We start from the raw sequence: 461,373 nt of genomic DNA, 5'->3' as shown, positions 1-461,373 counted from the left end.
GGCCTGATCTCCAGAGCGGGTCAACAATCTTCCCAGCAACAGCTGAGTTTCAATTTTCAACAGTCTATCCATGCCTCTTGACATCCTATCCCCCGGGAGGGGATACTAGGGACATGTCACATAAAAAGCAACACGCAAGTCATGAGGATGTTTCAAAAAGACTGAAGCGCGCCAAAGGGCATCTTGAGACCGTTATCAAGATGATCGAAGACGAACGCGAATGCGTGGATGTGGCCCGCCAACTGCACGCCGTGGCCAAAGCCATCTCGGCCGCCAAGAGCGTTTATATTCACGATCACATCGAGCACTGCTTGGATGGAAACCATAAGGATTTGGATTTGGATGAGATCAAAGAGATCACCAAATATATTTAAGCATCAACCTCTCACCTAAGAGAGGTTGATGCCGAATTCAACTACAAGGATCTTTCTGCGCCCAAGTCTCGCGGAGCTTGCTTGCGTTGGCGTGCCCACTGACGTTCAACCTTGCCAACAAAGTTACGAACTGTTTCCGCAACTTCCTCAGGCTGCTCGATGACCAGCGCATATCCCGCATGATGAATAACTCGGTATTCCGCACCCGTAATGCCTTTAGCCAAGCGACGATAGGCTTCCAGACTGGCTGGCGCATCTTCATCTCCGGCCAATATCAATGTGGCACAACGAATCTTGCCTAGATCTTTGGTAAGATCATTTCTGTGGAAGATCTGTGTTGCGGCATCAATTTCCTCGGGCTTCATATGTCGGACATGACTGATCCACTTTTCCCGGCGACTGACCTGCACGGGATCTTTGGTGGCCTTAAAGGTGGCACCAAACCACATGTCTGCAAAATCCTTCACATTGGCTTTCATACCTTCTTTCTTCGCTTTCGCGACGAAGCCGTCCATCTGCCTGATGGCTTCATCACTGCCTGCTTCAGCAGTGGCCCCCATCAAGGTGCAGCTTTTCAAAAGATCAGAACGATGGATAGCTAGCTGCAGCCCCACATAAGCCCCAAGACAATTTCCTACAAAGTGACAGGGTCCCACATTGAGCTGCTCTATAAAGGCAGCCACATCTTTGGCGCTGTTTTCCAGATTGTTCATGGTTGGACCGGCGCTTCGCCCCAGACCCCGGTGGTCATAACAGATGACTCTATAGTCATCCTCCAGAATTCGGGTCAGAGGTTCAAAAACTGTGGTGTCCGTGTAAAGCAGTGGACTCAGCACGATGCAGGGGGCATTTTTGGGGCCATGTTCTTCATAGTAATACTCATGACCGTTGACTCTTAAGGTTGCCATAAGACCCCCTTTCAGGTTGCAGCCTAAGACTACTCCCATTTAAGACCGCCACAAGGTCTGCTGGACGAAAACAGTCCTTGACCAAGCGCCCCAAATTAACTAAAACCTCCTGTTCCCTGCCCCTTACTTTCCCGTGGCAGAACCGAGGAGTTTCTATGAAAATCAAATTAACTGAGGTGCCTGAAGAAGGCCGATCCTACGTCTGGACAAGCAAAACAGGCGAAGCCAATGCGGTTCTGGCGGACATCGTGGGCAAGAATCCCTATGAAGCTGAGTTTTTCATTAAACCGCTCAACTCCAAGGATTACGAGCTGACGGGTCGTATTGTGACAAAATCTCCGGAAATCTGCTCTCGCTGCGGAATTGACATTGATTATCCGGTCAATGAGAAGTTCCACGAGATCCTGATCCCCAAACAAGGCCAACCCCGCAATGGGAAGTATTCCAAGGTCAACCACGTCAGCGACCTGCCTGAAGGGGGCCCCGAGTTTTCTGAGTACGAAAACATGGTGTTTGATATGGGTGAATTCCTGCACGAAGTGGTCGCTCTTGCTGCGCCTTTTAATCCAGCATGTCCAGAAACCATTGATGGAAAACCCTCAGATTGCAGAATTCCTGAGGAAGGTCAGCTCTTTAGCTATGACGAGGAAATGCCTGTCGAAAAGCCCCAGAGCCCTTTTGCTGCCTTAAAGAACTTAAAACTTAATTAAATTGTTGATTTTTATCATTCTTTGGTTAAATTAACGTGCTTCAATTAGAACTGATTCAATAACGAGGTTTGAAATGCCAACTCCTAAGAAAAAAACATCCCGCTCTAAGCGTGACATGCGCCGCTCTCACGATGGTCTTACTGCTCCAGCAGTAGCTGTTGAAAAAAAGACTGGTGAGCTAGTTCGTCCTCACCGTGCATCCAAAGGTGCTGATGGCGCTTTGTACTACAAAGGCAAACAAATCAGCGCAGCGAAGTAATTTCGCTCTATAACAGAATAGGTTGACTCCATGGCAGGAATGTATCGATCTCGAGTTTCAGGGATAGGCTCCTATCTACCAGAAAAGATCCTTTCAAATACGGATCTGGAAAAGATGGTAGAAACCAACGACCAGTGGATCGTTGAAAGAACCGGGATCGAACGCCGCCATATTGCTTCCGAAGATCAGGCAACCTCTGATCTTTGTGTCATCGCCGCGAAACGCGCGCTTGAAGATGCTAATCTGAAAATCGAAGACATCGATATGATTTTGGTGGGCACCGTCACTGGTGACCATCAGATGCCGTCGACGGCGTGCTTTGTTCAGGCCAAGCTGGGTGCAAAAAACATCATGGCTGTGGATTTGAATGCGGCCTGCTCGGGCTTCCTTTACGGCGTCAGCATTGCCGATCAATTCATCCGCACAGGAATGTATAAGAATATTCTGGTGATCGGAGCCGAAGTTCTTTCCCGCTACATGAACTACAAAGACCGTGAGACCTGCATTCTTTTCGGAGATGGCGCCGGAGCATGGGTTCTTTCTCGTGCCGCTGAGGGCGAAAAAAATGTCATCGAAAGCACTCACCTGCATGCGGATGGCAATCTCGCGGATCTTTTGATCCTTCCTGCGGGTGGAAGCAAAATCCCTCAATCTCACGAAGCTATCGACAAAGGCCTTCACTTCATGACAATGAAGGGCCGCGAAATCTTTAAGAACGCGGTTCGCACGATGGCCATGTGCTGCCAGGAAGCTCTGGAGCACAACAAGGTAAGTCCAGATCAAGTTGACTGGATTATTCCTCACCAAGCCAACAAGCGCATTATCGAGGCTGTGGCTGATCAATTCAAATTTCCAATGGAACGCGTGATTGTTTATCTTCAGGAAACTGGAAACACATCTGCCGCATCCATCCCTCTTGCATTTGACTGGGCCGTAAAAAACGGAAAAGTCAAAAGAGGCCAGACGATTCTGCTGACCGCATTCGGCGCAGGTCTTACATCCGGCAGTATTCTTTTGAGGTACTAAAACATGTTTACATTTGTATTCCCTGGACAAGGAAGCCAGCAACCTGGCATGGGCCGTTTTTTGTTTGAAAACTTCAAGATCGCTCAGGAAACCTTCGAAGAAGGATCTGAGGCTCTAAAGATCGACATGAAAAAACTGTGCTTTGAAGGTTCTGAAGCAGACCTGGCACTGACTGAAAACACTCAACCCGCATTGCTCTTGGTCTCCACAGCGACTCAAAGAGTCTTAACGAAAGAGTTCGGCATCAAAGCCGTGGCGGCAGCGGGCCATTCTATCGGTGAATACGCTGCTTTGGTGGCGGCGGGTGTGACTCGTTTTGATGAATCCATGCGTGCGGTAAAAACCCGTGGGCAGGCGATGCAGTCCGCTGTTCCGGTGGGTAAAGGCGGAATGGTCGCTGTTCTGGGTCTTGAGCCGGATCAAGTGGAAACTCTTTGCAACTACGTTGTGAAAAACTCTGGCGCGGGCCCGTTGTCTGCGGCGAACTTCAATTCCCCAGGGCAAATTGTTATTTCTGGTTCTCAGAATGCAATCAACTGGCTTAAAGACAACTTCAAGCCGGAAGTGATTTTTGCGGAAGCTCCAAAAAGAGCGAAGTTGATTCCTTTGTCTGTGTCTGCTCCATTCCACTGCGAAATGATGAAACCCGCCGAAGACAAAATGCGTGAGGTTCTGACCGCGATGGAATTCAAAACAGCCGCATTCCCTATCATTCAAAACTTCCACGCCAAAGCTGAAGTGGAAGGCCCTGTGCTTCGTGAAAATCTGATTCGTCAGGTCTCTGCCCCCGTGCGCTGGACTCAAAGCATGGAAGTTCTCAAAGGCATGGGACACGCACAAATTATCGAGTGCGGTGCCGGCAAAGTATTGCAGGGACTGCTTAAAAAGATCGATGCGGATTTCTTCAAAGTCATGACGACAACTTCAATGGAAGATGTGAAAATTATTGAAGATTCCCTGAAAGCTACGAGTCATTAAATTTTCTTGAGATTTACTCAGAGTTCGGCCAAAGTGTGCTGAAAACAACACAGGGTACTGCTTAAAAGGATTTTGCACATGAGCGGAAAATCGCTTCAAGGAAAGAAAATTGTTGTGACTGGCGGCAGCCGTGGAATCGGCGCTGCGATTGTAAAACTTCTGGCGGAAGAAGGCGCACAAGTTGCCTTCACCTATTCCTCTCGCGAAGAGTCCGCACAACAGGTGGCTCACTCCCTTCCGGGAGAAGGCCACTTCTACATCAAAATGGATATTGCAAGCGAAGAGTCCGTGAACTCGGCGGTTGAACATATTCTGGAAAAATGGACCGATGTCGATGGCGTTGTGAACAATGCCGGCATCACAAAAGATCAGCTCTTGCTGCGCATGAAGGCTGAAGACTTCGACTCTGTTATCAACACGAACCTTCGTGGTACGTTCTTGGTAACAAAGGCTTTCACCAAACCCATGATGAAAGCGCGCAAAGGTTCTATCGTTAACATCACATCCATCATCGGTGAAACCGGCAACGCAGGACAGGCCAACTATGCCGCTTCCAAAGCTGGAACGATTGCTTTTGCCAAGTCCGTGGCACTTGAGCTGGCTTCTCGTAACGTGCGCGTGAACAACGTCGCACCAGGCTTTATTGGCACAGAAATGACAGAAGTTCTTTCTGAAGACGTGAAAGCGAAAATGATGGAAAAGATTCCTCTGGCGAAGATCGGCGAAGGCAGTGACGTGGCTCAGGCCGTTCGTTTCTTGCTCAGTGATGAATCCAAATATATCACCGGTCACACCTTGGATGTGAACGGTGGCATGCATATGAACTAAATTCGCGAGATTATTCGCGAACAAAATCATCTCGCCTATAAGCGACATGATAGAGCTAATGCACTAGACTAGACTTGTAATATAAGTAATATTGAACGCACTATTAGGAGGCACAAATGGCTATTCATCCAAAGGTTAAAGATATCATCGTAGAACAACTTGGCGTAGATCCAGATAAAGTTAAAGCGGAAGCTTCTTTCATCGACGATCTTGGCGCTGACAGCTTGGATATCGTTGAGCTTGTGATGGCAATGGAAGAAGAATTCGATCTTGAAATCCCTGACGAAGACGCTGAAAAGCTTAAGACAGTTCAAGACGTAGCTTCTTACCTTGAGAAAAAAGGAAAAGCTTAATTTATTATGAACTCCCGATTTGAACGTCCATCCATTCCACAAAGAAGAGTTGTCGTCACCGGAGTGGGCGCAGTCACTCCCCTGGGTAACACCATTGAGGAGAGCTGGTCTGCCGCGAAACGTGGTCAATCTGGTATCGCCAAGATTACCAAATTCGACACGACAGGCTTCGATGTGACTTTTGCCGGCGAAGTAAAGGGCTTTAATACAGACCAATACATCGAGAAAAAAGAGCAAAAGAAAATGGACGAGTTCATTCACTACTCGATCGCAGCTTCCAAAATGGCCGTGGAAATGGCCAAGCTGGAACTGACAGAAGAAGTGAAAAATCAAACGGGAGTGATTATTGGTGTCGGTATCGGTGGTCTTGCGAACATCGAAGAAACCGCCATCAAAATGAAGGAAAGAGGTCCGGGCCGTATCAGTCCGTTCTTCATCCCTTCTGTGATCACAAACCTGGCCGCTGGTCAGGTGACGATCGCAATGGGCCTGAAAGGTCCTAACTACTCTGTGACTTCTGCCTGCGCTTCAGGTGTTCATTCCATCGGAGATGCTGTTCGCTATATTCGCGACGGCGTGACGGATGTGATGCTTGCAGGCGGCGCAGAAAGCACAATCTGTGGTCTGGCTGTCGGAGGCTTTGCTTCCATGAGAGCTCTTTCCACCCGCAACGATGCTCCTGAAAAAGCCAGCCGTCCTTGGGATAAAGACCGTGACGGATTTGTTCTGGCTGAAGGTGCAGCGGTGCTTTGCATTGAATCCCTTGAGCACGCCGTAAAACGTGGCGCCAATATTCTTTGCGAAATCACAGGCTACGGCGTTTCCTCAGATGCTTACCACATGACTTCTCCGGCTCCGGAAGGTGCGGGTGGTTATGCGGCGATGTCTATGGCTCTGAAAGACTCCGGTCTGAAAGCAGAAGACATCAACTACATCAACGCTCACGGCACAAGCACGCCGGTCGGTGATGGACTTGAAACTGCAGCTATCAAACGCCTGCTGGGCGATCATGCGAAAAAAGTCTGGGTTTCCAGCACTAAATCCATGATGGGTCATGCTTTGGGCGCGGCTGGGGCTATCGAGTCTGCATTCTGCGTGATGGCGATTCGCGATCAGATCGCTCCGCCAACAATCAACTTGGAAAATCCAAGTGAAGACTGTGATTTGGACTATGTTCCTCACGAAGCACGTAAGGGCACAATCAATCACGTCATCAATAACAGCTTTGGTTTCGGCGGAACCAACGCTTCCATGATCTTCTCGAAATACGAAGGGTAAAAACATGCTTGTCTATGTTGGCTGCGATCACGCTGGGTTGGATCTAAAACTTAAAGTGATGGCAGCTCTCCCGGACATTCAATGGAAGGACGTCGGCACTCACAACTCGGATTCTGTGGATTATCCAGATTACGCCGACCTCGTCAGCCTTGAAATTGTTAAAGTAGATCTTGAGAATAAGAAAAATAACATTGTGGATTCCCAAAAGGGGCCTGCTTTGGGTCTTTTGATCTGCGGCTCAGGTCAAGGAATGGCTATTCGCGCGAATAAGTACCCAAACATTCGTGCAGCTTTGTGCTGGAGTGAAGACATCGCTCGTCTGTCCAGGGAACATAATAACGCCAATATTCTCTGCTTGAGTGCCCGTTTTTCCTCACCGGATGACGCCGTGAAGATGATCAAAACTTTCCTTTCCACTTCTTTTGCGGGTGGACGTCACCAGCAACGCGTGGACAAGCTTGCAAGCGACACTGGTTGTTGAGACTTTTAAAATCCCGCTATTCAAGTCATAATTTCAAAGATTGATTTACCCATCTTTCAGTTCTTGAAGGATATCCGTTAGGTGAGCCCATGAGCTCAAGGAGTCTTTATGCATTCTACATCCCTGTCTTTGGCCCAAGTGGACCCTGAAGTTTTGGCCGCGATCAACAAGGAAGCTGAACGTCAGCAGTACGGTTTGGAGATGATCGCTTCTGAGAACTACACCTCCAAGGCCGTGATGGAAGCTCAAGGCTCCATTCTGACCAACAAGTACGCCGAAGGTTATCCGGGCAAGCGTTATTACGGTGGCTGCGTGAACGTGGACACTGTGGAGACTCTGGCCATTGAAAGAGCCAAAAAACTTTTCGGCGTGCAATATGCCAATGTTCAACCGCACTCAGGCTCACAAGCTAATATGGGTGTTTATCTGGCGGCTTGTAAATCCGGCGACACCATCCTGGGTATGGATCTTTCTCATGGCGGGCATTTGACCCACGGATCTCCGGTGAACTTCAGTGGTTTATTGTTTAAAGCAGCCTCTTACAAGTTGGACCCAGAAACTGGTCGGATCAACTATGACACGATTCGTGCCACCGCAAAAGAAGTTCAACCCAAACTGATCATCGCAGGGTACAGCGCTTATCCGCGCACTTTGGATTTTGCCAAGTTTAAAGAAATTGCCGATGAAGTCGGCGCTCAACTGCTGGTGGACATGGCCCACTTCGCAGGCCTAGTGGCTACAGGCCACCATCCGTCCCCTGTTCCTTATGCAGACTACATCACAACGACAACGCACAAAACTTTGCGCGGACCTCGTGGGGGCATGATCCTGACGAATTCTGAAGAAAAAGCCAAGATCATGAACTCTCGCATCTTCCCAGGGATCCAAGGCGGTCCACTAGAGCACGTGATTGCCGGCAAAGCTGTGGCATTCGGGGAGGCTCTAAAACCAGAATTTAAAAAGTATTCTGAGCAGGTCATCAACAATGCTCAAGTGCTGGCTGAAGCCCTACTTTCTGAAGGCTTCCAATTGGTCACTGGTGGAACAGACAATCATCTGATTTTGATTGACCTGAGTGATCGAGAGATCACCGGGAAGATCGCTGAAAATTCTTTGGATGAAGCAGGCATCACTGTGAACAAAAACACGGTACCAAACGAAAAAAGATCTCCATTTGTCACAAGTGGTGTTCGTATTGGGACTCCGGCCTTAACCACAAGAGGTATGGGCACTTCCGAGATGAAGCAGATCGCGAAGTGGATTTCTCAAGTACTGAATAACGCTGACAATGCGGAGCTAAAAAACCGTATTCACGAAGAAGTAAAACAGCTTTGTAAGCAGTTCCCTATCTACTAGAAATCCCTATCAGGATCCGGAACATATATGTGTCACCGCTGTTCGCCGCCACATATATGTTCCAGACCAGCGTCTTCGCTTAATAAGTCAGCATCTTGCTGAAAAAACGGCCCTTTTCAGCGCGCCAAAACTAGTCATTGGTCAAAAAAATCTTTGGAACCAAGGACTTATCAAGTATACTCAAAGAATGACACCAGGATGGAAGCAACTAGTTAAATATGCAGGATGCATGGTTACGGCGGGAGCATTAGGCTCTTGCTCGACCTTTCACACACCCCTATCGCGCGAGTACTTTGCCCCAAACAGCACCAACCATCGCGCCACCGCCTCTGACCACAGTCCTATGATTGAACCGCAGTCCCTGACCTTTGATTGGCCCGTGGACCGCGCACGCATGACCCGTGGGTTTTTACCTAATAAACGTCGTCCGCATTTGGGAATTGATCTTGCGGCCCCGAAGGGCACCCCTATTTTGGCGGCACAAGCTGGCACAGTGATTTACGCTGGCCGTGAATTCCGTGGATACGGCAAAATGGTTCTGATCGAGTCAGGCAATGGTTGGGCGACGCTTTATGCTCACTTTGACAAGATTCTGGTGGCTGAAGGCCAAAAGGTCCGCCAAGGTGAAGTTGTTGGCGCCATGGGCCGCACAGGGCGTGCTACAGGTGTTCATTTGCACTTTGAAATCCGCAAAGACCGTGGTCCGATTGACCCGCTTCCTTTGTTACCACAAGTTGCCACAGCAAAATTGTAAGACCCCTTACGGGGTCTGATGAATTTTCGGAATTAAGTTTGGGAACATATCTGAAGACGGAATCCCCATGCTTCCTGACACGTTTTTATTCCAGCAACGCAAAAGACCGTCAGTCGTGATGCCGCAGGAATTGGAACCACTCCAGGCAAAGTGACCGTTTGATACCGAAGTGTAGCCCGTTGCCGCATCGATAACCACGGGCGTGGTCCGATTGGTAGTAGTCCCATCTCCGACCTGTCCATAAAAGTTATAACCCCAGCATTTAAGAACATTCGCAGAAGTGATCGCACAACTCTGCTCTCCTTTAAGAGATATATCAAGATAGCTTGTTCCAGAGTCGATCAGCACTGGAGAGTTTTTTTGCACGGTCGTTCCATCACCCAAACCACCATGACCGTTTCCGCCCCAGCACTTCAGCTCGCCACCGGTCGTGATGCCACAGGTAAATCCCCACAAGAAGGCGGCACCGACAGAAATCTTGGAATAAGTCACTCCAGCATCAACAACCACCGGGACCGAGCTGTTGGATGTGCTTCCATTACCCAACTGTCCATGCGAATTGTCCCCCCAGCACTTCAGTACCCCAGCCGTGGTAATACCACAGGTGTGAGCTTTCCCAGTATTGTAGCCTTCTGAAGTCGCCACGGCACTATAGGTTGTTCCTGCATCAATCACCTTGGGAAGAGTTCTTGTGGTCGCGGTTCCGTCACCCAGCTGGCCACTGTTATTGAGACCCCAGCACTTCAGCTCACCGGTGGCGGTGATGGCACAACTGCTGGCATGACCCACTGACACCTTGGAATAAGTTACGCCGGGATCAATGACAACAGGTTTGTTTTTGTTGGTCGTCGTGCCATCTCCTAATCGATAGCTGGCATTATTCCCCCAGCACTTCAGTACACCGGCCGTGGTAATACCGCAGGCATGAGAGTCACGAGAGCTGGTTTGAGTTGAGGCTGAAATCGAAATTTCTTTGTAAGTCACGCCCGCATCAATAATCACCGGAGAATAGCGGGTATCATTCGTCCCATCACCGACCTGCCCTTTGTTGTTAACACCCCAACACTTCAATATGCCTGCTGTTGTGATGCCGCAGGTGTTGGAACCCCCGACACAGACTTTGCTGTATTGAGTTCCCGCATCGATATAAACTTGAGTTCCGATAGCAATAGGAAATCCGTTTGCCAACTGACCGTTATTACTTCCCCAGCAATAAAGCTGACCATTCACCCTTAAACCACAAGCTGATGGGTTAGGCCCATTAAGATGTCCGCCCCCAGCATAAACCTTGGAATAGGTATTCGCCGCATCAACCTCAACCGGAACACGTGACATCACTGTGGAACCAATTCCTAACTCACCTTGAACGTTGCGTCCCCAGCATTTCAACTTATTGGTCGAAGTCACCCCACAGGTAAATTCTCCGGCCGCAGAAACATGGATATAAGAAACACCGACATCTATCACTTTTGGCGTCTTGCTGGTGACTGCTGTGCCATCCCCCAATTGCCCATAGGCATTGCCACCCCAACACTTCAACACACCAGTCGTTGTGATACCACAAGCATGCACGGTACCGTTGGAAATATGTGTATAACTTTCAGAAGCATCCACATCCACGGGAAGGTTTTGATTAACGATGCTATTAATTCCGAGTTGTCCGTCCGTGTTTCTTCCCCAGCAGCGCAACTTATTGGCCGTGGTGATTGCACAGACGAAGTTTCCTCCGCCGTTGACTCCGTTCACTGAGACCTTCTGATAGGTAACACCGACGTCTACCACTGTTGGACTGTAGCGGGCGGTGTTGGTTCCATCACCAATCTCGCCGCTGTTATTTTCCCCCCAGCATTTCATTTGCCCGGTGGTGGTAATCCCGCAAGTGGCACGGTCTCCGCCAGACACCTGCGAATAGCTGACCCCGGCATCAATGACAGTGGGACTTTTTTTATCGGCGGTATTACCTGTTCCCAGCTTCCCGCCAAAGCCACTTCCCCAGCATTTTAAAACACCCGCCGTGGTGATACCGCACATATGCGATTGAGCCGTAGAAATCTGACTATAATTAACACCAGAGTCAGTTATGATCGGGGTGGTTTTATCAACAGTAGTTCCGTCCCCCAACTGGCCGCTGTAATTTGAACCCCAGCAAGTTAAAGCCCCAGAGCTTTTAATGGCACAGGCATAGCTCCCGCCGGTCCCGGCCTGAGTGATTGTTCCATAAGTTGAATCATCATCAGTGATCTGGACAAGTGCGGTGTTCAATACTCCGAGCTGAACCTTTTGTTTGGACTGAGTGGTACCCTGCAGAGAAATGTAGATTTTCTTTTCGATCTCTGCCAGCGCATTCTGACTCAGATTAATCGTGATCGTGCCGGCAGTGGCACCCTTGGCAATAGTAATACTGCCATTCAATGAACCCGAGTAGTGCGTACCCTGAACTCCATCTGTGTAAGCACCATAATAAATAGGAATATCCGCACATGCTGGCTTGGATAGATTGACGGAAATATTTACCGTCGTATTCGCTTCAGTCACCACAAAGTTATTCTGAGAAACGATAGAGGCCACCGTTGCCGGGCACTGACTTAAAAGCATATTGAAAATACTTTGACTGGGAGTCGCTACTGCAGAACTTCCGCCCAACAGCACTGCCGCCAAGATAAGATGTCTACAAAAGACTACTGAAAGTCTGTGGCCCATGTGACGTAGCATTTCCAGCTGCCTCCGACATTGATGGTCGTCACCCCGTAAATGGACTGAGCAGTTGTCGCTCCGTTTGGAGGACTAAAGTGCGTGCTATTGCAGCCTAAAAAGGAATACGTTCTGGATGTCGTATCTGCGATAACGATCGTATAGACGCCACCGTTGACCATGTTCGTTAAATTGATATTTGAAGTCCCAACCGATTCCAGATAATGGATATTACTGAGAGCCAGGTTAACACTCGCCCCACTGGCGATCTGATTGGTTGGCGTCGCCATATTCCCTGAAACAGTCAGTTTTGCCTCTGCGGTGGTGGTGCCAATCGCTACTTTACCGGACTCGAGAACCAGTTGATTGGTTCCGACAGTTAAGCCATTGAGCGGTACAGATAATGCTCCCGTCAAAGTCCCCCCTGCCAATGGCAGTTTCGTGGAATCCTCTGGAGCCGTCACCCAGATGCCATCACCGCGCAAATATGTGGAAGCATTGGCAGTACCGGTTCCTAATCGGGCGGTGGCAAACGTTCCGCCGGAAATGGCTGAAGCATCCAGTGAGCCTATCGACTGACAAGTAAATCTGTCTGTGATTGAGCTCCACACCATAGCCTGACTGGCCGTACAGGCCGATGATGGAATCATCTGTTGTCCACCCCAGGAATTACGCACGTCTTGCATGCGCACAAACTGAGGTTTCCAGGAACCCGAATCCCACAACAGGACCTGTCCTGTGCTGATTGGAGCCGCAGAGCTTACCGGTTGTCCTTGAATTTGCGTCACCGTGGGACTGGGCAGAGTGCCGGATAAATCCCCGCCCAAAGAATCAGCTTTTTGGAATGCCCCTAAAATTCGCGAATCATTCCCCTGCGCGACAGTTCCCGCCGTTGCCCCAAAGGTAACGGCAACGGTTTTCGTACCCGCCCCAGACACATTGATTCCAGCGCCCGCAGTGATATCAGTCACCACTCCCGAGCCACCTGCATCCGTCACACACGAAAAACTGGTCCCATCAAAATAGACAACCTGTCCGGTCGTACAACTTGCCGGAGGTAACAGAGTCGCTTTAACAAAGTCCGTGGCTGAAAAACCGCCAAGCTTCAACGCCGATGTAGCGAAATTAGAATAAGGAACAGAGCGGATTTCGCTGTCTGGCGTGATCAGCTGCCACCCCTGTCCATCGTGGAAGCGAACGCGAAGCTTACGCGAAGAATCCCCCGAAGGGGCATAAGTCCCGGAGACATCATTATTGCCGTCACCGCAGTTCAACGAGCCCGCATTATTAAAGACATCACTAAGGACAAACGGTCCCGCTTTCGGAAACAATCGGGTTCCGCTACCAATAGCCACATCAAAAACTCCGCCAGAATTCGCCAAACTGACGCCGTTTTTCTGTTCTCTATATAAGACACATTGACCATCGGAGGAAGTGACTTCAAAGAGGAAGCTAACATTGTCTGCTTCAAATGGAGTTCGATCGGATTTTAAAATCCGTCCCTGATAAGTCAGCTGTGAGGGTGAAGCTGACGCAACGAGTGATGCAAACATAACAAACACGTACTGCAACATCATTCTTAAAGGATATTTTCTATCATCACAAAGACAAGACCAGACGATGTGAAATCTCAGATCGGAACATTTGTTGCAAAGTTGTAACTTGTTCGCCTGTGTTGACCGAACACTAGAGGCTTGGAAATAAAAAAGGCAGCCCAGAGGCTGCCTTTTTCTTCGTTCGTAATTTCTAACTAATAATTAGAATACGTTCAAAGTCGTAGAAAGACCTACGTTTGTCAATTCTGGCTTCAGGTTCTCTGGAGCGAACTGCATGTTTGGATACAAGTAGATGTCACGAGTAACCGCGATACCCAAACCAACAGACTGAGTGTACATGCTAGTCTCGAAAGTACCTGCATCATCAGATCTCATGTGGCTGTAAGTGAAAGGACGGAATACTGTGCGGAAAGAGAATGTGTCGTTGAACGCATACTCTACGAATGGATAGAAACCGATACCATAGTCAGAACGTCTGTCATCGTTACCGATAACGTCGAAGCTCTGAGCAGAGTCACTGTACAAGCTGTAGTAAGCAGATGTAGAGAAACCTGGCTGCCAGTTAGAACCCGCGATATCGAAGATAACAACGTGGCTCAAGCTCAAGTCACCAACGGATTTGATAACGTCAGTGTAGAATTCTTTCGTCGCGTGGCTGTAACCAACAGAGAAAGAGTTCTGAGTGCCACCGATACGCTGAGTGTTACCCCAAGTGATGGATGGAGTGGAGATGTCAGAAGCACCACCGTCTTTAGCCATTTTCAACATGTCTTCGCCACGGCTCTGGAATGGAGTCAAGATAGACACACCAGTAGACAAGCTCACACGGTTGTTTGGATTTACACGGTAAGAAACACCGATATCACCAGAAATGTTTGTTCTGCCGTCAAGAGCTGCTTCACCAGAATAGTTCGGGCGAACTTTTCCGAAAGGCTCAACCAAGTTACCACCGTTCAAAGTCAGGTCAGCGCTCATGGACCATTTGGATTTAGAACCGGATTCAGCACGCATTTTCGCGTTTGTGATCTCCTGGTCCAAGTCTTTTACTTGTTCGTCTTTAGCCTGAACATCAGACACTTTTACTGTGCTTGTGTTTGAGCTTTGCTCTTCTGCTTGTGCCACAGAAGTCATGGAAGCTGCCAAAATCAGTGACATCAAAATTTGTGTTTTCACTGTTTTTATCCCTTTCGATAATGGTTAATTATGTTTCTTAATTTATTTCCGTCTTTCGACTTAAAATCTTCTTCAACTAATTCGGCCCCCGGAATATCCCCTGGTGCCGAAAAGGGCCAAAATGGTCCCAAATTGGAGCCACGTAGCCTTTAGAGCAAGTAAGGTGCCACGACTTTGGTCATGCTGCAATAGCATTTCTTGACGGATATCTAAAAAAACTGTCTACCAAACTCGATTTAATTCGATTTGAGCTAAAAATACCCATAATTAGGTGGTGTCAGCGTGATTCATTAAACTTTCACCCTGTTTTAATGACACGTAGCCCTGAAGTTTCTCCAGAGGCAAATTGTCCCTGCAAACCTACAAGTTGCCGAAAGCATCTCGCATTTCAATAATTTTCTAAGGGGGTTTTATGGCTGAACCTGCGGAGCTGGATCGCGAAAGAGCTTTTCTTCATGAGATCGGAGTTTCGCTCAACGGAGCTCTCTTTATAATAGATCGATTGATTGAAGAGATCAAAGAAGAGGAAGGAAGACTGGAAACAGATTCTGAAATTGAGCGTTTGTTCAGCAATCTTGCCAGTTCCCTGGTAAAAATCGATTATCAAATCAAGGCCCGACACACTCTACTTTCCGAACTTTTGAACGAACAGATACAAATAGAAAAAAGGAAGAGATCCATGCAAACCCCTTCCTCTCGTGTTCCGTAAATTAAATCAAACAAAGTGCTTATTGAATAACACCCGATCCGCTGTTGGCGCCGTACTGATTCAAATAACCAACCATACCCCGCGCGTCTTGGACATCTGAGCCCATGAAGGGAAGCTCCTGCCCCGGAGACAGCCACTGATAAAGATCCGTGTGGGCTGCACTGCTGCGCTCAAAGTAAATCCGCACACCTTCCTGAATCACCAGGCGACCGTTGCTGTAAACTTTCATCGAAGCATAATAGGGATTGCAATTCGTATCACCACACATCGCCTCGTAACTGATGTTATATCCATCCACCGTCACGCTTCCGTTAACGGTTTCAGTGCCATAGTGATGACTGGTTACCGGGAACTCCGTGTTATTGATCAGGATCGTCGCCATTACGACGCGCGGGCCGGGTTGACCTTCCGGAGTCCAATAGCGTTTTACACCCACGATGTCGGCTTCAAGCCCCTGCGCGGCGGCCTGTTCCGCCGCTTGCTGAGTTTTCACGCCATCCACAACTGTGGCTCCCATACGGTTCTTTGCATAGCGAGCTGCAAACTCAGAATCTTTCTTCGCACACGCCGTCAGCGCCAAAGATCCCAGCAACAAAAGGGCAAAAAAGAAGTTGGATTTTTGCATAGTCAGCTCCTTGCTCGTCTTCTTAAAATGCAAGGAACTGACCACTTCGGCTCTTTGCTAAGCCATTGTTACCTGTGAAGAATCTCACCCTGAAACGCGTCTCATTTCAAAACACATCCAGGTCGGGTAACATTTTTAGCCAGGCTTTGCACACTCATTAGACAAAAAAAAAGCACCCTCTCTGCGAGGGTGCCTTCGTTTGTTTTCTTCTGAATCTTCGGACTTATTTCTTCGCCACAAGCTTCAAAGTAAGTTCGAATTCGTCGTTGATGATCTTGTCACCAGCAAGTTCTTTGAAGAAGTTGCCTGAGCCGTATTTCAAGCCCCATTTGGTGCGGTCGATTTTCACAACGGCTTCACCTGTTGCAACACCTTTATCAACTGTCACTTTTGCCGGGAACTCGATAGGATGAGTCGCACCGATCATCGTGAAATCACCTTTTACAATCACTTCGCCTTTAGTTTTAGATGGCGCTACAGAAGTGATTTTGAAAGTAGACGTTGGGAACTTGCCGGCATTGAAGAAATCTTCCGTGGACAAGTGACCCACAAGTTTTTTGTTGTAACCTGGATCCTTCACGTCGGAATTTGTGATCGTCGTCATATCAACAACTACGTTCCCCGCAGTCAGTTGACCTTTATTAACAGTCACTTCACCTTCTTTAACAGAGATGCCACCCACGTGCGCATCGCCCATTTTCTTTGTACCCTTCCAAGCCACTGTGCTTGCTTTGGTATCAATTTTGTAAACTTCTGCTGCTTGCACTTGAACCGCGGCCACCATCATCAGAGCCGCAAAAACAGTCTTAAACATTGCAATTTTCTCCTTCGCAATTCCCGTTGTTTAACATCACTGTCAACCATCAAAACTTTCCCGTAAAATGTAACAGAGATCAACACAGAAAAGAAGATTAACACCAAGATCCGGAAACCAAGACTTTGATTGGCGAAGTTGAAAATGAATTGAAAATATAAAGACCCGCAGAATATTTAGACGTGCTAGGTATTAGGCTCTGCATAAATAAAGAAGGGAGTCGCTCGGACTCCCTTTTACGAGGCAGGTTTCCCTTCAGTGGGATCAGTAATCTGAGAAAGACTACTGTGACCTCGTTCATGCTTAGTATCTCGCTTCTGTATTTTTCTACAAGTCCAGAAAAAGTCTTATAAACGCCCGGCGTCCGGCTTATTCTTCCCTTAAAAGAGGAAGAGACTCATGACATCTCTGGGGCTGGTTCTTTCTGGTGGCGGAGCGCGCGGCGCCTTTCAAGTGGGCGTATTAAATGCCATCGCGGATATCTGTCGACAAGAGGGCATTACCAACCCTTTTCAGCTCTACACCGGCATCAGTGCCGGCGCGATCAATGCGGCCTTCCTGACAACCCAATCGAATGATCAATTTGATGAAAGCACCCGACAACTGACTGAACTCTGGCGGCAGATATCCTCTGAGCAGATCTTTATCACCGAACCGCTGTCTCTCTCTAAGGGCGGGCTGCACTGGCTTTTAGCATTGTCTCTGGGGGGCTTAAGAAATTCCCCTCCTCATCGTTCGCTGCTGGAAACCACACCTTTGCGAAAACTCATTTCCGACAATTGTAATTTTGAGAATATTCAGAAGAATATCGAAAGAAAAAAGTTTCGGGCCGTCTGTGTGTCGGCTCTGGACTACTTCACGACCTCGACGGTCAGCTTCGTCCAAAGTCTGGAACAGGCTCCCCTTTGGCGGCGTGTTCGCAAAGTGGGGATTAACAGTTCTCTTACCACCGAGCATGTTCTGGCTTCGGCCGCCATTCCACTGCTGTTTCCCCCGGTCACCGTCAATGGACATTTTTTTGGGGACGGCAGCATACGCAATCATTCCCCTTGTGCACCAGCGATTTACCTGGGCGCTGATAAGCTGCTAGCCATTGGTGTTCGCAAGAAACAGGATGTCTGTTATGCCTCACAGAGGGTTAACACTTCAGAGCCCCCCTCGGTTGCTCGGGTTTTAAGTGTTATGCTTAACGCTGTCATGATGGATGGACTGGAAGTGGATATCGAGCGACTGGAGCGTATCAACACCAGCCTGACCAATCTGACAGCCAAGGAGTTGGGATTGATCCCGGTTCGCAAGATTGAACATCTGTGGATCTCACCTTCACGTGATCTATCAGAAGTTGCTTCAGACAAAACCCAGTCCTTGCCTCCGATGATTCGCTATCTTTTGCGTGGTCTGGGAACTTTGCAGGAAGCCAGTGAAATTGCCAGCTTTCTTCTGTTTGAAAAATCCTATTCAGAACGACTTCTGGAAATTGGCTATGAGGACGGGCTGAGGGAAAAAGAGCAGATTCTTCGTCTGCTCTTAGAGCCTTAAATTTCGACCTGAATACCCACTTCGATCACCTGATTTGGCGGAATACGGAAGAAGGCTGTCGGCCGTTGAGCATTTTTGGACATAATCGCAAACAAGCGCTCACGCCAATGTGCCATACCACCTTCTCCCGGACGGTTTGGACCTTTTTCCGCGATGATAGTTTCACGTCCCAAAACAAAAGTTGTTTCGTTGACGTTGAAGTTGATATCCCGCTGACGACAGGCTTCCAGGATGTGCTTCATCTTCGGAATTTCCATAAATCCATAATTTGCGATGATGCGATAGATATTTGGAATCACCTCTTGAATCGAGATCCGATCCCGCTTGGAAACAAAAGGAACCTCTTTTGTCTGAATCGTCAGAATTGCCACACGCTGGTGCAAGACTTTGTTGTGCTTTAGATTATGTAACAACGGCGCAGGCACCCCCCAAGGGTCCCCCGCCATATAAATTGCCGTCCCCGGTGCTCGCAAAGGAGGTTCACGCAACAACTTCTGACAGAAGTCCTCGATCGGCATGGAGCGCTCTTTCAAACGACGGAACAGGATCTGACGTCCCTTCTGCCAGGTCGTCATCAAAAGATAGATCACAGCACCAATCAACAGTGGCACCCAGCCCCCATGCGGAATCTTATGCAGATTCGCACCAAAGAAAGCCAAGTCCATCACCAGGAAAGTTCCAAAGATTGCAGAGGCTTTCAGAAGACTCCACTTCCATTTTTGACGAGCCACTTCGAAGGCCAAAATAGTAGTGATAGTGGTCGCGCCGGTGACAGCAATACCGTAAGCCGCCGCCAGATTGCTGGAGGTTTTAAACGTCAGGACCAGCCAGATAACACCGATGAACAAAGACCAGTTCACAATCGGAACATAGATCTGACCGATCTCCTGACTGGAGGTGTGAATGATGTTCACACGCGGACAGAAGCCCAATTGAATGGCCTGACGAGTGATTGAGAACACCCCTGTAATCAACGCCTGAGACGCGATCACTGTCGCCATTGTGGAAAGCATGACCATCGGAAGCAGCGCCCACTTCGGAGCCAGCATATAGAAGGGATTAGAAACAGCCTCCGGATTATTCAGCAGCAACGCCCCTTGTCCGAAGTAATTCAATACCAGCGCGGGCAAAGCCACAAAGAACCATGCCAGACGGATGGGTCTTTTCCCAAAGTGCCCCATATCCGCGTACAAAGCCTCTCCACCGGTCACAACCAGGAAGACTGAACCCAGCACCAGGAAACCAGCAGTGCCGTTATTGATCATGAATTCAATACCGTGATGCGGAAGAAGCGCCTCGAAGATGTGCAGATTTTCTGCCATACCACGAATGCCCAGCAATCCCAGGACTGTAAACCACACCAAAAGGATGGGACCAAAGATGACACCAATCCGCGCAGTACCATACTTCTGCATCAGGAACAGGGCATTCATCACAAAAACTGTCAGAGGAATAACGTAGGGGCTGAACTGTGGCGCCACTAAGGTGAGACCTTCCATGGCCGACAGAACCGAGATTGCAGGGGTGATCATGCCATCACCATAAAGAAGAGCCGCGCCAAATAAACCAATGATCGTCATCACCCATCGGCGGCGGGAGATGTCTTTGGCGTGCTGACTGCGCACGGCCAGTGCCATCAGGGAAAGAATTCCTCCTTCCCCTTTGTTGTCTGCTCTCATGACGAAAGCCATGTATTTGATACAGATCGCAAGAACCAGCGTCCAGAAGATCAAAGACAAAATACCGATGACGTTTTCCGGAGTCGGCGAAAGGCCGTATTCTCCGAAGCACTCTCGCATGGCATAAAGTGGACTTGTTCCAATGTCTCCAAAGACCACCCCAAGGGCTCCTAAAGAGAGCATTAAAATATTGGCATTTTTATTTTGATGACCTGGATTTTCGATAGAAAAGACCCCGTCTAAAATTGAAGAACTGGCGCTTAGTCTAGAGAAGAAGACCCCAGTTGTCAGCACCCCCAATGAAAATATGACGCGGGCACGCTCAATTACAGGTTCTTCAGTTGCCTTTAAATTAAGCTATTTGCCATCATTAAGGGATGGTACGGAATACTCTTTTTCGATCGAAATGGTTTCTGGCAGCCCTCTTAATCCTTGGATTGATCTATTTTGAGGGCCGCGTGCAGAATCGTTTGGCGGACAACCGTCAACCTACGTCGACTTCTTTTTCTCAATAACCGAGTTCGCATCCAGCCCGTACGCTTTCAAGGCTTGAGCGAATTTCTGGAATCCTTGCGCTTGCTTGACCAGCAGTGACTTCATAAATTCATCCGTCAACTGCCCTTGGGCATTGATGATCTTAAAGACATTCATCATGAAGACACGCTCAGGGAAAACGAAGGCATTGCGGTATCCGAAAACCCCCTGCAAATGCTCGACCGGGCGAAGAGCTCCGAAAAGTCCCCCTAGACCCACGAAGCAAACGGGGCGATATTCAAAAGACTCCGGAAACTTCAAGTGATCAATGAAGTATTTCAAGATGCCCGGCATAGAACCATTGTACTCAGGACACACAACAATCAGACCATCAGAAGCCAGGACTTTTTCCAGATAAGGCTTCAGCGCTTCGGTCGGTTTGCCATACTGAACATCATCATGCAGATGCTGCTTAATTTCGCGCAAGTCGATAATCTCAACATCCTCATTCAAATCCTTATAGATAGACTGGATGATCTTAGACACTTTCAGTGTATTTGAATCCGGACGGTCTGTTCCGGCGATGATATATTTCATGAGTAATTCTCCTAGACAAAGTCATATACCTTTCGCTGTAATAAAACACAAGACTGAAGCTGAGGAGCACTACCATGAATCCGAAAATCTGGTTTATTCTGACTGAAGGACAGGTCACCGGCCCCTTCGATCACGCAGAGATCGAGTCCCGCCTGAGCACTGCACCAGAAGCCCAGATTTGGGGACGAGGGCAGTCAGAATGGATGACACCTTCGAAGTGGCGCCAATCACTTAAAGAACAAAGCCAGATCACCACGGCTTCGAATGAACCCCCAGGTCTTTGGAAAATCCGCATCGAAGGCAAAGAACAGCCGCCCATGAAGTATCCGGATCTGATCGCGACTCTTAAAAAACTTCGCGATTATTCTGCGGTGGACATCTGCACGGACAACTCCAAAGTTTGGAAAGAGATCTATTCCATCCCACGTATTGTTGACGATCTGGGAATCAGTCGGCGCTCTCATCCGCGGGTTCCTATGATCGGCACCCTGGCTTGTGAAAGCCCTAAGGGGGAATTCAGTTGTCGGGTTATCTCCATCAGTGAAGGGGGGCTGGGGGTCAACGACGCCCAGAACCTGCAAATCGGCGAACGCTTTAAGGGCACTCTGACCAGCCCCAATCTTTTTGTGACAATCAACACCACCTGTGAAGTTGTCTATGTTGGCAATGACGGATACGCCGGCCTGCGCTTTGTGGGACTGCCGGAAGAATTTAAAAGTTCCATCATCGAATATGTTCGCAAGTTTGCCACCGTTTAAGTCCCCTGCAATCTAACATCAGTCCTGACGTGGCGATTTAAAGGCAAATGTGATGTGCTATGAAGAATGCCATCTCTTGCCTTTTATCTTTCCTTAATACTTCTGCTGTCAGCGACCAACTCGTTTGCGGCTCGCAAGACCGAGTGGAGCCTGCATCTGGACAGCAGGATCGAGGCCGTCTATTTCCCGCAATCCTACGGAGAAGACACCAACGATGATCTTTATCGGCTGGATCTGAATCCGATCTATCGCTGGAAATATCTGGACTCGATCCGCTTCACTTTCAAACCTCTTTTTGTCGCCAATCCCAACAACAAATCCACCGAGGAACAGACCTTCTTTGATCCCGGCGAAACCTTTGTTCGCTATCAGCGTGAAAACTTATCCCTGCAAGCCGGCTACAATATCTTTTCCTGGGGCGTGACGGATGGTTACAACCCTCTGGACATTCTTAATCCCAGACAGTACTTCGACCCCCTGCACAGTCGCAAGCTGGGGCTTTTGTCGCTGGTTTATTCTCAGACCCTGGGAAGCTGGGACTATGAAGTGGTTTTCATTCCGCTAAATCAAGGCTCTCTTTTACCGGGCGATAACAGCCGCTGGCTGCCACGTCAGATCTTCCTGCCACAAACCGCAGACAATGACCTGATCCTTTTGCTGCCGGAAAATCTTCGCTATCACTCGCGCGCACGCAAGAACCTGGGAACCTCAGCTGAAAACAACTATGCGTTTCGCCTGCAACGTCGGGGCGAGTTCATTGATTTTTCACTCAGCGCCTATGAAGGCGCCGCAGGCTTCCCCCTGATTGTCCCGGAAGTCACAGGCGCTATCGTGCAGGTGTCACCAAAAACAGTCATCCGTGTGGACCCGGACGTGACTTTGAACAGCTATAATTATCGCATTCGCCAGGGCGGAATTTCTTTTGTCAGCAATCAGATGAATTTTTTATTTAAAGCAGTCGGCAGCTATACTGAAACTCTGGAAGACAACCCCAACCTGCAAAAATGGACCAATGAAAATGTCCTGGGTCTGGAAAGAACTTTTACTTTCGGTGACAGCGGCATGCTGATTGCGATCCTCCAGTATTCCTTTTTGAACACCGAAAAAAAGAACGATTCAAATCTGTCTGTCTCGGAAATCTTCCGCAGTGCCTATATGGCGGGCGGGCGCCTGAGCTGGAAAGAAGTCTGGAGCGCCAACTTCCTGGGACTTTACGACAGCATTCACGGAAGCACTTATCAGGAATACAGCCTGAGTCGCCGTTTTCTGGACGCGTGGGTTCTTAGCGGCACAGCAAGCTTTATCCAAGGCTCTGACGATACACCTTTGGGAGTGTATGGCAAGAACAGCTCGTATTCAATTTCACTGAGCCGCTCTTTTTAAGGCGTCAGCTGCAACACCAGATCTGAAGAATCTGTCGTCAGCAGTTTTTTTACGTTTAACCCCAGGCCTTCCGCCAAAGGAATTTTTGGGATCGTCATACGAACCGTCTGTCCCCACAAACCACCGACGATCCGATCTCGGATTGTTGACGTCGAAAATCTGGTTGAAGGGTGGTATCTTGCCACATAAGAGTCATCAAACGACGCCACCATCCCCAGACTCGGATTCACAAACTTCGCCTGCGCAACCCCCTCACTCACCTTCACATCTATCAAAGACGTAAAGGGCAAAGAGAAGTTCATGAACGGAACATACTTACCGGATTTAGGTGCCTGCATACGGGCATACAGCTGATTCTTCACCTGATATTGCAGGCGCTGCCCCGAGATGCTCACATCTTTATTTGAATAAACATCAAACTGAAACTTCGCAGACTTGGAAAAATTCATCAAGGCCGGCCACACGAAGAACTGCACAAAGCGCGAATTCATCACCGTGGAAAAACCAGGCAACTGACCGGAGCTCACCTGATGCAGCCAGGTATTGGCACGGTAAGCCTGAGCCAGAACTGTTTTAATAAATTCTTTCGGAAGACGCAAAGACGCCATTTCCGAAGCTGTCTTTTCTGACGGTCCACTAAGTTTCAAAACTGTGCGTGGGGCCTCAGCCGCCCGGGCAAAGGTGATTTCAAGAACACCTTTGGCGCGCAAACCGTCCTCTCCCAGATCCGTGAATTCCTGAACCTTCATTGTCACGTCAATATCAGGTCGGGCCACAACCAGCTTGCGGGGCGACGAGAAATCCAGCACGACATTCTGCAAATAGTCCTGCACATATTTCTTCAGCAGATCCCTCTGAGGCTCAACAAAACGGACTGAATCATTGGCTATCTTATCGACTTCGGCTCTTAAGATGGAATCAAATCCCTGAGCGCCCTGGCACAGGAATTCACTGCTGTACTCCCAACTTCCGGGGCTCCAGGACAGATCCACTGCGTTCACCGAAGCACCTGCCTGCGTTCCGGACACCTGAGGTGAAAGATTAATTTCAAACTTACCCTGATTCTTTCTTAAATTCAGCACAATGTCTTTGCAGGAAGCCTGAACCCGGAACCGGCCAATGACACCCCCCACATTTCTTTCGATGACATGATCCACTGAGATCTCAGCAATATATAACTGCGCAGAAAGATCCCTGGAGGTCAGAGTCAGTGTGCTCTGCCCCGAGCCCAGGGCGGGCTTTTGCAACTGGGTTTTCATTTGTAATGAAAGACCTTTTATATCCACCGGGATATCCTGACTGACCAGATGCTGATCAGGAAATTGCCATTTCGCCTGAAACTTTTCAGTCATGAGGCTTTTCCACTTTTCTTCAATCAAACTTTGTTGAAACTGTCTAGGTAGTTTCAACTCAAACTCTGATTCCACAACTGCAGCGGAAAATGCGGGTATAGTAGTAAAGAATGTGAGTAGCGCGACCGATAGTTTTCTTGTCATCATAGAACTTCGTTTCCTCATCTCGACTGACATCATGTTCTTAAGTTACGGCTACAACAGAAAAATCTAAAGGAACTTTTACCAGCAGAATCGAAAGAAGACAGTTCAATGAAGAATATGAAAATCGCCAAACTATTTTCCAAATTTTCCGTCAAAACTCTCTGCATTTCCACTCTTCTTTTTGTTTTTCTGATCACCATCCTTGGTCTGTTCGCGCTTCCCCGTTTACAAACGCAGTACAGTTTAAAACAATTTCTTCCCAAGGATAATCCCCTGCTGGAAAGAGATGATCACACCAAACAACTCTTCCAACTATCAGATTCACAGCCATTCATCATCACGGCTCGAATCACGGCCGATTCCGAAACCTGGTTTAATAAGGAAAAGATCCGCAGTCTGGAGTCTCTGACCAATCTTCTGGTCAATTATCCTGGCGTGAAAAACACGCTCAGCCTGGCAACAGTACAAGGGGCCATCAGCAACAGCGATGGTCTTAGTGTCGGCCCCCTGCTGAAAAATCTGCCCGAAAATCAGTGGCGTCAGGAAACTCTTAAAAATCCCCTGATCTCGCCCACCTTGATTTCACAGGACGCCAGAACAGCCTCGGTGATAGTCAACATCAAACCTCTGCACACGCAGGAACTGCTGGCTCTGCGTCAGAATCTCGAGGTCACCGCCGCGGCGGCAGTCCCCTTTGCTCATGTTGAGATCGGCGGCACACCCGCCGTGCAGACTGACGTCGGGGTTTTACTCCAGACAGAGCTTCGTAACTTTGTGGTTCTGGGTTTTCTGTCCTGCTTTCTGGTTTTGGGCCTGATCTTTGCCAACTGGACACCGCTGATTATATCTTTCATCGTCATAGTTTGCGCCAATATCATTGTCCTTGCTGTGATGGCGCTGGCCGGCTATCCATTTTCGGTTCTATCCACCACGATACCGATTCTGACCACTGTGGATGTGGTCTCTTTGATCATTCACACTCTGCTTAGATACTCAGAAGAACAAAAAAATCAGCCGCAACTCAGTCATCAGGAACGCGTCGTCTATACCTTCAGGGTATTGCTCGGGCCTAACTTTTTCGCCTCCACCACCACTATGATCGGCTTCCTCAGTCTGCTGGCCACAAAGGTTCCCCTGATCCGGGATTACGGCCTGACCGCTGCAGGTGCGATTGTGATTGGATGGATTGTCACAACACTGACCTTGTTCCCCTTGCTTTATTTCCTGCCCGGACCGCAGGCACGCGACTGGGCCTGGGCCAAAGCGCGTTGGGGGCTGTATCTTTTCCGTCGCTCCGGCATCTGGGCATTTTTAATTATTCTGGTGTGCTCCGCACTGGCAATCAAAGGACAAAGCCTGTCCTGGTCTGCCCGTCTGTTTGATGATCTTCCCAAGAATCATCAGGTGCGACTTTCCACCGAAACGATTGATCGGGAACTGGGGGGCATGATTCCTTTAGATATTGAAATCAAGGGTCCTGCAGATTCGTGGAACGATCCCGCACTGCTGGCCAAGATGGACCAGCTTCTAGAGGACATCCGTCAAACGCAAGGTGTGGGCAGTGTCGTCGGCTTGCCTGATCTGGTGGCTGCGGCCAACATTCACCACACACGTCTGCCAGCCAGCAGATCGCAAACGGCGGAAATCTTCTTCCTGTACTCGCTGTCCAGCAACAGTCCCTTAAAAAACTTCCTGAATACGGACTCATCCAACACCCGAATCTCGGTAAGAACCTTTGACTTGCCTTCAAATCAACTTCAATCGCTTGTGCAGACAATCAAGGAAAAGGCCACCACCACCTTCCCTCAGATGCAAGTTGAGGTCACAGGCATGGGATCCACAATCCACCACCTGAACAACGATCTTTCCAGACAGCTGATCTTTGGCTTCTGGCATTCGATGCTGGCGATTGCTGTCGTTCTTATTTTTGTCTTTCGTTCGGTGCGCTGGGCCTTGGTGGCCTGCATTCCGAATCTGGTGCCTCCCGCCGCCCTCTTAGGTTTCTTGGCGATCTCTGAAACGCCCATCAAACCCAGTATCGCGATCATCTTTTCAATCGCTCTGGGGCTGGCATTTAACAACACTGTTTATTTGCTGGAACGTCTGCGCGCCCTTCAGAAGAACTCCAAAAGCAAAGAGCTGGAAATTGAAAAGACCCTGTGGCGCGAGGGCAACCCTTGTCTGATTTCAACACTGGTCCTTCTGGCTGGGTTTTCAGTCTTCCTGGCATCTTATTTTGCCATGAACCGAATCTTTGGCTTCTACATGCTATTGTCAATGCTCGCAGGACTTGTGGGCGATTTGATTCTTCTTCCGACAATGCTGAAAAGTTGCCCTTGGCTCTTGACCCCGGTACCTTGGAAAAAGGAGAAAACCATGGCAACAGTCGCAATGATCTTCTTTGCCCTCATGATCACACTGACTCCGACACGCACACAGGCCCAGATGCCCACCATCGAAAAAGTCGGCGAATCCATGAGCCAACGCCTGCGTTCGCGTGATGAACAGTTTTTGGTGAAAATGAAAATCATTGAAGCTGATGGGTCCAGCAAAGATCGCGAAATGAAGATCTGGCGCTTGAGTCCGGCCAAAAAAGAACACTACCTGCTGGTGCGCATGCAAAAGCCCCAGGACCTGAAAGGCACCGCCCTGCTGGCGACTCTGAAGGGTGAGCAAGAGGATAAATGGATCTATTTGCCTTCAACCAAACAAACACGCCGGCTGACAGGTGAATCCGGTCAGGGTGGCATCCTGGGGTCCGAACTCAGCACCGAGGATTTTGATTTCAATCGCGACCAAAGCGCCCAAAGTTCTGTAAAAAAGGAACTCGACATCAAAGGAAAGAAATATCTTTTGATCGAGTCTGATGTCGCCAGCACATCCAGCAACTATTCAAAAATCGTCAGCTATGTTTCCGCCACGGACTTTGTCCCGGTGAAAGTGGAATGTTTCGACAAACAGGGAAAATTATTAAAGGTCCTGGATTTTACAGGATACAAAAATGTCGGCGGAACAAAAATGCGGGCTTCCAAAATCAGCATCAAGAACGTGCAAAACAAACGCAGCACCGTCATCATGCTTTCTCAAGTAAAACTGGATCAGGGGCTGACCGCTGCTCGTTTTACGCCCAAAGCCTTGTCCGAAGACTAAGTCGGCTTTTTGATGTAGTCCTCAAACAAGTTATCCACCTGCTCGGGCGGAAGCTGAAAGGCCACCGCACCGAGTTCTTTCAAATAGACCTCCAAAAGCTGCCTTTCCTGCAGATCCGGAAACTCATTTTTCATGGCTTTCAATAAGAGCGCCTCCGCCTCATGAATCATTTTTCCGAAGCGGGTCCCGGCATTTTTCTCCAGATAATAAAGAACAAACAGATAAGGCATGTTCTTGACGTCTCTTAATATCGCACGCAAGCGGTCGCGAATGCCGACCGACTTTGTACGTTCGATATTAAAGACGTGGGAAATAACGAACTTGTAGGCCTCTTCCAGCACCACTTCCTTTTCTTTACCAAAATAGTAGTAAATCAAGGACCGGGTGACATTGGATTCTCGGGAAATGTCCGACAGAGTCCATGCCAGATGCCCCTTGGCGACCTCCATTTTCAGGATCGCATTACAAACAGCGAAATAGATTTCTTCCTTCGATTGAGTTGCCATTTGGTAATTTTGACAAAAAAGACCAAAACCTGTCAATGGAAGCCCTCATATTCGACAGATTTAGCCCATTCCTGTCAACGCGAGGAAGCGACAAGCACCCTAAACCGAAATAAATTGCCCTCATTCCAAAGAAGGAGTTTTTTATGTTCGCAGTAAATCATGTTGTTCAGTCTCTGGGCCAAAAGTATCTGAAGACCTACGGTCAAAGAATGACCGTCACACATCAAGACCTTCTCACCAAGCAAGAGAAGAATTTCGCCAGCCTGAAACGGGGACTTGTCGGCACCCGCCTTTATAAAGATCTGCGCCTATCCCACATCCAATCCTATGAAGAGTTCGTAAACCATGTCCCTGTATATAATTATGACGAATACGCCCCTTATGTTGACATGATCGCGGCGGGCCACAATGACATTCTTTTCAAAGACAAGGTTGAATACTTTGGCCTGTCCTCTGGGACGTCCGGTAAAGACTCCAAACGCGTTCCTTATAATGAACGCATGATCCGCATGTTTGTAAAATCCCAGAAGCGTGTGGCCAGCAAACTGAGCACGCTGGAACCTGAAATCAACTTCCTGAAAGTCGGCCGTTTGACTTTCGGTTCTGATCCTTATCTGTATTCTCAAAACGGCTTCAAATTTGGTTACATTTCCGGGATTCTGAGCACCCGCGTTCCAAAGGCTTTGGCCAAGAACACCTTCCCTTGCCGGGAGGTTCTGGCTATTTCCAACTGGGACAAAAAGATTGAAATGCTGGTTTCCGAATCCATCCAGCAGGACATTCAGGTGGTGAGCGGAATCCCAACTTATATTATCAGCATCTTCGAGGCGGTTTTACAGAAGACCGGCAAAAAGACAATCCGTGAGATCTGGCCGAATTTGAAGGTCTTTGTCTATGCTGCGACTCCGATCAAACAATACAAGGAACGTATCGACCGCCTGGTGGGACACGAACTGAACTACTATGGTCTTTATGCCGCGACCGAAGCGGCCATCGGTCTGCCTTATGAAAAATATCAAAATGGCCGCCAAAGATATTTCCTGAATCCGGATCTGCTTTATTCCTTCACTCCGGTGGAAGGCGCAAAAAAGAATCTGGGTTTGCATGAAATTGAAATGGGTGTTCCTTATTACATCAATATCGGGACTCCCAACGGCATGATCCACTATTCCATGAAAGACGTGATCAGCTTTGAACGCCACAATGACGATCTGGTGTTTGAATTTGTCGGCCGCAAAAGCACAGGAATGAATCTGGCAGCTGAAAAAGTCAGCGATGACGAGATCCTGGACTGCTATCTAAACACAAAAAATGCCACTAACGTGGATCTCAGACACTTCTTCCTGTCCCCGCAGATGAAAGATGGCAAGGCCTCTTATCTTTGGACTTTGTTTGTCCCTGCCAAAACCGATGTGAATCCGGAAGTTCTAGCCCAGGCATTGGACGAAGAAATGAAAAAACAAAACGGCGATTATCATGATTGTCGCGAAGTGGGGGTTTTGGGGCCCGCCCAGGTTCACATGATGAGTGCGGATTACCTGCAAAAATATTTCGAAAAGAACCGTGGCCGTGGCCAGTTCAAAATGAAAACCACGTTTGAAACGGCCGAAGAATACCTGAACTTTATGAGCCTTCATTTGGAACAAGCCGGGGCTGTTCAATGATTCTTTGGATGATCATCGTCGGATTCCTTTCTGCCTTCGCCCTGGGACCTGCCAGCTTCAGCATTATTCGCAGTCTGGTGTCCCGTCGCCAGTGGCCGTGGTCCTCGATCGCGGGATTTCTGGTGGGCGATCTGATCTATATCGTTCTGGCGATGGCTTTGTTGCAAAGCCCGTTGCTGCATGAAATCTGGCTGAAGAATTTGCTGACAGCTCTGACAGCAGGGGTTTTGCTGCTGTACTCTGTAAAAGTACTGACAAGCAAAACAAACCCCCAAGAAAGTCTGGAAGTTCCAGCTCAGGGGTTCAGTAAAAGTCTGTTACTGACTTTAAGCAACTTTCATCTGGTATTGATCTATGCTGGTCTGTTCGTGCAACTGGCGGGACAAAAGACAGCGGCACTGTGGATGGGTGTCGGCGTCTATGTTCTGACCTTTGTTTTCAGCTTCCTGGGACTTTTGTGGGGCCTGAAACAGCTTCACGGTCCCTTAAAGAAACTCCTGCGTAAAATTGAAATTGTCGCAGCCTGCGGTTTCCTGGGATTTTCAATTTATCTTTCTTTGGAGATTTTATGAAAAAGATCGCTCTTCTTCTTGCCTTTTCCCTGCCGACGGGTGCCTTTGCTGATTGTGTTTTAAAGAATCAACTTAAAGGTCAAAAGCATTTTATCTGTCAGGCTCCGGGAACAAACAAGTCTGTGCATGTTCTGGATTTACAGGGTGGCTTTGCAGAAACCGCTTACTATCACGGCTATTTCCTGAGAAAAGAAATCGAATCCGGAGTTCTTAAGGGCGTCCAGGTCCGAACCGAACGGGCTTTTTCGGATCTGGATAAATCCAGCCGAGAAAAGATCGAATTGATCCGAAAGTGTGTCATCAACAATTACCGCGCCAGCGTTTCTGATGAGTTTAAAGACGGCTTAAAGAATCTGCACCGTGGTCTTCAGGCTGCCGGAAGCCCCGTGGACTGGAGACATTTTGAAGAAAGCAATTACATGGTGGAGTTTTCCATCTTTGCTGATTCCATGCAACGCCAGCTCGACACAAACCCGCGCAAAGGCTCCTTAAAAGTCTTTGCCTCCTGCGCGCCCTATTTTATTGGCAACACCCTGGCTAAGCCGTTCAAAAAGCTGGCGCAGGGTCTTCGTGCCCTCAAAATGGGTTGCACAGGGATCAGTGCATCTGCGAACAGCTCCAGGGATGGAGCTCTTATTCATGGTCGCAACTTCGACACCGGACTGTTGGGTTTCTATGAACCCGAACAGGTCATCGTAATCAATCGCCAGAAAAACGGAATGACATCCGTGGGCATTGGTTCTGCCGGACTTCATTACGCTGGCGGTATCAGTGGATTTAATAGCTATGGTCTTTCAGTCAGCCTGCACGAACTGCAGACTGAAGGCACCCGCATCAGTTATGAAAGTGGCTCTTCCGATATTGCACCTTACCTTCTGCACTCAGTCCTTATGAAAGCCCGCACTTTGAATGAAGCTATTGCGATGATTCAAACACGCAAAGGCTTCGGCGCCTGGACTTTCTTCATTTCGGACTCCAAGACTGATGAGTCTGCCTCAATTGAGCTGAGCGGTGACACGGTTGTGGTGGCTCGCCGGACTCAAAAGAAATTCCTGGGGCAAAGCAACCACTTCCTGGGAGGCAAAACCAGTGAAGAGGGCTATGAATACAGCCTGAATAAAACCCTGGAAACCCGTGCCCGCCTGTCTCATGTGGAGCGCACGATGACGGAAGATTTCGGTCACATTGATGCCCAGTGGGTTATCAACCGTCTCAGTGGTCACACCGACGAACTGGTGGGTCCGCGCAGCTTCGGACGCACCACCACCAAACTCTACACCGCCGCCACCCACGTGATGCTACCCGGTCGTCAGGAATGGTGGATGAGTGTCGCGGAAACTTACCCCACCAATCGGTCCCATTTTGTTGGCTTCCGACTTCTGGGTCCGAATCAAAAAGATCCCGTGCAGATTCTGGGAACCACGAAGGCTTGGGAAGATGCGAAAAAACCTGCCTGGTATGACTCTATGAAATATTATGTTCAAGCTTACTTAAGCAATGAACAGGATCACAAAACCATTGCAGGGCTTGATCGCACGCTGGGACTTTTAGAAGCAGCCTCTTTGACGGCGGCCCAGGATGATGTCTATGAATTCCCGTATGAGTTCATGTGGGCAAGGATGAAGGTCCTGCGCGCAGCTAAGAATATTATGGCTGGACAACGTGAGCTCGCCTTCCAGGATCTCTCTGACGCACAGGAAAAGCTTTCTGAGATCGCAGAGCGCTTAGGGAACGGCCTGCATCCTTACGAGTCCTTCCAGTTGGATCTGTGGAGATTCCGAGCTGAAACTCTGAAACCACAAGTCCGTCAGTCCCGCGCAGCACAGCAGCTTTATCGCAATCAGGCACGCACGCTGCTGAATTCCTTAATACAAAAATATCCGCGCCAAAGTGAACTCTACGATTTGCAGTGGAGCTTGGGTGAAGAGATGCAGCTTTATGTTGTTCTTGACGCCGAGATCCGCTTGGGAACTGTTGAGTAACCTAGGGCTGGGCGAGGGCGGCTTCGGTCAGGACCCGATCGAGGCTGCCGTCTTTTTTCATGACCTCGATGGTTTTGGAAAAGATCTCTGCCAACTTCCGCCCCTCGTCATTGTCATGAAATGCATAATAAACATTCTGCTCTGACAAGGGCTGCGTTTTATCAAAATCAATACCGCGCTCACCACTGAGCTGCAAAGCTCTGAGGCCGGATCTTTCCTCGACCACAAAAGCATCAATCTGCCCCTGCCCCAGTTTGCGCATATTCTGGATATCATCCGCCGCATATTCAAATTTGATTTTTTTATTGGCGATCAATTCTTTTCCATAGGGATAGCGGAACGTCAGACCGACTTTTTTCCCCTCTAAATCCTTCATAGTGCGCAAAGGGGACACCTTGCGAAAGAAGGCATAATCGACCTTGCGATAAAACGGCGTGGATTTAGCCGAAGTTTTGGGCACATACACATCCAAAGCCGGAAAAAATCCATCCACTTTCGCATTACTGAACGCCAGCAGCGTTTTTCCAGTGGGAAGAACCCGTATGTCGACGGTCCGATTGTTGCGCTTGGCGATTTCGCGAGTGAGAGAAATGAACAACCCTTTGTCAGGATTTTCCACCATCAGAGGAATTGCAAAAGTGGCCAGAACGATGGGCTTTGCCAAAGCCACAACAGGACAAAAAATAAAAAGTGCCGTCACATTCCGAAGTAAGGACATAATTAAGTAAAGATTTATTGATGACTTTTAGCAAGGGGTTTCCCCGTTCCTATCGTTACAAATTTTAGAGGTTTCTCAAGCCCAACGTGGAATTGCGTTTACCTTGGAAACCTTCCCGCAGAATCACTTCAAAATTCTGCTGTTTAAGGGCTCTTTTTAAAGTCCCCTTGCAGGCATAGGTTGAAACCACACATCGTTCAAAAGTCCCTGTTTTCAGGATGTAATTCAAAAACTCTTCTTCCCATAAATGCGGCGACGTCTTCGAACTGAAAGCATCATAAAGAATGCAGTGGTATTTTGATGGCAGAACCACATCGGCATTCAAGGAGGTCTGGATGTCCGAAAGGTTTTTAAAATGTTTCTTCAAGAAAAACTTAAGCTTTCCGGGCGATAGTTCAGTTTCGCGAATCACATGTTCCAGCACCTGATCGTAGGTTGCCCTGACTTCGGGATGAAGACTCTGGTCCTGATCATGAAGCCACTGATAAAAGAACTCGCGCAGCTCCGGCACGCTTTCATAACTGGTGATCAACCCGATATCCTCGGGTTCTTTTCCCGCCAAAAGAGCCTCGCGGGCGATGACCAACTCAATGTATCCCAAACCCAAACCGACAATCAAAAAGTGAGGATTTGAAATCTTTCGCACGACCTGTGCGATGGGCTCGCCATAGATCATCAGAGTTTCTGCACAAGCGCCGCCAGAGTGGTGCATGGATTCACCCCGATCCTTACTGGCATCCACAGACTGAAGCAGACGCAAACTCGGGCTTGCGTCACCCGTTATTTCAATTTCAAACCCAATATCGACCCATGACTTCATTTGATTGACTTCCCGCAGAAGAAAACTGTACAAGTGCCTATGGAAAAAGGCTGGTTAGGGCTTCCCTATCATACTATCAGTGAGCACTACAATAAACTCTTTGGAGAAAAGGTTTATAAGGTGCCGGTGTCCGTCGTGGACGACTGTCCGAACCGACGGGGCTTAAAGGGCATGCAAACCTGCGTCTTTTGTGACGTCTGGGGCTCTGCTGCGAATGCCGAAAGCCTTTCCATGGAGCTGCGCACGCAGATTGAAAAGTATCACGCTCTTATCAGCAAGAAGTACAACGCCAAGGCTTTTCTGATTTACTTCCAGGCCTACACAAACACTTTCACCAAAGTCTCGGCCCTTCGTCATAATTTTGATGTGGCACTGTCTTACCCATGGGTGAAGGGTTTCACTGTGGGCACCCGCCCGGACTGTCTTTCCAAATCAGTTTTGGATTTATGGCAGGAGTATCACGAAAAATCCTTTGTGGCGGTGGAGCTGGGTGTGCAGAGTTTCTTCAACGACCAACTGGAATTCATGCGCCGCGGGCATTCTGCGGAAGATTCTATTGCCGCCATTCATAAGATTGCAGAAAACACGAAAGTGGATCTGGGAATTCACTTGATATTCGGAAGCCCGACAGAGACCGACGAAAAGATTATTGAGACAGCAAAGATCTGCAACGACCTGCCGATTACAAACGTGAAGCTGCACAACCTGCACGTTCTAAAAAACACTCCCCTGGAGGAGATGTATCGCAAGGGCGAGTTCAGTCCGATCGACAAGGACACCTACACTCGCCGTGTGGAACTGTTCCTGCAGCACCTTTCCCCCCGTTTGGCATTGCACCGTCTGGCGGCTTATTCTTCTCGTTGGGATGAACTGGTCGCGCCTGATTGGACGAAGAACAAGATGGGCACTCATCAGCACATCATTGACGTCCTTCGCGCTCACGGCGCTTATCAGTCTCAGAATTTCCAGCCGGCGAACGAATCCGAAATCCTTTTGCAACGGCGTTTGTTCGAAAAATCGCAAAGATCAGACGCAGTCCGTGCTTAGTTTCCGCGCAATTTAAGATTCTGTAAGATCAGTACAGGTAAATTTCAGCTTTATTGGCCCAAAACATGGGTTTTAAACCTCGACCAAAGTTTTACGACGTGGAATTACATCCTCTTGCTAGTTTTGAGTGCAGACAGATCGAGTCAAGGGGAAGTGTTTTTCTGCTTATTTGATGGGCAACGTCACAGAAAAATCGGCGTTATTTTTAAAAATGTGCTTGAAACCTTCCCGAAAGAATTACAAGATCGGAATTGAGATGGATACCCGGCATATGGATATGTCACCAATTAGAGACCACTAGATCTAGTGGCAAGCCGAAAGGCAGCTAAGGGGGATTTAAGGGAAACAGCTAAGGATTAGCAACTTCGTTCTCACTAAATTACCACACAACTTTATATATGCACTAACCAGACCTAAGTCTTTACGAGGGGTGAAGATTTTGGGGCGGGATTTTTTTGCCCAAACGGAACTGGGCAGAGGGGATACAGCCATGTTGGAAACAACAGCTCACATCATGAGAGTTAAAAAGCGCGATGGCACACTGGAGCCAGTGGACGTAACGAAAATCGTTGAGCGCGTAACCAAGAACTGCCAGGGGTTGACTCAGGTAGATCCTTTGCGTGTTGCCACTAAGGCCATCAGCGGTCTTTATGACGGCGCCTCTACAAAAGAGCTTGATAATCTTTGTATCCAGACAGCTTCTTTGCTGATCGGTGAAGATCCAGAGTATTCCCGTCTGGCAGCTCGCCTTCTTTCCACTTATATTGACGAAGAAGTTCGCTCTCAAAAGATTCAATCTTTCGCAGACTCTGTAAGCTTCGGCTTCCAGGCAGGTCTTCTGGCTGAGAGCACTTTCAAATTCGTTGAAGCCAACAAAGCAGCTCTTTGTGCGGCGATTGAACCATACAGAACAGACCGTTTCGAATACTTCGGTCTAAGAACTGTTTACGATCGTTATCTATTGAAAAACCCAACAACTCGCCAGGTGTTTGAGACTCCTCAATACTTCTTCATGCGTGTTGCCTGCGGTTTGGCTCAATCTGTGGAAGAAGCCATCGAATTCTATCGTTTGATTTCCTCTCACGATTACATGCCGTCCACCCCGACTTTGTTCAACTCCGGAACTATGCGTCCACAGATGTCTTCTTGTTATCTTTTGGATTCTCCAAGCGATGACTTGTCTGCCATCTACCAAAAATACACGGACATCGCCCTTCTGTCCAAATTCGCCGGCGGTATCGGTGTGGCTTACTCCCGCGTTCGTTCCCGTGGTTCTTTGATCAAAGGAACAAACGGTCACTCCAACGGTATCATCCCTTGGCTGAAAACTATGGATTCCTCCGTAGCGGCGGTCAATCAGGGTGGTAAACGTAAAGGGGCTGCCTGCGTTTATCTTGAAACTTGGCACGGTGACATCGAGGAGTTCCTTGAACTTCGCGACAACACGGGTGACGAAGCAAAACGTGCGCACAACCTGAATCTGGCTAACTGGGTTCCAGACTTGTTCATGAAGCGCGTTGAAGCTGATGCGATGTGGTCTTTGTTCGACCCTAAAGTGGTTCCTCATTTCGTAGACACTTACGGTGAAGAGTTCGAAAAAGCTTACGCAGAAGCGGAAGAAAAGAAACTTTACATCAAACAAATCAAAGCTCGCGACCTATACAGCCGTATGATGAAAACATTGGCTCAGACTGGTAACGGCTGGATGACTTTCAAAGACCACGCGAACCTGAAAGCCAACCAGACTGGCGAAGCTGGAAATGTGATTCACCTTTCCAACCTGTGCACAGAGATCCTTGAAGTGACCTCTGACAAAGAAACTGCGGTGTGCAACCTGGGTTCTGTGAACCTGGCTCGCCACGTGGAAAACGGTCAGTTCAACTTCGAAAAACTGGCTCGTTCTGTGCGCACGGCTGTGAAATACCTGGACCGCGTAGTTGACATCAACTTCTACCCTATTCAGACAGCTCAGGACTCCAACCACAAATGGCGTCCCGTGGGCTTGGGCGTGATGGGTCTTCAGGATGCATTCTTCCTGATGAAACTTCCGTTCGACTCTGCTGCTGCCCGTGATCTTTCTGCAAAAATTCAGGAAGAGATCTACTACAATGCGCTGGTCACTTCCTGCGAATTGGCTGAAAAACATGGTCCTCACGGTGCTTTTGAGCAGACCAAAGCCGCTAAAGGCTTGTTGCAATACGACCTTTGGGGTGTGACACCTTCTCAACCAGAACGATTTGAGAAGTTGAAAGAGAAAATCAAGAAGCACGGCTTGAGAAACTCTTTGATGATTGCGATTGCGCCAACGGCAACAATCGCGTCTATCGTGGGTTGTTACGAAGCGATCGAACCACAGGTTTCCAACTTGTTCAAACGTGAAACCCTTTCCGGGGAATTCATGCAGATCAATAAGTACCTTGTGAGTGACCTGAAAGCGATGGGCATCTGGAACGAAGACGTTCGCAACGAAATCAAGTTGCAAGACGGTTCCATTCAGGACGTGGCGATGATTCCTCCACAAATCAAGGAATTGTACCGCACTGTTTGGGAAATCCCGATGAAGTCTTTGGTTGATATGGCTGCCGATCGTGGCGCTTACATCGACCAGGCTCAATCCTTGAACTTGTTCCAGGAAAGCCCGACCATTGGAAAACTTTCCTCCATGTACATGTATGCATGGAAAAAAGGTGTGAAGACGACTTATTACCTTCGCTCTCGTCCTGCGACCAAAATCGCAAAAACGACAGTGAAAGCTTCCAGCAACTCTGCAAATCCAAATGTTTCTGAAAGCATGATGGATGCAGCTCCTGCTCAAGAAACTAAGAAGTCTTACTCTGACGCAGAAGTGATCGCATGCTCCCTGGAAAATCCAGAAGCCTGCGAAGCTTGTCAGTAGTCGCGGCTCACCCGCGGAGAGAGGTCCGCACTCGCGGACCTCTGAACCAGCAGCAGTAGCTGCGGAGTGCTGACTGGGGCGGTGCCTCAGTCGCTGAACCAGCGCTTTAAGCGCGTAGTACTTTTTTGGAGATTTTTATGATTCTAGATCCTGGCTTTAATCTGACTTTGCGCCCAATGAAATACCCTGTTTTCTACGAAATGTACAAAAACGGGATCAAAAACACCTGGACTGTAGATGAAGTTGATTTCTCTACAGACCTTGTGGACTTGCACTCCAAAATGACTGAATCAGAAAAACATCTGATCCGTCGCTTGGTGGCTTTCTTCGCAACGGGTGACTCTATCGTGGGGAACAACCTGGTATTGAACCTTTACAAGCACGTGAACTCTCCAGAGGGTCGCATGTACTTGTCCCGTCAGCTTTACGAAGAAGCTTTGCACGTTCAGTTCTATCTGACACTTTTGGACAATTACATTCCAAATCCGGATGAACGCGCTGAGGCTTTCGCCGCTGTTGAAAACATCCCGTCCATCAAAAAGAAAGCGGATTTCTGCTACAAATGGATTGATTCCATCAACGAGCTGAATGAGCTAAACACGATCGAAGATCGTCGCCGCTTCCTGATGAACTTGATCTGCTTCGCGACTTGCGTGGAAGGTTTGTTCTTCTATGCAGCGTTTGCTTACGTTTACTTCCTGCGCTCCAAAGGTCTTTTGGCCGGTTTGGCGTCTGGTACCAACTGGGTCTTCCGCGATGAATCCATGCACATGGCTTTTGCGATCGAAGTTGTTAAAACAGCTCGAAAAGAAGAACCAGAATTGTTCAACCAGCAAATGGAAGACATGGTTGTGCAAATGCTTGAAGACGCCATCGAGTGCGAGATGGAATTTGCTCACGACGTACTAAACCTGGGTGTTGCCGGATTGTCTGCGAAAGACATGAGACAATATCTTGAGTACTGCGCTGATCAACGCCTTGAAAGCTTGAACATTGCTCCACGCTACAACGTGAAAAATCCGTTCATCTTCATGGAACTTCAGGACATGCAAGAACTAGCCAACTTCTTCGAAAGACGCGTTTCCGCCTACCAAACAGGCGTATCCGGCGCCGTTGCCTTCGACGAGGCCTTCTAGTCGGCCACGCCGAGGAGGCTGGAGTGCCGCTACTCCGGCAACGCCGGAGTGCTAGCGGTCACTCAAGCTGAACTGGCTTTAAGGAACATTGTTGAAAAGCAACATTCTTTGGATTTTCTTTTTTCTAATCTGCATGGGGGTGGGATTTCTACACGGAGTCCTGCCCCAAGGCATTTCTAGATCCTATTTTGTCAGTCCAATTAAAGTTCAGGTTTTGACCACTGATGAAATTCTTTTTCCGGAAAGTCTGCGCCAGGAGTTGGAAGAGGAACTGCATGTTCGCTTCTCAGTGACTGTCACTCGCGACTGGGAATCCATGCTGGCGAATGTGGTGGCCAGCCCTTCTGCTGATTTGATTTTCCTGCCTTCGTACTGGGCCAACACCCTGGCACATCAGAACCTTCTGGCCAATACGGCAGGAAATCGTGGTGAGCTTTTACAGCGAGTGGCTTCGGACTTTGTGAAAAGTAAAAAGCCTGAAGATTTTTACTTTTTGCCTTTTTACTGGATCAAAACCGGCATCGATACGCCGCTGGATGAAACATTCCTGGACTTCCTGAAAAACAAAAAGGAAAGTTTTCTTTTCTTGCTGGCGGACGAGGATTTGTTGTTAAAACATTTCCAGGTCTGGAAGGAGCAGGGACTTTGGGATCAGGTTTCTCAAAAAAGAATCCTGACTTTACAGCTCGATCAACTTTCAAAAACCAGTGATGAAGGAGCTGTCGAAACTCCTTTGAATCGTGAGTTCAAAGAAAGCTCTCATCCCTATTTGAGTGCGCTTTTGATCTGGGGAGCCGCCATTCCGGTCAACTCCACACAAAAAGAAGTGGCTTTGGAAATTCTCGAAACCTTGACCTCCACAGAGCATCAGGAAAAAAGTCTGCTGAAGACTCCGTTTAACTCGACTTTCTCCAATGTGACAGCCACAGAGATACCTTTACACCGCCGCGCCGATTTTATCCGCGACTTGCAGTTAAAAGACACTCTGATTCTTGAATCCAAGGATCAGGAAGCCCCTCTTAAACTAAAAAACGACTTTAACTTCACCCTTTAGGGTTTCATTAAAGTCGTTGTCTGCTCTTTCACTTATAAGATTCTATTACTTGCTAAGATTGAATTGCGGGGCTCCACGGGCCTCATTAATAACCACGTTCCCGTCCGCATCGCGGGCCTGCAGATAAAGTCGCAAAGCGTGAACGGCCGGAGAGGCCAGTGACGTTATATTGACCAGAATGTTGAATCTTCCATTGCGACAGGTCCCGTAGCCAGAATTCAGTGGAGTGTTCGAGTTCAGATCTGTCACCGGCAATGGCGTACTGCCATTTAGAACGATGATGGAGTGAGAGGGATAGGTGGACACGTAACATTCACCTGTGACTTCGGCCTTGGTGTCCGTGCTGGTCATGTTAATATTGGGATTATACATCTGCAGCATCAGCTCTTCAGACTTGGGTTCTTTATTGACGGTGTGAGCGCTGGAATCGTCTTTTCGGTCTGTTAATAGAGAATCCCCCTGGATCGGCTGACAAGCCGTCACGAGCAGACAAAGACCCGAAAGTCCTGCTAAATACCGCACTGAAGATCTCATAAATCCCCCACTCAAAAAGGATACCTATCTTCATCGGCAAACTAAACCATTGGCATAACCCCTATCTCACATAGAGACAGTCTCCAGCATTATTTTCTAATTTACCCGTCCTAAAATGAGACCAAAAGGTACCTGCTCACTTTTGCAGAAGCGACAAGTCATGCATTTTCCTTTTAGCATTTAATTCGAAAACACGATTCTAGGCGCCCGGCGTTCGGCTTTTAATGCGCAGCTTCTGCAAAAGTGAGCAGGTACCTTTTTCCAGTAGTTGTGGATCCAGGAACAGGAAGTAGGTTGAAACCATGACTGTGGCAAATGGCATCAGCCCCATAAAGATCCCAATGCCCGCATGGAAGGACAAACCCACCAACAGACACAAGTAACGGGTGCGGTGCCAGACCACCATCGCCGGGAAATAGATTTCAAACAGGATGGTCACATAACCAATGACAGGAATAACCCAAGGGAAGTGCCGCAGGAATGAGAAATCCATCGTAGTCATTTGCGGATTGGCGAGCACACTCCATAAAGCGGTGCCGTCCCACCAACTGCCGCCTTTGAGTTTTTCCCATCCGGTGTAGGCATAGATCACGCTGATCTGAACCTGCATCATGCGGATCATCGCGGAACTTAGAACATCCGACTGTCGGAATTGGGTTTTTCGCAAAATCAGGTTCTTAAGGCTCAATCGTTCGCAGGACTGCGTGAAAGACATATAAAACAGGAACAAAGCCCCGATGATGTCCGCACCAAAGTTCACTGCGTAGTTTCTTTGCAGGAAGCCTGCATTGATGATCCAGGTGATCCACATCAACCAACGGCCACCGATGCCCAAGGTCAACAAAGCCAGGAAAACCACCAGCACCAAGTTCATGGCAAAGTTCATGGAGTCTGGCCAGAACATCCACATAAACAAAGGACGCCCCAACTCTGGCATCACTTCCAAAGCGCGAACGCGGGGAATCCAACTGGAGTCCGTGTAAAACTCCAGATTGTAGAACCGCGTGATATTCATATAAAGCAGGGTTCCGCACAGCATGACCCGCATATAGGCCAATCCCAGCAGATTTTGCGGGGCAAACCAGAACTGATCCCACTGAGCCCAGATTTTTTTGATCATAAGCTCTCCTCGTCCATCCCGCCCTGGCAGGACACGGACTCACGCACGGACTGCACTTCTTTGGAGAGATCCTTCACACTTTCTTCCTGAAAACGCACAGCCTGATCCAAGAACGGAATGGTCTCGATCACATGTTCCATATCAATAGAAGCTGCGCCCGGGTACTGACGGCACAGCCAAGGCCCCATCAAAAGGCGCAGTCTTTTCGCATCCAAAACCATATAGCGCATCAAAGCCCACTCACGCTTGTGGGTGATATTGGGAACATTGCGTTTGTCGTTTTGAACAGGAAAAAAACCCTCGACAGGTTCACTCTCTTCCGGAGAAGTCTCGCCTTCCAGGTTTTCAGATTCAGGGTAATAAACGGTGTATTTGAGATACATCGGATGCGCGGGTTCCGGAGAAAAGAAGTTCCAGCCCGCGTTCAAACCGACGGTGTTGGCATAAGGGGTCACCACATTCGCAGTGACCCGCCCAAAGTAGGCTCCTACATTGGGCATGACCAACATCACAAAGATATTATAGACAATCCACAAGCTCAAAAGAGCTTTAAACAGAAGCTTCACCTTCTTCATCAATATCGTCCGCCTCGCCTAGGAAAGGCAACTCCTCGTCTTCGTCAGAAGATTCGTCGTCAGAGTCAGCGAACAATTGGTCGTCTGAAGCCTCATCCTGATCTTCATCATTATCAAATGCTACGATAGCCTCTTCCAGGTCGGAATCATCCTCACCGGTGGATTCCATACCTTCTTCAAGAGCCTCCATAGCTGTCTCTTCAGATCCTTCTGCAGAGATCTCTTCACCGCCTTCGCCTTCTTCCATGGAAGACTTAGGTTTCTTGGTGAATGCTGCCGCTTTCTTTTCAGCAGCCAACGCGACCAAAGTTGTACCCGCAGCCAAAGCCTCGTCGTACTTGGTCAGCCAGTTCTGATCACGCGTGGACACAGGTTCGCCGAATGCCAGGGCATCACGGATGTTCTGTGCGCGTTCCTGATCACGTTTTTCCGCCTGACGGCGTTTTTCTTCCTCGAAGAAGTTGCTGGTTGTCGCAATATCTTCAAGTTGTTCTTGAATCTTCATCAATTCTTCTTCCCCTTGAGAGTAAGAACCGACAAAGGTCTCTGACATAGAATCCGTGATCATCGCCAAAGTTGGTTTTTCTTCAGCCTGCTGTTCGTCGATACCTTCGGGCAGCAACTCGTCGATCTGAGACAAAGTTGGAAGCTCTTTCAAGCTTCTTAGGCCGAAGATTTCAAGGAACTTCTTAGTAGTTCCGTATTGCATAGGACGACCCGGCAATTCGGATTTACCTTCAAAGCAAACCAGATTTTTTTCCATCAAAGCGCGCAGCAAGTGTCCGGACTCAACGCCACGGATTTCATCAACTTCTGCTTTAACTGTTGGCTGCTTGTAAGCCACGATAGAAAGAACTTCCAAAGCCGGACCCGAAAGCTTGAATTGACGAGCTTTCAAAGTGCGCTTCAGGAATTCCATATTGTCGATTTTAGTGCGCAACTGATAGCCACCTGGAACTTCTTCCAAAGTCACACCACGACGGCCGCCGGCGTATTCCACCGCCAGTTGGTCCAGGGCGCGGCGGATTTTGTCTCCGCGGATGTTGGTACCCTTGAAAAGCAATTTTAAGGACGCCAGACTGACCGGGCGATCAGACGCAAACAGAACGCTTTCCACGATGCTTTCCAGGCGCTCTTCTTCAACGAACTCGACTTCTTCGATTTCAGCGGAATCAAAGCCGTCAAGCTCCGTGCCATCCACAGAAACTTCGTCTTCAGACGCGGCTTCCAATTCAGCCACTTCGTCTTCACTGACTTCCGGAAGGAAGCCTTCAGTTTCTTCTTCCTCTTGCAGGAACAAAGAGGCTTCGGTATCCACGTCTCCGGCAGAAAGTTCATCAGAGGAGTCCTCAGCGTCGGACATTTCCTCGGCTTCAGCATCCACCATTTCAGAATCTTCGGAGTGATTTACTTCATCATTCAACAATTCGTCTTTTTCTTCAGACATGGTCCCCTCTTACACTTCCGTCACGTCATCTTTAAACAATTCATTTTCTGCAGCCAAGATTTCGTCGTCCGTGGCGATATCGTCAGCACCAGCGCCTTCAACCAGCTCTGTGCCTTCTGCAAGACCAGCACCCAATTCCATTTGGATCTGACTGTTTTCTTCCAACAGATCTTCGGCATCTGTCAGGATAAACTCTTCGTCAGCATCGATTTTCTTTGAATCTTCCATCATTTTGGCCGCCACCTGATCAGCACCCATGGAGTCGTATTCTTCCACACGGCTCAGGACGTCTGTTTCAATCGGCTTTTTCGTATCAACCCAGATGTCAGAATAGGCCTCGGACTGATAAAGACCGACAAAGCCCATTTTACCCAGCTCCAGCAAAGACAGGAACGTGATCAAAGCCTGACGAGCGCGATCTTCTGTCGCCGTCACAAGCTCCATCAATGTGGTCTTCTGACCCACGATCAGACGGTCTTTGATTTCCAGAACACGGCTGGAGATGGACTGAGCTTTCGCCGCCACCTGGTGCACTTTCTTTTTCACGGAACGAAGCATTTTGCGGTAGCTGGCGATCAAAGAGAACAAGGCGTTGTCCTCCAGGACAATTTCTTCTTCCTTTTCGTCCAGGGATTCACGCATACCACGCAGCCACACATCACGACCCACCAAAGGACGATCATAAAGAAGCTTCGCGGCCTCCTGGTACTTTTGATACTCAAGAAGTTTTTGCACCAGCTCTTTACGTGGATCTTCAGCTTCAACGATTTCGCCGTTTTCATCATACTGAGGCAAAAGCATGCGGGACTTGATCTGAATCAGGGTCGCAGCCATCGCCACGAACTCGCCTGCCACTTCCAAATCCAGTTCTTTCATCAATTTGATGTAATCAAGGTATTGCTTGGTGATCTCATGGACTTTGATGTCCATGATGTCCATTTCCTCTTTACGGATAAGGTAAAGAAGCAGCCCTAGAGGTCCCTCGAATTTAGGCAATTGTACTGTAATACTCATGAAAGATGGTCCCCTCTACCAATTTCATTTTGAGAACGTTCTGCATTCGTTCCACAAGCCAAGCGGCGACAATTCAATCAAGCCGCTTGTGTTAATTCAACAACTTTTTAGATCCCCACTCCGCCCATCGCAAGACCGATCAGGCGTTCAGAGCTCCAAATAACCGGGCCCACCAAAAAGCGCAGGACACCCGTTAAAACCAGCACCATCAGCACCATGCTGGTGATGTGCTCGTTTTGCTCTAGCTTATAATTCAGACTGGCCGGCAGAAAGCGAGCCAGCACCTTGCCACCATCCAAAGGATGTACCGGCAAAAGGTTGAAGAAAGCCAGGAACATATTAGTCACAATAAACGTCTGCAGGATGGTCACCGCCCCTTTGGCATACATGCCGAAAGAGTAGTACTTCGCGACCAATGCGATGACAAAAGCCCCCACACACGCCAACAGGATGTTAGACAGCGGCCCCGCCAAAGCGATCCAGAACATATCCACCCGGGGGTTCTTCAAATTGCGCGAGTTCACCGGAACCGGCTTTGCCCACCCAAAGAAGATCGGCGAAGAGAAGATGATCGCCGCCAAAGGCAGGATGAAGGTTCCGATCATGTCCATATGCGCCAAAGGGTTCATCGTCAAACGACCCATTTGCTCTGCCGTGTTATCACCACGCAAGCGCGCCACCCATCCGTGTGCAAACTCGTGGAAGCACAACGCAAAGAGGAAAGGAATAAAGTAAACGCCTATCTTGGCACCAATTTCCATCAAATCCATAGACCCTCACGCTAAAACACACCTAGACCCTTGTCTAGTGTAGCGAAACAGTTGCACATTTAAAGTGCAATCAGTCTAACACAGCTCGTTAAAAGTATCCCTCTTGTCCTCTCAAAATCTTGAATTCATCCCTTAAAACAGATACGGTCATTCCCGCTTTTCATACACGTTTTAACAAGAACTGAAGCCACCAGCTTTAGGCCTTACCTAAGCCCGATCCAAGTTCCGCAGCAGCAACTCCCGAAGGGAGGCGTCCGCGAGGACTGTCCGAAGGAGCGGGTTTAGGTAAGGCCTAAAGCTGGTGGCTTCCGATCGAAGGGAAATTCAATGTCTGATGTTCTAAATGCTCGCCCCGCTCTTACGACACTTTCTGAAGACGAAGTGGCTTTCCGTGATGCGGTAAGATCTTTCGCTGAATCTGAAATCAAACCTCACGTCACTCACATGGACGAAAAAGCGGCCATGAACCCAGAGATCCTGACGAAACTTTTCGAAATGGGTTTGATGGGTATCGAAACTCCTGAAAAATGGGGCGGCGCTGGTTCCACCTTCTTCATGGCCTGCCTGGCAGTTGAAGAAATCGGTCGCGTCGACGGTTCTGTTTCCGTTCTTGTGGACGTACAAAACACTCTGACCACCAATGCCTTCCTGAAATGGGGCACTGAGGCTCAGAAAGAAAAATACCTTAGCCAAATGGCGACCAAATCCGTGGGCGCTTATGCTTTGTCTGAATCCTCTTCCGGCTCTGACGCTTTCGCCTTGAAATTGAAAGCCGAAGACAAAGGTGACAAATGGGTCCTGAATGGCTCCAAATTGTGGATCACCAACGGTAACGAGGCCAATATCTTTATCGTGTTCGCGAACATGGCTCCAGAAAAGGGCTACAAAGGCATCACGGCGTTCATCGTTGAGCGCGGCTTCAAAGGCTTCACAGTAGGAAAAAAAGAAGACAAGTTGGGCATCCGCGCTTCTTCCACTTGCGAATTGCTATTTGAAAACTGCGAAGTTCCAAAAGAAAACGTTTTGGGCGAAGTCGGCAAAGGCTACAAGATCGCGATTGAAACACTGAACGAAGGCCGTATCGGTATCGGCGCACAAATGATCGGTATCGCTCAAGGTGCTTACGAAGCCGCTCTTGGGTACGTTAAAGGTCGCGAGCAGTTCGGCAAACCGATTGCTCACTTCCAGGGCGTTCAGTTCCAGTTGGCAGAAATGCGTACAGAGCTGGAAGCAGCTCGTTTGATGGTTTACAATGCCGCTCGATTGAAAGACGCAGGCCAGGACTTCATCGAGGCAGCAGCAATGGCGAAGCTTTACTCTTCCCGCGCGGCAGAGAAAATCACTTCCAAAGCCATCGACTTGTTTGGCGGTAACGGTTTCACGAAAGAATATCCGGTTGAGAAATTCTGGCGTGACGCTAAGATCGGTCAGATCTATGAAGGAACAACCAACATGCAATTGCAAACGATCGCAAAAATGGAATTGGATAAATAGTTTTTATCTCTATCAGGTTCCGAAAAAAAGCTGGCGAGGCAAAACCTCCCAGCTTTTTTATTTTCTGTTGCAAGCCTGCAACCTTAAAAACATCTCTGATTGTCTTACCAAATTCAAATTTGCAAAAGCTTAAACCACCAGCCTAGAATCGCACAAAAATTATGTTCCAGGAGATGGTTTATGAAGTTTCTGATTGTCGCTCCGGCCTTGTTAATGATCGCCCTTTCATCGCAAGCCGCCAGCGTTTCCGGTCACGCCAACAGCCGGCCGATTTCACTCAGTCTGCAAGAGGATCTGACCATCACCAAACTTTCCGGTCACGCAGACGGACAACCGCTGTCGTTGGAAATTCTTAAATCCGAAAACGGAAGTGTGATTTCGGGATACGCCTATGGGCAGCGGGTGTCTCTGAGCCTCTCTGTCACCCCTGAAGGGCAGACAATCAAGGGATTCGCCCGAGGCACCCCGGTCAAACTGGTCATCACCAAAGAAGGTGACATCATTCGGGTCGTCGGGCATGCCAACAACAGCCCCGTCTCACTGACCGTTGAAGGCTCTGCCTCTTTGGCAACAGCGCAAATCAACACTTTGTTGCGCCTGCCACTGCCATGGGTTCCCTAGGTTATTGACAAACCATTTGCGCCTGAATCTGGGTCACAATTTCGCTTTTTCCGCGCAAAAGTTTTAAAGGCACTTTCTTTAAGTCTTTGTAGGCTGCTTTATTAAATTCAGGTTTTTTTGAAAACTCACCGTAAGAGTGCGAGTCCACTTCCAGCACGAAGTCCCCAACTCGCATTCCCGCCCTCTGCGCCGGCGATTTCTTATCAACAGTGGTGACCTGGTACTTCAACTGCCCATTTATCGAAACCGGTTCGACGGCAAAGCCCAGCCTGGGAAGGCACCCGGGGGGACCGGCTTGTTTATGCTCCTGCACGCGGCTCTTGAGGGTCTCCAGACCTGTGATCCATGCCTTGGTGGACTCTTCAATAGCCTTGCGAAGAGCCTCTGATCCGACCAATCCACGCTGGCGCATCCAATAAATATCCTGTGGCCGCTCACCATAATTCTGCGCATAAACTGTCAGGTAGTAATCGCCAACTTTTTCATTCTGCTCTGAGCGTAGTGAATAAAACTTTCCATCCATGAGAACCTGCACACTTCTTTGCGAGGAGGTCGGGATTTGCTCCGCGGGAGCATCCCCTTTTTCTGTTTCTGGCGGGAGTGGGCCGACGTTTTCAAACGGAAATGCAGTCGCAAAACTGACCTCGGAATAGCTCATGCGAATGAAAACATGGGCGTCAACTTTGCCGGGAACCAGTTTAAATCCCAACGCCTGCAACTGGCTTTCGGTCTCTTTTTTAAGTTCTAACAGAAGATTCTTTTGCGTCAGTTCTTGGGACTTGTTTTCCAGCTCCACAAAGACATTCCAACCCGAAACACCTCTGCCCTCCGCCCAGCGGCCCCCACTGGGAATGGAACCTTCCATACGGGGAGCTTCCTGATTTTCAGGCTTTACCGAGGCAGAACGACAGGACGTCAATGACAATAACAACGTCAGCACTAGAATAAGCTTTAACATAACCCCTCTTAAGAACTTTATTCTGAGCGGAGGGACTTTTCTGCGGCAAGAAGTTTGCAACAAAAAGCCCTTTATCAGGACGTTTTCCCGCTTCAATTCACAGCCCCGCTACGCTAAGATCAAAAACATGAAAATCATCCTTGCACTCCTTCTGGCATTCCCTTCGTTGACCTTTGCCTCTGACAAAGTCTTCCGCCTGCACCTGGCGACAGAGCCCGGCAGCCTGGACCCGAACAAACAAAAAACTTCAGCGTCCAGCTACTTATTGGGAAATCTTTATCGCAATGTTTTCACTTTTGATGACAAGGCCGGACTGGCTCCAGACCTTGGCAGTTCATGCTCCCGCGACAAAAAACAGGTTCTGACCTGCAAACTGAAGAAGGATCTGCGATGGAGCGACAACTCGCCTTTGACCGCCGAGGACTTCCTGCGCACTTACAAAAAGATTCTGGATTCAAAAACGGCGGCTCCCCGTGCGGATTTACTTTTTAAAATTAAAAATGCCCGAGACATTTACCTCGGCAAAGCCAAAATGACTTCTTTGGGGATCACGACCCCTGACGCCCTCACTTTGCGCTTTGAATTCCAGGAAGCCGATCCGGATTTTGAGTACAATCTGGCAAGCTTCCTTCTGGCACCGACCAAGAGCGATCTTTCCGCTTACTCCGGCCCCTACAAACTGGCTGAATGGAAAAAAGGACAAAAGATCATTCTTCTCCCCAACAACAGCTATCACGGAGGTCATGCTTCACGCCCTCAGGTAGAGTTTCTGTTCATTGAGGAAGACACCGTGGCCCTGCAGCTTTATGAAAAGAATGAACTGCAGTTCCTGCGCCGCTTGCCAACTCTGTTTATCCCCAGCCATAAGAAGCGCCCGGATTTTCACTGGATTCCGGTCACACGCCTGGATTATGTAGGGTTTGGGCCTGAGCTGAAAGATCGAGAGGAATTGCGCAAAGCCTTTATTTATTCTTTAAACTACGTGGAACTGCAGAAGATTTTTTCGTCTGAAGGGCGTCCTGGTTGTGTGGGAGTTCCGGATTCCTGGTTCCCGGAAAAAGCCCCCTGTTATGATTTTGACCTGAAGAAAGTGACAAAGGGTCTTTCCAGCAGCACTTATACGTTCATGTTTTCCAGCCTTGGCGGAGAAGATCACAAGCGGGCCACGGAATGGATGCAGAATCAGTGGATAAAGAATGCGGGGCTTAAAACCCATCTTGAAGCCAAAGAGAACAAAGTTTATCTGCAGATCCTGCAGAAATCTCCACCAGCCTTGTTCCGCAAAGGAGTCTCTCCAGACCGCCCGACCTGCCTGGCCGCACTGGAAACCTTTGCCCCGGAAAGCCCCGAAAATTACTTCCGCCTCAAGGACCCTGAATACGATCGCATTTTGTCCTCACTTGCACAGGCACGAAAAAGTGCTGAGCAGAAAAAATGGTGCCAGGCCGGAATGGACTTCCTGATGCAGCGGCACCTTTGGATCCCTTTGGGTGGAATTCATTTCTCGATGCTGGCAAAGCCAGAATTTACCGGCTGGAAAATCAATCAAATGAATCAGCTGGACTTGTCGAACCTGCACTAAAGACCCTATGATAAACATCTATGAATGAAGCAACTCAGTCCGTCGATATCCACAAAGACCAGATTATATTCAGCGAAGGTGATGAGGGTGACTGTGCCTATATTATCGAAAAAGGTCGGGTTCTTATTTATCTGACCAAGGACAAAGAGGAAATCCCTCTGACGATCCTGGGTGAAGGCGAGATCTTTGGTGAAATGGCTTTGATCGACAACCAGAATCGCTCTGCTTCCGTGAGGGCGCTGGAGGACGTGCGCCTGGCGATCGTCACCAAACAGCAGGTTTTAGAGCGCGTTTCCACAGCTGACAAAGTCGTTCAATTGTTGATGCGAGTCCTGCTAAAACGTCTGCGCCGCAAAAACATGGGCGGTCCAGCACGACTGTCCGAAGTGGAAATCGACAATTCCGGAGCTGGCACCGATGGCACCCAAAGTGCGTTGGATCAGATCAAACTTGAAAATCAGATTTTCCAGGCCTTTCAGAACAAGGAATTCGAACTTTTCTACCAGCCCATCGTAAACCTGAAAACAAAAACCATCACAGGCTGTGAAGCTCTTTTGCGCTGGAATTCCCCGCAGCATGGTTTAGTGTCCCCGAATTTGTTCATTGATATCATCGAAAATTCGTCCATGGTGATCCCGATTGGTCATTGGATCATCAATCAGGCCCTGAAGGATCTGCGCACCATTCAGGATCAGTTGCGCTTAAATAAAAAAGAAAAGATGTCTGACGATTTCATGATGAGTATTAATATCTCCGGTCGCCAGTTCACACATTCTGACTTTGTGAACAATCTGGAAGATTTACGAGAAAAGCATGATCTGCAAACTCAGAATATCAAACTTGAGATGACTGAAAGAATCATGATGGATGGAGCCATTGCCCTGGACGCCCTGAACCAGTGCCGCAGCCTGGGATATGCCATTTCCATTGATGACTTCGGGACCGGATTCTCGGGTCTGCAATACCTGACTCAGATGCCGATCAGCTTCCTGAAAATCGACCGCTCGTTTGTGATGAAAATCTTAAGCGATCCAAAATCCAAAGCCGTGGTAAGTTCCATTATTCACTTGGCACACGCCATGGATATCGAGGTTATCGCTGAAGGTATCGAGCACCACGAAGAAGCTCTGGTTCTGGAAACTTTGGGGGCTCGCTATGGTCAGGGGTATTTGTTCTCTAAACCTGTGGATCTGGGCCGCTTCCTGAAACTGATCTAATTCCTCTGACTTTACCAATCCAATTCCATAGATAGCCAAGCCTTGCTTGGCTATCTTTTTATTGTCTCAAACTGAGATCTTCCAGATCTGAGAATATTTCCTAAAGTCCATTAGACCTTCGCCGATAAGTCTTATGTCTTAAGACAATTAACCAGCTTAAGATTACATCTGGAGGTCACTCGATGGCTGACAAAAATTTTTCAAAACAGATTCCAAACAATGTTGTTTCTCTTGAATCCGCTCGCTGCTGCGGTGAAGGCTGCAAAAAGAAATCCGAAAAAGCAGGTTTCTGCGCTGAGCACTTTGACTGGTTTAAAGCCGGTCTGATCACCAAAGAGGGCGCCAAGGCGCCGGACTTCGACAAGAAGTACTATCACTACACGGCGGCCAAAAAAGTGGCTTAAAGCCGTTCCTATTTCGAATTCTTCCGTGAAGCCGGGTTTCCCACCCGGCTTTTTTTTTATTCGACGACAGGCAACAAAACAGCCTCAGCGCTTAAAAGAAGATTTAAGGGATTTGAATAAGAAAGGCGCCGAAGATCATCAGGCCGACAAAGAAGAACTTTATTCCAATAGAAAACGCTTCGCGCAAGGACATAACTTCTCATCGGCCCTCTCCTTTGCTACCATAAGTCCAGTTCAAAAAACGGGAGTCAGCACATTGAAAAAAGCCGCCCTTATCACCGGAGCCAGCAGTGGCATCGGAGCCGCCACCGCCATCGAATTTTCCAAAAACGGATACTTTGTCTATCTGATGGGACGCAATAAGGAACGCCTTCAGGACGTGGCCTTGAAATGCCGTAGCGGGGCTTCGATTGTGTCCTGCGATCTTGCCGACGAGGCCGCTTTGAACAAACGCCTGGGCGAGGTTCTGGGGGCAAAAATCCACCGCGTTGAATGCATCGTGAACAGCGCGGGAGTTTATGAGGCTCACTCCACTGAAGAAGGCAGTGATGAAATCTGGCGACGACAGTTTGAAGTGAACATGCTGGGACCTTTGCGCATTGTGCGCGCCTTCTTCCCCTACTTCAAAGAACAAGGTGGTGGCAGCATCGTGAATATTTCCTCAACGCTGGGCCTGCGCCCGCAAGGACCGACCTCCTCTTACTCGGCCGTGAAAGCGGCTTTGATCAACTGGACACAAAGTCTGGCGGCGGAGGGGGGACCGCACAAGATCCGCGCCAACTGCGTCTGCCCCGGGATCGTGGACACACCCATTCACAGCTTCCACGGCCTGCCGGTAGAAAAGAAAAACGAAGTCGTGGAAAAGATGAAATCCCTGCAGCCACTGGGCCGCATTGGCCAACCCGAAGATGTCGCCAAAGCCGCCTACTTCCTGGGATCTGATCAGTCCGCCTGGACCACCGGAGCGGTCCTTGCTGTGGATGGCGGAATCAATCTGTGATTTTAACTTTAAAAAGCCCCTTCAGCTCGGCGCACTTTTATTATCAGCCCCAATGGGATGACAAAACCAATCGTGCGGAATTTGGTCGCTGCTTCACACAATATGGGCATGGACACAATTACACTCTGGAAGTGGGCTTTAAAGTGGCGGAAACCCAGTGGGAACAGGAAAAAAGCCATTTACAGGATATTTTATCCCAACTCACCGGCCAACTGGATCATGAGCACTTGAACTTTGTGATCCCAGAGTTTAAAAACACCATCCCAACCACCGAAAATATTGCTTTGTATTTTCTGAATAAACTTAAAGAGCAGGTCAAAGTCGAAAGCCTTTCTTACCTTCGCCTTTATGAAATGGATACGATCTGGACGGAGATCCGCTTATGAGTGACGACAATAAAGTGCGCCTTTCCAAACTGATGGCTGAACGCGGGATTTGCTCACGTCGAGAGGCGGATGACTATATCTCTCGCGGTCTGGTGCGCGTGAATGGCGAAATCATCAGCCAGTTGGGAACCAAGGTGGATCCTGATGTCAGTATCACTCTGGAAGCTCAGGCTTTAAAACAACAAAAGCGACTGGCGACGATTCTTTTAAACAAACCTGTCGGCTATGTCTCGGCCCAGCCCGAGCCGCCTTATCAACCGGCCATCAAGCTGATCACGCCACAAAATCAGTTTGGCAATTCGAAGATGCGTTTAAAAGAAGAACATTTCAAGGGTCTGGCCGTGGCCGGGCGCCTGGATATTGATTCACAAGGGCTGCTGCTTTTCACGCAGGATGGTCGTATCGCCAAACGCATTATTGGTGAAGAGTCCAAACTGGAAAAAGAATACATCGTGCGTGTGGAAGGAAAGCTTCCACCGGATAAATTAAAACTTTTAAATTACGGCCTTTCCCTGGATGGAAAAAAACTAAAGCCCGCCAAGGTGGAATGGCTGAACGAAGATCAGCTGCGCTTTGTTCTGCAAGAGGGTAAAAAGCGCCAGATTCGCCGTATGTGTGAACTGGTGGGTCTGAAAGTCACGGGTCTGAAGCGGGTGCGCATCGGCAACATCCGTTTGGGAAAACTTCCCGAAGGTCAGTGGCGCTTCCTGGAGGACGATGAAAGCCTGGATTAAATTCTTAGGGCTGCTTCTGCCGCTGTCTTTAGCCCCCCTTGCACAACTTCAAGCCAACCATGGCGAGGCCTACACCGTCTCTCTTGAAAACGACACGCGCCGCTTGGGGGGACCGAACTCGGACAATGGCTACACCAATGGCTTTCGTTTCTCCTATCTTTATGCGGAAGACACCGTGCCTTCCTGGGTGCCTTTTTTAACCAACTGGACACCCCAACTTCAGGAGGAGTTTAAAAACTCCACCACCAACTTTGGCATTTCGCTCAACCAGAAAATCTACACACCAGAAGATATCAAGGAAACAAAACTGATCACTGATGATCGCCCGTATGCAGGTTGGCTTTACGTGGGCTTGAGCGCAAACTTTAAAACTGAAAGCCGCAGTCACACCCTGGAACTGGATCTGGGGGTTATTGGTCCGGACTCCCTGGGTGAAGAATTTCAGAACAACTTTCACGACTTTATTGACGTGGACCGCGCCTATGGCTGGAAGAACCAATTAAATACCGAACCCACGGTGCAACTTTCGTACTTTCAAAAAAACCGCTTTGTCGATTATCTGGATAAAGATGCCGGGCGCATGTTTGATATCATCCCGTACATGGGGGCGTCCCTGGGAAATGTACTGATCGCCGGCCACGTGGGTGTGATTGGCCGCCTGGGCATCAACCTGCCAAATGACTTCGGCCCCACCCGTCCTTCCGCTTCTGACGGCGACATGATCAAAGATCCCCGCGAAAGCAAGGCCCAGCTCCCCTGGAGAGTTTACGGCTTTGCTGCGGCCCGAGGCAATATCGTTGGCAGGGATATCTTTCTGGATGGAAACACATTTGGTGGCAGCCACAGTGTCACCCGCAAAACGCTGACCGCCACAACGGAGTTCGGCTATGGCGTGCAGTATTACAACCTGAGTTTTATCTGGCGCTTTGTCACCACATCGCCCGAGTTTGAAGAACGCGAAAACTTCCACAGCTTCGCGTCCCTCACTCTTTCCTATTATCAAGATTTAGACTGACAAGCTCTTAGGCTTTGCGAGCCAGGAAATCCAGACGCAGATCCTCGAAGTATTTGATTTCATCTTCAGAAAACCCCGCCTTGGTGCGCAGAACACGATTGATCGGCTCGACCCGCTTCGGCAAGCGCACACGCAGCGAGGCCATGCGCTCTTTGAAGTCCACCGCCGCGTCGATCTTGTTTTCCCGGCAGATTTCGCGATACCAGACGGAACCGAAATTCACATGCCCGATTTCCTCAAAGTTGATCTGCTTCACAATCTTTTGGATGGTATCTTTGCCGGCAGTTCCTTCCAGGCGGCGGATCAAAGTATCCCCCGCGTCCAGTCCGCTGCCTTCCAGATAACGATGCACAATCAGAATTCGATCCAACAAAGTGTCTTCAGAACTGACCGCGCGCCACAAAGCAGAATGCACAGGCCAATCCCCCCACTTGAACCCCAGAGCCTCAATCCCCTCCAGACACATGCGTAAATGCTGAGCTTCGCTGACCGTGACGGCGACAAGCTCCTCTTTAAAGCCTTGGGGCGCCTCCGGAAACTCCACCAGGGTACGAACCCCCAGTTCCATAGCCTGAAGTTCAATGCTGGCCAGATCGTGCAGCATACGGGCCTGTCCCTCGGGGGTCGCAAAACCCTTTTTGGGAGGGTGCTCTTTGGGGTGCAGCAACAAGACGTCGCGGGCCGGGTCCTCGGGAATATCCGTCCACGGCTGCTTCAATTTAAAAGCCGTCTCACATGCTTGTTCGATCGTGTCTATTTTTTCCCAGACATCGGGGATGGAAAAACTGAACATAGCCCCTTTTACATCCCGCTCCCATTCTTGCCAAATATATACTGATTTGCTGCAATATATCTCCCAAGGCGAAGAAGGAGACATATGGGTAAATCATGGAAAAACGCCGGTAAAGTTGAGAAAGCTCAACAAAAAGGCCAAATATTCACCAAACTTGCGCGCGAGATCGCTGTTGCTGCAAAGGCTGGTGGCCCTGATCCCAACGGAAATGCACGCCTTCGCATGGCTATTGATGCCGCTAAAAAAGTTTCCTGCCCGAACGACACGATCGAGCGCGCTATTAAAAAAGGTGCCGGTCTTCTGGATGATGGCAAGGTGATTGAAGAGCTGACCTATGAAGGCTATGGCCCTCATGGCGTGGGCGTGATCGTGGAATGTCAAACCGACAACAAACACAGAACCGCTCCGGACATGCGTCATGCCTTCAAATCTCACGAAGGCAACATGGGTGAAACGGGTTCCGTGGCATGGATGTTTGACCGTGTCGGCCTGATTGAAGGCACCAAAGAAGGGACTTTCGATCCGGACGAAGAAGCGATTGAAGCAGGTGCCAACGAGGTCTATGAAGACGAGGGCACCTACGAATTCTACACTTCGGCAGATGATCTGGATGCTGTTCGTGAAGCGTTGACCAAACGTGGCTGGAAAATCACCAAAGGTGAACTGTCCTACAAAGCCAAGAACATCACCGAGCTGACAGACGAACAAAGAAAAGACGTTGAGGAGTTCTTGAACTACCTTGATGACATGGACGACACTCACCGCGTTCACGCGACAATCTAAAAAATATTTTAATTTAATACGCCTTAAGAAAGAGGAGACCCATGGTCTCCTCTTTTGTTTTAAGCCCAGTGCCAGGACACATCGTCTGGGACTTCTGCATTTGTGCTATAATAAACAATAGCTCCCGTTTCAAAAAGAGGCCCTTCAACACAAAGGAGGCCATTATGAAACACAAAGCTTTATGGCTTCTGGCCGCTTTGCTAATAATCCCGCATCTCACTGAGGGTGCGCCTTTTCAGGCCGAAACCAAAGACACGACCGGCAGCAGCTCTATCACCTTAGAAGAGCTTCAGCGAAAACCCGCCACTTCGCAGAAAGATTCTCCTTTACTCCCCTGCGTCGGTGAAGCTGCAAGGGATAAACTGTCAGACATGGCCAGACTGCAAAGCACCGACAAAAGTTGTCCGGACGAAGGCGCAATCAAACGTCATCCTTTGGCTCCTTCCAATGTCCCGGATCCCGGAAGACCTTTGCGCTTCCAGTAGGTGCCCAGAAAAACAAAAACCCACAGTTGGAGCTGTGGGTTTTTGCTTATTTCAGATTCTTTTTAAAATTACTGCTGCAAAGCCTTTACGATGTACGAGATGTTCGTCACATCCTCGCCACGGCAGCCCTCATCAGAACAACGGTTGCTGACCGTGCATTTATTTTCGCGGTCAAAGACAAAGTCCTGCGCCCCACGAACCAGGATTCCGACAACCTCATTGGTTCTGGCATTAAAAACGGCAGAACCTGAGTTGCCACCATAGGTGTCCAGATTGGCCTGGAAGTAAGCCCCATTCTGAGAACGCACTTTGGCGCCATCAGCAATCTTGGTTGGCAATCCGGACGGATGCCCCACAACGTAGATATCATCACCGGCTTCAACAGGTGTTGTTTGTAAACTCAAAACACGGTGACCACGCACCGGACGATCCAAACGAACCAAAGCATAATCCTGCTCACGAGTGTATTCGCGCGCCACGATCTCTTTGCAGGAATAAACATCTTCCTCAGCCACAGACAAAGGGGCTCTTCTTTCATCAATCATGCGATAACCGAACACGAAAGCATATTTCGCACAATCCGAGCTGCTGATGCAGTGACCGGCCGTCGCGATCAGATCTTCCCCCACAAGGGAACCCGAACAGTTGGCCGCCGCCGGCTGATCAAAGAAGGGCTCTGAAGAACACAGATTCATCTGTTTTCCGTAAATTTTTGCGTGAATTTTAATTTTGCCTTCAGCGCCTGGGACCAAAGAACTTTTAGGAATCAAAGCCACCGTCGAATCCGCGATTTCACGGATGTCAGAACGTTGAACCTGGTAAACATCGACTCGATTATCTTCACCGTAAATGACTTTGGGAGTGATATTGACAAATCCAACTGAAAACGTTGCTGCAACAGCGACAGAAAGCGCCGCGACGAATGAATTCCTTTTCACGATTTCCCCTCTGAACGACCCTCATGGTCATCCACCTCTTTTAGTCTGTGTAAAAATACAGGGAAAAACAAACTATTTTTTTGTTTTTAACAAATAATCGAAGGCCGTCGCATAGAGTTTGATTTGCTTTAGCATCGAATGAAGACCGTTGGCGCGACTCGGGGATAGGTTTCCTTCAAACCCCAAAGCTTTTAAAAACTCCGGCGGCGTCGCTAAAACTTCTGCCGGCGTCACTCCGGAATAAACACTCAGAACCAGTCCGACCAAACCCTTCACGATCAAAGCGTCACTGTCCCCTTGCAGAACCATCTGCCCCTGATCGTTCAAGCTGGCAGACAGCCAGACCTGAGACTGGCACCCCTTCACCATGTTCTGCTCGATCTTCAAAGACTCGGGCATTTCCGGCAGGCTTTTTCCCAACTCGATGATTTTCTTATAACGATCCTCCCACTGAGAAAGAGCGGAGAAATCGGCAATCACTTTGTTTTGTTTTTCTTGAATGGTCATCTTTATTTATTCACTTTTCAGTTTCGGCAAAATGGTGAAAAGCTCTTCTTCCAAAGACTGCCCTTGTTCACCGATCAATTCGTGGAAAGCCTTTTTATCCAAGTTCGCCACGATCTCAAAGCTCTTTTTATAAAAGCCCTCTTGATCATCATAATACCCGTTCCAAAGCTCGCGAGACGTTTTTTCTGGCAGGACCCAGGACTTTTTTTCGGCCGCTGTTCCGTCAAAACGGTTGTGATAATCAAGTAAAGTCATAACTTGTCTTGGGGAGAAATCCAGCATCGCCAGGGCCTCTTCCAGCAGGGCCAGCTCGACATACCAGAGATAATTGCTGAACTTTTCCCAGAATTTCAAACCCATCTTACCATAAGAGCTTTTGCAGAAAAAGGTCGTGCAGACCACCCCGCGATTGCGCCAGACGTTGCAGTTTTGTGTTTGTTTATTGTAGTACGGGCACAGCCAGTCTTCGCGCTGACCGAAGTCACCCTCTTCACGATTGTTGAACTCGACCTGGTACTTGACCGGCGCCACCATCCCGATGGGCAGGGCGTATTCGCGACGGGCGATCTTATCCCGCAGAATGCGATGAGCCTCGGTCGCCGATTCATCTAAAAAGGTCGCTCCGACCAGATAGTTGGCCAAAAAAGGATGGAAGGTGCAGCACTTCAGATCCTCGCGATAGTGAATCTTGGCCTTGTTGCGCGGGCGAGCCATGGCACAGGTGTCACAGGTGGCTTTCTTCTCTTCCGGAGAAAACTGCAGGATCTCTCGCGGAAGTATGTTTTCATAAATGCGGGGAAGCTGATACTTTAACAACATGATCTAAGCCTTAGGGACGAATCTTACAGCGTTCAACCACACGCTTTTTTAGATCTTTCAAGGGCGCAAAACGAACAACATCCGCATCCCATCTCCAGACAAAGTCACGGCAGTTCACAAAGTAAGGGAACGCCACCACACCTTCGGCTGTATAGTTTTTTTGAATCATAATTTCCGACATCAAAGCATCCATCAGAAGATCCACAGACGATGTCTTCAGAATACCGGCTTTTTCCAGCTCGACAGCCACCTCAATCGGTGTCACAAAGCCGACCTGACCAGACTGCAGGCGCGTGTCCAGAATCATAAAGCTTGTGTTGGAATAAACCACGCGGATGAACTGATGAAAGCGGATGCCTTTGTTAGCGTACTCCTGAGAAATCTGCTGATAGACTTCAGCATCCTGCTCGCCGTTGTCACCCAGGAAGATGACGGTGTCAGGACGAACCCGGTTCATGATGTCTCTTAAGGAATAAAGCTTATGAACGTCGGAATCGTAATTGGTGCGATTGATGTACTGACCTTCAGGGAATCCGCCATTGACCAGGAATTTGCGGTGGGTGCGGCCCATCAGCCAGTTCGGCGCACGAGACAGATACACGATATCCAGATCGGGCTGATCCTGATCGATCAACTGATAAAGTTCACTCATGCCCAGAAAGCGGCTCTGGGAATCAAAGGCAAAGCGTGCCGCCTCGGAAAGGTCCTTCACATGCGCTAGCTTGATGGTGTCGTCGATATCACTGACTAAAAGAGTTTTGGCCTCAGCCGAAATGCCAAGAAGAAGCAGGACAAAAGCGATCCATGTTTTCATTGTTTCAACCTCCCTCAAAGCAGGAGGTTTTATAACATATTAGGCCCTTGGCATAGGGCCTTTTCAGGAAACCCTGTATTAAACACCCTGAGCGTCGAATTTCATGACAAATCGCTCGGGCGTAGCTTCGATCTGGAAGACGCCATCGCCATCTTTGTAGGACAGGCGGCCATTTTGCGTGTGGAACTGGTCAAACAGGGCGCGGGCCTGATCACCGCGGGCATCAAAGTACGCCTTCCCAGGAGCAATGCGAGCCAGGGCGGATTGATGGATGTAGATCGAGCACTGATAATTGTTTTCACCTTTGCGGGCACAGATGAAGTTCAAAACCTTCTGTGGAGCTTCCAGCACCTTTCCCCGGCCAATCATGGAGTCTTGCTCAGGACGATTCATGGTTTCAAAAAGAATCTGCGGCGAGCTGTCATTGGAGCCATCGTACATGACCGAGGCGATATTCACGATAAACTGCATCCCGACAAACTGGCCTCGAGTCCCTGCAAAGGAGGTGGAAACCGAAAGCATCATCAAAGCAAAAAGAAGAATTCTCACAGACACGTCCTTGTTGTTGTTTTTTGAGTTCTTCTCAAAGCTTAAGCAGTGTCTAAAAGTTTATCAACCGCATTCCCCTTCATGTCACCTGTCGAGTTCCTGCATACCCCTTTGAGACGCCCCATCTTGAGACTTATTTCACGTGTATTTTCAATATCTTACAACGCCAAAAACCACCCTCGCCCCGAGCCCCCCTGGCCTGCTGCTTGCTCTATGTAAAAGTAACGAAACAAACCTGATTACAGGGGGACTTATGAAGACAATCATCACTATCGCAATCCTGGCTTTCTCTTGCTCTTCCTTTGCTTGGAGCAGCCGTGATGCCGCTTCTAAAGAGTACACCTTCAAATACAAGATGGCGGGCCAAAGCCTGGAGCTTAAAAAATCCGCAGGCAGCTACGAGGAAGCCTATGAACAGGCCGCCCAACAGTGTTTCAGCTTCTACAAAGGCGCTGGCAAAGTTTCCGAAGACCGCGGCTTGGATATCATCGACGTCTGCGCGAACCCACGTTCTTAGTTACGACCAAAGACGCAGCGCTTCTGCAAAAGGCAGCTGGCGTCTTGCCGTGGCCCCGGAGGTCGCTTATATTAAACGAGCAATCTAAGGAGCGGTTTTATAATGGGAATTCTTAAATCCATCGGTCAGTTTCTAGTTGGTAAAGATCCAGACATCTTTGATGAAAAGGGTCAGGTCTCTCACAAACTTCCAAAGAAAACTTGGGAGATGTGGCACAACCGCACGAAGACTCACCCTGAATACAATTGGCGTAACCACACCGGCATTACCGGTGCGGCAAAAAAGAAGAGCAACTAAACCTCTTTGCCATAAAAACAAAAAAACCCAGCCTGCGAAGCTGGGTTTTTTGTTTTTATCCCGCCATTCTTTTTGATTCTTCTCCGCGCACCAACAAATTCAACATCTCCACCAGTCGGCGCAACTCTTTGCTTTGCGCATTGAGATCCTCTGCCGCGGCTGATGTTTCTTCGGCGGCAGCTGCATTGGCCTGCGTGGCTGAATCCAACTGGGTGGTGGCGGTGGATATCTGCGCCAAACCTTGTGCCTGCTCGCGCGAGGTCACCGCGATTTCTGAATTCACTGCTGCCAGCTTTTCAATCGCATCAAAGACCTGCCCCATCACTTTATGACTGCTGCTGGCCAGTCGCGCCCCCTGTCCGGTCTTTACTGCACTTTGTGAAATCAACTGGGCTATTTCGCGCGCCGAGGTGGCACTGCGCTGGGAAAGACCCCGAACCGCCTCAGCGACCACGGCAAATCCACGCCCTTGCTCTCCGGCCCGAGCCGCTTCCACGGCGGCATTTAAAGCCAGAAGATTTGTCTGAAAGGCGATATCGTCGATGATTCCCACGATCTCCTGAATCTGCCGGGAGCTGACTTCGATGTCCGCGATAGATTTCAAAAGTTCCTGAAGCTGAGACGCTCCTTCCTTAGAAAACCGCATGGCCATGGCACTGAGATCCCGCGCCATTTCGGCGCGATCAGAGGTCAGCGTGACCTGACTGTTAATCTCCTCCAAGGAGGCCACTGTTTCTTCCAGGGAAGCGGCCTCTTCAACTGTCGCACTGGATAGCGCCTGGCTGGACTTTGACATCTCTGCAGCAGCTGCCTCGACATGCGATCCGGATTCATCCAATGTCGCCGAGAGTTCGGCAAAGTTTTTATTTAATTTGCGACTCAACAGACCCCCGAAAATCAAACTGCCCGCGGCAAAAAGACCCGCAAACAGCCACATCGTGAACAGTACTTTTTCACGCATGAGTTCGGCCTCTGCGATGGATTTCATATTAGCCTCTTTGAGCACCGTCCCCATACGCAAGAGGATCTTGGTCAGCTCATTGGCTTTTTCAAAGGTCCCGGCCATTTCCTTTATCAGCACACTGTCTTCGACAGAGCCCACGCGCGACAGGATCGAACGGTAGTCCTTCTGCAAGACTCCCCACACCCGCACAAAGTCTTTCAGATTCTTTTGATTCTCAGCCACAAGACCGATGCCCTGCAGTCCCTGTATAGTCTGATCCATCTCAAGAAATCTTTTTTCCAGGGCCTGGGTTGTGACCTTTTGTTGATCTCCGGCATGAGCTGAGATTTCCTGCCACAGGAGTCTGGCAATGGCGTTGGAGTGAATCCGCGCATCCCCGATCATCTGCGTGATGGGAATTCTTTTTGCGCTCAATCCTGTGATGACCTCATCCAAATTTTGAATTCCCCTTAAGGCCACCACCGAGGTCAGAATCAAACCCGCTACGGGAACTGCTGATAACAACAACAGTCTGCCATTGAGACTTTTCAGAAACTTCATAACTCACCTCTTGCAATGTCCCATCTATCGGTGAGTCTGATTTATTACTTTTTAGAAATACACAAGGTTCATGACGGCGGTCAGGTTGAGCGGAATCTATCCTGAAGAGCGCTCACGATTTGTTCAGGATTCCCTTGCGCTTTGACGACAAAGATATCATCCACCTGTCGCCCCCACGTATGCACCCGAGCTGACTTGATACTGATCCCCAGATCACTCAAGGCCCGGGCCGCAGAAGCCAACAGTCCCGACTGATCGGCCGCTTTGAAACTCACGACCCATTCTTTTTCATCCGCACTGACCAGTTGAATGGAATCAAATTTTACCATTGGAGCAGGCTTGCTTTGCATCGAACTGTTTTCAAGTATCTTGATCAAAGAGGCCACGGGCCGCGAACTGCTGACCTGGAACCAGTCATAAACCCCCACCTTCGGCAAAGTTTGAATGGACGCATGACGAATCCCCAATCCCAGGGAATAAAGCTGCCCGACATAGTCACTGAGCAGTCCCTGACGATCTTCTTTGTTGTGGAAGCGAATCCATAGATCCCCTTTTCGTGTCTTGAGCACCAGGGGTTTTAATGAATTGTCGCTGCTTTCGGCTTTTTTCAGATCTGTGACCAGCTCTTTTAAAGAAACACTTTCAAGCAACTGCACACCCAGCTCTTCCACCACCTGAGCATCCACCTGCAACTTCTTGCTTTTCTTTAAGGCCGCAAAGTCGAAATAATTTTGCGCACGCTTTGATTGAAGACTTAACACTAAGTCCTTTAAAAGTTTGGCTTTCCATTCATTCCAAGCCTCGGGATTGGTGGCCCGAATATCAATGGCTGTGAATAAAGCCAGACGCAAAAGACGGGAACCACCGACTCCCTTTCCACGCAATTCCTGCCAGACCTTAGGGTCCTTTGGATCTTTACGGAAGGCCGCCTGAGAAAGCTCCAGGTGATTTTGCACCATCCACTTCACCTCAGCAGTGAAGGTTTTGCCAAATCCGTAGGTTTTAAAGTCGCGCTCGGTGATCGTGACACCCAGATCGGAATGATGTTCCGGACTTTCCAAGCCTTTGGCTAAATCGTGATACAAACAGGACCAGCTCAAAATACGCCAGTCTTCGGTCGTCAGATCTTTGGCAATAAACTTTAACGGCCCCAGACCTGAAGGCTTTTTATACACGCGCTTGACCTCGCGACAGGCCTGCATGATATGAGAATCCGCGGTGAAGCGATGGTACTGATCGTGTTGAACATAGCCCACCAACCGCCTGATTTCAGGCACCAGTTTATCGATCAGCCGCGAACGAAACACACTGACCAACAGCTCATCCGACGCTTTCACATTCAGAATCTTATCAAGCACCTGCCCCCGGCGTTTCGCCGCTGATTTGACGACGGAATCCGGCAGCAAGATATCCAGATTCTCGCGGACCTTTTTCTGAACCAAAACGCGGGAACTCTTATGTAACGCAGTTAAAAAATCCTCGAACTTTCTAAAGGTCTGACTTTCAATTTTTTTCAGATCCTTTTCGGAGGCTTCAGCAACCTCCACGATCCAGTCCGAATAGAAATGCACGCGGGACAATCCGCGCTGCAAATCCCGCATAAAATCCTTATGCGACTTAAAGCCCATCCACTGAGCCATATCAAACTGTGCCGCTCCGGAAAGAACATCACCATATCCATCCAGATGAAGCTTCTGGCGCAAACTCAGGAAATAACTGCGATAATACTGAAGCACATTCAGGGCATGGCCGGGATTGGTGAATTTTTCCGCGAACAATTCATAGATTTGCAGCCCCTGCTCCAGATCGCGCAGGCCTCCTGGACCAAACTTGATATTTGGTTCCAGATAGTTGGTGATGGAATCATAGCGCTTTTCGCGGTTCTGACGCTCTTCTTTTACGGCCCGCAGAAGTCCCCGGCGGTATTGGTTTTTCTTGCTCCAAATGCGCTTTTGTTGTTCGAAAAGTTTTTGGGCCGCCTCGGGCGTCCAGGGACGCGCTTTGAGCAGAGCCAGAATATCAAAGGCCTCGACATTCTCAGTCCAGTCCGCTGGATTGTGTGGCATGCGATAGCGCAGCTTAAGCCCTTGCTCCTGCAAGGCATCCACAAAAGAGCGCACCTTGCCTTCATCACCGCAGAACAAAACATCAATGTCAGATTTGGGGCAGAGTTCACCCCGCGCCCAGGAGCCGATAATAATAGGATGGCAGTCTTTCCACTCAGGCCGGGTTTTGAAAAGCTCTTCCAGCCGATCTCCCAGCCAGGAAGATAAATTCTCGGACGAAAAACAAAACACCTGACGAACATCTCCGTCAGGTGTCATCAGCGGAGGCACCAAAACCTCCTGAGCTTGATTCCATTGTTCTGAATTCAAAAAAGACTTCTGCGCCATAAAAATATGGTAAACGAAGCCCCACCGAAAACAAACCTTAAGTTACCAATCTGATCAATGCGCCCGATCCATCTGCAGTATTCAATCGGGCTATAAAGGCTTCAGACAAGGCGGGAGGAAGGTAAGCGCGGAGGCCTACTCAATGTAGGCCGCACAAGCGTCCGCCCGACCAACGCAGGATCAAGCCTTTATAGACTGATTGGAGACTAGTTCTTTCCATTTGGCGATTTGGTTCATGGCCTCTAGCGGACTCATCTGCATCAAAGGGTATTTTTCCACTTCATCCAAAAGGTTCTTCAGACTTTCAGAGATCTGAGAAGCCCCGGCAAGATCCATGTCCATGGCTGGCACTTCGACTTCCGCAGACAAAGAGTCCAACAAAGAAAGCTGGCTGGAGGCCTGAACCCGCTTGGACTCAATGTCTCTCAACAAACTTTTTGCGCGACGAGTGACCGTTGCTGGCAAGCCTGCCAACTCGGCCACCTGAACCCCGTAGGACTTCAAAGCCGGGCCTTTTACCAAAGTATGCAGGAAGCGGATTTCACCGTTTCGCTCGGCCACAGTCATGTGCGCATTGGTGATCTGACCAAAACTTTGATCCAAAGAGGTCAGCTCATGATAGTGAGTGGCAAAGAACGTCAGAGCTTTCACCTCACTCAGCAGATGTTCCAAAATCGATTGGGCCAGACACATTCCATCAAACGTGCTGGTTCCGCGCCCCACTTCATCCAGAATCACCAAAGAATCCTTGGTGGCATTCTTTAGCATCGCGGATGTTTCAGTCATCTCGACCATGAACGTGGATAGCCCCTCGGACAACTGATCACTCGCCCCGATACGGGTGAAGATCGCATCAAAGATTGGCAATTGAGCCTCATCACAAGGCACGAAAGAACCCATTTGAGCCAAGATGGCAATCAAAGCCACCTGACGCATCAGCGTGGATTTACCGGCCATGTTCGGGCCCGTCAGCAGCAAACAAGAGTGCTGGCGAAGCTCAATGTCGTTGGCCACAAAGTTTTTCTTCACAGTTTGTTCAACCACCGGATGGCGGCTGGCCTTCATTTTCAAAGACCCATCGGCAGAGAAACTTGGACGAACATATTTTTCTTCAAGGCTGAGCCAAGCCAAACTTGAAACCACATCCACTTCACTGCACTCATGCGCCAGCCCCAACAAAGCCGGACACTGGGACAAGATTTCCTTGCGAAGAGCTTCAAAGAATTCAAATTCCAGATCTGCTCGCTTCGTGTTGGCACTAAGAACTTTTCTTTCAAGCTCGATCAGCTCTTCCGTACAATAGCGCTCGGCATTGGTAAGGGTTTGCTTACGCTGATAGTTCGCCGGCACCTTGTCTTTGTGAGAATTGGTGATCTCGATATAATAACCAAAAACGTTATTATAACGAATCTTCAGGCTGGAGATTCCAGTCTTTTCTTTTTCCTCAGCTTCCATGCGAGACACCATGGCCTGCGCATTGGTGGAAAGCTCAATCAACTCATCGAGTTCCGCCGAAACCCCAGTGCGGATCAGATAGCCCTGCTTGGTCGTCAGTGGCGGATCCTCGACCAGAGTGCGCTCAATTTTATAAGCCAGCTCGCGCAAGGCCTCAAAATTCGCCGTCCCGCCCGTGGCGTGAACCAAAACCTCCAAAGAACTGATACCGGCATGCACGCTTCCCGCCAAAGCCAGAAGATCGCGGCCATTGCACTGAGGTTGAGAGATCTTACCCAAACGGCGTTCGATATCGCCCATCTGCCCCAGAATCTGGCGCACGCGTTTGAGCTCCAGCACATGGTTTCGCCAGAACTCAACATTGGTCAGACGCTGCTCGATCGCATTTTGATCGCGCAAAGGGAAGCTCAACCACTGACGAAGCAAACGGCTGCCGGCGGACGTCTGAGTGCGGTTGATGGCATGGAACAAACTGCCCAGGCCTTCGCCCTTATAAGTTGAGAAGATTTCCAGATGACGCTGTGTTGTTGCGGTCAGCTCCAGACGGTGCTCAAGATCGCGCAGTTCAAACGCAGACAATGTCGCCAAAGATTCATCACCCGACATGTTGCTGACATAAGAAACCAGACGTGCTGCTGACATCGGTGCTTCATTTTTCAAAAGCGGATGAAGGGCATCGGCGATGTCTTCATGATGGCTGATCAGAATTCCATCAAGACCCGTCAGCAGGGACTCATCCTCTTTGCTGATGACTATCTCCGCCACAGGAAGAATCTGCAGGAAGCGCAAAAGCTCCGCCGTTTTTTTAGAACGGAAGAAGAAAGCCTCTCCCGTGGTGGTGTCCAGGAAACTCAAAGACTCAGCATCAAGGCTTGCCAGATAGTGCGGTTTAGTGCCATCCAAGGTGTCTGAATCGTAAACCATTCCCGGCGTCAGAACGCGGGTCACGCCACGCTTAACAATTCCTTTGGCTGTTTTCGGATCTTCCAGCTGATCACAGATGGCAACCTTAAAACCGTGCGCCAAAAGCTTGTTGATGGGTCCTGCGATGGAGTGGTGCGGGACTCCGCACATCGGAGTTTCATCCTGGGATTTTTTATTTCTTTGAGTCAGCGCAATTCCCAAAACCGGTGCGGCTTTGACAGCGTCATCAAAGAACATTTCAAAGAAGTCCCCCATACGGAAAAGAAGGATTTTATCTTGGTGGACAGACTTGATGTCCCAGAACTGTTTCATGAGCGGAGTAAGATTCGACATAGGCCAAAAAAATTAACGAAACCTCGGCCCTATTTCACCCTAAAACCTCCATTGACGCGCACTCCCAAAAGGTACCTGCTCACTTTTGCAGAAGCACTGCTCCTAAATTCGATTTTAACCCCCTCTGAGTCAGGGATTTATTGACGTTTCTGTGCTGCCTAAGAGTTGCACAAATCCTTGATATGCCTAGAAAAGTCGTACCTCCGTCAAATGAGCTTCCCTACCACATCACCGCCCGTGCGCGAAATCGAGAGGACTTTCCCATCCCGAAGCAAGAGGTCTGGGGATTGATGGAGGATTATCTCTTCTTTATCTCGACTGCCTATGGAATAGAGATTCTGAGCTTTGTACTTATGGACAATCATTTTCACCTGCTGGCTCGAGATCCCCACTTAAATCTTTCCGCAGCGATGAACTACCTCATGAAGGAAACCAGTCGCTATATGTCCAGCAAAGCCCGCATCATCAATCAGATCTACGGAGGCCGCTATCACCGCTGCCTGATCAATCATCCCCACTATCTTCATCATGTTTATAAGTACATCTATCGCAATCCGCTGGAAGCCGGACTTTGTCATCGCGCCGAAGACTATCCCTATTCAACTCTGGGACTTTCCCTTGGAAAAGGGCGCCTGCATTTTCCTCTTTACCCAGACGAAATTCTTTTTGAATCAATCGATCAGACTTTGAGATGGGTCAATGAGACTCCCAACTCTTATGATACAGAGATTATAAAGCAGAGCCTACGCAAGGGGGTCTTCGATGTTGCGACCGATCGGCGGACAGGACGTCCGAGAGAGTTACTCCTAAATCCATATTAAAAAAGCGCCGCGAAGAATGTCGCGACGCTTCTGCAAAAGTGAGCAGGTACCTTTTATTCCAAGGCTTTCATTAGTTTGGTGTAGATTCCGTCGAAGCCGCCGTTGCTCATGATCAGAATCACGTCGCCCTTGTGGGCTTTGGACTTCAAGGCGGCCACAATATCATCGGCCGTATCAAAGTCGGCGGCTGTCACCTGGGACTTCTTTAAATCATCCACCAGCTCGTGACTGGAGAAGCGATTTTCCTCGTCGATCTTGCTTTGATCAAAGGCTTTGGCCAGCAACACTTCATGCGAACCCTTGAAGGCTTCGACATAGTCTTTCTGGAAGACTTTGCGACGGGAGGTCGCGCTTCTGGGCTCAAACACCGAGAAAACCTTGCGCCCCGGATATTTCTTCTGAATGCCCTTCACGGTCTCACGCACCGCTGTTGGATGGTGGGCGAAGTCTTCGATCACCAAAATTCCGTTCGGTTCGCCCAGAATTTCCTGACGGCGCTTGACGCCCTCGAAAGATTCCAGCGCAATTTGAATGCGGTTTTCCGAGAACCCCAGCATCTTGGACATCGCCACCACCGCCGTCGCATTCAGAACGTTGTAATCGCCCGTGATCTGCATGGCATAAGGGCCCAGGATTTCACCTTTGTGATGAACTTCAAAGCCCAGACCATTGGCATTCTGGAACATGATCTTCGCACGGAAGTCCGCCTCGGCGCCAAAACCGTAAGTGAAAGAATTTTTGCATTTCGCCAGCTTACGAAGTTCCATCACGTTGGCATCTTCAGAACAAGCCAGCAACGTGCCTTCTGCAGGAATCAGATTCATCAAGCGAGCAAAGGATTTCTTCACATCATCCAGGTCTTTATAGATATCCGCATGATCGAATTCCACCGAAGTCAGAATCACATGCTTTGGACGATAGTGAATGAATTTGGGAACCTTATCGAAGAAGGCCGTGTCGTATTCGTCCCCCTCAATAATGAAATAATTGCCTTCCGGATTTTTAAAGGACTGCGAGAAGTTTTTCGGAATTCCACCAATCAAAAAGCCCGGCTTCACTCCGGCATTTTCCGCCACCCAGGCCATCATCGAAGTCGTCGTGGTTTTCCCGTGAGTCCCCGAGATCACGACACTTTCGCGATTTTCAATGATAAATTCGCCCATGGCTTTAGGGAGCGATGTGTACGGAATCCCGAGTTTCATCAACTCCTGGGCCTCTTCATTGCTGGCGGAAATCACGTTACCCACGATCACAAAATCCGGCTTCGGGTGCAGGTTTTCGGCCTTATAACCCTTCATGATGTTGATCCCCAGATTTTCCAGTTGCGTGGACATCGGAGGATACGGATTGGAATCACTGCCAGTGATTTTAAAACCGCGGTCTTTCAAAAGACCGGCCATCGACGCCATCGCGGTTCCGCAAATACCCATCAAGTGAATGTGACTGCCTGGTTTAATATTCATTTTAAAGTCCACTTCTTCTGTAGTTTTCAACAATCCAATTATGGATATCCGGACGAAGTTTGCCAAAGGCTTTGTTGTCGGCTCCATAAAGAACGCGATTAGAAAGGATGCACACACTCAAATCCATCTTCGGATCATACCAGACTGAGGTCCCGGTAAAGCCCGTATGACCAATCGAATCCAGCGAAAAATACGTCCCGCAGCTGGCCGAACCTGGTGTCGGCATCATATACCCCATCGCCCAGTCGCCTTGTCCTTCCGGAAGCGCGCGTTTGGCAAAAAGCTGAGCCGTCTTCTGACGGATGGAATAACGGGCAATCCCCAACAAGTGTGATCGCAGGTGCAACGAGAACCAACCCACATCATCGATGCTTCCGAACAAGCCCGCATGGGTGGAAACACCCCCCAGTGCCCAGGCATTCAGATCATGGACTTCACCCTGCACCAGTTTACGCCGCACCGGACATTCTTCAGTTGGAGCATACAAGGAAAGTTTGTTGGTCACTTGATTGTCCGGATGGAACTCCAGCGTGGTTCCAAGATAGAATTTATTTTTAATGTCCGTCCAGACATCATCCAGGGACTTATCATAGATTTTTTCAATGATATAACCCAGCACCAGGAAGCCTACATCCGAATAAATGGCCGTTTCCTGTTTTTCAATTTTCAAACCCTGCAGGATCGACTGCAGTTGTTCGCGGCGTTTTTCCCGCGAAAGCGACGTGTTGATTTCCTGATACAGAGGAAGCCACCATGGCAAACCTGAGCTGTGAGTCAGAAGCTCGGTGATTTTCGTGTCTTTATGCTGAAACCACGGCAAGAGATCGCTGACTTTGGTTTCAAAATTCCATTTGCCGCTTTCAAATGCCTGCAACATCGCCTGCGTGGTGAAAATCACTTTGGTCAGGCTGGCCAGATCGTAATAGGCATAGGTGTTACCCACGGCAACATCACAGATAATACGTCCTCCCTGATAGGCTCTTACCATCACTCCCGGAGTCGTATCACGGATGCGCTCTTCCAACTGCGAGATCAGATTTCTTTCCAAAACAGAATATTTCATTACGGACGTCCTCCGGTTTCAATCTGTAACAAGACCCGACCACTATTGACGGTCAATTCACAGGATGTGTTAAAAGGAACGGGTCGCTGCACTGGCGCGTGTCCCGCCTCAAGGCCCTTGAAAAGAGGAATCTCCAGATCCTCGGCCCAACGTTTAAAGACTTTATTCGTTTTATCCTCGCCGGTTCCCCCGGGTTCTTCGCCACCGAAGAAGTCCCCCAGAATCAGACCCTGGCATTTTTTAAAGATTCCCGCCTGACGGAACTGCTCAAACATACGATCCACGCGGTAACCACGCTCGCCGATGTCCTCGACAAAAAGAAGCTTCTTGTCGGCATTAATCTGCCATGGCGTTCCCAAAGTGGACTGCAACACCGTCAGATTCCCCCCGGTGATACGGGATTTGATCGTTTTAGCTTCGCGTGCCGCCTGATTCAGAGGCTTGAGTTTCTTAAACTCAATTTTTTTGGTCTTTCCAAAAAGCACATCATGAATTTCTTTTTCATGTTTGGCAGACACCAGGTTGCGCCCCAAACGATCCAAAAGTGGTGCATGCAACGTGGACCAGCCCCATTCCTGAGTCACAAATGTGTGCAAAGAGGAAATATCACTGATCCCAATCAACAACTTGGGTGTCTTTGGTTTTTTGAGCTTCGCCAGATAGGGCAACAAACGATTGCTGCCATAACCGCCCCGCAGACACCAGATCACCTGGGAATCCCTGGACTCAATCGCAGCCTTCAGAAAACTCCAGCGCGCCTCATCTTCATGCGCATGCAGAAAATGCGGTTTGATGATGCCTTTGGGAATTCGCGGCTGAAGCTTCCACTTTAACAAAAAATCCCGGGCACCTTCGACCTCATGAGGCTTTGACGGATAGCCCGGAGCGACCACATCAATGACATCATTTTCCTTTAAAAACTTCCAACTGCCTGTCATCCGCTACACCCGTTTGATAATATCTTTGATGGCTTTTTTATGTTTTTTCCCTGTGAAAATCTCGTCGATTTCTTTCGGCTTTAGCAGCTTACTGATCTGATCATCCACCAAAAGTTTGTCTTTTAAGTGCTCTCCATAAGCCAGGGAGTGACACAGACGCTGCACCAACGCATAGGCCTCTTCACGGATCATCCCCTTTTGAATCAGGGCCAGCAGAACATGAGAACTGAAAATCTGACCTTGAGAACTTTCAATATTGTCCATCATGCGCTTTTTATTCACATCCAGACCATCCAAAAGAATCGTCATACGATGACACGCATAATCCGCGACGATGAAAGCATCCGGGAAGACAACACGCTCAACCGAAGAATGACTGATATCGCGCTCATGCCACAGGGCCACGTTTTCCAGACCAGCGATCGCATAACCACGAAGCAGGCGGGAAAGGCCCGTGATATTTTCCGCACTGATGGGATTCTTCTTGTGCGGCATTGCAGAAGATCCCTTTTGCCCCTTGGTGAAACCTTCCGTCACCTCTCCCACATCACTGCGCTGCAAGTGGCGAAGCTCCACAGCCAGGCGTTCCAGACCCGTGCCAAAGATCGCCAAAGCTGAAAGCATCTCGGCGTGCCGGTCGCGGGGAATCACCTGCGTGGCAATGGTTTCTGTTTTTAACTTCAACTTTTTTGCCACCAGATTTTCAATTTTCGGCGCCTGACTGGAGTACGTACCCACAGCTCCACTGAGCTTGCAGATCATCATGTTGTCCAACGCCGCCTTCACTCGCTTTTTATTGCGCTGAGTTTCAGCCAGAAAGCCGGCCATCTTAAATCCGAAAGTTGTGGGCTCTGCGAACATTCCATGCGTGCGCCCTGCACACAAAGTTTCAGCATGACGGTTCACCAGGGTCTTCAGGGATTTTTCCAAAGCCTCTATGGATTTCATCAGCACCACACCCGCTTCACGAACCTGCAGACTGAAGGCTGTGTCCAACACATCCGAAGAAGTCAGGCCATAATGGATGAACTTCCCCTGAGGACCGACATTTTCAGCCAGATTGGAAACAAAAGCGATCACGTCGTGTTTGGTTTCACGTTCGATTTCAGAAATTCTTTTAACGTTGAAGCGGGCCTTTTGCGCAATCGTCTTGGCCGCCCCTTTGGGAATAAGACCCAATTGCGCCTGCACTTGCGCCACAGCGATTTCGACTTCCATCATCTTGCCGAATTTGTGATCAGAATCCCAAAGAAGGCCCATCTCAGGGCGAGTGTATCTTTCAATCACGAGTTCTGTTCCTTTCGCTTCTTTTCCTTTTGTTCCTTGAGCAGCTTTTCTTTCCACCAGCTCACGATACGGCCTTGGATGGCCTCATGATTGTCAAAATAAGAGCCCCAGTGATAGTTCGGCCAAACTTCCGGTCCATCCAAATGCAAATTCCCATAAGAACTGCGACCCCGTCGTGCTTTCTGCTTCTCGCCGAAAACCGGGAACCGAGACGCCCCCAACTGGGCATAGGTGTAATAGTATTCCTGCGGGAAGCTCAGGATCTGAGGATCAGTCAAAGTCATGCGCTCTTTAAGATGGTTCTTCATGCGCTCACTGCGAACGGTCAGATAGTCTTTGTTGAACCTTTGCACAGTGGGGATTCGCATCCAGACATCAAATTGTTCTGGCAGCGTGGTTCTTTGCAACACCATCATATTTTCATGAGTCCACGGAGAGTCCACATCACCAATCATCACCGTATGCAAAGGCAGTCGATCCCGCTCAAAGCACGCCTGCAGACCGACTCGGTAACGCACCCAGCACCATTCAGGCTCCAAGGCTCCTTCCGGGAAGAAGTATTTACCCAGGCGTTCATTCAAAAAATAACTTTCTTCGCTGGTCAGCATCCACACAATTTGCTCCAAACGGAACAAACCTTGTTTTTCGCCGGAAAGCTCCAGACCCGTGATCGACTTACCACCACCGAATGAAACGTCCATGATCTGGTGCGGGCGGATGACATCCACCCCTTTGCTGGTCAGCCAGCTTAAGGATTTTTCCAAACCGTTGCGAGTCGCATGACGAACCAGGAATGAGGAGGTCAGCGGCGTCGGCACCCCCAGACGGGCCCCCTTGGCGTTGGAGGTGTAAGTTGTTCCCGACCACTGGTGCGCCAGATGCAGAATCCAGCTTGAATCAAAATCAAGGGCATCAATATTCTTGTAAAGATACTTTGCCGCCTTTTCGCCCGCGCCCCCGATCAGATGCTCCTTCACAGACGGCGCCAAAGTGGACTGGTCAATTTTATACTTTGTAACCGGCCCCTTAAACTCAAAAGGGCCGTCCTTCAGCCACAGAGTAAATCCATTTGGAACTTCGTCAAACGGATCGTCGGAATACATTCTTTCGGACTGGGATTCTGAAATGCGCTCGTTGCGGAAGAAACCAAAAGGTCCTTCCACATCTTCTGAAGGCCACACACCCAGTTTGCTGGATACATCAACAAGAGTTGTTTTAATTCCCTCTTTCGCCAGAGCCGCAGCCAACCAATGACCCCGACCAAAAGCTGAAATAAGGATAACGGGACTGCCAAGTTCCATCGCCGCAAATGTCTCCTGTTTTTGAAGTGAAATTGAATCCTAAAGGCTCTTAATGATTAGAAAATCACGAATTGATAAAGTCAAAGGTGCGCACTGCATCCAAAGTGCCTCCGGGGCTTTTTCTTGTGATTTCCCGATGGCGGACCTACAATACGCTCATCAGGAGGAACTCATGCGTCTTTTAACTCTCCTTGGCCTCATTTTCTGCTCTCAGCTTTCCTGGGCAAACGAGTCTGCCGTTGCGACAAACTTCTTCGATCTTTCTGCTAATTCTTTAAGCGGGAAGAAGATCAACTTTTCTACTTACCGAGGCAAAGTCGTTCTCGTTGTGAACACGGCATCTCAATGCGGCTTTACACCGCAGCTTAAAGAACTGGAAGAAATGTACAAAAAATACGCAAGCCGCGGTTTTATTGTTCTGGCCTTCCCCTCCAATGACTTCAAACAAGAAAAAGGCACCAACGAAGAAGTGCAAAGCTTTGCTGAAAAAGAGTTTGGCGTGACCTTCCCTTTCTTTGATAAAGCCCCCGTCACCGGCAAAGACAAGCAGCCGGTGTACCAGTTCCTGACCACGCAGAAGCCGGGACTTCTGTTCAAGGACGTTGCCTGGAACTTTGAAAAGTTTCTGATCAACCGCAAAGGACAGGTCATTGAAAGATGGAGTTCCATCACCAAGCCCTCCTCTGAAAGTATCACCAAGGCGGTTGAAAAAGCGCTGAATGAGCCCTTATAGATGTCTCACCCTGAGACAAACTGCGATATCTGGACTTCGTTTTGATACTTTACTTTGAAGTTTTCCCCGTTTTGATTCGATAATATCAAGAGGGGGAACTTGTGAAAACCACAGCTCGATTACGTACATACAGCCTTCTTGCAATTCTTTTTTCCATGGCCGTGGCCATGCCCCAAAAGTCCCTGGCTCAGTCTGATCAAAAAACATACTTGCTTTCTCAGGTTGATGTGGATGAAGCCTATGATCCGTTTACCGATTACAGTGAATTTGAAGAAGAGTCTGACGAAGAGGCGGACATCAACTTCTTCCGCAACGGACGATTCTTTACTATCGGTCTTGCTGGCGGTATGCGTGGTTTTACCGGCAACTTCGCTGATGCCTATTCAGCGGCGCCGACTTTCGGTATCTTTCTGACTTATTTCTTTGATCTTCGCCTGGCGATGTCCCTGGGCTTCCAAACTGGCGATCATGCCGTGAAATTCAAGGTCCTAGGAAAGACCGACCCTTACGAAGGCAATGTTTCCATCACAGCGGTTAATTTTGACTTGAAGTACTACATGAACACCCAGAATGTGACGCGGGGTCTGGCCGATCTAAATCCCTACATCCTGGGCGGTCTGGGTCAGTTTTATCGCACCTATACCATCGCAGGTCTTGACGGATTCAGCCGAGACTCCACCATGGGTTTTGATATCGGCGCGGGGTTGGAGATCCCCTTGATGCGCAAAAAAGCCTACCTGGGTCTGCAAGGAACTTATCACTATGTGAACTTCAGTGATGAAAATAAAAACTATGTCGATGGCACCGAAAAACTGGAAAAGAATCTGGCCGGGGACTTCTATAACTTCCTGGTTATTCTGGGGATGAATTTCTAGATTCCAGCGCGCTACAAAATAAAAAAGGGACCTTCAAGGTCCCTTTTTAGTTCCGGATTCACAAAGCAAAGACGCCGACAACCTGAAGCAACAACCCCAGTACAATTACAATTGGCCCCGCCCACTGCAAAATGAACAACCAGTGAGGATACATGGAGTAGCTGACAAACTTGTCCTTATCGACAAAGCCCAGCTCTTTTTCCTTGTCTGAAATACCCTTATTAAAAGCAATCAGGATCCCCAAGGCGACCACCGGCAACAGCCAGTTGATCAGCAGTGAATCCAGATTTTCAATCAACGAGCGCCCGCCCACACGGACGTCTTTAAAGACTGAACTCGACAAAGCCGGAAGCACCGTCAACAGCAAGGCGATCGCCCCGGAATACCAGGTCGCTTTACCGCGCTCCATCTTCTTCTGCGCATCCACCCAGTTTGAAACTACAACCTCCAAAAGGCCGATACTGGCATTCAAGGCCGCCATATACAGACACACGAAGAAGGCCAGTCCGAATAAGACTCCCCCCGGAATGCCCAAAAGATACTTCGGCAGAACCTCAAACATCAAAGCCGGATCTGTCAGCGGAACATTGGACGCCTGGAACGCCACCGGGAAAATCATCACCACCGCAATCATGGAGATGATCGTATCCACGATCGTCACCCGAAAGCCCGCGGTCGGAACGTGATCTTCCTCACGCATATAAGAACCGAAAGTCACCATGGTCCCAAAGCCCACAGACAGGGTGAAGAACACATGTCCCAAGGCATGATTCAAAGAGGACCAGGTCAACTTGGAAAAATCAGGATAAAAAAGGAAGCGCAAAACTTCCGGAGTCGACGGCAGCGAAAAAGACCGCATGACCAGAATCACAACCAAAGCCACAAAGAGGGGCATCGTATAGCCGATCCATCGCTCCAGCCCCTGCTGGACCCCTTTAACGACCACCACAACCGTAATCAGAATGTGGGCACTGGCCAGCATCAACTGCAACCAGCCATTGGACATCAGGGCTGCCAGATTGGTTTTATCGACGACCTGATCCGAAGTGGAAAACAATGAAATCAAAAACTGAGTTAGAAAATGCAAAACCCAGCCGCTGATCACGGAATAGTAAGACAGAACGACAATACTGACTAACACGGCCAGCCGCCCGACCCAACGCAAAGAGCGCACGCCGGATTTCTGTCCCATCTGCTGGGTCGCCACGATCACAGAACGACGTGTGCCTTTTCCCAGCATCAGCTCGGCAATCAGAAGCGGAGCTCCGATTGCCAGGGCCATAAAACCATAAAGCAAAATAAAAGCACCGCCTCCATTTTCCCCCACGACGTAAGGGAAACGCCAAAGATTCCCCAGACCGCAGGCAGAGCCCACGGCCAGAAGGTAAAATCCATAGCGTGTTTTCCAGGAGCCGCGTTTACTGGCCATTATTCCCCGCCACCACTGCCGCCACGGCGTGATTTCATACAGAAGATACGAATCGGCATTCCATGCAGGTCCCAGCGTTCCTTGATGTTTTTAATCAAGAAGCGACGATAAGAATTCGTCACCCCGTCGGGATGATTGGCAAAGGCAATAAAGGCCGGTGGTCTTTGATACGTCTGAGTCAGATAATAGAACTTCACGTTCGTCGTGCCCCAAACCGGAGCCGGCGCCTTACGAATCGTTTCAAAGAAGAAGTCATTCAGCTCAGCCGTTGGAATACGCATGGTCATCTGATCAGCCACACGCTCGATCATCTCGAACATTTCCTCCAGACCATACTGGGTCTTGGCGCTGGTGAAGACAACATTCACATCGGTAAAGAAGTGGAACACGCGCTCGACTTGTTCGCGGAAGGTCTTGCGATACTCCGGAATCTCTTTACCACCCAAGTCAGACTTATTTGCCACCAGGATCACACCTTTATGATCCTCCAGAATAGACTGCATGATGCGTGCATCCTGATCCGTCGGTCCGATTGTTCCATCGACAACCAGCAGGATCAAATCCGCTCGGCGAATGGCTTCCTGGGATTTAAAGGCAGAAATGATCTCCAGATCCTCTTCACGCTTGGCAGATCGGCGTAAACCGGCCGTATCCACCAAAGTGTACTTTTTGCCGTTATAGATGAACGGAGAGTCCACAGAATCAATTGTTGTACCCGCAACATCGGACACGATCATGCGATTCACACCCAGGATCGCGTTGCACAAAGAGCTCTTACCCACGTTGGGCTTACCTACGATGGCGATATTGATGCCCTCTTTCACCGTCCCCGGATTTTCAGGGATCTGCTTGGTGATCCACTCCAGAACATCTGCGACACCGCGACGCTGCTCGAAAGATGCAGAAATGATATCCACGCCAAACTCATAGAAGTCCGCTTTGGCCATATCCGCTTCGGCATCGCGATCCACCTTATTGATCACCAACAAGAAGGGCTTCCCGGTCTGCTTGGCCACACGGATGATGTCACGATCCTCCGGCACCAGGCCCGCACGACCATCCATCACAGCCACAATCAGATCCACAGAATGCAGGAATTCGGTCACTTGTTCTTTGATCAGTTTAGAGAAAATATCACCAGCTTCGGTGATACCGCCCGTATCGATCAGGTCAAACTGCTTGCCCCAGATATCCACCGGCTCAATGATGATATCGCGGGTCACACCCGCCTGATTCTTCACCACGGCTTTGCGCGTGTCAGTGATAATGTTAAACAGTGTGGATTTACCCACGTTCGGGCGACCGATGATCGCCACTTTGGGTGCAAACTCAGTCCTTTGATTCAACGACATAGCCCAGCTCCTTCATCATGCGTTTATTGGAGAACCATTCAGGCTTACTCGCCACATTCAGGTCCAGGAAGATTTTCTCTCCCATCAGTTTTTCAATTTCTTTGCGTGCTTCCATACCAATTTGTTTGATCATGGCAGCGCCCTTGCCGATCACCATTGCCTTGTGGCTTTCTTTACCCACCACAATTTCTGCAAAGATCTTCGGCACTGGCTTGGCATCTTCCTCGAATTTCACAATACGAACTGCGATCGAGTAAGGAACCTCATGGTGAAGAGCATCGAAACATCTTTCACGGATGATTTCTGACGCCATTTCACGCACATTTTCATTGGTGTAAAGTTCAGTGTCATAAAGAGGCGCCGGAGATTCCGGCAACAACTCCAAGAACTCAATCAGAAGTGCTTCACGCTCTTCCTGATCATCCTTGGAATCTTTCACAGACACAGAGAAGGCTTTACCTCCGGCATCCTCGACCATCTTGCGAAGGATCATCACGCGGTGAGCTTTTTCCTCAATATCCGTTTTTGTGATAACCGCCACCCAGGGCTTGCCGCTTTTGGAAACCATTTCGATTACTTTTTCTGCGTCCTCGGGGCGCTCTTCGTCCACAGATAAAACCGCCAACAAGGCATCAGAGCTTCCAATAACGTCTTTGGCTTCCTGAGCCAGGAAGCCATTGAGTCCCTCGTCCGCACGGATCAATCCCGGCGCATCGACGAAGATGATCTGACCTTTATCAGTACTCCAGATACCCAGAATACGACGGCGTGTTGTTTGGGGTTTTGCAGAGACGATGGAAACTTTCTCGTCCACCAGGAAGTTCATCAGCGTGCTCTTCCCTGCGTTCGGTTGTCCAATCAGACCTAAAAATCCGGCTTTGTAACTCATTCTAATTCGTCTCCTTGTATTTCATCTCAAGAGCGTTCTTTGCTGCCATTTGTTCGGCATTTTTCTTACTGCGACCCCGCCCTTGAGCCCAGACATCTTCTTTTACTTTCACACACACCAGGAACTCGCGGTCATGCGGAGGTCCTTCCTCTGCCAAGACCTCATACCTTGGTGTTTCTTTCGAGGACTTCTGCACCAGTTCCTGCAAGCGGGTTTTGTAATCCCGCTCGAAGTCCTCATGTCGACACACCCGATCCGCCAACGGAACAAACTCCTGGCGGATGAAAGTGCGCGCCACCGTGAAACCACCGTCCAGGTACAACGCCCCGACAATGGCTTCAAAGGAGGAAGCAATCAGACGGGGCTTTTGAGCACCACCCGTCTGCGCTTCACCTTTTCCAAGCTGCATCAGCTTGTTGAGTCCCAGCTCCAACGCCAATTCAGAAAGAACTTCTTCATTGACGATGCTGGCTCTTTTCTTCGACAGCCCCCCTTCGGTGTCTGTCGGGAACTTTTCATAAAGAAATTCACCCACAACCAGATCCAAAACCGCGTCACCCAAAAACTCGAGTTTTTCATTGTGCTCAACACAGTTACGCAGTTCATTGGCAAAACTTTTGTGCGTCAGGGCGCGCTCGAGCAGTGCCTGGTTCTGAAACTGATATCCCAGACGCTCTTCCAAAGACTTTCGGAATTGATCGTTCATGTCAGAACCTCGCCCACCAGGTGACCTTCCATGTGTTGTTTGTTGGAATGATCATACCCTGTGATCTTAACCTCAATTTCCTGTCCCGCCCAGTGATCCAGGAAACTCTCGGCTCCCGTGATATCCACCGGCCAATAGTCATGGCTCAGACCCTGGCCGCCTTTGGCAGCATTCTTCAGAACCAGAACTTTTTTGGTTGTGCCCACCTGAAGCTGAGCCTGCTCGGAATAACGAGCAATACTCAAGTCACGCAGACGCGCAGCCCGCTCGGCACGAACATGCGGATACACTGACACATCCATCGCCGCAGCCCGCGTGCCCTGACGTTCACTGTAAGGGAAAACATGCAGCTTGGTCCATGGCAGATCCTTCAGGCAGTCATAAGTGTCTTGAAACTGCTCATCTGTTTCAGTCGGGAACCCGGTGATCACGTCCATCCCGACAAAACTGCCGGGAACACGGTCTGCAATCGCGCGCAGAGATTTTTGCACGTCGGCTTGGGTGTACTTGCGCTTCATATGGAACAAAACATCCGTATTGGCACTTTGAATGCTCATATGGAAGTGCGGACACAATCGGGAATCCTGATACAGATCCAAAAGACGCTCGGAAACCTCCACCGGCTCAAGACTTGCCAAACGGAACCGAGGCACCTTGGTCTTTGCCAGAAGATTTTCGATCAGGTCTTCCATCACGTAGGTCTTGTCACCGACCTTGTCTTCGTAATCACCAATGTGAACACCGGTCAAAACGACCTCGCGGGAACCCTGCGCATAGAGATCATTAATACGATTCACCAGATCCGCCACCGGGATCGAGCGGCTCTTGCCACGAGCATACGGAATTATACAATAAGTGCAGAAACTGTTGCAGCCGTCCTGAATCTTCAGGAACGTGCGCGTGTGTTCTTTTTCAATACCACCGCCGGCTTCCAGGTCCTCTTTTTTGAAGATGTTGGATTTAAACACCTTCTCTGTCAGCTCCCCACGGAAATGTTTACTCAGAAGATCCGGCAAAGACCCTTTGTGAGAGTTCGCCACAATCAGATCCGCCCCCGGCAAGCTGGAGAAAGACCCGGTGTCGACCTGGGCCGCACATCCCGTGACCACCACTGTGCAAAATGGATCTTTTACCTTCAAACGACGGATATAGCGGACCGCCTCTTTCGTGGCTTCCGCTGTCACAGCGCAAGTATTCAAAACATGAATGCGGGCGTTTTTTTCACCGGACACCACCGGGGCAAAACCACTGGCATTCAGATTCTTCTGAATCAGACCCGCATCATATGTATTCACCTTACAGCCGAAGGTGTGGACCTGATACTTCATAGAGTGATCCATCCGCCCCCCACCAACTGCTTGTCACGATAAAACACCGCCGCCTGGCCGGGAGTCACCGCTCTTTGTGGTTCAGAGAATTTTAATTTAAAGCCCGTGGCGGTCTTATGAATTTTCGCTTCAGACCCTTTGTGCTGATAGCGGATTTTCACATTCATGACTTCGCCATCCTGAATTTCATCCAGAAGCTTCGGATCCACAACATCCACTTCGTCGGCGAAAAGATATTTTTCATCGCCCACCCAGACCGTGTTGTCTGTGGCATCAATTTTAATAACAAAAAGCTTTTCATGGTGATCCATGCCCAAGCCTTTGCTTTGACCGTAGGTAAAGTTATGAATTCCGTTGTGAGGCGCCATCACCTCACCCGTCGGGTAACGCTTCAAAAGGCCTTTTTTGGAAGCCAGAATTTCCGGTTTCACCTGACCTTTGATAAAGTTCTGATAGCCTTGTCCACCCACAAAGCAGATCCCCTGAGAATCTTTTTTACGTGCCGTCACCAGACCACGGCTTTCAGAGTAAGCACGCACTTCCGGTTTCTTCATATCCCCAACAGGGAACAACAGCTTTGGCACCAGCTCCGGATCAATCGTGAACAGGAAGTAGGTCTGATCTTTCCAGTCATCCGTCGAAGTGTGAATGGAGGACTTCCCATTTTCATCAGTCACAATCTTGGCGTAGTGACCTGTGGCGATGTAATCGCACTCCAGCTCTTTCATCTTTTTAACAAGATGGTCGAATTTCAAATAGGTGTTGCAGTTCACACACGGAAGCGGTGTCTGACCTTCCAGATAGGCTTTCAGGAAAGGATCAATCACAGCGGCGCGGAATTTCGCTTCGCAGTTGATCACATAAAACGGAATCCCCAGGCGGTCTGCCACAGAGCGGGCGTCGTCCACATCAATACTGGAGCAGCACGTGCCATTGCCTTCTTCGATATCGCAAGTGGAATAGTCCCAGACTTGCATTGTTGCCCCAATAACCTCATACCCCTGTTCGACCAAGAGCGCAGCCGCGGCGGAACTGTCCACGCCTCCGCTCATAGCAACAAGGACTCTCCCTTTAGACATGACAAGAATCTCCTTCGTCGTCGTTCAGTGATCGCAAGCGATCCACCACTGTTTTCAATGTATCTACAAATAAATCCACTTCGCTCAAAGTGCTTTCCCAGCCTAGGCTGACACGCAAACTGTTCTGCGCTTCACCACGACTCAGCCCCATGGCCAACAAAACCGGGCTGGGTTCAGGGTTTCCAGATGAACAAGCCGCCCCTGTGGATACGGCAAAGCCTTTGATATCCAAAGACATCAGCATCGTTTCGCCATCAGCCCCTTTCAAAATCAGGGAGCTGGTGTTCGGCAGACGTGGACTTTCCACGGCGGTGATTGTCACATCAGAGATCTCAGCCAGAATACGAGTCTCCATATGATCGCGCAGGGCTGCGATGGCGCGAGCTTTTTCCTCAATCAGGGAAACGCGTTTGGCAACAACACCCAGGCATCCAATCCCCAGAGTGTTTTCTGTACCGCCACGACGATGTCTTTCCTGACCGCCACCGTGAATCAGAGAACTCACGTTAGAGCCTTTTTTGGAATACAGAACCCCTGTGCCTTTTACGGAATAAAATTTATGACCCGAGAAAGAGGCAAAATCCACATTCAGCTCATGCAGATTCACCGGTACTTTGCCGAAAGCCTGCACCGCATCCGTGTGGAAGAGAGCGCCTTTTTTATGGGCCATCTCGGCCATCTGCTTAATCGGGAACAACGTGCCCGTTTCGTTGTTGGCAAACATGACCGACACCAATGCGGTTTCTTCGCTGAGGTGTTCTTCATAGAATTTCAAATCAATTTGTCCCTGACGATTCACGGGAATAAAATCCACCCGCGCACCAAGAGCTTTGAGATGCTCCATGGTCTTCATCACACTGGGATGTTCCACTGCGGAGCACATGTAGTGAGTGCGGCGGCGCTGCTCAGGCGTCAGGAACTGGGCTGTTTGGTAGTAATCAAACAGACCTTTTAAAACGGTGTTGTTGGCTTCACTGCCACCGGAGGTAAAGATGATCTCCAGAGGGTGAGCGCCCACCGCATCGGCCATGGCTTTACGGGCATCACGCAGAATGTTTTTCGGCTGACGACCGCTCCAGTGAATGGAGCTTGGATTTCCCCAGGCCTGCGCAAGCTCCGGCAACGCAGCCAGAACTTCTGCACACACGGGAGTCGTGGCATTGTGATCGAAATAGTGAAGGACTTTGGTTGATATCATAAGCGCACGGAACCTATCATAGTTCTTAAGTATTGAAAACTTCTAAGATAATTTGCCAATTCCGGGTGTCCAGCGCGTTAACACTTCAGGAAAATTCTACACCCCAAACCCCCCTTCCCCGGGGGTCAACTGGACTAGACCTCAGTTTTTACTCAGGTTTTCGTAAAGAATTCCGATAAACACAGTGATGAGTCATCACCTATGGTTTGAACATTTTAAAGAGCAACTTCAAGGACTTACCGAAGCCTTTGAACAAAGCGGAACGCACTTAAGCCTTCTGGCCTTTGCCATTAAGGAGCAGCGCCTCAGCTCTGAAGCCTATCTTCAATGGGCCATGACTCACCATAGACTTCCTTTGCTTCAGTCACGATTTTTTACAGAAACTCCCGTGTCCCAGGAAATGTTCGCGAAGTGGGCGACCCATTATCCGTGGTCTGCGGAGTGTCTGCCTGTGGCGGAGTGGGATGGATCCCTCATCGTAGCATGTCTTCAGCCGCCGCAGGATTTTCCTTCTTTCCCGTCCAGCATCCTGGTGCTGGCAACTTATGAAAATCTGGAACAGGTCTGGACACAACTGCATCCGGAAAGACAAGCGACCCCTGCTGCCGACGCAGCCCCGGAAGGCATTGATCTTTCCTTAAGCACACCGAAAAAACAAAGCTCTGACAGTTTCTCGTTTGATGATCTGGGCGTGGCCTCTGAAGGATCTTCTCCGAATTTTGAACCTTTGTCCTCTGATGAACTTTCTGTCGAAGGTGCTCCGGAAGAAAAACTTGACGGTCTTTTCGATGGCCCGACCGTGATTCGTCTGGAGGCCCTCAGCCCAGCCCCGGCAGGGACACCTGCAGCGGAGGCTTCAACTTCTGCCAAAATCGAATTGACACCGGAAATCCCCGAAACCGAGCAAAAAACAACAATCATGCCTTTGCCAGCGGCCTCCACGACTCCTGTCGTTGAGGAGGTTCCGGCTGTGGTGTCGCCGCCCGTTGTCGCGCAAGCACCGGAAAGCTCTGCTCCTAAAAAAGCAACACCTCCGCCGCCGCCAAAATCCGAACTGCCTCCTCCATTTGAGGACAGCTTCAGTAATCGCCCTGTTGCCATCACACCTCGTCCGGCGGGAGTGGCTAAACCCACGATCAATCCCGTGGCCACAGGTCACTTTGCGCTGGATAAAATCAAAAAGAAAAATGCCGCGGCTTTGAATGAAAAAGTCAAACTGGTCTTAAGCGAGATGAAGGCTCATTTTGAAAAATCCATGATTCTGACTTTGGATGAGCAAGAAACGCAGATGATTGCCTTTGCCTGGGATGAAAACTTCAAAGGCATGAAAGACACTTCCATGCGCTTCCCGCTGCAGGTGCCCAGCATCTTCAGCATTGTGGCTTCCACGCAAAAGCCTTACCACGGATACATCTCCCTGAATGAAACCAACGAAAAGTTCTTTGAAGGCTGGAATCAGGGCCGTATCCCCGATCATGTCACCATCACACCGATCATTATCAATGAAAAACTGGTGGGCATGCTGATGGGATTTGCGGAAAAATCAGCCTACAACAAGGTCTCTCTGAATTTAGCGGAAAAACTTTCAACCGACTTCACCAAGGGTCTTCAGGCGGCATAATTTATGATGCTTCTTTTGCATCTTCTCTTGAACGTCACACTTGCAAACTCCAACTCCTGCAGCCAACACAATCCCATGAGCCCCGATGTTCCAGCCTGCCCAACCACTGGCAGCAAGTTGTTATCGGAAAATTATCCCATCATGGCCGCCACGGTTTCTGACGACGCTGGCGGTTCCCGCTATGTGAAAGAATACGTCACCAAGGTTTTAAAAGCCCAGCCCTCCAAATCTCCGCAGTTCTTTCTGCACGTCACAGATCAAACCTGGCATGAGGTGGTGCGCGAAATAAAAAAGCAGGCCCCCGACGAAGCCACAGCCCAACGTTGGATTGCTGGCTTAAGCCGGGTGCAAACCCGCCACCGCTGGAACTGGCAACAGGACTACTTTGAAAGCTTCTTCGACAGCAACACCGGCAAGCCTGTGCTGCGCGAAGTACAGGGATATGGCCGCCACGGCAATGCCTTTAAGGATCTGGTCAAACAATCCAGCGCGGATTGCTCCATCAACGCTGGCAAACAACTGAGCAACGACCAATACAAATCAGGACACAGCGGCGGCAATATTGAAGCCGTCAACGGCCTGTGCCTTGTGGGATCCGACCACTTTGAAGGTGATGAGTGGGACAAGTACGCAAAAGTCACCTGCGAAAATCCGGCGACTGCTGTAAAAACACCTTCTGATTTCCTCAATGTCGGCCACACCGATGAGTTCTTTAAAACACTCAAAGATCCCACCCAGAAGGCGCCTTGTGATTTCAGTCTGGCCTTTGCCAGTCCGAAAAAAGCTCTTGAGATTTTGAAGAAAAATCCTCAGGGACGCGCCTTTGATTTTTCACATCTAAGCCCGGATGAAATCATGGTGCGCCTGAGACAAGCGCCTTACAACCGCATCTGCAGTGAGTTTTCTTACATCAAAGAAATGAAAAGTCGTGGCAACAGACCCGGCAACGGCAAAGAAAAACGTGTTCGCGGAGTTTCCCAGTTCCTGTTTAACATCATCCTCCCCCCTGTCTCCGCTGGAAACATCGTGGCGTCCCTGAAAGACCCGGAATCTTTGCGCATGGACGAGTATCTGGAGCAGATAGACGAGGATGGCATTTCAGATCCGCCGCTGGATCGCGGTCGCGACCGACGGCAAGAGCGAATTGATCGCCTGAACCGGCAGCGCGCTCTGCTTCGCCAAGCCGGAATTCTGAAGTCTCAGAGCGATTCTTCCATCCTGAAAGACTGTTACAACATGACGAACAAAGAATTGGCGGACATGTTTGAAGACGACTACGAGATGAAAGAATTTAACGAATCTGTGGAAGAGGCGACTCAAAAATTCAAAAAGGAACTGCTGGCAAAAGTAAAAAAATCCTATCCCCAATGCAATCCCAAGACGGTGGAATTGCCGGACCTGTTCCTGGGTGACATGAACTACGACTCGGAGAAACCCACCTATGCCATAGGGACTGCGGACTCGGTTTTCCCGAATCCCACCAATGGCGAGATCGTGGAAAGTACTTTCATTTTGCCAGAGCCCGTCAATCCCGCTTTTAAAGCGGAAATTGATAAGTCCATAAAAGATCTGGGTCTGAAAACTGACTACATCGACACGCATTTTGCCCACACACTCAACGGAAATCTGCACTGTTCAAGCCATGCCATGCGCTATTGCCGACCTCAAGGAGGCCAGAAATGATTCGTCTTATCCTCATGATCAGCCTGGCCCTTGTGGGAGTTTCAGGAGCCCAGGCTCAATCCAAAAAACTGATGTACTCCTGCGAGCTTCAGGACAAGTGGCTGCAAGGGCAAAAGCTTTCCGCCGGCATTGACATTCAGGATCTGGATCATGCCAGTCTGAAAATTCAGTCTTCGACCGAAACGGTGACCTGTCCCCTTGAAATTGAAAGCGTTCAGGATGCCTCTCGCGGACGCATTGCCAAGGTCATCTTCCTGATGACTCCGGAATCCTGCTCTCCTCCCGAAAAGTCCTTTAATCGCAATCTGCGCCGTCGCATCGAGCTTCATATTGATGCCCAGCCCGGCGGCAAAGGTGATGCCCAGCTTTCCTGGCGTCATCGTGGAAATCGTTCCCAATGCAAAGAGGTTGTGAACAATCTGAAATCCCATGGCATCGGTAATAAATTTCATCCCGCCTCAGCAGGCACCAATAAAACCACCGCCGGAACACGATAAACGCTTTTAAATCCAGTACGGCGGGAAATTAATACGCTCTCTCAGCCCCCGCCTTGAAATCCTCTGAAAAACCGGTTACTTCCTTGGGTCATGAAATACCTGTCCTATGTTTTCATAGTCCTTCTGTTTCCTTCCCTTCTTTTTGCCCAAGGCACACGCATTAAAGTGATCAGCGTGCATGACGGAGACACTCTGACGGCTGTGGGCGCAGAGGACCCAACCCTGCGCTACAAGGTTCGCCTGATGGGTGTGGATACTCCGGAAGTTGATTTCATGAAAGAGACTCAAGGCGAAGTGGCTTTGGCCGCCCGGGACTTTCTGAGGTCTTTGATTCCTGCTGACGGCATCATCACTTTAAGCGACGACAGCCAGGTCGATAAGCACGGCCGGATCCTGGGGCGACTTCTTGTTGGCAATCAAGATCTGAATATGGAAATGCTAAAAAACGGCTGGGGTATGATTTATTTTATTTACCCCTTTGAAAAGCGCATCGTCAGCGATTACAGCCGCGCCGCTAAAGAGGCCTATGACAACCGCCGCGGCGTTTTCTCAAACGACTATCGCCAGACGCAAGAGCCCTACCAGTTCCGCATGAAGGTGCAAAAACAAGTTGGCAGAAACCCCGTGGGTGATTTGGAACTGAAAAAGATCCTGCCCCCCGAAGACATCAACAAAGTCCCCGTCTGGAAAAGAGTCTTCTTCCCTAACTACGAAATGGCCTACCAGAACGGTTACAACTAAACCAGGCGAGTGGTGATTTTTCTTTCGGTGTCAGATAGTTTTTCGAAGACGACTTCGACTCTTTGCCAGTTCAAAGGCAAATAATCGAAGTCCAGTCGATTGGCCCACTCAATGACAATGAGTGAATTCTTTTGCGCAAATAAATCCCAAAAACCCGAACTTTCCAGATCATCATCGTCTTTCAGTCGATAAAGATCCAGATGATCCATGGCTTTGCCCTCGGCATTCTCATAGCGCAGATGAATGGCAAAGGACGGTGACTGAACATCTCGCATTCCCAAAGCAGAAGCCATCATCTGCACGGAGGTGGTTTTGCCAGCCCCCACATCACCACTCATCAGCAAAATGCAGCGATCATTTAAATGAGGCAGGAACTCTTGCCAAAAGGCTTTAAGTTCCTCCAGATTCTTCACAATTCTTTGGGAATTCAAAATAGTGGACATGTTACTTTAAGATTTTCCTCATCTTACGAACAGATTCTTCCATGCCATACTCCAACGCATAACACACCAAAGAATGTCCAATATTTACTTCCTGAAGATGCGGCAACTTATTGATAAGCTTGGAGTGTTCGTAATCCAAACCATGCCCCGCATGAACATTCATCCCCAGATAATGAGCCCACTCGGCCGCCTCGCACAAACGCTTCCATTCCGCGTTCTTTTTGGCTCCTTTGAGTGCCACCCATTTACCCGTGTGGAACTCAACAGCATCCGCACCAGCCTCATAGGAAGCCTCAACCTGCTCGATGGAAGGCTCAATAAACATGGAAATTTCAATCCCAATGCGCTGAAGCTTTTCAACCATCGGAAGCATTTTTTTAAGGCCTCTTTTCACATCCAGACCACCTTCCGTGGTCAGTTCCGCCCGTTTTTCAGGAACAAAGCACACCCAGTCCGGACGATACTTTTTGGCAAAGGAGACCATCTGGGAAGTCGCTGCCATTTCCAGATTCAATGGCACCGGACACTGCTTTGACAGGAGCTTTAAATCCTCTAACTGGATATGGCGACGGTCTTCGCGCAGATGAATGGTGATCTGCTCTGCACCGCCCTTCACGGACTTCTTAACCATATCCAACAGGTTTGGATAAGCTGTTGTTCCACCACGCACCTGACGAAGCGTTGCCACGTGATCTACATTCACACCAAGACGAATTTTATTTTTCATATTTTTCCAGGATGATCCGGCGGGATCACCCTCCTTTTTACTTAAGACAGTTCTTTTTCCAGGAACGAGGCAATTTCTTCTGCAAATTGAGTGATCTGGGTTTTGTCAGAGCCTTCAACCAGAACGCGAATCACCGGCTCTGTCCCGGAGAATCGCACAAACACACGACCTGTCCCCGCCAGCTTCTTTTCAATGGCGTGAATCATGTCATTGTATCCGGCAAGTTCATTCAGCTCCGCACGGCGTTTTACGCGGCAATTGATCAGTATTTGCGGCACATCTTCAAAGACGTGATTCAAGTCACTCATCTTTTTCCCTGTTTGCTTCATCACTGCCAGCACACTCAAAGCCGCGATACAGCCATCCCCTGTGGTCGTATGATCCAGGAAAATAATGTGCCCGGATTGCTCGCCTCCCAGGTTGTAACCGTTCTTGCGCATCTCTTCGACAACGTACTTGTCACCCACGCCTGTTTTCACAAGCTTGATACCGGCCTCATTCATACGCTTCTCAAGACCGAAGTTGGACATTTGTGTCGCCACCAGAGTGTCCCCCTTAAGAAGCCCGCGCTCTTTCATATGAAGCGCACAGATTGCCAAAATACGGTCTCCGTTAACGATCTCACCCTTTTCATCCACCATGATCACGCGATCCGCGTCACCATCAAGGCTGATACCAACATCCGCACGGTACTGCAAAACAGCTTCCGCCAACTTTTGCGGGTACAAGGCACCGACCTTGTCGTTGATATTCACGCCATTAGGATCATCACCTAGCTGAATCACTTCAGCTCCCAATTCCTGGAACACGGAGGGAGCCACTTTATAAGAAGCTCCGTTAGCCGTATCCAGAACAATACGCATCCCATCCAGAGTGTACTCCAGAGGGAAAGTGCCCTTCACATAAACAATATAGCGTCCCTGAGAGTCTTCGATACGACGTGTACGACCGATCTCTTTGCTTGGAGGCAGATGCGGCGTCAGATCCTCTTCCAACACCAGACGTTCGATCTCGCGCTCCATGTCTTCAGAGATTTTAAAGCCGTCAGAACCAAACACCTTAATCCCATTGTCGTGGAACGGATTGTGAGAAGCCGAAATCACAATACCTGCCGCCGCACGCATGGTGCGAGTCAGATACCCAATCCCCGGTGTTGGCAGAGGTCCCACCAACTGAACGAAAATACCCATGGAATTCAACCCAGAAGCCAAGGCTTGTTCAATCATGTAACCGGACAGGCGCGTGTCTTTTCCGATAACAACTTTACGAACGGCGCCGGGAGTGTGCTCCACTTCCTTGCGCAGCAGATAGCCGATCGCCTGACCGATCTTTACAACCATATCCGGCGTCATGGGCCACTGATTTGCAGTGCCACGAATACCGTCTGTTCCAAACAATCTTGATTTTTTTTCCACTTTATTGGCCTTTTTGTTCGTCACGAGGCTTTTCCTTTATAGACAATACTTCAGCTTGAATTTGATTGGGTCGGACTCCCAAGATGCGAACCCCCAGAGGAACTTCGATCTTACTTAGCGGAATATCCACATTCACCACCCCTTCGCCACGCTGGGAAATATCCAGAGTGATATTTTGCGAAAGAGAGCTTTCCAAAAATTTCTTTAACGAAGATCTCGGTCCAGAAACCTTCACCTTGATATGATCCGTCGTCTGAGCCACTACATGAGTGCCCGGCGCGGTCACCAGATCCACATCAATATTTTTACTTAAAACAAAATCCCGGCGCCCCAAAATAGTCAGCCACAAAATCAGGGAAATGAAGAGCGCGACGACTTTATAACTGAAATTTTCAGTGATCATATTCGACCAGCGGCGTCTCATGAAACCTCCCCTTGCTGAGAGAAAGCTTTGTACTTAAGACCGAAGGTTTCATACAGGGCCTTACGGATATCACCGAGTTCGACGTTGGGACTTAAATGGCCCCCTTGAACAATACCGATGGATTTATTTTCTTCAGAAACAACAAAGACCAGAGCATCCGTTTCCTCGGTCAAACCGATAGCGGCACGGTGCCGAGTTCCCAGATTTTTATCCAAAGCCGGATTTTTACTGAGCGGAAGGAAACAACCGGCGGAATGAATTTTACCATTACGAATTAACACTGCCCCATCATGCATCGGACTTTCCGGATGGAAGATGGAGGCCAACAACTCGGCCGAGACTTTGGATTCCATTTCAGTTCCGAATTCAATATGGTAATCGATCACGATCTCACGTTCGACCACCACCAGCGCTCCGAAACCTTTTTGCGCCGTCAGAATGATGCCTTTGGCAATTTCTTCGATCACTTGCGTTTCCTGAATCGTGGAAGCATCACTGAAGAACGGATTACTGCCGATATGAGCCAGGGCACGACGAATCTCGCCCTGGAACAGAACCACCACGATCACAAACAAATTAGAGAAGAACTTTTCCAGAATCCAGTTGAAGGTGAAAAGTTCCAGCCAAATACTGAGGATATAGCCGATGGCCAAAACCCCCAGACCCGAAAGCATCTGGATGGTACCCGTCCGTTTGATCAGGACCAGGATACGATAAACCACCATCCACACCAAAAGCATGTCAATAGCATCCTGCACCCTCAGGTGCTGGACGATAAAGACAAGATTGTCGATGAATTGCTGCAACATCAAGATGCCTTTATAACTGGTTGTCGTTAAAAACACCTGCCGACAGAAACGTCGGCAGGTTCAATGTTCAGATTTTTTAGATCGTTACCGGTCCGGTATTGCCCACCGGGTCGCCGGAAGATCCTTTCTTTTCCGCGGCACTCATGATCGCGGCATTGGTGTCTTTTTTGGTGTTGCGGTATTTTTCGATCTCCGCAACTGCCGCACCGTTCACCAGCATGTCCACCTCGTGGCCGTCGATGGTTTCGTACTCAAGCAAGGCTTGAGTCAATCGTTCCAACGCATCCTGATGGTCACGCAGGATCTGGATAGAAATGTCGTAGCCAGTCTTGATGATCTTTTCAACTTCCGCATCGATCTGCTCGGCCTTCGCTTCAGAATATTCTTTCTGCTTGTTGCCGTAGTTCATGCCCATGAAGACCGGGTTGTCGCGAGTTTCGTAAGCCAAAGGCCCCAATTTGCTCATACCCCATTCGCACACCATGCGGCGAGCGATCTCTGTGGCACGCTCGATGTCGTTACCAGCACCTGTCGTAATATCTTTAAAGATCAACTCTTCCGCCGCACGACCGCCAAACAAGAAGGCAATCATGTTTTCAGCTTTGGACTTGGACAAAGACACACTTTCTTTTTCAGGCAAGGTCTGGGTCACACCCAACGCCATACCGCGAGGGATGATCGTCACCTTGTGGATCGGATCCAAACCGCTGAGTTTTTTACCAACCAGCGTGTGTCCCGCCTCATGGTATGCCGTGACCTTTTTATCTTCATCAGAGATCACCATCGAGCGTCTTTCCGCACCCATAGTGACCTTGTCTTTGGCTTTTTCAAAGTCTTCCATGTCCAGATACTTTTTGTCAGAACGAGCCGCCACAAGGGCTGCTTCATTCACAAGGTTCTCCAGATCCGCACCCGAGAAGCCTGGCGTCCCACGTGCAATTTTAGATGCATCCACATCAGGACCCAATGGAGTCTTACGCATGTGTACGGCAAGAATTTGCTCACGACCTTTCAGGTCTGGCTTATTGACGATCACACGGCGGTCGAAACGACCTGGACGAAGAAGTGCAGGATCCAGAACGTCCGGACGATTGGTCGCAGCGATCATGATCACACCTTCAGAGGATTCAAAACCATCCATCTCAACCAGCAACTGATTCAGAGTTTGCTCACGCTCATCGTGACCACCACCCATACCAGCACCACGATGACGTCCAACCGCATCGATCTCATCAATAAAGATCAAACATGGAGCATTCTTTTTACCCTGTTCGAACAAATCACGAACACGGCTGGCACCGACACCGACGAACATTTCAACGAAGTCAGAACCGGAAATTGTGAAGAATGGAACGCCCGCTTCACCCGCAACGGCGCGAGCCAGCAAGGTTTTACCAGTTCCCGGAGAACCTACCAGCAAAACCCCTTTCGGGATACGGCCGCCCAGTTTGGTGTATTTTTTTGGATCTTTCAGGAAGCTTACGATCTCTTGCAGATCCTCTTTGGCTTCATCCACACCTGCGACCTCTTTGAAGGTCACGCGGTTTTTATGCTCGGTCAGAAGGCGCGCGCGAGACTTGCCAAATGACATAGCCTTACCGCCCCCGACTTGGATCTGGCGCATGATGAACAAGAACATCGCCACAATCAGAATCAATGGCAACCAGTTCACAATCAAAGACTGGAAGAAGCCGCCACTGTCTGCACGCTCGTAGTTCGGAGTGATCCCGTGCTGTTGCAGGAATTTGTATCCTTCATCTTGCGTGTTACCGATGATGGCAAAGTGGGTTCCGTTATACTTCTTTTCAAAGTCAGGCTTCATCTCGCCGATAATTTCACTGGTATCCTGACGGAAAGTGACAGTCGCCACTTCACCGGCTTTTACGGCCTCAGTAAATTTGGAGAAATTGAAGTCAGCAATCGCTTTTTGATGCTTGCTCTCATAGGCTTGGAATAAAAACACAGCCATGATGATCAGGAAGAACCATAGAGCCAGCGTTTTCTGGGTTGATCGCATTTCAGTTCCTTTCAGTCGAAGGTCTAATTACCCCTCAAGGGTAGCATGATTACCATCTCAAAAAAAGAAACTTTAGAGTGAGAATTCAGTCCTCTCAAATCAGGACTGGACCTTGATTTGCTCTGCGTTAACTTCCCATTGGCAACCTGCGACTTTAAATGTGATCACTTTTTGCGACTTGTCCAGGCGCTTTTGAATTTCTTCGAGGTGAGACTGGGAAAAATCTTTTTTCCCCAGCGAGTACAGGTACTGAGCCAGCAGCCTTTTTTGCTCAAAAGGACTCAATGTGAGGTAAAACGCCCTCTGCAACCCCTGTGACTTATAAGCCTCATTTTGGCTCAAAAGATCTCCCCACGGGCGGTTTTCAATCTCCTGCGCAATGGTCTCTAAAGACCTCGCCAAAGCCGCAGTCGAGCCTCTGGAGCGTTTTTCAAGCGCTTTCAGCCAATCCTCCCGCACCCAGTTACGCAAGGGGTCCAGGGACTCATTACTTGGGTCTTCAAAGCTTCGCAGCTTCTCTTCGCGCAGGTACTTTTTCAGTTCTCGCTTTGAAATCTCCAAAAAAGGCCGGAACAATCCATCACGCAAAACATGCATCGCGGTAAACCCCTGTGCCCCTGTCCCACGAATCAGTCGCATCAGTCGGGTTTCCAAAAGATCGTCCCGATGATGTCCGGCCGCAACAATCTCAAATCCCTGCTCTTTCTTCAGGCGCTCCAAAGCCTCATAACGCAGGTCACGATACTCGGCTTCCGATTTAGCCAGCTGTGAAGCCTTTAAAGGATAAAAGTCCACTGCCAGTTTTTTGCACAACTTTTCACAGAAAACCTGGGCCTCTTTGCGATACTCCTGATTGGAATCCTCGCCATGATGGAAATAACAAACCCCCAGAAGTTCCTTTTTATGAACCTTGGTCAGAGTTCGCAACAGCGCCACCGAATCCGTGCCGCCGGACACTGCCACCAGAATCTTTTTGTCCTTCAGACCGTGCAGCTTGATCAACTTCCAAACATGATGATCCAGATCCTGTTTTGCTCTTGTCAGCTTCACCTAAACTCCCGCGACAGCGACTGTCTTGATATTCACAAACTCCAAGATTCCGAAATGCCCCAACTCCCGACCATAGCCGGATTCTTTCACTCCGCCAAAGGGAATGCGCGCATCGGATTTCACATAATCATTCACCACGACAAATCCGGCCTGCAACTCTTTTTCAATGAGCTCTTTTCCTTTTTGAATGTTTCTGGTGAAGACACCCCCACCCAAACCAAACGGAGACGAATTGGCAATTTCCAAGGCCGTCTTTTCGTCTTTGGCTATAAAGACTGAAGCCACGGGGCCAAAGACTTCCTCTTGGTGAACGTCCGGGTTGTCCTTTTCAAAAACCACCACTGTTGCAGGATAGAATGCCCCCGGCCCCTGCGGAGCAGACCCACCAAGCACCACCTTCCCGCCCCAGGCTTTTAACTTTTCCACCTGATTCACAATGGTTTTTTGAAACTTCACCGAAGCCAAAGGAGCAAGCTCTGCCGCCTTCATTTCATTTGTAAAGTGATGTAGAAAATCTTTGGCCACCTTTTCATGCACAATAAAGCGTTTGCCTGCCACACAGCTTTGTCCACAGTTCACCAGGCGCGCCTTTGCACAGGTCTTAGCCGCCATCTCGACATCGGCATCATCTAAAACCAGATAGGCATCACTGCCGCCAAGCTCCAAGACAACCTTTTTCAGATTCTTGGCAGCCTCCATCGCCACAGCCTTTCCTCCCTGACTGCTTCCCGTGAAGGTCACACCGTGCACAGCGGGATGTGCAATCACCTGAGCTGCAACCTCATGATTCACCTGCAAGTTGCGCAAAAGTTTATAGTCCGCCGTCAGGTCGTTAAAGATCTTACCAATCAGCTCGGCCGTTCCCGCGGTTAAATCCGCATGTTTAAGAAGAATCACATTGCCTGCCATCAAAGCCGGCGCCGCAAATCTTAACACCTGCCACAGTGGAAAATTCCAGGGCATCACACTAAAGACCACCCCCAAGGGCTGAAAGCTGACCTCTGCATGAGCGTAGGGCGAAGACACCGCCACTTGATTCTTAAGCATGCCTTGAGCTTCTTTGGCATAGTACTCACAAGTCACAGCGCATTTTTCAACTTCTGCTTTCCCCTCAGAGATTAATTTACCCATCTCTTGGTTCATGACTTGAGCCAAATCTGTCTTATGGGTACGCAAAGACGTCGCCAGTTTGTGCAAAACTTCCGCGCGGTCCATAAAAGAGACCTTACGCCAAATTTGAAAGTCTTTGGCCGCCTGCTCGATTTGCTTTTCTGCCTCGGCCCACGAAAGATGCTGATAGGATTTAAGGATATCCCCAGTTGCAGGGTTCACGGTTTGAAAACTGCTCATGACAACCTCCGAAAGATTTAAGGTTGCCACATTTGCAGGACTCACGCCTCTCTCGGCGCGTCGTATGAGATTTTACAAGGTGGAAAAGACTTCCTGGAAGGACATGATAAGGCCTCCGAGGAAAGCCATGGTCATCGTTCCCCATGCCAAGGACTTATAGAATTTGCCAAGCTGCATGGCGCCTCGAGCATAGGCTCTTTCCGTGGCCAGAGCGGGAATAGGCATTAGCACCGTTCTGATAAACTGGTGACAGCAAGCGCAGAATAAAGTCACAGAGATAAGGCTGAGAAGAAGTTGTTCCATACCAAACTCTTCGGCAGGACAGTGTCTCAACTTGAGATCTACTTAGGTCCAGCTTTAAGGACTAGGCTTTTTCCTCTGAAGAGTCGGCATTGTCTTTTTTGATAATATCGATTTCAGCTGTGATCTTGAACTTGTGCGTTTCTGCAAACTTAGAAGCTTCTTTTACGAAATCAATTTTCTGAATGATTCCAAGAATTTCTTTTGTCACTCTTTGAGTGACTTCTTCCTTGGATTTGTTGGCTCCCTGAATCAGTAAATTCAAGGCCTCTTTGGGAAGTTTTAACTCGGACACATACGCGCGCAAGCTTTCTTCGGTCATAAAAGCCGCACTGACGCCTGCGGTGAAGACCTTCTTCACCGTATCACCCAGAAGACCTTTGAGGTCCCCGGACTGATCTTTGTCGTCTTTTTTGCTTCCATCAGTTGCCATAAAGTTGTTTCACCCGCTTGTGATAGCTGCTGATCATGTTCGGCAAATTCACGCTGACCAAGGCATTGGCGATCGGACCGGGAACAAACATGCTGAACGTCGCTTCCACAGAATAAGTCGCTCTTGTTTTACCAGCTTCATCTTCCAGCTTCCAGGAACCCACAGAGGTTTTAAACACATCACCTGAAGCAAATTCCCACGTGATGCCTTTGGGAGCTGTTTCTGTCATCCATAGAGAATACTTGAAACTTTTAATAACAGCCACATTGTATTCCACCAGTTTGCGATTGCCTTCCGTCTTAAGCACGGTGCATTTTTTAACTTCTGGCAGGAACTCGTGATACTTTTCGTAGTCAGAGATAATTTTAAAGAATTGTTCGACTGTACAATTAAAAACTTCTGTTGTGGATGCTTTTGCCATAGGCCTTTAGTGTGACTATTTGTTTACAGCGAGTCAACGCAGGCCTAGACCATAAAATGATTATGTTACACTTACTTAGAAGTTATCAAAGTACTGCCGAGTCAGACTTCGGCGCATCAGCTCAAGCGCACAATCGAAACCTACACAGTAAATCTTATTTGCATCTGTGGTGATATAAAGATTCTTACCGCCATCGATTTGTGTGGGATTTCCCACCATGCCATCGCGAGAGACCGGTACGGGAACAGCGCTATTGCCCTCGATCGCCAAAGAGGTGCCTTCATTTCCCCAGCAGTAAATGTTCTTCGCGATATCCAAAATCCCGCAAGAGTAAGGATCAAACCCTTTTACCATCAATGGAGCCTCGCCTGCCAGAAGACCGGTGACAGTAACTGGTACCGGAGTACTGGAAGATCCAGCCACCACCCCATTCCCCAGCTGCCCCCACAACGAATCACCCCAGCAATAGGCAATGTCATCCGTTGAAACACCACAGAAGGTTTCTTTGTTCCCGTAGATATCCTTCCACAGCTTTGCCCCCGACATTCCTGAGGTGTCCAAAGGTTGGGGTCTATAGACTGAATTAGCACTTGAATGCCCTGATCGCGAGTAACCCGAATTTCCCCAGCAATAGACCTTCTGATCTGTCATCAGCCCACAGGCGTGAAATTCAGAAACAACGATCTTACTGAAGAGTCTTGAGTCCGTAACAGGAATCGTCGACACATCAATAGGGGTCGGGCTGTAACGTTGCGCAGAAGTTCCGTTCCCCAGAACGGGATTATAGAGGGAATGACTAAACCCTTTACCACCCCAACAATATCCCACACCATCTGTCGCAACAGCACAGGCTACAGTTTCACCAATGGACACACTGGCAAAAGTTGTAGCGCCTGTGACTGCGCTGGTATCCACCGCCTTCATGGTGGCCTGAATCTGGATGAAGCCCCCCTGACCCGTCGTCGCACCGTTGCCGACACAGTGAAGAATGTCATCCGTATTGATTCCACAAAACGAATAAGAACCGGCAGCCAGCGTTTTAAACTTCGTGCTTCCAGTCATAGTACTGGTATCCAGCGGTGTTGGTGTATAAGCAGTTGCATTCAACCCGATTGAATAGCCCCAAAAATAGGCTGTCCCGTCAGAGGACTTTAACAACAATACATTTTTTTCAAAAGAAGGATAAACCCCCGCCCAGTGCTGCCCGGCAGGCAACACTGACGTGCTGATCTCCTGCGGCTGATAGGCGACAACATCTTTATACCGAACCTCGCTGTCCGCATAGCCCCAGCAATAGACGGTGCGCCCATTGGTCTCTCCGCAAGAGATACCTTCATGTATCGCCAGGTTTACAAAATGGGTCCCCCCCGCAAGAGGCGTCTGATCCACTGGTGTTGGTATTAAAATATCCGTGGCTCCACCGTCCGCCGTCAAAGAATGCCAGTTGTATCCAAAGCAGTAGGCCTTACCTTTTGACGAAACCCCGCACGTGGCCCATACACTTGCGACCACTGAGACAAGTTTTTCTCCGTCAGCAAGAGCCGCCAAATCCGCAAGCTGTGGCAAGGAACTATCCACGGTTGTACCGAGACCCAACTGCCCACGACCGTTGGCCCCCCAACAATACAGTGCGCCCTCAAGATTCAGAGCACAGACATGACTTTCCCCTGCAGCAATATGCACAAATGGTGCTGCAGGCGCTCCAGCACCGAAGTCCACAAACTTCACCGCTGGGGAGTCCACCAAGGTGCCATCGCCAAGTTGCCCCTGATCATTAGCACCATAACAAAAAACTTTTCCTCGATCCGTCAGACCACAGGCGAAACTCAGCCCCACGGCGACCTGAAGAACCTTCACGGAACTTCCCAGCGGTGTTAAATCCACCTTGTTGGGAATCCCAGTTACCGCTGCATCCAACAAACCCCAGCAATACATCTCATGTTTTGCCGAGACAGCACAGGTGCTTTCCCAGTTGGACTCAAAGTCGACAAACTTTTTTTCGCCTTCCACATTTGTCATCAGCGCCGGGGTCGGCTCATAGACTGAAAAACCCCCAGGACCGATGCCCGCCTCATCCGAATAGTTGTCACCCCAGCAGTAAATCAATCCGTCTGAATTCAGCGCGCAGGAGGCATAGGACCCCCCACTCATCTTCACAAAGGAAGGGGACCCCACGACATTACTTAAACTGACTTCCTTAGCGCTGATTTGCAGACCATAGCCCACTCCACGACCGACCTGCCCGCCATAGTAGTCTCCGAAGCAGCGGACTCGTGAATTTGAATCAATATAACAAGTCGTGCTTTCTGCCACGTTCATGCGCGAGTAGGTCTGCGCACGATCCACTGTTGACACATCTGAGCGAGAGGCGACATTAACGGTCCCATCATCAAACTCAACACTGCCTGCTGGCAGTTCCAGATCAATCGTTCCGGCCCGGGTGGATACCGAAACCGTTAAATCAAACTCCAAGGCATGAGCCCCTGGAGTCAGATGCAGAATCAGACCCTCGGCGGTGCCTTTTTGAACGAAGTCCGAAACATCAAGACTTTCAGGCTTGATGGGATTTAAAGACTGAACTTTGTAAGACTTGGAGGACCCCACAGAAACCGCACTCTGCGCTTCAGGTGCAAGAAAGATCTTAACTTCTTGAAGAGAAGAAAACTCTGCCTCCCGACTGATGGATGCAGCCAAGGTGCATCCCAGAAGGGGAACTACGGAAAACCCGATCAGTGCCAGAACATAACGAAAAGAAATCATACTCTCTTTTCGGAGAGTATTTCCTCACATATAAGCCCCATTTGCGTTTCAAGATGAGAATCGCGAGATTTCGTTCTGCTCGAAACAAGGGATTCTATTTACTTTTTCTTAAAAAGAGCTTCTGCAGCAGCTCGCAGCGCGGCTTTTTTATCTTCAGCCGAATTGGCCCCTTTGCGAGGCGTGAAGTAGTCACAGAAGTTGGCACGGTCTTTTTCACGCACCACGTCCGCCTGAGTCTCACGGCATTCGTTGTAAACCTTGGGATCGTAGTGCTCACAGTTTTTACAAACATGCACATCCGAACGACATTGCGGGCACTCATCACGGCGGCCGACGTTCCCTTGGAACGTCAGCTCTTTGTTGCAATTAAAACAATGCAATGTTGTTGCCATATTTACTTGCTCGGCTTGCGATGCAGATCATGGAACGCTTCAATGGTTCGAATGGTCCCTGTCTGAGAACGCATCACCACAGAGTGGCTCTTCGCCTTTCCATCAGGAAGGAAGCGAACACCTTTCAAGAACGGCCCGTCCGTCACGCCAGTAGCGACAAACATCACAGAGCCCGAGGCCAATTCATCCACTGTGAACTTCTTATCCAGGTCCTTGATGCCCATGCGAGTCGCGCGCGCACGTTCTTCATCGTTTCTGAATTTCAGACGTCCTTGGAAATCACCACCAAGACATTGCATCGCCGCTGCCGAGATCACCCCTTCCGGTGCCCCGCCAATGCCCATCAGCAAATCAATCCCTGAATCAGGCCATGCAGCCCCCACGGCCGCTGACACATCACCATCCCCGATCAAGTGAATGCGCGCACCCGTTCGGCGCACTTCCGCAATCAAAGCCTCATGACGTGGGCGGTTCAAAATCACGACGGTCAGATCATTCACCGCTTTATCCAAAGCCTTGGCAACAGCATGAATGTTTTCCGTCGCGGATTTATCGATGTCGATAGAACCTTTGGCCGCCGGACCGCAGGCGATTTTGTCCATGTAGGTGTCCGGAGCATGCAGGAACTTACCTCTTTCCGCCACGGCAATCACAGAGATGGAGCCCACTCCACCTGTTGCACAAATAGTCGTGCCTTCCAGAGGATCCAAAGCGATATCCAAGGCCGGAGCATCGCCACCCGAGGTGTCACCGACTTTTTCACCGATATAAAGCATCGGTGCTTCATCACGCTCACCTTCCCCGATCACCACGGTGCCATCCATGCGGATGATGTCGAAAGCTTTTCTCATCGCATCCACTGCAGCGGCATCAGCGGGTTTTTCTTCACCGCGGCCCACCCAGCGAGCGGAAGCCAGAGCGGCTGCTTCGGTTACACGTACGAATTCTAAAGCCAGGTTTCTGTCCATGGTTCTTTCTCCAGTTCGTTATTCACAATGGCTTTCATATCTGCCGGAAGTCTTAATAGTTTTAAATCCAACCCCAGTGGGACGTGGATGGTTTTTGCTACCGAACACACCTCGCCACCACGTCCGCGCAAACGATACTGGAATACCAGTCGATTGCCTTCGGTGCGGGCTTGAACCTCAATCTCCAGATCATCGCCGAAGAATGTGGGTTTCACATGTTTAACCTGCGTCTCATAAACTGCAAAATGACTGGCGGACCCGGGTTTTTGATAATCCAGCAAACCTTTGGAATGTGCCCAGGCAACCCGGGCTTCTTCATAAAATCTCAGGTAATTGCTGTGGTGAACAATCCCCATCAGGTCTGTTTCGTAAAACTGCACTTTGTGACGATGAATAAACATTGATTATTTCTAGTCTAAATTGCTACCTTAAGTCTAGCAAATCTACGGAATGGAGTACCTGTGGCCGCAACGGAGTTTCAGAAGAATCTTGCAACTAGAATCACTCTGAGCCGAGTGTTTTTTGTGCCTGTTATTGTGGCACTGATGTGGCCGAACACGATGCCATGGAATATTGCCGCTGCCTGCTGCTTCATTCTAGCCTCCATCACGGACTACTATGACGGCTACTATGCCCGTAAGTACAATGCCGTCAGCAATTTCGGGAAGTTCATGGACCCGATCGCTGACAAAATCCTGGTCACCAGTGTTTTGGCCATGCTTTTGGCCCAAGGCAAAATCGACGCCTGGATGGTCATCATAATCCTAGCCCGGGACAACTTTATCGGGGGGATCCGCTCCGTTGCCGCGGCAGATCAAATTATCATTGCCGCCAAACCGGCCGGCAAATGGAAGACCGCCATGCAGATGGTCGCCATTCCTATTGTAATTATTGGAAATATGGACCCGATCGTGCCCTATTTGGACAAAATCGGCTACGGAGTCTTGTGGGTCAGCGTCATTTTGAGTATAACCAGCGGTATTGAATACTATTTAGGTTATCTTAAGAGTCGCAAGACCGACTGAGCGAAAGCACGTATGTTAATGCAATACACCCCCAGCAATTGGTTCTTTATCTTCCTGGCGCTGCTGTTATGCAGCTTCGTGAAGCTTTCGTCTGGGAAACCGCAAAGTCCAATCCAATACGCCAGCGCCTCTATCATCTCTGCTCTTCGTTAAAACTGAACCAATTGCTGACCAGTACTTAGCTCCAGACTGACAATAGCCTCAAGAGCCCCCAACTGCGCATTGATAACACCCGCACGGGACCTGAACAATTCGGCCTCCGCATCCAGAACATCGGTATTCGTCCGCACACCGGCGCGCTGTCCTTGACGGGCCAGACGGACACTTTCTTCAGACCTTTGCACGTCACTGATTCGCGCCTCATAAACTGCACAATGGTAAAGAAATCTTTTGCGCCAGAAATCAAAATCACGCTGAGCTTTCAATTCAGCCAAGCGCAGTGTTTTGTCTGCCTGATATCTCTGCTCAACACTTTGTTTGGATCTTGAAATCGATGTGCCATCAAAGATGTTCCAACTCAGCGTCACCCCGACCTGATACGCATCCCTGAAACTCTCATAGTCATCAAATCGATCATTGCGATTGTTGTAGTACTGATACTGCCCCACCAGGGCAACACGTGGCACCCAGTACCGTTCTGTCGCCGCCTCCTGGTAGGCAAAGCTTTCCGCCTTACGACGAAGTGAGCGCAGATCCTTGCGCTCGGTCAAATCGGCCTTTTTGAACTTTGCCACCAGTTCCGGCGTCAGTATCGGCAGCGTCCCCTCCACGTCTGTTAAATCCTGCTCTCTCCCCAAGGCCTCACTCAAACGCCCCCGACTTAGCTCGACATTGTCCAGAGCATTTAAGAGCTCCGATTGCACCTCACTCACCTGCACTTCAACCCGCAGCACATCGTAGTTGGTGGATGAACCGACCTTCGCAAAAAGACGGACATTTTTTAAGTGATCCTGCAAAGCCCGCACACTTTTCTCTGCCACGTTTTTCAATTCTTTTGCGGCCACCGCCTTAAAGAAAAGCAGCGTAACTTCTCGTTGCAACTGAAACCGGACCCATTCAAGCTCGTCTTTGGCAGCTTCCATGAAGGCATTGGCCCCGAGATACCTGTTCGTGCTTGAAAAGCCATCAAAGATGGACCACTGAGCCGTTAAAGAGGCACTTGTCGTGGGGACGATTTGAGGAATGGAAAAAGAGAAGTTTGCGATGTCCACATCAATCAATGCATATTTTTTATCAAACAAATAACTGGCCTGAGCAGACAAGGTGGGAAGAAAGCCGGAAAAGGATTCATTCTTTCTCCAACCGGCTTCATGATATTGCGATTCAGATCTTTGCAGTTTGGGTGATTGCGCAAGAGCCTCATTCAACGCCTCTGACAGACGAAGACTTTCAGCCTGCACGCGACCGGATAAAATCAAAGACAAGCTGAAAACAAGCACACTTTGGAAGTGGATTAGATTCATAGAACATCCCATTTTTCATCAGCTCAGAACCCGTAATATCCTTCAAACATTGGATAATCGCTGCCGTGCAAACTTCGCTCTCTTTTAATTGCGGTTTCAACAATCGGAAAGAGGTTTTTATGCTTCTTGTTTAATCTAAAATAAAGTGGCACCGTGACTGAAAAATCCTTCACTTGCTCCAAACTTATAAATCTTTTGTTTGTTTTTTTATACTCCGAAAAAACGGCATCGCTCATAATCACGTAATCGCATCGTTTATGAAGAAGCATATCCAATGCCGCATCTAATGTATTTACACCGATAGTCCTGAGCTTGTTTTGCGCAATAAAATCTTCAATGCCTTTGACGTTCAAAGGAAGCACACCTTGAAGAGAAGATATATTCTTCTTATCTATGACCTCATTCTGCCTATGCACTAAGATGTAACGAACTAAAATGAATGGGAATGAAGTCTCCACAAGATTACTGTAACCGTCCGAAGAAAGTTTGATCCGAGCCAACTCCCCATCCATATCCCCCTTATCTGCAAGAAAGCTGCCTCTTTCGATCGGAAGAGACGTATAGATGACCTCGATATTGTCCCGGGCCAAGGCATTTTTGATAAAGCGCATGATTTCCTTGTAAGGCGTGGAATCGACATGTGCATCCGAGGCAGAGATTTTCAAGACAGTACGAGAGTCCGCTTTGACACTAAGGCTTAAGCCTAAAATGACTGCTGCCAGGAGATTAAGTGTGGCTTGGAGAAACCCAGGAATCATCATGATTAAACCTACACAACAGTGCAAAGTCCTTCAATCGATTCTCAGCAATCATTTCAATGTTTTCAGACTACTAAACAGGTGGGTTGCGTTTGCATCAAAAAGCGCAGACGAACGCGAATGTGATCTATCAAAAACTCGAACAATTTACTTGAGTTTCTCTTCTATCGCCGCCAGTCGACGCTTTAGTTCCTCGTTCTCTTTTTGCAGGGCCAAGACTTTACTTTCAAGGTTGTGGATTTGATCCTCGTTCATCTCGCACTTGCCATTCACCTCGCGGACCGCCTCGATCAACGGCGCCACAAGCTTTGAGTACGCCACCGACTTAAAGCCTTTGGAATCTGTTTTAACCGCCTCTGGGAAGACTTTTTCAATATCCTGCGCAATCACACCGACATCATGTCCCTGCTCAAAGTTCCAGTCAGGATATTCATCCTGTCGCCAGTCAAAAGACACACCTTTCAGGGTCAGAATTCTTTCAAGGGCTCGTTCAATGGGGACTATGTTCCTTTTTAGACGCTCATCTGAAGCGTTCACGTAAGCCCCAACCCCTGCCACTGTTCCATTGGCGTGAAACTTATAGCTTGGATTGATGCCGACCCCCACATTGCCTCCAAGGATCGTATGACTGACGTTGGGACTGCCGGCAACCCGATACGAGTGCAGAATGGTGGATCCGGCGGAATAAGCGTCGTTCATATTACGAAGTGCGACATTGCCGTTTTCGTCAGAATAGAATTCGGTCCAACGCATGTTTGCTGGCGCGTTGGGGTTGTACAACTCAAAGGCCGACATCTGTCCCGTGGCTGAAGTGGCGCGAATTCTTCCCACCGAATCAAGTTGCGCATTAGGGGTCTTAGTTCCAACTCCAAAACCACCGCAGACAACCCAAGAAGCTCCAAAACTGGAAAGATGCGAACAATCATTATAGTTACCAGAAGCATCCGAGTTCTGCACCGTGATCGTGGCAAGTCGATTCCCCGCACTGCCCCAACCCGGTCTGAAGACGTAGCTTGCATGTGTGCCTGCTGTCGGCACACCACTGAAGTACATTCCGCCACTGTTGAAAATAGTGGCACTGCTGCCATTGTCGACGCGGATATTCCCGCTGACATGAAGGGCCTGGGCTGGAGAAGCCGTTCCCACTCCCACATTCCCCGCGGCGGTCACAGTCATTCGTGCGACACCCGCGGTTTCCAATGACAAATTGTGAGAGCTGTTTGTGCCCAGCACCGCTGTTCCAGCGACCGTATTACCACCAATAACAAAGGCATCGGTTATTCCATAACCAGCCACAGTGGTCGGATTGGTTCCAGCGGTCACCCGCCCTTTCACATCCACTGTCACTGACTTATAGGTTCCTGCCGTCACTCCACTATCCGCCAAAGTCATCGCGGTGGAACCCGCTGCGGATGTCACATCCCCAGTGAAAGCTGGCATCCGCGCCGCCGCAAGAGTGCCGCTAGTGATTTTTGAGGCATCCAGCACAGGAATATCCGCAGCCAATAAAGCAGCTCCACCCGTCACCCGCCCCTTGGTATCCACTGTGACCTTGGGATAAGTTCCCGCCGCCACTCCCGTGGCTGTCAAAGAGGGATTGGGATAGGTTCCGGCAAGATCCCCTCCGGCACTTCCACCCGGTACAACCCCTGAAATGGTAATATTCGAGGCCGCCGTCAGGCGCCCCTGCGCATCCACGGTGAAGCCGGGAACCTGAGTCGATGATCCATAACTACCAGCAACAACCGTCGTGTTCGCCAGTTGAATCGTTCCTGAGCCCGTGATTGTCCCGCCGGACAACCCCGTACCGGTGGCCACACTTGTCACAGTCCCACCGGATCCCGCCGCTGAAGCCAGCACTTCCCAAACACTGCCGGTGTCGCGATAAATACGTTTGCTGTCACTGGCAACATACAACCGGCCTGCAACGGCCGCCGCAGGTTTTGCCGCATCAGTGCCTGATTGCAAGCTGGGGGTCCCTCCCAGGTTTGTCACCGCATTGGTGATTCCATATCCAGCCAGACTCGTTGGCAAACCCGATGTGATCTGACTCCAGGACAATCCCAGATTCTGACATTGAAAACTTCCCGCCACTGAATTCCAGTACGGAGCCTGGTTCACCGAACAATTAGCCGAGCCCACTGCGCTGTTAAACGCCGACTGTGTCAAATAGGAACTCAATGTCGTCGCAAGACCACTCACATCACTTGTGGCGATGGCCGAAGGGGTCCACTGCGCCCCATTGTATTTTAAGAAATTCCCCGCCACCGGGGCGCTGTTTGAAACCGCAACCCCTTGCAAAGCTCTGACCGCTGGAGCCGGATAGGTTCCCGACAGATCCCCGCCTGCAGAGCCCTTCGGCACACGAGAGTCCGACAAGCGAGCATCATCACCGGCAGCCACGGTTCCGGCCACGGTCCCAACTTTTAAAGTCAGCGCGGGAGTTGATGTTCCATTTGAGATCGTCAGATACGTGTTCGTGGAACTGACTTGTGTGACCGTTCCACCATTGGCCCCACTAATTCCTTCGCAAATAAAATCGGATCCATCCCAAGAAAGAAAAGTTCCCGATGAACAAATCGGAAGGATATTTTTGAGCACAAATTCTGATGCACTATGAGCCCCCAGCTTCGCCGCACTGCTAGCGTATGCCGCATAGGGAATAGAGCGAATCAATGAATCCGGTGAAATCGTCTTCCAACCTTCACCGTCGTGAAACTTCACACGCAAGCGCCGCCCTTCATTAAAGGCCGGACTGTAGCTGGCACCACCATCACACACAAAGGTCGCAGAATTATTAAAGCTATCCAGAATATTGAATCCGGCATCTGCAGGATACTGCTTCGCACCCGTCCCAATCGCCACATCAAAAACCCCTCCGGAGTTCACCATATTGATGCCGTTAACTTGCTCACGATAGAGCACACAAAGCCCATCGGGGCTTGTGACTTCAAAGTTAAAGCTGACGTTGAAAAATTCAAGGGGCTGGCCAGAACTTTTTAAAATGCGCCCCTGGTAAGTCAAAAACTGAGGAGCCCCTTGTGCCAGAGATGACACAAGCAAACCCAACCCGACAATGACCCGACACGTTCCAAAAAAGTTCATATCTATAAGATCGGGAGGCCTGTGAACTTACTAAAACCATGAAATATGAAAAACGAGTCGCATTCACGAATGAAATTACCTGGCCGCAATGGTTTCGTAATATAGCCAATTCGTTTTGAGATCACAAGGTGCCTAAGCGTCACCCGAGAGCAGAGATATGACAAAAGTCCCCCGACAGCTGGAAAAATAACAAAATAAGACCGAAGATGGAAAGTATCTTCAACGACTCTCTTGAGAGGATTCGACATGACCCCCGCGCACATTCGTTTCTTGGAAATGGCCGTCAACCTTGCTGCCGAGAATTTGCAAGAACACCACGGCCGCCCTTTTGGTGCAGTTCTAGTCAAAGACGGTGAAGTGATCGCCACCGGAGTTAACGAAATTCTAAGCACTCAAGATCCCACGGCCCACGCGGAACTTTCTGCGATTCGCGCGGCCAGTCAGGTGCTTCAATCACCGCGTCTTGATGGTTGCGTGATTTATGCCAGCGGCCAGCCCTGCCCTATGTGTCTGAGCGCAATGCATTTAACAGGCATCAAAGAAGTGTACTTCGTACTTTCAAATGCAGATGCCGAACCTTATGGATTGTCCACGGCAAAGATCTATGAAGAAATACAAAAACCTCTGGGTTTGCAGAACATCAACGTACAACAACATTCTATCACTGGCGCTCGGGAACGCCTTTATGAAGGCTGGAAGCGACAGACTAAGAAATAGGAATTTCTTTAACCTTATCTTTGCGGCGAACATACAGAACTTTGTCCACTTCTGCCACGACTTCATTTTGTTCATCAAAGAGCTGCACCACAAATACAGGTTCAACCTTATAGGATGCGGCAGCCTGCTCTACAATCGACTTCAGTTCGTCCTCCGTCACGGAGAATCGCGCGCGAATGCGTCCTTTGCCGGGCTTTTTAAAACGAATCGTCGCAGACTTGTCCCACACAATGTAGTCACGTCCCAGCTTCTGAATAAGAATCAGCATGATAAAGGGATCAGTCATCGAATACATGGATCCGCCAAAATGAGTCCCCACGTAATTGGCATTCCAAAAACGCAACTTCATTTCAACATCGATATAGTCAAAATTGGGCGCCACCTTTTTCACACGAACACCAGCCCCGACGAACGGAGGCCAGAAACTCATAAATCTAATGACCCAAGGACGCATCATTTTAAAATTCTCCCACCAGAGAATTTTATTGAAAGCCTGCAAATGTTGTCAGCCATTTTGTTGAAATTAGGACCGTCTTAAAAAGCTCTTAATTGCAGCAGCCGATAACTTAGCAACACAAACATTATAATACCAGAACCCACCAGATAGACCTGCTGATCAAAATTTCCCAAAAGGAACAACGACGCTGCCACCGCCATCATTGGCAGCACGGGGTAACCATGCCAGGACCACGGAGTATAAAAGGCCCTTTTTCGTTGCGGCTCTTTGCGCCGAAAATAGATCACAGCACCATTGACGATAACAAAAACCACAATCGTCACAAACGAGGACACACTTGCAAGGACCTCGATCTTTTCCAAAAGAAGAAAGATCAGCGACACAAAAAAGATGAAAATAGAAGACAACCAGGGACTTTGCCTGCGGGGCAGAATCATCGCAAATACCCGGGGAAGATCTCGTTCACGCGCCATTCCCAAGGCAATTCTGCTGGCCGCCAGTAAAGAAATCATCACCGTATTGGCCGTCGCAAATAAGGCCACACCCCCCAGAGTTCCGGCGGCTTTGACTGAATATGGACGCAAAGCCTCACTGAGGACAGCATCAGAAAAACTCAACGCCGACACATCCATCAATGCCAAAGCAGACAGACTGACCAGAACATAAAGAACCGTGGTCAGGGCCAAACTTCCCAATATGGCCTGTGGGATAATCTTTTTTGGATTCTTGGTTTCTTCAGCCAGATTCACAATACTTTCAAACCCCAGATAGGCAAAGAATATCAGCGAGGCCCCCGAAGCCACCCCCCAGGACAGCGGTGCCTTCAGCGCCTCACCAAAATCCGGCTGACGAATTCCATAATAAATAAAAACCAAAAGTCCTGAAATCTCAACCAGGGTGAAGACAATATTCAGCCAGCCCGACAGACGGACCCCCCAGATATTAATCAGCGTAAAAACCGCAAGCACCCCTATGGCACAGATGATTTTAGGAACACCCCAAAACACCCCCATATAGGCGGAAAAGGAAAGCGCCACCGTGCTGGCCGAAGAAATAGCGGCAAACACCATCAGACAGCCGCACAGAAATGACAACACTTTATGTTGAGGCAGGATCTCCCGAAGATACACATACTCAGCCCCCGCTTTCGGAAACAAAGTGGATAATTCAGCGTACGATAAAGCCGTTAAGAGCGCAGCCACGGCTGCCAGCACCACGCTGAACCACAACCCCTGCTGTGCAACTCCCGCGGCCTTGCCAATAAGTGAATAAACCCCCGCCCCCAGAATCATCCCGGTGGAATAAAACGTCAGCATCAGAAGCCCCAATGACTTCCGCACCTAGTACCCCTCCTCGATTTCCTGCTTTACACTCATAACGATTCGATCTTTGGCATAGATATATTCTGCAGGATATGCAACCCCACCGTCAGTCCGCAGAGAGGCCAGAATCCGCGCATAAAGCTCTGCCGCATGCAACCCCTGATCCGCGACGTTTTTGAATTTCGCCCTCACACTGGAACTTCGTCGGCTTATATTGTAATAAATAAGATCCATCCGCCGCTCGACCTCTATAGCCACGCAAGACAGATCCACGGGAACACCACACTTGCGATCCGCGGGAACGAAGTCTGTCACCTCTTCCGTCAGATCTTCTATCCGCCCCAAATGATGAACCGCCAAATTTTCCAGACGAGTCGACACATATAAAATCTTGTTGGCGTAGTGCTCTTCACGCTGTTTTTTGTTTTTAAGATAAGTGTGCGTCTGCGCCGCCGCATTGGCATAGGCTTTATAGGCCACCTTGTGACCCGTAAGATCCGAAACAAGCAAAACCTTATCCGCCTCGGTGATTTGACCTGTGTTCAAGAGCCGATCCACCAAAGCCAACACCTTTTGTTGCGCCTGATCCATTGCAAGATCAGCCTCCCGAGGAGTCGCGGCAATTAATTGAAGGGACATAAACAGGACACCGACGGCAATGGTAAAGCGAACCATAGTCACCTCCTGGACACAGTACAATTCATAGCGAGGCTTGGGCCAAACGAAGAATCCCAATCGTGCTATCTTTCATGGTCCAGTTCAGGCTTGTTAAATACCTGCATTTTGTTTCACAATAAAAGTTATGAAAAGACTACTGATGATTTCCGTCCTGATTTTATTTGCCGGCTGCTCCAGTCAGCCCAAGATCACCACCGAAGAAGCCGAAGCCCGTCTTCCCAAGGCGTCTCCACCACCTGGAGGCGGAACCAAGACCTATGGAGGAACCCCGGCTCCCAATGCCATTGAGCTGACTCCCGCCAAAGACGCCCCGACCGTGGTCGAAGGAAAAAGCTGCGACTCTCCGCTGGGCACGATTCCCGACGGTGGCAAAGCCACTGGATACCTTCAGGCTGTCGTCCCCGCCGATGATATCTGCATCTCGGATACGATCACTTGTAAAGATGGAGTTTGGTCAGGTCAGGCTGTTCATCCCACCTGCAAAAAAGAAAAGTCCAAATAAAAAAGGCGCCCATGAGGCGCCTTTTTTATTTTAAAGACTCAATTCAGAAAATGCGTGGGTGGTTTCGTCGTAGTACCAAAGTTGTCCACTTTCCAAATCAAAGTAAACCCCCAGAAGCTGCAGACCACGATTCTGCACAGCCTCTTCAACAAAGGGGAACGTGCGAAGATTCTGCAAAGACGTCACAATGGATTCCTTTTCACACTCTTTACACAAAGTATCCACATCAGCGTGAGGAGCACGACTTAGAACCTTTTCGCGTGCATCACGGGCAATGGTCATCCATTGCGCCACAAAGCCGTCTTTTTTCACATTTTCAGTTTGGAACAGGGATCGGATGCCCCCGCACTGACGATGCCCCAGAACCACAATGTTTTCGACTTTCAGGTTCACCACAGCAAACTCGATTGCCGAACTCACCCCGTGAAAACCAACCGAGGATTCAAAAGGCGGCACCAGATTGGCAACGTTACGAATGCAGAAAATTTCCCCAGGCGAGGATGAAAATAAAATAGCAGGGTCAACACGGGAGTCACTGCAGGCGATCATCAATGTCTTGGGACTTTGCCCCGTGGCCAAACGACTAAAGACGGAGGACTCTTCGTTAAAAAAGCGGTCGTGAAATCGGCGGAAGCCGGCATACATCTTGAGGATTTCTTTTTTCACTGGCGATCCTAGCGTTGAAGGTAGTTTTTTATTTCTGTACCACCGGAGGAGGATCATGAAAAGGACAAATAAACGTCAGAGAAAGGAAAAATGAAAAAAAAGGGGCATTAGCCCCTGCTTAGCGTCACCTATTCGAGATGAGCCAAACAGGACAGCAGAGTGGAGTTTTGCGCCTCAATATCTGCAGAATCACCGAACAATTTAACCTTTAGGGATGAAAGAAATTCCATCATAGAAGCCTCCTTTTTCTGTTATTGCTTCATGAACACACAATAACAGAATCCCCCCGCCGGGAGTGAGGCCATTTATGGAAAACAGATATGCACCAAATGCATACTTAAGGTCTTAATATGTCTATAATATAGACACCCTCAGAACCTAAAAATCCTGCAACCCCAGAATCTCCTTGCAAGATTCCATATGCCGCTCAATCTCAGCCAAGGATTTTTCCAACTTCAACATTTCACGCTCATCCACTTCAGCTTCCATCGCGGCCAGGACAATGGGATGTTTTTTCAACCACTGCCCCTGCTTGGAAGCATAGTTTTCCGGCACCCCAGAGCGAAGAGCGGCCATGCGCGCATTGCCGTCCTTGAGATACTCAACAATGAACTTCAGAGTCTCTAAAGTCAGAAGCTTGCGGTGTGCTTTAAGTCTTGATGAAAAGCCAACTTGCCTGATTCTCATGATCAGCTTTCACGCGGGCGAACTTCGATCATCTCAACATCAAAGATCAAATTGGAATGAGGCGCGATGTGCGGTCCCTTCTGGCGATCACCATACGCCAGGTGCGCGGGCACAAACAAAGTGCGCTTACCGCCTTCTCTCATCCCCATCAAACCAATATCCCAGCCTTTGATGACCCGCCCCGAGCCGATGACAAATTGAAAAGGCCTGCCATGATCATAAGAGGAATCAAACTTGGTTCCGTCCTCAAGCCGACCTTCATAGTTACAAATCACCAGCGCGCCTTTAACAACCTCAACGCCGGTTCCAACAACAGTGTCCGTAATTATCAGTTCATTCTTGTCCATGAACGGAAGCCTACAGTGCAGACACGATCCAGTCAAAAGAAGTCAGAGTTTGGGCGCCGGAACTTCATAATGAAGCTCCACAAAGGGGCTGCGATCCAAGACAGCTTTCAGTTTCATTGGAGGATGCATGGTACGAGGAAGAAGCGGGGCACCACCGGATAAGGTCACCGGCGCAATATTAAGAACGATCTCGTTTAAATAACCCTGATCGTAGAACTGCCCCACCAACTCCCCACCACCCACAAGCCAGATGTTTTTCCCGTTGGCCACCGCTTTCATTTCTTCATAGACGGGCCTTACATCACCTTTTACAAAACGCACGTCGGCCTCAGGAAATAGAGGCAAATGACGGGTTGTAAAAACCCAGGAGGGGATTTTATACGGCCAGGCTTCGGGTTTTTCTTTCTTCAACAGATGATCGTACAACCACATATAAGTGGTGGAACCCATGGCGATGGCACCGACATCACGAATAAAGGATTCAAAATCCGGAGCCCCGGCGCCCCCGTCGAATTGAAAAAGCCATTCCAAAGAATTACTCTGATCAGCAATAAATCCGTTTAAACTGGAGGCACCATAGTAGACAGTTTTCATACACTAACTCCCCCCGTAGGCTTGCAGTTCTTTTTCCACAACATTCACCAGAAGTTCATCGTAAAAACGCATCACATTTCGATCCGAGCCAGAACCATTGTACATAAAGCTGAAGTTAAAAATCCGCCCGTCAGAGCCCTTCACTCGCCCCACCATGGTGATGACATTTTTCATGTATCCGGTTTTGGCCTTCACCCACTCGATACTTTTGGAGGCAAGCCCCCGCTTCTTCAGCGTTCCATCAACCCCGGATATTGGCAACGAATCCATAAACACGGGTCTGAGTTTTTCATCCGAAACCACACTGGACAGGATTTTTAACATATTCCGCGAAGAAGTACGATTGCCATGATTTAATCCCGCCGGGTTCAGGAAGGTGAAACTGCCTTTGGGGAAATTCATCGCTTGCAGCTGTTGATTGATGATCTCGACACCTTCCGAAACAGAGGCCCTGCGACGATGCTTGATTGCTATCTGTGTGGCGAGCATCTCTGCCACCACGTTGTTGGATTCCTTATTCAAGTCGGCCAACAACTCCGCAATGGTTCTGCCTGAATGAGATGCCACCGTGACAGCGTCCGCTGGGGCCTGCCCCAGCTTTACCTGACCAGTGATCTGAATACCTTTTTGCTTCAAATAATATTTCAACGCATGCCCGGACCACTTTGCAGGACTGGAAACATTCTTTTCAAACTCATACTCAGTGTATCCACGTCCCAGCGTTCCTTTGACGAACAGAACCTCCTGCCCCGAAGACAGTTTTCTTCTTTCTGCAATCACGCCATTGGCAGACCCTTTGACTGTTTTGATATGCCCCACAATTTTAATGTAGTCGTTGGCAGGAATCATTTGCAGCTTTGCATTCTTGCCAAGCGCTCCCGGCCGCACGACGATTTTAAATGAATTCCAATGAAAACTCATCGCCCCGATGCGCGCATCGTGAAGGGCATCGACCCGGTCATAGTCGCGACTGTCATAGCGAACCTGATCAAACAAGGATTCATCAACAACCAGATCGCCTTGGATTTTTCTGATTTTCTTCTGTTGGATTTTAGCTGCCAGATCCATCATCCCGGCGACTCCAAAGGAAGGATCGCCTCCCCCCACCAGGTAAAAATCCCCTTTATACAGAGCCCCCCGAACCGCCCCCGCCAGCTTCACCGTGGTTTCAAAACGCTCTTTTGCGCCAAAGTTGCCTAAGACGCCCACTGAGGTGATGAGTTTTGAAACGGAGGCCAGACTCATGCGCTGATCTGAATTTATATCGACCAAGGTCTTGGGCGCTTTGTCAGCGGTGACAATCAATGCTGACAAATCAGAAAGAGAGATCTGGTACTTCTGGGCGGAGCGAGCGACTTCGGCGCTGTAATCCGACGCCCAAGCAAGTGAACCCAGTTGCAACGCACAGAAAAAAGAAACAATGCTTTGCCGGAACATACTTTAAGGATACGCACACTTGTGATTTCGCACAACCCTCGTTTGCCGGTTTTTTCGTGAGTATCTTTCGTTTCATCCACAGTCAGCTTGTGAACTCTTTATCGAAGGATTCCTGAAGACGTCATCGCATCAACTCTATCGATATACATCAGTTTTAACGTGAATAAATCTCCGGCACTAAGTCCGCGATCATCCGAGTGGCGGGAAACGCAGTAGCTCATCACTGAGTTCGGGTCGTACTCGGTATAGCCAAAGCCCCATTTCAAGCCCTCTTGCTTTTCACCACCGATGCTGCATGTGGAGTGGGGATGGTCATGTTCGTGATACAATCCGGCGATATGACCGAATTCATGGATCACAGTGGATTTCCGCAGGCCTCCAACAAAGAAGTGAATGTTGCCCGCTACATTTGGAAAATCCTTAGAAACACGGAAGAGCTGATATCCAATCGTAGCACTGCCCCGAGTGCCCTCCAGCCATCTCAAAACATTTTTGGGGCGGAAGTTAATGATGACGTTATCTTTCTCGCCGGGCACACAATCATGAAAACCCACAAAGTAAATACCCGTGCGCGCTGGGGTGAACTCATCCTCAACCCAACGGCGCACTTGGGCTTTATCCTCGGCTTTCCATCTACTTCTGCTGTAACTGTCCCTGGAGTTTTCAACAGGGTTCGCGAAACAGACTTTCACGGCATCAGGAGTCCAACGACGCCACGTAAACATGCCAGCCGAGGCCTCATGCACTACAGAGATTAGAATTAGAAATAGGAACAATACTTTTGTTTTCAATCACACCTGCCCGATCTAGTCCATTGGTGTGATGCAAGCGATTCGCCAGACTCAAATGAAATATATTTGCCAATAAAGCGAGCTCCGACTCACTCCTTAGACAATGGGTTACAAATATCGTCAGGGATGGGTTTTAACGTCGCATGTTCGCAAGATGTTCGGAAACATTTACCACCCCCAACACTGGAAATCCCGTCGGGGACGGGGCTTAATCACCCACACTGAAATTCATATTCATTTGCGGGCCCGGCGTGGTGGACTTTGAATTGCCCGTCTTTTCGGGATTGGTATTTTTAAACTTCACATCACTGAGGCAGGTCTCATACCCGGCTTCACCCTGTTTGATTGTGCGACCGGTGACATCGGTGCAGCTGGATGAAAAAGTGACTTTAGAATTTGATTTCTGAGAAACCTCTGCAGGCATTCCTTCCATTTCCATAGCTTGGAAACCCTCAGGAACAGGAACTTTCACGGCGGCCTCTTCAGCCAAACTGAAAAAAGGCAAACCCAACACTGCTGCTAATAGCAAAAATTTCTTCATGCCATGACCTCCACACCTATGAAGCAATCATAACCTGAAGAGGACCTCAGCGCCCGTAAAATTTTCGACGCATATCCTTGGTGATCTCTGAGATCTTCTGATTCAGGGCCGTTTCGAACAACTCTTCGGCCGAGATTCCATAAAGATGGCCAATCTTTTTAAAAGACTCCACCGGAGGCATGGATACATTTCGCTCCCAATTTGAAATAAACTGAGGCGTTGAGTACCCGAAATGTTCTGCAACCGCAGCCTGGGAAAGATTCGCAGCGAGGCGCTTGGCTTTTAGAATTTGTCCAAATCTCTTTTTCTCACGCATGCCCTATTCAAACAAGATTTCTTGACACGATCAAGAAATCTTAACGTGCAGGTCCAGTATTCCCCCGCACAAAAGCAGTGCGAAAAATCTATCCAATGTTCATTCAGATTCGTTCTCTCCCAGAAGGGAAAGCTGCTGCGGCTTGTAAGATTTTAGTGCTTCTCTTTCCTCAAACTCAAACTCCACCACTTCCCTGCTATTTCGTAAAAACTCCACAGACTGCTTCGGCGACAACTGCCCTTCCATCCAAGGATCCCAAGCATCTTCACGCAGAAACAAAGGACATCTATCATGCCCCGCCTCCAGAATGTCGGCTGGTGGTTCCGCAGTGAGAATCGCGAAAGATTCAAAAGCTTTTCCTGTGGTCTCATCTGTCCAGGAATCCCAGATGCCAGCGGCGGTCAAAGGCTGGCGGTTCTTTGCAAAAATACCGATGTTGTGTCCAGCAAATCGCCCGGTTTGAACGGATTCAATAAAGAACGACATCGGCACCAGACAATGACGGGATCGAAAAGGCTCCCGCCAAGAAGGTTTGTTCAGGACCTCTTCAATGCGTGCGTTGTAAGTTGCAAACTTAGGCCTTCGCGTTTTCGACCAGGAAGGTATAAGGGAGTAATTCATCAGCCGAGCTTCACGCCCGGATGACATTAAGACCACGACCGGAGCCGGCCGATGGGGGTAGATGATTTCTTTTGGGAGTACAAAAATCTCAGGCAACGCAATTCGATAAGTCCGCTCAAATAAATTGAACTCTTCCAAAGCACCATATCTTGCGCACATGCTCTGCGTTCCTTTCATACTTGTGATTTAAGAGATATTTGACACCTCATGAGACCAGATTCCCAGGGGCAAATAAGTGATCAACGCCACCTCAAATAGGTTGGATCTGGGCCTCCAAAAAAATCCTTTCATGACCGCCCGCGAAAACAGTTCTAAGTTGTGAAAAAATAGTTCAAGATTGTTCTTCCATTCGATGCGCGGGTGGTGGAATTGGTAGACACGCAGGTCTCAGAAGCCTGTGGGAGCAATCCTGTGGGGGTTCAAGTCCCCCCTCGCGCACCACTAAGAAAGCCGCCAACAGCGGCTTTTTTGTTTTGACTGAAGGGTCCTTTCTAAGGCTCCCAAAGACCACCCCACACGAGAAATCTTTACCAAAACCCCCTAAGACAAGTTTTTACTACGGTCCCGCGGTGCTCTGCACTTCAAGGAACTTCGCCGATCCTTTGGAACTCCCCCAAAACCCCGTCATCTCGCATTTAATGGCCCCTCGACAGACTTCTGAGCCCTGCTTGTATATCTTTCTTAAGTGCCTAGATTCATGGAAGGTTCCAAAATCGGAATATCGCGGAAGGACCCGGAACAAAATGCAAACTGATCCGGCCTCCCCTAGATGACTTCGTGAAAATCAGATATATAAAAGCCACTCATTAGGGAGCATCGATATGACCAAGAAGCACCACTATAGAGACTATATCCTGAAGGAACTTGAACGACGTCAGCGCAAGAATCCTTCCTATTCCCTTCGCGCCTTCTCCAGAGACCTGGAAGTGCCCTGCTCGCGCCTGTCAGAGATTCTAAATGGAAAGGTCGGCCTGTCTGAAAGCCGCGCCGTAAATTTGGCCTCAAAGCTGAACCTGTCCCCTTCGGAGCAGGAATTTTTTGTGGATCTGGCTTTATCAGAACATGCGCGCAGTGCTGTTCTGCGTGACCTAGCGGCCCAGCGAGTGAAAGCCCGCGAGGAAGCTTTCGGAAAAATTGGGGAAGAGCAATTTGCGGTAATTTCTGACTGGTATCACACTGCGATCACTCAAATTCTTCTGCTTAAAGACTTTGATCCATCCATCGAAAATATCGCTCGCCGCCTGGGACTGACACAGGATACAGTCGAAAAAGCACTGGAACGCCTGGATGCACTGAAGCTTGTCATGAAAACTCCCGAAGGCCGATGGGTTGCGGACGACAGCAAATACTCTTCCAGCTATGGCGGATCCTCAGAAGCTGCTCGCAATTACTTCCTGCAGATGCAAAACAAAGCAGTCGAAGCCATGAGTGCTGAAAACAAACGCCGCTGGGACATGGGTTGCACCATGGTGCCCACCAATCGTGACAAAGCCAAAGAAGTTGCACAAAAAATCCGCCAGTTCCGACTGGAGCTGATGCAGGATCTGCAAAGCTGCGAAGACAAAGATTCCTTGTTCGCACTTTCAACGAGCTTCTTTGAAATGACCGACCTGCCAGCGCATTAACCCTCAGGGCGAGGGCTTTGCCCCGCCCTCGGGTTAACTTTTCTGATCCGCAGGAAAAATCACCGTCACCTTGCCTCCCCAGGTCTTGCGTGAAGAAAACTCCAGACGGCCCTGATGAAGACGCACAAACTGATTCACCAAAAACAAGCCCAGACCATAACCTTCCGCCGAAGTGGTTTGACCTGATGGCTTGCTGCCGGCATGGCTTAGAATTTTCTGCATTCTTTCCGCATCAAACCCGGGCCCCTGATCGATAACACTCAGATGAACCTCGCCGTTTAGAATCTCTGAATTGACTTCAATCACCGAGGACCTGGGGGAATGTTTGATGGAATTACTAATGATATTTCTTAAAATCGCCTCGAACATTTTTAAATCCACATGAACCACGGTTTCATCGCGCAGAGAATTGCCGGCGACCGTAAGATCTTTTTCGTTCAGGGCCGGCTTCACCTGTCCTATGGCGGACTTTACCAAATCCGAAATCTTTGTCGGTTCTTTGCAGATCTCATAAAAGTCCCCCTTGGTGGCGGTCCAAAGAAGAATATTACGCACCAAATCCATTGAGGATCTGGCAGTTTCAGCCAGCAAATCCCAATCCTGTTCGCGACGGTGGGCCACCAACAAAGACATACCTGACAAATTCCCCAATAGGTCATGGGACAGCAGGGACATCAGACGCTGATTAACCTGGGTTGTGACTTTTAAATCTGTGACCTCATTAAAGACGATCAGATGCCCGGGCCCCGCAGGAAGAACCTCCCCTAAGGGCTGACAGGTCACTTCAAAATATCTGCCCATAGCTGTGGCGGCACTTTCATCCGTTCGCAGCTCCAGCGAAACATCCACGGGCTTCTGGTTCAAGGGAGGAATGCCCTTCATCAAAGACGCGGGTAAAACCTCTTTCAGCAGAGCCCCGACACTGGCGATGGACAGATCAAAAAGTTCGGCAGCACGGGTGTTGAACAATGCCACCCGCTGTTCGGAGTCCACCAGCAACACTGGGATTGGCAAAGCCTCAAACAGACGATGACTGCGCTGAGACAAACGTTTTACAACCTGTTGCCGTCGCAGAATATAGTAAAAGGCAAAAGCAGACACAATCTGAGTCAAGATGGGCATCCCCAAGAATCTAAAACGCGGCAAAAACAAAAGACCCGACACATCAGCCACAATATACAAAGACAGCGAAAACAACATCAGACGAGAATAGAGAGCTTTATTTCTTCCAGCCTGACGGACTCCGCGACTGCAGATAGAAATCACAAAGCCCAAGAGAACATAGGAATACAACACATGAAGCTGCCCCAGCCATCCCAGCCTCCAGCGAATTGCCGCAATACCAAAGGATTCAAACGGCTGCACATCGGTCATGACCAACCGATGACCTTGTGGAATCAAACACGCAGCGATGATCAGCAAAGGAATAACAAAGAACCAGCCAATGCCTCTTGTTGAGGGAGCCTTCTGAGGCTCGCGAAAAAGTTCTTTGGCAAACCAAAGCCACAGCGCTGGCAACGGAGTGATAAAGACAAACCGCAGGCGGGCAAAAACTTCTTTGGTTTCAACAGTGACACTGAAGACCATCAGAAGGTTCATGATCAACCAGCCGATGTACATAGCCATGATGGCCATATAGATCTTCACCGCAATATTCTGACGATACTCCAAGCAGGCCCCGGCAAAGAACACACACAGCATGGCCCCAAAAAAATAAGCCATCATCAGAATCTGGGCATTAAAAGCAGAATTTTCCAAATTAACTCCAAAGAAGCTAATTTTCCGAACCCTAATCACGATAGTCAATCAACGGAGATTTGTAGAGTTTTGAAAAGAAAAAACCCCTATGATTTCTCACAGGGGTTTTGATTTTTTGCTTCAATATTTTCTAGGTAGAAAATTTGGAGCGGGAGACGGGGCTCAAACCCGCGACCTTCGCCTTGGCAAGGCGACGCTCTATCAACTGAGCTACTCCCGCAGTATCGTTTCGAGAGAACCAAAATTACAGTTGCCTCACCCTATTGTCAACGGGTAAAAATCAAAAAAATGAAGACTTTATTGTACGGACGCATCAAAAAATGGGTGATTTTTGCTCTTATAGGCTGTTCTGCTTATTTTGCAGGCTATATTTGGGGGCAAAGCCAAAAACAAAAGCCTCCGACTCCAATTCCGGTTCTGACAAACCCTCAATAATGCCTACCCAATCGTCATCTAGGTTAACTGATTAAAACATGACTCGCCCCCGAAAAGGCCCCATGAACTAACTTTAGTTTAAGGAGACCGCATGAAAGCGTTTTGGGGAATCATCTTTTGCCTGTTTGCCACAAACTCGGCTCATGCCGCCTTGTTTTCACAACTCCAGGGAGCCTACCAGGTTCTGGGTTGCGAGAATCTGGGGGCCACACCGCACACTTCGGTTTGCCAATTTGCTCAAGTCACCCTCCGCAGTGAAGCCTTCTTCACCACGATCACCTTTATGGACGACGGATCGCAAGAGCACAACACCCTAACCCTGACCCTTCCCGGCAGCTTGAAAGATCAACCAACGGCCCGCTATTGCGAAAAAGGCGACTTCTTTGGGTTCTATAGTAACGAGGGCCGACTGGGGGGCCAGGTGGTGATCCTGCGACGACTTAAAAATGGTCTTTACCACCTCTCTGTCCATCTGCGCTCGGATCTTACGAAAACTCTGGACGTGATTGAGGTCGACCTGGACAAGCTCCCCTAAGACAGCGTGGTCTTAAAGCGATTCCAACTGACTGTGATCGCCAACAGAGCCATGGCAGACAAAATCAGAATATTAAAAACGATCAGACGCCCATCTCCCCCTTTAAGCATTATGTTGCGCAAAAGTTCGATAAAATAAGTCAGCGGATTGATGTAAGAAAACACCCGCAAGACCCACGGCATATTTTCAACAGGAAACACCATCCCCGACAGTAGCACTGAAGGAAACAGATATAAAAATCCCCCCATCATTGACTGCTGCTGAGTTCGGGCAATGGTTGATATAAACAATCCAATCCCCACTGTGCAGCAAACAAAGACAAAGGCCGACAAAAGCAACAACCACAAACTGCCGCGCAAAGGCATTCCAAACAGCACCATCGCCACACCGACAATCAAGGGCACATTGCTCATCCCCAGCAGAACAAAAGGAACTGTTTTTCCCAGAATTACTTCCTCGGGCTTCACCGGAGCCGAGATCAAAGTCTCAAAGGTTCCCAATTCTTTTTCACGAGTGATCGACATACTGGTTAATAAAATCGTGATCAGACACACCAGCATACTCATCACCCCAGGAACCAAAAATAACGATGTACGCATGGCGGGATTGTATAAAACCCGCACATCAAAACGCAAAGGTGGGTTGAATTCATAAAGGGATCTGACGATGCCGGAAAAGTATCTTTCAATCCCCTGCGCCCGTGTGACATTGGTCGCATTGATAAGAAGTTGAAGCTCCCCCTGACCCCGTCCGACAGGGGCATCCAATCCCCCTGCGGGCGCCACCATGACGGCATCCGCTTCATCGTTTTGAATCTGCAACAAAGGATCGTTCGATGTCGTTGTTGCCGGAACAAACCAGCCCGATGCCAGAGCTTTACGATGAATCTGATGCAGACTTGTATCACCCGGAGCCCCCACCACACTTAAGCGGATATTCTTGGCCTCGGTGGAAAGCGCCACACCGAAGATCGTCAGTTGCACACAGGGAGCCAGAAAAAGCAATATCCGCATCCGCGGATCGCGCAAAGTCTGGCGAAACTCCTTACGCACAAAACCCCACAGTGTTCTCATGGCTCCACATCCTTTTTAAACTTCCGGGTCGCCAAGCCAATCATCAGGAAGAACAAAAGACACATCGCCAGAAAACTGGGCAGGACACTTTGCAGACTGGCCCCTTTTAAAAACAGATCCCGGCTTAAAGAAATAAACCAGCGCGCCGGCAATAACATGGTCAGATAATAAAAAAACCGCGGCATGTGCTCGACCGGAAAAATAAATCCCGACAAAAGGATCGTCGGCAGAAGACCAGACAGCATCGCCATCTGCATACTGAGCTGCTGCTTGCGCGTCACAACTGAAATCAACAACCCCTGCGCCAGATAGGTCGAAAGAAAAATCAAACACGAAATTAGATACACCACAAAATTCCCCCGAAAGGGCACCGCAAAAACAATCTGCGAGATCAGAAACACAAAAAACACCGCCACAAGCCCCATCACCGAGTACGGCAACAGTTTACCCAGAATGATTTCCACGGGCCGCACCGGGGTTGACAGCAAAAGTTCCATCGAGCCGTTTTCCCATTCCCGGGCCACCGTCAGCGCCGTTAGTAGAATCGACAGGATGGCAATGATGGCCGCGGCAAGTCCGGGAACCACGAACCACCGGCTGTTGAGTTCGGAGTTAAAAAGAAAGCGCGAGCGAATCACAATAGGCTCACGAAAAGGCCCCAACTTATCCGTCAGAACTTTTTGCTGTATCCCCCCAAGATAGCCCAAAATTGAACCCGCAGAAGAATTGTCGGTACCATCAATCAGGATTTGCACAGAACTTTCCGATCCGGGCCTCAAATCTTCGACATATCGCGGGGGGATCAACAAGGCGGCATGCGCCCGCCCCTCATCCAAAGCCTGCAGCGCTTCGGCGGGACTGTGCACGGGAAGTAACTGAAAATACGACGAACTGGCAAAGCTCCTCTGCAGTTGCCGTGAGCCCTGCGATTTACTGCTATCAAAGACAGCCAACGAGATGTGGTTCATATTAAATTCAATCGCATAGCCAAAAAAGATCACCATAATCACCGGCATACCCAGGGCCAGCGCCAAAGTGAACGGATCGCGGATAATATGGAACACCTCTTTCTTTGCAATCGCCTGCACGGAACGAAGTCTCATCTTCCCTCCACCTGCTCAATAAAGACGTCCTCCAAACTGATCTGATCCGGATCTTTGTCAGGAAAGCTGTTTCTTTTTAATGCTGCCGGAGAATCCAGAGCAATCAACTCTCCAGAGCGCATCAGGGCAATACGCCCACACTGTTCAGCTTCATCCATGTAGTGAGTTGTCACAAAAACCGTTTTACCTTCACTGGCCAGACTGTCGATCAACTTCCAAAACCGCTGACGAAAAGCCGGACTGACTCCCGCCGTGGGTTCATCCAGAAAAACGATCTCGGGATCGTGCAGCACTGCCGCCACCAGACTGACCTGCTGTTTGATCCCCCCCGGAAGATCCCGAACCAATGTGCCTTCCGAAGATCTAAAACGAATCATCTCCAGCAGTTTTTCTTTTTGCCGTTGAAACAGCCTGGGGTCCATCTTGCGCAAGGACGATGTGAAATCCAGATTTTCCTTCACGGTCAAGTCATCATACAAAGTGAATTTTTGCGACATATAACCGACCTTTTTCTTCACCTCAAAGGACTGGGTCAGCACATCCAGTCCACACACAAAAGCCTGCCCCGCACTTGGAAGAAGAAGACCGCACAACACCCGGATCGTCGTTGTCTTCCCCGCCCCATTGGCCCCTAAAAAGCCAAAGACCTCCCCTTTTTTTACAGAAAAAGAAAGCCCACTGACGGCAAAGAAGTCACCAAACTGAACCGACAGATCGCGAACCTCCACGGCATTCATGGGGTGTCCTCCAAAGCATCGTACTGCAGAAATATCTGATCAAAACTTTTGCAATTTTCTTGCTTCAACAACGAATGAGGCTCGCCCTCCAGCAAAGTTTTACCATTAAACAGCAGATGCACCTTTTGACACTTGAGGGCCTCATCCATGTAAGAGGTTGTCACTATAATCAGCAACCCCTCGGACCTCTGCAATTCATACAGAAGCTGCCAAAAATCCCGACGACTGAGTGGATCCACTCCATTGGTCGGTTCATCCAAAAGCAGGACCTTGGGTGATGCCAGTAAAGAGCAGATCAATCCCAGCTTTTTATACATGCCTCCGGAAAGCTGCGAAGCCAGTCGATCTGTGAATTCTTCCAGACGCGCCATTTGCAACAAGGCCTTGCGGCGCTGATCATAGATGCGGTCTGAAAGCTGATACAATGTGCGAAAGAATTCCAGATGCTCATGAATGCTCAGCTCCGGGTACAGGCTTTGTGTCTGAGGCATGTAAGCGATGCTCTGGCGAATCTCTGTCAGGGGAATCTCTGTCCCCTGAAGCAAATACTGAAGGCGACCCCTATCGGCGCGCAACAACCCAATCAGATGTCGAAGCAAGGTGGTTTTGCCAGCACCCTCGGGACCAATAATCCCGTGAATCAGTCCTGGCTCGAAAGACATATCCACCCCGTGCAAAGCTTGGGTCCGTCGCAGTTTTTTGTATAGCCCTGAGACCTGCAGGGAAACGCCTGAGGCTGTCATCGGTCTTTTTGCCATTCCAAAGTCATTCCAGGCTTCAAAATGCCGTCTGGATTATTAAAACGAACTTTAACAGCATAGACCAGACGTGTCCGCTCCTGGCGGGTTTGTACGTTCTTAGGGGTGAACTCGGCTTCGGGATTAACGTAGCTCACTGTGCCGGGGAATTTTTTGTTATTTATTTCCGGAAGTGTTGCTTCAATTTTTTGCTCCAGCTTCAACGAGGCGATTTCATCGTGAGGAAGATAGAAATAAGAATAGACCTCCTCCAGATCACCGATGGTCAAAAGCTTTGATCCAGGCCCCACCATTTCACCGGGCTCAAAGTAAGTGTTCAGCACCGTTCCTTTTAACGGCGTCGCCACCGAGCACCAGCCCTTGCGGGTTTCAATATCGTCCTTCTTGTTCTTTATTTGGTCGTAACTTTCCTGTGCGATACTGCCGCTGCGATAAAGCTGTGCAGCCCGATCAAAGTTTCGCTTCGCCAGGTCGTACCCCAGCTTGATCTCCTCGCAAGTCAGCCGAACCAGCATCTGATCCTTTTGTACGGTCTGACCTTCTTTCACCAAAAAGGCCTCGATCACAGATGAAACCCTAGCTGGAATGTCCACCTTGGTGACTTCCACCGTTCCGGCATAAGAAAAAGAACTTTTAAAAAGAAAGACTTTAGCCAGATAGGCCAGAAGCAAAACCACCAGAATAACAATCAGAGGCAGAATCTTCTTTTTGGACATCCCTCAAGCCTAGCCCCAAGGATGATAAAGGCAAATTTGATACGATGAGACTTGAAGAAAAACAAAAAGCCGGGATCTCCCGGCTTTTTGCAGAATTGCTTATGATATTTCCCGGCAATTAATTGCCCGGAGCAAACCAGCAGCGTGGACGCGCACCTACAGCGTCGCGTGGAGTGTAGCAAGAACCGGCTTTGTAGTCAGAGTTGCTCAGCTTTTCACTTTCTTTAGCAACACACAAGCTGCCTGCGAAGTAAGTGTCCAAACGGCACTGAGTCGCAGGATGTCTGTCATCTGTGCGAGTCACTTCTTTTTTATCTGGAGTGCCAAATGTTGGTGGAGTTGTTTCTTTACGCAAAGCCTGGAAAAGGTTTGCGACAGACTGACCCGCCAAGGAAGTTCTCAAGCAGATCAGACGATCTTGCTCTTCCGGGAATTGAGCCGTACATGCCGCCTCAGCCACTGGATCCAACTCAAGGTCTTTCAGGATCGCGGCATTGTCGTCTTCAGCAAAGAAGCGACGAAGACATTTCAAGCCTGCGAAATAGTCAGAGCCACCTTCATTTGTCGCCCATGCGCCACCAAACCAGCTTTGCATTTTTGGTGCACCACCATTGTGATGACCATACTCATGACAAATAACCAAGGCGAAACCTTCAACAGTTGTCGCCGGGTGACGAGCCAAACCACCGTACATGTTCACAACCTGCGTATTGCCTGATCTTTGAGCAGACGCATTCACAGTTCCGTCATTCCAAAGACGGTTGATTTTCAAACGATCACCCATTGCTTCCACGTCTTTAGCGTAAAGCCTCTCCATACGATCGATGACCTGGTTAAATTGTTGTTCTGTGATACCGCCCACAGTGAATAGACCCACTGGAATGTTCAGATTGTTTTCTGGTACAAAGCCAGCGCACAGTTCACTTACTTCCTTGGTAGCTGTTTGGTTCGTGAAGCCTACAGTTGCAACCAATGCAACAACGGCTAACGCACGACGTAGTGTCGTATTTGTCATGACTTTCCCCTCCTTGAGTCTAGACGTATGAAAAATCGTATCAACATGATGCGGACAAACTCAAATATTTTAAATATGTTATGATGCACCACACCTTGGTCGAGCATTAACATTACAACCCTCATCTTTGATTAAAGATCCGCAATGCATGTGTCGAAAAGAAAGAATCAATAGATCTTCCATGATTGAAGGAGCCCATTCATGAATTCCATTACGACCTGGTTCCGCGGCTTACGCGGACGTCTGCTTTTCTCTGCCACACTTCCAGTTGTTGCTTTTGCCATTCTTACGGGGATTGCATGGAAGTCGATGAACAATCTTGGCGGCATGCTGACTGACGCTTACACCAATGTCGTCCCAAACATGGATGCGCTTGGACAGATCGGGATGCAACGCGCACGCATTGGCTACTTTATCTGGGCCGCCTTGGCCAACGATGAAGATCCCAAGTCACGCGAGAACTTCATCAAAAGAGCCCGCGGCGCCTTTGATGAATTTAAAAAGTATGAGGCTGTTTACTCCAGCACCAGCTTCACTCCAGAAGAAGAAAAGAATTATGCTAAAGCCAAAGAGATCCAGAGCAAGTTCTATGCATTGACAGATCAGATGATCTATCTGCTGGAGGCAAACACTACTGAAGCCAACAAACAAGTTCATAAGGCTATGAATGGTGGCGAATGGCATATCATGGCCATCACCTATCAGGACATGATTGCTGCCAACATGAAAATTTACCGCGAGGTTTCGGCGGCCAATGATAAGCTTCAACAAGAATCTCGTGCGCACGAAGTCCAGCTTTTGTGGCTGATTTCTGCATTCTGTTCTTTCCTGGTGTTTGGTATTCTTATGTGGATTGCCTACCGCGTTTCCAACACTGTGGGTTCTATCGCCACGGGTCTTTCTGAGGCGGGCCAGCAGGTTTCCAGTGCGATCACTCAGTTGACAGCGGCGGGCCAGACGCTATCACAATCCTCCACAGAAGCTGCTGCTTCTTTGGAAGAAACCGTGGCGTCCCTTGAAGAGATGTCCTCTATGGTTCAAATGAACTCTGACAATGCCAAACAAGCGGCGGCCCTGTCCCAGTCTTCCAAAGACGCTGCCGAACAAGGTCAGTCTGAAATTCAGCTTTTGATCACTTCCATGAACGACATTTCCCAATCTTCCAAAAAGATCGAGGAAATCATCAGCGTGATCGACGATATCGCCTTCCAGACCAACCTGCTAGCTCTGAATGCAGCTGTTGAGGCGGCTCGGGCCGGTGAACAAGGCAAAGGCTTTGCCGTGGTCGCTGAGGCCGTTCGCGCCCTGGCTCAACGCTCCGCATCCGCAGCCAAAGACATCAACACGCTTATCAAAGACAGCGTGGAAAAAGTCGATCGAGGTTCTCAGATCGCAGACCGCTCGGGCGATGTCCTGAACACAATTGTGAACTCGGTTAAAAAGGTCTCTGACCTGAACAATGAAATCGCAGCGGCCAGCTCCGAGCAGACCACCGGAATTCAGCAGATCTCCAAAGCCATGAATCAGTTAGACCAGGGCTCTCAGGCCAATGCGGCCTCCTCTGAAGAAATCGCGGCTTCTTCTGAAGAAATCAGCGCTCAAGCCCTTCAGATGCAATCCATGGTGGTCAACTTGAACGAGGTTATTGCTGGAGCCCATGCCCACAGTGAACCTCCCAAAGTCACACCGAAAAGCCAAAAATCCACCCCAACAGTGACCCCGAAAGCGGCCGCCCCTAAAAAAGTGATACCTTTCCCGAAACAGCCGGCTAAAGCCGCAGCTCCAAAAGTGGAAAAAAAGCCACAGAGCAGCGCCGTTATCCCGTTCGATGAAGACGAAGGACGCGGCAAAGTCGGAACCACTGACGGCTTTTAAAGATTTGCTCCCACAACGGCCTTCAGCTAGTATGTGGGAGCATGAAAATACCCTTTAATATCCCACCTCGAAGTTTCAACGAGGAAAACTATATTTCTCAAGCCATCGCCGCGAAAAAACTCAGCGGCGAAGGTCAGTTCAACAAAAAGTGCGCTGAGTGGCTGAATAAAAACATCCCAACTCTGATGACGGTGATCACTCCCTCCTGCACTTCCGCCCTTGAAATGGCGATGGTGTTGGCGGACCTTTCTCCGGGAGATGAAGTCATCCTGCCCTCTTTCACATTCACCTCCACGGCCAATGTCGTTGCCCTGTATGGCGCCACACCCGTGTTTGTTGATGTCGATCCCAAGACAATGAATATTGATGTTGATGCCATTGAAAAAGCGATCACGCCGAAAACCAAGGTGATCATGCCCGTTCACTATGCTGGCGTGGGTTGCGAGATGGATCGCATCATGGATCTGGCAAACAAACACAATATCTGGGTTGTGGAAGACGCGGCTCAGGGAATCTTTGCTTCTTACAAAGGCAAGAACCTGGGAGCCTGGGGACACATGGCAGCCTTCAGCTTCCATGAAACCAAAAATATCGTCTGCGGTGAAGGGGGAGCTTTAACCATCAACGATCCCCGTCTGTTGGCACGTGCAGAGATCGTGCGTGACAAAGGAACCAACCGTCAGCAGTTCTTAAATGGCCAAGTTGATAAGTACACTTGGCAGGACAAAGGATCTTCCTATCTGCTGTCAGAACTGGCCGCAGCCTTCTTGTATGCACAGCTTGAGGACGGCGAAAAGATCACAAAAAAACGCCTGACGATCTGGAATAAGTACTATCAAAACCTCGCTGACCTGGAAAAAGCCGGAAAACTTCAGCGCATGACGGTCCCGGGTGAAGCCCACCCCAATGCGCACATTTTCTATATGTTGCTCCCAACCGCACAAATCCGTCAGGATCTGTGGTCTTACCTGAAAGAACGCGGCATTCAGTCCACATTCCACTATGTGCCACTGCACTCGGCTCCGGCAGGATTGAAGTATGGCCGCGTAGCGGGTTCCCTTGCTGTGACTGAGGATCAGGCTGCGCGCCTTTTGCGCCTTCCGATGTACGCTGATCTGTCTGCGGAAGACGCACAGACCGTTTTGGACGAAGTTCATAATTTCTTTAAGGAGACCCGATGAAAGGCATTATCCTTGCCGGCGGAGCTGGCTCTCGTCTTTACCCAATGACCCGGGTGATGACCAAGCAGCTTCAATCAGTTTACGACAAACCCATGATTTATTATCCCCTGAGTATTCTGATGCTGGGGGGGATCAAGGACATTCTGCTGATCACTACTCCGGACGATCAGCCGTTGTTCAAGCGTTTGTTGGGCGACGGCTCCCAATTCGGGATCAAGCTTTCTTACAAAATCCAGGAAAAGCCCAACGGGCTTCCTGAAGCTTTCGTACTGGGTGAAGATTTCATCGGCAATGATGATGTCTGCCTGATGTTGGGGGACAATCTGTTCTATGGCGATCTGACCTTCTTCCGGGATGCGATTCAGGCACAGAAGAATAAAACCAATGGTCTGAATGGCCGTGTGTTTGCTTACTACGTTGCCGATCCATCGGCCTATGGCGTGGTTGAATTCGACAAGAACACCAAGAAAGTGAAGTCCATCGAGGAAAAACCCAAGGTTCCCAAATCCCATTATGCGATTCCGGGACTTTATCTTTTCGACAACACGGTTGCCAAACGCGCCAAGGCCTTAAAGCCCTCCCCGCGTGGCGAGACCGAGATCGTCGATCTGATTTTGGCATACCACAACGAAGGAACCCTGGGTGTTGAAATGATGTACCGGGGCTTGGCATGGCTGGACACAGGCACACCTCGCTCATTGCTGGATGCGGCCTCATTTATTGGCGCCATCGAAGAACGTCAGGGCATGAAAGTGGCCTGCCTGGAAGAAGTCGCTTACCGCATGAAATTCATCACTCTTGAGCAGCTTCAGTCCATAATGGCGGAGCTGCCAAAGTGCTCTTACCGCAGCTATCTTGAAAAAATTATCTCTGAGGAACTATGAGAAAGACTGTCATGCTGACCGGTTGTGCCGGTTTTATTGGATCTAACTTTGTAAAAACCGTAGCCTGCCGCGAGGCTATCAAGGCGGAATACGACTTTGTAATCGTGGATGCATTGACCTATGCCGGCCGCCTTTCCAATATCGAGGCAGAACTGCAAAACCACAACAACCTGACCTTCGTTCAAGCAGACATTCGTGACACACAAAAAATGCACGACCTGTTCACAAAGTACAATTTCACCGGGGTTTTAAATTTTGCAGCGGAATCCCATGTGGATCGCTCGATCGAAAATCCGAACATCTTTGTTGAAACTAATGTTCTGGGAACTTTGAATCTCTTAAAAGAAAGTCTGGCGGCTTTTGAAAAGAATCCGAACTTCCGCTATCTTCAGGTTTCCACGGACGAAGTCTACGGCACACTGACCATGGAAGATCCGGCCTTTACCGAAGAAACACCGATTGCCCCTAACAGCCCGTACAGCGCGTCGAAAGCCAGTGCGGACCTGATGTGCCGGGCCTTCTTTGAAACCTACAAACTGCCGGTGGTGATCACTCGTTGTTCCAACAACTATGGCCCCTTGCAAGTTGAGGAAAAATTCATCCCTTTGATGATCAAGCGTGCCTTGGCGAATGAAAAGCTGCCCATCTATGGCACAGGCATGAACATTCGCGACTGGATCTATGTGGATGACCACAACGAAGGCGTGTGGCTGGCCTTCACCAAAGGAAAATCCGGCGAAGTGTACAATCTGGGTGGAAACTCGGAAAGACAGAACCTGGATGTTGCCAAGATGATCCTAAAGCATCTGGGTAAGCCTGAATCTTTGCTCAGCTTCGTCACGGACCGCAAAGGCCACGACTTCCGCTATGCGATTAACTACTCCAAGGCCCAGCGCGAGCTGAATTGGAATCCCACAGTGCGCTTTGAGGAAGAAGGACTGGCAAAAACAATTGAGTACTTCAAAAATCTATGGGCGAAATAAAAGTCCTGCACTGTATCCAGTCCCTTTCCTGGGGGGGACTGGAAATCTATACAGCCGAGCTGATTCAAAAGCTTGCTGAAGCAGGCGTTGATCAGCGCGTGTTCTGCTCAGCCCACTCTCGCGTGGCCGAGGAGCTTCGTCATACCAACGTGGAACTGATCACCTTCCCGGAGAAAAAGCTTTCCAAACTGAAAGCGGCCGCGCTGATTCGAAAAATCTGCCGTGAACACAAGATCACACATCTGCACTCGCACACCCGCATAGACATGTGGTCCTGCGTGCTGTCGCGCTGGGCTTCGTCGCATCCGAAGCATATCTACAACCTGTACATGAACGCTCTTCCCAAAAAAGATCTGGTTCATCGCTGGCTTTTTTCCAAAGTCGATGCTTTATGCAGTTCCTCTGAATGGGTTCTGAGTGAGGCGCGCAAGAACTTCCCTATTGATCCGAAAAAACTGCGCCTGATGCGCTACGGACGCAAGACTGAGGACTATCACACAAATCCCGAACAACGGGAACAACTGCGTCTGAAAATGGGGCTTGGTAAAAGTGATCTGGTCTTTGGAACACTTTGCCGCATTGATGCCGGCAAAGGCGTGCGCGAACTGGTGGAGGCCCTGGATTATCTCAGTGATGAAGAAATCAAAAAGATTCATATGGTGATCGTGGGTGATCCGACAATTCTGGGGCGCACATCAGAAGGTCATCTGACCTATGAAACCCAGTCTATCGAGCTGGCGGACTGGATCACAAAAAAAGCCTCAGAGCCCCGCTTAAAAGGACACCTGCATCGCGTGCCCTTTCAAAAAAATTTCATCCCTTACATTGATATTCTGGATGTTTTTATCCTGGCCTCTTACAACGAGACCTATTCACTGAGCGTTCTGGATTCCATGCTGATGGAAAAACCTGTCATTGGAACAGATGCCGGAGGCACGACGGAACAAGTCGGTCAAAATGAGCGTGGTTTTCTGACAGCCCCCCGCAACGCCAAAAGTCTCAGCGAGGCCTTGCGATATTACATCCAGAACCCGGATCAGGTACCCCTGCAAGGCGCCAAGGCCCGTCAGTGGACCCTGGCGCAACATTCGTGGCAACAAACCCTTACCAAAACCCTGGCCTTGTATGATGAGCTGGGAAGGAATTAGTCGTGGCAAAAGTCTATGATTGTTTTTCGTTCTTCAATGAACTGGATCTTTTGGAAATTCGCCTGAATGAACTTAATGACGTTGTTGATGTTTTCGTTTTAGTCGAAGCCACCCGCACCTTTCAGAACAAACCTAAGGAATTGATCTTTGAAAAAAACAAAGAGCGTTTTGCCAGGTTTTTGCCGAAAATCCGCCATGTCGTCGTGGATAAATACCCGACCTTTTTCACCCGCTTTCGCCGCACCAAAACCTGGGATTTTGAGCGCAATCAAAGGGACTTTGTCAGTAAAGGTCTGACGGACTGCCAGCCGGACGATTTGATCTTACTGTCTGACGTGGATGAAATTCCACGCAAAGAAGCTATTGAAAAAGCCAAGTCGTTGCCTTACCTGAAGGTCTTCCGGCAGAAGATGTTCTATTACTATGTAAATTGTTTTGTGTACGACTATAACGAACCCATCGAATACTGTGCAGAGGGCTATATGCCATGGCATGGAAGCATTGCGGTTCATTATAAGGATTTCACGAACTTCGAAGATCTGCGCACGTCACGCAATCAGAAGAAAACCAAGCGCAGCTTCATCGAAAATGGGGGCTGGCACTACAGTTGGCTGGGCGGAGTGGATCGAGTTCTGCAAAAGCTGGACGCTTATTCTCACCAGGAGCACAACACCGAAGCCAACAGATCCCCGGAAAGAATTCGCCAATTGATTTCTTCCGGCGGTGATTTGTTCGGAACGGGTATTAAAACAAAAATCGTCGATCCTCTGGCGGACTGCCCGGACTATCTGCGCACTCACCTGCAGAACTATCCGGACTTTGTCCTAAAATAACCTGGCAAACCTAGGGGACTCCCAGAGCGCGGAGTCCTTGCACCACGGCCACAACGATCAAGTAAGCGCCGACGTTAAAGACCACCAACTGCATGATCGCAAACTTCCACGATCCCGATTCGCGGATCTGCACGCCCACTGTGGACATACACTGCAAAGCAATCAGGAAGAAGATCATCAAACCTATCACAGAGCTGACAGTGAAGATCTTTTCTCCGGCCGCATTGGTGGCCGTGCTCATTTGTGTCAGCAGGGCCTGTTGTTGAGTGTCCTCGTCTGTGTCCGTGATATTGAAAGTCACCGCCATGGACGAAACAAACACTTCACGGGCGGCAAAGGCTGAAATCAATCCCACACCCACACGCCAGTCCACACCCATAGGGGCCACCACAGGCTCAATGAACTTACCCATCTGACCCACATAGCTGTCTTCCAGCTTTTGATGAGCATCTTCTGTTTGGTAATTCGGGAAAGTTGTTCCCACCCAGATGATCACAGCGAAAGTGAAAATGATCGGCCCGGCACGTTTCACATAGGAAAGAGTTCGGGTCCAGGCCTGACGAAGAAGAACACGCACCTTCGGACGGCGATAAATCGGAAGCTCCATCATAAAGAAAGAAGGTTCTTTACGAGGGATGAACTTACTGACCACGCCAGCGGCAATCGCCCCCACAATGATGGATCCCAGGTAAAGAGACGCCATCGCAAGTCCAGCATAAAGAGCGGACTGTCCATGGAACAAAAACGCGATACACAAGGCATACACCGGCAAACGCGCCGAACAACTCATCAACGGGATCACAAAGGCCGTGATCAGCCGATCTTTGGTCGACGGGATATTACGGGTCGCAATGATCGCAGGCACCGCACAGGCAAACCCTGACAGCAATGGCACGAAAGATCGTCCACTCATTCCCAACGCCGAAAACGGACGATCAATCAAAGTGGCCGCTCGCGCCAGATAGCCGGTGCTTTCCAGAAGGCCGATAGCAATAAACAAAATGAAAATCTGGGGCACAAAAACCAAAAAGGCTGCAAAACTTGCCACCACACCGTTAGACAGGAAATCCGCCCACAAAGTGCCAGGCCCCAGTGCGGCGACCTGTTCACCCAAAGCTGTAAACCACCCATCAATGGCATCCATAAACGGTGTTGCCAGCCAGAAGACACTGGCAAACAAACCACCCATAATGAGAATGAAGAACGCAAATCCAAAAACCGGATGCAACAAGAAACGATCCAGCTTTTCCGTCGTGGCCACAATACGATTCAAACGCTCTTGCGCATGATCCGTTTTATGTCGCAAAGCCTCTTGAGCAATACGCTCGCATTCCTTCAGTTTCTGTTCTTGCAGCTCAAAGCCCCAAGGAACCGGGCGCGACGGAGTTTGTGAGGAACCCAGCTTCTGAGCGGCCGCCACAATTTCACGAAGACCGCCAGCCAGCAAACCATCAAAAGCCATCACAGGACAGCCGAAGGTTTGACTTAGATAATCAAAATCAATCTCGACCCCTTCACGACGAAGCAGATCCGACATGGTGATCACCACCATCATCGGGAAGCCGGTTTCTTTCAGTTGCATCACCAGTTGCAGGTGGCGGGAAATTTGTGTTCCATCAACCACGACAATGATGCCATCGATTTTTTTCACTTTCGGATTTTCATAGATTGAACGCAACGTCACCCATTCATCGGCAGACTTTGGGTGCAGACTGTAGGTCCCAGGCGTATCCATCGCCAGCAGACCCTCACCCAGATGAGGCGCCAGATGGCCGATAGAAAATTCCACCGTTGCCCCCGGATAGTTCACCGTCTTAAAGCGTGAGCCGGTCAACCAGTTGTACAGGGTTGTCTTACCGGAATTCGGTGCGCCCACCAGAGCTATGCATTTTTCTTGAACTGCTACTTCAACATCACTTGAGCGCATGCGGCTTCCTCACTTCTCAGGGCCAGAAAGCTGGTGTTAAAACGAATCAATAAAGGCCCCCCAAACGGGGCTTTACCCAAAACCGTGATCAGGGAGCCCACTCGAAGCCCCATTTCATGCAAACGCTCACGCAAGACGTCCTCACCGGTAAATCCAGTGATCTCAACTCGTTGCCCGGTTTTGATCGCAGTATCGTGTAACTTCATACTTTCCTCTGTCTGTGTACCTCTTTGTTAAGAGCTTGCCGACCTAAAGGGAAGTCCTTTAACCCGCCCCTGGGGCGTTGAAAACTAAATGAAAATGATTCCGAGCTCCACTCAGACGCCCTATCTTAGTCCGGTTTTTAGGACCTTTGGTTAAGTTCCAGCCTTCAAAGCCGATCCGAAGTCTATATGGATTTTAGTATTAAGACTTCAATCGGTATTAGCAGCTTGATCCTTCTAACCCACCTTCCTGCAGCGGCTTCGCAGTTGTTTTATTCCCCTGCGCTGTGCCCCCCTGAAAACCTTACCATCTTTGTGACAAACACATCCTCAGAACCGCAGCGAGTCTGGACTCAGGTGAGATTCAACCACGAACTTGATGAACTTCATCACGATCTGGACCCCAAGTCCCAGATCAAAATTCGCGGCACGGAGTTCCTGACTGAAACTAAGGGCTTTTCCATCAAAGCCTGGGATAAAAATGTTGTTCAAGTCAGCAGCACTTGTGCGGATTCCTTCAGCACTCCCTTGAATGATACGACCTCGCCTGAAGTGACTCACTGGCTGCCGTCATCTGTGCATACCGTAAAGCTTCATATTATGAACCTTTACTTGAAGTCCAACTCGGTGCAATTGAAGGCCTTCAACCGCCTGGGGGCTGAGATTGGAACCCGTGAAATTCAACTGAAGAACTATTATGATACAGAGACATTCAAGTGGTCCCTGGGACAAGAGATTGCCCGTATCGAAATTCAAGGCCAGGAGCGTCTGCACTCCGTTCTAAGTTACGACGCCGGCACTTCTGAGAGGGTCAGTCCTGCGCTGGCGATGCAGCCAGTGCGCCTGTCCGTAGACCTTTCAAAAACCTATTTCCTGGTCTCCACCCGAGATGCCCGTCCTGAGGAAGCCTTCGTTATTGCCTTGGATAAACCTGAATTAATCGCCACCGCCCGGGAGCAGATTCGCAATCCCGCCTTGGAAAAAATCGTGGTGGCGGGCATTGAGTTGGGCCATGGTGGTTTTAACCGGGCCTTCTTATCGCGCGACAAATCGCCTTATTCATGGTCTGTGAATCGCGTGGATGCGTTTGCGGACTTTGCGCATATCGACTGCGATGGCAGTCCGGAACTGACGGAGGAGCGCCTGATGCAAAAGCTCAATGAAGGCGGTCGCATCTGCTTCTGGCGCTATCGTGTGGTGAAAGAAATTTCAGCAGAAGAGGTTTCTTCAGGGAAACTTAAACCTTAGCAGGAGCTACGGTGGAAGCCCCCTGCCCGCGGGTTTCCTCCACGTAAACTCGTACGCTTTTAACCCCGTACTTCTTAAATTCCGAATAGAATTCCTCGGCCAGCAGGCTGGAAAGTTGTTCCACGCTGGTGTTGGTGACAGGCAACAACGTCACTTCATTTAAAGGGAAAACATAGAAACGGTCACGGAAGGTGACCTCCAAAAACCGGTCCGTCTTTTTGAATTTCATGTCTTTTTGTTTTTCCGGCAACAGTACAATTTCGTCCCACTGATCCAGACGGGCCTTGATGTATTTCTTAAAGACATTGAAATCCAAAAAATAACCGTCTGCATGCAATTCGGCCTCAGACGGTGTTTTGATGTCCACTTTGACTTGATAGTTATGACCATGCAGACGCTCGGCGTGCGTTTCGTCAAAGATCAGAAAGTGCGCGGCGGAAAACTTAAAATTTTGCTTCGCCAAATGCAATGTGGTCGTGGACATAATCACCTCGGAATGACTATAGTAGTAGCATGAAATTCGAACTCAAGCAGCATTTTCAAATTGAATCCGCCCGATTCCTGCCTCACCTTCCAGCAAGTCATCCGTGTTCTCGCATGCATGGACATAGCTTTAAGCTGATCCTGACATTGGTGGGCGATTTAGACCCGCAAATTGGCTGGGTGATTGATTACAATGACATCCAGGCCGCGATGAAGCCTCTTTTAGAGCAGATTGACCATCGCGTTTTGAACGAAGTTCCAGGCCTTGAAAATCCCACGTCCGAACTCTTGGCAAAATGGCTTTATGACAAAGCCCGTTTGGTGCTGCCAACTTTGACGAAAGTCACAGTGGCAGAAACACCCCTGACAGAGTGTTCCTACCCGGCTTAGTTTCTTATGAAATCAGGCTGGCGTTCACGCGAACGGCCGGCCCCAGATTCAGATTCTTTTCATACTTCTGACGGAACGCCGGTGGATACAACATCACCACCGTGGATCCCATGCGGAACATGCCCAGTTCCGAGCCTTTATGAACCGGAATTTCCGGAGAATACTGTTTATGCTGGAAGATGTGCGGGCCTTTTTGATTGCCACGGATGGTCTCATCAAAACTCAAAACGATGTGCCCCACGTTGGTGGCCCCCACAAAGACAACACCCACCGGCCCCAGATCCGTTTGAATCTCGACCAGAACACGTTCGTTCACAGAGAACAAGTTCGGCACATTGGTGGTGCTCCACTCGTTCACCGGCCATAGCTCGCCTGGCATATAGCGAACATCGGTGATTTGCCCATCCACCGGGGAATGCACGCGGTGATAGTCTGTCGGGCAAAGATAGTAGGTCATAAAGAAGCCACCGGCCCATTTTTTTGAGCAGTCCGGATCTTGCGTGAACTCACTGAGTTTGTAGGTAAGCCCTTTTGCCTGAATCAGAGTGCCATCATCAATAGGCGCCGCTTGGGTGATTTTACTGTCGGCCGGGTGCACCGCCCAGGAAGACCCCACAGGTCGGATGCCCGCCTTCAAACGACGGACAAAGAACTCCCCAATGGAAGGATACTCGTAATAAGGCTTTTCCGCCTCGTTCAGGTCGATGTTGTACATCCACGCAAAGCCGCGGATGGACAGGCGAGCCCACAAAGAAGGCCCCTGCCAGTGCATGAAATAACCGATCCAGCGGCTGAGGCGACGTTTTGGAAGAATTCTTGTAATTGCTGACATAGAAATCTTTATATCTAAGACGGACCCCTTTGTCACCAAAAGGACTTTCAAGTATGATAGTTCTCAAAACACACCCCCTTTTGGTCCTTAACAGGGACCCGGAGTCCAAAGCAGCATGTCCAAGATTTTCCAGAATCTCGAAATTCCTATTGATCAAGACCTTGATGAAAAGCTCCAGTGGCTGATGCCAGAACACGGCCCCTATCGAATTCTGCGCCAAAGCGTCGATGCGCGTCGCTCACACTCCCCGCACTTTGTTTATACGATTGAAGTTGCGGAAAAAGGTGAAACCCTGTCTTTGCCCGAATTTAAAATGGAGCGCATTGAAAATCCCAAGGAAAAACCTTTGATTGTGGGCACCGGCCCGGCGGGTTTATTTGCAGCTTTGCGCTTTGTGGAACGTGGCGTGCCTTGTGTGTTGTTTGAGCGAGGTTCTGACAGTGGCGAGCGCATCAAAGGCATTAACCAGTACTGGCGCTACGGCAAGCTGGATCCACGCAACAACGTCTGCTTCGGCGAAGGTGGCGCTGGACTTTATTCTGATGGAAAATTGATCACCCGTATCAAGTCCCCGCATATTCCTTATGTCATGAACCGTTTGGTTCAGTTCGGGGCTCCTGAAGAAATTCAATGGCTGTCAAATCCTCACGTCGGATCTGACCGAATTCGTCGTGTGATCCCAAAACTGCGCGAGTTCCTGCGCGCCAATGGTTGCGAAATTCATTTTAACACCCAGGTCACTGAAGTCTTGCTGGAAGGAAAACAGGTCGTGGGTGTGCGCACAGAGCACGGAACTGAATTCCGCTCACCTCATGTGGTTATGGCTACAGGGCACTCGGCCGAAGATATGATCAATCACTTGCGCGACATCGGCGTCAAACTTGATGGCAAGTCATTTGCCATGGGTCTTCGTGTGGAGCATTCTCAGGCGGCGATCAATAAGATTCAGTATCGTCAGTTTTCAGAACACCCGAAACTGGGTGCTGCCAACTATAAGCTGGCCCATCACGACAACAAGTCTGGCATTGGGGTTTACTCTTTCTGCATGTGCCCGGGCGGCTATGTTCTGTCTTCAGGCACCGAAGCTGATGGGATCGTCTGCAATGGAATGAGCAATTACAACCGCAACTCGCCTTTTGCCAATGCCGCGATTGTGGTCAGTATTGATCACGACAAAAATTTCGGCGACGACGTCTTTGGTGGCATGAAAATGCGTCGCGAGCTGGAAACCCGCGCTTATCAGGCGGTTGTGAAGGCCGGAGGCACACGCGAACTTCCTGCACAGAATCTTTTGGACTTCCTGTATGGAACCAACAGCAAGACTGGCCCACGTCCTTTGCGTGCGGGTTCATCCCCGTCGGGAGCCTTGAATGTCCGTCTGGACGAACTTCTTCCTAAAAACATGCGCGATCGTCTGCGCGAAGGTTTTGAAAAATTCCAAAGCAGCATGAAGGGCTTCTTGGTAGAGGACGCGCAAGTCTATGGCGTCGAGTCCCGCACAAGCTGCCCGGTTCGTGTCACCCGCGACGATGAAACTCTGGAAAGTGTTTCCCACAAAGGACTGTACCCCGCAGGTGAAGGTGCCGGCTACGCCGGAGGAATCACTTCCGCCGCCTGCGACGGAGTCCGCATAGCCGAAAAAATCATCGCCCAACTCTAGGAAAAGGTGCCTGGTTAGGAAAAGGTGCCTGGTTGTTTTTTCTGGCTACAGCGCAGCAGTACTATATATATTCAATAAAAAGCCCACAGCCCTCAAACTGTGGGCTCTTTTTTTCGAACACTCCTACTGATGCATTGTAGCCAGAAAAACCGGGTGGGCCCTTCTGCGGAGGTGTGCCCGGCAGTCACCTTTTGTCTTGGCGTGGTGCTTGCAAATACCCTCTTCGTCGAAAATGAAGGGGGATTCATGACACTCAAACCACTAATCGGAGCCATTGTGACTCTGATGATCGGAGCTTCGGCGTCTGCGGCTCCGCAAGAAACCAAGCAAACCGTACTGACCCGTACCACTCAATCCGGAAACATTATCAGAGGCGAACTTTCTGCCAACGTGTACAAACAAGAGCCCTATCAGGCCAACTACACCGAGCAAGTTCCTTATCAGGCTGAAGAAACTTACTACGTCGATGTTCCCTATCAAGCCCAAGAAACCTACACAGTTGATGTTCCTTACCAAACCACCGAAACCTACTACGAAAACGTTCCTTACACGGAACGCGTGTCCTACACCGACTATGAAGAATACTGGGATACGGAATATCAATGTCGCAACGTCACCAAGTATCGTCAGGAATGTTCCAACGAACGTCTTTGCGAACCCGGTGGCCGCACCTGCCAACCCATCACCGAATGTGGCACCAATGCTCGCGGTGAACGCATCTGCAAAACGCGCAACGAGTGCACCGAAGGGCCTCGCGTCTGCCGTGATGTTCCAAGCTGCCGTCAGGTTCCCTACACCGACCGCGAATGCAGCCACGAACGTGTTCGCAAAACTCGTCCTGTAACCCGCTACCGCGAAGAAACCCACTATAGACAAGAACTGCGCACACGCACCGTGACCAAATATCGTCAGGAAACCAGAACTCGCACAGTGACCAAGTATCGCTCTGAGGCCCGCACTCGCACAGTCACAAAGTACCGTGAAGAAACACGTTGCTGCGTCACTAAATATCGTGAGGTGTTCGATCATCAGTACACTCAACCAGTGTCTGTGATCTTCCCGCAAGAGGCAGCTTTGCTGGCTGATGAGTCTGAGAAAATCAAACTTGTTCTGAATGGCACAGAAGCCAAACCGGAAGTTCAAGTGACTGTACAGTCTGAGATCTTCACTTATGTTGTGGCTGAATCCAGACAAGAAGGCCGGGAGAAAGTCTTCGTGATGAAAACAACTCCGAAGTGGAATGATGCCAACGCAGGCACCGCAACTGTTTCTGGCCTGAAGCTTCAGTTCAATAAGGGGCAAGGCCAGATTACTTTCAAAGAAACAATCGGTTCTGCGCGAATGACTACTGTTTATACAGTAGTCATTCGTGATCAACAAAGCCAGGCCGTGGTCTTTGAACAGCGTGCGGAAAACACGACTGCCAAGATCGTGACAATTGCGACTCCGGGCCTGGCTCGTGAAGGTCAATACAGCATCCTGCTGCGTGTAGAACGCCATGGTGTCAACGTGGCTTCCGGCGCCTTGAGCTTTGAGCAAACGGCCGTCTATGAAAAGAAAGACCTGGACCAGGACGAAATACAGAACCTGAAGAATGCGTCTCAGGTGCAGATCCTGCGTATTGAAGGCACCGGGGCTGAGCGTGTGGTGATCATCCGCGATCAGACTCCAGCGATGGAAGAAGTTCAGTCCCAGTACAAACTTGTTGTTTGGAAAAAACTGTCGAATGGCAAGATTGAATGGTTGGGAGAGAAAAACTTCACTCGTGAAGCCATCACTTTGGCGGGTGACGAGCTGGGGATCGCCCTCAAAGCGATCAATCTGAACCCGTCGTCTTCCACAAAACTGTACATGGACCTTGTGGTTCGTCGTGACAGTGCCCAATACCTGGGTGGTCAGAAAGTTCAATTTATCGTGAATAAAACCTTCTAACGGTCCTGAAGGTTACGGCCCCGTTCCTCCACCTATAGGAGCGGGGCCGTTTTTATTTTTGAAACACTACTATGAGACTTCTCCTCGCAGCGGGAAACCCTCCCCAAAGTCTCCCCAAGAAGCATAAAAACAAAGGGAGCCCGACTCACCATCAGACTCCCCATCTCTCCTCAAAACACCTAACGCACTATTGCCAGAAAAAACAACCAGGCACCTTTTACTAGAGGTTGCGGCGGTATTGGCCGCCCACTTCATACAACGCCTGGGTCATTTGATACAAGCTGCAATGTCTTGCCGCTGTCATCAATGCCGCGAAGATGTTGCCCCCATTCAAGACTGTGTTCTTGAGGTTCTGCAGTTCTTTTTCGCCTTCGGTAGCATGGCTGTTCTGGAACTTGTGAACATTGTCCAACTGGGCGTTCTTTTCTTCGTAAGAAGCACGTGCCAGTTCAATCTTCGGTGGCACATAGTCTGCTGCCATCGTTTTTGGATCGATGAACGTGTTCACACCGATGATCGGCAAAGTGCCGTCATGCTTCAGTCTTTCATAGTACAAAGACTCTTCCTGGATTTTAGAACGCTGGTACTGAGTTTCCATCGCGCCCAAAACGCCGCCACGCTCGTTGATCTTCTTGAATTCATTCAAGACCGCTTCTTCAACCAAGTCGGTCAGCTCATCAATGAAGAAAGAACCCTGCATTGGGTTTTCATTCATCGTCATGCCGAACTCGCGGTTGATGATCAACTGAATCGCCATCGCACGACGAACGGATTCTTCCGTCGGCGTGGTGATCGCCTCATCGTAAGCATTGGTATGCAAGCTGTTGCAATTGTCATAAAGAGCAATCAAAGCCTGCAGTGTTGTTCTGATATCGTTAAAGTCAATTTCCTGAGCATGCAAAGAACGCCCGGAAGTCTGGATGTGGTATTTTAACTTCTGAGAGCGATCATTGCCCTTATAAAGATCACGCATCGCCACGGCCCAAATACGGCGGGCCACACGTCCCAGAACAGAATACTCCGGATCCAGACCATTACTGAAGAAGAACGAAAGATTCGGAGCAAAGTCGTCCACTTTCAAGCCACGCGCCAAATAGTATTCAACAAAGGTGAAACCATTGGAAAGTGTAAAGGCCAACTGAGAGATCGGATTCGCACCGGCCTCGGCAATATGGTAGCCCGAAATACTGACAGAGTAGAAGTTACGGATTTTACTCTTAACAAAGTATTCCTGGATATCACCCATCATCTTCAGGGCAAAGTTGATAGAGAAGATGCAAGTGTTCTGACCCTGGTCTTCCTTCAAGATGTCAGCCTGAACTGTACCGCGCACCTGTTGCAGCGTCCATGTCGCCAGATCATTCCATTCTTCCTGAGAAAGTTTGCGACCCAGTTCTTTTTCTTTCTTTTCCACCTGCTGATCAATCGCGGTGTTGAAATAGAAGGCCAGAATCATCGGAGCAGGACCATTGATGGTCATGCTCACAGAGGTATTTGGATTGATCAGATCAAAGCCTGCATAAAGCTTTTTCATGTCATCCAATGTACAGATGCTGACACCCGACTCTCCCACTTTACCGAAGATATCCGGACGCTGATCAGGATCCTGACCGTACAACGTCACAGAGTCAAAGGCCGTGGAAAGACGATGAGCTGTTTCACCTTTGGTCAGGTAATGGAAACGACGATTGGTTCTTTCCGGCGTGCCTTCCCCGGCAAACATACGCTTGGGATCTTCGTCGGCACGCTTCAGCTGGAACACACCTGCCGTGTACGGGAACTCACCAGGAACGTTTTCCAGTTTCAAATAACGGAAACGATCGCCCCAGTCTTTAAACTTAGGCACCACCACACGACGGATTTTTGTTCCCGACAAGGATTCGCGCACCAAGGGCTGACGAATTTCTTTGTCGCGAACTTTGAACACCAGTTCGTCGCCGGAATAGGTTTCGATCAGACCTTCATAGTTTTTAAGCTGATCGATTTCTTCCTGTGTGAACTCGGCTGACAACTCCGCCTCGACCTTTTTCACCGTCTCTGGGTCTGTCCCCAAAAGAGGAGCCACTTTTTGCAAGCCGCCCAATTGGGACGCTTTTTCGGCCAAAATTTCCGTGCGTTTTTTGTATTTGTGAATTGTGGAGGTGATTTCCGCCAGATAGTTCTGGCGATCTGCCGGAATAATCACATGTTCTTCCGCAGACAGGATGTTTTCCTTGTACTTGCTGTCGATCACCCACTGACCGGGTTGTTTTTCGTTTAAGATATCAGCCAGTTTAAAGAACAACTTGTTCACGCCGCCATCATTGAACTGAGATGCCTGAGTCAGGAACACCGGCACCTGAACTTTTTCATCAAAGATTTTTCGCGAGCGTTTGTATTGTTTCGTCACATCACGAAGAGCATCCAAAGCCCCACGACGGTCGGCCTTGTTCACCGCCACCAGGTCAGCAAAGTCAATCATGTCGATTTTTTCAAGCTGAGACTGCGCACCGAAGTCCGACGTCATCACATACATAGACATGTCGCTGACTTCCGTAATCGCCATATTGCCCTGACCGATACCGGAGGTTTCCGCGATGATAAAATCAAAATCCAACTGACGGATGAACTTCAAGATATCCGGCAAAGAGGAGGCAATTTCACGTCCCGAACCACGGGAAGCCACAGAGCGCATGTAAACGTGGTTGCGGGACAAAGAGTTCATACGAATACGGTCGCCCAACAAGGAACCGCCCGTTTTGCGCTTGGACGGATCCACGCACACCACGGCAATCTTCTTGTCTGGATAAGCGTTCAGATAACGCTGAACCATTTCATCAATCAAAGAGGACTTCCCCGCCCCACCCGTTCCGGTGATCCCCAAAACCAGCGGCTGGCGGTCTTTGGCTTTAAAAGACTCCAGACCGAAATTACTCAAGGAAGAATCCTTGTGACCATTTTCGATCGCCGTCAAAGCCACACCCAATTCCACAGAAGGAATGGAGTCGCCTTTGAAGATATTCTTTTTGGTTTTAAATTCTTTTTGTTTTGCCAGAATGTCGAAGTCACAACCTTCCACGATCATCTGGATCATGCCTTCCAGACCCAAACGACGTCCGTCGTCCGGGTGGAAGATTTGAGCAATGCCGTAAGCCTCAAGCTCTTTTTTTTCGTCATGGACGATCACACCGCCGCCACCGCCGTAAATACGAACATAACCAGCCCCGGCTTCATCCAGAAGGTCCTTCATGTACTTGAAGTACTCCATGTGGCCCCCTTGATAGGAGCTGATGCAGACGCCCTGAGCGCCTTCCTGCAGAACAGCCTTGACGACGTCACTCACTGAGCGATTGTGCCCCAGGTGAATGACCTCCGCGCCCATGTCCTGAAGGATTCTGCGCATGATGTTGATACTAGCGTCGTGGCCGTCAAACAAAGCGGCGGCAGTTACGATACGGATCGGATTCTTCGGTGTGTATGCCATGTGTCTTATCGACCTTTAAATTCAGCTTTACGTTTCTCAATGAAGGCGCTTGTGCCTTCTTTCACATCTTCAGAAGAGAAGAGCTCAGCAAAGATTCTTGCTTCGTTCTTTTGCGCCTCTTCCACGTCCATGTCCCAGGCCTGATTGATAGAGAACTTCGCAGAACCCACGGCAATCGGCGCCTTTGACAAAATCGCTTCGACCGTTTTCATCACGGTGTTCATCAGCTCTGCCTGTGGAACAACTTTATTCACCAGACCCAAGGCTTGAGCTTCCGCCGCATTGATCATGCCGCCTGTATAGGTCAGCTCACGGGCGCGACGCTGACCGATGGCACGAGCCATGCGCACAGTCCCGCCAAAGCCCGGGATCAATCCCAAGGAAACTTCCGGCAAACCAAACTTGGCATTTTCAGAGGCATAGATAAAATCACACCCCAAAGCCAGTTCACAGCCGCCCCCCAGGGCAAAGCCATTCACTGCCGCAATAACAGGGATTTTCAACAACGTCAGTTCATGGAAAATGCTTTGACCGCGTTCAGCGAAAGTCAGCGCTTTTTCTTCATCCAGCGCATTGATTTCTTTGATATCCGCACCAGCCACGAACGCTTTTTCACCGCTACCTGTGATGATCAGCGCGCGCGCATCGGAATAGTCCATCTCACCGATTTGACGAAGGGCTTCGCCCATTTCATTCAAAACCGTGGAGTTCAAGGCGTTCAAAGCTTCCGGGCGATGAATCGTCAGAAGCCAGACAGCGTTGCTTTTTTGTTCAAGTTTAATTGTGCTAAAAGAGAAATCCATTATCAGTCCTTGCTAAAAATTACTTCGCAGAATAGTCGTAGAAGCCACGACCTGATTTGCGACCCAACCAACCCGCTTCAACGTATTTAACCAATAGCGGGCATGGACGGTATTTGGAATCACCCAGACCTTCATGCAACACGTTCATGATCGCAAGACAAGTGTCCAAACCGATAAAGTCTGCCAAAGTCAAAGGACCCATTGGCTGATTGGTTCCCAACTTCATCGCGTTGTCGATCGCCTCAACAGAAGCAATACCTTCATGAAGTGTGTAAACAGCTTCGTTGATCATTGGCATCAGGATGCGGTTGACGATAAAGCCTGGCATGTCTTTCACGGACTCAACAAAAACTTTGTCCATTTTTTCCGCCAGAGCTTTCACTGTCTTGAAGGTTTCATCAGAAGTTTGCAAGCCACGAATGCCTTCCACCAGCTTCATCAAAGGCACCGGATTCATAAAGTGCATACCTGCCACTTTTGTTGGACGTTTGGTCACGCCTGCAATTTTTGTGATGGAGATGGAGGATGTGTTAGACACCAACAGCGCTTCTGGTTTTACGATTGCATCCAGATCTTTGAAGATTTTAAGCTTCAAATCGACGTTTTCAGTCGCGGCTTCGATCACGATATCGCAATCCTTTAGGCCAGCAGTTTCCTGGACAGTTTTAATACGTCCCAAAAGAGTTGTTTTATCAGCTTCGGTCATGGCGTTTTTCTTAATCAGGCGATCACAGCTGCCAGAGATCGTGGCCATGCCTTTTTCCAAAGCCGCCCCACTGACATCCATCATCACGACATTGAAACCGAACTGAGCCGCCACCTGAGCAATCCCATTACCCATTTGACCCGCACCAACAACACCAATAGATTTAATCTCCATAAAAACCTCACTCTGCGTTATAAAAACAAAAACCAACCCCGAATTCGTACTTCACTTTGGTCCTGACGTCAAAAGTTCTCACTTCTGGTCTTGAGAGGACGTCCTTCGCCCCCTCACAATAGAGAAATGCGTTCAGTCTTAAGCCTGTCCCTGTCGATCATTTTTGCCTCCTCCAGCACTTTTGCGGCTTTAGCCACCGACGCTACGTCGGCCGTCTCTTTTTACCGCAACAAAAACAGCGCCTTTCCCTCTGGCCAGGTGAGTCGAAGCTCTCTGGAAAAAGCCCTGATTCGTTCGGAGATGGACGCTTCTTTCAAGGTCGCCTGGGATCACAAAGAATACACCATGACGGGGGATCGCATTCTGCGCGACATCCAGGTCGCCCGCTTTGTCGACACGCGCTACCCGATCAACCTGCTAAGCCTGAATCGCAGTGATGCCTCGATCGTCAAAGGGGTGCCTGGAAAGTACACACTGGAAGTTCTGGAGTGTGATGACTACTGGGCGCGAGTGCGCGATAAGAAAACCAACTCGGAAGGCTGGGTGGCATTGCAGCACCTGACTTCACGCCATGACGATGCCGGTGTTTATGTCAATCTGATCGACACCTACATTCGGGCACAACCTTCCAGCGACAGCAAAGTGCTGACCACCCTGCCCCGTCTGCAACGAGTGACTCCGCTGCTGACCAACGATGGTTTCCTGCGCATTCGCTATAAAAATCACATCGGGTATGTCGATATCACCCATTTTGTGAACCGCGCGGATTTTGCCACTTTGGCTTACCATCCTAAGAAAAACTGGATCACGGTGGCCTTTCGCAATAACAACAAAATCCTGACCAAAAAAGGTGAAAACGTTCCCATGAGCGAAATCCTGGGCTACGTCACAAGCCCTGTGCGTGGAGTCGTTGTGCGCCCGGATTCTGCATCCTACGGCCCGCCTCTGCGCGCCCGTGTGGAGATTCAAAAACCGGAAGCTCATATCTGGGGAGTCAGTCGCATCGACGGTCACGGCGAAGTCTGGTGGAAAAAAACTGACCTGCTTTTGCCAGAGGTAAAACAAGAATCTGCCTCCAACATTCTGACCGAAACGCTTTTGAAAAGAGAAATCTATTCCATCGCCTTTGAAAGCAAAACCTCTGTTCGGGGACTGGTTTCTTCAGAAGGCGTCTACCGCACTGACGACGGCCTGACCTGGACCGCCATCCCGCAATTTGGAAAGCAAAATTATCCCGTCAGCATCCACCCTAGCGGCGTATGGTTCGTCGGGTCCTTCAAAAGCACCAATCAGGGAAAAAGCTTTGAACCCTTCATCCGCTGGGACAAACTGGCGCAAGCCATTGAGTCAGCGTATCACCGCAACCCCAAGATTCTGCGTCTGACCCAGATTGAGTCCTTGCCTAACTCACAAATTCAGATTCATGTGGATACCGGAAGTGCGCGCGTGAAACTGCGCAGCTCGTTGGAAGGCAACACCTGGAATGTCGTTCGCAACTAAGCTCTTCAGCAGAGCTTAGTTCCACGCCCCCGCACACCTGTTCTTCACAAGCCTCTTAGAAATTATCCACGGCGAAGTACGGTTCCATGACTTTTCGAACCTTTTCCTGCAACAGCGGACGCTGATCCAAAGTGTATCCTTCCGGACTGATGGGAGGCAAAACCTCCAAAGTGATTGTGCGACTCCATACGCCCCAGTTCGGAAGGAAAGAGCCTTTGGGCATAATCGCCGCCGCCCCTTTGACAATGACTGGAACGATGGGGGCTTTCGCGTTAATGGCAAAGATAAACGGACCCGATTTAAAGGAGCCCAGCGTCTCGGTCTCTTGGCGTGTGCCTTCTGGTGCCAAAGCAAAGCGTTCGCCCGCACGAATGCGCGCTTCCGCCGCCTGATAAACTTTAAAGACCTCGTCCCGGCGATTGCGCGCAATAGGCAGGATGCCCGCTCGTCTCATCCCGGCACCAAAAACAGGAATCTTGAACAGCTCAATTTTAGCACCAAAACGGAAGCTTCCCAACCAGCCATTCATCGCAAAAATATCAAAAAAACTGGTGTGATTAAAGACGTACAAAAATCCACCTTCCGGGCGATTTTCTAGGCCTTTCACGACCACTTTCACACCAAACATGCGACAGCAGTTGCGAGTCCAAAATTCCACAATGTGATCTTCAATCTTGCGATTATTAAACAGGATATTGACGATCACCATGGCCCCTGCGCACAACACCGTGTGAATAGGCAACAACACCACGCCGATCAATGAACGAGGATAAGACAACAGCTTTAAAAACATAATCAGCTCGGGTCCGGGAAAAGACGTTTACGGGCCGCCGTACGCTGACGCTCTTTATAGGCCTGATGTTCTGAAGGCCCGGACAAGATGCGCTCGTGAGCGGCGTGATCCATGATCTGCACCTCAAACGGATAGAAGAAGCTAAAGGCCTCTTTGCCACCCTGTGGTTTGATATGAATCAGTTTACGGGAAATAAATTTAATAAAACGGTAGTCCTCGCCCGAGAAGAAATTTTCTTTGCGCAAGAACTTCACGTTGTCGCCTTCCTCCTGAAGTTTCTGATCAAAGGCCTCTTGAATGCTTTTTTCATCCAGAGTGTCCAATCGATGGGAAAGATCATCACAAACCTTCATGAAAAGACTGACGGGATACAGATTGTTGGAGCTCTGATCCGGCATGATGTGCGGGAAGCTGATCACATCTTCCTTCACCAGAAAACGCACGACCTGGAAGGTATCAAACAAATTACGGGTCACAAAACGGACCCCGAGCTTATCAAAGATCTTCATCGCCAAAGCATCCGGCTTGGCCAGAAGTTTGATCACCGTACTGGAAGAGGTTTTAAAAGGCTTTACTTCAAAACCCAAAAGCTCAATCGGATCCAGGTGGTCCCCCGGACTCTTCAGGAAAGTGCGATGCGTGTTGCCGTCATGCAGAATACAATCCTGAAACGGCGTCAGAATCTGGGACTGAATTTCCTCGGCAAAAGAACTGAACAGATCATTTTCAGCGTGCACAAAAACGTGCATGCAGCGAATGATCGCGCAGGCCCAGCGTTGCAGGGTTTGTTCTTCCGGGTTCTGAGAGCTGGCATAGATTAACAGTTGGCGAATATCACCCAGCTGTTTACGGTCGCGAAAGACCTCCGGAAGCTCGGCCTCCTGAAAACCCAACTTTTCCAACATCAACACCAGGGCGCGGCGATGGTAGTACCAAAGCTTTTCCTCATCGGTTTGTTGGTTCAAATCAAAGCCATAGCTTAACAAAAAGGAACTGGCAGCCTCGAGAGAATGAATATTCAGCCTTGGAATATCAATGGCTGAATGTCCTCCGACAACGGAGTCCAGTATAGATGAGTCGAAAATGAAACGTTGAGGCATCCCCCTATCTTAAACTCGACAGGGGGCGAGGCAAGACGCGCCGCTTATTGCGTAATCAAAGAGCAAGAGTACAGGCGGAAGGAACCCAGAGTCCCGCTGGCTGGAGAGTATCCGCTCACGGCCGTATAGTTCTGATAGTACACAGTACCCTGCGCGATGCTGTTGTCATAAGAACCTTGGAAAATGATCTCACCATAACCGTCTCTGAACTTGACCTGGAATTGACGCGTATTGCGATCAATCATGCCTTCAGAGGCTGCGTTGAACTGAACCACATAAGGTTCAATCACCTGACCGTTGTAAACCTGTTTGGCGTAAGAATCGAAGATCTTGATTGTCACATTCGAGCTGCCAGCCACAATGTTCCCTGTGCTATCGAAGCGGAAGGTCGCAAAAAGATCGATTCCTGTTTTGTCGTAGATGTTACCGCTGATGGAACCTAGATTTTGCGGATCCAAAGTCGCGGAAACAAAGCTTTTCACTTGCTGTTCAAAAGTGGAAGCAGCGTAAGGGTCAAAGATCTTACCTGCGGTGCTGGTGTTGCAGGAGCCATTAGGCGCAGTCGTCGTACCACCTTGTGATACTCCGCCTGTGGCTGCTCCGCGACCTGCTACTCGGATGGCGCTTCCGTCTTTCTTGGCACAGGCACTGAGAGAAAGAACCGCCAAAAGCAGCACACCCAGCATTTTGTTTTTAAAGAAAGAGTTAGTCATAATCGCCTCCTGCCTATCACTAAGGCAAGAGCCGGGCCAGGTGTGCCAGGCTTAAATTTGAGATGGCGCCGCACCTTCGTTTCACGCTGAAACGAATAACACCCCTGGGCCACTTCTGGGAATCAGTCGCCTAAACTTTAAACAACAAAGGCATGGCCCAAAGAACCATGCCTTCAATGAATCTCAAATTGAAACAGTTAAACTATTGCACGGCTTTTAAAGCCGTCAGCACTGTGATTTCCGATCTCAACCAAGCTGCCGCCCCGGAATCCACCAAGCCCGCCTGCAACAAGCGCAAAGCCAGCGTGGAGGGGTCCGCTTCCGTGACTATATTTAAGGATGGATCAATGTCCGCCAGAAGCTCATTGATCTTGTTTTCTTGCTCCGCCTTGGCCTGAGCCACCTTCAAAGTCATATTAAATCGCAGACCCTTTGAAGATAAGAGTTTGGCAAAGACCGCTTTTTCTTCTCCGTTGAGGTAATAATAAGGCAAGACCACCTGTTGAGCCAAACCGGCCCCCACGCGCACTGACACCGTCCCCGTTGTCGCAGAAACCAGATCCAGATAAAGCTGCGCCAAGGACTCCACATCGGACTCAGTCAGAACATTCTCTGCCAACAACGATGTCATCAGAGCTTCTTTGCCGGATTCATCTTCCACTTTCTCATTCAAACGAGGCAAAATGGCAGCAGCCGCACTGAGCAGAACTTTTTCGTTAGGCATCTTTAACGATTCCATAAAGCGCACGATCTTGCGCTGTTGCTCCGGGGTCAAAGCATACTCACGCCCCGCCAGAGTCTTACCAGAGGCCAGGTAAGAACTGTTCTTCAGCGCCGCAATCTGACGATCCAACCAGTCTATATTGATCTGCCCCTCTTCGTTGCGCAGAAGACCGTTCAACAGGGCCGCATAACCACCGGCGGCCTGCAAGGACCGCTGACGATCCGCCTTGAAGGTCTGATCCATGCCAAAGCGCGCGTAAATAACCTGACCGTTTTTTACTCCCGTCAAGGAAGCAAAAGACGCTGCCGGCGCCCCATTTTTTGTGCTGTCGAACAAAGCCTGAGCAACAAACGACATGTCTATGTTCGCCTTGGACCATTTCACCGTATCTTTTAAAACCGCATCCAGATCATTGACAACATCAGGCTGATCACCCGGTAGCAGGCGTCCCATGATTGACGCAAACAGGACATTCACCAAACCATCCCGTTCATCAAGGCCATCAAGATACTTTCGCTGCAAAGGATTGCTCCCGGCATCAAATCGTTCACACCCGTAAATTTGCAATCCTTGAGAATTGGCAACTGCAATGTCGTCATCTGTACAATAGCGCGAGATCTTTTCATCCAAAGCCGCATCATCTTCAGCATAAGCCCAATCCATGGCCATCTTATCATAAGCCAAAGGGGCATGTTTCAAACGTGCTGACATCAGGACATCATCAATGCCACTGACATAGTCCATGATACTTGTCGTGGTCTCAAGCCCCTGGTGAGCCAGATCCTTCAGATAGGTTTTTGCTGCTTCATAGATCTCTGAAGTGGACACTTTCGCCGAAGAAGAACCCGCAAAATTATGACGAAGACCCAAAGCATGACCCAGTTCGTGGGCTACGGTCGAACGCACACTGTCTTGGGCCAGACGCAGACGTTGAGAATCACTGGCTTCGCGAGCCAGCTTGTTGAGAGCCAGTAGGGATTGCGAAAGGTCACAGGCCACGGCCCCTGCCGCAACCACGGGAATATCACCATTCAGCTTCACCAGATCCGCAGACCCCACACGCGTGAAGACGGACGGCATAAAGACCTGAGCGCGCAGAAGCTCGCCGGTCAAAGGATCCGATTGACCGATGGCGTAGGCCGCACCGGAATCCAGCCAAGGGATCCAGCGCAACATGATCGTGCGGTCTTTCGGTGCGGAATGGGCGGGCACTTTGGTTTCCACCTGGATCACATCCCGGCCAAACACTTTATTCCAGTACAGCGCCCCTTCAATCACCGCCTGCTCGTAATCAGCAGGAACGGCATCAGAAATACGCACAACAATGGGGCCCTTTTGTGAAGACAGGTCCCACTTGGTGATCAAGTTTGTCATCTCTTTGCTGTAACCAGGTTTTGCCACCTTCGTCACAAAGAAACCTACGCGACGGGATTTGTCGTATTCTTTCTTTTTAAAGTTGTCGCCCAGATCATAGGTGCGAATCTGAATATTCATGTTGATGGTTTCTTCGCGTGCTTCCCCGTTTAAGCTCTTATCAGAGTTCATGCGCATCACATCGCTGCGCACCTTGGAAAGCTGGGTGAGTTCGATGTTCTTTTCATCGTACTTGATGCCCGTCACGAAGGAATCAATCACCGGCAAAGAGCTTAAAGAACTTTCAGTCAGGTCCACATTGCCACGAGGGGCATCCACATCATAAGAACGCTGAAGGACAAAGGTTTTTAATCCTTGCCCCCAATCAAAGGTCACAGAACTTTCGTCTTCCGTGATCACATCAAAGCTCTGGATCAAGTTCACAGTGCGGATTTCTTCATAGATGCTGTTATAGTTTTCACCAATCAGCGCAATTTTTTTGCCGGACTTCTCAAAACTGACAACCAGCGGCTTCAGGTCATACCACTGAGGTGTCGAGCCTGAAGTGATACCGGAGGCGATCAAAAGAAAGACCTTCCCCAAAGCGTCTTTTTGGATTTTGATGCAAGAGGCTTTATCGCAAAGATCCTGCACGGTCGGTTGACTGAAGGACTGCATCACATTCGTGGGAGCCTGCTTTTCACGGATGATCTCTTTTTCGGTTTTCGTACAAGCGGAAATCGCCAAAGTAGAAATCAAGGCGCTGACAACCATGATGTGCTTATTAAATGTCATGAAGGACCCTCCCGCGAACATACAATTTGAGTGCTTTTATGCCAAACTCTTGCCAAGATCAAAAGGCATCTGAAAAAAAGAAAATTTGCAATGTTCATAACTTAGACAACGAGGACCCATCATGAACGCCACTGCTGAAAAGAACTTCTTCGGTCATCCGCGAGGACTTTTTACACTGTTTTTCACAGAAATGTGGGAAAGATTCTCATACTACGGGATGCGCGTTCTTCTAGTGCTTTATATGACTCAATACCTTTTCATTCAGGCTCAGGAAGGCAAAACTATTTGGGGGTATGAAACAATCAAAGCCATCCATGAGTACTTCTTCGGCACACTATCCCATCAGGCTCTGTCCTCGCAGATCTATGGCCTTTACACAGGCTTTGTTTATTTTACACCCTTCTTTGGGGGAATTATCGCCGACCGCTTCATCGGCCAGCGCCGCTCTGTCTATATCGGCGGCTTTCTGATGGCCATTGGCCACTTCCTGATGGCGGTGGAAAGCCTGTTTTTCCCAGCCCTGCTATTCCTGATTGTGGGTAACGGCTTCTTCAAACCCAACATCTCCACGCAAGTTGGTGGCTTATATGCCCAAGGTGATACCCGCCGCGATGGCGCCTACACGATCTTCTATATGGGGATCAATCTGGGAGCGATTCTTTCCCCTTTGATCTGCGGCACTTTGGGGCAAAAAGTGGGATGGCACTGGGGCTTTGGCGCTGCCGGGGTGGGAATGCTGCTGTCTCTGGCCATTTATCACCTGGGTGGAAAGCACCTGCCTGAGACAGAACACAAAGTCTCCATCAAAGAAGTAGAGGCCGCATCTCACAAACCCCTGACCAAAGAGGAATGGACTCGCACCTGGGCCCTGACCTTCCTGTGCATGGTGACGATCTTCTTCTGGGGAGTTTACGAGCAACAGGGTAACACATTGCAATTGTGGTCCGACCAAAATACGGACTGGGTGTTCTTCGGCTGGGAAATCCCGTCGACCTGGTATCAGTCCTTCAATCCGATCGTGATCGTCCTTTTTGCTCCACTGCTGGATCGTGTCTGGGCATGGCAAGCCCGCCACAAAAACGCCCCTTCCACAGTCACCAAGATGGCCCTGGGATGCGCCATTGGTGCTCTGGCCTTGGGAGTGATGTACATCGCGGCTCAAGTGGTGGGAACAGGACAAGGATCTGTGTTATGGCTGTTCGGTTCCACCTTCCTGCTGACGATGGCAGAACTGTATATTTCTCCAATTGGGCTTTCCTTGGTGACCAAGGTCTCCCCGGCTAAAATCGTGTCCATGATGATGGGAGTCTGGTTCCTGTCGTCGTTCTTCGGAAACTATGTCGCAGGCTACATCGGGATGTACTACGAACAGATGGGGAAAGATCACTTTTTCCTGCTTCTGGCGGGCTTGAGCCTGGTTCCTGCGATCTTGTTCTTCCTCTGTCACAAATTCCTGACCCAAGCTTTGGGGAAAGAAGTCTAGATTTGTATTTACACAAAGCCGCTTGAAGTCCTCACCCGACGTCGGAAAATGAAAGGGAGGACTTCAGGAGGTTTTATGGAATATAAAGTCATCTGCCCCTATTGCAGAGAGAAGTTCTGGATGACCATCTATCGCGAGGACGGCGAAGATCAGGAGTTCATTTACGACTGTGAGGTGTGCTGTCACCCCATCGCCCTGCACGCTCACTGGGACCAGTCTCAGTTTCGATTCAAACTCAATGTCGGTCGCGGCAGTGGGTATGACGAAATGCCCATATAAAAAAACCGGACTCCATTGTTGGAGCCCGGCCTTCGCAGATCTCTTCTTTTAAAAAATCTATTTATAGAACTTGCTGTTGGCTTTGGCCATGTTTGTCAGCGGTGTCGCCGGCTTCAAACGAGCCGCCTTGCGACTGGAAGCATACATTGCCAACTGATCAGCCACATACTGACTTCCGATGCTATCAGCGTATTTCAGCAGTCCCCCACGGAATGGTGGGAAGCCCGTACCCATGATCATCGCCAGGTCCACTTCATGCGGAGTTTCAACGATGCGATCCTCGATCAAAGCCAAAGAACACTCGTTGACCATGGCAAACACACCGCGCTCGATGCACTCTTTAGAGTCATAAGGATTGGTCGGCTGACCCAGGCCCAGAGCTGCATAAACAGTCTGATCAACTGCACCACGCTTTCCGTCTTCAGTGTATGTATAGAAACCTTTGCCGTTCTTGCGACCCAGGCGACCGGAGTTCCCCAGAGCTTCCATGCAAGGCGCAAGTTCAATGCGTTCGCCGAAAGCTTTTTTGAAGATTTTCAGAACCTTCAAGCACACATCCAATCCCACTTCGTCCATCAATTCAAATGGACCCATCGGCATACCGAATTCTTTCACATAAACCTTGTCCACGAATTCAATGCTCATGCCTTCTTGAAGCAGGAACGCCGCTTCACCCATGTACGGCAAAAGCAGGCGATTCACCAGGAAGCCCGGGCCGTCTTTTACAACGACTGGCATTTTACCCATTTTTTTGGACAGCTCGTAGATTGTCGCAATGGTTTCATCAGATGTTTTTTCCCCACGAATGACTTCAATCAAAGGCATCTTGTTCACCGGATTGAAGAAGTGCATCCCGGCGAAGTATTCAGGACGCGGATGACCTTTGGCCATCTCTGTCACAGACAAGGAGCTGGTGTTGGTCGCAATGATCGCGTCAGGGCGCATTTGACCTGCACACTCACCGATGACTTTTTGTTTGATACCCATGTCTTCAACGATGGCTTCCACCACCACATCCAGATTCTTGAAGCCGGAATAATCCGTCGTCACAGACACCATGTCCATTTTTTGCTGGAACTGATACTTGTCGATGGATTTTCTTTTCACCAGCTTCATCCAAAGATCGCTGGCGTGTTTAAGACCTTTCCCCAAAGCATCGGTGTTTAAATCCTTCATGCGAACCTGGATGCCCTTGTCGGCCGCCACGTAGGCGATACCGCCCCCCATGGTGCCCGCCCCCAAAACACCCAAACCTTTCACTTCTCGAGGTTTCACATCGACACCAGGAACACCGTTTTGCTTTTTCACCATCTCGGTCAAATAGAAAACGTGGATCAGATTTTTAGAAATATCAGTCACGCCCAACTTACAGAAACCTTCACGTTCAATACGCAAAGCCGCTTCACGATCAGACATGCCGTAAGTTTTTTGAATCACTTCCAAGGCCTGAAGTGGCGCTGGGTAGTGGCCTTTGGTTGCCTTCAAAACACCTTCACGGGCTTTTTTAAAGACAATTCCACGCCCCAAGGCACTTTCAAGAATGCTGTTCACAGCTCCCTTGGGCTGGTACTTTTTACGACGCTTTTTCCCGCCATCGGCAATAATCTCTTTCGCCCATTTCAAAGAGAAGGACTCCAGCAAATTGGCGTGAACCATCTTATCGACCAGGCCGATTTTCAAAGCCTTCTTGGCACTCACAGACTTCCCGGCCAGGATGATATCCAATGCCGCCTGCAAACCAATCACGCGAGGCATGCGCACGCAGCCACCGAAACCAGGCAAGATGCCCAATTGAATTTCCGGCAATCCAATCTTCGTGGAAGAATCCTCAGAAGCAATACGATAGTCACAAGCCAAAATGAACTCACAACCACCACCCATGCAGGCACCATTCACAGCCGCAATCGTCGGCATGGGCAGGTCTTCCACCATGCTGATAACTTCCTGCCCACCTTTAACCGCAGCTTCGAATTCCTCAGCCTTGGTCATACTTTTGATTTCTTCGATATCCGCACCCGCAATAAAAATCTTAGGCTTATTGGATTTAAAAATAACCGCCTTGTATGAGGACTTCTTCAACTCCTCAACAACTTCCTTAAGGCGCATCATCACGGGCGTGGAGAACTTATTAACTTTCTCCCCGACCAGATCAAACTCAACAACAGCAACCTCACCCTGAGGAACAATTTTAATACTTTCCTGAATCGACATTCTGAAAACTCCTAAGTTGCAAATCTAAAAACATTCTAAATCTAAAACACCAACCATCAGTCCTTGCGAACTTTGCGAAAGAAGCTCTCCCGAAGCCCTTGGGACAGAGCCTGGATCTGTGCTCAGAGGCAAGTTCCGCAGCAGCTCATCCCAAAGGGAAGGCGTCCGCGAGGACTGTCCGAAGCCTATGAGCGCAGAGCCGGGCTCTGTCCCAAGGGCTTCGGCCCCGAGAGCTTCTTTTAGCCCTCGTTCTCAAGGATCATGGATCCGCCTTGACCACCACCAATACACAAAGTCGCCAAACCAAACTGCGTATTTCGGCGTTTCATTTCTTTGGCCAAAGTCAGAACAATACGAGTTCCCGTCGCGCCCACGGGGTGACCAAGTGCAATCGCTCCACCGTTGACATTTAGAATCTCATCACGGATTTCCCCGACTTTGGAAGACAATCCCAGTTTTTCCTGAGCAAATTTGTCAGAATCAAATGCCTTTTGGCAGGACAGAACTTGTGCGGCGAAGGCTTCATTCAGCTCCACCAGGCCGATATCCTTCATCGTCAATCCCGCACGTTTCAACGCCACAGGTGAAGAGTACACCGGGCCCAAGCCCATGCGTTCTGGCTCCAGTCCGGCAAATCCATAAGAGCGGATGGTTGCCAGCGGCTTATAACCCAAAGCTTCGGCCTTTTCACGGGACATCAAAAGCACCATCGCCGCCCCGTCAGTGATCGGGCAGGAATTTCCGGCTGTGATGGAGCCTGTCGCCTTATCGAAGAATGGTTTCAATTTCGCCAAAGCCTCAAGCGTCTGACTTTCACGAGGCCCGATATCCTCAGAGATTACTTCTTTATATTCAGGAGCCAGATAAACCGGAGCAATCTCTTCACGCATGCGGCCCTCTTTCATGGCTTTGGACGCCAGCAAGTGAGAACGCAGAGCAAACTTGTCTTGAGTTTCTCTGGAAAGACCCCATTCTTTCGCCAGAATTTCGGCTGTCTGACCCATGTTGATACCGACGAAAGGATCTGTCAGACCCATCATCACAGAGATCACCGGGAAGTATTCATCTTTCATGTTTCCAGAAAGCAAAGCCTTGATCTGTTTCATATCGGCTTTAAACAGGGACCACAAAAGAGGCAGGGCCTGCTTCGGGCCTTTTGCCGCAAACAACTTTTCAAAAATTTCCTGGAACTTCTTCGGAGGAAGAGTTGGCATCTGAGACATATTCTCCGTACCCCCGGCAACAATCACATCCATGGTACCGGATTTGATTTTTTCATAGCCGTTGGAAATGGATTCCAACGCGGAAGCACAGTTGCGGTGCACAGTGTAAGCGGACGTCTTCAAAGGGATGCCGGCATTCAACGCCACCACGCGAGAGATATTGACTGCATCGGCAGGATTACCCGTGTTGCCAATGATCACTTCATCCACAAGATTCACATCCAGATTTGTATTGGCGATCACTTGTTTCAGTGCAACTTTACCCAGCTCTGCCGGGTGGACTTTCTTAAGTTTTGTTCCCGCTTTTGCGAAAGGTGTACGCAGACCTTCTACAAGAACAACATCACGTGGTGATTTCATCAACTGACTCCTTAGTTGTATAACCCATTAAAATGATATGTCTTTTCGGCAGTTCCACCAAATAGTAAAAGGGGCCCATCTGGGTCGGAGCCCGAAGCAAAACTCTGCAGACTATTGGTCTAGGCACGGGAAAGGCGCGTCCCTGCGGGCTTTTCGGTCAGAACTAGAAATTCTGCTCTAAAAGCGAGCACTTTTCGCTCTGATAGATTTTTTTTTACGAACAAGGCTCGCTGCGCCAATCAGCCCATTCATTGACCCACCTAGCCCCCCTCGGTAGAGTAAAGGCACTTGTAACTGGACTCCCCCTAACCCATTGAAATGGGTCGCAAAATCCTTCTCTGTGGGAGCCCGGCAACTGTCCCGACAAACGGGCAAGAAAAAGGAGCATCCTTGGAAACGAAAAACGATATCAAAACCGGCACGACGAACTTCGATCAAGAAGCTTTGGCCTATCACCAGAAGGGCAAACCGGGGAAAATTGAGGTGATCTCATCCAAGCCCTGTGCGACGGAAAAAGATCTTTCTTTGGCGTATTCCCCGGGCGTGGCCGCTCCCTGCAAGGCTATCGCAAAAGATCCTTACAAAGTTTATGATTACACCTCAAAAGGCAATCTGGTGGCGGTAATCTCCAACGGGACTGCTGTTCTGGGTCTTGGCAACATCGGCCCTGCTGCCGGAAAACCGGTGATGGAAGGCAAGGGCATCTTGTTCAAACAATTTGCCGGCATTGATGTTTTCGATATCGAAGTGGCAGCGACAGATGTGGATGTCTTCTGTAATGCCGTTCGTGTTTTGGAACCCACTTTCGGTGGTATCAATCTGGAAGATATCAAAGCTCCCGAGTGCTTTGAAATTGAAGAGCGCCTGAAAAAAGAAATGAACATCCCTGTCTTCCATGACGATCAGCACGGAACCGCGATTGTTTCCGGGGCAGCGCTGTTAAATGCCTGCGCGATTACAAATCGCAAAATGGAAGACATTCGTATCGTCGTCAATGGGGCCGGTGCTTCTGCGAATTCTTGCGCGCGCATTTTCATCGCCTTGGGCGCACGTCGTGAAAATATCATCATGTGCGACTCTCAAGGGGTGATCTACAAAGGCCGCACGGCGGGCATGAACAAGTACAAGGAGTTCTTCGCAGCGGAAACTGAAGTGCGCACACTTTCCGAGGCCTTGCGCGGTGCTGACGTGTTTGTCGGCCTTTCCGTGGCGGGTGCCCTAACTCCGGAAATGCTGAAGGATATGGCCAAAGATCCTATCATCTTTGCCATGGCCAACCCAGAGCCGGAAATCACTCCAGACAAAGCCCGCGCAGCCCGTCCGGATGCCATTATAGCCACGGGCCGTTCGGACTATCCGAACCAGGTGAACAATGTTCTTGGCTTCCCGTCCATTTTCCGTGGGGCCTTGGATACGCGTTCCACCCAGATCAATGAAGAGATGAAGCTCGCCGCAGTTCATGCTTTGGCAAAACTGGCGCGCGAAGATGTGCCGGACAAAGTTTCTGCCACTTACGGCGGCAAAAGCTTTAAGTTCGGTCGCGACTATCTGATCCCAAAACCGTTCGATACACGTGTGCTTTTGCGTGTGGCTCCGGAAGTGGCGAAAGCGGCGATGAAGTCCGGCGTGGCGACGCGTGCAATTGAAGACTGGGATTCTTACCTTGAAACCTTGGAGGCTTTGCAAGGTCCATCCAAAGTTTTCATCCGCTCTGCGATCAACCGCGTGCACCAGAACGCTGATGCCAACGGCGGCGAACTGCCACGCATCGTCTTCCCGGAAGGCACCAGCACCAAAGTTTTAAAGGCGCTGGCCACTTTGGTTGAAGAACGAATCTGTCAGCCGATTCTTTTGGGCTATCCAGACCGCGTGAAAGAAAAAATCAACGCTTTGGATGTTCCACTGCTGAAAGATGTGACGATCATCCACCCGTCTTCTTATCCGAAGTATTATTCCTACGTAGAGAAGCTTTATTCTTTGAGACAGCGTAAAGGTGTCAACCTGAGTGAAGCCGAACGACTGATGGCGGACCCTAATCACTTTGCTGCCATGATGGTTCGCATGGGCGATGCTGACGGCATGGTTAGTGGCGCTTCCATCAACTATGCAGATGCAGTTCGTCCCATCCTGCAATCCATTGGCACTTACAAAGACGGTGTTCCGGCGGGCTTGAACTTTGTTCTTTTGGAAGACAAGTTCCTGGTTCTGGCAGACACGACCGTGAACTTCAACCCGTCAGCTGAACAGTGTGCGCAGATTGCCTTGCAGGCTGCACGCATTGTGGAATACTTCGGCATCCAGCCGCGGGTTGCGATGTTGAGCTACTCTAACTTTAGCGGCGCTGACGGCACACCTAAGAAAATGAAACGTGCGGCGGAACTTGTGCGTGAAATCCGCCCGGACCTTATGGTTGAAGGTGATATGCAAGCCGACACAGCCGTGAATCCTGAGATCATGGAAAGACTGTTCCCGTTCTCAGGCCTGAAAGGTGGCGCGAACGTGCTGGTGTTCCCGAATCTGGAATCAGCCAACATTACTTACAAACTGATCCAGCAGGTTGGAAAAGTGGAAGTGATCGGACCTTTCCTGACGGGCATTCGCAGATCCGCCAACGTTCTGCAAAGAACGACGACCGTGGATGGCATCGTAAACTCCGTGGTCTTCACCGCATTGGAAGCGCAGTTCATCAAGGAAGTTCTGAAGAACCGTGAAAAGAAATAGTCAGACCGGCTCTGCATCAGAGCTTGCCGGACTTTTTCTGAAGTTGGGGGCCACCTCTTTTGGCGGCCCCGCAGCTCATATTTCTATGATGGAAGAAGAGTTTGTTCACCGCAGGCAGTGGATCTCGCGTGAGGACTTTTTAAAACTGCTGGCGCTGGCCAATCTGATCCCCGGTCCGAACTCTACCGAACTTGCCATTCATATCGGCTATCGCCGTGCTGGCTGGAGGGGATTCTGGATTGCCGGTGTCTGTTTTATTCTGCCCGCCTTCTTGATTGTTCTGACCTTGGCGCACTTTTACAGTCTTTATGCAAAACTCCCTGAAACAGAATCCTTCCTACTGGGAGCTAAGGCGGTCATCCTGGCCATCATCCTTCAGGCTCTGGGACGATTTGCCCTGAACCTTTTTGACAAAAGAACCTACCGCGAACTTCTTCACTTTAAAGATTTAAAAACAAGAGCCTCCCTTTTTATGGCGTCCGCCGTGGGCTTGACCGTGGCAATGCACCAGCGCGGCACTTCTGAAATTCCGCTGCTTTTTGTCGGGGGCGCGCTGGCGTGGCTGATTCTTTCTCCGGAAAAACGGCTGTGGAATCTGGCTCCACTTTTTTGGGTGTTCTTTAAAATCGGATCCGTTCTTTTTGGCAGCGGCTATGTCCTGCTCAGCTTTTTGCAAACAGAACTTTTAGAAAAGCGCGGCTGGATCACACAAACCCAACTGCTGGATGCCGTGGCCGTCGGCCAATTCACGCCGGGTCCGGTCTTCACCACAGCCACCTTCATAGGCTACCTGGTGCAAGGCCTTTGGGGCGCCGTTGTTGCCACTTTGGGCATTTTCCTTCCGGCCTTTGGATTCGTGGCTCTTAGCATCGTTCTGCATCGTCGTCTGGAAAGTTCCGACTGGCTTCAACGTTTTTTAAAAGGCGTGGTGGCCGTGTCCGTGGGGCTTCTGATTTCGGTCTTTATTTCCCTGGCTGCGGGGACACTCACCGGATTTTTCAGCTGGACCTTATTCTTGCTAAGTCTGCTTTTGCTGGCTCGGCGCCTTCCCAGTGCGGCTCTGATTCTTGGGGGCGGCCTGCTTTCGTTGTTAGTACAAAATTTAACTTTGTGAGCCTGTGCGACCGTGCTAAAATTAAGACCAAGGGAGGGTTTTCCTGATTGAATAATCAAGCCCATGTAAAAGACCAGGATAGAGCCATCGTCATTGGTGTCGGTCTGAAGACCGAACCCCTTACTGAAATCAAAGAAAATCTGCTGGAACTTGAAGAGCTGGTTTCTGCCGCAGGCGGAGAAATCGTAGGATCTCTTATTCAAGTTCTGCCGCAGTGGAATCCCGCGACCCTGATCGGAACCGGCAAGGTCGAGGAAGTGGCCGAAATGGTTCGCGACAGTGGTGCCACCATTGTGGTGATGGACCATCAGCTTTCCGGGGTTCAACAGCGAAATCTTCAGCAGATCGTCAAAGCCCGCGTGATTGACCGCAATCAGCTGATCTTGGATATCTTTGCTCAGCGTGCGCAGACTTTTGAAGGAAAACTTCAAGTGGAACTTGCACAGCTGCTGGATCAAATGCCCCGCAACGTCGGCGCCTGGTTGGACTCCCTGTCTCGTCAAGGGGGCGGTATCGGAACTCGTGGGCCCGGGGAAACAGCCCTGGAAAACGACCGTCGTCGCATCCGGGAACGCGTGGCACTTATTAAGAAAAAACTTGAAAGTGTGCGCCAAAACCGCGCGCAACACAGGCAATCTCGTCGTCGTCACGAGATCCCGTCCTTTGCGCTGATCGGCTACACCAACTCCGGAAAAAGCTCTTTGCTCAACCGTTTGACCGGTGCCCAAGTGATGACCAAAAATCAGGTCTTCGCCACCCTGGACCCGACAACACGTAAGATCTTTTTGCCCGATGGCCCGCCCGCCGTCGTCACCGACACAGTGGGATTCATCCGCAAACTGCCGACACAGCTGATTGAAGCCTTTAAAGCAACACTTGAAGAGTCCTCTGAGGCCGATGTTTTACTGCATGTCGTGGATTTGTCTTCTCCCAATATGGAACGACAAATTGAAGTGGTTGAAGAGCTGATTAAGGAATTCAACTGGCAGGACAAAAAGATTATTCACGTCTTTAACAAAAGTGATATCGCACCTTTGGAAAGACAATTTAGAGTCAAAGCCTATCCCCGCGTGTTTGTCAGCGCGCTGACCGGACAAGGCATGGAACAGTTGAAAAAACTAATGGCGCAGATCGTGAGCGAGATGCAACAGGATGTTCAGCTTTATTTCCCAAGATCAGAAGAATACAAAATCTTCGATCTGGGACGCGAAGCCCAGATCCTGCGCAAGGAAACTGCCACCGAAGGAACGGTCTGCTACACGCAACTCACACCTTCACTGCTGAATCGCTGGAAAGAGTATCTGGTGAAGTAGCTCACCGACTATTAAGGATCACTTCCTTTTAAATCCCAGGATGAAGGTCCTGGGATTTTTTTATTTTTAACTTATTTTTTCCACAATTGGTCCGATAAGCCCTGAAGTGAGACACTGGGCCCTTCTTATTATCTTCAGCATTTTTAGCGGAGCAGCGACGGGGCTGGCCAACACGCCCATTTGCGTGAATGACAAGGGTGATACACGCGGACTGACGAACCAGGACATCAACCGCGCCCTGCTCAGCTCTAAAGATGCCCTTTATGCGGCTTTTCAGGCCGAACGAAAAAATCCTGCATGTGAACCGACGGGCTCATCGGGAACAAAAGCGGTCAAAGGCACTCTCACCAGTCTGGCAAGCACCTTGTCCCGCACTTCAGTTCCCCAGATAAAGAAAACCTGCATCGAGGCTTCTCTGCAACGCGAACCCGGCAACAATGGCTATAGCTGCCTGAATGGTCAGCCCAAGAAGTTTTCCAACTCCGGAAGTTCCGCACCGTGCCTGAACCGCACCACAGTGGACTTCCTGCATTTTGCGATTAACAAAGCCACGGCCTGCATCTCGGACGGAAGAATGCCGATTGATCCGCGCATTATTCTGAAAAAGATCAACAATGAAACCGCCTTTAACTTTTACATCGCCTATCCTGGTGGCGTTGGTATCGGGCAACTGGTTTCAGATCCCGTCAAGGACATCGCCGGATACACAAAAAACGGTCAATTCATCAAAGGCAATGCCTCCTATATTTTAGAAGATCTGATGAATAGCTCTCATCCCGCCTGTGCTGCCTTCAAAAGCATTCTTCAGAAAGACCTGCAAACGCCTCCAGCTCACGGTGGCGCCACCAAAAACTACTGCACGTGGGTTTCTCCGGACAAGGGATTGGCGCGCAGCCTGATCTATGGCCTGGGCTATTATGTGCATGTGCGCGACAAAGTGATCAAACCGGCCCTGGAAAAACGCGCCAGCAAACTGGCCAACAACGCCGAGGTGCTGAACTACCTCACACTGCACGCCTACGGACCCGATGGACCTAGCGGCGCCAAGTCCCTCATACGCCAGCTTCGCATCAACAACAGCACTCCTCCCGGCGAAGCTCGCGCCAAGATCGAAGGGGCCAGCGACTATCTGAAGTCCACCGAAAAGAAAATGGAAGAACTTTTGGATTTTCTGCAACCTGAACAAAAAGAAAAACACAGCAAGAGTGCCATCAAGGGGGACACATGCGTGCAATAACCCTGACCTGCGCTCTGCTCTTTATCCAACCCACTTGGGCTGGACTTAAAGTGCGGGCTGATTTCACCAGGGAATCCCAAATTTTGATCAGCAAAGCCGAAAAAGAGCCCGACAAAAACAAGCGTGCGCTTTTGTTGGGAAAACTAAAAGCGTCGCTTGAAAAGACTCTGGATCAATACGAAAAACAAAGTCCTCTGGGGGGCAGTGAGCATGAAAAAGAAGTCTCCCGCTTCCTATACACCCTGGACCCGGCATTTGACCTTGTGACTGAAAAAAAGAAGGACGCCATTCGCTGCGAACAGGCGGCCCAAGCCGTGCGCTCAAGCAACAGTCTGGGAAAAGAGGACGGCGCTGAACTGACGACTGACGCCAAAGAAGCTCTTCGCTGGATCGAAGTTCTTTGTAAATAGGTTGCCGCCCCCTGCCCGCTTTACATTCTTTTAAGATGTGACTGAAGGGCGTGCAGAAGAGTCTTTGAATCAATGGGCTTGGTCAAATGGTCAGCAAATCCCGCTGCAAAAGTGCGCTCTTTGTCTTCCTTCATCGCGTGGGCAGTCAAAGCGATGATCGGCCCCTGAAAACCTGATCTGCGAAGTTCTGACAACGTGCCATACCCATCCAATCCTGGCATCTGAATATCCAGTAGAACAAGATCATAATGCTGTTTTAGTGACTGCTGAAGGGCTTCTTCGCCACTTTCAGCCTCATAGACTTCAAGCCCCGAATGACTCAGGATTCGTTTAATGAATTCCCGATTGTCCGGCGAATCATCGACAGCCAGCACCTTGAAGCCTGCAAAAGGACTTTGCTTTATGACGGCCGAAGTCTCGACAATGTCCCTGGGGGCGACAGCATTTGCATCTTCACCTTGAAAAGTAAATTCAAAGACACTGCCCTTTTGAGGTTCACAGCGAACGATCCTGACGTCACCCCCAAGGGCATGTGCCAGATTTCTGGATAGTGCAAGCCCCAGACCGGTGCCACCAAAACGACGGGTCGAGGTGATGTCCGCCTGCGTGAACGGCTGGAACAATCGATCCGCCTGTTCTTGCGTCATGCCAATACCAGTATCCTCTATGACAAAGACAACCTTCTTGCGTGTTGCATTCACGGATTCAACACGCCCCAAAATTTTTACAGAACCTTCCGAGGTGAATTTAATCGCATTGCCTATCAGGTTCACCAACACTTGACGGATTCGGACCGCGTCGGAAACAACAACCAAATCCGCAATCTCGGCCAGATCGAAATTCAGGTAAATATTTTTTCTGGAGGCATGATCCAAGAACATGGTCAGGACTTCCTGAACCAACTTCTTAAGCCTTACCGGAGCCATGTCGATTTCAAACTTACCAGCCTCAATCTTGGATAAATCCAGAATATCATCGATGATCCGAGTCAACGACAAACCATTACGATGAATGATCTCGCTATACTTTTCTCTTTCTTCCGGCTCCAGATCCTGAGTTCCGATGATTTCCGAGAACCCAAGGATCACGCCCAAAGGAGTGCGAATTTCGTGGGACATATTCGCCAGAAAGGCTGACTTTGCATGATTCGCATTTTCAGCAGCAACCTTGGCAGACTGCAGAGCACGTTCTGCCATCACCCGATCGGTGACATTATTAATAGCCAGGACAAGGCCCTCAATTTGATCGTTCACATCGTAAATGGGCTGAAAGACAAAATCGACAAAGATCGAAATCTCTTCACCGTCAACACGACGATCATGAATTTCAAAATTCTGTGCTTCAAAGATTTTTCCCGTCTGATAGGTTTCATCAAGTCGTGCCAGAACCTGGAGTTCTTCCATCTTGGGAAATAAATCCTTGATCCTTTGCCCTTGGACATCACGCCCGCCCAGGAACAGCTCGCGGTAAAGATGATTCGTCATCGTAAAACGATGCTCAGGCCCCTCCACAACAGCCATGGCAATCGGAGCTTTTTCCAAAATAGAACGCAACTTCCTGCGTTCCGCCCGAACCTCTTGATTGGAACGAGCTAAAATTTCGTCGGCTGCACGATTTCGCAGCACCGATGTTGTCGTATCCAGAATCGTGCAAAGCATTCCCGAAATTTTTCCTTCAGAATTAAACAGCGGGGAATTGCCGTAGGTATAATAGTTTCCCTGGGGTTTACCGTCGACTTCGATATCAAACTGCACATCGGATTCTAAGACATTCCCTCCGGCCTCGACCTGTCTGACGATGGCATGCACCTGATCCCAAACCTCGGGCCACACGTCATGAAGTGCCGCCCCCAAAGCGTGTGGATGGCGATGTTTTAAAATGGGGATATAGGCGTCATTGTAAAACACACGGCGCTGAGGTCCCCATGTGCAGTACATCCCAACAGGACAACTAAAAAGAATGCGCAAGGAATTGATAAGGCCGGCATCCCACTTTTCAATGGGCCCCAGCTCAGTCTGAGACCAGTTAAAGCCTAACGTCGCCTGCACCATTGGACTGGTGCTGGCAAGCTTCCCGAATGGATTGGCTTGATTCTCTGGCGTCACAGCCTATTTTGCTTTGTTTTGCAGTCGGACTTCGCGACGTTTTTTTGCCTGCTCAAAGCGACGTCTGTCGTCGTCAGTTTCCAGAATCAAAGCTGGAACCGCCGTGGGTTTTCCCATCGAACCTAAAGCCACAAAAGTCAGGTAGGCGGAAGCTGTGTGGAAAGTCTCTCCTGTCTTGGGGTTCTCTGCATCCACCCTGACCCCGACCTCCATGGAAGTGCGGGACGTGTAGTTCACACTGGCCTTCAAATTCACCACCCATCCCTTATAGACAGGCGCCACGAAGTCCAGTCGGTCAATACTGGCTGTGACAGTTTCCTTATTACAGTGTCTTTGCGAGCAGATAGCGGCACAGATGTCGATCCAGGACATGATCGTTCCGCCGAAGACGCTTCCCAGAGAGTTGGTATGGGAAGGAAGAACCAATTGGGTCATGACCACTTGAGATTGGGATACAGGTTTTGCGTCAGCCAAGGTGCAGCCCCTTTCTAAAAAAACAAAGCGCAGGTCTGTGTCTCCACATCCTGCGCCTTAGAGTCAATCTAATCAATAAAGATTAGATGCCGCCCATACCAATATCGGAATTACCGCCACGGTTCAAACCGCCACCTGGTAGAGTCGTAGTACCTGCAACTGTCGCAGATCCAGCTGGGATCGTTTGAGTTGCGTTGTTGTTGAATGCAGTCGCGGCAGCTGCACTTTGGTTGTTGTTTTCAGCGCGAATTTCGCTTTCAACAAAGCCAAGGTGAGGCAAGCACCATACGATCAACTGTGCACGAGACTTCACATTCATTTTTTTGTAGATGTTTGTGAGGTGAAATTTAACTGTTTTCTCAGTTACAAAAAGCTGGTTCGCAACTTCCTTGTTGGACAAGCCTTTAGACACAAGTTCAGCAACTTCTGCCTCTCTATTTGAAAGACCTTTTTGAATCAGGACATCTCTGAGCATCCTTGCTCCCTCCCGCTAATTGTTTTTAGTTTTTAAATCCGTCTAAACCTTCAACGCCACCCAGGACTCATGTCCAAAAGTAGCCTCGACCACCTGTAATAAAGTCTGACAACAAAAACTGAAAATCGCAATAGCTTTGGACTCTAGTTTTAAAAAACTAGACCGATAAGCATGAGGATTTTACATAGTTTACAACCTTCAGGAGATATTATGTTTCCCACAAATACAAAGTTTTTGGTCGTTGATGACTTCGCAACTATGCGAAAAATCATTAAAAAAGTGCTAAATGAGCTGGGCTACACCAATGTTGAGGAGGCTGACGACGGTAAAACCGCCCTGCCGATGATCCAGGCCGCTCATGATGCAGGACAGCCTTACGGCTTCATTATTTCGGACTGGAATATGCCAGGAATGCAGGGCATCGACCTTTTGAAAGCCTGCAAAGCCGACCCCCGCACTAAGTCTGTGCCTTTCATGCTGGTGACAGCAGAGTCTGAACAAAAGCACATTCTTGAGGCTGCCAAAGCCGGTGTGTCGGACTATGTCGTAAAGCCTTTCAACTCAGCGACTTTGAAAGCAAAGATGGAGCGCGTTTGGGCTAAACACAACCCTTCAACTCAGGCCAAAGCTTCCTAAGCCTTTGCCCAGGAGAATTCAATGTCTGCTGCACCAAAAGTAGAGGCTCTCAATCCCCTGTTCGATAAACGTCTGATCAACGCTTTTGTTGATGGCGTTATCAAAACCCTTAAGACCATGGCGCAGACAGACGCTTCGCCAGGCAAACCCTTCATTGAGCCTCAATTTGTGCTCAAAGGGGAAATTGCCGGCATGGTCGGTATGGTGGCACCCCCACTGAAAGGCACTTTGCTGATTTCCTATGGCAAAGACAGCATCTTCCACATTCTGGAAAATATGCTGGGTGAAAAGTACACCGCCATCAATGGCGATGTTTCCGATGCCGTGGGTGAGATGACCAATATGATCTATGGTTCCGCCAAAACAACGCTGAACCAACTAGGTTATAATTTTGAAATGGCCATTCCGACTGTCATCTCCGGTGATTTCAAAATCACCCACGCTGACAAAGGCGCGACCCTGGTGATCCCTTTTAACCTGACTAACGGCTCCACATTCTACGTCGAGATTTCGGTACAACAATGAGTTCCACTTCAGGCAAGACGGTTGATGTTCTCATCGGGAGTCCCCGTGACTCCTTCTGGGAAACCATCACCGCCACCCTGAAGGGCTACTATCCCTATCAGCTGAAGCATTTTCGCGCCATCGAAGAAGCCCTGGATCACGACAGTTCTGACGGCTTTTCTCCTATCCTGGCTCTGATTGACGGACAGGATGGAACCAACCTGACCAGCGAATGGATTCAATCCACCAAAATGAATTTTCCGGACTGCCCGGTGATCGTTTTGCATTCTTCGCTGGCTCCGCTGGATTTCGAGGTTCTGAAGAAAAACGGTGCGGATCAGATCATGCACATCAACTTCGATCGCGAATTCATTTCGGACATGGTTCTACAACTGGCCCCCATCAATATGGAAGGCGATCAAATCCCGATCACGGCCCTGATGCCCGTGGATTTGCGTGACATGGATGCCGACACTCAGATCAACTTTGATGTCTATGTCCATCTACCCGCCAACCATCGCTCGGTCCTGATGCGAAGAGCTGGGGATGTCGTGGATCAAAAGCATCTGGATAAGTTCAAAAACCTGCGCCAGCAGATGTACATCAAGAAAACCCAGATGAACCAGTTCTTTGAGTACGCACGCACAGTGATGAGCATGCGTAATGTACCGTTTCCAATTTCAATGACCGAAAAGTTCCATCGTTCGAAAAAGGTGATCTATCAGATCATGGCACAATTCCTGAGCGGATCTGCCACGGATTATTCAGAAGGCAAAGAAATTCTGGAGAAATGCAAATCCATCGTGGCAGACTTTGAGCTGACCAAGGACCTGAGCGTGCATGAAATTTTCGATGAAATCTCCCGCTTCTCAGGTAACAACCGCACACTCTATCACGATTGCATCTGCCTGTCCGCTTATGCGGCCTACTTTGCCCAGCTTCTGGGGTGGCCAGCGGAAAAACGTGAATCTGCCGCCATTGCAGGACTTCTGCACAACATTGGACTGTCCAAACTTCCTGCCAGCGTCGGCTGCAAGCCGCTGAGCCAATACAGCGACGAAGAAATGGCCGAATATCATCTATATCCCGAGCGCTCAGTCAACATGGTGAAAGCCAAGAAAGTACCTTTGCCTTTGGAAATTGCCGAAGCCATTGGCCAGCACCGTGAAAGCACCAACGGTCAGGGCTTCCCCAAAAAACTTCAAGGGGGCGACATTTCAGAATTGGGTAAACTTTTGGGCTTTGCCTATCGTTTCCATGAGATGACGGCCCTGCAGGAAAATCACAAAGCCAAAACGGCCAACCAAGCCATTGCCGACCTTCGCGATGCTGCCATGAGTGGCAGTGGCGAAGTGGATCTGCTACTGACAACATCTCTGTTCAAAAAGTGGAAACCCGCAGCCTGACCCTGCGTATTGCAAAGACTATTCGAAGCTGACGTCGACGTAGTCCTGCAGATCAAACACCTCGCGCAGGTCCGCCTGACCTTCCGACCATTTGATGGATTTCAGAACCATTTCCGCAGACACCATCCCCTCATAGACATAGAGCAGAACCACCAAGGTGCCCAGGATCCAGCGGATCTGAGCTTTTCGGGGACGGGGCTTCCCCTGCACCACCCGCGTTTCCGCCACCCAGTCACACAGATGCGTGCGATCATAACGGAAAAAGGCCACCGCATAAACCGCTGCGGAAAAGAAGAAACTCAATCGCCCCACCAGGGGACGCAACAGACACTGGGACCAATGCAGCTTCTCGGTGTAGTTTTGCGAAGGCACAACTTTCAATCCCATCAGCCACTTCCCCGGCGTGGCCTGCATCAGAATCAGAAAGACACATTCATAAACTGCAGGGATCAAATAAAGCACCAGCAACTGGTTCAGGCTGACCAGAACCTCATCATCCGAAAAAAAGAGCCTAAAAAACACACCAACAAACGGCAGATAAAATGGCAAGACCACCAGTTGATCTACACTGTAGGCAAAAAGCCTTCTCCAAGTGCTGGGAACATATGCCTCTGTCATCATACTTCTTTCTTTAAATACGTCTTTAACCACTGCAAGGCCTCATCACGGCTTTGCAGCGATCTTTCCAACTGCAGTTCAAAGGCCCGCTCCAGACAGTCGCCAATCGCCTTGCCGGTCAACAAACCCTTTACATCCTCACCGTTTAAAAACGGCCGAGGCAGCTGCCTTTGCCACAAGTCCCACTGAGCAAAAAGCTCTTGTATCTGAGCCACATGCTGGGACTCCAAGAGTAGAACTCGCAACGCAAACACCACTCCGTCGCGGGTCATCTTTTGCAGTTTTTTACCCATATTCAGGTTTAAAAGGGCGAGGGCATCCTGCCACACACCCCAAGAATCTTCGATACATCGTCTTTCGCGACTGGACAGTCTCAGTAGGTCCAGAGCCTGCTCCATTTCCACTGAATCAGCTTTGCGCACAAAGAGCGCCAGGGATTGCCAGGACTCTTGAACCAAAGAGCATGACCACCAGGAATTATCGCGCATCCGGAACGCAAACAGTTCCCGCATCAATCCGGTTTGCACCATGACTTCCAGCCCCCGTTGCGCGGCCTGGGTTTTCAAAAGTTTATTCATTTCGTCGCGGATCCGCTCGCCACTGACCTTCCGAACCAGGGCCGCCATGCGAGTCATCGCCTGAATGGTTTTATCTTCGATTACAAAATTTAATTGCGCGGCAAAGCGCGCGGCCCGCAACAAGCGAAGGTGATCTTCTAAAAAACGCCCTTCAGCATCTCCCACGGTTCGCAAAATACCCGCCTTCAGGTCCGCCTGCCCGCCGACATAGTCCAAGACCTGATCCGTTGAAAGGTCATACATCAGGGCATTCACAGTAAAGTCCCGTCTTTGGGCATCGTCCATCGGTGTAGAGAAAACAACGGACTCGGGTCGTCGCCCATCCAGATAGGCACCGTCGTTGCGGAAGGTCGCCACCTCAATGTCGGCCCCCTCCACCAGAACCCGCATCACGCCAAAACTTTTTCCCACATTGACGGTCTTTTTGAACAAAGCTTCAATCTGCTCTGGTGTGGCATCCGTGGCCACATCCAAATCATTGGCCTGAATCCCCAGAAGCGCGTCGCGCACACAGCCCCCGGCCAAAAAGGCCTTGTAGCCATGGGCCTGCAGAGTGTGGTAGATTGACTCCACAGCGGACCAATGAGGGTGCGAATGAATTAGTTCCTGAACTGATTTCACCCTGACAGTGTAGAAAAAGACCGGCCCGAAAGAAAGAGTTTGTTCTTGTGACGCCACAGGAGATGAAAAGTCTGATAGATGGAACTTTAGCCGAATTGGGGTTTTCCCATTTCGGTCTGACGCCATTGAGCAGACCCCTGAGCTTTGAATTTTACAAAGAATGGCTGCAGGAAGGACTGCATGGGGACATGACCTATCTGGCAGAACACGCCCCCATCAAAGAAAACCCCCAAAGCAAATGGCCCCGGGCACAAAGCGCCCTGGTGTTTGCCATGAGTTACTTCCCCCACCCCGAGAAAAAAGCGGAATTCCCTTTAAAACAGGCCCGAGTCAGCCTGTACGCGCAGGGTATGGACTATCATTTCTGGTTCAAGGATCGCATGAGACAACTGTGTGCGAAACTGCAGGATCAGTTTCCCGAGGAGGAGTTTCTGGCATTCACCGACAGCAGTCCGGTGCTGGAAAGGGATCTTGCCAAACGCGCCGGACTGGGGTGGGTGGGAAAAAACACCTGCCTGATTCATCCCAAAAAAGGCAGCCTGTTTTTTATTGGCGAAATCTACACATCCCTGAAGTTGCAGACAGAGATCGAGCCATTACCGGACTTCTGTGGCACCTGTACACGCTGCCTGGATATCTGCCCCACCGGAGCCCTGCTTGAGCCGCGCAAGATGGATGCACGCAAATGCATCTCCTATCTGACTATTGAATCCCGCCAGGTGCCACCGGAAGATCTGCGTGAATCCATTGGCGACTGGTTCTTTGGGTGCGATCTGTGTCAGACCGTCTGCCCGTGGAACCAAAAAGTTTTCAAAGGCCAGCTGTCGATAGAAAAATCACTTCCCCTTTCACACAGCGAAGAACATCTTCTGATTGAAGATCTGCGCTATATTTTAAGCGCCTCAGGCAAGAAAATAGGCAAAGACTTTCTGGGAACTCCGCTGGCCCGGGCAGGTTCGTTCGGACTTAAGCGCAATGCCCTGCTGGTGTGTGCCAACCGCGGCCTGAAAGAGCTTCGACCCGAGGTGGAAGCTCTTCTGAAGCATGAAAAATTAGGTGAGCTGGCTCAATGGACCTTGAGCCGAATTTCAAACTAGAGACCGAGCTTTTTCAATAGATCATCGATTTCGGATTGATTCATTTTGGCCGGGGCTACTCCGGTCCCCACGCTGGCGCTGACAGATTCACCAAACTGACTGGAAACCCAGCGCAGACGTTCGATGAAGGCCTGAGGGATGGTTTCACGCAACAATCGACCTTCCTGATGAATACGCCCTAACAGGGTTTCCAAAGTCTCTGTGGCATCCAACAAAAGCGCCACGCAGATATCGAAAAATTGCTCATTTTCCTGAATCTGTGATGCCTTGTATCCCACCGCTTTGCAGATACCGGCGTAGTCCGCAATCATATGCAATGCATGATCTGGAGGCGCCATCAAGGCCAGACTCTTGGCCCCACCCATGATACGATCGACATTGTTGCCATAGTCCGCCAGCCTCTGTACCTGAGAAAAATCACCTTCAATACTTTCGAGAAGCTCGATAAGCTCTTCAATCAAGGACTTTGACTCGGACACAAAATCTTCTACAATTTCTTTATCAATCGCCATTCCATTAACGATAACAATCGAAGGATACCCAGGCAATGGATTATGTTTCTATTCGTGTGAGCACCCTGCGTGGTGATCAAAAAATCGACTTCAATGCCTACGTGAAGATCAACGACAAGATGATCCTCTACCTTCGTCGTGGAGACAGTTTTGAAGGGGAACGCTTAAAGCGCCTGAAAGATAAAAAACTGCGCAAGATGTACATCCTGACCGACGAGGAAAACAACTATCGCAGCTATCTGCAAAGAAATATTGAAACTGCCTATGACGGCACAGGCAACAAGGATATTCAAACCCGTGCGGACATCATTCAGGGGTCCCAACAAAGCAACGCCGAAGAGGTCTTTGAAAATCCGGACAACGTGGCTACCTACAATGACGCCAAAGACGCCGCCGGCAAATACGTCAACTTCCTGCTGACAAATGCTCAGGCCATGTCGGCAGTCATGAACATCGAGAACACGGATAAGACGATCTCTCACCACGGGGTCACCGTGGCAACCCTTTCGATTGCTCTGGCGCAAAAACTGGGTATCACAGATCCAAAGAAGACCCAGCTTTTAACCTTGGGAGCCTTGCTGCATGACTATGGCCACCACGCCTCCCCACTGAACTTAAATCAGCCTCTGACTCAGATGAGTGCTGCGGATACCGCTCTTTGGATAAAACATCCGGAAGAGGGTGCACAAAAAGTTCAGGACAAAAAACACTTTGATCAGACCGTGATCAACATCATCGGCCAGCATGAGGAGACAATCAATGGTTCCGGCCCCAAGGGTCTGCGTGAAAAAGAGATGGATCCGCTGGCTGTGCTGGTGTCGTCCGCGAACGCCCTGGATCGTCTGATCACCTTTGAGGGTGTTGCCAAGAATGAGGCCGCTAAAAAGTTGATGATCGAGCACGTTGGAAAGCACCCTCTGAATCATTTGCAACATCTGAATGACATTCTCAAAGGGCTGTGATTTTTTACCAGAAAAAGGTTTTCACCAGGGCTTAACAGGAGTAAGGGTTAAACATGACCTTTACTTCCCTGCGCCAGAACTGGCTTAATATCGTCAGCAAGTTTGAGTATCAGGACACCTTACGCCTGGTTCCATTTTTGATTGCAAGCTTAATCGCCGCCCTGACTTCTGTGCTTTATTCACAGGCCTTTTTCTGGAGCGAAGAGGTGGCCCTCAAGGTTGTTGAACACCTGCACTGGAGTGCTTCACTTGTCTTAACGGTCTCTCTGATTTATCTGAGCTGGTATTTGCCCTATCGATTTTCCAAACAAGCCGGTGGCAGTGGAATTCCACAAATGCTGATTGCCAATGAACTGGACCCGGCATCTGACAAGACTTTGATTCGCTCTTTGATCGGCCTTCGCACAATTTTTATGAAAATCATCGCTTCCATCGCCTGTGTTCTGGGAGGAGGCGCCGTCGGACAGGAAGGCCCCACACTTCAGATTGCCTCGGGCCTTTTTTATCGCATTGGCGAAAAGTCAACCCGGTGGATCCAACAAGTTTCGATGCGCTCCTTCATCCTGGCCGGGGGCGCTTCGGGGCTTGCCGCCGCATTTAACACCCCCCTGGGCGGTATCGCCTACGCACTAGAAGAACTCAGTAAAGATTACTTCAATAACTTCAAAACTTACGTCATCTGGTCCGTCATAACGACGGGACTTTTGGTTCAGACCTTTCAGGGAAGCTATCTGTATCTGGGATTCCCAAGTATTGAGTCCATCAGTTGGGAAACTTACCTTTGGGTTATTATCACCTCGGCACTGACCGGAATTGCCGGTGCCAGTTTTGGTTCAGTTCTTTTTTCCATTCATAAGAAAAGAAAATCTCTGACTTCGTTTATCAAACTCAGCGTGCTAAATGTCAGTTGTGGCGTTATTTTCTGGCTTTGCATCGTTTTCATCAGTCACCATTCTATCGGTGGTGGTAAGGCCTTGATTTTGGACCTGCTGTTCCGTGATTCTTCTGCAGAGGCAAAAGATGTCCTGGTACGATTGGCGGGGCCGCTCTTGATGGCTCTGGCCGGAGCTGCTGGTGGTCTGTTTGCCCCCTCACTATCGATTGGCGCCGTAATGGGCTCTTTCATGGCACAAGTGGCCTGGCCTCACAATCATCATCTCCTGATTCTGACCTGCATGATTTCATTCTTGTCCGGTTTTATGCAAACACCCTTCACTGCGTTTATTCTGATCTTTGAAATGACCGACCGCCACTCAGCCCTGTTCCCGATGATGCTCAGTGCAGCCATCGCAGTGGGCGCCTCTCGCATGTTCCACAAGCACTCCTTCTATGATCTGGTCAAAGAAGACTTCCTTCATGATCGCCAAAAAAAAGAGCCTCAATAAGAGGCTCTTTGCTCTGTCCATCCATGCATCGCTTCCACTAAAACACAAATCCTACGGTTAGCATTGGGAACAACTCATCTTGCTTCAGCTTTTCCATTCCCGGAGCAGTTTCATTCTTCTTGTATTCGATTGAACGATAGGTCAATTCCACGCCGACAATCAGCGCACCAGTGACATTCGTCAGATAGCCAAGATCCCCCTGGATCCCAGTGCCCTCTTTGTTGTCGCCCAGCTCAGCACTGGCCAGATAATGTCCCTTCACGTAAAAGCCGCTGGATCCCACATAACCCAGGGAAGCCCCCATTGCGTGACCCTCTGTGGTGTCACTATCTTCCTGCAAATTTCTGATTGTATAAATGGCGCCCAGATAAACACCGTTGCCACCTAAATATCCCAACTTGATATCATAGATGCTCGACTTGGCTTCACTTTTGGTGCCCGGAGTGATCTCGGCTGTCGTGTTGTACATAAATGCATTTGCCGTCAGCATCACACCACTGGAGGTCGCCGCTTGAGACACCCCTGAAAACAGACTGACTGCCACTACCAGTGTCAAAATCAACTTACTCATTCAGACTCCTTCCTAGAGTTTAAGGAACGTCTTTGAGTATACCGTCAGCCACCAGGGATAAAAACTTTTTTTCCATTTCTTCAGATGATAGTGCGGGCGCGGCCTTCAGGCTTAAAGAGGCCATTTCAAGAAGTTGCTTTTTTGAATACTTCCTATCTTCTTGTAATAAGTCGATGAAAAGAGCATCCACCAGGTCCAGTGGTCTTTCTCCCACAGTGGCCGTCGCAGAATTATAGATGAAGGCGTACATACCTTTGTCTCGCTTCAGGATCTGATTTTCGCGGGACAAAGTCACTATCTGCAGGCTGGGGTTTAAGGCAACAATGCCGGGCTCTGAAAGACTTTCGCCATCAAAGGGCTGAATCTCGATCCACGCCTGCACCCACTCCCAGTGAGCGGTCTCCAGAATCTCTGCCTGCCCTGGAAACTTCTGACGAAGAAAGCCAACGAAGTAACGCCAGTGATCCTGAAGCAGCCAACTGCTCCAGTCCATGTTTTGCAAATACTCATCACGCAAGCGATCCGCCGCCAGCCCCAAGTGCCCCCGAGTTTTTGGAAAAAGCAAAGCAAACAGACGCCATTGCTCGGCCGTGAACTCAAACGCCTGCCCCGATTCCACCTTGAAGGGACGCAGCCATTCCAGCGTTCGCAAAAGTTCGGCATCATAGATGGCTCGCACCTGATCGGGAATCTGCGGCTCATGGGTTTGCACCACCAGCTTTTTTGATTCTTTAAGGGTTTCCAGTTGATGACGGCGTAAAGCCCCGACTCCGACAATTTCCACATCGCGCAGGACAACCACCTCTTGCGAAGGCAGCTCCCCATTCCAGGGGAAAAACAAGTGACAGATTTGATTCTCATTGGTCATTTATATTTCAATCCTAGAAGCACACATGGCCAACGAGCAAGAAATGTTGAGTTTTACTCGGTTGTTTCCCTATAAATGCCACACATATAAGCAACTGACTCATTGAGTCAAAAAAGGTCGTCGAAATACTATTGACCGGGTTATTCTCCCATGAAAAAAGGTGGGGCATGAGAATTCTGCTTTTCGTCCTCATTCTGATTTCAGGATCTGTTGGCTTTTCTGCGCGCCCTCTTTCGGGCACGATTGAGCGCGATATTACAGGCACTTACCTGAGAGCCGATTCTGCTTGCGTTCGTTATCTTGTCGAATCCGAATCTCAAGATACGGAAGCCAACATTCGCCGCCTTTCCACGGGTGACACTGTGACAGCTTCCGGTGTTCTGGATCCAAACAGCTGCGTGGCGTACATCGAAAGCGTGGATTATGTTGGCTTGAAGAAGATGCTGGGCTACTGGCACAGCTCTGATGGTTTGCTGACTGTGCGTGACTTTAATTCTTTGAGCTTCTATCCGATCAGCGTAAAAGACTTCCAAAAAGGACAGGACTACGCAATCATCGACCCGATCACGTATCGTTACAGCGTCACTCCCTCCACGGGGAAAGACTGGGTTCTCTTCCTGTCTGACGCAACGTCCACCACCTTTGCCACTATCCGCTTTAATAAATCCCGTGCTACGATGAAAATCTATGATTCCGAAACGGGCAACGTGACTCGGACTCTTCACCTAAGTAAGTGGGGCGAATTGAAATAATGAGCTGGTTACATTCCATCGACAAACATCTTCTTTTCACCAAAAACGATAAAGAGGATCCGCGTCTCGGTGAATGCGTCCAGCTCCTTGCTAAAGGCGACCTAAGCAAACTTCCTGAATACAATTTTGATTTTGCTATCATCGGTTTTCCTGACGATGAAGGCATCGGCCTGAATGGTGGCCGCGTCGGCGCTCAGGTGGCTCCGCGTGAAATCCGCACATACCTTTATAAAATGACCCCGCATTTACAAAGCACCCGTCTGCCACAGATCCTGGATTTGGGGGACTTGATCGACAAAGAAAAACCTTTGGCCGAACGTCACGAACGGGCACGCGAAACCACGCGAACTCTGGCTCAAACTGGCAAGCGTTGGATTTCCCTGGGTGGGGGTCACGACTATGGCTATTGCGATGGCGCAGGCTTCTTGGACGTTTTTAAGGACGAGGCCGTTCTGATCAACTTTGATGCTCATATGGATGTTCGCCCAACCGATAAAGGTTTTAATTCCGGCACTCCTTTCCACCGCGTGCTTTCCGAGTTCCAAGGTCATGTGGACTTCGCAGAGGTCGGCATCCAAAATCAATGCAACAGCAAAGCTCATATCCAATGGGCCAAAAATCACGGCGCCGAGGTTTTTACTTTGGATGACGTGAACGAGCGCGGTTTGCTGGATGTTTTACAGGGTTATCTTAAAGGCAAAGAGAAAAAGAAAATCTTCCTGAGCATCGACATTGATGCCTTTACCTCCAGCGAAGCCCCGGGATGCAGCCAGTCCTGGACCACCGGGCTTTTCACAAAAGAGTTTTTAAAAAGCTATCTTTGGATGATTGAAAACTTTGATGTGCGCGGGATCGGTATTTACGAAGTTTCCCCTCCTCTGGATCAGGACAATCGCACCAGCAAGCTGGCGGCGTTACTTGCACACAATTTTATTTTTGCAAATCTAAAGAAGAGCTAGATCATGAAACGCGGTTTTGGCAGCGACAACCACGCAGGCATTCATCCTCGTATTCTGGAATCATTGCTTGCTGCCAACACTGAACACGCCCCGGCCTATGGCACTGACGTATGGACCGAAGCCGCTGTGGCAGAGTTCAAAAAACAATTCGGTCCGGATGCTCAGGTGTTCTTTGTCTTTAATGGCACGGCCGCCAACGTGACAGCACTGCGGGCTTTGGCGAAGCCTCATCAATCGGTTTTCTGCTCTGATGTCGCCCACATCCATGTGGACGAATGTGGTGCCCCGGAATACATGGTCGGCTGTAAATTACTGCCCTTGCCATCAGTGAATGGAAAGCTTCAGGTGGAGACTTTGGAAAAAGCCTTCATTCGCCGCGGAGATCAGCACTACTCCCAGACCCAAGTGCTAAGTCTGACTCAACCGACTGAATTGGGCACCACCTATTCTGTGCAAGAACTCAAAGATCTGATTCAATGGGCGAAGGCTCGCAAGCTGTATGTGCATATTGATGGCGCCCGCCTTTCCAATGCCGCTTTTTTCCTGAAGAAGACTTTCAAGGAAATCACCACGGACCTCGGCGTGGACATTATATCTTTCGGGGGCACCAAGAACGGACTGATGATGGGCGAAGCTGTTGTGATCCTGAATAAGGATTTGGCAGCGGATTTTAAATACATTCGCAAACAGTCGGCGCAACTGCCTTCGAAGACTCGCTTCATCGCCTGTCAGTTTGAAGCCTACTTCAAAAACAATCTGTGGCAGGAGATCGCGGCACATTCTTATGAAATGGCTTTGTATCTTTATGAGTCTTGCAGGAACATTCCTGGCGTCAGCGTGCGGGAGTTCCCGCAAAGCAACGCCGTCTTTGCGACGATACCCAGCCACTGGGTGAAGAAGCTGCGTGAACATTATTTTTTCTATGTCTGGGATGAAAACACTTTTGAATGCCGCTGGATGACCTCATGGGACACCCAAAAGCAGGACATCGACGGTTTCGTCCAGTTACTTAAGGAGCTTTCCCAATGAAATACCCACCGGTGCACTATCATTCCTATCTTGGTCTGGATCCTTTGCTGAATTCCCAGCATCCCAAAAGTGTGGAGTACGGAAAGCCCGCCCACGACGAATTGCTTTTCATCATCGTTCATCAGACATATGAGCTATGGTTTAAACAGATTCTTTTTGAATTGAACTCGGTTCTTTCGACATTCCAAAAGCCGGTGGTGGCGGAAGCTGAAATGGGTATGGCCAGTGCGCGCTTGGAACGTATTGTGAGCATTCTAAAACTGATCATCGGTCAGATTGATGTGCTGGAAACCATGACTCCACTGGATTTCCTGGATTTCCGTGACATGCTTTATCCGGCTTCCGGGTTCCAAAGCTACCAATGGCGTTTGATTGAAACAAAGCTGGGTCTGCGCATGACAGATCGCCTGGCTTACAACCAGTCCCCGTTCTATAAATCCTTAAGCGAATCCCAGCAGACCGAGATGTTGGAAGTCCTGAATCAGCCGTCCTTGCATGATTGCGTGGAAAAGTGGCTGGAACGAACACCGTTCCTGCAGGGTGAAAACTTCAACTTCTGGGAATCCTACAAAGAAGCTGTGAACAAAATGTTCCAGGATGACATCAATACCGTGAATAAGAATCCGCAGCTGACAGAGGACATCAAAAAGAAAACCGTGGAAGGTTTGGAACAAACCCTCAAAAGCTTCGACGCCCTGTTTGACGAAAAAGCTTTTGAAAAGCTGCGCGCCGAAGGACAGTTCCGCCTCAGTCACAAGGCCATGCATGCAGCCCTGTTAATTCAACTGCACCGCGATCAACCGATCTTGCAAACACCATTTAGAATCATCCGCGCGCTTCTGGATATCGATGAAACGATGACAACCTGGCGCTATCGCCACGCTTTGATGGCAATGCGAATGCTGGGTCAGAAGATCGGCACCGGTGGTTCCAGCGGTCACAAATACCTGGCCGATGCCACGGCCAAACACAAGATCTTCGGCGATTTCTTCAACCTGACCACGTTCCTGATCCCAAGATCGCAGGTCCCACCTCTGCCGAAATCCATCGCCGACCGCATGAGCTTCCATTATTAAAAGGTGCCTGGTTGTTTTTTCTGACTACAGCGCAGCAGTAAAAGATAAAAACTAAAAAGCCCACAGGCACAAGCACTGTGGGCTTTTTTTATAACCAGAACGCCACCTGATGCGACGTAGCCAGAAAAAACAACCAGGCACCTTTTACTGCCGGGAGCTGACCTCTTTTAGTAAGAGATCTCGCAAATCTTCGGCTGCCATTTTCTGCCGAACCGGTTCTCCTCGGCGCTGCACGCTGATCTTTCCCTCTTCCACTTCGCGATCACCGATGACCACGACATAACAGGCCTTGCTTTGCCACGCTTCGGCCAACTTTCTTTGCAGCGATTCCACCCGGCCATCGACTCGCACCCGCAAGAAAGCATTATGTAACACGCTTCGCACGTCTTCGGCCGCGGCCACATGCCTGTCGGCCAAGGGGACAATCACCACTTGTTCAGGCGAAAGCCACAACGGAAGCGCTCCTTGATAGAGTTCCACCAGCAAGGCCACCATGCGTTCGTGCGAACCAAGTGGTGCCCGGTGCAAAATCAAGGGCCGCTCTTTTTCGCCGGACTCATTGATGAAGGATAAATCAAAGCGCTCAGCACTGATAAAATCCAATTGCACAGTGGAGGCACTTTCCTCTTTCCCGAGCACCGACTCAATTTGAATATCGATTTTCGGTCCATAGAAGGCCGCCTCGCCAGACTCCTCTTCAAACTCCAGTCCGCTTTCAAGCAGGACTTCACGCAAAACATTTTCCGCCCAGTCCCACTTTTCCGGCATCGAAACATATTTATCCCCGCTGCGATCCCATTTCGACAAACGCAGACGGTATTTTTTAATGCCTAAAATCTCATAAGCCTTTTGATACATTTGCAGGACTTTCAGGATTTCCTCCTTCACCTGGGACTCACGCACATACAGATGAGCATCGTTCTGACAAAGCCCGCGCACGCGCATCAGACCAGACAGTGCACCCGACCCCTCATAGCGATAGACCTGCCCATATTCAGCCAACCGCAGCGGCAAATCACGATAGCTGCGCAGTTTGGCCGAGAAAATTCTGTGATGATGGGGACAGCACATCGGGCGCAGTCGATATCTAACACTCTCAAGATCAATGGCGGGGTACATGGATTCTTCATAATAAGGCAGATGGCCCGACTGGAAATACAGATCCTCTTTGGCGATGTGGGGGCTGACGACGCGCTGGTAACCCGCCAGAAACTCCAGCTCTCGCATAAGTTTTTCAAGCTCATCACGAATCACCACCCCCGCAGGCAACCACAATGGCAACCCCGCACCAATGGCCTCATCCACCTGGAAGTAATTCAGCTCATGGTTTAAATCTCGATGATCTTTTTGGACAAGGCTCACTCCGGCCTGTCCATTTTTAACGGAAGACATAATAAAACAACTCCTCTGCCAGCACTTTGGGCAGACGTAAAAAATTTATGAAAATGACATTGGTTTTTTAGAAGCGCGCCCACACAGGGCCGCAAAATAGAGCTTGAACCCCTACGGGGTGGTGATGGTGAGAGCTAGAATAAGGTTCGCCGATTGGCTAAAATTCATAAAATCAGGCTAACACAAAGCATCTACATCCGACCAATTAGTAATTTTTAGAGCTGCCATAAATTTAAAAGATGTCTGATGACTTTTTACACCCACGCCGCGTTAGAAAAAGTCATCATGCACCTTTTTTCTTTTCTCCGACCTTGCCAAATTCCGCCAAGGACTCACATTCAATAGGTATTTTTACCTTTTGAAGGAGTTAGTATGGCCAAGCAGGTGCAAAATTTTAACGCAGAAATTAAACAACTTCTGGATATCGTGATCCACTCTTTGTACTCCCACAAAGAGATCTTCCTCCGCGAACTTCTGTCCAACGCGTCTGATGCGATCGACAAGCTCAAGTTCAACTCCCTGACTCACCCCTCCCTTCTGCCTGAAAACTGGCAGCCACACATTCGTCTAGAGCCCAGCAGTGAAACCAAGACCTTGAAAATCATCGATAACGGCATCGGGATGACTCAGGAAGAAGTTGTCGAGTTTATCGGAACCATCGCTCGCTCAGGTGCCAAAGCCTTTATGCAAATGAATGCCGAGATGAAAACCAAGCCGGAACTGATCGGTCAGTTCGGTGTAGGCTTCTATTCCGCCTTCATGGTCGCAGACCGCGTGACCTTGCACACGCAAAAGGCGGGCTCTAACGACGGCACCGTGTGGGAATCCCAAGGAGATGGCACCTACACTTTAGACAACGTTCCTCGTCCCGAAGGCACAGGCACGACCATCACCCTGCACATGAAAACTTTCAAGGAAGAAGACGAAGTTCAGGATTTCACAGACAAGTGGGTTCTAAAATCCCTGGTGAAGAAGTATTCCGACTTCATCGCACATCCGATCAAAATGCAGGGTGAAAAGGAAGACGAGACACTCAACTCACAAAAAGCCATCTGGTTGAAGTCACCGTCTGAAGTGACCAAAGAGGAATACAAGGACTTCTACCAGCATCTGACTCAAGACTGGAACGAACCTCTGCGCACCGTTCACTACAAAGCTGAAGGCACGATGGAGTTTAATGCCTTGCTTTACATTCCGGGCAAAAAACCATGGAACTACAACATGCGTGACATGGAATACGGCTTGAGCCTTTACATCAAACGCGTGTTCATTATGGCTGATTGCAAAGATCTTCTGCCGCCATACCTGCGCTTTGTAAAAGGCCTTGTGGACAGCAGTGATTTGTCACTGAACGTGTCCCGTGAGCTTTTGCAACAAGACCGCCAAGTCACACAGATTCGCAAAAATGTGACGACCAAGACACTGGCCACGTTGAAGGACCTTTTGACGAAAGAACGCAGTGCCTATGAAGACTTCTGGACGGAGTTCGGCGCCACATTGAAAGAAGGCATCCCTTCTGATCCGGCCAACAAAGAAAAGCTTCAGGATCTAGTGCTGTTCCACTCTACGTCCTCTGACAAGATGACAACGATGGATGAATATGTTGCGCGCATGAAGGAAAATCAGAAGGATATTTACTATATCACGGGTGATTCCCTGTCTCAGGTATCCAACAGTCCTTACCTTGAAAAACTGAAGGAAAAAGGCTTCGAGGTTCTGTTGTTGGTGGACCCTGTGGATGAATGGGTTGTTGATGCCATGAACGAATTCAAAGGCAAAAAGTTGCAATCCATCATGCGGGAAGGTCTGGACCTGGACACGGCGGAAGAAAAACAAAAGAAAGAAGAAGAAAAGAAGCAGGCCGAAGTCACCTTGAAGCCGGTCTTGGAATCCATGAAAAAGACGTTGGAAAACAATGTCAAAGACGTGGTTCTTTCCGAGCGTCTGACCAACACACCTGCCTGCCTGGTTGCGTCTTCTTCTGATCCTTCTGCCCACATGCAAAAACTGATGTCACAGATGGGTAAAGAGTATGCTGGTCAAAACATCAAACGCATCATGGAGATTAATCCGAATCACCCGGTCTTTGAAAAAATGTTGAAAGCTTCTCCAGATCAACAAACCAAGTGGGCCGAGATTTTGTATGCACAGGCTTTGCTAACAGAAGGCTCCAACCTTCCTGATCCAGTGAAGTTCTCGCAACAAATTGCCGAGCTGATGGTTCAGGCGGCTGACAGCACCAAACACTAAAAAACCAAAAGCTCCCCCAAAAATGTGGGGAGCTTTTTTTTGCCTGCGAACCACACTCAATGGGTGGGTATCTTCCGAGGACTTCATTTCGGAGCTGTAATTTCCACCAAAGAAAGATTAAGAGACGGCAAAGGATGTGGGGCCTTTGTATAGAAGAAGCTTGATGGTGGTTAACTTTCCTTAACACCTTCCGATCTTCTTTCTAAATGCTGAGATACTTTTATTACTTCACATTATTTTGCGCACTTTTCACAGCGTCGAAAGACTGTGAAGCGAATCAGGCTGGAATTTTTCCCAGCACAAGATTCAGCGCCTATCAAAGCAACTACTCGGGAGAGCCGGGCAAGTCCTTTGCCGAAACAGCCACGGGCCTGGGGGCCGGCCTCACCGTATTTATGGATGGGAAACGCCTGATCCCCTACTTTGGCTTCAAGGTGGGAAGCATGGCAGGAACCCAAACCTTTCTGGATGGAACGACAGAGGTTTCCAGCTCCTTTAAGTACTACAACTCCTCGGCGGAAGCCGGCCTTCAACTGTTCGTGATTGAAAGAAAAAAAAGAGGCTTCAATGCCTATTTTTCCGCCGGCGGAGTCCTGGGATACAATTTCGTGGCCCTGGGAAAGACCGTGGAGCTTGAGAACATTCAACGCAGCGATCAGTCATTCTCGGTCGGGTATGCAGCTGGAATTGGCACTGAGTGGATTTTAACCAGTGCCAACAACAACAAGTGGAACTTCAATACCGAAGTCCTCTATAAAGGCGAAAGCACAACTCTGTTTAAATCCAAATACGACCTTAGCTGCATGGTTTTTTCGATTGGCCTTGGCTGGTAGCCCTGCTCGCTCTTTCTGACGACTAGAGTTCTTTCACAAACTGAAGCATCTCCGCCGCGTGCCCTTGGGCTTTGATCTTGCGAAACTCCCCGACGAGCTTTTGATCTTCATCAATCACAAAGGTGCTGCGCTCAATACCCATCACTTTTTTTCCGTACATGTTCTTTTCTTTAATCACATCAAAGAGCTTGCACAATGCTTCGTCCTCGTCTGACAGAAGTTCAAATTTAAAATCATACTTGCAGATAAATTTATCATGCGACTTCAGACTATCGCGGGAAACGCCAAAAACCACGGTGTTTTGTTTCTTAAACTGCGGCAGCAGTTCGTTAAACTCAATTCCTTCAGTTGTGCATCCTGGTGTGCTGTCCTTTGGATAGAAGTAAAGAACAACCTTTTTCCCTTTCAGACTGGACAAACTTAGGGTCTCTCCACTGGAAGATGGAATTTTAAAATTTGGAACTTTCTTTCCCATTTCAACTTTAGCGGCCATGTGGGGCTCCTTCTACTGGTTCGATTTGCTGAGGTATAGGTTGCGGGATCGGCTCCGGAACAAGCATGGAGGGGTCACTTTCCACCTGAGGCGGGGGCTCCTGCGGCAATCCCTCCTGCGGTGGTTCTTCGCCTTCCGGCCACCCATCGGCGCCGGGCTCCACTGGAGCGGACTCAACTCCCTGACCTTGTTGCTGCTGACCTCTTTGCAACATCACATCCGGATCAATCCCGCCTGGCAGGTCCCGCGGCGGTGGCATTCCCAAACTAGGAGTGCCGCTGACCGGCTCCAACGGCCGATTCACTCCGGGAACGGCAACGGGGCCTGTCGGCGCAATCGCGCCCGGAGCCCCCGGTTTTGTCGGAGTCCCCGCTGGTGTCGGTGTCACCGCAACCGGTGGCGCTTCTGGCGCATACAGCTCTATTTCCAGAACCGTGATCTTACCTTCCATCGGGACATCTGCTTCGATCTTGCGAATGTCCGTGAGATTTTCATACACTTTCCCGCGCAGCTTGATCAAATTCTTTCCGGACTTCTGATATTCATACACGTCCAGACGGATCATTTGTTCTTTGCTGCGATCCTGCGCCCAGTCTTTACAGTTTAAGCTTTCCAGTTTATCCCGACCGCGCAGTGAACAGTGAATCTGCTTATTCAGGATGCTCGCACCCAATCCAAGAACCTCCTGCAAATTTTCGGGATAGAAAATCAGATTCAATTCACCATCTTTGGGGACATCAAAGCTGGCAAGACGTTTGGCCTCAGTTTTTTCACTGCACTTTTCAAAAATCTCGCCTTTCTGCGGATAACCGGCCAGCCCCAGAACATCGCGCTTCACCAGGTACCGATCGCACCGGAACAAAGACTTGTTCGTCAGCTTGATATTTTGGGAGGCCAACAACGCTCTTTGGGCCTTTCCAAAGGGTGACTTTCCGATGGGAGGACGTGCTGCGGTCAAAACCCACCATGCTTCACGATGAATTCCGTCCGCTTCGGAAAGATAGCGCACCATCCATTCCTGACTTTTATCTGTATTTGCAGCCTCATCTGCCTTCGGAGTGAGCACTTTAACCACTTTCTGCGGTGTTACCACAGGCGTTTCCTCTTTCTTCCCGAAACAGGAAGTCAGCAGAGACAGAGCGATTCCGAAGATGATGAGGCGGCGAAGTTTCATACCACCAGTTTTGCAAATAGGCCCTGTGAAAACAAGAATTTACTTTACCTCATTCGAATCTTTACTCTAAACTTTCAGAGAATCAAATTGATGCAACTTTAGCAGGAGGACTCCATGGAAAGAATTTGGCTCAAGAACTACCCCAAAGGTGTTGCGCACGAGGTGGATCTGACACGTTACAACTCCTTGGTGGATGTTTATGAAGAGGCCATCCGCAAATTCAATTCCAAAAAAGCCTTTACCTGCATGGGAGTCAGTCTCACCTTCTCAGATCTGGACAAGAAAGTGGATCAGTTCGCTTCCTTCCTGCAAAACGAACTGAAACTTAAAAAAGGCGACCGCATCGCGATCCAGATGCCAAATCTTTTGCAGTTCCCGATTGTGGCTTTCGCAGCCTTGCGCTCCGGCTTGACCATCGTGAACACCAATCCGCTTTACACAGCCAAAGAAATGCGCCACCAGTTCAAGGACTCTGGCGCCAAGGCCATTGTAATTTTGGCCAACTACGCCCACCTTCTGCAAGAGATCATCAAGGAAACTGACATCGAAAGTGTTGTCATCACAGAGATCGCTGATCTGTTCCCGACTCCGAAAAGAATTTTGGTAAACTCGGTCGTGCGTTATATTAAAAAAATGGTTCCACCGTACCATATTCCACAAGCCTATTCCTTCCGTCAGGCCATGGAACTGGGCGCAATGAAACCTTCTTCCAAGGTTCCGACCACTTTGGAAGACATCGCGTTCCTGCAATACACAGGCGGCACGACAGGCGTGGCCAAAGGTGCCATGCTAACGCACAGAAATGTTGTGGCGAATATGCTGCAAATCTGTGACTGGATGACTCCGAAACTGCGTGAAGGAGAAGAGGTCGCTATTGCCGCCCTTCCGATGTATCACATCTTCGCCCTGACTCTGAACTGCCTGGGTCTTTTGCGCTACGGAAGTGAAAACGTTCTCATCACAAATCCCCGCGACATCCCTGGGTTCATCAAAGAGCTCAAGAAAACTCCGTTCACCGTGATGGCGGGCGTGAACACGTTGTTCAATGCTTTGATGAACAACCCTGAATTTACAACCATTGATTTCAGCCGCGTGAAAGTCAGCGTAGCTGGTGCAATGACTTTGCAAAAATCTGTTGCTGAAAAGTGGATGGAGCTGACCAAATCCGTGATCGTGGAAGGTTACGGCCTGACAGAGGCATCCCCCGTGGTGTGCTGCAACCCTATCGACGGGACAGACCGCGTAGGAACCATTGGCCTGCCGTTCCCAAGCACTGACATCATGCTGATTGACGACGACGGTAAAGAGGTTGCTTTGGGCGAGCCAGGTGAACTGGTATGCCGTGGACCTCAAGTGATGGCCGGTTACTGGAATCGTCCTGATGAAACAGCTCAAGTGCTGAACAACGGCTGGCTGAAAACCGGCGACATCGCCGTGGCAGACGCCGACGGCTTCTTCAAGATCGTGGATCGCAAAAAAGACATGATTCTAGTGTCAGGCTTCAACGTTTATCCAAACGAGGTGGAAGAAGCCATTGCTTCCCATCCAGGTGTTCTGGAAGTGGCGGCCATCGGTGTACTTGACGAACATTCCGGCGAAATCGTGAAGGCAGTGGTCGTGAAGAAAGATCAAAACCTGACAGCAGAAGATGTGATTGCTCACGCCCGTAAGAGCCTGACGAACTACAAAGTGCCACGCCTTGTGGAATTCCGCGCGGAATTGCCGAAAACAAATGTCGGTAAGATCTTGCGCCGTGCTTTGCGCGACACCCCCAAATAATCAAACACAGTGATATAAAAAAACCCTGATAAGAATTCTTATCAGGGTTTTTTATTTTCATAGAAATTGAAAGCTTACGCTTTTTTATTCCAGGAAGCACACCAGCCTTGGCCGTAAACAAGTTTACCAGCGAAGATTGTGCAAGTGCCGACTTCTTTACCGTTACGAACTTCTTTTTTAGCGTAGAAGCCACAACCCATGCAGTCGTTGCCTTTGGATTCTGGAGCTTTTTTAAAGTCCTCAACGTACTTTACCGCTTTTGCCACGGAATCATTAGGGTCCACCATCGGCATACCACCTGCCGCTGCACCGCCCGCTTCCGGAGCGCCACCACGTTTTTTCTGAGCTTCAGCCGTTGAAGAGAAAACAGCAGACAAAGCCGCTGGTGCAACCACAGCAACGCCAGTGATCTTTGCAAGAGTTGAGAAGAAACCGCGACGGTTCATTTTAGATTCGATCATAGATGCCTCCATCATTTAGTTTTCAACTAAACACTACTATCTTTCACTTGGTTTTCAATTGAAAAACGCGAAAAAGTATGCGATGGCGCATATTTCCTTTAGCTAACCTACTAAAATCGCAGCAGAATGAGGCACTGCCTGCCACAAAAAGCTGCATTGACTGAAGTTCAAAATACTACTTTAGGCGGGTCGCCTCGTGCTTATGACATAGGCACGCACGGCGATTAAGGACATGGGCTGTGATCAGTAAAAAGCTGCCGACGATGGTAACCACATCGTGCTCCATCACCTCCACCCATTCATGGGGAAGGACCGACGCTGCTGCCACCATCGAAAGCCCCAAGACACCCAAGGCAAAGACCCGCGCCTGCTTGTGGTGTTTATAACCCGACCAGAAGGCAAAAAGTCCCACCGGCAGAATCACCACCGCCATGGTCAAATGAACCCACTCAGAATGGAAAAACTCCCCGAATACGGGAAGCAACAGCACCAGCAGCGGCGTCGCCAGACAGTGAATGGCACACAAGGAAGACAGGAAGATGCCGATACGGTCCCAGTTCTCTGTTTTTTCTGCAAACTCCTCATGCTGAGTGTGATCCACCTCGCAGCAGGAATCTTGTTGAGCTGAGGGTTGGGTAAGAATTTGTTCGTCCACGCAAGACCGCCTTTGGTGTCACTGTTTTCCCCTAAATGCAAATCACTGTCAACTAGAATAGACCCCCTTGCGTTTGAACCGGGAAAAGAAGATAAGGGGTCATGACGTCCTTTGTACCTCCAATTTATGAGCTTGGCCCTGATTTTTACGACGAAGTGCCACCTGCCCAATTCCCGCAAGCTATTTTGCGCTATCGCAATCAAAGCGCCGCAGAATCCGTGGGTTTAGGCCACCTGACGGCTGAACAATGGCAAACACACTTCTGGAAGTTTGAAAGCCTGCCTCAGAACATCACGTCCCCTTTGGCTTTGCGCTATCATGGCCACCAATTTCGCAGTTACAACCCGGACCTGGGGGATGGGCGAGGTTTTCTGTTTGCCCAATTCCAGGCCGGAAACCGTCTTTTGGATTTGGGCACCAAAGGCAGCGGGCGCACTCCCTATTCCCGAGGCGGAGATGGCCGATTGACTCTCAAGGGAGCCTTCCGGGAGATTCTGGCGACCGAACTTTTGGAATCCTATGGGGTCAACACCAGCAAAACTTTTTCAGTCTTTGAAACCGGCGAAAGCCTGCAACGACATGACGAACCTTCCCCGACCCGCGCCGGAGTTTTAGTTCGACTCAGCCACAGTCACGTCCGTTTTGGAACTTTTCAACGACTGGCTTTTTTAAATCAGGCCGAGAACATCAAAAAGTTACTGAACTATTGTGTGAAGCATTTTTATCCTTCACTGGGTGGATTTGCTGACACAGAACAAGCCGCAGCTTTTCTGCGCGAAGTATCCTATGCTTCAGCAAAGACCGTCGCCGCCTGGATGATGGCGGGATTCGTTCATGGAGTTCTCAACACCGACAACATGAACATCACCGGCGAAAGTTTTGACTACGGACCCTATCGCTTCCTGCCCGTTTATGATCCGGCCTTCACTGCCGCCTACTTTGATCAGACCGGGCTTTACTGTTTTGGACGTCAGCCCACAGCCGTTCTGTGGAACCTGCATCAACTTGGGGCCGCCCTAAAGATTGCCTTCCCGGATCTGCCCGTCGAAGAAATTCTTGAGGATTATGGAGATGCCTTCAACTTCGAGGTTCAAAGAAGACTTTTACTGCGCCTAAATCTGCACAACCCTTTAGAAGAAGGTGCCGCAATTTACGATCTGAACGCAGAACTGGTCACTCATCTTTTCCAGTTCCTGGATCAGGAAAAAGGTCTGTTTGAACAAACACTGTATGATCTGCACTCGGGCGCAATCGCAGAACGCCTGGAACGCTCGCCGCAAAAAGAGCTTTACCAGAAAGAAACCTTCAAGAAGCTACAGGATTCCCTGTCCTACTTCGAAGTGGCCGATGCCACCAAAGCACAACACCCCTACCTGCAAACAGGCCATGCGTGCTCATTGATTATTGATGAATTGGAATCACTGTGGAAGCCCATCGCCGAACGCGACGACTGGGCTCCCTTTGAACGAAAGCTTCAACAGATCCGAAGCTTCCGGGGTCTTTACGGCTGATAACCGGTGACACGGGCCAGTTTCGCACGGAACCAGGCCTTGAAGTCTTCAACGAAACCAAACGCCGCTGGCACGATCAAAAGTGTCAGCAAAGTCGAACTGATCAAACCGCCGATGATGGCCACCCCCATGGAGGTTCTCATCGCAGAGGCTTCATTCAGACCAATCGCGATGGGGACCATCCCGGCAATCAACGCCAGGGACGTCATCAGAATCGGACGCAGACGCGTGCGGCAGGCTTTGATAATCGCCTCATTACGCTCCATCCCCTCGTGAATCAGATGATTCGTGTAATCCACTAACAAGATCGAGTTCTTCGCCACGACACCTAATAACAGCACAATCCCAATCAGCGAGAAGATATCAATGGTCTTACCGAAGATCAGTAATGCCAGGAATGCACCCGTCATCGCCAGTGGCAATGCCAGCAAGATCGTGAATGGAGTGATAAAGCTTTCATACAAGCTCGCCAGAACCAGATAGATAAAGATCACACCAAGGAAAATCGCCAAGAGCATATTTTCAATCAGCTCTTTAAAGTCATCAGCTTGCCCCTGGAAGCTGAAATCAACCCCTGGTGGCGGCTTGATTTCATTCTTGATGACTTTTTCAATTTCAGCCGAAATCGTGCCCAAGGCTCCACCTTTGGCAAGGTTCCCGGAAATCTGAATGTAACGGCCTTTGTTCTGACGGTTAATCTGTGAGAATCCAGAGGCGTTTTCACCTTGTGCCACTCGAGAAAGTGGAATCATGTTGTAGTTCGCATTAGGAACAAAGGTCGATGCAAACTGCGTGCGCAGATCACGGTACATTTCCTCAAAACGCACACGGATTTTATAGTCGATCCCGTTTTCACGATAAATCGCCTGTTCGTTCCCTTCCGTGCGATTACGAAGTTCCGCTCCGGCCGTCACCGTGGAAACACCCAGCTTTTCGGACTTGGCACGATCAAAGACAACATGAAACTCCGGCTTACCAGAACGGAAGTTGGTATCCACATCCACCAAACCCGGGATCTTTTTAAAACGCTCAACCAATTTGACCGCGTATTCGTTCAACTGATTCAGATCCTCCCCTTGAATATTCACATTCAAAGGTTTTTGCCCAGAGTTCACGGCATCAATGTCCCCCAGGGACACCGTCGCCTCTGCGGCAAACTGCGGAAGTTTCTTACGCAGGGACTCTTTGTAGTCCGTGGTGTTCATGCTTCTGTTTTTTCTTTCTACCAGACGGATGAAGATGGAACTTTTGTTGGATTCGTTATTCGTGTTCCCCACAATGGTCATAACCATGTCCACAGCCGGGTCTTTTTCAAATAGCGCTTCCACTTTCTCGGTGAAAGCACTGGTTGCCATCAAAGACGATCCCACCGGCAACTCGATGTTCACCATGAACTCCCCGTTATCCGGCGATGGCAGGAAGGTTGCTGGGATGAAGGCCAAAGTCCCCATGGACATCACAAAGACAACAGCTCCACCGGCAAGCACTTTCTTCGGGTTCCCCAAAGTGTACTTAAGCCCCTTTTCATACCAGTTTTCAAGCCACGTCTGGAAGCGGTCAAAGCCCGCCAGCATACGCCCAATGATACCATCTCCTTTGACGTGCTCATTCGGGTGAGCCATATAAGCAGACAGCATCGGTGCCACCGTGAAAGCATCAAACAACGAAATCAGCATCGTAAAGACAACCGTCAAGCCAAACTGCTTGAAGAATTGACCGACAATCCCCTGCAAGAAAGAGATCGGACCAAACACCGCAATAACAACCAGAGTCGTGGCAATGACGGCCATGGCCACCTCTTTGGTTCCCTCCAGTGCGGCATCCTTCGGTTTTTTACCCATTTCCAGATGACGGAAAATATTTTCCCGCACCACGATCGCATCATCGATCAAAAGACCCACAGCCAAAGACAACGCCAACAAAGTCATAAGATTGATGGTGAAACCCATCGCATACATGATGACAAAACCACCCAAAAGGGAGTTCGGCAGTGCCATCGCCGTGATAAAGGTCGAACGCGCAGACCCCAGGAAGAAGAACACCACGATCACACACAGGATAATACCGATGATGATGGATTCTTTCACGTCATAGACGTTCAGCTGGATCGGGCGAGACGTATCACGCACCATCGTCACCGCACCCTTCATGCCTTTTTCCTTCAGCATGGCATTGACCTTTTCGATGTTCTTCTTAACAGCCTCGGCAACGGCCACCGTATTGGCACCCCGCTGTTTATAAACATTCATCAACAGGGCCCGCTCTCCGCGGATGCGCCCCATGGTCTTCTGGTCTTCTAGACTTTTCACCACCCGGCCCACATCCTTGACCAGAATCGCCTTGTCAGATCCGACGAAGTTGACATTCACTTCTTCGATCTGCTTCAAAGATTCAAATTCACCATTTGTGCGCAAGGTTGTTTCATCCTTGTCGTTTTCAATCTTCCCAATTGGAATGTCCTTGGAGGTGTCAATCACACGCTGAGACACCTGCAGCATCGAAATTTTACGATCCTGCAGTTTGTTCTTATCCACAAGAACATGGATTTCCTGCTTGCGGCCCCCAAAGATGTCGACCTGCCCCACGTCCTTGATGCGCTCAAAGCGGGGTTTGATAACTTCGTTGGCCAGATCATAGGCTGCCCCCTCGGGAAGATCCGAAGTCACCGCCAGGGTTACAATGGGCTGATCGGCCGGGTCAAAACGACGAATCACCGGTTCATAAATATCCGCCGGCAAATCCCGGCGGATATTCCCAATACGATTACGGACCTCTTGTTCGACTTCTTTGATGTCTGTTCCCAGCTGGAACTCGACAACAATGATGGCCACGCCATCCAAGTTGTTTGAGGTCAAAGTTTTCAGACCGGATATACTGCCGACTTCATCTTCAATCAGTTTTGAAACCTGCTTTTCCAGATCCAATGGCGAAGCACCAGGATAGGTCACCTGCACAAACAAAACCGGGAAGGTCACATCCGGGAACATATCCACAGGCATCTTGCGCAAAGAAAATGCCCCCAGAATCAACATCAGGATCACGATACAGGAGATAAAAATCGGTCTTCGAATCGACAGACTCGGTAAATTCATAAATTAGTTCCCCTCGCCACTGCCAGATTCATCGACGGCGATGAACAAACGGGCCTGGGCCTCCATTTTTCTTTGTTCGGACTTCAGCTTGGTCAAATTCAATTCCGCATCGGCGGCATCTTCTTCGGCATTGATCACGTTGGCAGTGATAGAACGGCCTTTATTGAAAAGGTCCGTTTGCGCCTTGGCGGCATCTGTCTGCAGTCGCGCAATCTGTGTGGCCGCATCAATACGTTTATTCATCTCAGAATAGCGGCGATTGATTTCAACCCACGCACTTTCACTGTCCAGCATTTTTCTTTCGCTTTGCAACTTTGCAGCCAGCGCATCTTTACGTGCGGCAGATTGAGCCGCATTTTTCACGTCCGTATCAAACAGGTAAATCAGATTCAAACCGACCTTCCAGGTTGGCAGTTCCGTGTCTGTCCACTTGGAGGCTGCATCGCCGACAGTTTTTCCCACTTGGAAGTTGTTGGTGTTATAAGCCCCCGACAAAACCAGATCCGGACGATAGCCGTCTTCAGTTTCTTTGGCGACCAGGGACATGGCCTTGGAATTTAATGAAGCCAGATACGCATCCAGCGCCACCACACGAGCACCTTTGCCGTCTACCATGGAGCTCAAAGTCCGCGCCTGGGAAATATTCCCCGTGATCTCTGGGATGGGTTCAGAATCCCCCAGTTCCATAAAGTCGCGGATTCTTCTTTTTGCTGCCGCCATATCATCTTCTGCGGAAATCAGCTGCAACTGACGAGCTGACACCAGAGCCTGCGCCGAAAGCAGATCGGCCCGGTCGCTGATACCATCGTTCACACGACGACGTGTCCAGGACTCAATCCGGCGGGCTCTCTCCAAAGAGGCTCGTCCGATGCGCAGGTTTTCATTCTGATAAACATAGTCCCAGTACGCCGCTTCCGCGTCGATCAAAAGCAGTTTCTTCTGAAGATCGTACTTCCCGACCTCTGCGGCCGTCACAGCATCCTGACGCTCCCAACGAAGACTGGTGGCATTGCCAAAAGAGTCTTTCCACAACGACTGCTCCAGCCCCACACCCAGGCTGCCATAAGCAAAACGTGAAAAGGCGGGATTCAGCAAAGTCCCTTCATTTTCGACCTCACTGGCACTTGCCGTGACACTGACGTCGGTCCCGGTTGAAAAGCGCTTCATCAAGCCCAACTTAAGATCTTTTGCCGTGGTTTGAGTTCCCCCCAACTGTGCAAACTGCCCCAAGGGACTTTTGTCATTCAGATATCCCACCCCGGCTGTCAGCACGGGCACCAGTTCAATGTCTCCGGAAGTCTTGCGGTCTTCTGCCGCTTCCTTAGAGACATCCAGAGCCTGGACGGATTTGTTTTTTTCGATAACGACTTTCAGATATTCGCGAAGATCAATAGAAAAGACCTGCGGATGCCACGCCAGCACCAAGAGGCCTAAAAGGGCACACTTTTTCATGTCCAAAATCCCTTCCGAAATGGAAATATGACAATCAAAAAGTAATTTAGCGGTTTATTCAAGGCAACGGATTATTCAAAGGCAACGGGGGTGCATAAATAAAGAAAGGCCCAAGGATTTCCCTTGAGCCTTGCGAACACTTCTTTCGTCGTTCGGGTGACTATTTGGATTCGGAGGATTCCTGACAATCAGCGCAGCCACCCTTTTTCATGCCACACTCTTTGCCAGAGCACTCAGACTTCTCAGCCTTCGCACCACCGCAGCCACAATTTTCATGCTTGTGCGCCTTGTGGGAACAAGCTGCCAAACCAAATACCAAAACAGATGTAAGTAAAAGCATTTTCATTCGATGCACTCCTCTTTATGCTGAGACTTCAGCTTAGCGACACCCCCTGTATTTCCGCAAGAAAACCCCGGAACACCCCCCTTGAACTAGCCCCTTCGGACCTGCGCAGAGTGCCAACTTACGGCTTCATGCTATATTTTTTCTGCAGTGAGAAATCCAAAAACCGTTAAAATTGCGCAAAGTTAGAGCATTTAAACGTCTGATTAGGAACTTAATGCACAGCGTGCAAGTCGAACCAAATCCTGACGAATTGTTTTGTTGAAACTGCCTTCGATCTGGGGCTTAATGAGTCCAATTCGCGGAGGGGGAACCGAGAATGAAACGCTTTAAAGGGAACACAGTGAGCTTGCTTGCGGTCATTTTTTTGATCGCATTCGTCGCATCACCGACCTTAGCTGCCACCACCGCCCCGGCTCCGAGCAATGAGTTCTTCACTGTTGATGAAGACAACCTCGAAACAGACACCACCCGCCGCAACGACTACTCCTTTATGGAATACTCCCCAGAACTGGGCCCGTCTCAGTTTATTCAAGGGGTTAAAAAGCTGGTCGTGAATCTGCTGAAGTGGACTTTGCATGCCGAAGCGCCACCAACTCCAGAAGAAAAATACATGCGCAAGTTGCACTTCGGTCGCTGGATCAATGATCCAACGGACGACACGTGTATGAATACCCGAGCTAAAGTGCTGGTGCGTGACTCCAATACCGACGTCACTTACCGCGGCAACAAGCAGTGCGTAGTTGAGTCCGGCCTCTGGAACGACCCTTATGCTGGCAAAGAAGTTGTTTCAGCCCGCGAAATCCAGATTGACCACATGGTTCCTTTGAAAAATGCGTATATGTCTGGCGCTTGGCAGTGGGACTATAAGACCCGTTGCTTGTATGCAAACTACATGGGCTACAAGAATCACCTGATCTCTTCCGATGCCAGCCAGAATATGTCCAAGGGCGACCGTGCTCCAGACCGTTATTTGCCGGCCAATCTTTCTTACCGCTGTCAGTACGTGCGTGACTGGCTGGCTGTAAAGCTGATCTGGAAATTGAACATGACCATGGATGAAGTGCAGGCCATTCACGAGGTCGTGAATAACTATGGCTGCAAAGTTTCTGACTTCCGTTTCACGAAAGCTGAACTTGAGAAACAGCGTGAATACATCAACGCCAATCTTGATTTCTGCATGATCAACAAGAGATGACCTTCGACATCCTCTTTGAAGACGACTACTTTTTAGCCGCTGCCAAACCTGCGGGCCTTCCCTCACAACCCACTGTCGACAAAAGCCGTCCGGATTTTTTTACAGCTCTGAAGCAGCAGTTGCAACAGGAGCGAGGCAAAGACTTCTATTTAGCCCTTCATCACCGCTTGGATCGGGACACCTCGGGTGTAATGATCTTTGCCAAGACCAAGGAAGCCAACGAGCCCCTGGCGGACCTCTTCAAGTTTCACCGCATTCAAAAAACTTATCTGTGCCTGACCAAACGGACGCAAAAAGCGGCCGACGCCTGGGAAGTCGAAAACCATCTGGCTGAAATGCGCGATGCAAAGCTAAAAAAAATGAAGATGGTGCGCGTGAACTCCGGCGGCGACAAAGCCCACACCCTGTTCAAAAAATTGGAAGTCTTTCCGACGGCCCTTTTGGTGCAAGCTCAACCCCTGACCGGACGCATGCACCAGATCCGGGTGCATCTTGCCGACCGGGGCATGGGCATTTTCGGTGATGATATTTATCCAGCACCGAAAGAACCCAAAGCACCGCGACTGATGCTGCATGCTCACTCTTTGGAGTTCGTGCATCCGTTCACTCACGAACAAGTGCGTATAGAATGTGCAGTTCCTGAAGACATGCTTCAGTTCATGAAGACGTTGACGTTTGCTGCCAAAAATGATTGAGTTGATCTTCGCGTGCCCCGGTGGCGAAACTGGTAGACGCACAGGACTTAAAATCCTGGGCTTCGTTTAAACGGGCGTGCCGGTTCAATTCCGGCCCGGGGCACCACTTCCTCTTCTTTTGCTTCGGACAGTCCTCGCTCGGACTTACTTCTTTTCTTTAAGTTTTATTTTTGGCTCGATAAATTTTCTGTACTGGCAGGGCTTAGCGGATTCTTTAATCCAAAGAAAATACTCCCTCCGATCATTAAAGGAATGACACTAGTCTTAAACCGAATAGGTTCGAATTGGATTCACGCTCCAATCGGACGAACCAACGAGTTTAGCGAATCCAACAGATTCTTCATTGCCATTGAAAAGCAGAATGCTAACCTAACAACAATGCCTCTGAAAAAAAAGCTTACTAGTAGAACAGTTTTCCTTTTTGATGGTTTGGGTGCCCTGTTAAGTTTGATCTTAACCGGGATTTTTCTTCCATTTTTTTCTGAGCAAATCGGGCTGCCTCGTCATGTTTTGTATATCCTGGCCTCCTTCCCTTTGGTTTATTCAATCTTTTCTTTGGGCTGCTACTATCTTGCCAAAGAAACAGCCCGTTGGATGTTGAAAACTATCATCTCGGCCAACAGTGGCTACTGTCTTCTTTCCGGAATTATTCTTCTTACCTATGCCGATATTACAATTTGGGGACAGGCCATCTTACTTGCCGAAATATTGGTGATTCTTGCGGTCGTCGGCATTGAATTGAAGGTTCTGGCGCGTGCCGGAGCCACAGAAATTTAGGACTGCACGACCAGGAACTGTGCGCATTAAAAAGCCCCTCGCTTAGCGCCCCCCCCAAAGCTGCTGAATTTTTTTCAGAGACACCTTAATTCAACTCATTTCTCTCGCTCTGACTATGGACTTTTTGCCTCTGTCCTTGAGCGGTGTTAAGACCCTGCCTCAGGTCAAGGGGATCACATGAGGCTTTATATTTCTGCATTTTTGGTACTTTGGAGTCTCAACTCCGGGGCGATGCCGGAGCTTCCCTGGTGGGCAGCCAGCGCCGACGAGGTTCTACAGGCCCCCTGCAAATCCCAACGTGCACCGACAGTCGAATTTATGGAAACCTCTTTAAGGAAAATGCCTGGGCCCACCCAATCCAAAACTCTGCATGGCATTTCTTTTAAAAATGAAAACAGCTCCCTGCTGCAGCTTTTCTCCGACCTGCACACTTTTGACTTAAGCCTTCGCGGCAAGCCCGAACTGCGTTTTTCCAATTCTTGCAATCAAGTTCTCTGCGCCATGAAAGAGATCTATGGGGAAAAAGAAGGCGTGCAGTTGCTGTTCTTGTTGAAGCAGTTTGGGTTCAACGGGTCTCATTTGCGCACTACAAAGGCTTCGGCGTGGTACGCCAGTGAGCTTGATGAGATTTTACAGGCACTGCAGGATTACCCCCTGCATCTTTACCCGGTGGCCTACAACAAGCGCCTGGTTCACTTCACGCGCGGCCAGCGCTATAGTTTTGGTGAAAATATCATTGCCAATGCCAGCATGGAAATTTTTGATCGCTGGAACGAGCTTCCCTTTGGTGAGCGCCAGCAGACCTTCCTCCATGAACTCGGACACACCCTGGCCTACCGCCAAAGACTGGATACTTCCGCAGACTGGCTCCGCATCGCGGGGTGGAAGGAAGTGCAAAAGAGCTATGAGGGACGCAGCTATAAAGACTATGTCCTGGAAAAGCCCGAAAAGGCCGTTTCTGAATATGGCACACTCAATCCGTCTGAGGACTTTGCCGAATCCGTGGTCGCCTATCGTTTTAAAGGCCGCGACCTTCTGAACCAGCAGCCGGAAAAGTATCAGTACTTAAAAACCAAGATCTTTGCCAATCAGGAATTTTTGTCGGAAGATCAATGCCAAGCCGCCGTGCAACTTCCCTAGGAGCTCCGATGAAAGACAGCATTGAAATGTCCGTGAAACTTAAAGCCAGCGCCGGGTGGATCTGGAATGCATTGACCGACCGGGGCGAGCTGGCAAACTGGTGGAGCGAGGACGTTGTCCTGGAACCCAAAGTCGGCGGTTCATTCAAAGAGCCTTGGGAGGATGACACCGGAAAACGCCAATTGGCTTCCGGCAAAGTGATCGCACTCAAAAAAGAGCAGTTCATCGTCTTTACCTGGAAAGAGAAGACATGGCCCAAGGACGCCGTCACAGAGTGTTCCCTGAAGATTGAAGATACAGGGAAAGAAAGAATCCTCACTTTGACTCATACAGGCTGGGAAACGCTGCCAGAAGCGCTTAAAAAGAACGCCATGAAGGATTTTAAACTGGGTTGGAGCTACCACCTCAAGGAGCTGAAATCCTATCTGGACGACTAGCGCCCTTGAAAGGATTTCCAAACACAATCTTGACTGGCAAATACCCGAGCCGATCGGTATATCAGGCGCAGAACCTTAACAAGGATTTGATATGAAGACTTTGGTGTTTGCTCTTACAGCCCTTTTGTCCTCCACAAGCTTTGCCGGCCGCTCCTGCACTGGCAAAATCGAAGATTATTTCCGTGCACAAGGATATCAAACTCGCCAGGCCGAATTTCAAAAGGCACTGGAAAATGGCGACAAAGTTTACTACGTTCGTACAAACCTGCAAGGCGGCGATGCCGCTCACGAAGTTCTAGTGGATTTCCACTGCAATATTCTTGCTGTCCGTGAGCTTTGGTCAGAGTAAGTTTTCCTGAGGCAGGGGTAACATCCACTCCTGCTTCATGTCCTCGCTAAAGGCTTCGAAGCTTCGGGGGTCCCGCCCCAGAAGCTTCGGCAGACCCGGCACCACTTCGGCAACCGCACCTTCGCGCGTGGCCCGGTGCAAACTCAAAAGGGCCTGCTTCACCCATTCGGCTTCCCCGCTCTTTTGCATAAGTCGCAGCCACGCCTCTTCGGTGACGGGCACGTAGGCCAGTCTTCTCTTGGAGTAGTGAGCTATCAAAGACACCGCTTCTGCATTGGAAAGCGCTCTTGCACCCGTTAAATTAATGATTTTTCTATTATAGCCCCAGGGATCACGCAGAATATTTGCGGCGGCTTCCGCCACATCCCGGGCATCGACAAAACTGGTGCGCCCCTCGCCTTGAGGCAGATAGAGAATTCCCTGCATCAGGGCCTCATGGTGCATCTTTAAAAAACACTGCATAAAGATGTTGGGTCGCAGAATAGCGTGGCGGAGGCCACTATCAAGCAACACCTCGTCAGCCTCCCCTTGAATCCGCTGATACAGGTACTTGGAAACCGAGGACGCTCCAAACCCTGACATCTTCAGAACGAACTGCACCCCCGATGCACGGGCTGCAGCCACGACATTCCGAGCCTGCTCAAGCATGTTGTCACAAAGCGGTTGGATAAAAACCAGAACATCCACATTTCTCAGCGCTTGCTCTAAAAGATAACGATTCTCAAGGGGAAACTGCATCCCCCGAAGCCCGGACGGCAGGCGCTCCAAGGACCGACTGACCGCCACGGCGTCCACACCCTGACGAGCAAGGACCCTTACCAACTCGCTTCCAATGGTACCCGTGGCCCCCGTGACCATTATTTGTAGTTCCATAAGCGCCTCCAATTTCTATTATGCCAAGTCCCAGAGCCCCTCAGATGTGTTTCTTGGCAAGAGTCCGCTTGACTCCCCCACCCTTTGAGGCTCTAAATACTTAAGTGAATTTTTTTGCCGAGAACCTGAAGGTCTTTAAAAAAGTTTTCTTGCCCCTGTTCGCCCTGGTTGCCCTGTCGAACAACATCGATCAATACCTAAATCTGAAGATGGAAAATGCCCTGCGCAATCCCTTGGGAGTCCAAACCGAGGTCATTTACTATGGTTTTCTTTCCATCCTCAGCAGCATTTTCTTTCCGGTTCTGCTGGTGAGTGTGGCGCTGTTTGCCTTTGCAAACCTTGAGAACCTGCAAAAGAGCCTGCATGACTTCTGGGGACGCTATCTAAATCAAATGTATATTGAAACCTTAAGATCCTGGGGCAAGACCCTCCTGTGGTCTTTGGCGCTGATCCTTCCGGGGGTCTGGAAGTACATTCAATACACGATGGTCCCGTTCGTGGTAACCTCTTCGAAGGAGTACGACGAAGGCCGCCTGGACGCCTTAAAAGGTTCTGCGACCATCGTACGCCGTCATTGGTTTAAAATAATCGCGATTCTGATTCTGTTTCACCTTTTGATTCCGGGCATGCTGACAACTTTGTTTGATGCCTATCGCCTGATCTGGAAAACTCCAGTACAAAGCCTGATTTTATCGGCGCTGGACACCTATCTGCTTTTGTTATCGACTCATATCTTGTTCAATATTTTTAGAAGTGAGGTAAAGCGACATGACGCTCATGTTTAACTGGAAAGACATCAAAAACAGAGGCAAGGGACTTACTTTCGATGACGTTCTGATCGTTCCGGCACGATCCGACGTCAGATCACGTCGTGATCCGCGTCTGACTTCAAAAATCACCAAGAACTTCTCGATTGAAACACCGATTGTCAGCGCCAACATGGACATGGTCACTGAATACGACATGGCCTTTGCCATGAACCAATTGGGAGGCCTGGGTATTCTTCACCGCTTCCTTTCCATCGAAGAACAAGCCGCACAAGCCCGCCGCCTGAAAGAAAATGGCGTCAAGGTCATTTCCGGAAGTGTCGGTGTAGGAGAGGAATTTAAAACCCGCGCCAAAGCCCTGGTCGATGCCGGCGTGAACATTATCACAATCGACATTGCTCACGGCCACTCGGTGCAGATGATGGAAACCATGAAGTGGTTGAAAGACCAATACCCGCAAGTGGATCTGATCGCGGGGAATATGGCGACTCCGGATGCGGCACGTGACCTGATCGAAGCCGGTGCGGATGCCATCAAGGTGGGCATTGGCCCGGGATCCATGTGCACCACTCGTATCATCACCGGCTGTGGCGTTCCTCAACTGACGGCCATTGCCTTGTGCGCCGAGGTCGGCGAATCCTACGGAGTTCCCGTGATCGCTGACGGCGGCATTCGAACCTCAGGTGATATGGTGAAAGCCTTTGCAGCAGGCGCCAGCACTGTGATGTTGGGAAGCATGCTTTCTGGCACCATTGAAACTCCGGGTGAAATCAAAAACGGCAAAAAGCAGTACCGTGGCATGGCGTCTCGTTCCGCTCAAGACTCCTGGCGCGGAGGCATTCCAGAGGGTATGGCCCCGGAAGGCGAATCCACTCAAGTCAGTGTTAAGGGACACGTGAAAGATGTGATCCTGGAAGTCACCGGTGGGATTCGCAGCGGCATGAGCTACATCAACGCCACGAGTATTGCTGAAATTAAAGACAAAGCCCTCTTTATGGAAATGTCTTCCAATGGTATTTCTGAATCTCGTGCACATGGAGTGAAAAACTAAGAAGATGGCGGACCAGGATTCTCGACCCATAGGTGTCTTTGACTCAGGAATTGGCGGATTGACGGTTCTTAAAGAACTGGCACTGCAATTCCCGCATGAGAGCTTTCTCTACGTCGGAGACACGGCTCGCCTGCCCTATGGGTCTAAATCTCCTCAAACAATCCGCAAGTATTCAGAGCAGATCATCCAGTTCCTGGAAAAACAAAACGTCAAAGCCATCGTCATTGCCTGCAACACGGCCTCCAGCCAGGTTTCAGAAAAAGAGATCGATGGCATTCCCATTTACAATGTGATTGAACCCGGCTCTCAACGCGCACTGGAGCTTTCCAGTGGCAAACGCATCGGTGTTCTGGCCACCCGGGCCACCGTCAACAGTCAGGCCTACACAAACAAGATTCATGCTCTGGATCCTTCCGCACAGGTCTTTGACCAGGCCTGCCCGTTATTTGTTCCTCTGGCAGAAGAAGGCTGGGATTCCGATCCAGTGACGAACCTGATTGTCTTCCGTTATCTGACCCCGCTGATGCAGCAGCATATCGACACCCTGATCCTGGGCTGCACGCATTATCCGATTTTGAAAAACTCCATTGCTCGGGTGACTGGAAGTTCAATTGAACTGGTGGATTCTGGCGAAGCGATTGCCCGTTGGTTGTCCCGCGATATGCAAAGTGGACGCTTGGGTAAAAATCAAAGCAGCGAAACCCGCCAGATCAATATCATGACCACGGATTCCTCGGCGCACTTCACAGAAATGGCGCAAAGAATTTTGAAGCCCGCCAAAGCGGACTCATTTGCTGTTGTTGACGTCTAATTAGCTAGTACGCTGCAGAAGTTCATGCGACAGCGTACTAGATACAAACTTCCAGAGGAAGTTCCTGAAGATTATAAACGCTGGCCATGGAATATCCGTAAGCACCCGAATCCATCACCGCCAGGAAATCACCTTCTTTCACCGTGGTCAAAGAGCGATCTTTTGCAAAGAAATCCGAAGATTCGCAAATAGGGCCGACCACGTCCACAACCATCGCCGAAGTTCCTTTGCATAGGGGTTCAATACGATGGCTGGCTTCATACAACGACGGACGAATCAGATGATTCATCCCTGCGTCCACGATCACAAATGTCTTTGCTGAAGTTTCTTTAATATACTGAACCTGAGTGATCAGCACCCCACAATGCGCCACCAACCAGCGCCCCGGCTCTGACTGCAACTCACAGTTCAAGTCGCCCAAAGTCTCCAGCGTGATTTTAGCATATTGTTGCAGCAGGGATTCTTCCAACTCCAGATCCACGCGATCATAGAAAATACCCAAGCCCCCACCGAAATCAAATTTCTTGAGTTCCGGAAAATCCTTTTGCAGATCCAAATAGACTTTCTTAAGTTTTTGCAGAGCTTCCTCATAGCCGGAAAACTCGAGCATCTGAGAGCCCAGATGCAGACTGACACCCACCAAAGAAATAGAATCAGAATAACTTTTCAAACAGGAAGTCAGCGCCGGGATCAACGACAACTCCATCCCGAATTTATTATCCTTTAGGCCGGTGGCAATATAGGGGTGCGTCTTAATATCCACATCGGGATTTAAGCGCAACGCCACCTGCGCATTTTTACCCATCTCACGCGCCAGTGTCCCAATGCGCTCAAGCTCCGGCAGGCTTTCAACATTAATCTGATAAATGCCCAACTTCAGGGCCTCACTGATTTCAAACTTTGTCTTACCAACACCGCTATAAACAATATCCTGAGGCTGAAAACCGCATTCCAAAGCTCGCTTGATTTCACCCAAGGAAACCACATCCGCCCCCGCCCCCAGGGACTTTAGCTTACTCAGCACTCCGGGATTGGAGTTGGCTTTCATCGCATAGAACAGACGCACACCTTTTAGAGCCCTCGTCATGGCTTTAAATCTCTGAGCTATAAAATCCAGGTCATAGACATAGATAGGCCGCATATAATTTGCCACCAGAGGACTTAAGGGCTTTTTCATAGGGCCTAGGCAGAGTTCGTTATTGATATATTCCAAGTGAAACCTCGTTGGTTTCGTTATGATGACTGATTCACCAAAGTTTGTCATGAAAACTTGTGTTCTCTCGCGTAACAGAAGAATCGTTTTGACGTTACCAGCAATGAGGATGTTAAGATGGTGGGCCAAAAGGACAGGCTCGCTATGAAAACTTCCATTTTTACTTATACCTCCAAAGGCCTCCCCGTACCGGCTTATCACTTTGAAAACAACGGCCCTGAAGTTCTGATTTTGGGCGGAGTTCATGGTGACGAAGTTGAAGGGGTTATTGCCGCGCAAGAACTTTTGAAGCATTTTATGCAAGCCTTCCCGTATAAACTGAATATGACTCTGGTCCCGCAGTTCAATCTAGAAGGTGTCATCTTCAAAACCAGAGGCAATGGCAACGGCGTGGATCTGAACCGAAACCTGCCCACAAAAGACTGGTCCCCTGAAGTAAAGACTCCGCGCTATCATCCAGGGCCTTTTGCAGGAAGCGAAAATGAAAACCACGGTCTGATGACTTATCTGGATCAGAAAAAACCAATCTATGTTCTATCCCTGCACTCCTGGCATCCAGTTTTAAATGTGAATGGCGACTGCCGCAAGGTGGCCGAAGTTTTGGCCAAACTCACGGGTTACAAAATTGATGACGATATCGGTTATCCCACACCGGGCTGCCTGGGAACTTATGCGGGTCTTGAAAGAAACTGCCCGACACTGACTTATGAAATTGAGCGAGGGCTGGCCGCTGAAAAAATTATCGAAATCCATGTTCCGGCCATCTTGGAATCCCTGAAAGTATTGGAATAGTTTATAAATAGAAAGAGAGATCTCATGCAACAAGAAGTCACCCAGATTTTTGCTGACGTTCAAGGCGGAAAAAGCGTTGATCAACTGAGCACTCAGGAACTCAAGGCCGTCTTTGAAACAATTGAGGGCCTGGACGCCGGTCGCCTGCGCGTAAGTCAAAAACAAGATGGTCAATGGATCACCAACGAATGGATCAAAAAAGCCATCCTGCTTTATTTCCGCATCCAAAAGATGGAAGCCATGTCAGCCGGGGATCTTGCTTTCTTCGATAAAATTCCAACAAAACAATGGAGCGAAGAAGATGGCGTGCGTGTCGTTCCTCCGGCCGTGGCCCGCAAAGGATGTTTCATCGAAAAAGGGGCCATCTTGATGCCTTCTTACGTGAACATCGGTGCCTATGTCGGCTCCGGCACCATGGTGGACACTTGGGCCACCGTTGGCTCTTGCGCGCAGATCGGTAAAAATGTGCATCTTTCCGGCGGTGTGGGCATTGGCGGGGTTTTGGAACCCATCCAGGCCTCTCCAGTGATCGTTGAAGACAACGCCTTCATCGGCAGCCGCTGCATCGTGGTCGAAGGGGCCGTGATCGAAGAAGGGGCTGTATTGGGCGCCGGAGTCACTATCACTGCCAGCACAAAGATCATTGATGTCACGGGTTCCGCCCCGGTGGAATACAAAGGACGCGTTCCTGCCAACTCGGTGGTCATTCCAGGGACACAGATGAAGGAATTTGCCGCCGGAAACTATGGTGTTCCTTGCGCACTGATCATCGGTAAGCGCAAAGCCAGCACCGATCTGAAGACATCCTTGACTGATGCTCTACGCGATCATCAGGTCAGCGTTTAATTTTTTTTCAAATTATCTCATTCGCAAAGCATCGGACGGCTGCACTTCTGCAGCCGTTCTTGCAGGAATATAAGATCCCCACCACGCAATCAGGGCACTGACGATCAAAACACCAAAGACCAGCCAGAAATCCACCAACGCGGGAATCGACGAGTCATAATAAATATCTGAAGGCAAAAACTTGATGGGATTGTATTGGATATACAGACTGATACCTGTTCCCAACACTGTACCGGTGACAACGCCAATCGAAGCCAGGAAAAAGCCGATTTGTGTAAAGGTCATCACCGTCTGACGTGCAGAGAATCCTATCGCACGCAAAATCGCAATATCGCGCTTTTTCTGCGACAACAACAAGGCCAGGACGCTCATGATGGAACTTGCCGCGATCATTCCCGCCAGCCCCAGGAAGATACCGATGGTCAGTTTTTCCAGTTTCAAAGCATACAACAAGGCCGAATTGCGATCCATCCAGGTCTCAACACTGACGCCCTCAAACTTCGCCAGATCATCGCGAACAGACAGGACATCTTTTTCATTCGCAAGCCAGACTTCAATACCGCTCTTGCGCATACCTTCGGTGGTCAGCGCATTCAAAGCCTCACCACGTTGATAATAAATATACTGACTGTCCAAGTCCGGCAGACTGGTAGTCACAATTCGTTTGATACGAACGCGCTCAAACTTGGGGGTTTCCCCTGGAGGCAACAGCAATCCCGAAGGTGACACCACCGTCAGGAAATCCCCCTCAAAAACACCCAATGACTGCGCCAAATCCACTCCGACGACAACCTCACCTTTGCCAGGAACATCCTCGGGATCCCAAAAATACGCCGGAGAACTACGGTCCTCATTTTTGCGATCTACCTTTTGCAGCTGTTCAATAAAGTGTTCAAGACTTTCGCGGGTCACCCCACGGGCGATTCCACCCCGGAACTGTCCATCCTGACTGCGAATGATGACGTCCATAGACTCATAGACGTAGGCTCGATTCGCAGGATTTTCCTTCAAACGCTGAAACACCGGATGACTTTCAAGTCCCTGTGAAGTCCCCACCCCGGCGACCTGAATATAGAGATGAGGCTCCAGCCCCAGAATGCGCTGGCGAATGCTGCCGTTCATACCATTCATGACAAACAGAACAACCAAAAACGCAGTCACGCTGATACAAATGCCTACCATGGAAAGCCAGGCAATTCGGCGCACCAGCGCCCCGGCTCTTTTGGAAAAAATAAAATGACGGAATAAGTGCCCAACCAGCATCCTAGAATCATAAGGCGGTCAGGAAGCTGCGCACAAGCTCGTTAGTGAGTTTTTCCGTTGGTTTTAAACATGGCGGCAAGCTTTTCGCCGACATAATTATTCACAATGCGCTCATAGACCCCGGAATCACGCATCTTCTGGAGTTCGCGATCAAAGTCATTGCGCATTTTTTGATCACGAAATACCACGTAGGACTTATTCGGCTCTTCAAAGACTGGAAAGACCTCAATATCTTCCACCCCCCCCACCTGGGGAACCATGGTTTTTCTGAACCAGGCAAAGATCGAACGATCCATGATCAGAACATCAATCTTGCCGTTCCAAAAGGCTTTAAACTGCTCATCCTGCTTAGTGAACTCAACATACTTTTCTGGCAGAGCGCCCGAGGCCCTGGGTGAAAAATGCCGCGAAAAATCTTTCCCCAAATCCTTCCATGCATTGACCCAAGCCCCCACTCGAAGCTCTTGCAGATCCTTCACTGACTTGACTGAAAGTTCTCTGGCTTTAAAACTCATCGCCACATTGTTATAGATCACAAACGCCTGGGAATAATAACGAGATCCATCACTACCTAAGGGAACACCGACAACAACATCGAAGCTGTTTCCGTGTTTCGCCTCCGCCTCGATGCGATAAGGGGAAATGGACTGAGGCTTCATTTGATAGCCCATGCGGCTTAAGACCTCCCGAGCCAGATCGACTTCGATTCCTCGCAACTGCTCGTTTTCTAAAAACGCATAGGGCGGTCGGGCTTTGCCAAAAGCCACTGCCAGCGTTTTTTCACTTTTGGCCCAAACCGAAGAGCCCACAAACAAAACTGCGATCATTTGAGCCAACAAACGCATCGTTTGCATGATTCACCATTCCCCTGCTCTAACGAGCACAGGTCTTATCGTGCAAACTTCTTTATTGCTGAAGAGTAATTAAATTAATTTGATAATTCATATTTGCGCCCCAGATCGGGACGCATGGCTATTTCTGACTCGCTGGAACGCGAGCATCTTCTTCTTCTCTCACTTCCTTCACACTACTGCGCATGAAGAAACTTTTTTGCATGGCCTTCAAAACCACCACTGTCTCATTTAAGGCCTGCACCAAACGCACACTGGCACCTGGCAATTCACCTTCAACCTCTTTCACAGCTGGTCCCAGGGCACGCGTCATGACTGCCAGGTTCTGGGTCATCACCGCAAGGTCTTTGGCCATGGCAGGATTGGCTTCGTTCAGCTCCGGCAAAATTTTATTGATCTCCCGAGTCGTCACAGCAAGATTACCCACCAGCTTTTGCACCCCATCATCGTGAGTTGCCTGCTTGGAAAGCTTAATTACTTCCATGGACATCGTATTAAGATTCTTCACCAATGGATCCATACGGTCGATCACACGAACCAGACTCTCGGCACGACTCTTGTCGGCAAAAGCATCCACCAGAACCTGCACGCTTTCCAGGATACCACCCAACTTGCTCAAGTAAGAATTCAGATGTTTTCCGCTCATCAACGTCATCAGATCCACCGTTTCCATGGACTTAATGGCACTCTGATCAGGGATTACGTCGTACTCTTCCCCGCCAACGGTCAGCTCCAAAACTCTCTCCCCGATGATGAAGGGACGGATCAACTGCACCGTGCTGTTCTCACGCACACGATTTTGGAATTTCCCCAGAACATAGAAGCTCACACGAATGCGGTTGTCACTTTCAAGCTCGACAGTTTCAACCTCACCGGCACGAAGACCGGCCATCTGCACCAGCGTTCCTTGATGGATTCCGTCGGCATTTTCAAAAGTCGTCGTATAGCGCACCTTGGGTTCAAACCACCCCTGCTTGATCGCAGCACTCACCCCTGTCAGGATCACACCGCAGATGGCCAGCATCACGAACAGCCCTGCCACTCTTTCAAACTTGTTGAATTTTACTTTCATAGATGAACAACTCTTTTCTCCGGATCCACCGCCTGGAAGTACAATTGTCCTTCATCCAGATGAATGATCTGATAGTTGAAAAGATTCATGAACTTTTCATCGTAAGAACTTATGAAGACATGCTTCAGCAGGCCCTCCTTGCGCAAACGATGAACATGGTCGGCAAAAATATAGACACTGTCCTGCCCCAGCCCGACACTGGGATCATCCAGCAACAACACCTCCGGCTGCATGACCACGGCCCGCATCAGACATGTCAGTTTACGAATACGCCCCGGCACGTGCGCCGGTCTTTCGTGGGCAAATTTTTCGATCCCGAATTCCTTGATCATCGCTTCCACACGAGCTTTGGATTCTTCCGGCGTTAAAACCTTATGATACAACAAAGGCAGCATCAGATTATCATACAGGGTGCGGTTGTTAATCAGACCACCATAGTCAAAGGAGTAACCAATCTTCAGACGGTAAGGCAGGAATTCTTCAAAAGACATGTCCACCACATTTTCACCGTTGATCAGATACTTCCCGGATTGTGGGATCTGCAAGCCTGCAAGAATCTGCAGCAGTGAGCTTTTACCAGCCCCCTCTTCGGCCTTCACCCACAAAATTTCATTCATGGGAAAATCGAATTCCACATTCTGGACGATAGGTTCCTGTCCTTCATGAGTAAAAGACACGCCTTCAAATTTAAGACTTTCGATTTTCATCAGACCACCCCTAAACTGCGAAGTTGATTTAGATAAAACAATGCTGTGACCATAAGATTAAAGACGACCACAAAGATAATACTGTTCACCACCGCCTGAGTCGTCACCTGCGGAACCTCATGGGGACTGCGCTTCACGGACAAGCCCTGATAGCAGCACACCACAAAGATAATCATTCCGCTGAATCCATTTTTTAAAAGGAAGATAAGCACGTCTTCCTTGGCAAAAGCACGCATCAAAGAATCGGTGTAAAACGCGAAAGGCAGATCCTGAATAAAGCGCGTCACCAGGAAACCGCCGATCAAGGCGATGAAATTGAAATAGAAAGCCAGCCCCAGAACGCTGATCACTCCACCCAAAACCCGCGGGAAAACAATGAAACTCAGCGGGTTTATGCCCATACTTTCCAAGGCTTCGATTTCGCGATTGGCACGCATGTTCCCGACTTCCGAGGCCACAGCTGTTCCTGAACGCGCAATCACCACCAGCGCCACCAACAGGGGCCCGGCCTCACGCACGATCATCACGATCAGGAAGTTCCCGATCATCTGGGTCCCACCCAGCATGGAAAGATTGGAAACGGACTGCAAAAGAATGATGGATCCTGTTCCCAGCGCCAGGACTGAAACCAGCGGTAATGCCTGCCAGCCAGTGAAATAAATCTGCGCGGAAATGACCCCCACGATCTGCCTGAAGCCTTGAGCGCGGTCCATGATCGTGGCACGAAGAGAAAGATAGACCATCAGGAGAACACGCGCTGTGTACTCCAAATTCTTTGTTACAGATCTTCCTAGCGAGTCAATATGCGCCAGTAAAGAAGTCATGATCCACCCTCGATTTCCTAGGGACTTTATCGGATCAAAACTGGAAAAGGATATTAAGTCGAAGGTCTGGTTTTAGTAGGCCCAGAGAGAGTAAAAGAAGGATTTCAGGGCCTCAAACCCCGACTCCCAGACAGAAGACTCAAAACGTCCCCCGATAATGGCGTGTTTTTCGATGTATATATTCTCCGGAAAGGTCGCCCGGAATGTCTGATAAGAACGATACATGTGCAGGCGTGAGGTCACCAGAAGAATATCCCGGCACTTCAAAGCCTCGACGATGGGAAGACTTTGTTGAGCATTGCCATAGGTGGTCTCTGAACGACGGTCCAGAACCACATCATTTTCACTCAAACTTCCATAAAAGGGCCACACCGGCATGATCTCGCGCAAACGCGCATTGGAATACACACCCGAGATGACCAGCTTCTTGACATTCTGATTTGCCAGAAGGTCAAACCCCTCCCGCACCCTGCCTGCACCGCCAGTCAATACGACGGCGCAGTCTGCAGTGGGAGTCTTCGTCCATGACTGAATTTTCTCACCCTGCACTTTGTGATACTCATCCACAAAGCGATAGAGCACCACTGCACTTAACAGCAGCAGTGCCCAGAAAGAGCGGGATTTCAACAAGGACTTAGCGATGCGCAATGACTTCAATCTCCACGTTCACGCCCTTAGGCAAAGCTGCCACAGCAACAGTGGAACGTGCTGGTGGAGCTTCTGTGAAAGCTTTAGCATAAGTCTCGTTCACAACCGCGAAGTCCGCCATGTTGGTCAGGAAGATGGTGCTCTTCACGATATTGCTGTACTTCATTCCAGCTGCAGCCAATACCGCCTCGATATTTTTTAGAACCATTTCAGTTTGGGTTTTGATATCGCCGGTGAAAACTTCACCCGTCTTTGGATCAATCGAGATTTGACCGGAACAGAACAAAAAATCACCCATCTGAACAGCCTGAGAATAAGGACCCACGGCCTTCGGTGCATTGTCTGTGTGAATTACTTTTTTCATGAATCTCTCCTTAAGAGTTTATTAGAAATAGAAAATGATTCCCGCGCTGAACGGACTGTCAGCGATAGTTCTGAAGCGTACGTTGTCCATTGAAACAACACCCACCCCCCCTTCGAAGGTGAAGGCCAACGAATCCAAACCTGTAAAGAAGAACTCGCCGCCAAACAAGGCATTAAGTTCAAAGCCGGACTGTTTATCCCCGTTGGTTTCCTCATTCAACACACCAACTGAACCACCCATATAGAAGTTCATGTTATCTTCTTTGAAGACCACACGGCGAATACCCGCGTTGAAGGCAAACTTTGAGTAGTCCTTCTGCGTGTCAACACCAAGACCTCCCGCCAAAGCCATGTCCGGCGCGAAGTAATAAGTTGCCGCCAGCTGCGGCAGGTTCAAAGCCGAATGAGTTTTCACACCCACCCCCAAACGGTTGGTCAACTCTTTCGCCTGACCTTGAGCGGTGAATCCTACTGTCATCAAGCACAAAGCCAACGCCATTTTTTTAAGCACTTTTCTCTCCTCTGTTTTGGGATATTTAGCCTTTTTATTAAAGGCAAAACTGGGAACCGGGGCAAAGGATTTTACTTCTTACAACGGGTGTCAATTCCTTGTGTCCTTGCGACTTTCGTGGGAAACGGAGCACATGAAACTCATTTTCTGCATTCTTATATCTTTCTTGGTTCTTTCTGAGGCTCATGCCGTCGTCTATGGCGATCATTGGGTGGCTTTAAGTCCGGAAGAAAAGGAAATGCTCGAAATCGCCATCGAAGAAGCCGCTCTTCCCAGCTACTGTCCCCGCCTTGGCGAATTTGCCGCCAAATCCCGCTGGGAACGCCCGGCTCTCGAGGCGGAGGCCGACTTGATTCTGGTTGATAAAAAACGTCGACTGATTCATCTCATGCAACAGGAACAGATTCTGGCCACTTATTCTACGGCTCTTGGCGGCAGCCCCGTGGGCCACAAAAAGAAAGAAGGCGACGAAAAGACGCCCGAAGGTCGCTATATCTTCGAAGTGAAAAATCTAAAAAGTGAGTATCATTTAAGCCTGGGCATCAACTATCCCAACCGTAAAGACAAGGCCGACGCTTTAAAGAATGGGATCAAAGATCCTGGTGACAGCATCATGATCCACGGCCTTCCCAATAGTTGGATTAAACGCAAACTGATCCGCCACCCCCGCGATTGGACGAAGGGGTGCATGGCCGTCACCAATTCTGAGATTGAAGAAATCTTTGCCCGCATGCCCTTGGGCGGAATGATTGAAATCTGTCCATGAATAACGCCCGTCAGATGAGTGAATCCGCAATCGCCGCCAAAAAGTCAGAGGAAAAAGCATCCGTCTTTTGACTCTCCCGCTCCCAGACTTTTTCTTTCAGAAAGCGGAACCCCACACCGGTCTCTTGCATAGTCGTTAAAACAGCCTGATCAATTTTTTCGGCAAACATCACTATCTGCGCTTCCACCGGCACTTTGTCAGCAGGGACCTGGTTTGGGAACCCCTTGCCATCAAAGCGCTCATGTGTGCAGACCATCGCGGCCTTGATTGCCTCGCTGATCGGCACTCCTTTGCCAAGACATCGATTCAAAGAAAGCACTGGGTGATATCCAAAGGATTGTGGCAACTCGGAACTATCCCCCTGCTTGCCGCCGTCTCCCAAGAGGTACCGACGCACAAGACTTTCCTCGACATCAAGCAGCCCGACATCCGTCAATAGACCCGACATCAGGGCCACCCGCGGATTCCCCTGTCCACTGCGCTTGGAAATAAGTGCGGCATACGCCGCAATCCACGGCGCCCGCCACAAACGATAGAAGTCACCACTCAGGGACTCCCGGAACAGATCCCAAAGATCCTCCTGACCTTCGAAGGTTTTCAGCAGCTCCTCACCAGCGGACTGCAGCGATTCATAGGCGGCAACAAAAGACTCCTGGGACGAGGATTTAAAATCAAAAAGCAAAATTTCATTCAGTTGCAAAGAGGCCTGATAAAGCGCCAAAAACTGAGCCCGGGCCCGCATTCTCATGCCTTTACCAGAAGTGTCATAGTAGCTTGCAATGTATTGAGAATACCGCTCACTGTCCTTCTGCAGGATGAAAACCCCGTCTGCAGCAGAGACTCTCTGATAACGGTCATCAGATAAGACAGAATTTGAATGAGTCACAGCCACATAGCGCTGATTCAAGGGCTGCCGGATGAATACCGGAAAACTCAGGGTTGTCATCGGGAATAGATCACTGATTTTTATATCGAAATACTGAGCCCGACAACGTTGCAGACACAGGTATTCGAACTTCATCGTTTGAAAATATTCCGCCTGCGACAGCGGTGTTATGCGGGTGTTCGCCGTGCCCTCCAGATTTTCCCGTGATAAGGACGGCGCCATCACCGTCACCAGACGAGAACGCGGGAACGCATGCAAAACCTGATCAACCCGGACTGCAAAATCCTGCAAAGATTCCTGATCCTCCTGACTCAGAAGAATCAACTGCGCACGCATCAGGTCCAGCGTGGCCCCTTTGCTAAGGTCTGAAAAATCCATGTGCTGAAATGTCAGGAAGTAGCGCGACACAATGTGCTTGGCGCGATTCAGAATCCTTTCATTTCCAGAAAGAATCAGAAGCTCCAGCTTTTGTCTGAACATAGGAGGTGGCATTTTAGTGTCTAACATCGCGTCTTTAAAAGCTTAATGAGGAATCTTCCACCTGCCAACAAAACTTTTACGGGTTGACAATTTCACCCCTCCAACGAATCCTATCTGGACCATATCGAGAAAGGATCATTCATGAAGCACCTTATCGCAGGACTTGCCACCGTTCTTTTGTCCTTAAATGCCTCGGCCGCCCTTCTGACTTCCGAAGGCAGTGGTGAGAAAATCGAAAAAGTCACTCTTTCCAGTTCAGCAACGGCTCAGGTTGAAAATGAAGCCGTAAAATTAACTTCCGTCGGGGCCGGACTTCGCGCGAAGAAAGTTGTTTTCGTCAATGTGAAGGTGTACGTCGGTCAGTTGTTCGTGAGCACCCCTGAGAGTTTCAAAAAGACTGACTCAGAAGCCCTGACATCCCTGAAAGATCAAAAGGCTGTAGCCATCCAGCTTCACTTCTTGCGCGATGTGGATGCGGACAATGTGCAAAAATCCTTCAAGGAAGCCTTGAAAGCCAACAACGTCAGCCTTGACGATGCCGCAGTAAAACAATTCCTGGACTCTGTCTCCAAAGGTGGCGAGGCGAAAGACGGCAAAGCACTTACAATCTTGGGTGCAAAACTGAAAGACGGTTCTGAATCTGTGTTCTACGAAACCACTTCAGGAAATGTTTCTGAAATCAAAGGACCTGCTGGTTTCATCGAAAAGGTCTTTGCGATCTGGTTGGGGAAACCATCCGACGATGGCGTTGCGAGCTTGAAAAAATCCATCCTGAAAAAGTAGTCACACCGGGGGCAGGTTTCGGCCTGCCCTGCAGAATAAAGTACCCCGAATGACTTGGCCCCTCTGTCGCCATTCAATCTGAAGCTCCCTCCTGGACAATAGAAATTGTATTTTGAAATAGAGGGCCTAAACAGGTGCTCTTACCCCTGATGAATGTGAAAATAAGAAGAATTGGAGCGGAACATGAAAGTCTTCCTTTTTGCGGCCTCCCTGCGCAAGGGATCCTACAATAAAAAACTGATTCGAATCGCCGCCGAACATCTTCGCACATTACCCTTCTGCGAGGTGGACTTGTGCGAATTTAACGACTTCCCCATGCCGATGTACGATGGCGACCTTGAGTCCTCCCAGGGAATTCCTGAGGGCGTGCAAAAACTGGCGCAGAAAATCCAATCAGCCGACGCCATTGTCATCTCCAGCCCGGAATACAATGGTAGCATTCCCGGAACGCTTAAAAATGCGTTGGACTGGGTTTCCCGTATCAAACCACTTCCGATCGCCAAAAAGCAGATCCTGCTGATTGGGGCCTCGCCAGGGTCTTTAGGGGGCATTCGCGGGAACATCCACGCAAGAACCCCCTTCCACATCCTTGGAACTTACCTGTACCCAGAATACTTTGGCTTGGCGAAGGCGGATTCCGCGTATGATGAGAAAGATCAACTCATTGATGCAAAACAAGATGAGCGCTTAAAAAACTTACTTCTGGATTTCATTCACTATGCTGCGCGCAAGGAAACCCCATTTGAAGCCTTAAGTGAATTTGTTGAAGAAAGACTGCAAAAGCCAAAATGAAGGCAGCACCTTCATTTTCGAGCAAATAATTTTTAGGGCACAACTCCCGAAAAGAACCGCAAGATGTGGCGTAGCACTCGATGCGACACGAGGTGTTCCAAAAAAGAAAAGGAGAGGATCAACCTCTCCTTTGAACAACAGCCAGCAATAGTTTTAAATATTTTGAAATTCTCAGCCCGCATTGCGAGGTGGGTCGACGTGAACCGTCGGCACGACCGCTGCGGGTATGGCCTTCATACTCGGAGCTTCCACTTTTGCAACCTGCTCTTCTGTTTTTTTGCCATCACCCAGATTCAGCATAACAACTCCCAAAATAATCAGGGAGGTCGCCAATACTTTCTGAAGCGGAAGAGGCTCGTTGAAAATAACCAAGCCCAGGAACGCCATTAGCGCCGTTCCCACGCCTGCCCAGATGGCATAGACGTTACTTACTGGAAGATACTTTAAGGCTACAGTGAGGCTTATAAAGCAGATTCCATGACATGCTACTGTGAGCACGGATGGGAGCACCTTTGTAAACCCCTCTGAGTACTTCATCGTGATCGTTCCAAAAACCTCAAAGATAATTGCTGCTGCAAGATACACGTATGCCATAAGACACCCTGTCGCATCTCGACCCTTTCTTTTGTCTATTCAATTTTTGTTTCCCCGTGCTCGGGTGAATCCCCGAGAGATCTTTTTTTGAACCAGTCGACAAAAAAGACTTAAAAAGCGAACAGGAAAAGATTCCTGTATTTGATATAACTAGAATACCACAGCTCTTTAAAAAAAGCTCTCATGACTCGACCTCAATGAGATTAAACAGTCTTTTCGATAACTTAGACATGAGACACAGCGAATATTTTTAGCCCATATTTTGTTTGATTACACATATTTATGTTTATGTATTTTCCCATTTTGAAACAAAAATGGGCCTACAAAGGCCCCACTCAACGTCTCCGATTGAAGTGAAAATAAAAGAAAAGGCGCTGGCAGAGTCATCAGCGGTGTCAGTCATCACCCCAACCGGAACTACTCAGAAATCCATTTTTGCGTCTGATTGAGGCGATAATGCTCAAATAGGCAGAATACTAAGCACGCAGCAGAGTCCTCAACCCGGGAGCTTTGAGGAATTCACCATATCGATAGGGTAGATTCTGAAATCGAGTTGAGTTTTAGACAAAAAAAAACCCGGCTTACTTTCGTAAGTCGGGTTCGAGTAAAAAAGAGCTGGCATCGTGCTACTCTCCCACATGGTCGCCCATGCAATACCATCGCCGCAAGAGGACTTAACTTCTGAGTTCGGAATGGGATCAGGTGTGGCCCCTCTGCTATAAACACCAGCAAAGCGTTTATTAAGTCAAAGTGGTTAGCTTCTTACACTAACCTTTCTGTTCTTTGCAACTTGCTTCCAACACAAATGGAGAAGTTACTTCTTTTAGTTACAATCGAATGATTGATTTAATTGATTTTTAGCGATTAACGGTTAGTCCCATCAATCACTCTCTTACTTATTCAGAGAGCTAGTCTCTCGTTCCTTTAAAAGGAAGTCTTTGAGACGAAATCTTCGTCAAGCCGAAGCCTGAGAAGAAAAATTTTAAAAAAGCCTCACGACCTATTAGTACTGATCAGCTCAATGTGTTACCACACTTACACCTTCAGCCTATCAACCTCGTAGTCTCCAAGGAGTCTTTAGGGGGCCGAAGCCCCAGTGAGATCTAATCTTGTAGTTTGCTTCCCGCTTAGATGCTTTCAGCGGTTATCAATTCCGAACATAGCTACTCTGCATTGCCGCTGGCGCGACAACAGAAACACCAGAGGTTCGTCCATCCCGGTCCTCTCGTACTAAGGACAGGTCTACTCAAATCTCATACGCCCACAGAAGATAAGGACCAAACTGTCTCACGACGTTCTGAACCCAGCTCGCGTACCACTTTAATTAGCGAACAGCTAAACCCTTGGGACCTGCTCCAGCCCCAGGATGTGATGAGCCGACATCGAGGTGCCAAACTCCATCGTCGATATGGACTCTTGGATGGAATAAGCCTGTTATCCCCGGAGTACCTTTTATCCGTTGAGCGATGGCCCTTCCACGCGGGACCACCGGATCACTTTGGCCTGCTTTCGCACCTGCTCGACTTGTAGGTCTCGCAGTCAAGCCCCCTTATGCCAATGCACTCGACGCCTGGTTTCCAATCAGGCTGAGGGGACCATCGCGCGCCTCCGTTACTTTTTGGGAGGCGACCGCCCCAGTCAAACTGCCCACCAGACAGTGTCCCTCTGCTCGTAAAGAGCAGCAGGTTAGATTTCAAAGGTGCCAAGGGTGGTATTTCAAGGTTGACTCCACAATGGCTAGCGCCACTGCTTCAAAGTCTCCCACCTATCCTACACATGCCAACTCTAAAATCACTGCCAAGCTACAGTAAAGGTTCACGGGGTCTTTCCGTCTTTCTGCGGGTACTCGGCATTTTCACCGAGAATTCAATTTCGCGAGGCATTTGGTCGAGACACCGGAGAAGTCGTTACGCCATTCGTGCAGGTCGGAACTTACCCGACAAGGAATTTCGCTACCTTAGGACCGTTATAGTTACGGCCGCCGTTTACTGGGGCTTCGATTCTCTGCTTCGCTTGCGCTAACAAATCCTCTTAACCTTCCAGCACCGGGCAGGCGTCAGTATGTATACTTCGTCTTGAGACTTTGCACATACCTGTGTTTTTGATAAACAGTCGCTACTCCCATTTCTCTGCGACCCGAAAAAGCTTGGGGAGTAAATCCTTACACTCTCGCGGGCACACCTTTTCCCGAAGTTACGGTGTTAAGTTGCCGAGTTCCTTGACCAAAATTCACCCCATCGCCTTAGGATATTCACCCCACTCACCTGAGTCGGTTTACGGTACGAGCTAATAAAACTAAACTTACGAAACTTTTCTTGGATGCATGGCTTTTCACACTTCCGGGACAAGTCCCTCGCATTCACACCTCAGAGTTACGACCAGCGGATTTGCCTACTGATCCTCCTACATGCTTACACCTCAATCCAATAAGAGGCTGTGATATCCTACACCGTCATTCCTTAAGCGCGATTTATTAGGTAACGGAATATTAACCGTTTTGCCATCGACTACGCCATTTGGCCTCGTCTTAGGGCTCGACTAACCCTGGGAAGATTATCTTTACCCAGGAATCCTTGAGTTTTCGGCGCCCGGGTTTTTCACCCGAGTTCAACGCTACTTATGTCAGCATGATCACTTCTAGTTCGTCCAACTGTCCTACCGGTCAATCTTCATCCTACACTAGAACGCTCCCCTACCACTAAAATATAAAATATCTTAATCCAAAGCTTCGGTAACACGCTTAGCCCCGTTGTATCTTCCGCGCAGAGTCACTAGACTAGTGAGCTATTACGCTTTCTTTAAAGGATTGCTGCTTCTAAGCCAACCTCCTAGTTGTCAAAGTAACTCCACAACGTTCTCCACTGAGCGTGCATTTAGGGACCTTAGCTGTTGGTCTGGGCTCTTTCCCTCTCGACTCATGACCTTATCACCCTGAGTCTGCCTGCCAGGGAACATATCTATGGCATTCGGAGTTTATTTGGGTTTGGTAATCCGGTAAAGACCCCTAGCCCATTCAGTGCTCTACCTCCATGATATTTTTTACCTGACGCTATACCTAAATATATTTCGGGGAGAACCAGCTATCACCCAGTTTGATTGGCCTTTCACCCCTAATCACAGATCATCAAAAGAGTTTTCAACCTCAACTTGTTCGGTCCTCCACGAGGTGTTACCCTCGCTTCAACCTGTCCATGATTAGATCACCGGGTTTCGGGTCTATGCCTGCATACTAAATCGCCCTATTCAGACTCGCTTTCGCTACGGCTCCACCTGCAACGGCTTAACCTCGCATGCAAACATAACTCGCTGACTCATTATGCAAAAGGTACGCTATCGCCCACTTAAGGGGCTCTAACTGCTTGTAGACTTACGGTTTCAGGTTCTATTTCACTCCCCTCTCGGGGTTCTTTTCACCTTTCCCTCACGGTACTTGTTCACTATCGGTCACTAAGGAATATTTAGCCTTATGAGGTGGTCCTCACAGATTCCCACAGGATTTCACGTGTCCTGTGGTACTCGGGATGCCGCTAGGGCCTTCGAAGTTTTCGAGTACGGGGCTATCACCCTATCTTGCCAGACTTTCCAGACTGTTACTCTAACTTCTCCGGTCCCACATCGCGGTCCCACGACCCCTCCTTCAAATTAATGAAGAAGGTTTAGGCTGTTCCCCGTTCGCTCGCCACTACTGGGGGAATCTCGGAATTGATTTCTCTTCCTGAGGGTACTGAGATGTTTCACTTCCCCTCGTTCGCTTCAAACAACTATGTATTCATTGAGTGATACCATAAATGGTGGGTTTCCCCATTCGGAAATCTCCGGATCAAAGTGTGTGTGCCACTCCCCGAAGCTTATCGCAGCTTACCACGTCCTTCATCGCTTCTTAGTGCCAAAGGCATCCACCGTAAGCCCTTTGTAGCTTAAAAAAATGGAACTAACCTCGCTAAAAATCAACTAAATCAATCTATTCAATTGTCAAAGAACAAAAACTTGTTCACGTAAAACTCTAACTTACACCGCATTCAACCGTCAGTAGAACTTGGTGGGCCTGGGAAGACTCGAACTTCCGACCCCACGCTTATCAAGCGTGTGCTCTAACCAACTGAGCTACAGGCCCGTTAGGCTTCACTCTCTCAAAACTAAACAGCTAGATAGATTTTTGGGACTCACTTACTCGGGAAGAGTAAGTTGACCTAAGATTGGGTCATTTTAACTTATCAAGAACAAGTCTTGATGAAGATTGACCGGATAATCCTTAGAAAGGAGGTGATCCAGCCGCAGGTTCCCCTACGGCTACCTTGTTACGACTTCACCCCAATCATCGACCATACCTTGGGCGCCTGCCTCCTTGCGGTTAGCGCAGCGACTTCTGGTACAGCCGACTTTCATGGTGTGACGGGCGGTGTGTACAAGGCCCGGGAACGTATTCACCGCGGCATTCTGATCCGCGATTACTAGCGATTCCAACTTCATGATCTCGAGTTGCAGAGATCAATCTGAACTTAGATAGCTTTTAAGCGATTTGCTCTACCTCGCGGCTTAGCTTCGCTCTGTGACTACCATTGTAGCACGTGTGTAGCCCTAGGCATAAGGGCCATGAGGACTTGACGTCATCCCCACCTTCCTCCGGTTTAACACCGGCAGTCCATCTAGAGTGCCCAACTGAATGCTGGCAACTAAATGCAGGGGTTGCGCTCGTTGCGGGACTTAACCCAACATCTCACGACACGAGCTGACGACAGCCATGCAGCACCTGTGTACCGACCCTTGCGGGCGACGACATTTCTGCCAATCTTCCAGTACATGTCAAGCCTAGGTAAGGTTCTTCGCGTTGCATCGAATTAAACCACATGCTCCACCGCTTGTGCGGGCCCCCGTCAATTTCTTTGAGTTTTAATCTTGCGACCGTACTCCCCAGGCGGGATACTTAACGCGTTAGCTTCGTCACTGAAGGGGTCAATACCTCCAACAACAAGTATCCATCGTTTACGGCGTGGACTACCAGGGTATCTAATCCTGTTTGATCCCCACGCTTTCGGATCTCAGTGTCAGTGTTCGGCCAGTTACCCGCCTTCGCCTCCGGTATTCCTGTTGATATCTACGTATTTCACCACTACACCAACAATTCTAGTAACCTCTCCGACACTCAAGCTTCGCAGTATCAAATGCACTTCTGGGGTTGAGCCCCAGGCTTTCACACCTGACTTACAAAGCCACCTACATCCGCTTTACGCCCAATGATTCCGAACAACGCTAGGATCCCTCGTCTTACCGCGGCTGCTGGCACGAAGTTAGCCGATCCTTTCTTACAGGGTACATTCATTGTGTTATTCCCCTGCGACAGAGCTTTACGACCCGAAGGCCTTCATCACTCACGCGGCGTCGCTGCATCAGAGTTTCCTCCATTGTGCAATATTCCCTACTGCTGCCTCCCGTAGGAGTCTGGACCGTGTCTCAGTTCCAGTGTGACTGATCATCCTCTCAGACCAGTTAAAGATCGTCGCCTTGGTGAGCCATTACCTCACCAACTAGCTAATCTTACGCGGACTCATCTTAGAGCGAAAAACCTTTGACCCCTTGAGCCGCAGCTCTTGTGGTCTTATGCGGTATTAGCTAATCTTTCGACTAGTTATCCCCCACTCTAAGGCAGATTATCCACGCGTTACTCACCCGTGCGCCACTAGGTATTGCTACCCCGTTCGACTTGCATGTATTAGGCACGCCGCCAGCGTTTGTTCTGAGCCAGAATCAAACTCTCCAGTTTAAATTCTGTTAGAAGCAAACAGCTAGCTTTTACGCTATTGTTTGTTCGAATATTTTTTGAAATTGTGAATACTAATTACTCAGTATTCAAAGAGCCCAAAAATCTATTTTATCTAGCTATTCAGTTTTCAAAGAGCGAATTTCTTACTCGTCGTTAATGTTTCGTAGCGACGAGGTGAGTGTTTTATCGAAGACCGAAGTCCTTGTCAACACCCTTTCAAACATTTTTTCGAAAATTTTCAAAAAGAAATTTTTCGAAAAAATATTTAAATCTCAAAACCACCCAAACAAGCAAATCAGTTAATTGAATACAAATCAATTAATCGAGCGGCTGTATGTGTTTGCTTTCAAACAGAAGCGGCGATGAGGTCTCGATTTATAGGCCTATTCGGACCATCTTGCAAGAATTATTTGTGCAAATAATTACGGCAAAACGCACTATTTTTGCCCACTTACCGTGCAAAACAGCGTTTTTGCTCAAAAAAGCAGCGAAATCAATACCCATATAAAGAATCTTTCACATTTGATTTTCGACAGGCCCCCTCCTTTTTATATGAAAACCACCCCGCTAGGACCCATTTTTGACACTTTCGATAGAAACCCCCAGGTCACCCCCTCCGTTTTGCGCCAAAGGTTTCTATATATATGAGTTACACTCCACCCAAACTCGCAGAACAACCGCAAAAGACAGCTTCTGGCAGCAAAAGCCTGTGAACCCCTTCCGCCAGCGGTTTCCAGCCCTCTTGCCTGTCAGGATAATAACAGCTGTTATATTCAAGTAATTTATTGAATACTTGAATCCATGAAGCAACAAAACGAAACTCAACAACTCATTCGCTCCCGCATTTATGACAGCCTAGGATTGATTTCCCAATCCATGGCCTCACCGATTCGTCTGCGTATTCTGCAGTCGTTGGCGAATAGCCCCTGCACGGTCGAATCCCTCAGTCAAAAATCGGGGGAATCCATAGCAAACACATCTCAGCATCTTCAGAAGATGTTGCGAGTGGGGCTGCTTAAGTGTGAAAAGCAAGGCGTGTCTCGCGTCTATAGCCTGGCCAACCAGAAAGTTTTGGATGTATGGCTGGCTTTGCAAAACCTGGCGTCCGAACTCCACCCGCAGGTTCAGTTGGACGAGAAGGCCCTGTGCCCAGAGGAGCTCTGCACGCCCCTCTCCACCGGAGAGGTCTTAAAAATGGTTCAGGCTGGCAAAGCCACCCTGGTGGATGCGCGCGATCTCGAGGACTCCCAGGGGTCTCCGATACACGGGGCCCTTCATATACCGCAGGCTGATCTTAAAAAAAGCCTTCCCACCTTTTCAAAAAATAAAACCATCTTTGTATTCTGTCGCGGTCGCTACTGCACACTTGCCAATCCTTTGGTTGAAAAATTGAGAGGCAAGGGCTTTAAGGCCTTCCGTCTGCGCGAGATGGCTTATGAAATTCAAAAACAAGCACAGGAGATACAATGGAACTAAGCCTTATCGGCGTCTTCGGCGCAGGACTGCTCACCTTCTTTTCGCCATGCGTACTTCCGATGGTTCCAATCATTGCTGCAAACTATTTGATGGCAGGAAGCTCGTCCCGCTTTGCTCGCCTGCAGTCGACAGGACTATTTGCGCTAGGCTTTATGGCGACCTTCACACTGATGGGACTAAGTCTTCCCTTTGTTTCCGACTTCCTGGGCGAGGCCAAAGGCCCTTTACTGATCGCCTCAGCGATTGTCATCTTCCTGTATGGACTTAAAATGTCGGGCATGGCTTTCCAAAACAGCGATAGCACCCGCCTGTTTGCATGGCTGGGCCGCTCAGCTTATCTGCCCAATATACAGAAATACCTTCCTAAGTCCCTGCATGGGTTCTTGTTCGGAGCCACCTTTGGATTGGCCTGGACACCTTGCGTGGGGCCGATTCTGGGTGGCGTTTTAAGTTATGTGGCCACCAAGGATCGCTCTTTATCCGAAAGCGTCGCCTTGATGACCAGCTTCGCCCTGGGGATTGTAATGCCCTTCTTGGCTTTGGCTGTCGGAGGCGATTTGGTGCAGGGACGCCTTAATAAGCTGCGCCCCCACCTGCCGAAAATCGAGCAGGCCACTGGCTATGGATTGATCCTGGTGGCATTTATCATCCTGACCCAGTCGAATCTGCCTTCGATCTTGTCAGAGGATGGAACCCACGAACAAATCAGCTTTGTGACACCTCAAGGTCGCACCAATCTTGAGTCCGTCGCTCCGAATGCAGCAAAACTTTTATTCTTCCATACAGAGACCTGCCCGATTTGCCATCAGATGGAAGCGTACCTTCCTCAGGTCGAAAAAGAGTGCAACTCCAGCTCCTTCAAAATCGTGCGGGTGAATGTCTCCCTGCCCGAGAACCAGGCTATTGCCGACAAATTCAAGATTCGCGCGGTACCAACCATGAGTCTGATCTCCCCGTCGGGAGAAGAGATTGCACACACGGTCGGCTATCAGAGTGAAATCAGTCTGCGGAAAGCGATTGACGCCCTTCCCAACACAACTTGTCTGAATACGGCTCAAAATAAACTACCCCATCCAGCCGAAGATGTGCGCGAAGGGCAAAGCTGTGATCCAACCAAACAAACTGGGAACGGTCTGACTTGTTAAAGGACTTACCGAAAAAGGGCTGTCTAAAAAAATCTGCGTATCAGCTGTCCTTTTGAATCCAGCTCGATAGCGCCAGTGACAGCCCGATTTTCCCTTGCGTAGTACCACGTATCCAGAAGTGTTCCGGCTCGCAGGCTTCCGTCAGGCCAAAAGGAAATACTCCCTAGGACATTTGCCACCCGCACGATCTGCCCCTGGAGGCAGATCTCCATGAATCCCTTTACTGGCATTGATTCAACAGAACCGTCCGCAAAAAATGAAATTCGCGATAGTGACGCCGAGGCCCCCTCACCCAGCAGGGTGATCATTTGACCGAACAACTGTACTGACACAGGCTCCAGGGAATTAATGGAAAAATGCGCCAAGTTGCCATCCTCATAGAAGCCCAGCCATTTGTTCTTTAAGTGAACCGACTGCCAGTATCCCCCCAGCGCCAGCGCGCCTCGCAGTGCCCCACTTTCATAGTAAGTGGCGTGATCCAGATCCACGGCCCAGCCTCTATAGTCTGTGGTTTTAAATCCCACCTGTTTCACCAGATTCAACAATCTTGGACTGTCGTAGGTAAGTATCTTTGATGAGCTGAGAATCTGATTGAAATAACGAACTCGCGGCGATGACGACTGACCGTTTTCAATGCCCTCTCGATAAATCAGTTCATGCAGGATCAAACCGGCCTTGTCTGCTTCAGAAAGTCGACTCCATAAACGCAGATCAATCACGTAGCGCTTATCCCCCGGCATCATCAGGTCTTCAGGGCGTTGAATGGCGATCTGACGAATTTCGCACTCTGCAGGAATAATAACTGCACCCGAATCACGAATCGGCAAAAATTTCCCTTGTGAAAACCACTGCGTTTCTTCGGCAAAACTCTGAAACCATAGCCTATACTGGGCCGCCCTTGTGGGATTCACAGCTCGGAGACGATCGAGCGCAAAAAGAACCTTTTCCTGATAGGTGGCACCAGTCCCCAAGTCGACAGTTATATGCCTGAGTTGCTCACCCTCAAAGTAGTCCAAAAGCTGAACTTTTTCTGTTGGGGCACACTCCAGAACATTCCCCCCATTTCCCACCCAATCACCGCCGGCAAAACTGAGAGAGGAAGTAAGAACAAGATTTAAAACAGACAGCATATCAGGCTCCTATTCGTGCTTGTTTAATATGGGAAAGCATTGCAAGGCCACTCGATAGAGATCACCACCCTGCGACTGCTCATCGAGCTCAAAGACATCATCGCGAAACTTCAGGACCAGTTTTTTTAGTTTTTTAAACCGCTTTTCATCAAGGGCCACAGTCACAAAAGAATAGTCCCGCTCATCAACGGGAATCAGAGGCAGCTTTTCTTTGGCCATTTCCAGGGTGTTCAAATGGGCCCTCTGCAAAGACTGGGATGAAATGTCGTGCGATGAGTAAAGACTTTGATGATGGCGCTTCCATGCACCCTTGCCGGGGCGTTCAATCAATCCCAGGACTTCAAGATTCCGCAAACAGATCTCCACACGTTCCTCAGGAATCCCGGTCTTCAACGCCATCCAGGACGCGGAACTTTCGAAATCAGGCAATCGAAAAACCGCCAACAGGACGAAGTACTCCCATTCATCAAAGAGAACCGCGTATTTACTGGCATCAAGTTTATAGGCTGACGTGGCTGGCGGTTTATTCACGCCCAGACTTAGCAGAAACTCCTCCTGTTCTGCCGGAGCCAACCCAAGTTTTAACATCACATTGGCGGCATCCTGTAAGGGAACCATACGCTTCCCCTTCATGACGGCGGACAGAGTGCCAGGATTCAGGGATAAAAAACTGGCAAAGGACCTAAGGGAATACCTTTTGTTCTTGGCTCTTTTGAGCTCAAACAGCTCATGGAGCTTTTTAGAAAAATAGGGACGTTCCTGAATTTCAGTCATAGTCAGGAGCGCAGAATTATAGATCCGCGGAAACAGGATCAAGTCAATTCTGGTTTGTTGTACGCCGAGTGGAGTGTTTTATCTATTTTGTAACGACGCTCCCCTTGAGGATTGCAAAGCTATAATTTGCATAACTCACTTTTTTTCGGATGGACGGACTTTGTCAGACTTTTTTTTGATGGACTATCATGCCGTGTCTCGACAACATATTAAGACTAAGGAGAAAGTGAGATGGCATTTTTTAAAAAAATTCTGATTTTAATTTCTACTTTAGCAAGTGTTGGTTGCGTCACCACACCGGCAAATGAAGAATCTACCTTTGGTTTTCTGGGAAATAATAAAGAGATCTCTTTGGGGGCTCAGACCATTTTGGGGCATGCCATCGGCATCGCCAATCTGCAAAGCGTTCAGACGTCTTTGGGACCAGCTTATGTTTTTCAGGAAGGCCAACCTGGCAAGCTTACGCGTGGGGTGTGCTATCGTGGCACTGATAAAACCCTACTGGCCTTTGAATCTGGCGCTGCGGGAGGCCCCGAGGGGATTATCACGGACATTCGCTTGATCCGGGCAGGAACACCCTACAAGTACAGCCGCCACTGCGCCCCTTCCAAAGAAGTTCTGCGCACAACGGCCTTTGCAGATCAAACCGGCCTGATGATGAGTCGCGATCGACTGGAGAAAAAACTGGGGGCTCCGGATAAGTCAAACAAGGATCTTCTTTCCTACAAATACGTCAGCACCCGAAAATACGGGACGCAAAAAGAAGACACTGTTTCATATGTAAATATCAAACTTACCAAGCAAGTGCCCCGGGAAATCAGCGTTTCCCGAGTCACAGAAATATACTAGAACAATTTGGATTCAATAGACAGATACAGGAAAACACCACGTTCGTGCTCTACGGCGGAAGGTCCTAACCCCAACAGAGCACCGATACCAGGAACCACTTCTGTATCTTCTGTCACCTGGAAGGCGGAACGAATACCCGGGACGACATAATAAGTTGTCTCAGAGCCCTTTTGATCCTGACCTGTCACAACCTCGTTGTTATTCACAACGAACTCGCAAAGCAGATTGGTCTTAGGGGTCATATTGTATACCACACTGGTGGCAAAGTTATAGCCAAAGATAGAAGCCGTCTGACCCACATCGTTTTTGGCATCAGGAGTGAAAGTGAATCCCGCATTCCAGTGATTTGTCCAACGGTCATTAATAGCGATAGAAACAGATTGATTAAACTGCACTCCGACCACGCCGTTGCCAAAACCTTTTTTATAGTCTCCGGTTGGCACAATTAAAGACAATCTCGGAGCCATCGCGATTAAATCTGTATTCAAAAGCTGATAGCGGTAGTTTAGCAGCACATCCCCCACCTGAGTTTGGTCGTCACCAGCTGCATCCCGGGTCTTCAGGACGGGAATCACATAGGAAAATTGATGAGTCTCATCTCCCATGGGAATTTCATTTGTGAACGAATAGCCCCACTCATGCGCCGGGTCCAGATACTGATAGGTTTGAATGAACTGCACAACCCCAGGCTCTTGATTGTAGGCTTCTTCTACGAGGAAGGAATTATCTTTCACCGCTTCCGCTGCAAAACTGGAAGCACCCATCAATAACACACCGACTGCGAACACGACCGACTTCATCGATTTACCTCATTTCAGAATAAAAACTCTGACAGGCAATCATCCGGGATTCAACTGAATTTTACCAAACCTGTTTCCCATCAACACTTCTTGGCAAGACGGGATTTTCCTCCCATCTTGCCGATTAAATCGCTAATCTTAAAGCATGCTATATTCAACACCACTTATTAAAATTCACTCTTTATCCGAAATCACCGGTTGCGATATTTATGGAAAGGCCGAATTCCTGAATGTCGGTGGCAGTGTGAAAGACCGGGCGGCCCATGGAATCATTGAACAAGCCGAGCGCGACGGATTGCTAAAGCCCGGAGGCACCATCGTTGAAGGCACCGCAGGAAATACCGGGATTGGTCTTGCGACACTAGCGGCACAACGCGGATATAAATGCGTGATTGTTATGCCGAACAATCAGGCAACCGAGAAGTACCAGACGCTGAACGCCCTGGGGGTTGAGTTGATTACAGTCGCCCCTTGTCCGTTTGCTGATCAAAATCACTTTTATCACACAGCCCGCCGCCTGGCTGAAGAGCGTGGGGCCTTCTGGGCCAATCAGTTTGAAAATACAGCAAATTATCAAAGCCACTATAAAACCACAGGCCCTGAGATTTGGGATCAGACCGACGGCCAAGTGAATGCCTTCATTGCAGCGGCTGGCACCGGCGGCACCATTGCCGGAGTTTCACGCTTCTTAAAAGAAAAAAATCCCCACGTCCACATCCGACTGGTGGACCCGATGGGGTCTGGTTTGTATTCCTATCTGACGACTGGGGAAATCAAATCAACCGGCTCTTCAATCACGGAAGGCATCGGCATCATGCGCCTGACGGCGAACTTCAAAGAGGCCCTAATTGATGATGCAGTTCAGGTGAACGACAGCGAGATGATTTCGATGCTTTACCATCTGGCGCAACACGATGGCCTTCTGGTGGGGACCTCTGCCGCTTTGAACGTCTATGCTGCTTATAAGTATGCCCTGGAGAACAAAGGCAGGAAGCTCGTGATCACCACTGTCCTTTGTGATTCAGCGCTTCGCTACACTTCAAAGATTTTTAATGAGACCTTCCTGAGAGAAAAGAACCTGATCCCACAGAAAATATAAACTCTCGGACGGGTCTTGTTTCTCATTTTATGAGAAACAATTTTTCCCTCCGGGAGATGACATCTCTTTGCCTCTTTACTTACCCTGAAGGAGCCACCAAAGGAGTCACTCACATGAAACATCTTGCCGTCTTACTCGTACTTGCTGCTCTGTCTTTTCCTTCTTCCAGTTTTGCCACTGTCCAGGGCGATGAATACCTGGGCCAATGCAAAATGCAAGATGGTGATTTTTTGGTTTATCAGAATAAAGAACAAAATGTTTTTAGGTTTCAGCTGGTAACAACAACAGAGACCAAGGAAGTTGTCTTTGATCGCAAGTTAACCTGGCTATGGTATGAAGTCGATGCCTCTTACTGGAAGTTTAGAAATGGCCGACACAATGGCGTGTTTTCCTGGAACTTTTATTCCCGTATCGGCCACCTTAAATACGTCAAAGGCGAGTACTATTACTGGCACCTGACGGAATGTGATATCAATGAAAGGGCGATTGCCTACTAACCTTACCCCTCACCTGAGGATCGGGCAAAGTTTTCCAGATTTTGTCCGGTCAGCCGGTACACGGTCCATTCATCCATAGGCACGGCACCGATGGACTTATAGAAATCAATGGCTGGCTTATTCCAATCCAGAACAGACCATTCCACACGACCACAACCTTCTGCCACTGCTTGCGCAGCCAAAGCCTGCAAAAGACGCTTTCCCACCCCCTGTCCGCGAGTTTCAGGCAGAACAAAAAGATCCTCCAGATAAATGCCCTTGCGCCCCAGGAAGGTACTGAAGTTATAGAAGTATAACGCAAATCCGACGGGCTGTTCATTCAGATCTGCGATCAGAACCTGCACCGGGGACTTTTCACCGAAAAGCTGAGACTCTAACAGGTTTTCATCCGCGACAACCTCGTGAGCCAGTTTTTCGTATTCAGCCAAAAGCTTGATGAATTTCAGAATGGTCGGGACGTCGTTTTTTTGGGCTTTGCGGATCGATAATTTCATAACCGCTAGCCTATCACAGAAGATTTCGGAAGTTGGTGACTTTTTCAGGCAAAAGAAGGATTATGTTACGACCCGTTTGAAAAAGGACCTCCCGTGGCGACAAAGAAAATACCCAAAAAATATCAGCCGAAAGGTTTTGAAATCCTGCACGAAGACTTGGATATCATTGTCGGCAACAAAGCCCCGGGCCTTCTGACGGTCGCTGCCAAATGGGAACGGGAAAACACAGTTCACAATCTTTTGAACCAGTTCGTGCGCAAAGGAAATCCCCGATCCAACAAATGCGTGTATGTGATTCACCGCCTGGATCAGGCCACCTCGGGAGTATTGGTGTTTGCCAAGTCTGAAAAAGCCCAGCAGTTCATCAAGGACAACTGGAAAGACAACGTGAAAACCTATTACGCCATTGTTCACGGCACTTTGGAAAAGAAATCCGGAGTCATTCAGAGCTATCTGAGTGAAGACGAAGACTATGTCGTACACTCAAGTTCGGACTCCACAGAAGGAAAACTGGCGATCACCGAATACGAAGTCCTGAAAGAAACGGACAAGTTTTCTCTATTAAAAATCAATCTTCTGACGGGAAAGAAAAACCAGATCCGCGTTCATTTGTCGGAAGCCGGGCATCCCATCGTAGGGGATGCCAAGTACGGTAAAGCCAATACTCCTTACAAGAATCTTTGCCTGCATTCGGCGGAATTGGAAATAACTCACCCCCACAGCAAGGCCCGTCTGAAGTTTAAAGCGGCGGTGCCGGGGCACTTTAATTCTCTGATCAACTACAATTATTAACCTCAATGGGACTCATCAACCGAGTAATTTGAGCATAGCGCTAGGGCCCTGTCGGAAGATCAAATTGATAGATACTGCCAGTGCCCGGACTAATGAGGATCGTATCTTCATCCATCCACGTCATCCCATTAGCTCCCGCCGCAAAATTACCGACGATACTTTTCAAGGTGTTATAGTCTGTCGTGTTATCACACCATGATTTGCCAGACGAAATATCCTTGCAGTAAAGACCGTAATTATCCTTGAAATACCATATTTGTTTTCCATCCATAGAGAAGATGTAATTGTGGATAAGCCCTGAAGCAACCGTGAACAGAGTATTCAGCGTGCTCGTAGCCGGATTATCTGGATTGGTGATATATCGAAGTTTATTCCCCTCAGAGAAATAGAGACGATCTTGATCCTCTCGATAGCTCAAATAGCAGCGGTTGGAACTACCCATGCATGCAGGCGCGAAGGTCGCATTTTGCACTCCACCACCAGGAGTCGTGATATCAGCACTACTTGTTGGCCCCATGGAAAGGGTCACAGTCGTTCCACCCATGACTCTGGTGACAACGTTGCTACTAAAATCCAAGTACTGAATTTTCCCTACTGGATCATAGCCCACCTGAGGGAACCCGCCGATCAGAAACATCCCCTGCCCTTTTAAGACAAGGTTTGAGATTCCGCCATAATAGTGCATGGCCGTATTGCGTGGGTCCGAACCATTCTCTGCAGTTTCAAATGCAGAAGAACTATTCTGAAGACGCACTGCCTTACGGTTGCTGTCAATTCGATAGCCTAAACTTCCAATTCTTAGCCATGGAAGACCATTGGAATCAAAGGTTAAGGAATGTCCACCGCCGCCCATGTGCGGAGGACCAAGATCACCATCCTTGCTGATGGTGACTCCCGTTTCTGCATAGACAGTTCTGGCCTGATCCCCCCAGAGCACTTCAACTTTGTTCGTCAAGGGATTGATATACCCGAAGATCATCGCACTGCTATCAACAAAATACAGTCCAGCAGGAAATGCCGCTTGGTTTGCTTCTGAGGCCTTTTTGTAATAGATTCCTCGGAACGTACCACGCGCTAACATCTTATCACCGCCATCGCCATAGAATGGCAACGATCCAATAACAGTTCTGATCTGCCCCTGCCCATCTATGTAACGAATTCGATTATTGGCATTCCCACCAGGACCATCCGAGAAATAAAGGGTCCCGGAGCCGTTGATAACCATCGAAAGATTATAGATACAAGCTAAAGTCGCATTGACACCATCCTTCGAACATCCGGAGGAATACGGTGCTCCAGCAACTATCGTTGAAACCTCGCCACCATTCCCAGCGGTATTCACTGTTGCCTTTTTAAGGTAGTTACCATCGCGATAGTAAAGCATTTGATCCACGGGATTGAAAGAAATCTGCTTATATCCGCTACCGACGAGATTTGTAGTTCTGATGATACCATTCAGAATTTTGTAGTAAGAACTGGAACCATAGTGACCGAAGTAAATCGTATTTCCACGGTCCATCACCTCTAAGGTCGCAGTAACTGCGTCGTACGCATCCGAACTAATTGGTGTTGAAAGCGCCGCAGTACCCGCAACAGGGTTTCCATTGCTGCAGTCCCCGGCAATCGCACTTAGATTCCCCGGAGTCCCATCTGAATTTTGCGTAAGCTTAAACAGTCTTTTCGGTCTCTTTACATTAGCAACAAACTCATTAATACAATTTGCAAAGAAATAAACAGAGTTGTCCTCATCAAAGACCAACTTAGAGCCATCACTAAAGCTCACGTTATCCCAGCGAGCCGTGTGATCATAGACACTCCCTCGCTTGATATAAAGTCGAGATGTTTTTGCTGATAGGTTCAGTTGATAAACGTTATAGTTCCCATCTTGCACATACATGTAACCTTTCTTATCGAAGGCCAGAGAGTTCACTCCAGTGATTCTAATCACACTTGGCAAAGCTTCTCCTGTGGTTGACAGGTTGGTCGAGGCATTAACTGAAAATGTATCCAAAATTCCCGTTTTTACATCGAGCTTTCGAATTCTTCCAGTTCCATAATCAAGAACATAGATGTCCCCTCGTACAGGATCAATCGCCAGATTATGATTCCCGTAACTGCTATTCGAGATCGCAGCCGAAGTTGCGGTTCCCCCATCACCACGGCCTGTAGATCCTGCATAAAAGCTCCAGTTACCAAGCCCGAGCCCCTGCGAGAAGGCTGTAATACTGAGATTGCCAGCCTGATCCTTAGCGACTGCTTTAATTCTTAAAAATCCACTGGTGGGGGAAATCCAGTTTGTAATAGTTCCACTTGCCGAAGTTTGGTTCCCCGACAAAGAACCAAACCATGTGATATTGGATGGTGTTGAGGTGTCCAGGTTAGTATACAAATCCTTCCACGTCAGGTTGTCAGTCGTGTAGGCAATGCTGATAGGATTGTTACTTAAACCCTCCACATCACTGACCGACCAATTGACCGTGAGTGGGTCCCCTACCACCACACTTGAACCTCCGGCGGTTCGCTCTAGTGACAGATTGACTATGACTGGGGGATTTCCCGTCTGATAGGAAATCGTGTCACAATCAATGCCCAAGGTACAAACCGATGGGGAAAATGCAGATATATTGCCCACTTCATCCTTGGCCCAGACACAAATTTTCTTAACCGCATCTACCGGGGAAAGCGTATAAGGTATTGCCGTAGTCGCATTGCCCCACGCCACCCAGTTGTTATCGGCAAAAAGGCCCTGACACTCGCCAGACTCGGTTGTCTCTGCAAAGCGCACATGCACGTTTGTCGAAAAGTTATCGTTCACACCAACCTTTGCATTCACGAGTGGCGTCCCAGCATAGCTGTCCCCATCATTCACTACCATAGACAGCAAAGTGGGCGGCGTCGAATCGAATGTGATATTTACTGCTGAAGTCACTGCAGTTGAAAGGCCCGTCAGATCGTTCGCCCGCAATCGCAAACGAACTAGGTTGCTATCAAGATTAGGGGGTGTCCAACTCACACATCCCGTGCTCCCTCCAGGGACCACACAGGAATTGGCACCATTCACAAGGGATGCTTGAACTAGCTGCCAAGTCGCACCACTGTCCGTAGAATATTCCAAGGCCATCGGGTTGGAACCAAAGTTTAGGTCTGAGGCAGTCCAAAGAATCAACTGTTCCTTGCCGCCAGCAAAGATTCCAGCATTGTGCGATTGCAACACCACGACGGGCGGTGTTGTATCCAATCCCATTGTAACTGTACTTGCCGGAGACACGTTCCCGACGCTATCCTTCGCCCAAGCATAGATCGTCTTATTGCCATCTCCACCTGACACCACAAACATCTTATTCCCACCACAAACTTCCCAGTTTGCATCACTGCGATCCGGTAGCGTGCTGGATTCGCTAAAGATCATTGCTACGGCATCACCGGAACAGTTGGCAATCGCAAGATCCACATTTTGTGAGTTATTGGGACTAGCGGAGACTCTGGTTAAACTAAGTGCAGAAGGTGCCACGCTATCAATGGAAAGACTTCCCGTCGACGTTGCGGAGGTGTTATTATTTGCCAGATCCGTTAGTGTCACCCGCACTTTGACTTCAGTGGAATTGATTGATGGGACTATCCAGTTATAAGTACCTGAGTTCGATGTCCCAGCAACAATCACATTCCAAGTGCTTCCATTATCACTAGAATATTCGAGTTTGATTGGGGTTGCGGACAGGTTCAAATCACTGGCGTTCCAAGTGATTTTTTGCTCCTCGCCTCCTCGGAATGATCCCGAGTTCAAAGAGGTCAATGACACCAACGGAGATGTCGTATCCAAGGTCATATTAACACTGACAGAGCTGGCACTCACATTACCGACAGCATCCTGCACCCATACTTGCAAAGTGTGACGACCTTCACCTGATACAACATAGGAAGGCATAAGAACACAAGATTGCCAGCCAGACGCTGCAGAAGCGGGTTGAACCAATGATTCGCTAATAAGGATCTTGGCAATATCAGTGCACGAGGACAAATTCAAATTTACGGTCGCGCTGTTGGAATATTCCGCACTGACGAGGCTTAGTACCGGCAAGCTCGGTGCCATGGAATCAATACTGAAATTTGCTGCGGACTGTGCCTGCGCGACATTTCCCACCTGATCTGCAGCTGTGACCCGAACACGAACCTGCGTGGAATTTAGAAATGGCAACACCCAACTGTAACTACCTGTATTTTCAATATCTGAGACAATCGTATTCCAGGAGGCACCATCATTCGCACTGTACTCAATCTTTATGGGCTTTGCAGGTAAATGCAAATCACTCGCACTCCACGTGATATTCTGCGCACTCCCCCCCAGGTATGTTCCCGAGCTCAAGGAGGTCAAACTTAAACTCGGTGCCAGACTGTCTATTTTAAAGACAGAGCTGCCAACACTGCTCCAGTTCCCGGCTTTATCCTTCGCTCGCACGCGCAAACGGGCCGCACTGGTGTTTTGATTAGGCACACTCCAAACGTAGGTAAAACTACTAACAACTGGATTTAAATATGATGCAAGCTCTGAGAAGTTCATGCCATCTTCGGCATACTCCAAGACCACATTTTCCACCCCAACCCCAAGATCCAGAGCCGTGAAGGAGATCGTTTGTTCACCTCCACCGCGGATCAAGGAAGCCACATTTTGCAAATTCACCACTGGCGAATCTTGCTCCAGGATTACGCTGACTGAGCTGGCGACAGTTGAAATATTATTTCCAGCATCCAGAGCCCACAAACGAAGCACCTTGTTGCCATCCCCTGTGGGCAGCATGACATTCAAGGACTGGGAACCCCCCTGAGAGCAGGTAATATCATAGCGAGCAAGATCCAACGGCGCTGCGGGTTCATCCACAGTAAGGGCCAATTTAGAAAAGCTTGCACAGTTCACCAACCCAGAACCGGTATTTATGGACACGCTGATGGCGGCCGTACTTGTCGGCGAGGCCGTAATAAGAGAAAGTTCCGGCGCTACAGCAGGAACAGTGTTCTGAATCACAATAGTTTTTGTCAAAATCTTGTAGGGCTTGCTTAAGTCCAGCCCCCCGCTTCCATTGTCTTTTCCAACATACAAACTCAGGGTGTGCGTTCCCTGATCGTTGGCCGATGTCGTATAGGTGAGACTGGGGCCGGTTGAAATCTGAACATTATCAAGCTTCCAAATATAAGCGACTGCATATTCTGGAGACCAGTGACCCGTGTTCACTGACATCGTCATGGCTTGAAGCTCGTCTCCTTGACTTGGAACATCCAGATTCAAAACTTGAGGAGCTGCTTCAGTCAAGATCGTCGGAGCCACCCCTAAAATATCTTTGAAGAATTCTCGAGCCTGCGCATCGGTAGTCAGCATCTGATAGGCCTCATCAAAAGTGAGTGCCCCTTGCAAAGACTTAATCACGGACTCCATTCTGTCCTGATGTAACACAAGCGCGCTCGCCAGCTTCTGTTTTTCATCCGTATCTAAGAGATATCCCAAAAGCGTAGACCCCTGAGAAACATCCTGCCCCTGCACTCCAGTGACAGGGCGACTTAGTATTTCCCCACATCCCTCGATACGCACCACCAGAGGAGTTGAAAACTTGCCGTTTTTAAACTCAAGTCCTGACGCCCCCTGAATTTTAAACGAATATCCAGCGGACTCTGAAAGCGCACTTGTCGCCAACTCCGGTTGAATCTCCTCACCGCTCGAATCAATTTTATACAACTTAGCGTTAGCGCCCGCACAGGAAGCAGAAACTTTTTCGGATTTAACAGACAAACTCTTAGAAATGGGATCCAAAAGCCTTCCAGAAATCTCAGTCGCTTTGGCATTCCAGCTTAAAATCTCTGACGAGCAACCAGACAAAAGCAGTAAGAAAGAAAGACTCAAAACAATCGAGTCCCCGCATCTTATTAGCGATTTAAAGGAAAGATGACCGCCCTCATACATGCTACTTCTGTCGCTCCCTGAGCTCTATCGGCAGAAAAAGAAGCAGGCTTGATCTTTAAGAGAAAAAACTGCTGCAAGATCAGATCATATCGCAACACTCAGAGGTGGTTCCTTGGGACACTCAACTTGGAAAAGAATATTTTTTTGAATTACCCAGAAAGGTTTACAACTATTCAACTAAGGGCAACCTCTAAAACGGACGACAATGAGACCGCAAGGCGATTAACACAAAATCAACCTAATACCTTGCGAACCATTATTCCCTGAAGATCCGTTCCCGGAGCCACAGTATTAAAAACGGTCCCATACTTTTTAACATTTTCGTGTAACAAGGCGATGCGATGATCGTCTTCATCTGTGTCGACTCTAATTTCATAGGAAATGGACTCCATTCGCGGAGGCACGTCCTGCCGGACTCCATGAACCTTCACCTCAACACCACGCAAATCAAACTTCAAAATTGGCACGACTCTTTCGATACCCTTGATCATGCATGCCGACAATGCCGCCAATAGCAACTCGGCCGGATTAAATGCGTCGGGATTTCCATTAAGATTTGTATCAAGATTTATTCGGGCATTTTTACAAAATGAGACCGACTGTGTGCTATCAACTCTTTCTGAACGAACATCAAAAGTCATCTTGGTCCTGGTAACGTCAACCATATTTGTTCCTAACAGTTCGCATTCGGATTTTTTCTATACTATCATGAATATACTCTACGAAGTCTTCACACACCGCAAAAAGAAGCCACCAACATTCTTACTGGGACCGCCCAAAAAGTCCCGGGCCAACCCCGGAACTACAGATATGACAAATAATGCAGTCACAAACTTAGAGCTGACCTTTGATCGGAAGAGGACAAACCACATCATCTTCAATGACTTCTGTTGCCTCAGCACGGCTTGACGGCTTCCATCGTCTTAGTAGCAGCGCATTCGAGACCACACTGACGCTGCTTAGGGCCATGGCTCCTCCGGCAATCACAGGACTCAGTAGCCCTAAAGCCGCAAGAGGTATTCCAATCACATTGTAGATGAAGGCCCAAAAAAGATTCTGCTTAATTTTGCTGTATGTTTTCCGGGAAATCTCGATAGCATCTGGGATCAATAAAGGATTTCCACGCATCAAAGTAATGCCGGCCGTATGCATAGCGACATCTGTTCCTGTCGACATGGCAATTCCCACATCGGCTGCAGCAAGAGCCGGAGCATCATTAATACCATCTCCGACCATAGCTACAATTTCACCTTTTCGTTTAAGCTCCTCAATAATACGTGACTTGTCCTGCGGAAGAACTTCTGCCCTGACCTCATCAATTCCTAGTTCACGTGCCGCCTTTTCAGCTGCGCCGCGATTGTCACCCGTGATCATAACGGTCTTGATTCCCAAGCGTTTAAGCTCCTCAATCGTCGCCTTTGAAGTCACTTTCACTTTATCACTGAAAGCAATAAGGCCTAGGGGGCCGGAATCCCCTTCTTGCGCTATAAAAGAAACCGTGTGACCTAGTGAAGCCAGTCGAGCAGCCTCAGCCTCAAATTCATTTGTGCTAACTCCCCGCTCATCCATCAGTCTCTTAGTTCCAATAAAAACGAGCTTTTCGTCCACTCGCGCTTCAAGACCTCTTCCTGGGATGGACTTAAATTCACGTGCTTCTTTTACCGCAAGCCCAATCCTGCGAGCCTCCTCGATAACTGCTTTTGCAAGTGGGTGCTCAGAACCAGCCTGCACACTGGCCGCAAGACCTATAATCTCATTGTGTGAGCGCTTACTGGCAACTCTGGAGACTTTAGGACGACCCTCAGTTAAAGTTCCTGTCTTATCGAAGGCAACTGTCGTCACAGAATGTGCCACTTCCAGGGCCTCTGCATCCTTGATCAAAATACCCGCCTTTGCTCCCTGACCCGTACCCACCATAATCGAAGTTGGTGTTGCCAGTCCCAAAGCACAAGGACAAGCAATTACAAGAACGGCGACACCAGCAATAATAGCTGACTCCCAATCACCTGTCACAACCCCCCAGGAAAGGGTCGTCACCAGAGCAATCACCAACACTACCGGTACAAATACACTGCTGACTTTATCCACCATACGTTGAATGGGTGCCTTTCCAGCTTGAGCAGATTCCACTAAGCGAATGATTCTAGCCAGAGTGGTTTCACTGCCTAGAGCTCCCGTTTGAATAACCAGAAGACCATCCGCATTGACTGCCCCGCCGGTAATCTTGTCACCTCTTGATTTGGACACGGGCAGACTTTCTCCAGTAATCAGAGATTCATCGACGTGACTTGCCCCTTCCAAGACGATACCGTCCACCGGAATTCTTTCACCAGGGCGAACAACAACCAAGTCCCCCAGCCGGACTTCCTCAATTGAGATTTCCAGCTCTTTGCCTTCGCGTCTTACGCGTGCAACTTCCGGGCGCAAAGCTTGGAGGACCTTGATTGCTGCCGAGGTCTGCTGCTTGGCTCTTGACTCAAGATACTTCCCAAGAAGGATCAAGGTAATGACAACAGCTGCGCTCTCAAAATAGAGATGTCCGGCTCCAGCGTGGCCGACATGCTCACCAAACCTCACAAGGTAATAAACACTGAGAAAATAAGCCGCTGACGTGCCGAGAGAAACCAGCAGATCCATGTTGCCGGATTTCGCTTTAACCGCCTTCCAAGCGGCTTTATAGAATCTGGCGCCCAGCCAGAACTGAACTGGCGTGGCCAAAAGAAGCTGCACCCATCCCGGAGGCATCCAGTGAACACCAAATGGGATTAGTAGCATAGGAACAACCAATGGACTCGAAAGCAGGGTCGCAATAATAAGATGATTTCGCTCTTTTTTAAGAATACGTTCTTTTTCCTGATCCATCCCCTCTGCGGCCCCCTTGCCGTCCTCAACAGGCTTGGCAAGGTACCCCGCATTTGCAACGGCACCGATAAGATCATGCTGGGTGACTAAACCTGGGACATAGCTAATTCTAGCCCTTTCCGTTGCAAGGTTCACAGCAGCAGCTTTTAATCCCGGCAGGGTTTTCAATGACTTCTCAATTCGCCCTACACAGGAGGCACAGGTCATGCCCTCAATACTGAGCTCCACCTCACGAGTGGGAACTTCATAACCAGCAGTTTCAATTGCACCGACAACCAGCGGAAGCTGAGATGGATCATAAATCTTCACACTCGCCGACTCTGTTGCGAGACTGACTGTGACCTCGCGGACCCCCTCAACCTTACGAACCGCCTTTTCGATTCGAGAGACGCAGGAGGCACAAGTCATGCCCCGGATTGGGATGTTTGTCTCAAAGTCGGATGTCATCGCGCCAGATGTGTTTTCTAGATTTTTCATGGCTTCACTCCTTGTATAGAAATCACTCTAAGGCTTCCAACGTTTGGAAGGTCAATAGGGATACACCAAGGATTTTGAAAAAATCGACACATTTAGCCATTTTGAGACAAAAGTCACCCGGGGCTGGACCTTCCCACTGTTGGAAGCTTGATGGTTATCCGCCCCAACGGAGCCTGATCACGACTACTTGAATTTTCTAAGACGAAGGGAGTTTGCAATAACAGAAACAGAACTAAAGCTCATCGCAGCTGCAGCAATCATGGGACTCAATAAAAGTCCCGTAAAAGGATAAAGAAGCCCTGCCGCCACCGGCACCCCAAGCGTGTTGTAGACAAACGCAAAAAACAGGTTTTGTTTTATATTCTTGAGCGTTTCTTCGCTGAGTGACCTTGCTCTCACAATTCCCGTAAGATCACCTTTAACCAGCGTGATCCCTGCGCTATTCATCGCAACATCGGTTCCCGTTCCCATAGCAATGCCAACTTGAGCTTGCGCAAGCGCAGGGGCATCGTTGATTCCGTCCCCCGCCATAGCAACAAATCCGCCCTCCATTTGCATTCTTTTGACAACCTCGGCCTTCTGTTGCGGCAGCACATCTGCGAAATAGCTATCCAAACCCACTTTTTTCGCCACGGCTTGTGCTGTCTTCTCATTGTCTCCAGTCATCATGACCACTTTGATCCCAGCTTTTTTTAAAGACTCAATTGCCTGAACCGTCGTCTCTTTGACCGGATCCATGACACCTAACAAGCCCGCGATTTTCCCATCAATCGCCACGTACATGACCGTTTGACCGTCTTCCCGAAGGCGATCAGCTTCAGCCTCCGCCCTACCCAAATCGATCGAGAGCTCCTGAAGAAGTGCTTTATTTCCTATGGCGATCCGACGATCATTGACCTGTGCCTGAGCCCCTTTTCCAGTAATAGATTTAAAATCAATGACGTCACGGAGCCCAACCCCACGCTCTCCAGCACCTTCTACAATTGAGAGCGCCAAGGGATGCTCACTTGCCTTCTCAAGACTCGCAGAGAGAGCCAGAAGTTCTTTTTCCGGCGTCCCATTCAAAGTCTTCACTGTTACAAGCTTGGGTTTCCCCACAGTCAGCGTCCCGGTTTTATCAACAACTATCGTATCCACCTTTCTCATCATCTCGATGGCCTCTGCGTTTCTGAATAGAACCCCCATAGAAGCGCCGCGCCCCGACGCCACCATTATTGACATCGGAGTCGCCAACCCCAGAGCGCAAGGACACGCGATGATAAGAACTGCCACGGCATTGATTACCCCGTGCGCAAGCTTGGGATCCGGCCCCCAGATGGCCCAAACACCAAATGACAGCAATGCCACCAGAATGACCGCCGGAACAAACACCGCGGAAACCTGATCGGCCAGCTTTTGAATTGGCGCCCTGGATCTCTGCGCTTCCGCGACCATTTTCACAATCTGAGACAAAAGAGTGTCTTTACCTACTTTTTCAGCTTGGATAACCAGAGACCCTGTCCCATTGATGGTAGCCCCGACGACTTTTGATCCTGCCTGTTTTTCAACGGGCATCGACTCACCTGAAACCATGGACTCGTCCACCGAGGACTGCCCCGATAACACAATCCCATCAACAGGAACTTTCTCTCCAGGCCGAACTCTGAACTGATCACCCACATGAATGTGCTCCACGGGAATATCCACTTCGCTCCCATCTGGATTGATCTTGCGCGCAGTCTTCGGGGCCAGCCCCAAAAGCGACTTTATGGCAGCACTGGTTTGCCCCCGCGCCCGCAGCTCCAACACTTGCCCAAGCAAGACCAGTGTGACAATGACCGCTGCGGCCTCAAAATAGAGCCCCACTTCACCCGTCATCGAATCCTTAAAAGATGCCGGAAAGACATTCGGTATAAGAACGGCCACCAGACTGTAAAGATAGGCGACGCCGACCCCCAGCCCAATCAAAGTAAACATATTCATACTTTTATTTTTAAGCGACAGCCAAAATTTCACAAAGAAAGGCCAACCACCCCACAAAACCACAGGTGTTGCCAACGTCAATTCTGCCCATTTCACAAAAGAATGAATTTCTTCAGAATGAATAAACGTGCGACCTCCCATTGTCAGAAACAGGAGCGGGGCACTCAAGAGCGTGCTGACCCAAAAACGCTTTCTCATGTCCAGATATTCGCTGCGATCTTCCTCCTGATCCAACGAAATCACAAGGGGCTCCAGAGCCATTCCACAGATAGGACAACTACCCGGTCCCATTTGACGAATTTCTGGATGCATCGGACAGGTATACTCGACATCCGTTGCCTGCGAGGCCTCCTCAGGAGAGGCCTCCAACGCCAAGTCCTTGATCAAATCCGGCTTCTTCCTCAGCTTGCCAGTCTCTCCGTGAGTGTGATGTCCATGATGACCGTGCGACTCCATAAGAACTCCTCTTTACTGGTGTCTTTAAAGAGTAGCGCAGAAGGTTTCGTCTAGGAATGCCGGCATACTTTTTACACCGGTCTTCACAGCTTTACCTATGTCAACTGACTTACAACGATTCTCATTTCATTCTACTGGATAGATTTTCAAGAATCGGACAATCGGGCCGATGATCCCCCTGACAACTCTTTGAGAGATGTTTCAACGTTCTCACCATCTGTTCCAGTTCAAATATCTTCTTTTCCATTTCCTCGACATGCTTCATAGCCAAAGTCTTCACTTCTGAACTAGCCCTAGACTTGTTTCTCCACAAACTCACCAGCTTCTTAATTTCTTTCATCGAAAACCCCAAGGATCTGGCGCTTTTGACAAAAGACAGAATATGGACATCCGCGTCCGAATAGGTTCTATAACCTGATTCACTTCTGCTGGCTTTCGGAATGATACCGATAGATTCATAATGACGAATCAACTTTGCGTTAACGCCGGAAATTTTTGCAGCTTCACCGATATTCATGGTCACCTCGTTCTTTAATCTTAACCAAACGTTCTAATAATTAGAATCTTTAGTTTGGAAATAAAAGGGATCTGCGAAGATGTTATGTTTTTTCACTCCACGGTCCAGCAAATGAGGAGTGATTGAATCAATCATCGGAGGCGGACCCGCCAAATGAACACCCTGCCTTCGCGCGGCCTCCAAAATGTATCCAGCCTAGAGCTTCCAAATATTGGAAGGTCAAGAGATCACTGGGCCTCTTTCTCATAATGAAATATCCATTTTTTTCTTTTGACCTTCCAAATACCGGAAGCCCGAAACTGAGGGTAACAAGATCTAGAAAATAAGGAGGATCTTATGCATGAATTTAAAGTGGAAGGTATGACATGCGGAAGCTGTGCGAACTCGATTCAAAGAGAGATCAGAAAAGTTGATCCTGACGTAAAAGTCCAAGTGGACATCGGTCAGAAACTTGTCAAAGTTGAGAGTGGGGCTGACAAAGACGAGATCGCCACCTTGATTGAAAAGGCCGGCTATGAAGTCATAAAGACCAACAACCTATAATTGAAAGAAAAGCTAGAATAAAAAGAGGGGCCTCGTTGAGGCCCCTCTTTTCGCCTCAAGGACCGACGCCTTTAAAAACAAAAACCCCGACTCTTGCGAGACGGGGTCCATAAAAATCTAAAAATTGGGGTGAGTAACGGGGCTTGAACCCGCGACACTCGGAATCACAATCCGATGCTCTACCAACTGAGCTATACCCACCACAAAGGAAGATCTTTTATAGGGCCTTGCCGAACAAAGTGCAAGCAAGAAAATGACCCAGAATCGAGGATTTTAAAAAGTCCTAATAATCACAAGGACCTACGACAACCTGCGCCTTACAAAGACTGCCGCCTTTTTCGGCATCTAGAACCGTTTCTTCGGCCCACTCCCCATTGGCGTTGCATCGATGGCGCACGCAAGACACCCCTGGCACGGTCACCAAACAAGCTTTTTTCTCTTTCTTAGGATTATTCAGGCAGGTCCATGAACATTCATTGAAGCGCCCCGCCGGTCTTTGGCAGATGGCCCCTTCTTTTGCGTCAATAGCCCTGGCTTTGGCCAGGCGCTGTTTTTCAAGCTTCTCTTTTTTCTGACGTAACTTTTCAGCTTCGCTGGCTTTGGCCAACTCTTTCAGATCCAGGGCCGTCACGGCCGTGAGGCGTCCACGTGGGATCTTTTTTCCTTTAAGCAGGATATCGTAGGCAATTTCCCCACCTTCAAGAACTCCTTGGAAACTGACTTGCTGACCGCTTTGGACTTGGACACTGTCTTCCCCGTTCAGCGCAGAAAACTCCATGGAGCCTTCAAACATCTTCACGCCAGCCAAAGCCCTAGACGGATCCACACTTAAAACATAATCCCCCGGCGGGGCGATGAACTCAAAAAGATCCGAACGTAAGGCTATATTATAAGCCGCCTTGTCCTTTAAACTCTGCTGCCAGCGCAACTGCCCGGTTTTCAGAATAACCACCGGCGCCTCACCACTTTCCCAGGAAATCACCGGGATCGTCAGTTCCCCCGCCCCCAGCAAAGTGATCGTTCGCTTTTCATCAAGTTGTACTTTAACTTCCCCATCCAATGAGGTCTCAAGAACGGCTTTTTCCCTAAGAGCCACGGGTTTTCGCAAGGACAGGCGCTTGCCGTCCTTCCCGGTCAACCACACCGCACCACGCACCTGACTGACTGCCGGATACTTAGGAGCTGCGGCCGGAGCTTTCAGTGCAAAACCCAAAGACATCAAAACATAAAAAAGAACTTTAACTGTTGGAATTTTTCTGAACACGCTCGGCCTCCCACATCTTGGCGAACTTCAGGAAGATGGAATAAGAGGCTCCGACCGCGATAATAAAACCCGGGAGTCCATCCATGAATCCGCGTTTCACGATATAAGTTTCAATGAATTTCGAAAAAGGCTTCGTGAAGAACTTGAAGTAGGAAAACTTCTTCCCCGACGCCATTAACTGCTTAGCCCCCAAGGTCGAATAACGATCATTGGTCACCACCTGATCGCTCAGGCTGTCAAACACCCAGTGATGCAGATCGTGCTTCACCTTGAGCTTTCTTTTGACTTCAACTTTTTCATGAACATCAGCGGCATTCCACTGAGACTGGGACTTGTTAAACAAGCGCAACTGATAATCGGGATACCACCCGCCGTGAGTGATCCATCGTCCCAAATGATAGGACTTGCGCGGAAACAGATACCCGGCCTCACGGTCCAAACTGGCAAACTTCTGGCAAAGCTCTTCGGCCAGTTCGGGACTCAAGGCTTCATCGGCGTCCAAAGATAAAACCCAGTCATGTTTTGCCTGAGCCGTGGCGAAGGCCTTCTGAGGGCCGAAACCCTTCCATTTTTCCTGAAAAACCCGGGCGCCGCATTTTTGAGCAATCTCAACGGTGCGATCCGTCGAAAAGCTGTCCACCACCACCACATCATCAACAAACGGCGCAGAGCGAATGCAGCGCTCAATGTGCGCCTCTTCGTTCAAAGTAATGATCACAAGAGAAATCGGCAATTTTATCACCTAATCAGAGTCTCTTTGGATCAAAGTCTTGTCAAACGATTCGCGACTCGCTACGATTTTTTGAATCGAAAGGTTTTTATCCATGAAATTTGCTAAATACTTCGTTTTTGCTCTGTTTTTATCTTCGCAAGCGCAGGCGTACTTGAGCATTGCTGAATCCGCGGAGGTTCTGGCTCCGGGCAAGTACCAACTGGGTGCTGAACCTCAAATCCTGACCAACAAGGGCGGTGGAGCAAACTTCAACGTCTTCCTGGACACCTCTATCAACGAATCCACCAGTGCCCGAATCAGCATGGGGGCTGGCGCCGTGGACTTTAACGCCTTTGCCAGCCTGAAGTGGATTCCGATTCCTGACGTCGACAATCAACCGGCCATGGGCTTTCGCGTAGGTGCGGGCCTGGCTCGCGATGAAGACGAAAATCTTCTGCAACTGCAAGTCGCACCTTTGGTTTCCAAACGCGTGGACACGGATTACGGCCTGACTGTGCCTTATGTAGCAGTCCCCTTCACGTTCCTGAACACCAAAGAAGAAAACATCGTTGCCAGCAATATCGCCATCGGAACTGAGTTCCATTATGTCGACTGGAATGAAGTCAACCTGGGCGCTGAATTGGGTGTGGACTTGAATAAGTCTTATTCCTATATTTCTGTGTTCGTCACCTTCCCATTTGAAAGTCACAAAGGATTCGGTAAGTAAATATGTTGTCATGGTTCTTTAAGGACGATACCGGTACCGCTGCAGATCTTTATGTAGATCTGGGAACAGCCAATACATTGATTGCAGCGCGTGGAAAAGGGATCATCCTGAATGAGCCCTCACTGATTGCATATCAACAGACGAGCCCGGGCAAAAAACGCGTGATTGCTGTGGGATCTGACGCCAAAGAAAAGTTGGCGAACAACCCCGGCAACATCTTTGCACAGAAACCGATTCGCGACGGAGTCATCGCTGACTTTGAAACTTCCGAAGTTATGCTGAAGCACTTCCTCAGCCAACCGGGTGTGAAAAGCGCCTTTTCCCGCCCGCGCGTGGTGGTGTCCCTGCCTTATGGTGTGACCGAAGTGGAAAAACGCGCCGTCATTGATTCCTGCAAAGCTGCTGGCGCCAAAGAAGTCTTCCTGATTGACGAGCCTATGGCCGCCGCGATCGGCTCAGGACTGAACGTCAAATCCGCCGAAGGCAATATGATCATCGATATTGGCGGAGGAACTACAGAAGTGGCCGTGATTGCTTTGGCAGATATCGTCTATTGCGAAGCTGTTCGCGTGGGCGGTCACCGTTTGGATGATGCGATCATTGACTACTTTAAAAAATACAAAAAACTCAACATCTCTGAGTCTACAGCCGAATACCTGAAGATCACCATCGGCACCGCCGTTCCTAAAAAAGACATCCGCAGCGTGACCATCACGGGCCGTGATGCCGACACAGGCATGAACCGAACCATGGAAGTCAGCTCTGAAGACGTGGGCCTGGCAATGAACGGTTGCATTCAGGAGGTTATCAACGCCATTCACAAGGCTTTGGAACACACTCCCCCAGAGCTGGTGTCAGATATCATCGAAAGAGGCATCACCCTGGCTGGTGGGGGCGCTTTGATTCGTGACTTTGATCTGCGCATCCAAAATGAAGTTCGCTTGCAGGTTCGCGTGGCGGAAAATCCGCTGACAGCAATTGCCAAGGGCGGCGAAGCAGTCCTGAGTGATCCAGAACTGCTGGATAAAATTCAACTGGAAGTTTAATAATTCACAGGGGTCGTTTTCGGCCCCTTTTTCATGTCTTCACGCAACAACTGCAAAAGACGGAAGGCCGCAGGCCCCTGCTGACCTGAGCCGATTTTCTGACCTTCATATTCAACCACCGGAAGAACATCCAAAGTCGTACCGATCATCATCGCCTCGGCGGCGGACAGAAGATCCTGCTCACTCAGATCCTTTTCCTGAATCGAATTAAGCACCCCTTCACCCACAAGGCTTTCCGCCAGTTCAAACGTGCGCATCATCGTTGTGCCTTTTAAAATCTGACGAAGCTTCGGACGAAGCAGATTTTTATCTTTATCAATCAGCACAATGTTTTCCGTGCTGCCTTCCGTGATGAAGCCCTGCCCGTCAACACCAATGGTGAAGTCAATCTTGCGATCCACACTTTCTTTTTTCATCAGAACATTGGGGAGATAGTTACAAGTCTTGATTCTAGCCATCCAAGGGTCTTTCGGGGCGATATGACTGCGCCCCACTTTTACACCCTTCAGATACTTTTCATCAGAAAATGGAGTGAAAGAAGTCACAATCAGATACATTTGCGAACTGATCGAATCATACGGGTTTGTGGTAAAATAACCCGGACCTCGGGAGATATAGAGCCTTAGCACCGCAAAGCGCGCGCCGGAAACTTTTGTGGTCTGCAAAATAATTTCCTTCATCTCGGGCAAAGAATGCGGCAGGGACAGACCAATCTGACCCGCCGAGGACTCAAGGCGCTCCAGATGTTCCTGCAGAAGGAAAACCTGCCCATCAACGACCTTGATTGCTTCAAAAACCCCATCCCCGCGATGAACCAGATGATCGTCCACCGGGACCATCATCAATCCAGGATCTTTCACAATCCCACCCAGCCAAGAACTGTACATCGCAAGATACGTGCCCTGCGCAGCATACTGGCGCTGCAAAAGATGTTTTTGAACTTCAGAGGGAGAAAGTACCGGCAATGTCATAAGATCCTCGCTTTCGAGATGATTTTCCCATTCTAGTTTCTTGGCGACGACGACGGTAGTTTTTTTGTTTTTAATTTGACCTAACTCAAGGGAGGTCCTGACAATAAGATCTTACGGAGGACTTCAATGCAAAACCATCTTCTAATTCCCCTTTTGGTTCTGAACCTGACAGCATGTGCGTCGTTCACTCGCGACCGCGCTCCGAATCAAGAAACCAAAGTTTACCTGAAAGATGCCCAAGGCAATGTGAAAGAGGCCCCTTCCCAGGCAACCAGCACCGGAGGCGCAAAAGAAATGACGCCAGTTCAGGTTGGTGACGATGCCGAAGCACAAGCCCATGCATCCGAAGTGAAAGAGGCTGTTGCCGCTGCTGCTCAACATATTCACGAAACCCATGGAAAGACACCTCGCGAGGCGGGTCCGGTTCCGGCTGAAAAATCCCTGGGTTGGCTGAAGAACGGAAACACTCGCTTTGTAAAAGGAATGTTCCGTAACGATGGCGCCTCGGCCAAAGACCGCCGTCGCGTTGCCACTTTGCAGCGACCTCACGCTGCAATCTTTACCTGCAGTGATTCTCGAGTGTCCCCCGAAATCATTTTCGACCAGAAATTAGGGGAAATTTACGTGATTCGCACGGGCGAGCTGATCTTGGATAAAAACGTCCAGGAAAGCCTTGAGTATTCTGTAGGCACACTGGGCACCAATCTGGTGGTTTTGATGGGTTCAGACTCTTGCGGCGACATGGTGGTGGCCGAGGGCTTGAACAATGATCTGCTAGAACGCTCTGCAATCCTGCGTGACGCTGTGGCCTCGGGTGAGGTAAAGATTGTGAAGGCTGTCTATAGCCTTGAAGCTGGAAATGTGGAGTTTCGATAAATGAACGACAAACGTAAGATTCTGATCACCTGTGCTCTTCCCTACGCGAACGGATACATCCATCTGGGTCACCTGGTGGAATATCTTCAGGCCGACTTCTGGGCCCGTTTTCAGAACATGAGAGGTCATGAGTGTGTGTTCATCTGCGCCGATGACACCCACGGAACCCCGATCATGGTTAAAGCCCGCGAAATGAAGATCACTCCTGAAGCTTTGATCGCTCAGAGCTACAAAGAGCACACTCAGGATTTTGCGGACTTCCAGGTTCAGTTCTCACACTTCGGCTCCACGAATTCTGAAGAAAACCGCCTTCTTTGCGAGTATTTCTACAAAAAAATGCAGGAAGGCAACCACACCCGCACGCAGCTGATTCAGCAGCTGTACTGCAATCACGACAAGATGTTCCTGCCAGATCGCTTTGTGAAGGGCACTTGCCCTAAATGTGGCGCCAAAGAGCAGTATGGAGATTCCTGTGATGTGTGTGGATCGACTTACTCTCCAAGCGACATGAAGGAAGTGCATTGCTCCATGTGCGGCAATGCTCCGGTGCTTAAAGACTCTGAAAGCATTTTCTTTAAGCTGAACGACTTTAAAGCTTACCTTGAAGAATGGATCCCAAAACACTGCTCTAGCGAGATCTCTAAAAAGATGCTGGAGTGGTTCAATGAAGACCTGAAGGATTTGGATATTTCACGTGATGAGCCATACTTCGGCTTTGCGATTCCGGGCACGAACAACAAGAAGTTCTTCTATGTGTGGGTGGATGCTCCGATGGGATACATGTCCACAACCGAGCAATGGGCGAAAAATCAAGGCAAGACCCTGAAAGACATCTGGCAGGACCCGAGTCGTGAGATCTATCACTTCATCGGCAAGGACATTGCCCGCTTCCACACCATCTTCTGGCCGGCCTTCTTGAAAGCTGCGGAATTCCGTTCACCGAATCAGGTCTTTGTGCATGGTCACTTGATGGTCAATGGCGAAAAGATGTCCAAGTCCAAAGGAACATTTATTGCCGCAAGAACATACCTGAATCATCTGAACCCGGAATATCTGCGATATTACTATTCCACAAAACTGAACAGCTCTGTGGATGATATCGATTTGAATCTGGAAGACTTCACGGGCCGCGTGAATTCCGAGCTTGTGGGTAAAATCACGAATCTGGGATCCCGTGGTGGCCAGATGCTGAAAAAGAAAATGGACGGTGTGATGAGTGAGCCGGACGTTGAAGGCAAAAAGCTGATCGAGCATGCGCAAAAAACGGCGGAAAGAATTGCGGCCCATTATGAAGCCCGTGATTTCGCCAAAGCGCTGACTGAGATCCGCGGTTTGGCGGATGATGCCAATAAGTACTTCGACGAAAAGGCTCCGTGGAAAACCATCGATACCGATCCGGCAGGAACCAAACAGGTCATCACAACGACTTTGAATATGTTCCGTCTGCTTGCGATTTATCTGAAGCCGGTTCTGCCATACTACAGCGACAAAGTGGCAAAACTTTTAAATGAATCCTCTTACCAGTGGTCTGACCTAAATAAAGTTCTGACCAACTGCCCGATCAATGACTACGAACACTTGGCAACTCGAATTGAGGCCGACAAAGTCAAAGCCATGATTGAAGAAGGCAAGAAGATCAACGAAGAGCTTCAAGCTGCAAAAAAAGCCGCCTCGACAGCGGCTCCGAAAGCAGCTGCCCCGGCGGCATCTGCGGCGACGGGAGCTGAAGGTCGCCCGGCAGAAATCGAATTTGCTGATTTCGACAAAGTCGATCTGCGCATTGGCCAGGTGATCGAAGCGGAAGAGATCAAAGAAGCCGACAAGCTTCTTAGACTTAAAGTGGATATCGGCGAAGGTCAGATTCGCCAGATTATTTCCGGCATCAAAGCTGCTTACAAACCAGAACAACTGGTGGGGCGCAAAGTTTTGGTGTGCGTAAACTTGAAACCTCGTAAAATGAAGTTTGGCATGTCTGAAGGCATGATCCTGGCGGCGGGAACTGGTGGCAGCGACTTATTCGTTCTGTCAGCAGATGATGGCGCACAGGTTGGCCAGAGAGTGAAATAATGAGCCTTTCAGCTCAGGCTAAAAAATCCCTCGAAGAGATTCATCAGCTTTTTCTGAAGCTGGAAAAATCCTCGGGGGATTTTTCTTTTGCGGAAGCCCCACTGAAAGATCTTAAAAACAAGATCGCAAACCTTGCCAGCTCTGACAATCCGGCTGTGAGCCGACTGGCGTCTTTGGAAAAACATCTGGTTGGCGGTATGACACTAAAACACTTTGTCAGCTACGCCATTCCCTTTGAACGACTGTTGCACAAAAACCTGCAGGACGATGAGTTTCTGGTTATTGAAAATGACAAGACCGACACAGCTCAGGAAAAGATCCCCTTGGTGTTTGTACTGGACAATATCCGCTCGGCCTTCAATGTGGGCTCTGTTTTCAGAACTGCTGAATGCCTGGGGGCTGAAAAGATTTATCTTTGTGGTTACACCCCCCTTCCCACACAGTGGAAGGTGGAAAAGACCGCCATGGGAACGCAGGAATATCTTGCCTGGGAAGAGGCCCCAAAGCTTTTGGAATGCCTGGAGGAGCTTAAAGATCAAGGCTATCGCATTGTTGCGCTGGAAACCGCTGCCAGTGCCACCGACCTTTATGAAAAGTTTGATCCTGAACCCACAGCTTTTGTGCTGGGCAATGAAAGATTCGGCCTTGATCCTGAGGTTTTAAAAGTCATTGACGAGATTCGCATCATTCCCTTGCGCGGACGAAAGAATTCTTTAAATGTAGGTGTCACTGCCGCAGTGGCGGGATTTGAATGGATGCGACAATGGCGCCAAAAGTAGAACTTTCACCGATTGGTTATTTCCGCAGCCCGCAGGTTCGTCCCTATGAAGCCGGCAGACAGCCCGACGAATTTCATTCTTCAGGCTATATCGAACTGCAAATTGGGAAAAACTTTGAACAGGCCCTGACCGGACTTGAGGGTTGCGAGCGGATTTGGGTGATTTTTCTTTTTCATCACAATGATCACTGGAACCCCATGGTGCTGCCTCCGCGGGGCAGTCAAAAGAAACTGGGTGTGTTTGCGACTCGTTCGCCCTATCGCCCCAATCCCGTGGGTATGAGCTGCGTGAAGGTTCGATCAATTGAAAAGCTTAAAATTCATGTCGAAGGTGCGGATCTTCTTGATGGCAGTCCCATCTTAGATATTAAACCCTATGTCGCCTACGCCGATTCGTTCCCGGAAGTTGAGCCCGCATGGCTTAAGGATGCTGAAAAGTTCACTATTGAATTTTCACCTCCAGCGCAGAAACAGCTGGATTGGCTGGAGCTTCATCAGTTGCAACAGCTGCGCGGCTTCTTGCAACACCAACTGGAGTTTGAACCGGACAATGCGCGCAAAAAACGCGTCAAACCAAATGCAAACGGCTTCGTGATTGCCTATCGCACATGGCGCGCGCAGTTTGAAATTCAGGACCAACTTGTGCGAGTGATCAGAATATTCTCTGGTTATTCCGAAGAGGATTTAAACAGCCCGGAAGACACCTACGGCGACAAGGATTTGCATCGTCGCTTCCAGATGGCTTTCCCTGATATATCCCAGACTTAAAAAAGACTTTTAACCGCACGCCAAACAGAAACAGGTGGCTTGCCACACAGAATGCGCAACTTATCAAACAAACTGAGTCGCCCCTGATAGAAGCGTTCAATCAATCCCTCTGAAAGCTGATAGAATCGCTCAAGGATCACGTATCTTTTTTCAGGGACCGCGGCCAGGAACATCATGCGGTTCAGAGTTCTTAAGTAACGAGCTTGCCGCTTAAATCCTTTTTGTACGTCTGTCAGCACCACATCCCACGTATCCAAAGAGCTTGTCGCCAAAGCGTGAACACATGTCACCGTCTGCGGGAATGTATAACCAGTGACGGGCTGATAGATTCCTGACGATGCCCCTAGTCTGAGCGGCTCTTGAGCGTTTACGGACATCACGGGTGAAGGATATAGATCCAGCGGCAGACAGCCCACTTCCTGTCGAATCACTGTCTCGACAGTCCACCCCTTTTGACTGATGTATTGCAGAATTCCCGCTTGGATCGTTTCCACATCCAAGTTGGGTGTGTTGGAATAATAGGTGTCTTCAACAAGCAGTTCTTTCTCATTCCACGGCAGAATATAGACGAAGCGATAACCATCTGCTTGCGGCACCAGGACGTCTTTCAATATCACGTGTTGAAGTCCGTGTGGTCTAGAAAGTTTCACATCCAGCCCCACGAATTTTTGATAGCCGCGTTTTACTTCCGAAGAGGTCCCCCATCCGCGGGCGTCGATCACTTTTTTGCTACGAAAAATTCTGCCATCAGACAACGTGACACAATCACGATGAACTTCAGCCACTGGGGTCTGCAGAAGAATATGATCTGCATGATGACCCAGCAGAGACTGGTGAAAATCCTGGGCCTTGATCGAACAATAGGTGCTTTCGATCTTTCTTCGGTATTTGGGGAAAAGAACTTCATAAGAAGGCCAGGTCTTTGAGATAAGTGGCTGCAACCAACGAGCCCCTTGCGGGATATCAGATCCATGAAAGCTCCAGGTGTGATTGCCACCTAACTGGTGCCCACGCTCCAGAAGCAAGACTTTTAAGGTGGGTTGCTCTGTGCGCAAAGCCTGCAACAGCAGGCCTCCGGCCAAGCCGCCACCAACGATCAGGCAATCCCAAATATTATCTTCTGCAGCTATAAACATGTTTTACAAATATCGCGCTTTAAGATAGCAATCAATTATGAACCACTTCGAGAAGTATGAATCCTATATTCCCTTCGACCTTTTGGAGCCACGAAACTTTGTTGTGGCAACGATCATCCTGACTCTGGTGGTTCTGGTTCGTTACTTGGCCTTGACCACCTGCTTCTATATCGCATTTTACAAGAAGAACTGGCCTTGGGCAAAAAGCCGCCAAATCTATCCCACTTTGCCTGATAAGAAAATTCAGCTGTACGAAATCAAATGGTCGGCCATCAGCTCTGTCATCTTCGGTCTGGGTGGCGTGCTGCTGGGGATCTTATGGCAAACCGGCTGGGCACGCTTTTATCTGCCGATGGATCAGTATGGGTGGCCTTATTTCATTGTCAGCGGCTTTTTACTGTCCCTGCTTCATGATTTTTACTTCTATGTGACTCACCGATTGCTGCACATCCCTTGGCTTTATCGTCGGTTTCATGCTGTTCACCATGCTTCTTTGCAGCCATCGCCTTGGGCTTCATTTTCCTTTCATCCGGTTGAGTCCCTGATCGAGGCGCTGCCGTTGCCTTTGATTTTACTGTTCCTTCCATTGCATCCTTTGGTTTTGCTGGTTTATCTGACCGTGATGACCTTGTCGGCAATTGTGAATCACCTGGGCTTTGAAGTTTTACCACGAGGAGCCGCAACCCACCCTGTTGGAAAGTGGCTGATTTCAGGAACGCATCATTCCGCTCATCATCGCTATTATAAATACAACTTCGGGCTGTTTTACACTTTCTGGGATCATTTGCTTAAGACACAACACCCGGCTTATGAAGCTCAGTTTATAAAAAACACTGGCGAACGGAATCAGAACACGTGACACGGCCGCTATTGTCCATTTCAAAATTAAAAAAGAACTATGGCACCAAGGTCGCTCTGCACGATGTGAGCTTTTCCGTGGAGCCTTCGCAGATTGTGGCCCTTTTGGGACCCAATGGTGCCGGGAAAAGCACGACACTTAAGATCCTGCTGGGACTGCGAAGCGCCGATCACGGGAGCATCCAAAAGCCTGACAAATCCCTGATTGGTTATGCCGGACAGGAGATCTCCTTCCCCACCCATTTAAAAACCATTGAGGTTCTTCGTCTGGTGAAGGCCCACTATGAGCGTGGCCCTTCGATCGAGGAATTGACCAATCACTTCCATCTGCAGGCCTTCTTGCATCGCCAGATGGGTGGACTTAGCGGCGGTGAAAAACGAAGAGTCGCCCTGGCCTGTGCCTTACTTGGAGAACCCGAGTTGCTGGTTCTGGACGAACCCACCACAGGTCTTGACGTGGAATCACGCATTCATCTGTGGCAGGAAATTCGCGATTTTGCACAAAAAGGTGGAGCTGTTCTTCTTTCCACACACGATCTTAATGAGGTGGCTCAGGTGGCGCACCGGGTGGTTATCATTGATCATGGCACTGTCTTGTACGATGGGCCGACATCGGAAATCACTCGCAGTCTGAAATTTAAAACGATGAAAATCCGAAGCCCCAAAGCACCTGTTTCACAACTCATCGAAGACTCGACCAGTGAAGGACAAAATCATCAGGTTCTGACCCAGCAGCCCGTTGCATTGCTAAAAGAGCTCTTTGCCGGAAACTTCCCAATGGAGGATCTAGAAGTTTCTTCTGCCACGCTGGAAGAGGCTTTTATTCATCTAAGAAAGAAGCATCATGAAAAGAAATCTTAAGCTGACGCTGCTTCATACCTATTATCAGTTCAAGGAGCTGACCCGCCAGCCGATGTACCTTATTTCAACTTTGGTTTTTCCGGCGATGTTCTTTTGGTTCTTTGGTGTTCCCAACGCACAAAATGAATCCGCCGCTGCGATGCTGACGGGATCTTTTGCCTGCTTTGGTGTTTTGGGGGTCGTGCTGTTTCAGCTTGCCATCGGAATTGCGCAGGAAAAAGGAACGCCCTGGTCCCACTATCTGCACATTCTGCCTTTACCGAAAGTCTTTACATTTTTGCCGAAGGTCTTAAATGCCCTTGTGGTTTCTTTGTTGTCGATTGCAGCTGTCGTTGCCGTGGCGATCCTGACAACACCACTAAACTGGCAAGAACTTCCCTGGGCCAATTTTCTGGCAAGTCTTCTGTTGGGATCTATTCCCTTTGGTCTGCTCGGAGCCTGCCTGGGATATGCCGCCAGTGCCAAATCTGTCGTGCCACTGGCGAATCTTGTGTATCTGCCACTCTCGTTTGCCGGTGGACTTTGGATGCCACCTCAAGCCCTGCCCGATGTTGTTCAGAAAATATCGGCTTACTTGCCGACCCGCTTTCTGGGCGAGATCGTCTGGGCTTCTTTGCTGAAACAGGACGTGCAATCCAAGCACACTTGGGGATTGATGATTTACAGCGTCCTTTTTTTGGCGGCGTCTTTGTATGTTTTTAGAAAAGCCCAAGAGCAAGAGTTTCATTAACTCCCTGATAACCCTCACTGTACCACTGCCACCAGGCCAGGATCATAATCAGATGACCCACGAAGATGAAGAAATGGCTCCACATCTCGACCCGGTCGGAATGTTGGGCCAGGTAGCGATACCAGTGCAGACCTTCATCAATCAAAGAATACACAATACTGAGTGCCACCAAGACCAGTGCTGGAATTCTTAAGAACACCGGGAAGTGATAGGCCATACACAACACTAATACACTGGTGATACCTGCAAAAATGGTGATGTGATGAACCAGAGCCTCCGCTTTCTGCAAAAACTCTTTATAGATCGTGCGATGTCCAATGGTATCAAAGGCAATCGCTGTGGAGAAAATAAAGATCCCCAGTGGGATGTTATAAACATAGGCCGGGAAATTCACTCCATTGAAATGCCCCACTCCGATAAACAGAGTCACCACGGCAAACAGACCGTACATCATTCCGACCCAAAGAATGTAAACAATCCAGTCTTTCAGACTGAACTCGCGAACTCGGCTGGCATAAATCCATGTCTCTTTAACAAAACTGGTACTCACTTAAAACTCCAAACTCTTCGGGGCGGTCGCACAGATTCTGTCGCTTTTACAGCAAACCATACCTGCGGCACAAAATACTTTGCCGTCGCCCCTATCAAAAACAATTTCTTCCAAATACTGACATAAATACGCTCGTTCAACCCTCGATCCGGATCCCGACGTATCAGTTCGCCAATGTGTGAATACACTTTAGCCGCAATCAAAACCGCCCAGCAAGAGCGGAGTGATAAATAACGAAGACCTGAATAGCCGTCCCGATAAAGTTCATCTGCCCGCTGAAGCAAGCGTTCCTGAATCTGCACCAGGGCCTTCCTGTGTTCGGCCTGGAACATCGTCGACTCTGTCATGCCGGCCTGAGCCAGCCAATCCTGCGGCAGATAACACCGACCCAACTTCGCATCATCGTGAATGTCGCGACAAATGTTCGTCAGCTGCATGGCATTTCCCATCGCGATGGCATGTTTGAGTGCCTGATCCGAGCGCACACCCATAATATGGCACATCATCAGTCCAACAACCCCGGCCACGCAGTAACAGTACTCTTCCAGTTCCGCCAAGGTCTGATAGCGACGATTCTGAACGTCCATCTGCATCCCACGAAGCAAATCCATCGGATATTGAACAGGAATCTTTTGACTGACTAGGATCTCACTCAAACCCCGAAACTGAAACGGCATCGGCCCCGCAGTAGGCAACGATTCCGTTAGACGTACAAGTTCCTGAAGCCTTTCGGGGGCCTCTTGCGCTGAGGCCTCGTCGATCTGATCATCACAATAACGACACCAGGAATAAAGTTTCCAAGCCGCCTGTTTTTGCTGCTGGGAAAAGAACAAAGACGCCACCGCAAAGCTTTTGGAGCCTTTTTGAATGGTTCTCTTATGAAGTTCCAGTTCCTGGCCTTGAGTCATCAGATCAGGTCCTCAACAACCAGGCCCGCAGTGGCTTTACCAGAATTCACAACCCCAGGGACGCCTGCGCCCGGATGAGTCCCGGCACCAACAAAGTACAAACCTTGAATTTGAGAGTCCTTATTGTGCTGACGGAAGTAAGCACTTTGGGTCAGCTTCGGTTCTAACGAGAACGCGGAACCATGGTAAGAATTCAACTCGGTTGAGAAATCTTCCGGAGTGAAAATTCTTTGGGTCACGATATTTTCGCGCAAGCCCGGCATGTACTTTTCTTCCATGTATTTCAGGATCTTCTCGGCGTAAACCGGACCTTCTTTTTTCCAGTCGATGTTCATTTTGCCCAAGTGTGCAACCGGAGCCAAAACATAGAAGCACTCATGCCCTTCTGGAGCCAGATTAGGATCCGTCAAGCTTGGCACATGCAGGTACAACGAGAAGTCATCCGGAAGAGTGCCATTGCTGAAGATATCCTCCAGCAAGCCTTTATAGCGCGGACCAAACAACACGTTGTGATGGGCCAGATTCGGATATTTTTTCTTTGTCCCAAAGTAGATCAAGAACAGACTCATGCTGAAATCTTTGTTCTGAAGCTCTTTGGACTTTTTTGCAGCCATGGGCTCTTTGCCCAAAAGATCACGGTAGGTGTGCACGACATCGCCGTTGCTAACCACAGCATCACAATCCCACACGTCCCCTTGGACTGTGCGAACCCCGGTGACTTTTCCTTTGTTGGTCAGAATCTGAGAGATCTCGCTTTGACAGCGGATCTCGCCCCCCATCTCGGTGAAGTATCTGACCAGAGCCTGCACCAAGGCCCCTGTTCCCCCGCGAGGGAAGAACACACCCCAGTTTCTTTCCAGGAAGTGAATCAGCGTGTAAATGGAAGACGTGCTGTAAGGATTCCCCCCAACCAACAAGGAATGGAAAGAGAACGCCTGGCGCAAGTGATCGTCTTTGACGTATTTAGACACCACGGAATACACACTGCGGTACGCCCCCAGACGAAGAAGCTGCGGGGACACCTTCACCATGCTCCACAGGTGCAAAAACGGCGTGGCCACAAGTTTGGTGTAACCCTCGTTAAAGACCTCTTCGGAATACTTCAGAAACTTTTCATACCCCTTGGCATCTGCAGGGGATTTTTTGCGAATCTGTGCATAGAGTTCTTCCGTGTTATTGCTATAATCGAATTTATAGCCATCATCCCACAGCAGACGATAAAACGGAGACACCGGAATCATTTCGACATAGTCGGACATTTTTTTGTTCTTCAACGCAAACAGTTCCTCAAGACACTCCGGCGCCGTGATCACCGTCGGGCCTGCATCGAAGGTAAACCCCTTATCGCGGTACACATAGGCACGGCCACCAGGCATATCCCGCTTTTCAAAAATACGAACTTCAAAGCCTGCGGCTTGAAGACGAATGGCTGCACTCAATCCACCGAATCCACTTCCAATCACTGCAACTTTTTTATTCATAGGCATGGACAATTCTCTCTGTCAGTTTATTTAATAGGTTTAGAGTCTGGATATTTTCTAGATCGCCAAAAGACTTTTTAATTTTTTCTTCAAGATCGCGATGCCTTCTTAGCGCCTCGGAATACGCGCGCTGTCTTAAGTCTGTGCTTTGCACGAAACTTTCCAGCAAGTCCGTCGCCGGCAGACTTTCCAGTGTTTTTTTGAAGTCCTGCATTTCTTCCTTTGTTCCGTGCGAGGCTAAATACAGCCAGATCCACGAGGGACGCCCCAACGTCAGATCTTCCAGGGACTTAAGATCCGTCGAGCCAAACTTCAGATTTCCGACATCATCAAAGCGCTGCAACGAAGAACCCAACTGCGTCCCCAGTTCCAGCAACAGCTGCAGGTCTGCTTCTTTATCACCGATTAAGGCACCCACCTGCAAAGCCAAGGCAACCAAGGCGCCACTTTTCAATGAATGGCTTTTGCACACCACTTCCTGAATCTGTTCAACAGAAAGATCCATCATGTTGGCACCCAGATCCAGCGCCTGCCCCAGATGGGCCTGGTGCATAGCCTCGTGCGCACAGCCGATGATCTTAAGCTTTACACAGTCCTCGACATCCAGAGCATGCAAGGCCTTCAAAGCCTCAAAGTACATCCAATTTCCCAGGTTCAAGGCCGGACCAACCCCGTACAGGCGATGCGCGGTGGGTCCGCCCCGGCGCTCTTTGCTGTCATCCTGGATATCATCAACAATCAACGAGCCCGCATGAATCCACTCTAGAACCCGTGACAACTCGGTCAAAGCTATTTTCTGTTTTGAAGTGGGAGGAGCACCTTTAGAATAAAGAGCACAGCCAATTGAAACCAGTTCGGCCCGGAACTCTTTTTTGGGCCGAGACATAAATTCCCGGGCAGGATCGTGCAAGAAAGTGCTCCAAAAAAACTCAACACTCGATGATGCCGAGCTCAATGGAAGACCTGGAGAGAGAATCAGATTCACTAGAACAACTCCTCAATTAGTTACCCGGGGCCAAACAAATTAACTAAACTAACTCCACTGTGCTGTCATTGAAATATGAATAAATAAGTTTATGTCAAACGACACAATAAACCCTACATCTTTAAAAGAGACTTCAATCGGGCCTGCCAAAGCTTAAACAGGCGCTGGCTGATCTTCTCCGAGCGGACGGAAAGATATATTTTGGCCTCAGCCAAGTCCACTCCTCGAACTTTCAAACTGCGGATCAAACCTGCCTCTTCATACTTTCGGGCGATGATATTGGGAATCAAAGCTACGTTATTAGAATGTTGGATAATCTCAATAGCCGTCAGAGCCGTCTGCATCTCGTGACCCTGAATGCGTTCGCTGCGAGGGATGGGGAAGTTGTCTGCTGCCTGCGCTATCGCCCGTCCGTTCCAGTACGCCGAGCGCGTGAAGGGATACTTTAGAAGCTCGTCCCGCCCCACAGTCCCTTTCAGAGCGTGATTTTTCCCGACATACAGATCCCAGCTCATCGAACCCACTTCCGCCGCACTCCAGGTCTGAGGCCACTTGATTTCTTCCAAGTGAAGGGCCACATCCAACACCCCTTCAGAAGCGGTTTGTCGCAGCTCCTCCGGAGAAAGATCCATAAATCGCAACAGGGTTTTTGAACCGGCTTCGTCTAAACTTTGGATCATGGCTCCAGAGAAAAATACATTCATAAAACCGCGGCCACCCACCGTGTAAGTTTCCGACGGCGCCAGAAACTGCGATTTTCGGGGAATAAGGTCCTCAGACTTTTTCAGAAGTTCCTTGGCCTGAAGGCTCACGTACGAGCCCTCCGGAGTCATGACATAGCCATGGGAAGACGTCTTGATAATTTCAAACTGCAACTGATGCCGGACCGATTGCAAAACCTTGGTCAATCGCGGTGGTTCAACTCCCAACGATCGGGACAGGGACCTTAACGACTTATGATCCGGAAGTTCCGCAAGCAGCAACAAATCGAAGAAAGAAATTTTCGCAAGACGCTTATCCATCATATTTTTATTTTACCAACTCACACAGCGGCTGGCGCTGGCTGATTCCGCCGCTTTGAATCGAGGTTTTAATCAAACAAGTGTCGTAGCCCAGCATTTTTAACTTCTGTTCCAATGCCACATAGACTTCTGCGCCCAACGAAGGTTGACGGGACAGAATCCACGCATACTGACGCGTCGGATCTCCGACAAGTGCATAAGAGTAATCCGGTGCCAGATCCAGGATCCAGTAATCCCCACCAAAGCCAAAGACCCAGCCAATGATCTTCAAAAACGTCACTTTGAGCTTGGCGTTGCTTTCGGTATCGACAACTTTTGCACGCCCCTCTGCCATCGAGCGCCCACCCGATTCAGTGTCACAGGAATTCAAAACCTGAATCATCCCGTCTTCTGCCGCAGAGTATTCTGCCGTGGTATTACCGATACATTGTTTTTGGAAAAACATGGGAATACTTGCAACTTCGTACCATTTCCCTAGGTACTTATTCAGATCTACATAAGGAACCGTCGTCGGTTCCGCCCAGCCCGTCGAAACAAAACCCAGAACAAGAACAGAAAGAATCAGCTTTTTCATAGGAGCTCCTTTATTTCTGAACCTGTTATAGACGGAATTTTACAGTCCGCCCATTATAAATAGAAATACGCCTATTTCCAGAAAGGAAACACTCTTGGATGAGCATGGCAAGATAAAAAATGGCAATGGGGATTTAAGACGCTTTATCGCGGGACAGGCTTCCATCAAGGGGTTCAGCCGCCCCCAAATGACTTCGCACATAGCGGTAAAGTGGATAGAACCCTGCGCCACGAGCAAGGGTTCCCAAGATAAACACGGCGTAATAGCTGGTGACTTTCTCTCCGAAAACCCACAGCACTTTGCCGCCAATATAGGTCCCCAGAATGATCGCCAGAGAATTTAAAAGATTGTAAACCGTCAACATCGGAACTTTTTCTTCCTGCTGAAGGTCTTTAAAGAAAATCAAAGACAGCCCCACTTCCACAAATGCCCAGGCCATTCCACTGATCAATTGCAGAAAGAAGATAAAATAGGGATCGGCACTGATGGCCCACATCGCTGGCAACGGCACGATGGCACCAGCCCCAAAGATCAATAGATTAAACCCCGAAGCATTGTGACGAAGGCGATCAATCAAAGTCAGCGTCAGAATCTTTCCGACAAACAGAACCCCGATCGCGGTCATGTAGGATCCATAGTCCATCTTGACCTGAGCCAGCATATAAGGAGTCACAAAGGGCGACGACACAAATACGGCCGCCTGAAATGGCGCCAGATAAAAGAAGAACCGTCTTTTACTGGAGTTTGCCCAGAACACTTTCCACGAAGCACGAAAACCAATCTTAGGTTCTTTGTTCCAATTCGGATCGAAGTACTGTGATGAAAGAATAAATGACGATAAAAGACGACAACCAAAAGCAAAGACAAAGAGCATCGTAAACACGGACGAGAACGGACCAATCTCCACTTTGTTGTGCAAAGCGACTCCCCCGCCGATAAGTCCCAACAGAATACCGATCTGAGAAACGCGGGCCCTTTTAGCAAAATAGCGACTGCCCTCTTCCACTTGCACCAAGCGGCCCATCCAGTAATTCCAGGCCGGTCCGGCGGCAAACCCAGAGCCCCAATACAAAGAGAGAATCAAAAACAGCATCCAGAAATTCGGAGCTTTGGTCGCAGAGAAGTAAATCAACGGCAGGAAGGTCAAAGCCTGCAACGTCGCCGAAGCCACCACCCAGTTTTTATGTGAACGCATGCGCTGCAGTCCGCGCGGAGTGATCAACTGCAAGAAGGCACCACTGACGATGGGTAAGGTCGACAGAATCCCGGCAAAGATTTCACCCATGCCGATAGATAAAGAATAAGCTGGCAAGTACGTCTCGCCAGCTCCAATCATCAGTGAACATAAGAAGGCATCAAAAAGACTGAGCCTTAAACTTTTCTCGCGCATGAGTGACTTTAATGGCCCCTTCTCATTTTTTTGCCTGCTTCCATCTCGGCTTTGCAGGCTTCAGAGAGTTTGTCTTTATTTTCGTGCATGCACTTCACAATACGCCCCTTGCCCGCTTTCACATCACCACAGAACCTTTCAACATCATCATGACAGGCTTCTTTGACACCTTTCATGTGTGTTTTCATTTTTTCGTGCTGTGCTTTGCACTCGGCAGAAAGTTTGTCTTTATTGTCGCGCATGCATTTCATCACTCGCCCCTCACCGGGTTCGACATTTCCGCACAGAGTTTCACGATCTTTCGCGCAGGCATTGGAAGTGGCTTCTTCTGCGTGTGACATCCATCCAAAACAAAGCATCACTGTAACAACAATCCATTTTCCCATTAAGGACCCCCATTTTCTAAATGGTACCAGCACCGGGAAATCAGAGACAAAGAGCTTGAGGTCCTATGGCCCTTTCTACGAGGTCTGGACCTAAGTGGGATCAGACGAAATGAATCGCCCCCATGGCCAGGGTCGCAAAGAAGCTCGCAACAATTAGACACCACAGGTAGCTAAAAAGGATAAAAACACCGTCTTTTTCCATGTGCCCGATTGCGCACAGGATGATACCAACAGCAGGCACGGTGTTAGAAAAAGGAATTGGCAGGGGTAAAGACAGCAAAACGGCGTTACCGATAAATACGATCAGATTCCCTAGGCGAAACACCCAGAAATCATGCAGCACCGTTAGGCGCTCTTTCACTATGCGGGACACATAGGTCCATATTTTTTCCGCCACCTCAGAAACCCGGATCACCACATCTGCAGAGATCTTCAGATGCTCAAACCTTCTGGGCAGCCACGGGGCCTTCCGGCGAAACAGAAAAATCGCCACTAAAGAAATTAGAATCCCCAAAGGAGTCGAAAGTCCAGGAATGGGAATCGGCTGCATAAACGGCAGACACAGGAAAAGAACCAGCACCGCGTGCCCCTCTTCGCCCAGCAAATCGAAAACTCTTCGCAAAGTGAGGTCGCCTTTAGAGGCTTCTTCCTGCAAAAGATCCATGGCGGAAATAAATCGACTTTTCAAACTTGCCATCCCTCACCTAAGCTCTTATCACTAGGTTTTCATTATTACTTAAAAGGACCCACATGGACTGGAAGATTTTTGCGAGCACCTTTATCACGATATTCTTGGCTGAAATGGGAGACAAGACCCAATTTGCGGCTCTTGCCGCGTCTTCACAAACCAAGTCCACCATGACCGTTATGGTCGCCGTGGTCTTGGCCTTGGGTCTTGCCGGGGCTTTAGGTGTGATTTTTGGGAAGTTCTTGGGAACTATGTTAAGTCCCCAAATTATGAAATATGTCTCTGGAAGTTTGTTTATTCTAGTCGGGATCTGGGTTTTGGCAGCAAAAGCCTAGTACCCACAATATTGGACTCGATCCGTATCGAGTCCAACATCTGATTTTGAAATTCTAAATCGCACCGTCTTACCAATCAGCTCTGGCGAGTTCACACTTTGTTTGAAGTTCACTTCCAGATATTTGCGACCATTTTCCTCAATAACTTTCCCATCTCCCAAGCCCTGCAAACTGACAGCCCCGGTCGTAGGCTCCAGAGTCACTTTAGAGTGAATTCTTTTATCAAATGTCACACCCGACCAATCAAACTCCCTGTAGCGGATATCAAAACTTAGATCCTGATGCAGATAGAGCTCCTGCTGTCCTATCAAAACCGCTGAAGGATCTGTCCAAAGCTTAATGCCCGCTGATTGCAGACGAATAAACTCCAGATCCCCTTGAGAACAGTCACCCGTGGTTTGATAAAACATGTCGTGTGGGATGGTTTTAAGTTCCTGTGCGGGGCCAATGTAACTGCCAATGCCACCGCAGGATGAAAGTGCAAAAACAAATAAACTTCCGGAAAGTACAGGGATGAGTTTGTGCATATAAACACGTTATAAAACTCATCTGAGTCTCTGTCACATTAATGAGGCAAGAATAGCCCCAAGTCCTGTTAGGCAAAAGAAAACCCCACAGTTTTTGGCTGTGGGGTTTTAATATTTATTCAGAGGTAAGTCCAGCTACAGCGCCTGAAGGCGCTTGCGCCTCCTCGGCAGAGCCGGAGTCCAGCTACGGTGCCCAGAGGGCGCCTGCGCTGGAGCGCGCGATTAACCGCCGATTGTAGCGATCAATTGAGCGATCAACAAAGATACGACGGACATAACTTTGATAAGGATCGCAACGCCAGGACCGGAAGTGTCTTTGAACGGGTCACCGACAGTGTCACCAACAACCGCTGCTTTGTGAGCATCGGAACCTTTTGGATGACCTGGAAGGCCGCCTTTTTCGATGTATTTCTTAGCGTTATCCCATGCACCGCCCGCGTTCGCCATGAACAAGGACATAGTTGCACCGACAGCCAAGCCACCGGCAAGAAGACCTGCCAAAGCTTGAGGGCCCAAGATGAAGCCGACTGCCACAGGAGCAAGGATCGCGATCATACCTGGCAAGATCATTTCGAACAATGCAGCTTGAGTTGCAATGTCCACGATCTTAGCTGGTTGTGGTTCCGCTTTACCTTCACGAAGACCTGGGATTTCTTTGAATTGACGAGCGATCTCTTGAACGATCTTCTGAGCCGCTTTACCAACCGCTGTCATTGTCGTTGCACCCACCAGGAATGGAAGGATCGCACCCAACAAGATACCGATCAGAACGCCGGAAGAAGTCAGATCCAAGGACATTTTAGCAAGACCTGCGTTCTCACGAACGTGGTTTACTTCCATGTTGAACGCAGAGAATAGCGCCACAACTGTCAGGATCGCAGAACCGATCGCGAAACCTTTACCGATAGCTGCAGTTGTATTACCAACAGCATCCAATTCGTCAGTGATCGCACGAACGTCTTTGCCCAAACCGGACATTTCAGAGATACCACCCGCGTTGTCTGCGATAGGACCGTAAGCATCCACAGTCATAACAACTGCAGTACCTGCCAACATACCCACTGCCGCCATTGCGATACCGTACAGACCCAAAGCCTGGTCAGCAACGTAAGCCGCAACAACAACGATCAACATTGGGATCGCTGTGGATTCCATACCCACTGCCAAACCACGGATCACACCAGTACCCGCACCAGTCAAAGCTGCTTCAGCAACCAAACGGATTGGACGAGCCGCTGTGTAGTACTCAGTGATCAAACCGATCAAAGCACCACCGAACGCACCCGCAGCCAAAGCCACAGTCACACCCTGATTGATGCCGAACATCGGAAGGATGATGTAAGAAGCAATCGTCAAAAGAATTGGCGGGAAGATCAAAGCATTACGCAATACAGTTGCAGGCTTGCCGTTTTTGAACGCGCGAGCTGCGAAGATCACGATGATAGAGATCAAAAGACCCAAAGTGGACAACAAGATTGGCAATGCAACACCGGCAATACGCACAGTCTCAGCATCCGCACCTGTCATCAAAGCAGACAGACCTTCTGCAGGGATTGTCAAAGCAATCGCCATTGCAGAAACGATCGCAGCAACCATGGACTCATAGATGTCTGCGCCCATACCAGCCACGTCACCGACGTTGTCACCAACGTTGTCGGCAATTACACCAGGATTACGAGGGTCGTCTTCAGGAATGTTTTCTACAACTTTACCAGCGATGTCGGCACCCACGTCCGCCGCTTTTGTGTAGATACCACCACCGATACGCGCAAATAGAGCGATAGAGGAAGCACCAACCGCGAAGGAGTGAAGGATTGTGCCCAGGTCTTTAGAACCCTGGAAACCAACATACAAACCGCCCAAACCGATCAAACCAAGACCCGCAACGGAAAGACCCATCACGGCGCCACCATCAAGCGCGACTAGCAATGCTGCTGCTTTAGAGCCGCCTGCTGCTGCCTGAGAGGTACGAACGTTGGCATAAGTAGCCGCCTTCATACCGAAGAAGCCCGCAAGCAAAGACAAGAATGCACCCAGGATGAAAGATCCCGCTGCGATTCCGCCCAAGGCGAACCAAAGAGCCAAGCCTACGACGATTGCGTAGACGAAAAGGACCTTGTACTCACGCACAAGGAACGCCATAGAACCTTCGCGCACGTAGGACGCGATACGATTCATTGTCTCATTGCCCGCTGGTTGTGCCTTCACGCGAAGGTACAGAGCCAAAGCAACGATCAAACCAACGACCCCTGCAATTGCAGGAGAGATCAGTAAAGATTCACTAAACATGTTGCACTCCGTTTATGATTTCTCGTTTTAATTACGAAGGCTTAGAGTTACCTGATCTCATTACACCGAGTCAATCTAGGAGGGGCCCGTACTAAAATGAATTCGCGCCGCATTAGGAACATTTATGCCCATTGTTTAGGCAAACTTCACCATTCAGAACCCACCCCACTAAAAAAGGTACGCCGTACCCTTTAGTAATGCATTGCACTCCAAAAAGGTACGGCGTACCTTCAGGGCAGATGAATGAGCTGAGTGATGAGGAACTGTTAATTAAGCTGTCCGAAGGGGAACGCAAAGCCCTGGACATCCTCTATTTAAGACACTCGGGTCGAGTTCTGAGCTACGCCCTTAAACGTCGCCTGCCACAGGAACGCGCCGAGGACCTGCTTCAGATCGTCTTCTTGCAGCTTTACCGCAAAAAACACCTCTATGATCCCAAACACTCGGCCCTGGCCTGGCTTTATGTGATCACCCGAAGTGAGCTAAAAGACTATAGAAATCGCGAAATTAAAGATTTCCTCGAATGGGAAGAATCCCTGTCACAAACTGAAGCCCCGACTCCTAATATAGAGGACAGCCAGGAGGCGGCGGTCTTGCTCCAGGGTCTTAAACCCCGCGAACAGGAAGTCATGAAACTCCGTTACCTGGACGAGATGGAGTATGATGAAATTGCAGCTTTGCTGAAGGAATCAGAAAGCAACATCCGTCAGATTGTTTCACGCAGTCTGAAGTTTCTGCGAGGCCCTAAGGCGAAAGGAGTATCCAAGTGACAGACTTAAAAAAAGACTTTCAGTCGTTTGCCGAAGATAGCTCCCCTGCTGGATCCTCTTTTGTTTTAAATAAAATCAACTCCACTTTGGCGCAGGAACTCCCCTCGGCCTGGAAGGTCTCCACGAAACTGGGCTTTGCCCACGCCGTGGGAACAGCCCTGACCATGGCTTCGTGTTCACAGTTTGGCCTGACACTCTTTAATACCGGTCACGACTTGATGCACACCTTTATGGATGTCAGCCCCTTGTTCTGCCATTCCATGTGTGGCGCATACTATCTGGCTGTGACCTTCTTACTTGCCCGCTTCTTCTTAAACCGCGAAGAATGGCTGGTGCTTCTGCGCACGCGCGCGCTCAGCATCGCCAGCGTGGCTTTAGTTTCTTTAGGGGTCTTTTCAGCAATCAGCCATGAGGTCACTTGGGAAAGTGCGGTCTTGTGGTTGTTCGGGGCGTCTTTGGGCGCAGAACTGATGACCGTCAGCAAACGCAGCTTTAAGGCTTTTCTAAAAAGTATCTAAGCCCTAGCCTCTTCTCCGGAGGCCTTGGGATTGATTCCTCGCTTTTATCCCCAGAAATCTTAGACAGCATTGAAATATCTGCCTGTCTAAAATCCTGACAGTCGCCTTTCGACACCACTTCGTTGTATAAATGCGAAGGTTTTTATCGAGGTGGCTATGACCTTAAGAACAACTTCTATATTTGCACTATGTTTATTTTTAGGTGCTTGTGCATTTAAAAAGGACGGCGCAAAAGAGCCAAGCTCTCCCACTTCCAACTCAGATGTGATTGAAACTGTCGAAAAGGTTTCCTTCACTGGTGAGCTAAATGAATCCAATGTTAAGATTGATTTTATTGAGGATGAGGAGCCTGGTCTTTATCGTCTAGAAATCACGTGGCCAGAGGAAGTTCCCGCGATGAAGGTGAGCGTTGGCAATACTCCCTATCAAATTTTAAAATCAGGCAATCGCTTCACAATGCCCATTGGATATAGCACAAAAACCAATATTCACCTTGTGGCACTCAATGCTCTTGGCGGCGAAAGCTCCACTTTTGCAGCCGAGGCAACATCACCCAAGGATATCCTTATCTCAAATGAAGAATATCTAGATCAGGACTCCGTCATTTCCGCCAATCGCATCTACTTGCTTGAGAATGGGCGCATTATCACAAACGGATACGATCTATCTCTAAATGCAAATAAAATTTATGTAACCTCTCCAAGCTTAGAGTCAAAGTCGAGAATGCATTTCCGAGATGCTCACATTCTAACAACAACACCGAAAAACGTTGCCACTAGTATAGAGTTCCTCAAAGGATCACATATCAAGATCAAAGCCCAAAAAGCCGTCGGTCACCTGCGTGTGGCGATGGTTGGCTTCAATGGTATCGATGGCAAACCCGGCTCCAATGGCACCGCTGGAACTGTTGGCAAAAAAGGCCGCGATGGCGACATCAAGGACTTCAGTGAGTATTGTGTGAACGACGACGGCCGCCCTTGCCTTGGCTCCTCACAAATATCCTGTACGGCTAACCCAACCAACGGGGAAGCTGGTTCCCCCGGATCTCAGGGACAAGATGGCGAGTCCGGAAGCGCCGGTGGCAACAGTGGCATCCTGACTGCCATCATCGACGATCATACCCAGTTCAAACTTGAAGTCGCGCAACGTCGCGGCCTTGGCGGACGCGGGGGAGCTGGCGGCAAAGGCGGACAAGGCGGTCCAGGCGGAGCTCCAGGCGATAATCCCTTAAATAAATGTAAAAGCGCGGCAGTCGGCCCCCGCGGAACCAACGGCGCAGACGGAAAGCCCGGCCCAGACGGCAAAGCGGGCCTACTTGACGATGTCATCACCAATGTCAGCAATTTTTCACGCTACGAAATAGACTAGATATAACGCGCTGTAGACCCTAAAAAGATCCGGGAACTTTCAGAGTGATTTCCAAAGGAAAGTGATCGGAACTCAACACTGTATGGTGGACTTTGGCTTTGACGACTTCAAAGCCGCGCACGAAAACGTGATCCAGCTTTAAGATCCGACCATCATCATCCAGATCCAGATGCTCCAGCCCCAGATCACGGAAGATGCTTTTCATGATCATATAGCGTTTGAAATTCCAGGTGTTAAAATCCCCAGCCAGAACAATCGGCCCGTCAAACTGGGAAATCCGCGAAGCGATTTCATACAGTGATGCGGTGAAGGCGTTTAAGGTCACAAAGTTTAAAACATGTGTGCAGACGAAAAGGGCCTTCTTATCCCCGAACTGATATTCACTGAACAGGGTTAGCTTCGGTGTCAGCCAGAAAAGCTCCCGCGTCTTGGCGCGGATAAAATCCACGGACTGCGGAGTCAAACGTGAGCCGATCGCCACCCCGGTACTGGAAAGGTCTTTCTTATAGTGAAAGCTTTGCGCCAGATGCCACTCGTATGAGGAAAAATCATTCCTCCAGATCTGTGGCATTTTCTGATCCAACAAGGCTTCCTGCAAAAAGATAAAATCCTTGTTCTGCCCCAGTCGTTTGAAATCACTTTCAAACAAAGCGGCGCGCTGCCCTTTATAGACATTCCAGACGAAGATATCAAACTGCGAAGGCGTCGCAGGAAGATTCACTCCCTCGCCGATCTTCAACAGAACTTTTTCTTTCGCAGGAACTACAAAGGGCACCATCTCGTTTACTTCACCTTGCTTAAATAGGCTTCATCCACTGTTGCTACCTGCAAACTTTGCGCTTCCTGGCGTTCTTGTTCAGCCAGAAGCGTCGACAGGTAGCGTTCACTGTAACTTGGAATAATCACAACAATGTTTTTACCACGATTTTCTTCTTTGGCCGCCTGACGAAGACCCGCCGCAATCGCTGCGCCGGAAGAAATTCCCACCGGAATGCCTTCGGCCTTAATCACCTCGCGAGCTGTCTTGATGGACTCCTCGGACGACACTTGCTCGACCCCATCCACGACAGAACGGTCCATCACACTGGGCACAAATCCCGCCCCCAGGCCTTGAATCTTATGGGGGCCGGGTTTACCGCCGGAAAGCACCGGGCTTTCCACGGGTTCAACCGCAATCATTTTCACACTTGGTTTTTTGGACTTTAAGAAAGTCCCCACACCGGTGATGGTGCCCGAGGTGCCGACTCCACTGATAACCATATCCACCTTGCCATCCGTGTCGTTCCAAATTTCCGGACCGGTGGTTTCTTTATGAATCGACGGATTGGCGGGATTATCAAACTGCCCGGCCGTCCACGAGTTCGGAGTCTTTTCTAAAAGCTCCATGGCCTTGGCAATGGCCCCTTTCATCCCCAACGGTCCAGGAGTCAGAACGATCTTGGCTCCCAAGAGCAACAGCAAGGTGCGACGCTCTTGCGACATGGTTTCTGGCATGGTCAACGTCAGATCATACCCTTTGGCCGCCGCCACAAAAGCCAACGCAATCCCCGTGTTGCCACTGGTGGGCTCGATGATTTTCATTCCGGGTTTGAGCTTTCCACTGCGTTCGGCGTCTTCAATCATGGCCAGACCGATGCGATCTTTCACAGAGCCCAACGGATTAAAAAATTCGAGCTTCAGCAAAAGTTTTCCAGGCAAACCCTTTCCGATTCTTTGCATTTCAATCAAGGGGGTTTGACCTACGGTTTTTGTGATATCAGAATATACTTTCATATGTTGCCTGTCTTGGATATGGAGATAACGACCTATCTTTTAATGATACTCCCAACCGCCGGGCTGACAAAGTTGAAGTTTGTAAAAGTTTGTTTTCATTTCGTTAATACGGGGGACCCCTATGGCAACTGAACCTTTCTCCAGCTCTGTGACCAGCTATTGTTTCCGTTTGAGACCCGGACAGGACCTTAAAAAAGAGCTTATTTATTATTGCCAACTGCATCACCTGCACGCGGCCTGCGTGGTCAGTTGTGTAGGAAGCCTTAACAAGGCCCACCTTCGCTTGTCTAACGGCAAGGATGTCGTCGAATTCCAAGGTCCGTTTGAAATCGTCTCTTTAAGCGGAACCGTCAACAGCACCGCAGCCCACCTGCATATTTCCATCAGCGACTTTGAAGGTAAAGTCCTTGGGGGGCATCTGATGGATGGATCTGAAATCTACACCACCGCTGAGATCATGCTGCTGGAAAATCGCGATCTGACCTTCCAGAGAGAAAACGACGGCCACACCGGATATAAAGAGCTGCTGATTCAGAAGCGAGGCTAGCCTCGATAGGACAAAATTCTCATTTTGAGAGCGCAACACCTTTAGCATTGCAATTGTATATACATGTATATACAATTACCTTATATGTTTATTTTTGAAATCACAGATGCTTTCAATGCTGCCAAACTTAAGTTCGCCGTTGTCGGAGGATACGCCCTAGCACTCCATGGCCTAGTTCGAGCCACAATGGACGTTGATTTTGTGTTAAGCCTCACAAAAGAAGACTTCGAGCTAGCAGAAAAAACTTTGCAAAAAGTAGGTCTTCAATCCCGCATCCCTGTCAGAGCCCAAGATCTGATTAGTATGCGACAAGAATACATCGAAAATCGCAACCTGATTGCTTGGTCCTTTGTGGACTATAAGGACCCTTCTCGGCAGGTGGACATTCTGATCACAAAAGACCTTAAAACAATGGACATAGAAAAAGTATCTGTCGGTGGACGCAAAATTCCTGTCGCCAGCCTTCACGAACTTCTTAAGATGAAAACTGAATCCGGGCGTCCCCAGGATCTGATCGACATCGAAAACATAAAGGCCAAATTGCGTGAAAAAGGTTAAAACCTCATCAAAAGAAAAGTCGCAGACGATTTCTCCCGAATCAGCCCTAAGATTCCTTGAGGACATGCGGGTAATGTCTTCTCAAATCGATGAACCCACAGTGGCTATCAGTCTGCGGGTTCCGGAAAATATTTTAAGAAGTATAAAGTTAAAAGCTAAAGCAGATGGCAAGAAATACCAATCTCTTATGATCGAGTATCTTCGTAAAGGGCTCTTAGAAAAGTAGCTTTTTTTGTTAAAGCTCTAGACACCCGTCCTCAGCTTGAAACATTCAGGCATTTTTGCTGGAATTCTTTTTGGGCTTCAGGATAATAAGTCCCAGCGGAGGACTTCATGAAGAAGTACATGACAGCATCGATGCTTGCTCTATCACTGATGATGACCCACAACGCACAAGCCGACAGCGCCCTGGGTGTGGTGCTCGGCGACCCGACGGGCTTTTCAGGACGAACAAGCCTGGACGGGCAACACTCACTGGAAGGGGCCCTGGCGTATTCGACCGGACATCATTCCGGACTGCATGTGCACGGGACATATTTATGGGATCGCGCTCGCGTGTTTTCTGTCGAACGCAGCGGACCGATAGAGATGTACTATGGCTTAGGACTGCGTTTGATTTCCATTAACAGTGGCAAACACGACGGCGAGATCGCCATCGGTCCCCGCGCCCCACTGGGAGTGGTTTATAAAATCAATAATCCCAATCTTGAGTTCTTTGGCGAGCTGTCCTTGGCCTTAGATGTTGTGCCCGACACGGATGTGGATTTGGACGCAGGCATTGGCATACGAATTCGCTTCTGACACATCACCCACATTCAGGACCGCCACCAAAGTCGCAATTGAAAAGCAGAATATTCCTCTTGGATTGACCGAGTTTATGTAGTCATCAAAACTTGGAAGTAAACAAATCAAGGAGGATTTATACTATGAAAAAATACGGCATCGGCGTATTGACGGCCCTTTTGCTCCCGGCCTGCGCCACAGTTAAAAGCATGGACGAGGTGACAGCTCTTCAGACCAAGCATCAGGAAGAAGCTTACAAAGAAGCCAAAGACGCCAGCTTCAAAACCCACAACGGAAAGTTCAGCAAGGTCTATAATGGAAAGATCAAACGCATCGGCATCCTGACCACTTCTTTAGCATGGGACGACAAAGGCTGGAGAGAAGCCAGCCTTAAAGAGCGCACCTACTTCATGGGCCCTTCTGCAGCTCTTGCAGACTATCGCACGGTTTCTGATGCCGTCTTGAATGAAATCAAAACACAACTTGAAAAGCAAGGTTACGAGGTCCTGACTCCTGCGCAGTTGGCTGAAGCATCACCCACCTACAAAGCCCTGCCCGACCTTACTGCCGTTCAGGCTTTCAGCCCAACTTATGGTCAAGAATTCCAGGGCGTTCACGCTACCGGTTCAAAATACATCGACCGTCTTGCGCGCGAAGGAAAGATCCTGTCCCAGATCCAAAACGAAAGCAAAGTGGATGCTTTTATTGACTTCGGCTATAACGAACACAATAAGACTGCCACCGAAGCTCGATACAAAGATCTTGATCTGCTAGGATCTGGCGGCCAGGGAACGATTTACTTCAATATCTGTGTTTCGAATGAAAAAGCAAAAGAGCACGGTATTAGCTTCGGTCTTTTTGGAAGTCCGAATCACTGCGGCTCGGCCCAGGTGGAAATCGTCGCGGGCAGATATCTTCCTTCAACAAACTACGAAAAGTCAGAGCATTTTGCTGAGGCGAAAAAAGTGGGTTTTGAAGGCATGAAGGCTACCTACACTTCTGCAGCCAGAGGACTGATTGAAGCGTTGGATGAGGAGTTTTTGAAGTAGACCTCATTGCAGGGGCTCCGAAGGGGCCTCTTTTATTTGGAGACAGCTTTAGACTGCCCCCTATTGCGCCCGACACGGATGTGGATTTGGACGCAGAAATGAACATCAGGATTCGCATCCAACAAAGAATCCCGACTCGTGGCAGCAAAAATACATATAAACATGCTATTTTTTATTGCGACTTAATTCGGGGGCCAATAGATTGCTCGGATGCAATACAATCATCCGATAGTAATTCAAGGTGGCATGGGGATCGCGGTTTCTGACTGGCGTTTGGCAAAAACAGTTTCTCAAACAGGTCAGTTGGGCGTGGTTTCCGGGACAGCGATTAATTCCGTGTTGGTGCGCCGCCTGCAAGATGGTGACCTTGAAGGACATTGTCGCCGCGCTCTGAAGGCCTTCCCTTCTCAAAGCATCGCGCAAAAGATTCTGGATACTTACTTTATCGAAGGCGGACGCACAGCTCTTCAGCCCTACAAGCGTCCCCCGATGTTTTCAGTTGAATCCCCGAAATTCCTTCTGCAATTAACTGTCGCAGCCTGCTTCGTGGAAGTGTGGCTGGCGCGTGAAGGCCACAACGGTGTTGTAGGTTTGAACCTTCTGGAAAAAGTGGTCCTGCCAAATCTAGCGTGCCTTTATGGTGGACTGTTGGCGGGTGTTGACTACGTTATCATGGGGGCTGGGATTCCTCGCGAAATCCCAGGGGCGTTGGATTTACTAAGTCAAAACCAAAAAGCGGGATTGAAAGTCCCCGTAGCTGGTGCTGCGGAAGACACCATGACCTATTTCGATCCTCAAGAGGTCATGGAAGACACGGTGCTAACTCCGCTGAAGCGTCCGTACTTCTTCCCGATTGTTTCGTCAGCGATCCTGGCTGCGAACTTAAAGAAAAAATCCACAGGCCGCGTGGATGGATTTATCGTCGAAGGTCCTTTGGCTGGTGGGCACAATGCGCCTCCACGTGGACCGATGAAATTAAACGACAAGGGCGAGCCTATTTATGGCGAACGCGATGAAGTGTGTTTGAAAGAAATGGCGGCCCTGGAGCTTCCATTCTGGATGGCGGGTTATTATGCAACCCCGGAAAAACTGCAGGAAGTTCGTGCGATGGGAGCTCACGGGGTTCAAGTCGGAACTCTGTTTGCTTTCTCGGAAGAATCCGGCGTGAAGCAGGAGCTTAAGCACAATGCGCTTAAAACTATTTTAACTGAAAAAGCCCCTGAGGGAGGCTGGATTTTTACCGATCCAAGATCTTCACCAACAGGCTTCCCGTTTAAGGCGGCTCGTCTGCCGGGGACTATTTCTGAGGAATCCATTTATGCCAGCCGCAAACGCATTTGCGACTTGGGCTACCTTCGTCATGCTTACCAAAAAGAAGACGGCAGTATTGGGCAGCGCTGCCCGGCTGAGCCGGTCAATGACTATGTCAAAAAAGGTGGCTTGCTTGAAGATACGGTCGGACGCAAATGTCTTTGCAATGCCTTGATGGCAGATGTAGGCATGGCACAGATCCAAGCCGGTGGTCAGGAAGAAATCTCCTTGCTGACAGCCGGGGATGACTTAAACAACGTGGCGCGTATGCTGAAAGACGGAAAGACATCCTACAGTGCACGTGAAGTTGTAAGTTATTTGTTGGATCTTGAAGGTCGCACTGAAACATCCAAAGAATTATCAGCTCAAGCTTGATGCATCTCTCTTTGGATAGCACGCCTAAAAAAGCCGAGCATCTACTCGGCTTTTCTTATTTTCCCAAACTAAGAATCAATACATTAAGAGCTTCTCAAAAGAGCACAAAGTTTCTTCAATAAACTCGCAATAAGATTACAAGTCGCTCACACCCCTCATTTAAAAACATGAGGGCGCCGATAGCTTGACGTCTTTAACCTTCAAATCTTTGAAGTAAACGCGAAGGAGCTTTTTGGTGACGTGTTCGAATAAAATTATCATGACGTTGGCGGGACTTATTCTAGCAGGCTGCTCTTCTGGGGGCGGTGGTTCTGATGATGGATCCACGACGGCGGTTTTGGCAACAAAACCATCGACAGTGGTGACATCCCTTTCCAATAAGATCTCTGAGGTGGGTGCCAACATGGACAGTGCTCTGAACGGAGCTTCCATGGCCAGCATCAAAACCATGAGCACCGTTGATACCAAGTGCGGAGTTCATGGCGAGCCGCTGTTTCAGCCTTTGAAAACCAATCAGACTGATTGCGACGCAACGATGTCCGGGTACTGGGATTCAGAAGCATCTGAATGTAAGATGTCTTCTTCCGACGCCGCTTATACCGGCATGAAGTTTTTCTGCTTTATCGCGAAGGACACAGGTTCACCGGACAGTTTACAAGGGGCCTTCGGTCTATTTGGGAACATCAGCTGTTCACTTGAAAAACAAGGTGTTCAGTGGGATGGAGTTCAGCGCACTATCGAAATGACGTTGTCCGAAAGTAACGGCTGCTTCCAACCAGGACAGCTTTCAGATGGTCCATGCAACGGGCAATCCAGTTGCACCATGACTGTGGATGTGACGGCCAGTACGCTTTCTGGACAGTACTATGACACCTCATTGGATCTTGAGATTGGCACCATGTACTATCGTGCCAAAGTGAAAGTATCTGATGGCATCACAGAACTGGCAGTTTCTAACAACGGTCAGGGTGTGGTCGACAATGAAGACGTTTATTCTGTGAAACTTGATGAAACCAACAAACGTTTTGCCTATGAAGGACGCTTTGACCGTATCGACGCTGATTGTGGCGGAGGTTCCTGCGGTTGGAGCCGACACTATCGTGTTCTGCTGGATCTGCTCGATGGAACAAGTGAGATCATTCCAGAGTCGATTGAGGGTGCGATCTCTGACATCTACAAAATGGACGACTATGATGGCAACAGCGGGAACGGGGCCCAGGCTGGCTTCTATGCTCAGCTGTCGACTTTAAAAGGCTCCATGACTTCAGGCTCTGGGCTGACGGGAATTCAGTACAGTGCCGCGGATGCGAACCGTGCAAATGTGATCGAAGCAGCGAATCTTTCTGCTGGATCAGCAAGCTGCTTTGCCTTGGATGCAGACCCCGCGGCGGGCGCCTGCGCTGGCAACGCCGGGATCACCAAGGGCACTGGCACTTTGGCTTTCTTCCTGCCGGGATCCACGTTTAAGTCAGAGACAACAGCTGCGGATAAGTATCTGGATGGCGATTTTTGGTTTGCAAATCTTGCCGGGTTGAACTTCACTTCGGTGAGTTTGGCGCCGGAGCAGTAGTCAATAGAATGAATTCCTAAAGAAAGAGGGTGCCATAAACACCCTCTTTTGATTTTCTTAGAATAACTTCTTTTCCCATTCGTAAGCGGTTCTACAAATCAGCTCAAGATTATCCCGCTTCGGTGTCCAGTTAAAGGCTTTGCGAACTTTGGAAGAGTCCGCCACCAACGTAGCCGCGTCCCCGGCCCTTCTGGGTTGTTCTTCGACCTTGAAGTCCACCCCGCTGACTTTTTTTACCGTGTTGATCACTTCGCGGACCGAGAATCCATGACCGTAACCGCAGTTGAAGATCTCGGATTTCCCGCCTTCGTTTAGGTACTGCAAGGCCAGCACATGCAAGTCTGCCAGGTCTTCCACGTGGATGTAATCGCGAACACCAGTGCCGTCGGGGGTTGGGTAATCAGTTCCAAAGATGCCGACAGAGGCGCGTTTGCCGCAGGCGGCTTCGCTGGCAACCTTGATCAAATGAGTGGCGTTTTTGGTTCTTTGCCCGTTTTGACCGCTTTCGGCCGCACCTGCGACATTGAAGTAACGAAGGCAGACGGAGCGGATGCCGTACGGTTTTTCGCAGTCACGGAGGATCTGTTCGCTCATGAGTTTTGAGGAGCCGTAGGGGTTGAGGGGGATGCTGGCTGCCCCTTCCGTTACTAAAGATCCACCAGCCACATCACCGTAGACGGCGGCTGTTGAAGAAAAAACAAACTTGGATACGTTGTTCTCTACACATGCCTGAATAACGGACAATGCACCCATAGTATTATTATCATAATATTCGATCGGCTTTTCCAGAGACTCCGGCACCACTAGCTTCGCCGCAAAGTGAACCACGGCCTCAGTGCCATAATTTTTAATGATATCGGCAACTACCCCTTTATCACGAACATCTGCACACACAAGCTCTGCTCCCGCCGGCACGGCCTCTTCAAATCCTGTCGAGATATTGTCAATGATAACAACCTGATGATGGGCGTCTAAAAGCGCCCGCACTGTGTGTGAACCGATGTAGCCGGCCCCGCCGGTAACTAGAACTCTCATCTCTTCCCTTCAACCATGTTGCGCGGCGCCAGGGCGGCCACACACCAATGGCAGATATATTGCGGCAGTATGAAGAATTCTCCCCCACACGTCCACTAAATATCATTATCCACTTAACAGCCTACCGCATGCTATCACATCGCACAATTAAGAGTACAAATTTGACTTCCTGAAAGCCCTCGAAGACTATCTTCCGATGTGCGGCATTGCTGGAATACTTTCCAAATCAGACAGATCTCAAAAAGCTCAGGACTCAAAGTTAATATTGAATCATAGAGGTCCTGACGCTGCTGCCGTTGCCACAGTTCAGCTCCCAAAATACCAATTGAATTTAACGCACAATCGACTTGCGATTGTAGATCTTCACGAGCATTCGAATCAGCCATTTTGGGATGACTCAAATTCCTTCTGCCTCGCTTTCAACGGTGAAATCTATAACTACCTGGAGATTCGCCAAGAACTGCAGAATCTTGGCATTAAGTTCAAAACAAATTCTGACACCGAAGTCTTATTAAATGCACTTATTCATTGGCCCGCAGAAAAAGCACTCAACAGGCTCAATGGTATGTGGGCATTTGCCTTCTTGGATAAGAAAAACGAGCGCATCTTAATCTCCCGTGATCGCTTTGGCAAAAAACCTTTCTACTACTACAACATCGGCTCTGAGCTTTACTGGGCCTCTGAAATCAAATACATTCTAAAGACCTCGCAGCATAAGTTCGAAATTAATCCAGCACCAGTAGCTGCCTACCTGCAACAATTCCTATTGGAAACAAATGAAGCGGAAACGTTCTTCAAGGAGATTTTAAAGTTACCCCCTGGGACCTTTGCATGGTTAGATCTAAAAAAAGATACCCTAACTTTAGAACCTCAAAAGTTTTATCATTTTCCCATAAAAGAAGACTCACAGGTTACACCCCAAAGGGCCCAGGATGAACTGCAGTTTCTGATACAAGATTCGGTCAAAATTCGCCTGAGAAGTGATGTTAATGTCGGTTTTCTGCTATCTGGAGGATTAGACTCATCCCTACTTAGTGGTGTGGGATGCTCCCTCATGCCTGATTCAAAAGAAATTTTGAAGTTTCTTTCGGTCGTTTCTGACAATCCGGCTTACGATGAATCTTATTTTATTAAGAAAGTTGAAAACCACCTGGGTATTGAATCCCAAAGAATCAATATTTCACATGCCCCACAATCTGTTTTCGATCAACTTAGCAAAGTTCAGTGGCATAATGACGAACCTATCACCTCTCTATCTGCGGTGACATATTATCTCATGATGGAAAAAGCCAAAGAGCTTAACACCAAAGTTCTGATCTCTGGACAAGGGGCGGATGAAATCTTCTGCGGATACCGTAAATACCTTGGGTTCTATGTGAAGGCATTGCTTCAACAAAAGAGACCGATAAAAGCCTTTACGACACTTTTACATTTTCTAAAAACGCGCAATCTTATTTCAGAGTTTGACATAGGGGAGCTAAAGCGTTACGTCAGTTTACTAAACATGGGCTCCCCATCTGTTTTATCCAACTCTCTGAAAGGCCAACCACAGCCATTTATTGGGCTTGCAGACAAGACTTTATCTGAACGCCAACTGGACGACTTATTCACATTCTCAGTCCCAGCACTTCTGCACTACGAAGACCGTCTCTCCATGGCTTCCGAACGCGAAGTCCGGGCCCCTTTCTTGGACTACCGAATTGCAGAGTTCGGTATCAATCTTCCCATGGACTTCAAATTGAAGGACGGCTGGTCCAAATTAATTCTGCGCAAAATCGCAAACTCTTACCTACCCAAAGATATTACCTGGAGATCTGACAAGCGTGGATTCACAATCCCTCAGGAACTATGGTTCAAGAACGAACTGCGAACTCAGATCGAAACCCTGCTCAAAGGGGACTGCCTGATATATCAAATGAACTTCGTTAAAAAGGAAGTTCTCCTAGACAAATTCAGCCGTTACTGCGATGGCGGCGACAAATCCAAATTAATGTCTTTTAAAGAAATATTCACCCCGATCGCACTGGAAAATTGGCTTCAGGTTTATAAGGATTATTTAAAATGAAAATCATCACCGTAATAGGCGCTCGCCCTCAGTTTATTAAAACGGCTGCCGTCAGCAGAGTAATTGCACAACATTCGAACATCGAAGAGATCATTGTTCATACAGGGCAGCACTTCGATGCCAACATGTCAGACGTATTCTTTGATGAAATGGAGATTCCAAAGCCGAAGTACCAATTGGGTATTTCCGGAAAAGGCCATGGTGCCATGACAGGGGAAATGCTTTCAGGCATCGAAGATCTTTGCCTGAAAGAAAAGCCTGATATCCTCATGGTCTATGGCGACACCAATTCGACCTTGGCTGGAGCTTTGGCAGCAGCGAAGCTGCATATTCCCATTGCCCACGTCGAGGCAGGACTTCGCAGCTTTAATATGCGCATGCCAGAGGAAATCAACCGTATCCTGACCGACCGAATATCTAAGTTCCTGTTCTGCCCGACAGATACGGCAATTCGAAATTTGAAAAATGAAGGTTACGACAATTTTGACTGCCACATCGTTAAAAACGGCGATGTTATGTACGATGCAGCCATGTACTATTCCCAAAATAGCGCGTCCAAAGCGAAGATTTTCTCAAGCTTGAACCTGGATAAGTTTGCCCTATGCACAGTTCACAGAGCTGAAAACACGGACTCAATCGAACGACTAAGCGGCATCTTCAGCGCACTTCGCGAGATCAGCCAAAAGTTCCCCGTTGTCTTGCCGCTTCACCCGCGCACTAGGAAATTCATTGAGAACTACAAAGTCGACACAACCGGAATCAAAATCATCGACCCAGTTGGCTATTTTGACATGATCGAACTTCTAAAAAACACATCCTTCGTGATCACAGACAGCGGCGGATTGCAAAAGGAAGCTTACTTCTTCAACAAGGCCTGCATCACCATGCGCGATGAGACCGAATGGACTGAACTTATTGAAGTTGGACACAATGCAGTCGTCGGCACTTCCCCAGAAAAGATTCTAAACGCATACACAGAAATCCAAACAAAAAAGGCAACTTGGTCCCAGGGTATTTACGGCAAAGGCGACGCCAGCGATAAAATTGTGAATTATCTTTTGGAACATGTAAAATGAAAGTTTTGATCATTGCTCACGATGTAGGATCGAAAGAAATGGGAATGCTCTTCCGACCCTATTATATCGCCCAAGGGCTGAAAGCCCGTGGGCACGAGGTTGAGGTAATCACAGCAAGCTATTCCCGCGTAAGACGGATCAATCCGGTAATCAAATCTGACCTCGAAACACAGGTAATTGAAGGTGTCCCGTATCATTGGATCAAATCCTTAAAGTTTTCTGGAAATACTCTGCAACGGGCGCTGGGTATGTTTCTATTTTCGTTCAAACTGTGGTGGTATGCCAGATACTTTGCTAAGCGTTTTAAGGCCGACGCCGTCATCGCCTCAAGCCCCCATCCGTTGGTTATTTGGGGAGCCGCGCGAATCGCTAAAATTACTGGCGGCAATCTTTTCTTTGAGGTTCGTGATATTTGGCCGCTATCCATGCATGAGTTGAGTGGAATGAAAACTACTCATCCGTTTTATATTCTATGCCAGTGGGCCGAAGATTTTGCTTATAAACACTCAAAAAAAGTCATTTCTTTGCTCCCCTATGCCTGGGACCACATGAATACGCGTGGCCTGCCGAAAGAGCGCTTTGTTTACATTCCCAACGGCTTTGATGAGCAGGACCTTAGACAGAAGCAACCGTTAGCTACTGACACAGAAGAAAAGCTAAGGCATTTTAAATCCCGCTTTTCAACAATCGTAGGCTATGCGGGAGCACACAGTCTTGCAAACTCATTGGGTTCCTTAGTTCAGGCCTTTGCCAACCTAAAAAACCAGCAGCAGTTCGGTTTGGTTTTGGTTGGTGATGGATCGGAAAAAAAAGCCCTTATGCAAGAAGCCCAGAAGTTGGGACTAGATAACGTTCTTTTCTTGGATCCAGTCTCAAAGCACCAAGTCGCTACTGTCATTGGTTATTTCGATATTGCCTATATCGGCCTTAAGAAGTCACCGCTGTTTAAATATGGAATCAGCCCGAACAAGCTTATCGACTATATGGCATTGGGAAAGCCTGTTCTTTATGCAATCGATACAGATAGGGATCCTGTCGAAGAATCCAAATGCGGAGTGAAGGTCCCCTCTGATCATCCAGAAGAATTAGCATTGGCGATTCAGAGGATGGCAGTCCTTCCCAATAAAGAACTACACGATATGGGTAAAAACGGACTACAATGGGTCAGAACAAACCTAGACTATTCGATCTTGCTGGATAAGTATGAAAAGATCCTAGTATAGAATCTTTTTTCACTAGATTGCTACATCTCTTCACAAATCTTCAAAAAGTAGAGTCTGGATTTTTTCGTACACTTATTCAGATCTTTATTTTAAATTCTTAGCTTCTCCAATCAGGTAGGTTGGTCTGGATCGAACTTGATCGTTCATCCTCGAGAGATAAACGCCAAACACGCCCAAGTTCAAAAGTATCAATCCGGTTGAGAAGAAAATTGTAACGATGAGACTCGTCCAACCCGAAGGAGCTAATCCCATCGTGAAGAATCTAATTAGAAAAACGATCCCCATAAGGAATGAGCCCAAAGAACATGCAGCACCAATTTGCACGCTCCACAGAAGCGGTTTATTCGAGGAAGAAAATGCTACATCCACAGCAAGGGCAAGAGCTCTTTTAAGAGTATATGACGAAGCACCCTCGTCACGTAGTTTTTGTACAACCTCGACTTGCGTCGTTGGAAACCTAAGCCAAGATATTAGAAATGGAAAGAATCGAATTCTATCGCCCATTGTCTTCGTAGCAGAGATGACTCTCTTAGAATATAACCCATAGTTTCCTATCCTGTGGTCCATATTTACATCCAAAAAAATACTTAAAAACTTATAAAACATCCACGACTGGAGTCGCTTAAAAAGACGCTCTTGCCTCACGGCTCTACTCGCCAAAACAACGTCGTATCCGCTGATGGCTGCGCTCAATAGCTTTGGAATATATGAGGGGTCATCTTGAAGATCACAGTCCATAACCGTGACCCAGTCCCCAGATGCATGATTCAGCCCCGCAGAAATTGCAGCATGTTGTCCAAAATTCCTGACAAGATTTAGCCCAATTACGTTGTGGTCTTCAGCACACAGCTCTTCGATTTTAGCCCAGGATCCTTTAGGACAAGCGTCATTCACAAAAATGACTTCATATTCGCACTTCATTGCGTTAAAAGTCTTTTGAAGACCACGATGAAGTTCTCTCAAGCTATTTGGAGCTCCATAGACTGGGATCACTGCAGAAATCTTCATAATTTTCCTTTAGTAGACGCGATAGGTGTCGCGAGGCTCCGACATGATAATTGATTCCCCTCTAGAAACTCAAAGATTTAATATCAAAGCAGGCAAAATTATAATTGACCATATCAACGAGATTGAAAGATCTCTGAGGACTGCTCGGGCCGAGGGATATGATCTCCTTACTTGTAGAGTTTCCACGAAGGATCTTTTCTTATTACAGGCCCTAGAGCGAGAGGGATTCTTTTTAACAGATACGCTTTTATACTACCGTACAGATATTTCCTCCGGCGACAGCGCTGCGGATGATTGGGCATCGCCCATAAGGGATGAAAAATCAATTCAACAAGTGCGAGAAGTTGTATCCCTGGCTTTTAAGGGATACCCGAGCCACTACTCAATGGATAAGAACCTAAATCCAGAACGCTGTGAGGAAATATATGAGGACTGGGCACTACGCAGTTGCCGTGATCGTACTGTTGCCACAGAAGTTCTGGGCAGATTTGAAGATGGCAAGCTTGTTGCGTTTCTGTCAGTAAAGGATCATATGAGTCATGGCGAAGTCCTTCTGGCCGCAGTCCACCCTCTTTATCAAGGGCAAGGACTCCTTCAGAAATTACTTTCCGCATCAGTATCCTGGGCCCGCCAACAAGGGCATCACGAAATATTCTATTCTACCCAAATTCAAAATATTGCTGCACAAAAGGCACTTATTCGGAAAGGTTGGGAAATATCGCATTCCTTTTACACCCTTCATTGTTGGATAAACCAAGGCGGACAAAAATTGTGATTCTTATTAACATCTCCAATAAAAAATGCTGTGCCAAGCAAACATTGCCAGAGAAGAGCTATACCCTATATAGAGGGTGGTAATGCAATTCATTCGAAATAAAACCAGCCTAGTATTTTTTGTTTTGCTGATTCTCTTAGCACCAACAGTTTTCCTGGGACTAGATTTTACAGACTTCGGCTTTCATTTTATAAACCAAAAGTCTTTATCAAATTTCGATCTTTTCCTTAATACATCGGCCTACTTTTGGCTTTCAAATTTAATTCCAGGCGTTGCAATATCTGCAACAGGTAGCTTTATGCTTTTCAAAGCGCTCGGGGTAATTCTCTGGTGCATTATTGGGATCATATTCTATAGAGGCATTCAGCCTATCCTTGCAACAATTGCCTCAAGAACAAACCAGAGTCTTCTTGCCTTCTGCGTAATCCCGGGGATTCTTATTAGTACCAAGCCCATTACCGCAGGAGCCTTAGTTATCCCTGACTATTACACCATGGCACTTCTTCCGTTAACATGGATCGCACTAAACCTCAGCAGAATAAAAAAGGATAGCTCCGACTTCACCCCTCTGATAGTATTCACTCTACTGGCTCTTCTACCCGCTTTCAGATGGCCTCTCCTGCTAACCTCTTTTATTGGCTCCTTCATAGCGCCGATTTTGATCAGCCCCAAAAATCTTCCTTCTAAATGGATTCTGAGAATATCACCTTTTCTAATGATCTCTTTGTTGCTACTATACAAGACATTTTTCTTGGAAGTCTATTCAGACAAAGTCAGCGCACCAAACCATGGAATTCAGAAACTATTTAGTATCTATGTTCATGATACAATAGACCTCTTAAAAAATATTGTCGTCATGCTAATCGTGACTTTTGGATTACGAACTCTGGTATTAGCAAGCAAACATCGAGACAATCCCCTTATGCACACCGCAATAGCAGTTGTATTTATTGCTCTGGCTGCTTTTAGAGAAGTATTCGCCCAGAACTCTGTCAGCCCGGGGCAGCAGCTGATACTTATTTCGGCTGGCTACTTAATTTATCATTATTGGCACAACGACAGAACAACTGGTTACCAAGCAACAATTCGATACACTCTGATAGCTCTATTATTTATTGGCCTCTATCCTCTGGGAAGCGATACCGGATTGGTAAAAATGGGATATCTTTCATTTCTCGTGATTGCTCCGGCGACTTACCTATTTGCCAAAAGTCTTCAACGTCCATCACTACAATACTTGTTTATCGGATTCATCAATGTCATGGCCCTAATGTATATGTATAACTCACTTTACCGTGACGACATCGCAGAGATCACTAGAGAGCCCGCAATCATTCAGGATCATTTTCTAGGTATTGTAATTACAACCGAAAACAACAAAAGAATTCTGATGGCTTACAAATCAATATTAGAAAAGGTTGAACCATCAGCCGATCGAATTGTCACAGCTCCTCGGGCTCCTCTACTCGGCGCCTACAGCAAAAAACTTTACACCAGACTCAGTTGGCCCGAAATAAAGTCGAGTGCTGCTTTAGATACAGAGATCAAACAGATCTGTTCTTCCCCAGAGAAAGTCACTTTAATTCTTAGTAAAGTAAATTTTTCTTCACCTCAACGAACACTGGCAGATCCAAGCTCACTCAGCCCCCTACCTAAGATTTGGGAAACTTACTGTGGTAAAAGACTGATTACCGAGAACTATCTATTTCTCGCTCTGAGCAACAAGGGTCACTAAGTGAGTTGGTATTCTCTCGAGACATGCCAAACTTAGCGTCAATTGGAGTTTAGCATCTGCTATTCATTAAAACTCAAAACACTCTCTAATACTCGATCAACCGTGATATCAGCCATGCACGGCTTCAAACTGCATCCATACCTACTTCTATTCTTATCATAACAAGGCATACAAGCCATCACAGGCAGTTTTTGAATGATCTTAATTTTAGAAGAGAGTGGTTTATACAAATTCGGATCCGTTGGACCATACAAGCTAACTATCTTCAAACCCAAACCAGCGGCAATATGCCCCACCCCTGAGTCATTGTTTATTAGAATTTCGTATGAAGCAATCGTGCGTACCAAGGAAGCGAAATCCAAATCCTGATGTACAACAAAGCGAGATTCCGATTCACTAAGCCTTGATACATACTCCTGCTCTGAAGGACCTATAATAAAGCCAACATAATATCCCTGGGCAATAAGCATCTCCCCCAGTGCTATATAATTTTCAATACCCCATCTCTTATACAAATTTCCTCGGTCGCACCCTGGGTGAATCAATACAGATCTACTAACTCTCTTATCCTGATTTCCGCAAGGTATATACAAGGCATCCACCGCTGGAAGACCAAGACACCCAACCAACTGCAAGCAATTTTCAGCTTGGGACTTCTTAAAGTCATACGAAATAGAATAGTCAATATTCCTTAATATCGCTTTCCGATTGTAAATAGCGGCCTTCCGCTTGGCTGGAAGAAAAACACTAAGAAATTCCGCTTTAATTGAGTTAACGCCAGTTGAAAATATTGCCAAGTCGTAGGGCACCTGAACCTTTATCATCTGTTTTATTAAGCCCCAATAAACCCTAATTTTACTTCGAGAGCCGTCGTCATTATAAATGACCCTGCACCCAGTATAAGATTCAACAAAATCCTTAAGAGCACTATTGAGCAGAATTACATCGATTTGAACACTTGGATTGCACTGATAAAGAGACCTCAAGAGCGGTGAAAACATGACCCAATCACCCACGCCCCATGGATGCACAATTAAAACTCGACTCAGAGTATTTGCGAAACCAGGTGGATTTTCACAACTACTCAACTTAGCGGGCATATGTTTTTTCCTCTTTACAATAGAAAATAAGTTCACATTTTACACTTTAGCCTTATGGCTTCAGTCGACTTGATATTGCATTTTCCAATACCTGAAATTGCCATCTGCGATGACACTTCTGAACGACATCCCAGTTTCTCTGGGGGCCATTTTTTGAAAGCCAATCGGAATAAGCTTTTTCCAACATGGCAACAATACCAACAATATCACCATTATCACAGACATATCCAGCATTCGCCTCTTTGATAAGGGCTGCCGCGACATCACTTGGATTTACCAAACCTAAAATTGGCCTGTTAAATGCAAGATAATCAAAAAGTTTACCAGTAAAAACGCCCATTCTCCGATCGGTTGGCTGAATCAGCAGTAAGGCCGATGAGTTCTCAATTTTCCTCTGGACATCTCTATATTCAATACGTGGAAAAACTCTTACATAACGAGAAAGACCTTCAGGAACAAGAATAGATTTACCAACTCCATAAAACTCAACGAGAATTTTCACATCAGAGCTTTTCATAACAAAAATCTTCAGCGCTTCAAAGAAATTATCTGGCTTTCTAGTGCCATAGAACGATCCTGCATACGTCACAAGAAAGACATTATCCACAACCTGGGGCTGAAGATAAAGGGGACCGTCAAAACCATTTCTAACCTCAAATAGCTTCTCTGAATATCTTTCGGACAGCTCAATAACCTCAAGCATTGGCTTCGAAACTGATGTTACCACATCCGCATATTTAATCATTTTTCTTTCTAAAGACACCATCGCTCTTCGAACAAAGGGTGACATTTTTTCCGCCGTCGCCAACTCGTCTCGCAAGTCGGATACCCACATAACGGAAGGACGCTCAAGTTTAATCCTCAAGCCAGCAATCAAGGGTGAACGCGGACCAAAGGACGTAATCACTACTCTTGCAGCTAAACGATCAATCAAAGTCAGAGCCAATTTCGTAGCTTTTTCGGTAAACTGAGGGTTTTCATCAGAGCAAAAGAAGTAAAGAAGCTTATTTTTTAGAGCCAAAAATTTGTGCCGGCACCAACCGATATCTCCAGCCTGCGTCAAGTCAGAAATTATAGGCTTGGAACGAACGTAGTATACCTTATTTCCGAAAACGTCTTGATCTTCACTTGGCGGCGGACCTTCCGCTGTCCAGGAGACAATAACGTGAACATCATATTTGTTTTTATCAAAATACTTCCCAAATGAACCAATTCTCAGAGAGGCAATATGATTAATCGGAGGATAGTAGCAAGTGACTATTATAATAGGCACCCTATGCATCTCGCCCCACCTTAACGCCAAATACCCTTACCCACACGCCGAAAGAGATGATTCGCCAGAACAGGAAATCATACGGAACACGCCCCTCAAGCATCTTGTCAAATTGCTCCAGAATCTCGGAACCAACTACGCCATTTGACCTGTCTATCGCATCATTCAATGCATCTCTAAACTCTTTAGGCGCAATCTCTCTCACCCAGTGCTCCTCTGGAGTCACAAATCCCATTTTATCCATGCGCCCACCAATTGCTCGCGGCAACCGATCCTTCATTGCCTCACGCAACACGGACTTAGTCACACCATCTCGCAATTTCAACTGCGGTGGTAGGCCCATAGTGAACTCAACCAAACGATAGTCCAAGAACGGCACACGAGCCTCAACCCCGTGTGCCATCGAGTCTCGATCCTCCCAGTGAAGTAACATCGGCACACTCGTAGAAAGCATTTGCGCTACGGACATTTTATGGGTGGAAGAAAAGTAAGATAAATTTGCGAGAGGATTGACCCTCGCAGCACCAAGCCGGTCATGCTTTAACCAGCCCCACTGGTCCTGCCCCTTTACAATGCTAACCAATGCCCCAGATATCTTCATAGGGAGTACATGATAAACAAGTCGCTTTATAAAACCCAAAATGGTATATTTATGTTTGATCCGCGCCGCCTTATACTCTTTCCATAATAGACGAAGACGACCTTTCTTAAGAAGCTCAGCCCAATAAGTCCCAAAAAAACTATGGTAACCAATCAGCTGTTCATCTGCACCCTGGCCATCAAGCATCACTTTCACAGAGTTTTCTGAGGCAAGCTTGAAAACCTTCCATTGAGCAAAAACGCTGGTCGATCCAAATGGTTCATCCTGATGCCACGTAAGCTTTGACAACATCGGAAAAAGCTCTTCAAAGTCAGGGTATGTGTAATGGGCATTAACTCCTGTTTCAGCAACAACTTGATCGATAAATCTGCGCTCATCATACTTCTCCATTTTTGCGCAGGCGGAAAAGGTCATTTGCTGCGAAACCCCACCATTTTTAGCCAGAAGTTTGCTCATAGTACAGACTATCGAAGACGAGTCCAGGCCGCCAGACAGACAAGAACCGACGGGCACATCTGCACGCATGCGCAAGCCGATAGATTCATCAAATATCTTACCAAAAACTTGCGAGACTGAGCCACCGGTGTAAGGAGAAATCTTCTGTTCAAGATCATACCATTGGTAGATCCCTGGCACCTCTCCGGATCCGCAATTAAACTCTGTTAACTTGGCATGCAAAGCTTGTCCACCACGAAGCTGTAGAACACCTTCAAACATAGTTTCATTCGTATGATCAAGAACTCCGTAACGAAGAAAATCGTAACATCTTTGAGGATTCGCCCGCGCTTGCCATGAGCTCAACACCGTTAGCTGCTTGATTTCAGATACGAACGCGCACTGATCCCCTTTGGGCGAAACCCAGTAATAGAGAGGCTTAACTCCAAAACGATCTCTGGCAGCAAAGACCGTTTGCGCATCTCGATCATAAATTACGAATGCCCACATGCCGTTAAACTTGTGAAGACACTCCTTTCCCCATGCGGCGTAGGCCGCGAGAATTACTTCAGTATCTGTCATGGAAGAAAACCGATGACCGAGAGACTCTAGCTCCTCACGCAGTTCGTGGTGATTGTACACCTCACCGTTATAGGTGATGACATAACGATTCTGAAAATGCATTGGTTGCGCGCCAGCATCAGATAGGTCCACTATCGATAGACGCCTGTGCCCCAACGCAACACGACCTTCAACAAAAGTACCGCTTCCGTCTGGTCCGCGATGAGAAATTGTATCCGTCATATTCAAAACCTCATGGTCAGAAGAATGAGGTTCCAGATTAATTAAAGCAGCGATTCCACACATAGAGCCTTCTCAAAAAAACGCATTGCACAAGTTGACGTGTCGATTTAAAATAATTGTGTAAATCTAATTGCTTGTCATGAACTTTTTCAACTATAACTTTATACGAAATAAGCCCGCCTGCCTTTTAGATTATGCCAACAGCTAATTTAAAAGTTCTAGATCAACCATGAAGAGATAGCCCAAAGATAGGTTAAACACATCGTCCCACGAGCGTTTAAAGATAGCGGAACTGACGCGGTGTTAAAATCAAAGACCTGTAAGCTAGACAGATCTATTACTAGAGCATAATCACCCCAGTCCTTTCGACAACCTAATCATGGAGTCAGACATTAATCTCGACTTGAGACAATAACGCACCCCAGAGCACCAACCACTTTAGAAAAAAAGATAAAGGCCGATATTAGGTCAGGCATTAGGGGCAAATGATGAATTACCTATTTCGGGTGAACTCCCGAGCCACAATCTTTATACTTATTCTACATTTATGGTTTACTATTGCTGCGTGTGCCCCAAACCACTCAAGCACCTATTTGCGCGACTCAACCGAAAAATGGCTCCAACAAGAGGACTTTATTGCATCTGGCATAGGCACCAATAATAAAATAAATCTAGCAATCAAGGACAAGCGTAACCAACAATATTTCATTTATCGCCAAGATTCCGATAGCGCGACCATGACGCGTATAGGAGTAACTAGCGAAAGCAACTTCGCCGATACAAATATTCAGGAAAACCATGATTACTACTACCACATTTCAAAGATAGACTTAGGACTAGATATAGTTACGCAAGCATCCAGGGGAACTGCAGCAAGATACACCCCATGCTTTTCTAGAGAGCGAATTTCGGCATTGAAACAACTTAAAAATCTAGACGTATTAACCTCTGAATTAAGATCTTTTTACTCTGAATGCAAGTCTGAAATAAAGACTGAGATCGAAGGTGGTCTCTCAGAAAACGAAACTGCCGCCGTATTTTCCCTTATCATTAGTCACGGTTTAGCACCCTATGGTAACTCATCGGAATTCGACTTCCCAGAAATGCTTCAGGAAAAGTATCTTAATTGTGGTAACTATCCATGGCTGCTTGCTGGAATCTTTAAAATCCTTAAAGGCGTAAACTACCCTGGAAAAATGCAAGTAATCGGCTTTGACGGCGGAATTATTGGCAATCATGCCCAATTGATCTACCAAAGCGATAACGGAACATCCTTGCTATTTGACCCAACAGTCGGAATAATCGCACGTATATCCTACCTTAATTTAATAAACGGCATTGCTATACCAGAAAAGAATATAATTTCCCTATATTCCTACTGGACTAGCACCCTACAAGATCCAACACTCCATAGTTACCATTGGAAAGTTTACGTCGCACTACAGCTTGGCAACTATCGCCCACAAGATGCACTTTACATTCGTGACGTTTCTAAGGAACATTTTGAATATGAGTACTAATTTTAATTGTTTCACATGTATAACCTCCTCCGAAAAACATTTTCTTATTGTCCTTGCCAATCCCCAGCAGAAGCGCATGGCCTCAATCACTTATATAAGCGATTGACTGAAAACCATCAGGACACCACAAATCGTGCCACGGCGGGTGATAATATCGATTTAGAGCAATCGCGCCAATCTAGCTGTTTGCAGCGAACCTTTTAACCTGTGACTGAAACAAAATGACAAAAAAAAGACGCGCCCTTATCATCTCTTTCTCAGATCTTTCTCGGGACCCCAGAATCTATCGACAACTCTGTGCTTTACAAAACTCATATGAGATTTCGGCGGCAGGCCTACACCGCCCCCCCGATCAACTAGCAACGGGAGAATTTTACGATCTCAACTACAAAGCGTCCCCAGCCTGGCTTCGCTTAGCCCTCGCCATTGCACTAAAATTAGGTTTTTATGACTGGGCCTATTGGCATCTGGGCAAGATAAGAACTGCATCCAAAAAACTAGAAAATGTTATTAATGTTAACTATGATCTCATCATCGCAAACGACATTGAGACACTTCCACTGGCCGTACGCATAAAAGGAAAGGCACGGCTCTTCATTGACGCACATGAGTATGCCCCAGAAGAACATTACCACTCCAAAGTATGGAGGTTCTTTTACCACAAGTTCCTAATGTACCTGTGCAACACTTACCTAAAAGAGGCAGACAGGGTGTTTACCGTTGGCCCAGAAATCGCAAAGAAATACTCCACCTCATTCAATGTTCCCGTGGAAGTGATCATGAATTGCCCATTTTACGAGGAATTAACCCCAACAGCTGTTGACGCAAACGATGTAAAAATCATTCACCATGGTGGCGCAATTCGATCACGTCGACTAGAGCTTATGATAGAAGCGATGGAGCATACGTCCACTCGCTTTTCACTTGATTTCATGCTGATCCCCTCGGATCCGACCTACCTTGATGAGTTGAAACAAAAGGCCTCAAGCAACCCACGCATCCGTTTTATTCCTCCGGTTCCAATGCCAGAGATCGCGCGCTTCTGCAATAATTACGACATCGGCCTTTATCCACTGAGGCCCTGCAACTATAATGAATGCTACGCTCTGCCAAACAAGTTTTTTGAATTCATTCAGGCTCGCCTTGCCATTGTAGTAGGCCCGTCTCCAGAGATGGCCTCGTTAGTTGAAAAGTACGCATTAGGCAAAGTAGCAGAGTCCTTTGAAGCAACAGACATTGCAAAGGCTCTCGATTCAATGACCATATCCTCAATTTATCAATTCAAAATCAACTCGCATAATGCTGCGGCCGATCTATCCGCAGAACGACAGCTGAAAGCATTACTTTTCTAGAGTCATGAATTAGTTCACAAATTTTGCATGCTGCGCAATAATAATGCTTCTTGAATCTTACACCCCATACACTACTATAAAGTGCAAACTCTTTTATAAAGTGGCAATACCTCAAGTGAATTTATACAGTTATAAAAAAGAAATCTATGATCTTTGGCTCTATAGATGGGTGACTATCTCAACAGTATCTTCCAATCTGAAGGTCCGCTATAAAAGATCAGTTCTTGGCTTTTTTTGGTCACTCATTGGTCCAATTATTTCTTACGGAACCATTGCATTTGTATTTTTCCATGGAATGAAAGTCACGATCCCCAATTACTTCTCGTACTTCTTTCCTGCCGTAATACTTTACTCCTTCATGAATACTTCTATGGCGCAAGCTGGCTCCTCACTCATTATGAATGAGCACTTTATCAAAAAGATCTATCTTCCTAAGATTATCTTTCCAATAAACTCACTCATTACGGAGGTTGTTACTCTGACACTTAACTTAACTGCCATATTCTCTTTAGGAGTTATAACTGGAAAAGTTGACCTCACTTGGCGTCTACTTCTCTTACCTGTTTATTTGATACCAACCATCTTTTTCACCCTAGGAGCTGGGCTCACATTTGCGGTCGCCTCAGTCTTCTTTCGCGACCTAATCCATGTCATTCCCCTCCTGATGCAAGCAGCTTTTTACCTGACTCCGATTCTTTATGATCCATCAATTCTTCCTAGCAATCTTGCACCCATCTTAAAGTTCAATCCACTAACGTATTACGTTGAAGGTATTAGGGTACCATTTAATACTGCAACCTTTTCTATATCCAACTTAATCATGATCTACGCGTTAGGACTCGTAACGTTAATAATTGGCGTGGTCACAATTAAAAAAGTTGAAAATAAAATCGTCTTCAAATTATGACATCACCTATGATTAAACTGTCTAATGTCACTCTTACCTACGAGCTATTTTACTCAAAAGAAAATAGCCTCAAAGGCACAATAATGAATCTACTCCATAAACGGCAGTATACCAAAAAAAACAAAGACTCATTCGATGCACTTAAAAATATAAGTTTAACTATTTCAGCTGGAGAGAGAGTCGGCATCATCGGCAGGAATGGTGCCGGGAAGAGCACCCTTTTAAAGGCCATAGCCGGGATTCTAAAACCTCAAAGTGGCTCAATCATTGTAGATGGACCTACTCAACCTCTGATCGAGGTTGGTGCCGGATTCAACCCAGAACTATCTGGCCGAGAGAACATCTATCTGAATGGTTACATGCTAGGTTTCACGAGAAATGAACTCAAAGTCAAAGAACAAGAGATCATTGACTTTACCGAGCTGAATGAGTTCATCGATGTGCCAATAAAATACTATTCCTCTGGAATGTCAGTACGTTTAGCATTTGCCATCGCCACCTCGGTACATCCTCACATCCTTCTCTTTGACGAAATGCTTGCAGCGGGAGATTCATCTTTCAACGAAAAAGCCCAGAAAAGAATGAACAACCTTCTAGACAGCGCAAAATGTATAGTAATTGTGAGCCATGACCTTAACCTAATCAGGAAGTTTTGTTCTAGAACAATCGTGATAAATAAAGGTATAATTGAATTTGACGGCCTGCCTGAAGAAGCCGTAAACTACTACCTATCTGCCTCACAGTTATCACATGAGCAGGCATAGTCGATGCAGGCAGCAAATTACACTCTCGCGCAAAAAAAATTATCACAATCGTGAAAGAATCAATTACACTAGATAGAAATTCAACAATAATAACCTTCCATTCAATCTTCAACAATAACCGTTTTACCTTCCTGGTGTTTTTCCAAATAGTACTTATGCCGAATGAAATACTGAGCTAGAAACCAGTCATCTGCAATACCAGCAATATCATTAATTTGATCAATTTCAAATTTTTGATAATCAGCTCCCTTGTACCAACCTAAATCTTGTGGACGAATTTCAAACGACTTCTCTTTCCACTTGTTATCACCAGTAAGCCGCCAAACCCCATAGCGTAGCGGTACGAATCTTAGTTGGTTTCCGTTATTAATAGATTGAATTTTTAAAGCCAAGTTGCCCTTCGAAGTATCTTTATAGCGAATTACAAGACGATGCATTGGTATGTCGAAATAATCCAAAAATGCATTAGTTGGAATCTGCATTATCATATAAACATTATGCCTTGTACCACCATTAACTTCTTGTGCATTTCGCATATATCCATTAACAAGGCCTCGAGCAGTTCGGCCGTCTACCATTTGCAGATCTCCCCATTCAGGACCTGATATACGGCTACTTCCGTTAAAGTCGACCTCATTCCCAACGTCGATTCTCGTATAAGTTTTCGTTTGTGGATTCTCTAGAAATATTTCGTCAATCAATGGCGTCTCGGCTAACGTCTTCCAATCTATCTGTAGTAATACTTCTTTCTTAGGATTCTGGTCATATCGAAGCCAATACCCCGTATCAAAAAGATATAGTTTTTCTTTTAGCGTAGCGATACCATCTTTAAAAATTCCACGGACTTCTTTCGAAGCAATACGTTTGGTTAAATTAATCATCTCCAAGAGACTAATTAAATTGCCATTAAGTATGTGAGTGGAATTTGGTACCTCTTCAAACCACAATCCACCTTCTTTGGTCTTCGCACAAACTCCTCCTCGATCAACTAGGACACGGAAAGAATTGGCAGCTCTTAGCAATTGCGCAGTTACATCATCTGCACGCCCCAACTTATTATCAAACGCAAAGAGCAAAGACTTTATTATGAATGCTTGAGCAAATGAGGATGGCCACCCCGAATCAGTTGAAACGTCATTATACACATTTTTGAAATTATAATAATACACCGCACCGTTATCAATTAACCTAAAGTTATCGGAACTCAAGATCCACCTCAAGGCTGAGTCACGAGTAATTTCAGATCTATTTATTGTCGAGTACTGTTCTCCTCCTGGAATTTTATTTCCTTTTAATAACTGAAGCGCAACAATATAAGGAGAATAAACCGATGCCCCCTTACTTCCGGTCGGATTGAATGATCCGTCCTTGTTCCACTTAGTATTCTCATCCGGAGTATGTTGCATGACAACTCCACTCTTATCTATTGAGTATACGGGAACCACAGGGCTTTGCGGCGGAAGCTGCATCCTTTTAGGCTTAACCTCAGTACCACCTTTTAGCGATTGGGTAGCCATATTCGAGTATCCCTTTGCAACCAAACTCCATTTTTTAAAACGTTCATCCCACCCTGATATCTTTTCCAAATATTCAGAATGTTTTTCAGCATATAGTTGACCGACCCAATATCCCAAATCTGATGGCCTCACTGGGATACTCCACTTCCTCCAAGTTCTTGTACCACTGAGGAATAAATCACCATCGCGCATATCTCGAAAAACTACCCCTGGAGAAATTGATCTTTTCTGGATAGTCATATTCCCAGGAAACTCATCAAAATACTCTATGGATAACTCCAACCACGACTCACGAAGATTATTGCTCCACCCACTAGGCAATGAAAGGTAGAAATATGTATGAGGCGCTGACATTTCCTCCGAAGCATTATCCAACTCCGCCGAAACCAAACGCCTAACTTGATTTCCTTGTATTAACTCAGGCTGTCCCCAATGTGTCCCGGCAATCCTATTTGGGCCACCCGAATCATTAGCAGACCCAACATTAATAACGGATTCTTTGCCAGTCTCAGGATCACGAAGTGTAATTTTACTAACTGCAAGTGAAATATTTCTGAATCCATAAGGATTAGCAAAACGAAAGAGTAAATCTGACTTTTGAGGATTTAGATCATACCGAATCCAATAACCATTATCGTACAATGGCAACAATCGATAGAGAGAGTCAGCACCTAGCTTAAGCCAAGAGATTGTCTCTTTATCGCGAGTAACCTCCGAAAGGTCCTTTAATGCCAAAAGCACACGCATGTGCCCATTTAAAATGTGACTTGGGTTTTCTATTGATGAAGGAATTTCCTCAAAGAAGATATCTTTACCAGACTTAAAAAGAAATCCACCATCCCTCAAAGGCCTAAATAATGATTGTGATGCCCTTTTTGCAAGCTCAACGTATTGCAAATCTTTGGTTCTTCTATAAGCAACCAGAAATGCTTGAATTCCCAGCGCTTGCGCAAAAGGGCTTGACCAAGGTGCCTTAATAGAAACGTCGTTATAAGTACTGTCAAAGTAGTAATACCAGACCCATGTTCCATTGGAATGTTGCTTAAGATTAGTTTTTAACCAATTAATACACGCAGTAAACTTTTTATCATCGGCAATATTCTCTAAATCTGAGTTATAAGCCTCAACACCCGCATATGCTAAAGCATATGTAGCAACCCATGCAGGGTGATACTGCTTCCCCACTTTGGTAATTTCAAGATAAGGTACTCCCTCCTCATCAACAACATGCTTGGCGCGATTTACATCAGTTTGCTCTGGAAGAGTGCTTTGCTGACTACTCACTTCATCAACGGAACTATTGAAATTGAAATACAAAAAAGAATACGATCCCATGACGAAAACCAAGGTGATTACAAATAACGTCTTGCGAATAAAACGACTGCTCATTTTCATCTCTACAACATAAAGAGTTATAACTTTACTAAACGTAGAACACGTTTAACAATTGCCCTGATCCGGCGCCCAACACGAGCCTCAATAAACTTGGACTTTTCGTATATAGAATTATAAGAACTCAAAAGACTGTCAAAATCACTTTGGAGTTTGAGGCTATCCTTAGCGTAGTGACTTTTCTCACGATTTAACTCGGCCCCTCTCTCAATGTCCGTAATTACCTCATACCAATTCCACTTTTTTGGTTCCTGCCTATGGTGTAATTGGTCTAATGCTTTTGCATCAAACCAAGAAGACTCAAAGAATTGCAAAAAAACGTCATTTTTTTCAATATGGATATAACTTGCTCCATTCCCCTCTGGCGTAACCCAGTATACTTCGGGCGAATGCCCGAACTGTATGGATTTTAAGCTGTCAATGGTTGAAACTCTAACTAGAGCACCATAATATCCAACGCTAACGGGACGGTGAAAGTGAAGCGTCTTCTCAAACTCCCCAGCAAGCAGCGCAACACCTGAAAACAACAAACCGATACCATCTTCAATAGATATCTTTATTTCCATGTTTGCATGCGAATTGCTGCGCACAAAAGACATAGATAACAAATTACTATCGTAGACTGGAAGTTGAATTACATACCCTTGATCAGCTCCGTGAACTACTTGTGATACTTGAGGAAATGGGACCAAGTTGTTTGTGGGCTTCTGAACATTAAAATCAATGTTCGAAGCTTGCTGTTTAAATATTGCAGGACGGATTTTAATTGGGGCTGAGTATTTACTGCAATCTCCTTTGGAAAATACGGTCATGATTTCACTATGCGACCTGTGGTAGCGATTTTTTTCTAAATCCTTATAGATTTGCTTTCCCAAAGAGGCTGCAGTTAACTTACTCAGTTGCTTAGAGTCATCTGCTTTTGATCCCTTATGATGACAGTTCGGGCAGATCGAAGAGTCCCACCCAGAATATTCTTCAAAAATAGCCCTTCGAAACTCCGTCTCCATAGGCAACATGGGACTCCAGCTTTCACCGGATAGGACTGTGTGTTGAATAACCCATTCGTCATTTACATGCTGGTAAATATTTTCAAAATCGTAAGAACGAAGGTGATGATTAACATGATAGCGATAACCACAATTAGGGCATGTCGTAGTTGCATCACTTAGATTTTCTCTAAATGGAACGACGACCAAAACCCACTTCCTTGAGACTCTAAACAGCTCTTTCCATGCCTTTGATTCTACTTCATCAGGCAGATGTTCAAAGACATCCGTAGTCATTACAAGATCGAATGAATTATCAGGAAATGGCAATTGATCAGCAGTTCCATCTATCCTGTTAATATTCAGGCGAGAAAGAGCTTCACTACTTGAATCAAGCCCTGTAAATTCAGCCTTCGTTAGGTTAGACAATGCGTGTGTGATTTTCCCATCTCCACATCCCACATCAAGAACATTCTTTACATCAGGCGGCCAAAAATCTATTATCGCCTGAATAAGATTAGCTTGACCCTTCTGAAGAGATTGATCCCAAACCTCACTCGATTCATAAAGTGCTTTATCTATTTTCATTACCTTACCACCTTAGTACAAGTGAGTTTAGAATTCCAAATTAGTCCCGTCATGAATCCCACTCACCATCTATCATTTATATAAAAGATGTATAGCGGGCAAATACAGCACAAGACCAACCTAAGACAAAAGTCTTCTTCTTGAGAGACTTTCAAAAAAGCGACAAAACTAATGACTCAAATTGTTTCCTTTGAGCACCCCAGCCTAGAGCACCACGAGCACCTTGAAAATCAAAATTCTTATTGTTAGCTCTCCAAGAAATGGCAGCAGTCAACTCTCGAGAGATCTGCTCTCTAGTTCGAGCTAAGCCAACATAGCCAATGGAGAACCGTTCTGCCACATCATGAAGAGTCAGCATTTCACTGCTGCCAAAAAAAGGTACGCCTAATGTAATGCAGTCTCCAAGCTTATTTGGGAATGCATTCTTAGTATTTTCATCGAGAGCAGGGTAAAGAATCGTCACAAAATCTGCATCACAAATATAACCAGGCAGATCCTCCTGAGCTACAGCGTCCAACACAAAAATCTTACCTTTGGAGGTTTTGGCCAAAGTACGTAGTTCCGAATTCAACTGACCACTTCCAAGGTATACCAAATAGCTTTCTTTCATCACTGACGAAGAAAGAAACGCTTCTCCGAGCTCCTTTAACATCCGACCTTCACTAAAGCCCCCATGGTATAGAAAAACGGGATCTGTTGAATTGATTCCGCATTTTTCACGCAGAACACGCTTAACACCATTCCCATCAACAAAATCAGCGCAATTATTAATGCAGTAGATTGGCAAATGTTTGCCATAAACATTCTTCATAAACTCAACAATTCTATCAGAAACTGTTACGCAAACATCAACCCTAGGTAAAAGCTTTGCCTCGTAGTATGCCAAGACCAACTTCTGCCTCTCTGAAAACTCCTTCTGAAAAGGATACATCTCATGGGCGTCGTAAATAAGTTTAGCTCTAGTCCTATGCGCAAACTCCACAGCTGCTGGAAGTGCCGGCAAATCACAGGCGATCACCAATTCTGCCTGCAAAGAACGAGACTGACGTTTAAAACACTCTGTGAATCCTAAAGGATACCAATCAGTTGCAACACCATCAGGTATTTTCAATGCCTCAATGTCACATTGACCTTTGACAATCTTCTCTAAGGTCCGAAGATCTTTGTCATTTATAGTGCTAAATGCCGAGCCCGCCGAGAACACTGTCTTCTTTAAAATCTCAAACTGGGGCCTCCTAAAGGAGATCCCCTTTACGTATGAATATAGCTGCTTTGATTTATGATATAAGGCACTATCCTTTAGCCCCAACAAACGAAAACACTGAACGACTGAACGACGCAAACGAAGATCCAACGCCGGAATAAAGAAGCTTGGCTTACAGATACTATTAGCCTTTGGCGCGGACCCCTTCCAAACTGGATCATTAGCACCAGAACTTTCGCTTGGCCGGACAACATCACCACTTACCGTTACATTCTCGGACAATGTCTTCTGAACATAACCGCTATCAGAATACGCACATATATGAACTGAAAAGCTATGTTCAAGCAACACATCTGCAAACTTCAATATTCGTCTATCAATATTATTACAATGATCATGCGTAAAAAAAACTGCACTCTTTTTCACCATTCAAACCCCAAGCGCAAATTACTCTTTAAATCGATAATCTGAAGCCTTATCATGAAAAGCCCGATGCCAACACTCTAGAGACAACAGCCCCCATACACTGCGACCGAACTTGGACTCTTTTTCCATTACGGCAGAAACCTTATCAAACATGACAAAATCCCTGTTTTTCGTCGAGGCCGAAGCAAAGATATCCATCATAAACTCCCTTGCTTCGCCTCTCATCCAAGTTGTCAAAGGCACAGGAAAACCCATTTTTGTTTTTCTATTATTGACCTCGTCGGGAAGATGACTGCTCATAGAATGAACCAGCAGCCTCTTCAAGGTACCATCTTTGAATTTAACATCCGGAGGGATTCGTGCCGCAAATTCAACAATATCAACATTAATAAATGGCACTCGCGACTCCAATCCCCACGCCATACTCATGCGATCCTCTACCTGCAACAAAGCAGGAAGAAGCGTTTTGAAGTCGAAGTGAGTCATTTTATCGAAATAAGAACCTCTCTGAACATTGTCCCCATTGAAAACTCTTTGGAATGTCGCAAAAAGATCCACCCCGCCTAAAGCTTCATGATTTATGAAATCAGTCATTTGAGGTGCCCTATTAATAAGGTGGTAATAGCGCTTATCTAATGGCTCAAACATACCTTTAGAGAAGAACTCCTGAATCATCGGCTTGTAAGTACTCAAAGCCTGCAGATTCTTAATAATGGATTCATAAGTAACAATGAAGTTCCCACTATGAAGTGTCCCCTCAATCGCACCTTTAATACACTGTTCGAAGTAGGCAATCAGATATCTTGTATATCCACCAAATATTTCATCTCCCCCCTGTCCTCCAAGTACGACTTTTCTATGCTTGGACGCCAATCGCGATACTCCATACTGCGCAAAACTCCCTGGCCCGGCAACCGGATAGTCAAGGTGATAGATAATCTTCTCTATATCATTTATGAAATCTTTCGCGGAAATATCTTCTTCATAAAGACTCAAACCGTATTTTTCCGCAATACAACGAGCATAGGGACTTTCATCAAAATCATTTCCTTCTTTTGAGAATTTACCCGTGAATCCAAGTAGATCAGAAGGCCGATGCCTACTCGCCAGTGCCGCAACTACCCCTGAGTCAAATCCCCCACTGACATACACACCGATCGGCACATCGCTACGGGTGTGAAGCTCAACAGACTGATCCATAAGATAGCGGAGTTTCTCCTCAAAATAGGCACTAGTATGATGGAAATCTAATTCATAACTTACTTCCCAGTACCTTTTCTTGAAGACCTCCCCACACTTGACCTCAATATAATGACCCGGCTCCAGTTGATTGATACCCTCAAAAAGCGTCTTTTCTCCTAGATACAATTGGAAAACCAAATATTCTTTTAATGCCTCAGGGTCAGTTTTTATGTCTTTAACAAAGGGCAACAATCCCTTAGCTTCTGACGAAAAATACAAAACTGAATTTTGTATCGTATAATAAAATGGCTTAATTCCAAACTGGTCTCTAGCACAGAAAAGCGTCTGTTCCTTGTCGTCCCAAATAGCAAACGCAAACATTCCACGCAGCTTATTTAGACAGTCCTTACCCCACTTTTGGTATGCGGCTAACAAAACTTCTGTATCGGAATTAGTTCTAAATCGATACTCAAACAACTCCTTCTTCAGCTCGATGTAATTATAGATCTCTCCATTAAAGCAGATAGTAAAGCCATTCTCGTTAGACATTGGCTGTGCTCCACCATTAAGATCCAAAATACTTAGGCGCTTATGACCAAAACCAACAGACTCAGCATCATTACACCAAACTCCCTCACCGTCAGGACCGCGATGGGCAATAAGTTTATTCATCCAAGAAATCTTTTTGGAAAGGCTCTGTATCCTCTCTCTCTTTAACGAAGCAGCTCCACTAATACCACACATCGAAATCTACACCTTCAAATCAATTTGACCATTTGTAAGAACATACTCATCACCGGTATGCGGACATTTCCACGCACCGCTCCCCTGCAATGGCAGCTCCATTCGTTCACCAAACCGACTCATCCAGCCGATCTGCCTAGCAGGAACCCCGGCCATCAATGCAAACGGCTTAACATCCTTATTAACAACCGCGCCAGCACCTATAAAGCAATATTCACCCAGAGTCACACCACATACAATCGTCGCATTTGCTCCGATAGTGGCACCTTTTTTTACAATCGTATCGCGATATTCATCCTTGCGAGTTACAGCAGACCGTGGATTGTAAACATTTGTAAAGACCATACTCGGACCACAAAAAACATCATCCTCTAAGTGAACATTGTCGTATACAGACACATTGTTCTGGACCTTGACGTTGTTTCCAATGGTAACGTTGTTTCCTACAAAGACATTCTGACCAAACGAACAGCCCTTACCAATTTTAGATTTGCTACAAATGTGCACCCAATGCCAAATTCGAGTGCCCTCACCAATTTCAGCTCCTGCATCTACAATGGCCGTTTCATGTTTGGTGTAGCTCACAGCGATCCTCTGATCTGTTCAACGATAGCAATCGCGGGACGGGCTTCCATTAAGCCATAACCTTTACCAGACAAAATGTCGCCATAAACCCTTTTATGAAGCTCTGTGAAACCTTCAGAAAATTCAAATTCTTCACCATTAATTCGAATAGAACGGAAGGTCGTTTTACCCGACTTAACAGCAGCCTCTGGCAAACGCTTACGATCAATCGTCAAAGACCATTCCACATCCGCCTTCTCTAGTTTCACAAAACCCGCCTCAAAGTCTGCAGTTTTACTTTTACTAATCACTTCCTTCGCTTCACCAAAAATCCAAGTCAGCATGTCAAAGAAATGCACACCAATATTAGTGGATAGACCACCTGATTTCTTCACATCGCCCTTCCAAGACTCGTGATACCATTGTCCCCGCGAAGTCATATAATCCAAGGTGATCTTATAGTCCTTTCGCCCCTCGGACTCGATTTTTTTCTTTAAAGCCAAAATCGCATCATGAACCCGCAACTGAAGAACTGTATAAACGTTACGCCCATATTTTTTTTCATAAACAACTAATTCGTCCAACTCTTTGGTTGTAAGCACCAGCGGTTTTTCACAAATAGCATGAGCACCGTGGCTCAATGCAAATTTGATATGACTAGAATGCAGATAGTTCGGGGTGCAGATAGAGACAAATTCAACTTGCTGAGGTGTGCCCTTCAGCGAATCAACAAAAGACTCGAATCTTTCGAACTCAGTGAAGAACTGACAATCCGGAAAGTAACGGTCCATGATTCCCACAGAGTCCTTATTGTCGTATGCTGCCACAAGATTGTGACCCGCCTCTTTGATAGCTTCCAGGTGCCGAGGGGCGATGTAGCCCCCAACACCGATAATAGCAAAATTTTTCATTATTACTATGCCTTTACTAGATTCGGAGATTCTTTGCGGTACTTACCACGAGTATCAATAATCAGCTTAGCGTTCTTTAAAATAAGATCATAATCGAACTTATCGTGATCTGTTGCCAAAACAACGCAATCGTATTTTTGCAATGACTCTGCTGTCAACGGAACACTCTTAAGATCAAAGTTGTGTTCACGCATCTTAGGGAAAACCGGAACATGTGGGTCATGATAATCCAGCACAGCACCATCATCACGAAGCTTTTCCATCAAAAAAACGGATGGTGATTCACGCATATCATCGATATTCTTTTTATAGGAAATACCCAGAACCAAAACCTTTGAACCCTTTACCGATTTTTCGCGGTCATTCAATGCCACAGCAACTTTCTTCATTACATAGTTCGGCATGTAGCTGTTGATTTCACCTGCCAATTCAATGAAGCGAGTATGCATGCCATATTCGCGGGCCTTCCACGTTAAATAGAATGGATCAATAGGGATACAGTGCCCACCAATACCAGGACCCGGACGGTATGCCACAAATCCAAAAGGCTTCGTGGAGGCAGCATCAATCACTTCATGCACATCAATACCCATCTTGTCACAAACCATTTTCATTTCGTTAACAAGACCGATATTCACAGAACGGTGAATGTTTTCCAAAAGCTTCGTCATCTCTGCAGCTTTTGTTGAGGAGACTGGAACTACTTTATCGATGACACCATTATAAAGAGCTACACCAACCTCTAGACAGTTTGGCGAGTATCCACCAACGACTTTTGGGATAGTCTTCGTACTAAAATTAGGATTACCCGGATCCTCACGCTCTGGCGAGAACACAAGGAATACATCTTCACCGACTTTCAATCCACCAGACTCTACACGTGGCTTGAGCTCTTCATCCGTAGTCCCCGGATAAGTCGTGCTTTCAAGCGAAACCACCTGACCTTTACGCAAATGCGGCACAATGTTGTCGGTCGTATTCAATACAAAGCTCAAGTCAGGCTCACGATATTTGTTTAGCGGAGTAGGCACACACAAAATGATTGCATCAACATCTCTAATTCTTGTGAAGTCTGTTGTCGCAAAAAATCCGGCACTGACGGCTTTTGCGATTCCTGTGCTTGGAATGTGTTCGATATAACTTTTCCCCTCGCCGATCATTGCCACTTTCGCATTATCGATATCAAAGCCAACAACTTTGAAGCCTTCGTCCGCATAACGAAGAGCCAACGGTAAACCCACGTAACCCAAGCCAACAATACCAATGTTCGCTTTCTTTGATTTCAACTTTTGCACAAGTTCATTTGTCATTTCGTATCCTTATGTTCGATATCTGAATGGTAAGGAATATTATTCATAATCTAAGTCGTTGTAAACACATCTGTTGTGTCATAACAAAGATCAGAATTTCAGCGCGTCCGCCGCAGTCAAACCCGCGTCCGCACAAGGGATTAAAAAAAATTTACCTACAAATCGACAGCGGATCCAAACCATCTACGGAATAAAGCCAAGAACGAAACAAGAAGGGGAACTGCGGAATAAAGTAGCAATGCCCAGTCTAGAGTAATTTCTCCACTATATGATAGAACAGCAGTACAATACAGGCCGATCACTAGAAGATACTTAATAAGAGGCAGTCTGTAGCGGTAAACTAGCATGTCGTATTGAATACCGACAGAAAAGATGGTGCCTGATACGACAACACCTACCCCCATCCACAAATGCTCAAAACTTTCTTTATAGGTAGATCCGAAAATCTTAACCAACAGATTTGCGGGGACCATGACCACTACGGAAGAAAACAGGAAGCTTGCACACACAGTTATCACAGCCACTTTTAAGAATCTCTTTTTGAAAATCTCTGGCTGGGTTTTTCTAGTATGAGCCAGAGTCGTATAGTTAGTCCCAAAGATCACCAGCCCAATCGCCATAACAGGCTCCAGCAGGCGGAATACCAACTGGAAACTTCCGAACGCTGCAGCCCCCATTCGCTCCGCTACCAAAACCCCCACAATTCTTGTCTGAAAAACCGACAAGAAACTCATAAACGCCAATGGAAATCCGACTTTAACCAGATCCCTAAAAACGTCCCAACGAAAAGCTGGCGCTTCCCGAAAACCAGATCTACGCAACATTAAAACCTGATAACAGGTTGATATGATTCCTTGAATAAAAGTAACCGATGTCAGAGCAACCAAGTTCGCAAACATCATTGCCGACAAAATCCTCAAAACATTAAATACGCCATGCTGTAAAATCTGAATCCTTTGAACAAGGTCGTTACGCACCCGTGAGTCAAAGATAATTTGAGGGTACTCAAATATCTTAAAGAACAGCCTCAACGAAGCCATAAGCATCAAAATGTAAAATAGCTTCTCATCACCATACCAGGAAAACACTAAAATAAGGCCCGTAATCAAACACCAGAGAACCGCACTTTGCGCCATCCACGCACCAATCACGTATTTCTCATTATCCGGGTTTTCTATAAGATAGTTTCGCAGATGAACCGTACTCAGAAGGCTGATTCCATCAAGAATACCCAAGTATGTAAAAACCAGCTGATAAAGACCAAAATCCTCGGCACCAAAGCGCGAAGCTATGACCGCCGTTGCTACAAAAGACAACCCATACCTAAAGGCAATATTGAGATTTCCCCACAAACTATTTCTGATAATTTGGTAGCGCGAGTTCAATTGGTACCCATCGTTATGTTTCTGACAAAGAATAGTCCCGTTATGCCGATAATCAACCATTAAAGAGGCCTAGAGTATTTTTAGCTTTTCGCATTTTTTGATGCGCCACATTATATTCTTAAAATGGCCTCTCTTTGCCTACTTGTGTTTTTTACCAATTATCGACATCATGCGATTTTAGCCCGGAAGGAACAAAGATGGAATTTATAGATCTTAAGTCACAGCAAAAAAGAATTCACAATTTAATTCAAGAAAGAATCAACACTGTCCTCGAAAACGGCCAATACATCATGGGTCCCGAGGTTTTTGAACTTGAAGACCGTCTAGCCAAATACACAGGAGCCAAACACTGTATCTCAAATGCTAATGGAACGGACGCTCTTCTGCTCGCATTAATGGCCATCGGAATAAAGCCCGGAGATGAAGTAATCACTACCCCATTCAGCTTTTTTGCCACCGCAGAAGTAATCAGCCTCCTTGGGGCCGTCCCTGTCTTCGTTGATATTGACAGTAACACCTACAACATCGATGCAAACCGTATTGAGGAAAAAATCACAAGCAAAACAAAAGCTATCATCCCAGTTAGCCTCTACGGGCAGTGTGCCGATTATGACGCTATTGAAGCCATCGCTAAAAAATACAATCTAATTACCATCGAAGACGCCGCACAAAGTTTTGGGGCTTCGTATAAAGATAGAAAGTCCTGCAATTTAACAACAATCTCATGCACAAGCTTCTTCCCATCTAAACCCCTGGGGTGCTATGGCGACGGCGGTGCCTGCTTTACCAACGATGACATTATTGCGGAGAAACTTAAAATTCTTAGAACTCATGGGCAGGCGAAAAGATATTACCATACAGATGTCGGAATCAATGGCCGCTTGGATACTCTGCAGGCAGCAATCCTATTAGCAAAAATGGAAATCTTTGATGACGAAATCGCACTTCGCCAAAAGATAGGATCACGCTATGCAGAACTCTTAAATGGTGTCGCCAAGGTCCAACAAATTCTTCCTCACAACAAATCCGCATTTGCTCAGTATACGATCGAAGTAGATAATCGCGACAGCTTCATTCAAAAAATGAAAGACGAAGGCATCCCAACAGCCGTTCATTATCCAATTCCGTTACACTTGCAGCCCGTCTACGCCGGAAAACACCAAAAGGGTGACTATCCAAAATCAGAGGTGGCTGCAAATCGCGTGGTCAGCCTTCCAATGCATCCGTATTTAGATGAAGTGTCCCAAAACAAAATCGTTGCAGCTGTAAAAAAATCTTTATCCGTTAAATAGAATGTGTGTCCAAAAGGAGTTGTTGCTACAGCGACAACTCCTTCATGTTTCCTAAATGCGTTTTTGACTTATGTTGCATTTAACAAACACCAACAAAGCCCACATAAAGATCAATACCATCCGCACCTTGGCATGCTCGAAGTTAGACTCAGTCAAACCACCAAATGCAAAGCCAATCAAAGCGCCAAAGATCCCAATTGCAATAGCCTTTTCGTAAACAGAAGCCCAGGATGATTTAAAGATCTTCCAGGCTTGCCCTACAAAATAGAAATAAATGAATAGGTAACAAATCAACCCAACAATCCCCGTCCCCGCCAGCATATGCAGGAACTGATTGTGCGCATGCCCTGTAAACTGATCTTCCGGCAGACCTTGCATTGCATAGTATTTGCCAAGCAGGTCATAATTCTGGCCATAACCCGCGCCAAACCAAGGGTGATCTTTGAAAATCATCCAATTGGTCTTCCAAAGAATTATGCGTTCGCTGTCATAGTTATTCTGATAGTTGAAGGCAAACATGATGCGATCATGGAACTTCGGCCAGAACATGAAAAGCCCACCGACAAAGACGATGGCCATCCCCAAGACCGCTAATGCCAAACGCCAGCTCAAGGCAATCGCTATAACCAACACACCCGCAAACAGCGCAATCCACACCCCACGAGTCATGGTCAAGACTAAGGTGATACCCATCACAGCCAATGACAGGAACCACGCATAGAATTCCTTACGATTGTTGGCCCAAAGCTGCTGCCAGCGATATAGGAAAACCCCTGAAAGAACCAAAAAGACGAGACTGTAGGAGTGGGCCGTGGTCATTGGGTTGTTCAAGATCCCACCAACGCGATCTTCCCCCTTCACGGCAGAAACCACCAACGACAAAATAGAAACGAAAACACCAACGCCAAGGACGACCTTTAAAATCTTTTCAAGATCTAACTTCACATACTGATAAGCCGAAACCATCAGATACAAAATTAAAATCCAACGCATTTCCCCCAAGCGCTTCCAAAGAGGTCCGTCAAAGTGACCATTCAGAACAAATCCCAAAGCAATCACGCCTAACCAAAAAATCCAAAAAGCTTCCAGATTCATTTTACTGAATAGCTTCCATCCTTCTGGACCCTTTTTGCGAATCGCTTGAACCAACAAAGTCAGAACCGTCAATGTCACAAAGATGTCCATACCGGACTGGGTTGTCAGAGTTCCAATCAAGGATAACAACAACAGATAAATCACTAGCGCCCCCGCCCGAACAGAACCACACGAATTGTTTTTAGGAAGATCACCAAGTCCATCAACAGATTGTAGTGCTTGGCATAATAAAGCTCGTACTGCAGCTTCTCGCGCGAGTCATCGACGCTGGCCCCATAAGGATATAGCACCTGCGCCCATCCAGTAAGCCCCGGCTGCATCATGTGACGCAAATTATAGAACGGAATTTCTTTTGCCAGCATTTCATTGAACTCGGGACGCTCTGGACGGGGTCCTACAAAGCTCATGTCCCCTTTAAGGACATTCCAAAGTTGGGGCAGTTCATCAAGGCGGGTCAAACGAATGAACTTACCTACGCGGGTGACACGGGCATCATTCTTCTGCGCCCATTTCGCCCCGTCTTTTTCGGCATCCGAGCGCATGGATCTGAATTTATAGATAGAAAACAACTGCCCGTCTTTGCCCGTGCGGATTTGTTTGTAAATAATCGGCCCTGGGCTTTCAAGCTTCACAAGAAGAGCAGTTAAAAGCATGAACGGCAGTGCAGGAACAAAGATCACAATGGAAAGAATAATATCAAAGATGCGCTTTACCCGAAGCGCCACCGGGTGACTGATCGACTCGAAACCTTCAGAAGATATAAACCATTCCGGATCCAGGAAATAAACAGGCACCTTCAGCCAGTGCTTTTCATAAAAGCGTCCCAAGTCCATCACTCCGTGACCAGAAAACTTAGCTTTCATCAATAGCTGCAAAACATCCACACCCACTTGGGAAGATCGCACACCCACAACCACACCGGACCACAGCTTATTAAGCTTTGCATCCAAATCTGCAACAGAGGCCGTGATGGGATTAAAGAATTCAATATTTCCTTGAAAACCCAGTCTGTGACGGTCGCCTTCAAAAAAGACTTTATCTTTTTCATCGATTAGAACCAGCCAACTGAATTTACTGCGAACGGAATCCAACATCCCCAGAACCATCGTTCGATAGAACATCGACCCCACAAAGAATCCAAGGATTGTTCCCAACAAGACGCCACGACCAAACAAACCCGCTCGATCAATCGAGAACAAGTAGTTCACAAGAACGATGATCACAGCCGAAGTCAGCATGGCAGCGAACTGACGGAAGACCACCGCAAACTTTGAAAGCCCCTGATCTAAATCGTAACCACCGAAAATGTACAAAGTTAAAACTGTTACGAGTCCTAAGAACAGCAGTTGTGGTTGGAATAAAATATCTTCAACATTGGCCCCCAAACGAAGATGACTGATGACAATTGCGATCACCGCAAAGAACAGGACATCAATGGCCAAAAGACTCCACTTGTACTTGCTATCCAAAAAAGGACCGAACGACTTCATAAAAGATTAAGCTTCTCAATAAGTTAACTTTAAAGAGAAAACCTAGCATTTCATCTAGACCTCGTCATGAGGGAAGCACCAATGGCGCCATGCGCTACCCTTCTAGGGAGCACGACTGAACAGAATAGGTGTCCAAGCACGAAAAACTTCCTTGCGCACAGCTTCACAAATATAAGGGGCCGTCTTTTGGTGATACCACCAAAGCATGCGCTTTCTTTTGTCGTCTTTCGGTTTTCTTTTCCGCATTACCTTATTGGGCCTGCTTTTGCGTGCCTTTGTAGCCTTTTACCTGAATATCTGGCAGTTCACGGAGCTTTCTAAAATCTCGGAAACCTTCGGCGCCTTTTTGTATGGCTGGCATTTTGACTTGGCTATTGGTTCGGTCATTTATCTTTTACTGTATTGGTTGATTCTGCTGTTTAAGCTTTCACCCAAAGCCACGAAACGCTGGAACTTCCTGCTCCTGTGGATCTATATCGTCTTTATCGTGACAGACAGTCTTTATGCCCGCGAAACCGGCCGCCATCTGTCTTACGAGGTCTATTCCCTGTTCACCGTTGAAGGCTCGATGCTGAATCTTTTCGGCCGTTATTGGCTGGCCGTCCTGGTGTCCTTGCTTTCAACTTCGTTCTTGAATCTGTGGCTGGCCCCAACCTACAAACCACAAAGTGGTATCACCGGTCGCCTTTTTGCCATGCTGATGGTGGCGGTGATCGCCGTGGTGGGGTTCCGTGGATTTGAAGGCATCCCACAAGATGTGTCCTGGGCCTATCGCGCGGGCGGCGGCCCCCAGGGCGCCGTGGTTGCTCTGAACGGAGCCTATGGCATTGTCTGGGCGGCGCTGGGAGGCAAAAAAAGCAGCAAGGAATTCATTCATTCGTCCGACCATCTTAACACTGCGGAAATATATAAAAACTGGCGCACCAAGCGGGGCATTACAGAGCCGATCGGGAAATTTGATGGCAATGTCATCATCGTCTTCCTTGAAAGCTGGTGGGGCACAGACGTTGGCAAGATCGACGCAGACGGCATCGAAGTCCTTCCCTTCTTCAACAAACTTCGCAAAGAATCTTTAAGCACGGAACTGTTCCTGGCTGGTGGCCATCGCACCACCGAGGGGCTTTTTGCCTCTTTGTGCAGCCTTCCCAATCCTTTGGGAAAAAGCATTATGTTTTCAGAAATCGAAAGCAAGGACTTCACCTGCCTGCCTCGCCTGCTGACGGAAAAAGGTTATAGCTCGGCCTTCTTCCAAGGATCGGATCAATTCACCAGTGGGACGGCTTTGCTGGTTTTAAAAAGCGGCTTCCAGTCTTCTTACGGAAAACGGGAAATCCCCAACGTCGAATCGCTGGAACAAAACGCCTGGGGTGTTTTCGATGAAAGTCTTTACAACTTCGTCGACAGCAAGATGAATGAATTGCCAGAACCCATGCTGATTGGTGTGAACACAAACTCCACCCATGATGACCGCTTACCTGCCAAGGCCGATCGCCATCGCTATAAGACCCCGCACTATTGGGCCGATCATGAATTGCAGGGCTTTTATGAAAAGCTTAAAAAAAGAAAATGGAAAAAAGACTGGGTGTTGGTGCTGGTCGCAGACCACACCACCTATGGCGGAGCCAGTATTTTTGAACACTACGCCATCCCGTTTTTGATCAAGTATCATTCAATCGACAAAAACAAAAAAAGCCCGATCGAACACAAACTTTTGCCAGGAGCCTATTCACAACCTGACATCGCTGCGACCTTGGCAGATCTGACCGGCACCAAGGCACCGGAATTTATCGGACGCTCTTTACTGCGCCCGAAAGACTTCAGTTCTGGCGCAAGCATCTTCCATCTGGGGCAATCCGCATGGTTTGATGGCGACTGGAGTGTTGTTTTCAACATCCGCATCCCGGGTGAAAAGAAATGTTTTAACTGGAAGAACGACATGAGCTTTGCCCATCCTCATCCCTGTCCGCCTGAAGGCGAAAGGATGTATGAAGAGGGCCTCAGCTATATCAAGGAGTCGCAGGAAGAGCTATTCCGGTAGCGGCACGCTCCCTTGCGACGCAGTGCTCCTGCGAAAGTAAGCAGGTACCTTTTCGGAGGGGGCTTTCGTATAATTTGGTATGCCTATGCAAATCGCTGATCTTGAAACAGCATTACAGACCTTTCTAAAAAAGCACCCGAACGTGTCTGTTCTCGGCTATTTTGGCTCCTACGCCAAAGGCCATCCTCGTCCTGATAGCGATGTTGACATCTGCCTTGCCGAAGATCGCCCAATAAACGCCGAAAAGAAGATCGAGTACATCAACGAACTGACTCTTCTATTAAGGAAAGAAGTTGATCTGTTGGATCTGAATACGGCCAATGGAGTGATCTTGAAAGAGTCCCTGCATACAGCAAAATGGGTGCACAAGGAAACGGCCGTTTTTGCTCAAATTATGAAAAGAATGCTTTTTGACCAAGCCGATTTCCAGCCCTACTATCAGCGCATCTTAAAAGCAAAAAGAGAGAGGTTTCTAAAATCATGACCATAGAAGTCCTCCATCAAAAAATTGAATCCCTGAGAAATTGTATCGAACGAATCGAAAGCAAAAAGCCTTTTGCCGCGGATGACCTTCGTAAAGATTTTGATCTTCAGGATATTATTTCTATCAACCTTGAAAGAGCTGTACAGGTTTGTGTGGATTTAGCTTCGCACCTTCTGGCCGAAAGTGGCGGACGTACACCTACTACGATGGCTGAATCCTTCGTACTTCTCGCGGAGGAGAAAAAGATCTCGACGGAGGTTGCACAGGCCTTAGTAAAGTCCGTCGGTCTTCGCAACCTTTTGGTACACGAATACTCAAAAATCGATTGGGATATCGTCGCCAAAGTTGCCAACGACCACTTGGATACCTTCAGAAATTTCGCAAAGGAAATACTGCAACCTTAAAACTAGAGCTCGGCCGTTGTTCTTAGTTACTACTCCAGGTGCTAAAGCGGAGCATGCTCAGGACATGAGATATAAGGAACAACAATATCCAACTTTATGGGTTTTGAACTACATTTAGATCAAAGATCTTTTGCTTCGTAACATTCGAAGAAATGGCACCGACTTTACCGTTCAAACCGTCAGACCCATTCGCTCCGTCAGCACCTTTAGCTCCTTTTTTACCGGCACTTGGAACTTGGGCACAGACTCCGAATGTCTTACCTGGAGCGCCCCCATTACCGCCTTCGTGACCTGGAGCTCCCAAACCGCCTTTACCACCCTTGCCCACTTGTGTTCCCACCTCTAGTGAGAATTCGCTGAAGTCATCGATGGTCACAAGAAGGTTGCCGGTATCGCCGCCATTTTCACCATTTGCACCATTGGCACCGGGAGCACCCTGCGCACCGTCTTGCCCATTACCTGCGGCACGCACACAGATAAGTTGTGGAGGACTATCGGGTGTCTTTGGGATACGTCTGGTTACTTCATCTGAACCATTGGCACCGTCAAGCTTGGGATTTCTTTGGCGAGAAATCTTTCCCTGTTTTTCTAGTTCTTCCCCGCTTTTTCCATCACGACCGTTGAAACCTATCAGAGCGACACTCAGCGTTCCCACGGCTTTTTTGGCCGTGATGGTGATGCTGGAATTGCGGATTTCAAAGAGCTCGTTTCCGATATTTTGAGCGCTTTGCGTGCGGATTTTGGCGTAGGATGGAAACAGTCTGTCCGCCTTATTCACTGCATCTTGAATGTACATTTTATTAGCGGAAATACTTAGGTGCCAACCATTAGTGACATAAAATCCCTCCGAAAGAAGGTAGAGACGGTTTGCATTAATAGATGTGTTTTCGCTCAAATAACGTGGGGTCGAGACTATAACATCTACCGGAGCCTTGCGAGTAACAGCATAAACAGACATCGGCGCACCTAATGAGTCCATTGCTGTAAGCTCAATGGCCAGCTCCGCTCCTTGCTCTACAATTGCGGTTGTTGAACTTGCATCAGTTACAATCGCCTTCTTCCCATTCACGACCAGCATTACACTGGAAATACCTTTCGGCCATGCGATCGTTAACTGATAACGTCCCATCTCAGCTTCTTGAAACGAAACTTGAACATTTTCATCGTCAAGCTGTCCGCTGAACGCTTCCTTTGCGCGCTCAGACTTAATCTGCTCTACAACGTCAGTCGCCGGAGACGGCTCAGAAGCCCCTTTGGATTTTTCCCCGTCGTCCTTCTTAAACGCACAGGCTGACAGCGCTAGGAAACTGCAAAGAACTAAGGATGTATAAAGTCTCAAAAAGCGTCCTTTATAACCAAAAAAGAGATTAGACCGCATAGTTATAACGGAAGACCTGAAAACCATAAACTGTCAGGATTTTATACAGGTAGAAACTTCACGAATGCTTATATTTAGAAGCAGGCCATGGTATTTACCAATCCCTGCTTTCCATAAGACAAAATAAGGCTATCTTGAGTGACCAAGGTGTATCGGTTTTTACGAGCTGTTGCGACGATGAGGCGATCTGCCGGGTCGCCGTGAAAACCTCCGGGAAGCCGACTTGATTCGACTGCTATATCAACGGAAAGCGGCACAACCTCAATTTGCATCTTTGCAACAGCTTGCTCAAGCCAATCCTGACAAGGTTGCGTCAACGCCAAACGCCCTTTAGCCTCAAGCATCGCCACTTCCCAAAGAGAAATGGCAGAGACTGCCAACTGATGCTCACGAAACGCCTTCTCAATCGCTTTTCTCGAGGCAGATTTAGCCATTTTTTCATGCCCTAGGCACACCCAAATCCAAGCATGCGTATCTAACAGGATAGAACTATTTTTCATCCGCATCCCATTTTTCATTCAGAGAACCCACGATATCGCCTTTGATCTCTCCGGTGCCTGCTAAAATGCCAAAGGGACTATCCAGCTCAGAAACATCCGCGTCGGCATCAGCAGGAACGAGCTTCGCAACTGGTTTACCATGTTTGGTAATAGTCACTGCCTGACCGTACTTCTTCACACGGTCCATCAGCATAAGGCATTCTGCTTTAAATTTTCCTGCGGGATATTTTTGAGTCAAAATAGCCTCCAAATAACTATGGTCATTATAACATGGTCATATTTAATTGAAAAGCATCAAGAAATTCTTAATTGCTTAGTGATATCATATATTTAGAATTCACCATTAACCAGAGCACCAAAAGGTACGCCGTACCTTCTGACAACGCATGTTTCTGCGAAAGTGAGCAGGTACCTTCTGCAAAACTGGGGTGGGTCCCCCTGCGGAGGGTGCCCCAGCAGGTACCTTTTATTTGAGGCCGAGTAGGAAGTCGAAGTCCTCTTTACTGAGGGCTCCTCCGGCACCGGCAAGGTCCGTGGTGGCTTCGGCTTCCGAGAACAAGCTTTGGAACTTGCGGTTTTTGCGTTCCTTTAGAAGCTCCATTTTTTCTTCCAGTGATTCGTGCATGATGTATCTGAACACCTGCACGGCCTTGCGCTGCCCCAGACGGTGCGCCCGGTCTGTGGCTTGATTTTCCACTGACGGATTCCACCAAGGCTCTAAGTGGAAGACATAGCTGGCTTTGGTCAAATTCAGACCCACACCGCCTGTTTTCAGTGTCATCACGAGAACGGCCCCACCCGGAGTTTCGTTAAAATCCTTTAAAATCTTCTGCCGTTGCTTGGTCGGAATAGCCCCGTGCAAGACAAACACCGGAATGCCCACCGCCCGCAAAAGCTTTTCAGTTCTTTCAAGCGTTTGCAGGAACTGAGTGAAGACCAGCGCACTTTCGCCGGACTCGATAATCTCCTGCAGGGAATCCATAAGGGCCTCTAATTTTGGCGGAGTTTTATCGTACTTCACTTCCGGCAAAGCCCCTGGATCAGAACACGCCTGACGAAGGCGTAACAAGGCTGTGAGCATCTGAAGCTGAGACTGATTTTCGCCCACCTCTTTGATCGAGGATTGAATGCGCTCGTTGTACGCTATCGCAATGTCGCGATAGATTTTTTTCTGTTTTTCTTCAAAGGCAATGCTGACTTTGGTTTCCTGTTTTTCAGGAAGCTGATTCAGAATTTCTTTCTTGGATCGACGAAGGATCAGTGGTTTGGTTTTAAGTTTTAGATCCTCCACGTCCTCTAACAGAACCACATCGGTGTTCACAAACTGACGGCGGAAGTCATCGTACTTCCCAAGACTTCCCGGGACCACCAGATCCAGCAAAGAATAGAACTCGCCATAGTGGTTTTCCAGCGGAGTCCCCGTCAAACACAGCTTAAAGCGTGCATTGAGCATACGCGCAGAGCTGGTGCGCTTGGCAGAGATATTTTTAAGATTCTGAGCTTCATCGAAGATCAGAACATTCCAATTGTACTGACTTAGGAACTCGCCGTTTTCCATCAACAGACCATAGGTCGTCACAACGCCCAAGGGCTCTTTGGCTTCCAGGCGTTTTCCAATGCGGTCATGGTCTTTGCTGGTGAAGATTTCAAACGGCAGGCCTGGCGTGAATTTCGCCACTTCACTTTCCCAGTTATAGACCAGGCTTGACGGCACAACGATCAAGACCTGTCCCAGTTGATTCTGCGTTCTTAGATATTCCAAGAAACAAAGCGCTTGCAAGGTCTTCCCCAGACCCATGTCGTCGGCAAGCAAAGCCCCCATACGAAGGGTGTACAAATCCAAAAGCCACTGGAAGCCTTCGTGTTGATAGGTCTTCAGATCCGCTTTGACCGTGTCAGGCACCTTCACCAAGTCCGTGCGTGATCCCAGGTGATCATAGAAGTTACAAATCTTTTTCCATTCTTCATCGCCACGGAATCTATAACCTGATGCGCGCAAAGCCAAAAGCTCCAAAGCCTGATGCTTGGGCAATTGATAGTACTTGTCAGTCCACGGCTTTTTGCCGGATTCCCGTTTGCCTTTTTGCAGCTTGTTCCAGAATCCTTCCAAGCGACGCAAAGACGGGATCTCAGTCCGAGGAACCAGATAGAATCGGCCGTTATATTCAATAACGCCGCCGCCGCCCAGGCTTTTGAGTTGTTTCGAATCGATCTCCTGCCCTTGCAGGAAGAAGCGCGGATTGAGCTCAAACCAATTCAACATGCCTTCATCAAGCTTGCTGACGATCTGGAAATCCACGACAAATTCGTCTTTGGCCAGTTCTTCCAAACGCTGACCGCGCACATACAGACGAATCCCATGATCCATCAAAGGCTGCAGAAGTCCCAGCGACTGTGTGGGAGTGACATCTTCCTTCCCCCAGCTTGGCATAAAGAAATGTCCTTTTTCCAGCATCGGATCTTCTTCAAGCTTCCCGTCCCAGATTTTAGTTAAAATCCCGGTGCGCGCCCGCTTAAACGCAGATCCTTGCGTGGAAAGCGCCATGTATTTTAGTATCTCATAAACAACGCGGAACTCACGTTCAACAGAGCCGGAGAAAAGGTATTCCCCTTTGGGACTGTAGACGGCCTCCCGTTCAGCCAGCATTTTTAGGATCTTTGCAACGTAGTCCTCAAACACACTCAGAGTGCTTTTGGAGCACAACTCGTCCAGAGGTTGGGTTTTGTTTAAACTAACACCGTCCCCGGTCACAATCAGCGAGTGGATTTTTGAAGACACCACTTTCAACAGATTCTGCGGACTGCAGGTCGTGCCATCCGTAAGTTGCTTGTCGAAATGAAGGCTTAAGGTTTCAAGTGTCAGATACTGCAAGGCCCCCAGATGCTTTAAAAGCTTCAGGTCCCATTCACGTTTCTTGAAGCTGGTTGATGCCAGGGTCTTGACTTCACTTTGCAGAAGAAACCCAAGCCCCTCCTGCAGCGTGCGCAGAATCATAACAACAGGCGTGCTAAAGCCATTCTGAGAAAAACTTTGAGCTTCAGAAAGATGGAATACTTTTTCAATGGTAAAACCGGCATCATCTTGATGGTGCAAATTTAAAACGCTGCCATTGGCACCCACATCGTGACTGCCACCTTCAACTTTCACTGGAAGGGCACGACTGCGCAGGAACTTCATGAAAGACGCCGTCTCGCTTTTTCCCTCCACATTCAAGTGCGAAAAATGCAATGGCTTTTCCGTACCCAGCTTGCGTGAATAGAACTGCTCGACCGCTTCGAATTCTTTTTTCCAGCCGAAGGCCACCAGATGGCCCAGCCCAAAATCGATGGCAAAGTTATCAAAGAACGCATAACGCTCTTGAGGCTTCTTGGCGCGCAAAACAGCCGAGGTGCGAACTTCTTCTTCCCCGCTGAATTCGACCTGCCACTGAAAGGCGTGTTCAGCTTCAACAGAAATGTTTCTTATCTGCAAAGCCTTCCCCAGGTCTTTCAGATCCTGCACGAAGAACTTTAAATCCCCTTTGTTCACGCGACGGATGATGCGATTTAAAAGCTCTTGCATGACCGCTTCAATATCCAGCAAATCACGACTAAAGAAGCGGTGTGGATCACTGGGAAGCAGAGGCCACAAAACTTCAAAACTTTCTTTGCGCGCAGGGGCTGGCAGCAGGTCTCTGGGCACAATAGCCCGATAGGCGTGGCGCAGGATATCTTTGCTGCTGACAGCCACTCCGTCGCTAAAATTATAACGAAGAATCCCGGCAAGCTGGTGCTGATTCTTACTGTCAGCCCAGTACACGGTTTCTTTTTGTGGGTTGCCTCGGAAGGCCTGCGGCAGCCCCCACACAGCTCCGGTTGAACCATCCTCACTGTCAGCTACGTGCGCCAACTCATAAGGCATCGATACTTCCGGCAGGAAGTCCTCTAACGGAAGCGCTTCGTCCAGAGAAAGAGGCTCTGTCACCAGCGACAAGGATTCCAGTTTCAAATCCGACGGGAGACCTTTGGCATCGCCTTCTCCGCGTTCGGCTTTTTTCGTCTCTGTCAGATCCCAGAAGTCTTCACAGAAGTTGCTGACTTGAAAACTATGATTACGCAGGAATCCGCGATCCACAGACAAGGCCCACCAGATCAGAATCAAAGCGGCCCATTCGTGCTGACAGATATCGTCGGCATCCTTGCGGCTTTGTGCGCACTGGGCACAGTGGAACGTCAGCTCTCCACCCTCACTATCTTCGGTGACGCTGACATAGGACTTTTTAAGCGAACTTTCTTCAGCAAAGACAAAGTGGATCTCCAGACCTCCGTCATCGGCTTTTTGTATGCGATGACTGTCCAGGGCAAAGGACTTCAGAATCTTGAAAGCCTTTTCGGCAACGGGCATCTGTTCAAGGGTCGCAAGATCCTTGGGGCTGACTAAATGAGAAATTTTTTGCAGTGTTAATCCGAAAAAGGCCATCCCTACAACTTAGCAGAAGTCGCAGAAGAATAAAATTCTTTATACCACTGAATGGTTTCTTTTAGAGTGTTTTGCAGGTTTCGCTGTGGTTCCCAGCCTAGATCCTGCTTTGCCAGATGCGAATTTAGCTCACCGTGACGGGACGGTGTGGATTTTATCTCTTCATTCAAAGAAAGTTGTGCCTTTGCACCCCATTCTTCTGCTAAAATGCGCGCCACTTCGCCGACGGCGTGAACTTCCGAAGGACCAAAATTATAGCTGGCCGCAAGCTTTGGACCTTTTTCAATCAAACCTTCCGCCAATGCCAAAAGACCCTCGACCTGATCCTGAACGGCGATCCACGGACGCAGGGACTGAGGATTTCTTAGCGTAAAGGCCTCGCCTGCGACAAACGCTTTTACTGCCTGAGGAATCAGGGCCTGCTCAGTGAAATCCCCGCCCCCTATGGCAGATCCCATACGGGCTGTGGCGATGGCGATTTTATGTTTGTTGTATTTTTCCGACGCAAAAAAAGTCTGACGATAAGACATCGCAATTAATTCGGAACAAAGTTTTGCCGTGGGCAGGATCGCAGATGCCGCAACACGGTCTTCTTCCGTGTAAGCGTCCTGAGAAGTTTTGCGGGCATAGACCTTGTCAGAACTAACAACCACGACAGCACGAACCGAGGCTGTTTCACGCATTAGCTCCATCAGTGTTGCCGTGCCCAGAGCCGCCTTACTGAAGGTTTCCAGGGCCCGGGCTTGCGCTTCCTGCAAAAGACCGGATTCGCCTAAATGAATGACAACATCCGCCTGCGCAAAAGACAGAGCCTCGCGCAGAACGGCTTCATCGCGCAAATCCCCAAAAGTCATGGAGATCTTCTGTCCCAGATTTTCCAGATCAAAAAGATTCGTTTCGGTGGACGGGGCCTCGCCAAAACCAAAAACCTGCGCGTTCTTTTCAAGCAAGGCTTTCACCACCCAAGTCCCTAAAAATCCTGTTGGCTGGGTGACGAAAACGCGTTTATTGCTCCAAAAGCTTTTTGTAGTGGTCATCAGAAACTAGGCGCCGCCTAGAAGGTTTTGCTCAACGCCCTGATTGCGATGGTCCGGGTGAACCCAGTGCGCCAGCACTTTTCCTTCGTAGCTCCAGAAAAAGCCGATGGGATCTGTATCGAAAATAGCGACCTTCAACTGACCTTTACCTTCAGTAGCCTTCATTTTCAGCAGAGTTTGCGCCAGGGATTCCTTATTAATGGCCCCTGAAGATGCCGAAGGAGTGCAAAACTCTTCGTAAAGACGAGCCAGAAGTGAAAGCTCCACTAGGCTAAACATACTATCGCGAACCAGATATTTTTCAGTTTGAAGTGATGACATCCCTAAAGCCTAACGACTCGCCCTACCCAATGCAATCCCAAGAAGGACGCCCCAGACGCAGTGTAGCCAGAAAACTGGACCACCGCACGGAGGGCCACCAACAGGCGCCTGTTATTCGGTGGCGGCGATGAATTTGGGTTTGGGCTTTGAGTGAGTCGCTTCTTCCATGAAATGCGCCATGACTTCAGCGAGCATCAGACTGACGTGGCCCCCAGAGTTTTCTATTTCAGGAATATCGGCAATATAAAAACGATTTTTCGAGCGTACGATATAGGGCACCAGTTCGCGGGTGCGGGAGTTTCTGGACTCTGCCAACGTTACGAACTTTGAAACATCCGCTGGCAGAAGTTCAACTTGTTCATAAACGCGGTTGTCGCGACTTTTTTTGAAGGTCCCACCTTCATAGACGATCTCGTCAAAAAAACCACGCGCATCGGGCCTTGCCGAGCGAAGGAAGCGCAATCCAAGGTCTGTCTCTAAACGTGGACCCATTTGCCAGATATTGTAACCGAACCAAGCAACGCTCCCCCTGGCATTCATAAAGTCTTCAACGAATACCCGGGGAACGCGATGGTCAAAATGAGTTCCAATATAAATATTTTTATCACACAGCCCGATCATCCCCCGCTGGTACAGATCAATGGGAGCCTTGTGGATTAGCACCCCTTCATAGGGCGACAACAGACGCTGCAGAGCGACTGCGAACGCGCGGCCGGACTGCACCTGAGCTTCCCCTTCTGGATCAAAAAAAATCTGCAGACAAGAGCCTTGTTGCTTTGGGGTCATTTCTTTAAAGGCCATCGCCCCAAGAACACCCACCGCCGCTAAAGCGAAGAGAATTTTTCTGCCTCGGCTTAACATGATTCACCTGCTTGAAAAGGGATGAAATCACGCTATCCAAGCTTCTTTTAAAACTCGAGTTAAGATCATGTAAGTAAGTTTTCGACAGATAGTTCGACCCCCGCAACGAAATCGCATTGTGAACTGACAAAGACCTCGCTATGCTAATTTTCTATGAACAAGTTTTTGGCTTCAGTCTTGATTCTCAGCGCTCCCCTGTTCGCCAACGCCTTTGAATTGGCGCAGGGCCTGACTCCGCCGGGGCAGCAGCGCACGATCTTCAGTTACAGCGGCACTTTTTATGATAAGGCCGAGTTCCCCCAGGAACGCGCCAACATGTCTTATCAGTCACTTAATTCGGTGGTGCCTGTCTATAAGACGGATTCCGAGTCTTTCAGTGTTTCTTTTTCCGGCGATCAGCTTAAAGTAGATCCTTCGCAGAATGGTTATTCAGAGCTTTACGATATCAAACTCGGGGCAAGCTACACCCAACTGCTCAGCGAAAAACGCATGTGGTCTGTGATGATGAATTATGGTTCTGCCAGCGACAAACCATTCTATGACCCCACCGTTTCAACTCTGGGTCTGACAGCAATGTACTCTTACCCCAGCGACGAAAAAAGCAGCTGGCTGCTGCTGGCGAACTATTCTAACAACCGTCCGATCCTGAACAACATCCCACTTCCGGGTTTCGCCTGGTTCTACTTCCCCTCCAAGGAATTCCGCCTGGTTCTGGGGGCGCCATTTGCCTCTCTGAACTGGCAGTTCGCCGACAAATGGGGCGTCAACTTCTTCACCCTGGTCCCATGGATTATCAAAGGTTCTGTGTACTATAAATTGAATGACTACGCACAAGCTTATACGGGTTTGGATTTTTCTCAGGTGACCTATCTGCCCTATGGCCGCGAAAACCGCGCCGACAGATTGTTCTATGATGAAAAGAAATTCTTCGTGGGCATCAAATCCCCACTATCAAAATCCATGTTCGCAGATTTAGAGATGGGCCATTCGTTCGACCGTCAATTCTTCCAAGCCGAAAACTACGAGATCAACCCCAAGAACAAGGTCGACATCGGCAACGCCTACTACGCCAAACTAAGCCTTAGATACATCATCTTCTAAACTCAACGCAACGCTTCTGCAAAAGTGAGCAGGTACCTTTTTGAAGAGGCGATCAGATGTGCCAACGGCGCACTGTAGCCAGAAAAAACAACCAGGCACCTTTTAGCCGAAGCGGCCGGTGATGTAGTTTTCGGTTCTTTGGTCTTTCGGGTTGGTGAAGATTTGATCGCTGGCTCCGAATTCGATCAGATCGCCCAAATACATGAAGGCGGTGAAATCGGACACACGGGCTGCCTGGTGCAAACTGTGGGTCACAATGGCGATGGTCACGTCTTTGCGCAGCTCTTGAATCAGCTCTTCAATATGGCGAGTGGAGATCGGATCTAAGGCTGATGTTGGTTCATCCAAGAGTAGGATTTCGGGCTCTGTCGCCAGGGCGCGCGCGATACACAGGCGCTGCTGCTGACCGCCGGACAAAGCCGTTGCAGAAGAGTGTAAACGGTCTTTGACCTCGTTCCACAGACTGGCTTGCTGCAGGGATTTTTCGACTTGTTCTTCAATGAAACTTTTCTTTTTGACCCCGCGAACAGTCAACCCGTAAGCGACATTGTCGTAAATGCTTTTCGGAAACGGATTGGGCTTTTGGAAAACCATCCCGATACGCATGCGCACTTCCATCGGATCGATTTCTTTACCCAGAATGTTTCTTTGATCCGGGTACAGCAGGATCTCACCATTGTACTGGGCATTGGCATACAAATCGTGCATGCGATTGAAACAACGCAGCAGCGTTGTCTTCCCGCAGCCTGATGGACCGATCAATGCCGTCACGCGGTTTTCATAGATTGGCAACGTGATGCCATTAAGCACCTTTTTATCGCCGTAAGAAAAAATCAAATTCTTTACTTCAGCCCGCAAATTCATCTGCTGCATAAATTACCACTTCATCTTTTTACGGAAACGGGAGCGCAGATAGATCGCCCCACCGTTCATAATCAAAGTCATCACAAGCAAAACCACCCCTGTGGCCGCCGCGTTCACATGGAACTCGGGCTGCGGGCGTGACAACCAGTTAAACATCTGAATCGGCATCACGGTGAATGGATCCATGAGCCACTTAAAGTTCACATAGGGGAACTGCCCGTCAATCGGAGGCGTTGGCAAAAACGCAATAAACGTCAGTGCCCCAATGGTGATCAAGGGTGCCGTTTCCCCGATCGCACGCGAAAGGGAAATAATCACACCGGTCAAAATCCCGCCGGAAGAATATGGCAGAATATGATAGCGCACCGTCTGCCACTTGCTGGCCCCCATGGCGTAACTGGCTTCGCGAATGGTGTTGGGGATCGCGCGAATCGCTTCCCGCGTGGTCACAATGATAATAGGTAAAACCAAAAGCCCCAGGGTCAAGCCAGCGGTCAGAATGCTCTGACCCAGCTTTAGCTTATACACAAACAAGCCCAACGCCATCAGACCGTAGGTGATCGATGGGATTCCAGCCAGGTTGATGATGTTGAGCTCAATGATTTGAGACACCCAGTTTTTCTTAGAGTACTCTTCCAGATAAACCCCGGCAGCCACCCCCAGCGGGATGGCACAAAACGCGGTGGTGATCATGATACAGAAAGACCCCACCCAGGCTGACAAGATCCCCGCTTTTTCAGCAAAGCGTGAGGGGAAGTTTACAAAAAACTCGGCATTAATGCGTGGAACACCGGTGATCGCCAGATCGACGATTAAAGCCAGCAACGTCACCAAAGCAAAAAGCAACGCCAAAAGCCCCATCATAGCAAACACAAAGTCCCACAACTGACGGCGCTTGATATTGGCTAAAAGATCCTGACGGGATTCCACTATTCTTTCTCCTGGAACTTTTTGCGCAGCCAAAGGCCAACGATATTAAAGCACAAAGTCAGCACCAAAAGGCTTAACCCTGCCACATAGATGGATTGGTAACCAATGGAACCGTGAGGCAAGTCCCCCAGACTGACTTGAACGATAAAGGCGGTGATCGTCGCCGCAGGCTCTGTCGGGTTCAGGGTCAGATTCGGCTGCATACCCGCGGCAATGGCAACAACCATCGTTTCACCCAAAGCGCGCGAGATCCCCAAAACATAGGCCGACGTGATTCCCGAAAAGGCCGCCGGGATCACCACCCGGAAGGCTGTCTGCATACGAGACGCCCCCACGGCAAAAGAGGCCTCACGCAAATGATTCGGCACTGAGCGCATGGCATCTTCGCTGAGACTGCTGACGTAAGGCACGATCATCACTCCGATGACGATCCCGGCACTGAGCACGTTAAAGCCACTTAAAGTCGGAATGATTTTTTGCAAAAGAGGTGTCACAAACAGCAATGCGAAATAGCCGTAGACCACTGTCGGCACGGCCGCTAAAAGCTCTAACATAGGCTTTAGAACTTCACGCCAGCTGGGGCGAACGTATTCACTTAAAAAAGCTGCCGCGACTGTCCCCAGGGGAATCGCCACGGTCAGCGCAATCACCGTGGAAAGCAAAGTTCCACTCAGCAAAGGCAAAATACCGTATCGGGCGTTTTCAAAAAGAGGTGTCCACTGCGTATCGGTCAGGAATTCTTTTAAAGTCACATGCTCGAAGAACGGCAGACTTTCCACCACCAGAATCCCCACGATTCCGATGGTCACCAAAACCGAAGAGGCCGCCGCCAGAAACAAAACTGTTTCAATGGCACGTTCCCGTAGACGACGCATCCGCCGAACCGGATGGTCAGCGGATGTGAATTCAGAAAGTTTTCTAAGTTGGCTTTTACCCACGATGGTTAAACTACAACGAACCTTCGCGCTTCATCAACTCTTCAATTTTAAGACCCACTTCAGAGTGCCCCCCGAAGACAGTTCCCACCTTGTTCTTTTTCACGTGCTCTTTCACGCTTTCATAGGCTTTTGCAGGAAGCGGAACATATTTAACCTGGGGCACGATCTCAAAGGAGTTGTTCAGATAGAAGTTAACGAATTCCTTGATCTCAGGCTTTGCCATGGATTTTTCACTGACATAGATAAAGATTGGACGAGACAGTGGGAAGTAGGTGCCATTTTCAACGGTTTCACGACCTGGAAGCACCGCTTCGTTTTTCTTAGGAGCCTTATCGCCCCCCACAATAGCAACGACCTTCAGCTTCGAGCGGTTTTCTTCGTAATAAGCCAAAGGAACATAGCCAAGTGCATAAAGATCGTTGGAAACCCCGGTCACCAGGGTGTTGTCATCTTCGCTGGCCGTATAGTCACCACGAGAGGACTTGGACTTCCCGACGATCGCTTCTGTGAAGTAGTCAAAAGTTCCAGAGTCTGAACCGGCGCCGTAAAGTTTAAGGTTTTGTTTCGGCCACGCTGGGTTGACGTCACTCCATTTGGTGATCTTTCCTTGGGCTGCTGGCTCCCACATCTTTTTCAACTCAGCCACGGTCATGGACTTGATCCAGGTGTTTTTAGGATTCACCACCACCGCTGTTGCATCGTAAGCAATCGGAAGCTCTAGGAACTTGATACCAGCCTTGCGGCAGGCTTCCATTTCGGAGGTTTGAATAGGACGGGAGGCATCTTGAATGTCGATCTCGCCACGGCAGAATTTTTTGAAACCACCACCCGTTCCGGAGATCCCCACGGTCACACGCACTTTCCCACGCTGAGCTGTTTGAAACTCTTCAGCCATTGCTTCTGTGATTGGGAATACCGTTGAAGAACCGTCGATCTTAATAACAGGAACCTGGGCAGAAGCCACGGACGCACCGATAACAAAGAACAAAGACGCAACCAAGTTGGTAAACATAGAAATCTCCTATGGATTTATAGGCCAAAGTCTAGCACCGTGTCGGAAGACTGTAATGTTAAGGTTTTATTATGATTTTAGCCGTTTCGCGTTACAAGAATCTTGGATTAGACTGAAACCTATTTATGAAAATAGCCGACCTTTTGAACGATAAGAACACCCTCCTTGAAAAGATCAATCAAACGATCCCCAACAGCGTTTACATATTCGATCTGAACGAGGTCAATATGGTGTGGTTCAATGACCGGGTGAAGGACCTCTATGGCTACACCCTGGCAGAGATCCGGGCTCAGGGCACAGAATACTACGCCCGGTCTATGCACCCGGATGATGTCCCGGTCCTGAATGCCGCCATCGAAAGATCCCGAACTCTGAAGGAGGGCGAGGTCATTTCCATCGAATATCGCTTCAAGGACAGCCAGGGCCAATACCACTGGATCAACGATCGCATCACCCCCTTTTCACGCGATGAACGGGGCCAGGTCAACAGCGTGCTGGGGATCGCCACGGATGTGAACGACCGCAAAACGTACGAAGAGAACCTGAAAAAGACCATCGAAAAACTGAACCTGTCCCTGTCTGCCGCCAACATGGGAACCTGGGAATGGGACATCGAACAAAACCACCTGCATTGGGACAGTAAAATGTACTCCATGCACGATGTTCCTGAAAATTCTGAATTAGATCCCATGACCGAGGTTTGGAAGCGCGGATTCCGTGAAGACATGGAAAACGTCAACCGCAAGGTTCACGAGGCTGTCGCCAATCACCAGGACTTCTATGTCACCTATCGAGTGACCTATGAAAACAAAGAGGTCCACCATATCAAATGCTATGGCAAATTCATGACCTCCTCGGGAACTCCGCGCATGTACGGTGTGGCCTGGGATTCCACTGAAGAAATTCAAACTGAAATGCAGATGGCTGAAGCCAAGGCCAAGATGATTTCCTCGACAAAAATGGCGGCCTTGGGTGAAATGTCCGGAGGCATTGCCCATGAGATCAACAATCCGCTGACGGTGATTCAGGCCCGCGCCTTCCAGCTTCAGCAGATGGTCGATTCTGGGAAGATGGACCCGGTCAAAATCAAACAGGCCTCAGAAAGTATCAGTCGCACCGCGGACAAGATCGCCCGCATCATCAAGTCCCTGCGTTCGTTTGCCCGCGAAGGGACTTATGACCCCTTCGAAGTCGTGCCGGTCAAACAGATCATCGATGAAACTTTGGAATTCTGCCGCACACGTTTTTACAACCATGGCGTGGAAATCGAGGTGCTTCCCATCGACCCTGATCTGGAAGTGGAATGCCGTCTGATTCAAATTGAACAGGTCTTACTGAACCTTTTGAATAATTCCTTCGATGCCATTGCCAATCTAAAAGACAAGTGGATCCGAATTCAGGTGGAGGAAACCGAGGATCATGTTGAAATCCTAGTGATTGATTCCGGCAACGGCATCCCCGACATCATCGCAGACCAAATCATGCTGCCTTTTTTCACCACGAAAGAAGTTGGCAAAGGGACAGGTCTGGGGTTGAGCATATCTGCAGGAATTATAAAAAGTCACAACGGCGACCTGCACCTGCAGCCCGATACTCCGAACACGACTTTTGTGATTAAACTGCCACGCTGGCAGGAGGAAGACTCGCTCGACTACTGACAGCGAGAACACACACCGAAGAAATCAAGCCGGTGCGCCACTTGTTTGTAGCCCATGGCCTCAACCATCTTGATGTGTTGATCCAGATCGCAGATGTGAAGTGGTTCAACCCGCTGACACTGGCGGCAGATGACGTGGTGGTGGTGGTGACCTGATTCCAAGGTCAGCTCAAAGCGCGCCACCCCATCGCCGAATTCCAGGCGCGACACTAAATTGGCCTCTTCAAATTTTTTCAGAATGCGATAGATCGTCACCAGATCCATACCATCGGACTTGTCGTCAATTTTTTTGAAGATCTCATCGGCCGAAATCGGTTCAGGATGATGAAGCAGGATTTTCAGCAGCTGACTGCGCTGCTGGGTGAGCTTCATCCCCGCCTTACGAACCCGCTCATTGAGCGAGTCGATATCGATGTTCTTTCTTTCGTGGCCGCACTTCGTCATAACTCAAGGAAATACACCACTTTGCCCCTAAAATCCACAGATTTAGCGGCGACGGTCCTCCAGTGCATTTAAACCGTAATAGGTGTAACTGAGGGCTGAAATGATAGGCACAAAGAAGAAGGCCAGCGGGATATATGAGAGCAGTCCTAACAAAAGCCCCATGCCGTAAAGTCCGGCAGATTCCTCATTTTCAATACGTCTGCGCTCTTCTTTCGAAGCGTAGTCCTGGAGCACATCGTACAGAAATACTTTTTTATTAAGCCACGCGGTCAGAAGCACAGGCACCAGAATCTGGCATCCGGGCACAAACCACAACGGTAGCGTCATCACAAAGCCCACTGCAAATATCGCCGTCGCCTTCAGCGTGTTCCAAACACTGCCCACGACACTGCCACCCCGGCGCTTTTCGAGGTGTTTGTATTCACCATCACCCACCCACTTCAACACAACAGGCATCACAAAAATTGAAACTATCAACACACTTAAAACATAGGCCAGCGGCAAAAAGACCAAAATCAGAAAAAGAACCGCCATCCAAAATGCCAGCTCGGTAAAACCGGTCACACTTTGAATCCATTGAAAGCCCCACAGATGCGAAATCAGATGCGCCAACCCTTCGGTCCACGTCGACCAAAATACCAAAAACAGGATCAACAGCCCCAGTACCGTCACCACCGGAGGCCCCATGATCAGTAAAAACATGCGAATTTTCAAAAGTGCCTCAAAGGACTGACGAAGAGCGCGAAAAATGTTGTTCATATTCAGATTTTTTCCCTTTCCGTCGTGTGTGGCAAGTGCTTCAATAGAGCCACTATGCAGAAAATCATTCATCTCTTCCGTCACGGGCTGACCGACTGGAATCATCAGCGCCGCTTGCAGGGACACACTGACATCCCCCTGAATTCCGAAGGCCAGAATCAAGCTCTGGCTCTGCAGGATTTCTTTCAGCACAACCCTGTGGATTTTTTCGTCAGCAGCGATCTGAGCCGCGCCCGCCAGACGGCCGAGATTGCCAACACACAGCTGGCGCACCCGTTGTTTATTTCGTCTCATTTCCGCGAAGTCTTTTTGGGGGACATTGAAGGCTGGACCCGTGAAGAGGTGGCCGAAAAGTTCGGAGCTCCCGCCTGGGAAAACTGGCTGGCCATTCAGAATCATGATGGCGATTTTCGTTTCCCTGGCGCCGAATCATCCAATCAAGCCATCCAACGCTTTGCTGCCGGCCTGACTGAACTGTGCAAACAAAAGGACTTCAAGGCCGCTGGCCTTTGCACTCACGGTCTGATCATGCGTCGGTTCCTTCATTCATTGCGACCGGATTTGATCGAGGCCCTGCCCACCCCGAACTGCGTGGTTTACACAGTGAAGTGGGACCCCTCGGCAGAAAAGTTTATTTTTTAATGCAATTCATAGCGAGTCAGATCCAGATAACCGAAGTTGACTGGATCTGTCTGTCGCATATAGCGACCTAGATCATCATAGACGCGCCAGAATTTATCATTGCCACGGCGAACACCATAACGTCGCACCAACCCCTGATAATCCTTTGCATTCCTGATATTTCGGGTCTGCAGCACAAAGGCCGGAAGTTCGTTTTCCTTCACCTCAAAGATCATATTAGGATAAGAGCCCCAGAATCCTTCACGGATGGTCAGGGTGTCATTCTCAGGATCCATGCGCAAAGATTCACCCAGAATCCACGAGATATTTTCGTGCTCTTTATTGTGAATGATTGAAAACACTTTCTGATTGTCTCCGACTCCGTTGACTTTTAAGAGAGCCAGATCCGGGAAGTATCGGGCAAACGGGCTTTCCTTTTGCGCCTTCACGGCCGCGATCTTTCGCAGCTCTACATCAATGCCTTCCACCTTCCACAAAGGTTTCATGCTGTCGGGAACTTCCAGACTTTTCCAGTTCACAAAATCAAAAGGCCCACGAACTTTTTCGTTCAGGTGGAAGAACAAAACTTTTTCCACAAACTGTTTCTTGGTTTGATTGTCCTCGTTAAATTTGACCCCGGTCGGTTCGGCGGAACCCACCGTCGGGAAGATGTAAGACATTTTCACCTGGGCCAACAATCCACGATACCATGCCCTGCGATAAGAAAGACGTTCCTCCGCAGGCAGGAAGGCCAGGAACAGCTCTTCCGCCTCCATACGAATCATGTCCATGTAAACACGGGTCAACAGTTGGTGGCTGATATTTCCGAACACGTCAAAATTGACAACCAGATTATACACCAAGCGTTCCATCAGTGGATAATCCATGACGAACACTGTTTTTGACAAATCCCCCACGGCCCCGGTTTTCACCACCGCATTGTCGTCGTGACGGAAAATCGTCAAAGCCGCGTTTGGATTGACACCATCCCCGTTCCAGATGTCTTTCAGTGAATAACCATCAGGACGAAGTTTTTGCACCTCGGCCGTGCGAAGTTTGCGATAGGCTTCCCGGTGGTCCACCAGTGTCTTGTAAAACACTGCTGTTTCCTTCACGTCCACATCGCTGCCCCAAACTCCGGGAAGCATCAAAAGCTTTGCGGCTTTGTCTTCGTAGTCCTTGGAAAGAACCATGTTATCAGAGTTCGGATCCAGGAAGAAGGCATAGAACTGCTCTTGAATCGAGTTCACGGCCATACTGCCATTGCACACCGGGCCCTTGATAAAGGTGCTGACATGATACTGAGAATCGTCCAGCAGGAACTGATAGCGGGCTTTAACCGGAATATCCTTAAAGGCGATAAACGGATTTTCAGCAACTCCGGGCTCATAACTTGGCAACGTCGTCACAGACCACTTTTCCTTCAGGAAAATCTCTTTGAAGCGCGTCATCTTCTTGGCGCTCAATTCATAGGGAATGTGGGTTTTCAGAACCAAACTGCCGGGGAACTTACGCAGGCAGTACCAGAACTTACCGTCCCCTGGCGAATCATTAGGTCGGCGTGTTGCGATTTCATCAATTCCCTTGGAACAACGGGTGCGAGACCGAACCAGTCGGAAGAACTCATCGTTCTTTTCCGGGAAATAGAGATGCGCCAGGAACAGATGTTCATACAGATAGCGGCTGACCAGACGCTGACGGTCGTTTTCTTCATTTAAGAAGGATTCCCAGTCCGCAACCACCCGACGAACCTGGGGCGAAGGCTTTTCCTGCTGTTCCAAGCTGTTTTTGTCCGGGCCTGGAGTCCCATGTTCAACCCACGTTTTCAAAGTCTTCAGCTCTTCATGACTTAATGCCGGTAAGCCATAGGGCATTCCAAGTTCTGGGGTGTTTTTGGCAATGGCCGGGAAGTCATTCATGGATTGAGCGCAGACCTGAGAATCCGCGACCTGCTTTTTAATTGCTTTTCCCGGAGCCGCATTCCGCAACTGAATCATTTGGAAAAACAGATTCTGTTCAGGGTCTTTGCTGGTGCTGACGTCATAAAAGCCGCGTTCTTTCCACTGGCTACCATGGGCATCAATCCAAAGACGTGAGGGGGCGACACTTTTAAGTCGTGTACCATCATAGACATTGAGTTTATTGGCCCCTCGCTGGAAGCCCTCATAATTTTGCAGGTTTAATTGGCAGGGAGCATTAAAACAGCTATGACAAGCCAGACAGCGATTGTCAAAAATCGGCTGGATTTTACGGCTATAAAAGTCCTCTGTTATAACCTGAGACGATTCCGCCCCCGCAGTGAGTGAAATCACTGAAATAAAACAAAAGACAACGACTTTAATAAATTGCATATTTCGGGACTCCCTGTGTATTCTGCAACTATAAGGCCCTTTCTGGGCCAAAGGAAAGACAAAGTAGAGGTCGTTTATGCAAAAAATTCCGTTCCAAGTCGTGCAAAATTCCATCGATAAAATCTGCAGCATCACGGAAGAAAGTGACCTCGAAAAAGCATCTGAGCATTTGTTTGAAGTGCAGCCCGACCTTGGGGGCTTCTTTATGGAGTTCATTGAGGATATGAGCGAAGGCGCCCAGGACCTGGGCTTCATGATGGCTCTGATCCTGAATCGTTCCTTTGAAGAACAGTACCAGTCTCTTCGCGCCATGACCGAAGACGAAGTGGTTCAAAAGTTCGAGAAAAACGAAGCTGAATTTGAAAAGTATCTGCAGATCAACGATGACATGATCGCAGACCTTCAGGAAAAAGCTGCTGCCGGTGGTCAACCGGAGATCTTGAACTACATCATTGAAGAGCTGTTCATGTCCCCGGAGTTGGAGCCATCACTGGACGCCAACGAACAGGTTCACTTGTTCATCATCTGTAAGTTCTTCGTGGATTGCCTGAACGATCTGGCAAACGAAAGCACGCCGGAAATGATCCGCCACTAAAAAAACAAAAGGCGTCTCACAAGAGACGCCTTTTTTATTTAGATTCTTGCAGACACCTGCGAGCTCTTCACCGGAACCGTCATTCCCATCATGCCACGACAGTGCTCCGCGCACTTGACACAAATATCAGCACACTTCGCCACGATGTGATCTTCTGGGAACTTCCCACACTCGGCAGCGGCTCTCATGCAGGCCTCGTAACAAAGCTCTGCCCCCTGACTTGCAAAGTCGACCTCTGCAATCTGCATACGTGCGTGCAAATCACAGGTGTCAGCGCAAAGCTGTAAAAGCAGTGCCAGATCGGTTTGGGCAAACTTTATCCCCTGCTCCTGCACATGATTTAAGGTTTCTAGGCAACAGCGATACGTGGTGAAACAAAAATTAATGCTTTTTGCCGTATCACTATCCTGCAACGGATTCATTCTCATGGAGGCCCCCTATGATCGTGGTGATTTCTTCTGTGACGAACTCTTCTGTGACTCGCGACTTTCAGATTCCTCTTCGCGGTGATCCGCAGAGTGATCCATCTGTTTATTTCGACTGCGCTGATGCTGGGCCTTTAAATCCCCATCAAAGCGCTTGCTTGTTTGACTGAAACCTTTGTTTTTATGATGACCAGACATTTCCAGCCTCCTTTGTTCAAAAGCTCCTCAACAGGATATCAAAGCTTCTTAGCCTAGGCTCTGCACAACAGGAAAATCCACTTTAGTTGTGACAAAAATCAACTGTTCGAAAATAAGCTCATGTGGCCTGACAACACCGTCTCGTAAAGATTTTCCAGACAAAATCAGACATGTCCCTGTTCCCGCCGGACAGCCCCCCTGTTGTCCGGGATTCTTACGTGGACAAACATTATTCGTTGAAACTTTTCCGGCGGTGACACATTCAAAGATCATCCAACAAACCATAAAAGGAGAAAACCATATGAAAAATGTATTTGCTTTGATCAGCCTGATGTTCTTGTCTAGTGCCTCTTTCGCGCACACCGCAGAGACTTCCTGGGAAGTTTTAATGCAGGATAGAACACTCAAAATCGACGCACCCGTTGTCTTTATGGGTCACGCCGTTGATTACACCTTCGTATGCATCGACGGGAATATGCTTAGAACCAAGAAGCCGGTTGCTCAAAGAGAAACCATCTACATTGGCAAGAACCGCTCTAAAGAAGTTATTACTGGTTATAAATACCTTTACACACCGATCAACTACACTCGCACCGTTTCTGAGTGCACTTACATCGGCAAAAACCGCGAAGTCTGCAAGGATAAAGTTGTTTCCGGCACTTACCCGACAACTGTGAATGTGAAGGTTTCCAAACTGGTCAGCCCTCGCAATGACACTTACAAGTTCCTGTTCAACAAGTCTTTGACGGTTCCTTCTTGCTTCTAAAAACTTTGAAAACCCCGGGGCTTGCACCGCAGGCCTCGGGTATTTTCTACCTTACAGTCCTGAAACTTGCCAATGCGGCGCGGGCGTCATACCTCGTCTGAAATACCAAAACAAAGGCATATCATGTCAGCTGCGTCCACACTTCAAGATCAGGTCAGTCAGGATATTGGATTGTTCCTTCGGCGCCACAAAGACCCGCGCAAAGGTTTGTCCTTGCTCGCAGCCAGATCCCAGATCCACACCAAGACCCTCAGACGGCTGATAGACAAAGAACACAATCCTGGCTATCAAACGCTTTACAAGCTTTACTCTTGCCTGATTGGGACTCCGGATTTTGATCAAATTCTGCGGACGGCCCCCAAACTGGTTCAGGAAAAGTTAAAACGCACAGATCCGCAAATCAAGTCTTCGCCACTTTTTAGGTACACGCTCAGCACAGAGCAAGAATTACTGAAAGACCCCTGTTTTTCAGAACTCTATGTTCTGGCTGAAACCCGCCCCTTTGATCACGGCTATGTGCGCAGCCGCTTTGGCGAGTACGGCATGCAGGTTCTTCACAAAATGCTTCAGATGAATGTTGTAAGGCTTTTGGAGAACGGCCGCTATGGCCTGGGAGTGAATCGATCCACCTTTTCTGCCCAGACGATAAAAACTGTGGGTCTGCGCCTGACGGAACGCTATAGCAAACCCGCGCGCACCGACGAAAACTATGCCAATTATATGAATCTTTTCTTTGAGTCGATTTCAGAAAGTACTTATTGCAGATGGCTTGAGATCGACAGCCAGGCGTTCAAAGAAAAAATCCGTCTGCTGGAAGATCCTGCCTCGCGCGGACCGATCCCCGCATTTATGTTTAATATTATCGACACCCTTCAGGAGTCCTGAAAAATGAAACTGGTTGTTTGCGGCCTTGTTCTTTTAATAACCCTTTCGTCCCTGCCTTCCTTCGCTCGAGGAGGCGGCAGCGCCGGTGGCAATGGGGATTCTTCCCCACGCAATGGCAGCACTAAATAGGCACTGTCAACTTTATAGGCAGCCAAGACCCCACGAAAACGATTGCAAGGGTTTTGGCCGTGGCACATTTCTTCCTATACCGACTTCAGAAACCCTGCTGGTAACTCTGGAGACCTGATGAAGCTACGCCACTGTATTCTAAGTCTGTTGACCCTGACCTCTCTTTCAGCACAAGCCCAGGACACGTCCTCCTGCCTTCTGCCAGCGTCAGGGCCCGTACAAAAATTGATCTTTGTGGCAAACCCCACACCCGCAGCCTGCCAGTTGGCGCAGGACCTTGCCGACACCCTTACCAGCGTCAGTCGTACGTTTCAGATGTCCCCGAAAGTCACCTTGGTCATTGGCGAGCAGGCTGGCAACGCCAGTTTCGATAATGGTCATATCATTCGAATCCCCCAAAGATTGCTCTTTGCTGATTCCTTGGGAAATCAGTATCAAGCCAACACGGACCAGCTAAAGGCCGTCGTGGTCCACGAATATGGCCACGCCATTTTAAAGGAAATCTGGGCCCAGGACTTCCACGAAGAGTTCGGGGAACTTTTCGCCAACCTAGAGGAAATTTCTGAACTTGCTGAAACCAATCTAGAACTGAAAATTTCATCCCGCGCTGTTCGTCAGATGTCATCCCAACTCGCAAACTCGGATGCCTATGGACTGTACTTTAGAACTCTGCCGGCTTATTCAGAGCTCTATGCCGACGCTTTGGCTGTTCTGTTCTTTAACGATCCTTCGGCAATGTACAAGGCCCTGTATTATCCCCAGATCCCCCCCAACAAAGAGGTCTTCGTCGGCCCACGGGACTTTGCAAAAGACCATTCCGCTGACGATCTGCATGCACATCCCGACGAGCATACGAAACTTTCATTGGTGCGCTCTGTTATCGGAAAACACATGAGCGCGGACATAGAGCAAAAAAGACTTCTTCTCAAACGACTGGAACGAGCCATCACCCTTTCAATCCGTGAGGAACTGGATTCAGAAACGCCCTCTTCCCTCGAGGAAGCAAACAGACGTTTACTGGGGCACTTTTTAAAATAAAAAGCTAACGAACACAGCGTAAAAAAGAACTTAAAAGTTGATCCTTCTTGCGGGCCTCGCTAGCATAAAAGTGTCTTTTTCCCAAAGACCGTCTGCGCGTGGCTCAGCTTGGTAGAGCACTTGCTTGGGGTGCAAGAGGTCGCTGGTTCAAATCCAGTCGCGCAGACCACTCTCCCCTCTTTGCCCCCCATTTTTACCGACAACGATTTGAAAATTTCGAGGCCACGGCCTTTGAAAAGTCCACGCTTTCATCATCAATTGTCCGCTGTAAACAGATTCCAAAATTTGCAACATTGTCAATGTGCGGTTTTAACTCTGTCAGAAATCAGAATTTTCAATGAAAAGAGCTGATTTCTTATGTCGGTTGCCAATTACAGTTTTGTATTTAGACCACTCCATCGGCTTTTCTGTAGCTTTCTCGAGTGTTGACACGCAATCACGCATGTCACCTGAACAAACAACAACCCGATGAAGGAGTTCTTATGAAAAAGCTTTTTGTTTCCCTGGCAACACTTTTGGTTTCCGCCAGTGCCTTTGCTGTTCACGCCAACAGCTCCTGGTCACAAATTTTTGCCGATCGTGACGCCGTCGTGACCCACGGCTATCGCCTGCCGGGTATCAAACTGGACAATGCCTGCATGACCGAAACCGAAGTCCGTGCGATTCAACCTACCAGAGAATGCGCCGAGCTTGTCCCCCGAACCATTCGTGGCCCTGGCGGCGATGGCCCGGGTGACATCACCGAGTGGGTTTGTGCCCGCTATGAAACAAAAATCGTTTCTGTGCCCCGCACTTACGAAGAGCCGGTGTGCCTGGAACTCAGAGGCCGTGGCGACGAGTCCCACGAATGTGTTAAGTTCGGTACTCGTGACGTGACAGTGCCTCAAACTATCGACACTCAAGTGTTTGTAACACGCGGTGAATCCGATCAGTCCTTCTGGAAGAGATTCACCTTCCCAACTTGCCCTGAAGTGTACCCTCACTAAACCTCAAAGAGCCCTGTGACCGTCACGGGGCTCTTATAAAAGGATGCAGGCAGTTTGTTTCTGAAACAAAAAAGGCCTCTTTCGAGGCCTTTTTCTTATTTTATCTATTTAAACAGCTGACGAAGTTTGCGGATGTCCAGGATCAACTCTTCCACTGTTTCGTTGATCCCCTCAAGCTTATGATACACTTGAGTCATGTCTTTTTCTTTCTTCACGTGAGCTTTCAATTCTTTCATCGCATTTCTTGCGCCTTCTATCGAGAAACGATCGCGGTGCAAAAGCTTACGAATCAACAGCGCGTTTTCCACGTCTTTACGAGTGTACATACGCTGATTATTGGAGGCTTTCTTAGGACGAAGAACTTCAAACTCGGTTTCCCAATAGCGCAAAACATACTGTTTGATGCCCAGGATTTCAGCCACGTCGCCGATTTTGAATCCCATTTTGTCCGGGATGGAATTGATTTCCTCCAGCAGCTTTTCATCACACAACATGGCCGGAATCGAAATCGGCGCTGACGCTGTCAAAGGGACGGATTCTTTTTCCGCCTCTTCGATAAAGTCTATGTGATGATCCCCAAGAGAAAGCTCGGAGCTTTCCATCTCGAGGTCCGAAGGATTACTCATGGTCGTCGTAGTCATCATCATCGTCCTCATCTTTTAAGTGAGCGTACTCTTCACCGTTCAGCATCGCCTTCAAAACTTGAGACGGACGGAAGGTAAGAACACGGCGTGCAGAGATCTTGATTTGCTCCCCTGTCTGAGGGTTGCGCCCAATACGCTCGTTTTTGCCGCGAACAACGAAGTTACCAAAACCAGAAATCTTAACTTTTTCACCCTCTTGCAGAACAGTCTTCAAGGTATTGAAAACAAGTTCCACAAGTTCAGAAGCTTCTTTCTTGGAAAAACCAATCTTCTGATAAACGTTCTCGACGATATCGGCCTTAGTCACAGTTGATTTACCTAAGTTTTGGCCTGCCATAGTGTCATTCACTCCATCGCTATTCCGCCAAAGCCAAGGCTTTAACGGATTCTTTCCTAAAATCGTAACAACTAACTGAAAACAATCAAGAATTTATCTCACAGAAAGATCAAAATTCTTCTTTAAACTCTCTAGAACCTTATTTGTAACCTCTGTGATCTGCGCTTCCTGCAGTGTGGCATTTTTATCCTGCAGCCACAAACGGATCGCCACGGATTTCTTCCCGGCTTCCATTTTATCGCCTTCGTACAAATCAAAGACGTCCACATTCAACAACAAACCACCCGCCGCTTTGCGGATGTCCTTCATCACGTCACCGACCTTCAAGGTCTTTGGCATCACGAAGGCAAAGTCACGTTCAACTACCGGGAACTTGGAAATGCTTTGGATACGATAAGGACGAGGTTGTCCTTTGTACAACTGATCCAAATCAAGCTCTGCCAACGCCCCTGGCACACGGATTTTGTTATCATCTAAAAGAATCGGATGAAGAGTTCCGATAAAGCCGACCTTCTTACCTTCCACCAACAACTGGGCAAACTGCCCTTGGTGCAAGAACTCTGGAACTTCGGATTTGTTAGCCGGAGTCACCCAAGTGTAAGAGGAAATATTCAAAGACTTCAGAAGAACTTCAACTGCCGCTTTAAGTTCGTAAACAACCGGATAATCCAAAGATTTGTTCCAAAGGTTGCTTGCACGCCCCCAAATCGCCATACCCAGACGGGAACCTTCAACAAAAGATCCATCTTCTTTTACATGGAAGGCGCTGCCGATTTCAAACAGGCGGCCATTCATGTTTCCAGAGTGGAAGTTGTGGTTGAGGTTTTTAAACAAGCCGTAACTTAATACGGATCTCATCACATCCAGTTCCTCGTTCAAAGGATTCAACAGACGGATTTCTTTTTCAGTCACAGAAAGCCCTGCGGCCTTCAAACATTCCAGGTTCCCCATGAAGGCTTTTTGACCTTTTGAACCCACAAACGCAAAGTTCACTGCTTGCTGGAAACCTTCCGCACGCATCAACTCGCTGGTTGTACGGTTCAACATAAAGACCTTGTCATGGAAGGATGGCGCCGTTGCAAATTTCGGCAAAGATTCCGGGATATGCTCATAGCCGTTCAGACGCGCATATTCCTCGACCAGATCCATGTCCTGCTCGATATCAAAGCGGAAGGTCGGCGGAAGAACTGTGAACACATCACCCTTCTTATCCACCTGACAGCCCAGACGCTTCATGAAGTCCACGAACTTGTATTCTTCCGCCTCGTAACCCAAACGATCGGTCACTGTTTGCAGCGTGATCGTCACTGGGTCCTTTTTCACTGGATTTGGATAGAAGTCATGATTTTCACCATAAACTTCCCCGCCCGCCACTTCAGCAATCAAAGCCGCCGCACGGTTCAAACCGCGCAAAGTTCCGTCCGGGTCCACCCCGCGAGAAAATCTATAGGAAGAGTCCGTATCAATACCATGCGAGCGAGATGTCTTACGCGCACTCATTGGCAGGAAGTAAGCTGCCTCCAGGAACACGTCCGTGGTCGCGTCAGAAACGCCCGAGTTTTTACCACCCACAACGCCTGCCAAACACACCGGGTGATTGGCATCACGAATTGTCAATTCGTCTCCAGTCAACGTGATCTCAGTGCCATCCAAAGTGATGAATTTTTCACCCTTGGTCGCACGGTCCACAATCACCTTCTTGCCACCGATGAAAGCTGCATCAAAGGCATGCAAAGGCTGCCCCAACTCCATCATCACATAGTTCGTCACATCGACGATATTGTTGATGGAATTCATGCCCACACTTTCAAGACGCTGCTTCAACCAAACCGGGCTTGGTCCAACTTTGACACCTTTAATGAATCTGCCCGTATAGCGTGGGCACAGATCAAAGGCTTTTACATCCAAAGCGATTTCAGATTTCGTCGATTTGCCAGAGGCTGCCACGTCGGATTTCGGAGCTTTCAACTCTTTACCAAACAAAGTGGACACTTCACGAGCCAAACCGAAGTGAGACAGACAGTCCGCGCGGTTCGCAGTCACTTTCAATTCGAAAGTGACATCGTCATAACCACCGTATTCGGCATAGGATTTCCCCACCGGCGCATCCGCAGGAAGGATCGCAATACCTTCCGATTCCGTCGCAAGTCCCAGCTCTTTCAAAGAGCACAGCATCCCCGCGGAATCCACACCGCGAACAGCGGATTTTTTAATCGCAAAATTGCCCGGCAAGACAGCCCCCGGCAAAGCCACGATCACACGGTCGCCGGCTTTGTGGTTCTGTGCCCCGCACACGATCTGATGAACAATGCCTTCACCGGTGGAAACACGGCACAAGGACAGCTTGTCAGCGTTCGGGTGTTTGTCTTTTTCAAGGATGTGACCAATCACCACGTGATTGAAGTCTTTGGCGCGGTTGGTGATTTCTTCAACCTCTAGTCCACCGCGAGTCAACGCTTCCGCCAGAACTTCTGGCTTTTGGAAGAATTCGGTCACATCAACATAATCTTGGAGCCATTTTAAACTGATCTTCATTTTACAAACTGCCTTAAGAATCTTACGTCATTTTCAGGGAACAAACGGATGTCTTCGATGCCGTACTTGATGATGGCCATACGCTCTACACCAAAGCCGAACGCGAAGCCCTGCCACTTAGGATATTCAATTTTCGCAGCCTGGAACACTTTCGGATTCACAAGACCGCAACCACCGATTTCAATCCAGCCGCTGTGCTTGCACAGGCTGCAACCTTTGCCTTTACAAATCGGGCAAGAGCAATCCACTTCCGCAGAAGGTTCGGTGAATGGGAAATAGCTTGGACGGAAGCGGGTTTTCAGACCCGGCCCGAAAAACTCACGAACAAAGAAACTGATCGTGCCCTTCAGGTCGGCCATAGAGATCTTTTCATCCACACACAACGCTTCAATCTGATGAAAGTTCGGCAAGTGTGAAATATCACTGTCACAGCGGAACACGGGTCCGGTGCCGATCACACGCAAGGGAAGCTCTTCAGTTTCCAAAGAGTGGATTTGAATGGGTGATGTGTGTGTTCTTAAAACATGCGTTTTGTCGACGAAGAACGTGTCCGCCATATCACGCGCCGGATGGTCCGCCGGGATATTCAGAGCTTCAAAGTTATAATAATCCTTTTCGATCATCGGCCCCGTGCGAACGCTGTACCCCAGGCGCGACATCACTGTGAAGATTTCCTCCACTACGATATTCACCGGGTGTGCGCTGCCCTTGGGCTGCGTGAAGGACGGCAAGGTCATATCGATCTCTTCTGCCACCATTTTGGCAGAGATCTCTTTGCGCTTCAGCCCCTCTTCGGCCTCGGTGTATGCGGCTTCAAGAAGCTGCTTCACTTCATTTACCTTTTTACCAAAAAGAGGCTTTTCCTCTTTCGGCAAAGTGGCCATTTCTTTCATGATCTCGGTCAGGGACCCACTTTTACCCAGGTACTGAACTTTCAGATCATAGAGGTCTTTGGAGCTGGAAGCCGCTTTAAAGGCCGCCAGAGCTGTATCTTTGATAGAATCAAGTTTGGTCGTCGACATAGGTCTTCAATATCCCCCCAGAGACCCCTATTTTCAAGGATTTAGCTTTTACACACGGCGCAGAAAAAGCTTGAGGTTTAGGGCCTTTAGACCTATCTTTCCCCACCTACTATGGCCCATAAGAATAAGACCAACTACAGTCCCTACAAAGCCCGCCAAGAAGCCCGCAAACAGGCTCTTGGTGCAGCCAAGCCTGCCTCTTCTGCAGGCACTGGCAACATGGGCCGCCACAAAAAACCGGAAACCATCTACGACATCCATGAGGCCAATGACCGCCTGGCCGATGTTTTCCGCAATCATAACTTCGACCTGGTCAGCCACGCACAGAGACAGCAACTGGCGCACTTTTATCGCCTTTTGATGTTGAATCAGGAAAAAGAGAACTTCACTCGCCTGCTGAAGCTGCGTGATATTGCCATTAAGCACTTTATCGACAGTATCATTATCACCAAGTACACGGATTTGCAGTTTCCGCTGCTGGACGTGGGCACGGGCCCAGGTTTCCCGGGGATTCCCTTGAAGATCATGTACCCGGATCAGAAAATCCTGCTGGGTGAAGGTGTTCAGCGCCGCGTGGAGTTCTTAAAGCACGTGCGCAGCGAAATGAATCTGCAGAATCTGGACATTTTAGGCCGCAACATTAATCGTCACTGTGTCTATCCGGTTCGCGGCGCTATCACTCGCGCTGTGGAAGACATTAGCAACACTCTGAGCAACGTGATGAGCTGCCTGCAAGTCGGTGGCAAAGTTTATTTCATGAAAGGTCCGGGTGTTGATCCCGAGATCAAAGCCGCCAAGGACCAGTGGTCTCAGTACTACAAGCTGGTTCAGGATGTTGCCTATTCACTTCCCAACACTCCTCATGAACGCCGCCTGGTGGTTTATGAAAAAATCAAGGATATGCCTTTGCCGGAAGAAGATGAAGGCGAAGAGCTGCTGATGGACGAACTGTCCGGTGATGAAAAAAGACGGTGGGCTAAGTACTGATGACGAACGCCACACTGAATTCTTCTTTGCTAATTGCGCGCCTGCAGCACCGTCAAGGTGACCTGCATGAGGCCCGTCTATCGTGTGAAGAAGCCATGGTGGTGGCCAAAAATCAAAAAAACAACTCTGACTGGATTGAGGCCGCCCGCCTGTTCTTCCAGTGCTGTCATGAACTTGAGACTTTGGATGAAGTGAAAAGTCTGATGGATCAGGTGTTGTTGTTTCACCGCAACACTCAAGACCTAAACGAACAGGCTTTGGCTGAAAACCTGATCGGCTCGTGGCTTCTGGCCAGCAATAAGATTCAAGAATCCGAGATGTACATCAACTCGTCCATCTCCAAAGCTTCACAAACTCAGGATCTGGACACTTTGGCTCGCGCCTTGTTCACTCTGGCGCTGGCCAAAGCCTTCAATCCAGAAACCTATGGCCAATGTCTGCAGCAACTTGAAAAGCTGGATATTATTCTGACCGAACTGGACAGCCCTGAAATCAAACTGAGCTCTGCCCAGCTGCGCGGCTTTATCTACACCCAGACTAAAAAATTCGACCGCGCTCTGGAGCTTTTGTGGGACAGCTATGAAAAGGCCAAAGCGCATGGATTCCTTTTGTTGATCTCCAGCATCCTGGCTCAAATGGCCCGGATTCATCGCGACCAGGGACACACCGAACAGCACCGCATTTATGCCGAGCTGGCTCTGCGTGGAATCAGTCAGGAACGTGCGCCGCGAATCTATCGTCTGATATCAAGCCTGTGCCCGGAAGGCCTGACACCTTCAACCCCACAGTATGACTTCTTGATTGATGAAGCCTCTCGAATTGTTCGCGAAAAGCACAAAGGGGCTATTGATTTTAAAAATCAACACATCCTCTATGAACTGGCTCTTTTGTTTATCAAGAATGCCGGCCAACGCTATTCAAAAGAGGCCCTAGTCGAAATCATCTGGCATCAGTCCTATCATCCAGACCTGCATGATAATCTGATCTATGTTTCCATCAAACGTCTGCGCACGTTGCTGGAACCTGACCTGGAAAGCCCACGCTACATCCTGCGTGATCGCAAAGGATATTATTTTAATCCCCAAACGCATGTTCAGTTTAAAAATGCGGAGGAAATGACGAAATGAAAAACCTCATACTCTTAATCCTGACAGTTTTCAGTCTTTCTGCCACGGCTCGCGGTCCTGGCGACGGCCCCATTGTTCCATGGCCAACAAGTGTTTCTTTGCACAACATCACATGCGAAGACCTGCAAGGCGAATGGGTGGCCTACAGTCACAACACGATCTGGTTTGTAAATCTGGAAATGCGCCCTGACGCTCTTTCCACAATTCGTATGACATCCAACGCCCTGTTCACCCATAAAGCCAAAGGTTGGCTGGAGCCAGGAGATCGTCTGTTCTACGGAAAACTGGCGATGGATAGCAATCACATCTATGACGTGATCGTATTCCGTGACAGTGAAGGCACCAAGATTCGTGTGATCCAAGGAGCCAACAAGTTCTTTGATCTTAAGCTTTACACTCGCAAGTAGGACCGGAATTTATGATCGAAATCAGCTCTAAAACCAACGATCACTTCCGCCGCTGGGCCGACCTTTCTTCGGCCCGTGGAATCAAAAAACATCAGGAATTCATCCTGATGGGAGAAAAACTGATTCACGAGTTTTTGGAAAATCCCTGTTTCCGCGTGAAGGCCGAAATCGTGAATGAAGATCTGAAGTCTTTGACGATGACAGCAGCCTCCTTGAAAGGTCAGCGCATCCCCGTGTTCAAACTTCCGAAAGCTCTTTTTAATGAGATCGACGTCGTTGGAACTCACTTTAATCTTCTGGTCCTGGAGCCAAAAGAAATCACTCCCCTGAAAGAAGGCGCCAGGCCCGAAGGGCTGGAGGTGATTTCTCCGCTGGGCGATCCTTCCAATTTGGGGGCCCTGGCACGTTCCGCACTGGCCTTTGGCGCAAGCAAAATGATTCTGACTGAGGAATCGTGCAACCCTTATCATCCCAAAGCCATCAAAGCCTCTGCTGGGGCCCTGCTGAAACTGCCTCTGTACAAAATCGGCAGATTCACGGAGTTCGTCGCCGCGAATGAACAGATTTACGCCTTGGATATGAAGGGCGAAAATGTCGCCAACTTCAAATGGCCCAAGAACCTGCGTCTGGCTATCGGAGAAGAAGGCCCAGGCTTTAGCGGCCTGAAGGGGCTGCAACGCCTTGCTGTCGCCACACAGAGCGTGGAATCACTCAATGCCACCGTGGCAGCGAGTATTGCTCTTTACAGCTATTCCTGCGCTCAGAACTAACACAGTTCTTTCTGCAGATTGGCTGCATCGCCGGGTCTTGGTGCCCGACTTTTTTATTTACGCTTTAGATATTTCTTTTTCTGGGCAGGATTCAGACGCTCGATGGAATAACGAAGCATCGTGCGTGGCATCTCCTGTGCGTATTGATCTAAAAACACCGTCAGATCCTTTTCACAGACTCTCTTCCCCACCTCGCGAAGCATCCACCCCACTGCTTTTTGAATCAGATCTTCGGGGTCATGCAAAAGAATCCGGGCCAACTTCAGAGTGTCCTGGCTTTCCTTCTTATAGATAAAATGGAACGTGCTAAGGATGGCAATTCGCCGCTCCCAAATGTTCTGGGATCTGGCAAGCTTGTACAAAACTTGCCTTGGCCGATCTTGCAGATAAACACCCACAATGCCCGGAGCCGAGGTGTCAACCAAGTCCCAGTTATTCACTTTTTTCGCGTTCTTTAAATAGAATCGATAGAGGCGGCCTTGCTGAGCAGAATCTGCTTTTTGAAACTGAGCCAGAAGCATCAGCAGCGAGATCAACCGCTCTTCGTGGATTTTGGAATTCAACAATTTTTCTATATCTTGCAGACTCAGCGCCGAGAAGTATTTCTTGGCCAGCGCGCGGGACTGAGGCACAGTCAGACCGACGAAGACGTCACCTTCGCCGTACTCCCCTTTGCCCGTTTTGAAAAATCTTTCCAAAACTGCGACACGGTTTTTATCTGCGCTACGACGGATATCTTGTCGCAACTGAAAAAAAGACAACTCTTCTTCCTTGCGACTCATAACCAAAAACCTCCGGGGAAATCATTGAAAGTCCCTACCCAAGAAGAGTAACGCAGGATTGCCAGAAAAAACAACCAGGCACCTTTTGCCAGGAGTCTTCTAGCAAGGGATGAGGTTGAGGTTTGGTGGGGCGGGTTTGGTCCACAGAGACAGGACGTAACCTCCGCCGCCGGAGCCGGTGGGTTTTACAGCCAGAGCGCCTTGGTCTTTCAGCCATTGAATGTGTTTGGCGGGTTCGCCTTCATTCAGATTCCATTTTTCAAAACATCCTGCTGCCAAATTAATGGCCTCGGCCAAAGCCGGCAAACCTTGGCCCGCATCCATTTTCAAGGCCGCTTCCGCCGCACTGACCGCCTGGCGCATTTGCATGTCGATGGCTTCACCGTACGCAGGATCTTTCAATAACAAATCTTTGACCTTGTTCACGGCATCCACGGTGACACCCCGTTTGCCAGAGTATGAAATATACCAGTGCGGTCGCCAAGCCATCACAAGTGGAGTCCTGGCACCGTCGCGCACAAAGCGCAGGCCTTCACCGGACAATGCCACGGCGATGTCGACTCCACTGGATTCCCCATGAAAAAGATTTTCCAGATTTCGGGCAAACTCATAGTAGTCCGCTTCGTCAACGTAACCCAGATATCCCAGCCAACGGGTCAAAGCCACACACAAAGCCGCCGAAGCGCCCATACCCGCCCCGACAGGAATGGAAGACTCCAGAAGAAGAATGCCCTTAAGATCAGATCGAGAGATCTTCTTTAACTCGCAGGCTTTTTCCAGAACTCCCCAGATCAGAAGTTGCAACTCTTTGCCATGATCTCCGACCAGGCGAAGCTCCAATGGGTTGTCCCCTTTAGAATAACTCAGATCCAGATTGCGGGACTGAATGGGAACAACCAGCGCCGGAGAACCTCGCAAAACGGAATGTTCCCCGACCAGGATGCACTTACCATAGGACTTGCAGGTAAAATCAATGGACATTGTCTTTCACACCTTCAAAAGCCAAAACCTTGAAGTCCTTCTTGAAATGTTCGCGGTACTGTTCAAATTGTTTTTTCTGATCGTTACGGAATAGAAGATGCACATTCGCGCCCGCATCCATGGTCACCAGAGGTCCATCCTGCCACTTGTTCCAGAAAGCCTGACAGTCATCCAAAACTTTCTTCGAACCCTCAGTAATATAACTGAAAGACGGTGTGCTGGTTTCAAACAAGCGGTGCATGTCGATGAACTCATCCCAGACAATCTGACGGGCCAAATGCCAGTCATTGAAGCGCATGGCATTGGCAAGATCCTTCAGGCGCATTTCAGCTCGTTCCGGACGGCCTTCAAATCTTGGACTGGTGGTCACTAGTTTGTGCGCTTCAGAACTGGACACTTCTTTTTTGGAGTCTTCCACGATCACCACCATGTGGTGCAGGTCTTTGAACTCCAACCCCATAGGTTCGGCATATTCATGCTGCCACAAGGCCCATGGACTGAATAAAGAACGACATGAAGAACCCGAACCCTGGCGGGACAGCTCAGAAAGATATTTTTTATCCGTGCCCCAGGGTTGAGGATGGATCTGCTGGAACATCTCTGCCGCAGCCAACGTCAGCGCCGCGAAGCTGGAAGCCGAACTTGCCAGCCCACAGTCAGAGGGGAAGTTATTGGCAGACTCGATCAGGAAGTTCTGCTTTACGCCCCACTTTTCTTTCAGGTTTTGCAAGTGCTTGATAAAACGCTGCTGGCCTTTTTCAGATAGTTCGATCTTCTGCAGGTCTTCTCGCACCAAAGGCTTCCACTGATCAGAACCACCCTCGATTTCAGTCAGTCGTACAAAGGTGCGCAGGTTTTCCAAAGTGTAGGACAAAGACCCATTTGTGGGTTTATTGCCGGAACCTTCGATCTTACCCATGTATTTGATCAAAGCGATATTGGATGGAGCAGAGACAGTCACTTGTTTCATAAGCTTCCCCGATTCTTAAGTCCTTCAGAGATTTTATCAGAGGATGAAAGCAGGGAAAGTCCCTTGCTTTCACAGTAGTTTTTAAATTCTTGAGATTCCCCGCGCCCAATGACCGCCAGGATCACGTCGGCCCCCAAGGCGCCACAGCCTTTCGCGGCCCGAACTCCTGGGATCCTGCGGATTTCCTCAAGCAATTGCAAGGTCGGATCACACGTGAAGCCCAATTGTTGCAATTCGAATGCATAAGACTTGATACCTTCGACAAACAGATCACTTTCTTGTTTTTCAAAGGCTTCACGAATCAGAGCAAAAGCAGATTCCAAGCCATGGGTTGAGAACGCTGGCAACGTGCGCAGGTGTTCATGCGTAGCAAGTTTGTTGCCCGTATGAACCAAATGGAATTCCAAATCTGCAAACGGCCACCCCTTCACTGAGATCAGCCCCTGGCGTTTTTCAAAGAACGTCAAAAACCCTTTTAATTGCCCCACCAAATCGGCGCCACTGGGGCGTTGCCCTTGGCCGGTCCAAGCAACCTTGTAGTATTCTTCCAGCAGGGGTTTAAAATCCAAATGCTTTTCTATATCCTGCTGATGAGTTTCCTTCAGAAGCCACATCGCATACACGGAAAGAAACTGCGCCGTGGAGGCACCGAAGCCCCCTTTGCCGGCATAAGCATCGCGAAACTGGATGTCAAAATTTTTAAAATATTCACGGTGTTTGGCAACGAACAAGCCAGCTGGTGACTCGGGATGGATCCCCTGCAAACGCCCAGTACCCTTTGAAACTTCCGTTTCAAAACATGGCTGGGACAAAAACACCAGCGTCGGCCCTCCAGCGAGGGCCAGGTATTCACCAGCCAGAAAAGTTTTTCCAGGGACCGAGAAGACCAAAGACAAGGCCTTCTCCTAAGAATGATGTTGAGTCGTCGTTGCCTGCGCTTTTTGAGCCGCGCGAAGTTCTTTTAGAACATCGATGGCATTGCTCAGGGAGATGCGCTTGCGAATCGCCAGAATTTCCTCCAGCTTTTTTTGCACCATCGGAATTTCTTTTTCTTCCGCACCGGCACCCAAAGCCAGATTCTTAGTATGAAGCTTCATATGACCCTCGATGATTCCCACCGTGGTCAGCGCTTTCAAAGCACCAAGATTCTGCACCAAACCCACCGCCGCAATAATACGGGACAATTCATTGGCAGATTTTGTGTCCAGCATCTTCATGGAAAGCATTGCCGTCGGATGCAATGTGGTCACACCCCCCACAGTCCCCACAACCAGCGGCGCTTCAAACACACCCACCAGACTTTTGCCTTCACGGTACCAGCGAGTGATGGAGCGGTACTGACCATCGCGGCAGGCATAGGCATGAATCCCCGCCTCCACCGCACGCCAGTCGTTACCTGTTGCAATCAAGATCGGATCAATTCCGTTCAAAACGCCCTTGTTGTTGGTGGCCGCACGATACGGATCCTGCTGGGCAAACAAAGAAGCTTCTTCGATTTTTTCAGCCAATTCAGGTTCGATATCGTCAATGCGAACCACCGCACGGGTGATCTTTGAATCCACCAGATTGGAAAGGATGCACATCGTGACCTTTTCGCCGGTGAATTGTTCAATCGGCTCTTTCAGGTATTCACACACCTGATTGATTATGTTCGCACCCATGGCGTCGCACGGGTCCATCAGAATGTGAATCACGGCCATATCGGTGCCGTCGCCCCGAGGCACACGGCGGACTTGCAAGTCACGCACTCCACCCCCGCGACGAACCAAACCGAAGGCCACTTCACGGTTGGCAGCTTCAATCAGATAATTTTTTTGAGCCAGAATCTGTTTTTCAAAATCGACAAAGTTGCGGATTTTCGCCAGTTGAATCTGACCTATGATCTCATTCCCCACAACCTCAGTGGTGATGGAGCCGGATTCACGGATCCACTTGGCTGTTTTAGAGCACGCGGCCACGATGGAGGTTTCCTCCACCGCCATAGGCACGACAAAGTCTTTGCCGTCCACGCGCATGTTGGTCACAACACCCAGTGGAAGCTGGAAATAGCCGATCACATTTTCGATAAATTTCTCGCCCAGGGACGTGTCTTTCAAACCGCCCTTGGCCAGATATTCGGCCTCTGCCTCGTTCAATGCACCGACTTCTTTAAGTGCTTTCAGACGCTCTTCGCGGGAAAGTTTTGAAAAGCCTTTAAAGATATCCTGAAGTTGTTTTGTCATTGAATCACCTTCTTGCTTTGGAGGTCTTTCAGATTGCGACAGCCCGTGCAGAACATCGTTACTTTCAACTCTGTCTCTAAACGGGTCAGCAGATTTTCAAGAGCCTCATCGCCTTGAAGGGCCGCTTCCAGGAAAGGTTTTGCAACCCCGACTTTAGAAGCACCCAACGCCATTAGTTTACCAATTTCCAAACCATTTCTCACGCCGCCCGATGCCCAGAGCTGATACTCTACCCGGGCTTCTTTGCCATTTAACAAACTTTGAGTGGTGCTAATGCCCCAGTCTGCGAAAGTCTGCGCCACCTGGTAAAGCATCTGGGATTCTTCGGAGCGGTAACCTTCCACTCGACCCCAGTGAGTTCCTCCTTTACCACTGACATCCACGGCATAGATACCAGTGTTTTCCAGACGCTTTAACGTCGGTACGGAAAAACCACAACCCGTTTCCTTCACGATCACCGGAACACCTGCAAGCTTCACCAGATTTTCGATGGCCTGCAAACCATTGCGGAACTCTGTGGTTCCTTCGGGCTGCAAAACTTCCTGCAGGGGATTCAAGTGAACAAACAAGGCCACCGCCTCTGTGGAATCAATCAAGCGGCGGATTTTATCAATAGGAGACTTAATCAGTTGAGCGATTCCAATGTTTCCCAAGAGACGGGCCTTCGGCGCTTGCTTACGCACCTTAGTCCACTCTTCGGCTGCATTGGAATCTTCCAACTCACGACGTTGTGACCCAACACCCATAAGGATCTGACGACGATCACTGAGACGGGCCAAAGCCTCGTTGATCTCGCGGCCCTTTTCATGGCCTGCGGTCATGGAAGAAATAAAAATAGGAGAGGAAAGTGGGATGGCATCCCCGGAAAAAACAAAAGAGGTCGAAATCTCGACCTCTTTATAATTCAGATCAGGCAAAGCCTCGTGAATTAAAGTGATCGAGTCCAATCCATTTTGTCCTTCGGTCTGAGACCTTGGATCCAGCGCGATTCTGATGTGATCGCGCTTTCTTTGTTCAAACTGGTTTTTGGACTCGTCCATTCAGCGGCTCCCTTATACAGAAGCTAACTTACTCCGGAAAAACCGGAGTGAAAGCCAATTACGCCAAAGCGTGTTTGCAAAGCGCAGTGAATGCTGCTGCGTCGTTGATTGCAAGGTCAGCCAAGATTTTACGGTCAACTTGGATGCCAGCTTTAATCAAGCCACCGATCAAACGAGAGTATGTAGTCCCGTTCAAACGAGCTGCTGCATTGATACGTTGATTCCACAAAGTGCGGAAGTTACGTTTGTTAACTTTACGGTCGCGGTAAGCGAACGCCATACCACGGTCGTTTTTCTCAACTGCGTGGATGTAAGCGCGAGAACCAGCGCTGTAGTAACCTTTTGCTCTTTTAAGAACTTTTTTGTGACGAGCACGATTTGTTTTACCAGATTTTACACGAGCCATTTTAAACCTCATTACGCCACGGACTTAGCCGGGCACAGAAAAGACAATTTTTAAAAATTAGATTAGAATACCAAGCAACGACGAGCTTGTAGCAAGTTCGCGTCTTCAACGTATGATGTCTTACCTAGTTGTCTTTTCGTCTTAGAGCTCATGTGAGAGTTCAAGTGACGCATGCGAGTGCTTTTTTTCTTAATTTTGCCGCTTGAAAGAACTTTCATGCGTTTTTTAGCGCCAGAATGAGTGCGCATTTTCATAGTGCATACCTTCTACCGATAAGGCGTTCTTCCCGACAGGGAGGACTCTTAACCATTGCCTTAGCCAGTCATAATTACGGACTCACCGTTTTAGGTCGAAAGGGACGGGAAATCAAGCTTTTTGAGGACTTAGAGAGAGCCTCTTTAAAAACGAGATATTCTCTTGTTTTTCTGGCGACCTCGGTCATTACAGACTTATAATCTTGCCCGCAAAGCCCTGGTATTCAAAGGATTGCAGCCAGAAAGCCTTGTGTTTCCACGAGTTTCCAGAACATTTTACCGATTCTTGACTATACTGCAAACCTCGTAAAAAGCCGATGAAAAATTCATGCTTGGTACGTTCCTTACCACCCCAAATTTGTCTGGCTGGGTTCTTAAGTTATCCCGACTGTCCATCACGCTGCTTCTGGCGGGATGTACTTTGGAATTGCAGGTGGCCGAAGAGCACACCACGGCCACGACTCTAAAATGGGACGGAGACTCCCTGACCCAACAAGGGCAGCTGAAAGCCGAGTGGAATCTCCCCGCCAACGCGGAAATCAAAGAGCAGCAGGTCCTCTACTTCCGCGGAGACTCCTGTGCCACGCCCATTTTGCCCGTAGCCCATGTGGGTCCTGCCGAAACCTCTCACCTTCCGACATTCACACCCGAAGACGGCGCAGAATACACCTTTAAAGTGTTCATTCTGCTGGCCAACGGCAGTATGAGCTCTTCGCCCTGCTCTAATCCGATCACGTATCTCGGCTCCTTTTCCATAGAAAGTCTGTCACAGTCCCTGATCAACGAAAATAACGTCACCGCAGCTCCGTTCAAAGGCACCTGCCTTTTGGGATCCTCGGTGGAGTTTTCCGCAGGCACCAGCACGAACATAAAAACATTCACGTGTTCAAACCGCCAATGGAGCGAATCCCTGGACCTGAGTTCCCTACCGAGCCTGTTCAGCGGCGACCTGATTGCGCGCGTAACCCCCTCAGGAGGAAACGCCAAAGAGTATCGCCTGGCCATCACCAAGGACGTGATCCCGCCAACGATCGCGCTGAACAGTCTGCCCGTGATCACCTCTGTGAATCAGGCAGCCTATGTTATTTCCGGCACCTGCTCGGAAGACACCCGTTCGGTGACCGTGACTGCCGGACCAATACAAGACATCACCTCTTGCAGCGGTGGAACTTTCACCAAGACTTTGGATCTAACTTCTTTGACGGGAACTTCAGTCTCTGTCACAGCCACTCATGATGATCCTGTGGGCAACACTCGCACTGCAAGTGCCACGCTCACCCGTGACGTGAGTGGACCTGTGGTTTCAACTCTGGCCCTGAACAACGGGACTGCTGTGACAAACTCTTTGTCAGCTACAGTGAACAGCACAGTGTCCGATGTTACAGAGATGCTTTTAAGCGCCAACGCCACTTGTAGCGCAGGCACCTGGATTGCCTACAATGCCGCGGCCCCTTGGACCCTGCTCAGCCCCAACGCCACGAACACCGTGTATGTGAAGTTTAAAGATGCGCACGACAACGAAACAGCCTGCCTCAGTGACGACATCCTGCACGACAATATCGCTCCCACCCTGGCTTTCACCCTGCCGGCCTCGGGAGCGCTGGTCCATTCCGGCAATGTCACAACCTTTACCGTGACGGGAACCTGCTCCGAGGACGCACGCTCTATCACGTTCTCCGGTCCCGCAGCCTTCAGCGCAACAACCACTTGCGCGGGCAGCAGCTTTTCCGCCATTTTGGATTTAACTTCCCTGCCCCAGGGATCTTTTCAATTGGGGGCCTCTTTATCTGATGCCGCCGGGAACTCCCAAACAGCCACTTCCCCCACTTACCTGAAAGACACCAACGGACCCACGGGCTCGTTAAGTATCAATGCCGGCGCACTCACAACAAATGATCTGTCCGTGACTTTGGGACTGACAGGCACCGACGCGGATGAAATGTATATCACCAACTCCCCGGGCTGCAGTGCGGGGGGATCGTGGGAGGCTTTTGCCACCAGCAAGTCCTGGACGCTTCCGACCGCGGATGCTTTAAACACCGTCTATGTAAAATATAAAGATGGCGCCGGAAACACCTCGTCCTGCTATAGCGATGACATCACTCATATTAGCACAGTTCCTTCTCTGTCCCTGGCATCCCCCGTGGATGGCAGTTATGTCAATCTGGCCAATGTTTCCGCGTTTGTGATTTCCGGAGCGTGCTCGGAAGAAGGCCGCCCGGTGAATATTTCCGTGACAGGACAGAGTGCGACGTCGGCCTCCTGCACCGGTGGCGCCTGGACGAAAACTCTGGATTTAAGCTCTTCACCCCAGGGGGCTCTGACCTTCACCCTGAGCCACACTCGCACCAATGGTGCGGCGGCACCGGAGGTGAATAAAGTCTTTAGCAAGGACACTCTTGTTCCCACAGTGGATAGCTTTGTCATCAACAACAACGATCCCTACACCAACAGTCTTAGCGCGACCCTTTCCAGCGCCACCACTGACGGCGTTCAGATGTATGTCACTAACGCAGCCATGTGTTTAAGTGGGGGTTCCTGGGAAACCTTTGCCGCCAGCAAATCCTGGACATTGCCCACGGCCAACGACACCAACACAGTTTACTTCAAGGTTCGCGATACCGCGGGCAATGAGTCAGACTGTGCTTTTGACTCTATCATTCATGACTCTGTGATCCCGACGGTGTCTTTGACTTCTCCGGTTGCGGGAACATTTATCAATTCCAACAATCAAGCAGCCTTTGCCCTGTCCGGTGCCTGCTCTGAAAATGGTCAAACCGTCAATCTTTCGGTGACCGGTCAACCAGGCGTGACTGGAAGTGCTCTTTGCACGGGCACGACCTGGACCACAACGATGGATCTCAGCTCACTTGCCGACACTTCCGGGACTCCGTACACTTTTGTGGCGTCTCTCAGCCGTCCCAGTGGCAACAATGCCACCGCAAATTCCACTTATCCCAAGGACGCTCAAGCCCCTGGTGCCGCGACTTTGTCCGGCACACCGACTGGAACGAATTTAATCAGCACATTGAATATCACCGTGAGCGGAACCGATATCAGTCACTATCGTTACTTTATTGTGCCTCCGGGGGGCTCTGAATCTTGCACCAATAGTGCCGCTTACACGGGAAGCGATCTTGCTGTCGCAACAAAGATCACGGACTCCCTGACAAACCAGGGCAGCTACAAACTGTGTGTCTTTGGTCGCGATGCTGCTGGCAACTGGGCGACAGCGGCCACGCAAGCCACCTGGGTGCGGGACACTCAGGGTCCGGTTATCCTGAATGTCGATGCGATCACGTCCGATGGCATCTATGGTCCGGGACAAACAATTCAAATACGCGTGAACTTCGATGAAAATGTCACCGTGGTGGGAACTCCCCGACTGACATTGGAAACAGGCTCTACCGACCGCGATGCCGTCTATAGCGGAGGCTCGGGCACATCGTCGCTGGTATTTGACTATCAGGTTCAGACCAATGATCAAAATCCGGATTTGGACTATATCAGCACTTCCGCTTTGGTTCTCAGTGGTGCGACTCTTCGGGATGCTTTAAATAACAACGCCACTCTGACTTTGCCAAGCCCGGGATCTGCAAACTCTTTGGCCGGAACCAAGAACATCAACATCGATGCTTATTCAAGTCCTTTGGCAAAAGCAATTCTAAGCAATGTTCCCATGGGGGCGGACCCGTCCGACAGCCTAAACATCACCGTCACCGGTCCCGATGTGGTAGCCTATAAGTACAAACTTGGGCTCTACGATTCCACGGATTGTTCCAACAACACCGGCTATTCTGCTGAACGCCCGACGGCCACGCCAATCACGGACGACCTGACTGGGCAGCCACGCTATTCGATATTTAAGATCTGTGCACTAGGGAAGGATAGTTCCGGCAACTGGCAAAAAGCTTTCACCGCGACACAATCACAATGGCATTATTCAGAGAACACACCGGCCTTCAATCTTTGTGACACTGTGAAGTCCACAACAGCCCCTAAGGGACGCCTGTATGATTCCGGCGGACCGATGGCGGATTATGGGAACAACGAAACAATTGCCAATTGCTATTTTTCTATCAATACCGGAGCCGCCATATCAGCTCTGGTTTCTTATGATATGGAAAATAGCACTAACTATGACTTCCTAAGACTGAGAGAGACTGACTCTGCAGGTACGGTGATTCTGGGACCCGTTGCGGGCACGGCTTATAACACTCCGGTGTCTTCCACTTCGGGGACGTTATATGCCGAATTTAAAAGTGACGCCTCTGTAGTTAAATCGGGCGTGACTCTGGCGTGGGGTGGAATTCCAATTCTGTCTCCGGTAATAACTTTAGCGGCGGTCACCAATGCCAACGTCAACACTGTGTATTCCAGAACAGCCACTGCTTTAGGACTGAGCACCGCAACCGTGTTTTCTGTGTCGGGGTTTGATGCAGAAATTCGCAACGTCACCTCAAGCACCAGCTATGGTTCTTCCGTGCTGGTACAGCCTGGAGACACCGTTGAAGTTCGTATGACCTCACCAAATGCGGCGGACCAATACCGCATGGCACACGTCCGAGCCGGAGATATCAGCTATTACTGGACTGTGGCAACACCGCTCACACCGACCTCCGTGTCCTATGTTACCTCCAGCAATGCCAATGGCACCTATAAACCTGGAGACAACATTGACATTCAGGTTGTCTTTACCAAACCCGTGACAGTGATCAGCCCCGCACCAAGCCTGACCTTGGGGGTGGGTTCCGGCTCTACAGCCCCGGCCTCTTACATCAGTGGCAGTGGCTCGACCGAACTGACCTTCCGCTATACAGTGGCCTATGAACACAGTGCTGCGGATCTGGACTATTCGACCACAACCATCACCAATGCTAGTTCCATCAAAGACATCCTTAATGCCAACGCCACAACGACATTGCCAACTATCGGTTCTGCCAACTCTTTGGCCGGCCGCAAAGATCTTGTTGTCGAGGGTTATCCATTTGTCATCGCCTATGCCTCCAATGTACCGGCCTCAAATTCGGCTGCGACATCGCTAGACGTCACTGTGGGAGGACCTAACGTGGTGGCGTATAAATACAAACTGGGGACGTCCGCCACAACGGACTGCTTGCTGGCGGCAGACTATAGCTCCGAGATTGACGTGGCCACGCATGTCACTGCCGACCTGAGCACGTTCGCCAACGAACGTCTGAAACTGTGCCTGCTTGGAAAACACACCAACGGCAACTGGCAACCTCTGTGGCATCCCAGCGAATATCAGTGGGACCGCTACAATGTTCAGAACTTCAGTACTTTATGCGTGAACACTGCCACCACAGCCACCGCCGGCTTCCTTTATGACTCTGGCGGCCCCAACGGTTTATATAACAATAATGAAAACTGTCTGTTTGAAATTAACACCGGAGCTCCGATCACACTTTCCTTCATGAGCTTTAACACCGAAGCGGCCTGGGATAAAGTGACCATCTATGACGGTACCACCGCTGGAACTATTTTATTGAATAACGCTTCGGGCACAAATCTGCCAGCAAGCCAGACGGCCAACTCTGGTAAGCTGACCTTTAAATTCACTTCAGACGGCAGTGCCACCCGAGATGGATGGGTCGCGTATTGGGGTACTGTGGGCCCGATCATGACAACAGCACCGGTGTTCACAAAGGTCCACAACGCGGCTTTGAACACACGTTATACAACTTCCAACGTCACTCTGGGAACCATCAGCCAGTCGGCCATAGCCACTGTCAGCGGCGCCGATGCCCTGATCCGCAATGTGACAACCGGCAGCTACTGGGGAACATCCGTCCCAGTAAACTCCGGCCACGTTATTCAACTTCGCATGACATCTCCATCCGCCAATGCGCAAACCAACACCGCCACCGTGACGATCGGGAATATCACCAGTACTTGGGAGATCAACACTCCTTATCCGGCACCAACCCCGATTCTGACCGGATATCCTGTTGGAGTCTCCACCGCAAGCAGCTTGAATGTGACCGTTTCGGGATTCCGGGTCAGCCAGTATAAAAAAGCCATCATCACTTCGGGCACCTGTGCGACAGCGACTTATTCAAGTGCCTTTGCGGCCACCAACCTTATCACAGACAATATTTCAGCCCAGCCCAATGGACCGATCACGCTGTGTGTTCTGGGAGGAGATCAGACAAACTTGTTCCAGAATCCGGCTGATGCGGTGTCGGTCAGTTGGTCGAAGGACAGCATCTCGACCCTGAACATTACCAGCACGCTGATGAACCGCGTACAGGAAGGCATAGGAAATCAGACGATCACTGTCAGCATGACTCCGGCGAAGTTCTATGATGTGACAGCCTATTATAAAATCTCTGGCGATGCGACAAATCCGGATCATCACAATATGACATCTGGTTTTATCACGATCCCGGCGAACACCACCACAGCCAGCATTACGGTCAACTTCCCGGACAATAATCTGACCGAGGGTGAAAAACTGATGAACCTGCATTTCACTCACACGGATTCAGCTTCCGGAGTTCTTGGAGCAAACTATCAGGTGCAATATTTCATAGCCGACGATGAGCAGAACCTGAAAGCTTCCAGTCTGTCCATGGGCCGGGGCCATCAATGTGCGATAATGGAAGATGCCTCTTTACGCTGCTGGGGCATGAACATGAACCGCCAGGTGACCGGTGCCAACACCGACTTCCAGGCAAACCCCGTCAATATCACCATCGCAGGCGTCACAGGCTTCAGAGGCATTGCTACGGGTGAGTCCCACTCGTGCGCCATCAGTTTGGATAACAGACTTTTCTGCTGGGGAAATACCGACGACGGGCAAATTGGTGGCGGCTCCAGTTCCGGGACACAGAACTCACCGCTGCACATTGACACGGGAACAACCTATCTTTCTGTGACCTCCGGAGATCTGCACTCTTGCGCGATCACCACGGACAACAAATTGAAGTGCTGGGGTCGCAACGACTACGGCCAGCTGGGTCTGGGGGATTCGACTGAAAGAACCTCTCCGACTGACGTTGACAGCGCGAACACCTACAAATACGTCGCGGCCGGATCTCGCTCAACCTGTGCGATTCGTGCGGATGACAAACTGTTCTGCTGGGGTTACAACGTGAATTACCAACTGGGTGACGGCTCTGCGACGAACCGCAACCTGCCAACCGCAATTGATGCGACAGAGTCATTCAAAATGGTCGCAGTTGGTTCCAAACACGGGTGTGCGATCACTATGACTGACTCCATGAAATGCTGGGGGACCAACAACTACGGTCAAGTTGGTGATAATGGGGTCACCACGCGCAATCTTCCAGTCGCAGTCTACGGCGGCGACACTTATAAATTTGTGACGGTCAACGACGACAGCACCACATCCACAGCGCGTGGATTCACCTGCGCTATCACGATGAGCAATGCCCTGAAATGCTGGGGTGCGAACATGCTTATGCAGATAGCAGACCCCGGCCTTGTCGCCCGCTATTTGCCCACCGTTGCAGATGCCGGCACGAATTACATTGACGTTCGCAACTCAGCCTCCCGTGCCTGCGGTATCACACAATCAGGTGCTTTGAAATGCTGGGGTAATCTGATTGGTGATTCATCTCCGCACAGTGCTTATGCCTACGGCTCTGGAAATGCCAATCACATGTTCTCGCAAAAAATGATCCCGGTCTTGGACTCGACTTTCACCAGCCTGTCCCTGTTTGGATCTGAAAACATGACCGATGCAGCCTCTGGAACTTGTGGCTTGTCTTCCAATAAACTTTTCTGCTGGGGTAGTATCAGCATCGCCTACGGTCCCTTCGGCGATGGTTCCGAGACCCATGCCCGACGTCCGGCTCCAGTGATGCTGGATCCAAATACAAACTACAGCTACATATCGCGAAAACGTCACTATGATGGCTGTGCGGTCACCAGCACAGGTCAAATGAAGTGTTGGGGCGTCAACTCTGTCGGAGAGCTGGGTGAAGCTGCTGCCATCGGCCAATCTGCGACCATTCCGAAAGTTGCCGACAGCTCGACAACATACAGCAAGGTCATTTCATTTGAAAATGCGACCTGCGGAATCTCCACAACTGGCGAACTGAGATGCTCTGGTTACAACGCTTTCGGACGACTAGGTTTGGGAGATACCACAAATCGAACCTCATTCACTGTCGTAGACCCCGGTGTTTCCTACAGTGAAATTGATTTGGGTTTAAACCATGCTTGCGGCATCACCACAACCGGCGTTTTGAAGTGTTGGGGCTCCAATAGCCATGGACAAATCGCCAAGGCTTCGGGTACGAGCTCGTCTTACTTGCCGGATGTTGTGGACTCTGGAGTGACCTATATCAAATTGGCTGTCGGGCCTTATCATTCTTGCGCCATCAGTTCGACCAACAAACTAAAATGCTGGGGTAACAACTTTAACGGCCTTCTGGGTGATGGAACCACCGCGAACAAGTACACGCCCACAGCCATTGATTCTGCTTCTGACTATACGGATATCTCGACTTCCCCGTCTCACACCTGCGGCGTCACCGGTGGACAAATCAAATGCTGGGGTGTCGCAACAGGCTCGGGTCTGGGATCCCCTCACTTCGCCGGCAGCCACACCGTCTTCCAGATTCCTTTGCTCGTAGACGCTGCGACGACAAATTACACCTCGGTCTATACATCCTACTATTCAACATGCGGAAAAACCTCAGACGGCCAACTGCGATGCGTGGGACGGGCCTTTGGCGGCAGCTTTGGCTTCGCCGACAGCGGAAGCTATAAAGGGTTCCCAGGCTCGCCAAATGGCATTTACCACCCGACGTTCATTCACAAATGGCAAGGTTATTGACCTTCAAGTCAAACGTGGCAGAATTTCACTCATGCTAACAACTGAAATTCTGCCAAATTATCGCGCTTATGAAACGCCCCAATTCAAAATCGAAACATTGCGAATCGAAAGCGAAGTTTTAAGAAGCAATCCCCTGAAAGATCCGCACGTGCGCTTTAATCCCCTTCTGGTCCCGCAAGCCCCCGGACCGTGGCCTGTGGTTGTGGTCCTCAGTGGTTTCACCGGAAATGCGCCATTTTCCTTTAACCCCAAATTCAACGAACAAAATCCGGTCCAAGTGATTCTTGAAGCCGCCAACAAAGGCGAAGCCCCACAGGCTCTTTATGTTTTTGTGGATGCTCTGACAACCTGGGGAGGCTCGCAGTTCGTTAATTCCGCGGCAACAGGAAACTATGAAGACTACATCATGATTGAGCTTATTCCGGCCGTGAAGTCCCTTTACCCTGTGGCAACCACACGCAACCATTGGTGTGTCACCGGAGGCTCCAGCGGCGGTTACGGAGCTTTGCACCTGGGATCAAAGTATCCTGATGTGTTTGGCATGATCGCCGCCATTGCCCCGGATTCTTTTTTTGAAGCCAGTCTGCTGGGGGAGTTCTATCAAGCCCTGCCCCTGTGGGAAAAATATCAATCAGGCTTGAAGGCGCTGGAGGAATTGCGCAATGGGCGCCTGACCAAAAATCGCAACTGGCACACTCTGCTTAATGCCTTCGGGATGGCGGCTTGTTATGCCCCTAAAGGCGATCATGGTGATTTCCATTTCCCACTTTTACGTGATGGCCGTAAAGATGAAAATGTCTGGAAGATGTTTTTGAGCAAAGACCCCCTGCACTTTTTGGCAGAAAGAATAGCTGCCCTGAAACAGACTCAAGGTATTTATCTGGATGTTGGCAGCAAGGACAATTTCCACCTGCAGTACGGCTGCCGCCAGATTTCAGAACTATTAAAACAAAACCAGATCGCTCATGACTATATCGAGTTCGATGGAAACCATTTTGATATTGGCGAACGACGCATTGAGGTCTGGCGCTGGCTTTCCACCTTGTGGCGTGGCTAAAAACTTCTAAACTTCAAGAATCAAAGTCACCGGGCCATCGTTCAGCAGACTGACCTTCATATCAGCGCCAAAGACCCCACCTTGCGTGGGAACACCTTGCGACTGACTGAGTGCCAGGGCCTTTTCATAGAAGGCCTTGGCAATATCCGGGGCCTCGGCGTTGATGAAACTGGGACGATTTCCCTTAGAGGCATCCCCCAGCAACGTGAATTGAGACACAATCAAATGCTCCCCCCCGACATCTTTGAGCGATAGATTCATCTTGCCGGATTCATCGGGGAAAATTCGCAGTGCCAGGATTTTTTGAACCAGTTTCTGCAGCTGCTCTTCGGTGTCCCCTTTGGCAACCCCTAAAAGAGTCAGGAAACCACGCTCAATGCGGGAGATCTCCACGCCATCCACAACAACGGAAGCCTGCTGCACACGCTGAACCACGGCCTTCATACATCCTCCAAGGCGCAGGGCAAAAACCCCACTCCATCTTGCAACAAAAAAGCCCCCGCTTTTAACGAGGGCTTTTAGATTTTTTACGCAACGTTTCTGCATAACTGTCGGTGGGCCCTCCTGCGGAGGGTACGGCAGTAGGCACCTTTTAGCAGGTACCTTTTACTCTTCGTCGTCTTCTTCGACTTCTTCAAGTTCAGCAAGTTCTTTGGTGTCTTGCTTGGACTTGTTCGGATGAAGCTTCTGGTATTCTTTGATCTTGAGTGGGTCTGGACCCAGCATCAGGAACATGTTCTTACCTTCCATCTTCGGTTGAGATTCAACCAAAGCCAGATCGTCAACAAAAGCGATACACTTTTTCATGACTTCCATGCCCAGCTCTTGGTGGGCCATTTCACGACCCATGAAGCGCAAGGAAACCTTCACCTTGTCACCATCCAAAAGGAAACGACGGGCGTGGTTCATCTTGGTTTCAAAGTCATGCTGGTCCGTGCGCGGACGCATTTGGATCTCTTTGATTGTTACAACGGTTTGTTTCTTACGAGCCGCAGTGGCCTGCTTCTTTTTCTCGTACTTCCACTTGCCGTAGTCCATGATTTTACATGTCGGTGGAGTCGCTGTTGGAGCAATCTCAAGAAGATCGAGGCCTCTATCTTCAGCAATACGTAACGCCTCAGGAACAGTCATCACACCCAACATGTTACCTTCATCGTCGATAACACGAATCTGTTGCGCGCGGATCTCACGGTTGACTCTCAAAGAGTCTTTAGAGTCTTTTTTGTTACGGTCAAAGCGACCGCCGCCTCTAAAATTACCTTCAAACTTGCTAATGGGAAACCTCCAGGGTTTTAGTTAGTCGCTGCAGCCTTCGCAAGTGAAGACTGAAGTTGTCGTTTATTAATATCATCCAAAATCGTGCTCATCACCTGATCGACAGTCAGACCTTTGTGTTCTGAACCATCACGCAGACGAAGAGACACGGTGCGAGTTTCAGCCTCTTTATCCCCCACGATAATCATGTATGGGATCTTCTGAAGCTGGGCCTCACGAATCTTATAATTTAGCTTCTCATTACGGCGGTCAAATTCAACTCTAACTTTGTGGTCTTTGAGAAGTTTCATGACTTCTTCACAGAACGTGTTCACACGGTCTGTGACGTTCAAGATTGCCACTTGAGTTGGACACAACCACGGCGGCAAATGACCGGCCGTATGCTCCAGGTAAACCCCGATAAAGCGCTCCAAGGACCCCAAAACCGCTCTGTGAAGCATTACGGGACGGTGTTCTTTGTTGTCTTCGCCGGTGTATTTCAAATCAAAGGCTTCAGGCATATTGAAGTCGACCTGAATGGTGCCCGTCTGCCAAGAACGGCCCAAAGCATCCACAAAGTGGAACTCTAACTTTGGTCCATAGAAGGCGCCCTCTCCCGGAGAGTATGCAAATGGCAGGTTCAGATCATTCAATGCGTCTGCCAAAGCCCCTTCAGAACGATCCCAGATGGAATCATCACCCATTTTATTTTCCGGACGAGTCGCCAAAAGGATCTTATAGTTTGGCATGCCCAAAGTCTGATAAATCTTATTCAGCATTTCCACGAAGCGGGAAATTTCCACCTTCAACTGATCCAAAGAACAGAAGATGTGCGCGTCATCCTGACAGAACGTACGAACACGCGTGATCCCGTGGATCGCGCCGGATTTTTCATAGCGGTGCAAACGACCGAAGTCCGCAATACGCAAAGGCAGCTCACGGTAAGAGTGCTTTTCTGCTCCGAACAAAAGACAGTGACTTGGACAGTTCATCGGCTTCAGAGCATTTTCACGCTCATCCAGCTTGGTGAAGTACATGTTGTCCTTGTAGTTCGCATAGTGACCGGACTTTTTGAACAATTCCGTATCAAACACCTGCGGCGTGATCACTTCCTGATAGTCGTACTGCAGGTAAAGCTCACGGATGTAGTTCACAAGTTCATTGTAAACAACCGTGCCCTTGCCCGTGAAGAATGGAGACGCTGGAGCGTATTCATGGAACATGAACATGCCCAGTTCTTTACCCAGCTTGCGGTGATCGCGTTTTTTGGCTTCTTCCAGATTGTGAAGATACTGTTCCAGGTCCTTTTTATCACCGAATGCTGTTGCATAGACACGCTGAAGCTGGGCGTTCTTTTCATCCCCTCTCCAGTAAGCACCGGCCACAGAAAGAAGCTTGAAGGCTTTGATCTGTCCTGTGCTTTGCACGTGAGGTCCACGGCAAAGGTCAAACCAACCTTCTCCGTTGAAGTAGATACCAACAACAGTTTCGCCCTTGCTTGCCAGGTCTTCGATCAATTCAACTTTGAAGCGCTCGCCCATGCCTTTGAAAGTTTCAATGGCTTTGGCAATCGGCCAGTTTTCACGGCGGATTGGCAGGTCTTTAGCGACGATATCAGACATCTTCTTTTCGATTTTTTCGAAATGCTCTTCCGTGAAGGCAAATGGAGAATCGAAGTCATAATAGAACCCGTTATCGATCACCGGGCCGATGGTCACTTTCACTTCCGGCCAGATATCCTGAACAGCCTGAGCCATGATGTGCGCGCAAGAGTGACGAATCACCTCCACCGCTTCAGGGCTTTTGGTGGTGATCAAGGCCACTTTGGTTTGATCTTTCAAAGGTGTGCGGAAATCAGAGATCTCGTTGGATCCATTGAGCTTCGCACCCAGGGTTTCTTTGGCCAAACGAGGACCAATAGATTGCGCCACTTCCAGCGCCGTTGGTTCATGATCAAAAACCTTCGTAGAGTTATCCGGCAGAATGATAGTAATTTGTGACATTAGTTTGCTTGCACTCCGGCTTCACCGGAGCATGAAAAGTCCGTCGCGAAACGAGCGGGACAGGTTAGAAAATGTGATGAATAATTGCGCATTTGCATCACATTAGTAGTAATCCCGCAAGGGGTCAGGGTCAACCCCAAATCAGCGCTGCCGGAAGCTAGGAAACGGCCAGGAACTGGACCCCAATGACCTGATTGCCTTCGGGAGATTGAGTCACCCAACGAACCTGCGATTCCACAGAAACCCAAGTCCCATGCTGGTTCTTATACATCAAACTTATGAAGTCCTTCCTTTGCACCGGTTCATCGCCCAAAGTGATCTGAGCGCCCCCAGAGGAAAAGTCCACCATCATCCCCTCGCGCAAGAACTGAACCCAGGCTCCGGTGGGTGAGCTTTCCGCCATCACGGACTTCTTCAACATGACTTGGGACAGGACGGCCATGCGCTCTTGCTTACGGCTGCGCACACTCTTACCACTTAGGCGCTGCGTTATAAGATCCTCTATGCGTTCCCTTTCGGATTCACGCAAAACCAGAATCTGTGGGTGATTCAAAACCACCTGATGAACTGAGTTTTCAATACTTTGTGCAATAAAGATAAAAGACGCTTTAACTTTAGCATGACCCCAGCTAAGGAAGGCTTGCACAGCACGCAGACTCAGGTAATCAGAGCGGACAATCACGTGGACTTCTCCTTGTTGAGACTTAAGAACTTCCTTTAACTCAGCCATGTTTTGTGAGCGATACCACCGCACGCCTCGCAGCTTCTGCAAGTACAGGGGAAGAATCTGACTCGAACTGAGATAAATTAGATCCTTAAGGGGTTCGTTTCGCATAAGGACCTTCATTGCAAAACGGAAGCCCACGGATCAGACCCGTCTATATTTGAGAACACCGTCGAACACGTGGACAGGCGTATAGAATGCTTTAAACAACATTGTTAAATTACTGATTTACCACAGCAAAAATACAAACCACTATCTCCAGAGAAAAACTCGCAAACCATTCAATTCAAGACTTCAACAACCCAATAAGGAGAAGACATGAAATCTATTTTTGTAGTTATGGTGGCCGTGCTTGCACTGAGCTCGATGGCTCACGCCGAAGAACCAACCCTGTCAGACAAGGCTTCCGCAGAAATGCAAAAAGCCAAAGAGGCCAGCAAGGAAGCCGCCGCAGAGGCTAAAGTGGAAGCCAAGAAGGCCGGTCGCAAAGTCAAACGTATGGCAAAGAAAGCCGTTCACCGCACCGAAGAAGCTGCCTGTATGGAAGGCGATATGAAGTGCGCCGCAAAGAAAGCCGCCAATCGCCTGGAAGAAGGCAAAGATGCCACCGTCGATGCCGCCAAAGGCGCCAAAGACGAAATGAGCAAATAAAGCTTCTCAGAGCCCAGGAAACTGGGCTCTATCTTTATGTTCTAGCGACACTGAAGTGCAATCTGCCGAAGCTCTGACAACTCATCACAGTCAAAGCGCGACAAGCGAGAGCAGACATAGTCGATACAGGACACATCCACCAACCCCCGGCAGATATTGGCAACTTCGAAGACCTCCAGCTTTTCATCGCAGGAAAAACGCGACATCCGACTGCAAATACTGGTCACACAGGGACCACTGACATTGCGACAGGCGCGGGTGACCTCGTACATATCATCCTTATCGTCACAATCAAACCGACTGAGCTGCTTGCAAACAGCCTCTACACATCGCCCGGGAAAGCCTCCCCCACCCCCATTATCCGGAGGACAATGGGGCGGGCGATGCGGAGGCGGATTTCCGGGGTTGCCGGGATTGTCGGGCGGATAATCCTCGGGCGGCAAAGGCCGAGGCGGATTGCCTAAGATGGAAGCCCAGAGCTCGGGGCCTGCATAGTACTGATCCACGAGCTGTTGAGTTTGAGGGGACCTCAAAGAAGAAGCCGCCAAAGAGTCCACGGTTGTCAGAAGCAGCAAGATCACAAGTACAGAGACTAAGTTTCTCATACGTCCTCCACACACCCCCAAGAATGTGCCAACAGAGAAGAGAAACAAGAAAAGTCGAAAAACCAGCCAAAATACACGCTAAAACAAAGACACTTAACAAGACACACCCTTAACGCACCATAGATGTATAAAACACCAGGCACCTTCCCCCCCTCCCCCCCCCCTCAGCCCCCAAGGGCGACCAGCAGCGTAGCGCGCTGTAGCCAGAAAAAACAACCAGGCACCTTTTAGGGAAGCGGCTTTCGCCGTAGGCGAAATAGCCAGAAGATCCTCAAGGCGGCGGAGAAGTACCCGATGCTGAAGAAGAGCAATGAGGTGGGATTGGCCGGGGGCTTTGGCCCTCAAAACCAAGTTCCGCAGCACCCGAAAGAGCGGCGGTAGCAATCAGAAGAGTAAAAAGAATAAAAAAAGGGAGCCAGTAAAAGGCTCCCTTTGCGCGAGGATGTGTCCGAAGGTTTTGAGGGCCAAAGCCCCCGGCCAATCCCACCGACCGTGCTACTTAGTAAGCAACGTGGTGATTCAAAGCTTCGTGCATGCGTGGGTCCTTAACAGGAACCAGGCTGTGCTTAGACCAGAAGGACATGATTGTCAGAAGGAAGGCACCCGCGAAACCAGCGAATACACCGATTTCCCAGAATCCGAAGACCACGTGACCGTCGAAGAAGTTCGGGTAAACCATCCAGTAGATGTCCACGTATTGCATAACCAATACCAGAACAGAGATCGCCAACACGTTCGTGTCGTTTCTTTTCGCACCACGAGGCAACAACGCCAGGAACGGAACCACGAAACGGAAGATCAGAAGCGCCATGGAAATGCTCATCCAGCCGCCTTGAGCACGAGCGATGTAGTACTCTGTCTCCTCAGGGATGTTAGCGTACCAGATCAACATGAACTGAGAAAACGCAATGTAAGCCCAGAAAATAGAGAAGCCTTTCAAGTACTTCACAACGTCATGCTGGTGCTCTTCAGTGACATAACCCTTTACCAAGCCAGCGCGTTTCATCAAGATGATCACGATAGCCAGGAACGCCATACCCGCCTGGAACATACCAGAGAAGCCATAGATTCCGAAGATGGTAGAGTACCAAGTTGGAAGCAAAGACATCAACAGATCCACGCAGAACAATGAGAACATCAATGCGTAGAATACGATGAAACCAACAGATGGAGCCACAGACTTCGTCGTCAGGGACTCGTCACCAGTTTTATCCTGCTTCAAAGAGTTCCCCACGATCACCTGACGGAAGATCATGCAGCCCACTGCGAAGATGAACAAACGGATCACAAAACCACCCATATTCAGGTAACCCGTTTTTGCCGCGATCACTGGACTTTCAGCGATCACCTCTGGGTTGGCCCAAGGATAAAGGTGTTTGAAACCCAACAACAAGATCAGACCACCGACAAGAATCGCTGGAATGAAAGACGTTGTCGCCTCTGCATAACGACGGATGGAAACAGACCAACCGGCTTTCGCCACGTTGTTGATCGCAATCCAGAACAAACCGCTGACAGCCATGCAAGAGAAATAGAAGAACGCCACCAAATAAGAAGTCCAAAGTCTGTCCTGGTTCTTCATCAAACCAATAACAAACGTCAGAATCCCGATAGCGATCAATGCGAAGCTCAGCGTTTTCAACTTCGCCGGAGCCTCGAATTTAGAAACATGTAGATTTACGTGATTGTGTTCGCCCATTTACAACCTACTTAGCAACTTGCTTCTCTAGGAAGCGAATATAGTTAACAACCTGCCAACGGTATTGCTGAGGAATGTGGGAAGCATAAGGCCCCATCACACCCTGGCCCATTGTGATCACATGATACAAGTGACCGTCTGTCCAGCCTTTCACCTTGTCAGAAACAACTGCAGGTGGTTTCAAAGCCATTTTAGCAGAGATAGAGGACTTCGCAGCCTCGCCGCCTTCACCTTTGAAACCGTGGCAAAGAGCACAGTTTGTCTCGTAGAACTTTTGACCTACAAGCAAAGTCTCTTCGTCCATTTTACCAGCCAATGGATTTTTCAGATTCTTAGCGGCACCTTCTACGTCAGTCGTATATTGGTACGGTTCGAAACCAACAGGCGCTGTCCCTTCAGGAGGAACACGCATACCACGGTGATGAGGAGCATCGGCATCATAAGACTGAGCTTTAACTGCCGGAGTCACCATCATATCCTGGATCAGTTCCACGTTCGGCTTGTTGCCGCGAGGACCACAGCTGGTCAAAGCCATCACAGCCAAACCTGCAGTTGCCAGCATAGAAATATTCACAAGACTTCTCATTTCTAGTACTCCGTCTTCTTCACTTCAGTTGCGCCCAGCTCTTTGAACATCTGTTCAATTTTCGCTTCGTCGTAACCGATATCATTGTGCGGGATAAAGATCGCAAATTTGTGGCAGCTCAGGTCCGGATCAATCACCGGAGGATCCAAGCGCGGAATACCGCAAGCATAGAACAAAGCCGCAACAGAGGACAATGCCGAGAACAAGATCGTCAATTCGAACATGATCGGCACGAAAGCTGGCAAGCTGAAGAACGGCTTACCACCCACATTCACTGCCCAGTCCACTGCCGACGTCCAGTAAGTCAAGCCAAGACCGGCAGTCAAACCAACAACAGCCATGGTGAATGCCACATATGGAATCCAGGATCTTTTGATCCCACAAGCTTCTTCCATACCGTGAACAGGATAAGCAGAAATAGCTTCAAACTTCTTGAAACCAGCTTCGCGAGTTTTGCGAGCTGCTTTCAAGATTTGCGCCTCTTCCAACCAGATACCAGCAATACCTTTAGTATATTTAGCCATTAGTGGTGCCCTCCTTTATCGTCGTAGCCTACATGCAATACGGGCTTCACTTCTGCGATAGAAACCGCAGGGAACAATCTTAGATACAACAAGAACAATGTCAGGAACATACCGAAGGATCCAACCAGAACCCCGGTATCAAACCATGACCAAGCGTACATACCCCAAGAAGACGGCAGGAAGTCTCTGTGCAAGGACGTCACAGTGATCACGAAACGCTCGAACCACATACCCACGTTCACCAGCAAGGAAACCACAAACATCACAGGGATAGAACGACGGAAACGCTTCCACCAGAACAACTGAGGGAAGATGACGTTACAAGATACCATGATCCAGTAAGACCAGCCGTAAGGACCGAATGCACGGTTGATGAACACGAAGCGCTCGTATTGGTTGCCAGAGTACCATGCAATGAAGAATTCAGACGCGTAAGCGTAACCAACCAACATACCTGTGGTCATGATGATCTTATTCATCACTTCCATATGATCCAATGTTACGTAGTTCTTGAATTCCGGGAATCCAATACGAACCAACGTCATCAGGGTCACAACCATCGCGAAACCAGAGAAGATCGCACCGGCAACGAAGTATGGAGGGAAGATCGTCGTGTGCCAACCTGGCAAGTTAGAAACCGCGAAGTCGAAGGATACGATCGTGTGAACGGACAAAACCAGCGGCGTGGAAAGACCTGCCAGAAGCAAGTAAACCATTTCGTAGTGGGACCAGTTCTTCGCAGTCCCTCTCCAACCCAAAGACAACGCACCATAAATAGTACGGCGAAGTTTGTTTTTCGCACGATCTTTGATAGTCGCAAAGTCAGGAACCAAACCGATGTACCAGAACACCATGGAAACTGTCGCGTAAGTGGATACCGCGAAAACGTCCCAAAGAAGCGGAGAACGGAAGTTCACCCACAATGGACCACGTTGATTCGGGTACGGGAACAACCAGTAATCCAACCAAGGACGACCAGTGTGCAACAGCGGGAACAGACCCGCGGTCATAACCGCGAAGACGGTCATCGCCTCTGCGGTACGAGCTACGGAAGTTCTCCACTTTTGACGGAACAGGAACAGAACCGCGGAAATCAAAGTACCGGCGTGACCGATACCGATCCAGAATACGAATGTTACGATCATCGTACCCCAGAACACCGGGCTGTTCACCCCTAGAAGACCGATACCCACACCGACTACGGAAGCCAGGATACCGATATAGAACAGAAGCAACGTCTTCGCACCCAGGAACATTCCCATCCAACCTTTGGATGGGAAGCGTTCCACTGGAGCGCAGATGTCGTCAGTAACATCTTTCAAAGTTTTATTGCCAAGGACTAATGGGCTACGCTTCATCATGAGTGCTCACCTTGTTTTGCAGTACCGTGACCTTTTTGATCACCAGTTGATTCTTTATCATTGTTACGGATCTTGGAAAGGTAGCGAACCGATGGTTTCGCATGCCATTCTTCAAGAAGTGCATAACCACGCTCTTCAGTTTTGAAGATCTTAGCTACAGCACTGTTTGGATCGTTCAAGTCACCGAATACGATACCACCTGCAGGACATGCAGTTTGGCAGGCAACCTTGACGTCCCCGTCTTTCAACTGACGTTTTTCATTACGAGCAACGGTTTTTGCATCCTGGATTCTTTGAACGCAGAATGTACATTTTTCCATCACCCCGCGAGTACGAACGCCCACGGATGGGTTCAAAGCCATGTGCAACGGCTTTTCGATCAACTTCGCATAGTTGAACCAGTTGAAACGACGAACTTTGTAAGGGCAGTTATTCGCGCAGTAACGAGTTCCCACGCAACGGTTGTAAACCATGTCGTTCAGACCCTCGTCAGAGTGAACTGTCGCCAGAACCGGACAGACCGTCTCGCACGGAGCATTGTCACAGTGTTGGCACATCACCGGCTGGAAGACAGCTTCTGCATCTGCTGGATTGCCGATGTAGTAACGGTCAATACGCAACCAGTGCATTTCACGGCCTTCGATAACGTATCTCTTACCTACAACTGGGATGTTGTTCTCGGATTGACATGCAATCACGCAAGAAGAACAGCCTGTGCAAGAGTGAAGATCTACTGCCATACCCCACTTGTGACCACTGTATTCGTGGCCGGACCAGATGGACCATACGTGAGGATGCGGGATGCCCGTAGATTTCTTTTTATTGTAATCAGCCAATGTCGCTTCAACCGCGATCGTGCGGCCTTCCATTGTGTGGTGACCTTGCGTGATCGCAAGCTCATACTTCTTGGAAGTTTTCTTGAAGGTCGCAGTCAGACCGGCAGCCAAAACTTTGCCGTCTTTTGCAGACATAACAGCGAAGGCGTTCTTACCGATGCCGTTACCAACTTTACCAGCGCGTGTACGACCGAAGCCCACTGCCACAGCAAGGACATCGTCATGCAGACCCGGTTGGATCAACACTGGAAGCTCTAGAGTTTTATCCCCTACAGTCAGCTCAACAACAGTGGCCTGTTTCAAACCGTGTTTCTCGGCAGTCGCCAAAGAAACCATCACGTAGTTGTCCCAAACAGCTTTGGTCACTGGATCTGGAAGTTCATGCAACCAGGAAACGTTCGCCAAGGAACCATCGCCGTGCTGAGAAGTTGCATAAAGAGCCAATTCAAAGCCTTCTTTAGCCGCTGCCGGCTTGATGGATGTGAAAGCATCCAACTTGAAGGAGCGCGCGGAAGAACCGGAGTTCAACTCACCCACATAACCTTTTTGCAGAACGGACTGCCAGAAGTCTTCGAAGTTCTGACCTTTGCCATACTTCGGATAGATGTCGGACTTCCAGAACACACGAAGATAGTCATAGAACGTTTCGTAGTCGCGAAGACGAGCCGGACCTTGATTTGCAAGGTAAGCCCAAGTCATCAAAGACAACTGGAAAGAACGAGTGTCGTACATAGGACGGATAGCTGGTTGGCAGATGCTGTAAACACCCGCAGCCAACTCCATATCGCTCCATGATTCCAACGCGTGGTTGTCTGGAGTGATGTAGTCCGCATACACACCTGTTTCATCGATACGGTCGCCTGTGTAGATAACCATGTCGACTTTTTTAACTGCATCTGCAAAGCCCATTTCCGCAGGCAATACGAACGCCGGATTCACACGGTGGATGATCAAAGTTTTAACTTTACCACCTTTCATGTCCGCGATCAGATTTGCAAGATCAGAGTAAGAAGCTTTGTGAGCCGGGTTTCCACCTTTGTGGTCAACAGTTTTACCGTCGTTACCCAGGATGGAGTTCAGGAAGTTCACAGCCACTTGAAGTTCTTTGGATTTTTCAGTCAGAGTGGTGATGCCACCTGCAACAACCAAAGAAGAACCTTGGTTAGCCCAAAGATCCGTAGCCACTTTCGCGAACAATGCTGGTTCCACATTCAATTTTTTAGCCACATCCGCAAATGGAGCCAAAGCCGCCTTCACAGCGCCGTTGCCAGCGTGTGCAGAAACGCCCTTCTTCACGATGATTTCATGAAGAAGACCCATCACAACATCAAGTTGCTGGGACGGCTTGATTTTCATGCGGATGTCCGCGTTCGCGCCTGTCAAAGAATAGTTGGAATCAAAAGAAACCAAACGATTCATGTTTTTGATGTCTTTACGACCTTCAACAAACTGATTGGTGAACGCTGTTGGAGAGATCCAAGTACCCAGGAAGTCTGCATCGATGGAAACGATCATTTTCGCTTTATCAAAGCGGAATGCCGGAACCACGTTGTCGCCGTAAGAAGCGATTTGCCCTTCACGAACATCGTCGTTTGCCAAAGCTTCCCAAACCACGTGTTTCGCTTTGAAACCTTGTGCGAAATCACCGATCACAGCGCGAGTCGCCGGAGACGCCACGTTACCTGTCAGGATAACAACGTCACCTTTTTTAAGTTGCTCAACAACTTTTTTATCCAACTCTTCCCACTTGGTGTCGATCACCTGGCTGTTGGTTTTCTTTTCATTGAAAAGATTGCGCTGAGGACCTTTCAGTCTTTCAGGATCATACAAAGACATCAAAGAAGCTTGAGAACGGATGCTCAAACCACTGACGCTGAATGGATTACCAGGGTTGCCTTCGATTTTAATAGGACGACCTTCGCGTGTTTTAATCAAAACACCCAAAGCATCAGAGCCATCGAAGTAAGCGGAAGAGTAGTAGTTCGCAATACCCAAAGTCACTTCTTCAGGTTGCTTGTTGTAAGGAACGATTTTTTGCACGGGACGACGGATACAACCCGCAGACGCCATTGCAATAGATGCACCCATAAGTTTCAGGAACTCACGACGTGCCCAACCACCTTCGTCATCCGCCTCACGCAAAGGAGAGGACTGGAATTCCGTAGAGGCAATCTTGTTGAACTCTGGATCGTTGCTCCATTGCTCAAGACTGTTCCAGTATTTTGTATCGCGCTCCACTTTCGGGCGAAGCGCTTTTTTCATTTCTAGATCGTGATCATGATCATGATGATGTTCAGACATTGTACCAAACCCTTAGTAGTGACAAGTTGAGCAGTTAAGAGGAGCCTTGTTCTCTGGCTGACGGTGACAGTTCACACACCAACCCATGGACAAGTCAGAGAACTGTTGAACTTTCGCCATAGTCTCGATCGGACCGTGGCACGTCTGACAGTTCACACCTTTTGCAATGTGCGCATTGTGGTTGAAGTGAACAAAGTCAGGAAGCATGTGAACGCGTGTCCATTCGATGGAGTCACCGTTGTCATAAGCTTCACGAAGCTTTTGAATGTTCGGCTTATCCGTCGCCACCTGCAAGTGACAGTTCATGCACGTTGACAGTGCAGGAATGTTTGCATGCTTTGTTCTCTCAATCTGGTTGTGGCAGTACTGACACTGAATTTTGTGTGTACCGGCATGCAGGGAGTGATCAAAAGGAATCGGCTGTTCTGGAGCGTATCCTTTATTATATCCCCAACCTGGCTGGAATTTGCAGCCTGTGAGAAGTGTTGTAACCATGAGCGCGCCAATAAACGCAATTGCGCCCGCCGCTGTTCTTTTGAATACCCGATGCATAATCATCCTTCGCTAACTCATTACGATGTGGGCCAAAGACAAACGAATGCTGTCCTAATTTTAGTTTGCTCCTATTTAATGGTGTAAAAGTCCAGTTGTCCATATTCTTTTTGCAAACAAAATGAAAAAGAAGGAGACTCAGGCACCTTTCGCCCAAAAAATGTGCAAGCCAGTTTCAGACTACTTCGCAGCCTTCTTCCCTTTCCCTTGCCTAACTACACTGACATAAATCACAAACAAGATATGAACTGCCACGAAGGCAGACACATACTCCACGCCTCCAGCACCAAAGCCGTAAGAATGAAGCCCCGCGCCAAGCACAAAGTTCACTCCATACCAAGCCATGATCACCAAAGAGAAAGTGATAATTGCTGTCACTACCATTCCAAAATGCTTCAACATCCCCGCATAGCGAGCATGAAGAACCGCGAGGTACCCCAGAAGCGCGATCAAAGCCCAAGTTTCTTTCGGGTCCCAACCCCAGAAACGGCCCCACGAATAATCCGCCCAAATACCGCCAAGGATGATTCCCGGCGCCAGGAACGCGACACCGATTTGCATCGCGCGATAAATACTCATAGTGATCGCTTTGATCTGCGGCTGGAATTTCTCCTCACCACGCAGATAATAAATCAAACCAATATCCCCCAAGCCAAACGCCAGGAAGAAGGCTGCGTAACTGATAGTGATAGTCATCACGTGGATGGTCAGCCAGTAGTTACTGCGCAACACAGGCTCCAAGGGCTGCAACGTCGGATCCAAAACCGCCGGCGCAAAGTCGGCAATCACCAACCCGAACGCCCCCACCAAGGTCCCCGCCATTAAAATCAAACGATACTTATAGATAAGCTCCAGAATCGCCGCGAACAGCACTGTTCCCCAAGCCACCCAGACAACTGTTTCATACATATTGGAAACAGGCGCACGATCCATGATGTACATGCGTAAACCGAAGCCGTAGGTGTTCAGGATAAATCCAATGGCAATCAGAACCCAGGCCACCTTCATCAGGGATTCTTTGCTCAACGCCCAAACCAGCAATAAAACTGTGAATGCCAGGAAGTAGAAGATGTAGGCCCAACGGAAGGGATGGAAGTCATTATAGTGCACTTCCGCCGTAATCTTGCCACCGAGCGTGTACAAAGACGGATTTTCCGCCTTAGCCACCTCTTCAAATTTCACAACCGCTTCATCCAAAGCTTTGCCTGTCGCACTTTGATCCCCTTGAGACGCAATGGCCCCCAAGTGAGTCACAAAGGCCTTGGTCACATCCAGGAACTTTTCCTGCAAAGGTTCTGGCAAGTCTGCCACCGCGATCCACGCGTCGCCTTCTTTGGGAGGAACCACTTTCAGCATTCGACCCGCAGCGATTTCCTGGAAGATAAAGAACTGGTTTTCCAAACGCTGCAAAGCCTGGAAATAAGGATCCAGCTTTTCTTTGGTCTCACGCTTGGCCTGAAGCTCCTGCCGCAGCAGCGTGAAACGATCCCCGGCAAAAAGCTCTGCGCCAGTGAAATAACGCTGATCACTGGGAAGATTCAAAGCCTTCAGAACCTGGTGATTGCGCACCTCAAAGATCTTTTTACCTTCCCAAGCTTGCGGAGAAAGCATCCAGGTCAATACGATTTCAGTCGCGTTGCGACCTTCAAACTTCGTTTTGCCATAGATGATCTCCAGCATTTCCTTGGAAAAGCTGTCATAAGGTTTGATACGGCCGCCGTCCTGAACCGGTAAAGACTTCAACGCGTCCCCCGGCTTTGCCATAGCTCCGAAGCTCACCAACAATGATGCGATAACGAGCATTAATTTTTTCATTCGTTTTTCCCTGCCGCTTTACTGCGAGCGAGTTTGAAATCCAGATGCTTAAACCACATTAACAAAACAATCCCCAGTGACAACACCAGAGACCCCAGATACTTCAGGAAGCGCCCCGGATCGTGATTCACCGAGAAGATGGACGCCACCGGGCGACCTTCTTCTTCCTGGAAGCTGGCCTGATAAATCGTCAGACCTTTGTACTTCAAAGGCTCATTCATAGAAATCAGATGCTCACCCAATTCAGGAACCTCGACAACACTTTCGTAGGCCGCCGCTCTCATCGTGCCCTGATAGCGGGCCACATTGAAGCTTTTTAGCTTCAGCGGGAAGTTGATGTCGATACGGCGATTGCCATAGGTCAGAAGATAAACAGCATTGTTGGTGAAAAGTTTCACCATATCATTCAAGAGCACCCAGTGCTCTTTGCCGTCGAAAATGATTTTCACCGCAGAGGTCGTCAGCGGCGTCGGCCGAGGCATATCCTTGAGATCCCAGTCTTCCATCGCGGCCGGCATAAAACGCAGAACACGGAACTGCAAGGCCATCTTAAAGCCCGGATCAAACACGTCGCCTTCTTTCACAAAGCCCTTCTTCAAAGGCTTGGCAGAGTCTTTTTGGAAAACCACATAGCGAAGCCCGTCTTTTTCCGGAGTCAGGAAAATTTCATTGGCTCCGCGAGGCTTTTCTGGAGCCGGCCCCAGGAAGATCTGCGCCGGACCGAAATTATGACTGGCCAGTGCGTTTGGTTTTTTCTGAACGATCCATTCGATCACATTCACATTGTCATTTTGCAGTTGGAAGCGCAGACCCGCCCCGGCCTTACCGACTTCCCCCTCTACAACTTTGCGCGAAGGAACAACGTATTTCTTGTAATCGACAACTTTGATTTCGCCTTCATAGGCCGGAATGACAAAAGGTTTTTCCCGTGTTGGCGGAGAACGGAAGAAGTCCACTTCCTGTTCCAGAGTCTTGGAATAGCGGTCGCCGTCAAAAGAGGTGTACACCACCATGTCGGTTTCTGCGGTTTGCACGAAGTTATTGCTTTCCCCAATACCCACACGCATCGAGCCATCCAGGCCCCATTTCCATGTCAACCAAGAACCTGCCAACAAAATAATAATCCCGATGTGAGCCAGCACGAAAGCCACGTGACGCTTTTTCCAAGGCAGACGATCCACCATCACCGCCGTCAGATTGATCACCAAAAGCCCCAGCACGCTGTACATGTACCAGGTGTCGTAAACTAATTTTTTTGCGGCATAGGCGTCGTATTTTGCTTCAACGAAAGTTCCGACAGCCGTGATCGCCGCCATGGACACGATAATAAAAACGGCCAGCTTTAAGGAAGCCAAGGGCTTGTTGATTCTTTTTATAAGAGACTTTTGGGACATAGGGGTCTTATCCAAACCTTATTGAGAGCCATTTATTCCGATGACCTAATCAATTCGGTCATCAGAAAATATTAATTTTCGAATAGCTATCAATAATTTAGATCGGCTTTTAAGACCATGCTTTTTGGCTTTTCGACGCCCTACATTATATGCAGCAAATTGTTGCGGACATAACTCACGGCTGCGAGCAGTTTATCCTGCACCTTGCGAGCTTCCTCGGGTTTGAGCTTTTTGGTCTTTTCATCCATGTACAGCGAGCGATTGAGCTCCACCTGCAGCGTATGCTGTTCACGTTTGGGATCACCATACTGCTCTGTGACACGACCGCCAAAGTACGGCCAATTATAGCCGACTTTGAAGCCTGCGGTCGCATAGGCCGCAATCACCAGATCCTTGAAGCGCGGATCACAACTTTTCCCCTTGCTGTCACTGACAACGATATCCGCTCTCAACTCGCCCGGATCGCGGTGCTCACTGGTCCCGACAGAAGGCATGCTGTGCGCGTCGATGTGATAAGTTTTCGTAAAACCTTGGGCATGAAGATCCGAATAAAGCTTGCGAACTCCGGCATGGAAAGGTTCATAGACAAGTTTCACCAGTTCATCGTGAGTCTGCTGTGGCATGGGTCCTGGCATCAACTGATGCTTATAAGTTGTGATCACCCAGTGAAAACCACGATTGTGCATTCCCGCCGGATTGCTGTTGCCAATCACGGAACTTGCGTCCACATCTTCGGGCACACGATTCAGATCGGCGGCATATCGATGCCACTCCGTCTTCACAAAGGGGATATTCAACTTGTGCAAAGTGGGTTCATACAAAAAGTCCACATAACGATCGACGTCACACATCAAAACTTCTTCAGGTAAGGTATTCAGCCACGGCGTCTGTGCCGGAACTTTTTCACCAGAATGGGGGATCGTCACAATCAAGGGGACTTCATTTGCCATAACACTCTCACTTCTTGACCTAATAGACCTTAACCGTGACACTAAATACAAGAAGGGTCAAATCTATGACGAATGCTCCCAAGGCAAAAATTTATACGCGCACCGGCGACAAAGGCAACACCCGCTTGGTGGATGGTTCCTGTGTTGAAAAATTCAATCCGCGTGTGGAAGCCTATGGGACTGTGGATGAATTAAACAGCTATCTGGGCGTCGTTCGTACGCATCTGGATCCCCTGCCGGCCATGTCAGCTCTCAATGCCACTCTGGAAAAGATCCAAAATGAGCTGTTCAACATCGGAAGCCTACTGGCCACCGAAAAAGACGAAGTCTTTAAATTACTGCCTCCGATCACGGATGAACAGATCCGCTATCTGGAAACCCAAATTGACGAACTGACTGTCGAGCTTCCCGAACTGCGCAATTTCATTTTGCCGGCGGGTCATCCGGCGGCTGCGCACCTGCATGTAGCGCGCACTTTGTGTCGCCGCAGCGAGCGCCGTTCCGCAGAGATCGCCGTTCATGACGAACGCTACAGCAATACCTTGCAGTACCTCAATCGTCTGAGTGATTATCTTTTTGTAGCTGCTCGCTGGGCCAATCAGAAAAATGGCGTGTCGGATGTTCTTTGGAAGAAGACTTAAATGAAACTTGAGATAGCCAAACCCGAGGACTCCAAAGCACTGGTGGAGTTCTATAAAAGTTTTCCACTCAAAGGCCTGGTTGAAATCAAAATTGATCGCGATGGTGACTTTTTTGCTCCCTACGATGTGCAGGCCGAGCAGTACCTGACTTATCAGCTTAAGGACGATGAAGGAAAGCTTGAGGGTATGGCCAGCTTCGTAGTCCGTGATGTTTTGCTGGACGGAAGCATCACCAGAGTGGCCTTCGGACGCGATCTGCGTATTTCCTCCAACCGCCGGGCGGTTCTGGAGTGGTCCCAGCACTTTCTGCCCGTCATGAACGAAGTGTCCCAGACTTTGGGAAGCAAATATCTGTTTTCTGTGATGAGCATGGCTGACGTGCAGGCTCTGAATGCCTTTGTCCGTCCACGCACTTTGAAGCGCCCCCTTCCGAATTACCATCTGTTCCGGCGCTTTAACATGGTGTCCGTGCATGGACGCCTGCCTTGGGCCAGCAATCCCCTGCCTCACTTACGCCTGCGCCGAGGCAGTCTGGCGAATGTGGATGCGCTCATTCATTATATCACCCAGAAGTCCCGCAAAAGAGATCTGGCCACCGCATGGGATGTGCCAAGCTTCTTTGACAAACTGGAACGCTGGAAGGGCCTGAAGCTGGAAGATTTCATTATCGCTTTCGACAAAAACGAAAACATCGTCGGTTGCGTGGCCCCGTGGTCTGCAGGAGGAATGCAGGAATTCATACCTATGCAGTATTCGCTGCGAGCGCATAATTTCCGCCAGTTCCTGAAATTCGGCAAAATGCTGGGTTGGACTCGCACGTTGACCAAACCTTATTCGCGACTGAAGATCGAAGCCGGATTTAACTTTAAATACTTAAACTTCCTCTTTGCCGACAACGGCGACATTTTTGAAAGTCTTCTGTGGAAGGCCTTTGACGATGCCAAGGAAAACGAGTTCCTGCTTTATTCACAAACCCGAACTGAATTCATCTATCGCCGACCACGCAACTGGGTTTCCGCCAAGATGCCTTTTGGAATTTACCTTCTGCTGCCCCCGGACAGCGAGGTGCCAACCTTCCTGCATCCCAACAATGAAAATCCGGCAGAGATTGAACCGTTCTTCGCACTTTAGCATTGGATGGGAATTCATATTCCAATAGGATTCCCCCGTCTGGAGTATGCTCCTTTTTGCGTCATGCAAAACAACTTGCACGATTCGTTTCACAGTATTTTTCAGAGCACACTGGCTTCAATCTTGAATCGTGATCCTGACAGGAGTTCCTATGTCTGTCAGAAAAATAAAAAGTCTCATTTTCACTCTGATTGTTTTCGTTCTTCCTTCCTCTGGTTTTTCCCTGACCATGATGGAAAAGCTGGAACGTGTTGAAGCCGCTAGAGCCCGCTACACCGAACAACTTAAGCCCCTTCAACTGTATGACAGATACATCAACCAGGATCCCATTGCGAGCCTTCGCGACCACGACCTTGCAGCTCTTCAAACCCTGATCCGGCTGACCGGAGCGGACCAGCTGAAGTTGCACTGCCAGGCTTCCGAAGCCCAAATCCGCTCGCACGAACTTAAAGAGCGCGAGGAGTACTGCGCCAACGGTGTTCGCTACGCAAGAAGAACTGCGCTTCATCCGCGTGTCGCGAACATTCTGACTTCTCAGGGGCATGTGCTGAATATTTCTGTTGGACTCAAGCGGCCAGCCAGCGGCTTTTGCTCTGCGATCGCGAACCAACAGGGTCTCTTCGTCGGTGCAGTCACAAATTCTTACGGTCAAGAAAGCCTGACCTCTTTCCATATCCAAGAAACGCAAAGCCTGCACAGGGCAAATGCACCTGATGCGAAAAATCTGACGATGGCTCTTGCGACGTGCTGCCTGCCGGAAGACAACCAGGAACTGAACTGTCTGCAGCGCTTGGAAAACGCCTATAAATCCCTCGGTGGACGCTAGTCTGAGCTCTAACCCTTAGGGTGGATTGCTGTACTGAGCGATTCCAGACATACCGTTTTGGCGGAAACCAAAGACGAGGCTTCCATCCGAGTTACGTATTGCCATTGCGTCCGTACAACTCATACTGGTGGTCGGCCAGGGAAGAGTTGTGAATTGCCCTGTGGCTTGACTCCACTTTTTTATCTTTCCAGCGGCGCAATAATAGACCACCAAAGAGCCTGAAGCTCTTGTCGCCGTGATTCCACCCACGCCCTCTCCGGCCGGATCCGTAAACAAGGTTCCGATAGCTCCATTGGGTTCAAAATACCGAGCCGTCGCTGAACCACCCAAATACCATCTATTTAAACTGGAGTCGTAGGCCATTTGCCCTATGTTCGCGGCATGAGGTATTGCACTGGTTCCAACATTGCTGCCATCTGCAGGCCAGCCCGAAGAACTGTTACCAACGATGCCTGCAATTTGACTTTGGATGCCACTGGTATCATAGGACTTCATTAGTGAATGACAGTAGGTCGAACACCAACTTGCCGTGACCGCCGCAATGGAGTTACCCATAAATCCCATGATCTTTGGATAGTAGGCACTGTCAAAGGCCACTGTCCCACCATCTCCGGTTTTATAGCTTGTAGCTCCGTTACCTGCAACATCCTCCCACTTGCCCGTGGAATTACTGATCTTTGAAATGCGCAATCCTCTGTTATAGTGGACTTCATCACTTGTAGATACTGCCAAGGAATAGGTGTTCACCCAGAAATCAACAGCTATACCCTGTTGATTTGCCAGACTGGTCGTATTCGGGATCCCGTTGCCACCGTTCCCCGCGAGCAAACTCATTGTGCCGTCATTATTGACCTGACGGATTCGATAAGTGGCCGGATCCAGCATAACCACTTCACCCGTGGACTTTAATGCAATCTTGGCAATGCTATCCATTCGGGCACTGTTAGCCGTAATACCATCCCCAAAGAAAAGATGTTGGCCTGCGATTGTAATAACCTTTCCATCTTGGTCCAAAGTGCGAATGACACCCCAATCGTTCCAGTAGATTTTACTGTTCGCATCGATGAAGGCATCATAGATCAACATGCGACAAGCACTGGCCAGGGTGCCGTCCTCACAATACCCAACACCACTAGCCCCCAGGACATTCACAAAGGCAGACGTGCTTTCATTGAAAACCCGGATTGGAGTGCCATTGGCGATACCATAAAGCTTTCCATCCATACCGGCCACCATGTTCATGGTCTGTCCCGTGTCGTTCGTATGAAAAGGAGTCATCGTTTGATAAGTCGTCGGATTGTATCTTGTACGTGCGGTGGAGCCTCCCCCTAAGCCCACCAAACCCAAAATCGAATTTGTCGAGGAATCAACTGGATTGTAAGACACACCAAGGTAGACTGCGCCCAAGGGTGCGGTGTCGGCATTTGCATCTGCAGAATGCCCAATTCCCCCTCTTAAGTGCCGGTGAACTAAGTTATCTATTGGGTTATAAATCCAAATATAGGGTGGGACCGAGGCCGTCATCGGACTAGAGAATCCCCTTGCCACAAAGTAAATTTGTCCATTTGGGCGCACTTGAAACAGAACATTTGGGCTGGAATCATTACTTGGGATATCCAATTGCAAGCTCTTCGCATTGATCCCATCACTGGAGGAACTACCACCGCCAATGATGGTATCAATGGTCCAAGGTGTGGACTGAGTGTTGATTTTACGAATACGAACCCGATCCCAAACATAGAGATTCGATTGAAAATCCATGGTGATCTTAATAGGATCAGCCACCTTGGCCGCTTCGATAGGACCACCATCCCCCTCATTACCGACAGTGCCTGTGCGAGGAATCAATACATTATAGTTACCATCCGCAGGATCAATCTTCATTAGGCCTTTACCTGTATCAATGACAATGATGGTTCCGTTGGGCATGACCACAAACTGTTGATTTGCCAGTCTACTGGTCCCCTTTCTAATCCGCAGGACCGCGCTTTTCGCGGAGGCACCAATACCAGGCTCGGTGTTGCCTGCCAAAATTCGAACGCTGCCGGAGTTCAAAATAGAACTCACGCCACTTGTGGAAAGACTGCCTTCGTTGGTGGCAACAACCTTGACCCTGAAGTATCCGGCAGGAGCCCCGCCTGACCACAGATAACATCCTGTATTGCCGTTATCTATCGTCGTCCCGGCATGATCAGGCGTGCAGGCCCCATTGGCTCCATTCAAAAGACCGGAAGCAATCAGAGTGTAATCAGAATCGTTCGTCGTATAATACAACGAAACAGGATGAGACCCCAGCGGCGATGCTCCCTCTGCCTTCCATTTAACAAATACATTTCCTCCAGCACTGACAAGATATTCTGAATCCACGCTTGGCAGCTGAGGCATATCCGTATTAGCGGCAATCACATTTAGTACTGTTGGCGGCAGAGGCGCCACATAGTTCGTTGTGGCAGAGTCAATCCCAGCACTTCCGCTTCCACTGTCACTTAGGTTTGAAATAAGTCCGGCCTGGTTCTTTACAAATCCATAGAAAGTATAGCTGCCTGAAGTAAAGCCGAGCTGAACATAGTAGTTATTCAAAGACAGATTTTTGGCTGGCGTAAGACCCGGTGGGGCCGCATCGACCGCTCTCCAACAAGCATCTGAAAGAGTCGGCACAGAAGGAGAATTCATTTTAATGCAGAAGTGAGAAATCTTAGTCACCTGGGAAGTTGCCGCAAGATTAATTTGGATGTTTTGCAGGGACGTTGCCGCACCCTGAGTAATTGAGAAGGCGCTTACTGCAGGAAGTGTCGATTCAATTGTAAAATCCGCAGCACCAAAGACAACAGTGGCCGGATTTCCCACACTGTCGGCAACAGTCAATCGCAGTCGAACCTGACTGCTGTCCACCAGCGGCAAACTCCAGGCTTCAGTTCCATCATTCTCAGTAGCAGAACGGTAAGTCACCCAGGTAGCTCCACTGTCTGTCGAGTATTCAATCTTCACCGGAGTCGCCGCTAGGTGCGCATCGCTCGCCGTCCACGTGATATCTTTGGTAGAACCACCAACATAGAAATCAGCAGAGTTAAAGCTCGTTAAAGTCACAACCGGTGCCGTCTGATCCAAAACCATACTACCCGAGCTGACAGGAGAAATATTCCCCACTGCATCCTTGCTCCAGGCATAGACCGTTTTACTACCATCCCCTGTTGACACAGTGAAAGACTTGGATGCCGCGCAGGTCTCCCAAGAGCCAGTATCTGCCGTCGGTGCGGAGGATCCTTCACTAAAGAGCATATGTGTGGCATCCCCGGAACAGCCACTCACTGACATTGTCACTTCCGGCAAATTACTGGGGGACCCTGAGGTGCGAACCAAACCCAGAGCTGCTGGGGCTGTGCTATCAATAGTCAGACTTCCCGATGACATTGCAGCACTGCTATTGCCCGCCAAATCATCTGCAGTCACTCGCACTTTCACCTGAGATGACGTGATGGCAGGCAAAGTCCATGTATAGACACCCGAATTCGCAAGGTTTGATACGATCTCTGCCCACGTTCCACCATTATCACTGGAGTACTCAAGCTTTATGGGGGTCGCAGAAAAGTTAATATCACTGGCACTCCAGCTGATGGTCTGTGCGCTGCCGCCACGGAAGCTGCCAGAGTTCAAACTTGTCAGAGCCACCAAGGGGGAAGACGTATCCAAGGTCATGCTTCTGCTCAGGGAGCTGGAGTTGACATTACCCACAGCATCCTGAACCCAAACCTGCAGTGTATGCAGACCTTCACCTGAAACAACATAAGATGGACTCAGCCCGCAGTTCTGCCAGGATGGACTGCCCGCAGCTGGGGGAACCAAGGATTCGTTAATAAGAATTTTGGCAATATCAGCACAGGTTGAGAGGCTCAAGTTCACAGTGGAACTGTTTGAATAGCTGGCACTGGCAAGATTCACCGCGGGCAAGTTTGGAGCCGTCGAATCAATAGTCAGACTTGCGGAAGAAGATGCCTGAGTGACATTCCCGACAAGATCTGTGGCGGACACTCGCACGCGCACCAGCGCAGAATCAATAACTGGCAGCTGCCAGGAGTAAGATCCGGTATTGTTCATGGAGCTTACAATCGTGTTCCAGGCCGCACCATTGTCAGTACTATATTCCAACTTGATGGGACTTGATGCGAGGTGAAGGTCACTGGCACTCCAACTAATATTCTGCGTGCTACCGCCCAGATAGCTTCCTGAGTTTAAAGACGAGAGCGTCAGAACAGGTGCAAGACTGTCAATTTCAAAGGAGGACGTGGTAACCACACTCCAGTTGCCAGCACGATCCTGAGCGCGCAACCGCAACTTCGCGGTCGCTGTGTTATGTTCAGGAACAGACCAATGATAGGTGAATGATGTCTGTACTGGATCTTCGATAGAAGTCAGTTCAACAAACCCCACCCCATCTTGGGCATATTCCAAGACTATCTGCGCAACCCCGACCCCTAAGTCTTGGGCGGTAAAGAGCACATTCTGATTGGATCCTCCCCGAATCAAGGAAGCTAGATTTTGTAGTGTGACCACGGGCGGGTTTTGTTCCAGGATGATGCTCACAGAGCTGGCACTAGCAGAGACATTGTTGCTCGCATCCAAGGCCCACAGTCGAATCACCTTATTCCCATCCCCATTCGGCAAAGTCAGCGCCTGAGTTTGAGTGCCCGCCTGAGAGCAAGTGATATCATACCGAGACAAGTCCACAGGTGCTGTGGGCTCATCCACGGTAAGAGCTAGTTTTGAAAATGTCGCACAGTTTGCAAGGCCCCCGCCAGTATTAAAAGAAACCTCCACGGACTGGGTGCTGGTGGGAGAGCTAGTTAGCAATGACAAGGCTGGCGCAACCGCTGGCACGTTATTTTGAACCAGAATTGCCTTTGTCAGAATCTTATAGGGCTTATTTAGGTCAAGGCCACCTACTCCATTGTCTTTTCCAACATAGAGACTGACAGTGTGGCTGCCTTGCGCATTCGCGGACGGGGTGTAGATAAAACTTGTATTCGAAGATATCTGCTGGCTATCAACCTTCCAAACATAGACGGCCTGATAGTCCGGAGACCAATGCCCGGCACTCACTGCCATGGAGATCGGTTGAAGTTCTAGGCCCTCATTGGGAATCTCAAGAGACAAAATCTGAGGCGCAGCATCGGTGAGAACAGCGGGAGATACGCCCAAAACTCCCACAAAAATGTCATTCATTTGAGAGTTGCCAGAAAGACTTTGATAGGCCTCACTGACTGTACTTGACTCATGAAGAAACTTAATAAGGGCTTCGATCTTGTCCCGGCTTGAATACAGATTCTCGACCAGCTTCTTCTTTTCGCCGGTATTTAGGACATAAGACAAAAGAGTCGCGCCCTTAGAGACATCCTGATTCTGGGCCGCAGTCACAGGTCGACTGAGGACTTCTCCACAGGCTTCAATATTTACAACCAACGGAATGGAAGGCTGTCCATTTCTAAATTCAACCCCCAAATTCTTCGTCTTAAATTCATAAGTCCCATCCGCAGCCACGTCTGTTTCACCCAGCGCGGATTGAACCACATCGCCATTGGAATCAATTTTATACAACTTTGCCTTTGCCCCCACACAGGCGACAGAGACGTCTCCGATCTTAGCAAGCTGCTTATTTGAGGCAGAGGATGGTGACGCCAGGAGTCTTCCCGAGATTTTAGTGATCTTACTGCTCCAAACCAAATTGTCCGGAGAACAGGCTCCCAACACAAAGATAATGAGTACGCCGAGACTCAAGCCCCGAATAGATCTCGCTATCTTTACCCAATACTGAAAGTTCATGAACGTACATGCTCCTAAGAGTTCAACAGTACTTATCGGAGGAATTTTTCAAAGCCTTAGAAAGAACAAATAAGGAAGTTGAAGACAAACTGGAGTAACTGCGACCTGAGTGCCCTAAAATCAAACGGAAAATTTTTGAAGCCTGCTTTGGCATGGCCGCTTTTGGGCACCTTAGGCAGCATGGGGGCGCTTAAAAGCAATGTGCTTCTTGTCGCCCCGGTCTTGGATTTGCTGGATAAACGCTCATGGGATTGGTGCAAAAAAGATATCTCAATTTGAAACAGGTCTGCCGACTGCTCTTTACCGGAGTTTTGGGTCTTTCTTTGACGGCCACCGCCGCAGACAAAGGACCCAACTTAAACACCAATAACATCACTTCAGCTGACAAAATCGCACTGACCCTGATCAGCAAACTGCCCAATTCAGGGGTTAAATCCGGGCTGCAGCGCTATTATTCCATTTTATCTTTAAAATCCTACACAGATGACGCGGAAGTGGCTGTTGCCAACACCGGACTGGCCCTGTTTTTCGAGCAGCACTTTAACCAGAATAAATGTTTTGCTGAAAATGCCTATAAATTCTATCGCGATCTGCGCCAGAACACACGCCAACAACAAGCCGCCTTTACCGACGGCAGCCGACACCGTCGCCCCAGCTTGGGGGATGTCGCCGGGAAGAACCGCCCCGATCTGAAGCCGGGTTGGTTGTATGAGAAAGCTTTGAAATACGCCAACGGAAACCCCAATGCTGCAATCAGCTTGATAGGCATGTGCGGGCATGACGACAAGAACCAGGGTCATTTCGTCAATCAGGATGTCGAGATTCAACTGCAAAACAGCGGCTTACGCAGTGATGAGCTTTACACCACGACAGAAGACAGTGAAGATCAAACGGTGTGCCCTTCCCAGTATGCAGACTTCTATGTCGCCGGCGGCCTTTCAAAAACCTCGGACATCGCCGACGATCTGAAAAAGAAAATCCTGAGCATTCAGTACCCTGGGAAAAAAGCTGTACAAATTGCCGCCAAAAACTATCATGTCATGGGGGCGGCGTTTATGACCTGCCAGATGATTGAGGCAGGACTAAATCCACTTTTGGCAATTCAGGTTGAATCCATGGCCGCCAACCTGTACCGCGGCATTCGCCTGTGTCAGAACATTGAGATCCCCGGCAACCTGTTCTGGGACTTGCAGCGCCACCGTGAAGTGGCCTTCCGTCCCTTTGGAAAAACCTTTGAAGAAATCGTGCTGGAAAAAGCCATGGATCGTGCCCACAACAAAAAGTGCACGATTAAAGACACACGGACCGATGCTCTTTGTCGCCTGTTGAAAGTTGTCGGTGTCCCGCAGGACATCAGCAGACCGCAGATGGCAAAACGCGCTCAGGATCTATTGACAAACTATATGGATGAAATGATCGCCAGTGGCTTGTACGCATCCTGGCATATCAGCGGCGAAGTCGCGGGAATCAGTCTGCCCTGTTCACAAGCGCAATTGTGGGGCCCCCATCCCTTCATGCAATGGTTGATTTCCAACACCGAAGTTCGCGTGAATATCTGCGGAAACGGCCTGACCATGGAAGCATGTCGAAAAGCCGTCAAAAAGATCCGTTCTTGGGAAGTGGACTTCGACTGGACAGTTTCTCAGCATGTGGCTGGCGCCCGCTTTGCTGCGAAGGTCTGCAAGCCCTACCCCGAAGGAAGATCCTCCTTCGAGGCATTCTGCAACAGATAAAGACTATGCGGATTTCTTGAGACCCGTATGGTTTCAGATTAGCGCAACGTCCGAGACCATTGTCTCGGAAACTTGCGGCCAGAACCAATCCAACTGAGGATCAGAGGCAATAACGTCTTTAATTAAGACTTTGATATCACTGCGAGTGGAAATTTCCCGACGCAGCCACATTTCGATTTCATCATAACCCGGACCAATGATGGTGATCTCAATATGACTGAAGAAATGCAAAAGATGCAGATCTTTCGTGGCCACGGGTTTACCTTCTGTTTTTCCACGAATGAAATTCAGAACTTCATTTTTGATTTCGGCAAAATTCCTGTGGTTGATTCGGCGAAGAATAAGATCCGCCCGGTGATCACGGTTGATCCAGCGCTGATGCAGTCCTCTTTGTACAAGATTAATCAGGTAGTTTCTCAATACAGAAGGGACCAGACGAAATTCTTCGTCCGGCAACGACATCACCTGCATCAAATCTACGTATCGCGCCTGTTCCTGGCCTCGACGTAGAGAGGTGAGTACTTCTGGAATGCGCAAAACAGATTCGCGAATCCCGAGAAGATCAATTCCTGCTCCATCCGTGAAGTAGAGAATTCTCATATCACTATCATGACCTATCTTTACGAAATGTGTGCAGAAAAATGCCAGACCCAGACCAGGGTCCAGTATGTATTTTTTAGTGCAGTCACCTCGCCTTTTTGATAGGCTAAACAGAGGCCCAAGGACTAGGCGCTGGCAGCGGTAACGCTGGTTAAAGACAAAGGATTGTGCAACCGTGACTTCACGCAACTCGAAGAATCAAAGACCACCGCTTGAAAAGTGGTATCCCTATATTCTCTTTGCATTTATTGGTTACTGCGTGGCCGATTTGGGCATTCTTGCCTATCGCGATAAAATGCTTCCCCAATCTGCCCCACCATCGCACCCCAAAGCCCCTCAGTTTGATGGTGGTATCAGCCGTGGCGCTTACAATTCCATCACCAGCCGTAACATGTTTGCGTCCAGCGGGGTGATTCCCGATGCGCTGGTGGACAAATCCAAAGGTGCAGAAGCACAAAAAGAAGCCGATCCGGTTCCTTCTCAACTTCCACTGACTTTGATTGGAACTTTGGTGCACTCCAATCCGGACAAATCCCTTGCGGCGATTGAAGTTCGCGGCAAACAGGGCGTTATCTCCTACAACCCCGGCAAAGAAATCGAGGGCATGGCCTCCATCATGAAGGTGGAACGCCAAAAAGTGATCTTCCGCAACTTGAACTCCAATCGACTTGAATACATTGAAATGAAAAAAGATGGAAAAGTCGCCTTCGGCGCCGGCCGCCCTTCTTCCGGCGGCGGTGATAAAGAAGTCCAAAAGGTTGGCGACAATAACTTCGTGATCAAACGTGCGGATCTTTTGAAATACACCAACGATCTTTCCAGTATTTTGATGCAAGCCCGCGCCGTTCCCAACCGCGAACCCGGCACTGGAAACATCAATGGCTTCCGCATTTTAGATATGCAACCCGGCAGTATTTACGAACAACTTGGCATCCAAAGAATGGACGTCATCAAGGCCGTCGACGGCACCCCTGTCGACAGCCCCGCCAAAGCCATGGAACTTTACAACACCTTGAAGAACTCACCCAAAGTGACCCTTCAAGTTGAAAGAAACGGTAAAACCGAAACCATGACTTATAATATTCAGTAAGGCGGCAGTAGCCGCGGAGAGCTGGCGGGGCAACAGCCCCAAAAGCTGAACCAGCGTCGGCCCCCGGGTCGACAGCAGAATAAGAACTTAAAAGGATTTTAAGACAACTCCTCAGGAGGAGAAGGCAAAATGAAAAAAACCGTCAGCATAGGACTTGCTTCATTGATGACAGCCCAATTGGTGGGCCCTGCAGCAAATGCTCAGTTTGAGGACTTCCCTCCTCCACCGCCACCACCGGATTTCGGCGACATGGGGGGCGGCGAGCCTCCTCCACCTCCTGATTTTGGCGGCAGCAACTCTGGCCCGTCCGGGTTTGCACCTCGGGGTGGTTCCGACAGCAATTCTGGCGGCACTGCAAACATTTTGAATAAAGCGGAAAAAGACAAGCTGGCGAAGGCTCCGATCGAGGACATCAACAGCAAGAACTTCCCGGAAACGATTGAGTCCTTCGACTTCCCGAACGTGGAAATCACGGATCTGATCAAAGCTATCGGTGAACTGACCGGTAAGAACTTTATCATTGATCCGGGTGTACGTGGTAAAATCACGATCACAGCGCCGACAAAAATCACTGTGGCTGAAGCTTACAAAGCCTTCTTGTCTGCTTTGGCCATCAATGGTTTCACGGTGGTTCCTTCCGGCAGCTTCTTGAAGGTCAAATCTGCCAGAAACGCCCAGCGTGACAATATCGAAACTTATTCCGGCGCTTACTATCCAAACGCGGATCAGATGATCACCCGTATCATTCACTTGAAGCACATCTCTGCTTCCCAGGTGAATCGGGATCTTCGCATTTTGCCATCCAAAGATGGCGAGATGAATATCTATGAGCCAACAAACTCCATCATCATTTCGGATTATGGTTCCAACATTGACCGCGTGATGAAAATCATCAGTCAGTTGGACGTTCCCGGCTTTGAAGAACAACTTGAGGTTATTCCTATTAAATACGCGAAAGCCAAAGATCTTGCCGATCTGGTGGATAAAATCGTCAATAAAGGAAATAAAACCCAAGGTTCCGCTCCGGGCACATTCACGGCGGGTGTTCCGCGCTTCTCGCGTTCTGCGGGGGCAACGTCCCAACAAGGTGCCAGCTTCTTTATGGCCATTCCGGATGACCGTACAAATTCCATCATCGTGGTGGGTAACAAATCCGGTATCGTGCGCATTAAAAAACTGATTTCCCAGTTGGACTTCAAAATCCGCGCGGAAGAATCCGGTGGCGTTTACGTTTACAGCGTAAAATACGGCGATGCGGAAAAGATCGCCCAGACCCTGCAAGGTGTGGCAAAAGATGCCGCGCCAAAACCAGCTACTGGCGGAAGCCTGCTGTCCCCTATCGGAGCCAGCGGTCAAATGCAAGCACAGCAGGAAATCTTTGGTGGCGATGTTAAGATCACAGCGGATAAAACAACCAACAGCTTGGTTGTGACGGCAAGCAAACAGGACTATGACGTGGTTCTCAGTATCCTGTCCAAACTGGATGCGCCTCGCGATCAGGTCTTTGTTGAAGCGATCATCATGGAAATGTCCGTGAATGACGGTAATTCCTGGGGTATTGGTTACTACCAGTACGGCGACAGCGGTTATGGTAAAGTGGGCTTCAATGGTCTATCCAATATCAATGATTTCCTGTCCCCGACAGGAGGTTCCGGTGCGGTGATCGGCTTTGGCCAGGGGAAAACGGTGGAAGTCACCGACCCTATTTCCAAGCAGACTTTGAAAATCCCAAGTTTGTTGGGCTTTATCAATTTCCTGAAGACCGCCAAGAAAGCCAATATCCTTTCCACTCCACAGTTGATGACATTGGACAATCAAGAGGGTGAATTGGAAGTCGGTGACAAAGTCGTCGTCGGTGAAAACGTACAGAACGTCGGAACCAGCGGCACAACCGTCAGAACACCACAGTTTGAGGACGCGACGATCAAATTGGCCATCAAGCCATTTATCAGCCCGGCCTCCAACCAGATCCGCATGGAAATCAAACAACAAGTGGCACAGCTTTCTACAGCCAGCACGCCGAAAGCCTTCCAGGATTCGACTCAGCCTTTGGCGAAGCGCTCCTTGAAGACAGTGATCAACGTCAACAACGGCGATACGGTGGTTCTGGGTGGTTTGATGAAAGAACAGGACCAAGAGTCAGTTACGAAGGTGCCGCTGCTGGGTGATATTCCAATCATCGGCTGGTTGTTCAAGTCCCGCACTGTTGTGAAAGATAAAACCAACATGGTGGTCTTCCTGACACCGAAAATTGTGCGTAACACGTCGGAAGCAAACGCCATCGTCTCCAAGAAGCTGGATGAGCGCGTGGAATTTGTCAAAGCACAAGGCGGCGTGGACCCTTACGGTGCTAAACTCGAAGAAGTCCGCCGTAAAGCAGAGGCTCCAAGTGAAGCCCCTGCTGTGACCGAACCTATTATTGAGGAGTAATTCATGGCCTCCGTGGATGTTTCAACGATTCTCGCCAAATCAACCTCTTTGACTCAGGACCAGATTCGATCGGTCCTGAACAACCCTTCAGTGGTCAGACCCGTCACTGTGGGTGAGGCTTTGGCTGCGAAGGAGTTTTCCACGGCGGATGAAGTGGTCTCTGATCTTTGCAAAGAACTGGGCCTGGATTTTATCCGCGACATCCCTGTCAGCGAAATTTCGGTGGACCTGATCCGCGATCTTCCGATCAACTACGCCAAACAACACAACGTCCTTCCCTACAAGGAAGACTCTGAGCTGCTGGTGGTACTAACCAGCAATCCGGTGAATCTGAAAGCTCTGGATGACATGAAGGTGCTCTTTGGTAAGCGCGTGCGCCCCCTGATCACCACCTCCAGCCGCGTTCAGGATGCCATCAACAAAGTTTACGAAAAAAGCACCGCCAATCTGTCCGGTCTTGATGAGATCGCAGAAGAGGACTACGACCTGGATGATCCTATCGTGGATCTGCTTGAGGCCGGCGAAGACGACGCCCCGGTGATCAAGATGGTCAACAGCCTTCTGTTCCGTGCGGTGAAAGAAAAAGCGTCTGACATTCACATCGAACCTTATGAAAAAGACATGGCCGTGCGCTTCCGTACGGACGGTATTTTGTTCGATGTGTTCAAACCACCTAAAAAGCTGCAAAACGCGATCACTTCCCGTATCAAAGTTATGGCCAACCTGAACATCGCTGAAAAACGTTTGCCTCAGGATGGTCGTATCCCTTTGAAAGTCGGCGGTAAGGACATCGATATCCGTCTTTCCTGCGTCCCAACCACCTTCGGCGAACGCCTGGTGATGCGTATTCAGGACAGATCCTCTGTTGTGCGTGAACTGTCGGCTTTGGGCTTTTCTCAGGAAAACCTGTCCCGCATGGAAGAAGACATCCTGACTCGCTCGTATGGTATCTTCCTGGTCACGGGTCCGACGGGTTCTGGTAAATCCACGACTCTTTATGGCGCTCTTTCCAAATTGAACCAACCTGACGTTAACATTCTGACTGTGGAAGATCCGGTGGAGCAACGTATCCACGGGATTGGCCAGGTGCAGGTGAACTCCAAGATCGGCCTGACTTTCGCAGCCGGACTGCGCTCGTTCCTTCGTCAAGACCCGGACATCATCATGGTCGGTGAGATTCGTGACTTGGAAACAGCGGAGCTGGCCATTCAGGCCTCTTTGACCGGTCACTTGGTTTTATCCACTTTGCATACGAATGACTCGGCCGGGGCCTTCCCCCGTCTGATCGACTTCGGAGTGGAGCCGTTTCTGATTGCGACCTCTATCACGGGCGTCATCGCCCAGCGTTTGGTGCGCGTGCTTTGCCCACACTGTAAAGCACCACATGAAGCCACAGATTTTGAACTTCAACTTCTGGGTATCACGCGCGAAGAGGCCAACAAAGCCAATATCTGTAAAGCGATGGGTTGCAACCACTGCTCTCAGAAAGGCTACTCCGGTCGTACCAACATCGGAGAGCTGCTGATCGTGACCGATGACATCCGTTCATTGATCATGCAGAGAAAAGACGGTAACACTATTAAGAAACAAGCAGTCGCTAATGGAATGAAGACCTTCCGTGACCACGGCATTCAAAAAGTTCTTGCCGGAATCACGACTATTGAAGAACTGACTTCCAATACACAACTGGATATTTGATCGGCCCCGGCCGGCAGAGCTGAAGCCCCGGAAGGGGCGCAGACTGAAGCAGCTAAGGCTGCATAAAAAACAAAGGCGGCCTGGCCGCCTCAATTAAAGCGTAACTAAGGTAATTAAGATGCCTATTTTTGAGTACAAAGGCCTGTCGAAAGACGGAAGAAATGTCAAAGGAACCATCGACGCTGAAAATCAGCGTGCGGCCCGCGCCAAACTCAAAAAAGACAATATCTTTGTCGTCGATATCAAAGATAAAAAAAAGATCGATCCCAAGAAGAAATCCGGCCCGCGTGCGACCAAAGTTGTCGGCGTCAAGGACCTGTCTCTGATGACACGCCAGTTGGCCACCCTGATCAAAGCCAACATCCCTTTGGTCGATGCATTGACGGCCGTTTCCGAACAAGTGGAAAACCCGACATTGTCAGAAGCCCTGGCGGACTGCAAGAACATGGTCAACGAAGGGTCCACCTTGCATAAGGCCATGCTGAAGTATCCAAACATCTTCACGAACATCTATGTCTCGATGGTGGAAGCCGGCGAAATGTCCGGAAGTTTGGACGTGATTCTGATGCGTCTGGCAGAGTTCACCGAAGCGCAAGCCGATTTGCGTGCCAAGGTCAGCAGTGCTATGACCTACCCGATCATCATGCTGGTGGTGACGTTTGGTTTGATGGGCTTCCTGTTTATTTTCCTGATCCCGAAAATGGTGACCGTGTTTGAATCGGCCCCTCAGTTGCAGCTTCCCTGGTACACGGTTGCTTTGATCGATGCTTCACAGTTTGCCGTGAACTACTGGTACCTGATTTTGGGCAGCATGCTGATTATTTATCTTTTGTTCCGCAACTGGAAGAACACGCCGGCGGGACGCAATCAGTGGGATGCCATTTCCTTAAAACTGCCGCTGGTGGGCCCGACGGTGCGCATGGTGGCGGTCTCCCGCTTCACCCGCACTCTGGCAACACTTTTAAACGGCGGTGTTCCGATGCTGGCGGCGCTGACGATTGTTCGCAATGTCGTGGACAATCATGTTCTGGCGATTGCGATTGATGAGGCCCGCAATAATATCTCTGAAGGGGAATCCATCGCAGGTCCGTTAAAGAAATCCGGGCAGTTCCCGCCTATCGTGATTCACATGGTGAACATCGGCGAAAAAACCGGTGAGCTGGAAAACATGCTGACGCAAGTTTCTGATGCCTATGACTTCCAGGTGAAAACCAAACTGGAAGGCCTGACCAGTATCATGGGTCCGGTGGTGATTGTGATCATGGGCGCGGCGATCGGTATGATCGTAATGGCCGTGATGGTGCCAATGTTCGAAATGGCCAACGTGGCGGGATAGTCCCGTTGAACATTGAGACAGGGGGTAAATCCCCCTGGAAGAATCCATAGAGTCACAATCGGGTCCAACTTGGAACCTCAAGTAACCTCTCAACTCCACCCCCTAAGCCCTCAGTCTGGGGAAAGATATTGTTCTCAAAGCGAAACGCAGCTGGAGAAATTATTATGTGACATAGGTCGGGCAGCCGCTCTGCACTTTGCTTTACCTTGGGCCAAGGCTCTGTTAGGATTATCATCTGTAAAAAGGAGTAAGTATGTCTCTTCTCAAAAATCGCAAGGGTATGACTCTGATTGAAATCATGATCGTCCTTGCCATCATCGGTGGTATCGCAGCTCTTCTTCTCCCAAACATCACGGGACAATTGGATAAATCCAAGGCCAAAGAAGCTAAGATCCAGCTCACTCAAATCGTCAATGCACTTTCCATGTACTACACTGATTGCGGTAAATATCCACAATCATTGGAAGGCCTGACAAAGCAGGATCCAAACTGCTCAAACTGGGGCCCGCAACCTTACTACACTAAAAAACTTCAAGATCCATTTGGCCATGACCTGGTTTACGAACTGGATGGTGGCGAGTACACATTGAAGTCATTGGGTAAAGACGGCCGCGAAGGCGGTTCTGGCTTTGACAAGGACATCACACTTGAGGATTTGAACTAATCCCGATGTCTTCGCAAAGGGGCTTCACTCTTATCGAGATCATGATTGTGCTGGCTATTATGGCCGCCCTGATCACAGTGGGAGCCCCTCGCCTTCTGAAAAATAATGAAGGCAATATCAAAGCGGTCGCCCGCAATTTCATTGTTCTTAGCAAAGAACTTCGCAACAAAGCCCGCCTGACCAATTCCACTTACCGCCTGGCCATCAGCATGGAAGCCGACGAACCCAAGTACTGGGTTGAACGCGCCAATGGCCCGCAGGCCGTGGACCCGGAATCCTACGAAAAAGAAAAAGAGACCGGTGAAGACGCTCCCCCACCTCTGTTTCAGATGGACAAGTCCTTGCTGAAAAAAGAAAAGGAACTTCCTGGTGGTCTGCGCTTTGCCTCGGTGGAAACCGTGAATATGAAATCCCCTATGACTTCGGGGATTGCCTATATCCATTTCTTCCCGGAGGGCTTCGTGGAGGCGTCCGCCGTGCAGATCACAAATGGAAATAATTTAACTTGGACTCTTGTTTTTAATCCTTTAACGGGTCAAGCTGATATCATAGAGAAAGCTTCTTCGTTAAAGGACGTCCAACGGTGAGAAAAAACGGATTCACATTGATTGAAACCGTCATTGCGATGGTGATTCTGTCATCAGGAATTATGCTTCTGGCAAATTCCTGGAGTGGCAGCTTCATGCGCGTGCGCAAGACTCAACTGTCCACCGAAGTCACCGCTTTACTTGAACGAAAAATGACTGAAATCGAACTGGAATATGCCGGCAAACCGCTGGATTCAATCCCCGAGGAAACTGAAGATGATTTCGGGTCCGAATATTCCCAGTACTCATGGAAAATGACCTCGAAAGAATTTGAAGTTCCCGACATCTCCGCCACCCTGACGGCGCAAGCTGGAGGTGCGGATGAAATGGCTTTGACCGTGATGAAAACTTTGACCGAACATCTGGGAAAGTCCATCAAGGAAGTCAAAGTCACAGTCATTTATAAAGGCGCCAAAAAACCGTTGGAGTTTTCAGCAACTCAGTACTTTGTGGACTACGACAAGGAGCTTCCGCTTCCTTCGATGCCGGGGATGTGATGATGAGAAAATCCTCGGGCTTCACCATGATTGAACTGATGATCACAATCACGATTCTGGGCACTTTGACCCTGCTGACGGCGCAGTCCATTCAGCAGGCGGTCAAAGCCAAGGTCAAATTACAGGATCAGATTGATGATGTGTCTCGTATGCGCGATGCCTTGCGCCTGCTGGAGCGGGATATCAATCTGGCTTATCACTATCGTGATCTGGAAAAAGAAATCGACCAACTGGTTAAAAAGAAACCCGCAAACCAACAGCAGCAACAAATTGGCGGCACTATTGCTTCCGGGGGGCAGTTCCCGGGGGATCCGGGGCCGTTAACAAACGAAGCACAAACCCAGCAAGAAGAACGCCGCGAGGTCCCCCGTCGCGACCCTGAAACTCACTGGGTCGGCACCGAAGACAGTTTGAACTTCGTGACCATGAACAACGCCCGCACCGTGCGCAACTCCCGTCAGGCTGACTTTATTGAAGTTGGTTACAGTCTGCGCGATTGTAAAAGTCTGACCGAAGGTGGAGGCTCTTCCAAGTGTCTGTGGCGCAGAAGCACACCTTATGTGGATCTGGATGTCACCAAAGGTGGTGATGAGGTGGCCCTGCTGGAACACGTGACCGAATTCAAACTGCGCTACATGGGTAAAGGAAAACAGGACTGGGCGACTTCATGGAGAACCGACGCCCAGGGTGACGCCGCCACCAAGAGCAAGTTCCCCCAAGCGGTGGAGATCTCAGTCACCGTCGATAAGAAGATCGCCGGCAAAAGTAAAAAATATTCCATGCAACTGATCGTTCCCGTTCACTTCCCCAATAATCCAGAGGAGGGTGCAAATGCTCAAGGCAATCAAAGCTCTTGGCCAAGGTCTCAATCGCCCACTCAATAATCGTCGCGGCATCGCCCTGATGATTGCGATTGCCTGTATCATGCTGATTATGTGGATTGCCATGGAGGTGTCGTACGATTCAAACGTAGAGTACATCGTCAACTCTCAAGGGATGAATCGTATCAAAGCCTACTATGCTGCCAAATCCGGCATGCAGCTGAGCCTTCTGCGCATCAAGATCTATCAACAGGCCCAAAGCAAGTTGGGCGACAAACTGGGCGACACCAAAATGCTGGATCAAATCTGGCAGTTCCCCTTTGCCTGGCCCCTGCCGATCCCGGACGAACTGAGCGCCGTCGACAAAGATAACTTCAAAAAAGCCGTCAAGGATTCTTCGATGGATGCGGGTTATTTTGTCACTATCGAAGATGAAGGCTCAAAAATCGACTTAAACGACCTGGCCTCCCCCTCCAAGTCCCTGCAGGAAATCACGAAGAAGCAACTTCTGAATATTTTTGAACAGAAGAAAAAAGAAGACGAAGCTTTTGAGCGGGAATATTCCAGCGTCCGCTTTGATGAACTGATTAACAATATCGCCGACTGGATGAGTCCAAAATCAGCCTCCCTGAACGGTGGCGACAAAAGATCGAACTATGCAGAGCTGAATCAGGAGTCCCAAAGCGATTACTATCCACCCAACCGAGGTTTCCGCACCATCGCAGAGTTGCGCATGGTCCCGGGAATGAACGACGTCTTTTTCGACCTGCTAGCCCCCAGAGTCACCATCTATGGCATGAAGGGCATTAATCCAAATCTGGCCAGCGCCGAAGTACTAAAATCACTGGACCCGGCCATGACCACAGAAGTGGTTAAAGAAATCATCAAACGCCGCGACAACGCCGACGAAGGTGGTCCGTTTAAGTGCAACCAATCCGGCGGCAGCGACGACTTCTGGAATTTCGTAGAAAGCAAAGGCATCCGCCCCGAAGGCAAAGTCGAAGAAATCCCCCTGACCTGTGACAGCGTGATCAATTTCAAAATCCGCAGCACCGGAGAATTTGCAGGCGCTTCCCGCGAGATCACGGCCATCGTGATGAACCTGCAAAAAACCGCAGACAAGGTAAAGTCCTACGTCAAAAAAGATCAGAGCCAAAGCCAACAACAGCAACAACAAAGCGGCCAACAAGGACAACAACAGGGCCAACAACAATCCCAATCCCCTCAAATCCCCAAAGGCCCCCCAAGAATAGTCTACTGGAACGAAAGATAAGGAAAAGGCTGGACCAAAATCCAGCTTTTTTTTTATTCCCCCAAAATCTCTCCACTCTCTCCTCCAACCGCGACTTCCAAGGGAAGAAGCCCACAAGTCTTCGCAGCCCCAGGCAAGGTCTTTTATGCCATTGGCTCTGTGTATAGCTATTATTGTCGCCCTTCGGTGGCGCATGGATGCGCGAACCACAGCGAAGCTGTGGCACCGACGAGCCTGGATGGCGTGGCGACAATAATAGCTATACACAGAGCCAAACGTCGCATAAACTTAGACCAAAGCCAGTTCATGGAGGAATTGCTTTGAAATCTCTCGGCATAGACATCGGTTCCAGCAGTATAAAAATTGTGGAGGTGCAATCCACTTCCAAAGGATTTCAAGTCACTCAGTGCATGGAGCATCCACTAGGAATTGCCCCCGGCCACGATCAGGAACTTGAGATTCTGGAATATCTGCGCGACTTTGCCAGTCTTTATGATCCGGCCCAAACACGTTTTGTTTTTGCTTTACCGCAAAATCGCGTGGCTGTTCGTAATAAATTCTTCCCCTTCAATGACCGCTTAAAAATTGCCAAAAGTTTGGCTTTCGAATTGGAAGAGGATCTGCCTTTCTCCGCGGACAATGCCATCTTTGATGCCAAAATCATCCGCACAGTGGGTTCCGGTGCGGAAATCCTGGCCTGCGCGGCTCCGAAAATTCACGTTCAGAATCTGATTCAAAGAGCTCAAGACTCAAACATGGACCCCTTCCTGATTTCTGCGGAAGGCACGGCCTATGCCAATGTTTTTGAAAAGTGGAATGAAGCGCCTCCCTCCGTGCCTGCCCCTGCCATCGGCCTTGATGACGAGGCCAAGCCCGTGCGCCAGGTGACTTTGACTTTGCACATCGGGCACAGCCGCACTTTGGTGTGTGCTTTTGAAGGTAGCTCTCTTATTCAGGTCGGATCCATTCTTTGGGGTGGGAAAAATATTGCCGAAGCCATTGCGCAAAAGTATGAAATTCCCTTCATCGAAGCCATCAAAGAGCTGCAAACTAAAGCTTTCATTTTAACTAACAAACAAGGTGCCACTTTCGATCAGGTCACTTTCTCAGACACCATTGCAAAATGTGTTCGTGAGATGGCGCGAGATCTGCAGTTGGCGATTCTTGAACTAAAAAGCGAGTTCAACGCCCAGATCAACAGCATCAGCATGACAGGTGGCGTATCGCAGATTCAGAATTTGGGACCTTTCCTGACTCAGGTTCTCGAGGTTCCGGTGAACCGCGTGTCGGCTCTGGATCAAACCCCGAACATTGCCTTTGAACGTTCCGTCGCTAACGGAGCAAAAATGGGTGTGGCTTTGGGGCTGGCACTGGAAGGCTTCAAAAAACCGCGCAATCCCCCGGTGAACTTCCTGCGTGGCGAGTTCGCAAAAGAAAATCACCAGTTCAAAATGTTCTGGGAAAAATGGGGCCCGACAATCAAAGTGGCCACGGCAGCACTGGTTGTGCTGTTCGTTTACACTTCCTTGCGTGAAAGTTTCTCTTTAAGTCTTGCGGACCGCACGCAGGAAGTATTGAAAACTCAGGCCAAAACTGTGGCGGGGCTGAAAGGCCGTGCCGCCTCTGAAAACGGCATCCGCAAGTACATTCGGGACAACAAAAAGCGCGCAGCTGATCTGAAAACTCTGGCCAGTGTTGCCAATATGAATTCCGCGTTGGATATCGCCAAGAAGATCAACGACGCTGTCCCGCCGAAGTCCTCAATCACCTTGGACATCCAACAGCTTTCTGTTCAGGACCAGCAGGTGGTTTTACAGGGTTACGTCAATTCCCCGAAAGAAATGAGTCTGTTGCAACAGGCGCTGACCAACGTTTCCACTGATGGTCAGGTGAAGCCAGGGCAAAGCCGCCTGAATCCCCTGCCGGGACGCACGGCTTTTTCGTTCAGTTTCAATGTCGATCGTAATATTGAGAAGGTGACTCGATGAGCAGCTTGGATGATTTGAAAGAAAGATTTATCGCCGACTCTCGCGCCACATGGGAACGTCTTCAGGAAAGCACCGCGTACAACCAAATGCGTGACCGCTATGAAAACATGACCCCCGCCATGCAGAAGCTGACTTTGATCGGCGGCGTGGCCTTGATGACTTTGCTTGTCCTGTCCATCCCCTATGGCAAATACACACAGTCCACTGAATATGTTGGGGAATTTGAAAGCAAACGCATGACCATTCGTGAGCTTTTGAAAGTCAGCCGCGAATCTTCGGATGTACCGCAGATTCCCCAGGCCCCGTCCATGGACATGATCCGCAACAATGTGGACAATCAGATCAAAGCCGCCAATCTTTTGCCTGAACAAATTCAGGGCACAGAGATTCAGGAAAACAATTCCAATCTGGTTCCTAAAAATCTGACAGAGGGACTTTTGCAGGTCAGCCTGGTGAAACTGAATCTGCGTCAGGTGTTGGATCTGGGGTATCAGTTCCAAAGCATCAATCCCAGTGTCAAACTGAAGGACATGATCATGACGGCAAATCGTGAAGACGGCCGTTACTTTGATGTGGTTTACAAGCTGGTGGCTCTGGCCGTTCCAGCCCCCCCGGCACCCGAACCAATGGAACCTTCTCGCGGCCGCAAAAACCGCAATAGCGGGGACGAGTAATCATGGCCCAACTTCGTCAGCTACTGAAATTGATCGGACAAAGCAAAAGCAAAATCGCCGTGATGGTACTTTCCGCGCTGGTGTTTGTTTTTCTGCTCTTCCCGTTTGATGACCTGAGTGACTTGATTTCTTCACAAGTATCCCGCTTGAGCAATAATTCAGTCTACGTGCAGTTTGAAAAGCTGAAAATGAGCCTTTTCCCACAACCTGGTGTGCAGATGGATCAGGTTTATATTGAGTCTTTAAGAACTCCGGCGATTTCCGCGCAGGAACTGGTGATCACCCCGTCTATTCGCGGCTTGATCCAACAAAAACCGTATGGGCATGTTTCCGCCAAGGGACTATTGAAGGGTGATGTCGATGTTCATGTCGGCAAAGGCTCCAAGACAGAAAACGGTGCCGAACGCCATAAGATTGAAGTCAGCGCGAAGAAAATTTCGTTGCATGATTTGCGTGAGATGGCGAATCTGCCGGTCCTTTTGAAGGGGCAGTTGAATCTGGAATCCACGGTTCTTGCCGACTTAAGCTTCCAGGAACAACCCGATGTGGAAATGAATCTTTCCATCAACCAGTTCGAGCTTCCTCCTTCCAACGTCAACACACCGATGGGTCCATTGACGTTACCAGACTTGAAGCTGAGCACAGTGGAACTAAAAGGTCGCTTGGCCGCAGGTCAGTTCGTGATTGAAAGCGGCACCATTGGCAAGCCGGGGGACGAACTGTACGGTACTATTAAGGGCAAGATCGGCTTAACAATCGTCAACCGCGGCAGCTCCTTTGGACATCAAATCGGGGCCTACAACATCGAAGTGGATCTGCGCACTAAACGCAGCTTCCAAGAGCGTGCAGCCCTGTTCCTGACGTTCATTGACGGCTATAAAACACAGACGCCTGAGGGGTCTCAGTACAAGTTCAAAGTCTCTGCCAGCAATCCCATGATGCCGCCAAGCATCGGCGCTGCGCGTTAGTCCGAGTTTTAGATCTCTTCCCAACCCCGCTTTAATTAACTTGATGCGGGGCTCTGCTTAATAATTGCACACCTCTTTGGTAATTAAATTTGAGTCGGAAGTCCTTATTGACTTCACTCTTAATCTGACCAAAAACGAATGGGTCAATTATTGGAGGGAATATGTCTGGAGTAAATAAAGTTATCCTTGTAGGCCGTTTGGGCGCTGATCCTGAAGTAAAAGCTATCGGCAGCGGCAGCACTGTTGCGCGTTTGAACCTGGCAACAAGTGAAACCTGGGTTAAAGACGGTCAAAGACAAGAGCGCACGGAATGGCACCGTATCACAGTTTGGGGCAAGTTGGCTGAGATCTGTGGCAAACACCTTTCTAAAGGTCGCCAAGTGTACGTGGAAGGCAAACTTCAAACTCGCCAGTGGGAAGACCAGCAAGGTCAAAAACGCTACACCACTGAAATCGTGGCCAGCACTGTTCAGTTCTTGGGTGGCGCGACAGGTGAAAAATCCTCCAGCAACTCCATGGGTGGCAACGACGATTTCAACTTCCAAGATTTCGGTCCGGAGCCAAGCTTCAACAGCAACGACGAGATCCCTTTCTAAGCCGCCCCGCGGGCAGAGCTGGAACGCGAAGCGTGCAAGCTGAAGCAGCATCGGCATAAATAGATAAGCCAAAAGCCCTGAAGAAATTCGGGGCTTTTTTTTTGCCTTTTAAATGCCCTATAATAAAGGGGTTATGAAAGCATTAGTACTTTCCACCCTTGCTGTTTTTTTTCTTGGCGGTTGCACTGTCTACCGCTCAGAGGGTCGTAAGCAATTTGAATCCGAAGCACCCGGAAAAGTTGCCGGCGCCTCTTTTCAACTTATTAATTGCAAAAAAGAAGGCAAACTTGAAACCTGGTTCCACGAGGAATTCCCGGCACATGAGTACGAGCTGGTCCTGGCTGAATCAGATCTGGAAATCTGGCGCACTCAACGAGGCTCAGTCGTGGAAGTGAAGGCTTTGCAAAAAAGTGAAAAAACAACCCAGTCCTGCATCTATCAATTTGCCAACGACACCGTCTGGACACTTTACAAAGATCAATTCATCCGAGAACTCGAAAACAACCTGATGACACTTGAATAGAAAGAGGTCCCGTGATTTTCAGAACCCGCCTCCTTGCCATCTGCCTGCTTCTTAGTTTTTCTTCTGCAGGCTTTGCCGCCACGGTGTCTGCCGTCAAAGGACAAAAAGTTCTGATCAATCTGGATGGCGACACCACCGAAGTCGGCGACGAGTTCTATCTGATCAATCCCGAAACCCAAAAACGCACAGCCATCATTCGCATCAAACAGGTAAAACCCGGAAAAGCTCTGGGGGATATTCTGCGCGGGAAAGCCGTCAGCGGTTCCACTCTGCAGGCCAAAGCCCCCTCGTCTATGAGCGCCGATGTCCCAGCGTCTTCTGAATCCTCTGGCAGCACCAGCGGCAATAACGCCGGCTATTTGCGCGTTTTGAAAGATTCCTGGGGCATCACGGGCGGCTATTTGATGTCCACCATGGACGCGGATATCACCTATCGTGATCCTGGATTTGGTACCATGCTAAAAACTTCAGCCAGCATGTCCGGCAGCGGTTTTGGAGTCGGTGGATTTTATGACTATGTTTTGAACTCCAGCTTGGTAGGCCGGGGCTTTGCCGCGATTGAACAGTTCAATGTCACCGGCTCGGCCTCCTCTGCCGGTTGCCAAAACAGCACCAACTGCGACGCTAAAATCAACTATCTGTCTTTGTACGGGCTCTTGAAATGGTATCCCCTGCAGGACAAGTACCGCATCTGGGTCGGCGGAGGCATGGGTTATTTGCTGGCTCTTTCTAAAAGCAGTACAGCATTGAATGAATCACAGATTTCCACCAATCAGGTCTTCACTTTGGGTGGCGGCGTGGACGTGCAAATGAGCCGCAAGAACTACGTCCCCATCAGTCTTGAATACAATATGTTCCCGCCCTCTGACACCGTCAAAGCCAGCATGATCTCCATCAAAGCCGGCTGGGCCTGGAATCTTTAATTTATTGTTTTTGCATCGGCAACCAGATCACAAAGCGCGTCTTGGGCGAACTGTCATCCAGATAGAACTTCCCATCGTGAGCCTGAATGATCCCCTGAGAAATGCTCAAGCCCAGCCCCACTCCCTTACCCACCTCTTTGGTGGTGAAAAAAGGCTCCATGATTTTTTCTTTTAAGAAGGGTGGCACTCCGACTCCCGTGTCGGTGACCGAAATTTCCACGCCATTGTTACGAGCCGCAGCCTCGATAACCACACGACGTTCTGCACAGCCAGCCACGGCATCAGCCGCATTATTCAAAAGATTCAGCAGCACCTGTGAAATCTGATATGGACGAACGACGACTTCCAAGTGCGGCTCCAGACGACTGACCAGCTCAATCCCCTCACCTTTAAACTTATCCGCACAGAAGGCCAGTGTGTCTTCAACAATGGCCTCCACCACAACACGCTCTTTATCCCCTTGATCGGACTCCCGCGCATAGGACCGCAGGCCCTTGACAATCTTTGCAATACGATTGGTGGTCGACTCAGCCACCTCCATGCGCTTTTGCACTTCCATGTCTGAAGCCAGTCCCCGGTTGTTCAGGAGTCTTCGAAGAACACTCAGGTGACCGTTGATGATGGTCAAGGGATTATTGATTTCATGCGCAATCCCCGCCGCCATTTCACCCAACGACGCCAGTCGAGACGAGGTGATGATCTTTTTTTCCTGCTCTTTGAGCTGTCTTTCCTTGGCGCGCTTTTGTGTCACATCCTCTACCACGGCCAGATAACCGGTGACGTGGCCTTCTTCATCAACGACTCTGCCCAAAGACAGCGTCCCTTCGAAACGGCGGCCGTCACGCCCCACAAACACCCAGTCGGAAGCCTCATTGTAACCCTTTGAGAACATCGCCTCAATCAGGTCCAACGCCTCTGGAAGGGGTTTCCCCATCTCGCTTTCCATCCTTAGACGGAACAACATCAAGTCCTGATGATCATGCATAAGAGACGGCATGTGTTTTCCAGCCACTTCTTCGGACTTCCACCCCGTCAAAGCCTCCGCCGAGGAATTCATTTCCCGGATGATTCCATTTTCATCCATGGAAACCATCATAAGCGGTGTGGCATCCATCGCAGCAGACTTCCACTCTGCAACGGCACGCGCCCTTTTGCCAAGCTCCGTGGCTCTGTTATAAAAACTCAACGCCAAGCCCAGCAATACAGTAATACTGACACCAAAAACCAAAACCATTTGTGGCAAAGACGACGTGTTCTGGCGAATAACCCCGGTCGTGGGAGTGAATGAGATCACCCAGTCCACACCCAGGTTGTTGTAATGAACCTTCGAAATCCAATCCCGAGAAAGCACCGGATCCCACTCAAAGCTGCGATAGACTTCTTCTCCGTTCTGCAGTATTGCAATGTGATACCCTTCAGCGCGTGCAAACCGATCGACAAAGCTCTTTAGATCTATCGCGGCCGAAACTACACCCAGGAATTTGTGATTCTGCATCACAGGCACCAGAATACCAAAGCCTCGCCCGCCGGATTTCATCTCAAAGATGCGGGAAATGCGGGGCTCTTCGGAACTGCGAACCGCATCCAAAGCCTCAGCAATCTCGGGAGAGCGCCCCAGTGATGTGTTCTGAATGGACTTACTAAAGTCATCCATTGGATAAAGCCAGCGCATCACCAGCTTCTGATCTGACCACATCAGTCGACGAATCCCCTTGAACTCCTCGTAATAGAACTTCGCATCCAGACGCCACATCGTCTCATCAGCATATGCGCCCGCCGCCATCCGACGAGCCATGTGTTGCAAAGCCTTCTCAAGAGGTACAAAGGTTCCATCCAGCTTAATCTTGAATCCTTCAGCGCGCACCAAAGTCACGCTGCGATTTCTTTCAATATCCTTCAGCAACAAAAGCTGCCAGATCGCCACAGAAACTAAAACGCCGATCAGAACCACATAGATCGGCACCGTCGCCGTTCGCCCGTCTTCCTCACCACGCACATTGATGCGAACTCTCCAAAGCTGGGCCGTCGCCAAAAGCATGAAACAGACCGCGGTATGGATTGCCATTCGCGAAAAATTACCCCATCCATACTCGGAACTAAAATCCAGGAAATATCCCAACAAGCCCAGGAAACCAAAACCCAATACCAGGGAACTGGCCGTGACTTTCGTCATCCGCCGGGCATAGGTGCTGCCAATAGAAATATCTGAAAGACTTAAAAGCAAAAAGCACACGGCCGTGCTAATCGCCATGCGCCCTGGAGAACTGACACCTATAGAATAAAAAGCCGGACCGAAAAACTGATCTATACCAAAATCATATCCCGTCAGGTACTGCAACAAAGTCGCCGTGGCCAATGCCCCAACAGAAAAACTCAGGTACTGAGAGAGCTTTTGAAACTTTCCCTGCTGAATCAGAAAAGACAAACTGATAATAAAAAAACTGATGGCCGTGTTCACCACCATCGGAGCAAAATCAGAACGCACCTGAACCACAGATGCACTTTTAATCACCCAGCCAAACAGCACCACGCAGGCCACTGCCAGAACCGACAGAGCCAACACGTAATGCAAATTTCTTTTTAAATTAGTGAAGAACACGGGTGACTCCAATGATCCCCTTGATCTTCTGAATCTCGAAAATCGCCTGATTCAGCTGACTGGAGTCACGGACACTGACCTCAAAGTTACAGACCGCTTTTTTGTCTTTGGTCGTGCGGATCTGCGCAGATTGAATATTGATCCCCTGCTGGGCAAAGGCCTCCGACATCAGCTTCAGCAACCCTGGAACGTCCTGAGAAATAATCTTCAAGCGCACAATACGTTCCTGACCTTCCCCGGCCTGCTTCACATTCCAGGTCACATCCACTTTACGTAACTGATCGAATTCAAAGGCCTTGCGGCAGTCACTGCGGTGAATAGAGATACCACGCCCACGGCTGATAAAGCCCACAATCGGATCCCCTGGAATCGGATGACAGCATTTCGCATAATGCACCAGAACATCATCCATACCATCCACACTGATCAAAGAATTGGTCTTGCGCGTTTTTTGTGTTGCCGCACGAATGACCTTCTCCATAAAGGTGGAGTCTTCTGTTTTTGCAGCTTCCTTCGCCAGATTTTCCGGCGAAAGCTTTTCTACCAGAATACGGGTTTCAAGTTTTCCATAACCGACGGTCACATACAGTTCATCCAGATCTGCCAGGCCATGATCCTTTAAATAAGTTTCAAAGGCGGGACCTTTCAGATACTTCACTGCTGCCATACCAAACTTGCGGAACTCTTTTTCCACAAGCTCTTTCCCCAGCATGATGGCGCGACGGCGCTGCTCTTCCTTAACGAAGGCGCGGATTTTGGATTTGGCTTTATTGGTAACAACGAATTTCAGCCAGTCTTTCGAAGGCACTTGTGTTTTGGAGGTTACAACCTCCACCGTGTCCCCGTTTTGCAGCTGGTACTTCAAAGGCACCATGCGACCATTCACACGGGCACCGACGATGCGGTTCCCCAGTTCCGTGTGGACAGCGAATGCAAAGTCCACCGGTGTCGCCCCTTCCGGGAACTCTCGTACATCTCCCGTCGGAGTGAAGACGTAAATTTCAGTTTCAAACAAATCCGTCTTGACGGTGTCCAGGAACTCGTCGGGATTGCGCACGTTTTGATGCCAGCTGACCAGATCCCGCAACCAGTTCGCCTGCTGCAGATCCTCATCATCCCCCATTTTGCCGCGCTCTTTGTACTTCCAGTGCGCAGCGATCCCTTTTTCTGCCACCAGGTGCATTTCATGGGTGCGGATCTGAATTTCAATTCGTTCCCCGCCAGGCCCCATCACCGTCGTGTGCAGGGATTGATAGTTATTGGCCTTGGGCATCGCGATGAAATCTTTAAACCGGCCTGGAATTGGCTTCCACAGCGAGTGCACCAATCCCAGAGCTGCATAACATTCCGCCACGGAATCCACCAACACACGGAACGCCAGAACGTCATAGACCTGATCGTAATCAATATTACGCGACTGCATCTTGCGATAGATCGACCACAAGTGCTTGGAGCGTCCGTAAACCTCAAACCGGAATCCGGCTTTGGTCAGTTCTTTTCCAATAAGATGTTTTACTTCTTCGATGTAACGATTTTGTTCAGCCTCGGTCTTTTTGATCTGCTGAACAAGTTCGTAGTACATGTCAGGGCGATAGTAACGGAAACAAAGATCTTCCAGTTCAATCTTCAATGAACTGATACCCATGCGACCTGCCAATGGACAGTAGATCTCCAAAGTCTCTAAGGCAATGCGTTCCTGTTTTTCAAACGGCATAAAGTTCAGGGTTCGCATGTTGTGCAAGCGGTCCGCCAATTTCACCAAAACCACACGCACATCTTTACCCATCGCCACGATCATCTTGCGAATATTTTCGCCCTGTTTTTCATGGCTGTTTTTAAACTTCATCTGACCAATCTTGGTCACACCATCCACCAGATGCGCAATCACATCGCCAAATTCACGACGAATATCTTCCAGGGTGGCCGCTGTGTCTTCAACCGTGTCATGCAAAAGACCCGTGGCAATGGTGTCCAGATCCAGATGAAAATCCGCCAGAATGGCGGCAACAGAAAGAGGATGAGAAATATAGGGTTCTCCACTGCGACGAATCTGTCCTTCGTGCATTTTTTCAGAGAACGAATATGCCTTCTCGATAATTTTGAGATCTGCATTCGGATAATAGCTGCGAATGCGGGCCAAAAGATCATCGACAGTTTTAACGGGCTTATTGGATAAGCTATCCTCTTTCGGGAGACTAAACATACTTTTTAGCCTACCCGAAATAAATTGCTAATTTTACTGGTTTTTTGTCGCCTCGCCCAAAGTGGAGACAGGTTCATCTTTAGGGACCCTTAAAACGCAAAAAAGGGAGGTTTTTTGACCTCCCTTTTCACCTTCCCACGAGGGGATATCGCATTTTTGCCAAGGACTACTTGTTCAGGTCCTTTTCAATCTGACGAATAGCTTCTGCGGCTTCCAAACTTTCTTGGTAACCCACGTTGCCCATTGCCACTTCACGCAAAGAGCTGACGATGTATTTGTTGCTGCGAGTGGAAACTGTTGCTTCCGCCCCTTTAAGAAGTTGCTTCGCTCTCTTAGCCACCATCAGGACAAGAGCAAATCTGTTAGGAACTTTTTCCAAGCAATCTTCTACGGTTACACGAGCCATTACGCCTCCGAAAAAATATATCTGGGTATATTAACGCTAAGTTAGCAATTTTTCAACGATTTTTTTGAATTCCGCGTAGGATTGCTCAAACACGTCGTTAACGATCTGATAATCGAACTTAGAGGCCTCTTGAATCTCTTTTTCCGCGTTGGCCATACGAACCTCAATGTCCGCAGGCACCTTCCCGTCCCTCTTTTCGATCCTGCGACGCAGCTCGTCTATGGACGGCGGATGAATAAAGATGGTCTTAGCGTCCTCAAATTTGGATTTAAAGGTCGCCACCCCTTGAATATCGATATCCATGATAGCGGTTTTGCCCTGTTTCCAGGCAGACTCTAGGGACTCGTAAGACGTTCCATAGAAGTTCGTATGCACCTTCGCCCACTCAACAAAGAAACCCTGTTTTATCTTGGCTTCAAAGTCCTCATGAGTGATGAAGTTGTACGGCTGCCCCTCGGACTCCCCTTTGCGCATGGAGCGCGTTGTGAAAGTGATAATATCCACCAAACGGGCATCTTCCCGAGTGATCCTTTCAACAAAGCTGCTTTTTCCTGCGCCACTTGGAGCGGCGACGATAATCATGCGCGTTTTCATAATTACTGTACGTTTTGTACCTGTTCTCTAAGTCGTTCAATAAGGGTTTTTGCTTCTACCACAGCCGAAGTGATCTTGGCTACCTGAGACTTTGACCCAATCGTATTCACTTCGCGCAGCAGCTCCTGCGTGTAGAAATCAAGCTTCTTGCCTTCGGCCTGCTGGGAACCTACCAGTTGACGGTAGTTCTTGATATGTTCCGTCAGACGGGTCAGTTCTTCGTTGATATCGGCCTTTTCAAGCTGAATCACGATTTCCTGAGACAACCGTGCAGCATCAATCTCATTTCCCTTAAGACGCGCACGGATTTTCTGCTCATAGCGGTCCTGAAGTTGCGCATTGGCTTCGCCGCGTAACTCACTGATAACCTTGATTTGTTTTTCTAAAGACACCAACAACTTCTGAAGATCCTTTTGCAGGAATTTCCCTTCGCGTGAGCGTTCCTTATCACAATTGGAACAGGCCTGAGCGAAGGCCTTTTTCAGAATCTTATCTTCGCCGCTGAACAATTCGTAGCTGTCCTCGATTTTGATAATTTCCGGCAGGCGCGCCAAAGCTTCAAGATGAACATTCATAGGAACGCCCAACTCTTTGGAAAGATGCTTGTAAGCTGCCATGTACTTTTTCGCCAAGGCGTCGTTCACAGTCATTTGCGCTTTGCCCGCCACGTTTTTCACCCGACGGGACACAAAGACATCCACAGTCCCACGCAACAACGTCGCGCCCAGAACTTTCTTCAACTCCCCTTCATAGGGAACAAATTCTCTTGGCAAATGAAATCGCGGCTCCAAAAAACGACCGTTCACAGAACGGATGCTCACTTCCACAGTGACGTCTTTAGTCTGAACTCTTGCGGTGCCGTACCCTGTCATGCTTTTCATAATTACCTCTATTCTCGACTTGTCCCGGAATCAGGGTCAAGGCTTGAGAAATTTCTCGACCACGGCTCTTGCCTCTGCAAAACCCGAGTGCCCATCAAACCACTGAATCTCACTGTCTCTTTGAAACCAGGTTCTCTGCCTTTTGGCGAGTTGGTGCGTGTTTTTCACGATCTCTTCAAAGAGCTGCTCTTCGTTCTGGGCTCCTTTTAAATAATCCAATGTCTCTTTATAACCCACACTGCTCATCGGGGCCCAGGAAGCAAGACCTTCATCGAGAAGACCTTGAACTTCTGCCACCAACCCCGCCTGCATCATCTTCTGCACCCGCAAGCGGATGCGTTCGCGCAGAACCTCACGGTCCCATTGCGGACCGATCTTCAAAAGAGGATACGGAAACGGCGCACGCTGAGCCTCAAATTCCCGCTGAATCTGGGTGACACTTTTCCCCTGACTGCGAATCAGCTCAATGGCGCGACCAATACGATAGCGATCTGACAAATGAATCTTGGCACCGTATTCAGGGTCGGCCGCTGTCATTTCTGCATGCAGTCGGCGCGCCCCTTCATCGGTTTTCAGTTCCTGCTCGACCTGTTTTTGGATTTCAGACGGAACCGGAATGACCGGATACATGCCCTTTTCTATGGCCATAAAATAAAAACCCGTGCCGCCTACAACAAACACCGGCTTTTCTTGCGGGATGGTTTTTAAGACCTCATAAAAATCCCGACAATAGTTGCCTGCGGTCACCTCTTCCGGAGGTGCCACATAATCCAGCAGATAATGCGGCACCAGGGCCTGTTCTTCCTTGGAGGGCTTTGCCGAACCGATATCCAGCTTTTTATACACCTGCACTGAATCACAATTCACAATCACACCGTTATACTCTTGAGCAAGCCTCAGGGCCCACTCGGATTTTCCGGTGGCAGTTGCACCCACTACAAAGATCACGTGTCGTTGTGCCATCTAAACAATTCGCCCGAAGTCTTTTTCCAGTTTATAAAACGGATACTCCACACTCACCGGACGACCGTGAGGACAGAAACTGGACAGCGGGAACAAATCCATATCACGCAAAAGATTTTTCATCTGATCAAGACTGAGCGACTGCCCGGCACGAACCACCGAATGACAGGCCATGGTGGCACAGATGTCCCCCACCGTGCGCTCCAAAGAATAACTGCCCCCTTGATCGACAATCTCGGTCGCCATTTTATCCAAAACCGCGCTCAGACTGGATTCCTTGATCATCAATGGAGCCGCCTTCACGCCCACCGTGCCTGGCCCCAGGGCTTCAATGTGCACACCCAGGCGTTCAATTTCTTTTCCCATCGCCAGAAGAGCTTCAACTTTTTCCGGTGACATATCTATCGCCAACGGGAACAGGAATTCCTGAACATCGATCTTGCCCCCCTTCCAAGCAGTCATCAGTTTTTCAAACACCACTCGCTCGTGAGCGGCGTGCTGATCAACGAAAACAATTTTTTCACGGGATTGGGTCACAATGTAAGTCAAATTCGCCTGTCCCAGAACCTCCAGCGAAGACCAATAACCCATCGGAGCCTCTGGTGCCACTGAAGCAGTCCCGGCCGGAGCAAAACCTTCCCGGGAACTGGCTGCTTCTGCCAGCGCCTGATAGGTCGTCTGAGGCTGCTGCAGCGACGAGGGCGACAACGATTTCGGGAAATTGAATTCCTTTTTCTGGAACTGAGTCACATCCAAAGACTTATCCTGAAAACTCAGGTTCTGCTGAGGCATCGCAGGCATTGAGGGCGTGACTGCCGCAGGTGACACGACTGGAGTCCCATTCTCTGCCCCACGCACAATCCAGGGGGCTTGTTCCAAAGTGCTGCGCAAAGCCCCCGCCACAGCCCGGAAAGCCAGTGAAGGATCCTGGAACTTGACCTGGGATTTTGTCGGATGAATGTTCACGTCCACACAGTCAGGATCGGTTTCCACCCAGACGGCCGCAATGGGGTATTCCCCATGCATCAGAAGATTTCTGTAAGCTTCATTCACTGCCGCCTGCAAACTGCGATCTTGAATCCAACGGTTCTGCGCGAACAGCCAGATGTTCTTGGCTGTCTTCGCCACGTTGTGGGGATCGGCAAACACCGCATAAGCGCGCACGTTTTCTCGCACAGCTTCCCCTTCAAAAAGGGGTTTGATTTCCAGAATTTGTTCCACCCGGTCTTTGCGATTTTTACACGCAGGCCAAAAAGAAACGAGCTTGCCGTTTTCCTGGATGCGGAACTCAACATCAAAGTGCGACAAGGCCATGGCTTTCAAGGTTGTTTTGATCGCCGTGTTTTCCGCAGAATCTGATTTCAGGAATTTTAAACGCGCTGGTGTGTTGTCAAAAAGATTTTCAATCAGAATGGTGGTGCCTTGAGAACCACCGACTTTGTCGATGTCTTTTTTTCGTCCGTATTCGCTGATCAACTGATGAGCCTGTTCATCCCCACTGCGACGGGAAGTCAGTGTCAGCTTGCTGACGGCCGCAATACTGGCCAAGGCTTCCCCGCGAAAACCAAAAGTGCGAAGGCTCCAGAGGTCATCGGTTTTGGAAATTTTACTCGTGGCAAATCTCTCCAGAGCTTTGGGCAAATCCTCTGGCGCCATGCCTTTGCCATTATCAATGACTTTGACAATACGGCCGCCATCAAAGAACTCAACATGCACGCGGGAGGCCCCGGCATCGATGCTGTTTTCAACAAGCTCTTTAACCAAGTGAGCAGGACGCTCAACCACCTCGCCTGCGGCGATTTGGTCCACTACTTCAGGAGATAAAATCTGAATCGACATAGGGGGAATTTGCATGAGCTCCCCCCTCCTGTCAAAGGTCTATTGGGGACGCAAACACTCGCCCCAGGCCTGGCATTTCAACAGCCGGGAACGCAGGTGCTCAGCATCTCTCAGGGTCATTTGAATTTCCTGATCAAAGCCCTTTTTCAGGCCGCCAAACTGAGAAATGGCACGGAATTTAAACTCGCCTTGGAAGTCCTCAACCCGGAAGGAAAGCCTGTGATCATGAGGCTGAAACTGAATCTTGTTGGCATGCTGAGTGAGATTCCACGTAAAGCGATCGCGTTGCGCTTTTAATTTGTCCATGGCCTGCTGCAGATTCTTCCAACACTTCACCTCGGCCACCAAGACGACCTTATGAGTGCCCTTTTCAAATACAACAACGTCGAGCTCCCCCAGAGTGTCCTCCCCCAGGCTGTACTCAATCCCTGTCGTCACTTCATAGGACGGTCCGAACTCTTTTTCGATATCCACCCGGGCCACCTGTTCACAGACAGTCCCATCCGGCTCAAAATTGGCCCCCGAACTCTTCAAAGCCTCAAAATAAGGCTCAATATCCGCAGCAAATGAAAAGGAAGAAACAAACAGAACAGAAATAAATAACGCAACTAAACGCATCAGAAGGGCCCCCTCAAACCCGGCCCTTTCTTAACACCCCGTCCCCCGAAAAGGTACCTGCTTACTTTTGCAGAAGCTATGCGTCAGAAGTCGTGAGAGAAACTCAGACCGAAGGCAAGATATTGGGTCCGCTCCCAGTAGTACTTTACGTCGCCGCGCAGGGACCAATCTCCCATGCGCAAAGCCGTCCCCAAATCAAAGACCGCCCCGAGACTCATATCATCGGCGGAATAACTGACATTGGAGGCCCCACTAGGAACATCCAAATTAAAATGTGAATACTTAAACATTGGACCGAAACCATAATAGAACAGCATGTTCTTCCCCTGCGGCATCACGGTCTGCAAAAGGAAATCAGCGATAAAAATAAATCCGTCCGCTGAGCGCTTGGTGTAGTCCTGATAGTAAGACGGCGCCCCGAAGAAGAATAAAATATTGGCGTCCGTGTAAATCTCACCCGTGAACATCGTGTTAAAACCATTGAACTTGGCACCATAGAAAAGCAACCCGTCCGTGCGCTCTTTACCCAGGGTGTCTTCCATATAGTTCGTGTACTGCAGAACAGGTCCGCGATATCGAGTCGCAAAGAACGGTTTCTTTCGTTTTTCCTCGCGCTCGGGCTTGGTCTTTTCCGGAGCTGTGATTTTAATAACGCCCGGCTTGATATCCGTGTCAGAAATCCAACCGGTATAACCTGGCTTCAGACGAATCTTATAAAAGGGGCCTTTTTTCTTGGTGGAGATGCTGTAAACACCTCCCAGCTTCAAAGTGGAAATAACCGGAGCATCAAAATCCGCATCCTGATAAACCAGCGCCCCGTCAATAACGACCGTCGCCTGCTGAGCCTGCGCCCACACACTTAACGGCAGCAACAACACCAACAGCAGACAAGCCAGAACTTTATTTAAAACGCATGAGCCAAACACGATAGAACGCCTCAAGTACAATCTTCAGGGACATCTTACTTTGTCCTACGCGACGATCTTCAAAAACGATCGGAGACTCGGCCCCTTTGAAGCCCTTCTTTAAAGCCTTGTATTTTAGTTCAATCTGGAAGCTGTAACCATTGGACTCAACGGATGAAAGATCAATGCCGTGCAAAACCTCTTTCTTCCAAGCGTTAAAGCCACCAGTCCAGTCGTTTAAAGGAAAGCCCAAAATCATGCGCGAATAAATGCCGCCACCACGGGAAATGATCTTACGGATGATGCCCCAATTCACGGTACGGCCGCCTGGCACATAACGAGACCCCACGGCAAAATCATTGGCCTGCATGGTCTTCAATAGAGGTCCCAGGTCTTCTGGGCGGTGCGAGAAATCCGCATCCATTTCAACAATGCCCTCAAAGCCGTGATCAATACCCCAGCGGAAACCGGCAATATAGGCTTTCCCCAAGCCCTGTTTACCAGGGCGGGACAGAAGATGAAGCTGCGGCATGCTTTTTTGCATTTCGCGTACAATGGACCCGGTGCCATCTGGAGAGTTGTCATCAACAACCAGAATCTCTACGCCCAGATTCTGGGCAAAGATGGCAGACACGATCGCCTGAATGTTTTCTTTTTCATTGTACGTAGGAATGACAACCAGATTTTTCATGGCTCTAAGCTGTCATAAAGAGCCCCGACATGCAATCTTTTGCTCAAATGGATCGGGAGACGAGGCGCCCTTTGCCCTTTTCCTGAAGAGCCTTCGCTTTATCTGCGGGAATTGCGGGCAAATTTAGCGGCTTTGCCAGCAAATATTTAGGATCTTGACGGCGCTGATCCAACTGCTCTTTCACTTTATTTGCAGCCTGCTCCGGGGCCTTCAGATAAAGCACCGGATCGAACCCACAAGAGCGACACACCACCGACAAACGCCAGCGGATCTTCACGAACACTTCCGAGATTGCCAGACAGATTACAAAGACAATCAAAACGCGCGGATCAAACTGCTGCCACAAAGCGAACATCAGCACCAGCGAAGCCAGGGCACTTCCCAACACATTCATAAAGGAAATATTCTTACGACGATAAATTCGGCGCGGGCTTTTGCAAAAGGCACAATAGCAGTTATGACGAGTCTGAAAAAACGACAACATACTTCTATTCTGCCAAAGACAAGGTCCAGAACGAAAGATCAATTTTTGAAAAATGACAAAGCCTTGCTAGAATCAAAGTATGCAAATCATTAAAACAATCCAGTTCGCTTTGATCGCTTGTGCTCTGATTTCCGCTCCCACTTTAGTCCAGGCCGCCAATGGCTCTGACTATGAAGAAGTCAGCTATGATGACCTTCTCAATGAGTTGAGCGCCAAAAAGAACTCTATAGCCCGCAGATCGGCAAGCTCTTTTGACGACGTTCGCCTGCATGCAGGTATTGGCTATGCCAACTCGTTCACAAATATTTCCGCCAAGAACCAGAACTTCAACCGCCACGCCAATGGCATTCAGCTGTCCCTGGGAATGGATCTGTTCTCGCCGAACTGGTATTCCGAAGGTGTGTTTAAAAACTACGGCGTCACCTCTTCTGGCAGTGAAGAGATGACCTTGCGCGAACTGGATCTGAAAATCGGCTACACCAACCGCCTGGAAAGCATCTGGTCCTATTCCATTAGCTCCGGCCTGTCCAACCGCTTTCTGCGCTTCTCTGATTCCTCCAAAGGCATCAGCGTGGACGAAACAACACCTTCCTTGGTGGTTTCTACAGGTTTTAGCGCCCAGATTCACAAGCACCTTTCCATCGGTGCCGAGGTCAGCGCTCACACCGCTATGGTGAACAGCACATCGGACAAGAACTCTTTTGACTTCGCGTTCCGCCTAAACACCTCATTGTAATTCAGAAACTTGCCCGTATGCCTAAGAACTGTTAACTCTAGGCATGCGTTTTTTCGGCTTCCTGCTGCTTTTCTCAACATTTTTGGCCCTCCCCACATTGGCTGAAACCACGAGCCTGTGCGGCATTCGCATTGAGGGTGATGAAAAAATTGAATTCAGCTCCACCGAACACGACTGGCTTTGCGGTTCAGCAAAAAGCCCGGCCTGGCAGAACATGCCCAACTCGCAGCGGACCCTTTTCTTAAAGGGCTTTCTGCAAAGCCGGGGCTATCACCAATCCACTTTCACAAGTACCGCCGACAGTCTGAATGTGGAGCTCGGCCCCCGCTCCACCCTGCAAACCCTCGAAGTCCACAATGCTCCTGCCGAATGGAACTGGCGCAAGCGTCGTTATATCAAAGACCGCCCATTCACCCCCGCCACGCTGGATGAAATCACCAACTGGGCCCGTCGTCGCTTGCAGGAACACGGCTATCCCTGCCCTCAGATCGATGCACAAGCCCTGGTGCTTGAAGAAAAGTTTAATCTGACTGTGGAACCGGGGCCGGCCTATCGCTTTGGTGCCATTACAACTGTCGGCGAAGAGGATCTCAATCCCGCGATTCTGGATCGATACTCGGCTTTTTTCCCCGGTGCTCCATTTGACATACGCCTTTTGGAGATCACTTCCAACCGGGTGCTGCAGGAAGATCTTTATCTGAGCACCTACTATGACATCACCTGCACCGCTCAAGGCGAGGTGGAGATTGTTCGCAGGATGATTCCGGCCAAACCCCGTCTGCTGACATTTGGCCTGGGGTTTGATTCTGAAGGAGGCGCGCTGTTTAGATCGATGCTGAAACAAGCACGCCTGAATGAAACCGCCGACAATCTGGAAGCCTCCTTGTTTGCCTCGTTGCTGGAACAAACCCTGACCGGCAAACACCGTCATTATTTTTCCTCGGACCTGACCTCCCGACTGCACTTGCTCACCACCGCCATGATCAAACGGGAATCAGAAAGCTCTTATGAAGCCATGACTTATCAGTTGGGCACCAGTTTGGCCTTGGGCTGGGAGGCTCTGCCGTATTCAGGTGTGGCGCAAGTAGGTCCCTTGATTGAGCGTACGGACGTGATGCGTGGGCCGGAGCCCTATCAGATCGACGCCCTTCGTATCGCAGGAGAGATCAACCTGACCAGTCATCTTTACGAATACTTTCTTACCAATCCCCAGGACGGATGGAGCGTGACACTGAATGCGTCTTCGCAGGTGCAAGGAGCCCTTTCTGATGACAACATCCATCGTCTGACCTTGCGCCATCAGATCATCTGGAACCTGAATGAATGGGACCCACCTTTCCTGGTTTTAGGCTGGCGGGGCTGGGTGGGCACATTCATTCTGCCGGATGGCGAGAACGACAGTCCGGATATACCGGTTACTCAGCGCTTCTTCCTGGGGGGTGATGCGGATCTGCGAGGGTTTGCGCGTAAGCAGTTACCCGCATCAGACAACGGATTCTTGACAGTGCTGTATCAGGGCCTGGAGCTTCGTGCGAATGATATTCTTCCCTACAATCTGCAACCCTTGATATTCCTGGATGCAGCCAAGGCTGGCATTTTGGCCACGGAACTGGATTCGGCCCTTTACTATTCCCCGGGAGTGGGACTGCGTTGGGGATCCCCGATAGGAACCATTCGCGGTACCGTGGGGCGCGGATTTGTCGTGGACCGTGATTCCAGCAGCATCAATCCGGGTTATCAGTTCTTTGTCAGCTTTGGGAAGGAGTTCTAATGAAGACTCTGAAGAGTGTTCTTCTTGCCCTTGGCGGAGTAGTTTTATTCTTTGTCGCTCTGCTGGTGACGGTGCTTTTGACTGTCTGGCTCTATCCGTCCTTACTGATCAACGAAAATAATATTAAAAAGGCTCTGACCTATGCGCCGGCCGAAATTCAGGTAAAATGGCAGAAACTGGATCTGAGCTTTGAAAACCTGCGCTGGAATGAAAAAAGAGTGATTCTTCATTCCACAAATCTTTGCGTCGAATACAGACCTTTGCTGTCAACTTGCCTGCCTCAGACGCAAATTGACTTGTCCTTTGCGATGGAAGGATTGAGACCCGTTCTTACAAACTTAAGTGAAGTGAGCATCCACGTCAGTCATCTGGATCTGGAACTTCCCGAAAAAACCGAACCGCAGAAAGCGAAGTCCTTGCTGCCGGATCTGCGCCTGCCCGCTTTTTCCAGCCTGTTCCCGCACGTTTTGGATCTTAAAAAGCTCGGCCGACTGAATATCACTCTGGATCAGCTCCGTTTGCTTTCGAAGGAAAAACCTCCCCTGCAAGCGAAAGCCCGTCTGCAGCGCACGAATCAAGCCCCCAGCGACCAAGTGGAATTTTCCCTCAACGCCGAGGCTTGGCAGCAGAACTCTTTCACCACAATCCTCTCGGCCCAGGGATCTTTAAATCCCCAGTCCATAACGTTGCAGGGACAAACCACGGTGCAAGCGAGCTCTGTAAAAGCTCAAGCTCCGCTGGAACTTTCCTGGAAAGATCGTTTCACTTTAAAGGCCCACCCCGAGCTTCTGATCCAGACGAAAAAACTAACAGAAAAAATCCGCCCGCAGATCGCATTGACTTGGTCCCCGACGCGGATCGAACTTCATGCAGGGCCTGCTCGTTCCAAAAAAATCTGGAGGGGCGGCGAGCTGGGACTTTCAGATTGCTATCTCGTCAGCGACCTACACCGTGAAAAAGGCTTTCCTTCGCTGGCAAACTTGAACTGCGTCCTTACTGCCAAGCCAAGAAAGAAAATTAAAAACCTTCAAAATATCGAGACACGCCTGACGGCGGAGCTTCGCTTGGGCAGTCAAGGAACCGGAGACAATGAAATTCTTAGCCTGTCGGGTTCCGCAGGGCTTGAAGGTGAAACCGCCTTTATGACCGGAAAACTTTCCGCCCAAGGAGCTGCAGAGATTAAGAATCCCGCTTCTAAACCCCAATGGGTAAAAGCCATTTTTGATCTTTCTGCGAATGTGAGAATTCCGGACTTCACAGTGTGGAAGGATCTTTTCGAAAAAACTTCCTATGCGATTCCCGCTCCTTTTCACGTGCTGAAGGGTGAGGTTTTATTGCAGGCGGAAGCGCATTTGCCCGACTTGACTTCACCCATGTCTGGCACTGTGCAGATGCAAACCCGCTTGGCCTCAAAGACGCAAAAGCTCTGGACCACAACAAAGGCCGTAGTCACAACCACGGGTTTGTTGCCCAAACCCACGGGATTGAACATTCAGGTACAAAGCCTCCTGGAAGACATTCTTCTTGAGGCGCCTCCCTTAAGACTGGAACCCCCGCCGCAAGCACTTCCCGACAAACGCTTTGTTCTGAAAGCAGAGCCCTTGGCAACCGCACCTAAAGATGTCTCTGCTCCTTCAATAAAGGAAAAGCTTCCCTTCGCACTGAACTGGACGGTGGACGTCAAAACAGCCAAGCCTGTTCAAATTTCGTCGTCACTGCTACCGCAAAACATTCCGGTGGCCGTGGATCTGCATATTGAGGACAACGGTCTGATGAAAGGCACTGTCGCCGTTCAAAGTTTTCCATTCGAGATTTTCCGTAAGAAGGCCGTCGTGAAGAATGTGGATCTGATCTTCCATGCCAACTCTCGGGTGCCGGAACTGTCCGGTCAGATCAACTATGCCAATCCCGAAGTGGACATCCGGATTCTTCTTTTAGGAAGTCTCGAAAAACCCCGCATCGAATTTGAAAGTGACCCACCGCTAAATCGCCAGCAGATTGTTTCGGTCTTGCTGTTTAATAAGTCTTTGGATGAGCTGAACGAAGAGGAGGTCAACTCCACCGCCAGCATGAGCCGGGCGATGTCCGATGGGGCCTTTGGACTGTTCTCGCTCCTCTTCCTGTCTTCCACTCCGATCCAGTCCGTCAGTTACAATCCGGTGACCAAGGCCTACACCGCCCGTGTCCGTCTGGATGACAGCACCACCCTGAGCATGGGGTCAGACTTTTCAGAAGAAAGGCAGTTCACCGTTCGTCGACGCCTTGGAGGACCGTGGTCCATTCGCACTGAGCTTCGCCAAACCGATGAGCGTCCGGATGTGGTGTTGACCCTGCTGGAGTGGTTGAAGCGCTTCTAGTTCGTTTTCTTGCTTTTTAAATCAGAATCTCAATATAATAGCGCGTGGATATTCTTCTTCTGGCGATGACAACAACGGTGTTTCTTTTAGGTTTGGCTTTGATGAGCAACCGAGCCCGTCGCCGTCAGAATGTCGCCTTCGAACTTAAGCCCAATTGCCTGCTGACTCGATGGCCCTTGTTGTTTGTCACCGGGCCTCGCTCCATTTTTTACTTTAGCACTTATTGGAATCTGTACACCGTCTTTTTGGCCGAGCATGGTTATGAGGTTTTCACTTTGCATCTGCCCTGGAACAAAGCAAACCTGCGTAAGGAACGCTTTGAACACTTTCTAAAGCAGCAAGAGGATCTGGGACGGCGTTTTCATCTGGTGGTCGACACCCCGACCTGGCAGGAGTTTCAGGATCTTTTGCGCCATCGCCGTTCCAGCAGTGTGCTGAGCATCACAGAGATCACCGATGCTGGGCAAAACAGTCCGCAGGCTTTGCAAGCCTTCCCGATCCCCACCGCAGACCTTGAGATGCCAACCTATAACAAAGGCAGCTTGTTCCTGAACCTGAGCTATCATCTGCACAAACAACTGGTGCGACGGGCTGGCCTCAACAGCCTCAACTCTTTGGGGGCCTTCCCGGAATCCGCCTTAAAAAATTCAATGCTATTGCTTGAGCGAGCGCAAACTTTGGCAGAGATGGATCTGCGCGAATCCTAAATACACCTTGCCAGACTTTATGCGCGGTGGTGAGATATTAATATGAGCGACTACAGAGACGTCACCCCGAACAAGCAGCAGCCCTCTTTTGAAATGACCAAAGAGGTCGTCCGCTACATCATCAACTACCTTCGTCATCCCATCGAAAAAATCAAGACGCTGCCAGATTGGAACTGGCCGCTGCTTTTGATGACTTTGGTGTCTTTGTCGATCATCTCCGGAGTTTTGACGGGACTGGTGCCGCCGAACTTCTACCGCATCATGGGTGGCATTATCGTGTCCCCGATTGTCGGCTTGGTGACAACTTTCATCGGTTCACTATTTATCTACTACTACTTCCAGGTTTTTGAAAAGCGCACGTGTTCTTTGCGCAAGATCTTCACCTTGCTGCTTTTTGCAAACATTCCGTTTTTCATTTTTCAGGTCGGTTCTGAGCTGATTCCACCGATCACTCTAGTAGGCTTTGCCTTTACCGCCCTTCTGATGGCCGTCGGGTTGACCGAGAACTTCCAGATGGAAAAACGCCGCTCTTTAAGACTGGTCACCATTCTTTTTGCCATCGTCTTTATCATCTGGCTTTGGAATCGCATCGACATCAGTCGTTTGGAACGACTGGGCTAAAAAAAAGGGACAGGCCGCACCTGTCCCTTTTTTATTATTTTAAGAACATCGCTTTAGCGAGTTTTTGCTGTTCCTGGAAACTGTATCCCAAGGAAGACACCTTCGCCAGCTCATCAGCCACACGATGCTGCAACTGAATCATGCGGGACATCGCTTCAGTGTACTGCAACTGCCCTGACGCCACGACCTCAACCTCCGGCAACAACATTTTCAAACCGGCCCCCTCTGCCAGCACCAGCTGTAAACGACCTTTTTCATCTTTCACCAAGGCCTCACCTGGCACCATCAGAACCTGCGCCAGAACCGCTGGTTCGCGCAGCCACTGTTGATAGATTTCCTGACGCTTCTTTATGGCTTCGGCTGTGTTCGAAATGACACCTGTTCGTTGCACAAGCACATAAGTCAGAAGATTTCCCATCATCAAACTGTTTTCACGGACAAAGCAGAACTTCTCTTTTCCTTCGCAATTTTTCTTCTCTTTCACCAATTCAGTCCAGTGCAAACTCAAGTGAGGCAACAAAGGCTCTCCAGAGAGCAAGGCCTCCTGTGCGATCGCCATTTGCACGCGCTCGAAGGCATTGCTTAACAGCTGCCGCGTGCGTTCCCGTGTTTGATCCGTGACGGCTATCGTAAGTACTTCCTGCAATGAGGAATTCCAGATCTCATAGTCCACTGTCAAATAAGGATGCAGAAGCAGCAAGGCGGTCACATACTTTTCAAGCTTGTGGGTCGCTGTCAAACTCTGCAACTCCATCAGATTATTGATTTGACCTGGCTGATCCACATAGCGGGACTTCTTGGCAATCAACGCCGAAACATTCAGAACGGGCAAATGAAGCCCTAACTTCTGCCAGCGCGCTTCCTTATCCACCGTCATTTTTTGCAGATAGGAAAATGCAGGGGCGAAGTAACTTCTAACAATTTCGCCACCATCTTTCACCTCTTTTCCGGCAGGTTTTTCCTCCGTCCAGGCGGCGCGACTGAACTTCCGGATGTCCCGGGTCATAAAGACCGTGCTCATTTCCTGCTGGCACGTCTTAAAGTTCTCTGACGAGCCATTGTTAATAAACTGCATCAGTTCTTTAGGGGACCCCGTCACGTCACGAATAATTTCCTGCACCAGATCCATATTCGAGACGTTCAATGATGTATTGGCTTTGTAAGATGCAGAATCCACGCGTCTGTAATAAGGCGCCTTGCTAAGAGCAAAGGTCGTCATCGCCTCACAAGAGCGGAACGATTTTTCATCAATCTCGGTAAGTGCACTGCGGTTGTTTAACACCTCTTCGTAGGTATCCATCGCCTGCTTCATTTGGGCTCTATGGTATTCCTCCATCATGACCGCCAGGTCCTTGATCATCACCATCATTTTCTTTTGGTTCTCAAGAATCTCTTTTTGCATGGCCTTGATTTCAGCAAGACTCTGCTTGATGGCTCTCAGTTCGGCCATCACTGCCGGGTCCGAACCACCACCCCCCAAACCACCAAAGGCAGCTAATGCCATTGTTGCCGGCCCACCCGAGAAGGCTCCTAAGGCTCCGACAAAGCCACCGGCACTGAAGGCTTTTGAGATGGCGCTGACCGCCTGAATTCCCTGATTGATCTTCATGGCTGTATCAATCGCCTTGGTCACACCAGGGCTCAGCTTAACACCCAAAACGTCCGTCACCTGCAATGTGGTTTTCAGAATGTTGTCTAAAGACTTTGAAGCGTTGTCGACGCTATTCACAAATTTTTGAACATCAGAATCCAGCTCCCGTTTGCGCTGAAAGAAACCTTTCTTTTCCAGTTCTGCCGCCACCTCAGGTGACGGTGGCTCTGAGGCGCGGCCGTTCAACAGAGCATCCATCATTTCCCGGGCCTGCTTTTTCCCCGGCTCAGACAAGGACAGATCAATATCATCCGTCAGCTTTTTAATCTTCCCATAGATATTTTTAACAGAGCCCCCCATCACCACCGCATCCTTCCTCAAGGACTCGCTGTATGTCTGCAGTGACTCGGCCAGGGCCACGACCTTTTTGGCCTTATCCGCCACGTCACGGATCTGCTGAATATTGACCAACAATGTTTTGACTGTTGGAGAGTCTGCCAGGACAGAGGCCAGAGCCCCCGCCACAGCCGTGTAAAGAGCCAGACTGGCCTGATCATCTTCACTTAATCCATATTGGTAGAATAAATAGTCAGCTTGTTTTAAGTACGCAACAATCTGTTCAATCTGGGCGGAACGATCGCCGATAAGTTTGGTCTTATCAATTTTATCCAGGACCTCAGGCCGTTCTTTTTTCATTTTTGCCACTACGTCCACCGCGATATCGTGGCTGTCTTTTTTGATCTGTTCATCAAAGGCCTTCAGCAAATTGCGCAAAGCCACCGATTGAACCAGACCCGCCATCTTACCTTCCAACTGATGATGAAAAGCATTGCTGCGCTGAACTTCCTTTAAGTTTAGATTCAACGTATTCAACAGAAGATCGGTGTCAGCCAAGGCTGCAGAATCACCGACGATGATGCTTTTCTTCGCCATATCCCATCTTTGACTGATTTCATCAGGGAAGACCAAGGCCTTCCCTTCTTCCAATTGGGCTTTTAGAAATCCCAACACCTCGGGATTTTGTTCCTGCAACAATGAGCGCAAAGCCTCTGCCAGCGGCAGATTGGCATTTTCAGAATAAATTAACTGTTGAAACTGCTCCCAGCCAGAATTCTGATTCTGCTTCTGGGGAGTCGCCGTGGGCACACTATTGCCAGCCGGGGCGCAAGCCGACAGCAAAAAAGCACATGCAGTCGAATATACAACAAATTGCTTTTTCATTTTTCCAACTCCTTAAATAATGGACTGACCGTTGACGGTGATTGTACTGCGCTCTTGCACACCCAGCGGACCCGAGGCTCCTCTGTCTCCTTTTTCACCTTGAGCGCCTTGAGCCCCTTTGACCGCCCCATCACATCCACGGCGACCAGAGCCTGGGTCTCCACCTTCTCCACCCATGCCGCCCTCACTGCCGATCCCTCCTGGGCCTCCCAGTCCGGGTTCGACTGTCAGACTGGCCGTAAAGAACGGGCCCGTGGAAACTGAAATATCTACGGAACCTGAATGGCCGCCAATCATCCCCATGCCACCGCGATATCCTTTGGGTCCTTGGCCACCGGATGCCCCACTGGAAGGTCTTTTAACACAAATGAACTCACAAATTCGTCGAGCAGGACGTTCTACTAAAACGTCACGGAAGACTTCGCCGCCAGTGCAACTTTGATAAATCTCAGCATCAGATCCGCGTGCTCCTTTTGCTCCGACTCCCGTCTGCGCTGCTGCTGGCAAGCCCTCACCCCCGGCTGTTCCACGCATGTTGATATTCAAGTGCCCCATAGCCATACCTGCTCTTAAAGAAAGATAGCCCCCATCCTTACCCACCTGCCCTGGGGCTGGAACTTTCTCTGCTTCTTCGCGGGAGAAGGATTCAATGGTGGCTGTGTCTTCTGCGTAAAGGCGACTCACCTCCAGATAAACCTGCTGTCCTTCGGTGCGCAGAATATTTCCCTTTTCAATGAAGATGATTCCGAACTTATAGACACCGGAAGAAATCCCCAAAGACTGTAAAGTCGTCACTTTGCTTTCAGAGGCAACAACCAGATCCGGAGTCAGCGTGTAGGTGCTTTCTGCAATCAATTTCTCTTGGGAGTAAATGCGGTAAGTGACTGTCTTTTGGGTCCGATCATGCTTCCAGAGATCCAGTCGGTCCGAAATCACATACCGACCCGACACATACTTTGCATCAATTTTGGAAACGGCTTCATAGGCGGGGTTCACTGCTAACGACGAAAACGAACGTTTGATCTCCAACTGGTTCACGTAAATGTTTTCCGGGATCGACAGTTTTGTCTCGTAGATATTCAGGTTTCTTTTGAACTCTGGATAGTTTGAACGGTCTTCGCGAAGATCGGTGACCTTCTTGACTTCAATCACCACCCCCTCGGCAAGAACACGACGGGGGTTGGCCTCTTGGGCATTGTTGTCGGAAGCCTTTACTGTCGGTGCTTGCGGGCTGTTTCCGCCTGTGCCTTGGCACGCCAGAAGGTGACTGGACAGAATCGAGATCAGGAAAATTTTAAAAGTGTTTTGTACTGACATAACATCTCCTATTGTCAGTACCCCCTAAAGCAATGCACGTACCGCCTCTCAGGTCCGATATATGGCTTCTGAGGCTCGTTTTCGGATATTTTATGGAATTCCATGGACTGGATTCTTAAATCTAGGACTTTTTTAAAAGCCTGCAGCCCTTCTCTGGGCACAAAAAAACCCACCTTGGAAAGGTGGGTTTTTAGACTTTTTATCTTGAAGTTCTTTCTTAGGCGCGACCCGTGGAACCGAATCCTCCAGCACCACGTTCGGTGGCACCAAGTTCGTCCACAACCTCGAACTGAGCCTGAATCACCGGCGCCAGAACGAGCTGAGCACAACGCTCCTGATCACTGATCACAACCGGCTCATTCCCCAGATTGATCACAATGATTTTTACTTCGCCACGATAGTCGGCATCAATGGTGCCCGGCGTGTTCAACACCGTCAGACCGCTCTTCGCCGCCCAGCCACTGCGAGGACGGGCTTGGATTTCATATCCCAATGGAATCTCAAAGCTCAAACCGGTTGGAATCATGGCTCTTTCGCCTGGATTCAACGTCACAGCCCCGGCAAGCTGAGCGCGCACATCAAAGCCACTGGCACCCAAAGACTGATAGGCTGGAAGCTCACCACGGAAATTTTCTAGTTTTTTGATTTTTACTGCCAACTTTTGCATTTCAATCCTCGTTCTTGGAATTACAATTTAAGATCGTTCCACCAGGTCTCAAGTGACTTCACTTCAGGGCCCAGAAGAACACCGGATGCCTTGTCCAGATCCAGCTCATGGCGGATGTAATGATTCACGGTGTCCACCGTCACCGCCTTGATTTCCTCAATGACGGACTCCACCGCGCGGTACTTGCCGAACACCATTTCATTCACGGCCAAAGACGTCATGCGGTTTTCGATATCGTCAGACCCCAGCAGGATACTGCCAATGATCTGTGTCTTACACATCTCGACATCCGCCTTCGTCACACCCTGCTTGCGGATCTTCGCAAACTCTTTAGAGATCAAATCCCCGACCTTACGCGCATTCTTTGCTTCGGTTCCCGCATAGATCGTCAACATGCCGGAATCAATGTTCGTATTCAGGCTGGAGTGAATCGAATATACCAGGCCTCTTTTTTCCCGCACACTTTGATAAAGCTTCGACGTCATCCCACCACCCAAAAGAGTGTTGGTCACAACCGCTTCAAAACGATGTTTGTCCTGGAAGCTGGCGGTCGGAAACCCCAGAAGCATGTGCACCTGTTCTGCTTGTTTTTCCACGACATGACGTCGGGTCAACCAGCGCGGTACACGGCGGGTGACTTTAAGCTCACTTTTCTTTTTACTGCCAAGTCGCTTCTGAATACCGGCCATCAGCTCATCATGACTGATACAGCCCGAAGCACTGATGATGATGTTCTTTCCGGTGTAATTGCGACGGTAGTAATCCATCACCTGCGTCTGCTTCATGCGAGCCACTGAAACCGGTGTTCCCAGAATCGGACGACCCAGAGGATGTTTGCCATAGACCTGCTCATAGAACACGTCATAGACCATGTCTTCATGGCTGTCTTCGGACATGGCGATTTCCTGCAGGATCACGCCCTTTTCCAGATCAAATTCTTTTTGTACCAGCTTCATGTTGGAAACCAGGTCCGCTAAAACATCCAATGCTTTTTCCCAATGGTCCTTAAGAACCAAAGCATGATAGCAGGTGTACTCGCGTGTGGTGTAAGCATTCAGCTCTCCACCCAAAGCTTCCAGGGATTTGGCAATTTGGTAGGCTGACCGATTCTTGGTGCCCTTGAAGACCAGATGTTCAAGCAAGTGGGAAATACCGGCAACCTCAGGCGTTTCATCCCGTGTTCCCGTCAAAACCCAGATACCCATAGAAACGGCACGGGACCCTGGATGAAGTTCGCTCACCACTCGGATCCCGTTAGAAAGTTCAGATTTTTTGAACTTAGTGTCTGTCATTAAATCTCTTTAGACAAAGCTGCTTCCAGAAAGGGGCTCATGACCCCTTTCCTGTGCCCGCCTAGCGGTTACTGAAGCAAAGCCTTGCGGGAAAGCTTGATACGACCTGCGCGGTCCACTTCAAGAACTTTAACGTCGATGATTTCGCCTTCTGAAAGTACGTCAGTCACTGCGCGTACACGTTCGTTGGCAATCTCAGAGATGTGCAAAAGACCTTGAGTGTTTGGCAGGATCTCAACGAAAGCACCGAATTCAGCGATCTTCACGACGCGGCCTTTGTAGGTCTTGCCCACTTCGGCTTCGGCGATGATGTCGTTGATCATTGCGATAGCTTTTTTCGTTGCTTCTGGATCAGCGGAAGCGATGTTGATCGTACCATCATCCTGGATTTCGATCTTAACACCTGTAGCTTCCGTGATACCACGGATCACTTTACCACCAGAACCGATCACTTCACGGATCTTATCTGGCTTGATTTTGATAGTTTCAATACGTGGCGCGAATTCAGAGATCTGACCACGAGGAACTTTCATCACTTTTTCCATTTCATTCAGGATGTGAGCACGGCCTTCTTTAGCTTGCGCCAATGCCTGCTCCATCACTTCGAACGATACGGAGTCAATTTTAATATCCATCTGCAAAGCAGTGATACCAGCCGGAGAACCCGCCACTTTGAAGTCCATGTCACCCAAGTGATCTTCATCACCCAAGATGTCAGTCAGAACCGCAACACGGTCACCTTCCTTGATCAAGCCCATTGCCACACCGGCAACGTTGCCTTTCAAAGGAACACCCGCATCAAGCAAAGCCATTGTACCGGAGCACACTGTGCCCATGGAAGAGGAACCGTTGGATTCCAAAACTTCAGACACGATACGGATTGTGTAAGGGAACTTCTCGAAGTCCGGAAGAACAGCTTTGATCGCGCGTTCTGCCAGGTTACCGTGACCGATCTCACGACGGCTGGTACCGGACATACGACCCACCTCACCCACAGAGTATGGAGGGAAGTTATAATGAAGCATGAACTTGCGTTTTTGCAGACCCAACAATGAATCCACCATTTGTTCATCATCAGCCGTACCCAAAGTCACAGTACCCAGGACTTGAGTTTCACCGCGAGTGAACAATGCAGAACCGTGAGCACGTGGAAGCAATCCCACTTCGTTCGCGATCGGACGTACAGTTTTCACATCACGACCATCAATACGAACCGCGCGATCCAAAATCATGGAACGAGCTTCTTGGTATTTCAAATCTTCAACGATTGTGTTCAGTTCTTTTTTACGCTGCTTCAAAAGCTCTTTATCTTCGATGCCCGCAAGCAAGGCTTTTTCAGCCTCTGCGGCAGCTTCGTTTGCTGCTGCATAACGATCCTGTTTTTCTTTGATAGAAAGAGCCGCTGCGATCTTAGGTCTCAACAGACCTTCAGCTTTTGTTTTGAAGTCTGCATCGATAGACGGAGCCACAAAAGCACGTTTCGCCACAGAGCCCGCTTTTTCACGCAACTCATCTTGCGCATTCAAAAGAGGAATCAAAGACTGGTGACCGAATTTCAAGGCTGCCAAAGCGTCTGCTTCAGAGATGAATTTCGTTTCACCCTCAACCATCAACAGACCATTGCGAGTTCCCGCAACAATCATATCCATGTCAGATTTTTCCATCTGCTGTGGAGTTGGGTTGGCTACGAACTGACCATCAACGCGGGCGATTTGAACTGCCGCTGTCGGGCCGTTGAAAGGAATGTCAGAGCAATGCAAAGCTGCAGAAGCACCCAAGCTTGCCAAAATTTCCAATGGGAATGCACCGTCCGCAGACAATACCGTCGCAACGATTTGTGTTTCGTGGCGGTAGCCTTCAGGGAATACAGGACGGATAGGACGGTCGATAAGACGAGCGATCAAAACCGCATCGTTGGTTGGTTTTGCTTCACGTTTGAAGTAACCACCTGGGATTTTTCCTGTTGCGTAGAACTTCTCAATGTACTCAACAGTCAGAGGGAAGAAATCTAGTTCAGAGGCTTTTTTTGAAGAAGTCGCAGTAACAAGAACCATGTTGTTACCAGAGCTTACTAGAGCGGCGCCATCCGCTTGTTTCGCCAAACGGCCTGTTTCGATGGTAATCTGTTTTCCGCCCACCGATGTTGTTACAGTCGTTTTCATTAAATCTCCTTGAAGTTATCACAGAGCCTTATGCTCTGCTCTGCTGTGGCTGAAATGACGAAGGGGCTTTTCCCGCCCCTTCGTCTAATTTGGAATCTGTTGGATTACTTACGGATTTCCAAAGCTTTGATAAGCTCTTGATACTTCTTCACATCTTTGCGGTGCAAGTAGTCCAAAAGTTTTCTTCTTTGGTTAACCATTGTCACAAGACCGCGACGACCGTGGTGGTCTTTTTTGTGTTTTGCGAAGTGGTTTGTCAGATCGTTGATTTTCGCTGTCAAAAGAGCGATTTGAACTTCAGAGGAACCAGTGTCCAAGTCAGAAGTTTTGAATTTTTTAACGATTTCTGCCGTTTGTTCTTTAGTGACTGCCATTAGCGTCTCCTTGAATTTGTCCCGGATTTTTTAACCCCGGAAGATTTAGTTACCATCTCCCCCTTGGCCGTCATGGCTGTCGAACCAGAGAGATTTGAAGTTATTGTTTAAACCCAACCCCCAGAGGGGTCAAGAGTATTTAAAGACCCTGCGAAGAACGAATCCCCGGCCTGGCTCAAGGCCAACAATTGCCAGCAGTTGCCCCCCGTCTTGGGCCAGAACCTGAATATATTGGTCCACGTCTGGATTGAAGGTCGAAATCAGCTGGGAACGAAGGTCGTGACTGATCTGCCCATTCCCCAAAAGGACCTTATCCTGGCCCTTAATGCGAATACGTTTGATTTGAGGCAAAGCCAGCTCCATGGGCACAAATGCGGACCCCAAAGCGCCTGCCTTGACGACCTCTTCAATCTGCTCCAGAGTTTGCGCCTGACCAATCAAATAAGGGGCTGACCAAGTCCTGCGCAGCCCGCTCATCGCCGCCCCACAGCCCAAGGCCTTCCCTAAAAGGTCAATCCAGGTGCGGATATAGCTGCCTTTACTGCATTTAATATCAAACTCGGCCCAATCCGGACCTATTTCGACCGGCTGGATATCCCAGAACTTCATCAGCTTCTTGGGAATGACCACTTCCTGCTCGCCGCGGGCGTATTCATAAAGCTTTTTACCCTGGATCTTGATTGCGGAATAAATAGGCACTTCAACTTCCATCTCACCCTGAAGCTTGGCGGCTTCCGCCAGAATCAGCTCGCGGGTCAGGTGATCCGTGGACTTTTGCTCCAAGACTTCGCCCGTGGTGTCCAAGGTGTCGGTGCGAACCCCAAACTGAGCGCGCAGACGGTACCCCTTATCCCCTTCCAGAATGTATTGGCTGAGCTTGGTGCCCTCATTGATAAGGCAAGCCATCAACCCTGAAGCCATCGGATCCAGAGTTCCAGAATGCCCTACGGCCCGCGTACCCAAAATACGACGCAGACGCGACACAACGTCATGACTGGAGATGCCCGAGGGCTTATCCACCAGCAGAAGACCATTAAATTGATTATTATTCGTCATCGGATTCGTCGGAACTTTCGCCAGGATTTTTGGCTTTTCTTTCCAGCTCAAGTTCATGAAGGATCTTTTCAACCTTCAAAACCTGCTCAGTGGCGTGGTCCAAATAAAAGGTCAACTTCGGGCAATAGCGCATTTTCAGCTCTTTGCCGATGAAGTTTTGAATCTCAAAAGCACGTTCCTGAAGTAGATCCAGCGCTTCATCCTGCTGTTTTTCGTCTCCAAGAACACTGATATAAACTTTGGCAGCGCGAAGATCCGCGGGCATTTTCACCGATGCCACGGTCACAAGACCCGGCAACGGTGATTTGAAACCACGAATCAAAAACTGAGCAATGGTCGCTTGAATCTCACGCTCGACGCGGGCGACACGGCGCCCATCACCCATATTCTTCATTAGTTCGCTCCGCCCTCTAGCTCGCGAGCCACTTCTTTTTTAACGAAGGCTTCCATCTGGTCGCCCACTTTAACGTCGTTGTAGTTCTCGATACCGATACCGCACTCATAGCCGGAAGCCACTTCTTTGGCGTCGTCTTTGAAGCGTTTAAGAGAGGCAATTTTGCCTTCGTATACAATTTTATTTTCACGCAGCAAACGGATGCTCGCATTACGCTGCACCTTACCATCGATAACGAAGCAACCTGCAATCGTACCAACTTTAGGAACAGTGAACACGTTACGCACTTCTGCACGACCCAGGACTTCTTCGACGATGTCCGGAGACAACAGACCGCCCATGGCCGCTTTCATCTGGTCGATCAGTTCGTACACGATAGAGTACGTACGAACATCCACGCCCATTTGTTTTGCTTTCGCCTGCGCGCCCAGGTCCGGACGAACGTTGAAGCCCAGAACGATACCTTTTGCCGTGTTGGCAAGAACGATATCACCCTCATTGATACCACCCACTGCAGAGTGGATGACACGAGCTTTAACTTCCGGAGTGGAAAGTTTCGAAAGCATTCCGTTGATCGCTTCCAAAGAACCATGCACATCGGCTTTCAACACGATCGCAAGCTCTTTTACGTCACCAGCTTTAACTTTCGCAAACACTTCATCCAGAGACAGTTTTGCCGCCGGAGCCGCTGCTGCTTTTTCAGCCTGTTCTTTTCTCAATTCAGAAACCTTGGTCGCCGTGTCTTCATCTTTCACGATGTCGAACTTGTCACCGGCCGCAGGAACCGCCTCAAGACCCAATACCTCAACAGGGATACCAGGACCCGCAGACTGAACACGCTCACCACGGTCATTGGTCAAAGAACGAACGCGGCCTTTCATGGTACCAGCAACGATGTACTGACCCACTTCAACCGTACCGTCTTTAACCAGCAAAGTCGCCACAGGGCCTTTGCCTTTTTCCATCTTCGCTTCGATCACAAGACCTGTACCGGAGCGTTTTGGATTTGCTTTCAACTCGGCCACTTCCGCAACCAGTTTGATCTGCTCCAGCAACTCAGTGATACCCGTTCTCTTCAAAGCGGAAACTTCGCAGAAGATCGTAGAACCACCCCACTCCTCAGGAACGATTTCAAGCTCAGTCAACTGTTGCTTGATACGCTCTGGGTTGGCGCCTGGTTTATCAATTTTATTCACCGCCACGATGATTGGTACGCCCGCTGCTTTGGCGTGGTTAATCGCCTCTTGAGTCTGAGGCATCATACCGTCATCCGCTGCCACCACGATGATCGCGATGTCAGTGGCGTTGGCACCACGAGCACGCATTGCCGTGAAGGCTTCGTGGCCCGGGGTATCCAAGAATGTGATCAGGCTGCCGTCTTCGATTTTCACGCTGTAAGCACCAATGTGCTGCGTGATACCGCCGGCCTCACCTTTAGCCACGTCCGCATTGCGAATCGCATCCAAAAGGGATGTTTTACCGTGATCGACGTGACCCATAACAGTTACTACTGGAGGACGAGTCACTGGAGCAGCATCCAGATCACCGAATGCCGTCTGTTCAGCAACTTCGTCCGCCGTTTTAAATACGTTTTGTGCTTCCCAACCAAACTCCGGAACAATCAATGCGATCGTGTCGAAATCCAGCTCCATGTTCATGTTGGCCATCACGCCCTGTTTCATCAGTTCACGAACCAATTGAGGCGCCTTCAAACCCATTTCCATGGCCAAGTCGCTCAACTTCATTGTGTTATTCACCTTCACCACGCGTTTATGCGCGGAAGGTGTCGTGATCTGTGTTTTCATTGCGTCGCGATCCAACATGCCCTTCTTCTTTTTAGGTTGGAAGACCATCTCACGCTTACGGAATTCAACCGCATTGAATGACACTACTTCTTCTTCTTTTTCACCACCGCGACCCGCCGCTGCTGGACCCGCTGCAGGTCCCGCCGGAGCACCGAATCTCTTACGCTTGTCAAAGTCACGACCGCGATCGCCACCCTGATCGATGATTGGCTCAGGTGGCTGATTCGCCGCTACAAATCCAGTGCGGATGTTGCGAGTCGGTGCACCGCCCGCCGGACGATTGAAGCCGCCAGGACGTTGACCGGTGAAGGAAGCACTGGCTCCGCGCTGTTCGCCACCCGGCCCACGAGGCTGGAATCCGCCGGTGCGCTCTCCTTGAGGGCGCTGCGGAGCTTGTGACTGAACGCGGGAAAGATCCATGCGTCCGATAATATTTCTTTTTGGTGCCGATGCCGGCGTGGCAGAACTGGAAACACCGCTGGTGCCCACAACAACCTCTTTCTTACGAGCTTGTGGGGCTGCCGCAGGCTCCGCTGCAACAGGGGCCACCGGAGCCGGTGCTGGCGTTTCTTTCACCACCAAAACAGGTTCCACTTTTTCTACCGGAGCGGGAGCCACCTCTTTAACTGGTGTTTTTTCCACTACGGGTTCTGCAGCCACTTCCGGTGCTGCCTCAATTTCTTCAGCTTCCACTTTCGCAGCAGGCTTCTTAACCACAACACGTGTCGTTTTCGGAGCCGCCTCTTCCGTTTCCGCTTCAGGCTTAGCTATGATTTTAGCTTTTGGAGCCTCAACCGGAGCTTCATCTTTCTTTCTGCGAATCACAGGGGCTTTTGCGGCAGCAGAGGCCTCTGCTTCTGCAGGTGGCGCTGCTGCTTTTTTAGGTGCCGCTTTACGAGCAGCTGTCTTTTTGGGTTTCGGCTCATCGGAGGATTTTTCGCCACCGCTGAGTTTAATTTTAATTTGCTCAAGAACGTCCGGTTCAAGCTCCGCCATGTGACTTTTCACAGGTAAATGCCACTCGCGGATTTTATCCATGAGGGCCAGCGGGGTCATCCCGATCTCTTTTGCAAATTCAAAAACCTTTGGATTACTCACTCAGTCTCCCTGTAGTTGTTCTCTATCCAAAAAAATTATTCTTCTTCCGCTTCTTGCTGATCGAGTTTTTTCAACTCTTGTTTCAACAGAAGGTCGGCCTGCTCTTTTGCAGACACGTTGGATTGCTTGTCTTTGGAAACAGAAGGCGCTGTTGGAACAGGAATGCCTTCAGATTCATATTTAGCAACCAGGCCTTTGGCTTCTTTGGAAAGCTTTTCAGCCTTATCCGGATCGTCGTAGCCAGGAATGGTCATCAATTCTTCCACACTTGCAATCGCCACAGCCTGGAAGGAACCGAAGCCGGACTGGAAGATGTTTTGCGCCATCGTTTCGTTCATGCCCGGGATCAACATCAAATTAAAGATGGATTCCGCTGTGCGGGACGCCGCTGAAGATTCAGAAATGATATCCAGCTTCCAGCCAGTCAATTTCGCTGCCAGACGCACGTTTTGACCACGTTTACCGATAGCCAAAGACAATTGAGAGTCCGGAACAACGATTTCCATTTCGCGGTTGGCATCATCCAGGAACACGCGGGAGATTTCCGCAGGCGCCAAGGCGTTGCACGCGAAACGAGTGATATCCTCGTCCCAAGGAACGATGTCGATTTTCTCGCCACGAAGTTCCTGAACGATATTCTGAACACGGGAACCCTTCATACCCACGCAAGCCCCTACCGGGTCCACGGAGTTGTCTTTGGAACGAACCGCGATTTTCGCGCGCTGTCCTGGTTCACGAGCGGCTGCCATGATCTCGACAACACCGTCGTAGATCTCTGGAACTTCCATTTCAAAAAGTTTCATCAAATAACGTTCATCAGCGCGGGACATGATGATCTGAGGACCACGTGTCGTCTGACGAACTTCAGAAAGGTAACCCTGAATACGATCGCCTGGCTTGTACTGTTCGCCCGGGATCTGCTCACGAGGCGGGATATAAGCCTCAGTGCGGCCCAAATCGACAACGATCGCGCCTTTTTCAACCCGACGAGCGATACCGGAAGCGATTTCACCTTTGCGCTCTTCAAATTCGTTGAAGATGATGTTGCGTTCCGCATCACGCACTTTCTGCATGATGATTTGTTTTGCAGTCTGAGCAGCGATACGGCCCAGGTCGGAAGCTTCCAACTTGATACCGATAGAGTCATCCAGCTGCACATTTGGATCCAGCTTCTGAGCTTCGTCCAATGGAATTTCAACTTCTTCGTCGATGTATTTTTCGCGAGGAACAACCTCTTTGAACTCAAAAAGTTCAACTTCGCCAGTGTCTTCGTTGTAGGCCGCTTCGATTTCACGGTAAGTACCGTACTTCTTACGCGCAGCTACCAACATACCCTGAGTGATTGCATCGATAACAACTTGCTTGTCGATACCTTTGTCTTTTCCGACTTGATCAATCACCTTGGAAAGATCTGAAAACACATTTTCAGCCATGATTTTCCTCTCTCGTTACTTTTTCTGACCTTTAGTAAATTCAAAAACCAATTTTGCTCTGTCGATCATTGCGTAAGGGATTTTGATTTCAACATCCTTCACAACGAAGCGAACGCCCTGATCGTCAGCGGATTCCAAGACTTCTTCAACTGTCTTGGCATTCTTCCACTTCTTATCCTCGACACCCATGGTTTCCAACGGCTTCACAGTCTTGATATAGACTTTTTTGCCAACCACTTTCTGGAAATGCCAAGGCTGCTTTAGGTGACGATCCAACCCCGGAGTTGAAACTTCCAGATTGTACTCGCCCCCAGGGATCAGCTCTTCATCTGCATCCAGAATTTCACTCAAACCTCTGGAGACATTGGAGCAATCATCAATACTGATTGCGCCTTCTTCATTCTTATCAATAAACAAACGCAGTGTTCTGCCCTTGCCCATGCCAACGAATTCAACGTCGTATAGCAAACAACCTTGCGCGGTTGCCACGTCGCTGGCGATTTTTTCTATCTTTGCCATCCAAGCAGGAGACTGTGACATTTCTCTCAATCCTAAATACTATACGCCCCTTCAGGGCAATACTAATACGCCTTAACAAGCCCCTAAGAACCTGTCTCAGCTACCTCGTCGTACGTGTTGGGTTCGACTTTGTGGGAACTGCCCGGGCGGGGCCGGTACAAAAAAAAATGGGCCTGTAGGGCCCATTGAACGGATCTAAATTAGCAATAAAATCGAGAAAGTGCAAGGGTTTATCTCGACCTCGGCCTTGGGGGGTCACCAGAGCTTAAGAAACTGAGTACAAAATCGCGGTCGCGCCGTCCTTATAGTAGCGAGGTCGCCTGCGAACCTCTCTAAATCCGAGTTTTTCATAAAGTTTTTGCGCCGACACGTTTTCTTCATGAACTTCCAGCCAAATAGAGCGCCCCTGACCCTTTGCGGCAATCATGTGAGCCAGAAGCTTCTCCATATAGCCGCGGCGGCGGTGCTGGGGGTGCGTGGCCACCAGGGATATCTCCCAGACATCGGGAACTTCCCGATACAGCACAAAACCCGTCAAAGTCTCACCTTCAAAGACCCCGAGGGCCTCCGCCGTCGCCAGTTCGGCCCCTAAAAGATCGTTCGGCCAATAAAACTGCGGCAGCAGACCCTGCTCCTGATGAATGGCATCGACCAGAGAGCGCATGGCCGGTTTATGAGAACCCTTCAGAACTTCAATATGCATAGACTTATTCCGCCACAAAGTTGCGCACTTTGTACTTGCGCTTAATGACTTCAAACCAAGCACGAATGCGCTCTTCCAACTGCTGCTGGGCGAGGAAGGTCTTAATGTTTTCCTTAAAGCCCTCAAAAGGAGAGCTGCCGAACTTGGCGCGGTTGTTTTCGTAGTAAACCTGGGCCTCTTGATCCGTGATAATCCCGGTCATGGAGTTGGTTTTAAATTTCAGGAAGCTTTTCGCTGCCAGCTTGCGTATCGTAAATTTCTTCACTTCCGCAGAGGTGGGCTCGATCTGCGCCCAATAAGCCCTGCCGGCCATGACTCGATCGATTTTGCTCAGCGCCTCTTGCACTTCCCCGTCCGGCACGGCCGCCACATTGAAGTTTTCTGCTTCCAGCGCCACCACCAGCTCCAACAAAACCTGAGTCACGGCTGAAGTGAATTCAGCCTGCCCGGGGCGCAGCTCTGGAATAGCCGCCTTGGCCTTATCTGCCGCCAAGGCATGGCCAATCGCTATGGAAATCTGAACTTCGCGACTGGTCACCACATAGTCCGACACCTGCCCGACCGTCTCTGTCACCAGAGTCGCCGCCGAAACCGAGGTCGCCACAAAAATAAGCAATAGAACCAAGAAGCGCATAAAAAGACTATGCCCAAGGAAGCAGGCGAAGTCCAGCTTGCGGTGCTGCCGCACCTCCAGCCTCCTCGGCGTAGCCGACGAAGTCCAGTCTCCGCGTCTGCCGACGCTGCGACATCCTGCGCGTCCGCGCAAGAAAACCCGAGAACTAAGGGCTTCGGAAGATGAGTTTTATCAAGGCGCAAGGAGGAAGGCGTGCTACCAGCACGTCGACGACGCAGCAACGCAGAGAAAGCTCATCTGCCGAAGCCCGCGAAAAAAACAACCCCCGCCTTGTTAGACGGGGGTTGAAACCACTGAGGAATTAATAATTAACTTAAGATCTATTAAATTAGAAATTTACGCGTCCGACAATAGACATTACGTAGTACTGCAGTTTTTCGATCGGATTACTGTACTGAGGTCCAGACATGAACGTGTTTTTCGCGTTCACACGGCTGGATAGATTCCACATGTAACGGAAATCCAAGCCCAAAGAATACTTCGGACTGAACTCAAGGTCCGCACCTACAATAGTACCCACATCAATCGCGTGAGAGTTTGCAGTTGTATCGTTCGTGTAGCCATAAACATTGTCGTTAGACCAAGAGAATGAACGGTAAGAGTAAGACACCAAACCACCGATAACAGGTCTGATGATACCGTTAAACAACTGAACCTTGGCTGCCAACTGACCGGAGTACTGATTCACGTCGATATTGTCCGGAATCCAGTAACCACCTGTGTTGTTGTACGGATAGTTGTAACCGTAACCACCACCAGTGTAGTAACCCTGACCTTCAACAGAATAGTTGGAGTACAGGAACGTACCTTCGATCACGAAGTTGTCGTATTTGTTACCGAAAGCCACACCCAAAGCGTAGTTCCCTTTAACATTGCTGACATCTGGATAGTCACCCACACCCAGAACACCGGCAACATACTTCGTTTCGATCGGAGCAATCGCCGCTTCTTCTTCCACTTTCATGGCAGCAGCCAGTTCTTCACGGATGATGTCGCGTGTGTTTTCTTTGGGTTCTTCCACCTGCTGAACTTGAACAGGCTGCGTATACACAGGCTGAACAACCTGTTGTTGCTGCACCTGTTGAACCTGTTGTTGTTCGTTCATTTGATTGAACTTATCACCGAACAAAACCGCAGCTCTTTTCTTTTCATCTTCCATACGGGAAGTTTCAAGCTTCTCTACGATTCTTTGTTCAGTTTGCAGTTCCGCATCCTGACGTGCACGGCGGATTTGTTCCGCGCGGGACTCTGTCAGAGGAGACGCCTCAATGATAGTTGTCGGCTGTTTTTGAATCTGCTGTTGTTGCAACTGCGCATTGGAAGTCGGTGTTGCCTGATTCAGAATATAAATAGGCTGGCCACTGACTGGCGCTGTGTTGGCAATACCGGCCTGAGCCGCAGGGGCTGCAGGAGCCTGTTGGCTTGAATACATTTGATCAAGCTCAGCATCAACATCGCTTTCAATACTCTGAGCCAGAGCAAAGGTCGGCGCGATGCTCAAGGCCGCAAGTATATAGAAATACTTTTTCATAGGGTCTCCTCGTAGTTCTGGTTATATAAAAACCTTTTAGTCACTGGTCGCATAGAGCAAGCCTGATGCCAACCCGGCCAAAATTCGGCCTTCCCGTCTAAGTCCTTGATATCCCCGCGCTCTTCGTCACCCCCCTGAAAAGCCTGCAAGGGGCCTGTGACAGGAATTGTGACAACTTCCAGTACGCTTTCTGAAATTCTTGCAAACCGGGATCATAATGCCCCCGACTGGGGATGAATTTGGTAAAACTTCACCTTATATATAAGGAGATCTCTGTGATCCGCTCTTTGTTACGCTCCTCTGTGGCTGTTCTTTCTCTTTGTGTGCTTACCGCGTGCAGCTCTGATTCAGGTGAGAATCTGACGACAGACCTGGAGCCTTCGAACTGTGAACTCACCGGAAACTCTTATGGGATCGTCGGTGGGCAGATTCTGGGCTCTGGAAATGAGCTGAGCGCTTCCACTGTTTTGATTATCAATGTAAATAAAAATGAAGAGCAGAGTATTTGCACGGGCACTTTGATTGCCAATGATAAAGTCCTGACTGCGGCTCACTGTGCGCCTTCTGACTCCAAGGCCATCGCCATTGCCTTCACGAACAATGCGGGCTGCGTGAATTCAGCCCCCAAAAGAACACTTCGCTTTGTCGTCGATAAAGCCGTCAATGAAGACTACACCGAGTCCGGCTCTATTCATAATGCCACTTATGATATTGCCATCCTGAAGTTCAAAGGCGGTGTCCCCAAGGGTTATAAAATCCGCAGTCTGCCTTCTGCCAGCTTCACTCCAGCCCCGACAGACACTCTGGTCATGAGTGGTTACGGATCCACCCGGGAAAAGTCCGGTGACTCTGGAACTTTACGTTTCACGAAATCTTCCGCCTCTAACATCCTGGGTGATAGCTTCTACCTGGCCCGCGCCAGCCGCACTGTCAGTGTAAGTAAAACGATTGTCGTCGAACAGCCACACACAGGGGTCTGCAGCGGCGATTCCGGCGGAGCCCTTTATGCCGAAACCAAAGAGGGCCTGACCTTGCTTGGCATCACATCCATGGGCGTGGACCACAAGGCGCTTAAAGACAGCGATATTCGTATTTGCCACGGGGTTGCGATCTATGTTGATGTTCGCGAAAACCTGGACTGGATTCGTGAAGAATCCGCCAAGCTGGATCGCTACCAATACTAGCACTGCATTTGAGAATTTACTTGGAGTACAAATAAAAAAAGCGACCCTTCCGGTCGCTTTTTGTTTTTTTGCACCAACTTCCGAGAAAGAGGAAGTTGGTGCGGGTGGAGGGACTTGAACCCCCATGCTTTCGCGGGAGATTTTGAGTCTCCTGTGTCTACCATTTCACCACACCCGCATGAGGAGTCTTTTGTAATGAGTTTGCGGTAAAGACTCAAGAGATTTCTTTAAAAAAAATTAAGAAAGGGGGAAAAAGTCCCCTCTCGACACAGTTTTGCTCGTTTTTTCAGCAAACTTTCATCCCGCCGCCGTGGACATATATTCATGGACGCTCTGGGCCTTCAGGTGTACACCCCACGATCTATGGCGCACTCTAAAAGCTCGTTTCAATCGTTCTCTCGTCTTTTTTCATACACCCAAAAGCACCGTCGCGATTTTTATCTGGGTACCTTGTTTTCATTTTTGAACAAGGCCTTCGATATCGCGCCGGAAATTTTAATTGGTATCGCCATCGATGTCGTGGCCAATCAGGAGAAATCCTTTCTGGCCCGCTTCGGTGTTGAGTCCCCGTGGCATCAACTGTTGCTGCTATCTGTGCTGACACTTCTGATCTGGATGTTTGAGTCGCTGTTTGAGTACTTGCTGCTTCTGAAATGGCGTGGACTGGCTCAATCCTTACAACATGAATTCCGCACCGAGGCCTATGAGCACTTGCAAAAGCTGGATATGTCGTTCTTTGAAGACCGCAGCACGGGCGGACTGGTTTCCATCTTAAACGATGACATCAACCAGTTGGAACGCTTCCTGAACGTGGGCATGAACAGTCTGATCCAGGTCTTTACGTCCGTCCTTTTGATTGGCGCGGTGTTCTTTGCCATGGCTCCGAACATCGCAGTCTTTGCCATTCTTCCGATCCCGATCATTCTGTGGGGAGCTTTTTATTTTCAAAAACGAGCCGCACCCTTGTATCTGGACGTGCGTGAAAAGGCCGGGAACATCGGCTCGCGCTTGGCAAACAATATCGCCGGCATGGCCACGATCCGCAGCTTCACTTCAGAACTGATTGAGGCCCGCAAGGTCGCACAAGACAGCTCCAGCTATCTGCAAGCCAACAAAGAGGCCATCAAAGTTTCCTCCGCCTTCAATCCCCTGATTCGCATGGCGGTTCTGATGGGCTTTATTGCCACCTTTATCATGGGTGGACAGATGGCCTTAAAGGGCGAGCTGAATGTCGGATTCTATGGAGTTTTGGTTTTCCTGACACAACGTCTGCTATGGCCGCTGACAGGATTGGCAGACACCGTCGATCTGTTTGAGCGTGCCATGGCATCGGCCGACCGTGTTCTGGATTTGCTAAAAACTCCGGTCCACTTGGAACTGGCGAAAGAACGAAGACACTTTGATCATTCCCAAGGCATCGAATTCAAAGACTTGTCTTTTGCCTACAGCAACGGCCTGCCGATTCTGAAGGACGTGAATATCACCGTTCCCGCTGGTCAAACCGTGGCCATCGTGGGACCAACCGGCTCTGGAAAAAGTACGATCACAAAACTCTTGCTGGGATTCTATCAAGCCTCAGCCGGTCGTATTCTTTGTGGAGGTCAAGACGTTCAGGATTGCGATCCTCAGGATCTGCGCCGCCACATCGGCCTGGTCAGCCAGGATGTGTTCTTGTTCCAAGGATCCATTTTCGAGAATATCGCATATGGAAATCCTCAGGCCACGCGTGATCAGGTCATTGAGGCCGCCCGCAAGGCCCATGCGATGGAATTTATCGAAAAACTTCCCCAGGGGCTGGACACGCTGATTGGCGAACGAGGACAGAAGCTGTCCGGCGGCCAACGCCAGCGTCTTTCCATCGCGCGCGTCATTCTAAAAAACCCACCGATTCTGATTCTGGATGAAGCGACTTCGGCCGTGGACAACGAAACAGAAGCTGTGATTCAGGCCTCATTAGCCGAAGCCACCAAGGGGCGCACCACGATTGTCATCGCCCACCGCCTTTCAACAGTGACCCAGGCTGACAATATCTATGTTGTGGCTCAAGGACAAGTTGTTGAAAGCGGCACCCATCAGCAACTTCTGCAGGGAAGAAAGCTTTACTATCAACTGTGGAATGCACCGCTTTAGGTGCATTCCTGCTCAGATCTTTAGATTCAGATTTCAATACGAGCCTGCTCTTCCGGCCAGATTCTTTCTTTCAAATCAAACCCGGTCGCTGTCTGAGTGATGTCCTTGGGGATCTCCCTCAGAATACATTCACGCAAACTCCGGGAGAAATTCTGTCGCACTTTTCCCAAAAACGCTGGCGGAGCAATCAGCACCAGATCCTGAAAGGCATTTTTCAAACGCGCCTCTTCCAAACGCGCAGCCACCTTCTTCGCAAACATCTCTGAAATTCGCTCCGGCGGAGACTGTTTTTTTGCAAGTCGTCCACCATAAATATTAGAGCTCGGCATAAAACCGGGACGATCCGCATCTATATCAATCGCTTTCAGTCGTCCCCGAGGATTTTCCAGCTTTTCGACAAACTGTACATCCCCACCTTTATTGCCGCGGCGATCACTGACAAATATCTTCGCCTCACATCGGTTGACCACAACAATCCAAGTTTTCATGATTATCCTCTCTGCGAAGGGTTCTTCTTTTACTATATCGAACAATTCATCCTCTCAACAACATGACCCCTTACACAGGACTGTCACAAGACACTTTGAACTACCATCTAAAAGAGCCGAAGATAAGGATGGACTTCTTTTCCCGGAGAATCTCATGCTCGATAAACTCACTCAAGATGACTTACTGAAACTCACCTCGGTCACCGAGGGCCCTTGCATTTCCATTTATATTCCCGGCATGCCGGAAAAAACGTTGCAGCTGGAGTATGAAACTCTGGTCCGCCGGGCCGCTCACCTGCTTTCTTTGGATCGTCGCAATGGTGATAAGGAACGGGTTCTGGGACCTCTGTATAATTTTAATCCCGCAGAACATTTACAGCGTTCTGACTTTGGGATGGCTATTTTTGTTAACAAGCACTGGTCCGGTTTTTACCTGGCGGGCCACACCATGCCATCCAAAGTCGTCGTGGCGGAAACCTTTCATCTTCGCCCTTTGCTGCAGGATTTGCAGGGAGAAAGCAGCTGCCACATTCTGACTCTGTCACCCAGTGAAGCCATTTTGCTTCACTGCCACGGCGGAACCGGAACTGAACTTCACACCTTCTTGTTCCACCAAGGACAGCACAGCAATAGCATCCACTGGAAACATTTGGATGAAAGCGAGACCTCACAGATCCCCCATTTGAAAAGTCATCTGCGGGGCCGCGGGACTGAGGACACACAATGTAAGAAACGCGGTTTAAAAATTTTCCTGCGCTGGATTGAAGCCAAGATCGGCAAAGAGCATGGTTTTAAGGAGATTCCCCTGCTGGTTTTCACCAGCGAAAACATGTTTCATGCCTACAAAGAAATCACTCATCACCCCAACCCCGTTTTGTTCAAACGAGAGCCTTCACGTAACAGCTATCGAACGGAAGGGCTTATCCACCAGGCTCAGATTTATCTGCAAAAGGAAAGCTCGCAGCAAAAGAATGTTTCAGCTCATGAGCTGGAGGGTTTGAACCGCCAGAAAAAAGTCATCGACGATCTGGTGAAAATCAGTCGCGCCGCCATGAATGGCAAAGTGCGCACCCTGTTTTTACAAAATAACAGTGAAGTCTGGGGCGAACTGAATCGTCGCAGCGGTCATATCACCTTTCATGAAAAACAAACCAACGCAAAGGATGATGATGTCCTTGATGATATTGCCTGCGAGGTGATTCGCCACGGTGGTGAGGTGGTTGTCCTCGGGAAGGCTGACATGCCCAGCACCTCCCCGGCGGCGGCTATCTTAAATTCTTAAAGATCAGCCCTTGGCCCAATGAGGCCTGGGCTGTTTCGACCTTCTCGATTTTTAAGGCCTGCATATAGCCCAGCACCAAAGCCATGTTTGAAATGTCAGAAATTCGATAGTCGCTGTGAATCTCACTGTCCTTCAGCCAGACACGCTTTTTCAGTGCCTCATTTAATTCGTCTTGTGTGAACTGAGAAGCCTCTTTGTTCACCTGACGTTGCACCGACATGGAAATCACACCTCCCACCCCGACCCAGCGAGCCTGTGGGGCCTTCTTTTTGAAGTAGGCAGGCACATTCAGATAAGCATGATTCTTCGCCAACTGCAAAGCAGCCTCCCGCTGCAGCCCGATCGGATTGGGTGATGAATGACTTTTGGGATCCTTAAACTGCAGGATCTGCAAAATTTTATTCTTGAACGTCACCGACGCCAGATCTCCCTCGTAGATATGCACCCGGCCCTTGTCCCTGGAATACATCTGCATCGATCCGCCACCAATATCCCAGACAATCAAGTCACGAGTGTCTGAAATATTTTTCTGCGCCAAAGCTGACCAGTAACCCAGTTCCGCCTCTTGCTCTTGAGAAATGACCTCCACCGGAATCTGCAGATCCCGGGACAGGTTCCTGGCCATAGCTCTGCCATTTTTGGCAACACGAAAAACGGAAGTCGCCACCGCCGTGATGCGCTTTACATTGTAAGTCTTCACTTTTCCCAACAAAGCCTGAATACGAGGAGTTGCTTCGCCAACCACTTTTTCAGGCAATGTTCCATCCGCAGATTTTTCCAACGCTTCGTTGAACGCCAGGGGCAATCGGTCTTCAAAAATAACCTTCACAATTTTCTTCTGACATGTATCCACCTCGGCCACATAGGCTTTGGTCGTTCCAGAGCCAAGGTCTAAGGCGGCTCGATTTTCCAGACAAGGCTGGGCCCAGGTTGTTGCAGAAAAAAGGGAAATCAGGACAAAGATCTTTTTCATGCCGTCATGCTAGCGGAAGACCTGTATTGGGGCAAGTTTCCTGTCATCAAGGGGCCAATTGCCTCTGAAAGTCTGTGAGAGAGCTTCTGCGTGCGGAAAAACCTGGCACCAATAATGCTTCGAAAGTGTCTATGGATACCAAACCGACTTATCCATAACAAAGGAGAGTACACATGGAAACCACAACAGGTGAAATCAGAAAGAAAATGGGTGACATCAAAGAAAACGTCGCACACAGCCTTGAGAAAAGCGCCTGGAGCGACCGCTATCATGCCGTCGAATCCAGGGTCAAAGAGGGTGTTGATGCCTCTGAAGAATTTGTGAAGGCCCACCCTTTTTACACCATTCTGGGGGCTGCCGCTGTAGGCTTTGTGGCGGGAGCGCTGATCAATCGTAAGCACTAGCGTACCAAATCTTGAACAATGACAAATCGGTTGCAAAGACAGTGCATCCCTGGTCTTTGCAACCGCACCTAAGAACCGTACACCAGGAGAATGCTATGAAATGGCTTAGCTTGTTTCTTCCGTTTTTCCTTGGCCTGGGGTCCAAGCATGACAAACCCCGAAGAAACCTGAAGGAAACCGCACTGGAAATCTATGACGCTATCACCATCCGCAGCCGTGCCGCCGTGTTTTTGACCATGGCAGGTCTGTGTGCCATTGCATTTATATGCGGCGGCTTCTTTATTTTTCTGCTGGAATCAACAAAACAGTATGACCGTGCTGGAATCATCGTCTGGAATTCCACATTAATTAGCAGCGGACTGCTGGTTCTGCTGGCCCTTGCGGGACTGAGCTATGTGTACTTCATGGCTTGGCCAGGATTGCAGGCCGCCCGGAATCGCCAGGAAGTCCGTGACGAGGAACAGCGCCGTCAGCAAGAACATCCCGTGGGCTCACTGGAGCAGGCCTTAGCCGCGCTGGTCATGGACTTTGTCAAGGAGCGCGAGTTCAAGCGAGAACATCGCTCAACCCCACCGCCTCCAGCCCAAGAACCAACGCGTCCCTATGCCTCGCGTCCAGATCCGGAGGTCGCCAGCGAAACACCCACGAGTTATCATTGAAGCGAGCTGTGAAGTTTGCGATACAAGGTCTTACGATCAATTCCCAAGTCACGGGAGCTCTTTTCACGGGCTCCCCGATTGGTTTTCAATACAAACGAAATATAAGCCTGATTCAGTTCTTCCAACGAAAGAAAGCGTCCCTGAGCCTGAAAGAGTCTTTCAAAAATGGACTCCAGGCTTTCATCTTTGTCCGGAATGTCCTCCAGAAAGATTTTAAGAGGAATCTCCGGCCCCGGACTGAGCACAACGGCACGTTCAATGCTATTTTCCAGCTCGCGCACATTTCCGCTCCAGGGTCGCGAAACAAGAAAATCCTCCACGTCCCTTCCCCAGTTTTTGGCCGGCATCTGATAGCGCTGTAAAAACTTGTCCAGAAAATGGCGCGCCAGGGGCAGAATATCCTCGGGCCGCTCGCGCAGCGGCGGCATTCTGATAGAGACCACCTTCAAACGGAAGTACAGGTCCTCGCGAAAGCGGCGCTCCTCCACATTTTCTTCAAGGTCATTGTGGGTTGCTGACACGATACGCAGATTCAGCGGGCGGTAATGATTTTCACCGACCCGTTTGACTTTCTTTTCCTGCAACACCCGCAAAAGTTTTGCCTGCAAGTGCAAATCCAGATCTCCGATTTCATCCAGGAATAAAGTTCCTCCGTCAGCTTCCTCAAACAGTCCCTGCCGCGAACAGTGCGCCCCGGTGAAGGCTCCCCGGGCATAACCGAACAGCTCGGACTCCAATAGCGGTTCCGGAATCGCCGAGCAGTTTATCGGCACAAATGTTTTTTTGTGCCGCACGCTCAGATCATGAATCAAACGTGCGATGACTTCTTTCCCCGTTCCACTTTCACCGGTGATCAGCACATTGGCCGAACTGGCGGCCACACGCCGGGCCATTTCCAACACTTCCAGGAACCGCGGGCTTTTGCCGATAATATGATTTGGAAGGCTCACAGCGAACCTCGCTCTTCCCGTTGCGGTTCATGCCACTCACACCAGTTCTGCTCAGGAACAATCCGGCCCTCTTCAATTACTTCCAGGACCTCCACCATGGCCTTTCCCACACCGGCTGCGGAAGCCGGGTTCTGGCCGGTCACCAAACGCCCGCTTTTCACCACGTGGCCTGCGAACTTTGGCGACGAGGTGTGATGGGCTCCCCTTTCCTGAAGGCGCGTTTGCAGCAGGAAGGGAACGGCTTTTTCCATTCCCACGGTTTCTTCCTCGTCGTTGGTGAAGCTGGAAACCTCATGCCCCTTCACCAGATAGCCCCCATCAGAAAGGCGCACGTTCACCAGGGCAGCAGAACCGTGGCAGACGGCACCTACGACGCCGTTATTTTCGTATATTTCCTGTGTCAGCTTTTGCAACTGCAGGTTCTCCGGAAAATCAAACATGGTACCGTGTCCTCCGGCGAAATAGATCGCACGGTAGTCTTTGGCGTTGACCTGCCAGGGCTGCAGAGTGTTTTCAATTTTGCTTAAGAACTCTTCGTCATTCATCCACGTGGCATTCAAAGGATCATCCATTTTCACGCCGTCCAGAGGCACCTTGCCACCACGGGGACTGATGGTGTCCACCTCGTAGCCCGCTCTGACAAACTCATCATAAGGATGCGTGATTTCAGAAAGGTAGGCGCCCGTGCGATGACCGGTGTCTCCGAGTTGTTCCGTACTGGTCAGAACAAAAAGAACTTTATGGCTCTTCATGGTGGGATCTCCTTCACTGGCTTCTATCCTCTCTGAGACCTCCGCGGAACTCCAGAGTCCCTCGCGCCGAGTGCAAATCAACAGCAGATCAAACTGGACGAAAAACCCTATTCCTTACCCGACAAAAACCTTCTGTAAATCCGCACAGAGGATCGCCTGATGCAAAAAGTTCTGGTGCCAAGGTCCAGTTGCGGGTCTCAGATAGTAAAGTCAGAAAGTCGAAGCTCCGATGCAGAAGGATACACTTCCAAGGAGACACCCATGCGCCTTTGCATCCTAACCTTGATCGCCAGCCTGTTCTTTATCGCCCCCGCCTTCGCCGAACCTCACCCCGCTGATGTGGATCTTAGCAAATACGACTATGTGGACCCGAAAAAAGAAATTCCCACTGTTCCTTTGGAAAAGGCTCTGCGCTATTACGATGTCTATCTTTCCAAGATCACCAACAAGAACTACCTGACCGTGATTGACTTCACCCAAAGCTCCAACAGCAAACGTATGTATGTGGTGGATATGAAAACCGGTCTGGTGACACGTTATCTGACGGCCCATGGCAAGGGCTCAGATCCTTCCCACACCGGTTTTGCGAAAAAGTTTTCCAATGTGGAGGGGTCCAACATGTCCTCTCTCGGGATGTACGTGACCGGTGCGGAATACAGTGGTAAACATGGGCGCTCGATGCGCCTGATCGGCCTGGAGAAAACCAACGACCAGGCCATGAATCGCGCCATCGTGGTGCATGGCGCCTGGTACGTCGACCCTCAGTACAAACCACTGGGGCGCAGTCAGGGCTGCCCGGCTGTTGAGCAAAAATATATTAATACGGTTGTCAGCCAGCTTAAAGGTGGCAGCGTGTATTACATCTGGGCGGGACAGCCCTAAGAAAGAGTTTTCGTGGAGCTACTGTACAAGGACGAATATTTTATCGCCGTCAACAAACCCAGTGGCTTTCATGTGCACCCTCACGAAAACCCAGAGCATCGTGTTTCCCGCGATAAAATCTGTCTGTACCATGCCCGTCGGATGATGAAGCAACACGTTTACCCGGTGCACCGCCTGGATGCGGGGACCAGTGGTGTGTTGCTTTTTGCACTCTCCTCCCCGGCGGCTGGACAACTGTGCAAGCTGTTCTCGGAACGAGCCACCCATAAAACCTACCAGGCCGTCGTCCGTGGCTATGTCAAAGAGGCCGACGACATTCAAATCCCTTTGGAACTGGATTCCACTGGTGACCTTGTCGAAGCCCACTCCAGCTATAAGCGCCTGGCCACGGTGGAATTCCCCGTTGCCGTCGGGAAAAAATTTCCAACAGCCCGTTACTCCTGGGTGGAAGTCACCCCTCACACCGGCCGCTATCATCAGATCCGTCGACATTTTAACCGCATCTCCCACCCTCTTTTAGGGGATGCCGTGCATGGGGATTCTCATCACAACCGCTTCTTCCGCACGGAGTTAGGGGTGGAAGGCCTGTGCTTGAAGGCTCTTCGGCTGGAGTTCACTCACCCCTGGAGTGGTGAAAAAGTCTCTATTGAGGCCCCCCCTTGCGAGAAATGGAAGAAAATTCAATTTCTCTTTGATCCTGAGCAGCCCCTGACAGACAAACTGAAATCCCTTTGACCTCCTCGGTGGACGGGCGTAGAAACAGACCCCGTTTCCGAGGTAAATCATGACTCGAGCTCAGGCTCTTAACAAACTGATGATCGTCATTGGTCTTCTTTTCGTCCTTCTTGTGTCCATGCAATCCCATGGTCAGACTCTTCATCACAAAATGAGTGTCGAACTTTCCCCTGGTTTGAAAATGATCAAAGTGCAGGACACTTTGACCTTCCCGAAGGATTCTCCGCGCAAGTTGAGCTTCCTTTTGCACAAGGACCTGCAGATCACTGTCACCAGTGCGGATGACTCCATTGCCCTGTTGCATCCCGCAACCTCGCAAGAGCCTTATGCTGAATACGGACTGACTTTGGGCAGCAGCGACAACAAAGTCTCGGTCAGTTATTTTGGTGTGATCTTTGATCCCGTGGTAAACGACAACAGCAACGGTTTGATTTCTCCGGAAGGGGCCACACTGTTTGGCAGCACCTACTGGTATCCCTTTTTCCTGGACACACAGATCAATTTTGAAATCACCGTTCAAACACCTGCCGACTGGACGTCTTTGATTCAAGGACAAATCACCAGCACGGCCTTTCAAGGAAGCAGCCGTATTGCCCGTTTTGTCGAGATCTATCCCCAGGAGGAAATCTATCTGGTGGCGGGTCCCTTTAAAAGCTATCAGCTGGACACCGCCTCGGGAAAACGGATTCAGGTCCTTCTTCGCAAGGCCGATCCCACTTTGGCACAAAGTTTCCTGACTCTGGTTCCGGACTATATCCAGCATTACAGCCAACTGATCGGCCCTTATCCCTATTCAACCTTCACGGTGGTCGAGAACTTCTGGGAAACCGGATACGGCATGCCGGGCTTCACCCTGCTGGGGCCCACGGTGCTGCGCCTGCCATTTATTCTGAATTCTTCACTGCCACATGAAGTTCTGCACAACTGGTGGGGCAACAGTGTTTATGTGGACTATGAAAAAGGCAACTGGTGCGAGGGTCTGACGACTTATATGTCAGATTACTGGCAGCAGGAAAAGACCGGCAACGATCGAGGATATCGT

At 49.0% G+C, this 461,373-nt stretch carries 416 protein-coding genes, 7 tRNA genes and 3 rRNA genes (2 of these 426 running past the window's edge); 186 read left to right on the top strand and 240 right to left on the bottom strand.

Annotated features, from left to right (window positions below; translation table 11 throughout):
• Nucleotides 1–72 carry the 5' portion of an MFS transporter gene (locus ACZ50P_RS08860; RefSeq protein ID WP_464130648.1) on the bottom strand. 1,218 nt of this gene lie to the left of the window's left edge, so only the first 72 of its 1,290 coding nucleotides appear in the window; it begins with the start codon at nucleotides 70–72; the stop codon falls past the left edge of the window.
• 41 nt (nucleotides 73–113) lie between these two features.
• Between ACZ50P_RS08860 and ACZ50P_RS08855 the strand changes: the two genes are divergently transcribed.
• Nucleotides 114–374: a metal-sensing transcriptional repressor gene (locus tag ACZ50P_RS08855; protein WP_347356394.1), complete on the top strand. Its 261-nt coding sequence runs from the start codon at nucleotides 114–116 to the stop codon at nucleotides 372–374.
• Nucleotides 375–415: 41 nt separating this feature from the next.
• Here ACZ50P_RS08855 and ACZ50P_RS08850 read toward each other — a convergent pair whose 3' ends face one another.
• Entirely contained in the window at nucleotides 416–1,282 is an 867-nt protein-coding gene (locus tag ACZ50P_RS08850; protein ID WP_464130647.1) for an alpha/beta fold hydrolase, read from the bottom strand.
• Between the two features lie 155 nt (nucleotides 1,283–1,437).
• Here ACZ50P_RS08850 and ACZ50P_RS08845 point away from each other — a divergent pair, with 155 nt between their 5' ends.
• From ACZ50P_RS08845 to ACZ50P_RS08800, 10 genes are all read left to right on the top strand, one after another.
• Nucleotides 1,438–1,992, top strand: coding sequence for a YceD family protein (locus tag ACZ50P_RS08845; RefSeq protein ID WP_464135157.1), 555 nt, complete (start codon nucleotides 1,438–1,440; stop codon nucleotides 1,990–1,992).
• A gap of 73 nt (nucleotides 1,993–2,065) precedes the next feature.
• A complete protein-coding gene (rpmF, locus tag ACZ50P_RS08840) occupies nucleotides 2,066–2,251 on the top strand; it encodes a 50S ribosomal protein L32 (protein ID WP_061835820.1) in 186 nt (61 codons plus the stop codon).
• A 30-nt stretch (nucleotides 2,252–2,281) separates the two neighbouring features.
• On the top strand, nucleotides 2,282–3,277 hold the full coding sequence (locus tag ACZ50P_RS08835; RefSeq protein WP_464135156.1) for a beta-ketoacyl-ACP synthase III: 996 nt from the start codon (nucleotides 2,282–2,284) through the stop codon (nucleotides 3,275–3,277).
• 3 nt (nucleotides 3,278–3,280) lie between these two features.
• A complete protein-coding gene (fabD, locus tag ACZ50P_RS08830) occupies nucleotides 3,281–4,255 on the top strand; it encodes an ACP S-malonyltransferase (protein ID WP_464135153.1) in 975 nt (324 codons plus the stop codon).
• 78 nt (nucleotides 4,256–4,333) lie between these two features.
• Entirely contained in the window at nucleotides 4,334–5,083 is a 750-nt protein-coding gene (gene fabG, locus ACZ50P_RS08825) for a 3-oxoacyl-[acyl-carrier-protein] reductase (protein ID WP_464135151.1), read from the top strand.
• A 116-nt stretch (nucleotides 5,084–5,199) separates the two neighbouring features.
• The gene (acpP, locus tag ACZ50P_RS08820; protein ID WP_011164461.1) at nucleotides 5,200–5,436 is read left to right on the top strand and encodes an acyl carrier protein; all 237 of its coding nucleotides are present in this window, start codon (nucleotides 5,200–5,202) and stop codon (nucleotides 5,434–5,436) included.
• A gap of 6 nt (nucleotides 5,437–5,442) precedes the next feature.
• Nucleotides 5,443–6,714 (top strand): beta-ketoacyl-ACP synthase II, encoded by a 1,272-nt coding sequence (gene fabF / locus ACZ50P_RS08815; RefSeq protein ID WP_464135150.1) that lies wholly within the window; start codon nucleotides 5,443–5,445, stop codon nucleotides 6,712–6,714.
• Between the two features lie 4 nt (nucleotides 6,715–6,718).
• Nucleotides 6,719–7,195 carry an RpiB/LacA/LacB family sugar-phosphate isomerase gene (locus ACZ50P_RS08810; RefSeq protein ID WP_464135148.1) on the top strand — a complete coding sequence of 159 codons (477 nt, stop codon included), beginning with the start codon at nucleotides 6,719–6,721 and terminating at the stop codon, nucleotides 7,193–7,195.
• A gap of 108 nt (nucleotides 7,196–7,303) precedes the next feature.
• Nucleotides 7,304–8,551 carry a serine hydroxymethyltransferase gene (gene glyA, locus ACZ50P_RS08805; protein ID WP_464135146.1) on the top strand — a complete coding sequence of 416 codons (1,248 nt, stop codon included), beginning with the start codon at nucleotides 7,304–7,306 and terminating at the stop codon, nucleotides 8,549–8,551.
• 229 nt (nucleotides 8,552–8,780) lie between these two features.
• Complete coding sequence (locus ACZ50P_RS08800) at nucleotides 8,781–9,305, top strand: M23 family metallopeptidase (protein ID WP_464135144.1); 525 nt, start codon at nucleotides 8,781–8,783, stop codon at nucleotides 9,303–9,305.
• Between the two features lie 6 nt (nucleotides 9,306–9,311).
• Here ACZ50P_RS08800 and ACZ50P_RS08795 read toward each other — a convergent pair whose 3' ends face one another.
• The 3 genes from ACZ50P_RS08795 to ACZ50P_RS08785 all read right to left on the bottom strand — a co-directional run bounded on the left by ACZ50P_RS08795 (nucleotide 9,312) and on the right by ACZ50P_RS08785 (nucleotide 14,725).
• Nucleotides 9,312–11,954, bottom strand: coding sequence for an RCC1 domain-containing protein (locus ACZ50P_RS08795; RefSeq protein ID WP_464135196.1), 2,643 nt, complete (start codon nucleotides 11,952–11,954; stop codon nucleotides 9,312–9,314).
• Nucleotides 11,955–11,983: 29 nt separating this feature from the next.
• Nucleotides 11,984–13,351, bottom strand: a complete 1,368-nt coding sequence (locus ACZ50P_RS08790; RefSeq protein ID WP_464135141.1) for a hypothetical protein — start codon at nucleotides 13,349–13,351, stop codon at nucleotides 11,984–11,986.
• A gap of 402 nt (nucleotides 13,352–13,753) precedes the next feature.
• Nucleotides 13,754–14,725 carry a hypothetical protein gene (locus tag ACZ50P_RS08785; protein ID WP_464135140.1) on the bottom strand — a complete coding sequence of 324 codons (972 nt, stop codon included), beginning with the start codon at nucleotides 14,723–14,725 and terminating at the stop codon, nucleotides 13,754–13,756.
• Nucleotides 14,726–15,137: 412 nt separating this feature from the next.
• Between ACZ50P_RS08785 and ACZ50P_RS08780 the strand changes: the two genes are divergently transcribed.
• Nucleotides 15,138–15,434 (top strand): hypothetical protein, encoded by a 297-nt coding sequence (locus tag ACZ50P_RS08780; RefSeq protein ID WP_464135138.1) that lies wholly within the window; start codon nucleotides 15,138–15,140, stop codon nucleotides 15,432–15,434.
• 19 nt (nucleotides 15,435–15,453) lie between these two features.
• Here ACZ50P_RS08780 and ACZ50P_RS08775 read toward each other — a convergent pair whose 3' ends face one another.
• Entirely contained in the window at nucleotides 15,454–16,059 is a 606-nt protein-coding gene (locus tag ACZ50P_RS08775; protein WP_464135136.1) for a hypothetical protein, read from the bottom strand.
• Nucleotides 16,060–16,282: 223 nt separating this feature from the next.
• On the bottom strand, nucleotides 16,283–16,873 hold the full coding sequence (locus ACZ50P_RS08770; RefSeq protein WP_464135134.1) for a YceI family protein: 591 nt from the start codon (nucleotides 16,871–16,873) through the stop codon (nucleotides 16,283–16,285).
• Between the two features lie 399 nt (nucleotides 16,874–17,272).
• Between ACZ50P_RS08770 and ACZ50P_RS08765 the strand changes: the two genes are divergently transcribed.
• Nucleotides 17,273–18,412, top strand: a complete 1,140-nt coding sequence (locus tag ACZ50P_RS08765) for a patatin-like phospholipase family protein (RefSeq protein WP_464135133.1) — start codon at nucleotides 17,273–17,275, stop codon at nucleotides 18,410–18,412.
• Here ACZ50P_RS08765 and ACZ50P_RS08760 read toward each other — a convergent pair.
• A complete protein-coding gene (locus tag ACZ50P_RS08760) occupies nucleotides 18,409–20,274 on the bottom strand; it encodes a potassium transporter Kup (RefSeq protein ID WP_464135130.1) in 1,866 nt (621 codons plus the stop codon). The genes ACZ50P_RS08765 and ACZ50P_RS08760 overlap by 4 nt on opposite strands.
• 306 nt (nucleotides 20,275–20,580) lie before the next feature.
• Nucleotides 20,581–21,162, bottom strand: a complete 582-nt coding sequence (locus ACZ50P_RS08755; RefSeq protein WP_464135128.1) for an NADPH-dependent FMN reductase — start codon at nucleotides 21,160–21,162, stop codon at nucleotides 20,581–20,583.
• Between the two features lie 74 nt (nucleotides 21,163–21,236).
• Here ACZ50P_RS08755 and ACZ50P_RS08750 point away from each other — a divergent pair, with 74 nt between their 5' ends.
• Both ACZ50P_RS08750 and ACZ50P_RS08745 read left to right on the top strand, forming a co-directional pair.
• A complete protein-coding gene (locus ACZ50P_RS08750; RefSeq protein ID WP_464135126.1) occupies nucleotides 21,237–21,920 on the top strand; it encodes a PilZ domain-containing protein in 684 nt (227 codons plus the stop codon).
• Nucleotides 21,921–21,986: 66 nt separating this feature from the next.
• Nucleotides 21,987–23,303 carry a hypothetical protein gene (locus ACZ50P_RS08745; RefSeq protein ID WP_464135124.1) on the top strand — a complete coding sequence of 439 codons (1,317 nt, stop codon included), beginning with the start codon at nucleotides 21,987–21,989 and terminating at the stop codon, nucleotides 23,301–23,303.
• On the opposite strand, the gene ACZ50P_RS08740 is transcribed toward ACZ50P_RS08745, so the two are convergent.
• The gene (locus tag ACZ50P_RS08740; protein WP_464135123.1) at nucleotides 23,300–24,655 is read right to left on the bottom strand and encodes a hypothetical protein; all 1,356 of its coding nucleotides are present in this window, start codon (nucleotides 24,653–24,655) and stop codon (nucleotides 23,300–23,302) included. The two genes, ACZ50P_RS08745 and ACZ50P_RS08740, sit on opposite strands and share 4 nt — an antisense overlap.
• A gap of 252 nt (nucleotides 24,656–24,907) precedes the next feature.
• Here ACZ50P_RS08740 and ACZ50P_RS08735 point away from each other — a divergent pair, with 252 nt between their 5' ends.
• Nucleotides 24,908–27,949, top strand: coding sequence for an outer membrane lipoprotein-sorting protein (locus ACZ50P_RS08735; RefSeq protein ID WP_464135120.1), 3,042 nt, complete (start codon nucleotides 24,908–24,910; stop codon nucleotides 27,947–27,949).
• On the opposite strand, the gene ACZ50P_RS08730 is transcribed toward ACZ50P_RS08735, so the two are convergent.
• A complete protein-coding gene (locus tag ACZ50P_RS08730) occupies nucleotides 27,946–28,455 on the bottom strand; it encodes a TetR/AcrR family transcriptional regulator (protein ID WP_464121208.1) in 510 nt (169 codons plus the stop codon). The genes ACZ50P_RS08735 and ACZ50P_RS08730 overlap by 4 nt on opposite strands.
• 143 nt (nucleotides 28,456–28,598) lie before the next feature.
• Here ACZ50P_RS08730 and ACZ50P_RS08725 point away from each other — a divergent pair, with 143 nt between their 5' ends.
• From ACZ50P_RS08725 to ACZ50P_RS08715, 3 genes are read left to right on the top strand one after another with little or no spacing between them, the layout of a single operon-like run.
• Entirely contained in the window at nucleotides 28,599–30,119 is a 1,521-nt protein-coding gene (locus tag ACZ50P_RS08725) for a GH3 family acyl-acid amido synthetase (RefSeq protein WP_464135119.1), read from the top strand.
• Nucleotides 30,116–30,691, top strand: coding sequence for a LysE family transporter (locus ACZ50P_RS08720; protein ID WP_464135118.1), 576 nt, complete (start codon nucleotides 30,116–30,118; stop codon nucleotides 30,689–30,691). Before ACZ50P_RS08725 ends, ACZ50P_RS08720 begins: the two co-directional genes overlap by 4 nt.
• Complete coding sequence (locus ACZ50P_RS08715) at nucleotides 30,688–32,673, top strand: C45 family autoproteolytic acyltransferase/hydolase (protein ID WP_464135115.1); 1,986 nt, start codon at nucleotides 30,688–30,690, stop codon at nucleotides 32,671–32,673. Before ACZ50P_RS08720 ends, ACZ50P_RS08715 begins: the two co-directional genes overlap by 4 nt.
• Before the next feature lies 1 nt (nucleotide 32,674).
• On the opposite strand, the gene ACZ50P_RS08710 is transcribed toward ACZ50P_RS08715, so the two are convergent.
• Both ACZ50P_RS08710 and ACZ50P_RS08705 read right to left on the bottom strand, forming a co-directional pair.
• Nucleotides 32,675–33,373, bottom strand: coding sequence for a substrate-binding periplasmic protein (locus tag ACZ50P_RS08710; protein WP_464135113.1), 699 nt, complete (start codon nucleotides 33,371–33,373; stop codon nucleotides 32,675–32,677).
• An 82-nt stretch (nucleotides 33,374–33,455) separates the two neighbouring features.
• Nucleotides 33,456–34,211, bottom strand: coding sequence for an MnmC family methyltransferase (locus tag ACZ50P_RS08705; protein ID WP_464135112.1), 756 nt, complete (start codon nucleotides 34,209–34,211; stop codon nucleotides 33,456–33,458).
• A gap of 39 nt (nucleotides 34,212–34,250) precedes the next feature.
• Here ACZ50P_RS08705 and mnmL point away from each other — a divergent pair, with 39 nt between their 5' ends.
• From mnmL to ACZ50P_RS08685, 4 genes are all read left to right on the top strand, one after another.
• The gene (gene mnmL, locus ACZ50P_RS08700; RefSeq protein WP_464135109.1) at nucleotides 34,251–35,258 is read left to right on the top strand and encodes a tRNA modification radical SAM protein MnmL/YtqA; all 1,008 of its coding nucleotides are present in this window, start codon (nucleotides 34,251–34,253) and stop codon (nucleotides 35,256–35,258) included.
• A gap of 490 nt (nucleotides 35,259–35,748) precedes the next feature.
• Nucleotides 35,749–38,154, top strand: coding sequence for a ribonucleoside-diphosphate reductase subunit alpha (locus ACZ50P_RS08695; RefSeq protein WP_464135108.1), 2,406 nt, complete (start codon nucleotides 35,749–35,751; stop codon nucleotides 38,152–38,154).
• Nucleotides 38,155–38,291: 137 nt separating this feature from the next.
• Nucleotides 38,292–39,290, top strand: a complete 999-nt coding sequence (locus ACZ50P_RS08690) for a ribonucleotide-diphosphate reductase subunit beta (protein ID WP_088565253.1) — start codon at nucleotides 38,292–38,294, stop codon at nucleotides 39,288–39,290.
• 133 nt (nucleotides 39,291–39,423) lie between these two features.
• A complete protein-coding gene (locus ACZ50P_RS08685; protein ID WP_464135194.1) occupies nucleotides 39,424–40,344 on the top strand; it encodes a hypothetical protein in 921 nt (306 codons plus the stop codon).
• Nucleotides 40,345–40,389: 45 nt separating this feature from the next.
• Here the strand turns inward: ACZ50P_RS08685 and ACZ50P_RS08680 are convergent, their stop codons facing one another.
• From ACZ50P_RS08680 to ACZ50P_RS08655, 6 genes are all read right to left on the bottom strand, one after another.
• Nucleotides 40,390–40,878, bottom strand: a complete 489-nt coding sequence (locus ACZ50P_RS08680; RefSeq protein WP_464121195.1) for a hypothetical protein — start codon at nucleotides 40,876–40,878, stop codon at nucleotides 40,390–40,392.
• A 199-nt stretch (nucleotides 40,879–41,077) separates the two neighbouring features.
• Complete coding sequence (locus tag ACZ50P_RS08675; protein WP_464135105.1) at nucleotides 41,078–41,998, bottom strand: HTTM domain-containing protein; 921 nt, start codon at nucleotides 41,996–41,998, stop codon at nucleotides 41,078–41,080.
• A complete protein-coding gene (locus ACZ50P_RS08670; RefSeq protein WP_464135103.1) occupies nucleotides 41,995–42,573 on the bottom strand; it encodes a hypothetical protein in 579 nt (192 codons plus the stop codon). Before ACZ50P_RS08670 ends, ACZ50P_RS08675 begins: the two co-directional genes overlap by 4 nt.
• The gene (scpB, locus tag ACZ50P_RS08665) at nucleotides 42,548–44,020 is read right to left on the bottom strand and encodes an SMC-Scp complex subunit ScpB (RefSeq protein ID WP_464135102.1); all 1,473 of its coding nucleotides are present in this window, start codon (nucleotides 44,018–44,020) and stop codon (nucleotides 42,548–42,550) included. Before scpB ends, ACZ50P_RS08670 begins: the two co-directional genes overlap by 26 nt.
• A 9-nt stretch (nucleotides 44,021–44,029) precedes the next feature.
• Nucleotides 44,030–45,034 (bottom strand): segregation and condensation protein A, encoded by a 1,005-nt coding sequence (locus tag ACZ50P_RS08660; RefSeq protein WP_464135099.1) that lies wholly within the window; start codon nucleotides 45,032–45,034, stop codon nucleotides 44,030–44,032.
• A 107-nt stretch (nucleotides 45,035–45,141) separates the two neighbouring features.
• Nucleotides 45,142–45,804, bottom strand: coding sequence for a site-2 protease family protein (locus ACZ50P_RS08655; protein ID WP_464121184.1), 663 nt, complete (start codon nucleotides 45,802–45,804; stop codon nucleotides 45,142–45,144).
• Between the two features lie 327 nt (nucleotides 45,805–46,131).
• Between ACZ50P_RS08655 and ACZ50P_RS08650 the strand changes: the two genes are divergently transcribed.
• Nucleotides 46,132–47,298, top strand: coding sequence for an acyl-CoA dehydrogenase (locus ACZ50P_RS08650; protein WP_464121182.1), 1,167 nt, complete (start codon nucleotides 46,132–46,134; stop codon nucleotides 47,296–47,298).
• 180 nt (nucleotides 47,299–47,478) lie between these two features.
• On the top strand, nucleotides 47,479–47,919 hold the full coding sequence (locus ACZ50P_RS08645; protein ID WP_464135097.1) for a hypothetical protein: 441 nt from the start codon (nucleotides 47,479–47,481) through the stop codon (nucleotides 47,917–47,919).
• Nucleotide 47,920: 1 nt separating this feature from the next.
• Here the strand turns inward: ACZ50P_RS08645 and ACZ50P_RS08640 are convergent, their stop codons facing one another.
• A complete protein-coding gene (locus tag ACZ50P_RS08640) occupies nucleotides 47,921–48,877 on the bottom strand; it encodes a PDZ domain-containing protein (protein WP_464121178.1) in 957 nt (318 codons plus the stop codon).
• A gap of 127 nt (nucleotides 48,878–49,004) precedes the next feature.
• On the opposite strand from ACZ50P_RS08640, the gene ACZ50P_RS08635 reads away from it, so the two are divergent.
• The 7 genes from ACZ50P_RS08635 to ACZ50P_RS08605 all read left to right on the top strand — a co-directional run bounded on the left by ACZ50P_RS08635 (nucleotide 49,005) and on the right by ACZ50P_RS08605 (nucleotide 55,215).
• The gene (locus ACZ50P_RS08635) at nucleotides 49,005–50,459 is read left to right on the top strand and encodes a peptide ABC transporter substrate-binding protein (protein ID WP_464135095.1); all 1,455 of its coding nucleotides are present in this window, start codon (nucleotides 49,005–49,007) and stop codon (nucleotides 50,457–50,459) included.
• Between the two features lie 20 nt (nucleotides 50,460–50,479).
• On the top strand, nucleotides 50,480–51,676 hold the full coding sequence (locus tag ACZ50P_RS08630) for an EAL domain-containing protein (protein ID WP_464135094.1): 1,197 nt from the start codon (nucleotides 50,480–50,482) through the stop codon (nucleotides 51,674–51,676).
• Nucleotides 51,677–51,858: 182 nt separating this feature from the next.
• Nucleotides 51,859–52,080, top strand: a complete 222-nt coding sequence (locus ACZ50P_RS08625; protein ID WP_464121172.1) for a hypothetical protein — start codon at nucleotides 51,859–51,861, stop codon at nucleotides 52,078–52,080.
• Between the two features lie 112 nt (nucleotides 52,081–52,192).
• Nucleotides 52,193–53,080, top strand: coding sequence for an SDR family NAD(P)-dependent oxidoreductase (locus tag ACZ50P_RS08620; RefSeq protein ID WP_464121170.1), 888 nt, complete (start codon nucleotides 52,193–52,195; stop codon nucleotides 53,078–53,080).
• The gene (locus tag ACZ50P_RS08615; protein ID WP_464121168.1) at nucleotides 53,077–53,466 is read left to right on the top strand and encodes a 6-carboxytetrahydropterin synthase; all 390 of its coding nucleotides are present in this window, start codon (nucleotides 53,077–53,079) and stop codon (nucleotides 53,464–53,466) included. The genes ACZ50P_RS08620 and ACZ50P_RS08615 overlap by 4 nt, the downstream gene beginning before the upstream one ends.
• On the top strand, nucleotides 53,463–54,200 hold the full coding sequence (locus ACZ50P_RS08610) for a pseudouridine synthase (protein ID WP_464121166.1): 738 nt from the start codon (nucleotides 53,463–53,465) through the stop codon (nucleotides 54,198–54,200). Before ACZ50P_RS08615 ends, ACZ50P_RS08610 begins: the two co-directional genes overlap by 4 nt.
• Nucleotides 54,184–55,215, top strand: coding sequence for a lipid A deacylase LpxR family protein (locus tag ACZ50P_RS08605; protein ID WP_464135091.1), 1,032 nt, complete (start codon nucleotides 54,184–54,186; stop codon nucleotides 55,213–55,215). Before ACZ50P_RS08610 ends, ACZ50P_RS08605 begins: the two co-directional genes overlap by 17 nt.
• Nucleotides 55,216–55,222: 7 nt before the next feature.
• Here ACZ50P_RS08605 and ACZ50P_RS08600 read toward each other — a convergent pair whose 3' ends face one another.
• Nucleotides 55,223–56,008: a DUF455 family protein gene (locus ACZ50P_RS08600; protein WP_464135090.1), complete on the bottom strand. Its 786-nt coding sequence runs from the start codon at nucleotides 56,006–56,008 to the stop codon at nucleotides 55,223–55,225.
• Between the two features lie 84 nt (nucleotides 56,009–56,092).
• On the opposite strand from ACZ50P_RS08600, the gene ACZ50P_RS08595 reads away from it, so the two are divergent.
• A complete protein-coding gene (locus ACZ50P_RS08595) occupies nucleotides 56,093–56,791 on the top strand; it encodes a YebC/PmpR family DNA-binding transcriptional regulator (RefSeq protein WP_464135087.1) in 699 nt (232 codons plus the stop codon).
• A 164-nt stretch (nucleotides 56,792–56,955) separates the two neighbouring features.
• On the top strand, nucleotides 56,956–57,276 hold the full coding sequence (locus ACZ50P_RS08590) for a hypothetical protein (protein ID WP_464135086.1): 321 nt from the start codon (nucleotides 56,956–56,958) through the stop codon (nucleotides 57,274–57,276).
• 68 nt (nucleotides 57,277–57,344) lie between these two features.
• Here ACZ50P_RS08590 and ACZ50P_RS08585 read toward each other — a convergent pair whose 3' ends face one another.
• The 5 genes from ACZ50P_RS08585 to ACZ50P_RS08565 all read right to left on the bottom strand — a co-directional run bounded on the left by ACZ50P_RS08585 (nucleotide 57,345) and on the right by ACZ50P_RS08565 (nucleotide 60,903).
• Nucleotides 57,345–58,214, bottom strand: coding sequence for a trypsin-like serine peptidase (locus ACZ50P_RS08585; RefSeq protein WP_464135084.1), 870 nt, complete (start codon nucleotides 58,212–58,214; stop codon nucleotides 57,345–57,347).
• Nucleotides 58,215–58,286: 72 nt separating this feature from the next.
• On the bottom strand, nucleotides 58,287–58,721 hold the full coding sequence (locus ACZ50P_RS08580; RefSeq protein ID WP_464121156.1) for a SufE family protein: 435 nt from the start codon (nucleotides 58,719–58,721) through the stop codon (nucleotides 58,287–58,289).
• Nucleotides 58,722–58,727: 6 nt separating this feature from the next.
• The gene (locus tag ACZ50P_RS08575; protein ID WP_464121155.1) at nucleotides 58,728–59,540 is read right to left on the bottom strand and encodes a hypothetical protein; all 813 of its coding nucleotides are present in this window, start codon (nucleotides 59,538–59,540) and stop codon (nucleotides 58,728–58,730) included.
• A gap of 10 nt (nucleotides 59,541–59,550) precedes the next feature.
• On the bottom strand, nucleotides 59,551–60,354 hold the full coding sequence (locus ACZ50P_RS08570) for a phosphatase domain-containing protein (RefSeq protein WP_464135081.1): 804 nt from the start codon (nucleotides 60,352–60,354) through the stop codon (nucleotides 59,551–59,553).
• 78 nt (nucleotides 60,355–60,432) lie between these two features.
• Complete coding sequence (locus tag ACZ50P_RS08565) at nucleotides 60,433–60,903, bottom strand: hypothetical protein (RefSeq protein WP_464135080.1); 471 nt, start codon at nucleotides 60,901–60,903, stop codon at nucleotides 60,433–60,435.
• A 253-nt stretch (nucleotides 60,904–61,156) separates the two neighbouring features.
• Between ACZ50P_RS08565 and ACZ50P_RS08560 the strand changes: the two genes are divergently transcribed.
• On the top strand, nucleotides 61,157–61,420 hold the full coding sequence (locus ACZ50P_RS08560) for a hypothetical protein (RefSeq protein ID WP_464135077.1): 264 nt from the start codon (nucleotides 61,157–61,159) through the stop codon (nucleotides 61,418–61,420).
• Between the two features lie 102 nt (nucleotides 61,421–61,522).
• Complete coding sequence (locus ACZ50P_RS08555; RefSeq protein ID WP_464121151.1) at nucleotides 61,523–61,717, top strand: hypothetical protein; 195 nt, start codon at nucleotides 61,523–61,525, stop codon at nucleotides 61,715–61,717.
• Nucleotides 61,718–61,772: 55 nt separating this feature from the next.
• On the opposite strand, the gene ACZ50P_RS08550 is transcribed toward ACZ50P_RS08555, so the two are convergent.
• The 3 genes from ACZ50P_RS08550 to mutS form a co-directional block, all read right to left on the bottom strand.
• Nucleotides 61,773–63,221: a methyl-accepting chemotaxis protein gene (locus ACZ50P_RS08550; protein ID WP_464135076.1), complete on the bottom strand. Its 1,449-nt coding sequence runs from the start codon at nucleotides 63,219–63,221 to the stop codon at nucleotides 61,773–61,775.
• An 80-nt stretch (nucleotides 63,222–63,301) separates the two neighbouring features.
• Nucleotides 63,302–65,596 (bottom strand): [protein-PII] uridylyltransferase family protein, encoded by a 2,295-nt coding sequence (locus tag ACZ50P_RS08545; RefSeq protein WP_464135075.1) that lies wholly within the window; start codon nucleotides 65,594–65,596, stop codon nucleotides 63,302–63,304.
• Between the two features lie 198 nt (nucleotides 65,597–65,794).
• Nucleotides 65,795–68,305 (bottom strand): DNA mismatch repair protein MutS, encoded by a 2,511-nt coding sequence (mutS, locus tag ACZ50P_RS08540; RefSeq protein WP_464135072.1) that lies wholly within the window; start codon nucleotides 68,303–68,305, stop codon nucleotides 65,795–65,797.
• Between the two features lie 203 nt (nucleotides 68,306–68,508).
• On the opposite strand from mutS, the gene ACZ50P_RS08535 reads away from it, so the two are divergent.
• Entirely contained in the window at nucleotides 68,509–69,147 is a 639-nt protein-coding gene (locus ACZ50P_RS08535) for a transposase (protein WP_464135070.1), read from the top strand.
• A gap of 53 nt (nucleotides 69,148–69,200) precedes the next feature.
• Here ACZ50P_RS08535 and mpl read toward each other — a convergent pair whose 3' ends face one another.
• The 5 genes from mpl to ACZ50P_RS08510 are packed head-to-tail and all read right to left on the bottom strand — an operon-like array spanning nucleotide 69,201 to nucleotide 75,199.
• Complete coding sequence (mpl, locus tag ACZ50P_RS08530; RefSeq protein ID WP_464121148.1) at nucleotides 69,201–70,610, bottom strand: UDP-N-acetylmuramate:L-alanyl-gamma-D-glutamyl-meso-diaminopimelate ligase; 1,410 nt, start codon at nucleotides 70,608–70,610, stop codon at nucleotides 69,201–69,203.
• A 1-nt stretch (nucleotide 70,611) separates the two neighbouring features.
• Nucleotides 70,612–71,673 (bottom strand): serine hydrolase domain-containing protein, encoded by a 1,062-nt coding sequence (locus tag ACZ50P_RS08525; protein WP_464121147.1) that lies wholly within the window; start codon nucleotides 71,671–71,673, stop codon nucleotides 70,612–70,614.
• Nucleotides 71,673–72,611 (bottom strand): S66 peptidase family protein, encoded by a 939-nt coding sequence (locus tag ACZ50P_RS08520; protein WP_464135069.1) that lies wholly within the window; start codon nucleotides 72,609–72,611, stop codon nucleotides 71,673–71,675. Before ACZ50P_RS08520 ends, ACZ50P_RS08525 begins: the two co-directional genes overlap by 1 nt.
• A 3-nt stretch (nucleotides 72,612–72,614) precedes the next feature.
• Nucleotides 72,615–73,898, bottom strand: a complete 1,284-nt coding sequence (gene purB, locus ACZ50P_RS08515) for an adenylosuccinate lyase (protein ID WP_464135066.1) — start codon at nucleotides 73,896–73,898, stop codon at nucleotides 72,615–72,617.
• Nucleotides 73,895–75,199: a hypothetical protein gene (locus ACZ50P_RS08510; protein ID WP_464135065.1), complete on the bottom strand. Its 1,305-nt coding sequence runs from the start codon at nucleotides 75,197–75,199 to the stop codon at nucleotides 73,895–73,897. Before ACZ50P_RS08510 ends, purB begins: the two co-directional genes overlap by 4 nt.
• A gap of 52 nt (nucleotides 75,200–75,251) precedes the next feature.
• Here ACZ50P_RS08510 and ACZ50P_RS08505 point away from each other — a divergent pair, with 52 nt between their 5' ends.
• Both ACZ50P_RS08505 and ACZ50P_RS08500 read left to right on the top strand, forming a co-directional pair.
• Nucleotides 75,252–75,932, top strand: a complete 681-nt coding sequence (locus ACZ50P_RS08505) for a glutathione peroxidase (protein WP_464135062.1) — start codon at nucleotides 75,252–75,254, stop codon at nucleotides 75,930–75,932.
• 101 nt (nucleotides 75,933–76,033) lie between these two features.
• Nucleotides 76,034–76,807, top strand: a complete 774-nt coding sequence (locus ACZ50P_RS08500; protein ID WP_464135060.1) for an outer membrane beta-barrel protein — start codon at nucleotides 76,034–76,036, stop codon at nucleotides 76,805–76,807.
• Between the two features lie 58 nt (nucleotides 76,808–76,865).
• Here the strand turns inward: ACZ50P_RS08500 and ACZ50P_RS08495 are convergent, their stop codons facing one another.
• The 7 genes from ACZ50P_RS08495 to ACZ50P_RS08465 are packed head-to-tail and all read right to left on the bottom strand — an operon-like array spanning nucleotide 76,866 to nucleotide 84,788.
• Nucleotides 76,866–78,236, bottom strand: a complete 1,371-nt coding sequence (locus ACZ50P_RS08495; RefSeq protein ID WP_464121141.1) for a sodium-dependent transporter — start codon at nucleotides 78,234–78,236, stop codon at nucleotides 76,866–76,868.
• Complete coding sequence (gene der / locus ACZ50P_RS08490) at nucleotides 78,236–79,588, bottom strand: ribosome biogenesis GTPase Der (RefSeq protein WP_464121140.1); 1,353 nt, start codon at nucleotides 79,586–79,588, stop codon at nucleotides 78,236–78,238. Before der ends, ACZ50P_RS08495 begins: the two co-directional genes overlap by 1 nt.
• Nucleotides 79,566–80,477: a GTPase Era gene (era, locus tag ACZ50P_RS08485; protein WP_464135057.1), complete on the bottom strand. Its 912-nt coding sequence runs from the start codon at nucleotides 80,475–80,477 to the stop codon at nucleotides 79,566–79,568. The genes der and era overlap by 23 nt, the downstream gene beginning before the upstream one ends.
• A gap of 1 nt (nucleotide 80,478) precedes the next feature.
• Nucleotides 80,479–81,183, bottom strand: coding sequence for a ribonuclease III (rnc, locus tag ACZ50P_RS08480; protein WP_464135056.1), 705 nt, complete (start codon nucleotides 81,181–81,183; stop codon nucleotides 80,479–80,481).
• Nucleotides 81,180–82,523 (bottom strand): tRNA (N(6)-L-threonylcarbamoyladenosine(37)-C(2))-methylthiotransferase MtaB, encoded by a 1,344-nt coding sequence (mtaB, locus tag ACZ50P_RS08475; protein ID WP_464135053.1) that lies wholly within the window; start codon nucleotides 82,521–82,523, stop codon nucleotides 81,180–81,182. Before mtaB ends, rnc begins: the two co-directional genes overlap by 4 nt.
• A complete protein-coding gene (gene mnmA / locus ACZ50P_RS08470; protein ID WP_464121136.1) occupies nucleotides 82,508–83,590 on the bottom strand; it encodes a tRNA 2-thiouridine(34) synthase MnmA in 1,083 nt (360 codons plus the stop codon). Before mnmA ends, mtaB begins: the two co-directional genes overlap by 16 nt.
• A complete protein-coding gene (locus ACZ50P_RS08465; protein WP_464135051.1) occupies nucleotides 83,583–84,788 on the bottom strand; it encodes a cysteine desulfurase family protein in 1,206 nt (401 codons plus the stop codon). Before ACZ50P_RS08465 ends, mnmA begins: the two co-directional genes overlap by 8 nt.
• Nucleotides 84,789–84,975: 187 nt before the next feature.
• Between ACZ50P_RS08465 and ACZ50P_RS08460 the strand changes: the two genes are divergently transcribed.
• From ACZ50P_RS08460 to ACZ50P_RS08445, 4 genes are all read left to right on the top strand, one after another.
• Nucleotides 84,976–86,409 carry a hypothetical protein gene (locus ACZ50P_RS08460; RefSeq protein ID WP_464135049.1) on the top strand — a complete coding sequence of 478 codons (1,434 nt, stop codon included), beginning with the start codon at nucleotides 84,976–84,978 and terminating at the stop codon, nucleotides 86,407–86,409.
• Nucleotides 86,410–86,412: 3 nt separating this feature from the next.
• Nucleotides 86,413–88,092 carry a protein-arginine deiminase family protein gene (locus ACZ50P_RS08455; RefSeq protein ID WP_464135047.1) on the top strand — a complete coding sequence of 560 codons (1,680 nt, stop codon included), beginning with the start codon at nucleotides 86,413–86,415 and terminating at the stop codon, nucleotides 88,090–88,092.
• A complete protein-coding gene (locus tag ACZ50P_RS08450; RefSeq protein WP_464135046.1) occupies nucleotides 88,089–88,589 on the top strand; it encodes a hypothetical protein in 501 nt (166 codons plus the stop codon). Before ACZ50P_RS08455 ends, ACZ50P_RS08450 begins: the two co-directional genes overlap by 4 nt.
• Nucleotides 88,590–88,679: 90 nt before the next feature.
• Entirely contained in the window at nucleotides 88,680–89,330 is a 651-nt protein-coding gene (locus tag ACZ50P_RS08445; protein WP_464135043.1) for a thermonuclease family protein, read from the top strand.
• Here the strand turns inward: ACZ50P_RS08445 and tsaE are convergent.
• From tsaE to ACZ50P_RS08370, 15 genes are all read right to left on the bottom strand, one after another.
• Complete coding sequence (gene tsaE, locus ACZ50P_RS08440; protein ID WP_464135041.1) at nucleotides 89,327–89,773, bottom strand: tRNA (adenosine(37)-N6)-threonylcarbamoyltransferase complex ATPase subunit type 1 TsaE; 447 nt, start codon at nucleotides 89,771–89,773, stop codon at nucleotides 89,327–89,329. The two genes, ACZ50P_RS08445 and tsaE, sit on opposite strands and share 4 nt — an antisense overlap.
• A 1-nt stretch (nucleotide 89,774) precedes the next feature.
• A complete protein-coding gene (locus ACZ50P_RS08435) occupies nucleotides 89,775–90,500 on the bottom strand; it encodes a pyridoxine 5'-phosphate synthase (RefSeq protein WP_464121129.1) in 726 nt (241 codons plus the stop codon).
• A 41-nt stretch (nucleotides 90,501–90,541) separates the two neighbouring features.
• The gene (gene glmM / locus ACZ50P_RS08430) at nucleotides 90,542–91,915 is read right to left on the bottom strand and encodes a phosphoglucosamine mutase (RefSeq protein ID WP_464121406.1); all 1,374 of its coding nucleotides are present in this window, start codon (nucleotides 91,913–91,915) and stop codon (nucleotides 90,542–90,544) included.
• Nucleotide 91,916: 1 nt separating this feature from the next.
• Complete coding sequence (locus ACZ50P_RS08425; protein WP_464135038.1) at nucleotides 91,917–92,339, bottom strand: CdaR family protein; 423 nt, start codon at nucleotides 92,337–92,339, stop codon at nucleotides 91,917–91,919.
• Nucleotides 92,336–93,148 (bottom strand): diadenylate cyclase CdaA, encoded by an 813-nt coding sequence (cdaA, locus tag ACZ50P_RS08420; protein ID WP_464121405.1) that lies wholly within the window; start codon nucleotides 93,146–93,148, stop codon nucleotides 92,336–92,338. Before cdaA ends, ACZ50P_RS08425 begins: the two co-directional genes overlap by 4 nt.
• A 76-nt stretch (nucleotides 93,149–93,224) precedes the next feature.
• Nucleotides 93,225–95,165 carry an ATP-dependent zinc metalloprotease FtsH gene (gene ftsH / locus ACZ50P_RS08415; protein WP_464121127.1) on the bottom strand — a complete coding sequence of 647 codons (1,941 nt, stop codon included), beginning with the start codon at nucleotides 95,163–95,165 and terminating at the stop codon, nucleotides 93,225–93,227.
• 99 nt (nucleotides 95,166–95,264) lie between these two features.
• Nucleotides 95,265–96,215, bottom strand: a complete 951-nt coding sequence (gene tilS, locus ACZ50P_RS08410; protein ID WP_464135036.1) for a tRNA lysidine(34) synthetase TilS — start codon at nucleotides 96,213–96,215, stop codon at nucleotides 95,265–95,267.
• Complete coding sequence (locus ACZ50P_RS08405; RefSeq protein WP_464135034.1) at nucleotides 96,216–97,565, bottom strand: NAD-dependent succinate-semialdehyde dehydrogenase; 1,350 nt, start codon at nucleotides 97,563–97,565, stop codon at nucleotides 96,216–96,218.
• 72 nt (nucleotides 97,566–97,637) lie between these two features.
• The gene (locus tag ACZ50P_RS08400) at nucleotides 97,638–97,868 is read right to left on the bottom strand and encodes a hypothetical protein (RefSeq protein ID WP_464135031.1); all 231 of its coding nucleotides are present in this window, start codon (nucleotides 97,866–97,868) and stop codon (nucleotides 97,638–97,640) included.
• Nucleotides 97,869–97,929: 61 nt separating this feature from the next.
• Complete coding sequence (locus ACZ50P_RS08395) at nucleotides 97,930–98,298, bottom strand: hypothetical protein (RefSeq protein ID WP_464121123.1); 369 nt, start codon at nucleotides 98,296–98,298, stop codon at nucleotides 97,930–97,932.
• Entirely contained in the window at nucleotides 98,288–98,719 is a 432-nt protein-coding gene (locus ACZ50P_RS08390) for a type II toxin-antitoxin system RatA family toxin (protein ID WP_464121122.1), read from the bottom strand. The genes ACZ50P_RS08395 and ACZ50P_RS08390 overlap by 11 nt, the downstream gene beginning before the upstream one ends.
• Nucleotides 98,720–98,794: 75 nt before the next feature.
• A complete protein-coding gene (locus tag ACZ50P_RS08385) occupies nucleotides 98,795–101,479 on the bottom strand; it encodes an RCC1 domain-containing protein (protein ID WP_464135030.1) in 2,685 nt (894 codons plus the stop codon).
• Nucleotides 101,480–101,577: 98 nt separating this feature from the next.
• Nucleotides 101,578–101,871 carry a hypothetical protein gene (locus tag ACZ50P_RS08380; protein ID WP_374001819.1) on the bottom strand — a complete coding sequence of 98 codons (294 nt, stop codon included), beginning with the start codon at nucleotides 101,869–101,871 and terminating at the stop codon, nucleotides 101,578–101,580.
• Nucleotides 101,872–101,873: 2 nt separating this feature from the next.
• Nucleotides 101,874–102,839, bottom strand: coding sequence for a class II fructose-bisphosphatase (glpX, locus tag ACZ50P_RS08375; RefSeq protein ID WP_464121121.1), 966 nt, complete (start codon nucleotides 102,837–102,839; stop codon nucleotides 101,874–101,876).
• Nucleotides 102,818–103,240: an acyl-CoA thioesterase gene (locus ACZ50P_RS08370; RefSeq protein ID WP_464121120.1), complete on the bottom strand. Its 423-nt coding sequence runs from the start codon at nucleotides 103,238–103,240 to the stop codon at nucleotides 102,818–102,820. The genes glpX and ACZ50P_RS08370 overlap by 22 nt, the downstream gene beginning before the upstream one ends.
• 60 nt (nucleotides 103,241–103,300) lie before the next feature.
• On the opposite strand from ACZ50P_RS08370, the gene pgsA reads away from it, so the two are divergent.
• Nucleotides 103,301–103,864, top strand: a complete 564-nt coding sequence (gene pgsA / locus ACZ50P_RS08365; protein ID WP_464135027.1) for a CDP-diacylglycerol--glycerol-3-phosphate 3-phosphatidyltransferase — start codon at nucleotides 103,301–103,303, stop codon at nucleotides 103,862–103,864.
• Between the two features lie 12 nt (nucleotides 103,865–103,876).
• Nucleotides 103,877–104,017: a hypothetical protein gene (locus tag ACZ50P_RS08360; protein ID WP_262552195.1), complete on the top strand. Its 141-nt coding sequence runs from the start codon at nucleotides 103,877–103,879 to the stop codon at nucleotides 104,015–104,017.
• Here ACZ50P_RS08360 and ACZ50P_RS08355 read toward each other — a convergent pair.
• The 3 genes from ACZ50P_RS08355 to ACZ50P_RS08345 all read right to left on the bottom strand — a co-directional run bounded on the left by ACZ50P_RS08355 (nucleotide 104,014) and on the right by ACZ50P_RS08345 (nucleotide 109,142).
• On the bottom strand, nucleotides 104,014–105,327 hold the full coding sequence (locus ACZ50P_RS08355) for a TolC family protein (protein ID WP_464135026.1): 1,314 nt from the start codon (nucleotides 105,325–105,327) through the stop codon (nucleotides 104,014–104,016). The genes ACZ50P_RS08360 and ACZ50P_RS08355 overlap by 4 nt on opposite strands.
• A 23-nt stretch (nucleotides 105,328–105,350) precedes the next feature.
• The gene (locus tag ACZ50P_RS08350) at nucleotides 105,351–106,088 is read right to left on the bottom strand and encodes a type 2 periplasmic-binding domain-containing protein (RefSeq protein ID WP_464135023.1); all 738 of its coding nucleotides are present in this window, start codon (nucleotides 106,086–106,088) and stop codon (nucleotides 105,351–105,353) included.
• 144 nt (nucleotides 106,089–106,232) lie between these two features.
• Nucleotides 106,233–109,142: a tail fiber domain-containing protein gene (locus tag ACZ50P_RS08345; protein ID WP_464135022.1), complete on the bottom strand. Its 2,910-nt coding sequence runs from the start codon at nucleotides 109,140–109,142 to the stop codon at nucleotides 106,233–106,235.
• Between the two features lie 294 nt (nucleotides 109,143–109,436).
• Here ACZ50P_RS08345 and ACZ50P_RS08340 point away from each other — a divergent pair, with 294 nt between their 5' ends.
• A complete protein-coding gene (locus ACZ50P_RS08340) occupies nucleotides 109,437–109,907 on the top strand; it encodes a nucleoside deaminase (RefSeq protein ID WP_464135020.1) in 471 nt (156 codons plus the stop codon).
• Here ACZ50P_RS08340 and ACZ50P_RS08335 read toward each other — a convergent pair.
• From ACZ50P_RS08335 to ACZ50P_RS08325, 3 genes are all read right to left on the bottom strand, one after another.
• Nucleotides 109,897–110,364, bottom strand: coding sequence for a DUF4442 domain-containing protein (locus ACZ50P_RS08335; RefSeq protein WP_464135017.1), 468 nt, complete (start codon nucleotides 110,362–110,364; stop codon nucleotides 109,897–109,899). The two genes, ACZ50P_RS08340 and ACZ50P_RS08335, sit on opposite strands and share 11 nt — an antisense overlap.
• 77 nt (nucleotides 110,365–110,441) lie before the next feature.
• Nucleotides 110,442–111,704, bottom strand: coding sequence for an APC family permease (locus ACZ50P_RS08330; protein ID WP_464135015.1), 1,263 nt, complete (start codon nucleotides 111,702–111,704; stop codon nucleotides 110,442–110,444).
• Nucleotides 111,705–112,361, bottom strand: a complete 657-nt coding sequence (locus ACZ50P_RS08325) for a hypothetical protein (protein ID WP_464135013.1) — start codon at nucleotides 112,359–112,361, stop codon at nucleotides 111,705–111,707.
• A 127-nt stretch (nucleotides 112,362–112,488) separates the two neighbouring features.
• On the opposite strand from ACZ50P_RS08325, the gene ACZ50P_RS08320 reads away from it, so the two are divergent.
• On the top strand, nucleotides 112,489–112,866 hold the full coding sequence (locus tag ACZ50P_RS08320) for a hypothetical protein (RefSeq protein ID WP_464135011.1): 378 nt from the start codon (nucleotides 112,489–112,491) through the stop codon (nucleotides 112,864–112,866).
• A gap of 30 nt (nucleotides 112,867–112,896) precedes the next feature.
• Here ACZ50P_RS08320 and ACZ50P_RS08315 read toward each other — a convergent pair whose 3' ends face one another.
• From ACZ50P_RS08315 to ACZ50P_RS08275, 9 genes are all read right to left on the bottom strand, one after another.
• Nucleotides 112,897–113,532, bottom strand: coding sequence for a carbonic anhydrase (locus ACZ50P_RS08315; RefSeq protein WP_464135009.1), 636 nt, complete (start codon nucleotides 113,530–113,532; stop codon nucleotides 112,897–112,899).
• Nucleotides 113,533–113,910: 378 nt separating this feature from the next.
• Complete coding sequence (locus tag ACZ50P_RS08310; RefSeq protein ID WP_464135007.1) at nucleotides 113,911–114,219, bottom strand: terminase small subunit; 309 nt, start codon at nucleotides 114,217–114,219, stop codon at nucleotides 113,911–113,913.
• Nucleotides 114,220–114,221: 2 nt separating this feature from the next.
• Complete coding sequence (locus ACZ50P_RS08305) at nucleotides 114,222–114,566, bottom strand: FKBP-type peptidyl-prolyl cis-trans isomerase (protein WP_464135006.1); 345 nt, start codon at nucleotides 114,564–114,566, stop codon at nucleotides 114,222–114,224.
• 42 nt (nucleotides 114,567–114,608) lie between these two features.
• Nucleotides 114,609–115,160, bottom strand: a complete 552-nt coding sequence (locus tag ACZ50P_RS08300) for a dihydrofolate reductase family protein (protein ID WP_464135003.1) — start codon at nucleotides 115,158–115,160, stop codon at nucleotides 114,609–114,611.
• Nucleotides 115,161–115,163: 3 nt separating this feature from the next.
• Nucleotides 115,164–116,597: a D-alanyl-D-alanine carboxypeptidase/D-alanyl-D-alanine endopeptidase gene (gene dacB, locus ACZ50P_RS08295; protein ID WP_464135002.1), complete on the bottom strand. Its 1,434-nt coding sequence runs from the start codon at nucleotides 116,595–116,597 to the stop codon at nucleotides 115,164–115,166.
• Nucleotides 116,598–116,695: 98 nt separating this feature from the next.
• Entirely contained in the window at nucleotides 116,696–117,322 is a 627-nt protein-coding gene (locus tag ACZ50P_RS08290; protein ID WP_464134999.1) for a zinc metalloprotease, read from the bottom strand.
• A gap of 274 nt (nucleotides 117,323–117,596) precedes the next feature.
• Entirely contained in the window at nucleotides 117,597–117,929 is a 333-nt protein-coding gene (locus ACZ50P_RS08285; protein ID WP_464134997.1) for a hypothetical protein, read from the bottom strand.
• Nucleotides 117,930–117,975: 46 nt separating this feature from the next.
• The gene (locus ACZ50P_RS08280) at nucleotides 117,976–118,245 is read right to left on the bottom strand and encodes a helix-turn-helix domain-containing protein (protein ID WP_464134996.1); all 270 of its coding nucleotides are present in this window, start codon (nucleotides 118,243–118,245) and stop codon (nucleotides 117,976–117,978) included.
• A 99-nt stretch (nucleotides 118,246–118,344) separates the two neighbouring features.
• Nucleotides 118,345–119,025 (bottom strand): SOS response-associated peptidase, encoded by a 681-nt coding sequence (locus ACZ50P_RS08275; protein ID WP_464134994.1) that lies wholly within the window; start codon nucleotides 119,023–119,025, stop codon nucleotides 118,345–118,347.
• Between the two features lie 195 nt (nucleotides 119,026–119,220).
• Between ACZ50P_RS08275 and ACZ50P_RS08270 the strand changes: the two genes are divergently transcribed.
• Nucleotides 119,221–119,307 (top strand) — tRNA-Leu (locus ACZ50P_RS08270).
• Nucleotides 119,308–119,687: 380 nt separating this feature from the next.
• Nucleotides 119,688–120,491, top strand: coding sequence for a TIGR02147 family protein (locus ACZ50P_RS08265; RefSeq protein WP_464134992.1), 804 nt, complete (start codon nucleotides 119,688–119,690; stop codon nucleotides 120,489–120,491).
• Nucleotides 120,492–120,524: 33 nt separating this feature from the next.
• Here ACZ50P_RS08265 and ACZ50P_RS08260 read toward each other — a convergent pair whose 3' ends face one another.
• Both ACZ50P_RS08260 and ACZ50P_RS08255 read right to left on the bottom strand, forming a co-directional pair.
• Nucleotides 120,525–122,249: a sensor histidine kinase gene (locus ACZ50P_RS08260; RefSeq protein WP_464134989.1), complete on the bottom strand. Its 1,725-nt coding sequence runs from the start codon at nucleotides 122,247–122,249 to the stop codon at nucleotides 120,525–120,527.
• 144 nt (nucleotides 122,250–122,393) lie between these two features.
• Nucleotides 122,394–122,469: transfer RNA gene (locus tag ACZ50P_RS08255), tRNA-Gly, on the bottom strand.
• Between the two features lie 306 nt (nucleotides 122,470–122,775).
• Between ACZ50P_RS08255 and ACZ50P_RS08250 the strand changes: the two genes are divergently transcribed.
• The gene (locus ACZ50P_RS08250) at nucleotides 122,776–123,219 is read left to right on the top strand and encodes a hypothetical protein (protein WP_464134987.1); all 444 of its coding nucleotides are present in this window, start codon (nucleotides 122,776–122,778) and stop codon (nucleotides 123,217–123,219) included.
• On the opposite strand, the gene ACZ50P_RS08245 is transcribed toward ACZ50P_RS08250, so the two are convergent.
• The 6 genes from ACZ50P_RS08245 to ACZ50P_RS08220 form a co-directional block, all read right to left on the bottom strand.
• Nucleotides 123,216–124,292: an ABC transporter permease gene (locus ACZ50P_RS08245; protein WP_464134985.1), complete on the bottom strand. Its 1,077-nt coding sequence runs from the start codon at nucleotides 124,290–124,292 to the stop codon at nucleotides 123,216–123,218. The genes ACZ50P_RS08250 and ACZ50P_RS08245 overlap by 4 nt on opposite strands.
• Entirely contained in the window at nucleotides 124,289–125,395 is a 1,107-nt protein-coding gene (locus ACZ50P_RS08240; protein WP_464134982.1) for an ABC transporter permease, read from the bottom strand. Before ACZ50P_RS08240 ends, ACZ50P_RS08245 begins: the two co-directional genes overlap by 4 nt.
• Nucleotides 125,392–126,132 carry an ABC transporter ATP-binding protein gene (locus ACZ50P_RS08235; RefSeq protein ID WP_464134980.1) on the bottom strand — a complete coding sequence of 247 codons (741 nt, stop codon included), beginning with the start codon at nucleotides 126,130–126,132 and terminating at the stop codon, nucleotides 125,392–125,394. Before ACZ50P_RS08235 ends, ACZ50P_RS08240 begins: the two co-directional genes overlap by 4 nt.
• Nucleotides 126,129–126,890 carry an ABC transporter ATP-binding protein gene (locus tag ACZ50P_RS08230; protein WP_464134977.1) on the bottom strand — a complete coding sequence of 254 codons (762 nt, stop codon included), beginning with the start codon at nucleotides 126,888–126,890 and terminating at the stop codon, nucleotides 126,129–126,131. Before ACZ50P_RS08230 ends, ACZ50P_RS08235 begins: the two co-directional genes overlap by 4 nt.
• On the bottom strand, nucleotides 126,872–127,606 hold the full coding sequence (locus ACZ50P_RS08225; RefSeq protein WP_464134976.1) for an efflux RND transporter periplasmic adaptor subunit: 735 nt from the start codon (nucleotides 127,604–127,606) through the stop codon (nucleotides 126,872–126,874). The genes ACZ50P_RS08230 and ACZ50P_RS08225 overlap by 19 nt, the downstream gene beginning before the upstream one ends.
• Nucleotides 127,607–127,724: 118 nt before the next feature.
• Nucleotides 127,725–128,621: a hypothetical protein gene (locus ACZ50P_RS08220; protein ID WP_464134973.1), complete on the bottom strand. Its 897-nt coding sequence runs from the start codon at nucleotides 128,619–128,621 to the stop codon at nucleotides 127,725–127,727.
• Between the two features lie 201 nt (nucleotides 128,622–128,822).
• Between ACZ50P_RS08220 and ACZ50P_RS08215 the strand changes: the two genes are divergently transcribed.
• From ACZ50P_RS08215 to ACZ50P_RS08190, 6 genes are read left to right on the top strand one after another with little or no spacing between them, the layout of a single operon-like run.
• Nucleotides 128,823–130,496: a HAMP domain-containing methyl-accepting chemotaxis protein gene (locus ACZ50P_RS08215; protein WP_464134971.1), complete on the top strand. Its 1,674-nt coding sequence runs from the start codon at nucleotides 128,823–128,825 to the stop codon at nucleotides 130,494–130,496.
• Nucleotides 130,497–130,537: 41 nt separating this feature from the next.
• On the top strand, nucleotides 130,538–131,677 hold the full coding sequence (rffA, locus tag ACZ50P_RS08210; protein ID WP_464134969.1) for a dTDP-4-amino-4,6-dideoxygalactose transaminase: 1,140 nt from the start codon (nucleotides 130,538–130,540) through the stop codon (nucleotides 131,675–131,677).
• Entirely contained in the window at nucleotides 131,674–132,561 is an 888-nt protein-coding gene (gene rfbA, locus ACZ50P_RS08205) for a glucose-1-phosphate thymidylyltransferase RfbA (protein ID WP_464121057.1), read from the top strand. Before rffA ends, rfbA begins: the two co-directional genes overlap by 4 nt.
• Complete coding sequence (gene rfbB / locus ACZ50P_RS08200; RefSeq protein WP_464121056.1) at nucleotides 132,558–133,544, top strand: dTDP-glucose 4,6-dehydratase; 987 nt, start codon at nucleotides 132,558–132,560, stop codon at nucleotides 133,542–133,544. The genes rfbA and rfbB overlap by 4 nt, the downstream gene beginning before the upstream one ends.
• A complete protein-coding gene (locus tag ACZ50P_RS08195; protein ID WP_464134966.1) occupies nucleotides 133,532–134,692 on the top strand; it encodes a glycosyltransferase family 4 protein in 1,161 nt (386 codons plus the stop codon). The genes rfbB and ACZ50P_RS08195 overlap by 13 nt, the downstream gene beginning before the upstream one ends.
• Before the next feature lie 2 nt (nucleotides 134,693–134,694).
• Entirely contained in the window at nucleotides 134,695–135,525 is an 831-nt protein-coding gene (locus tag ACZ50P_RS08190) for a glycosyltransferase family 17 protein (RefSeq protein ID WP_464134965.1), read from the top strand.
• 10 nt (nucleotides 135,526–135,535) lie between these two features.
• On the opposite strand, the gene feoB is transcribed toward ACZ50P_RS08190, so the two are convergent.
• Nucleotides 135,536–137,452, bottom strand: coding sequence for a ferrous iron transporter B (gene feoB / locus ACZ50P_RS08185; protein ID WP_464134963.1), 1,917 nt, complete (start codon nucleotides 137,450–137,452; stop codon nucleotides 135,536–135,538).
• A complete protein-coding gene (locus ACZ50P_RS08180; RefSeq protein ID WP_464121052.1) occupies nucleotides 137,428–137,658 on the bottom strand; it encodes a FeoA family protein in 231 nt (76 codons plus the stop codon). The genes feoB and ACZ50P_RS08180 overlap by 25 nt, the downstream gene beginning before the upstream one ends.
• A 186-nt stretch (nucleotides 137,659–137,844) precedes the next feature.
• Here ACZ50P_RS08180 and ACZ50P_RS08175 point away from each other — a divergent pair, with 186 nt between their 5' ends.
• On the top strand, nucleotides 137,845–138,903 hold the full coding sequence (locus ACZ50P_RS08175; protein ID WP_464134960.1) for a BP74-related protein: 1,059 nt from the start codon (nucleotides 137,845–137,847) through the stop codon (nucleotides 138,901–138,903).
• On the opposite strand, the gene ACZ50P_RS08170 is transcribed toward ACZ50P_RS08175, so the two are convergent.
• The gene (locus ACZ50P_RS08170) at nucleotides 138,893–139,387 is read right to left on the bottom strand and encodes a 6-pyruvoyl trahydropterin synthase family protein (RefSeq protein WP_464134958.1); all 495 of its coding nucleotides are present in this window, start codon (nucleotides 139,385–139,387) and stop codon (nucleotides 138,893–138,895) included. The genes ACZ50P_RS08175 and ACZ50P_RS08170 overlap by 11 nt on opposite strands.
• Nucleotides 139,388–139,416: 29 nt before the next feature.
• On the opposite strand from ACZ50P_RS08170, the gene queD reads away from it, so the two are divergent.
• Nucleotides 139,417–139,776 carry a 6-carboxytetrahydropterin synthase QueD gene (gene queD, locus ACZ50P_RS08165; RefSeq protein WP_464134956.1) on the top strand — a complete coding sequence of 120 codons (360 nt, stop codon included), beginning with the start codon at nucleotides 139,417–139,419 and terminating at the stop codon, nucleotides 139,774–139,776.
• 4 nt (nucleotides 139,777–139,780) lie between these two features.
• On the opposite strand, the gene asd is transcribed toward queD, so the two are convergent.
• On the bottom strand, nucleotides 139,781–140,608 hold the full coding sequence (gene asd, locus ACZ50P_RS08160; protein ID WP_464121048.1) for an archaetidylserine decarboxylase: 828 nt from the start codon (nucleotides 140,606–140,608) through the stop codon (nucleotides 139,781–139,783).
• Nucleotides 140,609–140,723: 115 nt separating this feature from the next.
• On the opposite strand from asd, the gene ACZ50P_RS08155 reads away from it, so the two are divergent.
• Together ACZ50P_RS08155 and ACZ50P_RS08150 are read left to right on the top strand one after the other, a co-directional pair.
• On the top strand, nucleotides 140,724–142,268 hold the full coding sequence (locus tag ACZ50P_RS08155; RefSeq protein ID WP_464121047.1) for an NAD(P)/FAD-dependent oxidoreductase: 1,545 nt from the start codon (nucleotides 140,724–140,726) through the stop codon (nucleotides 142,266–142,268).
• Between the two features lie 246 nt (nucleotides 142,269–142,514).
• Nucleotides 142,515–144,200, top strand: coding sequence for a hypothetical protein (locus ACZ50P_RS08150; RefSeq protein WP_464134955.1), 1,686 nt, complete (start codon nucleotides 142,515–142,517; stop codon nucleotides 144,198–144,200).
• Nucleotides 144,201–144,420: 220 nt separating this feature from the next.
• Here ACZ50P_RS08150 and icmF read toward each other — a convergent pair whose 3' ends face one another.
• The 3 genes from icmF to ACZ50P_RS08135 are packed head-to-tail and all read right to left on the bottom strand — an operon-like array spanning nucleotide 144,421 to nucleotide 149,346.
• Nucleotides 144,421–147,663, bottom strand: coding sequence for a fused isobutyryl-CoA mutase/GTPase IcmF (gene icmF, locus ACZ50P_RS08145; RefSeq protein ID WP_464134952.1), 3,243 nt, complete (start codon nucleotides 147,661–147,663; stop codon nucleotides 144,421–144,423).
• Nucleotides 147,664–147,668: 5 nt separating this feature from the next.
• Nucleotides 147,669–148,466 (bottom strand): enoyl-CoA hydratase/isomerase family protein, encoded by a 798-nt coding sequence (locus ACZ50P_RS08140; protein ID WP_464134950.1) that lies wholly within the window; start codon nucleotides 148,464–148,466, stop codon nucleotides 147,669–147,671.
• A gap of 19 nt (nucleotides 148,467–148,485) precedes the next feature.
• Entirely contained in the window at nucleotides 148,486–149,346 is an 861-nt protein-coding gene (locus tag ACZ50P_RS08135; RefSeq protein WP_464134949.1) for a 3-hydroxybutyryl-CoA dehydrogenase, read from the bottom strand.
• Between the two features lie 126 nt (nucleotides 149,347–149,472).
• Here ACZ50P_RS08135 and ACZ50P_RS08130 point away from each other — a divergent pair, with 126 nt between their 5' ends.
• On the top strand, nucleotides 149,473–150,846 hold the full coding sequence (locus ACZ50P_RS08130; protein ID WP_464121042.1) for an SH3 domain-containing protein: 1,374 nt from the start codon (nucleotides 149,473–149,475) through the stop codon (nucleotides 150,844–150,846).
• Between the two features lie 55 nt (nucleotides 150,847–150,901).
• Here the strand turns inward: ACZ50P_RS08130 and ACZ50P_RS08125 are convergent, their stop codons facing one another.
• From ACZ50P_RS08125 to ACZ50P_RS08110, 4 genes are all read right to left on the bottom strand, one after another.
• Nucleotides 150,902–151,639 (bottom strand): lysophospholipid acyltransferase family protein, encoded by a 738-nt coding sequence (locus tag ACZ50P_RS08125; protein ID WP_464121041.1) that lies wholly within the window; start codon nucleotides 151,637–151,639, stop codon nucleotides 150,902–150,904.
• A 2-nt stretch (nucleotides 151,640–151,641) separates the two neighbouring features.
• Complete coding sequence (locus ACZ50P_RS08120) at nucleotides 151,642–152,739, bottom strand: TIGR04552 family protein (protein WP_464121040.1); 1,098 nt, start codon at nucleotides 152,737–152,739, stop codon at nucleotides 151,642–151,644.
• 44 nt (nucleotides 152,740–152,783) lie between these two features.
• Nucleotides 152,784–153,452 carry a hypothetical protein gene (locus ACZ50P_RS08115; protein ID WP_464121039.1) on the bottom strand — a complete coding sequence of 223 codons (669 nt, stop codon included), beginning with the start codon at nucleotides 153,450–153,452 and terminating at the stop codon, nucleotides 152,784–152,786.
• A gap of 202 nt (nucleotides 153,453–153,654) precedes the next feature.
• Nucleotides 153,655–156,324 (bottom strand): zinc-dependent metalloprotease, encoded by a 2,670-nt coding sequence (locus tag ACZ50P_RS08110; protein ID WP_464134946.1) that lies wholly within the window; start codon nucleotides 156,322–156,324, stop codon nucleotides 153,655–153,657.
• A gap of 121 nt (nucleotides 156,325–156,445) precedes the next feature.
• On the opposite strand from ACZ50P_RS08110, the gene ACZ50P_RS08105 reads away from it, so the two are divergent.
• Nucleotides 156,446–157,807 carry a peptide MFS transporter gene (locus ACZ50P_RS08105; RefSeq protein WP_464134944.1) on the top strand — a complete coding sequence of 454 codons (1,362 nt, stop codon included), beginning with the start codon at nucleotides 156,446–156,448 and terminating at the stop codon, nucleotides 157,805–157,807.
• A gap of 75 nt (nucleotides 157,808–157,882) precedes the next feature.
• Nucleotides 157,883–158,086: a CPXCG motif-containing cysteine-rich protein gene (locus ACZ50P_RS08100; protein ID WP_464134943.1), complete on the top strand. Its 204-nt coding sequence runs from the start codon at nucleotides 157,883–157,885 to the stop codon at nucleotides 158,084–158,086.
• Between the two features lie 57 nt (nucleotides 158,087–158,143).
• Here the strand turns inward: ACZ50P_RS08100 and ACZ50P_RS08095 are convergent, their stop codons facing one another.
• Together ACZ50P_RS08095 and ACZ50P_RS08090 are read right to left on the bottom strand one after the other, a co-directional pair.
• The gene (locus ACZ50P_RS08095) at nucleotides 158,144–160,297 is read right to left on the bottom strand and encodes a 3-hydroxyacyl-CoA dehydrogenase NAD-binding domain-containing protein (protein WP_464134940.1); all 2,154 of its coding nucleotides are present in this window, start codon (nucleotides 160,295–160,297) and stop codon (nucleotides 158,144–158,146) included.
• Between the two features lie 239 nt (nucleotides 160,298–160,536).
• Nucleotides 160,537–161,880 (bottom strand): thiolase family protein, encoded by a 1,344-nt coding sequence (locus ACZ50P_RS08090; protein WP_464121034.1) that lies wholly within the window; start codon nucleotides 161,878–161,880, stop codon nucleotides 160,537–160,539.
• Nucleotides 161,881–162,270: 390 nt separating this feature from the next.
• On the opposite strand from ACZ50P_RS08090, the gene ACZ50P_RS08085 reads away from it, so the two are divergent.
• The 5 genes from ACZ50P_RS08085 to ACZ50P_RS08065 all read left to right on the top strand — a co-directional run bounded on the left by ACZ50P_RS08085 (nucleotide 162,271) and on the right by ACZ50P_RS08065 (nucleotide 168,675).
• A complete protein-coding gene (locus tag ACZ50P_RS08085; protein WP_464134938.1) occupies nucleotides 162,271–164,601 on the top strand; it encodes an NADP-dependent malic enzyme in 2,331 nt (776 codons plus the stop codon).
• Nucleotides 164,588–165,715 carry a chromate efflux transporter gene (gene chrA / locus ACZ50P_RS08080; RefSeq protein ID WP_464134937.1) on the top strand — a complete coding sequence of 376 codons (1,128 nt, stop codon included), beginning with the start codon at nucleotides 164,588–164,590 and terminating at the stop codon, nucleotides 165,713–165,715. The genes ACZ50P_RS08085 and chrA overlap by 14 nt, the downstream gene beginning before the upstream one ends.
• A 47-nt stretch (nucleotides 165,716–165,762) precedes the next feature.
• Nucleotides 165,763–167,028: a GTPase HflX gene (gene hflX, locus ACZ50P_RS08075; RefSeq protein ID WP_464121031.1), complete on the top strand. Its 1,266-nt coding sequence runs from the start codon at nucleotides 165,763–165,765 to the stop codon at nucleotides 167,026–167,028.
• Nucleotides 167,029–167,134: 106 nt separating this feature from the next.
• Entirely contained in the window at nucleotides 167,135–168,265 is a 1,131-nt protein-coding gene (locus tag ACZ50P_RS08070; protein WP_464121030.1) for a hypothetical protein, read from the top strand.
• Nucleotides 168,253–168,675: a hypothetical protein gene (locus ACZ50P_RS08065; RefSeq protein WP_464121029.1), complete on the top strand. Its 423-nt coding sequence runs from the start codon at nucleotides 168,253–168,255 to the stop codon at nucleotides 168,673–168,675. The genes ACZ50P_RS08070 and ACZ50P_RS08065 overlap by 13 nt, the downstream gene beginning before the upstream one ends.
• A 20-nt stretch (nucleotides 168,676–168,695) precedes the next feature.
• Here ACZ50P_RS08065 and ACZ50P_RS08060 read toward each other — a convergent pair whose 3' ends face one another.
• The 3 genes from ACZ50P_RS08060 to ACZ50P_RS08050 form a co-directional block, all read right to left on the bottom strand.
• The gene (locus ACZ50P_RS08060) at nucleotides 168,696–170,780 is read right to left on the bottom strand and encodes a response regulator (RefSeq protein ID WP_464134934.1); all 2,085 of its coding nucleotides are present in this window, start codon (nucleotides 170,778–170,780) and stop codon (nucleotides 168,696–168,698) included.
• Nucleotides 170,781–170,783: 3 nt separating this feature from the next.
• Nucleotides 170,784–171,215 carry an acyl-CoA thioesterase gene (locus tag ACZ50P_RS08055; protein WP_464121404.1) on the bottom strand — a complete coding sequence of 144 codons (432 nt, stop codon included), beginning with the start codon at nucleotides 171,213–171,215 and terminating at the stop codon, nucleotides 170,784–170,786.
• A 121-nt stretch (nucleotides 171,216–171,336) separates the two neighbouring features.
• The gene (locus ACZ50P_RS08050) at nucleotides 171,337–171,729 is read right to left on the bottom strand and encodes a helix-turn-helix domain-containing protein (protein WP_464121027.1); all 393 of its coding nucleotides are present in this window, start codon (nucleotides 171,727–171,729) and stop codon (nucleotides 171,337–171,339) included.
• 210 nt (nucleotides 171,730–171,939) lie between these two features.
• On the opposite strand from ACZ50P_RS08050, the gene ACZ50P_RS08045 reads away from it, so the two are divergent.
• From ACZ50P_RS08045 to ACZ50P_RS08035, 3 genes are read left to right on the top strand one after another with little or no spacing between them, the layout of a single operon-like run.
• A complete protein-coding gene (locus ACZ50P_RS08045; RefSeq protein WP_464121026.1) occupies nucleotides 171,940–172,365 on the top strand; it encodes a response regulator in 426 nt (141 codons plus the stop codon).
• Nucleotides 172,366–172,386: 21 nt separating this feature from the next.
• Nucleotides 172,387–172,890: a chemotaxis protein CheX gene (locus ACZ50P_RS08040; RefSeq protein ID WP_464121025.1), complete on the top strand. Its 504-nt coding sequence runs from the start codon at nucleotides 172,387–172,389 to the stop codon at nucleotides 172,888–172,890.
• Complete coding sequence (locus ACZ50P_RS08035) at nucleotides 172,887–174,275, top strand: HD-GYP domain-containing protein (RefSeq protein ID WP_464134933.1); 1,389 nt, start codon at nucleotides 172,887–172,889, stop codon at nucleotides 174,273–174,275. The genes ACZ50P_RS08040 and ACZ50P_RS08035 overlap by 4 nt, the downstream gene beginning before the upstream one ends.
• Before the next feature lie 18 nt (nucleotides 174,276–174,293).
• On the opposite strand, the gene ACZ50P_RS08030 is transcribed toward ACZ50P_RS08035, so the two are convergent.
• Complete coding sequence (locus ACZ50P_RS08030) at nucleotides 174,294–174,896, bottom strand: RDD family protein (protein WP_464134931.1); 603 nt, start codon at nucleotides 174,894–174,896, stop codon at nucleotides 174,294–174,296.
• Entirely contained in the window at nucleotides 174,893–176,044 is a 1,152-nt protein-coding gene (locus tag ACZ50P_RS08025) for a CCA tRNA nucleotidyltransferase (RefSeq protein WP_464134929.1), read from the bottom strand. The genes ACZ50P_RS08030 and ACZ50P_RS08025 overlap by 4 nt, the downstream gene beginning before the upstream one ends.
• A gap of 110 nt (nucleotides 176,045–176,154) precedes the next feature.
• Here ACZ50P_RS08025 and queG point away from each other — a divergent pair, with 110 nt between their 5' ends.
• Entirely contained in the window at nucleotides 176,155–177,189 is a 1,035-nt protein-coding gene (gene queG / locus ACZ50P_RS08020; protein WP_464134927.1) for a tRNA epoxyqueuosine(34) reductase QueG, read from the top strand.
• Here queG and ACZ50P_RS08015 read toward each other — a convergent pair.
• The gene (locus ACZ50P_RS08015; RefSeq protein WP_464121020.1) at nucleotides 177,186–177,668 is read right to left on the bottom strand and encodes a hypothetical protein; all 483 of its coding nucleotides are present in this window, start codon (nucleotides 177,666–177,668) and stop codon (nucleotides 177,186–177,188) included. The genes queG and ACZ50P_RS08015 overlap by 4 nt on opposite strands.
• 68 nt (nucleotides 177,669–177,736) lie before the next feature.
• Between ACZ50P_RS08015 and ACZ50P_RS08010 the strand changes: the two genes are divergently transcribed.
• Together ACZ50P_RS08010 and ACZ50P_RS08005 are read left to right on the top strand one after the other, a co-directional pair.
• Entirely contained in the window at nucleotides 177,737–178,663 is a 927-nt protein-coding gene (locus ACZ50P_RS08010; RefSeq protein WP_464134926.1) for an HD-GYP domain-containing protein, read from the top strand.
• 53 nt (nucleotides 178,664–178,716) lie between these two features.
• Nucleotides 178,717–180,048 (top strand): chloride channel protein, encoded by a 1,332-nt coding sequence (locus ACZ50P_RS08005; protein WP_464134923.1) that lies wholly within the window; start codon nucleotides 178,717–178,719, stop codon nucleotides 180,046–180,048.
• Between the two features lie 37 nt (nucleotides 180,049–180,085).
• On the opposite strand, the gene ACZ50P_RS08000 is transcribed toward ACZ50P_RS08005, so the two are convergent.
• Nucleotides 180,086–180,619, bottom strand: coding sequence for a hypothetical protein (locus tag ACZ50P_RS08000; RefSeq protein ID WP_464121017.1), 534 nt, complete (start codon nucleotides 180,617–180,619; stop codon nucleotides 180,086–180,088).
• A gap of 19 nt (nucleotides 180,620–180,638) precedes the next feature.
• On the bottom strand, nucleotides 180,639–181,487 hold the full coding sequence (locus ACZ50P_RS07995) for a hypothetical protein (RefSeq protein ID WP_464134921.1): 849 nt from the start codon (nucleotides 181,485–181,487) through the stop codon (nucleotides 180,639–180,641).
• A 167-nt stretch (nucleotides 181,488–181,654) separates the two neighbouring features.
• On the opposite strand from ACZ50P_RS07995, the gene ACZ50P_RS07990 reads away from it, so the two are divergent.
• From ACZ50P_RS07990 to ACZ50P_RS07975, 4 genes are read left to right on the top strand one after another with little or no spacing between them, the layout of a single operon-like run.
• On the top strand, nucleotides 181,655–182,239 hold the full coding sequence (locus tag ACZ50P_RS07990) for a hypothetical protein (RefSeq protein WP_464134920.1): 585 nt from the start codon (nucleotides 181,655–181,657) through the stop codon (nucleotides 182,237–182,239).
• Complete coding sequence (locus ACZ50P_RS07985) at nucleotides 182,239–183,198, top strand: formimidoylglutamase (RefSeq protein ID WP_464134917.1); 960 nt, start codon at nucleotides 182,239–182,241, stop codon at nucleotides 183,196–183,198. The genes ACZ50P_RS07990 and ACZ50P_RS07985 overlap by 1 nt, the downstream gene beginning before the upstream one ends.
• A gap of 3 nt (nucleotides 183,199–183,201) precedes the next feature.
• A complete protein-coding gene (locus tag ACZ50P_RS07980; RefSeq protein WP_464134916.1) occupies nucleotides 183,202–184,227 on the top strand; it encodes a threonine aldolase family protein in 1,026 nt (341 codons plus the stop codon).
• Complete coding sequence (locus ACZ50P_RS07975) at nucleotides 184,224–185,303, top strand: tryptophan 2,3-dioxygenase family protein (RefSeq protein ID WP_464121012.1); 1,080 nt, start codon at nucleotides 184,224–184,226, stop codon at nucleotides 185,301–185,303. The genes ACZ50P_RS07980 and ACZ50P_RS07975 overlap by 4 nt, the downstream gene beginning before the upstream one ends.
• Before the next feature lie 144 nt (nucleotides 185,304–185,447).
• On the opposite strand, the gene thrS (ACZ50P_RS07970) is transcribed toward ACZ50P_RS07975, so the two are convergent.
• Nucleotides 185,448–186,695, bottom strand: a complete 1,248-nt coding sequence (gene thrS, locus ACZ50P_RS07970) for a threonine--tRNA ligase (RefSeq protein WP_464134913.1) — start codon at nucleotides 186,693–186,695, stop codon at nucleotides 185,448–185,450.
• Nucleotides 186,696–187,067: 372 nt separating this feature from the next.
• On the opposite strand from thrS (ACZ50P_RS07970), the gene htpG reads away from it, so the two are divergent.
• Both htpG and ACZ50P_RS07960 read left to right on the top strand, forming a co-directional pair.
• Complete coding sequence (htpG, locus tag ACZ50P_RS07965; protein WP_464134911.1) at nucleotides 187,068–188,945, top strand: molecular chaperone HtpG; 1,878 nt, start codon at nucleotides 187,068–187,070, stop codon at nucleotides 188,943–188,945.
• Between the two features lie 206 nt (nucleotides 188,946–189,151).
• A complete protein-coding gene (locus ACZ50P_RS07960; RefSeq protein ID WP_464134909.1) occupies nucleotides 189,152–189,778 on the top strand; it encodes a hypothetical protein in 627 nt (208 codons plus the stop codon).
• Between the two features lie 22 nt (nucleotides 189,779–189,800).
• On the opposite strand, the gene ACZ50P_RS07955 is transcribed toward ACZ50P_RS07960, so the two are convergent.
• Together ACZ50P_RS07955 and ACZ50P_RS07950 are read right to left on the bottom strand one after the other, a co-directional pair.
• On the bottom strand, nucleotides 189,801–190,271 hold the full coding sequence (locus ACZ50P_RS07955; protein ID WP_464134907.1) for a peroxiredoxin: 471 nt from the start codon (nucleotides 190,269–190,271) through the stop codon (nucleotides 189,801–189,803).
• On the bottom strand, nucleotides 190,261–191,445 hold the full coding sequence (locus ACZ50P_RS07950; protein ID WP_464134906.1) for a hypothetical protein: 1,185 nt from the start codon (nucleotides 191,443–191,445) through the stop codon (nucleotides 190,261–190,263). The genes ACZ50P_RS07955 and ACZ50P_RS07950 overlap by 11 nt, the downstream gene beginning before the upstream one ends.
• Nucleotides 191,446–191,559: 114 nt before the next feature.
• Between ACZ50P_RS07950 and ACZ50P_RS07945 the strand changes: the two genes are divergently transcribed.
• Nucleotides 191,560–193,224 carry an AMP-binding protein gene (locus tag ACZ50P_RS07945; protein ID WP_464134903.1) on the top strand — a complete coding sequence of 555 codons (1,665 nt, stop codon included), beginning with the start codon at nucleotides 191,560–191,562 and terminating at the stop codon, nucleotides 193,222–193,224.
• A 74-nt stretch (nucleotides 193,225–193,298) separates the two neighbouring features.
• Here ACZ50P_RS07945 and ACZ50P_RS07940 read toward each other — a convergent pair whose 3' ends face one another.
• Together ACZ50P_RS07940 and ACZ50P_RS07935 are read right to left on the bottom strand one after the other, a co-directional pair.
• Nucleotides 193,299–193,685, bottom strand: a complete 387-nt coding sequence (locus tag ACZ50P_RS07940; RefSeq protein ID WP_464134901.1) for a high-potential iron-sulfur protein — start codon at nucleotides 193,683–193,685, stop codon at nucleotides 193,299–193,301.
• 175 nt (nucleotides 193,686–193,860) lie between these two features.
• Nucleotides 193,861–194,340, bottom strand: coding sequence for a MerC domain-containing protein (locus ACZ50P_RS07935; protein ID WP_464121003.1), 480 nt, complete (start codon nucleotides 194,338–194,340; stop codon nucleotides 193,861–193,863).
• A 101-nt stretch (nucleotides 194,341–194,441) separates the two neighbouring features.
• Between ACZ50P_RS07935 and ACZ50P_RS07930 the strand changes: the two genes are divergently transcribed.
• A complete protein-coding gene (locus ACZ50P_RS07930; protein ID WP_464134898.1) occupies nucleotides 194,442–195,851 on the top strand; it encodes a protein adenylyltransferase SelO family protein in 1,410 nt (469 codons plus the stop codon).
• Here the strand turns inward: ACZ50P_RS07930 and ACZ50P_RS07925 are convergent.
• The 3 genes from ACZ50P_RS07925 to ACZ50P_RS07915 all read right to left on the bottom strand — a co-directional run bounded on the left by ACZ50P_RS07925 (nucleotide 195,842) and on the right by ACZ50P_RS07915 (nucleotide 200,741).
• A complete protein-coding gene (locus ACZ50P_RS07925; RefSeq protein ID WP_464134896.1) occupies nucleotides 195,842–198,943 on the bottom strand; it encodes an efflux RND transporter permease subunit in 3,102 nt (1,033 codons plus the stop codon). The two genes, ACZ50P_RS07930 and ACZ50P_RS07925, sit on opposite strands and share 10 nt — an antisense overlap.
• A 3-nt stretch (nucleotides 198,944–198,946) precedes the next feature.
• Nucleotides 198,947–200,395: a TolC family protein gene (locus ACZ50P_RS07920; protein WP_464134894.1), complete on the bottom strand. Its 1,449-nt coding sequence runs from the start codon at nucleotides 200,393–200,395 to the stop codon at nucleotides 198,947–198,949.
• Between the two features lie 160 nt (nucleotides 200,396–200,555).
• On the bottom strand, nucleotides 200,556–200,741 hold the full coding sequence (locus tag ACZ50P_RS07915; RefSeq protein WP_464134893.1) for a hypothetical protein: 186 nt from the start codon (nucleotides 200,739–200,741) through the stop codon (nucleotides 200,556–200,558).
• A gap of 316 nt (nucleotides 200,742–201,057) precedes the next feature.
• Between ACZ50P_RS07915 and ACZ50P_RS07910 the strand changes: the two genes are divergently transcribed.
• From ACZ50P_RS07910 to ACZ50P_RS07880, 7 genes are all read left to right on the top strand, one after another.
• Complete coding sequence (locus ACZ50P_RS07910; protein ID WP_464134890.1) at nucleotides 201,058–201,936, top strand: HNH endonuclease family protein; 879 nt, start codon at nucleotides 201,058–201,060, stop codon at nucleotides 201,934–201,936.
• Nucleotides 201,933–202,631, top strand: coding sequence for an RluA family pseudouridine synthase (locus ACZ50P_RS07905; RefSeq protein WP_464134889.1), 699 nt, complete (start codon nucleotides 201,933–201,935; stop codon nucleotides 202,629–202,631). Before ACZ50P_RS07910 ends, ACZ50P_RS07905 begins: the two co-directional genes overlap by 4 nt.
• Before the next feature lie 14 nt (nucleotides 202,632–202,645).
• A tRNA-Leu gene (locus tag ACZ50P_RS07900) sits at nucleotides 202,646–202,737 on the top strand.
• A gap of 146 nt (nucleotides 202,738–202,883) precedes the next feature.
• Complete coding sequence (locus tag ACZ50P_RS07895) at nucleotides 202,884–203,408, top strand: hypothetical protein (RefSeq protein WP_464134887.1); 525 nt, start codon at nucleotides 202,884–202,886, stop codon at nucleotides 203,406–203,408.
• A 177-nt stretch (nucleotides 203,409–203,585) separates the two neighbouring features.
• On the top strand, nucleotides 203,586–204,548 hold the full coding sequence (locus ACZ50P_RS07890) for a hypothetical protein (RefSeq protein ID WP_464134884.1): 963 nt from the start codon (nucleotides 203,586–203,588) through the stop codon (nucleotides 204,546–204,548).
• 8 nt (nucleotides 204,549–204,556) lie between these two features.
• Nucleotides 204,557–204,985: an SRPBCC family protein gene (locus ACZ50P_RS07885; RefSeq protein ID WP_464134883.1), complete on the top strand. Its 429-nt coding sequence runs from the start codon at nucleotides 204,557–204,559 to the stop codon at nucleotides 204,983–204,985.
• Nucleotides 204,986–205,076: 91 nt separating this feature from the next.
• Complete coding sequence (locus tag ACZ50P_RS07880; RefSeq protein ID WP_464134881.1) at nucleotides 205,077–205,334, top strand: hypothetical protein; 258 nt, start codon at nucleotides 205,077–205,079, stop codon at nucleotides 205,332–205,334.
• On the opposite strand, the gene ACZ50P_RS07875 is transcribed toward ACZ50P_RS07880, so the two are convergent.
• A complete protein-coding gene (locus tag ACZ50P_RS07875; protein ID WP_464134879.1) occupies nucleotides 205,326–206,207 on the bottom strand; it encodes an SDR family oxidoreductase in 882 nt (293 codons plus the stop codon). The genes ACZ50P_RS07880 and ACZ50P_RS07875 overlap by 9 nt on opposite strands.
• Nucleotides 206,208–206,311: 104 nt before the next feature.
• Between ACZ50P_RS07875 and ACZ50P_RS07870 the strand changes: the two genes are divergently transcribed.
• The 3 genes from ACZ50P_RS07870 to murI are packed head-to-tail and all read left to right on the top strand — an operon-like array spanning nucleotide 206,312 to nucleotide 208,836.
• Nucleotides 206,312–206,992, top strand: coding sequence for a hypothetical protein (locus tag ACZ50P_RS07870; protein WP_464120991.1), 681 nt, complete (start codon nucleotides 206,312–206,314; stop codon nucleotides 206,990–206,992).
• Nucleotides 206,976–208,025, top strand: coding sequence for a guanosine monophosphate reductase (locus tag ACZ50P_RS07865; protein WP_464134878.1), 1,050 nt, complete (start codon nucleotides 206,976–206,978; stop codon nucleotides 208,023–208,025). The genes ACZ50P_RS07870 and ACZ50P_RS07865 overlap by 17 nt, the downstream gene beginning before the upstream one ends.
• Before the next feature lie 4 nt (nucleotides 208,026–208,029).
• Complete coding sequence (gene murI / locus ACZ50P_RS07860; RefSeq protein ID WP_464120989.1) at nucleotides 208,030–208,836, top strand: glutamate racemase; 807 nt, start codon at nucleotides 208,030–208,032, stop codon at nucleotides 208,834–208,836.
• Nucleotides 208,837–208,873: 37 nt separating this feature from the next.
• Here murI and lysA read toward each other — a convergent pair whose 3' ends face one another.
• A complete protein-coding gene (gene lysA, locus ACZ50P_RS07855) occupies nucleotides 208,874–210,049 on the bottom strand; it encodes a diaminopimelate decarboxylase (protein ID WP_464134875.1) in 1,176 nt (391 codons plus the stop codon).
• 144 nt (nucleotides 210,050–210,193) lie between these two features.
• Between lysA and ACZ50P_RS07850 the strand changes: the two genes are divergently transcribed.
• Nucleotides 210,194–210,841 (top strand): M14 family zinc carboxypeptidase, encoded by a 648-nt coding sequence (locus ACZ50P_RS07850; RefSeq protein ID WP_464120987.1) that lies wholly within the window; start codon nucleotides 210,194–210,196, stop codon nucleotides 210,839–210,841.
• Between the two features lie 24 nt (nucleotides 210,842–210,865).
• Nucleotides 210,866–211,687, top strand: a complete 822-nt coding sequence (locus tag ACZ50P_RS07845; protein ID WP_464120986.1) for a 2,3,4,5-tetrahydropyridine-2,6-dicarboxylate N-succinyltransferase — start codon at nucleotides 210,866–210,868, stop codon at nucleotides 211,685–211,687.
• 12 nt (nucleotides 211,688–211,699) lie between these two features.
• On the opposite strand, the gene ACZ50P_RS07840 is transcribed toward ACZ50P_RS07845, so the two are convergent.
• From ACZ50P_RS07840 to ACZ50P_RS07805, 8 genes are all read right to left on the bottom strand, one after another.
• A complete protein-coding gene (locus tag ACZ50P_RS07840) occupies nucleotides 211,700–212,950 on the bottom strand; it encodes an FtsX-like permease family protein (protein ID WP_464120985.1) in 1,251 nt (416 codons plus the stop codon).
• Between the two features lie 41 nt (nucleotides 212,951–212,991).
• Nucleotides 212,992–213,804, bottom strand: coding sequence for a substrate-binding periplasmic protein (locus ACZ50P_RS07835; RefSeq protein WP_464134873.1), 813 nt, complete (start codon nucleotides 213,802–213,804; stop codon nucleotides 212,992–212,994).
• 118 nt (nucleotides 213,805–213,922) lie between these two features.
• A complete protein-coding gene (locus ACZ50P_RS07830) occupies nucleotides 213,923–214,873 on the bottom strand; it encodes an MlaD family protein (RefSeq protein ID WP_464120983.1) in 951 nt (316 codons plus the stop codon).
• Complete coding sequence (locus tag ACZ50P_RS07825) at nucleotides 214,870–215,580, bottom strand: cell division ATP-binding protein FtsE (protein WP_464134871.1); 711 nt, start codon at nucleotides 215,578–215,580, stop codon at nucleotides 214,870–214,872. The genes ACZ50P_RS07830 and ACZ50P_RS07825 overlap by 4 nt, the downstream gene beginning before the upstream one ends.
• A complete protein-coding gene (locus ACZ50P_RS07820) occupies nucleotides 215,580–216,404 on the bottom strand; it encodes an MlaE family ABC transporter permease (protein WP_464134868.1) in 825 nt (274 codons plus the stop codon). Before ACZ50P_RS07820 ends, ACZ50P_RS07825 begins: the two co-directional genes overlap by 1 nt.
• Nucleotides 216,405–216,476: 72 nt before the next feature.
• On the bottom strand, nucleotides 216,477–217,061 hold the full coding sequence (locus ACZ50P_RS07815) for a YdcF family protein (RefSeq protein ID WP_464134866.1): 585 nt from the start codon (nucleotides 217,059–217,061) through the stop codon (nucleotides 216,477–216,479).
• Complete coding sequence (locus ACZ50P_RS07810; protein ID WP_464120978.1) at nucleotides 217,039–217,416, bottom strand: RidA family protein; 378 nt, start codon at nucleotides 217,414–217,416, stop codon at nucleotides 217,039–217,041. The genes ACZ50P_RS07815 and ACZ50P_RS07810 overlap by 23 nt, the downstream gene beginning before the upstream one ends.
• A 21-nt stretch (nucleotides 217,417–217,437) precedes the next feature.
• Nucleotides 217,438–217,926 carry an organic solvent tolerance protein gene (locus ACZ50P_RS07805; RefSeq protein ID WP_464134864.1) on the bottom strand — a complete coding sequence of 163 codons (489 nt, stop codon included), beginning with the start codon at nucleotides 217,924–217,926 and terminating at the stop codon, nucleotides 217,438–217,440.
• A gap of 133 nt (nucleotides 217,927–218,059) precedes the next feature.
• Between ACZ50P_RS07805 and ACZ50P_RS07800 the strand changes: the two genes are divergently transcribed.
• Nucleotides 218,060–218,692: a L,D-transpeptidase family protein gene (locus ACZ50P_RS07800; protein WP_464120977.1), complete on the top strand. Its 633-nt coding sequence runs from the start codon at nucleotides 218,060–218,062 to the stop codon at nucleotides 218,690–218,692.
• A 10-nt stretch (nucleotides 218,693–218,702) separates the two neighbouring features.
• Here the strand turns inward: ACZ50P_RS07800 and ACZ50P_RS07795 are convergent, their stop codons facing one another.
• Nucleotides 218,703–220,058 (bottom strand): HD domain-containing phosphohydrolase, encoded by a 1,356-nt coding sequence (locus ACZ50P_RS07795; protein ID WP_464134862.1) that lies wholly within the window; start codon nucleotides 220,056–220,058, stop codon nucleotides 218,703–218,705.
• 141 nt (nucleotides 220,059–220,199) lie between these two features.
• On the opposite strand from ACZ50P_RS07795, the gene ACZ50P_RS07790 reads away from it, so the two are divergent.
• Both ACZ50P_RS07790 and ACZ50P_RS07785 read left to right on the top strand, forming a co-directional pair.
• Complete coding sequence (locus ACZ50P_RS07790; RefSeq protein ID WP_464120975.1) at nucleotides 220,200–220,841, top strand: chalcone isomerase family protein; 642 nt, start codon at nucleotides 220,200–220,202, stop codon at nucleotides 220,839–220,841.
• Nucleotides 220,842–221,024: 183 nt separating this feature from the next.
• Nucleotides 221,025–221,633 (top strand): NADPH-dependent FMN reductase, encoded by a 609-nt coding sequence (locus ACZ50P_RS07785; protein ID WP_464120974.1) that lies wholly within the window; start codon nucleotides 221,025–221,027, stop codon nucleotides 221,631–221,633.
• A 171-nt stretch (nucleotides 221,634–221,804) separates the two neighbouring features.
• Here ACZ50P_RS07785 and ACZ50P_RS07780 read toward each other — a convergent pair whose 3' ends face one another.
• From ACZ50P_RS07780 to ACZ50P_RS07760, 5 genes are all read right to left on the bottom strand, one after another.
• The gene (locus ACZ50P_RS07780; protein ID WP_464134860.1) at nucleotides 221,805–222,227 is read right to left on the bottom strand and encodes a DMT family transporter; all 423 of its coding nucleotides are present in this window, start codon (nucleotides 222,225–222,227) and stop codon (nucleotides 221,805–221,807) included.
• 613 nt (nucleotides 222,228–222,840) lie between these two features.
• A 5S ribosomal RNA gene (gene rrf, locus ACZ50P_RS07775) occupies nucleotides 222,841–222,957 on the bottom strand.
• Between the two features lie 252 nt (nucleotides 222,958–223,209).
• Nucleotides 223,210–226,150 (bottom strand): 23S ribosomal RNA (locus tag ACZ50P_RS07770).
• A gap of 114 nt (nucleotides 226,151–226,264) precedes the next feature.
• A tRNA-Ile gene (locus ACZ50P_RS07765) sits at nucleotides 226,265–226,341 on the bottom strand.
• A 142-nt stretch (nucleotides 226,342–226,483) separates the two neighbouring features.
• Nucleotides 226,484–227,988: ribosomal RNA gene (locus ACZ50P_RS07760) — 16S ribosomal RNA — on the bottom strand.
• Together the 16S, 23S and 5S rRNA genes with 1 tRNA gene alongside form the textbook arrangement of a ribosomal RNA operon.
• A gap of 801 nt (nucleotides 227,989–228,789) precedes the next feature.
• Here ACZ50P_RS07760 and ACZ50P_RS07755 point away from each other — a divergent pair.
• Nucleotides 228,790–229,464, top strand: coding sequence for an ArsR/SmtB family transcription factor (locus ACZ50P_RS07755; RefSeq protein WP_464134858.1), 675 nt, complete (start codon nucleotides 228,790–228,792; stop codon nucleotides 229,462–229,464).
• Entirely contained in the window at nucleotides 229,455–230,609 is a 1,155-nt protein-coding gene (locus tag ACZ50P_RS07750; RefSeq protein ID WP_464134856.1) for a cytochrome c biogenesis protein CcdA, read from the top strand. Before ACZ50P_RS07755 ends, ACZ50P_RS07750 begins: the two co-directional genes overlap by 10 nt.
• A 23-nt stretch (nucleotides 230,610–230,632) precedes the next feature.
• Here ACZ50P_RS07750 and ACZ50P_RS07745 read toward each other — a convergent pair whose 3' ends face one another.
• Both ACZ50P_RS07745 and ACZ50P_RS07740 read right to left on the bottom strand, forming a co-directional pair.
• A complete protein-coding gene (locus ACZ50P_RS07745; RefSeq protein ID WP_464134853.1) occupies nucleotides 230,633–231,739 on the bottom strand; it encodes a hypothetical protein in 1,107 nt (368 codons plus the stop codon).
• A 9-nt stretch (nucleotides 231,740–231,748) separates the two neighbouring features.
• On the bottom strand, nucleotides 231,749–232,357 hold the full coding sequence (locus ACZ50P_RS07740) for a DUF4423 domain-containing protein (RefSeq protein WP_464134851.1): 609 nt from the start codon (nucleotides 232,355–232,357) through the stop codon (nucleotides 231,749–231,751).
• A 387-nt stretch (nucleotides 232,358–232,744) separates the two neighbouring features.
• Between ACZ50P_RS07740 and ACZ50P_RS07735 the strand changes: the two genes are divergently transcribed.
• Complete coding sequence (locus tag ACZ50P_RS07735; RefSeq protein WP_464134850.1) at nucleotides 232,745–233,362, top strand: hypothetical protein; 618 nt, start codon at nucleotides 232,745–232,747, stop codon at nucleotides 233,360–233,362.
• Here ACZ50P_RS07735 and ACZ50P_RS07730 read toward each other — a convergent pair.
• Nucleotides 233,359–234,162, bottom strand: coding sequence for a transporter (locus tag ACZ50P_RS07730; RefSeq protein WP_464134848.1), 804 nt, complete (start codon nucleotides 234,160–234,162; stop codon nucleotides 233,359–233,361). The genes ACZ50P_RS07735 and ACZ50P_RS07730 overlap by 4 nt on opposite strands.
• A gap of 145 nt (nucleotides 234,163–234,307) precedes the next feature.
• On the opposite strand from ACZ50P_RS07730, the gene ACZ50P_RS07725 reads away from it, so the two are divergent.
• Nucleotides 234,308–235,261, top strand: coding sequence for a cysteine synthase A (locus tag ACZ50P_RS07725; protein WP_464134846.1), 954 nt, complete (start codon nucleotides 234,308–234,310; stop codon nucleotides 235,259–235,261).
• 113 nt (nucleotides 235,262–235,374) lie between these two features.
• Nucleotides 235,375–235,758: a hypothetical protein gene (locus ACZ50P_RS07720; RefSeq protein ID WP_464134843.1), complete on the top strand. Its 384-nt coding sequence runs from the start codon at nucleotides 235,375–235,377 to the stop codon at nucleotides 235,756–235,758.
• A 2-nt stretch (nucleotides 235,759–235,760) separates the two neighbouring features.
• Here ACZ50P_RS07720 and ACZ50P_RS07715 read toward each other — a convergent pair whose 3' ends face one another.
• Nucleotides 235,761–236,252, bottom strand: a complete 492-nt coding sequence (locus ACZ50P_RS07715; RefSeq protein ID WP_464134842.1) for an N-acetyltransferase family protein — start codon at nucleotides 236,250–236,252, stop codon at nucleotides 235,761–235,763.
• Between the two features lie 93 nt (nucleotides 236,253–236,345).
• Between ACZ50P_RS07715 and ACZ50P_RS07710 the strand changes: the two genes are divergently transcribed.
• Entirely contained in the window at nucleotides 236,346–237,044 is a 699-nt protein-coding gene (locus ACZ50P_RS07710; RefSeq protein WP_464134839.1) for an RluA family pseudouridine synthase, read from the top strand.
• A gap of 40 nt (nucleotides 237,045–237,084) precedes the next feature.
• Here the strand turns inward: ACZ50P_RS07710 and ACZ50P_RS07705 are convergent, their stop codons facing one another.
• The 5 genes from ACZ50P_RS07705 to cueR all read right to left on the bottom strand — a co-directional run bounded on the left by ACZ50P_RS07705 (nucleotide 237,085) and on the right by cueR (nucleotide 249,268).
• Entirely contained in the window at nucleotides 237,085–242,844 is a 5,760-nt protein-coding gene (locus tag ACZ50P_RS07705; RefSeq protein ID WP_464134838.1) for a hypothetical protein, read from the bottom strand.
• 383 nt (nucleotides 242,845–243,227) lie between these two features.
• Entirely contained in the window at nucleotides 243,228–243,659 is a 432-nt protein-coding gene (locus tag ACZ50P_RS07700) for an OsmC family protein (protein WP_464134835.1), read from the bottom strand.
• Nucleotides 243,660–243,828: 169 nt separating this feature from the next.
• Nucleotides 243,829–246,333, bottom strand: coding sequence for a heavy metal translocating P-type ATPase (locus tag ACZ50P_RS07695; RefSeq protein ID WP_464134833.1), 2,505 nt, complete (start codon nucleotides 246,331–246,333; stop codon nucleotides 243,829–243,831).
• 183 nt (nucleotides 246,334–246,516) lie between these two features.
• Nucleotides 246,517–248,751: a copper-transporting P-type ATPase gene (locus tag ACZ50P_RS07690; protein ID WP_464134830.1), complete on the bottom strand. Its 2,235-nt coding sequence runs from the start codon at nucleotides 248,749–248,751 to the stop codon at nucleotides 246,517–246,519.
• Nucleotides 248,752–248,872: 121 nt separating this feature from the next.
• The gene (gene cueR / locus ACZ50P_RS07685; RefSeq protein WP_464134829.1) at nucleotides 248,873–249,268 is read right to left on the bottom strand and encodes a Cu(I)-responsive transcriptional regulator; all 396 of its coding nucleotides are present in this window, start codon (nucleotides 249,266–249,268) and stop codon (nucleotides 248,873–248,875) included.
• A gap of 336 nt (nucleotides 249,269–249,604) precedes the next feature.
• Between cueR and ACZ50P_RS07680 the strand changes: the two genes are divergently transcribed.
• Nucleotides 249,605–249,811 carry a heavy-metal-associated domain-containing protein gene (locus ACZ50P_RS07680; protein WP_464134828.1) on the top strand — a complete coding sequence of 69 codons (207 nt, stop codon included), beginning with the start codon at nucleotides 249,605–249,607 and terminating at the stop codon, nucleotides 249,809–249,811.
• A gap of 125 nt (nucleotides 249,812–249,936) precedes the next feature.
• Here the strand turns inward: ACZ50P_RS07680 and ACZ50P_RS07675 are convergent.
• The 3 genes from ACZ50P_RS07675 to ACZ50P_RS07665 all read right to left on the bottom strand — a co-directional run bounded on the left by ACZ50P_RS07675 (nucleotide 249,937) and on the right by ACZ50P_RS07665 (nucleotide 251,808).
• Nucleotides 249,937–250,012: transfer RNA gene (locus ACZ50P_RS07675), tRNA-His, on the bottom strand.
• Nucleotides 250,013–250,094: 82 nt separating this feature from the next.
• Complete coding sequence (locus ACZ50P_RS07670; RefSeq protein ID WP_464134825.1) at nucleotides 250,095–251,075, bottom strand: hypothetical protein; 981 nt, start codon at nucleotides 251,073–251,075, stop codon at nucleotides 250,095–250,097.
• On the bottom strand, nucleotides 251,050–251,808 hold the full coding sequence (locus ACZ50P_RS07665) for a glycosyltransferase family 2 protein (protein WP_464134824.1): 759 nt from the start codon (nucleotides 251,806–251,808) through the stop codon (nucleotides 251,050–251,052). Before ACZ50P_RS07665 ends, ACZ50P_RS07670 begins: the two co-directional genes overlap by 26 nt.
• Before the next feature lie 91 nt (nucleotides 251,809–251,899).
• On the opposite strand from ACZ50P_RS07665, the gene ACZ50P_RS07660 reads away from it, so the two are divergent.
• Both ACZ50P_RS07660 and mreB read left to right on the top strand, forming a co-directional pair.
• Complete coding sequence (locus ACZ50P_RS07660; RefSeq protein WP_464134822.1) at nucleotides 251,900–252,514, top strand: hypothetical protein; 615 nt, start codon at nucleotides 251,900–251,902, stop codon at nucleotides 252,512–252,514.
• 2 nt (nucleotides 252,515–252,516) lie between these two features.
• Nucleotides 252,517–253,560: a rod shape-determining protein MreB gene (gene mreB / locus ACZ50P_RS07655; RefSeq protein WP_464134820.1), complete on the top strand. Its 1,044-nt coding sequence runs from the start codon at nucleotides 252,517–252,519 to the stop codon at nucleotides 253,558–253,560.
• Here mreB and ACZ50P_RS07650 read toward each other — a convergent pair.
• Nucleotides 253,557–254,531, bottom strand: coding sequence for an aminotransferase class IV (locus ACZ50P_RS07650; protein ID WP_464134818.1), 975 nt, complete (start codon nucleotides 254,529–254,531; stop codon nucleotides 253,557–253,559). The genes mreB and ACZ50P_RS07650 overlap by 4 nt on opposite strands.
• 126 nt (nucleotides 254,532–254,657) lie before the next feature.
• Here ACZ50P_RS07650 and ACZ50P_RS07645 point away from each other — a divergent pair, with 126 nt between their 5' ends.
• From ACZ50P_RS07645 to tsaA, 4 genes are read left to right on the top strand one after another with little or no spacing between them, the layout of a single operon-like run.
• The gene (locus tag ACZ50P_RS07645; RefSeq protein WP_464134815.1) at nucleotides 254,658–255,407 is read left to right on the top strand and encodes a carbonic anhydrase; all 750 of its coding nucleotides are present in this window, start codon (nucleotides 254,658–254,660) and stop codon (nucleotides 255,405–255,407) included.
• Entirely contained in the window at nucleotides 255,408–257,474 is a 2,067-nt protein-coding gene (metG, locus tag ACZ50P_RS07640) for a methionine--tRNA ligase (protein WP_464134813.1), read from the top strand. It begins immediately after the preceding gene.
• Nucleotides 257,474–258,253 carry an RNA methyltransferase gene (locus ACZ50P_RS07635; protein WP_464134811.1) on the top strand — a complete coding sequence of 260 codons (780 nt, stop codon included), beginning with the start codon at nucleotides 257,474–257,476 and terminating at the stop codon, nucleotides 258,251–258,253. The genes metG and ACZ50P_RS07635 overlap by 1 nt, the downstream gene beginning before the upstream one ends.
• Nucleotides 258,238–259,020, top strand: a complete 783-nt coding sequence (tsaA, locus tag ACZ50P_RS07630) for a tRNA (N6-threonylcarbamoyladenosine(37)-N6)-methyltransferase TrmO (RefSeq protein WP_464134808.1) — start codon at nucleotides 258,238–258,240, stop codon at nucleotides 259,018–259,020. The genes ACZ50P_RS07635 and tsaA overlap by 16 nt, the downstream gene beginning before the upstream one ends.
• Here tsaA and crtY read toward each other — a convergent pair.
• Nucleotides 259,017–260,156 carry a lycopene beta-cyclase CrtY gene (gene crtY, locus ACZ50P_RS07625; protein WP_464134806.1) on the bottom strand — a complete coding sequence of 380 codons (1,140 nt, stop codon included), beginning with the start codon at nucleotides 260,154–260,156 and terminating at the stop codon, nucleotides 259,017–259,019. The two genes, tsaA and crtY, sit on opposite strands and share 4 nt — an antisense overlap.
• Before the next feature lie 37 nt (nucleotides 260,157–260,193).
• Between crtY and ACZ50P_RS07620 the strand changes: the two genes are divergently transcribed.
• The 3 genes from ACZ50P_RS07620 to ACZ50P_RS07610 are packed head-to-tail and all read left to right on the top strand — an operon-like array spanning nucleotide 260,194 to nucleotide 262,605.
• Nucleotides 260,194–261,015 carry a sterol desaturase family protein gene (locus ACZ50P_RS07620; RefSeq protein WP_464134803.1) on the top strand — a complete coding sequence of 274 codons (822 nt, stop codon included), beginning with the start codon at nucleotides 260,194–260,196 and terminating at the stop codon, nucleotides 261,013–261,015.
• On the top strand, nucleotides 261,012–261,875 hold the full coding sequence (locus ACZ50P_RS07615; RefSeq protein WP_464134802.1) for an ABC transporter ATP-binding protein: 864 nt from the start codon (nucleotides 261,012–261,014) through the stop codon (nucleotides 261,873–261,875). Before ACZ50P_RS07620 ends, ACZ50P_RS07615 begins: the two co-directional genes overlap by 4 nt.
• Nucleotides 261,859–262,605: an ABC transporter permease gene (locus tag ACZ50P_RS07610; RefSeq protein ID WP_464134800.1), complete on the top strand. Its 747-nt coding sequence runs from the start codon at nucleotides 261,859–261,861 to the stop codon at nucleotides 262,603–262,605. The genes ACZ50P_RS07615 and ACZ50P_RS07610 overlap by 17 nt, the downstream gene beginning before the upstream one ends.
• Here ACZ50P_RS07610 and ACZ50P_RS07605 read toward each other — a convergent pair.
• The 9 genes from ACZ50P_RS07605 to ACZ50P_RS07565 all read right to left on the bottom strand — a co-directional run bounded on the left by ACZ50P_RS07605 (nucleotide 262,574) and on the right by ACZ50P_RS07565 (nucleotide 270,598).
• On the bottom strand, nucleotides 262,574–263,155 hold the full coding sequence (locus ACZ50P_RS07605; RefSeq protein WP_464134798.1) for a hypothetical protein: 582 nt from the start codon (nucleotides 263,153–263,155) through the stop codon (nucleotides 262,574–262,576). The genes ACZ50P_RS07610 and ACZ50P_RS07605 overlap by 32 nt on opposite strands.
• The gene (locus ACZ50P_RS07600) at nucleotides 263,152–264,063 is read right to left on the bottom strand and encodes a phytoene/squalene synthase family protein (RefSeq protein WP_464134796.1); all 912 of its coding nucleotides are present in this window, start codon (nucleotides 264,061–264,063) and stop codon (nucleotides 263,152–263,154) included. Before ACZ50P_RS07600 ends, ACZ50P_RS07605 begins: the two co-directional genes overlap by 4 nt.
• Nucleotides 264,063–265,550: a phytoene desaturase gene (locus ACZ50P_RS07595; protein ID WP_464134793.1), complete on the bottom strand. Its 1,488-nt coding sequence runs from the start codon at nucleotides 265,548–265,550 to the stop codon at nucleotides 264,063–264,065. The genes ACZ50P_RS07600 and ACZ50P_RS07595 overlap by 1 nt, the downstream gene beginning before the upstream one ends.
• Entirely contained in the window at nucleotides 265,537–266,529 is a 993-nt protein-coding gene (locus tag ACZ50P_RS07590) for a polyprenyl synthetase family protein (RefSeq protein WP_464134790.1), read from the bottom strand. Before ACZ50P_RS07590 ends, ACZ50P_RS07595 begins: the two co-directional genes overlap by 14 nt.
• 113 nt (nucleotides 266,530–266,642) lie before the next feature.
• On the bottom strand, nucleotides 266,643–267,554 hold the full coding sequence (locus tag ACZ50P_RS07585) for a LysR substrate-binding domain-containing protein (protein WP_464134789.1): 912 nt from the start codon (nucleotides 267,552–267,554) through the stop codon (nucleotides 266,643–266,645).
• Nucleotides 267,555–267,558: 4 nt separating this feature from the next.
• Nucleotides 267,559–268,125: a lipocalin family protein gene (locus ACZ50P_RS07580; protein ID WP_464134786.1), complete on the bottom strand. Its 567-nt coding sequence runs from the start codon at nucleotides 268,123–268,125 to the stop codon at nucleotides 267,559–267,561.
• A 133-nt stretch (nucleotides 268,126–268,258) separates the two neighbouring features.
• A complete protein-coding gene (locus tag ACZ50P_RS07575; protein ID WP_464134785.1) occupies nucleotides 268,259–269,515 on the bottom strand; it encodes an MFS transporter in 1,257 nt (418 codons plus the stop codon).
• Nucleotides 269,516–269,523: 8 nt separating this feature from the next.
• Nucleotides 269,524–269,901 (bottom strand): cysteine rich repeat-containing protein, encoded by a 378-nt coding sequence (locus ACZ50P_RS07570; RefSeq protein ID WP_464134782.1) that lies wholly within the window; start codon nucleotides 269,899–269,901, stop codon nucleotides 269,524–269,526.
• A gap of 100 nt (nucleotides 269,902–270,001) precedes the next feature.
• Nucleotides 270,002–270,598, bottom strand: coding sequence for an exopolysaccharide biosynthesis protein (locus ACZ50P_RS07565; RefSeq protein WP_464120858.1), 597 nt, complete (start codon nucleotides 270,596–270,598; stop codon nucleotides 270,002–270,004).
• Nucleotides 270,599–270,651: 53 nt separating this feature from the next.
• On the opposite strand from ACZ50P_RS07565, the gene ACZ50P_RS07560 reads away from it, so the two are divergent.
• Nucleotides 270,652–270,924 carry a TMEM165/GDT1 family protein gene (locus ACZ50P_RS07560; RefSeq protein ID WP_262552360.1) on the top strand — a complete coding sequence of 91 codons (273 nt, stop codon included), beginning with the start codon at nucleotides 270,652–270,654 and terminating at the stop codon, nucleotides 270,922–270,924.
• Here the strand turns inward: ACZ50P_RS07560 and ACZ50P_RS07555 are convergent.
• Together ACZ50P_RS07555 and ACZ50P_RS07550 are read right to left on the bottom strand one after the other, a co-directional pair.
• Nucleotides 270,921–271,451 carry a hypothetical protein gene (locus ACZ50P_RS07555; protein WP_464134780.1) on the bottom strand — a complete coding sequence of 177 codons (531 nt, stop codon included), beginning with the start codon at nucleotides 271,449–271,451 and terminating at the stop codon, nucleotides 270,921–270,923. The genes ACZ50P_RS07560 and ACZ50P_RS07555 overlap by 4 nt on opposite strands.
• 222 nt (nucleotides 271,452–271,673) lie before the next feature.
• A complete protein-coding gene (locus ACZ50P_RS07550) occupies nucleotides 271,674–273,740 on the bottom strand; it encodes a sodium-translocating pyrophosphatase (protein WP_464120856.1) in 2,067 nt (688 codons plus the stop codon).
• A gap of 239 nt (nucleotides 273,741–273,979) precedes the next feature.
• On the opposite strand from ACZ50P_RS07550, the gene ACZ50P_RS07545 reads away from it, so the two are divergent.
• The 3 genes from ACZ50P_RS07545 (at nucleotide 273,980) to ACZ50P_RS07535 (ending at nucleotide 276,396) form a co-directional block, all read left to right on the top strand.
• Nucleotides 273,980–274,510 carry an RNA polymerase sigma factor gene (locus ACZ50P_RS07545; RefSeq protein WP_464134779.1) on the top strand — a complete coding sequence of 177 codons (531 nt, stop codon included), beginning with the start codon at nucleotides 273,980–273,982 and terminating at the stop codon, nucleotides 274,508–274,510.
• Nucleotides 274,507–275,028, top strand: coding sequence for a hypothetical protein (locus tag ACZ50P_RS07540; RefSeq protein ID WP_464134777.1), 522 nt, complete (start codon nucleotides 274,507–274,509; stop codon nucleotides 275,026–275,028). Before ACZ50P_RS07545 ends, ACZ50P_RS07540 begins: the two co-directional genes overlap by 4 nt.
• A 156-nt stretch (nucleotides 275,029–275,184) precedes the next feature.
• Nucleotides 275,185–276,396 (top strand): hypothetical protein, encoded by a 1,212-nt coding sequence (locus tag ACZ50P_RS07535; RefSeq protein WP_464134775.1) that lies wholly within the window; start codon nucleotides 275,185–275,187, stop codon nucleotides 276,394–276,396.
• A 19-nt stretch (nucleotides 276,397–276,415) separates the two neighbouring features.
• Here ACZ50P_RS07535 and ACZ50P_RS07530 read toward each other — a convergent pair whose 3' ends face one another.
• Both ACZ50P_RS07530 and cysK read right to left on the bottom strand, forming a co-directional pair.
• Complete coding sequence (locus ACZ50P_RS07530) at nucleotides 276,416–277,174, bottom strand: endonuclease/exonuclease/phosphatase family protein (RefSeq protein WP_464134774.1); 759 nt, start codon at nucleotides 277,172–277,174, stop codon at nucleotides 276,416–276,418.
• A 5-nt stretch (nucleotides 277,175–277,179) separates the two neighbouring features.
• On the bottom strand, nucleotides 277,180–278,169 hold the full coding sequence (gene cysK / locus ACZ50P_RS07525) for a cysteine synthase A (protein WP_464120851.1): 990 nt from the start codon (nucleotides 278,167–278,169) through the stop codon (nucleotides 277,180–277,182).
• 121 nt (nucleotides 278,170–278,290) lie between these two features.
• Here cysK and ACZ50P_RS07520 point away from each other — a divergent pair, with 121 nt between their 5' ends.
• The 7 genes from ACZ50P_RS07520 to ACZ50P_RS07490 all read left to right on the top strand — a co-directional run bounded on the left by ACZ50P_RS07520 (nucleotide 278,291) and on the right by ACZ50P_RS07490 (nucleotide 284,362).
• A complete protein-coding gene (locus tag ACZ50P_RS07520; RefSeq protein ID WP_464134771.1) occupies nucleotides 278,291–278,716 on the top strand; it encodes a PPC domain-containing DNA-binding protein in 426 nt (141 codons plus the stop codon).
• A gap of 84 nt (nucleotides 278,717–278,800) precedes the next feature.
• Nucleotides 278,801–279,274: a nucleotidyl transferase AbiEii/AbiGii toxin family protein gene (locus ACZ50P_RS07515; protein ID WP_464134770.1), complete on the top strand. Its 474-nt coding sequence runs from the start codon at nucleotides 278,801–278,803 to the stop codon at nucleotides 279,272–279,274.
• The gene (locus ACZ50P_RS07510; RefSeq protein ID WP_464134767.1) at nucleotides 279,261–279,500 is read left to right on the top strand and encodes a CopG family antitoxin; all 240 of its coding nucleotides are present in this window, start codon (nucleotides 279,261–279,263) and stop codon (nucleotides 279,498–279,500) included. The genes ACZ50P_RS07515 and ACZ50P_RS07510 overlap by 14 nt, the downstream gene beginning before the upstream one ends.
• 107 nt (nucleotides 279,501–279,607) lie before the next feature.
• Nucleotides 279,608–280,075 (top strand): hypothetical protein, encoded by a 468-nt coding sequence (locus ACZ50P_RS07505; protein ID WP_464134765.1) that lies wholly within the window; start codon nucleotides 279,608–279,610, stop codon nucleotides 280,073–280,075.
• A gap of 125 nt (nucleotides 280,076–280,200) precedes the next feature.
• Nucleotides 280,201–281,106: a hypothetical protein gene (locus ACZ50P_RS07500; protein ID WP_464134762.1), complete on the top strand. Its 906-nt coding sequence runs from the start codon at nucleotides 280,201–280,203 to the stop codon at nucleotides 281,104–281,106.
• 210 nt (nucleotides 281,107–281,316) lie between these two features.
• On the top strand, nucleotides 281,317–282,792 hold the full coding sequence (locus ACZ50P_RS07495) for a nitronate monooxygenase (protein WP_464134760.1): 1,476 nt from the start codon (nucleotides 281,317–281,319) through the stop codon (nucleotides 282,790–282,792).
• A gap of 235 nt (nucleotides 282,793–283,027) precedes the next feature.
• The gene (locus ACZ50P_RS07490; protein WP_464134757.1) at nucleotides 283,028–284,362 is read left to right on the top strand and encodes a hypothetical protein; all 1,335 of its coding nucleotides are present in this window, start codon (nucleotides 283,028–283,030) and stop codon (nucleotides 284,360–284,362) included.
• Nucleotides 284,363–284,419: 57 nt separating this feature from the next.
• Here ACZ50P_RS07490 and galE read toward each other — a convergent pair whose 3' ends face one another.
• Nucleotides 284,420–285,397 carry a UDP-glucose 4-epimerase GalE gene (gene galE / locus ACZ50P_RS07485; RefSeq protein ID WP_464134756.1) on the bottom strand — a complete coding sequence of 326 codons (978 nt, stop codon included), beginning with the start codon at nucleotides 285,395–285,397 and terminating at the stop codon, nucleotides 284,420–284,422.
• A gap of 196 nt (nucleotides 285,398–285,593) precedes the next feature.
• On the opposite strand from galE, the gene asnB (ACZ50P_RS07480) reads away from it, so the two are divergent.
• The 3 genes from asnB (ACZ50P_RS07480) to ACZ50P_RS07470 are packed head-to-tail and all read left to right on the top strand — an operon-like array spanning nucleotide 285,594 to nucleotide 289,761.
• Nucleotides 285,594–287,462, top strand: a complete 1,869-nt coding sequence (gene asnB, locus ACZ50P_RS07480) for an asparagine synthase (glutamine-hydrolyzing) (RefSeq protein WP_464134753.1) — start codon at nucleotides 285,594–285,596, stop codon at nucleotides 287,460–287,462.
• Nucleotides 287,459–288,538: a non-hydrolyzing UDP-N-acetylglucosamine 2-epimerase gene (gene wecB, locus ACZ50P_RS07475; RefSeq protein WP_464134751.1), complete on the top strand. Its 1,080-nt coding sequence runs from the start codon at nucleotides 287,459–287,461 to the stop codon at nucleotides 288,536–288,538. The genes asnB (ACZ50P_RS07480) and wecB overlap by 4 nt, the downstream gene beginning before the upstream one ends.
• Complete coding sequence (locus tag ACZ50P_RS07470) at nucleotides 288,535–289,761, top strand: glycosyltransferase family 4 protein (protein WP_464134749.1); 1,227 nt, start codon at nucleotides 288,535–288,537, stop codon at nucleotides 289,759–289,761. Before wecB ends, ACZ50P_RS07470 begins: the two co-directional genes overlap by 4 nt.
• Nucleotides 289,762–289,845: 84 nt before the next feature.
• Here ACZ50P_RS07470 and ACZ50P_RS07465 read toward each other — a convergent pair whose 3' ends face one another.
• Complete coding sequence (locus ACZ50P_RS07465; RefSeq protein WP_464134747.1) at nucleotides 289,846–290,769, bottom strand: glycosyltransferase family 2 protein; 924 nt, start codon at nucleotides 290,767–290,769, stop codon at nucleotides 289,846–289,848.
• Between the two features lie 43 nt (nucleotides 290,770–290,812).
• Here ACZ50P_RS07465 and ACZ50P_RS07460 point away from each other — a divergent pair, with 43 nt between their 5' ends.
• Together ACZ50P_RS07460 and ACZ50P_RS07455 are read left to right on the top strand one after the other, a co-directional pair.
• Nucleotides 290,813–291,544, top strand: a complete 732-nt coding sequence (locus tag ACZ50P_RS07460) for a GNAT family N-acetyltransferase (RefSeq protein ID WP_464134745.1) — start codon at nucleotides 290,813–290,815, stop codon at nucleotides 291,542–291,544.
• Between the two features lie 82 nt (nucleotides 291,545–291,626).
• Entirely contained in the window at nucleotides 291,627–293,279 is a 1,653-nt protein-coding gene (locus ACZ50P_RS07455) for a hypothetical protein (protein WP_464134743.1), read from the top strand.
• Between the two features lie 59 nt (nucleotides 293,280–293,338).
• Here ACZ50P_RS07455 and ACZ50P_RS07450 read toward each other — a convergent pair whose 3' ends face one another.
• From ACZ50P_RS07450 to asnB (ACZ50P_RS07440), 3 genes are read right to left on the bottom strand one after another with little or no spacing between them, the layout of a single operon-like run.
• Entirely contained in the window at nucleotides 293,339–294,415 is a 1,077-nt protein-coding gene (locus tag ACZ50P_RS07450) for a glycosyltransferase family 9 protein (RefSeq protein WP_464134741.1), read from the bottom strand.
• A gap of 16 nt (nucleotides 294,416–294,431) precedes the next feature.
• Nucleotides 294,432–295,652, bottom strand: a complete 1,221-nt coding sequence (locus tag ACZ50P_RS07445) for a glycosyltransferase family protein (protein ID WP_464134739.1) — start codon at nucleotides 295,650–295,652, stop codon at nucleotides 294,432–294,434.
• Nucleotide 295,653: 1 nt separating this feature from the next.
• Nucleotides 295,654–297,555, bottom strand: coding sequence for an asparagine synthase (glutamine-hydrolyzing) (gene asnB / locus ACZ50P_RS07440; protein ID WP_464134737.1), 1,902 nt, complete (start codon nucleotides 297,553–297,555; stop codon nucleotides 295,654–295,656).
• Nucleotides 297,556–298,085: 530 nt separating this feature from the next.
• On the opposite strand from asnB (ACZ50P_RS07440), the gene ACZ50P_RS07435 reads away from it, so the two are divergent.
• The 4 genes from ACZ50P_RS07435 (at nucleotide 298,086) to ACZ50P_RS07420 (ending at nucleotide 302,035) form a co-directional block, all read left to right on the top strand.
• Nucleotides 298,086–299,012 carry a hypothetical protein gene (locus ACZ50P_RS07435; protein ID WP_464134735.1) on the top strand — a complete coding sequence of 309 codons (927 nt, stop codon included), beginning with the start codon at nucleotides 298,086–298,088 and terminating at the stop codon, nucleotides 299,010–299,012.
• A 221-nt stretch (nucleotides 299,013–299,233) separates the two neighbouring features.
• Nucleotides 299,234–300,364: a glycosyltransferase gene (locus tag ACZ50P_RS07430; protein WP_464134733.1), complete on the top strand. Its 1,131-nt coding sequence runs from the start codon at nucleotides 299,234–299,236 to the stop codon at nucleotides 300,362–300,364.
• Nucleotides 300,365–300,407: 43 nt separating this feature from the next.
• Nucleotides 300,408–301,271 (top strand): ABC transporter permease, encoded by an 864-nt coding sequence (locus ACZ50P_RS07425; protein WP_464134730.1) that lies wholly within the window; start codon nucleotides 300,408–300,410, stop codon nucleotides 301,269–301,271.
• 8 nt (nucleotides 301,272–301,279) lie between these two features.
• Entirely contained in the window at nucleotides 301,280–302,035 is a 756-nt protein-coding gene (locus tag ACZ50P_RS07420; protein WP_464134729.1) for an ABC transporter ATP-binding protein, read from the top strand.
• 101 nt (nucleotides 302,036–302,136) lie between these two features.
• On the opposite strand, the gene ACZ50P_RS07415 is transcribed toward ACZ50P_RS07420, so the two are convergent.
• From ACZ50P_RS07415 to ACZ50P_RS07380, 8 genes are all read right to left on the bottom strand, one after another.
• Nucleotides 302,137–304,941 carry a D-glucuronyl C5-epimerase family protein gene (locus ACZ50P_RS07415; protein ID WP_464134726.1) on the bottom strand — a complete coding sequence of 935 codons (2,805 nt, stop codon included), beginning with the start codon at nucleotides 304,939–304,941 and terminating at the stop codon, nucleotides 302,137–302,139.
• Between the two features lie 23 nt (nucleotides 304,942–304,964).
• On the bottom strand, nucleotides 304,965–306,518 hold the full coding sequence (locus ACZ50P_RS07410) for a class I SAM-dependent methyltransferase (RefSeq protein ID WP_464134725.1): 1,554 nt from the start codon (nucleotides 306,516–306,518) through the stop codon (nucleotides 304,965–304,967).
• A 151-nt stretch (nucleotides 306,519–306,669) separates the two neighbouring features.
• The gene (locus ACZ50P_RS07405; protein ID WP_464134723.1) at nucleotides 306,670–308,151 is read right to left on the bottom strand and encodes a glycosyltransferase family protein; all 1,482 of its coding nucleotides are present in this window, start codon (nucleotides 308,149–308,151) and stop codon (nucleotides 306,670–306,672) included.
• Between the two features lie 18 nt (nucleotides 308,152–308,169).
• The gene (asnB, locus tag ACZ50P_RS07400) at nucleotides 308,170–310,074 is read right to left on the bottom strand and encodes an asparagine synthase (glutamine-hydrolyzing) (protein WP_464134720.1); all 1,905 of its coding nucleotides are present in this window, start codon (nucleotides 310,072–310,074) and stop codon (nucleotides 308,170–308,172) included.
• 6 nt (nucleotides 310,075–310,080) lie between these two features.
• Nucleotides 310,081–310,659, bottom strand: coding sequence for an acyltransferase (locus ACZ50P_RS07395; protein WP_464134717.1), 579 nt, complete (start codon nucleotides 310,657–310,659; stop codon nucleotides 310,081–310,083).
• Complete coding sequence (locus tag ACZ50P_RS07390; RefSeq protein WP_464134716.1) at nucleotides 310,656–311,549, bottom strand: Gfo/Idh/MocA family protein; 894 nt, start codon at nucleotides 311,547–311,549, stop codon at nucleotides 310,656–310,658. The genes ACZ50P_RS07395 and ACZ50P_RS07390 overlap by 4 nt, the downstream gene beginning before the upstream one ends.
• A 5-nt stretch (nucleotides 311,550–311,554) precedes the next feature.
• Complete coding sequence (locus tag ACZ50P_RS07385) at nucleotides 311,555–312,859, bottom strand: nucleotide sugar dehydrogenase (RefSeq protein ID WP_464134713.1); 1,305 nt, start codon at nucleotides 312,857–312,859, stop codon at nucleotides 311,555–311,557.
• Between the two features lie 155 nt (nucleotides 312,860–313,014).
• Nucleotides 313,015–314,244, bottom strand: coding sequence for an oligosaccharide flippase family protein (locus ACZ50P_RS07380; RefSeq protein WP_464134712.1), 1,230 nt, complete (start codon nucleotides 314,242–314,244; stop codon nucleotides 313,015–313,017).
• A 197-nt stretch (nucleotides 314,245–314,441) separates the two neighbouring features.
• Here ACZ50P_RS07380 and ACZ50P_RS07375 point away from each other — a divergent pair, with 197 nt between their 5' ends.
• Nucleotides 314,442–315,536, top strand: a complete 1,095-nt coding sequence (locus ACZ50P_RS07375) for a DegT/DnrJ/EryC1/StrS family aminotransferase (RefSeq protein WP_464134709.1) — start codon at nucleotides 314,442–314,444, stop codon at nucleotides 315,534–315,536.
• Nucleotides 315,537–315,587: 51 nt separating this feature from the next.
• Here ACZ50P_RS07375 and ACZ50P_RS07370 read toward each other — a convergent pair whose 3' ends face one another.
• Both ACZ50P_RS07370 and ACZ50P_RS07365 read right to left on the bottom strand, forming a co-directional pair.
• On the bottom strand, nucleotides 315,588–316,775 hold the full coding sequence (locus tag ACZ50P_RS07370) for an O-antigen ligase family protein (RefSeq protein ID WP_464134708.1): 1,188 nt from the start codon (nucleotides 316,773–316,775) through the stop codon (nucleotides 315,588–315,590).
• Entirely contained in the window at nucleotides 316,775–318,121 is a 1,347-nt protein-coding gene (locus ACZ50P_RS07365; RefSeq protein ID WP_464134706.1) for an exopolysaccharide biosynthesis polyprenyl glycosylphosphotransferase, read from the bottom strand. Before ACZ50P_RS07365 ends, ACZ50P_RS07370 begins: the two co-directional genes overlap by 1 nt.
• Before the next feature lie 205 nt (nucleotides 318,122–318,326).
• Here ACZ50P_RS07365 and ACZ50P_RS07360 point away from each other — a divergent pair, with 205 nt between their 5' ends.
• The 3 genes from ACZ50P_RS07360 to hepT all read left to right on the top strand — a co-directional run bounded on the left by ACZ50P_RS07360 (nucleotide 318,327) and on the right by hepT (nucleotide 321,047).
• Nucleotides 318,327–320,159: an LTA synthase family protein gene (locus ACZ50P_RS07360; RefSeq protein WP_464134704.1), complete on the top strand. Its 1,833-nt coding sequence runs from the start codon at nucleotides 318,327–318,329 to the stop codon at nucleotides 320,157–320,159.
• A 79-nt stretch (nucleotides 320,160–320,238) separates the two neighbouring features.
• The gene (mntA, locus tag ACZ50P_RS07355; protein ID WP_464134702.1) at nucleotides 320,239–320,643 is read left to right on the top strand and encodes a type VII toxin-antitoxin system MntA family adenylyltransferase antitoxin; all 405 of its coding nucleotides are present in this window, start codon (nucleotides 320,239–320,241) and stop codon (nucleotides 320,641–320,643) included.
• Nucleotides 320,640–321,047, top strand: a complete 408-nt coding sequence (hepT, locus tag ACZ50P_RS07350; RefSeq protein ID WP_464120792.1) for a type VII toxin-antitoxin system HepT family RNase toxin — start codon at nucleotides 320,640–320,642, stop codon at nucleotides 321,045–321,047. The genes mntA and hepT overlap by 4 nt, the downstream gene beginning before the upstream one ends.
• A 94-nt stretch (nucleotides 321,048–321,141) precedes the next feature.
• Here the strand turns inward: hepT and ACZ50P_RS07345 are convergent, their stop codons facing one another.
• The 7 genes from ACZ50P_RS07345 to ACZ50P_RS07315 form a co-directional block, all read right to left on the bottom strand.
• Nucleotides 321,142–322,425 (bottom strand): hypothetical protein, encoded by a 1,284-nt coding sequence (locus ACZ50P_RS07345; protein WP_464134699.1) that lies wholly within the window; start codon nucleotides 322,423–322,425, stop codon nucleotides 321,142–321,144.
• A gap of 74 nt (nucleotides 322,426–322,499) precedes the next feature.
• Entirely contained in the window at nucleotides 322,500–322,925 is a 426-nt protein-coding gene (locus ACZ50P_RS07340) for a type II toxin-antitoxin system VapC family toxin (protein ID WP_464134697.1), read from the bottom strand.
• Nucleotides 322,915–323,163, bottom strand: a complete 249-nt coding sequence (locus ACZ50P_RS07335) for a type II toxin-antitoxin system Phd/YefM family antitoxin (RefSeq protein ID WP_464120789.1) — start codon at nucleotides 323,161–323,163, stop codon at nucleotides 322,915–322,917. Before ACZ50P_RS07335 ends, ACZ50P_RS07340 begins: the two co-directional genes overlap by 11 nt.
• 228 nt (nucleotides 323,164–323,391) lie before the next feature.
• Nucleotides 323,392–327,384 (bottom strand): DEAD/DEAH box helicase, encoded by a 3,993-nt coding sequence (locus tag ACZ50P_RS07330; protein WP_464134695.1) that lies wholly within the window; start codon nucleotides 327,382–327,384, stop codon nucleotides 323,392–323,394.
• A 2-nt stretch (nucleotides 327,385–327,386) separates the two neighbouring features.
• Nucleotides 327,387–328,421, bottom strand: coding sequence for an NAD-dependent epimerase/dehydratase family protein (locus tag ACZ50P_RS07325; protein WP_464134693.1), 1,035 nt, complete (start codon nucleotides 328,419–328,421; stop codon nucleotides 327,387–327,389).
• Nucleotides 328,422–328,427: 6 nt separating this feature from the next.
• Complete coding sequence (locus ACZ50P_RS07320; protein ID WP_464120785.1) at nucleotides 328,428–328,742, bottom strand: hypothetical protein; 315 nt, start codon at nucleotides 328,740–328,742, stop codon at nucleotides 328,428–328,430.
• Nucleotides 328,743–328,853: 111 nt separating this feature from the next.
• Nucleotides 328,854–329,603, bottom strand: coding sequence for a hypothetical protein (locus tag ACZ50P_RS07315; protein ID WP_464134690.1), 750 nt, complete (start codon nucleotides 329,601–329,603; stop codon nucleotides 328,854–328,856).
• A 153-nt stretch (nucleotides 329,604–329,756) separates the two neighbouring features.
• Between ACZ50P_RS07315 and ACZ50P_RS07310 the strand changes: the two genes are divergently transcribed.
• Nucleotides 329,757–330,704: a hypothetical protein gene (locus ACZ50P_RS07310; protein ID WP_464134688.1), complete on the top strand. Its 948-nt coding sequence runs from the start codon at nucleotides 329,757–329,759 to the stop codon at nucleotides 330,702–330,704.
• A 102-nt stretch (nucleotides 330,705–330,806) separates the two neighbouring features.
• Here ACZ50P_RS07310 and pstB read toward each other — a convergent pair whose 3' ends face one another.
• The 4 genes from pstB to ACZ50P_RS07290 all read right to left on the bottom strand — a co-directional run bounded on the left by pstB (nucleotide 330,807) and on the right by ACZ50P_RS07290 (nucleotide 334,448).
• The gene (gene pstB / locus ACZ50P_RS07305; RefSeq protein WP_464120781.1) at nucleotides 330,807–331,577 is read right to left on the bottom strand and encodes a phosphate ABC transporter ATP-binding protein PstB; all 771 of its coding nucleotides are present in this window, start codon (nucleotides 331,575–331,577) and stop codon (nucleotides 330,807–330,809) included.
• Between the two features lie 3 nt (nucleotides 331,578–331,580).
• Entirely contained in the window at nucleotides 331,581–332,498 is a 918-nt protein-coding gene (pstA, locus tag ACZ50P_RS07300) for a phosphate ABC transporter permease PstA (protein ID WP_464134686.1), read from the bottom strand.
• A complete protein-coding gene (pstC, locus tag ACZ50P_RS07295; protein ID WP_464120779.1) occupies nucleotides 332,498–333,373 on the bottom strand; it encodes a phosphate ABC transporter permease subunit PstC in 876 nt (291 codons plus the stop codon). Before pstC ends, pstA begins: the two co-directional genes overlap by 1 nt.
• A gap of 73 nt (nucleotides 333,374–333,446) precedes the next feature.
• On the bottom strand, nucleotides 333,447–334,448 hold the full coding sequence (locus ACZ50P_RS07290; RefSeq protein ID WP_464120778.1) for a PstS family phosphate ABC transporter substrate-binding protein: 1,002 nt from the start codon (nucleotides 334,446–334,448) through the stop codon (nucleotides 333,447–333,449).
• A 125-nt stretch (nucleotides 334,449–334,573) separates the two neighbouring features.
• Here ACZ50P_RS07290 and ACZ50P_RS07285 point away from each other — a divergent pair, with 125 nt between their 5' ends.
• Complete coding sequence (locus tag ACZ50P_RS07285) at nucleotides 334,574–336,106, top strand: sensor histidine kinase (RefSeq protein ID WP_464134683.1); 1,533 nt, start codon at nucleotides 334,574–334,576, stop codon at nucleotides 336,104–336,106.
• Here the strand turns inward: ACZ50P_RS07285 and ACZ50P_RS07280 are convergent.
• Entirely contained in the window at nucleotides 336,100–336,549 is a 450-nt protein-coding gene (locus ACZ50P_RS07280) for a Fur family transcriptional regulator (protein ID WP_347359090.1), read from the bottom strand. The genes ACZ50P_RS07285 and ACZ50P_RS07280 overlap by 7 nt on opposite strands.
• A gap of 42 nt (nucleotides 336,550–336,591) precedes the next feature.
• Nucleotides 336,592–337,308, bottom strand: coding sequence for an EI24 domain-containing protein (locus tag ACZ50P_RS07275; RefSeq protein WP_464120776.1), 717 nt, complete (start codon nucleotides 337,306–337,308; stop codon nucleotides 336,592–336,594).
• 54 nt (nucleotides 337,309–337,362) lie between these two features.
• On the opposite strand from ACZ50P_RS07275, the gene ACZ50P_RS07270 reads away from it, so the two are divergent.
• Nucleotides 337,363–337,950, top strand: a complete 588-nt coding sequence (locus ACZ50P_RS07270) for a histidine phosphatase family protein (RefSeq protein ID WP_464134680.1) — start codon at nucleotides 337,363–337,365, stop codon at nucleotides 337,948–337,950.
• Here ACZ50P_RS07270 and ACZ50P_RS07265 read toward each other — a convergent pair.
• Nucleotides 337,947–340,280, bottom strand: coding sequence for a fatty acid cis/trans isomerase (locus ACZ50P_RS07265; protein ID WP_464134679.1), 2,334 nt, complete (start codon nucleotides 340,278–340,280; stop codon nucleotides 337,947–337,949). The two genes, ACZ50P_RS07270 and ACZ50P_RS07265, sit on opposite strands and share 4 nt — an antisense overlap.
• A gap of 76 nt (nucleotides 340,281–340,356) precedes the next feature.
• Between ACZ50P_RS07265 and ACZ50P_RS07260 the strand changes: the two genes are divergently transcribed.
• On the top strand, nucleotides 340,357–340,875 hold the full coding sequence (locus ACZ50P_RS07260; RefSeq protein ID WP_464120773.1) for a hypothetical protein: 519 nt from the start codon (nucleotides 340,357–340,359) through the stop codon (nucleotides 340,873–340,875).
• Nucleotides 340,876–340,913: 38 nt separating this feature from the next.
• On the opposite strand, the gene ACZ50P_RS07255 is transcribed toward ACZ50P_RS07260, so the two are convergent.
• Entirely contained in the window at nucleotides 340,914–341,303 is a 390-nt protein-coding gene (locus tag ACZ50P_RS07255; RefSeq protein ID WP_464134676.1) for a four-helix bundle copper-binding protein, read from the bottom strand.
• A gap of 9 nt (nucleotides 341,304–341,312) precedes the next feature.
• Nucleotides 341,313–341,498: a hypothetical protein gene (locus ACZ50P_RS07250; RefSeq protein ID WP_464120771.1), complete on the bottom strand. Its 186-nt coding sequence runs from the start codon at nucleotides 341,496–341,498 to the stop codon at nucleotides 341,313–341,315.
• Between the two features lie 301 nt (nucleotides 341,499–341,799).
• Between ACZ50P_RS07250 and ACZ50P_RS07245 the strand changes: the two genes are divergently transcribed.
• The 6 genes from ACZ50P_RS07245 to ACZ50P_RS07220 all read left to right on the top strand — a co-directional run bounded on the left by ACZ50P_RS07245 (nucleotide 341,800) and on the right by ACZ50P_RS07220 (nucleotide 345,302).
• Nucleotides 341,800–342,264 carry a hypothetical protein gene (locus ACZ50P_RS07245; protein WP_464134675.1) on the top strand — a complete coding sequence of 155 codons (465 nt, stop codon included), beginning with the start codon at nucleotides 341,800–341,802 and terminating at the stop codon, nucleotides 342,262–342,264.
• A gap of 123 nt (nucleotides 342,265–342,387) precedes the next feature.
• Nucleotides 342,388–343,149, top strand: a complete 762-nt coding sequence (locus ACZ50P_RS07240; RefSeq protein WP_464134672.1) for a hypothetical protein — start codon at nucleotides 342,388–342,390, stop codon at nucleotides 343,147–343,149.
• Between the two features lie 3 nt (nucleotides 343,150–343,152).
• Nucleotides 343,153–343,278 carry a hypothetical protein gene (locus ACZ50P_RS07235; RefSeq protein WP_464134671.1) on the top strand — a complete coding sequence of 42 codons (126 nt, stop codon included), beginning with the start codon at nucleotides 343,153–343,155 and terminating at the stop codon, nucleotides 343,276–343,278.
• A 117-nt stretch (nucleotides 343,279–343,395) separates the two neighbouring features.
• Entirely contained in the window at nucleotides 343,396–344,316 is a 921-nt protein-coding gene (locus ACZ50P_RS07230) for a M48 family metalloprotease (RefSeq protein ID WP_464134669.1), read from the top strand.
• A 92-nt stretch (nucleotides 344,317–344,408) separates the two neighbouring features.
• Nucleotides 344,409–344,485 (top strand) — tRNA-Pro (locus ACZ50P_RS07225).
• Nucleotides 344,486–344,798: 313 nt separating this feature from the next.
• Nucleotides 344,799–345,302 (top strand): hypothetical protein, encoded by a 504-nt coding sequence (locus tag ACZ50P_RS07220; protein ID WP_464134666.1) that lies wholly within the window; start codon nucleotides 344,799–344,801, stop codon nucleotides 345,300–345,302.
• A gap of 104 nt (nucleotides 345,303–345,406) precedes the next feature.
• Here ACZ50P_RS07220 and ACZ50P_RS07215 read toward each other — a convergent pair whose 3' ends face one another.
• From ACZ50P_RS07215 to pheS, 4 genes are all read right to left on the bottom strand, one after another.
• On the bottom strand, nucleotides 345,407–345,949 hold the full coding sequence (locus tag ACZ50P_RS07215) for a MerR family transcriptional regulator (RefSeq protein WP_464134664.1): 543 nt from the start codon (nucleotides 345,947–345,949) through the stop codon (nucleotides 345,407–345,409).
• Nucleotides 345,921–346,253 (bottom strand): integration host factor subunit alpha, encoded by a 333-nt coding sequence (locus ACZ50P_RS07210; protein ID WP_347359097.1) that lies wholly within the window; start codon nucleotides 346,251–346,253, stop codon nucleotides 345,921–345,923. The genes ACZ50P_RS07215 and ACZ50P_RS07210 overlap by 29 nt, the downstream gene beginning before the upstream one ends.
• Before the next feature lie 123 nt (nucleotides 346,254–346,376).
• Nucleotides 346,377–348,818 (bottom strand): phenylalanine--tRNA ligase subunit beta, encoded by a 2,442-nt coding sequence (gene pheT, locus ACZ50P_RS07205; protein WP_464134662.1) that lies wholly within the window; start codon nucleotides 348,816–348,818, stop codon nucleotides 346,377–346,379.
• The gene (gene pheS, locus ACZ50P_RS07200; RefSeq protein WP_464134660.1) at nucleotides 348,815–349,840 is read right to left on the bottom strand and encodes a phenylalanine--tRNA ligase subunit alpha; all 1,026 of its coding nucleotides are present in this window, start codon (nucleotides 349,838–349,840) and stop codon (nucleotides 348,815–348,817) included. The genes pheT and pheS overlap by 4 nt, the downstream gene beginning before the upstream one ends.
• Nucleotides 349,841–349,951: 111 nt before the next feature.
• Between pheS and rsmG the strand changes: the two genes are divergently transcribed.
• Genes rsmG through ACZ50P_RS07180 form a run of 4 tightly spaced genes read left to right on the top strand, consistent with a single transcriptional unit; the run spans nucleotide 349,952 to nucleotide 353,131 of the window.
• Nucleotides 349,952–350,827, top strand: a complete 876-nt coding sequence (rsmG, locus tag ACZ50P_RS07195; protein ID WP_464134657.1) for a 16S rRNA (guanine(527)-N(7))-methyltransferase RsmG — start codon at nucleotides 349,952–349,954, stop codon at nucleotides 350,825–350,827.
• The gene (locus tag ACZ50P_RS07190) at nucleotides 350,827–351,954 is read left to right on the top strand and encodes a winged helix-turn-helix domain-containing protein (RefSeq protein WP_464134654.1); all 1,128 of its coding nucleotides are present in this window, start codon (nucleotides 350,827–350,829) and stop codon (nucleotides 351,952–351,954) included. Before rsmG ends, ACZ50P_RS07190 begins: the two co-directional genes overlap by 1 nt.
• Nucleotides 351,951–352,361 (top strand): hypothetical protein, encoded by a 411-nt coding sequence (locus ACZ50P_RS07185; protein WP_464134652.1) that lies wholly within the window; start codon nucleotides 351,951–351,953, stop codon nucleotides 352,359–352,361. The genes ACZ50P_RS07190 and ACZ50P_RS07185 overlap by 4 nt, the downstream gene beginning before the upstream one ends.
• Nucleotides 352,362–352,372: 11 nt before the next feature.
• Nucleotides 352,373–353,131 (top strand): TrmH family RNA methyltransferase, encoded by a 759-nt coding sequence (locus ACZ50P_RS07180; RefSeq protein ID WP_464134650.1) that lies wholly within the window; start codon nucleotides 352,373–352,375, stop codon nucleotides 353,129–353,131.
• A 53-nt stretch (nucleotides 353,132–353,184) separates the two neighbouring features.
• Here the strand turns inward: ACZ50P_RS07180 and ACZ50P_RS07175 are convergent, their stop codons facing one another.
• The 8 genes from ACZ50P_RS07175 to rpmI form a co-directional block, all read right to left on the bottom strand.
• On the bottom strand, nucleotides 353,185–353,913 hold the full coding sequence (locus tag ACZ50P_RS07175) for a DNA alkylation repair protein (RefSeq protein WP_464134648.1): 729 nt from the start codon (nucleotides 353,911–353,913) through the stop codon (nucleotides 353,185–353,187).
• Between the two features lie 99 nt (nucleotides 353,914–354,012).
• Complete coding sequence (locus ACZ50P_RS07170) at nucleotides 354,013–354,894, bottom strand: mevalonate kinase family protein (RefSeq protein WP_464134645.1); 882 nt, start codon at nucleotides 354,892–354,894, stop codon at nucleotides 354,013–354,015.
• A complete protein-coding gene (mvaD, locus tag ACZ50P_RS07165; protein WP_464134643.1) occupies nucleotides 354,884–355,864 on the bottom strand; it encodes a diphosphomevalonate decarboxylase in 981 nt (326 codons plus the stop codon). Before mvaD ends, ACZ50P_RS07170 begins: the two co-directional genes overlap by 11 nt.
• Nucleotides 355,861–356,760, bottom strand: a complete 900-nt coding sequence (locus ACZ50P_RS07160) for a hypothetical protein (RefSeq protein ID WP_464134641.1) — start codon at nucleotides 356,758–356,760, stop codon at nucleotides 355,861–355,863. The genes mvaD and ACZ50P_RS07160 overlap by 4 nt, the downstream gene beginning before the upstream one ends.
• A 9-nt stretch (nucleotides 356,761–356,769) precedes the next feature.
• The gene (locus ACZ50P_RS07155) at nucleotides 356,770–358,086 is read right to left on the bottom strand and encodes a hydroxymethylglutaryl-CoA reductase, degradative (RefSeq protein WP_464117213.1); all 1,317 of its coding nucleotides are present in this window, start codon (nucleotides 358,084–358,086) and stop codon (nucleotides 356,770–356,772) included.
• Entirely contained in the window at nucleotides 358,083–359,126 is a 1,044-nt protein-coding gene (fni, locus tag ACZ50P_RS07150; RefSeq protein WP_464134639.1) for a type 2 isopentenyl-diphosphate Delta-isomerase, read from the bottom strand. The genes ACZ50P_RS07155 and fni overlap by 4 nt, the downstream gene beginning before the upstream one ends.
• 58 nt (nucleotides 359,127–359,184) lie before the next feature.
• Nucleotides 359,185–359,532, bottom strand: coding sequence for a 50S ribosomal protein L20 (gene rplT, locus ACZ50P_RS07145; RefSeq protein WP_011164103.1), 348 nt, complete (start codon nucleotides 359,530–359,532; stop codon nucleotides 359,185–359,187).
• A gap of 62 nt (nucleotides 359,533–359,594) precedes the next feature.
• A complete protein-coding gene (gene rpmI / locus ACZ50P_RS07140; RefSeq protein ID WP_142695939.1) occupies nucleotides 359,595–359,786 on the bottom strand; it encodes a 50S ribosomal protein L35 in 192 nt (63 codons plus the stop codon).
• Nucleotides 359,787–360,114: 328 nt separating this feature from the next.
• Between rpmI and ACZ50P_RS07135 the strand changes: the two genes are divergently transcribed.
• Both ACZ50P_RS07135 and ACZ50P_RS07130 read left to right on the top strand, forming a co-directional pair.
• The gene (locus ACZ50P_RS07135; RefSeq protein ID WP_464134635.1) at nucleotides 360,115–368,613 is read left to right on the top strand and encodes an RCC1 domain-containing protein; all 8,499 of its coding nucleotides are present in this window, start codon (nucleotides 360,115–360,117) and stop codon (nucleotides 368,611–368,613) included.
• A 31-nt stretch (nucleotides 368,614–368,644) separates the two neighbouring features.
• The gene (locus ACZ50P_RS07130; RefSeq protein ID WP_464134633.1) at nucleotides 368,645–369,670 is read left to right on the top strand and encodes an alpha/beta hydrolase; all 1,026 of its coding nucleotides are present in this window, start codon (nucleotides 368,645–368,647) and stop codon (nucleotides 369,668–369,670) included.
• A gap of 6 nt (nucleotides 369,671–369,676) precedes the next feature.
• Here the strand turns inward: ACZ50P_RS07130 and dtd are convergent, their stop codons facing one another.
• The 4 genes from dtd to ACZ50P_RS07110 form a co-directional block, all read right to left on the bottom strand.
• Nucleotides 369,677–370,114 (bottom strand): D-aminoacyl-tRNA deacylase, encoded by a 438-nt coding sequence (gene dtd / locus ACZ50P_RS07125; RefSeq protein WP_464135192.1) that lies wholly within the window; start codon nucleotides 370,112–370,114, stop codon nucleotides 369,677–369,679.
• A 162-nt stretch (nucleotides 370,115–370,276) separates the two neighbouring features.
• The gene (infC, locus tag ACZ50P_RS07120; RefSeq protein WP_464134630.1) at nucleotides 370,277–370,873 is read right to left on the bottom strand and encodes a translation initiation factor IF-3; all 597 of its coding nucleotides are present in this window, start codon (nucleotides 370,871–370,873) and stop codon (nucleotides 370,277–370,279) included.
• A gap of 89 nt (nucleotides 370,874–370,962) precedes the next feature.
• Nucleotides 370,963–372,927 carry a threonine--tRNA ligase gene (gene thrS / locus ACZ50P_RS07115; RefSeq protein ID WP_464117219.1) on the bottom strand — a complete coding sequence of 655 codons (1,965 nt, stop codon included), beginning with the start codon at nucleotides 372,925–372,927 and terminating at the stop codon, nucleotides 370,963–370,965.
• A 157-nt stretch (nucleotides 372,928–373,084) separates the two neighbouring features.
• Nucleotides 373,085–373,762, bottom strand: coding sequence for a PilZ domain-containing protein (locus ACZ50P_RS07110; RefSeq protein ID WP_464134629.1), 678 nt, complete (start codon nucleotides 373,760–373,762; stop codon nucleotides 373,085–373,087).
• A 207-nt stretch (nucleotides 373,763–373,969) separates the two neighbouring features.
• Here ACZ50P_RS07110 and ACZ50P_RS07105 point away from each other — a divergent pair, with 207 nt between their 5' ends.
• Nucleotides 373,970–374,302: a hypothetical protein gene (locus ACZ50P_RS07105; protein WP_464134626.1), complete on the top strand. Its 333-nt coding sequence runs from the start codon at nucleotides 373,970–373,972 to the stop codon at nucleotides 374,300–374,302.
• 41 nt (nucleotides 374,303–374,343) lie between these two features.
• On the opposite strand, the gene ACZ50P_RS07100 is transcribed toward ACZ50P_RS07105, so the two are convergent.
• The 10 genes from ACZ50P_RS07100 to ACZ50P_RS07055 form a co-directional block, all read right to left on the bottom strand.
• A complete protein-coding gene (locus ACZ50P_RS07100) occupies nucleotides 374,344–374,907 on the bottom strand; it encodes a hypothetical protein (protein WP_464134624.1) in 564 nt (187 codons plus the stop codon).
• Nucleotides 374,908–375,406: 499 nt separating this feature from the next.
• A complete protein-coding gene (locus ACZ50P_RS07095; protein ID WP_464134621.1) occupies nucleotides 375,407–376,606 on the bottom strand; it encodes a molybdopterin oxidoreductase in 1,200 nt (399 codons plus the stop codon).
• 7 nt (nucleotides 376,607–376,613) lie between these two features.
• On the bottom strand, nucleotides 376,614–377,192 hold the full coding sequence (locus ACZ50P_RS07090) for a c-type cytochrome (protein ID WP_464134620.1): 579 nt from the start codon (nucleotides 377,190–377,192) through the stop codon (nucleotides 376,614–376,616).
• Nucleotides 377,193–377,194: 2 nt separating this feature from the next.
• On the bottom strand, nucleotides 377,195–377,716 hold the full coding sequence (locus ACZ50P_RS07085; protein WP_464134618.1) for a DUF3341 domain-containing protein: 522 nt from the start codon (nucleotides 377,714–377,716) through the stop codon (nucleotides 377,195–377,197).
• Complete coding sequence (nrfD, locus tag ACZ50P_RS07080) at nucleotides 377,716–379,077, bottom strand: NrfD/PsrC family molybdoenzyme membrane anchor subunit (RefSeq protein ID WP_464134615.1); 1,362 nt, start codon at nucleotides 379,075–379,077, stop codon at nucleotides 377,716–377,718. Before nrfD ends, ACZ50P_RS07085 begins: the two co-directional genes overlap by 1 nt.
• Nucleotides 379,074–382,214, bottom strand: coding sequence for a TAT-variant-translocated molybdopterin oxidoreductase (locus ACZ50P_RS07075; RefSeq protein WP_464134612.1), 3,141 nt, complete (start codon nucleotides 382,212–382,214; stop codon nucleotides 379,074–379,076). The genes nrfD and ACZ50P_RS07075 overlap by 4 nt, the downstream gene beginning before the upstream one ends.
• Before the next feature lie 12 nt (nucleotides 382,215–382,226).
• Entirely contained in the window at nucleotides 382,227–382,766 is a 540-nt protein-coding gene (locus tag ACZ50P_RS07070; RefSeq protein WP_464134609.1) for a cytochrome c3 family protein, read from the bottom strand.
• Nucleotides 382,767–382,946: 180 nt separating this feature from the next.
• The gene (locus ACZ50P_RS07065) at nucleotides 382,947–384,581 is read right to left on the bottom strand and encodes a cytochrome c biogenesis protein (RefSeq protein WP_464134607.1); all 1,635 of its coding nucleotides are present in this window, start codon (nucleotides 384,579–384,581) and stop codon (nucleotides 382,947–382,949) included.
• Nucleotides 384,578–385,975 carry a cytochrome c biogenesis ResB family protein gene (locus tag ACZ50P_RS07060; protein WP_464134604.1) on the bottom strand — a complete coding sequence of 466 codons (1,398 nt, stop codon included), beginning with the start codon at nucleotides 385,973–385,975 and terminating at the stop codon, nucleotides 384,578–384,580. The genes ACZ50P_RS07065 and ACZ50P_RS07060 overlap by 4 nt, the downstream gene beginning before the upstream one ends.
• Before the next feature lie 140 nt (nucleotides 385,976–386,115).
• Complete coding sequence (locus tag ACZ50P_RS07055; protein ID WP_464134601.1) at nucleotides 386,116–386,925, bottom strand: N-formylglutamate amidohydrolase; 810 nt, start codon at nucleotides 386,923–386,925, stop codon at nucleotides 386,116–386,118.
• A gap of 65 nt (nucleotides 386,926–386,990) precedes the next feature.
• Between ACZ50P_RS07055 and ACZ50P_RS07050 the strand changes: the two genes are divergently transcribed.
• The 3 genes from ACZ50P_RS07050 to ACZ50P_RS07040 all read left to right on the top strand — a co-directional run bounded on the left by ACZ50P_RS07050 (nucleotide 386,991) and on the right by ACZ50P_RS07040 (nucleotide 389,523).
• Nucleotides 386,991–387,566, top strand: coding sequence for a cob(I)yrinic acid a,c-diamide adenosyltransferase (locus tag ACZ50P_RS07050; RefSeq protein ID WP_464117233.1), 576 nt, complete (start codon nucleotides 386,991–386,993; stop codon nucleotides 387,564–387,566).
• Complete coding sequence (locus tag ACZ50P_RS07045) at nucleotides 387,567–388,697, top strand: hypothetical protein (protein ID WP_464134599.1); 1,131 nt, start codon at nucleotides 387,567–387,569, stop codon at nucleotides 388,695–388,697. It abuts the gene before it with no gap.
• Between the two features lie 151 nt (nucleotides 388,698–388,848).
• A complete protein-coding gene (locus ACZ50P_RS07040; protein WP_464134596.1) occupies nucleotides 388,849–389,523 on the top strand; it encodes a hypothetical protein in 675 nt (224 codons plus the stop codon).
• Between the two features lie 15 nt (nucleotides 389,524–389,538).
• On the opposite strand, the gene ACZ50P_RS07035 is transcribed toward ACZ50P_RS07040, so the two are convergent.
• Nucleotides 389,539–395,115 (bottom strand): hypothetical protein, encoded by a 5,577-nt coding sequence (locus ACZ50P_RS07035; RefSeq protein ID WP_464134594.1) that lies wholly within the window; start codon nucleotides 395,113–395,115, stop codon nucleotides 389,539–389,541.
• Nucleotides 395,116–395,585: 470 nt separating this feature from the next.
• Between ACZ50P_RS07035 and ACZ50P_RS07030 the strand changes: the two genes are divergently transcribed.
• On the top strand, nucleotides 395,586–397,073 hold the full coding sequence (locus ACZ50P_RS07030) for a hypothetical protein (protein ID WP_464134591.1): 1,488 nt from the start codon (nucleotides 395,586–395,588) through the stop codon (nucleotides 397,071–397,073).
• Nucleotides 397,074–397,106: 33 nt separating this feature from the next.
• Here ACZ50P_RS07030 and ACZ50P_RS07025 read toward each other — a convergent pair whose 3' ends face one another.
• Nucleotides 397,107–397,673, bottom strand: coding sequence for a hypothetical protein (locus tag ACZ50P_RS07025; RefSeq protein WP_464134589.1), 567 nt, complete (start codon nucleotides 397,671–397,673; stop codon nucleotides 397,107–397,109).
• A gap of 175 nt (nucleotides 397,674–397,848) precedes the next feature.
• On the opposite strand from ACZ50P_RS07025, the gene gspC reads away from it, so the two are divergent.
• From gspC to ACZ50P_RS06950, 15 genes are all read left to right on the top strand, one after another.
• The gene (gene gspC / locus ACZ50P_RS07020) at nucleotides 397,849–398,763 is read left to right on the top strand and encodes a type II secretion system protein GspC (RefSeq protein ID WP_464134586.1); all 915 of its coding nucleotides are present in this window, start codon (nucleotides 397,849–397,851) and stop codon (nucleotides 398,761–398,763) included.
• Between the two features lie 129 nt (nucleotides 398,764–398,892).
• Nucleotides 398,893–401,193, top strand: coding sequence for a type II secretion system secretin GspD (gene gspD / locus ACZ50P_RS07015; RefSeq protein ID WP_464134583.1), 2,301 nt, complete (start codon nucleotides 398,893–398,895; stop codon nucleotides 401,191–401,193).
• A gap of 3 nt (nucleotides 401,194–401,196) precedes the next feature.
• Nucleotides 401,197–402,891: a type II secretion system ATPase GspE gene (gene gspE / locus ACZ50P_RS07010; protein ID WP_464134581.1), complete on the top strand. Its 1,695-nt coding sequence runs from the start codon at nucleotides 401,197–401,199 to the stop codon at nucleotides 402,889–402,891.
• Nucleotides 402,892–403,009: 118 nt separating this feature from the next.
• The gene (gene gspF, locus ACZ50P_RS07005; RefSeq protein ID WP_464134578.1) at nucleotides 403,010–404,227 is read left to right on the top strand and encodes a type II secretion system inner membrane protein GspF; all 1,218 of its coding nucleotides are present in this window, start codon (nucleotides 403,010–403,012) and stop codon (nucleotides 404,225–404,227) included.
• Nucleotides 404,228–404,480: 253 nt separating this feature from the next.
• Entirely contained in the window at nucleotides 404,481–404,891 is a 411-nt protein-coding gene (gene gspG / locus ACZ50P_RS07000; RefSeq protein ID WP_464117247.1) for a type II secretion system major pseudopilin GspG, read from the top strand.
• 5 nt (nucleotides 404,892–404,896) lie between these two features.
• Nucleotides 404,897–405,478, top strand: a complete 582-nt coding sequence (locus tag ACZ50P_RS06995; RefSeq protein ID WP_464134575.1) for a pilus assembly FimT family protein — start codon at nucleotides 404,897–404,899, stop codon at nucleotides 405,476–405,478.
• Nucleotides 405,475–405,975 carry a type II secretion system protein gene (locus tag ACZ50P_RS06990; protein WP_464117249.1) on the top strand — a complete coding sequence of 167 codons (501 nt, stop codon included), beginning with the start codon at nucleotides 405,475–405,477 and terminating at the stop codon, nucleotides 405,973–405,975. Before ACZ50P_RS06995 ends, ACZ50P_RS06990 begins: the two co-directional genes overlap by 4 nt.
• On the top strand, nucleotides 405,975–406,859 hold the full coding sequence (locus ACZ50P_RS06985; RefSeq protein WP_464134572.1) for a type II secretion system protein GspJ: 885 nt from the start codon (nucleotides 405,975–405,977) through the stop codon (nucleotides 406,857–406,859). The genes ACZ50P_RS06990 and ACZ50P_RS06985 overlap by 1 nt, the downstream gene beginning before the upstream one ends.
• Nucleotides 406,807–408,069: a type II secretion system minor pseudopilin gene (locus ACZ50P_RS06980; protein ID WP_464134570.1), complete on the top strand. Its 1,263-nt coding sequence runs from the start codon at nucleotides 406,807–406,809 to the stop codon at nucleotides 408,067–408,069. Before ACZ50P_RS06985 ends, ACZ50P_RS06980 begins: the two co-directional genes overlap by 53 nt.
• 299 nt (nucleotides 408,070–408,368) lie before the next feature.
• Nucleotides 408,369–410,036 (top strand): pilus assembly protein PilM, encoded by a 1,668-nt coding sequence (pilM, locus tag ACZ50P_RS06975; protein WP_464134567.1) that lies wholly within the window; start codon nucleotides 408,369–408,371, stop codon nucleotides 410,034–410,036.
• Nucleotides 410,033–410,710 (top strand): hypothetical protein, encoded by a 678-nt coding sequence (locus ACZ50P_RS06970; RefSeq protein ID WP_464134565.1) that lies wholly within the window; start codon nucleotides 410,033–410,035, stop codon nucleotides 410,708–410,710. Before pilM ends, ACZ50P_RS06970 begins: the two co-directional genes overlap by 4 nt.
• 2 nt (nucleotides 410,711–410,712) lie before the next feature.
• Complete coding sequence (gene gspN / locus ACZ50P_RS06965) at nucleotides 410,713–411,678, top strand: type II secretion system protein GspN (protein WP_464134563.1); 966 nt, start codon at nucleotides 410,713–410,715, stop codon at nucleotides 411,676–411,678.
• Nucleotides 411,679–411,839: 161 nt separating this feature from the next.
• Nucleotides 411,840–412,274: a single-stranded DNA-binding protein gene (locus ACZ50P_RS06960; RefSeq protein ID WP_262552480.1), complete on the top strand. Its 435-nt coding sequence runs from the start codon at nucleotides 411,840–411,842 to the stop codon at nucleotides 412,272–412,274.
• 133 nt (nucleotides 412,275–412,407) lie between these two features.
• Nucleotides 412,408–412,797 (top strand): hypothetical protein, encoded by a 390-nt coding sequence (locus ACZ50P_RS06955; protein WP_464117255.1) that lies wholly within the window; start codon nucleotides 412,408–412,410, stop codon nucleotides 412,795–412,797.
• Between the two features lie 11 nt (nucleotides 412,798–412,808).
• Nucleotides 412,809–413,720: an outer membrane beta-barrel protein gene (locus tag ACZ50P_RS06950; protein WP_464134560.1), complete on the top strand. Its 912-nt coding sequence runs from the start codon at nucleotides 412,809–412,811 to the stop codon at nucleotides 413,718–413,720.
• A gap of 1 nt (nucleotide 413,721) precedes the next feature.
• On the opposite strand, the gene ACZ50P_RS06945 is transcribed toward ACZ50P_RS06950, so the two are convergent.
• The 11 genes from ACZ50P_RS06945 to ACZ50P_RS06895 form a co-directional block, all read right to left on the bottom strand.
• Nucleotides 413,722–416,319 carry an ATP-binding protein gene (locus tag ACZ50P_RS06945; RefSeq protein WP_464134559.1) on the bottom strand — a complete coding sequence of 866 codons (2,598 nt, stop codon included), beginning with the start codon at nucleotides 416,317–416,319 and terminating at the stop codon, nucleotides 413,722–413,724.
• A complete protein-coding gene (locus ACZ50P_RS06940) occupies nucleotides 416,306–418,522 on the bottom strand; it encodes a RelA/SpoT family protein (RefSeq protein WP_464117258.1) in 2,217 nt (738 codons plus the stop codon). The genes ACZ50P_RS06945 and ACZ50P_RS06940 overlap by 14 nt, the downstream gene beginning before the upstream one ends.
• Before the next feature lie 166 nt (nucleotides 418,523–418,688).
• Nucleotides 418,689–418,928 (bottom strand): DNA-directed RNA polymerase subunit omega, encoded by a 240-nt coding sequence (gene rpoZ / locus ACZ50P_RS06935; protein WP_464117259.1) that lies wholly within the window; start codon nucleotides 418,926–418,928, stop codon nucleotides 418,689–418,691.
• Nucleotides 418,929–418,964: 36 nt separating this feature from the next.
• The gene (gene gmk / locus ACZ50P_RS06930) at nucleotides 418,965–419,522 is read right to left on the bottom strand and encodes a guanylate kinase (protein WP_464117260.1); all 558 of its coding nucleotides are present in this window, start codon (nucleotides 419,520–419,522) and stop codon (nucleotides 418,965–418,967) included.
• 2 nt (nucleotides 419,523–419,524) lie between these two features.
• Nucleotides 419,525–420,403 carry a YicC/YloC family endoribonuclease gene (locus tag ACZ50P_RS06925; protein WP_464134556.1) on the bottom strand — a complete coding sequence of 293 codons (879 nt, stop codon included), beginning with the start codon at nucleotides 420,401–420,403 and terminating at the stop codon, nucleotides 419,525–419,527.
• Nucleotides 420,404–420,439: 36 nt separating this feature from the next.
• Nucleotides 420,440–421,366 (bottom strand): tRNA (adenosine(37)-N6)-dimethylallyltransferase MiaA, encoded by a 927-nt coding sequence (gene miaA / locus ACZ50P_RS06920; RefSeq protein WP_464134554.1) that lies wholly within the window; start codon nucleotides 421,364–421,366, stop codon nucleotides 420,440–420,442.
• Complete coding sequence (mutL, locus tag ACZ50P_RS06915; RefSeq protein WP_464134552.1) at nucleotides 421,367–423,220, bottom strand: DNA mismatch repair endonuclease MutL; 1,854 nt, start codon at nucleotides 423,218–423,220, stop codon at nucleotides 421,367–421,369.
• A gap of 24 nt (nucleotides 423,221–423,244) precedes the next feature.
• The gene (locus ACZ50P_RS06910) at nucleotides 423,245–423,823 is read right to left on the bottom strand and encodes a hypothetical protein (protein WP_464134551.1); all 579 of its coding nucleotides are present in this window, start codon (nucleotides 423,821–423,823) and stop codon (nucleotides 423,245–423,247) included.
• A gap of 83 nt (nucleotides 423,824–423,906) precedes the next feature.
• Nucleotides 423,907–424,749: an SH3 domain-containing protein gene (locus ACZ50P_RS06905; RefSeq protein WP_464134548.1), complete on the bottom strand. Its 843-nt coding sequence runs from the start codon at nucleotides 424,747–424,749 to the stop codon at nucleotides 423,907–423,909.
• Entirely contained in the window at nucleotides 424,724–425,419 is a 696-nt protein-coding gene (locus tag ACZ50P_RS06900) for a polyprenol monophosphomannose synthase (protein ID WP_464134547.1), read from the bottom strand. The genes ACZ50P_RS06905 and ACZ50P_RS06900 overlap by 26 nt, the downstream gene beginning before the upstream one ends.
• Nucleotides 425,420–425,462: 43 nt before the next feature.
• The gene (locus tag ACZ50P_RS06895; RefSeq protein ID WP_464117267.1) at nucleotides 425,463–425,903 is read right to left on the bottom strand and encodes a hypothetical protein; all 441 of its coding nucleotides are present in this window, start codon (nucleotides 425,901–425,903) and stop codon (nucleotides 425,463–425,465) included.
• 79 nt (nucleotides 425,904–425,982) lie between these two features.
• Between ACZ50P_RS06895 and ACZ50P_RS06890 the strand changes: the two genes are divergently transcribed.
• The 5 genes from ACZ50P_RS06890 to ACZ50P_RS06870 are packed head-to-tail and all read left to right on the top strand — an operon-like array spanning nucleotide 425,983 to nucleotide 432,095.
• Nucleotides 425,983–426,639, top strand: a complete 657-nt coding sequence (locus tag ACZ50P_RS06890) for a hypothetical protein (protein WP_464117268.1) — start codon at nucleotides 425,983–425,985, stop codon at nucleotides 426,637–426,639.
• A 43-nt stretch (nucleotides 426,640–426,682) separates the two neighbouring features.
• A complete protein-coding gene (locus tag ACZ50P_RS06885; protein WP_464134545.1) occupies nucleotides 426,683–428,410 on the top strand; it encodes an autotransporter assembly complex protein TamA in 1,728 nt (575 codons plus the stop codon).
• Complete coding sequence (locus tag ACZ50P_RS06880) at nucleotides 428,410–430,767, top strand: translocation/assembly module TamB domain-containing protein (protein WP_464134543.1); 2,358 nt, start codon at nucleotides 428,410–428,412, stop codon at nucleotides 430,765–430,767. Before ACZ50P_RS06885 ends, ACZ50P_RS06880 begins: the two co-directional genes overlap by 1 nt.
• A 44-nt stretch (nucleotides 430,768–430,811) precedes the next feature.
• Entirely contained in the window at nucleotides 430,812–431,474 is a 663-nt protein-coding gene (locus ACZ50P_RS06875; protein WP_464134541.1) for a hypothetical protein, read from the top strand.
• Nucleotides 431,475–431,516: 42 nt separating this feature from the next.
• The gene (locus ACZ50P_RS06870) at nucleotides 431,517–432,095 is read left to right on the top strand and encodes a Yip1 family protein (RefSeq protein WP_464117272.1); all 579 of its coding nucleotides are present in this window, start codon (nucleotides 431,517–431,519) and stop codon (nucleotides 432,093–432,095) included.
• A 34-nt stretch (nucleotides 432,096–432,129) separates the two neighbouring features.
• Here ACZ50P_RS06870 and ACZ50P_RS06865 read toward each other — a convergent pair whose 3' ends face one another.
• From ACZ50P_RS06865 to ACZ50P_RS06800, 14 genes are all read right to left on the bottom strand, one after another.
• Nucleotides 432,130–434,907 carry a hypothetical protein gene (locus ACZ50P_RS06865; RefSeq protein ID WP_464134539.1) on the bottom strand — a complete coding sequence of 926 codons (2,778 nt, stop codon included), beginning with the start codon at nucleotides 434,905–434,907 and terminating at the stop codon, nucleotides 432,130–432,132.
• Between the two features lie 12 nt (nucleotides 434,908–434,919).
• Nucleotides 434,920–436,224 carry a hypothetical protein gene (locus ACZ50P_RS06860; protein WP_464134536.1) on the bottom strand — a complete coding sequence of 435 codons (1,305 nt, stop codon included), beginning with the start codon at nucleotides 436,222–436,224 and terminating at the stop codon, nucleotides 434,920–434,922.
• Nucleotides 436,225–436,441: 217 nt separating this feature from the next.
• Complete coding sequence (gene dut, locus ACZ50P_RS06855; RefSeq protein ID WP_464117275.1) at nucleotides 436,442–436,891, bottom strand: dUTP diphosphatase; 450 nt, start codon at nucleotides 436,889–436,891, stop codon at nucleotides 436,442–436,444.
• A gap of 20 nt (nucleotides 436,892–436,911) precedes the next feature.
• Nucleotides 436,912–438,183, bottom strand: coding sequence for a M16 family metallopeptidase (locus ACZ50P_RS06850; RefSeq protein ID WP_464134534.1), 1,272 nt, complete (start codon nucleotides 438,181–438,183; stop codon nucleotides 436,912–436,914).
• Between the two features lie 68 nt (nucleotides 438,184–438,251).
• A complete protein-coding gene (gene pnp / locus ACZ50P_RS06845) occupies nucleotides 438,252–440,345 on the bottom strand; it encodes a polyribonucleotide nucleotidyltransferase (RefSeq protein WP_464117277.1) in 2,094 nt (697 codons plus the stop codon).
• 104 nt (nucleotides 440,346–440,449) lie between these two features.
• Nucleotides 440,450–440,719 carry a 30S ribosomal protein S15 gene (rpsO, locus tag ACZ50P_RS06840; RefSeq protein WP_464117278.1) on the bottom strand — a complete coding sequence of 90 codons (270 nt, stop codon included), beginning with the start codon at nucleotides 440,717–440,719 and terminating at the stop codon, nucleotides 440,450–440,452.
• A gap of 129 nt (nucleotides 440,720–440,848) precedes the next feature.
• Nucleotides 440,849–441,832, bottom strand: a complete 984-nt coding sequence (gene truB, locus ACZ50P_RS06835) for a tRNA pseudouridine(55) synthase TruB (RefSeq protein WP_464134532.1) — start codon at nucleotides 441,830–441,832, stop codon at nucleotides 440,849–440,851.
• On the bottom strand, nucleotides 441,765–442,169 hold the full coding sequence (gene rbfA, locus ACZ50P_RS06830; protein ID WP_464117280.1) for a 30S ribosome-binding factor RbfA: 405 nt from the start codon (nucleotides 442,167–442,169) through the stop codon (nucleotides 441,765–441,767). The genes truB and rbfA overlap by 68 nt, the downstream gene beginning before the upstream one ends.
• Nucleotides 442,169–445,072, bottom strand: coding sequence for a translation initiation factor IF-2 (gene infB / locus ACZ50P_RS06825; RefSeq protein ID WP_464134531.1), 2,904 nt, complete (start codon nucleotides 445,070–445,072; stop codon nucleotides 442,169–442,171). Before infB ends, rbfA begins: the two co-directional genes overlap by 1 nt.
• A gap of 35 nt (nucleotides 445,073–445,107) precedes the next feature.
• Nucleotides 445,108–446,505: a transcription termination factor NusA gene (gene nusA / locus ACZ50P_RS06820; protein ID WP_464117282.1), complete on the bottom strand. Its 1,398-nt coding sequence runs from the start codon at nucleotides 446,503–446,505 to the stop codon at nucleotides 445,108–445,110.
• Nucleotides 446,506–446,520: 15 nt separating this feature from the next.
• Nucleotides 446,521–447,045, bottom strand: coding sequence for a ribosome maturation factor RimP (locus ACZ50P_RS06815; protein WP_464117283.1), 525 nt, complete (start codon nucleotides 447,043–447,045; stop codon nucleotides 446,521–446,523).
• Nucleotides 447,046–447,289: 244 nt separating this feature from the next.
• Complete coding sequence (locus ACZ50P_RS06810) at nucleotides 447,290–447,727, bottom strand: GNAT family N-acetyltransferase (RefSeq protein ID WP_464117284.1); 438 nt, start codon at nucleotides 447,725–447,727, stop codon at nucleotides 447,290–447,292.
• 4 nt (nucleotides 447,728–447,731) lie between these two features.
• Nucleotides 447,732–448,415, bottom strand: a complete 684-nt coding sequence (locus ACZ50P_RS06805; protein WP_464134528.1) for a hypothetical protein — start codon at nucleotides 448,413–448,415, stop codon at nucleotides 447,732–447,734.
• A gap of 274 nt (nucleotides 448,416–448,689) precedes the next feature.
• Entirely contained in the window at nucleotides 448,690–449,892 is a 1,203-nt protein-coding gene (locus tag ACZ50P_RS06800) for a porin family protein (RefSeq protein WP_464117286.1), read from the bottom strand.
• Nucleotides 449,893–450,167: 275 nt separating this feature from the next.
• Between ACZ50P_RS06800 and ACZ50P_RS06795 the strand changes: the two genes are divergently transcribed.
• Nucleotides 450,168–451,076 (top strand): S1 family peptidase, encoded by a 909-nt coding sequence (locus ACZ50P_RS06795; protein WP_464134526.1) that lies wholly within the window; start codon nucleotides 450,168–450,170, stop codon nucleotides 451,074–451,076.
• A gap of 96 nt (nucleotides 451,077–451,172) precedes the next feature.
• Here the strand turns inward: ACZ50P_RS06795 and ACZ50P_RS06790 are convergent.
• Nucleotides 451,173–451,254, bottom strand: a tRNA-Leu gene (locus ACZ50P_RS06790).
• Nucleotides 451,255–451,439: 185 nt separating this feature from the next.
• Here ACZ50P_RS06790 and ACZ50P_RS06785 point away from each other — a divergent pair.
• Nucleotides 451,440–453,206 carry an ABC transporter ATP-binding protein gene (locus tag ACZ50P_RS06785; protein ID WP_464134524.1) on the top strand — a complete coding sequence of 589 codons (1,767 nt, stop codon included), beginning with the start codon at nucleotides 451,440–451,442 and terminating at the stop codon, nucleotides 453,204–453,206.
• Between the two features lie 26 nt (nucleotides 453,207–453,232).
• Here ACZ50P_RS06785 and ACZ50P_RS06780 read toward each other — a convergent pair whose 3' ends face one another.
• Complete coding sequence (locus ACZ50P_RS06780) at nucleotides 453,233–453,694, bottom strand: host attachment protein (protein WP_464134521.1); 462 nt, start codon at nucleotides 453,692–453,694, stop codon at nucleotides 453,233–453,235.
• Between the two features lie 154 nt (nucleotides 453,695–453,848).
• Here ACZ50P_RS06780 and ACZ50P_RS06775 point away from each other — a divergent pair, with 154 nt between their 5' ends.
• Nucleotides 453,849–454,976 (top strand): baeRF3 domain-containing protein, encoded by a 1,128-nt coding sequence (locus ACZ50P_RS06775; RefSeq protein ID WP_464134518.1) that lies wholly within the window; start codon nucleotides 453,849–453,851, stop codon nucleotides 454,974–454,976.
• Here ACZ50P_RS06775 and ACZ50P_RS06770 read toward each other — a convergent pair.
• Nucleotides 454,960–455,949: a Ppx/GppA phosphatase family protein gene (locus tag ACZ50P_RS06770; RefSeq protein ID WP_464134516.1), complete on the bottom strand. Its 990-nt coding sequence runs from the start codon at nucleotides 455,947–455,949 to the stop codon at nucleotides 454,960–454,962. The two genes, ACZ50P_RS06775 and ACZ50P_RS06770, sit on opposite strands and share 17 nt — an antisense overlap.
• A gap of 173 nt (nucleotides 455,950–456,122) precedes the next feature.
• Between ACZ50P_RS06770 and ACZ50P_RS06765 the strand changes: the two genes are divergently transcribed.
• On the top strand, nucleotides 456,123–456,353 hold the full coding sequence (locus ACZ50P_RS06765; RefSeq protein ID WP_464117291.1) for a glycine zipper domain-containing protein: 231 nt from the start codon (nucleotides 456,123–456,125) through the stop codon (nucleotides 456,351–456,353).
• A gap of 95 nt (nucleotides 456,354–456,448) precedes the next feature.
• Nucleotides 456,449–457,012, top strand: coding sequence for a hypothetical protein (locus tag ACZ50P_RS06760; protein ID WP_464134514.1), 564 nt, complete (start codon nucleotides 456,449–456,451; stop codon nucleotides 457,010–457,012).
• Here the strand turns inward: ACZ50P_RS06760 and ACZ50P_RS06755 are convergent.
• Nucleotides 457,006–457,962: a sigma-54 interaction domain-containing protein gene (locus tag ACZ50P_RS06755; protein ID WP_464134512.1), complete on the bottom strand. Its 957-nt coding sequence runs from the start codon at nucleotides 457,960–457,962 to the stop codon at nucleotides 457,006–457,008. The two genes, ACZ50P_RS06760 and ACZ50P_RS06755, sit on opposite strands and share 7 nt — an antisense overlap.
• Nucleotides 457,959–458,714, bottom strand: a complete 756-nt coding sequence (locus tag ACZ50P_RS06750; RefSeq protein ID WP_464134509.1) for a type 1 glutamine amidotransferase domain-containing protein — start codon at nucleotides 458,712–458,714, stop codon at nucleotides 457,959–457,961. The genes ACZ50P_RS06755 and ACZ50P_RS06750 overlap by 4 nt, the downstream gene beginning before the upstream one ends.
• A gap of 261 nt (nucleotides 458,715–458,975) precedes the next feature.
• Here ACZ50P_RS06750 and ACZ50P_RS06745 point away from each other — a divergent pair, with 261 nt between their 5' ends.
• The 3 genes in view from ACZ50P_RS06745 to ACZ50P_RS06735 are tightly spaced (at most 49 nt apart) and all read left to right on the top strand, a layout consistent with a single transcriptional unit that may run on beyond the window.
• Nucleotides 458,976–459,596, top strand: coding sequence for a murein L,D-transpeptidase catalytic domain family protein (locus ACZ50P_RS06745; RefSeq protein WP_464134506.1), 621 nt, complete (start codon nucleotides 458,976–458,978; stop codon nucleotides 459,594–459,596).
• A 12-nt stretch (nucleotides 459,597–459,608) separates the two neighbouring features.
• Nucleotides 459,609–460,331: a pseudouridine synthase gene (locus ACZ50P_RS06740; protein ID WP_464134505.1), complete on the top strand. Its 723-nt coding sequence runs from the start codon at nucleotides 459,609–459,611 to the stop codon at nucleotides 460,329–460,331.
• A 49-nt stretch (nucleotides 460,332–460,380) separates the two neighbouring features.
• Nucleotides 460,381–461,373: the start of a M1 family metallopeptidase gene (locus tag ACZ50P_RS06735; RefSeq protein ID WP_464134502.1), read on the top strand. The gene runs 1,068 nt beyond the window's last position; the window shows 993 of its 2,061 coding nt (coding positions 1–993); it begins with the start codon at nucleotides 460,381–460,383; the stop codon falls past the right edge of the window.

The sequence above is a fragment of the Bdellovibrio sp. CKG001 genome (assembly GCF_055397465.1).
This window is presented reverse-complemented; position numbering and strand designations above follow the sequence as displayed.

Excerpts from the sequence above, each read along its gene's own strand:
- ACZ50P_RS08855 (WP_347356394.1), top strand. The coding sequence starts at position 114 with ATGTCACATAAAAAGCAACACGCAAGTCATGAGGATGTTTCAAAAAGA.
- ACZ50P_RS08850 (WP_464130647.1), bottom strand. The coding sequence starts at position 1,282 with ATGGCAACCTTAAGAGTCAACGGTCATGAGTATTACTATGAAGAACAT.
- ACZ50P_RS08845 (WP_464135157.1), top strand. The coding sequence starts at position 1,438 with ATGAAAATCAAATTAACTGAGGTGCCTGAAGAAGGCCGATCCTACGTC.
- rpmF (WP_061835820.1), top strand. The coding sequence starts at position 2,066 with ATGCCAACTCCTAAGAAAAAAACATCCCGCTCTAAGCGTGACATGCGC.
- ACZ50P_RS08835 (WP_464135156.1), top strand. The coding sequence starts at position 2,282 with ATGGCAGGAATGTATCGATCTCGAGTTTCAGGGATAGGCTCCTATCTA.
- fabD (WP_464135153.1), top strand. The coding sequence starts at position 3,281 with ATGTTTACATTTGTATTCCCTGGACAAGGAAGCCAGCAACCTGGCATG.
- fabG (WP_464135151.1), top strand. The coding sequence starts at position 4,334 with ATGAGCGGAAAATCGCTTCAAGGAAAGAAAATTGTTGTGACTGGCGGC.
- acpP (WP_011164461.1), top strand. The coding sequence starts at position 5,200 with ATGGCTATTCATCCAAAGGTTAAAGATATCATCGTAGAACAACTTGGC.
- fabF (WP_464135150.1), top strand. The coding sequence starts at position 5,443 with ATGAACTCCCGATTTGAACGTCCATCCATTCCACAAAGAAGAGTTGTC.
- ACZ50P_RS08810 (WP_464135148.1), top strand. The coding sequence starts at position 6,719 with ATGCTTGTCTATGTTGGCTGCGATCACGCTGGGTTGGATCTAAAACTT.
- glyA (WP_464135146.1), top strand. The coding sequence starts at position 7,304 with ATGCATTCTACATCCCTGTCTTTGGCCCAAGTGGACCCTGAAGTTTTG.
- ACZ50P_RS08800 (WP_464135144.1), top strand. The coding sequence starts at position 8,781 with ATGGTTACGGCGGGAGCATTAGGCTCTTGCTCGACCTTTCACACACCC.
- ACZ50P_RS08780 (WP_464135138.1), top strand. The coding sequence starts at position 15,138 with ATGGCTGAACCTGCGGAGCTGGATCGCGAAAGAGCTTTTCTTCATGAG.
- ACZ50P_RS08775 (WP_464135136.1), bottom strand. The coding sequence starts at position 16,059 with ATGCAAAAATCCAACTTCTTTTTTGCCCTTTTGTTGCTGGGATCTTTG.
- ACZ50P_RS08770 (WP_464135134.1), bottom strand. The coding sequence starts at position 16,873 with ATGTTTAAGACTGTTTTTGCGGCTCTGATGATGGTGGCCGCGGTTCAA.
- ACZ50P_RS08765 (WP_464135133.1), top strand. The coding sequence starts at position 17,273 with ATGACATCTCTGGGGCTGGTTCTTTCTGGTGGCGGAGCGCGCGGCGCC.
- ACZ50P_RS08760 (WP_464135130.1), bottom strand. The coding sequence starts at position 20,274 with ATGCTCTCTTTAGGAGCCCTTGGGGTGGTCTTTGGAGACATTGGAACA.
- ACZ50P_RS08755 (WP_464135128.1), bottom strand. The coding sequence starts at position 21,162 with ATGAAATATATCATCGCCGGAACAGACCGTCCGGATTCAAATACACTG.
- ACZ50P_RS08750 (WP_464135126.1), top strand. The coding sequence starts at position 21,237 with ATGAATCCGAAAATCTGGTTTATTCTGACTGAAGGACAGGTCACCGGC.
- ACZ50P_RS08745 (WP_464135124.1), top strand. The coding sequence starts at position 21,987 with ATGCCATCTCTTGCCTTTTATCTTTCCTTAATACTTCTGCTGTCAGCG.
- ACZ50P_RS08740 (WP_464135123.1), bottom strand. The coding sequence starts at position 24,655 with ATGACTGAAAAGTTTCAGGCGAAATGGCAATTTCCTGATCAGCATCTG.
- ACZ50P_RS08735 (WP_464135120.1), top strand. The coding sequence starts at position 24,908 with ATGAAGAATATGAAAATCGCCAAACTATTTTCCAAATTTTCCGTCAAA.
- ACZ50P_RS08730 (WP_464121208.1), bottom strand. The coding sequence starts at position 28,455 with ATGGCAACTCAATCGAAGGAAGAAATCTATTTCGCTGTTTGTAATGCG.
- ACZ50P_RS08725 (WP_464135119.1), top strand. The coding sequence starts at position 28,599 with ATGTTCGCAGTAAATCATGTTGTTCAGTCTCTGGGCCAAAAGTATCTG.
- ACZ50P_RS08720 (WP_464135118.1), top strand. The coding sequence starts at position 30,116 with ATGATTCTTTGGATGATCATCGTCGGATTCCTTTCTGCCTTCGCCCTG.
- ACZ50P_RS08715 (WP_464135115.1), top strand. The coding sequence starts at position 30,688 with ATGAAAAAGATCGCTCTTCTTCTTGCCTTTTCCCTGCCGACGGGTGCC.
- ACZ50P_RS08705 (WP_464135112.1), bottom strand. The coding sequence starts at position 34,211 with ATGAAGTCATGGGTCGATATTGGGTTTGAAATTGAAATAACGGGTGAC.
- mnmL (WP_464135109.1), top strand. The coding sequence starts at position 34,251 with ATGGAAAAAGGCTGGTTAGGGCTTCCCTATCATACTATCAGTGAGCAC.
- ACZ50P_RS08695 (WP_464135108.1), top strand. The coding sequence starts at position 35,749 with ATGTTGGAAACAACAGCTCACATCATGAGAGTTAAAAAGCGCGATGGC.
- ACZ50P_RS08690 (WP_088565253.1), top strand. The coding sequence starts at position 38,292 with ATGATTCTAGATCCTGGCTTTAATCTGACTTTGCGCCCAATGAAATAC.
- ACZ50P_RS08685 (WP_464135194.1), top strand. The coding sequence starts at position 39,424 with ATGGGGGTGGGATTTCTACACGGAGTCCTGCCCCAAGGCATTTCTAGA.
- ACZ50P_RS08680 (WP_464121195.1), bottom strand. The coding sequence starts at position 40,878 with ATGAGATCTTCAGTGCGGTATTTAGCAGGACTTTCGGGTCTTTGTCTG.
- ACZ50P_RS08675 (WP_464135105.1), bottom strand. The coding sequence starts at position 41,998 with ATGATCAAAAAAATCTGGGCTCAGTGGGATCAGTTCTGGTTTGCCCCG.
- ACZ50P_RS08670 (WP_464135103.1), bottom strand. The coding sequence starts at position 42,573 with ATGAAGAAGGTGAAGCTTCTGTTTAAAGCTCTTTTGAGCTTGTGGATT.
- scpB (WP_464135102.1), bottom strand. The coding sequence starts at position 44,020 with ATGTCTGAAGAAAAAGACGAATTGTTGAATGATGAAGTAAATCACTCC.
- ACZ50P_RS08660 (WP_464135099.1), bottom strand. The coding sequence starts at position 45,034 with ATGAGTATTACAGTACAATTGCCTAAATTCGAGGGACCTCTAGGGCTG.
- ACZ50P_RS08655 (WP_464121184.1), bottom strand. The coding sequence starts at position 45,804 with ATGGATTTGATGGAAATTGGTGCCAAGATAGGCGTTTACTTTATTCCT.
- ACZ50P_RS08650 (WP_464121182.1), top strand. The coding sequence starts at position 46,132 with ATGTCTGATGTTCTAAATGCTCGCCCCGCTCTTACGACACTTTCTGAA.
- ACZ50P_RS08645 (WP_464135097.1), top strand. The coding sequence starts at position 47,479 with ATGAAGTTTCTGATTGTCGCTCCGGCCTTGTTAATGATCGCCCTTTCA.
- ACZ50P_RS08640 (WP_464121178.1), bottom strand. The coding sequence starts at position 48,877 with ATGTTAAAGCTTATTCTAGTGCTGACGTTGTTATTGTCATTGACGTCC.
- ACZ50P_RS08635 (WP_464135095.1), top strand. The coding sequence starts at position 49,005 with ATGAAAATCATCCTTGCACTCCTTCTGGCATTCCCTTCGTTGACCTTT.
- ACZ50P_RS08630 (WP_464135094.1), top strand. The coding sequence starts at position 50,480 with ATGAATGAAGCAACTCAGTCCGTCGATATCCACAAAGACCAGATTATA.
- ACZ50P_RS08625 (WP_464121172.1), top strand. The coding sequence starts at position 51,859 with ATGGCTGACAAAAATTTTTCAAAACAGATTCCAAACAATGTTGTTTCT.
- ACZ50P_RS08610 (WP_464121166.1), top strand. The coding sequence starts at position 53,463 with ATGAGTGACGACAATAAAGTGCGCCTTTCCAAACTGATGGCTGAACGC.
- ACZ50P_RS08605 (WP_464135091.1), top strand. The coding sequence starts at position 54,184 with ATGAAAGCCTGGATTAAATTCTTAGGGCTGCTTCTGCCGCTGTCTTTA.
- ACZ50P_RS08600 (WP_464135090.1), bottom strand. The coding sequence starts at position 56,008 with ATGTTCAGTTTTTCCATCCCCGATGTCTGGGAAAAAATAGACACGATC.
- ACZ50P_RS08595 (WP_464135087.1), top strand. The coding sequence starts at position 56,093 with ATGGGTAAATCATGGAAAAACGCCGGTAAAGTTGAGAAAGCTCAACAA.
- ACZ50P_RS08590 (WP_464135086.1), top strand. The coding sequence starts at position 56,956 with ATGAAACACAAAGCTTTATGGCTTCTGGCCGCTTTGCTAATAATCCCG.
- ACZ50P_RS08580 (WP_464121156.1), bottom strand. The coding sequence starts at position 58,721 with ATGACCATTCAAGAAAAACAAAACAAAGTGATTGCCGATTTCTCCGCT.
- ACZ50P_RS08575 (WP_464121155.1), bottom strand. The coding sequence starts at position 59,540 with ATGTTGTTAAAGTATCAGCTTCCCCGCATTTATGAAAACATACTTCCG.
- ACZ50P_RS08570 (WP_464135081.1), bottom strand. The coding sequence starts at position 60,354 with ATGAAAACATGGATCGCTTTTGTCCTGCTTCTTCTTGGCATTTCGGCT.
- ACZ50P_RS08560 (WP_464135077.1), top strand. The coding sequence starts at position 61,157 with ATGAAGACAATCATCACTATCGCAATCCTGGCTTTCTCTTGCTCTTCC.
- ACZ50P_RS08555 (WP_464121151.1), top strand. The coding sequence starts at position 61,523 with ATGGGAATTCTTAAATCCATCGGTCAGTTTCTAGTTGGTAAAGATCCA.
- ACZ50P_RS08550 (WP_464135076.1), bottom strand. The coding sequence starts at position 63,221 with ATGAAGTTTCTGAAAAGTCTCAATGGCAGACTGTTGTTGTTATCAGCA.
- mutS (WP_464135072.1), bottom strand. The coding sequence starts at position 68,305 with ATGAAACAGTTCTGGGACATCAAGTCTGTCCACCAAGATAAAATCCTT.
- ACZ50P_RS08535 (WP_464135070.1), top strand. The coding sequence starts at position 68,509 with ATGCCTAGAAAAGTCGTACCTCCGTCAAATGAGCTTCCCTACCACATC.
- mpl (WP_464121148.1), bottom strand. The coding sequence starts at position 70,610 with ATGAATATTAAACCAGGCAGTCACATTCACTTGATGGGTATTTGCGGA.
- ACZ50P_RS08525 (WP_464121147.1), bottom strand. The coding sequence starts at position 71,673 with ATGAAATATTCTGTTTTGGAAAGAAATCTGATCTCGCAGTTGGAAGAG.
- ACZ50P_RS08520 (WP_464135069.1), bottom strand. The coding sequence starts at position 72,611 with ATGACAGGCAGTTGGAAGTTTTTAAAGGAAAATGATGTCATTGATGTG.
- ACZ50P_RS08510 (WP_464135065.1), bottom strand. The coding sequence starts at position 75,199 with ATGGAACTTGGCAGTCCCGTTATCCTTATTTCAGCTTTTGGTCGGGGT.
- ACZ50P_RS08505 (WP_464135062.1), top strand. The coding sequence starts at position 75,252 with ATGATTAGAAAATCACGAATTGATAAAGTCAAAGGTGCGCACTGCATC.
- ACZ50P_RS08495 (WP_464121141.1), bottom strand. The coding sequence starts at position 78,236 with ATGGCCAGTAAACGCGGCTCCTGGAAAACACGCTATGGATTTTACCTT.
- der (WP_464121140.1), bottom strand. The coding sequence starts at position 79,588 with ATGTCGTTGAATCAAAGGACTGAGTTTGCACCCAAAGTGGCGATCATC.
- era (WP_464135057.1), bottom strand. The coding sequence starts at position 80,477 with ATGAGTTACAAAGCCGGATTTTTAGGTCTGATTGGACAACCGAACGCA.
- rnc (WP_464135056.1), bottom strand. The coding sequence starts at position 81,183 with ATGAACGATCAATTCCGAAAGTCTTTGGAAGAGCGTCTGGGATATCAG.
- mtaB (WP_464135053.1), bottom strand. The coding sequence starts at position 82,523 with ATGGATCACTCTATGAAGTATCAGGTCCACACCTTCGGCTGTAAGGTG.
- mnmA (WP_464121136.1), bottom strand. The coding sequence starts at position 83,590 with ATGTCTAAAGGGAGAGTCCTTGTTGCTATGAGCGGAGGCGTGGACAGT.
- ACZ50P_RS08465 (WP_464135051.1), bottom strand. The coding sequence starts at position 84,788 with ATGATATCAACCAAAGTCCTTCACTATTTCGATCACAATGCCACGACT.
- ACZ50P_RS08460 (WP_464135049.1), top strand. The coding sequence starts at position 84,976 with ATGAGTCATCACCTATGGTTTGAACATTTTAAAGAGCAACTTCAAGGA.
- ACZ50P_RS08455 (WP_464135047.1), top strand. The coding sequence starts at position 86,413 with ATGATGCTTCTTTTGCATCTTCTCTTGAACGTCACACTTGCAAACTCC.
- ACZ50P_RS08450 (WP_464135046.1), top strand. The coding sequence starts at position 88,089 with ATGATTCGTCTTATCCTCATGATCAGCCTGGCCCTTGTGGGAGTTTCA.
- ACZ50P_RS08445 (WP_464135043.1), top strand. The coding sequence starts at position 88,680 with ATGAAATACCTGTCCTATGTTTTCATAGTCCTTCTGTTTCCTTCCCTT.
- tsaE (WP_464135041.1), bottom strand. The coding sequence starts at position 89,773 with ATGTCCACTATTTTGAATTCCCAAAGAATTGTGAAGAATCTGGAGGAA.
- ACZ50P_RS08435 (WP_464121129.1), bottom strand. The coding sequence starts at position 90,500 with ATGAAAAATAAAATTCGTCTTGGTGTGAATGTAGATCACGTGGCAACG.
- ACZ50P_RS08425 (WP_464135038.1), bottom strand. The coding sequence starts at position 92,339 with ATGAGACGCCGCTGGTCGAATATGATCACTGAAAATTTCAGTTATAAA.
- cdaA (WP_464121405.1), bottom strand. The coding sequence starts at position 93,148 with ATGTTGCAGCAATTCATCGACAATCTTGTCTTTATCGTCCAGCACCTG.
- ftsH (WP_464121127.1), bottom strand. The coding sequence starts at position 95,165 with ATGCGATCAACCCAGAAAACGCTGGCTCTATGGTTCTTCCTGATCATC.
- ACZ50P_RS08405 (WP_464135034.1), bottom strand. The coding sequence starts at position 97,565 with ATGAGCAGTTTTCAAACCGTGAACCCTGCAACTGGGGATATCCTTAAA.
- ACZ50P_RS08400 (WP_464135031.1), bottom strand. The coding sequence starts at position 97,868 with ATGGAACAACTTCTTCTCAGCCTTATCTCTGTGACTTTATTCTGCGCT.
- ACZ50P_RS08395 (WP_464121123.1), bottom strand. The coding sequence starts at position 98,298 with ATGGCAACTGATGGAAGCAAAAAAGACGACAAAGATCAGTCCGGGGAC.
- ACZ50P_RS08390 (WP_464121122.1), bottom strand. The coding sequence starts at position 98,719 with ATGGCAAAAGCATCCACAACAGAAGTTTTTAATTGTACAGTCGAACAA.
- ACZ50P_RS08385 (WP_464135030.1), bottom strand. The coding sequence starts at position 101,479 with ATGATTTCTTTTCGTTATGTTCTGGCACTGATCGGGTTTTCCGTAGTT.
- ACZ50P_RS08380 (WP_374001819.1), bottom strand. The coding sequence starts at position 101,871 with ATGGCAACAACATTGCATTGTTTTAATTGCAACAAAGAGCTGACGTTC.
- glpX (WP_464121121.1), bottom strand. The coding sequence starts at position 102,839 with ATGGACAGAAACCTGGCTTTAGAATTCGTACGTGTAACCGAAGCAGCC.
- ACZ50P_RS08370 (WP_464121120.1), bottom strand. The coding sequence starts at position 103,240 with ATGTTTATTCATCGTCACAAAGTGCAGTTTTACGAAACAGACCTGATG.
- ACZ50P_RS08360 (WP_262552195.1), top strand. The coding sequence starts at position 103,877 with ATGTTAATGCAATACACCCCCAGCAATTGGTTCTTTATCTTCCTGGCG.
- ACZ50P_RS08355 (WP_464135026.1), bottom strand. The coding sequence starts at position 105,327 with ATGAATCTAATCCACTTCCAAAGTGTGCTTGTTTTCAGCTTGTCTTTG.
- ACZ50P_RS08350 (WP_464135023.1), bottom strand. The coding sequence starts at position 106,088 with ATGATGATTCCTGGGTTTCTCCAAGCCACACTTAATCTCCTGGCAGCA.
- ACZ50P_RS08340 (WP_464135020.1), top strand. The coding sequence starts at position 109,437 with ATGACCCCCGCGCACATTCGTTTCTTGGAAATGGCCGTCAACCTTGCT.
- ACZ50P_RS08335 (WP_464135017.1), bottom strand. The coding sequence starts at position 110,364 with ATGATGCGTCCTTGGGTCATTAGATTTATGAGTTTCTGGCCTCCGTTC.
- ACZ50P_RS08325 (WP_464135013.1), bottom strand. The coding sequence starts at position 112,361 with ATGGTTCGCTTTACCATTGCCGTCGGTGTCCTGTTTATGTCCCTTCAA.
- ACZ50P_RS08320 (WP_464135011.1), top strand. The coding sequence starts at position 112,489 with ATGAAAAGACTACTGATGATTTCCGTCCTGATTTTATTTGCCGGCTGC.
- ACZ50P_RS08310 (WP_464135007.1), bottom strand. The coding sequence starts at position 114,219 with ATGAGAATCAGGCAAGTTGGCTTTTCATCAAGACTTAAAGCACACCGC.
- ACZ50P_RS08305 (WP_464135006.1), bottom strand. The coding sequence starts at position 114,566 with ATGGACAAGAATGAACTGATAATTACGGACACTGTTGTTGGAACCGGC.
- ACZ50P_RS08300 (WP_464135003.1), bottom strand. The coding sequence starts at position 115,160 with ATGAAAACTGTCTACTATGGTGCCTCCAGTTTAAACGGATTTATTGCT.
- dacB (WP_464135002.1), bottom strand. The coding sequence starts at position 116,597 with ATGTTCCGGCAAAGCATTGTTTCTTTTTTCTGTGCGTTGCAACTGGGT.
- ACZ50P_RS08290 (WP_464134999.1), bottom strand. The coding sequence starts at position 117,322 with ATGTTTACGTGGCGTCGTTGGACTCCTGATGCCGTGAAAGTCTGTTTC.
- ACZ50P_RS08285 (WP_464134997.1), bottom strand. The coding sequence starts at position 117,929 with ATGAAGAAATTTTTGCTATTAGCAGCAGTGTTGGGTTTGCCTTTTTTC.
- ACZ50P_RS08280 (WP_464134996.1), bottom strand. The coding sequence starts at position 118,245 with ATGCGTGAGAAAAAGAGATTTGGACAAATTCTAAAAGCCAAGCGCCTC.
- ACZ50P_RS08275 (WP_464134994.1), bottom strand. The coding sequence starts at position 119,025 with ATGTGCGCAAGATATGGTGCTTTGGAAGAGTTCAATTTATTTGAGCGG.
- ACZ50P_RS08265 (WP_464134992.1), top strand. The coding sequence starts at position 119,688 with ATGACCAAGAAGCACCACTATAGAGACTATATCCTGAAGGAACTTGAA.
- ACZ50P_RS08250 (WP_464134987.1), top strand. The coding sequence starts at position 122,776 with ATGAAAGCGTTTTGGGGAATCATCTTTTGCCTGTTTGCCACAAACTCG.
- ACZ50P_RS08245 (WP_464134985.1), bottom strand. The coding sequence starts at position 124,292 with ATGAGAACACTGTGGGGTTTTGTGCGTAAGGAGTTTCGCCAGACTTTG.
- ACZ50P_RS08240 (WP_464134982.1), bottom strand. The coding sequence starts at position 125,395 with ATGAGACTTCGTTCCGTGCAGGCGATTGCAAAGAAAGAGGTGTTCCAT.
- ACZ50P_RS08235 (WP_464134980.1), bottom strand. The coding sequence starts at position 126,132 with ATGAATGCCGTGGAGGTTCGCGATCTGTCGGTTCAGTTTGGTGACTTC.
- ACZ50P_RS08230 (WP_464134977.1), bottom strand. The coding sequence starts at position 126,890 with ATGGCAAAAAGACCGATGACAGCCTCAGGCGTTTCCCTGCAGGTCTCA.
- ACZ50P_RS08225 (WP_464134976.1), bottom strand. The coding sequence starts at position 127,606 with ATGTCCAAAAAGAAGATTCTGCCTCTGATTGTTATTCTGGTGGTTTTG.
- ACZ50P_RS08220 (WP_464134973.1), bottom strand. The coding sequence starts at position 128,621 with ATGACAAATACGACACTACGTCGTGCGTTAGCCGTTGTTGCATTGGTT.
- ACZ50P_RS08215 (WP_464134971.1), top strand. The coding sequence starts at position 128,823 with ATGAATTCCATTACGACCTGGTTCCGCGGCTTACGCGGACGTCTGCTT.
- rffA (WP_464134969.1), top strand. The coding sequence starts at position 130,538 with ATGAAAATACCCTTTAATATCCCACCTCGAAGTTTCAACGAGGAAAAC.
- rfbA (WP_464121057.1), top strand. The coding sequence starts at position 131,674 with ATGAAAGGCATTATCCTTGCCGGCGGAGCTGGCTCTCGTCTTTACCCA.
- rfbB (WP_464121056.1), top strand. The coding sequence starts at position 132,558 with ATGAGAAAGACTGTCATGCTGACCGGTTGTGCCGGTTTTATTGGATCT.
- ACZ50P_RS08195 (WP_464134966.1), top strand. The coding sequence starts at position 133,532 with ATGGGCGAAATAAAAGTCCTGCACTGTATCCAGTCCCTTTCCTGGGGG.
- feoB (WP_464134963.1), bottom strand. The coding sequence starts at position 137,452 with ATGCGCTCAAGTGATGTTGAAGTAGCAGTTCAAGAAAAATGCATAGCT.
- ACZ50P_RS08180 (WP_464121052.1), bottom strand. The coding sequence starts at position 137,658 with ATGAAGTTACACGATACTGCGATCAAAACCGGGCAACGAGTTGAGATC.
- ACZ50P_RS08175 (WP_464134960.1), top strand. The coding sequence starts at position 137,845 with ATGGATTTTAGTATTAAGACTTCAATCGGTATTAGCAGCTTGATCCTT.
- ACZ50P_RS08170 (WP_464134958.1), bottom strand. The coding sequence starts at position 139,387 with ATGTCCACGACCACATTGCATTTGGCGAAGCAAAATTTTAAGTTTTCC.
- queD (WP_464134956.1), top strand. The coding sequence starts at position 139,417 with ATGAAATTCGAACTCAAGCAGCATTTTCAAATTGAATCCGCCCGATTC.
- asd (WP_464121048.1), bottom strand. The coding sequence starts at position 140,608 with ATGTCAGCAATTACAAGAATTCTTCCAAAACGTCGCCTCAGCCGCTGG.
- ACZ50P_RS08155 (WP_464121047.1), top strand. The coding sequence starts at position 140,724 with ATGTCCAAGATTTTCCAGAATCTCGAAATTCCTATTGATCAAGACCTT.
- ACZ50P_RS08150 (WP_464134955.1), top strand. The coding sequence starts at position 142,515 with ATGACACTCAAACCACTAATCGGAGCCATTGTGACTCTGATGATCGGA.
- icmF (WP_464134952.1), bottom strand. The coding sequence starts at position 147,663 with ATGGCATACACACCGAAGAATCCGATCCGTATCGTAACTGCCGCCGCT.
- ACZ50P_RS08140 (WP_464134950.1), bottom strand. The coding sequence starts at position 148,466 with ATGGATTTCTCTTTTAGCACAATTAAACTTGAACAAAAAAGCAACGCT.
- ACZ50P_RS08135 (WP_464134949.1), bottom strand. The coding sequence starts at position 149,346 with ATGGAGATTAAATCTATTGGTGTTGTTGGTGCGGGTCAAATGGGTAAT.
- ACZ50P_RS08130 (WP_464121042.1), top strand. The coding sequence starts at position 149,473 with ATGCGTTCAGTCTTAAGCCTGTCCCTGTCGATCATTTTTGCCTCCTCC.
- ACZ50P_RS08125 (WP_464121041.1), bottom strand. The coding sequence starts at position 151,639 with ATGTTTTTAAAGCTGTTGTCTTATCCTCGTTCATTGATCGGCGTGGTG.
- ACZ50P_RS08120 (WP_464121040.1), bottom strand. The coding sequence starts at position 152,739 with ATGCCTCAACGTTTCATTTTCGACTCATCTATACTGGACTCCGTTGTC.
- ACZ50P_RS08115 (WP_464121039.1), bottom strand. The coding sequence starts at position 153,452 with ATGACTAACTCTTTCTTTAAAAACAAAATGCTGGGTGTGCTGCTTTTG.
- ACZ50P_RS08110 (WP_464134946.1), bottom strand. The coding sequence starts at position 156,324 with ATGACATTTAATAAGCACATCATGGTTGTCAGCGCCTTGATTTCTACT.
- ACZ50P_RS08105 (WP_464134944.1), top strand. The coding sequence starts at position 156,446 with ATGAACGCCACTGCTGAAAAGAACTTCTTCGGTCATCCGCGAGGACTT.
- ACZ50P_RS08100 (WP_464134943.1), top strand. The coding sequence starts at position 157,883 with ATGGAATATAAAGTCATCTGCCCCTATTGCAGAGAGAAGTTCTGGATG.
- ACZ50P_RS08095 (WP_464134940.1), bottom strand. The coding sequence starts at position 160,297 with ATGTCGATTCAGGAAAGTATTAAAATTGTTCCTCAGGGTGAGGTTGCT.
- ACZ50P_RS08090 (WP_464121034.1), bottom strand. The coding sequence starts at position 161,880 with ATGAAATCACCACGTGATGTTGTTCTTGTAGAAGGTCTGCGTACACCT.
- ACZ50P_RS08065 (WP_464121029.1), top strand. The coding sequence starts at position 168,253 with ATGCGTGCAATAACCCTGACCTGCGCTCTGCTCTTTATCCAACCCACT.
- ACZ50P_RS08055 (WP_464121404.1), bottom strand. The coding sequence starts at position 171,215 with ATGACCCAATTGGTTCTTCCTTCCCATACCAACTCTCTGGGAAGCGTC.
- ACZ50P_RS08050 (WP_464121027.1), bottom strand. The coding sequence starts at position 171,729 with ATGCTCAGAGATGTCCTGATTCAAAAAGGTCTTTCAAATAGAGAGGCA.
- ACZ50P_RS08045 (WP_464121026.1), top strand. The coding sequence starts at position 171,940 with ATGTTTCCCACAAATACAAAGTTTTTGGTCGTTGATGACTTCGCAACT.
- ACZ50P_RS08040 (WP_464121025.1), top strand. The coding sequence starts at position 172,387 with ATGTCTGCTGCACCAAAAGTAGAGGCTCTCAATCCCCTGTTCGATAAA.
- ACZ50P_RS08035 (WP_464134933.1), top strand. The coding sequence starts at position 172,887 with ATGAGTTCCACTTCAGGCAAGACGGTTGATGTTCTCATCGGGAGTCCC.
- ACZ50P_RS08030 (WP_464134931.1), bottom strand. The coding sequence starts at position 174,896 with ATGATGACAGAGGCATATGTTCCCAGCACTTGGAGAAGGCTTTTTGCC.
- queG (WP_464134927.1), top strand. The coding sequence starts at position 176,155 with ATGAAAAGTCTGATAGATGGAACTTTAGCCGAATTGGGGTTTTCCCAT.
- ACZ50P_RS08010 (WP_464134926.1), top strand. The coding sequence starts at position 177,737 with ATGGATTATGTTTCTATTCGTGTGAGCACCCTGCGTGGTGATCAAAAA.
- ACZ50P_RS08005 (WP_464134923.1), top strand. The coding sequence starts at position 178,717 with ATGACCTTTACTTCCCTGCGCCAGAACTGGCTTAATATCGTCAGCAAG.
- ACZ50P_RS08000 (WP_464121017.1), bottom strand. The coding sequence starts at position 180,619 with ATGAGTAAGTTGATTTTGACACTGGTAGTGGCAGTCAGTCTGTTTTCA.
- ACZ50P_RS07995 (WP_464134921.1), bottom strand. The coding sequence starts at position 181,487 with ATGACCAATGAGAATCAAATCTGTCACTTGTTTTTCCCCTGGAATGGG.
- ACZ50P_RS07990 (WP_464134920.1), top strand. The coding sequence starts at position 181,655 with ATGAGAATTCTGCTTTTCGTCCTCATTCTGATTTCAGGATCTGTTGGC.
- ACZ50P_RS07985 (WP_464134917.1), top strand. The coding sequence starts at position 182,239 with ATGAGCTGGTTACATTCCATCGACAAACATCTTCTTTTCACCAAAAAC.
- ACZ50P_RS07980 (WP_464134916.1), top strand. The coding sequence starts at position 183,202 with ATGAAACGCGGTTTTGGCAGCGACAACCACGCAGGCATTCATCCTCGT.
- ACZ50P_RS07975 (WP_464121012.1), top strand. The coding sequence starts at position 184,224 with ATGAAATACCCACCGGTGCACTATCATTCCTATCTTGGTCTGGATCCT.
- thrS (WP_464134913.1), bottom strand. The coding sequence starts at position 186,695 with ATGTCTTCCGTTAAAAATGGACAGGCCGGAGTGAGCCTTGTCCAAAAA.
- htpG (WP_464134911.1), top strand. The coding sequence starts at position 187,068 with ATGGCCAAGCAGGTGCAAAATTTTAACGCAGAAATTAAACAACTTCTG.
- ACZ50P_RS07960 (WP_464134909.1), top strand. The coding sequence starts at position 189,152 with ATGCTGAGATACTTTTATTACTTCACATTATTTTGCGCACTTTTCACA.
- ACZ50P_RS07955 (WP_464134907.1), bottom strand. The coding sequence starts at position 190,271 with ATGGCCGCTAAAGTTGAAATGGGAAAGAAAGTTCCAAATTTTAAAATT.
- ACZ50P_RS07950 (WP_464134906.1), bottom strand. The coding sequence starts at position 191,445 with ATGAAACTTCGCCGCCTCATCATCTTCGGAATCGCTCTGTCTCTGCTG.
- ACZ50P_RS07945 (WP_464134903.1), top strand. The coding sequence starts at position 191,560 with ATGGAAAGAATTTGGCTCAAGAACTACCCCAAAGGTGTTGCGCACGAG.
- ACZ50P_RS07940 (WP_464134901.1), bottom strand. The coding sequence starts at position 193,685 with ATGATCGAATCTAAAATGAACCGTCGCGGTTTCTTCTCAACTCTTGCA.
- ACZ50P_RS07930 (WP_464134898.1), top strand. The coding sequence starts at position 194,442 with ATGACGTCCTTTGTACCTCCAATTTATGAGCTTGGCCCTGATTTTTAC.
- ACZ50P_RS07925 (WP_464134896.1), bottom strand. The coding sequence starts at position 198,943 with ATGAATTTACCGAGTCTGTCGATTCGAAGACCGATTTTTATCTCCTGT.
- ACZ50P_RS07920 (WP_464134894.1), bottom strand. The coding sequence starts at position 200,395 with ATGAAAAAGTGTGCCCTTTTAGGCCTCTTGGTGCTGGCGTGGCATCCG.
- ACZ50P_RS07915 (WP_464134893.1), bottom strand. The coding sequence starts at position 200,741 with ATGAAAATGCTTTTACTTACATCTGTTTTGGTATTTGGTTTGGCAGCT.
- ACZ50P_RS07910 (WP_464134890.1), top strand. The coding sequence starts at position 201,058 with ATGAAACGCTTTAAAGGGAACACAGTGAGCTTGCTTGCGGTCATTTTT.
- ACZ50P_RS07905 (WP_464134889.1), top strand. The coding sequence starts at position 201,933 with ATGACCTTCGACATCCTCTTTGAAGACGACTACTTTTTAGCCGCTGCC.
- ACZ50P_RS07895 (WP_464134887.1), top strand. The coding sequence starts at position 202,884 with ATGACACTAGTCTTAAACCGAATAGGTTCGAATTGGATTCACGCTCCA.
- ACZ50P_RS07890 (WP_464134884.1), top strand. The coding sequence starts at position 203,586 with ATGAGGCTTTATATTTCTGCATTTTTGGTACTTTGGAGTCTCAACTCC.
- ACZ50P_RS07885 (WP_464134883.1), top strand. The coding sequence starts at position 204,557 with ATGAAAGACAGCATTGAAATGTCCGTGAAACTTAAAGCCAGCGCCGGG.
- ACZ50P_RS07880 (WP_464134881.1), top strand. The coding sequence starts at position 205,077 with ATGAAGACTTTGGTGTTTGCTCTTACAGCCCTTTTGTCCTCCACAAGC.
- ACZ50P_RS07875 (WP_464134879.1), bottom strand. The coding sequence starts at position 206,207 with ATGGAACTACAAATAATGGTCACGGGGGCCACGGGTACCATTGGAAGC.
- ACZ50P_RS07865 (WP_464134878.1), top strand. The coding sequence starts at position 206,976 with ATGACGCTCATGTTTAACTGGAAAGACATCAAAAACAGAGGCAAGGGA.
- murI (WP_464120989.1), top strand. The coding sequence starts at position 208,030 with ATGGCGGACCAGGATTCTCGACCCATAGGTGTCTTTGACTCAGGAATT.
- ACZ50P_RS07850 (WP_464120987.1), top strand. The coding sequence starts at position 210,194 with ATGAAAACTTCCATTTTTACTTATACCTCCAAAGGCCTCCCCGTACCG.
- ACZ50P_RS07845 (WP_464120986.1), top strand. The coding sequence starts at position 210,866 with ATGCAACAAGAAGTCACCCAGATTTTTGCTGACGTTCAAGGCGGAAAA.
- ACZ50P_RS07840 (WP_464120985.1), bottom strand. The coding sequence starts at position 212,950 with ATGCTGGTTGGGCACTTATTCCGTCATTTTATTTTTTCCAAAAGAGCC.
- ACZ50P_RS07835 (WP_464134873.1), bottom strand. The coding sequence starts at position 213,804 with ATGCAAACGATGCGTTTGTTGGCTCAAATGATCGCAGTTTTGTTTGTG.
- ACZ50P_RS07830 (WP_464120983.1), bottom strand. The coding sequence starts at position 214,873 with ATGAAAGTAAAATTCAACAAGTTTGAAAGAGTGGCAGGGCTGTTCGTG.
- ACZ50P_RS07825 (WP_464134871.1), bottom strand. The coding sequence starts at position 215,580 with ATGAAAATCGAAAGTCTTAAATTTGAAGGCGTGTCTTTTACTCATGAA.
- ACZ50P_RS07820 (WP_464134868.1), bottom strand. The coding sequence starts at position 216,404 with ATGACTTCTTTACTGGCGCATATTGACTCGCTAGGAAGATCTGTAACA.
- ACZ50P_RS07810 (WP_464120978.1), bottom strand. The coding sequence starts at position 217,416 with ATGAAAAAAGTAATTCACACAGACAATGCACCGAAGGCCGTGGGTCCT.
- ACZ50P_RS07800 (WP_464120977.1), top strand. The coding sequence starts at position 218,060 with ATGAAACTCATTTTCTGCATTCTTATATCTTTCTTGGTTCTTTCTGAG.
- ACZ50P_RS07795 (WP_464134862.1), bottom strand. The coding sequence starts at position 220,058 with ATGTTCAGACAAAAGCTGGAGCTTCTGATTCTTTCTGGAAATGAAAGG.
- ACZ50P_RS07790 (WP_464120975.1), top strand. The coding sequence starts at position 220,200 with ATGAAGCACCTTATCGCAGGACTTGCCACCGTTCTTTTGTCCTTAAAT.
- ACZ50P_RS07785 (WP_464120974.1), top strand. The coding sequence starts at position 221,025 with ATGAAAGTCTTCCTTTTTGCGGCCTCCCTGCGCAAGGGATCCTACAAT.
- ACZ50P_RS07780 (WP_464134860.1), bottom strand. The coding sequence starts at position 222,227 with ATGGCATACGTGTATCTTGCAGCAGCAATTATCTTTGAGGTTTTTGGA.
- ACZ50P_RS07755 (WP_464134858.1), top strand. The coding sequence starts at position 228,790 with ATGAAGCAACAAAACGAAACTCAACAACTCATTCGCTCCCGCATTTAT.
- ACZ50P_RS07750 (WP_464134856.1), top strand. The coding sequence starts at position 229,455 with ATGGAACTAAGCCTTATCGGCGTCTTCGGCGCAGGACTGCTCACCTTC.
- ACZ50P_RS07745 (WP_464134853.1), bottom strand. The coding sequence starts at position 231,739 with ATGCTGTCTGTTTTAAATCTTGTTCTTACTTCCTCTCTCAGTTTTGCC.
- ACZ50P_RS07740 (WP_464134851.1), bottom strand. The coding sequence starts at position 232,357 with ATGGTTCCCTTACAGGATGCCGCCAATGTGATGTTAAAACTTGGGTTG.
- ACZ50P_RS07735 (WP_464134850.1), top strand. The coding sequence starts at position 232,745 with ATGGCATTTTTTAAAAAAATTCTGATTTTAATTTCTACTTTAGCAAGT.
- ACZ50P_RS07730 (WP_464134848.1), bottom strand. The coding sequence starts at position 234,162 with ATGAAGTCGGTCGTGTTCGCAGTCGGTGTGTTATTGATGGGTGCTTCC.
- ACZ50P_RS07725 (WP_464134846.1), top strand. The coding sequence starts at position 234,308 with ATGCTATATTCAACACCACTTATTAAAATTCACTCTTTATCCGAAATC.
- ACZ50P_RS07720 (WP_464134843.1), top strand. The coding sequence starts at position 235,375 with ATGAAACATCTTGCCGTCTTACTCGTACTTGCTGCTCTGTCTTTTCCT.
- ACZ50P_RS07715 (WP_464134842.1), bottom strand. The coding sequence starts at position 236,252 with ATGAAATTATCGATCCGCAAAGCCCAAAAAAACGACGTCCCGACCATT.
- ACZ50P_RS07700 (WP_464134835.1), bottom strand. The coding sequence starts at position 243,659 with ATGGTTGACGTTACCAGGACCAAGATGACTTTTGATGTTCGTTCAGAA.
- ACZ50P_RS07695 (WP_464134833.1), bottom strand. The coding sequence starts at position 246,333 with ATGAAAAATCTAGAAAACACATCTGGCGCGATGACATCCGACTTTGAG.
- ACZ50P_RS07690 (WP_464134830.1), bottom strand. The coding sequence starts at position 248,751 with ATGGAGTCGCACGGTCATCATGGACATCACACTCACGGAGAGACTGGC.
- cueR (WP_464134829.1), bottom strand. The coding sequence starts at position 249,268 with ATGAATATCGGTGAAGCTGCAAAAATTTCCGGCGTTAACGCAAAGTTG.
- ACZ50P_RS07680 (WP_464134828.1), top strand. The coding sequence starts at position 249,605 with ATGCATGAATTTAAAGTGGAAGGTATGACATGCGGAAGCTGTGCGAAC.
- ACZ50P_RS07660 (WP_464134822.1), top strand. The coding sequence starts at position 251,900 with ATGAAATTTGCTAAATACTTCGTTTTTGCTCTGTTTTTATCTTCGCAA.
- mreB (WP_464134820.1), top strand. The coding sequence starts at position 252,517 with ATGTTGTCATGGTTCTTTAAGGACGATACCGGTACCGCTGCAGATCTT.
- ACZ50P_RS07650 (WP_464134818.1), bottom strand. The coding sequence starts at position 254,531 with ATGACATTGCCGGTACTTTCTCCCTCTGAAGTTCAAAAACATCTTTTG.
- ACZ50P_RS07645 (WP_464134815.1), top strand. The coding sequence starts at position 254,658 with ATGCAAAACCATCTTCTAATTCCCCTTTTGGTTCTGAACCTGACAGCA.
- metG (WP_464134813.1), top strand. The coding sequence starts at position 255,408 with ATGAACGACAAACGTAAGATTCTGATCACCTGTGCTCTTCCCTACGCG.
- ACZ50P_RS07635 (WP_464134811.1), top strand. The coding sequence starts at position 257,474 with ATGAGCCTTTCAGCTCAGGCTAAAAAATCCCTCGAAGAGATTCATCAG.
- tsaA (WP_464134808.1), top strand. The coding sequence starts at position 258,238 with ATGGCGCCAAAAGTAGAACTTTCACCGATTGGTTATTTCCGCAGCCCG.
- crtY (WP_464134806.1), bottom strand. The coding sequence starts at position 260,156 with ATGTTTATAGCTGCAGAAGATAATATTTGGGATTGCCTGATCGTTGGT.
- ACZ50P_RS07620 (WP_464134803.1), top strand. The coding sequence starts at position 260,194 with ATGAACCACTTCGAGAAGTATGAATCCTATATTCCCTTCGACCTTTTG.
- ACZ50P_RS07610 (WP_464134800.1), top strand. The coding sequence starts at position 261,859 with ATGAAAAGAAATCTTAAGCTGACGCTGCTTCATACCTATTATCAGTTC.
- ACZ50P_RS07600 (WP_464134796.1), bottom strand. The coding sequence starts at position 264,063 with ATGACTCAAGGCCAGGAACTGGAACTTCATAAGAGAACCATTCAAAAA.
- ACZ50P_RS07595 (WP_464134793.1), bottom strand. The coding sequence starts at position 265,550 with ATGCCTATGAATAAAAAAGTTGCAGTGATTGGAAGTGGATTCGGTGGA.
- ACZ50P_RS07585 (WP_464134789.1), bottom strand. The coding sequence starts at position 267,554 with ATGATGGATAAGCGTCTTGCGAAAATTTCTTTCTTCGATTTGTTGCTG.
- ACZ50P_RS07580 (WP_464134786.1), bottom strand. The coding sequence starts at position 268,125 with ATGAAAAAGCTGATTCTTTCTGTTCTTGTTCTGGGTTTTGTTTCGACG.
- ACZ50P_RS07575 (WP_464134785.1), bottom strand. The coding sequence starts at position 269,515 with ATGCGCGAGAAAAGTTTAAGGCTCAGTCTTTTTGATGCCTTCTTATGT.
- ACZ50P_RS07570 (WP_464134782.1), bottom strand. The coding sequence starts at position 269,901 with ATGGGAAAATGGATTGTTGTTACAGTGATGCTTTGTTTTGGATGGATG.
- ACZ50P_RS07565 (WP_464120858.1), bottom strand. The coding sequence starts at position 270,598 with ATGGCAAGTTTGAAAAGTCGATTTATTTCCGCCATGGATCTTTTGCAG.
- ACZ50P_RS07560 (WP_262552360.1), top strand. The coding sequence starts at position 270,652 with ATGGACTGGAAGATTTTTGCGAGCACCTTTATCACGATATTCTTGGCT.
- ACZ50P_RS07555 (WP_464134780.1), bottom strand. The coding sequence starts at position 271,451 with ATGCACAAACTCATCCCTGTACTTTCCGGAAGTTTATTTGTTTTTGCA.
- ACZ50P_RS07550 (WP_464120856.1), bottom strand. The coding sequence starts at position 273,740 with ATGTTTAGTGAATCTTTACTGATCTCTCCTGCAATTGCAGGGGTCGTT.
- ACZ50P_RS07545 (WP_464134779.1), top strand. The coding sequence starts at position 273,980 with ATGAATGAGCTGAGTGATGAGGAACTGTTAATTAAGCTGTCCGAAGGG.
- ACZ50P_RS07535 (WP_464134775.1), top strand. The coding sequence starts at position 275,185 with ATGACCTTAAGAACAACTTCTATATTTGCACTATGTTTATTTTTAGGT.
- ACZ50P_RS07530 (WP_464134774.1), bottom strand. The coding sequence starts at position 277,174 with ATGGTGCCCTTTGTAGTTCCTGCGAAAGAAAAAGTTCTGTTGAAGATC.
- cysK (WP_464120851.1), bottom strand. The coding sequence starts at position 278,169 with ATGAAAGTATATTCTGATATCACAAAAACCGTAGGTCAAACCCCCTTG.
- ACZ50P_RS07520 (WP_464134771.1), top strand. The coding sequence starts at position 278,291 with ATGGCAACTGAACCTTTCTCCAGCTCTGTGACCAGCTATTGTTTCCGT.
- ACZ50P_RS07515 (WP_464134770.1), top strand. The coding sequence starts at position 278,801 with ATGTTTATTTTTGAAATCACAGATGCTTTCAATGCTGCCAAACTTAAG.
- ACZ50P_RS07505 (WP_464134765.1), top strand. The coding sequence starts at position 279,608 with ATGAAGAAGTACATGACAGCATCGATGCTTGCTCTATCACTGATGATG.
- ACZ50P_RS07500 (WP_464134762.1), top strand. The coding sequence starts at position 280,201 with ATGAAAAAATACGGCATCGGCGTATTGACGGCCCTTTTGCTCCCGGCC.
- ACZ50P_RS07495 (WP_464134760.1), top strand. The coding sequence starts at position 281,317 with ATGCAATACAATCATCCGATAGTAATTCAAGGTGGCATGGGGATCGCG.
- galE (WP_464134756.1), bottom strand. The coding sequence starts at position 285,397 with ATGAGAGTTCTAGTTACCGGCGGGGCCGGCTACATCGGTTCACACACA.
- asnB (WP_464134753.1), top strand. The coding sequence starts at position 285,594 with ATGTGCGGCATTGCTGGAATACTTTCCAAATCAGACAGATCTCAAAAA.
- wecB (WP_464134751.1), top strand. The coding sequence starts at position 287,459 with ATGAAAATCATCACCGTAATAGGCGCTCGCCCTCAGTTTATTAAAACG.
- ACZ50P_RS07470 (WP_464134749.1), top strand. The coding sequence starts at position 288,535 with ATGAAAGTTTTGATCATTGCTCACGATGTAGGATCGAAAGAAATGGGA.
- ACZ50P_RS07465 (WP_464134747.1), bottom strand. The coding sequence starts at position 290,769 with ATGAAGATTTCTGCAGTGATCCCAGTCTATGGAGCTCCAAATAGCTTG.
- ACZ50P_RS07460 (WP_464134745.1), top strand. The coding sequence starts at position 290,813 with ATGATAATTGATTCCCCTCTAGAAACTCAAAGATTTAATATCAAAGCA.
- ACZ50P_RS07455 (WP_464134743.1), top strand. The coding sequence starts at position 291,627 with ATGCAATTCATTCGAAATAAAACCAGCCTAGTATTTTTTGTTTTGCTG.
- asnB (WP_464134737.1), bottom strand. The coding sequence starts at position 297,555 with ATGTGTGGAATCGCTGCTTTAATTAATCTGGAACCTCATTCTTCTGAC.
- ACZ50P_RS07430 (WP_464134733.1), top strand. The coding sequence starts at position 299,234 with ATGACAAAAAAAAGACGCGCCCTTATCATCTCTTTCTCAGATCTTTCT.
- ACZ50P_RS07425 (WP_464134730.1), top strand. The coding sequence starts at position 300,408 with ATGCTTCTTGAATCTTACACCCCATACACTACTATAAAGTGCAAACTC.
- ACZ50P_RS07420 (WP_464134729.1), top strand. The coding sequence starts at position 301,280 with ATGATTAAACTGTCTAATGTCACTCTTACCTACGAGCTATTTTACTCA.
- ACZ50P_RS07415 (WP_464134726.1), bottom strand. The coding sequence starts at position 304,941 with ATGAGCAGTCGTTTTATTCGCAAGACGTTATTTGTAATCACCTTGGTT.
- ACZ50P_RS07410 (WP_464134725.1), bottom strand. The coding sequence starts at position 306,518 with ATGAAAATAGATAAAGCACTTTATGAATCGAGTGAGGTTTGGGATCAA.
- ACZ50P_RS07405 (WP_464134723.1), bottom strand. The coding sequence starts at position 308,151 with ATGGTGAAAAAGAGTGCAGTTTTTTTTACGCATGATCATTGTAATAAT.
- asnB (WP_464134720.1), bottom strand. The coding sequence starts at position 310,074 with ATGTGTGGTATTAGTGGAGCTGCTTCGTTAAAGAGAGAGAGGATACAG.
- ACZ50P_RS07390 (WP_464134716.1), bottom strand. The coding sequence starts at position 311,549 with ATGAAAAATTTTGCTATTATCGGTGTTGGGGGCTACATCGCCCCTCGG.
- ACZ50P_RS07385 (WP_464134713.1), bottom strand. The coding sequence starts at position 312,859 with ATGACAAATGAACTTGTGCAAAAGTTGAAATCAAAGAAAGCGAACATT.
- ACZ50P_RS07375 (WP_464134709.1), top strand. The coding sequence starts at position 314,442 with ATGGAATTTATAGATCTTAAGTCACAGCAAAAAAGAATTCACAATTTA.
- ACZ50P_RS07365 (WP_464134706.1), bottom strand. The coding sequence starts at position 318,121 with ATGAAGTCGTTCGGTCCTTTTTTGGATAGCAAGTACAAGTGGAGTCTT.
- ACZ50P_RS07360 (WP_464134704.1), top strand. The coding sequence starts at position 318,327 with ATGCGCTTTCTTTTGTCGTCTTTCGGTTTTCTTTTCCGCATTACCTTA.
- mntA (WP_464134702.1), top strand. The coding sequence starts at position 320,239 with ATGCCTATGCAAATCGCTGATCTTGAAACAGCATTACAGACCTTTCTA.
- hepT (WP_464120792.1), top strand. The coding sequence starts at position 320,640 with ATGACCATAGAAGTCCTCCATCAAAAAATTGAATCCCTGAGAAATTGT.
- ACZ50P_RS07345 (WP_464134699.1), bottom strand. The coding sequence starts at position 322,425 with ATGCGGTCTAATCTCTTTTTTGGTTATAAAGGACGCTTTTTGAGACTT.
- ACZ50P_RS07340 (WP_464134697.1), bottom strand. The coding sequence starts at position 322,925 with ATGAAAAATAGTTCTATCCTGTTAGATACGCATGCTTGGATTTGGGTG.
- ACZ50P_RS07330 (WP_464134695.1), bottom strand. The coding sequence starts at position 327,384 with ATGGCCTTTTTCGGATTAACACTGCAAAAAATTTCTCATTTAGTCAGC.
- ACZ50P_RS07325 (WP_464134693.1), bottom strand. The coding sequence starts at position 328,421 with ATGACCACTACAAAAAGCTTTTGGAGCAATAAACGCGTTTTCGTCACC.
- ACZ50P_RS07320 (WP_464120785.1), bottom strand. The coding sequence starts at position 328,742 with ATGTCATCACTTCAAACTGAAAAATATCTGGTTCGCGATAGTATGTTT.
- ACZ50P_RS07315 (WP_464134690.1), bottom strand. The coding sequence starts at position 329,603 with ATGTTAAGCCGAGGCAGAAAAATTCTCTTCGCTTTAGCGGCGGTGGGT.
- ACZ50P_RS07310 (WP_464134688.1), top strand. The coding sequence starts at position 329,757 with ATGAACAAGTTTTTGGCTTCAGTCTTGATTCTCAGCGCTCCCCTGTTC.
- pstB (WP_464120781.1), bottom strand. The coding sequence starts at position 331,577 with ATGCAGCAGATGAATTTGCGGGCTGAAGTAAAGAATTTGATTTTTTCT.
- pstC (WP_464120779.1), bottom strand. The coding sequence starts at position 333,373 with ATGCGTCGTCTACGGGAACGTGCCATTGAAACAGTTTTGTTTCTGGCG.
- ACZ50P_RS07290 (WP_464120778.1), bottom strand. The coding sequence starts at position 334,448 with ATGTTTACCAACTTGGTTGCGTCTTTGTTCTTTGTTATCGGTGCGTCC.
- ACZ50P_RS07285 (WP_464134683.1), top strand. The coding sequence starts at position 334,574 with ATGAAAATAGCCGACCTTTTGAACGATAAGAACACCCTCCTTGAAAAG.
- ACZ50P_RS07280 (WP_347359090.1), bottom strand. The coding sequence starts at position 336,549 with ATGACGAAGTGCGGCCACGAAAGAAAGAACATCGATATCGACTCGCTC.
- ACZ50P_RS07275 (WP_464120776.1), bottom strand. The coding sequence starts at position 337,308 with ATGAACAACATTTTTCGCGCTCTTCGTCAGTCCTTTGAGGCACTTTTG.
- ACZ50P_RS07270 (WP_464134680.1), top strand. The coding sequence starts at position 337,363 with ATGCAGAAAATCATTCATCTCTTCCGTCACGGGCTGACCGACTGGAAT.
- ACZ50P_RS07265 (WP_464134679.1), bottom strand. The coding sequence starts at position 340,280 with ATGCAATTTATTAAAGTCGTTGTCTTTTGTTTTATTTCAGTGATTTCA.
- ACZ50P_RS07260 (WP_464120773.1), top strand. The coding sequence starts at position 340,357 with ATGCAAAAAATTCCGTTCCAAGTCGTGCAAAATTCCATCGATAAAATC.
- ACZ50P_RS07255 (WP_464134676.1), bottom strand. The coding sequence starts at position 341,303 with ATGAGAATGAATCCGTTGCAGGATAGTGATACGGCAAAAAGCATTAAT.
- ACZ50P_RS07250 (WP_464120771.1), bottom strand. The coding sequence starts at position 341,498 with ATGTCTGGTCATCATAAAAACAAAGGTTTCAGTCAAACAAGCAAGCGC.
- ACZ50P_RS07245 (WP_464134675.1), top strand. The coding sequence starts at position 341,800 with ATGAAAAATGTATTTGCTTTGATCAGCCTGATGTTCTTGTCTAGTGCC.
- ACZ50P_RS07240 (WP_464134672.1), top strand. The coding sequence starts at position 342,388 with ATGTCAGCTGCGTCCACACTTCAAGATCAGGTCAGTCAGGATATTGGA.
- ACZ50P_RS07235 (WP_464134671.1), top strand. The coding sequence starts at position 343,153 with ATGAAACTGGTTGTTTGCGGCCTTGTTCTTTTAATAACCCTTTCGTCC.
- ACZ50P_RS07230 (WP_464134669.1), top strand. The coding sequence starts at position 343,396 with ATGAAGCTACGCCACTGTATTCTAAGTCTGTTGACCCTGACCTCTCTT.
- ACZ50P_RS07220 (WP_464134666.1), top strand. The coding sequence starts at position 344,799 with ATGAAAAAGCTTTTTGTTTCCCTGGCAACACTTTTGGTTTCCGCCAGT.
- ACZ50P_RS07215 (WP_464134664.1), bottom strand. The coding sequence starts at position 345,949 with ATGATGATGACTACGACGACCATGAGTAATCCTTCGGACCTCGAGATG.
- pheT (WP_464134662.1), bottom strand. The coding sequence starts at position 348,818 with ATGAAGATCAGTTTAAAATGGCTCCAAGATTATGTTGATGTGACCGAA.
- pheS (WP_464134660.1), bottom strand. The coding sequence starts at position 349,840 with ATGTCGACGACCAAACTTGATTCTATCAAAGATACAGCTCTGGCGGCC.
- rsmG (WP_464134657.1), top strand. The coding sequence starts at position 349,952 with ATGGCCCATAAGAATAAGACCAACTACAGTCCCTACAAAGCCCGCCAA.
- ACZ50P_RS07190 (WP_464134654.1), top strand. The coding sequence starts at position 350,827 with ATGACGAACGCCACACTGAATTCTTCTTTGCTAATTGCGCGCCTGCAG.
- ACZ50P_RS07185 (WP_464134652.1), top strand. The coding sequence starts at position 351,951 with ATGAAAAACCTCATACTCTTAATCCTGACAGTTTTCAGTCTTTCTGCC.
- ACZ50P_RS07180 (WP_464134650.1), top strand. The coding sequence starts at position 352,373 with ATGATCGAAATCAGCTCTAAAACCAACGATCACTTCCGCCGCTGGGCC.
- ACZ50P_RS07175 (WP_464134648.1), bottom strand. The coding sequence starts at position 353,913 with ATGAGTCGCAAGGAAGAAGAGTTGTCTTTTTTTCAGTTGCGACAAGAT.
- ACZ50P_RS07170 (WP_464134645.1), bottom strand. The coding sequence starts at position 354,894 with ATGTCCATTGATTTTACCTGCAAGTCCTATGGTAAGTGCATCCTGGTC.
- mvaD (WP_464134643.1), bottom strand. The coding sequence starts at position 355,864 with ATGAAACAAGTGACTGTCTCTGCTCCATCCAATATCGCTTTGATCAAA.
- ACZ50P_RS07155 (WP_464117213.1), bottom strand. The coding sequence starts at position 358,086 with ATGACAAAACAACTTCAGGATATCTTTAAAGGCTTTTCAAAACTTTCC.
- fni (WP_464134639.1), bottom strand. The coding sequence starts at position 359,126 with ATGGACGAGTCCAAAAACCAGTTTGAACAAAGAAAGCGCGATCACATC.
- rplT (WP_011164103.1), bottom strand. The coding sequence starts at position 359,532 with ATGGCTCGTGTAAAATCTGGTAAAACAAATCGTGCTCGTCACAAAAAA.
- rpmI (WP_142695939.1), bottom strand. The coding sequence starts at position 359,786 with ATGAAAATGCGCACTCATTCTGGCGCTAAAAAACGCATGAAAGTTCTT.
- ACZ50P_RS07135 (WP_464134635.1), top strand. The coding sequence starts at position 360,115 with ATGCTTGGTACGTTCCTTACCACCCCAAATTTGTCTGGCTGGGTTCTT.
- ACZ50P_RS07130 (WP_464134633.1), top strand. The coding sequence starts at position 368,645 with ATGCTAACAACTGAAATTCTGCCAAATTATCGCGCTTATGAAACGCCC.
- dtd (WP_464135192.1), bottom strand. The coding sequence starts at position 370,114 with ATGAAGGCCGTGGTTCAGCGTGTGCAGCAGGCTTCCGTTGTTGTGGAT.
- thrS (WP_464117219.1), bottom strand. The coding sequence starts at position 372,927 with ATGTCACAAATTACTATCATTCTGCCGGATAACTCTACGAAGGTTTTT.
- ACZ50P_RS07110 (WP_464134629.1), bottom strand. The coding sequence starts at position 373,762 with ATGCGAAACGAACCCCTTAAGGATCTAATTTATCTCAGTTCGAGTCAG.
- ACZ50P_RS07105 (WP_464134626.1), top strand. The coding sequence starts at position 373,970 with ATGAAATCTATTTTTGTAGTTATGGTGGCCGTGCTTGCACTGAGCTCG.
- ACZ50P_RS07100 (WP_464134624.1), bottom strand. The coding sequence starts at position 374,907 with ATGAGAAACTTAGTCTCTGTACTTGTGATCTTGCTGCTTCTGACAACC.
- ACZ50P_RS07095 (WP_464134621.1), bottom strand. The coding sequence starts at position 376,606 with ATGGGCGAACACAATCACGTAAATCTACATGTTTCTAAATTCGAGGCT.
- ACZ50P_RS07090 (WP_464134620.1), bottom strand. The coding sequence starts at position 377,192 with ATGAGAAGTCTTGTGAATATTTCTATGCTGGCAACTGCAGGTTTGGCT.
- ACZ50P_RS07085 (WP_464134618.1), bottom strand. The coding sequence starts at position 377,716 with ATGGCTAAATATACTAAAGGTATTGCTGGTATCTGGTTGGAAGAGGCG.
- nrfD (WP_464134615.1), bottom strand. The coding sequence starts at position 379,077 with ATGATGAAGCGTAGCCCATTAGTCCTTGGCAATAAAACTTTGAAAGAT.
- ACZ50P_RS07075 (WP_464134612.1), bottom strand. The coding sequence starts at position 382,214 with ATGTCTGAACATCATCATGATCATGATCACGATCTAGAAATGAAAAAA.
- ACZ50P_RS07070 (WP_464134609.1), bottom strand. The coding sequence starts at position 382,766 with ATGCATCGGGTATTCAAAAGAACAGCGGCGGGCGCAATTGCGTTTATT.
- ACZ50P_RS07065 (WP_464134607.1), bottom strand. The coding sequence starts at position 384,581 with ATGAAAAAATTAATGCTCGTTATCGCATCATTGTTGGTGAGCTTCGGA.
- ACZ50P_RS07060 (WP_464134604.1), bottom strand. The coding sequence starts at position 385,975 with ATGTCCCAAAAGTCTCTTATAAAAAGAATCAACAAGCCCTTGGCTTCC.
- ACZ50P_RS07055 (WP_464134601.1), bottom strand. The coding sequence starts at position 386,925 with ATGGCAAATGAAGTCCCCTTGATTGTGACGATCCCCCATTCTGGTGAA.
- ACZ50P_RS07050 (WP_464117233.1), top strand. The coding sequence starts at position 386,991 with ATGACGAATGCTCCCAAGGCAAAAATTTATACGCGCACCGGCGACAAA.
- ACZ50P_RS07045 (WP_464134599.1), top strand. The coding sequence starts at position 387,567 with ATGAAACTTGAGATAGCCAAACCCGAGGACTCCAAAGCACTGGTGGAG.
- ACZ50P_RS07040 (WP_464134596.1), top strand. The coding sequence starts at position 388,849 with ATGTCTGTCAGAAAAATAAAAAGTCTCATTTTCACTCTGATTGTTTTC.
- ACZ50P_RS07030 (WP_464134591.1), top strand. The coding sequence starts at position 395,586 with ATGGGATTGGTGCAAAAAAGATATCTCAATTTGAAACAGGTCTGCCGA.
- ACZ50P_RS07025 (WP_464134589.1), bottom strand. The coding sequence starts at position 397,673 with ATGAGAATTCTCTACTTCACGGATGGAGCAGGAATTGATCTTCTCGGG.
- gspD (WP_464134583.1), top strand. The coding sequence starts at position 398,893 with ATGAAAAAAACCGTCAGCATAGGACTTGCTTCATTGATGACAGCCCAA.
- gspE (WP_464134581.1), top strand. The coding sequence starts at position 401,197 with ATGGCCTCCGTGGATGTTTCAACGATTCTCGCCAAATCAACCTCTTTG.
- gspF (WP_464134578.1), top strand. The coding sequence starts at position 403,010 with ATGCCTATTTTTGAGTACAAAGGCCTGTCGAAAGACGGAAGAAATGTC.
- gspG (WP_464117247.1), top strand. The coding sequence starts at position 404,481 with ATGTCTCTTCTCAAAAATCGCAAGGGTATGACTCTGATTGAAATCATG.
- ACZ50P_RS06995 (WP_464134575.1), top strand. The coding sequence starts at position 404,897 with ATGTCTTCGCAAAGGGGCTTCACTCTTATCGAGATCATGATTGTGCTG.
- ACZ50P_RS06985 (WP_464134572.1), top strand. The coding sequence starts at position 405,975 with ATGATGAGAAAATCCTCGGGCTTCACCATGATTGAACTGATGATCACA.
- ACZ50P_RS06980 (WP_464134570.1), top strand. The coding sequence starts at position 406,807 with ATGCTCAAGGCAATCAAAGCTCTTGGCCAAGGTCTCAATCGCCCACTC.
- ACZ50P_RS06970 (WP_464134565.1), top strand. The coding sequence starts at position 410,033 with ATGAGCAGCTTGGATGATTTGAAAGAAAGATTTATCGCCGACTCTCGC.
- gspN (WP_464134563.1), top strand. The coding sequence starts at position 410,713 with ATGGCCCAACTTCGTCAGCTACTGAAATTGATCGGACAAAGCAAAAGC.
- ACZ50P_RS06960 (WP_262552480.1), top strand. The coding sequence starts at position 411,840 with ATGTCTGGAGTAAATAAAGTTATCCTTGTAGGCCGTTTGGGCGCTGAT.
- ACZ50P_RS06955 (WP_464117255.1), top strand. The coding sequence starts at position 412,408 with ATGAAAGCATTAGTACTTTCCACCCTTGCTGTTTTTTTTCTTGGCGGT.
- ACZ50P_RS06940 (WP_464117258.1), bottom strand. The coding sequence starts at position 418,522 with ATGTTTAGTCTCCCGAAAGAGGATAGCTTATCCAATAAGCCCGTTAAA.
- rpoZ (WP_464117259.1), bottom strand. The coding sequence starts at position 418,928 with ATGGCTCGTGTAACCGTAGAAGATTGCTTGGAAAAAGTTCCTAACAGA.
- gmk (WP_464117260.1), bottom strand. The coding sequence starts at position 419,522 with ATGAAAACGCGCATGATTATCGTCGCCGCTCCAAGTGGCGCAGGAAAA.
- ACZ50P_RS06925 (WP_464134556.1), bottom strand. The coding sequence starts at position 420,403 with ATGAAAAGCATGACAGGGTACGGCACCGCAAGAGTTCAGACTAAAGAC.
- miaA (WP_464134554.1), bottom strand. The coding sequence starts at position 421,366 with ATGGCACAACGACACGTGATCTTTGTAGTGGGTGCAACTGCCACCGGA.
- mutL (WP_464134552.1), bottom strand. The coding sequence starts at position 423,220 with ATGCAAATTCCCCCTATGTCGATTCAGATTTTATCTCCTGAAGTAGTG.
- ACZ50P_RS06910 (WP_464134551.1), bottom strand. The coding sequence starts at position 423,823 with ATGCGTTTAGTTGCGTTATTTATTTCTGTTCTGTTTGTTTCTTCCTTT.
- ACZ50P_RS06900 (WP_464134547.1), bottom strand. The coding sequence starts at position 425,419 with ATGAAAAATCTGGTTGTCATTCCTACGTACAATGAAAAAGAAAACATT.
- ACZ50P_RS06895 (WP_464117267.1), bottom strand. The coding sequence starts at position 425,903 with ATGTTGTCGTTTTTTCAGACTCGTCATAACTGCTATTGTGCCTTTTGC.
- ACZ50P_RS06890 (WP_464117268.1), top strand. The coding sequence starts at position 425,983 with ATGCAAATCATTAAAACAATCCAGTTCGCTTTGATCGCTTGTGCTCTG.
- ACZ50P_RS06885 (WP_464134545.1), top strand. The coding sequence starts at position 426,683 with ATGCGTTTTTTCGGCTTCCTGCTGCTTTTCTCAACATTTTTGGCCCTC.
- ACZ50P_RS06880 (WP_464134543.1), top strand. The coding sequence starts at position 428,410 with ATGAAGACTCTGAAGAGTGTTCTTCTTGCCCTTGGCGGAGTAGTTTTA.
- ACZ50P_RS06870 (WP_464117272.1), top strand. The coding sequence starts at position 431,517 with ATGAGCGACTACAGAGACGTCACCCCGAACAAGCAGCAGCCCTCTTTT.
- ACZ50P_RS06865 (WP_464134539.1), bottom strand. The coding sequence starts at position 434,907 with ATGAAAAAGCAATTTGTTGTATATTCGACTGCATGTGCTTTTTTGCTG.
- ACZ50P_RS06860 (WP_464134536.1), bottom strand. The coding sequence starts at position 436,224 with ATGTCAGTACAAAACACTTTTAAAATTTTCCTGATCTCGATTCTGTCC.
- dut (WP_464117275.1), bottom strand. The coding sequence starts at position 436,891 with ATGCAAAAGTTGGCAGTAAAAATCAAAAAACTAGAAAATTTCCGTGGT.
- ACZ50P_RS06850 (WP_464134534.1), bottom strand. The coding sequence starts at position 438,183 with ATGACAGACACTAAGTTCAAAAAATCTGAACTTTCTAACGGGATCCGA.
- pnp (WP_464117277.1), bottom strand. The coding sequence starts at position 440,345 with ATGAAAACGACTGTAACAACATCGGTGGGCGGAAAACAGATTACCATC.
- rpsO (WP_464117278.1), bottom strand. The coding sequence starts at position 440,719 with ATGGCAGTCACTAAAGAACAAACGGCAGAAATCGTTAAAAAATTCAAA.
- truB (WP_464134532.1), bottom strand. The coding sequence starts at position 441,832 with ATGAACTTGAGCTGGAAAGAAAAGCCAAAAATCCTGGCGAAAGTTCCG.
- rbfA (WP_464117280.1), bottom strand. The coding sequence starts at position 442,169 with ATGAAGAATATGGGTGATGGGCGCCGTGTCGCCCGCGTCGAGCGTGAG.
- nusA (WP_464117282.1), bottom strand. The coding sequence starts at position 446,505 with ATGGCTGAAAATGTGTTTTCAGATCTTTCCAAGGTGATTGATCAAGTC.
- ACZ50P_RS06815 (WP_464117283.1), bottom strand. The coding sequence starts at position 447,045 with ATGTCACAGTCTCCTGCTTGGATGGCAAAGATAGAAAAAATCGCCAGC.
- ACZ50P_RS06810 (WP_464117284.1), bottom strand. The coding sequence starts at position 447,727 with ATGCATATTGAAGTTCTGAAGGGTTCTCATAAACCGGCCATGCGCTCT.
- ACZ50P_RS06800 (WP_464117286.1), bottom strand. The coding sequence starts at position 449,892 with ATGAAAAAGTATTTCTATATACTTGCGGCCTTGAGCATCGCGCCGACC.
- ACZ50P_RS06785 (WP_464134524.1), top strand. The coding sequence starts at position 451,440 with ATGGCGCACTCTAAAAGCTCGTTTCAATCGTTCTCTCGTCTTTTTTCA.
- ACZ50P_RS06780 (WP_464134521.1), bottom strand. The coding sequence starts at position 453,694 with ATGAAAACTTGGATTGTTGTGGTCAACCGATGTGAGGCGAAGATATTT.
- ACZ50P_RS06775 (WP_464134518.1), top strand. The coding sequence starts at position 453,849 with ATGCTCGATAAACTCACTCAAGATGACTTACTGAAACTCACCTCGGTC.
- ACZ50P_RS06770 (WP_464134516.1), bottom strand. The coding sequence starts at position 455,949 with ATGAAAAAGATCTTTGTCCTGATTTCCCTTTTTTCTGCAACAACCTGG.
- ACZ50P_RS06765 (WP_464117291.1), top strand. The coding sequence starts at position 456,123 with ATGGAAACCACAACAGGTGAAATCAGAAAGAAAATGGGTGACATCAAA.
- ACZ50P_RS06760 (WP_464134514.1), top strand. The coding sequence starts at position 456,449 with ATGAAATGGCTTAGCTTGTTTCTTCCGTTTTTCCTTGGCCTGGGGTCC.
- ACZ50P_RS06750 (WP_464134509.1), bottom strand. The coding sequence starts at position 458,714 with ATGAAGAGCCATAAAGTTCTTTTTGTTCTGACCAGTACGGAACAACTC.
- ACZ50P_RS06745 (WP_464134506.1), top strand. The coding sequence starts at position 458,976 with ATGCGCCTTTGCATCCTAACCTTGATCGCCAGCCTGTTCTTTATCGCC.